The sequence below is a fragment of the Endozoicomonas sp. 8E genome (genome assembly GCF_032883915.1).
Classification (GTDB): Bacteria; Pseudomonadota; Gammaproteobacteria; order Pseudomonadales; family Endozoicomonadaceae; genus Endozoicomonas_A.
In genome coordinates, this window is record NZ_CP120717.1 from 6,700,911 (window position 1) to 7,162,283 (window position 461,373).

Annotated in this window: 367 protein-coding genes, 4 tRNA genes, 5 pseudogenes and 1 riboswitch (1 of these 377 cut by a window edge); of the genes and pseudogenes, 191 read left to right on the plus strand and 185 right to left on the minus strand. The window is 48.3% G+C overall.

Annotation, left to right across the window (positions count from 1 at the left end; all coding sequences use genetic code 11):
* Together P6910_RS23835 and P6910_RS23840 are read left to right on the plus strand one after the other, a co-directional pair.
* Nucleotides 1–585, plus strand: partial view of an IS607 family transposase gene (locus P6910_RS23835; RefSeq protein WP_317143726.1) — the 3' portion only. The gene continues 30 nt to the left of window position 1, outside the view; 585 of the gene's 615 nt are visible here — the last part of the coding sequence; its start codon lies off the left edge, out of view; the stop codon is at nucleotides 583–585.
* Nucleotides 563–1,726, plus strand: coding sequence for an RNA-guided endonuclease TnpB family protein (locus P6910_RS23840; protein WP_317143727.1), 1,164 nt, complete (start codon nucleotides 563–565; stop codon nucleotides 1,724–1,726). Before P6910_RS23835 ends, P6910_RS23840 begins: the two co-directional genes overlap by 23 nt.
* 139 nt (nucleotides 1,727–1,865) lie before the next feature.
* Here P6910_RS23840 and P6910_RS23845 read toward each other — a convergent pair whose 3' ends face one another.
* The 3 genes from P6910_RS23845 to P6910_RS23855 all read right to left on the minus strand — a co-directional run bounded on the left by P6910_RS23845 (nucleotide 1,866) and on the right by P6910_RS23855 (nucleotide 3,373).
* Complete coding sequence (locus P6910_RS23845) at nucleotides 1,866–2,429, minus strand: hypothetical protein (RefSeq protein WP_317143728.1); 564 nt, start codon at nucleotides 2,427–2,429, stop codon at nucleotides 1,866–1,868.
* Between the two features lie 127 nt (nucleotides 2,430–2,556).
* Nucleotides 2,557–3,000: a YbaN family protein gene (locus P6910_RS23850; RefSeq protein WP_317143729.1), complete on the minus strand. Its 444-nt coding sequence runs from the start codon at nucleotides 2,998–3,000 to the stop codon at nucleotides 2,557–2,559.
* On the minus strand, nucleotides 2,993–3,373 hold the full coding sequence (locus P6910_RS23855; RefSeq protein WP_317143730.1) for a hypothetical protein: 381 nt from the start codon (nucleotides 3,371–3,373) through the stop codon (nucleotides 2,993–2,995). The genes P6910_RS23850 and P6910_RS23855 overlap by 8 nt, the downstream gene beginning before the upstream one ends.
* Nucleotides 3,374–3,545: 172 nt before the next feature.
* On the opposite strand from P6910_RS23855, the gene P6910_RS23860 reads away from it, so the two are divergent.
* The gene (locus P6910_RS23860) at nucleotides 3,546–5,204 is read left to right on the plus strand and encodes a hypothetical protein (RefSeq protein WP_317143731.1); all 1,659 of its coding nucleotides are present in this window, start codon (nucleotides 3,546–3,548) and stop codon (nucleotides 5,202–5,204) included.
* A 58-nt stretch (nucleotides 5,205–5,262) separates the two neighbouring features.
* Nucleotides 5,263–6,795 (plus strand): PhoPQ-activated pathogenicity-related family protein, encoded by a 1,533-nt coding sequence (locus tag P6910_RS23865; RefSeq protein WP_317143732.1) that lies wholly within the window; start codon nucleotides 5,263–5,265, stop codon nucleotides 6,793–6,795.
* Here P6910_RS23865 and P6910_RS23870 read toward each other — a convergent pair.
* The 5 genes from P6910_RS23870 to P6910_RS23885 form a co-directional block, all read right to left on the minus strand.
* Nucleotides 6,780–7,364: a disulfide bond formation protein B gene (locus P6910_RS23870; protein ID WP_317143733.1), complete on the minus strand. Its 585-nt coding sequence runs from the start codon at nucleotides 7,362–7,364 to the stop codon at nucleotides 6,780–6,782. The two genes, P6910_RS23865 and P6910_RS23870, sit on opposite strands and share 16 nt — an antisense overlap.
* Before the next feature lie 20 nt (nucleotides 7,365–7,384).
* On the minus strand, nucleotides 7,385–7,543 hold the full coding sequence (locus P6910_RS26985; protein WP_410493853.1) for a DUF5993 family protein: 159 nt from the start codon (nucleotides 7,541–7,543) through the stop codon (nucleotides 7,385–7,387).
* A gap of 452 nt (nucleotides 7,544–7,995) precedes the next feature.
* The gene (locus P6910_RS23875) at nucleotides 7,996–9,006 is read right to left on the minus strand and encodes a tryptophan--tRNA ligase (protein WP_317143734.1); all 1,011 of its coding nucleotides are present in this window, start codon (nucleotides 9,004–9,006) and stop codon (nucleotides 7,996–7,998) included.
* A gap of 181 nt (nucleotides 9,007–9,187) precedes the next feature.
* Nucleotides 9,188–10,129, minus strand: a complete 942-nt coding sequence (locus P6910_RS23880) for a hypothetical protein (RefSeq protein WP_317143735.1) — start codon at nucleotides 10,127–10,129, stop codon at nucleotides 9,188–9,190.
* 424 nt (nucleotides 10,130–10,553) lie between these two features.
* Nucleotides 10,554–11,951 carry an MATE family efflux transporter gene (locus P6910_RS23885; protein WP_317143736.1) on the minus strand — a complete coding sequence of 466 codons (1,398 nt, stop codon included), beginning with the start codon at nucleotides 11,949–11,951 and terminating at the stop codon, nucleotides 10,554–10,556.
* Nucleotides 11,952–12,139: 188 nt separating this feature from the next.
* Here P6910_RS23885 and mutM point away from each other — a divergent pair, with 188 nt between their 5' ends.
* The 5 genes from mutM to P6910_RS23910 all read left to right on the plus strand — a co-directional run bounded on the left by mutM (nucleotide 12,140) and on the right by P6910_RS23910 (nucleotide 16,542).
* Nucleotides 12,140–12,955, plus strand: a complete 816-nt coding sequence (mutM, locus tag P6910_RS23890; protein WP_317143737.1) for a bifunctional DNA-formamidopyrimidine glycosylase/DNA-(apurinic or apyrimidinic site) lyase — start codon at nucleotides 12,140–12,142, stop codon at nucleotides 12,953–12,955.
* 64 nt (nucleotides 12,956–13,019) lie between these two features.
* A riboswitch (TPP riboswitch) is annotated at nucleotides 13,020–13,122 on the plus strand.
* Complete coding sequence (thiD, locus tag P6910_RS23895; RefSeq protein ID WP_317143738.1) at nucleotides 13,114–14,019, plus strand: bifunctional hydroxymethylpyrimidine kinase/phosphomethylpyrimidine kinase; 906 nt, start codon at nucleotides 13,114–13,116, stop codon at nucleotides 14,017–14,019. (Overlaps the previous riboswitch by 9 nt.)
* 10 nt (nucleotides 14,020–14,029) lie before the next feature.
* Nucleotides 14,030–14,815 (plus strand): ABC transporter ATP-binding protein, encoded by a 786-nt coding sequence (locus tag P6910_RS23900; RefSeq protein WP_317143739.1) that lies wholly within the window; start codon nucleotides 14,030–14,032, stop codon nucleotides 14,813–14,815.
* Nucleotides 14,812–15,564: an ABC transporter permease gene (locus P6910_RS23905; protein ID WP_317143740.1), complete on the plus strand. Its 753-nt coding sequence runs from the start codon at nucleotides 14,812–14,814 to the stop codon at nucleotides 15,562–15,564. Before P6910_RS23900 ends, P6910_RS23905 begins: the two co-directional genes overlap by 4 nt.
* A 21-nt stretch (nucleotides 15,565–15,585) precedes the next feature.
* Nucleotides 15,586–16,542 (plus strand): ABC transporter substrate-binding protein, encoded by a 957-nt coding sequence (locus P6910_RS23910; protein WP_317143741.1) that lies wholly within the window; start codon nucleotides 15,586–15,588, stop codon nucleotides 16,540–16,542.
* Between the two features lie 62 nt (nucleotides 16,543–16,604).
* Here the strand turns inward: P6910_RS23910 and P6910_RS23915 are convergent, their stop codons facing one another.
* The 5 genes from P6910_RS23915 to xerC form a co-directional block, all read right to left on the minus strand.
* Nucleotides 16,605–17,288 carry a hypothetical protein gene (locus P6910_RS23915; protein WP_317143742.1) on the minus strand — a complete coding sequence of 228 codons (684 nt, stop codon included), beginning with the start codon at nucleotides 17,286–17,288 and terminating at the stop codon, nucleotides 16,605–16,607.
* Nucleotides 17,289–17,489: 201 nt separating this feature from the next.
* Nucleotides 17,490–18,125, minus strand: a complete 636-nt coding sequence (locus P6910_RS23920) for a hypothetical protein (RefSeq protein ID WP_317143743.1) — start codon at nucleotides 18,123–18,125, stop codon at nucleotides 17,490–17,492.
* Between the two features lie 335 nt (nucleotides 18,126–18,460).
* Nucleotides 18,461–19,078: a hypothetical protein gene (locus P6910_RS23925; protein ID WP_317143744.1), complete on the minus strand. Its 618-nt coding sequence runs from the start codon at nucleotides 19,076–19,078 to the stop codon at nucleotides 18,461–18,463.
* A gap of 171 nt (nucleotides 19,079–19,249) precedes the next feature.
* Nucleotides 19,250–19,957, minus strand: coding sequence for an HAD-IA family hydrolase (locus P6910_RS23930; RefSeq protein ID WP_317143745.1), 708 nt, complete (start codon nucleotides 19,955–19,957; stop codon nucleotides 19,250–19,252).
* Entirely contained in the window at nucleotides 19,957–20,970 is a 1,014-nt protein-coding gene (gene xerC / locus P6910_RS23935; RefSeq protein ID WP_317143746.1) for a tyrosine recombinase XerC, read from the minus strand. The genes P6910_RS23930 and xerC overlap by 1 nt, the downstream gene beginning before the upstream one ends.
* Before the next feature lie 159 nt (nucleotides 20,971–21,129).
* On the opposite strand from xerC, the gene P6910_RS23940 reads away from it, so the two are divergent.
* The 17 genes and pseudogenes from P6910_RS23940 (at nucleotide 21,130) to P6910_RS24015 (ending at nucleotide 64,436) form a co-directional block, all read left to right on the plus strand.
* Complete coding sequence (locus P6910_RS23940) at nucleotides 21,130–21,699, plus strand: RING finger domain-containing protein (RefSeq protein ID WP_317143747.1); 570 nt, start codon at nucleotides 21,130–21,132, stop codon at nucleotides 21,697–21,699.
* 298 nt (nucleotides 21,700–21,997) lie between these two features.
* The gene (locus tag P6910_RS23945) at nucleotides 21,998–24,415 is read left to right on the plus strand and encodes an RING finger and CHY zinc finger domain-containing protein (protein WP_317143748.1); all 2,418 of its coding nucleotides are present in this window, start codon (nucleotides 21,998–22,000) and stop codon (nucleotides 24,413–24,415) included.
* Nucleotides 24,399–24,596, plus strand: coding sequence for a hypothetical protein (locus P6910_RS23950; RefSeq protein WP_317143749.1), 198 nt, complete (start codon nucleotides 24,399–24,401; stop codon nucleotides 24,594–24,596). The genes P6910_RS23945 and P6910_RS23950 overlap by 17 nt, the downstream gene beginning before the upstream one ends.
* A 396-nt stretch (nucleotides 24,597–24,992) precedes the next feature.
* Nucleotides 24,993–27,827, plus strand: coding sequence for a CHY zinc finger protein (locus tag P6910_RS23955; RefSeq protein ID WP_317143750.1), 2,835 nt, complete (start codon nucleotides 24,993–24,995; stop codon nucleotides 27,825–27,827).
* 433 nt (nucleotides 27,828–28,260) lie between these two features.
* A complete protein-coding gene (locus P6910_RS23960; protein ID WP_317143751.1) occupies nucleotides 28,261–29,403 on the plus strand; it encodes an RNA-guided endonuclease TnpB family protein in 1,143 nt (380 codons plus the stop codon).
* Between the two features lie 385 nt (nucleotides 29,404–29,788).
* Nucleotides 29,789–32,593 carry an RING finger and CHY zinc finger domain-containing protein gene (locus tag P6910_RS23965; RefSeq protein ID WP_317143752.1) on the plus strand — a complete coding sequence of 935 codons (2,805 nt, stop codon included), beginning with the start codon at nucleotides 29,789–29,791 and terminating at the stop codon, nucleotides 32,591–32,593.
* A gap of 167 nt (nucleotides 32,594–32,760) precedes the next feature.
* Nucleotides 32,761–35,652, plus strand: a complete 2,892-nt coding sequence (locus P6910_RS23970; protein ID WP_317143753.1) for a CHY zinc finger protein — start codon at nucleotides 32,761–32,763, stop codon at nucleotides 35,650–35,652.
* Between the two features lie 309 nt (nucleotides 35,653–35,961).
* Nucleotides 35,962–38,991, plus strand: a complete 3,030-nt coding sequence (locus tag P6910_RS23975) for an RING finger domain-containing protein (RefSeq protein ID WP_317143754.1) — start codon at nucleotides 35,962–35,964, stop codon at nucleotides 38,989–38,991.
* A 279-nt stretch (nucleotides 38,992–39,270) separates the two neighbouring features.
* Nucleotides 39,271–42,162, plus strand: a complete 2,892-nt coding sequence (locus tag P6910_RS23980; protein WP_317143755.1) for a CHY zinc finger protein — start codon at nucleotides 39,271–39,273, stop codon at nucleotides 42,160–42,162.
* Between the two features lie 399 nt (nucleotides 42,163–42,561).
* A complete protein-coding gene (locus tag P6910_RS23985) occupies nucleotides 42,562–45,318 on the plus strand; it encodes a CHY zinc finger protein (protein ID WP_317143756.1) in 2,757 nt (918 codons plus the stop codon).
* Between the two features lie 514 nt (nucleotides 45,319–45,832).
* Nucleotides 45,833–48,823 (plus strand): RING finger and CHY zinc finger domain-containing protein, encoded by a 2,991-nt coding sequence (locus P6910_RS23990; protein ID WP_317143757.1) that lies wholly within the window; start codon nucleotides 45,833–45,835, stop codon nucleotides 48,821–48,823.
* 263 nt (nucleotides 48,824–49,086) lie between these two features.
* Entirely contained in the window at nucleotides 49,087–52,827 is a 3,741-nt protein-coding gene (locus tag P6910_RS23995; RefSeq protein ID WP_317143758.1) for an RING finger domain-containing protein, read from the plus strand.
* A 187-nt stretch (nucleotides 52,828–53,014) separates the two neighbouring features.
* On the plus strand, nucleotides 53,015–56,308 hold the full coding sequence (locus P6910_RS24000; RefSeq protein WP_317143759.1) for an RING finger domain-containing protein: 3,294 nt from the start codon (nucleotides 53,015–53,017) through the stop codon (nucleotides 56,306–56,308).
* Between the two features lie 233 nt (nucleotides 56,309–56,541).
* Complete coding sequence (locus P6910_RS24005; RefSeq protein WP_317143760.1) at nucleotides 56,542–58,914, plus strand: hypothetical protein; 2,373 nt, start codon at nucleotides 56,542–56,544, stop codon at nucleotides 58,912–58,914.
* A gap of 478 nt (nucleotides 58,915–59,392) precedes the next feature.
* Nucleotides 59,393–59,599, plus strand: a pseudogene (locus tag P6910_RS26990) (CHY zinc finger protein); the annotation flags it as partial.
* Complete coding sequence (locus tag P6910_RS26995; protein WP_410493949.1) at nucleotides 59,600–59,950, plus strand: RING finger domain-containing protein; 351 nt, start codon at nucleotides 59,600–59,602, stop codon at nucleotides 59,948–59,950. It abuts the pseudogene before it with no gap.
* A 313-nt stretch (nucleotides 59,951–60,263) separates the two neighbouring features.
* Complete coding sequence (locus P6910_RS24015) at nucleotides 60,264–64,436, plus strand: CHY zinc finger protein (RefSeq protein ID WP_317143761.1); 4,173 nt, start codon at nucleotides 60,264–60,266, stop codon at nucleotides 64,434–64,436.
* Nucleotides 64,437–64,478: 42 nt separating this feature from the next.
* Here P6910_RS24015 and P6910_RS24020 read toward each other — a convergent pair whose 3' ends face one another.
* The 4 genes from P6910_RS24020 to lptM all read right to left on the minus strand — a co-directional run bounded on the left by P6910_RS24020 (nucleotide 64,479) and on the right by lptM (nucleotide 67,574).
* Nucleotides 64,479–65,222 (minus strand): DUF484 family protein, encoded by a 744-nt coding sequence (locus P6910_RS24020; RefSeq protein ID WP_317143762.1) that lies wholly within the window; start codon nucleotides 65,220–65,222, stop codon nucleotides 64,479–64,481.
* The gene (dapF, locus tag P6910_RS24025; protein ID WP_317143763.1) at nucleotides 65,219–66,049 is read right to left on the minus strand and encodes a diaminopimelate epimerase; all 831 of its coding nucleotides are present in this window, start codon (nucleotides 66,047–66,049) and stop codon (nucleotides 65,219–65,221) included. Before dapF ends, P6910_RS24020 begins: the two co-directional genes overlap by 4 nt.
* A gap of 10 nt (nucleotides 66,050–66,059) precedes the next feature.
* Complete coding sequence (lysA, locus tag P6910_RS24030) at nucleotides 66,060–67,328, minus strand: diaminopimelate decarboxylase (RefSeq protein ID WP_317143764.1); 1,269 nt, start codon at nucleotides 67,326–67,328, stop codon at nucleotides 66,060–66,062.
* A gap of 123 nt (nucleotides 67,329–67,451) precedes the next feature.
* Nucleotides 67,452–67,574 (minus strand): LPS translocon maturation chaperone LptM, encoded by a 123-nt coding sequence (gene lptM, locus P6910_RS27000; RefSeq protein ID WP_306670875.1) that lies wholly within the window; start codon nucleotides 67,572–67,574, stop codon nucleotides 67,452–67,454.
* A 168-nt stretch (nucleotides 67,575–67,742) separates the two neighbouring features.
* On the opposite strand from lptM, the gene cyaY reads away from it, so the two are divergent.
* Nucleotides 67,743–68,066: an iron donor protein CyaY gene (cyaY, locus tag P6910_RS24035; protein ID WP_317143765.1), complete on the plus strand. Its 324-nt coding sequence runs from the start codon at nucleotides 67,743–67,745 to the stop codon at nucleotides 68,064–68,066.
* Nucleotides 68,067–68,218: 152 nt separating this feature from the next.
* Here the strand turns inward: cyaY and P6910_RS24040 are convergent, their stop codons facing one another.
* On the minus strand, nucleotides 68,219–69,337 hold the full coding sequence (locus tag P6910_RS24040; RefSeq protein WP_317143766.1) for a porin: 1,119 nt from the start codon (nucleotides 69,335–69,337) through the stop codon (nucleotides 68,219–68,221).
* Between the two features lie 614 nt (nucleotides 69,338–69,951).
* Nucleotides 69,952–70,638, minus strand: coding sequence for a thiaminase II (tenA, locus tag P6910_RS24045; protein WP_317143767.1), 687 nt, complete (start codon nucleotides 70,636–70,638; stop codon nucleotides 69,952–69,954).
* Nucleotides 70,639–70,744: 106 nt separating this feature from the next.
* Here tenA and ftnA point away from each other — a divergent pair, with 106 nt between their 5' ends.
* Nucleotides 70,745–71,260 (plus strand): non-heme ferritin, encoded by a 516-nt coding sequence (ftnA, locus tag P6910_RS24050; protein ID WP_317143768.1) that lies wholly within the window; start codon nucleotides 70,745–70,747, stop codon nucleotides 71,258–71,260.
* Between the two features lie 36 nt (nucleotides 71,261–71,296).
* Here the strand turns inward: ftnA and P6910_RS24055 are convergent, their stop codons facing one another.
* Together P6910_RS24055 and elbB are read right to left on the minus strand one after the other, a co-directional pair.
* Nucleotides 71,297–71,896: a hypothetical protein gene (locus P6910_RS24055; protein ID WP_317143769.1), complete on the minus strand. Its 600-nt coding sequence runs from the start codon at nucleotides 71,894–71,896 to the stop codon at nucleotides 71,297–71,299.
* Between the two features lie 188 nt (nucleotides 71,897–72,084).
* Nucleotides 72,085–72,738 (minus strand): isoprenoid biosynthesis glyoxalase ElbB, encoded by a 654-nt coding sequence (elbB, locus tag P6910_RS24060; RefSeq protein WP_317143770.1) that lies wholly within the window; start codon nucleotides 72,736–72,738, stop codon nucleotides 72,085–72,087.
* A 221-nt stretch (nucleotides 72,739–72,959) separates the two neighbouring features.
* Between elbB and P6910_RS24065 the strand changes: the two genes are divergently transcribed.
* The 21 genes from P6910_RS24065 (at nucleotide 72,960) to P6910_RS24165 (ending at nucleotide 83,930) form a co-directional block, all read left to right on the plus strand.
* Complete coding sequence (locus tag P6910_RS24065; protein ID WP_317143771.1) at nucleotides 72,960–74,141, plus strand: retropepsin-like aspartic protease; 1,182 nt, start codon at nucleotides 72,960–72,962, stop codon at nucleotides 74,139–74,141.
* A 545-nt stretch (nucleotides 74,142–74,686) separates the two neighbouring features.
* A complete protein-coding gene (gene pcnB, locus P6910_RS24070) occupies nucleotides 74,687–76,168 on the plus strand; it encodes a polynucleotide adenylyltransferase PcnB (RefSeq protein ID WP_317143772.1) in 1,482 nt (493 codons plus the stop codon).
* A gap of 20 nt (nucleotides 76,169–76,188) precedes the next feature.
* Nucleotides 76,189–76,686, plus strand: a complete 498-nt coding sequence (folK, locus tag P6910_RS24075; RefSeq protein ID WP_317143773.1) for a 2-amino-4-hydroxy-6-hydroxymethyldihydropteridine diphosphokinase — start codon at nucleotides 76,189–76,191, stop codon at nucleotides 76,684–76,686.
* Nucleotides 76,687–76,776: 90 nt separating this feature from the next.
* Complete coding sequence (gene panB, locus P6910_RS24080) at nucleotides 76,777–77,571, plus strand: 3-methyl-2-oxobutanoate hydroxymethyltransferase (protein ID WP_317143774.1); 795 nt, start codon at nucleotides 76,777–76,779, stop codon at nucleotides 77,569–77,571.
* Nucleotides 77,572–77,693: 122 nt separating this feature from the next.
* Nucleotides 77,694–78,554 (plus strand): pantoate--beta-alanine ligase, encoded by an 861-nt coding sequence (gene panC, locus P6910_RS24085; protein ID WP_317143775.1) that lies wholly within the window; start codon nucleotides 77,694–77,696, stop codon nucleotides 78,552–78,554.
* A 78-nt stretch (nucleotides 78,555–78,632) separates the two neighbouring features.
* Nucleotides 78,633–79,160: a hypothetical protein gene (locus P6910_RS24090; protein WP_317143776.1), complete on the plus strand. Its 528-nt coding sequence runs from the start codon at nucleotides 78,633–78,635 to the stop codon at nucleotides 79,158–79,160.
* Nucleotides 79,161–79,227: 67 nt separating this feature from the next.
* Entirely contained in the window at nucleotides 79,228–80,871 is a 1,644-nt protein-coding gene (gene pgi / locus P6910_RS24095; protein WP_317143777.1) for a glucose-6-phosphate isomerase, read from the plus strand.
* Between the two features lie 70 nt (nucleotides 80,872–80,941).
* Entirely contained in the window at nucleotides 80,942–81,493 is a 552-nt protein-coding gene (locus P6910_RS24100) for a hypothetical protein (RefSeq protein ID WP_317143778.1), read from the plus strand.
* On the plus strand, nucleotides 81,432–81,680 hold the full coding sequence (locus P6910_RS24105) for a hypothetical protein (RefSeq protein WP_317143779.1): 249 nt from the start codon (nucleotides 81,432–81,434) through the stop codon (nucleotides 81,678–81,680). Before P6910_RS24100 ends, P6910_RS24105 begins: the two co-directional genes overlap by 62 nt.
* Nucleotides 81,592–81,867 (plus strand): hypothetical protein, encoded by a 276-nt coding sequence (locus tag P6910_RS24110; RefSeq protein WP_317143780.1) that lies wholly within the window; start codon nucleotides 81,592–81,594, stop codon nucleotides 81,865–81,867. Before P6910_RS24105 ends, P6910_RS24110 begins: the two co-directional genes overlap by 89 nt.
* Complete coding sequence (locus tag P6910_RS24115; RefSeq protein ID WP_317143781.1) at nucleotides 81,806–82,054, plus strand: hypothetical protein; 249 nt, start codon at nucleotides 81,806–81,808, stop codon at nucleotides 82,052–82,054. Before P6910_RS24110 ends, P6910_RS24115 begins: the two co-directional genes overlap by 62 nt.
* Complete coding sequence (locus P6910_RS24120) at nucleotides 81,966–82,241, plus strand: hypothetical protein (RefSeq protein WP_317143782.1); 276 nt, start codon at nucleotides 81,966–81,968, stop codon at nucleotides 82,239–82,241. Before P6910_RS24115 ends, P6910_RS24120 begins: the two co-directional genes overlap by 89 nt.
* Nucleotides 82,180–82,428 carry a hypothetical protein gene (locus tag P6910_RS24125; protein ID WP_317143783.1) on the plus strand — a complete coding sequence of 83 codons (249 nt, stop codon included), beginning with the start codon at nucleotides 82,180–82,182 and terminating at the stop codon, nucleotides 82,426–82,428. The genes P6910_RS24120 and P6910_RS24125 overlap by 62 nt, the downstream gene beginning before the upstream one ends.
* Nucleotides 82,340–82,615, plus strand: a complete 276-nt coding sequence (locus P6910_RS24130) for a hypothetical protein (protein ID WP_317143784.1) — start codon at nucleotides 82,340–82,342, stop codon at nucleotides 82,613–82,615. Before P6910_RS24125 ends, P6910_RS24130 begins: the two co-directional genes overlap by 89 nt.
* On the plus strand, nucleotides 82,554–82,802 hold the full coding sequence (locus tag P6910_RS24135; protein WP_317143785.1) for a hypothetical protein: 249 nt from the start codon (nucleotides 82,554–82,556) through the stop codon (nucleotides 82,800–82,802). The genes P6910_RS24130 and P6910_RS24135 overlap by 62 nt, the downstream gene beginning before the upstream one ends.
* On the plus strand, nucleotides 82,714–82,989 hold the full coding sequence (locus P6910_RS24140; protein WP_317143782.1) for a hypothetical protein: 276 nt from the start codon (nucleotides 82,714–82,716) through the stop codon (nucleotides 82,987–82,989). Before P6910_RS24135 ends, P6910_RS24140 begins: the two co-directional genes overlap by 89 nt.
* Nucleotides 82,928–83,176, plus strand: coding sequence for a hypothetical protein (locus P6910_RS24145; protein ID WP_317143786.1), 249 nt, complete (start codon nucleotides 82,928–82,930; stop codon nucleotides 83,174–83,176). The genes P6910_RS24140 and P6910_RS24145 overlap by 62 nt, the downstream gene beginning before the upstream one ends.
* Nucleotides 83,088–83,363, plus strand: coding sequence for a hypothetical protein (locus tag P6910_RS24150; protein WP_317143780.1), 276 nt, complete (start codon nucleotides 83,088–83,090; stop codon nucleotides 83,361–83,363). Before P6910_RS24145 ends, P6910_RS24150 begins: the two co-directional genes overlap by 89 nt.
* Entirely contained in the window at nucleotides 83,302–83,550 is a 249-nt protein-coding gene (locus tag P6910_RS24155) for a hypothetical protein (protein ID WP_317143785.1), read from the plus strand. The genes P6910_RS24150 and P6910_RS24155 overlap by 62 nt, the downstream gene beginning before the upstream one ends.
* Nucleotides 83,462–83,737 carry a hypothetical protein gene (locus P6910_RS24160; RefSeq protein ID WP_317143780.1) on the plus strand — a complete coding sequence of 92 codons (276 nt, stop codon included), beginning with the start codon at nucleotides 83,462–83,464 and terminating at the stop codon, nucleotides 83,735–83,737. Before P6910_RS24155 ends, P6910_RS24160 begins: the two co-directional genes overlap by 89 nt.
* Nucleotides 83,649–83,930, plus strand: coding sequence for a hypothetical protein (locus tag P6910_RS24165; RefSeq protein WP_317143787.1), 282 nt, complete (start codon nucleotides 83,649–83,651; stop codon nucleotides 83,928–83,930). The genes P6910_RS24160 and P6910_RS24165 overlap by 89 nt, the downstream gene beginning before the upstream one ends.
* 32 nt (nucleotides 83,931–83,962) lie before the next feature.
* On the opposite strand, the gene P6910_RS24170 is transcribed toward P6910_RS24165, so the two are convergent.
* On the minus strand, nucleotides 83,963–85,642 hold the full coding sequence (locus P6910_RS24170) for a serpin family protein (RefSeq protein WP_317143788.1): 1,680 nt from the start codon (nucleotides 85,640–85,642) through the stop codon (nucleotides 83,963–83,965).
* A gap of 295 nt (nucleotides 85,643–85,937) precedes the next feature.
* Between P6910_RS24170 and P6910_RS24175 the strand changes: the two genes are divergently transcribed.
* Nucleotides 85,938–87,749 carry an F-box/WD40 repeat-containing protein gene (locus P6910_RS24175; protein WP_317143789.1) on the plus strand — a complete coding sequence of 604 codons (1,812 nt, stop codon included), beginning with the start codon at nucleotides 85,938–85,940 and terminating at the stop codon, nucleotides 87,747–87,749.
* A gap of 176 nt (nucleotides 87,750–87,925) precedes the next feature.
* Here the strand turns inward: P6910_RS24175 and P6910_RS24180 are convergent, their stop codons facing one another.
* The 6 genes from P6910_RS24180 to P6910_RS24205 form a co-directional block, all read right to left on the minus strand.
* The gene (locus tag P6910_RS24180; RefSeq protein ID WP_317143790.1) at nucleotides 87,926–88,789 is read right to left on the minus strand and encodes a hypothetical protein; all 864 of its coding nucleotides are present in this window, start codon (nucleotides 88,787–88,789) and stop codon (nucleotides 87,926–87,928) included.
* A 178-nt stretch (nucleotides 88,790–88,967) separates the two neighbouring features.
* Nucleotides 88,968–89,309, minus strand: a complete 342-nt coding sequence (locus tag P6910_RS24185; protein ID WP_317142049.1) for a group II intron maturase-specific domain-containing protein — start codon at nucleotides 89,307–89,309, stop codon at nucleotides 88,968–88,970.
* Between the two features lie 11 nt (nucleotides 89,310–89,320).
* Nucleotides 89,321–90,274, minus strand: coding sequence for a reverse transcriptase domain-containing protein (locus P6910_RS24190; protein WP_317142050.1), 954 nt, complete (start codon nucleotides 90,272–90,274; stop codon nucleotides 89,321–89,323).
* A 578-nt stretch (nucleotides 90,275–90,852) separates the two neighbouring features.
* The gene (gene ltrA / locus P6910_RS24195; RefSeq protein WP_317143791.1) at nucleotides 90,853–92,178 is read right to left on the minus strand and encodes a group II intron reverse transcriptase/maturase; all 1,326 of its coding nucleotides are present in this window, start codon (nucleotides 92,176–92,178) and stop codon (nucleotides 90,853–90,855) included.
* A gap of 487 nt (nucleotides 92,179–92,665) precedes the next feature.
* On the minus strand, nucleotides 92,666–92,815 hold the full coding sequence (locus tag P6910_RS24200) for a hypothetical protein (protein WP_317143792.1): 150 nt from the start codon (nucleotides 92,813–92,815) through the stop codon (nucleotides 92,666–92,668).
* Between the two features lie 25 nt (nucleotides 92,816–92,840).
* Nucleotides 92,841–93,089: a hypothetical protein gene (locus tag P6910_RS24205; protein ID WP_317143793.1), complete on the minus strand. Its 249-nt coding sequence runs from the start codon at nucleotides 93,087–93,089 to the stop codon at nucleotides 92,841–92,843.
* A gap of 137 nt (nucleotides 93,090–93,226) precedes the next feature.
* On the opposite strand from P6910_RS24205, the gene P6910_RS24210 reads away from it, so the two are divergent.
* The 4 genes from P6910_RS24210 to P6910_RS24225 all read left to right on the plus strand — a co-directional run bounded on the left by P6910_RS24210 (nucleotide 93,227) and on the right by P6910_RS24225 (nucleotide 96,876).
* On the plus strand, nucleotides 93,227–94,075 hold the full coding sequence (locus tag P6910_RS24210) for a hypothetical protein (RefSeq protein WP_317143794.1): 849 nt from the start codon (nucleotides 93,227–93,229) through the stop codon (nucleotides 94,073–94,075).
* On the plus strand, nucleotides 94,062–95,126 hold the full coding sequence (locus P6910_RS24215) for a hypothetical protein (RefSeq protein ID WP_317143795.1): 1,065 nt from the start codon (nucleotides 94,062–94,064) through the stop codon (nucleotides 95,124–95,126). The genes P6910_RS24210 and P6910_RS24215 overlap by 14 nt, the downstream gene beginning before the upstream one ends.
* Nucleotides 95,127–95,229: 103 nt before the next feature.
* The gene (locus P6910_RS24220) at nucleotides 95,230–96,231 is read left to right on the plus strand and encodes a 5'/3'-nucleotidase SurE (RefSeq protein WP_317143796.1); all 1,002 of its coding nucleotides are present in this window, start codon (nucleotides 95,230–95,232) and stop codon (nucleotides 96,229–96,231) included.
* Nucleotides 96,232–96,318: 87 nt separating this feature from the next.
* A complete protein-coding gene (locus P6910_RS24225) occupies nucleotides 96,319–96,876 on the plus strand; it encodes a hypothetical protein (RefSeq protein WP_317143797.1) in 558 nt (185 codons plus the stop codon).
* A 98-nt stretch (nucleotides 96,877–96,974) separates the two neighbouring features.
* Here the strand turns inward: P6910_RS24225 and P6910_RS24230 are convergent, their stop codons facing one another.
* The 9 genes from P6910_RS24230 to P6910_RS24270 are packed head-to-tail and all read right to left on the minus strand — an operon-like array spanning nucleotide 96,975 to nucleotide 111,228.
* On the minus strand, nucleotides 96,975–100,595 hold the full coding sequence (locus P6910_RS24230) for a hypothetical protein (RefSeq protein ID WP_317143798.1): 3,621 nt from the start codon (nucleotides 100,593–100,595) through the stop codon (nucleotides 96,975–96,977).
* Nucleotides 100,596–100,627: 32 nt separating this feature from the next.
* Nucleotides 100,628–102,406, minus strand: a complete 1,779-nt coding sequence (locus tag P6910_RS24235; RefSeq protein WP_317143799.1) for a hypothetical protein — start codon at nucleotides 102,404–102,406, stop codon at nucleotides 100,628–100,630.
* A gap of 48 nt (nucleotides 102,407–102,454) precedes the next feature.
* Nucleotides 102,455–103,681: a hypothetical protein gene (locus P6910_RS24240; RefSeq protein ID WP_317143800.1), complete on the minus strand. Its 1,227-nt coding sequence runs from the start codon at nucleotides 103,679–103,681 to the stop codon at nucleotides 102,455–102,457.
* Nucleotides 103,682–103,729: 48 nt separating this feature from the next.
* Nucleotides 103,730–105,007, minus strand: a complete 1,278-nt coding sequence (locus P6910_RS24245; protein ID WP_317143801.1) for a hypothetical protein — start codon at nucleotides 105,005–105,007, stop codon at nucleotides 103,730–103,732.
* A gap of 41 nt (nucleotides 105,008–105,048) precedes the next feature.
* Nucleotides 105,049–106,626, minus strand: a complete 1,578-nt coding sequence (locus tag P6910_RS24250; protein ID WP_317143802.1) for a hypothetical protein — start codon at nucleotides 106,624–106,626, stop codon at nucleotides 105,049–105,051.
* Between the two features lie 48 nt (nucleotides 106,627–106,674).
* A complete protein-coding gene (locus P6910_RS24255) occupies nucleotides 106,675–108,069 on the minus strand; it encodes a hypothetical protein (protein ID WP_317143803.1) in 1,395 nt (464 codons plus the stop codon).
* A gap of 48 nt (nucleotides 108,070–108,117) precedes the next feature.
* A complete protein-coding gene (locus tag P6910_RS24260) occupies nucleotides 108,118–108,981 on the minus strand; it encodes a hypothetical protein (RefSeq protein ID WP_317143804.1) in 864 nt (287 codons plus the stop codon).
* A 47-nt stretch (nucleotides 108,982–109,028) separates the two neighbouring features.
* Nucleotides 109,029–110,087 carry a hypothetical protein gene (locus tag P6910_RS24265; RefSeq protein WP_317143805.1) on the minus strand — a complete coding sequence of 353 codons (1,059 nt, stop codon included), beginning with the start codon at nucleotides 110,085–110,087 and terminating at the stop codon, nucleotides 109,029–109,031.
* A gap of 46 nt (nucleotides 110,088–110,133) precedes the next feature.
* Nucleotides 110,134–111,228, minus strand: coding sequence for a hypothetical protein (locus P6910_RS24270; protein ID WP_317143806.1), 1,095 nt, complete (start codon nucleotides 111,226–111,228; stop codon nucleotides 110,134–110,136).
* A 264-nt stretch (nucleotides 111,229–111,492) separates the two neighbouring features.
* On the opposite strand from P6910_RS24270, the gene add reads away from it, so the two are divergent.
* Together add and P6910_RS24280 are read left to right on the plus strand one after the other, a co-directional pair.
* Complete coding sequence (gene add, locus P6910_RS24275) at nucleotides 111,493–112,488, plus strand: adenosine deaminase (RefSeq protein WP_317143807.1); 996 nt, start codon at nucleotides 111,493–111,495, stop codon at nucleotides 112,486–112,488.
* A gap of 6 nt (nucleotides 112,489–112,494) precedes the next feature.
* Nucleotides 112,495–112,749 carry a hypothetical protein gene (locus P6910_RS24280; RefSeq protein WP_317143808.1) on the plus strand — a complete coding sequence of 85 codons (255 nt, stop codon included), beginning with the start codon at nucleotides 112,495–112,497 and terminating at the stop codon, nucleotides 112,747–112,749.
* Nucleotides 112,750–112,814: 65 nt separating this feature from the next.
* On the opposite strand, the gene P6910_RS24285 is transcribed toward P6910_RS24280, so the two are convergent.
* A complete protein-coding gene (locus P6910_RS24285; protein WP_317143809.1) occupies nucleotides 112,815–113,825 on the minus strand; it encodes a 2-hydroxyacid dehydrogenase in 1,011 nt (336 codons plus the stop codon).
* 326 nt (nucleotides 113,826–114,151) lie between these two features.
* Between P6910_RS24285 and P6910_RS24290 the strand changes: the two genes are divergently transcribed.
* The gene (locus tag P6910_RS24290) at nucleotides 114,152–114,838 is read left to right on the plus strand and encodes a hypothetical protein (protein WP_317143810.1); all 687 of its coding nucleotides are present in this window, start codon (nucleotides 114,152–114,154) and stop codon (nucleotides 114,836–114,838) included.
* A 138-nt stretch (nucleotides 114,839–114,976) separates the two neighbouring features.
* Here P6910_RS24290 and P6910_RS27005 read toward each other — a convergent pair whose 3' ends face one another.
* The 4 genes from P6910_RS27005 to P6910_RS24300 form a co-directional block, all read right to left on the minus strand.
* Complete coding sequence (locus tag P6910_RS27005) at nucleotides 114,977–115,219, minus strand: hypothetical protein (protein ID WP_410493855.1); 243 nt, start codon at nucleotides 115,217–115,219, stop codon at nucleotides 114,977–114,979.
* A 54-nt stretch (nucleotides 115,220–115,273) separates the two neighbouring features.
* Complete coding sequence (locus tag P6910_RS27010; protein WP_410493856.1) at nucleotides 115,274–115,402, minus strand: hypothetical protein; 129 nt, start codon at nucleotides 115,400–115,402, stop codon at nucleotides 115,274–115,276.
* Between the two features lie 87 nt (nucleotides 115,403–115,489).
* On the minus strand, nucleotides 115,490–115,765 hold the full coding sequence (locus P6910_RS27015; protein WP_410493857.1) for a hypothetical protein: 276 nt from the start codon (nucleotides 115,763–115,765) through the stop codon (nucleotides 115,490–115,492).
* A complete protein-coding gene (locus tag P6910_RS24300) occupies nucleotides 115,762–115,959 on the minus strand; it encodes a hypothetical protein (protein ID WP_317143812.1) in 198 nt (65 codons plus the stop codon). The genes P6910_RS27015 and P6910_RS24300 overlap by 4 nt, the downstream gene beginning before the upstream one ends.
* 189 nt (nucleotides 115,960–116,148) lie before the next feature.
* On the opposite strand from P6910_RS24300, the gene P6910_RS24305 reads away from it, so the two are divergent.
* Both P6910_RS24305 and P6910_RS24310 read left to right on the plus strand, forming a co-directional pair.
* Nucleotides 116,149–116,526, plus strand: a complete 378-nt coding sequence (locus P6910_RS24305) for a CidA/LrgA family protein (protein ID WP_317143813.1) — start codon at nucleotides 116,149–116,151, stop codon at nucleotides 116,524–116,526.
* Nucleotides 116,502–117,245, plus strand: coding sequence for an LrgB family protein (locus tag P6910_RS24310; RefSeq protein WP_317143814.1), 744 nt, complete (start codon nucleotides 116,502–116,504; stop codon nucleotides 117,243–117,245). The genes P6910_RS24305 and P6910_RS24310 overlap by 25 nt, the downstream gene beginning before the upstream one ends.
* 36 nt (nucleotides 117,246–117,281) lie before the next feature.
* Here P6910_RS24310 and P6910_RS24315 read toward each other — a convergent pair whose 3' ends face one another.
* The 6 genes from P6910_RS24315 to P6910_RS24340 form a co-directional block, all read right to left on the minus strand.
* On the minus strand, nucleotides 117,282–119,510 hold the full coding sequence (locus P6910_RS24315) for a TonB-dependent receptor (protein WP_317143815.1): 2,229 nt from the start codon (nucleotides 119,508–119,510) through the stop codon (nucleotides 117,282–117,284).
* Nucleotides 119,511–119,609: 99 nt separating this feature from the next.
* Nucleotides 119,610–121,616 carry an iron ABC transporter permease gene (locus P6910_RS24320; protein WP_317143816.1) on the minus strand — a complete coding sequence of 669 codons (2,007 nt, stop codon included), beginning with the start codon at nucleotides 121,614–121,616 and terminating at the stop codon, nucleotides 119,610–119,612.
* Nucleotides 121,616–122,518, minus strand: a complete 903-nt coding sequence (locus P6910_RS24325) for an iron-siderophore ABC transporter substrate-binding protein (RefSeq protein ID WP_317143817.1) — start codon at nucleotides 122,516–122,518, stop codon at nucleotides 121,616–121,618. Before P6910_RS24325 ends, P6910_RS24320 begins: the two co-directional genes overlap by 1 nt.
* The gene (locus P6910_RS24330; protein WP_317143818.1) at nucleotides 122,518–123,348 is read right to left on the minus strand and encodes an ABC transporter ATP-binding protein; all 831 of its coding nucleotides are present in this window, start codon (nucleotides 123,346–123,348) and stop codon (nucleotides 122,518–122,520) included. The genes P6910_RS24325 and P6910_RS24330 overlap by 1 nt, the downstream gene beginning before the upstream one ends.
* Nucleotides 123,349–123,577: 229 nt before the next feature.
* A complete protein-coding gene (locus P6910_RS24335; RefSeq protein WP_317143819.1) occupies nucleotides 123,578–123,964 on the minus strand; it encodes a hypothetical protein in 387 nt (128 codons plus the stop codon).
* Between the two features lie 6 nt (nucleotides 123,965–123,970).
* Nucleotides 123,971–125,218 carry an MFS transporter gene (locus P6910_RS24340; protein WP_317143820.1) on the minus strand — a complete coding sequence of 416 codons (1,248 nt, stop codon included), beginning with the start codon at nucleotides 125,216–125,218 and terminating at the stop codon, nucleotides 123,971–123,973.
* Between the two features lie 238 nt (nucleotides 125,219–125,456).
* Between P6910_RS24340 and katG the strand changes: the two genes are divergently transcribed.
* The 5 genes from katG (at nucleotide 125,457) to P6910_RS24365 (ending at nucleotide 130,742) form a co-directional block, all read left to right on the plus strand.
* Nucleotides 125,457–127,622, plus strand: a complete 2,166-nt coding sequence (katG, locus tag P6910_RS24345) for a catalase/peroxidase HPI (RefSeq protein ID WP_317143821.1) — start codon at nucleotides 125,457–125,459, stop codon at nucleotides 127,620–127,622.
* Between the two features lie 264 nt (nucleotides 127,623–127,886).
* On the plus strand, nucleotides 127,887–128,150 hold the full coding sequence (locus tag P6910_RS24350; protein ID WP_317143822.1) for a hypothetical protein: 264 nt from the start codon (nucleotides 127,887–127,889) through the stop codon (nucleotides 128,148–128,150).
* Between the two features lie 909 nt (nucleotides 128,151–129,059).
* The gene (locus tag P6910_RS24355; RefSeq protein WP_317143823.1) at nucleotides 129,060–129,371 is read left to right on the plus strand and encodes a type II toxin-antitoxin system RelE/ParE family toxin; all 312 of its coding nucleotides are present in this window, start codon (nucleotides 129,060–129,062) and stop codon (nucleotides 129,369–129,371) included.
* The gene (locus P6910_RS24360) at nucleotides 129,364–129,651 is read left to right on the plus strand and encodes a helix-turn-helix domain-containing protein (protein WP_317143824.1); all 288 of its coding nucleotides are present in this window, start codon (nucleotides 129,364–129,366) and stop codon (nucleotides 129,649–129,651) included. The genes P6910_RS24355 and P6910_RS24360 overlap by 8 nt, the downstream gene beginning before the upstream one ends.
* Nucleotides 129,652–129,779: 128 nt before the next feature.
* Nucleotides 129,780–130,742: a hypothetical protein gene (locus tag P6910_RS24365; protein WP_317143825.1), complete on the plus strand. Its 963-nt coding sequence runs from the start codon at nucleotides 129,780–129,782 to the stop codon at nucleotides 130,740–130,742.
* A gap of 255 nt (nucleotides 130,743–130,997) precedes the next feature.
* On the opposite strand, the gene P6910_RS27020 is transcribed toward P6910_RS24365, so the two are convergent.
* On the minus strand, nucleotides 130,998–131,291 hold the full coding sequence (locus tag P6910_RS27020) for a transposase (RefSeq protein WP_410493950.1): 294 nt from the start codon (nucleotides 131,289–131,291) through the stop codon (nucleotides 130,998–131,000).
* 233 nt (nucleotides 131,292–131,524) lie between these two features.
* Here P6910_RS27020 and P6910_RS24370 point away from each other — a divergent pair, with 233 nt between their 5' ends.
* From P6910_RS24370 to P6910_RS24390, 5 genes and pseudogenes are all read left to right on the plus strand, one after another.
* Nucleotides 131,525–133,438: an IucA/IucC family protein gene (locus P6910_RS24370; protein WP_317143826.1), complete on the plus strand. Its 1,914-nt coding sequence runs from the start codon at nucleotides 131,525–131,527 to the stop codon at nucleotides 133,436–133,438.
* Nucleotides 133,439–133,555: 117 nt separating this feature from the next.
* On the plus strand, nucleotides 133,556–134,575 hold the full coding sequence (locus P6910_RS24375) for a GNAT family N-acetyltransferase (protein ID WP_317143827.1): 1,020 nt from the start codon (nucleotides 133,556–133,558) through the stop codon (nucleotides 134,573–134,575).
* Nucleotides 134,572–136,380 (plus strand): IucA/IucC family siderophore biosynthesis protein, encoded by a 1,809-nt coding sequence (locus tag P6910_RS24380; protein ID WP_317143828.1) that lies wholly within the window; start codon nucleotides 134,572–134,574, stop codon nucleotides 136,378–136,380. The genes P6910_RS24375 and P6910_RS24380 overlap by 4 nt, the downstream gene beginning before the upstream one ends.
* Nucleotides 136,377–137,669 carry a lysine N(6)-hydroxylase/L-ornithine N(5)-oxygenase family protein gene (locus P6910_RS24385; protein WP_317143829.1) on the plus strand — a complete coding sequence of 431 codons (1,293 nt, stop codon included), beginning with the start codon at nucleotides 136,377–136,379 and terminating at the stop codon, nucleotides 137,667–137,669. Before P6910_RS24380 ends, P6910_RS24385 begins: the two co-directional genes overlap by 4 nt.
* Nucleotides 137,670–137,691: 22 nt before the next feature.
* Nucleotides 137,692–137,856 (plus strand): annotated as a pseudogene (locus P6910_RS24390) (transposase); the annotation flags it as partial.
* A gap of 82 nt (nucleotides 137,857–137,938) precedes the next feature.
* Here P6910_RS24390 and P6910_RS24395 read toward each other — a convergent pair.
* From P6910_RS24395 to P6910_RS24405, 3 genes are all read right to left on the minus strand, one after another.
* Entirely contained in the window at nucleotides 137,939–138,817 is an 879-nt protein-coding gene (locus tag P6910_RS24395) for a hypothetical protein (RefSeq protein WP_317143830.1), read from the minus strand.
* Between the two features lie 310 nt (nucleotides 138,818–139,127).
* Entirely contained in the window at nucleotides 139,128–140,492 is a 1,365-nt protein-coding gene (locus P6910_RS24400; protein WP_317143831.1) for an aspartate/glutamate racemase family protein, read from the minus strand.
* Between the two features lie 510 nt (nucleotides 140,493–141,002).
* A complete protein-coding gene (locus P6910_RS24405; RefSeq protein WP_317143832.1) occupies nucleotides 141,003–142,154 on the minus strand; it encodes a hypothetical protein in 1,152 nt (383 codons plus the stop codon).
* A 542-nt stretch (nucleotides 142,155–142,696) separates the two neighbouring features.
* Here P6910_RS24405 and acs point away from each other — a divergent pair.
* Nucleotides 142,697–144,622 carry an acetate--CoA ligase gene (gene acs / locus P6910_RS24410; RefSeq protein ID WP_317143833.1) on the plus strand — a complete coding sequence of 642 codons (1,926 nt, stop codon included), beginning with the start codon at nucleotides 142,697–142,699 and terminating at the stop codon, nucleotides 144,620–144,622.
* 150 nt (nucleotides 144,623–144,772) lie between these two features.
* Here the strand turns inward: acs and P6910_RS24415 are convergent, their stop codons facing one another.
* On the minus strand, nucleotides 144,773–146,029 hold the full coding sequence (locus tag P6910_RS24415; protein ID WP_317143234.1) for a transposase: 1,257 nt from the start codon (nucleotides 146,027–146,029) through the stop codon (nucleotides 144,773–144,775).
* A 63-nt stretch (nucleotides 146,030–146,092) separates the two neighbouring features.
* Here P6910_RS24415 and tnpA point away from each other — a divergent pair, with 63 nt between their 5' ends.
* Entirely contained in the window at nucleotides 146,093–146,503 is a 411-nt protein-coding gene (gene tnpA, locus P6910_RS24420) for an IS200/IS605 family transposase (RefSeq protein WP_317146576.1), read from the plus strand.
* 205 nt (nucleotides 146,504–146,708) lie between these two features.
* On the opposite strand, the gene P6910_RS24425 is transcribed toward tnpA, so the two are convergent.
* From P6910_RS24425 to P6910_RS24450, 6 genes are all read right to left on the minus strand, one after another.
* On the minus strand, nucleotides 146,709–147,158 hold the full coding sequence (locus P6910_RS24425; protein ID WP_317143834.1) for a YaiI/YqxD family protein: 450 nt from the start codon (nucleotides 147,156–147,158) through the stop codon (nucleotides 146,709–146,711).
* Nucleotides 147,159–147,235: 77 nt separating this feature from the next.
* Nucleotides 147,236–148,612, minus strand: coding sequence for a sodium-dependent transporter (locus P6910_RS24430; protein ID WP_317143835.1), 1,377 nt, complete (start codon nucleotides 148,610–148,612; stop codon nucleotides 147,236–147,238).
* A 315-nt stretch (nucleotides 148,613–148,927) separates the two neighbouring features.
* The gene (gene yciH, locus P6910_RS24435) at nucleotides 148,928–149,242 is read right to left on the minus strand and encodes a stress response translation initiation inhibitor YciH (RefSeq protein ID WP_317143836.1); all 315 of its coding nucleotides are present in this window, start codon (nucleotides 149,240–149,242) and stop codon (nucleotides 148,928–148,930) included.
* A 299-nt stretch (nucleotides 149,243–149,541) separates the two neighbouring features.
* Nucleotides 149,542–149,745: a hypothetical protein gene (locus P6910_RS24440; protein ID WP_317143837.1), complete on the minus strand. Its 204-nt coding sequence runs from the start codon at nucleotides 149,743–149,745 to the stop codon at nucleotides 149,542–149,544.
* A gap of 36 nt (nucleotides 149,746–149,781) precedes the next feature.
* A complete protein-coding gene (locus P6910_RS24445; RefSeq protein ID WP_317143838.1) occupies nucleotides 149,782–149,967 on the minus strand; it encodes a hypothetical protein in 186 nt (61 codons plus the stop codon).
* A 55-nt stretch (nucleotides 149,968–150,022) separates the two neighbouring features.
* Nucleotides 150,023–151,075, minus strand: coding sequence for a DUF2333 family protein (locus P6910_RS24450; RefSeq protein ID WP_317143839.1), 1,053 nt, complete (start codon nucleotides 151,073–151,075; stop codon nucleotides 150,023–150,025).
* Nucleotides 151,076–151,747: 672 nt separating this feature from the next.
* On the opposite strand from P6910_RS24450, the gene P6910_RS24455 reads away from it, so the two are divergent.
* Both P6910_RS24455 and P6910_RS24460 read left to right on the plus strand, forming a co-directional pair.
* Nucleotides 151,748–151,824: transfer RNA gene (locus tag P6910_RS24455), tRNA-Ile, on the plus strand.
* Nucleotides 151,825–152,096: 272 nt separating this feature from the next.
* Entirely contained in the window at nucleotides 152,097–152,525 is a 429-nt protein-coding gene (locus P6910_RS24460; RefSeq protein ID WP_317143840.1) for a hypothetical protein, read from the plus strand.
* 52 nt (nucleotides 152,526–152,577) lie between these two features.
* Here the strand turns inward: P6910_RS24460 and P6910_RS24465 are convergent, their stop codons facing one another.
* Complete coding sequence (locus P6910_RS24465) at nucleotides 152,578–152,841, minus strand: hypothetical protein (RefSeq protein ID WP_317143841.1); 264 nt, start codon at nucleotides 152,839–152,841, stop codon at nucleotides 152,578–152,580.
* A gap of 190 nt (nucleotides 152,842–153,031) precedes the next feature.
* On the opposite strand from P6910_RS24465, the gene P6910_RS24470 reads away from it, so the two are divergent.
* Both P6910_RS24470 and P6910_RS24475 read left to right on the plus strand, forming a co-directional pair.
* Entirely contained in the window at nucleotides 153,032–153,286 is a 255-nt protein-coding gene (locus tag P6910_RS24470; RefSeq protein WP_317143842.1) for an antitoxin, read from the plus strand.
* A complete protein-coding gene (locus P6910_RS24475) occupies nucleotides 153,276–153,560 on the plus strand; it encodes a type II toxin-antitoxin system RelE/ParE family toxin (protein WP_317143843.1) in 285 nt (94 codons plus the stop codon). The genes P6910_RS24470 and P6910_RS24475 overlap by 11 nt, the downstream gene beginning before the upstream one ends.
* Nucleotides 153,561–153,597: 37 nt before the next feature.
* Here P6910_RS24475 and P6910_RS24480 read toward each other — a convergent pair whose 3' ends face one another.
* Nucleotides 153,598–153,792, minus strand: coding sequence for a hypothetical protein (locus P6910_RS24480; RefSeq protein ID WP_317143844.1), 195 nt, complete (start codon nucleotides 153,790–153,792; stop codon nucleotides 153,598–153,600).
* Between the two features lie 326 nt (nucleotides 153,793–154,118).
* Between P6910_RS24480 and P6910_RS24485 the strand changes: the two genes are divergently transcribed.
* Nucleotides 154,119–156,602, plus strand: a complete 2,484-nt coding sequence (locus tag P6910_RS24485; RefSeq protein ID WP_317143845.1) for a hypothetical protein — start codon at nucleotides 154,119–154,121, stop codon at nucleotides 156,600–156,602.
* A gap of 17 nt (nucleotides 156,603–156,619) precedes the next feature.
* Here the strand turns inward: P6910_RS24485 and P6910_RS24490 are convergent, their stop codons facing one another.
* On the minus strand, nucleotides 156,620–157,000 hold the full coding sequence (locus P6910_RS24490) for a helix-turn-helix domain-containing protein (RefSeq protein ID WP_317143846.1): 381 nt from the start codon (nucleotides 156,998–157,000) through the stop codon (nucleotides 156,620–156,622).
* Between the two features lie 53 nt (nucleotides 157,001–157,053).
* On the opposite strand from P6910_RS24490, the gene P6910_RS24495 reads away from it, so the two are divergent.
* Complete coding sequence (locus tag P6910_RS24495) at nucleotides 157,054–157,194, plus strand: hypothetical protein (protein WP_317143847.1); 141 nt, start codon at nucleotides 157,054–157,056, stop codon at nucleotides 157,192–157,194.
* A gap of 89 nt (nucleotides 157,195–157,283) precedes the next feature.
* Here P6910_RS24495 and P6910_RS24500 read toward each other — a convergent pair whose 3' ends face one another.
* From P6910_RS24500 to P6910_RS24510, 3 genes are all read right to left on the minus strand, one after another.
* On the minus strand, nucleotides 157,284–159,563 hold the full coding sequence (locus tag P6910_RS24500) for a TonB-dependent hemoglobin/transferrin/lactoferrin family receptor (RefSeq protein ID WP_317143848.1): 2,280 nt from the start codon (nucleotides 159,561–159,563) through the stop codon (nucleotides 157,284–157,286).
* Between the two features lie 124 nt (nucleotides 159,564–159,687).
* Nucleotides 159,688–160,731, minus strand: a complete 1,044-nt coding sequence (locus P6910_RS24505) for an endonuclease/exonuclease/phosphatase family protein (protein ID WP_317143849.1) — start codon at nucleotides 160,729–160,731, stop codon at nucleotides 159,688–159,690.
* 98 nt (nucleotides 160,732–160,829) lie between these two features.
* On the minus strand, nucleotides 160,830–162,389 hold the full coding sequence (locus P6910_RS24510) for an amidohydrolase family protein (protein WP_317143850.1): 1,560 nt from the start codon (nucleotides 162,387–162,389) through the stop codon (nucleotides 160,830–160,832).
* Between the two features lie 36 nt (nucleotides 162,390–162,425).
* Between P6910_RS24510 and P6910_RS24515 the strand changes: the two genes are divergently transcribed.
* On the plus strand, nucleotides 162,426–163,511 hold the full coding sequence (locus P6910_RS24515) for an OmpA family protein (protein WP_317143851.1): 1,086 nt from the start codon (nucleotides 162,426–162,428) through the stop codon (nucleotides 163,509–163,511).
* A 48-nt stretch (nucleotides 163,512–163,559) separates the two neighbouring features.
* Here the strand turns inward: P6910_RS24515 and P6910_RS24520 are convergent, their stop codons facing one another.
* Complete coding sequence (locus P6910_RS24520; protein WP_317143852.1) at nucleotides 163,560–164,069, minus strand: copper resistance protein NlpE; 510 nt, start codon at nucleotides 164,067–164,069, stop codon at nucleotides 163,560–163,562.
* A 173-nt stretch (nucleotides 164,070–164,242) separates the two neighbouring features.
* On the opposite strand from P6910_RS24520, the gene P6910_RS24525 reads away from it, so the two are divergent.
* The 11 genes from P6910_RS24525 (at nucleotide 164,243) to P6910_RS24575 (ending at nucleotide 172,679) form a co-directional block, all read left to right on the plus strand.
* Nucleotides 164,243–164,467, plus strand: a complete 225-nt coding sequence (locus P6910_RS24525) for a hypothetical protein (RefSeq protein ID WP_317143853.1) — start codon at nucleotides 164,243–164,245, stop codon at nucleotides 164,465–164,467.
* Between the two features lie 476 nt (nucleotides 164,468–164,943).
* On the plus strand, nucleotides 164,944–165,129 hold the full coding sequence (locus P6910_RS24530) for a hypothetical protein (RefSeq protein ID WP_317143854.1): 186 nt from the start codon (nucleotides 164,944–164,946) through the stop codon (nucleotides 165,127–165,129).
* Between the two features lie 278 nt (nucleotides 165,130–165,407).
* Complete coding sequence (locus tag P6910_RS24535; RefSeq protein WP_317143855.1) at nucleotides 165,408–167,459, plus strand: TonB-dependent hemoglobin/transferrin/lactoferrin family receptor; 2,052 nt, start codon at nucleotides 165,408–165,410, stop codon at nucleotides 167,457–167,459.
* Nucleotides 167,460–167,467: 8 nt separating this feature from the next.
* Nucleotides 167,468–167,620, plus strand: coding sequence for a hypothetical protein (locus P6910_RS24540; protein WP_317143856.1), 153 nt, complete (start codon nucleotides 167,468–167,470; stop codon nucleotides 167,618–167,620).
* A gap of 25 nt (nucleotides 167,621–167,645) precedes the next feature.
* Complete coding sequence (locus P6910_RS24545) at nucleotides 167,646–167,885, plus strand: hypothetical protein (RefSeq protein ID WP_317143857.1); 240 nt, start codon at nucleotides 167,646–167,648, stop codon at nucleotides 167,883–167,885.
* 180 nt (nucleotides 167,886–168,065) lie between these two features.
* Nucleotides 168,066–168,788, plus strand: coding sequence for an energy transducer TonB (locus P6910_RS24550; protein ID WP_317143858.1), 723 nt, complete (start codon nucleotides 168,066–168,068; stop codon nucleotides 168,786–168,788).
* Between the two features lie 57 nt (nucleotides 168,789–168,845).
* Nucleotides 168,846–169,532, plus strand: a complete 687-nt coding sequence (locus P6910_RS24555) for a MotA/TolQ/ExbB proton channel family protein (protein WP_317143859.1) — start codon at nucleotides 168,846–168,848, stop codon at nucleotides 169,530–169,532.
* Nucleotides 169,529–169,957 (plus strand): biopolymer transporter ExbD, encoded by a 429-nt coding sequence (locus P6910_RS24560; RefSeq protein ID WP_317143860.1) that lies wholly within the window; start codon nucleotides 169,529–169,531, stop codon nucleotides 169,955–169,957. Before P6910_RS24555 ends, P6910_RS24560 begins: the two co-directional genes overlap by 4 nt.
* Nucleotides 169,954–170,835, plus strand: coding sequence for a hemin ABC transporter substrate-binding protein (locus P6910_RS24565; protein ID WP_317143861.1), 882 nt, complete (start codon nucleotides 169,954–169,956; stop codon nucleotides 170,833–170,835). Before P6910_RS24560 ends, P6910_RS24565 begins: the two co-directional genes overlap by 4 nt.
* A 21-nt stretch (nucleotides 170,836–170,856) precedes the next feature.
* A complete protein-coding gene (locus P6910_RS24570) occupies nucleotides 170,857–171,906 on the plus strand; it encodes a FecCD family ABC transporter permease (protein WP_317143862.1) in 1,050 nt (349 codons plus the stop codon).
* Entirely contained in the window at nucleotides 171,906–172,679 is a 774-nt protein-coding gene (locus tag P6910_RS24575; RefSeq protein ID WP_317143863.1) for a heme ABC transporter ATP-binding protein, read from the plus strand. Before P6910_RS24570 ends, P6910_RS24575 begins: the two co-directional genes overlap by 1 nt.
* 203 nt (nucleotides 172,680–172,882) lie before the next feature.
* On the opposite strand, the gene P6910_RS24580 is transcribed toward P6910_RS24575, so the two are convergent.
* From P6910_RS24580 to P6910_RS24640, 13 genes are all read right to left on the minus strand, one after another.
* The gene (locus tag P6910_RS24580) at nucleotides 172,883–177,784 is read right to left on the minus strand and encodes a hypothetical protein (RefSeq protein ID WP_317143864.1); all 4,902 of its coding nucleotides are present in this window, start codon (nucleotides 177,782–177,784) and stop codon (nucleotides 172,883–172,885) included.
* A gap of 351 nt (nucleotides 177,785–178,135) precedes the next feature.
* Nucleotides 178,136–183,055, minus strand: a complete 4,920-nt coding sequence (locus P6910_RS24585) for a hypothetical protein (protein WP_317143865.1) — start codon at nucleotides 183,053–183,055, stop codon at nucleotides 178,136–178,138.
* Nucleotides 183,056–183,228: 173 nt separating this feature from the next.
* The gene (locus tag P6910_RS24590) at nucleotides 183,229–188,133 is read right to left on the minus strand and encodes a hypothetical protein (RefSeq protein ID WP_317143866.1); all 4,905 of its coding nucleotides are present in this window, start codon (nucleotides 188,131–188,133) and stop codon (nucleotides 183,229–183,231) included.
* A gap of 207 nt (nucleotides 188,134–188,340) precedes the next feature.
* Entirely contained in the window at nucleotides 188,341–193,242 is a 4,902-nt protein-coding gene (locus P6910_RS24595) for a hypothetical protein (protein ID WP_317143867.1), read from the minus strand.
* Nucleotides 193,243–193,452: 210 nt separating this feature from the next.
* The gene (locus P6910_RS24600; protein ID WP_317143868.1) at nucleotides 193,453–198,372 is read right to left on the minus strand and encodes an HD domain-containing protein; all 4,920 of its coding nucleotides are present in this window, start codon (nucleotides 198,370–198,372) and stop codon (nucleotides 193,453–193,455) included.
* A gap of 169 nt (nucleotides 198,373–198,541) precedes the next feature.
* On the minus strand, nucleotides 198,542–202,915 hold the full coding sequence (locus P6910_RS24605; RefSeq protein ID WP_317143869.1) for a hypothetical protein: 4,374 nt from the start codon (nucleotides 202,913–202,915) through the stop codon (nucleotides 198,542–198,544).
* 21 nt (nucleotides 202,916–202,936) lie between these two features.
* Nucleotides 202,937–204,571 carry an IS1634 family transposase gene (locus P6910_RS24610; protein WP_317143870.1) on the minus strand — a complete coding sequence of 545 codons (1,635 nt, stop codon included), beginning with the start codon at nucleotides 204,569–204,571 and terminating at the stop codon, nucleotides 202,937–202,939.
* Between the two features lie 43 nt (nucleotides 204,572–204,614).
* Nucleotides 204,615–205,184: a hypothetical protein gene (locus P6910_RS24615; RefSeq protein WP_317143871.1), complete on the minus strand. Its 570-nt coding sequence runs from the start codon at nucleotides 205,182–205,184 to the stop codon at nucleotides 204,615–204,617.
* Nucleotides 205,185–205,368: 184 nt separating this feature from the next.
* Complete coding sequence (locus tag P6910_RS24620) at nucleotides 205,369–210,285, minus strand: HD domain-containing protein (RefSeq protein WP_317143872.1); 4,917 nt, start codon at nucleotides 210,283–210,285, stop codon at nucleotides 205,369–205,371.
* Between the two features lie 210 nt (nucleotides 210,286–210,495).
* On the minus strand, nucleotides 210,496–215,409 hold the full coding sequence (locus P6910_RS24625) for an HD domain-containing protein (protein WP_317143873.1): 4,914 nt from the start codon (nucleotides 215,407–215,409) through the stop codon (nucleotides 210,496–210,498).
* A gap of 84 nt (nucleotides 215,410–215,493) precedes the next feature.
* Nucleotides 215,494–220,395, minus strand: a complete 4,902-nt coding sequence (locus tag P6910_RS24630) for a hypothetical protein (protein ID WP_317143874.1) — start codon at nucleotides 220,393–220,395, stop codon at nucleotides 215,494–215,496.
* Between the two features lie 211 nt (nucleotides 220,396–220,606).
* On the minus strand, nucleotides 220,607–220,984 hold the full coding sequence (locus P6910_RS24635; protein ID WP_317143875.1) for a hypothetical protein: 378 nt from the start codon (nucleotides 220,982–220,984) through the stop codon (nucleotides 220,607–220,609).
* Nucleotides 220,929–221,693: a hypothetical protein gene (locus P6910_RS24640; protein ID WP_317143876.1), complete on the minus strand. Its 765-nt coding sequence runs from the start codon at nucleotides 221,691–221,693 to the stop codon at nucleotides 220,929–220,931. Before P6910_RS24640 ends, P6910_RS24635 begins: the two co-directional genes overlap by 56 nt.
* On the opposite strand from P6910_RS24640, the gene P6910_RS24645 reads away from it, so the two are divergent.
* Nucleotides 221,680–221,919, plus strand: coding sequence for a hypothetical protein (locus P6910_RS24645; RefSeq protein ID WP_317143877.1), 240 nt, complete (start codon nucleotides 221,680–221,682; stop codon nucleotides 221,917–221,919). The two genes, P6910_RS24640 and P6910_RS24645, sit on opposite strands and share 14 nt — an antisense overlap.
* A 45-nt stretch (nucleotides 221,920–221,964) precedes the next feature.
* Nucleotides 221,965–222,627: a hypothetical protein gene (locus tag P6910_RS24650; protein ID WP_317143878.1), complete on the plus strand. Its 663-nt coding sequence runs from the start codon at nucleotides 221,965–221,967 to the stop codon at nucleotides 222,625–222,627.
* A gap of 42 nt (nucleotides 222,628–222,669) precedes the next feature.
* On the opposite strand, the gene P6910_RS24655 is transcribed toward P6910_RS24650, so the two are convergent.
* From P6910_RS24655 to P6910_RS24665, 3 genes are all read right to left on the minus strand, one after another.
* Entirely contained in the window at nucleotides 222,670–225,234 is a 2,565-nt protein-coding gene (locus P6910_RS24655) for a hypothetical protein (protein WP_317143879.1), read from the minus strand.
* Nucleotides 225,235–225,280: 46 nt separating this feature from the next.
* Nucleotides 225,281–227,848, minus strand: coding sequence for a hypothetical protein (locus P6910_RS24660; protein ID WP_317143880.1), 2,568 nt, complete (start codon nucleotides 227,846–227,848; stop codon nucleotides 225,281–225,283).
* A gap of 228 nt (nucleotides 227,849–228,076) precedes the next feature.
* A complete protein-coding gene (locus tag P6910_RS24665) occupies nucleotides 228,077–228,385 on the minus strand; it encodes a hypothetical protein (protein ID WP_317143881.1) in 309 nt (102 codons plus the stop codon).
* A 177-nt stretch (nucleotides 228,386–228,562) separates the two neighbouring features.
* Here P6910_RS24665 and P6910_RS24670 point away from each other — a divergent pair, with 177 nt between their 5' ends.
* Nucleotides 228,563–230,143 carry an ankyrin repeat domain-containing protein gene (locus tag P6910_RS24670; RefSeq protein ID WP_317143882.1) on the plus strand — a complete coding sequence of 527 codons (1,581 nt, stop codon included), beginning with the start codon at nucleotides 228,563–228,565 and terminating at the stop codon, nucleotides 230,141–230,143.
* A gap of 62 nt (nucleotides 230,144–230,205) precedes the next feature.
* Here the strand turns inward: P6910_RS24670 and P6910_RS24675 are convergent, their stop codons facing one another.
* The 4 genes from P6910_RS24675 to P6910_RS24690 all read right to left on the minus strand — a co-directional run bounded on the left by P6910_RS24675 (nucleotide 230,206) and on the right by P6910_RS24690 (nucleotide 237,006).
* A complete protein-coding gene (locus tag P6910_RS24675; protein WP_317143883.1) occupies nucleotides 230,206–232,884 on the minus strand; it encodes a hypothetical protein in 2,679 nt (892 codons plus the stop codon).
* A 227-nt stretch (nucleotides 232,885–233,111) separates the two neighbouring features.
* Entirely contained in the window at nucleotides 233,112–235,796 is a 2,685-nt protein-coding gene (locus P6910_RS24680; RefSeq protein WP_317143884.1) for a hypothetical protein, read from the minus strand.
* Between the two features lie 215 nt (nucleotides 235,797–236,011).
* Nucleotides 236,012–236,413 carry a hypothetical protein gene (locus P6910_RS24685; RefSeq protein WP_317143885.1) on the minus strand — a complete coding sequence of 134 codons (402 nt, stop codon included), beginning with the start codon at nucleotides 236,411–236,413 and terminating at the stop codon, nucleotides 236,012–236,014.
* Between the two features lie 296 nt (nucleotides 236,414–236,709).
* Entirely contained in the window at nucleotides 236,710–237,006 is a 297-nt protein-coding gene (locus P6910_RS24690; RefSeq protein ID WP_317143886.1) for a hypothetical protein, read from the minus strand.
* Between the two features lie 424 nt (nucleotides 237,007–237,430).
* On the opposite strand from P6910_RS24690, the gene P6910_RS24695 reads away from it, so the two are divergent.
* Nucleotides 237,431–237,697, plus strand: coding sequence for a hypothetical protein (locus P6910_RS24695; protein WP_317143887.1), 267 nt, complete (start codon nucleotides 237,431–237,433; stop codon nucleotides 237,695–237,697).
* The gene (locus P6910_RS24700; protein WP_317143888.1) at nucleotides 237,684–238,058 is read left to right on the plus strand and encodes a type II toxin-antitoxin system VapC family toxin; all 375 of its coding nucleotides are present in this window, start codon (nucleotides 237,684–237,686) and stop codon (nucleotides 238,056–238,058) included. Before P6910_RS24695 ends, P6910_RS24700 begins: the two co-directional genes overlap by 14 nt.
* A gap of 86 nt (nucleotides 238,059–238,144) precedes the next feature.
* Here the strand turns inward: P6910_RS24700 and P6910_RS24705 are convergent, their stop codons facing one another.
* The 3 genes from P6910_RS24705 to P6910_RS24710 form a co-directional block, all read right to left on the minus strand.
* The gene (locus P6910_RS24705; RefSeq protein WP_317143889.1) at nucleotides 238,145–240,106 is read right to left on the minus strand and encodes a choline BCCT transporter BetT; all 1,962 of its coding nucleotides are present in this window, start codon (nucleotides 240,104–240,106) and stop codon (nucleotides 238,145–238,147) included.
* A gap of 412 nt (nucleotides 240,107–240,518) precedes the next feature.
* Nucleotides 240,519–240,953 (minus strand): RING-H2 finger protein, encoded by a 435-nt coding sequence (locus tag P6910_RS27025; RefSeq protein ID WP_410493858.1) that lies wholly within the window; start codon nucleotides 240,951–240,953, stop codon nucleotides 240,519–240,521.
* Nucleotides 240,954–241,086: 133 nt separating this feature from the next.
* Nucleotides 241,087–241,269, minus strand: coding sequence for a hypothetical protein (locus P6910_RS24710; protein ID WP_317143890.1), 183 nt, complete (start codon nucleotides 241,267–241,269; stop codon nucleotides 241,087–241,089).
* An 80-nt stretch (nucleotides 241,270–241,349) separates the two neighbouring features.
* Here P6910_RS24710 and P6910_RS24715 point away from each other — a divergent pair, with 80 nt between their 5' ends.
* From P6910_RS24715 to P6910_RS24735, 6 genes and pseudogenes are all read left to right on the plus strand, one after another.
* Nucleotides 241,350–241,856 carry a DUF29 domain-containing protein gene (locus tag P6910_RS24715; RefSeq protein ID WP_317143891.1) on the plus strand — a complete coding sequence of 169 codons (507 nt, stop codon included), beginning with the start codon at nucleotides 241,350–241,352 and terminating at the stop codon, nucleotides 241,854–241,856.
* A 52-nt stretch (nucleotides 241,857–241,908) separates the two neighbouring features.
* Nucleotides 241,909–242,070: pseudogene (locus P6910_RS27030) on the plus strand (type II toxin-antitoxin system RelE/ParE family toxin); the annotation flags it as partial.
* A gap of 197 nt (nucleotides 242,071–242,267) precedes the next feature.
* A complete protein-coding gene (locus P6910_RS24720) occupies nucleotides 242,268–242,747 on the plus strand; it encodes a MarR family winged helix-turn-helix transcriptional regulator (RefSeq protein WP_317143892.1) in 480 nt (159 codons plus the stop codon).
* A 113-nt stretch (nucleotides 242,748–242,860) separates the two neighbouring features.
* Nucleotides 242,861–243,868: an ABC transporter substrate-binding protein gene (locus P6910_RS24725; RefSeq protein WP_317143893.1), complete on the plus strand. Its 1,008-nt coding sequence runs from the start codon at nucleotides 242,861–242,863 to the stop codon at nucleotides 243,866–243,868.
* 11 nt (nucleotides 243,869–243,879) lie between these two features.
* Entirely contained in the window at nucleotides 243,880–244,776 is an 897-nt protein-coding gene (locus tag P6910_RS24730) for a proline/glycine betaine ABC transporter permease (RefSeq protein ID WP_317143894.1), read from the plus strand.
* Nucleotides 244,769–245,962, plus strand: coding sequence for a glycine betaine/L-proline ABC transporter ATP-binding protein (locus P6910_RS24735; protein WP_317143895.1), 1,194 nt, complete (start codon nucleotides 244,769–244,771; stop codon nucleotides 245,960–245,962). Before P6910_RS24730 ends, P6910_RS24735 begins: the two co-directional genes overlap by 8 nt.
* Nucleotides 245,963–246,232: 270 nt before the next feature.
* Here the strand turns inward: P6910_RS24735 and P6910_RS24740 are convergent, their stop codons facing one another.
* Together P6910_RS24740 and P6910_RS24745 are read right to left on the minus strand one after the other, a co-directional pair.
* Nucleotides 246,233–246,571, minus strand: coding sequence for a hypothetical protein (locus tag P6910_RS24740; RefSeq protein ID WP_317143896.1), 339 nt, complete (start codon nucleotides 246,569–246,571; stop codon nucleotides 246,233–246,235).
* Nucleotides 246,572–246,958: 387 nt separating this feature from the next.
* A complete protein-coding gene (locus tag P6910_RS24745) occupies nucleotides 246,959–247,510 on the minus strand; it encodes a hypothetical protein (protein ID WP_317143897.1) in 552 nt (183 codons plus the stop codon).
* A 361-nt stretch (nucleotides 247,511–247,871) separates the two neighbouring features.
* Here P6910_RS24745 and P6910_RS24750 point away from each other — a divergent pair, with 361 nt between their 5' ends.
* Both P6910_RS24750 and P6910_RS24755 read left to right on the plus strand, forming a co-directional pair.
* Nucleotides 247,872–248,498: a hypothetical protein gene (locus P6910_RS24750; RefSeq protein ID WP_317143898.1), complete on the plus strand. Its 627-nt coding sequence runs from the start codon at nucleotides 247,872–247,874 to the stop codon at nucleotides 248,496–248,498.
* Nucleotides 248,499–248,682: 184 nt separating this feature from the next.
* A complete protein-coding gene (locus tag P6910_RS24755; protein WP_317143899.1) occupies nucleotides 248,683–250,080 on the plus strand; it encodes a protein-tyrosine phosphatase family protein in 1,398 nt (465 codons plus the stop codon).
* 46 nt (nucleotides 250,081–250,126) lie between these two features.
* Here P6910_RS24755 and P6910_RS24760 read toward each other — a convergent pair whose 3' ends face one another.
* The 4 genes from P6910_RS24760 to sfsA form a co-directional block, all read right to left on the minus strand.
* Nucleotides 250,127–251,314, minus strand: coding sequence for an FAD-dependent oxidoreductase (locus tag P6910_RS24760; RefSeq protein WP_317143900.1), 1,188 nt, complete (start codon nucleotides 251,312–251,314; stop codon nucleotides 250,127–250,129).
* A gap of 26 nt (nucleotides 251,315–251,340) precedes the next feature.
* Nucleotides 251,341–252,486, minus strand: a complete 1,146-nt coding sequence (locus P6910_RS24765; RefSeq protein WP_317143901.1) for a DegT/DnrJ/EryC1/StrS family aminotransferase — start codon at nucleotides 252,484–252,486, stop codon at nucleotides 251,341–251,343.
* Nucleotides 252,483–253,421 (minus strand): Gfo/Idh/MocA family oxidoreductase, encoded by a 939-nt coding sequence (locus P6910_RS24770; protein ID WP_317143902.1) that lies wholly within the window; start codon nucleotides 253,419–253,421, stop codon nucleotides 252,483–252,485. The genes P6910_RS24765 and P6910_RS24770 overlap by 4 nt, the downstream gene beginning before the upstream one ends.
* A 154-nt stretch (nucleotides 253,422–253,575) precedes the next feature.
* On the minus strand, nucleotides 253,576–254,310 hold the full coding sequence (gene sfsA, locus P6910_RS24775) for a DNA/RNA nuclease SfsA (protein ID WP_317143903.1): 735 nt from the start codon (nucleotides 254,308–254,310) through the stop codon (nucleotides 253,576–253,578).
* 346 nt (nucleotides 254,311–254,656) lie between these two features.
* Here sfsA and dksA point away from each other — a divergent pair, with 346 nt between their 5' ends.
* The 3 genes from dksA to P6910_RS24790 all read left to right on the plus strand — a co-directional run bounded on the left by dksA (nucleotide 254,657) and on the right by P6910_RS24790 (nucleotide 256,989).
* Nucleotides 254,657–255,100 carry an RNA polymerase-binding protein DksA gene (gene dksA, locus P6910_RS24780; RefSeq protein ID WP_317143904.1) on the plus strand — a complete coding sequence of 148 codons (444 nt, stop codon included), beginning with the start codon at nucleotides 254,657–254,659 and terminating at the stop codon, nucleotides 255,098–255,100.
* A gap of 134 nt (nucleotides 255,101–255,234) precedes the next feature.
* Nucleotides 255,235–256,152 (plus strand): tRNA glutamyl-Q(34) synthetase GluQRS, encoded by a 918-nt coding sequence (gene gluQRS, locus P6910_RS24785; RefSeq protein ID WP_317143905.1) that lies wholly within the window; start codon nucleotides 255,235–255,237, stop codon nucleotides 256,150–256,152.
* Nucleotides 256,153–256,215: 63 nt separating this feature from the next.
* Nucleotides 256,216–256,989 carry a hypothetical protein gene (locus P6910_RS24790; protein ID WP_317143906.1) on the plus strand — a complete coding sequence of 258 codons (774 nt, stop codon included), beginning with the start codon at nucleotides 256,216–256,218 and terminating at the stop codon, nucleotides 256,987–256,989.
* 10 nt (nucleotides 256,990–256,999) lie between these two features.
* Here the strand turns inward: P6910_RS24790 and P6910_RS24795 are convergent, their stop codons facing one another.
* The 3 genes from P6910_RS24795 to P6910_RS24805 form a co-directional block, all read right to left on the minus strand.
* Entirely contained in the window at nucleotides 257,000–257,242 is a 243-nt protein-coding gene (locus P6910_RS24795) for a type II toxin-antitoxin system ParD family antitoxin (protein ID WP_317143907.1), read from the minus strand.
* Nucleotides 257,243–257,410: 168 nt separating this feature from the next.
* Entirely contained in the window at nucleotides 257,411–257,623 is a 213-nt protein-coding gene (locus P6910_RS24800; RefSeq protein ID WP_317143908.1) for a hypothetical protein, read from the minus strand.
* Nucleotides 257,610–257,870 (minus strand): hypothetical protein, encoded by a 261-nt coding sequence (locus P6910_RS24805; RefSeq protein ID WP_317143909.1) that lies wholly within the window; start codon nucleotides 257,868–257,870, stop codon nucleotides 257,610–257,612. The genes P6910_RS24800 and P6910_RS24805 overlap by 14 nt, the downstream gene beginning before the upstream one ends.
* A 92-nt stretch (nucleotides 257,871–257,962) precedes the next feature.
* On the opposite strand from P6910_RS24805, the gene P6910_RS24810 reads away from it, so the two are divergent.
* The 4 genes from P6910_RS24810 (at nucleotide 257,963) to P6910_RS24825 (ending at nucleotide 263,360) form a co-directional block, all read left to right on the plus strand.
* Nucleotides 257,963–258,139 (plus strand): hypothetical protein, encoded by a 177-nt coding sequence (locus P6910_RS24810; RefSeq protein WP_317143910.1) that lies wholly within the window; start codon nucleotides 257,963–257,965, stop codon nucleotides 258,137–258,139.
* Nucleotides 258,129–261,140, plus strand: a complete 3,012-nt coding sequence (locus P6910_RS24815) for an ATP-binding protein (protein ID WP_317143911.1) — start codon at nucleotides 258,129–258,131, stop codon at nucleotides 261,138–261,140. Before P6910_RS24810 ends, P6910_RS24815 begins: the two co-directional genes overlap by 11 nt.
* The gene (locus P6910_RS24820) at nucleotides 261,137–262,519 is read left to right on the plus strand and encodes a sigma-54 dependent transcriptional regulator (RefSeq protein ID WP_317143912.1); all 1,383 of its coding nucleotides are present in this window, start codon (nucleotides 261,137–261,139) and stop codon (nucleotides 262,517–262,519) included. Before P6910_RS24815 ends, P6910_RS24820 begins: the two co-directional genes overlap by 4 nt.
* A gap of 256 nt (nucleotides 262,520–262,775) precedes the next feature.
* Nucleotides 262,776–263,360: a hypothetical protein gene (locus P6910_RS24825; protein ID WP_317143913.1), complete on the plus strand. Its 585-nt coding sequence runs from the start codon at nucleotides 262,776–262,778 to the stop codon at nucleotides 263,358–263,360.
* 8 nt (nucleotides 263,361–263,368) lie between these two features.
* On the opposite strand, the gene P6910_RS24830 is transcribed toward P6910_RS24825, so the two are convergent.
* The 4 genes from P6910_RS24830 to P6910_RS24845 form a co-directional block, all read right to left on the minus strand.
* On the minus strand, nucleotides 263,369–263,719 hold the full coding sequence (locus P6910_RS24830) for a hypothetical protein (RefSeq protein ID WP_317143914.1): 351 nt from the start codon (nucleotides 263,717–263,719) through the stop codon (nucleotides 263,369–263,371).
* A gap of 8 nt (nucleotides 263,720–263,727) precedes the next feature.
* Nucleotides 263,728–265,326, minus strand: coding sequence for a hypothetical protein (locus P6910_RS24835; RefSeq protein ID WP_317143915.1), 1,599 nt, complete (start codon nucleotides 265,324–265,326; stop codon nucleotides 263,728–263,730).
* Between the two features lie 75 nt (nucleotides 265,327–265,401).
* A complete protein-coding gene (locus P6910_RS24840; RefSeq protein ID WP_317143916.1) occupies nucleotides 265,402–266,880 on the minus strand; it encodes a mercuric reductase in 1,479 nt (492 codons plus the stop codon).
* 2 nt (nucleotides 266,881–266,882) lie between these two features.
* The gene (locus P6910_RS24845) at nucleotides 266,883–267,569 is read right to left on the minus strand and encodes a TVP38/TMEM64 family protein (protein ID WP_317143917.1); all 687 of its coding nucleotides are present in this window, start codon (nucleotides 267,567–267,569) and stop codon (nucleotides 266,883–266,885) included.
* Nucleotides 267,570–267,776: 207 nt separating this feature from the next.
* Between P6910_RS24845 and hemB the strand changes: the two genes are divergently transcribed.
* Nucleotides 267,777–268,775, plus strand: coding sequence for a porphobilinogen synthase (hemB, locus tag P6910_RS24850; protein WP_317143918.1), 999 nt, complete (start codon nucleotides 267,777–267,779; stop codon nucleotides 268,773–268,775).
* Between the two features lie 121 nt (nucleotides 268,776–268,896).
* Entirely contained in the window at nucleotides 268,897–271,071 is a 2,175-nt protein-coding gene (gene ppk1 / locus P6910_RS24855) for a polyphosphate kinase 1 (protein ID WP_317143919.1), read from the plus strand.
* A gap of 76 nt (nucleotides 271,072–271,147) precedes the next feature.
* On the opposite strand, the gene P6910_RS24860 is transcribed toward ppk1, so the two are convergent.
* Entirely contained in the window at nucleotides 271,148–271,948 is an 801-nt protein-coding gene (locus P6910_RS24860) for a carbon-nitrogen hydrolase family protein (RefSeq protein ID WP_317143920.1), read from the minus strand.
* A gap of 195 nt (nucleotides 271,949–272,143) precedes the next feature.
* On the opposite strand from P6910_RS24860, the gene P6910_RS27035 reads away from it, so the two are divergent.
* From P6910_RS27035 to P6910_RS24875, 3 genes are all read left to right on the plus strand, one after another.
* Entirely contained in the window at nucleotides 272,144–272,251 is a 108-nt protein-coding gene (locus P6910_RS27035) for a toxin-antitoxin system HicB family antitoxin (RefSeq protein WP_410493859.1), read from the plus strand.
* A gap of 338 nt (nucleotides 272,252–272,589) precedes the next feature.
* Entirely contained in the window at nucleotides 272,590–273,420 is an 831-nt protein-coding gene (locus tag P6910_RS24870) for an NRDE family protein (protein ID WP_317143922.1), read from the plus strand.
* Nucleotides 273,421–273,539: 119 nt separating this feature from the next.
* On the plus strand, nucleotides 273,540–273,971 hold the full coding sequence (locus tag P6910_RS24875; protein ID WP_317143923.1) for a hypothetical protein: 432 nt from the start codon (nucleotides 273,540–273,542) through the stop codon (nucleotides 273,969–273,971).
* Nucleotides 273,972–274,066: 95 nt separating this feature from the next.
* Here P6910_RS24875 and ptsP read toward each other — a convergent pair whose 3' ends face one another.
* Nucleotides 274,067–276,340: a phosphoenolpyruvate--protein phosphotransferase gene (ptsP, locus tag P6910_RS24880; RefSeq protein WP_317143924.1), complete on the minus strand. Its 2,274-nt coding sequence runs from the start codon at nucleotides 276,338–276,340 to the stop codon at nucleotides 274,067–274,069.
* A gap of 234 nt (nucleotides 276,341–276,574) precedes the next feature.
* A complete protein-coding gene (locus P6910_RS24885; protein WP_317143925.1) occupies nucleotides 276,575–277,066 on the minus strand; it encodes an RNA pyrophosphohydrolase in 492 nt (163 codons plus the stop codon).
* Nucleotides 277,067–277,338: 272 nt separating this feature from the next.
* Between P6910_RS24885 and P6910_RS24890 the strand changes: the two genes are divergently transcribed.
* The 3 genes from P6910_RS24890 (at nucleotide 277,339) to P6910_RS24900 (ending at nucleotide 280,015) form a co-directional block, all read left to right on the plus strand.
* Nucleotides 277,339–277,995, plus strand: coding sequence for an HAD family hydrolase (locus P6910_RS24890; RefSeq protein ID WP_317143926.1), 657 nt, complete (start codon nucleotides 277,339–277,341; stop codon nucleotides 277,993–277,995).
* Between the two features lie 144 nt (nucleotides 277,996–278,139).
* Nucleotides 278,140–278,898: a tryptophan 2,3-dioxygenase family protein gene (locus P6910_RS24895; RefSeq protein WP_317143927.1), complete on the plus strand. Its 759-nt coding sequence runs from the start codon at nucleotides 278,140–278,142 to the stop codon at nucleotides 278,896–278,898.
* Nucleotides 278,888–280,015: an aminotransferase class V-fold PLP-dependent enzyme gene (locus P6910_RS24900; protein ID WP_317143928.1), complete on the plus strand. Its 1,128-nt coding sequence runs from the start codon at nucleotides 278,888–278,890 to the stop codon at nucleotides 280,013–280,015. Before P6910_RS24895 ends, P6910_RS24900 begins: the two co-directional genes overlap by 11 nt.
* Here P6910_RS24900 and P6910_RS24905 read toward each other — a convergent pair.
* Nucleotides 280,016–281,213: pseudogene (locus P6910_RS24905) on the minus strand (class I SAM-dependent rRNA methyltransferase).
* A gap of 336 nt (nucleotides 281,214–281,549) precedes the next feature.
* Here P6910_RS24905 and P6910_RS24910 point away from each other — a divergent pair.
* The 8 genes from P6910_RS24910 (at nucleotide 281,550) to P6910_RS24945 (ending at nucleotide 287,533) form a co-directional block, all read left to right on the plus strand.
* Nucleotides 281,550–281,870: a hypothetical protein gene (locus tag P6910_RS24910; RefSeq protein ID WP_317143929.1), complete on the plus strand. Its 321-nt coding sequence runs from the start codon at nucleotides 281,550–281,552 to the stop codon at nucleotides 281,868–281,870.
* A 182-nt stretch (nucleotides 281,871–282,052) separates the two neighbouring features.
* The gene (locus tag P6910_RS24915; RefSeq protein WP_317143930.1) at nucleotides 282,053–282,865 is read left to right on the plus strand and encodes a phytanoyl-CoA dioxygenase family protein; all 813 of its coding nucleotides are present in this window, start codon (nucleotides 282,053–282,055) and stop codon (nucleotides 282,863–282,865) included.
* Between the two features lie 314 nt (nucleotides 282,866–283,179).
* A complete protein-coding gene (locus P6910_RS24920; protein WP_317143931.1) occupies nucleotides 283,180–284,742 on the plus strand; it encodes a hypothetical protein in 1,563 nt (520 codons plus the stop codon).
* Between the two features lie 228 nt (nucleotides 284,743–284,970).
* Nucleotides 284,971–285,528, plus strand: a complete 558-nt coding sequence (locus P6910_RS24925; protein ID WP_317146589.1) for a HipA family kinase — start codon at nucleotides 284,971–284,973, stop codon at nucleotides 285,526–285,528.
* Between the two features lie 101 nt (nucleotides 285,529–285,629).
* Nucleotides 285,630–286,430 (plus strand): DUF3037 domain-containing protein, encoded by an 801-nt coding sequence (locus P6910_RS24930; RefSeq protein WP_317143932.1) that lies wholly within the window; start codon nucleotides 285,630–285,632, stop codon nucleotides 286,428–286,430.
* A gap of 27 nt (nucleotides 286,431–286,457) precedes the next feature.
* A complete protein-coding gene (locus tag P6910_RS24935; RefSeq protein ID WP_317143933.1) occupies nucleotides 286,458–286,625 on the plus strand; it encodes a hypothetical protein in 168 nt (55 codons plus the stop codon).
* A gap of 264 nt (nucleotides 286,626–286,889) precedes the next feature.
* Nucleotides 286,890–287,129, plus strand: coding sequence for a DUF6364 family protein (locus P6910_RS24940; RefSeq protein WP_317143934.1), 240 nt, complete (start codon nucleotides 286,890–286,892; stop codon nucleotides 287,127–287,129).
* Nucleotides 287,126–287,533: a PIN domain-containing protein gene (locus P6910_RS24945; RefSeq protein ID WP_317143935.1), complete on the plus strand. Its 408-nt coding sequence runs from the start codon at nucleotides 287,126–287,128 to the stop codon at nucleotides 287,531–287,533. The genes P6910_RS24940 and P6910_RS24945 overlap by 4 nt, the downstream gene beginning before the upstream one ends.
* Here P6910_RS24945 and P6910_RS24950 read toward each other — a convergent pair.
* Both P6910_RS24950 and P6910_RS24955 read right to left on the minus strand, forming a co-directional pair.
* Entirely contained in the window at nucleotides 287,519–288,196 is a 678-nt protein-coding gene (locus tag P6910_RS24950; RefSeq protein WP_317143936.1) for an N-acetylmuramoyl-L-alanine amidase, read from the minus strand. The genes P6910_RS24945 and P6910_RS24950 overlap by 15 nt on opposite strands.
* A 138-nt stretch (nucleotides 288,197–288,334) precedes the next feature.
* Nucleotides 288,335–288,646, minus strand: coding sequence for a hypothetical protein (locus P6910_RS24955; RefSeq protein ID WP_317143937.1), 312 nt, complete (start codon nucleotides 288,644–288,646; stop codon nucleotides 288,335–288,337).
* Between the two features lie 175 nt (nucleotides 288,647–288,821).
* On the opposite strand from P6910_RS24955, the gene P6910_RS24960 reads away from it, so the two are divergent.
* Complete coding sequence (locus tag P6910_RS24960) at nucleotides 288,822–288,983, plus strand: hypothetical protein (RefSeq protein WP_317143938.1); 162 nt, start codon at nucleotides 288,822–288,824, stop codon at nucleotides 288,981–288,983.
* A complete protein-coding gene (gene fliO / locus P6910_RS24965) occupies nucleotides 288,980–289,459 on the plus strand; it encodes a flagellar biosynthetic protein FliO (protein ID WP_317143939.1) in 480 nt (159 codons plus the stop codon). The genes P6910_RS24960 and fliO overlap by 4 nt, the downstream gene beginning before the upstream one ends.
* Nucleotides 289,460–289,483: 24 nt before the next feature.
* Here the strand turns inward: fliO and P6910_RS24970 are convergent, their stop codons facing one another.
* From P6910_RS24970 to P6910_RS24990, 5 genes are all read right to left on the minus strand, one after another.
* The gene (locus tag P6910_RS24970) at nucleotides 289,484–291,577 is read right to left on the minus strand and encodes a neutral/alkaline non-lysosomal ceramidase N-terminal domain-containing protein (protein ID WP_317146590.1); all 2,094 of its coding nucleotides are present in this window, start codon (nucleotides 291,575–291,577) and stop codon (nucleotides 289,484–289,486) included.
* A 325-nt stretch (nucleotides 291,578–291,902) separates the two neighbouring features.
* A complete protein-coding gene (locus P6910_RS24975; protein WP_317143940.1) occupies nucleotides 291,903–292,247 on the minus strand; it encodes a hypothetical protein in 345 nt (114 codons plus the stop codon).
* Between the two features lie 388 nt (nucleotides 292,248–292,635).
* Complete coding sequence (locus tag P6910_RS24980; protein WP_317143941.1) at nucleotides 292,636–292,971, minus strand: hypothetical protein; 336 nt, start codon at nucleotides 292,969–292,971, stop codon at nucleotides 292,636–292,638.
* A gap of 107 nt (nucleotides 292,972–293,078) precedes the next feature.
* On the minus strand, nucleotides 293,079–295,565 hold the full coding sequence (locus P6910_RS24985; protein ID WP_317143942.1) for an ABC transporter permease: 2,487 nt from the start codon (nucleotides 295,563–295,565) through the stop codon (nucleotides 293,079–293,081).
* Complete coding sequence (locus P6910_RS24990) at nucleotides 295,562–296,305, minus strand: ABC transporter ATP-binding protein (protein ID WP_317143943.1); 744 nt, start codon at nucleotides 296,303–296,305, stop codon at nucleotides 295,562–295,564. Before P6910_RS24990 ends, P6910_RS24985 begins: the two co-directional genes overlap by 4 nt.
* A gap of 139 nt (nucleotides 296,306–296,444) precedes the next feature.
* Between P6910_RS24990 and P6910_RS24995 the strand changes: the two genes are divergently transcribed.
* The 11 genes from P6910_RS24995 to P6910_RS25045 all read left to right on the plus strand — a co-directional run bounded on the left by P6910_RS24995 (nucleotide 296,445) and on the right by P6910_RS25045 (nucleotide 311,488).
* Nucleotides 296,445–297,044: an arylesterase gene (locus P6910_RS24995; RefSeq protein ID WP_317143944.1), complete on the plus strand. Its 600-nt coding sequence runs from the start codon at nucleotides 296,445–296,447 to the stop codon at nucleotides 297,042–297,044.
* A 665-nt stretch (nucleotides 297,045–297,709) separates the two neighbouring features.
* Nucleotides 297,710–298,597, plus strand: a complete 888-nt coding sequence (locus P6910_RS25000) for a hypothetical protein (protein WP_317143945.1) — start codon at nucleotides 297,710–297,712, stop codon at nucleotides 298,595–298,597.
* A gap of 506 nt (nucleotides 298,598–299,103) precedes the next feature.
* The gene (locus P6910_RS25005; RefSeq protein WP_317143946.1) at nucleotides 299,104–300,144 is read left to right on the plus strand and encodes a hypothetical protein; all 1,041 of its coding nucleotides are present in this window, start codon (nucleotides 299,104–299,106) and stop codon (nucleotides 300,142–300,144) included.
* 118 nt (nucleotides 300,145–300,262) lie between these two features.
* Nucleotides 300,263–301,666 carry a hypothetical protein gene (locus tag P6910_RS25010; RefSeq protein WP_317143947.1) on the plus strand — a complete coding sequence of 468 codons (1,404 nt, stop codon included), beginning with the start codon at nucleotides 300,263–300,265 and terminating at the stop codon, nucleotides 301,664–301,666.
* Between the two features lie 214 nt (nucleotides 301,667–301,880).
* The gene (locus tag P6910_RS25015; RefSeq protein WP_317143948.1) at nucleotides 301,881–303,215 is read left to right on the plus strand and encodes a hypothetical protein; all 1,335 of its coding nucleotides are present in this window, start codon (nucleotides 301,881–301,883) and stop codon (nucleotides 303,213–303,215) included.
* A gap of 398 nt (nucleotides 303,216–303,613) precedes the next feature.
* On the plus strand, nucleotides 303,614–304,777 hold the full coding sequence (locus P6910_RS25020) for a hypothetical protein (protein WP_317143949.1): 1,164 nt from the start codon (nucleotides 303,614–303,616) through the stop codon (nucleotides 304,775–304,777).
* Nucleotides 304,778–305,194: 417 nt separating this feature from the next.
* Entirely contained in the window at nucleotides 305,195–305,959 is a 765-nt protein-coding gene (locus P6910_RS25025; protein ID WP_317143950.1) for a hypothetical protein, read from the plus strand.
* A 226-nt stretch (nucleotides 305,960–306,185) separates the two neighbouring features.
* Nucleotides 306,186–307,253: a hypothetical protein gene (locus P6910_RS25030; RefSeq protein ID WP_317143951.1), complete on the plus strand. Its 1,068-nt coding sequence runs from the start codon at nucleotides 306,186–306,188 to the stop codon at nucleotides 307,251–307,253.
* 29 nt (nucleotides 307,254–307,282) lie between these two features.
* A complete protein-coding gene (locus P6910_RS25035) occupies nucleotides 307,283–308,650 on the plus strand; it encodes a hypothetical protein (RefSeq protein WP_317143952.1) in 1,368 nt (455 codons plus the stop codon).
* 409 nt (nucleotides 308,651–309,059) lie between these two features.
* Complete coding sequence (locus P6910_RS25040; protein WP_317143953.1) at nucleotides 309,060–310,064, plus strand: hypothetical protein; 1,005 nt, start codon at nucleotides 309,060–309,062, stop codon at nucleotides 310,062–310,064.
* A 221-nt stretch (nucleotides 310,065–310,285) separates the two neighbouring features.
* On the plus strand, nucleotides 310,286–311,488 hold the full coding sequence (locus tag P6910_RS25045) for a hypothetical protein (RefSeq protein WP_317143954.1): 1,203 nt from the start codon (nucleotides 310,286–310,288) through the stop codon (nucleotides 311,486–311,488).
* Nucleotides 311,489–311,682: 194 nt separating this feature from the next.
* Here P6910_RS25045 and P6910_RS25050 read toward each other — a convergent pair whose 3' ends face one another.
* From P6910_RS25050 to P6910_RS25070, 5 genes are all read right to left on the minus strand, one after another.
* On the minus strand, nucleotides 311,683–312,744 hold the full coding sequence (locus P6910_RS25050; protein WP_317143955.1) for a patatin-like phospholipase family protein: 1,062 nt from the start codon (nucleotides 312,742–312,744) through the stop codon (nucleotides 311,683–311,685).
* The gene (locus P6910_RS25055; RefSeq protein WP_317143956.1) at nucleotides 312,744–313,133 is read right to left on the minus strand and encodes a thioesterase family protein; all 390 of its coding nucleotides are present in this window, start codon (nucleotides 313,131–313,133) and stop codon (nucleotides 312,744–312,746) included. The genes P6910_RS25050 and P6910_RS25055 overlap by 1 nt, the downstream gene beginning before the upstream one ends.
* A gap of 132 nt (nucleotides 313,134–313,265) precedes the next feature.
* Entirely contained in the window at nucleotides 313,266–315,569 is a 2,304-nt protein-coding gene (locus P6910_RS25060; RefSeq protein ID WP_317143957.1) for a PqiB family protein, read from the minus strand.
* Entirely contained in the window at nucleotides 315,566–316,219 is a 654-nt protein-coding gene (locus P6910_RS25065; RefSeq protein WP_317143958.1) for a paraquat-inducible protein A, read from the minus strand. The genes P6910_RS25060 and P6910_RS25065 overlap by 4 nt, the downstream gene beginning before the upstream one ends.
* Nucleotides 316,216–316,854 carry a paraquat-inducible protein A gene (locus tag P6910_RS25070; protein WP_317143959.1) on the minus strand — a complete coding sequence of 213 codons (639 nt, stop codon included), beginning with the start codon at nucleotides 316,852–316,854 and terminating at the stop codon, nucleotides 316,216–316,218. The genes P6910_RS25065 and P6910_RS25070 overlap by 4 nt, the downstream gene beginning before the upstream one ends.
* A gap of 170 nt (nucleotides 316,855–317,024) precedes the next feature.
* Between P6910_RS25070 and P6910_RS25075 the strand changes: the two genes are divergently transcribed.
* On the plus strand, nucleotides 317,025–317,783 hold the full coding sequence (locus P6910_RS25075) for a DeoR/GlpR family DNA-binding transcription regulator (protein ID WP_317143960.1): 759 nt from the start codon (nucleotides 317,025–317,027) through the stop codon (nucleotides 317,781–317,783).
* Between the two features lie 121 nt (nucleotides 317,784–317,904).
* A complete protein-coding gene (gene pdxA, locus P6910_RS25080; RefSeq protein ID WP_317143961.1) occupies nucleotides 317,905–318,927 on the plus strand; it encodes a 4-hydroxythreonine-4-phosphate dehydrogenase PdxA in 1,023 nt (340 codons plus the stop codon).
* 250 nt (nucleotides 318,928–319,177) lie between these two features.
* Here pdxA and P6910_RS25085 read toward each other — a convergent pair whose 3' ends face one another.
* From P6910_RS25085 to P6910_RS25095, 3 genes are read right to left on the minus strand one after another with little or no spacing between them, the layout of a single operon-like run.
* Nucleotides 319,178–320,341 (minus strand): RNA-guided endonuclease TnpB family protein, encoded by a 1,164-nt coding sequence (locus P6910_RS25085; protein ID WP_317143962.1) that lies wholly within the window; start codon nucleotides 320,339–320,341, stop codon nucleotides 319,178–319,180.
* Nucleotides 320,342–320,352: 11 nt separating this feature from the next.
* Nucleotides 320,353–320,637 carry a recombinase family protein gene (locus tag P6910_RS25090; RefSeq protein WP_317143963.1) on the minus strand — a complete coding sequence of 95 codons (285 nt, stop codon included), beginning with the start codon at nucleotides 320,635–320,637 and terminating at the stop codon, nucleotides 320,353–320,355.
* A 43-nt stretch (nucleotides 320,638–320,680) separates the two neighbouring features.
* Nucleotides 320,681–322,897, minus strand: coding sequence for an autotransporter outer membrane beta-barrel domain-containing protein (locus P6910_RS25095; protein WP_317143964.1), 2,217 nt, complete (start codon nucleotides 322,895–322,897; stop codon nucleotides 320,681–320,683).
* Between the two features lie 182 nt (nucleotides 322,898–323,079).
* Between P6910_RS25095 and P6910_RS25100 the strand changes: the two genes are divergently transcribed.
* Entirely contained in the window at nucleotides 323,080–325,434 is a 2,355-nt protein-coding gene (locus P6910_RS25100) for an autotransporter domain-containing protein (protein WP_317143965.1), read from the plus strand.
* A gap of 196 nt (nucleotides 325,435–325,630) precedes the next feature.
* Nucleotides 325,631–326,170 (plus strand): YSC84-related protein, encoded by a 540-nt coding sequence (locus tag P6910_RS25105; RefSeq protein WP_317143966.1) that lies wholly within the window; start codon nucleotides 325,631–325,633, stop codon nucleotides 326,168–326,170.
* Here the strand turns inward: P6910_RS25105 and P6910_RS25110 are convergent.
* Nucleotides 326,160–327,029: an SMP-30/gluconolactonase/LRE family protein gene (locus P6910_RS25110; protein WP_317143967.1), complete on the minus strand. Its 870-nt coding sequence runs from the start codon at nucleotides 327,027–327,029 to the stop codon at nucleotides 326,160–326,162. The two genes, P6910_RS25105 and P6910_RS25110, sit on opposite strands and share 11 nt — an antisense overlap.
* Nucleotides 327,030–327,381: 352 nt before the next feature.
* Here P6910_RS25110 and alr point away from each other — a divergent pair, with 352 nt between their 5' ends.
* Together alr and P6910_RS25120 are read left to right on the plus strand one after the other, a co-directional pair.
* Complete coding sequence (alr, locus tag P6910_RS25115) at nucleotides 327,382–328,479, plus strand: alanine racemase (RefSeq protein ID WP_317143968.1); 1,098 nt, start codon at nucleotides 327,382–327,384, stop codon at nucleotides 328,477–328,479.
* A 418-nt stretch (nucleotides 328,480–328,897) separates the two neighbouring features.
* Entirely contained in the window at nucleotides 328,898–329,386 is a 489-nt protein-coding gene (locus tag P6910_RS25120) for a winged helix-turn-helix transcriptional regulator (protein WP_317143969.1), read from the plus strand.
* Here the strand turns inward: P6910_RS25120 and P6910_RS25125 are convergent, their stop codons facing one another.
* Nucleotides 329,387–329,743: a PilZ domain-containing protein gene (locus P6910_RS25125; protein ID WP_257280341.1), complete on the minus strand. Its 357-nt coding sequence runs from the start codon at nucleotides 329,741–329,743 to the stop codon at nucleotides 329,387–329,389. It lies immediately after the preceding gene.
* Between the two features lie 340 nt (nucleotides 329,744–330,083).
* Here P6910_RS25125 and P6910_RS25130 point away from each other — a divergent pair, with 340 nt between their 5' ends.
* The 8 genes from P6910_RS25130 to P6910_RS25165 all read left to right on the plus strand — a co-directional run bounded on the left by P6910_RS25130 (nucleotide 330,084) and on the right by P6910_RS25165 (nucleotide 337,127).
* Entirely contained in the window at nucleotides 330,084–330,428 is a 345-nt protein-coding gene (locus P6910_RS25130) for a DMT family transporter (protein ID WP_317143970.1), read from the plus strand.
* Nucleotides 330,429–330,501: 73 nt separating this feature from the next.
* Nucleotides 330,502–331,386: a LysR substrate-binding domain-containing protein gene (locus tag P6910_RS25135; protein WP_317143971.1), complete on the plus strand. Its 885-nt coding sequence runs from the start codon at nucleotides 330,502–330,504 to the stop codon at nucleotides 331,384–331,386.
* Between the two features lie 106 nt (nucleotides 331,387–331,492).
* Entirely contained in the window at nucleotides 331,493–332,377 is an 885-nt protein-coding gene (locus tag P6910_RS25140; protein ID WP_317143972.1) for a sugar ABC transporter permease, read from the plus strand.
* Between the two features lie 10 nt (nucleotides 332,378–332,387).
* Complete coding sequence (locus tag P6910_RS25145) at nucleotides 332,388–333,308, plus strand: carbohydrate ABC transporter permease (protein WP_317143973.1); 921 nt, start codon at nucleotides 332,388–332,390, stop codon at nucleotides 333,306–333,308.
* Between the two features lie 6 nt (nucleotides 333,309–333,314).
* Nucleotides 333,315–334,595: an extracellular solute-binding protein gene (locus tag P6910_RS25150; RefSeq protein ID WP_317143974.1), complete on the plus strand. Its 1,281-nt coding sequence runs from the start codon at nucleotides 333,315–333,317 to the stop codon at nucleotides 334,593–334,595.
* Between the two features lie 190 nt (nucleotides 334,596–334,785).
* Nucleotides 334,786–335,520, plus strand: a complete 735-nt coding sequence (locus P6910_RS25155; protein WP_317143975.1) for an HAD family hydrolase — start codon at nucleotides 334,786–334,788, stop codon at nucleotides 335,518–335,520.
* A 9-nt stretch (nucleotides 335,521–335,529) separates the two neighbouring features.
* Entirely contained in the window at nucleotides 335,530–336,657 is a 1,128-nt protein-coding gene (locus tag P6910_RS25160) for a sn-glycerol-3-phosphate ABC transporter ATP-binding protein UgpC (protein ID WP_317143976.1), read from the plus strand.
* Between the two features lie 170 nt (nucleotides 336,658–336,827).
* Nucleotides 336,828–337,127, plus strand: a complete 300-nt coding sequence (locus tag P6910_RS25165) for a transposase (protein ID WP_317143977.1) — start codon at nucleotides 336,828–336,830, stop codon at nucleotides 337,125–337,127.
* Nucleotides 337,128–337,178: 51 nt separating this feature from the next.
* Here the strand turns inward: P6910_RS25165 and P6910_RS25170 are convergent.
* A pseudogene (locus P6910_RS25170) lies at nucleotides 337,179–337,346 on the minus strand (Gp49 family protein); the annotation flags it as partial.
* A gap of 212 nt (nucleotides 337,347–337,558) precedes the next feature.
* Between P6910_RS25170 and P6910_RS25175 the strand changes: the two are divergent.
* Nucleotides 337,559–337,840, plus strand: coding sequence for a hypothetical protein (locus tag P6910_RS25175; protein WP_317143978.1), 282 nt, complete (start codon nucleotides 337,559–337,561; stop codon nucleotides 337,838–337,840).
* Complete coding sequence (locus P6910_RS25180) at nucleotides 337,821–342,392, plus strand: DEAD/DEAH box helicase (RefSeq protein WP_317143979.1); 4,572 nt, start codon at nucleotides 337,821–337,823, stop codon at nucleotides 342,390–342,392. The genes P6910_RS25175 and P6910_RS25180 overlap by 20 nt, the downstream gene beginning before the upstream one ends.
* A gap of 2 nt (nucleotides 342,393–342,394) precedes the next feature.
* Here P6910_RS25180 and P6910_RS25185 read toward each other — a convergent pair whose 3' ends face one another.
* Nucleotides 342,395–342,637 carry a hypothetical protein gene (locus P6910_RS25185; RefSeq protein WP_317143980.1) on the minus strand — a complete coding sequence of 81 codons (243 nt, stop codon included), beginning with the start codon at nucleotides 342,635–342,637 and terminating at the stop codon, nucleotides 342,395–342,397.
* Between the two features lie 207 nt (nucleotides 342,638–342,844).
* Between P6910_RS25185 and P6910_RS25190 the strand changes: the two genes are divergently transcribed.
* Nucleotides 342,845–343,138: a type II toxin-antitoxin system RelE/ParE family toxin gene (locus P6910_RS25190; RefSeq protein WP_317143981.1), complete on the plus strand. Its 294-nt coding sequence runs from the start codon at nucleotides 342,845–342,847 to the stop codon at nucleotides 343,136–343,138.
* Nucleotides 343,139–343,147: 9 nt separating this feature from the next.
* Nucleotides 343,148–343,459, plus strand: coding sequence for a HigA family addiction module antitoxin (locus P6910_RS25195; protein WP_257288751.1), 312 nt, complete (start codon nucleotides 343,148–343,150; stop codon nucleotides 343,457–343,459).
* Nucleotides 343,460–343,554: 95 nt separating this feature from the next.
* Here P6910_RS25195 and P6910_RS25200 read toward each other — a convergent pair whose 3' ends face one another.
* Nucleotides 343,555–344,028: a hypothetical protein gene (locus tag P6910_RS25200; RefSeq protein WP_317143982.1), complete on the minus strand. Its 474-nt coding sequence runs from the start codon at nucleotides 344,026–344,028 to the stop codon at nucleotides 343,555–343,557.
* 75 nt (nucleotides 344,029–344,103) lie between these two features.
* Entirely contained in the window at nucleotides 344,104–344,286 is a 183-nt protein-coding gene (locus P6910_RS25205) for a hypothetical protein (protein ID WP_317143983.1), read from the minus strand.
* 701 nt (nucleotides 344,287–344,987) lie between these two features.
* Here P6910_RS25205 and P6910_RS25210 point away from each other — a divergent pair.
* The 4 genes from P6910_RS25210 to P6910_RS25225 all read left to right on the plus strand — a co-directional run bounded on the left by P6910_RS25210 (nucleotide 344,988) and on the right by P6910_RS25225 (nucleotide 349,376).
* A complete protein-coding gene (locus P6910_RS25210) occupies nucleotides 344,988–346,013 on the plus strand; it encodes a Leu/Phe/Val dehydrogenase (protein ID WP_317143984.1) in 1,026 nt (341 codons plus the stop codon).
* A 126-nt stretch (nucleotides 346,014–346,139) separates the two neighbouring features.
* A complete protein-coding gene (pdhA, locus tag P6910_RS25215) occupies nucleotides 346,140–347,219 on the plus strand; it encodes a pyruvate dehydrogenase (acetyl-transferring) E1 component subunit alpha (protein WP_317143985.1) in 1,080 nt (359 codons plus the stop codon).
* Entirely contained in the window at nucleotides 347,219–348,250 is a 1,032-nt protein-coding gene (locus tag P6910_RS25220; protein ID WP_317143986.1) for an alpha-ketoacid dehydrogenase subunit beta, read from the plus strand. The genes pdhA and P6910_RS25220 overlap by 1 nt, the downstream gene beginning before the upstream one ends.
* Before the next feature lie 49 nt (nucleotides 348,251–348,299).
* Nucleotides 348,300–349,376 (plus strand): dihydrolipoamide acetyltransferase family protein, encoded by a 1,077-nt coding sequence (locus tag P6910_RS25225; RefSeq protein WP_317143987.1) that lies wholly within the window; start codon nucleotides 348,300–348,302, stop codon nucleotides 349,374–349,376.
* A 263-nt stretch (nucleotides 349,377–349,639) separates the two neighbouring features.
* Here P6910_RS25225 and P6910_RS25230 read toward each other — a convergent pair whose 3' ends face one another.
* From P6910_RS25230 to P6910_RS25270, 9 genes are all read right to left on the minus strand, one after another.
* The gene (locus tag P6910_RS25230; RefSeq protein ID WP_317143988.1) at nucleotides 349,640–350,923 is read right to left on the minus strand and encodes a hypothetical protein; all 1,284 of its coding nucleotides are present in this window, start codon (nucleotides 350,921–350,923) and stop codon (nucleotides 349,640–349,642) included.
* A gap of 192 nt (nucleotides 350,924–351,115) precedes the next feature.
* Complete coding sequence (locus P6910_RS25235; RefSeq protein WP_317143989.1) at nucleotides 351,116–352,369, minus strand: hypothetical protein; 1,254 nt, start codon at nucleotides 352,367–352,369, stop codon at nucleotides 351,116–351,118.
* A 109-nt stretch (nucleotides 352,370–352,478) separates the two neighbouring features.
* Nucleotides 352,479–353,702: a hypothetical protein gene (locus P6910_RS25240; protein WP_317143990.1), complete on the minus strand. Its 1,224-nt coding sequence runs from the start codon at nucleotides 353,700–353,702 to the stop codon at nucleotides 352,479–352,481.
* Between the two features lie 201 nt (nucleotides 353,703–353,903).
* Complete coding sequence (locus P6910_RS25245) at nucleotides 353,904–355,166, minus strand: hypothetical protein (RefSeq protein WP_317143991.1); 1,263 nt, start codon at nucleotides 355,164–355,166, stop codon at nucleotides 353,904–353,906.
* 197 nt (nucleotides 355,167–355,363) lie between these two features.
* Nucleotides 355,364–356,611, minus strand: a complete 1,248-nt coding sequence (locus tag P6910_RS25250; RefSeq protein ID WP_317143992.1) for a hypothetical protein — start codon at nucleotides 356,609–356,611, stop codon at nucleotides 355,364–355,366.
* A gap of 202 nt (nucleotides 356,612–356,813) precedes the next feature.
* On the minus strand, nucleotides 356,814–358,061 hold the full coding sequence (locus P6910_RS25255) for a hypothetical protein (protein WP_317143993.1): 1,248 nt from the start codon (nucleotides 358,059–358,061) through the stop codon (nucleotides 356,814–356,816).
* A 197-nt stretch (nucleotides 358,062–358,258) separates the two neighbouring features.
* Entirely contained in the window at nucleotides 358,259–359,524 is a 1,266-nt protein-coding gene (locus tag P6910_RS25260) for a hypothetical protein (protein WP_317143994.1), read from the minus strand.
* A gap of 202 nt (nucleotides 359,525–359,726) precedes the next feature.
* Nucleotides 359,727–361,154 carry a hypothetical protein gene (locus P6910_RS25265; protein ID WP_317143995.1) on the minus strand — a complete coding sequence of 476 codons (1,428 nt, stop codon included), beginning with the start codon at nucleotides 361,152–361,154 and terminating at the stop codon, nucleotides 359,727–359,729.
* Between the two features lie 201 nt (nucleotides 361,155–361,355).
* Entirely contained in the window at nucleotides 361,356–362,783 is a 1,428-nt protein-coding gene (locus P6910_RS25270) for a hypothetical protein (protein WP_317143996.1), read from the minus strand.
* A gap of 588 nt (nucleotides 362,784–363,371) precedes the next feature.
* On the opposite strand from P6910_RS25270, the gene P6910_RS25275 reads away from it, so the two are divergent.
* From P6910_RS25275 to P6910_RS25290, 4 genes are all read left to right on the plus strand, one after another.
* Nucleotides 363,372–365,294: a PrkA family serine protein kinase gene (locus P6910_RS25275; protein ID WP_317143997.1), complete on the plus strand. Its 1,923-nt coding sequence runs from the start codon at nucleotides 363,372–363,374 to the stop codon at nucleotides 365,292–365,294.
* 359 nt (nucleotides 365,295–365,653) lie between these two features.
* Complete coding sequence (locus P6910_RS25280; protein WP_317143998.1) at nucleotides 365,654–366,931, plus strand: YeaH/YhbH family protein; 1,278 nt, start codon at nucleotides 365,654–365,656, stop codon at nucleotides 366,929–366,931.
* 14 nt (nucleotides 366,932–366,945) lie between these two features.
* The gene (locus P6910_RS25285; protein WP_317143999.1) at nucleotides 366,946–368,481 is read left to right on the plus strand and encodes a SpoVR family protein; all 1,536 of its coding nucleotides are present in this window, start codon (nucleotides 366,946–366,948) and stop codon (nucleotides 368,479–368,481) included.
* Nucleotides 368,482–368,940: 459 nt separating this feature from the next.
* The gene (locus P6910_RS25290) at nucleotides 368,941–369,363 is read left to right on the plus strand and encodes an H-NS family nucleoid-associated regulatory protein (RefSeq protein ID WP_317144000.1); all 423 of its coding nucleotides are present in this window, start codon (nucleotides 368,941–368,943) and stop codon (nucleotides 369,361–369,363) included.
* 438 nt (nucleotides 369,364–369,801) lie between these two features.
* On the opposite strand, the gene phoR is transcribed toward P6910_RS25290, so the two are convergent.
* The 5 genes from phoR to P6910_RS25315 form a co-directional block, all read right to left on the minus strand.
* Entirely contained in the window at nucleotides 369,802–371,121 is a 1,320-nt protein-coding gene (phoR, locus tag P6910_RS25295) for a phosphate regulon sensor histidine kinase PhoR (RefSeq protein ID WP_317144001.1), read from the minus strand.
* A 44-nt stretch (nucleotides 371,122–371,165) separates the two neighbouring features.
* Nucleotides 371,166–371,855, minus strand: a complete 690-nt coding sequence (gene phoB / locus P6910_RS25300) for a phosphate regulon transcriptional regulator PhoB (protein ID WP_317144002.1) — start codon at nucleotides 371,853–371,855, stop codon at nucleotides 371,166–371,168.
* Nucleotides 371,856–372,195: 340 nt separating this feature from the next.
* Nucleotides 372,196–373,083: a 4-hydroxybenzoate octaprenyltransferase gene (ubiA, locus tag P6910_RS25305; RefSeq protein WP_410493952.1), complete on the minus strand. Its 888-nt coding sequence runs from the start codon at nucleotides 373,081–373,083 to the stop codon at nucleotides 372,196–372,198.
* Nucleotides 373,084–373,623: 540 nt separating this feature from the next.
* Nucleotides 373,624–374,241: a chorismate--pyruvate lyase family protein gene (locus P6910_RS25310; RefSeq protein ID WP_317144003.1), complete on the minus strand. Its 618-nt coding sequence runs from the start codon at nucleotides 374,239–374,241 to the stop codon at nucleotides 373,624–373,626.
* Nucleotides 374,242–374,691: 450 nt separating this feature from the next.
* Nucleotides 374,692–374,970, minus strand: coding sequence for a hypothetical protein (locus P6910_RS25315; protein ID WP_317144004.1), 279 nt, complete (start codon nucleotides 374,968–374,970; stop codon nucleotides 374,692–374,694).
* A gap of 181 nt (nucleotides 374,971–375,151) precedes the next feature.
* Here P6910_RS25315 and P6910_RS25320 point away from each other — a divergent pair, with 181 nt between their 5' ends.
* Both P6910_RS25320 and P6910_RS25325 read left to right on the plus strand, forming a co-directional pair.
* The gene (locus P6910_RS25320; protein ID WP_317144005.1) at nucleotides 375,152–375,790 is read left to right on the plus strand and encodes a TetR/AcrR family transcriptional regulator; all 639 of its coding nucleotides are present in this window, start codon (nucleotides 375,152–375,154) and stop codon (nucleotides 375,788–375,790) included.
* A 152-nt stretch (nucleotides 375,791–375,942) separates the two neighbouring features.
* Entirely contained in the window at nucleotides 375,943–377,292 is a 1,350-nt protein-coding gene (locus P6910_RS25325; RefSeq protein ID WP_317144006.1) for an 8-oxoguanine deaminase, read from the plus strand.
* 78 nt (nucleotides 377,293–377,370) lie between these two features.
* Here P6910_RS25325 and P6910_RS25330 read toward each other — a convergent pair whose 3' ends face one another.
* The 20 genes from P6910_RS25330 to P6910_RS25420 form a co-directional block, all read right to left on the minus strand.
* On the minus strand, nucleotides 377,371–378,789 hold the full coding sequence (locus P6910_RS25330) for a nucleobase:cation symporter-2 family protein (protein WP_317144007.1): 1,419 nt from the start codon (nucleotides 378,787–378,789) through the stop codon (nucleotides 377,371–377,373).
* 199 nt (nucleotides 378,790–378,988) lie between these two features.
* Nucleotides 378,989–380,464: a C2H2-type zinc finger protein gene (locus P6910_RS25335; RefSeq protein ID WP_317144008.1), complete on the minus strand. Its 1,476-nt coding sequence runs from the start codon at nucleotides 380,462–380,464 to the stop codon at nucleotides 378,989–378,991.
* Between the two features lie 626 nt (nucleotides 380,465–381,090).
* Nucleotides 381,091–383,133: a C2H2-type zinc finger protein gene (locus tag P6910_RS25340; protein WP_317144009.1), complete on the minus strand. Its 2,043-nt coding sequence runs from the start codon at nucleotides 383,131–383,133 to the stop codon at nucleotides 381,091–381,093.
* Nucleotides 383,134–383,762: 629 nt separating this feature from the next.
* Nucleotides 383,763–386,129 (minus strand): C2H2-type zinc finger protein, encoded by a 2,367-nt coding sequence (locus P6910_RS25345; protein ID WP_317144010.1) that lies wholly within the window; start codon nucleotides 386,127–386,129, stop codon nucleotides 383,763–383,765.
* A 635-nt stretch (nucleotides 386,130–386,764) separates the two neighbouring features.
* Nucleotides 386,765–388,801: a C2H2-type zinc finger protein gene (locus P6910_RS25350; RefSeq protein WP_317144011.1), complete on the minus strand. Its 2,037-nt coding sequence runs from the start codon at nucleotides 388,799–388,801 to the stop codon at nucleotides 386,765–386,767.
* 288 nt (nucleotides 388,802–389,089) lie between these two features.
* Nucleotides 389,090–390,322 (minus strand): C2H2-type zinc finger protein, encoded by a 1,233-nt coding sequence (locus P6910_RS25355; RefSeq protein WP_317144012.1) that lies wholly within the window; start codon nucleotides 390,320–390,322, stop codon nucleotides 389,090–389,092.
* A 334-nt stretch (nucleotides 390,323–390,656) separates the two neighbouring features.
* Entirely contained in the window at nucleotides 390,657–390,842 is a 186-nt protein-coding gene (locus P6910_RS25360; protein WP_317144013.1) for a hypothetical protein, read from the minus strand.
* A gap of 106 nt (nucleotides 390,843–390,948) precedes the next feature.
* Complete coding sequence (locus P6910_RS25365) at nucleotides 390,949–392,748, minus strand: C2H2-type zinc finger protein (protein WP_317144014.1); 1,800 nt, start codon at nucleotides 392,746–392,748, stop codon at nucleotides 390,949–390,951.
* A gap of 288 nt (nucleotides 392,749–393,036) precedes the next feature.
* Nucleotides 393,037–395,154, minus strand: a complete 2,118-nt coding sequence (locus tag P6910_RS25370) for a C2H2-type zinc finger protein (protein WP_317144015.1) — start codon at nucleotides 395,152–395,154, stop codon at nucleotides 393,037–393,039.
* Between the two features lie 288 nt (nucleotides 395,155–395,442).
* The gene (locus P6910_RS25375) at nucleotides 395,443–395,784 is read right to left on the minus strand and encodes a C2H2-type zinc finger protein (RefSeq protein WP_317144016.1); all 342 of its coding nucleotides are present in this window, start codon (nucleotides 395,782–395,784) and stop codon (nucleotides 395,443–395,445) included.
* A gap of 132 nt (nucleotides 395,785–395,916) precedes the next feature.
* Nucleotides 395,917–396,189 (minus strand): hypothetical protein, encoded by a 273-nt coding sequence (locus tag P6910_RS25380; protein ID WP_317144017.1) that lies wholly within the window; start codon nucleotides 396,187–396,189, stop codon nucleotides 395,917–395,919.
* Nucleotides 396,190–396,477: 288 nt separating this feature from the next.
* Nucleotides 396,478–398,358, minus strand: coding sequence for a C2H2-type zinc finger protein (locus tag P6910_RS25385; protein ID WP_317144018.1), 1,881 nt, complete (start codon nucleotides 398,356–398,358; stop codon nucleotides 396,478–396,480).
* 394 nt (nucleotides 398,359–398,752) lie between these two features.
* On the minus strand, nucleotides 398,753–398,962 hold the full coding sequence (locus tag P6910_RS27040; protein ID WP_410493861.1) for a transposase: 210 nt from the start codon (nucleotides 398,960–398,962) through the stop codon (nucleotides 398,753–398,755).
* Nucleotides 398,955–402,131: a C2H2-type zinc finger protein gene (locus P6910_RS25390; RefSeq protein ID WP_317144019.1), complete on the minus strand. Its 3,177-nt coding sequence runs from the start codon at nucleotides 402,129–402,131 to the stop codon at nucleotides 398,955–398,957. Before P6910_RS25390 ends, P6910_RS27040 begins: the two co-directional genes overlap by 8 nt.
* 285 nt (nucleotides 402,132–402,416) lie before the next feature.
* Nucleotides 402,417–403,889: a C2H2-type zinc finger protein gene (locus P6910_RS25395; protein ID WP_317144020.1), complete on the minus strand. Its 1,473-nt coding sequence runs from the start codon at nucleotides 403,887–403,889 to the stop codon at nucleotides 402,417–402,419.
* Nucleotides 403,890–404,175: 286 nt separating this feature from the next.
* Nucleotides 404,176–406,056, minus strand: a complete 1,881-nt coding sequence (locus P6910_RS25400) for a C2H2-type zinc finger protein (RefSeq protein WP_317144021.1) — start codon at nucleotides 406,054–406,056, stop codon at nucleotides 404,176–404,178.
* A 631-nt stretch (nucleotides 406,057–406,687) separates the two neighbouring features.
* Nucleotides 406,688–408,487, minus strand: a complete 1,800-nt coding sequence (locus tag P6910_RS25405) for a C2H2-type zinc finger protein (protein ID WP_317144022.1) — start codon at nucleotides 408,485–408,487, stop codon at nucleotides 406,688–406,690.
* 288 nt (nucleotides 408,488–408,775) lie between these two features.
* Nucleotides 408,776–410,575, minus strand: a complete 1,800-nt coding sequence (locus tag P6910_RS25410) for a C2H2-type zinc finger protein (RefSeq protein WP_317144023.1) — start codon at nucleotides 410,573–410,575, stop codon at nucleotides 408,776–408,778.
* Nucleotides 410,576–411,028: 453 nt separating this feature from the next.
* Complete coding sequence (locus tag P6910_RS25415) at nucleotides 411,029–412,003, minus strand: C2H2-type zinc finger protein (RefSeq protein ID WP_317144024.1); 975 nt, start codon at nucleotides 412,001–412,003, stop codon at nucleotides 411,029–411,031.
* A 526-nt stretch (nucleotides 412,004–412,529) separates the two neighbouring features.
* On the minus strand, nucleotides 412,530–413,876 hold the full coding sequence (locus P6910_RS25420) for an NCS2 family permease (RefSeq protein WP_317144025.1): 1,347 nt from the start codon (nucleotides 413,874–413,876) through the stop codon (nucleotides 412,530–412,532).
* 355 nt (nucleotides 413,877–414,231) lie between these two features.
* Between P6910_RS25420 and xdhA the strand changes: the two genes are divergently transcribed.
* The 3 genes from xdhA to xdhC are packed head-to-tail and all read left to right on the plus strand — an operon-like array spanning nucleotide 414,232 to nucleotide 418,844.
* Nucleotides 414,232–415,662, plus strand: a complete 1,431-nt coding sequence (gene xdhA, locus P6910_RS25425; protein WP_317144026.1) for a xanthine dehydrogenase small subunit — start codon at nucleotides 414,232–414,234, stop codon at nucleotides 415,660–415,662.
* The gene (gene xdhB / locus P6910_RS25430; RefSeq protein ID WP_317144027.1) at nucleotides 415,655–418,015 is read left to right on the plus strand and encodes a xanthine dehydrogenase molybdopterin binding subunit; all 2,361 of its coding nucleotides are present in this window, start codon (nucleotides 415,655–415,657) and stop codon (nucleotides 418,013–418,015) included. Before xdhA ends, xdhB begins: the two co-directional genes overlap by 8 nt.
* Nucleotides 418,002–418,844: a xanthine dehydrogenase accessory protein XdhC gene (xdhC, locus tag P6910_RS25435; protein WP_317144028.1), complete on the plus strand. Its 843-nt coding sequence runs from the start codon at nucleotides 418,002–418,004 to the stop codon at nucleotides 418,842–418,844. Before xdhB ends, xdhC begins: the two co-directional genes overlap by 14 nt.
* A gap of 16 nt (nucleotides 418,845–418,860) precedes the next feature.
* On the opposite strand, the gene P6910_RS25440 is transcribed toward xdhC, so the two are convergent.
* Entirely contained in the window at nucleotides 418,861–420,045 is a 1,185-nt protein-coding gene (locus P6910_RS25440; protein ID WP_317144029.1) for a hypothetical protein, read from the minus strand.
* A gap of 348 nt (nucleotides 420,046–420,393) precedes the next feature.
* Here P6910_RS25440 and P6910_RS25445 point away from each other — a divergent pair, with 348 nt between their 5' ends.
* The 3 genes from P6910_RS25445 to P6910_RS25455 all read left to right on the plus strand — a co-directional run bounded on the left by P6910_RS25445 (nucleotide 420,394) and on the right by P6910_RS25455 (nucleotide 422,706).
* Nucleotides 420,394–421,161, plus strand: coding sequence for a TlyA family RNA methyltransferase (locus P6910_RS25445; RefSeq protein WP_317144030.1), 768 nt, complete (start codon nucleotides 420,394–420,396; stop codon nucleotides 421,159–421,161).
* A 394-nt stretch (nucleotides 421,162–421,555) separates the two neighbouring features.
* On the plus strand, nucleotides 421,556–422,407 hold the full coding sequence (locus P6910_RS25450) for a hypothetical protein (protein WP_317144031.1): 852 nt from the start codon (nucleotides 421,556–421,558) through the stop codon (nucleotides 422,405–422,407).
* 128 nt (nucleotides 422,408–422,535) lie between these two features.
* Nucleotides 422,536–422,706, plus strand: a complete 171-nt coding sequence (locus tag P6910_RS25455) for a hypothetical protein (RefSeq protein ID WP_317144032.1) — start codon at nucleotides 422,536–422,538, stop codon at nucleotides 422,704–422,706.
* 214 nt (nucleotides 422,707–422,920) lie between these two features.
* Here P6910_RS25455 and P6910_RS25460 read toward each other — a convergent pair whose 3' ends face one another.
* Both P6910_RS25460 and P6910_RS25465 read right to left on the minus strand, forming a co-directional pair.
* A complete protein-coding gene (locus tag P6910_RS25460; RefSeq protein ID WP_317144033.1) occupies nucleotides 422,921–423,571 on the minus strand; it encodes an O-methyltransferase in 651 nt (216 codons plus the stop codon).
* A 253-nt stretch (nucleotides 423,572–423,824) separates the two neighbouring features.
* A complete protein-coding gene (locus tag P6910_RS25465; RefSeq protein WP_317144034.1) occupies nucleotides 423,825–424,661 on the minus strand; it encodes a hypothetical protein in 837 nt (278 codons plus the stop codon).
* A gap of 133 nt (nucleotides 424,662–424,794) precedes the next feature.
* Between P6910_RS25465 and P6910_RS25470 the strand changes: the two genes are divergently transcribed.
* Nucleotides 424,795–426,429 (plus strand): IS1182 family transposase, encoded by a 1,635-nt coding sequence (locus P6910_RS25470; protein ID WP_317144035.1) that lies wholly within the window; start codon nucleotides 424,795–424,797, stop codon nucleotides 426,427–426,429.
* Here P6910_RS25470 and P6910_RS25475 read toward each other — a convergent pair.
* Nucleotides 426,403–426,786, minus strand: a complete 384-nt coding sequence (locus P6910_RS25475) for a hypothetical protein (RefSeq protein ID WP_317144036.1) — start codon at nucleotides 426,784–426,786, stop codon at nucleotides 426,403–426,405. The genes P6910_RS25470 and P6910_RS25475 overlap by 27 nt on opposite strands.
* Nucleotides 426,787–427,026: 240 nt before the next feature.
* Entirely contained in the window at nucleotides 427,027–427,863 is an 837-nt protein-coding gene (locus tag P6910_RS25480; RefSeq protein ID WP_317144037.1) for a hypothetical protein, read from the minus strand.
* A 147-nt stretch (nucleotides 427,864–428,010) separates the two neighbouring features.
* On the opposite strand from P6910_RS25480, the gene P6910_RS25485 reads away from it, so the two are divergent.
* On the plus strand, nucleotides 428,011–428,157 hold the full coding sequence (locus P6910_RS25485) for a hypothetical protein (RefSeq protein ID WP_317144038.1): 147 nt from the start codon (nucleotides 428,011–428,013) through the stop codon (nucleotides 428,155–428,157).
* Between the two features lie 141 nt (nucleotides 428,158–428,298).
* The gene (locus tag P6910_RS25490) at nucleotides 428,299–428,841 is read left to right on the plus strand and encodes a DNA-binding protein (protein WP_317144039.1); all 543 of its coding nucleotides are present in this window, start codon (nucleotides 428,299–428,301) and stop codon (nucleotides 428,839–428,841) included.
* A 116-nt stretch (nucleotides 428,842–428,957) separates the two neighbouring features.
* On the opposite strand, the gene puuE is transcribed toward P6910_RS25490, so the two are convergent.
* Nucleotides 428,958–429,890, minus strand: coding sequence for an allantoinase PuuE (puuE, locus tag P6910_RS25495; RefSeq protein WP_317144040.1), 933 nt, complete (start codon nucleotides 429,888–429,890; stop codon nucleotides 428,958–428,960).
* Nucleotides 429,891–430,094: 204 nt separating this feature from the next.
* Here puuE and alc point away from each other — a divergent pair, with 204 nt between their 5' ends.
* The 8 genes from alc to P6910_RS25535 all read left to right on the plus strand — a co-directional run bounded on the left by alc (nucleotide 430,095) and on the right by P6910_RS25535 (nucleotide 435,872).
* Nucleotides 430,095–431,123, plus strand: a complete 1,029-nt coding sequence (gene alc, locus P6910_RS25500) for an allantoicase (protein ID WP_317144041.1) — start codon at nucleotides 430,095–430,097, stop codon at nucleotides 431,121–431,123.
* Nucleotides 431,120–431,656, plus strand: a complete 537-nt coding sequence (gene uraD / locus P6910_RS25505; RefSeq protein WP_317144042.1) for a 2-oxo-4-hydroxy-4-carboxy-5-ureidoimidazoline decarboxylase — start codon at nucleotides 431,120–431,122, stop codon at nucleotides 431,654–431,656. The genes alc and uraD overlap by 4 nt, the downstream gene beginning before the upstream one ends.
* A complete protein-coding gene (gene uraH, locus P6910_RS25510) occupies nucleotides 431,653–431,991 on the plus strand; it encodes a hydroxyisourate hydrolase (RefSeq protein ID WP_317144043.1) in 339 nt (112 codons plus the stop codon). The genes uraD and uraH overlap by 4 nt, the downstream gene beginning before the upstream one ends.
* Before the next feature lie 105 nt (nucleotides 431,992–432,096).
* On the plus strand, nucleotides 432,097–432,615 hold the full coding sequence (locus P6910_RS25515) for an ureidoglycolate lyase (RefSeq protein ID WP_317144044.1): 519 nt from the start codon (nucleotides 432,097–432,099) through the stop codon (nucleotides 432,613–432,615).
* Nucleotides 432,612–433,922, plus strand: a complete 1,311-nt coding sequence (gene guaD / locus P6910_RS25520; protein WP_317144045.1) for a guanine deaminase — start codon at nucleotides 432,612–432,614, stop codon at nucleotides 433,920–433,922. The genes P6910_RS25515 and guaD overlap by 4 nt, the downstream gene beginning before the upstream one ends.
* A gap of 2 nt (nucleotides 433,923–433,924) precedes the next feature.
* Complete coding sequence (locus P6910_RS25525; protein ID WP_317144046.1) at nucleotides 433,925–435,121, plus strand: urate hydroxylase PuuD; 1,197 nt, start codon at nucleotides 433,925–433,927, stop codon at nucleotides 435,119–435,121.
* Nucleotides 435,122–435,298: 177 nt separating this feature from the next.
* A complete protein-coding gene (locus P6910_RS25530) occupies nucleotides 435,299–435,466 on the plus strand; it encodes a rubredoxin (RefSeq protein ID WP_317144047.1) in 168 nt (55 codons plus the stop codon).
* A 130-nt stretch (nucleotides 435,467–435,596) separates the two neighbouring features.
* A complete protein-coding gene (locus P6910_RS25535; RefSeq protein ID WP_317144048.1) occupies nucleotides 435,597–435,872 on the plus strand; it encodes an HU family DNA-binding protein in 276 nt (91 codons plus the stop codon).
* A gap of 37 nt (nucleotides 435,873–435,909) precedes the next feature.
* On the opposite strand, the gene P6910_RS25540 is transcribed toward P6910_RS25535, so the two are convergent.
* A complete protein-coding gene (locus P6910_RS25540) occupies nucleotides 435,910–436,971 on the minus strand; it encodes a hypothetical protein (RefSeq protein ID WP_317144049.1) in 1,062 nt (353 codons plus the stop codon).
* Nucleotides 436,972–437,200: 229 nt separating this feature from the next.
* Here P6910_RS25540 and P6910_RS25545 point away from each other — a divergent pair.
* Together P6910_RS25545 and P6910_RS25550 are read left to right on the plus strand one after the other, a co-directional pair.
* Nucleotides 437,201–437,287: transfer RNA gene (locus tag P6910_RS25545), tRNA-Leu, on the plus strand.
* Between the two features lie 52 nt (nucleotides 437,288–437,339).
* A tRNA-Leu gene (locus P6910_RS25550) sits at nucleotides 437,340–437,426 on the plus strand.
* A 300-nt stretch (nucleotides 437,427–437,726) separates the two neighbouring features.
* Here P6910_RS25550 and P6910_RS25555 read toward each other — a convergent pair.
* Nucleotides 437,727–438,188, minus strand: a complete 462-nt coding sequence (locus P6910_RS25555; protein ID WP_317144050.1) for a hypothetical protein — start codon at nucleotides 438,186–438,188, stop codon at nucleotides 437,727–437,729.
* A gap of 457 nt (nucleotides 438,189–438,645) precedes the next feature.
* On the opposite strand from P6910_RS25555, the gene P6910_RS25560 reads away from it, so the two are divergent.
* Nucleotides 438,646–439,269: a class I SAM-dependent methyltransferase gene (locus tag P6910_RS25560; protein WP_317144051.1), complete on the plus strand. Its 624-nt coding sequence runs from the start codon at nucleotides 438,646–438,648 to the stop codon at nucleotides 439,267–439,269.
* On the opposite strand, the gene P6910_RS25565 is transcribed toward P6910_RS25560, so the two are convergent.
* Both P6910_RS25565 and P6910_RS25570 read right to left on the minus strand, forming a co-directional pair.
* On the minus strand, nucleotides 439,266–440,327 hold the full coding sequence (locus P6910_RS25565; protein ID WP_317144052.1) for an HNH endonuclease domain-containing protein: 1,062 nt from the start codon (nucleotides 440,325–440,327) through the stop codon (nucleotides 439,266–439,268). The two genes, P6910_RS25560 and P6910_RS25565, sit on opposite strands and share 4 nt — an antisense overlap.
* A gap of 524 nt (nucleotides 440,328–440,851) precedes the next feature.
* Nucleotides 440,852–441,112: a type II toxin-antitoxin system Phd/YefM family antitoxin gene (locus P6910_RS25570; protein ID WP_317144053.1), complete on the minus strand. Its 261-nt coding sequence runs from the start codon at nucleotides 441,110–441,112 to the stop codon at nucleotides 440,852–440,854.
* A gap of 152 nt (nucleotides 441,113–441,264) precedes the next feature.
* Here P6910_RS25570 and rhtB point away from each other — a divergent pair, with 152 nt between their 5' ends.
* The 5 genes from rhtB (at nucleotide 441,265) to P6910_RS25590 (ending at nucleotide 444,732) form a co-directional block, all read left to right on the plus strand.
* On the plus strand, nucleotides 441,265–441,876 hold the full coding sequence (gene rhtB, locus P6910_RS25575; RefSeq protein ID WP_317144054.1) for a homoserine/homoserine lactone efflux protein: 612 nt from the start codon (nucleotides 441,265–441,267) through the stop codon (nucleotides 441,874–441,876).
* A gap of 415 nt (nucleotides 441,877–442,291) precedes the next feature.
* A tRNA-Thr gene (locus P6910_RS25580) sits at nucleotides 442,292–442,367 on the plus strand.
* A 236-nt stretch (nucleotides 442,368–442,603) separates the two neighbouring features.
* Nucleotides 442,604–443,404, plus strand: a complete 801-nt coding sequence (locus P6910_RS25585; RefSeq protein WP_317144055.1) for a hypothetical protein — start codon at nucleotides 442,604–442,606, stop codon at nucleotides 443,402–443,404.
* 76 nt (nucleotides 443,405–443,480) lie between these two features.
* Nucleotides 443,481–443,657: a helix-turn-helix transcriptional regulator gene (locus P6910_RS27045; protein ID WP_410493862.1), complete on the plus strand. Its 177-nt coding sequence runs from the start codon at nucleotides 443,481–443,483 to the stop codon at nucleotides 443,655–443,657.
* 67 nt (nucleotides 443,658–443,724) lie between these two features.
* On the plus strand, nucleotides 443,725–444,732 hold the full coding sequence (locus tag P6910_RS25590; protein ID WP_317144056.1) for a hypothetical protein: 1,008 nt from the start codon (nucleotides 443,725–443,727) through the stop codon (nucleotides 444,730–444,732).
* A gap of 413 nt (nucleotides 444,733–445,145) precedes the next feature.
* Here the strand turns inward: P6910_RS25590 and P6910_RS27050 are convergent, their stop codons facing one another.
* The 14 genes from P6910_RS27050 to P6910_RS25655 form a co-directional block, all read right to left on the minus strand.
* Nucleotides 445,146–445,370: a hypothetical protein gene (locus P6910_RS27050; RefSeq protein WP_410493863.1), complete on the minus strand. Its 225-nt coding sequence runs from the start codon at nucleotides 445,368–445,370 to the stop codon at nucleotides 445,146–445,148.
* A gap of 73 nt (nucleotides 445,371–445,443) precedes the next feature.
* On the minus strand, nucleotides 445,444–445,584 hold the full coding sequence (locus P6910_RS25595) for a hypothetical protein (RefSeq protein ID WP_317144057.1): 141 nt from the start codon (nucleotides 445,582–445,584) through the stop codon (nucleotides 445,444–445,446).
* A 78-nt stretch (nucleotides 445,585–445,662) separates the two neighbouring features.
* A complete protein-coding gene (locus tag P6910_RS25600) occupies nucleotides 445,663–445,857 on the minus strand; it encodes a hypothetical protein (protein WP_317144058.1) in 195 nt (64 codons plus the stop codon).
* Nucleotides 445,858–445,872: 15 nt separating this feature from the next.
* Nucleotides 445,873–446,001: a hypothetical protein gene (locus P6910_RS25605; RefSeq protein WP_317144059.1), complete on the minus strand. Its 129-nt coding sequence runs from the start codon at nucleotides 445,999–446,001 to the stop codon at nucleotides 445,873–445,875.
* A gap of 31 nt (nucleotides 446,002–446,032) precedes the next feature.
* Nucleotides 446,033–446,734, minus strand: a complete 702-nt coding sequence (locus P6910_RS25610; RefSeq protein WP_317144060.1) for a SprT family zinc-dependent metalloprotease — start codon at nucleotides 446,732–446,734, stop codon at nucleotides 446,033–446,035.
* A 14-nt stretch (nucleotides 446,735–446,748) separates the two neighbouring features.
* Nucleotides 446,749–450,105 (minus strand): type I restriction endonuclease subunit R, encoded by a 3,357-nt coding sequence (locus tag P6910_RS25615; RefSeq protein ID WP_317144061.1) that lies wholly within the window; start codon nucleotides 450,103–450,105, stop codon nucleotides 446,749–446,751.
* Nucleotides 450,106–450,516: 411 nt separating this feature from the next.
* The gene (locus P6910_RS25620; protein ID WP_317144062.1) at nucleotides 450,517–451,980 is read right to left on the minus strand and encodes an ATP-binding protein; all 1,464 of its coding nucleotides are present in this window, start codon (nucleotides 451,978–451,980) and stop codon (nucleotides 450,517–450,519) included.
* 52 nt (nucleotides 451,981–452,032) lie between these two features.
* A complete protein-coding gene (locus P6910_RS25625) occupies nucleotides 452,033–453,343 on the minus strand; it encodes a restriction endonuclease subunit S (protein WP_317146592.1) in 1,311 nt (436 codons plus the stop codon).
* Nucleotides 453,343–454,992 (minus strand): class I SAM-dependent DNA methyltransferase, encoded by a 1,650-nt coding sequence (locus P6910_RS25630; protein WP_317144063.1) that lies wholly within the window; start codon nucleotides 454,990–454,992, stop codon nucleotides 453,343–453,345. The genes P6910_RS25625 and P6910_RS25630 overlap by 1 nt, the downstream gene beginning before the upstream one ends.
* Before the next feature lie 145 nt (nucleotides 454,993–455,137).
* Complete coding sequence (locus P6910_RS25635) at nucleotides 455,138–456,544, minus strand: integrase family protein (RefSeq protein ID WP_317144064.1); 1,407 nt, start codon at nucleotides 456,542–456,544, stop codon at nucleotides 455,138–455,140.
* 869 nt (nucleotides 456,545–457,413) lie between these two features.
* Nucleotides 457,414–457,755 (minus strand): group II intron maturase-specific domain-containing protein, encoded by a 342-nt coding sequence (locus tag P6910_RS25640; protein ID WP_317142049.1) that lies wholly within the window; start codon nucleotides 457,753–457,755, stop codon nucleotides 457,414–457,416.
* Nucleotides 457,756–457,766: 11 nt separating this feature from the next.
* Nucleotides 457,767–458,720: a reverse transcriptase domain-containing protein gene (locus tag P6910_RS25645; protein WP_317142050.1), complete on the minus strand. Its 954-nt coding sequence runs from the start codon at nucleotides 458,718–458,720 to the stop codon at nucleotides 457,767–457,769.
* Nucleotides 458,721–459,298: 578 nt separating this feature from the next.
* The gene (ltrA, locus tag P6910_RS25650) at nucleotides 459,299–460,381 is read right to left on the minus strand and encodes a group II intron reverse transcriptase/maturase (protein WP_317144065.1); all 1,083 of its coding nucleotides are present in this window, start codon (nucleotides 460,379–460,381) and stop codon (nucleotides 459,299–459,301) included.
* Nucleotides 460,345–460,623 (minus strand): hypothetical protein, encoded by a 279-nt coding sequence (locus tag P6910_RS25655; protein ID WP_317142052.1) that lies wholly within the window; start codon nucleotides 460,621–460,623, stop codon nucleotides 460,345–460,347. Before P6910_RS25655 ends, ltrA (P6910_RS25650) begins: the two co-directional genes overlap by 37 nt.
* Nucleotides 460,624–461,373: the final 750 nt, after the last annotated feature.

Genomic DNA, 461,373 nt, shown 5'->3' on the forward strand with positions numbered 1-461,373 from the left:
GCAGCTCGTTTACTTGGTACAGACCCAGTAACACTACGTAAATGGGAAAGTACAGGTGAGCTGCTTCCTGCCAGAAAGACCAAAGGCGGAACTCGTTACTACGACGTGTCTGAATTGATGGGCTTAAGTAACGAAGCTGCGCCTACGCTTTGCTATTGCAGAGTCTCCAGTCACGACCAAAAGCCAGACTTAGACAGGCAGCAAGAGTTACTGGAAGCCTACTGTTCTGCAAAAGGTTGGCGAACTCAGGTTATACGTGATCTTGGCTCTGGCATGAACTACCGGAAAAAAGGACTCAATCAGCTGCTTGAGTTGATAATGAAACGCCAGATTAAACGACTGGTGATTTCACATAAAGACAGGCTGCTAAGGTTCGGTTCTGAATTGGTTTTCTCCCTATGTGAATTGCAGGGAATAGAAATAGTCATTGTACATAAAGGCGATCAGCCTTCGTTTGAGGAAGAGCTAGCCAACGATGTATTGGAAATAATCACTGTATTCAACGCAAGACTGTACGGCAGCCGAAGCAGGAAACATAAAAAGATGCTTGAGACTTTGCAAGATGTTGTTAGCTCACAAGATTGAACTCAGACCGACAAAACAACAAGCCGATTATCTTGATAGGGCTTGTGGTTCTCGTCGTCATGCGTTCAATCAACTGTTAGCCCATTTCAATCAAGAAGGCGTTAAATGGTCAAAGAAGGCTGCCAATGAAAAATACCAAGAACTCAGGCTTGAGTTTCCCTGGTATGCCGAAGTCAGCCAACGTGTCACCAGGAACACAATCGACGATCTTCATGACGCCTTTACTCACTTCTTTCGTCGGGTGAAGAAAGGAGAAAAAGCAGGTTATCCAAGATTCAAGAAGCGAGGACTACACGACAGTTTTTCTCTCAGAGAAAAACCCAAGTTCGATGTTGATGACAGAACACTTCGCATTGAGAAACTGAAAACCCGCATCAAGATGCGCCAAGAGCTGAGGTTCACAGGAACACCCTGTCAGGTGACGATCAGTAAGCGAGCCGGAAAGTATTTCGCTTCTATTTTGGTAGACACTCAGGATTACGACCCAAAAGCACAAAGCAATGAGTCTGTAGGCGTTGATTTTGGCATCAAAGATTTAGCTATTTGCTCGAATGGCAAAACCTTTGCTGCTAATCAGAAACTGAAAGGCTCTCTGAAACGACTTAACAGGAAACAGAGGGCGTTAAGCCGCAAAACAAAGGGAAGCAACCGCTATGTGAAAGCCAAGCGAGCGGTTGCCAAACTACATTACCGGACAAGTAACCAGCGATCAGCCGTACTACATGAGGTAAGTGATTATCTGACGTCAAGATTCAAAATAATCACCCTCGAAAATCTGAATGTCAAAGGCATGGTAAAAAACCGCAAACTGGCAAGAGCAATCAGTGACGCAGGTTTCGGTAAGCTGAGAGAACTGGTTGAATACAAGGCAGAGCTGAGAGGATGCCAGGTTGTGATTGCAGATCGATTCTTTCCCAGCTCGAAGAAGTGTGCGGTTCATACTTGCGACTACGTAAATGACAATCTTACTTTGTCTGATCGTGAGTGGCGGTGTCCAAAATGTAAAACTCTGCATGATAGGGATTACAGTGCGAGTTTTAACCTTGATAATTATGGTCGAGACACGTTACAGCTCGACACTAAACCCTACGCAAGAGTGGAGTTAGACACGATTCGTCGTGCATCCATGTGGACGGCGTAGATAAGTCTACATAATTACAGATTATGTCAGATTTTTAGTAGCGGAACATACCTAAGCAACCTTTTTGCTAAATTGAGCACACTAAATCAGAAATAGTGAATCCCGCCTCAGGAGCTTGCAGGTCAATTTACAGGAAACTTCATGGATTCCGTGAGGTGTTCTGATGCATCATCTGGTTAACCCTGAGTTCCTGCAGCAACAGCTCAATTTGAAACTGCTCCGCTTCAATCAGAGTTTTATAACGGGCTACCACCGCATTCATCTGATCAGGCAAGGTTCCTTTAGTGTCCAGCTCAACATTGTCTGCAATAGACTTCAATTGCGCATTGATCTCTTTTTCCTGAATACTGTTTCGGGACTGGCTTTTGTTCCGTTGGGTCTTTTTATTGATTTTGGCCTGAAGCTGTTTCAGCTCGCTCTGCATGCGATTACGGTAGGTCCGAATGCGCTTTTGTCTCAAAGCAATACGATCTTCGATCATCCGGGCGCGGACCTTTTCGTCCATTCCCCGCAGCTTATCCATATCAAATGGCTCAAGCGGTGCTGCCAACCCCTTAAGCTCAACGGGTTTGGCATTACTGTCACATTTTTCTTCTGTAAAAACCACAGCGCCATTTACCTGACATTTGTAAATTGGCTTCGCGTACCCTGTAACCGGAATCAATAAAATGCCGACGCCCAGTAAAAGTTTTCTCAAATCCATGATGATGCCCTGACTTAATACCTTTTCTTTACTATAGTCAGAGCCCGGATCGGAAAATGAATATCAAGACGACCTGTTCCCTTCTTCTTACCCGTGGAATGATTACAAAGATCAGTGTGACGCTGACTCACTGTTTTTGATATCTGCGCATCAGTACCCACAGATAACTGCTCACCGCCAGTGCAATCACTCCAAGCAATATTTTCAGAACAACCTGGGAAACCAGCCAGACTGAAGCCCCTATGCCCAGCCATAATAATGCCAGAGCCCGATACCCTATTTTGGGTGAGAGTGCCCTGTCATGCAGGTACTCTTTCAGGACCGGACCGAACCTGGGATGCCCTAACAGCCACTGATTCAATTTTGGTGAAGAGCGAACGCTGAGCCACAACGCCATCAACAGAAACACCGTCGTTGGCATCAGAGGCAACAGAGCACCTATAACGCCCAGAACAATGCAAAGTACTGCCAACCCCTGATACAAGAGTCGCAACAATGGATTTCTGACCAGAAGATTGCCTTTTTCTTTTGTTACCTGATCAGTCAAACGGGGCTCTTTACACTTACTCAAATGTCGCTTCCTGAATACGCTTTACATACTCCAGCTCTGTGAGTTTTCTCAGAACTTCATAGTAATCCTGCTGATGGGTGTCACCGACGGCCAGATACTCTCCTGAGCGACACTGTATTTTTCCTGGCGAAACCCGATAAACAACCAGCGTTGGATCAATCGCCATAACCTGATCAACATACTCGATATCGTCCGGAATACAGAATTCGTAGGACACCGCTGTCAAACTGTCCTCTGTACCACGCAGGCCCTCCTTGTTCAGCTCATTGAGATCAAACTGGATCTTGGCCATATCCCCCACTTTCCAGCCCAGCGTAGAGCAACCACTCACTAACAGAGCCAGCAGGAGTAGAGCAGGAGCTTTCGATGACATAAGCAAAGCCTTTAAAGATTAACTGCGTGACTATAGTAACTCTTTTCTCTGCTTCATGGTGGTTAATCACGAAAAGGATGCACATACGACTAAAAGCAGAAATAACCCAGATTAGAATGATCACCCAAAATATATCTATACTGATATCCTCTGCACTCAATATCGATCAATTATGCATTCCCAAGTTATTGTTCGAGTCGCTCTGGTGATGCTGATCCTAACTGCCAACAGCAGTTTTTCAGCCTTTGAGCATGAGATTTCCGAGTTAACCAGGGGGCATCAGCGGACCAGTGACTATCTGGACAGTATTCGTAACAATCGTCCACTACTCCAGACGTTTATGAATCAACTGCCAAAAGGCGGTAATCTCCGCCATCACCTTATGGGGGCCATCGAACCCAAGGAAATCATTGATATTGCGATAGAACGTGGGTTCTGCATATACAACAACCAGCACATGGCCCCGTGTGACTGCTGCGCCCAGTCCGTGAAGGAGTTCGTCGATAATGGAGAAAACCATGCAGCTCTGATCAGGCAGCTATCGCTTCCTGACAGTCACGATCCTGTCGAAGTACGTAGCAAGCTTGCCTTCAGCTACCTTCCCACCGTTAAGGCCCTGTTCGATGGGATAGATGCCCACTTCATTTCATATTTACGTAAAAGGGCCCTTGTTGATGGGCTTTCCTACATTGAATCAACTATTTACTGGGATGAAGCAAACGGGCCTGATAAGTTATTTTCCCTTATCACCGATCTTCCCAAACCGAACCCTGACAGCACCCAAAGTCTGGAAGACTTTCGTGCCAGGCTGAGTTCCCAATCAGATTTTCAAACCCAGTTAAAGACCGCTGCCAGAACGGTGGCTGACGCCTTGAAAGCTTCTGACGACCATTTGAAGTGCTCTCTCAGTCCCTATCACCCTGCCTGCTCTGTTACCGTCCGGTTTCTGCAGGAAGTTCACCGGACCGATCCCCTGCCCCGGGTTTACGCCCAGATGATCTTTGCCTTTGAACTGGCTCAATTGAGTCTCTCCGGCAATGATCCTCAAGTGCTGGGCATTAACATAGGCGGATCTGAAAATAATAATACGGCGCTGAATGATTACCTCAGTCATATGAAAATGCTGAGTTTTCTGAAAAACCACAAACAATACCCTCTGGTGAAAGAGCATATCAGCCTTAATGCAGGAGAACTGGCCGAAGCCACGGTTGAGGATTTTTACTATCGAACCACCATGGCGGATGCTATTCAGATCGTTCAGCCCAAACGTGTAGGCCACGGAATAAGCCTCATGGCACAGAACTGTCTGAAGCAGTCTGGCTCCGGCAACGAAGAATACGCCAACTGCAGTGCCCAACTGCTCAAAACCATGCTGGATAATGAAATTGCTGTTGAAATTCCACTCACCAGTAACCAGCGATTGAGCGGTAAAGGGCCCAACAGCGGTCACCCCTTTCCTGTTTATGTAAATAGTAATATTGTAGTGACGCTGGCTACTGACTATCCGGGTATTCTGAAAGTCGATTTGACCAGTCAGTTTGTAGAGGCCGTCTACAGCTTCAGCCCTGATCAAACCGGCAACAGTATTCTCCTGCCCTTTGACCAGATTGTTGAGTTTGCACGCAACAGCCTGGAGTACAGTTTTCTGCCCGGTCAGAGCCTTTGGTTGAAGGCTGAAGACCACGCCAGATATCAAAAAAGGGTTCCGGCCTGCCTGGATCTTGAATCAGAAGCCTGCAAGAAATTTGTTAGCGGTAATACCAAGGCGAGGCTCCAGAGAGATCATGAATCAAGGCTGAAAGACTTCATGTTAACAGCACCTTTAGAGTAGAAAGCCATGACTCCCCCCTTACGGACTACCACGTAACTTGCAAAACAAGAGTAACAAAATGGCAAAAGAATTCGTCTCCAGATCTCAGATTGGCTTTCTGATATTTCTCTGCTTCTGTCTCCTGATTCTGAAGCATCAGGCTCATGCCAGGGATCACCTGAAAGTCTCTCCCGGAAACTGTACACCCTCATACTTGGGTAAGCACTTTCATGACGTGCTGCCCTGCTACCTGAAGCAGAAAGATAAGAATTATCAATGGAGTGTTTCGGCCGCCACCGAAGAGAGCGTGGAGCTGGATGGAAAAGTGCTGAAGGTCAAAGTGTACCCTGTCAGTATGAAGTCTCTGCGCTGGACTGTTGGCGAGCAGGAGAAAGTCTCTGACCCGGTCTGGGAGCACCGAGTCACGGTTTATGTGCCGGAAAAAGTCAGCGCCGACACAGCGCTGCTCAATATCAATGGCGGCATCATCCACTGGCCTGAAGATCAGCCCGATAATAACAAGAGGTTCACCGATGCCCTGCATTTTTCCCATATAGCCGCCAAAACCCGGTCAGTCGTCGTTGACCTGAAAGATATTCCAAACCAGTTCCTGCAATTTGGAGACAAAAAACCACTCAAGGAGGATGCTCTGATTGCCTATACCTGGCAAAAATTCCTCGATAACCCGGAGAAAAACTATAACTGGCCACTCCGACTGCCTATGGTCAAGGCTTCCGTTAGAGCCATGGATACGGTTCAGGCACTGTTGAAAGAGAAGCATATAAAAATTGACCGTTTTGTATTAGCCGGGGGATCAAAACGAGGCTGGACGGTCTGGCTGACTGCAGCAATGGACAACAGGGTCTCTGCCATTATACCCATGGTCATTGATGTGCTTAACCTGCAAGACAGTATGCGTCACCATTTCAATAGCTACCAGGGCTGGGCTCCGGCTATCAAAGATTATCATTCCCTGATGCACACACTCGGTACCCAACCTCTGACTCAGTTAATGGAAGTGATCGACCCCTATTCCTATCTCTCTCAGCTGGCCATGCCAAAATACATCATCAATGCCACGGGCGATGATTTTTTCTTACCCGATTCCAGCCGCTATTACTTTAATGACCTGAAAGGCGAAAAATGGTTGAGATTTCTTCCTGACCTGAGGCATTACATTCTCAGAATGGATCAAACACTGGTCAGTGAAACCATCGAATCCTTTTACGGAGCCACCATTGAAGATCGTCCCATGCCCAGGATCAACTGGGATGTCTCTGGGCAAAACCTGAAAGTGGAAGCCTCAATGCCCCCCAAGGCCATGAAACTCTGGACTGCAGAAAATCCTGAAGCCAGAGATTTCCGAACCAGCCCTGACAACCCCAAGGTCAACCGTTTTAAATCCGAAGCACTCAAATTCCATTGCCATAAGAGCTGTCGGGCCGATGTTGCATTGAAAGCTCCCGAAAAAGGTTGGAAAGCCAGCTTTGTAGAACTGATCTATCCCAACCCACCTTATCGTGACTTGTCATTTACTACCTGGGTGTTTGTCACTCCGGATGTTTATCCTGAGCACAGCAGCAAGACGGCCCACGGTCAGAGCCATCCATAAACCATATAACGCATTGGATTGTCCGGGCACTGCTCAAGCCCACACTCAAAGAAGACTGAAACGATATTGGCAACAATCAGAAACACCAGAAATGCAAAGGCCAAATGGGAAAACCCTCGAATTCTTGGGTCTCTCGCTTCTGAAACCTCGTCCTTGTATGCATGCAATTCAAATTGTCTGGAATAGCCTACGACCAGTGCGATGTACACGATTAAAGCAGAGCACAGAATATACAACCAGGTATACATATGCAGCCCCAGAAAAGCTGAGCCATATCCTTGAGGTGTTGTCACATGCAGTGCAATTTGCCTAAGAGAAATAAAGCTCGTCAAGACAGCTGCCAGCAGCGACAGACTGTAATGGCCAGGTCGAATATGATACCTCATATTGAGCAGGAACCCCGAGGCAATGATTAGTATTCCCTGCCGCTGCAATATACAGAGAGGGCAGGGTAACTCCCCCATCACAAATTGAAACCAGAAAGCGACAACCAGAAGAAGACAGATGGCTGTCAATTCAAAAACACTGGCAAATTTTACAAGATCATTGATCTCACTGCGAGAGTTCATAATCGATCTCCGACAGGTCTCTATAGATAAATTTCCAGGTGCTCAGAAATATGATGCATAAAAATCAATGCAATCAGAACGAGAGAAATGCTGAAACAGACAATTCCCCATTTTCGATTGAACCAGGCGACAATCATCGCAAATAATATGAAGATAAAAGACAGCAAAGCGAAAGGCATTACCTATACTCCCCGGCCCGACGAGACTGTTCCAGCAATGCCGCGCTGCACTGATAAGGCGTTAAAAAGTGACTTCGGGCACCAATCTCGGGCAGGCTCCTGAACATGAAAGTTTCATAAGAGCATAGCTCTGTCATTTTTTATTGTCAGATAAGAAGCGTCTGTTGAAAGGACGCTTTTAAGAAAGCAGATGTCTGGCTAGGAGGCTGACTGAGAATAGCGCCCGTAGCGAGGACGGCAGAAAATTGAGGATGAAAATTCGGTTTTGTGAGGAGAATAGCGAGCTATTTGACGAACAAAAGCGGATTTTCAGACCTATTTGCTGCCGCCGCACGACTGCATGGATGCAGGAGCTAGAGCAACGCAGGAGCAGTTGCCGCGTAGGGCAGACTATTCTCGGTCAGCCTCCTAGGGAAGCAGCCAGCCCATTGGCTGGCTGTATACCCGAAAAATCAGGCGAAAGGACGGATACCCACTTTATTGCGAATATCCTGCAGAAACGGCACGGCTTCAGCACGGGCTTTTTCCGCACCTTTTTTCAGCTCAGCTTCAATAAATGCCGGGTCAGCCATCAACGCGTTATAGCGCTCACGAGGCTCCCTGAGTACATTGTTGATGTATTCAAAGAGTTCATTTTTCAAGTCACCCCAGCCAGCACCGGCTTCGTACTGCTGTCGTTTTTCAGCCACCTCCTGTTCCGTCGCAAAGGCTGAAAAGATCTGAAACAGAGTACAGGTTTCCGGGTCTTTAGGTTCACCAGGCTCCAGAGAGTTGGTTTTGATCTTGCGGATCAGCTTGAGCAGCTTTTTCTCTGGCACAAACAACGGGATGGTGTTGTCGTAGCTCTTGCTCATCTTGCGACCGTCAAGACCATTGAGAACCGCTGTGTTTTCACCCACCACGGCTTCAGGCAGCACAAACCTGGTTTTGTAGTGGTGGTTCATTCGACCGGCAATATCCCTGGCCATTTCCAGATGCTGAACCTGATCACGACCCACTGGAACACGGTTGGCATTGAACATCAGGATATCCGCCGCCATCAGGATCGGGTAATTGAACAACCCCATCAGCACGCCCTTGTCCGGGTCAGACTCGCCCGCTTCCTGATTGCTCTGGGTAGCTGCTTTATAGGCATGCGCACGATTCATCAGACCTTTGGCGGTCATGCAACCAACAATCCAGTTCAGTTCCATAATTTCCGGAATATCAGACTGACGATAAAAAGTGACACGATCGGTATCCAGACCCAAAGCCAGCCATGTCGCGGCAATTTCCAGCCCGGACTGATGAATACGCTTGGGATCTCGCCCCTTGATCAGGGCATGGTAGTCCGCCAGAAACAGGTAGGACTGAATGTTTTCGTCACGGCTTTCTTCAATCGCAGGACGGATAGCACCCACATAATTGCCCAGATGCGGCGTGCCTGTGGTGGTAATACCGGTTAATACTTTGGTCTTTGTCATGGGGTCACTCATAGGCCTCACGAAGTGGCAATGGGCACTTTACTGGAAACGGGAAGGCAGCATTATAGAAGAGGCAAGGCAGGCAGCTCAACCGCAGGGGGCACTGCTGTCCGGTTAAACACACTCAAGCCCCATAGTCAGGGACGTCTGAAGCTTGAATATTTTTAACCGGACAAGAAGACTATTCTGGTTTCTTGTGACAGCGTTTCCTACTACAAACAGGTTTGCTTGGGCAGCTCAAACCGTAGCAGACGATATTTTCATAGAAGGTGGAACCTGGAGGGCAAGAATCCCAGGTTGTAAAAATAGAGCAACGAAAAGGATTGCAGCCATCACCATTACATAAATGGCAAGCAGGAGAAAACTGTTCAACAGTGCATGTACATCTGGAGCAGTCACCATGGAACGATGGGCTCTCGCATTTGGAGCAAAAATCGTCTTCATTGCCAGCTGCATAGCTAACTTTATTGCTACCCTCATTGCTACCTTTATCACTCTCGCTCTGGTCGTTCAAAGCTGGGCGGAAGAAGGGTGAGAAATACAAGGCGCCAACAAATAACCCACATGACTTCTCACCATTATCCGATACCGTTTCATATCCAAATTCAAATCCTTTGCCGACGGTAGACTGGACGCAGATGTCCAGGTGACCTGCGTTCTGATTTCTGTTTTTGAATACGTAATAGCTTCTGGATACGTATTGATAGCCATTGTCGTTTTTTTCAATATGAGCAAAGGAAGTGAGCCAGGTGGCTAGCTGCTCATACGTTGCGTCAAGCCAATCAAAGTTGGCGGTGTGCTGTGTGTCCTGGACGACAACACCAAGTAGTCGCGGGTATGCACAGACAAACGAATCAGGTGCAGTTCCGGGGATGACCTTACCAATCAGATTGCCAGCATCTGTTCCAGTGTCGGAAGGCATGCACATCAGGACATCGGGATGAGCAGCCTCAAAGATATCTGTCGTTAATTCGCCAGCATCTTTCATCATGCCAGAGCTGGAACCAGCTTGCATGTTCCCGGGACAGGTATCGGCACGAACATTGAGGGTAATTGTGGACAATAAAACCAGCGCGAAAAAAAGCCTATGTATGAGGGGTTTCATAAATAACTCTTTTTTCATTGTTCAGTAAAACGGATGTAGGAAAAGAGTAAAAAACGCCAAGCGACTTTTTATAGAATCAAAGTACAAATGAACGACAAAAGTCACCTTAATCATGCACTAAAAGTCTGGGGAGTAGGAGCCTTGCTCGCGTGTTTTCGATTGGATCAGAATTCATCAGCCTGATTCTGAGCAGCCAAGACTACACATGCACCGACTGATAATAGCAAACCCCTGATAAGTCTGCCCGAATAGAGACATTCTCATGATGTGTCGTACTTATTCTTATTGGTTTTATCTCATCCGACATCACACTGCCGACCCTGAAAGAACAGGTGTGCACTGATTTGTAAAATTGAGACATTATCCAGATAGCTCTTAAGGCACCGGATACTGACAAGAGCCGACATTCGTCGGCTCTTTCTGACACTCACACTTCAGATCTTCAAACAATTTTCAAGGAAACCGATGCTGTCTCAACGGCTCTCTTACTGAGCGATCTGAAGCGTAGCAGCAAGAATACAGCAGAAAGCGTCAGTGCCAGCACTAAGCCAATCCAGAGACCATGAGGACCCATAGGTTCATCGGCAATAAAATCCGTCAATCCCAAGGTATAGCCCAGTGGCAGGGCTATACCCCAACAGGCAATCAGAATAATGATCATGGGTACCCGGGTGTCTTTGTAACCCCTTAACGCACCATTGGAAGCGACCTGAATACCATCGGCATACTGGAACAGTGCAGCAAAGATCAACAGCTGGGCAGCCAGCGCTTTAACCGCAGTATCCTGGGTATAAAGCGATGTCAGAGCGTCGGCAAACGCCCAGATAACAGCAGCCATCAGGGTGGCGGTCAGCAGGGTCGCTACGATACCCGAATACCCCGAGAATCTTGCAGCCTGAGGATCACCGGCCCCCAGAGCCTGGCCTACCCGGATGGTTATTCCCATGGATAGACTCAACGGCACCATAAAGGCCATGCTGGCAAGATTCAATGCAATCTGGTGACCTGCAACGGTCACGGCGCCCAGTTTACCGATAACCAGAGCGACCGCCGAAAATATACTGGCTTCAAAAAAGATGGCCAGACCGATGGGGACACCCAGTTTCAGGTGCGCAGCAATGCGACCTATTTCAGGCCATTCAAAGCGTTCAAACAGATTCACTTCTTTATGCTTTTGATCGAACCGGGTGTAGCAGAACATCAACAGGCACATCACCCAGAAACAGATGGCCGTCGCATAGCCACAACCTACGCTACCCATCTCCGGAAAGCCGAACTTGCCATAAATCAGTACATAATTAATCGGAATATTGATCAGCAAACCGACAAAGCTGATGAGCATAGCCGGTTTGGTAATGGAGCGTCCTTCGCAATAACTGGCCATGGTTTGATATAAACAGATTCCGGGCACACCCCAGGCCAATGCCTCAAGGTAAGCATCGGTTTTGGCAGCCATTTCGGCATCGACTTCCAGCACATTGAGCAGTGGCATGGCGTTCATCATCAACACCATGCCGACCACACTTAACACCAGAGACAGCCACATGGCCTGACGAACCGGTGAAGCAATCCAGTCTATTTTTCCGGCACCAAAAAGGTGGGCGACCGTGGGTGTTGTCGCCATCAGGATACCCCTGATTAACAAATAAATCGGGACCCAGATACTGGAGCCAATGGCCACCGCTGCCAGATCTTCCGCAGAGTATTGACCTGCCATACTGGTATCCACAAAGCCCATACCGGTAGTCGCCAGCTGCGCACCCAGAATCGGGGCAGATAGATAAATAAGTTCTTTAAGTTCCTTAGAATATCGTTGGTATAGCGTTGGGCTGGCTGTCATTTTTCCTCACTGCTCTGATGGGCTTTTACCAATACTGAATCGGGGTGAAAGTTGAACCATCTTACCAGTCACATAACAACATTTGATATGGCTATTTTGCCGTGACTTTTTGAGGCCTTGCGCGGGATTTTTACCTATTTCCTTTTGCCGGTTTCGCCTTTTGACGACATATTTGCTACTGTCGGTGGATGCCTGAATTACCTGAAGTTGAAACGACCCGAAGAGGTATTGCACCACATATTATTGGTCAGACCGTATCGGATGTTATTGTTCGCAATCCACAACTGCGCTGGCCGGTTCCGGAACATTTGCAACAGCATTTATCCGGGCAGATTATCCGTGCAGTCACCCGACGGGCGAAGTATCTCCTGATCAAAACCGACGCTGGAACCTTATTGGTTCACCTGGGGATGTCCGGAAGCCTGCGCATACTGAAAGAACCGCAGGAAGCCCGAAAGCATGATCATGTCGATCTGGTTTTCAGTCATGGGATAAGACTGAGATACACCGACCCAAGAAGGTTCGGAGCGGTTCTGTGGATCGACGACGATGTGATGAAACATGACTTGTTAGGCAAACTCGGCCCGGAGCCTCTCAGTGATGAATTCACAGCCCAGAGACTTTATCTCAAATCCCGGGGGAAAAAACAGCCGGTAAAAACGTTCATCATGGACAGCCATGTTGTCGTTGGGGTCGGGAATATTTACGCCAATGAAGCCCTGTTCAAAGCAGGCATCCGGCCTGACAGGCCCTGCGGAAAAATTTCCAAAGCCCGTTACGAGCGACTGACCGAAAGCATCAAAGAGACTCTGGCAAAAGCCGTTAAACAGGGTGGCACAACACTGAGGGATTTTGTCGGAGGCGATGGCAAGCCAGGTTACTTCAAGCAGGAACTGGCCGTCTATGGACGCAAGGGAGAAGCCTGCGTGCATTGTTCAACACCGATAGTAGAGATCCGGCTGAGTAATCGCAGTACCTGTTACTGTAAAAAATGCCAGCGTTAGTCTGAACCGGTATTTAACGGACCTTTTGAGGATTAGACATAGTTACAGAAACAAAATAGACTCGCACCGTTGGTTGGGGTGTCCGGAATGAATGTTTTCCGGACTGAGAGAGACCCATTGAACCTGAACCGGATCATACTGGCGTAGGAAACCGACGATTGAACGGGCACTCTATCCCCGGGAGGATTTCCCGGCACCGTTCTTCAGACACCTTTCTACGTCAGTTCGAAGAAGTAAACCGAACGATGACTAATGAGACGCCAATTGCCCTTACCATTGCCGGATCGGACAGTGGTGGTGGCGCCGGTATACAGGCAGACCTGAAAGCCTTTTCAGCATTGGGTGCCTACGGCTGCAGTGTTATTACCGCTCTGACCGCCCAGAATACTCAGGGCGTGCAGGGTATTTTTGACGTTGAGCCTGCCTTTATCCGTCAACAACTGGATTCAGTCTTTTCCGACCTTGCCATCAAGGCCGTAAAAGTGGGCATGTTGAGCCAGCCAGACGTCATCACAACGGTAGCGGATGCTCTGGCTCACTACCGCCCGGCCTATCTTGTGGTTGACCCTGTGATGGTGGCTACCAGTGGTGACGTTCTGCTGCACCAGAACGCTATTGAGACTCTCAGGCAATCACTGATTCCCAAAGCCAGTCTGATCACCCCCAATCTGCATGAAGCTGCGGTACTGCTTGACCGCCCGGTGCCCAAAAATCCGGATCAGATGATCGATATGATTGGACCTTTGCTGGCGCTTGGCTCGCGGGCGATTCTTCTTAAAGGTGGTCACCTGAGTGCTGGCAATAGTGATGATAAGGCCACTGATTTTTATCACGACGGGAGTTCTTTGCACCGACTGGAATCCAACTGGATAAAAACCGTTAACACCCACGGCACAGGCTGCACACTCTCCTCAGCGATCACCGCATTGCTGGCTCGTGGCTACTCCATGAGTGAAGCCATTCCAGAGGCCAAAAAGTACATTGCCCAAGCCATTGCCCATGCCGATCAGCTGAGCATCGGTGAGGGTAGCGGACCTGTACACCACTTTTACAACATCTGGTGATCCGGTCTGAATGTTTGATGTTTTAGTAAAAAATGCTGCTCTGGCTTATGGTGAGAAGGTTATTTTTAGTGGTCTTGACCTGACTCTCGCAGGAGGCGAGTGGACCTGTCTGCTCGGTGGCAGCGGGGTTGGCAAAACCAGCCTGTTGCGTTTGATTGCCGGTTTATCCACAGGCCAGCCTTCTATTCCCCAAAAAAATGTCTTAACCACGGCCGGCACCGTGCTCTGTCAGGATGGCTTTTCCCTTGCAGGTCGCATTGCCTGGATGGCCCAGCAGGACCTGCTGCTGCCCTGGTTCTCTGTCATTGACAATATTACGCTGGGTGAACGGCTCAGAAGCTCTCTCTTTAGACGAAAAAAAGTCCCTGCCGAAGAAATGGCAAGAGCCAGACATATTCTTGAGCAGGTTGGCCTTGTGGATAAGTCTGACGAACTACCCCAGAACCTTTCCGGTGGACAACGACAGCGCGTCGCCCTGGCCAGGACCCTGATGGAAAATCGCCCCCTGGTGTTGATGGACGAACCCTTTGGCGCCCTGGACGCCATCACCCGACTGAATCTTCAGGACCTTGCCTGTGAGTTACTGGCTCATCGGACGGTGCTGTTGATCACCCATGACCCTCTGGAAGCCCTGAGGCTGGGCCATCGTATTTATCACCTTCAGGGTCATCCCGCAACATTAACCGAAGCCATTATCCCGCCCGGTACGCCACCCAGATCGTTGGAAAACAGGACCTTGCTGAGCCTGCAGGGTGAACTGCTGGAACGACTGAGACATGAGGAAGAGCGTAAATGAAATTCTGGATGCCGCTGCTCAAGCCTTTTCTGGTAGTTCTCGGCCTGTTAGTCCTTTGGGAATCCATTGTCGTACTGTTTTCTATGCCTGACTATATATTGCCGGGACCACGGGCAGTGTTGAACAGTATGTACGACAATGCTTCTTTGCTGTGGGAACACACGCTCGTCACCCTGACAGAGATGCTGCTGGGTCTGGTTCTGGGGGTTCTGTCGGGCATCCTGCTGGCTATGATTCTGGTCTATTTCGTAACGCTTCGACCATGGCTTCTACCACTGCTGCTCATTACCCAGGCGGTCCCGGTCTTTGCATTGGCTCCCATACTGATGCTCTGGTTTGGCTATGGTCTGGCTTCCAAAGTGGTCATGACCATTCTGGTGATTTTCTTTCCGGTTGCCACCTGCTGCTATGACGGCCTGCGCCACACTCACCAGGGCTGGCTGGACATGGCAAAGACCATGGGCGGAAACCGTTTTTCCGTACTGCGACATATCCGCTGGCCGGCAGCCCTTCCTGCCCTGGCCTCCGGCCTGAGGGTTGCGGTTGTTGTGGCTCCCATAGGTGCTGTTGTTGGTGAATGGGTAGGCTCCAGCGCCGGGTTGGGCTACCTCATGTTGCAAGCCAATGCGCGCCTGTGGGTAGACCAGATGTTCGCAGCGCTGACAGTACTGGCTTTCTGCTCTGTCGGTCTCTACTTCATGACCGATCTGGCTCTGAAAAAACTTATCCCCTGGCAACCTGCCACCTGACTCTGCTGAGGACTCATCATTTTGCTCGTACAAAAACTATTCAGAAAAGTGTCGGTTCTGCTGTCGCTTCTGTTGGCCACCTCACTTTCATTCGCCCAGCCTGATAAAGAGCTGAACCTGATGCTGGAGTGGTTCGTCAATCCGGATCATGGGCCTATCGTGATTGCCCAACAAAACGGCTACTTCAGGGATCAGGGGTTGAAAGTAAACATACAGGAGCCTGCTGATCCTAACCTGCCTCCCAAGCTGGTTGCCGCCGGTGATGTTGACCTCGCCGTCTATTATCAACCCAGCTTGACCCGAGGCGTCGCCAATGGCCTGCCTCTGGCCTGGGCGGGTACCCTGGTTGCGACACCTCTGGACGGACTGATTGTCCTGGAAGATGGGCCGATCAAATCCCTGAAAGACATGAAAGGGAAAACCATTGGCCTGAATATTGGCGGCAATGAGAACGCTTTTCTGGATACGCTGTTCAAACCTTACGGTTTTTCTTCGAAAGATATCAAGATGGTGAATGTCGGCTGGAACCTGTCTTCTTCCCTGATGTCAGGCCGTGTTGATGCAATTATGGGTGCCTACCGGAACTTTGAACTGAACCAGCTGGCCATCGAAGGTCGACAAGGCAAAATGTTCTATTACGAAGAAAATGGTATCCCTCCCTACGACGAACTGATTTTTATTGCCAACAGCAAGAAGCATGACAAGCAGGTGATCAGGAAATTCCTGCGAGCCATCGAACTGGGCACCCAGTTTATTGTCAACAATCCGCAAGTCTCCTGGGAGATTTTCAGAGATTACAGCCCCAAAAAGCTGAATAACGAGCTTAACCGACGGGCATGGATTGATACGCTGTCACGCTTTGCTCTCAGGCCCTCTGCCAGAGACACAGGGCGCTATGATCGTTTTGCCCGATTTCTCGAAGACCATGGCGATCTGAAAAACATTCCACAAGCCAAAGACTACATGCTGAATCTCTGACGAGCAGAGGGCAAAGCAGCTTCAGGTCAGCTGCCTTGCCTGACAGGCATCCAATAAATCAATCAAAATTCATCGTAATACCGTAGTTTCCTTATCTGTTCCAGTGACTGCACTGGAACTTTAACGGCGCTGTAGCTGTCAAATGCCTTATTTTCTGGATTGAATGCTTCATAGACAAATTCGTTACCATCAACTTTAATGACTTTGGTAATACCCAAACCACCAATCGGGTTTAAAATATTGGCTGACGATTTAAAGTCATTTAAATCAACATCTTTATATTTAAGATCGAAGAGCAGTCTATCCACCGTGTCTTTGGGGGAAACAAATCTAAGATCGAAGATCAATCTTTCCCCGGTGTCTTTGGGGGAAAACCATACACCAGAATAAGCTATTAATTTAAGATTCTGTCCCGGGATTTCTATGACCGTATCATATCTACCGTACAATATGTCCTCACTGTGGTATTCACCATATCCTGTAATAATAAACTTTACCGGATATTTATAACGATGAGGTGGGTGGTAAGTAATATATTCGTTAAAAGGTAAATCACCTTTAATAAGCCAGGTGCCTATTATCCCGTTTTCCACTTCATCGCACTGAGGTGGGTGGTGATTAATATATTCATTCAAAGGTAAATCATATTTAATAAGCCAAGCACCTGTCTCTTTTTCCACTTCTTCAGCGTGTAAATAAGTAAAAGACAGAAATATCATTATGTAAGCTGCACATTTAATTTTCATTATCAGGTTTCTCCTATCCAAAAAACGTCAGACCAATGGAATATGGATTAAGTTCCAGAGATGCCTGAAAAAAAAATCCCTATCCCATGGCGATCTGAATAACGTTTCAGAAGCCAAAGCCTGGATGCTGAATCTCGGATGAGCAGAAAGCAAAGCAGCTTCAGGTCAGCTGCCTTGCCTGACAGGCATCAAAAAAGTCAATCAGAGTTCATCGTAATACCGTAGTTTCTTTATCTGTTCCAGTGACTGCGTTGGAACTCTAACAGCGCTGTATCTGTCAAATACCTTATTTTCCGGCTTGTACTCTTCGTAGATAAATTCATTACCATCAACCTTTAGAACTCTGGTAATAGCTAAACCACCAATAGGGTTTACAATATTGACTGGCAATTTAAAATTGTATATATCAACGTCTTTTTGTTTAAAATCGAAAATCAATTTTTCCTCCATATCTTTGGGGCAAAACCATACACCAGAAACCGCTATTACTTTAAGATTCCGTTCCGGTACTTCTACAACCGAATCATATCTACCGTACAATATATCCTCACTGTAGTATTCACCATATCCTGTAATAATGAACGTTACCGGATCTTTATAGCGATAAGGTGGGTGGTAAGTAATATATTGATTAAAAGGTGAATCATCTTTAATAAGCCAGGTGCCTATTATCCCATTTTCCACTTCATCGCAATGATGTGTGTGGTGATTAATATATTCATTCAAAGGTAAACCATATTCAACAAGCCCAGTACCTGTCTCTTTTCCCACTTCTTCAGCGTGTAAATTAGTAAAAGACAGAAATATCATTGTGCAAGCTGCATATTTAATGTTCATTATCAGGTTTCTCCTATCCAAAAAACATATAAGTACTCAACCATACGAAATCATATTTTCTGACTCATTGTTCAGGCACTCGCGGCAACTGCTCCTGCGTTGCAACTCTGGTCGCATAGCTTGCTATGTTCCCGTCGTTGCGCCTTGCAGAGCACCTGCCCAATAAGCCAGAAATATTCGATTCCGTATGGCTGAGTACTTATAGACCGATGGAATATAAATTAAGTTCCAGAGTTGCCTGACAAAAAACCTGGGGGAATAGAACTGTCGTGCGTAGTTTTATTCCACCTTAGCGATCTGAAAAACATTCCACCCACCAGAAACTGCATGCTGAATCACCGATGGGCAGAGGACGAACCGGCCTCAGACAAGTTGCTCTGCCCGTCAGGCCTCAAAAAAATCAGTCGGATATCATCAAGATGCGGTAGTTGCTTTATCTGTTCCAGTGACTGATCCGGAACTTTAACAGCTTTGTATCTGTCAAGTTCCTTGCTATCTGGATTGCATTCTTCGTAGATAAATTCGTTAGCATCAACTTGTACAACTCTGGTAAGACATAAACCACCAGCTGGGTTTAAGATTTCTTTTCCGACTCTAAGACGATCTAAATCAACGTCTTTACTCTTAACATCAAGAATCATTTTTTCCTGTGAGTCTCTGGGAAAGAACCATACACCACTGCCAGCTATTGCTTTACCACTGAGTATTGGCATTTCTACAACCAGATCATATCTGCCGTATAATACATCCTCGCTAAAGCATTCACCACATCCTCTAATATTGAACAATGCCGGTTCTCCAAGCTGACAAGGTGGATGGTAAGTTATATATCTATTAAAGGGTAAATTATCTCTGATAAGCCAAGTGCCTATTATCTGCTTTTCCACTTCATCGGCGTGTAAATAAGTAAAAGACAGAAGTAGTATTATGTAAACTGCATATTTAGGTTTCATTTTCAGGTTCCTGGCATCAAAAACAACACATAGCTCAGTGAAATATATATTAAGTATCCAGAGATACCTGACAAAAAATTACGAAGGACAGCACTGTCGTGCTGCCCATCAATTGGGTGATAGATGGAATTAAGTACCGGGTCAGTCAGGCGAAACCAAGGGGTCAGGTACTTAATATTCTGGCTGAAGATCCTTGTCCAAAACCCTGAGCAGACCGGTTAGCGATCGTATCTCGTAATCAGGTCTGCGATCGCCATTGAACGCCTTGTCAGCAGGATTAAACCAGACGGTTCCAATTCCCAGTGCTCCGGCACCAGCGACATCGGCTTTCAGGCAATCCCCCACATGAAGGGTCTCATCGGGAGTCACACCGGCACGTTCCATGGCTTTCAGGAACAGAGTCGGCTCTGGTTTCAGACTGTTGTAATCCTCTGCCTTGAGAGCAAAATCGAAAAACTCACTGACCGATAATTTCTCAACATCGACATTGCCATTAGTAACCGCAGCCAGTGTATAGTCTGCTGACAGATGAGAGAGGACCGGCTGAACTTCGGGAAAACACTTCACATCATGACGCCACTCCATAAACTCCCGCATCAAGTCACCGGCAATTTCTTCCGCTCTTGATTCCGGGCAATCGCAGTCTTGCAGAATCTTCTGCAGAGAAAACCGGCGCAGTTCCGTAATCTGATATTTGAGCTGCGGATGATCCTCCAGGAGTTTGACCCGATACTCAAACACTTGTTTGGGGTTCATTCTTTCGTGGGTTTCTGGCCAGTATTCACAGAGTTTTTTCCAGGCTTTCTGTTCTGCCCGAATCAGCACCGGCATATTTTCCCAGAGTGTGTCATCCAGATCGAAAGTGATCAGCTTTATCATTATTTTTTCCTTTTGGGTTCTTTTATTGCTGAAGGCTCCTGATCTTCGGTAACTCTCTCTTCCCTATCAGACGGTTCATTAACAGAGGACGCCTTACTGATTCTCTGTGCTCTCGGATGAGCCTTATCATATACGTCGGCCAGATGTTGAAAATCAAGATGGGTATATATCTGGGTAGTAGCGATATCACTGTGCCCCAACAGCTCCTGAACCGCCCTGAGATCGCCACTGGACTCCAGCAGATGACTGGCAAAAGAGTGTCTCAGCAAGTGAGGATGCATACGCCCAGAGAGCCCCCTGTCTCTGGAAAGCTGACTCACACGGTTTTGCACCTGACGGGCACTGATACGATTACCCCGCTTTGAGAGAAACAGAGCCTGTACATTTTTTTCCGGAAAAATAACTCTGACGGACAACCATTTTTTTATAGCTTCACGCGCCTTTCGACCCACCGGCAGCCAGCGTTCTTTTTTGCCCTTGCCCAGCACGATCACCTGCCTGTAATCGTCCCGGAAACTATTGAGATTCAACCCAACCAGTTCCGAGAGGCGCAGCCCCGAAGAATAGAACAGTTCGAGGATAGCCAGATCCCTGATCACTAGTGGGTCATCATCCTCCTGATCAAGCAGCCTGGAGAGTTGATCGGCATCCATGGTGACAGGTAACTTTCTGCCCACCTTGGGTGCAGTGACTCTCTGGGCAGGGTTATCTGCAACCTTTCCCTGCCGGTTAAGGTAACGATAAAAACTGCGAACGGATGAAAGCAGGCGATGCAGACTCTTCTGCCCAAGGCCCTGGCCATGCAACTCTGCCAGCCATGTCCGGAGCTGACGTTCTTCAAGCTTTTGCCACTGAGTGATTCCAAGCACTTCGGCCTGTTTCAGTAATTTACCCAGATCGCTCTGATACGCCGAGCAGGTATGAACAGAGCTATTTTTTTCAAACTTCAGATAATCGAGAAAAGCATCAATATCCTGTTGCAGGAAACCCATGACAGACCCTTTGGTAAGCACATCTGTTCATCATTCACCAAGGCCTCTATCCATGCAATATCGATAACGATGGTTCTTTTGCATTTTTGCGGGAAATATAGCTCGCGACCAGCCTCCTGTTACCCGCAGGGAACCAAAACCAGATACAAGTGTCAAATGTAAAAAAAGTGAGGTTTTCATATGAATGCTACCGAAGGTGTTAGATGTGCAATATGCCACGATTCAGTAGAATGCAGTCCCTTCAAACTAACATGCGGACATGCTTTTGGTAAATCGTGCATGCGGGTATGGATGGAAAATTCTGGCCAAAAGAACTGCGCGATGTGTAGAAAAGAATTAACTCATGACGAAATAACACAGATAAACGATCTCCCGTTATATGATCGAACTGTAAATATTTTGAAAAAAGCTACCCCAATCTTTACCAAAACTGCTTCGTTTTATCTCAGGCTTTGCAGCATTTACGTTGTTGTTTCCGCAATTAAGTTAAAGTCTTTGGAAGCTTTCTCAGTTTCATATATTACCAGTATTGTGAATCCTGCCGTGTCTATTCCAACAGGTGTTATCGGGGCTCTCGGGGCTGCTGCTGGTGTCCCCAGAATTTATTCAACTGCTGCTGGGGCTGCATTCGGGGCTAGTGTCATGGCTGTGTCTAATAATCCTTTCTTAAAAACTTTCTCTTATCGGGTTGCAGTGGGGGTCATTTCGGGAGCTTCATTAGCTTATACATCATATAGCAGTAGGAGGTGAGTTTCACTTTCATCCGCTTCGACCTTGCAGTGACTCGTGATTAAGGCAATGAACCGTACAATTATCCTGATTCGAGCGAGTGAGTGCGTTTAAGGCTCTGCAACTCACGGAAAGTACCCCATCTGGCAATTCTGAAGTTCTTGTCTATTCTCTGTCTGTTCTATCAATATCAAGACCAGTCAAAAGTGTTCCTTTGTTTTTCCAGAGCAGAAAGTCGGCACAGATTTTTCCGGCGTTTTCCATCAGACAAGCAGGGCTGGGTTGGTATTATTAACACCCGTTGTTTAGAAAGATTTGAATGCATTTTTACCGTTTCTTCCTGGCATTTGTTCTTTTACTACTGGCTCTGGCGGTCTTGCCGTTATGTTATTCCTCAACCATTATTGACCGAAATAATCACGATGGACACAGGGTTCGGATTGAAATCAATGATGGTACAGATCCGCAGCAGGCGAGTCAGTGGCAAGTCAGTTTGCTGCTTCCGGAAGGCTTCAATAACCGTAAAAGCAGCCTTTGTTTTAAGGCGCCTGTGGTGTCAGCAGATTCGAACAGTATCGTACTGTTGACCATGAACACCCCGGGTAACTATTGCTACCAGCTGGTAATAGTGACAGAGATGCAAAAAACCGTCTTTCAGGATGTCTCCAAACGTGCCTCTGAAAGCGGCACACTGGTTCGTTTAAAATCCACGACGGCAGACAGACCAGAGATTATCTCTGTAAACAGTGATCAACCGCTGAACGTCAAACCCCAGGATACCCCACTGACCTTTCTGGTCTATTCCGACAACATGACTGACAGCGGGCTGGAAGCCGGTCAAAACCGAAATAGCACACTGGCAATGACAGGAGAATGGCTCGCTGGCAACGCAGATTTTTCCGGTGGCGGTAATGGAGGCTTCTTCTACTCACCTCCTCCACCATGGGGAGGAGGTGGGAGAGCATCGGGATTATTCGAAATGGACCTGATTATCCTGAGACCCGTCATCAACTGGCTGATGTCTATGGGCAAGGATTCCAGCTCACCTGAGGAACAGCCATCCCCGACGCGTCTGAAAATAACACGCGTCAATGGCGATGGCTCCTCCAGTGAAGCCGTTATACCCCTTGGCTGGCTTGACTTCCTGAGCACTGATCAACTGACCGATGTTAATTTCTGGAACACTCTCTTCCAACGTGCCGCCATTTCTTGCCCGGCGAGCGAGAGTCTTCACTGGCAGCTTAGCTGTTTGAAGCGATTTTTTGAGCACACTGCCTTGAAGACAGATCATGCTGGTGGCTTAAAGGCAGGTAACCAAGGTGGAGAACCCTCGGGTAAGTTACCAGATGAAGCATCAAAGGAAGAAAGTAACGACCACCAAAAAGAAAAAAAAGGTGAGCCTGAAGATCAGGGCAGCGGTCCACCGGGAGAAGGCAATTCTGATAATGGCGATGGTAATAACAGAAAAGACGACAATGGAAAAGAAAGTGAAAAAAACACCAAGACTCAAGACCTTCAGGTCATTGCCAACCAACTTGTAGCCCTCATTGAAAGCGACAATCCCGATGCCGTTTTTATGCTGAGACAAATACTGGATGAGCTGGACATGCCTCAGCGTTTGCAGGTTCTGGAAACAAAAGGCACAAACACCCAAGGCAATACTGTCACGCCTCTTGAGGCGATATTGAAACTACAGCGTTCTTTCTATGAGAACTCAACGCGCAACCGGTTTATTGAGCAGCTGATAGAAGCTACGAGCGACCAATCAAGGACCCTGGATAATCTTAACATTCCGTCTGAACGCCAACCAATGATTCCACCGGACCGGTCAATGCCCGAAGCTGGCGACAATAACCTGATGATTTTGTATAAGATTGTTCAGGACATCATCAACAGGTTCAATCAATCTGACCCGCAGCCATCAATAGGACACTTTGAAAAATCTTGCTTTACTGAGTACCTCGTTCAATTACTCCTGCTCTATTCAAACCCACTCGAATCCATTCGTGAGCTGTTAGGGAAAATATCAGATTCAGTCATCAGACATGATATTATGATTTCTGCACAATCATTGACATTCTCCACTCCTTTTCGCGCTATCCTTATACAACTTGATCAGCACCCATCGTTCCATGAATTAGAACGCCTCTCAAATGAACTGATAAAAACCCGAAAGCGATTGTGCGAACATTACTACAGGCTCTGCCATGTGAATTTTAAGTGCTGTGGATTGTATTTCCCCTGCCACAGATGTCATAACGAGAGCGATAAATGCAAAGTGACAGATTGCAGAGCTGTTGATGCATCATGGCTTCTATGTTCTATCTGTGGATATGAAGGGACGGTTACGGAGAATTCCCAGACATGTCCAAAATGTAACGAGCAAATGTCGCAATATTTCTGTGCAATATGCAAACACTTCACCGATACGGAAAAAAAACCGTACCACTGCGATAAATGCGGCCTTTGCCGAGTAGAAAAGGATACAACCTATCACTGTGATGTTTGCAATACCTGTCTGGATATAAGGTTACAAGACGTTCACAAATGCCGCGAAAACGCAGGCCACGACGACTGCGGCATCTGCATGGAAGGTGTCTTCCCCGGTGGCAGAGTACTCCCCTGCTTCCACATAGTTCACCATGAGTGCGCCATTGCAATGATTCAAAACGGGATAAGAACCTGCCCTGTTTGCAGATACCCTCTATACAGTCCGTTGGATGAAAACAATAATTAACCGTCTGACCGGATTTAATAATCACCGTCGTGATCGCTCCATGTTGATAAGTACTCAGCCATACGGAATCGAATATTTCTGGCTTATTGGGCAGGTGCTCTGCAAGGCGCAACGACGGGAACATAGCAAGCTATGTGACCAGAGTTGCAACGCAGCACGACTGCATGGATGCAGGAGCTAGAGCAACGCAGGAGCAGTTGCCGCGAGTGCCTGAACAATAAGTCAGAAAATATGATTTCGTATGGTTGAGTACTTAGTACAGGAAGAGGGGCGATGGTGCAGTTTTTAGCGCTGAAGAGGTTGCTGCTGCCAAAGGTCTTGTGGCACATGGCAAGTAACCCATTTAGCAATTCAGAAATTCTTGTCTATTCTCTGTTTGTTCTGCGGATAATAAGACCGGTCAATAATGTTCCTTTATTTTCCCAGTGCAGAAAGTCAGCACAGATTGTCCTGACTTTTTCTATCAGACCAGGAGGGTTGGCGTTGGTGTTGTTAACAAAAGTTATTTAGAAAGACTTGAATGCTTTTTTACCGTTTTTTCATAGCATTTGCACTTTTCCAAATGGTTATGATGACTGTGCAGTTGTGTCATTCCGCAACCATCATTGAACGACACTATCCCGATGGGCGCAGGGCTCGGATTGAAATCAATCATGGCACAGATCCCCAGGGTGTGAGTCAGTGGCAAATGAGTTTGCTGCTTCCGGAAGATTTCGATGACCAAAACAGCACCCTCTGCTTTAAGGCGCCTGTAGTGTCAGCAGATAGGAACAGTATCGCACTATTGGTCAAAAACGACTTGGGTAACTATTGCTATCAGCTGGTAATAGTCGCAAAGGAGCAAACATACGTCTCCCTGGATGTCTCAAAAAGTGCCTCAAAAAGTGCCTCTGAAAACAGCACACTTGTGCGCTTAAAATCCACGACGGCAGACAAACCGGAGTTGGCTTCTGTCACCACCAATAATCTCCTTAACGGCAAATCCCATGCTACCCCACTGACCTTTCTGGTCTATTCCGACAACATGACTGACAGCGGGCTGGAAGCCGGTCAAAACCGAAATAGCACACTGGCAATGACAGGAGAAAGGCTCGCTGGCAACGCAGATTTTTCCGGTGGCGGTAATGGAGGCTTCTTCTACTCACCACCTCCACCATGGGGAGGAGGTGGGAGAGCATCGGGATTATTCGAAATAGATCTGATTATCCTGAGACCCGTCATCAACTGGCTGATGTCTATGGGCAAGGATTCCAGCTCACCTGAGGAACAGCCATCCCCGACGCGTCTGAAAATAACACGCGTCAATGGCGATGGCTCCTCCAGTGAAGCCGTTATACCCCTTGGCTGGCTTGACTTCCTGAGCACTGATCAACTGACCGATGTTAATTTCTGGAACACTCTCTTCCAACGTGCCGCCATTTCTTGCCCGGCGAGCGAGAGTCTTCACTGGCAGCTTGGCTGTTTGAAGCGATTTTTTGAGCACACTGCCTTGAAGACAGATCATGCTGGTGGCTTAAAGGCGGTTAATGAAGGTGGAGAACCCTCGGGTAAGTTACCAGATGAAGCATCAAAGGAAGAAAGTAACGACCACCAAAAAGAAAAAAAAGGTGAGCCTGAAGATCAGGGCAGCGGTCCACCGGGAGAAGGCAATTCTGATAATGGCGATGGTAATAACAGAAAAGACGACAATGGAAAAGAAAGTGAAAAAAACACCAAGACTCAAGACCTTCAGGTCATTGCCAACCAACTTGTAGCCCTCATTGAAAGCGACAATCCCGATGCCGTTTTTATGCTGAGACAAATACTGGATGGGCTGGACATGCCTCAGCGTTTGCAGGTGCTGGAAACAAAAGGCACAAACACCCAAGGCAATACTGTCACGCCTCTTGAGGCGATATTGAAACTACAGCGTTCTTTCTATGAGAACTCAACGCGCAACCGGTTTATTGAGCAGCTGATAGAAGCTACGAGCGACCAATCAAGGACCCTGGATAATCTTAACTTTCCGTCTGAACGCCAACCAATGATTCCACCGGACCGGTCAATGCCCCAAGCTGGCGACAATAACCTGATGATTTTGTATAAGATTGTTCAGGACATCATCAACAGGTTCAATCAATCTGACCCGCAGCCATCAATAGGACACTTTGAAAAATCTTGCTTTACTGAGTACCTCGTTCAATTACTCCTGCTCTATTCAAACCCACTCGAATCCATTCGTGAGCTGTTAGGGAAAATATCAGATTCAGTCATCAGACATGATATTATGATTTCTACACAATCATTGACATTCTCCACTCCTTTTCGCGCTATCCTTATACAACTTGATCAGCACCCATCGTTCCATGAATTAGAACGCCTCTCAAATGAACTGATAAGACAGGCGCTTACTTCCCTCTTACTGCAAGAGCCCTCAGTACTGGTGCCTTTAACAGAACCTGTAATCAGCAACAGTGATAATACCTCCAGCGATACAACTACCAGCAATGCCAATAGATTCACGGATTCCATCCAGCAAGTTGATAACTACCAAAATGCCTCTGGCTCTACCGGCAGTTTCTCTAATCCACCCACCGAAAGATACTTAACGCAGGAAGCAAGGCCAAAGCAGCCTGCCCTTGCCGGCCAGCTAAATGACGCTTCCGGTATTGCCCGGATGACGGATAGACACGGACTAACTTTAGCTCCCTCAGCGGTGACTCCGGGAAATGCATCTAATGCAGGCGGCAGCCCGGCGATGCAAACTAATGGCACAAAGTGTTCTGCTTATTACCAGCTATGCAGCTCCCATAATCAGGAGGCAACCCCGTCGGGTACAGAATTAACGACAGCGGTTCAAAAAAACCGAAAGCGATTGTGCGAACATTACAACAGGCTCTGCCATGTAAATTTTAAGTGCTGTGGATTGTATTTCCCCTGCCACAAATGTCATAACGAGAGCGATAAATGCAAAGTGACAGATTGCAAAGCTGTTGATGCAACACGGCTTCAATGTTCTATGTGTGGCTATGAAGGGACGGTTACGGAGAATTCCCAGACATGTCCAAAATGTAACGAGCAAATGTCGCAATATTTCTGTGCAATATGCAAACACTTCACCGATACGGAAAAAAAACCGCACCACTGCGATAAATGCGGCCTTTGCCGAGTAGAAAAGGATGGAAGCTATCACTGTGATGTTTGCAATACCTGTCTGAATATAAGGTTACAAGACGTTCACAAATGCCGGGAAAACGCAGGCCACGATGACTGCGGCATCTGCCTGGAAGATGTCTTCCGCGGTGGCAGAGTACTCCCCTGCTCCCACATAGTTCATCGTGAGTGCGCCATTGCAATAATTCAAAACGAGATAAGAACCTGCCCTGTTTGCAGATACCCTATATACACTCAGTTGTATGAAAACAATAATTAACCGTCTGACCGGATTTAATAATCACCGTCTTGATCGCTTCATGTTTACAGTACAGGAAAAGGGGTTAAAAACAGTTCGCAACAATCTATTATAATCTAAAACTATCTTATAAAATCTCATGCATAGATAAGAGATTAGTAAAGATAGGTGAGGCAGCTCGTCTACTTGGTACAGACCCAGTAACACTACGAAAATCGGAAAGCACAGGTGAGCTGCTTCCTGCCAGAAAGACCAAAGTTGGAACTTGTTACTACGACGTGTCTGAATTCATAGGCTACAGTAACGAAGCTGCGCCTACGCTTTGCTATTGCAGAGTATCCGGTCACGACCAAAAGCCAGACTTAGACAGGCAGCAAGAGTTACTGGAAGCCTGCTGTTCTGCAAAAGGTTGGCGAACTCAGGTTATACGAAAAAATGCTTGAGACTTTGCGAGATGTTGTTAGCTCACAAGATTGAACTCAGACCGACAAAACAACAAGCCGATTATCTTGATAGGGCTTGTGGTTCTCGTCGTCATGCGTTCAATCAACTGTTAGCCCATTTCAATCAAGAAGGCGTTAAATGGTCAAAGAAGGCTGCGAATGAAAAATACCAAGAACTCAGGCTTGAGTTTCCCTGGTATGCCGAAGTCAGCCAACGTGTCACCAGGAACACAATCGACGATCTTCATGACGCCTTTACTCACTTCTTTCGTCGGGTGAAGAAAGGAGAAAAAGCAGGTTATCCAAGATTCAAGAAGCGAGGACTACACGACAGTTTTTCTCTCAGAGAAAAACCCAAGTTCGATGTTGATGACAGAACACTTCGCATTGAGAAACTGAAAACCCGCATCAAGATGCGCCAAGAGCTGAGATTCACAGGAACACCCTGTCAGGTGACAATCAGTAAGCGCGCCGGAAAGTATTTCGCTTCTATTTTGGTAGACACTCAGGATTACGACCCAAAAGCACAAAGCAATGAGTCTGTAGGCGTTGATTTTGGCATCAAGGATTTAGCTATTTGTTCGAATGGCAAAACCTTTGCTGCTAATCAGAAACTGAAAGGCTCTCTGAAACGCCTTAACAGGAAACAGAGGGCGTTAAGCCGCAAAACAAAGGGAAGCAACCGCTATGTGAAAGCCAAGCGAGCGGTTGCCAAACTACATTACCGGATAAGTAACCAGCGATCAGCCGTACTACATGAGGTAAGTGATTATCTGACGTCAAGATTCAAAATAATCACCCTCGAAAATCTGAATGTCAAAGGCATGGTAAAAAACCGCAAACTGGCAAGAGCAATCAGTGGCGCAGGTTTCGGTAAGCTGAGAGAACTTGTTGAATACAAGGCAGAGCTGAGAGGATGCCAGGTTGTGATTGCAGATCGGTTCTTTCCCAGCTCGAAGAAGTGTGCGGTTCATACTTGCGACTACGTAAATGACAATCTTACTCTGTCTGATCGTGAGTGGCGGTGTCCAAAATGTAAAACTCTGCATGATAGGGATTACAGTGCGAGTTTTAACCTTGATAATTATGGTCGAGACACGTTACAGCTCGACGGGGTCGCCCAGACCCTAAACCCTACGCAAGAGTGGAGTTAGACACGATTCGTCGTGCATCCATGCCGACGGCGTAGACAAGTCTACATAATTACAGATTATGTTAGATTTTTAGTAGCGGCTATGTTGCGGTTTTTAGCGCTGAAAAGGTTGCTGCTGCCAAAGGTTTTGTGGCACATGGCAAGTAACCCATTTAGCAATTCAGAAATTCTTGTCTATTCTCTGTTTGTTCTGCGAATAATAAGACCGGTCAATAATGTTCCTTTATTTTCCCAGTGCAGAAAGTCAGCACAGATTGTCCTGACTTTTTCTATCAGACCAGGAGGGTTGGCGTTGGTGTTGTTAACAAAAGTTATTTAGAAAGATTTGAATGCTTTTTTACCGTTTTTTCATAGCATTTGCACTTTTCCAAATGGTTATGATGACTGTGCAGTTGTGTCATTCCGCAACCATCATTGAACGACACTATCCCGATGGGCGCAGGGCTCGGATTGAAATCAATCATGGCACAGATCCTCAGGGTGTGAGTCAGTGGCAAATAAGTTTGCTGCTTCCGGAAGGTTTCGATGACCAAAACAGCACCCTTTGCTTTAAGGCGCCTGTGGTGTCAGCAGATTGGAACAGTATCGCACTATTGGTCAAAAACGACTTGGGTAATTATTGCTATCAGCTGGTAATAGTCGCAAAGGAGCAAACATACGTCTTCCAGGATGTCTCAAAAAGTGCCTCTGAAAACAGCACACTTGTGCGCTTAAAATCCACGACGGCAGACAAACCGGAGTTGGCTTCTGTCACCACCAATAAACTCCTTAACGGCAAATCCCATGCTACCCCACTGACCTTTCTGGTCCATTCCGACAACATGACTAACAGCGGGCTGGAGGCCGGTCAAAACCGAAATAGCACACTGGCAATGACAGGAGAAAGGCTCGCTGGCAACGCAGATTTTTCCGGTGGCGGTAATGGAGGCTTCTTCTACTCACCTCCTCCACCATGGGGAGGAGGTGGAAGAGCATCGGGATTATTCGAAATAGACCTGATTATCCTGAGACCCGTCATCAACTGGCTGATGTCAATGGGCAAGGATTCCAGCTCACCTGAGGAACAGCCATCCCCGACGCGTCTGAAAATAACACGCGTCAATGGCGATGGCTCCTCCAGTGAAGCCGTTATACCCCTTGGCTGGCTTGACTTCCTGAGCACTGATCAACTGACCGATGTTAATTTCTGGAACACTCTCTTCCAACGTGCCGCCATTTCTTGCCCGGCGAGCGAGAGTCTTCACTGGCAGCTTGGCTGTTTGAAGCAATTTTTTGAGCACACTGTCTTGAAGACAGATCATGCTGGTGCCTTAAAGGCGGGTAATGAAGGTGGAGAACCCTCGGGTAAGTTACCAGATGAAGCATCAAAGGAAGAAAGTAACGACCACCAAAAAGAAAAAAAAGGTGAGCCTGAAGATCAGGGCAGCGGTTCACCGGGAGAAGGCAATTATGGCAATGGCGATGGTAATAACAGAAAAGACGACAATGGAAAAGAAAGTGAAAAAAACACCAGGACTCAAGACCTTCAGGTACTTGCCAAGCAACTCGTAGCCCTCATTGAAAGCGACGATCCCGATGCCGTTTTTAAGCTGAGGCAAATATTGGATGAGCTGGACATGCCTCAGCGTTTGCAGGTGCTGGAAACAAAAGGCACAAACACCGAAGGCAACACTGCCACGCCTCTTGAGGCGATATTGCAACTGCAGCGTTCTTTCTATGAGAACTCAATGCGTAACCGCTTTCTCGAACAGCTGGTAGAAGCTACGAGCGATCAAACAAAGACTTTGGATGATTTTAACATTCCGTCTGAACTCCAGCCGATCATTCCACCTCACCGGACATTGCCCGAAGCGGGCAACAATAACCTGGTGATTTTGTATAAGATTGTTCTGGATATCATCCACAGGGTCAATCAATCTGAACAGCAGCCGCCCTTAAGACAATTTGAAAAATGTTGCTTTGCTGAGTACCTGGTTCAATTGTTACTGCTCTATTCAAACCCAATTGAATCTATTCGTGACCTGTTAGAGAAAATACCAGATTCAATACTAATCTGTGACATTATGTTTTTTGCAAAATCATTGACATTCTCTATCTCTTTTCGCAACGCTTTTTTACGACTTAAACAACACCCATCGCGCGATGAATTAGAACGCCTTTCAAATGGGCTGATGTGGCGGGCGCTTACTCACTCACAACGAGTGCTTTCTATAAAGCCTGTAATCAATCACAGTGCTAATGGCTACTTAAAGCAGGGAGCCAGGCCAAAACCTCCCGCCCTTGCTGATCAGCAAAACCCCTCTTCCCAAAAGCGATTACAGACAAGACGTGCACATGATAATCATCAGACCAATGAGGCACACGAACGATCCGATTTGCAAGTGTCGAGGAGAAATCAAAACGTCTTAACTCCATATCCGATCACTGATTCCCTTCTCGTCGAGCTGAAAAGAGACGCTGAGGAAAAAAGAGAGAAAAAAAGACAACGAATAAGACAGATAGAAAGACAACGGAAGGCAGGAGCCAGCCCGGCGATGCAGAGCAATGGCAAAGAGTGTTCTGCTTCTTACCAGCAGTCGAGCAACCATAATGAGGAGACAAACCCACCGGACGGGCAGCTAAAGACATCTGTGCAAGAAAACCGAAAGCCTTTATGCGGTCATTACCATAGGTTATGCCGTGTAAACTTTGGTTGCTGTGCCGGGTATTTCCCCTGCCAAAGCTGCCATAACATGAGTGACGATTGCGAGGTTAAAGATCGTCGGGCTGATAAAGCAATAAAGCTAAAGTGTTCTATCTGTAACTATGAGGGGGACATTACGGAAGACTCCCAGACCTGCCCGGGATGCAACCAGCTGATGTCGGACTATTTCTGTGCACAATGCAAACACTTCACCAATTTAGAAAAAAAACCGTTCCACTGTGATAAATGCGGCATTTGCCGAAAATACAAGGATAAGTGCTTTCACTGTGATGTTTGTAATGTCTGCCTGGATATAAGGTATCAAGACAATCACAAATGCCGGAAAAACTCAGGCCACGATGAGTGCTGTATCTGCCTGGAAGATGCCTTCTCCGGCTGCGTGATACTGAGTTGCTCCCACAAAGTACATCGTGAGTGCGGCACTGCAATGATTAAAAGTGGGATAACAACCTGCCCTGTTTGCAGACGCTCTCTGTACAACCCGTAATATAGCAATTCAGACACACTTGACTATTCTCTATTTCTACTACAAATAACAGGACTGACCAATGATGTTCCTTTATTTTTCAAAGCAGAACTGTTTTTGCGCATTCTGTCTATCAGATAAAGAGAACAGGTTGCAATTATTGACACAAGTTATGTAGTGCGATTTGAATGCATTTTTACCGCCTGTTCACAGCATTTGTTCTTTCACTACTGGCTATGGCGGTTGTGCCTTTATGCTATTCCTTAACCATCATTGACCGACATAATCCCAACGACAGGGTTCGGATTGAAATCAATGATGGTACAGATCCTCAGGGGGTGAGTCAGTGGCAATTGAGTTTGCTGCTTCCACCTCCTCCACCATGGGGAGGAGGTGGAAGGCCATCGGGACTATTCGAAATAGATCTGGTTATCCTGAAACCCGTCATCAACTGGCTGATCTACATTGGCAAGGATTCTATCTCCTTTGAGGAACAGCCATCCCCGGCGCATTTGAAAGTGTCACGCGTTAACGCAGATGGCTCTCCCACTGAAGCCGCTATAAACGTGGGTTGGCTTGACTTCCTGAATATAGAACAACTGACCGATGTTAATTTCTGGAACAACCTCTTCCAGCGTGCCGCCACTTCTTGCCCGGCGGGCGACAGTCATCAATGGCAGCTTGGCTGTTTGAAACTGTTTTTTGAACGCACTGCCCTGAAGACAAATCATTCAGGTGGCTTAAAGGCAGTTAATGGGGGTGGAGAACCATCGGGCAAGGTGCCCGATAAAGCACCAGAGGACGAAAATAACGCCCATCAAAAAGAGAAAAAAGATCAACCTGAAGATCAGCAGAACCATTCATCGGGAGAAAACAATTACGGCAGGGAAGAGGGTGATAACAGAAAAGACGACAATGGAAAAGAAAGTAAAAAAAACACCAGAACTCAGGACCTTCAGGTCATTGCGAACCAACTCGTAGCCCTCATTGAAAGCGACGATCCCGATGCCGTTTTTAAGCTCAGGCAAATACTGGAAGAGCTGGACATGCCTCAGCGCTTGCAGGTTCTGGAAATAAAAAGCACAAACACCGGGAAAAATGCTTTTACTCCTCTTGAGGCGATATTGGAGCTGCAGCGTTCTTTCTATGAAAACTCAACGCGCAACCGGTTTATCGAGCAGCTGATAGAAGCTACGAGCGATCAAACAAGGACCCTGGATAATCTTAACATTCCGTCTGAACGCCAACCAATGATTCCACCGGACCGGTCAATACCCGAAGCTGGCGACAATAACCTGATGATTTTGTTTAAGATTGTTCAGGACATCATCAACAGGTTCAATCAATCTGACCTGCAACCATCAATAGGACACTTTGAAAAATCTTGCTTTACTGAGTACTTCGTTCAATTACTCCTGCTCTACTCAAACCCACTTGAATCCATTCGTGAGCTGTTAGGGAAAATATCAGATTCAGTCATCAAACATGATATTATGATTTCTGCACAATCATTGACATTCTCCACTCCTTTTCGCGCTATCCTTATACAACTTGATCAGCACCCATCGTTCCATGAATTAGAACGCCTCTCAAATGAATTGATAAGGCAGGTGCTTACTTCCCAGTTACTGCAAGAGCCCTCAGTACTGCTGCCTTTAACAGAGCCTGTAGCCAGTAACTGTGATAATACCTCCAATAGTTCAAGCACAAACAACTCAAATAGATTCACACATTACACCCGGCAAGTTAACCGCTACCGAAGTGACTCCGGGTCTAGTGTCAGTTCCCCTGTCTTGCCAGCCGATAGATACTTACAGCAAGGGGCCAGGCCAAAGCTGCCTGACCCTGCTGATCGGCAAAATCCCTCTTCCCAAAAGCGATTTCAGACAGGACGTTCCTATGGTAATCATCACACCAACGGTGCGCACAACCGATCCGATTTGGAGGCGTCTGGCATAAATCAAAACTTCTCAACTCAACATTCGACCGATGACTCCCTTCTCGTAGAGCTGAAAGGTCGCGCTCAGGAAAAAAAAGAGAAAAAAAGACAACAGACTAAAGAGTTAACTGAAGAGGCTCAAAAATTACGAATAGAGAAGCAGTCTTTAACTGCAGAGGTTCAAGCGTTAAGAACAGTGATTCAGGAGCTAACTGAGGAGATTCAAGGATTAAGACTAGAGAATCAGGAGTTAGTTGCGACGAATAAAAACCTGGTTACAAAAGATCAGGAGCTTTATAAGTGTATGGTCAAAGCAAACACTGAAGCGCTACATTTGAAGGAACAAATCAAAAAGTTGCACGTTGATCTCAGAAGACAACAAGAATTAGTAGACCATTTGATCCATCGAGCAGATAATCAGACGGCATCGGCCAATCTGCTCCATCAGATGTTTCAGGCTAATAGTCTGGCGGTACGTAGCAATGGCACAGCGTTTTTTGTTCCTTTCCATCCGAACAACAATGAGAAGGCAAACCCGCCGAAAGAGCAGTTAAAGACATCTGCACAAGAAAAACGAAAGCCATTGTGCAGAGATTACCGCAGGCTCTGCTATGTAAAATTTGAGTGCTGTCAATGGTACTTCCCTTGCCATAGGTGTCATAACGAAAGTGATCGATGCGAAGTTACCTCTCGAATAGCTCTTCACGCAACGCGGCTTTTATGCTCTGTGTGTGGATTCAATGGGGAGATTACGGAAAATTCTCAGACATGCCCTAACTGCAATGAGCAAATGTCGCAATATTTCTGTGCAAAGTGCAAACACTTCACCGATATGGAAAAAAAACCCTACCACTGCGATAAATGCGGCATATGCCGAGTTGAAGAGGATAAAAACTTTCACTGTGATACTTGCAATGTCTGTCTGGATACAGGGTTACAAAATAATCACAAATGCCAGGAAAACTTAGGGCAAAATCTTTGCTGCATCTGCCTGGAAGATACTTTCACCAGCTCCATCAGGCTGAACTGCTCTCACATAATTCATTACGAGTGCGGCATTGCGATGATTCATAACGGGATTCGCACCTGCCCTGTTTGCAGACATTCTCTATACGATCCGCCGGTTGAAAACAATCATTAACCATCTCACCGGATTTAATAGTCGCCGCCATTAAATAGCAGCACCGAACTGCTACCACAGCCCGGTATCAGGCCCTGCAAGGCTCTTTCAGGTTGATACTGACGAAGGCTCTGTTGCACAAAAAAGTAACACAAATAGCAATTCAGAAATTCTTGTCTACTCTCTGTTTGTCTTACGGATAATAAAACCGGTCAATAATGTTCCCTTATTTTGCCAGAGCAGAAAGTCAGCACAGATTGTCCTGGCGTTTTCTGTCAGACAGTGAGGGCGGGTTGGTATTAATAACACACGTTGTGCAGAAAGATTTGAATGCATTCTTACCGTTCATTCATAACATTTGTTCTTTTCCTGATGACTATGTGGGTTGTGACCTTATGCTATTCCTCAACCATCATTGACCGACATAACCCCGGTGGGCAAAAGGTTCGGATTGAAATAAACGACGCTACAGACCCTCAGGCTGTCAGTCAGTGGCAGGTGAGTTTGCTGCTTCCGGACAGTTTCAACAATCAAAACAGCACCCTTTGCTTTAAGGCACCCGTGGTGTCAGCAGATTCCAACAGTATTGCGATATTGATGACGAACGACCAGAGCAACTATTGCTACCAACTGTTGATACTGACAAAAAAACAAATACCCGACTTCCAACACCTCTCTCAACAGGCCTCTAAAAATGGCACACTTATTCGCTTGAAATCCGCGACGGCAGACAAACCAGAATTAACTTCTGTAACCACCGATCAACTCCTTAACGGCAAACCTCATACTACCCCATTAACCCTTTTGGTCTATTCCGACAACACGACCGGCGGTGAACTGGAAACCGGCCAAACCTGGAATAACACAGTGACATTAACAGGCGGCAAGCTCGCTGGCATCGCTGATTTTCCCGGTGGCGGCAACGGTGGCTTCTTCTATTCACGCCCACCCTGGGGAGGTGGCGGGGGGAGACCATCGGGATTATTTGAAATAGATCTGGTTATCCTGAAACCCGTCATCAACTGGCTGATGTCCATTGGCAAGGATTCTATTTCGTTTGAGGAGCAACCCTCCCCGGCGCGTCTGAAAATGACACGGGTTAATGCCGATGGCTCTTCCAGCGAGGCTGCTATACCTGTTGGCTGGCTTGACTTCCTCAATATTGAACAACTGAACGATGTTGATTTCTGGAATACCCTCCTCCAACACGCCGCCACTTCCTGCCCCGCCAGCGAAAGCCTCCAATGGCAGCTTGCCTGTTTCAAACGATTTCTTGAGCGTAGTGCCTTGAAGACAAATCATGGCGGTGGCCTGATGGCAGCTAATGAGGAGGGACAACCCTCTGGTAGCGCACCCGATTCGGGGCCAAAGGGCAAAAGTAACGGTCACCAAAAAGAGAAAAAAGAAGAACCTGAAAATCAGGAGAACCAGTCACCGGAAGAAGGCCATGATGGCAGCGGGAATGGCAATAACAGAAAAGACGACGATGGCGAAGAGAGTGAAAAAAAAGCTACCACTGAAGACCTTCAGGTACTTGCGAACCAGCTTGTAGCCATCATTGAAAGTCAAGATCCTGGAGCAGTTTTTAAGCTCAGGCAAATACTCAATGAACTGGACATGCCAAAGCGTTTGCGGGTTCTGGAAACAAAAAGCACCAACACTGCGGATACTGTCACTCCTCTTGAAGCGATACTGAAACTGCAGCGTTCTTTCAACGAGCATTCATCGCGCAACCTGTTTATCGAACAGCTGATAAAGGCCACATGCAATACAAAAAAGAATTTGAGTAAATTTGACATTCTATCTTCACTCCGACCAGCCATTCCACCTGATCAGGCAGTGCCCGAAGCGGGCGACAACAACCTGTTGATTTTGAACAAGATTGTTCTGGACATAATCCACAAGGCCAATCAATCTGACCATCAGCCACCTGTGGGACAATTTGAAAAATGTTGCTTTGCTGAGTTTTTCGCTCAATTGTTCCTGATTTATTCAAACCCGGTTGAACTGATTCGTAATCTGTTGGGGAAAATATCAGATTTAGCCTTAAGGTATGATGTTATGATTAATCCACAATCATTGACATTTCCCGCCTGTTTTTTATATAACTTCACACAATTTCACCAACACCCATCCTTTCCTGAATTAAAACGCCTCTTAAATGAGCTGATGAGGCAGGCACAAAACTCCCACTTACAACAAGTGCCTTCTATAGGGCCTTTTATCAGTAATAGCGATACTATCGCTAACGAAACAATTGCCAGCAGTGGAGATACAAGTACCATCCAGCGAGCTGGCTGCAACCAGAGAGCCTCTGGCTTTAGCGGCAGCTCCTCTTGCTTACTGGCTGGTAGAAACCCACAGCTGGAAGCAAGTCCAAATCAGCCTGCCCTCGCACATCAGCAAAATGACGCTTCCCAAGAGCGATTACAGGCAGGACCTTCATCTGCTGACCATCAAGCCACTGGGACACAGGACCGGTCCGATTTGGCAGTGTTGAGGACAAATCAAAACTACTTAACTAGCCCCCTGATCGATGGATCCATTCTCGACGAGCTGGCAAGACACGCACTGAAAAAACGAGAGAGAAAAAGACGACAGTTAAAACAGCTAGAAAGACAAATGAAAGCAAGGCGACAGATGGTGGCGACCAAGGCGATGCAAAGCAATGGCGCAGAGCGTTCTGCTTCTTTCCAGCAGTCGAGCACCCATCACGAGGAGGCAAACCCGTCGAACAAGCAGTTAAGGACACCTGTGCAAAAAAAACACATGCAACTGTGCATTCATAACTTTAGGTTATGTCGTGTAAACTTTGGGTGCTGTGAAGGGTATTTCCCCTGCCATAGATGTCACAACGACAGTAATAAATGCGACCTTACAGATCGTAAGGCTATTGATGCAAAAAGGCTTCAATGTTCTCTATGTAACTATGAGGGGGATATTACGGAAGACTCCCAGACATGCCCGGGATGCAACGAACTAATGTCGGAGTATTTCTGTGCACAATGCAAAAACTTCACCTGTGCGGAAAAAAAACCATTCCACTGCGATAAATGCGGAATTTGCCGAACAAACAAGGATGAAGCCTTTCACTGTGATGTTTGCAATTTCTGCATGAATAAAAGTTCAAAAGATACTCACCCATGTCGGCCAGATTCAGGCCACGATGAGTGCTGCATCTGCCTGGAAGATGTCTTCTCCGTTGGTTTCATATTATTGCCCTGCACCCACAAGGTTCATATGGATTGCGCCAAGGCGATGATTATGAACAAGGTAAGAACCTGCCCTGTTTGCAGATACGCTCTAAGCGCTCAGTTAATTGAAAGGATTCTGACCAGGATTAATCGTTGCCGCCAGTAGCCTGACCGAGAATAGCGCCCGTCCAGGCGACCCCGTATCAAGCACTGCAGGATACTTTCAGGTTGATGCTGCCGAAAGCTTTGTGGCACAAAGCAATTAACCCACATAGCAATTCAGAAATTCTTGGCTATTCTCTCTTTCTACTTCGGATAATAAGAATGACCAATGGTGTTCCTTATTTTTCCATGGCGGAAAGTCAGCACAGACTGTTCTGACGCGTTCTATCAGGCAAAGAGGGCAGATTGGAATTGTTGACAACAATTGTATATCGAGATTTGAATGCTTTTTTTCCGCTTATTCATACCATTTGTTCTTTCTCTACAGGCCATGGCGGTGGTGCCTTTATGCTATTCCTCAAACATCATTGATCGACATAATCAGGGTGGGCACAGAGTTCGGATTGAGATCGGTGATGTTAAAGACCCCCAGGCTTTGAGTCAGTGGCAAGTGAGCTTGCTGCTTCCGGACAGCTTCAGCGATCGAAACAGCACCTTTTGCTTTAAGGCACCTGTGTTGTCAGCAGATTCGAACAGTATTGCGATATTGGTGACGAACGACCCGGGCAACTATTGCTATCAACTGATCATACTGGCAAAAGAACAAACACCCGACTTCCAATATCTCTCTCAACATGCGTCTAAAAATGGCACACTTGTTCGCTTGAAATCCATGACCGCAGACAGACCAGAATTAACTTCTGTCACCACCGGTCAACTCCTTAACGACAAACCCCATACTACCCCATTAACCCTTTTGGTCTATTCCGATAACATGACCGGCAGTGCTTCGGAAACCAGCCAAACCCGCAATAACACAGTGACATTGACAGGAGGCAAGCTCGCTGGCATCGGCGACCTTCCAGGTGGCGGGAGCGGTGGCTTCTTCTATTTGTCGCCACCCCCACCCTGGGGAGGTGGTGGGGGGAGACCATCGGGATTATTTGAAATAGATCTGGTTATCCTGAAACCCGTCATCAACTGGCTGATGTCCATTGGCAAGGATTCTATTTCGTTTGAGGAGCAACCCTCCCCGGCGCGTCTGAAAATGACACGGGTTAATGCCGATGGCTCTTCCAGCGAAGCCGCTGTACCTGTTGGCTGGCTTGACTTCCTCAATATTGAACAACTGAACGATGTTGATTTCTGGAGCACCCTCCTCCAGCAGGCCGCCACTTCCTGCCCCGCCAGCGAAAGCCTCCAATGGCAGCTTGCCTGTTTCAAACGATTTCTTGAGCGAAGTGCCTTGAAGACAAATCATCGCAGTGGCCTGATGGCAGCTAATGGGGAGGGACAGCCCTCTGGTAGCGCACCCAATTCGGGGCCAAAGGGCGAAAATAACGATCACCAAAAACAGAAAAAAGAAGAACCTGAAGATCAGGAGAACCAGTCACCGGGAGAAGGCCATGATAGCAGCGGAAATGGCAACAACAGAAAAGACGACGATGGCGAAGAGAGTGAAAAAAAAGCTACCACTGAAGACCTCCAGGTACTTGCGAACCAGCTTGTAGAAATCATTGAAAGTCAAGATCCCGGAGCAGTTTTTAAGTTCAGGCAAATGCTCAATGAACTGGACATGCCACAGCGTTTGCGAGTTCTGGAAACAAAAAGCACCAACACCGCGGATACTGTCACTCCTCTTGAAGCGATACTGAAACTGCAGCGTTCTTTCAACGAGAACTCATTGCGCAACCTGTTTATCGAGCAGCTGATAAAGGCCACAAGTAATACAAGACTGAATTTGAATAACCTTCACGCTCTGTCTCTGCTCCAACCAATCATTCCACCTGACCGGGCAATGCCCGAAAAGGGCGGTAACAACCTGTTGATTTTGTATAAGATTGTTCTGAACATAATCCACAAGGTCAATCAATCTGACGTAGAGCCGCCTATGAGCCAGTTTGAAAGATGTTGCTTTACTGAGTACTTCGCTCAATTGTTCCTGATCTATTCAAACCCGGTTGAACTGATTCGTAATCTGTTGGGGAAAATATCAGATTTGTCCTTAAGGCATGTTGTTCTGATTAATCCTCAATCATTGACATTTCCCAACTGCTTTTTAAATACTTTTATACAATTTCAACACCCATCGATTCCTGAATTAGAACGCCTCTCAGATGAGCTGATGGGTTATGCACAAAATTCTCACTTACAACAGGTGCCTTCTATAGAGCCTGTCATCGCTAACAGCGATACTATCTCTCACGAAACAACTGTCAGCAGTAAAGATACAAGTACGATCCACCAGCAAGCTGATAGTAACAAAAGAGCCTCTGGCTCTTCCGGCAGTTCCCCTAGCATACTGAATGATAGATACTCACAGCTGGAGGCAGAGCCAAGTCAGCCTGCCCTTGCCTATCAGCAAAATGACGCTTCCCAAGAGCAATTACAGGCAGGACCTTCATCGGGTGATCATCAAGCCACAAGACCAAGGAGAGAAAAACGACAGATGGTAGCGGCCAGCCCGGCGATGCAAAGTAATGACGCAGAGCGTTCTGCTTCTGACCAGCAGTCGAGTGCCCACAATGAGGAGGCAAACCCGTCGAACGAGCAGTTAAAGACACCTGCGCGAAAAGAACGAATGCCATTGTGCGATCATTACCATAGGTATTGCCGTGTAAACTTTGAGTGCTGTGAAGAGTATTTCCCCTGCCATAGATGTCATAACAATAGTAAGAAATGCAACCTTACAGATCGTAAGGCTTTTCATGCAAAAAGGCTTCAATGTTCTCTATGTAACCATGAGGGGGATATTACGGAAGACTCCCAGACATGCCCGGGATGCAACGAACTAATGTCGGAGTATTTCTGTGCACAGTGTAAACACTTCACCGATTTAGAGAAAAAACCATTCCACTGCGACAAATGCGGCATTTGCCGAACAATTAAGGATAAGGCCTTTCACTGTGATGTTTGTAATGTCTGCATGGGTACAAGGTTTCAAGACAATCACAAATGCCGGGAAAATTCAGGCCACGATGCGTGCTGCATCTGCCTGGAAGATACCTTCTCCGACTGCAATATAATGCCTTGCTCCCACAAAGTACATTATAAGTGCGGCAATGCAATGTTTAAAAGCGGGATAAGAACCTGCCCTATTTGCAGACACCCTTTAGTCGCCTGGTTTGTTGAAGCAATCATTAACCGTCTGATTGATTTAATAGTCGCCCAGTGACCGCTTCTGACTTGCATAGGGAGTTAGAACGTTCGATTGGTATAAGATGAGTTTTTTAAAATAGCAGCACCGTACTGCTACCACAGCCCGGTATCAAGCCCTGCAAGACACTTTCAGGTTGATACTGACGAAGGTTCTGTTGCACAAAACAAGTAACACAAATAGCAATTCGGAAATTCTTGTCTACTCTCTGTTTGTCCTACGGATAATAAAACCGGTCAATAATATTCCTTTATTTTTCCAAAGCAGAAAGTCGGCACAGATTGTCCTGGCGTTTTCTGTCAGTCAGGAAGGGCGGGTTGGTATCAATAACACACTTAGTGCAGAAAGATTTGAATGCATTCTTACCGTTTATTCATAACATTTATTCTTTTCCTGATGACTATGCTGGTTGTAAGCTTGAGCTATTCCTCAACCATCATTGACCGACATCATCCCGGTGGGCAAAAGGTTCGGATTGAAATCAATGATGGAATAGACCCTCAGGCTGTCAGTCAGTGGCAAGTGAATTTGCTGCTTCCGGACAGTTTCAACAATCGAAACAGCACCTTTTGCTTTAAGACACCTGTGGTGTCAGCAGATTCGAACAGTATTGCGATATTGGTGACGAATGACCAGAGCAACTATTGCTATCAACTGTTAATACTGACAAAAGAACAAACACCCGACTACCAGCATCTCTCTCAACAGGCCTCTAAAAATGGCACACTTATTCGCTTGAAATCCACGACGGCAGACAGACCAGAATTAACTTCTGTCACCACCGATCAACTCCTTAACGGCAAACCCCATACGACCCCATTAACCCTTTTGGTCTATTCCGACGACAGGACCGGCGGAGGACTGAAAACCGGCCAAACCCGGAATAACACAGTGACATTGACAGGCGGCAAGCTTGCTGGCTTCGACGATTTTCCCGGTAGCGGGAGTGGTGGCTTCTTCTATTCACCCCCACCCTGGGGAGGTGGTGGGGGGAGACCATCGGGATTATTTGAAATAGATCTGGTTATCCTGAAACCCGTCATCAACTGGCTGATGTCCATTGGCAAGGATTCTATTTCGTTTGCGGAGCAACCCTCCCCGGCGCGTCTGAAAATGACACGGGTTAATGCCGATGGCTCTTCCAGCGAAGCCGCTGTACCTGTTGGCTGGCTTGACTTCCTCAATATTGCACAACTGAACGATGTTGATTTCTGGAGCACCCTCCTCCAGCAGGCCGCCACTTCCTGCCCCGCCAGCGAAAGCCTCCAATGGCAGCTTGCCTGTTTCAAACGATTTCTTGAGCGAAGTGCCTTGAAGACAAATCATCGCAGTGGCCTGATGGCAGCTAATGGGGAGGGACAGCCCTCTGGTAGCGCACCCAATTCGGGGCCAAAGGGCGAAAATGACGATCACCAAAAAGAGAAAAAAGAAGAACCTGAAAATCAGGAGAACCAGTCACCGGAAGAAGGCCATGATGGCAGCGGGAATGGCAATAACAGAAAAGACGACGATGGCGAAGAGAGTGAAAAAAAAGCTACCACTGAAGACCTCCAGGCACTTGCGAACCAGCTTGTAGAAATCATTGAAAGTCAAGGTCCCGGAGCAGTTTTTAAGTTCAGGCAAATACTCAATGAACTGAACATGCCACAGCGTTTGCGGGTTCTGGAAACAAAAAGCACCAACACCGCCGATACTGTCACTCCTCTTGAAGCGATACTGAAACTGCAGCGTTCTTTCAAGGAGAATTCACTGCGCAACCTTTTTATCGAGCAGCTGATAAAGGCCACAAGCAATACCAAACAGAATTTGAATAACCTTCACGCTCTGTCTCTACTCCAACCAATCATTCCACCTGATCGGGCAATGCCCGAAGCGGGCGACAACAACCTGTTGATTTTGTATAAGATTGTTCTGGACATAATCCACAAGGTCAATCAATCTGACATAGAGCCGCCTATGAGAGAGTTTGAAAGATGTTGCTTTACTGAGTACTTCGCTCAATTGTTCCTGATCTATTCAAACCCGGTTGAACTGATTCGTGACCTGTTGGGAAAAATATCAGATTTGGCCTTAAGGCGTGTTGTTATGATTAATCCACAATCATTGACATTTCCCACCCGCTTTTTAAATACCTTTATACAATTTCACCAACACCCATCGATTCCTGAATTAGAGCGCCTCTCAGATGAGCTGACGGGGGATGCACAAAATTACTACTTACAACAAGTGCCTTCTATAGAGCCTGTCATCAGTAACAGCGATACTCTCTCTGACGAAACAATTGTCAGCAGTAAAGATACAAGTACCATCTATCAAGCTGATAACAACCAAAGAGCCTCTGGCTCTTCCGGAAGTTCCCCTTGCATACTGACTGATAGAAACTCACAGCTGGAGGCAGAGCCAAATCAGCCTGCCCTTGCCTATCAGCAAAATAACGCTTCCCAAGAGCGATTACACGCAGGACCTTCATCGGATGATCATCACGCCACAAGACCAAGAAGAGAAAAACGACAGATGCTAGCGGCCAGCCCGGCCATGCAAAGTAATGCCGCAGAGCGTTCTGCTTCTGACCAGCAGTCGGGCGCCCATAATGAGGAGGCAACCCCGTCGAATGAGCAGTTAAAGACATCTGTGCAAAAAAAACGAATGCCATTGTGCAACCATTACCATAGGTTTTGTCGTGTAAAATTTGGGTGCTGTGAAGAGTATTTCCCCTGCTACAGATGTCATAACAATAGTAAGAAATGCGACCTTACAGATCGTAAGGCTTTTCATGCAAAAAGGCTTCAATGTTCTCTATGTAACTATGAGGGGGATATTACGGAAGACTCCCAGACGTGCCCGGGATGCAACGAACGAATGTCGGAGTATTTCTGTGCACAATGCAAACACTTCACCAATATGGAACTAAAACCATTCCACTGCGATAAATGCGGAATTTGCCGAATAAACAAGGATGAGTCCTTTCACTGTGATGCTTGTAATGTCTGCCTGGATATAAGGTATCAAAACAATCACAAATGCCGGGAAAACTCAGGCCACGATAAGTGCTGCATCTGCCTGAAAGATGCCTTCAGCGGCTGCATGATAATGCCTTGCTCTCACAAAGTACATTATGGGTGCGACGCTGCAATGCTCCGAAACGGGATAAAAACCTGCCCTGTTTGCAGATAATCTCCATACGATCCGCCGGTTGAAAAAAATAATTAACCATCGGACCGGATTTAATGTTCGCCGCCAGTGACTACTTCAGTTTTGCAACACGGAAAGAGGACAAGGCTCTGTGGCACAAAGCAATTAATCCATTTAGCAATTTTGACATTCTTGTCTATTATCTGCTTTTTCTACGTATAATAAGTACCTGACCAGTTGGTTTCGCATATTCTGGCGAGTGGATTTTTTCATCCTTCAAGGCGCAACGACGGGCGCGTAGCCATAGCTACGCAACCAGAGTTGGAACGCAGAAGGATGGAAAAAGCCGCCGTCCAGAATATGCGAAACCAACTGGTTAGGTACTTAAGACCTTCAAGTAATGTTTCTTCATTTTTCAGGGCAGAAAGCCAGTACAGACTTTTCTGATTGTGCTCTATCAGGCAAACAGGACAGGTTGGAGTTGTTATCATAAGTTAGCGAGATTTGAATGAACTTTTGCCACTTATTCATAGCATTTGTTCTTTTCCTGGTGGCTATGGCAGTTTGGCCTTTATGCTATTCCTCAACCATCATTGATCGACATAATTCGGGTGGGCACAAAGTTCGGATTGAGATCAATGATGGCAAAGATCCTCAGTTTGTGAGTCAGTGGCAAGTGAACTTGCTGCTACCGGAGGGTTTCGATAACCAAAACGCTATCCTTTGCTTTAAGGCGCCTGTGGTGTCAGCAGATTCCAACAGTATTGCGATATTGGTGACGAACGACCAGAGCAACTATTGTCATCAACTGATGATACTGACAAAAGAACAAACACCCGACCTTCAACATCTCTCTCAACATACGTCTAAAAATGGCGCACTTGTTCGCTTAAGATCCACGACGGCAGACAGACCAGAATTAACTTCTGTCACCACCGATCAACATCACAACGATAAGCCCCATACTGCCCCATTAACCCTTCTGACCTATTCCGACAACATGACCAACAGTGGGCTGAAAACCGGCCAACCCGGGAATAAAACACTGACATTAACGGGCGGTAAGCCCGCTGGCATCGCCGATTTTCCCGGTGGCGGCAACGGTGGCATCTTCTATTTGCCGCCCCTCCCACCCCGGGGAGGTGGCGGGGGGAGACCATCGGGATTATTTGAAATAGATCTGGTTATCCTGAAACCCGTCATCAACTGGCTGATGTCCATTGGCAAGGATTCTATTTCGTTTGAGGAGCAACCCTCACCGACGCGTCTGAAAATGACACAGGTTAATGCCGATGGCTCTTCCAGCGAAGCTGCTATACCTGTTGGCTGGCTTGACTTCCTGACTGTTGAACAACTGACCGATGTTGATTTCTGGAGCACCCTCCTCCAACATGCCGCCACTTCCTGCCCCGCCAGAGAAAGCCTCCAATGGCAGCTTGGCTGTTTCAAACGATTTCTTGAGCGTAGTGCCTTGAAGACAAGTCATGGCGGTGGCCTGATGGCAGCTAATGGGGAAGGACAACCCTCTGGTAGCAGACCCAATCCGGGGCCAAAGGACGAAAATAACGATCACCAAAGGGAGAAAAAAAAAGAACCTGAAAATCAGGAGAACCAGTCACCGGGAAAAGGCCATGATGGCAGCGGGAATGGCAATAACAGGAAAGACGACGATGGAGAAGAGAGTAGAAAAAGTGCTACGACTGAAGACCTTCAGGTACTTGCGAACCAGCTTTTAGCCATCATTAAAAGCAAAGATCCCGGAGCAGTTGTTAAGCTGAGGCAAATACTGGATGAGCTGGACATGCCTCAGCGTTTGCGGGTTCTGCAAACAAAAAGCACAAACACCGGGGGAAACGCTTTTACTCCTCTTGAGGCGATACTGAAACTGCAGCGTTCTTTCAAGGAGAATTCATCGCGCAACCTGTTTATCGAGCAGCTGATAAAGGCCACAAGCAATACAAAACAGAATTTGAGTAACCTTGACATTCTGTCTGCACTCCAACCAATCATTCCACTTGGCCGGGCAGTGCCCGAAGCGGGCGACAACAACCTGTTGATTTTGTATAAGATTGTTCTGGACATAATCCACAAGGTCAATCAATCTGACCAACAGCCTCCTATAAGACAATTTGAAAAATGTTGCTTTACTGAGTACTTCACCCAATTGTTCCTGATCTATTCAAACCCGATTGAACTGATTCGTAATCTGTTGGGAAAAATATCAGATTTAGCCTTAAGGCGTGATGTTATGATTAATGCACAATCATTAACATTTCCCATCTGCTTTTTAAATACCTTTATGCAATTTCACCAACACCCATCGCTACGTGAATTAGAACACCTCTCAAATGAGCTGATGGAGCATGCACAAAATTCTAACTTACGACAAGTGGCTTCTATAAAGCCTACGATCAGTAACAGTGATAATATCTCTGACGAAACAATTGCCAGCAATAGAGATACAGGTACCATCCAGCAAGCTGATAGCAACCAGAGAGTCCCTGGCTTTACCGGCAGTTCCCCTTGCTTACTGACTGATAGATACTCACAGCTGGAAGCAGGGCCAAATCAGACGGCCCTTGCATATCAACAAAATGACGCTTCCCAAGAGCGATTACAGACAGTACCTTCATATGGTGATCATCAGGCCACTGGGTCACAAAACCGATCCGATTTGGAAGTGTCGAGGTTAAATCAAAACTTCTTAACTAACCTTCGGATCGGTGGTCGCCTTCTTGACGGGCTGGAAAGACAGGCTCATAAAAGACGAGAGAAAAAAAGACAACAGATAAAACAGCTAGAAAGACAAATGAGAGGAAGGGGACAGATGGTAGCGGCCAGCCCGCCGATGAAAACCAGTGGCGCAGAGCGTTCTGCTTCTTACCGGCAGTCGAGCCCCCATAATAAAGAAGCAAACCCGTCGAGTCGGCAGTCAAGGATACCTGTGCAAAAAAAACGAATGCCATTGTGCAACCATTACCATAGGTTTTGTCGTTTAAACTTTGGCTGCTGTGAAGGTTATTTCCCCTGCCATAGATGTCATAATGATAGTGAGAAATGCGACCTCAAAGATCGTAAGGCTATTCATGCAATAAGGCTTCAATGTTCTCTATGTGACTATGAGGGGGGTATTACGGAAGACTCACAGACGTGCCCGGGATGCAACAAGCTAATGTCCGACTATTTCTGTGCACAATGCAAACACTTTACCAGTGAGGAAAAAAAACCATACCACTGCGATAAATGCGGAACTTGCCGAACAGAAAAGGAGAAGTCCTTTCACTGTGATGTATGCAATTTCTGTATGGATAAAAGTGCACAAGACAATCACCCATGTCGGCCAGATTCAGCCCATGATGAGTGCTGCATCTGCCTGGAAGATGTTTTCGCCGGCGGTTTCCTGATATTGCCCTGCACCCACAAAGTGCACGGAGATTGCGCCACGGTGATGTTTATAAACAAGATAAGAGCCTGCCCTGTTTGCAGATACCCTCTACCCGCTCAGTTAGTGGAAAGGATGCTGACCCTAATCAATAGTCGACGCTAGGAGCCCGCTACCACAAACCGGTATCAAGCTCTGCAGGAAACTTTCAGGTTGATGCTGCCGAAGGCTTTGTGACACAGAGCAATTAACCCATTTAGCAATTTAGAAATTCTTGGCTATTCTTTGTTTCTACTTCGGATAACAAGAATGACAAATGGTGTTCCTTATTTTTCCATGGCGGAAAGTTAACACAGACTCTTCTGACGCGCTCTATCAGGCAAGAGGGCAGATTGGAATTGTTGGACCAGTTGTATAAGGAGATTTGAGTGCTTTTTTTCCGCTTTTTCATAGCATTTGTTTTTCCTCTAATGGCTATGGTGGCGCCTTTATGCTATTCCTCAACCATCATTGATCGATATAATCCGGGTGGGCACAAGGTTCGGATTGAGATCAATGATGGCAAAGATCCTCAGTTTATGAGTCAGTGGCAAGCGAACTTGCTGCTACCGGAGGGTTTCGATGAGCAAAACGGTATCCTTTGCTTTAAGGCGCCTGTGGTGTCAGCAGATTCGAACAGTATTGCGATATTGGTGACGAACGACCAGAGCAACTACTGTTATCAACTGATGATACTGACGACAAAAGAACAAACACCCGACTTCCGACATCTCTCTCAACATGCGTCTAAAAATGGCACACTCGTTCGCTTGAAATCCACGACGGCAGGCAGACCAGAGCTTATTTCTGTCACCACCGATCAACTTCAAAACGATAAGCCCCGTAATGCCCCATTAACTCTTCTGACCTATTCCGACAACATGACCGGCAGTGGGCTGGAAACCGGCCAACTCCGGAATAGCACACTGACATTAAAGGCTGGAAAGCTCGCTGGCATCGCCGATTTTCCCGGTGGCGGCAACGGTGGCTTCTTCTATTTGCCACCACGTCCACCCTGGGGAGGTGGCGGGGGGAGACCATCGGGATTATTTGAAATAGATCTGGTTATCCTGAAACCCGTCATCAACTGGCTGATGTCCATTGGTAAAGATTCTGTTTCGTTTGAGGAGCAACCCTCACCGGCGCGTCTGAAAATGATACGGGTTAATGCCGATGGCTCTTCCAGCGAAGCTGCTATGCCTGTTAGCTGGCTTGACTTCCTCACTGTTGAACAACTGACCGATGTTGATTTCTGGAACACCCTCCTCCAACACGCCGCCACTTCCTGCCCCGCCAGCGAAAGTCTTATGAGGCAGCTTGGCTGTTTCAAACTATTGCTTGAGCGAACGGCCTTGAAGACACATCATGGCGCTGGCCTGAAGGCAGCTAATGGAGGTGGACAACCCTCTGGTAGCGCACCAAATTCAGGATCAGAGGACGAAAGTAACAGCCATCAAAAGGACAAAACAGAAGCACCTGAAGATCAGGAGAACAACTCACCGGGAGAAGGCAATGATGGCAGCGGGGATGGCAATAACAGAAAAAACGACAATGGAGAGGAGAGTGAAAAAAATGCTGCGACTCAAAACCTTCAGGTACTTGCCAACCAGCTTGTAGCCATCATTAAAAGTGACGATCCCGATGCTGTTTTTAAGCTGAGGCAAATACTAAATAAGCTCAACATGCCACAGCGTTTCCAGGTTTTGGAAACAAGAAGCACAAACACCAGTGGTAATGCTGTCAGTCCTCTTCAGGCGATACTGGAACTGCAGCGTTCTTTCTATGAGAATTCATCGCGCAACCGCTTTATCGAGCAGCTGATAGAAACCACGAGCGATGAAACACGGACTTTGAATGACCCTGACATTCTGGCTTCACTGCAACCGATGGCCCGGCCACTGCCCGAAGCTGGCAACAACAACCTGATGATTTTGTACAAGATTGTTCTGGACATAATCCATAGAGTCAATCAATCTGACCAGCAGCCACCTATAGGGCAATTTGAAAAGCATTGTTTTATGGAGTACTTCGTTCAATTGTTCCTGTTCTATTCAAACCCACTTGAACTTATTGGTAATCTGTTAGGGCAAATATCAGATTTAGCGGTAACGCATGAGATTATAGTTGCTGCACAATCATTGACATCTACCAGTTCACTTTTAAATACCTTTATACAATTTCACCAACACCCATCGTTTCATGAATTACAACATTTCTTAAATGAACGGTTAAGATACTCACAGCAGGGAGCAAGGCCAAAACGGCCCGCCCTTGCTCATCAGTCAAATACGCTGCGCCAAAAACGATTAAAGACTGAACGATCTTATGGGGATGATGACATGACTATCATTGCTTTTTGCGATGATGCATTAAAAGTGGATAAGGTGGAACCTACACAAATTACCCATAATAAGTGCTCAGTATGTTGTGAGCGCTTTTTACGCACAGCAGGATTAGTGAAAACACCCTGTAATCACATTTTTCACGTATTGTGCTTAAATCCGTGGCTCCAAAAAAGGCTACCTGATCTTGCAATTAAAACTTGTCCTGTATGCCGATCAGAATTAAAAAACTTAAAAGAAAAACTTAACGGCCTTAACAGGCTATTGAATAAATACGGCAATTGTCATTCGTTAGACAGTGCAGATAGAGCCGTTAAGGAATGGAATACAACAAAAACAAGTCATGAAGCCTTATACCATTTTGTTCAACTATGCAGGCTCAACAGTCAGGCCATAGATGACCCACGGTATGTCAATATCTTGAGTAAAATAATCTATCCCGTTATAGAAGCCAAGATTCCCCATGACTCTGAGATCAACTCAGCCAGCTTCAGCCCTGATAGTCGCCGGGTGGTGACCGCCGGTGACGATTGTACTGCGAAAATCTATGGCCATAAGGCCGATGGATCGTGGGAAGAAGAGGCCATTATTCGCCACAATGGTCCGGTCAAATCAGCCAGCTTCAGCCACGATAGCTGTCGTGTAGTTACTGCCAGTGAGGATCACAGGGCGAAAATCTTAGGCCAAAAGGACGATGGATCATGGACAGAAGAGCTCACCGTTCAACACATTGGTAAGGTCAACTCAGCCAGCTTCAGCACTGATAGCCACCATATGGTGACTGCCAGTGAAGATGGTACGGCAATAATCTTTGGCCAAAAGGACGACAGGCCATGGGAAACAGAAGTCACCATTAGCCACAATGGTCCGATCCAATCAGCCAACTTCAGCCCCGATGGTAGCCATGTGGTGACTTTCGGTAAAGATAACCTGGTAAAAATCATTGGCAGGTCGGCCAATGGAGCATGGCAAGAAAAAGCCATCATTGCCCATGACTACACGGTCAACTCAGCTACCTTCAGCACCGACAGCCGCCGTATGGTGACCGCCAGTGGCGATGGTACGGCAATAATCTGTGGCCAACAGGACGATGGATCATGGGAAAGAGAATTGACCATTAGCCATATCGACAGCGATGGTCCGATCCAATCAGCCGAGTTCAGCCCCGATGGCCGCCACGTGATGACTGTTGGCAGGGATGGCCTGGTTAAAATCTATGGCAGGCAGGACAATGGATTATGGCTAAAGAAAGCCATCATTGCCCATAAATATCGTATCAACTCAGCCACCTTCAGCGCCGATGGATGCCATTTGGTGACCGCCAGTTCCGATAATACGGCAAAAATCTATGGCGAAAAGACCGATGCAGCATGGGAAGAAGAAATAACTATCTGCCACAACCATTCAGTCTTATCAGCCACTTTCAGCCCCGATAGCCGACATGTGGTGACTGCCAGCAGAGGCGGGACGGCAAAAATTCATAGCCACAATAATAATGGATCATGGGAAGAAAAGACCACCATCCTTCATGAAGGCTGGGTTCGTTCAGCCACCTTCAGCGCCAATAACCGCTTTGCGGTGACCGCGAGTATCGATAGGAAGGCGAAAATCTATAGCCTGAAAGACGATGCATCATGGCAAAAAGAAATCACTATCTGCAACCATGGTGCGGTATTCTTGGCCAACTTCAGTGCCGATAGCCGCTTTCTGGTGACCACCAGTTGTATTTCAGATATTGGTCGTTATCGGGAGACTGCGGTAATCACTGAACTCTGGAAGGACGAATGAAAGCAAACCGCCCTATAGCGATTCAGAAATTTTTGGCTATCCTCTGTTTGTACTGCAAATGAAGAGATTGGCCAATGCCGTTCCTTTATTTTTCCAGAGCAAAAAGTCAGCACTGATTGTCTTGGCGTTTTCTATCAGACAAAGAGGGCGGATTGGATATTATCGACCAGGATACAGAGAGACTTCAGTGCAGTTTTACCGCACATTTATAGCTTTCATGGCGTTTGTCCTCTCATTACCAGCTATTGTGGTTGTGCCACCGGGCTACTCCTATACCCTCATTGACCGGCATAATCCCGATGGGCACGAGGTTCGGATTCTGACCCTTCTGGCCTATTCCGACAACCTGACTGACAGTGGACTGGAAACCAGCCAAACCCGCAATAGCACACAGACATTGGCAGGAGGCAAGCTCGCTGGCATCGACGATTTTCCCGGTAGCGGGAGTGGCGGCTTCTCCTGCCCCGCCAGCGAAAGCTTCCAATGGCAGCTTGGTTGTTTCAAACCATGGCTTGAGCGAACGGTCTTGAAGACAAATCATAACGGTGGCCTGAAGGCAAGTAACGGTGATGGGCAGCCTTCTGGCAGCGCACCCGATCCAGAGCCAAAGGACGAAAATAACCAGCATCAAAAGGAAGCAAGAGAAGAACCTCAAGATCACGAAAACCAATCACCGGGTGAAGGCCATGATGGCAATGGGAACGGCAAAAACAGAAAAAACGACGATGGAGAGGTGACTAAAAGTAATGCTTCGACTCAAGACCTTCAGGCACTTGCAAACCAGCTTATAGCCATCATTGAAAGCGGCGACCCCAGTGCCATTTTCAAGCTAAGGAAAATACTGGATGAGCTGGACATGCCTCAGCGTTTGCAGGTTCTGGAAACAAAGAGCACTAACAGCAGGGGTGCTAGTGTCACTCCTCTTGAGACGGTACTGGAACTGCAGCGTTCTCTCGAACAGAATTCATTGCGCAATCCATTTATCGAACAGCTGATAGAAGCCACAAGCGATAAAAAACAGACTTTGAATGACCTTGACACTCTGCCTGCACTCCAAACAATAATTCCACCGGACCCGGCAATACCCGAAGCGGGTGACAATAACCTGATGATTTTGTATAAGATTGTTCAGGACATAATCCACAGGGTTAATCAACCTGGCCAAGAGCCACCTCCAGGACACTTTGAAAAACGTTGCTTTACTGAATACTTCGTCCAATTATTAATGACCTATTCCAACCCACTTAAACTTATTCGCTATCTGTCAGAACAAATATCAGATTTAGCCATAAGGATTGACATTATAACCGTTGCACAATCATTTACATTTCCTGCCTCTTTTGCAGATACCCTTGCACATTTTCATCAACACCCGGCATTTCATGAATTACAGCATTTCGTAAATGAACACTTAATTCAGCTGCGTACAGCCCCTTCACCCCGTGAGCCAGTAATGAGTTCCACCCCACAAGTTAATAGCTGCCAAAGTACCTCTGGTACTGGATACTCACAGCAGGGAGCAAGGCCAAAGCAACCCGCCCTTACTCATCAGGCAAATGTGCCGCGCCAAAAACGATTAAAGAAAAGACGATCACACGGTGATCATTCAACTCGTCTGGCAAGTACATCATCTTTTGTCGGTGCGGATAGAGCCATGGCTGTGCCTGGTAAGAAAACAATGGATGATTATATGAATATCAATGCCTTTCGCGATAATGCATTTAAAGTGGAGAAGGTGAAACATGCACAAATTACTGATAATAAGTGCCCAATATGTTGTAAGCGCTTTTCACGCACAGCAAGATTAGTGAAAACGCCATGTCATCACATTTTTCATGTGCATTGTTTAAATCTGTGGCTGCAAAAAGGGCTACCTGATCTTTCAGTTAAAACTTGTCCTGTATGTCGATCAGAATTAAATGACTTAAGAGAAAAACTTAACGACTTTATCAGTCTATTGAAAAAATACGGCAATTGTCATTCGTTAGACAGTGCAAATAGAGCCGTTAAGGAATGGAATGTAACAGAAACATGCTATGAAGCCTTATACCATTTTGTGCAACTTTGCAGGCACAACAGTCAGGGTCCAGATGACTCACAGTTCGTCAATATTTTGAGAAAAATAATTCATCCCGTTACAAAAGCCAACATTCCCCATGACCTTGAGATCAACTCAGCCTCCTTCAGCCCTGATAGCTGCCGGGTGATGACCGCCAGTGACGATTGTACCGCGAAAATCTACGGCTATAAGGCCGATGGATCATGGGAAGAAGAGACCACTATCCGCCACAATGGCCCGGTCAAATCAGCCAGCTTCAGCAACGACAACTGTCGCGTAATAACTGCCAGCACAGATCACAAGACGAAAATCTTTGGCCAGAAGGACGATGGATCATGGGAAGAAGAACGCAGCGTTCAACATACTGGTAAGATCAACTCAGCCACCTTCAGCGCTGATAGCCACCATGTAGTGACTGCCAGTGAAGATGGTACGGCAATAATCTTTGGCCAAAAAAACAGCAGACAATGGGAACTGGAAGTCACCATTAGACACAATGGTCCGATCCAATCAGCCACCTTCAGCCCCGATAGTGGCCATATGGTGACTGTCGGTAAAGATAACGTGGTAAAAATCACTGGCAGGTTGGCCAATGGATTATGGAAAATAAAAACCATCATTACCCATGATGACGCTGTCAACTCAGCTACCTTCAGCGCTGATAGCCACCATATAGTCACTGCCAGTGACGATGCTACGGCAATAATCTATGGCCAACAGGACGATGGCTCATGGGAAAAAGAATTGACCATTAGCCATATCGACAGCGATGGTCCGATCCAATCAGCCGGGTTTAGCCCCGATAGCCGCCATGTGATGACTGTTGGCAGGGATAACCTGGTTAAAATCTATGGCAGGCAGGACAATGGACCATGGGTAAAAAAGGTCATTATTGCCCATGAAGATCGGATCAACTCAGCTACCTTCAGCGCCGATGGATGCCATTTGGTGACGGCCAGTGACGATAGTACTGCGAAAATCTATGGCGAAAAGACCGATGCATCATGGGCAGAAGAAATGACTATCTGCCACTACCATAAGATCCTCTCAGCCATCTTCACCCCCAATAGCAGACGTGTGGTAACCACCAGTATCGACAGGGCGACAAAAGAGCATAGCCTGGATGACAATGGATCATGGAAAGAAGAAAACACTACCCTTTATAAAGATTGGGTCTGTTGCCCTTCAGCCACCTTAAGCACCGATAGCCGCTTTGCGGCGACCTTCACTATCGACAGGAAGACGAAAATCCATACCCTGGAGGGCGATGCATCATCGAAAAAAGAAATCTCTACCCGTCACAGTGGTACGATACTCTCAGCCAACTTCAGCGCCAATAGCCGTTTTCTGGTGACCACCCATTACATATCATATGGTCGCCACCACACTGCAAAAATCACTGAACTGTGGAAGGAAGAATGATAGACAAGTATTTTGCCGGTTAAGAGATTGATGCTGCCGAAGGCTCTATCGCACAAGACAAGCAACCCATGTAGCAATTTAGAAATACTTGGCTATTCTCTGTTTCTACAACAAATAAAAGGATTGGCCAAAGATGTCCCTTTATTTTTTCAAGGTGGAACTGTTCTGACGAATTCTATCAGGCAAACAGGACGGGTTGGGATTGTCGACACAAGTTGTGTAGCGAGATTTGAATGCACTTTTACCGCTTATTCATAGCATTTGTACTTTTCCTACTGGCTGTGGCGGTTGTGCCGTTATGCTATTGCTCAACCATCATTGACCGACATCATCCCGATGGGCGCGGGGTTCGGATTGAAATCGATGATTTCACAGATCCGCAGGGTGCGACTCAGTGGCAAGTGGTTTTGCTCCTTCCGGAAGGCTTCAATGACCGAAACAGCATCCTTTGCTTTAAGGCACCTGTGGCGCCAGCAGATTCGGACAGTATCGTGATATGGGTCAGGAGCGACTTGAGTGACTATTGCTATCAGCCAGTAATAGTAAGGGAAGAGCAGATACCCTTCTTCCAGGATGTCTCAGAACGCGCCTCTGAAAATGGCACACTGATTCGCTTAAAATCCACGACGGCAGACAGACCAGAGCTTATTTCTGTAACCACAGATCAACCGCCGAACGTCAAACCTCAGGCTATCCCTCTGACCCTTCTGGTTTACCCCGGCGAGATGACGAACAGTGGGCTGGAAACCGGAAAAACCCGAAATAACACACTGTCATCAACAGCAGACAAGCTCGCTGGCAAAGCCAGTTTTCCCAGTGGTGGCAACGGGGGCTTCTTCCAATTGCCACCCCATCCACCCGGGGGAGGGGGACGACCATCGGGATTATTCGAAATAGATCTTGTTATCCTGAAACCCGTCATCAACTGGCTGATGTCTATCGGCAAGGATTCTATCTCAATTGAGGAACAGCCATCCCGGGCGCGTTTGAAAATGACCCGCGTTAACGCAGATGGTTCTTCCAGTGAGGCCGTTATACCCGTCGGTTGGCTTGACTTCCTGAATATTGAACAACTGACCGATGTTTATTTCTGGAACACCCTTTTACAACGTGCCGCCACTGCTTGCCCAGCCAGCGAAGGCCTTCAGTGGCAACTTGGCTGTTTGAAACTGTTTCTTGAGCGCACTGCCCTGAAGACAGATCGTGTCGGCGGCTTAAAGACAGCTGATGGGGATGGAGAACCATCGGGTAAGTCACCAGATAAAGCACCAAAGGACGAAAATAACGACCACCAAAAAGAGAAAAAAGGTGAACCTGAAGATCAAGAGAACAATTCACCGGGAGAAGGCAGTAAGAGCAGTGGAGATGGTGACAAAAGAAAAGACAACAATGGCAAAAAAAGTGAAAAAAGCACCAGTACTCAAAACCTTCAGGAACTTGCCAACCAACTTTTAGCCATTATTGAGAGCGACGATCCCGATGCCGTTTTCAAGCTGAGGCAAATACTGGATGAGCTGGACCTGCCCCAGCGTTTGCAGGTTCTGGAGACAAAGGGCACAAATACCCTGGGCATTACTGTCACGCCTCTTGAGGCGATATTGCAACTGCAGCGTTCTTTCGATGAAAACTCAACGCGCAACCAGTTTATCAAGCAGCTGATAGAAGCTACGAGTGATCAAACAAGGACCCTGGATGATTTTAACATTCCCTCTGAACTCCAACCGATCACCCCACCTGACCGGGCATTGCCCGAAGTTGCCGACAATAACCTGATGATTTTGTATAAGATTGTTCTGAATATAATCCACAGGGTCAATCAATCTGACCAACAGCCACCGATAGGTCACTTTGAACAATGTTGCTTTACCGAATACTTCGTTAAATTGTTCCTGCTCTATTCAAACCCACTTGAATCTATTCGTGAACTGTTAGGGAAAATATCAGATCCAGGCATAAGCCGTGATATTATGATTTCTGCACAATCATTTACATTCTCCATCTCTTTTCGCGATACCTTTATACAACTTAATGAACACCCATCGCGCCGTGAATTAGTGCGCCTCTCGAATGAGTTGATTAAGCAGGCGCATACTTTCGACTCACTGCAAGTGCCTTCATTACAAGCCCATTCACTACAAGCCTATTCACTACAAGCCCATTCACTACAAGCCCATTCACTACAAGCCCATTCACTACAAGCCCCTTTCGTAGAGCCTGTAAGCAGTCACAGTGATATTACCTTTAACACTACCACTGCAAACAATGGCAATACGCTCACCAATTCCAGCCAGCCAGTTAATAGCTACCACAGTGCCTCTGGCTCTAACGACAGCCTCCCGGGCTTAGCAGCTGACAGGTACTTACAGCAGGGAGCCAGGCCAAAGCTGCCTAGCCTTGCAGGTCCGCAAAATGCCTCCTTCCAAAAGAGATCTCAGACAAGACGTTCACATGGTTATCATCAATCCAGCAGGGCAGACGACCGATCCGATCTGGAAGAGTTGGGGATAGATCCAAACTTCTTAAGTAAACATTCGACCGATGGCTCTATTCTCGTTGAGCTGAAAAGACGCGCTCAGGAAAAAAGAAAAAAAAAGACAACGGATTGAAGAGTTAACTTTAGAGGTTCAAGGATTAAGAAGAGCGAATCAGGCGTTAACTTCAGAAGCTCAAGGACTAAGAAGAGAAAACCAGAAGTTAACTTCAGAGTCTCAATGGTTAAGAAGAGGGCATCAGGAATTAACTGAAGAGGTTCAAGGGTTAAGAAGAGAGAATCTGGAGTTAGCTACAAAGAAGCAAAATCTAATTGCAGAAAGACGGAGGCATTTGGATTCGGAGGCCCGTTTGGAAACTACAGTCCAATACCTCGAGGAACAAATCAGAAACGTTCACGATGACATCAGAACACAACAAGAGTCAGTAGACTATCTGATCCAACAAGCACAACATCAGACGGCAGCGGCAAGCCCGGGCCCAATAAACGACGCAGGGTCTCACGCTTCTTACCAGCAATCAAGCACCCAAAATGAAGAGGAAAACCCATCGAACGCGCAGTTAAATACATCTGAGCAACCAGGCCGAAACTCATTGTGTGGTCATTACAAGAGGTTATGCTTTGTGAACTTTGGATGCTGTATCGGATTTTTCCCCTGCCAAAAATGTCACAACGATAGTCATGACTGCGACGTTGAAGATCGCATGGCTGTTGATGCAATAAGGCTTCGGTGCTCTCTGTGTCACTATGAGGGGGACATTACAGAAGACTCACAGACGTGTCCGGGATGCAATCAGCTCATGTCGGAATATTTCTGTGCAAAATGCAAACACTTCACCGGTATGAATAAAACACCGTTCCACTGCGATAAATGCGGCATTTGCCGAACACACAAGGAAGAGAGCTTTCACTGCGATGTTTGCAATGTCTGTCTGGATACAGGGTTACTAGGCAATCACAAATGCCGGGAAAACTCAGGCCACGATGAGTGCTGCATTTGCCTGGAAGATGCCTTCAGCGGCTGCCAGATACTGCCCTGCTCCCATAAAATTCATAAGGAATGCGCCATTGAGTTGGTTAAAAATGGGATAAGAACCTGCCCTGTTTGCAGAACCCCTCTATTCACTCAGTTAGTTGAAAATAACCATTGACCTTATGGCCGGATTAAATAATCACCGCCGGTAATCACTTGGTATTTATAGTGCAGGAAGGTGGGGCGATGGTGCAGTTTTTAGCGATGCAGGGCTTGCTGCGTCCTAAGGCTTTCCGATAAAAGGCAAGCAACCCACATAGCAATTCAGAAATTCTTGTCTATTATCTGTTTGTTCTAAGAATAATAAGACCGATCAATAATGCTCTTTTATTTTTCCAGAACAGAAAGTCACCACAGATTTTCCGGACGATTTATATCAGACAAGGAGAGTGGGGTTGGTATTATTAACATAATTATTTAGAAAGATTTGAATGCATTTTTACCGTTTATTCATAGCGTTTGTTCTTTTCCCGCTTGCTATGGTGGTTGTACCCTTGTGCTATTCCTCAACCATCATTGACCGACATTATTCCGACGGGAGCAGGGTTCAGATTGAAATCAATGATGCTGCAGATCCGCAGGGTGTGAATCAGTGGCAAGTAGGTTTACTGCTTCCGAAAGGCTTTGATGACCGAAAAAGCATTCTCTGCTTTAATGCGCCTGTGGCGCCAGCAGATTCGAACAGTATCGCAATATCGGTCACGAACGACTTGAGTGACTATTGCTATCAGCTAGTGATAATGGAGGAAGAGCAAACACCCATCTTCCAACATGTATCACAAGGCAGCTCTGAAAATGGCACACTTGTTCGCTTAAAATCCACGACGACAGACAGACCAGCGTTGACTTCTGTAACCACCGATCAATCGCTGAAGGACGAGCCCCATCCTGCTCCACTGACCCTTCTGGTCTATTCCGACAACATGACGGACAGTGGGCCGGAAACCGGCCAAACCCGAAATAACACACTGTCATCCACAGGAGGCAAGTTCACTGGCACGGCCAATTTTCCCAGTGGTGGCAATGGGGGCTTCTTCTACTTGCCTCCCCCTCCACCCTGGGGAGGTGGAGGGGGAAGACCATCAGGATTATTCGAGATAGACCTGGTTATCCTGAACCCCGTCATCAATTGGCTGATGTCTATTGGTAAGGATTCTATCTCGTTTCAGGAACAGCCGTCCCCGGCCCGTCTGAAAATGACACGCGTTAACGCAGATGGTACTTCCAGTGAGGCCGTTATACCCGTTGGTTGGCTTGATTTCCTGGATATAAATCAACTGACCGATGTTAATTTCTGGAACACTCTCTTAAAGCGTGCTGACAATTCTTGCCCGGCCAGCGAGAGCCTTCAGTGGCAGCTTGGCTGTTTGAAACTATTTCTTGAGTGTAATGCCCTGAAGACAAATCATGCAGGTGGCTTCAAAGCTGGTAATGGAGATGGAGAACCCACTGGCAGTCCACCAGACAAAGAATCAAAGGACGAAAATAACTATCTTCAAAAACAACAAAGAGATGAACCTGAAGGTCAGGAGAGCAGATCACCGGGAGAAGGTGATGACGGCAGTGAAGATAGAGATAACAGAAAAGACGACAATGAAGATGAAGGTGAGGGTAAAGATAACACCGGGACTCAGGATCTTCAGGTACTTGCGAACCAACTTGTCGCCATCATTGAAAGCAATGATCCCAACGCCGTTTACAAGCTAAGGCAAATACTGGATGAACTGGACATGCCTGAGCGTTTGCAGGTTCTGGAAACCAAAAGCACAAACACCAAAGGTAATACTGTCACCCCTCTTGAGGCAGTACTGAAACTGCGGCGTACTTACCGTAAGAACTCAGTGCGCAACCGGTTTATCGAGCAGTTGATAGAAGCCACGAGCAATGAAACACAGGCGTTGAATGACCTTGGCCCCCTGTCTACAAGTGAACCGATTATTCCACCTGAGCAGGCACCGCCGGAAGCTGCCGATAACAATCTGATGATTTTGTATAAGATTGTTCAGGACATAATCGACAGGGTCAACCAATCTGACCAACAGCCACCAATAGGACAATTTGAACAATCTTGCTTTACTGAATACTTTGTTCAATTGTTCCTGCTCTATGAAAAACCACTTGGGCCTATTCGTGAACTGTTAGGAAAAATATCAGATGTAACCATAAGAAGTAATATTATGTTCCATGCAAGGCCATTTACATTTCCCAACCCTTTTATAGATATTTCGCAATTTGATCAGCACCCGTCGTTTCATGAATTATTAAGCTTTTCAGATAAACTCTTGAGGCAGGTGCAATCTTACTCTTCATCACAAGCACCTTCGCCAAAAGAGTCCTCACTACAAGAGCCTTTAATCCGTAACAGAGATTATATCTCCGACGAAACAACCGACAGTGCCTGCCCCGAACCTGATGAACATCAATCCGAGTGTAACGGCAATAATACCTCCAACGAAATGATTGTCAGCAATGCAAGCGCATTCAGCGATTCAATGCAGCCTGTTAATAACTTGCAGGCAAGCTCATTCACCGATGCAGTCCAGCCTGCTGATAGCTCCCAGGCAAGTTCATTCACCGATTCAGTCCGCCCTGCTGATAGCTTCCAAGCTAGTTCATTCACCGATTCAATCCGGCCTCCTGATAGCTCCCAGGCAAGTTCATTCACCGATTCAGTCCGCCCTGCTGATAGCTTCCAAGCCAGTTCATTCACCGATTCAGTCCGGCCTGCTGATAGCTTCCAAGCCACTTCATTCACTGATTCAGTCCGGCCTGCTGATAGCTTCCAGGCAAGTGCATTCACCAATTTAATCTGGCCTTTTAATAGCTTCCAGGCAAGTGCATTCACCAATTCAATCCGACCTGTTGATAGCTTTCAGGCAAGTGCATTCAGCCATTCAATCCGACCTGTTGATAGCTTCCAAAGTGACTCTGGCTCTAATGGCAGCACCCCTAAAGTATCCACAGACAGATATTTACAGCAGGGAGCAAGGCCAAAGCAGCCTGCCCTTGCTCATCAGCAAATCGGCCCTTTCGAAAGGCGATTACAGGCAGGACGTTCATACGGTGCTTATCAAATCAGTAGGGCACGTGACCGATCCGATATGGAAGTGTCAGGGATAAATCAAAACTTCTTAAGTAAACATTCGATCGATGTTTCTCTTCTCGTCGCCCAAACTTATCCACAACCTTCTTTGCCTGCACAAATGTGGGATACCAACGGACTGCCTTCAAATCCTTCACCGATTTCTCCGGCAAATGCATTTAATGCAGTCGAAAACCCTGCCCCTTATGAACTTGAAAGCTTGAATAGTAGTTTAAAAAAGTTAGAACATGCTACAAATGAATACCACAGGCTTGCAGAAATAATTGAGCTGAACAGAAGAGATCAGGAGAAAGATAAAGAAAAGATTAAAAAGTTAACTGGTCAAAACGAACAGTTAAGAGAATTGAACCAAATGTTAAGAACAGAGAACCAAAGATTAAGAATTGAAAATGAACATTCAGATACACAGAAGCGAATGTTAAATACACAGAATCAAAACTTAAATGTAGAAAATCATGAATTAACGCTAAAGAATCAAGAATTAAATGCTGATAGTGAGGGATTACGGGGCTGCGTAGCTTATTTTGAAGATCAAAACAGAAGCTTGACTAACCAATATTCAATATTGATGCGTGAGCTCAATCAGCTGCGATCAGAAAACCATAGGAATCATCAAACAGATCAACCTCTGGCAGATGATGTCAGGTACGCGATGCGAAGCATTGACGCAGTGTCTTTTGCCCCTCACCATCACTCAATGACTCTCAATGAGCTGCCAAACTCGTACGATGACTATCCAGGGCCACCATCAGTAGACGATATGCCCCATGAAGAAAATCAACAGATGGCCGCAGCCTGCCTTTGGCATAGCAATGACACATATTCTGCCCCTTGCCAGCAGCCGTGCCCCCAAAATGGGCATGCAAACCCGCCCGATGAGCAGGCAGGCTGGTTAAACATAGAGTCAGGACGGCTACCACTGCAAGAGTCGTTAGGAGCATTGTGCGAGCATTACCGAAGGTTCTGCTTTGTGGGCTTTGCTTGCTGTCCGGGGTATTTCCCCTGCCATAGATGTCATAACGACAACAAGGATCCTTCATGTACAGCTACAAATAAGGCTCTCCATGCACTACGGCTTAAGTGTTCTCTGTGTGGATATGAGGGAGAAATTAATGAAGACTCCCAGACATGCCCGGGATGTGGAGAGCAAATGTCGGAATATTACTGCGCAATATGTAAACACTTTACCTCTACCTATAATAATCCGCACCACTGCGATAAATGCGGTATTTGCCGAATACACTCAGATAGATCCTATCACTGTGATGTTTGCGGTGTCTGCCTGGATAAAAGGCTATTGGGCAATCACAAATGTCGGGAAAACTCAGGCCACGATGAGTGCTGCATCTGTCTGGAAGATGCCTTTGGCGGCTGCCAGATATTACCCTGCTCCCACAAAGTCCATAAAGAATGCGCCATAGCAATGATTAATAACGGGGTAAGAAGCTGCCCTGTTTGTAGACACCCCCTATTTAGTCAGGAACATGCACACAATGATTAACCGTCTGAGCGGATTTAATAGTCGTCGCTGGCTTACTCTCCTTCAGATAAGACGACTCAAGACGCGGCTGGTCACATCGCTGAGATAACCAATGAACAGACTGCCCATAGAGGCCCGAAAATGATTTTCATCCCGGCTACCCAGTGCAAGAACACCCACTTTATCCGGGAAGTTCAATGGCGCCAGTGCCACTGAACCGATTTCCTCATGGTTGTCCGGAAACAGGAATTCCAGTTCGCGGGACTTCATTCGGCCACAGATGACTTTTTGACCGGAAGATTGTTTATCCCTGAAGCCTGAAAGCAGATCACCCAGAATTTCATCCGCTGTATCAGGATCTTCTTCCCGGATGGTCAGATTGGCTGGTTGCCGGGTAAACAGAATCAGGGAATGAAAATCGATTTCAAAATCCTGCTCCAGGCCATCCTTGAGGGTTTCCGTCGCCTGCTCAAGATCCTGACTTTCCAGCAGACCGAGCACCAGTTTGCGAGTCTGTTCGAAGAGGCGGTCGTTATCCCGGGCAACGTCCACCAGTTTGCCAAGCCTGCGCCGCAACTCAAGATTGTGTTTCCTGAGCAGTTGCAACTGACGTTCAACCAGTGAAATAGCTTCCCCTCTTTCATGGGGAATCTTGAGATCCAACAGCAGTTCATCCTGATTCAAAAAAAAGTCAGGATGGTTCTTCAGATACTGAATCACCTGATCTGCCGTCATAGCAGTGATCTGGTTTTCTCTGCCAGCGTTCTTCTTGTTTGAGGCTTTATCACTGGTGGCCGAGTCTGTCATATCCTTGTTTGTCCTTCGAATACCCGGGTGGCACTCCCTGTCATCATAACCGGGTGACCTTCTCCCGGCCAACGAATCAGAAGACTGCCACCGGTAAGATTAACCCGAACCTCTTCATCCAGTAGTCCTTGCAAACGACCTGCAACAACCGCCGCACAGGCACCGGAACCACAAGCCAGGGTTTCACCCACGCCTCGCTCATAAACCCGGAGGTTGATCTCTGCGGCATCCAGTACCTGCATAAAACCGGCATTACAGCGTTTGGGAAAACGACTATGGCCTTCCAGTTTGGGACCCATTGATTCAACCGGCGCCCGGTTAATATCGTCCACTTGCCACACGATGTGAGGATTGCCCATGGAAACCGCCCCCACTGTCAGACGCTCTCCGTCTACATCAAGGTCATAGGTCGTTTGCATGGATGGTGCGTTGAATGGAATCTGTTGAGGCTCGAGCACCGGAATACCCATGTCCACCGTAACATCGCCATTGTCTTCAATGGTGAGTTCCATATTGCCACCGGACGTCTGAACACGAATGGTGTCACATCCAATGAGTTTCTTGTCCCTGACAAAACGGGCAAAACAACGGGCACCATTGCCACACTGCTCCACTTCACTGCCGTCGGCATTGAAGATCCGATAACGGAAATCCATATCGGGATCGGTGGGCGGCTCAACCATCAGCAACTGATCAAAACCAATTCCAAAATTCCGATCGGACAGGCTGCGGATTTTTTCCGGGGTAATGCGTATGGACTGGGTGACTCTGTCAACAACCATAAAGTCATTGCCCAGGCCGTGCATTTTTGTGAAGTGCAACAACATAGCGCAATAATTATCCTTCTGGTAGCAGTATTTCGTCGGCCCACTGGTCAGCCAGTTTTTCCCGGCGACGAACCAGATGTGCCTGATCGCCATCGACCATAATTTCAGCAGGGCGACAGCGGGAATTATAATTGGAGCTCATTCCAAAGCCATAAGCACCGGCAGAGCGGACCGCCAGCAAATCACCTTCAGCCACTTTCAGCTTTCTGTCTTTCCCCAGAAAGTCTCCGGTCTCACAAATGGGCCCGACCACATCGCACAATAGTTCCTCTCTCTCGTCGTTGCGCACCACTGGCTCAATACCATGCCAGGCGCTGTAGATTGAAGGACGCAACAGATCATTCATGGCCGCATCAACCACGGTGAAAGCCTTATGGTCAGACTGTTTGATCAGCTCCACTTCAGTGACCAGCATTCCGGCCTGTGCGGCAATAGATCGCCCTGGCTCAACCACAATTTTCAGGTGCTTGTGGTGCTCGTTGGCGGCCAGGTGCTCTCTCACCTGACCCAGGTATTCAGAGGGTGTCGGTGGCTGTTCGTGTTTTTCGTAGGAAATACCCAAGCCGCCACCAATATCCAGATGCTTCAGGATAATACCCATTTCACGAAGCTGATCAACCAGCAGCAATAGACGATCGAGAGCATCAATAAAGGGTTCTTTGGTCGTGAGCTGAGAGCCGATATGACAATCCACACCCACCACTTCGATATTCGCTAGCTCAGCTGCCCGCCGGTAAACGGCAGGCGCAGCCTTGATATCAATACCGAACTTGTTGTCTTTCAGACCCGTAGAAATATAAGGGTGGGTCCGGGCATCGACATCCGGATTCACCCGGACAGAAACAGCGGCCACTTTGCCCATGATTTCTGCTTCTTGCTGGATTCTTTCCAGCTCTGTTTCTGACTCGATATTGAAGCAGTGAATCCCCAGTTCCAGGGCTCTTCTTATTTCATGACGCTGTTTGCCGACACCGGAGAAAACCACTTTAGAGGCTTCACCACCGGCAGCAATAACTCGCTCCAGTTCACCTACAGAAACGATGTCAAAACCCGCTCCCAGTTTTGCCAGAACATTCAGAACCGCCAGATTGCTGTTAGCTTTGACGGCGTAACAAATCAGGTGAGGCCACCCTTCCAGCGCCTGTTTGTAAGCTTTAAAACCTTCTTCAAACCCTTTGCGGGAATAAATGTAGGCGGGGGTACCAAACTGTTCGGCAATTTCAGTAACGGGAACCTGTTCAGCATAAAGCTCACCGTCACGGCTGGGAAACCAATCCATCAGACTGTCTTACTCTCTATCATGAAATTTCTGGGGAGCATTATTCTACTTTTCCGGGCTTAAGGCATCCATGCACTTGGGGCATCTATGCGCTTCAGTCGTCTGTCTCTCCCCGGAGACTGATTACTCTGACCCGCTATGAGTCAACTGCTGGGTGTCACCATCCTTTGGAAGATACAAATCCCCCTTCTGACCGCACCCGGCAAGCAGAAGAGTGGTGAACATGAGGGCAATAAGGGCTCTCATGAAAGGCTCCTTGTACTTTTTACCATGAGCTGAATGCGCTCAGGGCTCTGTGGATAGTCATTCACCACCAGAACACCCCTTCTTTGAAAAGGCTGTTTCAGCAATGATCAACCGCTGAGTATAATCTGCATCAAACAGCGGCGATAGCCCTAACTGACGGATACACTAATGAACGAAAGCGAATACCATGACCTCCTGGATGACCTGATGGTCGCTATTGAAGACGCCATAGAAGAGGCAGAGCTGGATATTGATTATGAAAGCGCTGCGGGCATTCTCACTCTGACCTGTGAAGACAACTCCAAGATCATTCTGAGCCGGCAGACACCCGTGCTGCAATTATGGCTGGCCGCCAAAGGTGGCGGCTTTCACTTCGATTACGATAAAAGCAAAGAACAGTGGCTTGCTGACAGCAACGGTGAAGCGTTTATGCAGGTATTGAATCGCTGCTTGAGTGAGCAGTATGGGGAGGCAGTAGAACTTACCGTTTAAGTGCTGGTGAAGCTTTAGCTTCCCTGGTTCAGGTTTCCTAAAAAACAAAAAGGCGAAACCCGGATAGAGCTTCGCCTTTTTTGACAGAGTCTGGGGAAGCAGATTGCGCCTCCTCAGATACTGCTTACTGTCAGGCTGACTGCTTCTGATGATTAGAAGTAGTAAAGAGCCTGCACAGCGTAGGTGTCGTCAAAATCTTTATTGCCAGCAGCAGCGACTTTCTCACCACGGGTGTATTCGAAAGCGAACTGCATTGGGCCAGTTTCATAGATGGCACCCACCATGTAGTCGGTGAACTGAGCGTCAGTCTTGTCACCAGTGTAGGTGTCGTCAGCAGTCAGCTGGTTGAAACCAGACTGCAGGTAGAAACCATCAACAACCTGAGGCAGGGCCAACTTACCGTACAGTTCAATACCGGTAGATTCTTTGTCCAGAGTGCCTTTGACTACAGCAGTCTTGTTTTCAAACTGACCGTAGGTAGCTGCCAGGTAAAGAGCTTCGTTTTCGAACTTGGCGCCAACGGTAGCAGAGGTAGACTTGTCAGAACCGTTGTAACGTGGCAGAACGCCCAGTTCTTCAACGTACTTAGCCTCATTGTATGTAGCACCCAGAGACAGACCCATTGGCAGGTCATAGCTCAGTACAACACCGTAACTGGAGTCACGAGTACCGTCTACAGTCTCACCATCCTCATCAGTAGTCTTACCACCGGTGCCTTTCAGCTGGTACTGGATACCAACATTCAGACCGCCAAAGCTGTTGCGATACTGGATTACGTCGTCAGCACGTGCAGTACCATCAGTGTCACCATTGTCGTGTGCAGCATCAGCATCACTTACCAGACCTGTACGGCCACTGTAGACACCCATAGCAGCACCACCACCGATGGCGAACTGGTCAGTCCAGCCAGATACGTCAGAGGTTACAGACCATGCTTTACCTGCAGTGAAGGCACCGTAGGTATCGTGGCTCAGGCCAACATTACCCAGACGGTTGAAGAACTGATCGTCCTGGTCGCCGTCAACAGCGTAGAAGCCCCACTCAGCAACAGCAGAACCGGTCCAGCCGCTGGAAAACTTGTGAGCGTATTTGAAGTTGATGCGTGGGCTGGCATCTTTCATCTCAGCGTCAGAACCATTGCTCTTAACGGTCTTAGCTCCGATCTTACCGCCAATTGACAGGCTGTTAACGTCATCGTTATAAACTTCCAGGGCCATTGCCTGACCGGCAACGAGGGAAGCTACTAAAGTGGCAAGCAGTTTCTTCTGCATGATCACTGGACTCCTAACTCAAGTGTTGTGTTGTGTGGATCTTTTCTGCTTTTTATATGTGATCACGAACTATTAGAAATCATTCTATGACCGAGCAGTTATATGCGGATTCTTATAAGTTCTTGGACGTTCATCACATCACTAAAACTCATACACTTATTCAATTTTTGGCATTGCTCAGCATTTACACTTATACGACTAAGGTTTTACACAATCACAACCAGCAGTAGAATAGACACACCTACCTATTGATCTCCCGAGCCTGTCTTTTTACCGTCATTATTTAGCGCAGCCGATTAAGTAATTTTTTTAAAAACCGAGTAAAAGTTGATTAAAGAAACGCACTCTTTTTCGCTAAAAAGAGACTTTACGGCTCACAAGCAAACGACAAAGATTAATTTATTAATAAAACAGAACATTACTACCTGTGTCAGGTATTGGATTTCAGAGAGACTTAAGCAGATCGGCATTCAAACTATGCAGTGCCATATAGCGGGATCAGTGAATAAGTCATCACTTGCTTAAATAGGAGATCAATAGTAAGAAGCCTTTAGAAAGAGAAGGTTTATTTTAATCAAAGTGAACTGTTTCCAGCCCACCTTGAATAATGTTCCTTAGAAAGTCCGATTCAGCCCCATATCCCAGAAGCCAACTTCCAAGCGGGTAGCCTCTCTGAAAGTACGACAGAGAGAGTCCATTCGGCCTTCAGAGAAACGACTGGCAGCCAGTGTTTCAATCGCTTCAACCTGCCTGACAGCCCCCTGCACAAACTCCTCTCCACCATAGGTTTGGATCCATTTCCAATAGGGGTTACCTTCTCTTTTAGTCGCAGGATCATTAATCAGTCTCAAACCAATCTCTGCGTAGCCCACTGCACAAGGGGAGAGGGCCGTCTGGAGATCCAGAATATCGCCTGCCATTCCTCGCTCCAGTACATAACGGGTATAGGCCATATTTGCCCGGGCTTCTGGTTGACTGACCACATCCTGCTCAGACATTCCCCACTCGGCACAGTACTCCAGATGAAGATTCATCTCTGAGAGAATCCCCGCCACAGAGCCGGAAGCTGCCCTCATATCCTCAAGATTGTCGGCCTTGTAGACCGCCAGCGCATAAGCTCTGGCGAAGTGAATCAAAAACAGATAGTCCTGCTGCAAATAATGCTTGAAGCTTTCCAGAGGCAGGGTGCCGTCCGCAATACCCTGAACAAACTCGTGGTGACAATAGCGGTGCCAGTCCTCCGCACAGGCTGTTTTTATTTTGCAGTAAAGCGTATCGGGATGATCAAATGGAGAAGTCATGACTCAGTCCACAAAGAGTGTGAAAAAAGGCGAAATCATACCCTGAATGTTTAACTGGAGCATCAAGCCGTTATACTTCAGCTTTTGACACGAACAGGTTAAACCCATGCTGACTCAAACCATGATCGACAAGCTCAACGATCAAATCAATCTTGAGTTTTACTCCTCCAACCTTTACCTGCAAATGGCTTCCTGGTGCGAAGCCCAGGGGCTTGATGGCTGCAACGAGTTTCTGCGCCGCCATGCACGGGAAGAAATGGAGCATATGCAAAAGCTCTTTGACTATGTTAATGAGACCGGAGCTATGGCTATCATTGGTGCAATCAATGCACCTCCCCACCAGTATGAATCGGTAAGAGATATCTTCCAGCGAACCTACGAGCACGAGTGCGAAGTGACCCGTTGTATCAACGAGCTGGCACACACTGCATTTACTGAAAAGGACTATAGTACCTTCCACTTTTTGCAATGGTATGTAGCCGAGCAGCACGAGGAAGAGAAGCTGTTTAAAGGCATTCTGGATAAAATCGATATGATTGGCTTTGAGGGCAAGGGTCTCTACTACATCGACAATGAAGTATTGAAACTGGTAGCTTCCATGCCTCCTGTAACGGCTGCCTGACAGTCTACTCCCCCCAGGTCAGGGAAGGCGGGGTTACTAATGGCATAAAGAGCACAAAGTTGATTGTTTCGCCCATTCAGTAATGCATGCCTCGCAAAACCAATGTTTTGCACAGGCTGCAACTGCAGGGTCTTTCATGGGCCCTAAACAAATAAGACATAATCCTGGAAAGAGCTGCCTTGTCAGGCAGTGGAAAACCTCTAAAAATAATTTGTGCTCTGCTCTTTTCGCAATGAATCTGGAAATGGCTAATAATGAGCTTTCATCGCTCTTAAGATATACGCTTATATCACAAGCAGTATTATATAAAAAACTTGATATCACGCCCATTGAAAGAATAGTAATACATTTAGAATTATGAGCATTACCGGTTTTAGATATATAAAAATTTACTAAAGCAACAGCTGCCATTTCAGATACTCGCAATCGCAGCCTGAATTCATCGTAATATAACGACAGATAGGTTAATAAATCCAACAGGCCAGTGTAAAAAACCTGTCCATAATCTTCATATGAAGCAGTATGGTTGGAACATATATACTCATCATGGGTATTAACTTGAGATCCGTAAGAAGCAGCACAAAATATTAGTAAGATAACTATCACTAATTTTCGTAGATGAGGCATATTCATCATTCATATCACAAAAACACCAGCACGCTGCATCTGCGAGCACTCTCTGAATGATCAATCCTTCAGACTGATCCCTTCTATCAATGCCTGCACAGCATGAACCGACCGGATCAGGCTTTACGGGAAATTAAAATGCCTCCTGCCACAGCAGCCTTGCCATGCCAGACAAGGGAGGGCAAGGCTTCGAGAAATCAGACCATAGACAGAACACGATCAACCAGCTTGTCGATCCCCTCAGCGGCTTCACTGATGCTCCTGGCAATCATATAGGCTGGAGTAGTCACCAGTTTGTGACGGTCATCTACCACAATATCATCCACAGCACACTCTACATGCTTAACGCCAGTTTGCTCTAAAGCTGCAGCGGTTTCAGCGTCGTTGCCGATGGTGGCCAGAACACCTTCACCAAATATGCGGCCGGCGATAGCAGGTGCAATACACATCAATCCGACAGGTTTTTCGGCTTCTGAGAAAGACTTGACCGCAAAGCTGACGCCACTCTGAACCTTGAGCTCGCTGCCACTGAAGGCAAAATCCGATAAATTTTTTGCTGCTCCGAAACCACCGGGCAGAATCAGGGCGTCAAACTTTTCCGCCTTCAGCTCTCCAAGCGGCCTGATCTCACCCCGGGCAATCCTGGCCGCTTCTACCAATACGCTTCGGCCTTCATCCATTTCTTCGCCCGTCACATGATTAATAACGTGATGTTGAGGTATATCGGGGGCAAAGCACTGGTAACTGGCTCCAAGCCGATCAAGACTGAGCAGGGTCAAAACGGCCTCATGGATCTCGCTGCCGTCAAAAACACCCGACCCGGAAAGAATAACAGCTACTTTTTTACTCATGGATAGTCTCCATTTCATACCATCACGAAAGAGCGGCAGACCACAGATTCTGAAAATCATCAGCCACGGGCGAAAAAATCACTTCAATACTATAGTGGGACGACAAAGAAGGATGAAATAATTTTCACAATTAACACATAGACCCCTATGGATTACGTCGACGATTCCGTCGTAGTCGAGCTAGACTGAAACAAAAATACTCGAATGGAGTCCCCGCCCCTTTGAAAAATCTTCTGGCTCTTAGACTGCTGACATTATCCATTATGATGTTTGCCACTGGCCTGATTACCGGTTGGTGGTTGCATGAAGTGTTGGCTGTCAAGGGAAAAAAGACTTACTTCGAAAATCAGGACTACCGGAACTGGCTGCCTCTTGGAGATTTCACTAACACGCTGGAATGGCCTGACATACCTCAGGAAATAATTGATTTTGAACGGGCACTGGAAGAACACAGGTACGATGATGCCCTGATCATTTTTCAACGGCAGGAGCGACAGAATTCGGAACTTAGTCAACGACTGGAAACAGTCCTGCTGCAAAAAATAGATGAATGGTATGAACACAGGGAGTACAGTATTGCTGCACTGGAACGTTTTACCCAACATTATTATCAAAACCCGGTTTTTCTGAAAAAGCTGGCCCAGCTCTACACTGAGCAGCAGGAGCTGGAGAAAGCCATTGAAGTGCTGATCAGCGCCCGCTCATTCATCAGCCAGCCTGATCAGCTGGAAAATACAGCCGACAGTATTCATAAGCTCAGCCGCCTTATATATGAGAACAGGCAGAAAAACCAACAACTCCAGGAAACCCTGCCCCTCTTCCAGAAACTGGCGACGCTGGAACCCGAGCGTGCCTTTTACCGGTTTGCAATGGCTCAGGGTTACCTGTCTGCCGAGGACTCCAACAATGCCATTCGCGAACTGGAGTTATTGCAGACCGATGAAGAGTTTGGTCGAATGGCTTCCAAACAACTGTCTGACCTGTTACCCCCTGTTCGGGAAGAACCCGAGGAGATGCCAGCCTCAGCCATTCCTCTTCTTGCTGAAGGCAATCACTACATCGTAGCAGCGTTAACTCAGGATAAAAGCCAGCCAAGACTGCTGATTGACACTGGAGCCAGTCTGACAACTTTACCCAATGCTTTATTGAAAGAGCTTAAACGCAAGAAAATGGCCCATCGGGTAAATCATACCGAGTTGAAAACAGCCAGTGGGATTGTCTTTGCTCCTATTTATCGGGTGAAGGAGCTACACCTCGGTCAATACATTGTCAAAGACCTGGAAGTAGCCGGATTAGAGCTGGACTACGCCTTTGCAGAAGGATTGCTGGGCATGAATGTACTGGGCCAGTTCCACTTTCAGATCGACCAGGACCGCAACTACCTGATTCTGTCACCCCGTTAACACCGAAGTGTTACCTCTGCCTGTTACGCATTAATACCTATCATCTGTAAGAGTAACAACATCTCGTAACCTTTTCTTCATCAGCCCCCATCGGAGAATTTAATTATCATTAAAAATCAACAAGTTAAAAAAACTGGCACAACCTATGCGTTAGACTGACAAAACAATAACAATAAAAACAAATAATAAAAATAATAACCGTGGCCCGAATAACAATAATAAGGGCAAACGTAAGTTGATTATTTTGCAGTATGCCCTCTGGGTTTACCATGGAGAAGGTAGCCAGCAAAATCATCCGTTTACAGTCTCTGGCGATACAATAAAAATAATAATTATTCGCCAGCTAAGGGGGAGGTTTGACTTCCCCCTTTTTTCTTTTCCATCTAACACCTGTCCGGTGTGTTGATATGAACTCCTAAAGACTATAAACCTGTGTCAACATCCCCCATTGGAATGCTATGATGTACGCCAGACTGGAGCAGTACATCTGATCCACCGCGACGATATTACTGACTAACCAACAAAGATTTCATGCAAAACTCATCATGACAGGCATCATTATTACAGTATTAGTGGTGCTGGGCATATCGCTTGCTGCTTACTTCTGGCTTAAGCCATCCACAGATAAAGACTCTGCACCCTCTGAATCGCAGCCTCCTGAACCCGACTCTGTTTGGGAACCTGGCGAATTCCAGTCTGAAGACCAGACTCGCATTACTCAAGAAAATCACCCTATTTCACGGCGGGAAATCAGTGAAAATGCCCTGAAAGTACTCCACCGACTGAACAGTAATGGCTACGAAGCTTACCTGGTAGGGGGCTGCATCCGGGACCTTTACCTGGACCTTCACCCTAAGGATTTTGACGTTGCCACCAATGCAACGCCTGAACAGGTCCGCAGACTGTTTCGTAACTCACGGATCATTGGTCGAAGATTCAAACTGGTTCATATCCTGTTTGGTCGCGAAATGATTGAGGTCGCCACCTTCAGGGCTGGTCATGATGATGCCCGCAGTGATAGCCACAGCAAGGACAAGTCCGATCACTCCGATTCCGGACGGATTCTCAGAGACAACGTTTATGGCTCAATGAAAGACGACGCTATTCGTCGAGACTTTACCGTCAATGCACTCTATTACGACGTCCGTGATTACTCTGTCATAGATTACTGCGGTGGTGTACGAGATCTTGAAAATCAGACTTTGAAGTTGATTGGTGATCCGGTTAAACGATATCACGAAGATCCGGTCCGAATGATACGGGCCCTTCGCTTTGTAGCCAAGCTGGATTTCGATATGGACCCTGCAACAGCGGACCCCATCTATGATCTGGGTTATTTGTTGAGTGACATACCATCGGCCAGACTGTTTGATGAGGTGCTGAAACTACTGCAATCAGGCAAAGGGGTAAAAACTTTCCACCTTCTGCGTGAATACAGTCTGCTTCAATACCTTTTCCCGGCAACACATCACAGCCTTGAAGCTCAGGATGAATTTGCTGAAGCACTGATTATCAGGGCGCTGGAAAGTACCGATTCACGCATTGCTCGTGGCAAACCCGTCACGCCTGCTTTTTTATTTGCTGCCTTCCTCTGGGCACCGCTGCAAAGACTGGCGGGGGATCTCCGTGAGCAGGGCGTTCCTCCCACACCCGCTCTGCAACAGGCAGCCATGGTCGTGCTGGACAATCAGTGTGCTCACACTGCGGTTCCAAAACGTTTCACCATGGTAGTGCGGGATATCTGGGAAATGCAGTATCGACTGGAACGCCGTCAGCCCAAAACCATTGAGTCCTTAATGGAGCACCCTAAATTCAGGGCCTCCTATGATTTTCTGGTACTCAGGGAAGCCACCGGTGAAGCACTGGACGGAGCGGGGGGGTGGTGGACCGACATCCAGGACTCTGCTGACCAGGACAGAAATAGCATGATTCGCGACCTTCATTCCCGCCCCGGCGGTAAGGGAGGCCAGAAACGAAGAAGACGCCGCCCGCGCAAGCGTCCTCCCGTAATGAACAAACCGCAATAAATCAGTGAAGCTGAAGAATTATGACCACCGTCTATATAGCCCTGGGCAGCAACCTGGAAAATCCCGGTCTGCAATTGCAAAGAGCCGTGGACGACATCGACTCCCTGCCCGAAGTTGAATTATCAGGCTGTTCAAAGCTCTATATCAGTGAGCCGGTGGGTCCTGAAGGGCAGCCCGACTATTGCAATGCCGCCGTTCGGATTGAAACCACACTGGAGCCACTGGCATTACTGGACGCTATGCAGGCCATTGAAAATGACCATGGCAGAGTCAGAACTGTGCACTGGGGGCCCAGAACACTTGATCTCGATATTATCCTGTACGGTGATGACATCATTGAATCCAAGCGTCTGACGGTGCCCCACTATCAAATGCATGTGAGAAACTTTGTGCTCTGTCCACTGCTCGATATCGCCCCTGACCTGACCCTGCCCGATGGCCGCAAGGCAGCCGCGCTTTTGGCAGAAGTCGGAACCGCAGGGATTGAAGTCGTGGCAACAAAGTATCCCTGGCTATAAACCTCCGTGTCATGCCGGAGGCACTGACACATCTGGTTGCTTTGCGTATAATCCGCTGCTAATAACGTTAAAGGCTCAAGGTCCTGATAGATGGCAAAAGTAACCCTGAAAACCCTGGCCGACATGAAACAATCCGGCGAGAAATTTACCAGCCTGACTGCCTATGACGCGACGCTCGCCCATCTGCTCAGCACTCAGGGGGTTGAAGTCATTCTGGTAGGAGACTCCCTTGGCAATGTCATACAGGGCAATAGCAGTACCGTTCCCGTCACCGTCGATGACATGTGCTACCACACCCGCTGTGTAGCCCGGGCAGCCCATGATTCCATGGTCATGGCAGACCTTCCTTTTGCTTCCTACGCCACCGAAGAACAGGCAGTGATCAATGCCGCCAGAATCATGCAGGCCGGTGCCGAAGTGGTGAAACTGGAAGGTGAAGGCTGGTTGCCTCCTATCGTGACCTGCCTCAGGCAGCAGGGCATTCCTGTCTGTGTCCATATGGGACTCACGCCACAATTTGTCAATGTCTTTGGCGGCTACAAGGTTCAGGGTCGGGAAGAGGAAAGAGCCAACAGCATGATCCAGGCAGCCATTGATCTGCAAGCTGCCGGTGCGGCCATGCTGCTTCTGGAATGTGTGCCCAACGACCTGGCTCGGGAAATCACTAAAGCCGTTGACATCCCGGTTATCGGCATTGGTGCCGGAGACGCAACCGATGGCCAGATTCTGGTCCTCCATGACATGCTCCACCTGACAGCGGGCCGCAAGCCCAAGTTTGTCAAAAACTACATGCAAGACAGTGCCTCCCCACAGGAAGCTGTGGCCCAGTATGTTGCAGAAGTTAAAGACGGCACTTTCCCGGGTCCGGAACACAGCTTCAATTGAGTCTCTCCATTCAGTCAGGTCTCTGAATGATCTGCCTGAATGGTATAAACAGAATGTCTTACAGCCGCCAAAAGCCAAAAGTACTGGCTTTTTTAAAGTCACTGATCGTCTAGTTATTCGCTATGAAAACACTTCATACCATCGCTGAAATCCAGACTGGAGTAGCAGCTTGCAGAGCAGAAGGCAAAACCGTAGCTTTCGTGCCGACTATGGGTAATCTGCACGGCGGTCACCTGACTCTGGTCGAAAAAGCTCAAGAGCTCTGCGATGTGGTCGTTGTCAGCATTTATGTCAACCCACTGCAGTTTGGCCCGAATGAAGACTACGACTCTTACCCTCGCACCATGGAGCAGGACCAGCAGCTCCTGATCGAGCAGGGAGTGGACCTGCTCTACACTGCCCAGACGGCAGAAATTTATCCCGAAGGCAGCGAACATCACACCCACGTCAGTGTCGAAGAGCTTGATGGCATGCACTGTGGCAAAAGCCGTCCGGGCTTTTTCACAGGTATAGCCACAGTGGTCAGCAAACTGTTTAATATTGTTCGTCCCGACGTGGCTGTATTCGGAGAAAAAGACTTCCAGCAGCTGGCCATCATTCGCAAAATGGCCAAAGACATGTGCATACCTGTTGAGATTGTCGGTGCACCTATCGCCCGCGAAGATACCGGACTGGCCATGAGTTCCCGTAATGGTTATCTGACACCGGAAGAACGTGAAGAAATAGCCCCCACGCTTTATCGCTGTCTGCAGGCCGCACGTAAAGCTATCCTGGCGGGCGAGTGTGATTATGACCTGCTGCGCCGTGACGCTTTTGCAAAAATGGCACAGGCTGGATTCAAGCCGGACTATTTCAATATCAGCAGTACTACCACGCTTCTGCCAGCGGGTCCCGATGACCAGAACCTGGTGATTCTGGCAGCCGCCTACCTTGGCAAGGCCCGATTGATTGACAACATCACGATAACACGTCAGAAAGATTAGCAATGGTTGAATTAACCGGGAGCTAAACAGGGAAAGAGTGTCTTATACTGAACCAGGCTCAATACGAAGGTAAACCCTATGGGAGACAGGACTCGACAGGTTTCACACTGGTTTAGCCGGTGCAGGAGTGTTTTAAGTATAGGGTTACTGACACTGATCAGTTACAGCCCTCTGGCTTTGACTGCCCAGGAAGCCCCCTATGGCATGTGGTTGTTACTAAACCCTGAAGTGCTGGGAAAGAAAGTGACAGCGGGTGCATTGATAATATGCTCGGGAAATGCTTCCAGCGATTCTGATTGTGGAGAAAAAAATCATTTCACTCTGGTTTTTCTTGAAGATAACGGAACCTATGGCTGTACAGACTTCGTGTCTAAAGGATCGGCCAAAAAAGAAGCAGAGAAGCCCTGGCAACTGTTTGCCAGGGATGACGACGATGAAGAGAAGGAAACTTTGTTGGCTAACATTGAGCGGTCCGGTGAGCATTTGATATTGACTGATCAAGAGCAGCGCCACTCATTGAAATTTAAAAAAGATACCTACAAAAATATAGAAAAAATAATTGATGATATATGCAGTCAAAAATATAAGGAGCAGAAACCTCATTAAATCAACAAAGCATTCGTACCATTCATAAATTCTACTTTCTATCACAACACTCCGAGGCTGTACTCACATGAGTCCTATTCAACACTTGCCTGAATTCTCATCACTGGAAACCCTGCAACAAAAGATGGCAGGCACGCACCTGCGAGAACTGTTTGCAGCTGACAAGGACCGGTTCGAACGCTACAGCCTGGAAGCGGCTGGCCTGTTTCTGGATTACTCCAAAAACCTGATAAACGACGATGTAATGTCTTCCCTGATGACGATGGCTGAACAAGCCAGACTGCCAGAGGCCATTCAGGCCATGTTCCGGGGTGACAAAATCAATTACACCGAGAAGCGTGCCGTTCTGCACACAGCCCTGCGTAACTTTGGCACAGACCCGGTCATGGTCGACGGTGAAGATGTCATGCCCAAAATTCGTGATACCCACAAGCGCATGAAAGGCATTACCGACTCAGTGCATTCCGGCGAGTGGCAAGGCTTCACTGGCAAAGCCATCAAACACATTGTCAATATTGGTATTGGCGGCTCCTATCTGGGTCTGAAGACAGTCATCAATGCCCTGACGCCTTATCATGTTGAAGGGCTCGAACATCACTATGTAGCCAATATTGATCCGAACGAAATTTCTGAAGTTTTCCGCAGGATTGATCCGGAAACCACCCTGTTTATCGTGGCTTCCAAGTCCTTTGGCACATTGGAAACCTTGCAAAATGCTCAGGCTGCCCGTGCCTGGATGCTGGAAAAAGGTTGTGCCGAATCCGACATTCGCAAACACTTCGTGGCTATTTCCACCAATCTGAAAGCCATTGATGAGTTTGGTATCGCCCAGGAAAACACCTTGCCACTCTGGGACTGGGTCGGTGGCCGTTACTCTCTTTGGTCCACCATTGGATTGATGATCAGTCTGGTTGTGGGCTTTGAGAACTTCCAGAAACTGCTGAAAGGTGCCTGGGAGATGGACAAACACTTCGCCCAGGCGCCTCTGGAAAAGAACATGCCGGTTATCCTGGGTATGCTGGGCGTCTGGTACCAGAACTACTTTGGCTCAGAGTCCCACGCCGTTATTTCCTACGATTACTTCCTACGTGACTTCCCGGGCCATTTACAACAGATGGATATGGAAAGTAACGGCAAGCAGACCCGCAGAGATGGCAGCACCGTTAATTACCAGACAGGTGCCGTTATCTGGGGTGGCACAGGCACTAATGACCAGCACGCCTATCACCAGTTGCTGCATCAGGGTACACGACTGATTCCTGTGGACTTCATTGCTCCGGCCACCAGCCATAATCCACTGGGCGAACAGCATCCATGGCTATTTGCCAACGCTCTGGCCCAGAGTCAGGCCATGATGCAGGGTAAGAATCTGGATGAGGTTCGTGAAGAGTTAACAAAGGCGGGCATAAGCAGTGCCGATGTTGAGGCTCTGGCGCCTCACAAGGTGATTCCCGGCAACCGTCCCAACAATATGATTGTGCCTGAGAAAATCACTCCGGAGGTGGTGGGTGCTCTGGTCGCACTCTATGAACAGAAAGTCTTTGTGCAGGGAGCCCTCTGGCAGATCAACTCTTTTGACCAATGGGGCGTAGAACTGGGCAAGGTTCTGGGCAACCGGGTTTATGACCGCCTGAAAGAGTCCGGTACGACTTCCGATCAGGACAGTTCCACTAATGGACTGGCTAATCGTTTCAAGCGTTTTAATGCCTGATTGAGGATGAATAGCGACAGCCTCGAAGGCGGGAATCCACACTGACTCACCACCAGAACCCTACTGCTCGATGACCCCTTGGCCTTGTCATCCCCGAGAAGGCAGAGATCCACCGTTGGCGCTGGATTCCCGCTTTCGCGGGAATGACGACCTCAGAGCATGGGAACGAGTTGACTCCCGTCATACCCGACTTCATTCTCGTCATTCCCGGCTCTCGTCATTCCCGCGAAGGCGGGAATCCACACTGACTCACCACCAGAACCCTACTGCCCGGTGCCCCCCTGGCCTTGTCATCCCCGAGAAGGCAGAGATCCACCGTTGGCGCTGGATTCCCGCCTTCGCGGGAACGACGACCTCAGAGCATGGGAACGAGTTGACTCCCGTCATACCCGACTTCATTCTCGTCATTCCCGCGAAGGCGGGAATCCACACTGACTCACCACCAGAACCCTACTGCCCGGTGCCCCCCTGGCCTTGTCATCCCCGAGAAGGCAGAGATCAACCGTTGGCGCTGGATTCCCGCCTTCGCGGGAATGACGACCTCAGAGCATGGGAACGAGTTGACTCCCGTCATACCCGACTTCATTCTCGTCATTCCCGCGAAGGCGGGAATCCACACTGACTCACCACCAGAACCCTACTGCTCGGTGACCCCCTGGCCTCGTCATCCCCGAGAAGGCAGAGATCCACCGTTGGCGCTGGATTCCCGCCTTCGCGGGAATGACGACCTCAGAGCATGGGAACGAGTTGACTCCCGTCATACCCGACTTCATTCTCGTCATTCCTGCGAAGGCGGGAATCCACACTGACTCACCACCAGAACCCTACTGCCCGGTGCCCCCCTGGCCTTGTCATCCCCGAGAAGGCAGAGATCCACCGTTGGCGCTGGATTCCCGCCTTCGCGGGAATGACGACTTCAGAGCATGGGAACGAGTTGACTCCCGTCATACCCGACTTCATTCTCGTCATTCCCGCGAAGGCGGGAATCCACACTGACTCACCACCAGAACCCTACTGCCCGGTGCCCCCCTGGCCTTGTCATCCCCGAGAAGGCAGAGATCCACCGTTGGCGCTGGATTCCCGCCTTCGCGGGAATGACGACTTCAGAGCATGGGAACGAGTTGACTCCCGTCATACCCGACTTCATTCTCGTCATTCCCGCGAAGGCGGGAATCCACACTGACTCACCACCAGAATCATACTGCCCGGTGTCCCCCTGGCCTTGTCATCCCCGAGAAGGCAGAGATCCACCGTTGGCGCTGGATTCCCGCCTTCGCGGGAATGACGACTTCAGAGCATGGGAACGAGTTGACTCCCGTCATACCCGACTTCATTCTCGTCATTCCCGCGAAGGCGGGAATCCACACTGACTCACCACCAGAACCCTACTGCCCGGTGCCCCCCTGGCCTTGTCATCCCCGAGAAGGCAGAGATCAACCGTTGGCGCTGGATTCCCGCCTTCGCGGGAATGACGACCTCAGAGCATGGGAACGAGTTGACTCCCGTCATACCCGACTTCATTCTCGTCATTCCCGCGAAGGCGGGAATCCACACTGACTCACCACCAGAACCCTACTGCTCGGTGACCCCCTGGCCTCGTCATCCCCGAGAAGGCAGAGATCCACCGTTGGCGCTGGATTCCCGCCTTCGCGGGATTGACGACCTCAGAGCATGGGAACGAGTTGACTCCCGTCATACCCGACTTCATTCTCGTCATTCCCGCGAAGGCGGGAATCCACACTGACTCACCACCAGAACCCTACTGCTCGGTGCCCCCCTGGCCTTGTCATCCCCGAGAAGGCAGAGATCCACCGTTGGCGCTGGATTCCCGCCTTCGCGGGAATGACGACTTCAGAGCATGGGAACGAGTTGACTCCCGTCATACCCGACTTCATTCTCGTCATTCCCGCGAAGGCGGGAATCCACACTGACTCACCACCAGAATCATACTGCCCGGTGTCCCCCTGGCCTTGTCATCCCCGAGAAGGCAGAGATCCACCGTTGGCGCTGGATTCCCGCCTTCGCGGGAATGACGACTTCAGAGCATGGGAACGAGTTGACTCCCGTCATACCCGACTTCATTCTCGTCATTCCCGCGAAGGCGGGAATCCACACTGACTCACCACCAGAACCCTACTGCCCGGTGCCCCCCTGGCCTTGTCATCCCCGAGAAGGCAGAGATCAACCGTTGGCGCTGGATTCCCGCCTTCGCGGGAATGACGACTTCAGAGCATGGGAACGAGTTGACTCCCGTCATACCCGACTTCATTCTCGTCATTCCCGCGAAGGCGGGAATCCACACTGACTCACCACCAGAACCCTACTGCCCGGTGCCCCCCTGGCCTTGTCATCCCCGAGAAGGCAGAGATCCACCGTTGGCGCTGGATTCCCGCCTTCGCGGGAATGACGACTTCAGAGCATGGGAACGAGTTGACTCCCGTCATACCCGACTTCATTCTCGTCATTCCCGCGAAGGCGGGAATCCACACTGACTCACCACCAGAACCCTACTGCTCGGTGCCCCCCTGGCCTTGTCATCCCCGAGAAGGCAGAGATCCACCGTTGGCGCTGGATTCCCGCCTTCGCGGGAATGACGACTTCAGAGCATGGGAACGAGTTGACTCCCGTCATACCCGACTTCATTCTCGTCATTCCCGCGAAGGCGGGAATCCACACTGACTCACCACCAGAACCCTACTGCCCGGTGCCCCCCTGGCCTTGTCATCCCCGAGAAGGCAGAGATCCACCGTTGGCGCTGGATTCCCGCCTTCGCGGGAATGACGACTTCAGAGCATGGGAACGAGTTGACTCCCGTCATACCCGACTTCATTCTCGTCATTCCCGCGAAGGCGGGAATCCACACTGACTCACCACCAGAACCCTACTGCCCGGTGCCCCCCTGGCCTTGTCATCCCCGAGAAGGCAGAGATCAACCGTTGGCGCTGGATTCCCGCCTTCGCGGGATTGACGACTTCAGAGCATGGGAACGAGCTGTTGGAGTTTTGCGACACCCGCCGAGTCAGGCGGAAGGTGAATTTCGTCAGCCCGATCAGGGCTGATAATCAGCGGTTACAAAATTCTGTCGTGTGAATCAATAATTTATTTTATCGATGATTGCATACCAGGCACCAAGCGCAACATCCAAATCAACAGAAAATAAACCCTTGGAAACCCTAAATGAATTTATATAGTCTTCCCCAATTGATTCTAATATGCTTTCTTGAAGCTTTTTAGCACTATCCAAAGAAGAAAGCTTGACTTTTAATTTCCTATTATCTGCCTCAGCGCTTGTAATATCCAAATGCCCATTTGGATTATAGATTTTATTTATATAAGTACTCACATCAGCAGTTTCAAAACGTCTAAAAGATAGACCTCTTATTTGAGATAAGTCTTTTTGTAATAGCTCTTTTTTATATGCGGGTTCCACATAATCATCATCGAAATCAGAATCATGACCTTCGTCATCAGACATATCATCTTCGCTTTCAGACATATCAAAAAAGTTGCAACTTGCCACCTTATCAGAGCTCGGTTTTTCAACGGTGGTGATTACAGGATCACCAACAAACTCCAAAAAGCTGCCATCCTTAACGACCAGCTCAATCAACCGTTTACCCTCTTTGTTTACAATGGCCATGTAGCCAGGGCAGTCAAAACTGAAACTGGAAAATCCGAATCCTACGCTCCTTGTAGAAACTGCTGCAACAGTCGCCATCTTACCGCTGGCGCCTTCTTCATCAACAGATAATACGATCTTCTGGAGCACGTCCAGATCAAGATCTGCCGGTAGGCCTAGTCTTGTCAGATCTCCTGCTACTATTTCGGTTCCTAATGCCTCACAAATTTTCTCGAGTAACTTGGTATCACAACTGTCTACTACTTTTATTTTGGGTAGCGTTAGCCGATATCTCGCTTCTTTATAATTTAATTGTTCAGTCAGCTCATTAATCGTATCTGAATCAAGTTCATCAATCGCTGTGGCACTTTGCTGACGCGGTTTTATTGCGACCAATTTAAGATCTTCTCCATTAAAAGATTGGAATTCCTTGGCGATGGCAGTAAATTTTCTGTTAGAAGCGCATTGAACCGTTTCAATTTTGGACATCATCTCGACATTATCAATACGAGTTCCATCTGCGCATAGAAAGCTTCCAGCAGCCGTAGCCTCTGGAGAAAAACTATCCTCCCAGACACCCCGGAATTCCATTACATTACCTAATGCTGCTTTAACTTCTCTCGACCCATCAAACAACTTGTCGATTTTTCCTTTGGTTTTATCCTTAACATAAGCTTCTGCGACTTCAGCTACATCCCAAAAATTACTTTCCAGCTTTTGGGTTTGATAACATTCAGAGAGTATTTTTTCTAACTGCTCATGACTGAGGCGATAGGCTGAAGCAATGAAGTTAGCGCAGGAGATCAACTGATCAGGATGGCTTCCGTAAGGGTTGTCTTTGCTGAACTTACCGAGTTCCTTATGGATTTCAGTTTCCAGCTCTTCAGTTAAGGTTCCTTTGGGGATCCCCAAAATTGATTCCTTTTTGGCATTATCATCTATACACGCCAGAAGCATACCCAAAACCGGAGTCAGGCTGGTAGGAGACACTATCGTGCTTTTTTTGCCCCCACTACTCAGTATCCCTAAGGTTACTTTATCAATTAGTTTTTTAGCAATATCAGAAGGCTGTAAACTGACCCCGGAGTGTGTGTCATTCAGATTTAATGGCTGCGAAGGCATTGATTTTATTGTGTGTCCAATAGGTATCATAGCGGTTACTCCTTTAGCTGATGATAATTCATTAGAGAGAATAAACTCACTGCTTCCGAAAAGAGCATGTTTTGCAGATTGCCGTAAATTATCGGTTGCCTGATTACTATTAGTTAAGAATTTTCCCTCAATAAAATCACTAACCGGTTAGTTAGTTACAGCAACAACTTGCAGACAAAAGTTTTGTTAGTTGCACTCAAAAAATTTTTATGAACTTTTATTCCAAAACCCAATCTAACTACTTTTAAATGTCGTTACTGATCGAAAGGAAATCCTGACTTAAGTAAAAACCACTATGAACTCTATAAATAATAAGCTCGAAATTACAGATTCACCCTCACCACCACCCGAGCAAGCTCAATCGGCAACAACCACTGTTATCCATGCCGGCAGGTGCGTCACTGTACCTGACAGGCAGATAGATTCTTTGCTGCATTTATTATCCACAACATCATATTCTCTCATCTTCAGATATTTGTCGCTCCGGGATATTCACCGCTTAAAACAGGTATGCACCCACTTTCGCGATGCTATTAAAAGCGATAACGCCCTGGCAAAAGCATGGTTTCGTCGGTTTCCTTTATCACACCAGTATCAACTGAGAAAAACCATCACTACAAAAAGTAATCAACAAGTCCATGATTGGCTTGGGTCGTTTACCAACGATAAGGCCTTATTGACGTCACTTACCCATCTCCAAAAGACGGGTGCTTCTGTACCTGCTCTGCTATTTTTCACCAAGACTGTACTTATGTCTCAGTACAAAACATTTAAGTTGGATACAAAAACCATCATTGAAAGAAATTACCAAGCCCGTTCAGCCACCTTGAGTGATGATGGCCGTCATCTGATGGTGTTCAATTCTCATAGCACGGTGAAAATCTTCGGTCATCAGGATGATGGATCATGGCCAGAAAAAAAACTCATCACTCATGATAGTTCTATCAGTTCAGCCATCTTCAGCCCCGATAGTCAGCATCTAGTGACTGCCAGTCAGGACGACATGGCAACCATTTTTGGCCTGGGGAGCGATGGATCATGGGAGCTAAAAGCCACCATTAAACATCGACGTAATCTGATGTCGCCCACCTTCAGTCCCGATGGTCGCCACTTGGTGACCAACAGTAACGACAGGACGGCGCAGGTCCATAGCCGGAATGACAGCGGATCATGGGAACAAAAAGTCATCATTCGCCATCACGATATCGTCACATCAGCCACATTCAGCTTCGATGGCCGCCATTTGGCGACCATCAGTGACGATAAGACGGCGCACATCCATAGTCTGAGTAACACTGGATCATGGGAACAAAAAGCCATCATTTGCCATCACGATGCAGTCACATCAGCCACCTTCAGCCCCGACGGCCGCCATTTGGTGACCGCCAGTGATGACCACAAGATAAAATTCCATAGCCTGAAAGACGATGAATCATGGGAAGAAACAGGTTCCAGTCACCATAGATGTCCTCTATTGAAAGCCAGCTTCAGCACTGATAGCCGCCATCTGGTAATAACCACTTATGACAAGCCAAAAATCTATGGCAAGGCAGCTGATGGATCATGGGTACAGATTTCCCACAGGGCTGATGTCGAATCAGCCACCGTCTCCTTTAGCCCCGATGGCCGCCATTGGGTTACCGTCAATCGTTATGGAGAGTCACAAATCTATAGCGAGAATGCCGATGAATCATGGAGGCAACAAATCATCTTTCGCAATATTAGCCGCGTCGTCTCTGTCAGCTTCAGCCCGGATGGCCGCTATGTAGTGGGCGCCGGAAGTACCTCGTTTAACTCAATCTTTGGTACGGTATGCATTTATGGTCGGGAAGCCAATGGATTTTGGATTCGTAAAGCCATAATTTCTCATAAACAGGAGGTCTTTTTGGCCAGTTTCAGCCCTGATGGCCGCCACGTGCTAACTACCAGCAAGGACAAAACCACTAAAATCATTGGTCAGCAGACCCGTGGGACATGGGTCGAAAAAGCTATCATTTCCCATGATAGTCCTCTCCTTACAGCCACCTTCAGCCGCGATGGCAGCCATGTGTTCACTGTCACTGAAGAGGGTACGGTGAAAATAACCGAACTACGGAAGAAAGATTGATTGTTTGCTGTCACCGTTTTCATGACGGCGCTGAGGGACTCAAGCTGGTAACCAATCGAGCCTTTTAACTACGCCATTGCGTCGGCAATCCGGGTAGTTAGAAAGTTCGATTGGTATTAGAGCTGAAAAAAACGACATCTGTTCAATAGATGCCGTTTAACCTCAAAAGCAGTATTTTACTGCTGTGGCAGCAGCAGTGACTGTACCTTCAAAAGCCTGTCTTCAAGTTGTTGCTGATCCGCTTCCGACAGCTTCTCTCTGAATAAACCAACCACATCAAGAAGTGCCGTCCTGAAGGCTTCATTTTGCTGCGTCAGATTCTCATTTTCCTGCATAACAGGAGGCATTTCTTTTTCCAGACGGTATTCCAGATCCTCCAACCGGGTTCTCAGGTACCTCGTCTCTGTCTCCAGTTCAGCATTTCGAAGCCCGGTTTTGTCAGCAAATTCATTGGCTTCATCCACCTCGACCTGTTTCTCAAGCTCAATCTGCGCCTTAGCTCTGGTCAGTTTACCGACCTCTTCACGCCATTTTTTCTCTTCTTCTGCCCGATCGCTGGCAATGTGCGCAAATTGCTCACTTTCTGCCTTAACCTCTGTCAGCTGTTTTTTGATATCTGCCACTTCACGGGCGGCCTCACTGACTCGTTTTTTATGCTCTCGCTTTTGATCCTGAGCCATTTTGAGTTCCTCCTTGAGGTCTGACATCTGCTGCTCCAACTCATTCTTCTTCCTCATAAGATCCTGATACTCAAAGCGAGAGACACTTCGAGGACCCTGAGCCTGAAAATCGGTCAACCTGGTTTCACCGTCCATAGAAAGAGGTTGAAGTAAAGAATTGGGTTGATGTGTGGCGGTACTGAGACTGACATAGGCTCCCTGATCGTCAAACTCGACGCCGGACTCCCGGAAATCAAAACCAGGGTCAGCCCCTGGCGCCTGCCCACTGTTTTCCGACAAAACTTTCAACCTGTCAATTTCAGCCATGGCCTCGGCGTGCTTTTGCTGCAACTGCTGCAACTGGCTTACTCTGGTTCCCATGCTCCAGCATGGGAACCCATACCTGTCTCACGCTTGAGAGTCCGCTTTTCAGGGGAGATCGGGATAGGGCGTAGCCTCACAGCTACGCTCACCGGGTAGAAGGAGCTACCAATTGTAGCTCCAACCCCCTCAGATCCCGGCGTGCGGATTTCCCGCACCGGGCTCTTCGATATTTGACTCACAGCACAGCCATGGATTTCATTGCCATAAAAGGCAGCATCATCCTCGGTTTCTGTAACGGCAGAAGCTGCTTGAGATTATGGTACTTTTCCCATGGAATCTTGCCTTTCCGGCATCGGCTACACAGCATCTTGTACCAGTAGCGGTCAACAAACCGGTAAAGCTTCTCCATACTTCGGAAGTTTCCTCCCAGACCGTAATACGCATAATGCCCTCTCAACCGTCGATTGATCGCTGTCACTTGTTCGTGCAGCGGATCATGGCGTATTCGTCTCAGCAGTTCCTTCAGTTTGGCTATGCTGCGTCTTAGGCGGGATTTTTCCGTTCTCCTTCCCACCATGAAGTTTCCTTTCAGATTCCTTGTGCAGTAGTGCGTAAAGCCAAGGAAGTAAACCGTCTCCGATCGTCTTCCCCACGACTGGCAAAACGTCCGAACCTGACTAACCGGGTTTTATCCGGCTCCAGTTTCAACGCAAATTTCTCCAGTCGCTGTGGCAGCACATTCATGAACCGCTCCGCATCACTGCGATACTGAAAACACACCACAAAGTCATCAATGTACCTGATCAGCCATGCCTCGCCTTTTAGCCGGGGCTTGACCTTGCACTCGAACCAGAGGTCAAGCACATAATGCAGGTACAGGTTGCTCAGAACTACGCTGATCGGCCCACCCTGAGGCGTACCTTCTTCACACTCTTGCAACTCCCCGGCCTCCATCACCCCGGCTTTCAACCAGCGCCGTATAAGGTTCAGAATTCTGGGATCACCGACCCGGTGTTCCACAAAACGAAGCAGCCATCCATGGTCAAGACTCCCAAAGAAATTCTTCAAGTCCGCTTCCAGCACCCAGCTGACCTTTCGGCCTGAAACCACCTCGTTAAAAGTGGACAGGGCATGGTGCGCTCCCAGTCGTGGCCTGCCACCCATGGAACAGGGCAAAAAGTCCTGCTCATAAATAGCATTCAGCACATCAGCAACACTTCGCTGCAAAGCCCGGTCATTGATGCAGGGAACACCCAGAGGGCGCTTTTCCTTTTTCCCCGGCTTGGGTATCCATGCCCTTTTGACCGGCGGTGCCTTGTAGCCTTGCCGATGGATAGACGTCAGTGTCTGTTGCAACCACCGCTTAAAGTCTTTCTTTGTCTCTTCGACAGTCAGCCCATCGACTCCGGGCGATGTGTTGTGTGGAATCTTGTTCAGATTCATACACAGGCTCGCCGGGGTAATATGATGTGCCAGACTTGTGAAGCGAAGTTTCGGATAACTCCGGGCTTTCGCTGCTACCCTCTCCAGTCCCGTTGCCATGGCTGGTTTACCTTCTCACTGCGTAAAAGACCGTAACTCCCTCAGATGTGGAGCCCATGTTTCCCTGGAAAGGCTCAAATACCGCCAGCCGCTTCCCCATGTGACGGGCTCTCCCCGCCTCGGAGTACTATCAGCTGGTCTGACTTCCTGAACGTCATCAAGTCGTTCTTGCTTTACAGGCTCGTCGGACCCTACAGGCTCCGCCTGAACGTTCAGGATCTCCCTTGTTCACGTAAAATCATTCGATAACATGCCGTGGGTACGAACCCCGGAAGCAGTCGGGATGCCTTGTCATTAGCGGAGCTCCCGACTTCCGCTTTCCCCATTGAGAGAGAAGGTCAGCCACTTCAACCACGTTCAATTTCGGGGCTAATTATCCCTTAGCAGACGTTACGGCCTGTTATCACCCTGTCTACGCTTCGCAGTAGTCGTTACCTTCTACCACGCAAGACTCGGTACACGGCTGCCGACCACAGCTTTACCGCGATGACCATTTCAGGTCACAAGATTTTACGCGCTTGCAAGGCGCAACTCCCACAACACCCAGCATACGGGTCCGTACTGGGCGTTTCGGTCAGTTAAGCAGCCAATAATCTAATCAAACCTAATTCATCGAACCAACTATTCGGCAATGCTAAGTGCAGCGCAGGACTCCGGCTTATCCGCCAGTACCCTTTGCTCGACCCTACTGTCTGCCTCGTCAGCTCATCACTGACTCCTCGCCTTCTTAGCTCCGCATATCGCTTCGGGCTTTTCTTCCATTGATACCAGAGCAAACTTCTCAATCGTCGCCTGATCCAGCAGTCAAAGTTTTCAAACTCCGAACGGGTTTCAACTTCTCGAAAGTAGTTCTTCCAGCCCCGTAAGTAGCGATTCAGACACTCCAATCTCTGCTCCAGTGACCGCCCGCCTTTGCGGGTTAGTTGTTTGACCTTGTCCCTGAACCGCTTGCAGGTTTTATCTGCCAGCTTCTTCCTGCCATCTCTGGTAAAGCTGTATCCCAGGAACGCCCGCCTCCATGCCTTGTCAACTGCACTTTTCGCAACGTTGACTTTTAGCTTCAGCTTACTTTCGATGTAACCAGTCAAACTTGCCATCACTCTCTCGCCTGCTTTCTGGCTTCGCACAAACACCCGACAGTCGTCAGCGTAACGTACAAACCGTAAATCACGCTTTTCTAACTCTTTATCGAGTTCATCCAGTACGATGTTAGACAACACAGGTGAGAGCGGCCCTCCCTGAGGCACTCCTTCGGTCTGCGGTTTTACCAGCCCGTTCTCCATCACTCCGGACTGTAGGAATCGTCGAATTAAACGTAATACATCCTTGTCATCTGTGTGAACTGCCAGCTTTGCCATCAGTCGATCATGGTTAACCCGATCGAAGAATTTCGACAGGTCAATGTCCACAACCCAGTTATATCCTTCTCGGATATACGACTGAGCCTGATTAATCGCCTGATGAGCTGACCGGTTCGGCCTGAACCCGTAACTGAAAGCTGAAAACCTTAGTTCCCACTCGGCCTGCAATACTTGCTGTATCGCTTGCTGCACCATTCGGTCTAAGGCGATTGGTATACCCAACTGCCTTTCTCCTCCGTCCGGTTTGGGAATCAGTACTCGCCTTACGGGAGCAGGACGCCATTCTCCCTGCAAAAGACATTGCCGCAGTTCATGACCATGTTCTTGTAGATGGGTGTACAACCCTTCCACTGTCATACGGTCGATGCCTGCTGCGCCTTTATTGCGTTTAACTCGCTGAAAGGCTCTTGTTAAATTATTGGGGTTGGCGATACGTTCCATCAGGCTCGTACCACCCGCCGGGCTTTCGTAATCCTGTGATACCGACACGACCTCAGCTCTCATAGCCTTGCAGCCTCCGGTTCCGCCGTGACCACTTGGCATGAGTTCCAGTGTTTTCTGGATTTGTCTGCGTCCAGTGTATCGAATAACAGAAACTACTCACCACTCTGTACCGTTCAAGCCTTCACTGACATACGCCAGCTACTATGCCATCTGCTGACTTCTGTGTGGCGGTCAAGTCACCTTACGATGGCCTCAGTCCGAAATATCAGACACCACACAGACCTCCCGAGGTAAGTCACACCGCCTTCGCCGCACAACCGCCAGATCTACTGCCTGAATGTCCGGATGAGTATGGACTTCGTCATCATACGCTGACTCGTCCTCACGCAAACAGCCTCATATCTGATTTCTGTTCGTCGGCTCGCGGTTTTGCTCCACACTGCCTTCAGCCTGCACCTCACGATACAAACCTTGTGCTTCACTAGTCCTTCGCCCTCATCTGGCTGGACAGGGGACTTTCACCCCCAAGCTGTGTGACATGCTCGGCACACGTAGGCATTCCCGCGCAGAGCGTGGGAACGAGTTGTTAGAGTTTTGCGACAGCCTCCTTCGCGGGAATGACGACCTCCTGCTTAGCGACCATCATGATGTTGATTTTGAACTGGCCAAAGTCCCAGTTGGTGCGATCCAGACAGACAACCCAGCTCCCTTCGGGCACCATCCAGTCAACGATCATGCAATATCGTCAAGCTCCATGCCATTCAAGCGAAGAAGCGCTTGAGACGCTTACGCCTGGAGTCGATCTCGGTAGCGTGCCCCATAGTTCGGGCAATACGGGACAGGTTGACTGAACCCATCTGGATGAGGCCAAAAATAACCAGCGCAATAAGGTCAATACGGGATTGATGCCAGCCAAGAGAGGTTTTAAGATGCTTTGCAAGTGAATGGGTGTGTTGCACGAAAGGTGACTGTTGAGGTAATGGGCTTGCAGAATGCCTGCTATCGGCCACCTATTCACCCTTTCATATCAAGCTTTGTCTCGATATTATCCCCCACAAAGGACCGCGCGTTAGGTCTGGCGCTTGGTTCTTAGTCACTCAGATGTAACATTTGTCGTCTACTCTTCCCTGACACTCAAGGGAGAACTATGCACAGGAATACCTTTTTTCGTTCGGCCCAATGGGGCTCCTTCGTTGTCTCATTGTTCTTGGGCACATTGCTTGTGCTACCGCTTTCTATTTTGCAGACAGGCCCTATCAATCTCAACCAGCTGAGTTGCCAGGTAGATGCATCTGAGGGTGACAAGACATTTCGTATTTATACCCCTTCAGATTGGCAAGCGGAAGCTATGGCGGCTTTTTTCTGTGAATCAGTGTTATCGGGAAGCGACTTCGCTCGGGTTGAATTATCTTGGAAGCCGAGAGAGCACTTTACGTCTGATGATCTAATATCCCAACGTTTTGATCTCCTATTCAGCCGGCCTCGAGTGCTCAATGGCCTTGCCCCCGATACGCAATCTCTCTATGAAGAAGCCTTAGTGCTGCCAGCCTATACCATCTATCTATACGGCCACATACCCATTTATCAACTATCTTCCTCGACACTATACAAACGCAGTATTGGATTGCTGGATGATAAACGCAGTCAGTCTGGTTTTCTCGTACCTGAAATCGAGCTCAAAAAACGCGGCGTTGCCCTTAATAACAGTGAAACAAAGTTGTTCAACCATCGTGCTGACCTGGTTGAAGCATTTGTCGAAAACCAAGTCGATTTTATTCCCGCTATCGGCATTGAGCCTGAACTCACCGACTGGCCAACTGAACAGCGTTTTGAACTGAAAACCATCCCTTCTGCGGGAAGCTGGTACCTCTCCAAAGCATTGAATCAAACTCTTAGATGTGAAGCCAGTCAATCTTTACTCAAGAGACACCAAGAGTCTCCTGTCATGGGTAATCTGCTAAACAAAACTACTATGGCAACAGATGCCTGCTCATAGCGGCACATTATTTACGACTATGAATACCTATCTCGCCATCTCAAATCAATACCGCTCAGTTGCACTGTCACTGGTCATCACCTGTCTGATATTCGCATTGCTATGCCATGCTAACCAGCTAGCACTTAATTATGTGGTTGAGTCTGCTCTTGAACAGTATTTGTCGGACGCACTCAACGCAGCCCTGATAAATAGTTACAATAAGGAGGAACTTTTAAAACGCAGTGCGATGATATTGAAAACATGGATAGAGAACGCGAATATAGTGTCGCTGGCGAATATCTCGATGTTCAGTGATATTGAGGTTTTAGAGATATCTCTAACTCCAAAACCCTCCCCGGAAGACTCAGATTTATCATTCTATTTAAATAAGCAGGCTTTTGGTCTGAATTGGCAAATTGCTGTCGTTCACTCTCGGGTAGCTCTGACAATAATGGCAACGCTTAGTGCTTTTGCAGGGCTCTTTTTCTATCTCCAATTGCATCGGACAGGCAAACCGGCCCGAATTAAATCAATATCCAATACAGTACCAGAGGATAAGCCTATTAGCCGGGAGCAGGAAATAACAACAGATAGCAGTGAGACGGCTGGCCCACTCACGAAAAACACTGAGCCAGCACTGCCTCATGTTTCTTCTGATACCGAAGCCACGCTCGACCTTACCAGACACACTGTCACTATCGGTAACGATACCCTTGAAATGTCTAAAACCCCGTTTTTCTACTACTACTGGTATGCCAGGCGCAGTTTGGATGGACTGCCTGCTTATATCAACCCGTGCGGTAGCAAGCCCGATACATATAAAGGACGCGAATTAGCACAGATCATGCGTTGCTATGGTGGACATGCGCGAGCAATCAATGAGCTGGAGCAACACGGTCTGAAAGCCAGGACGCTTGACCAAAACCGGAACAAGATTAAAGACGAAATGAAGGCACACTTTGGTGATTTGGCTCAGGCCTACTTGTTCGTAAAAAGCAGAGACCCAAAAACCGGTCGCTATCAACAAACGCTGATTAATAATAAGTTTTCAATAAAAACAATCGATTAATTTTATAGATATCACTAAAAGTATAGAAACCTTGTTTTAACATAACCGTCATCTATCCCTTTTAGCTTGGTTGTCGACTTTCAAGCACACAAAGGGAAATACGATGAAAACTAAATTTGCTGCGTTGACATTGGCAATCGGTTTAGGGGTCAGTGCTCAGGCAAACGCACTGAATATTGTTTTAAGCAACGATGACAGCTGGTCCACAACCAATATTCAGACGCTTCATACCGCACTCAAAGCGGCAGGCCATGACGTTATTATGTCGGCACCGTGCACGGGGCAAAGTGGTAAAGGTGGTGCCATCCACTTTTTGAAGTCTGTCTCGGTAGATCGTACGCAAATCGATAATGATCAGGTTTGTGTCGGTGACACAGACACAAGCGTTGCATTTGAAGAATATGTCGAGGGCACACCGGCTATGGCTGCGCTGTACGGCATTGATGTGTTCGCTAACGAGCGCTGGGGTAAACAGCCTGACCTGGTTATTTCCGGTCCCAATGAGGGTAACAATGTTGGCTTTTCGACCAACATGTCCGGCACGCTGGGTGCAACAAATGCAGCTATCGCACGTGGTATTCCTGCCATCGCCGTCAGCGCTTATGACGGTGAGGCAGAGAAAGCGCTTCATGTTGCTAACGTTGTTATAGAACTGCTTGATAAGCTGGTTAGCCAAACAAAAGATGGGGCACCTATACTCCCAAAATTCACGGGCCTGAATGTTAACATTCCTGAAGATCCTGCCAATCATCGCGGATTCAAACACACACAAGTAGGCTGGAATGCAGGCCACGATAACATGATCGTCAAGTTCACTGACGACTTGTCATCAAGTGACATGCTCATGGGTTATGTGGCTATGGAATTGATGGAAAATGATCCAAGCCTGACCCTGGGAGAAGCCATGTCCATCGCCAAAGAAATGTATAAGGACAAAGCAGGTATCAGCATGGACTCTGACGCTGACTACGCCGATCAGTCTGAAAACAGTGAGGGCATTGCTGTCGGTCAGGGTTATGTCACCATCAGCGCGATTCAAGCCAATGTTCAAGGCTCTGTTGCCAAGTCTGAGTGGGTTCGATACATACTAAACGAACTGTTTTAAGGAGACAGCATGAAAAAGCTTATACTGCTGAGTGCTGCCACTTCAGTCCTGGCGGGCTGTAACGATGGCACGGACGGGACCTCGACTATGAGTCAAAGCGACTTTGTGTCCGAATATCAGGGTCAATATGTGGGCAGCCAGCTAGTCGATCAGGAACCCGTGCATCTCGGGCTCACTGTAAACGAAGGCGCGTTCTATCTCACTGTAACTGAAGCTGATGAGTCGTCTACAGTTTACACAGGTGACTATGACGAACAAACGACTAGTCTGAGCTTCAATCAAGGCAATATTCAGTGTCAGCTCGGTGATGTATACCGTTGCGAGTCAAATGAAGACTCGTTTGAACTCAGAATGCACAGTCCCAGTGACTGGATCGCAATTGAAAATGTTAGCGGCACATACAGTAATTCCGCTGGTGGTACCTTGACCATTGTTCAATCTGGAGAGCAGGTCTATTTTGAGCTGCCAGACTGCATGCAGTCAGGACAAAAAATGGGACCCAATGAAATCAAATTCGACGCTGGCTTCTGCTTTAATCAAGACGAAATGGCGATGATAGAACCAGAAACTCTTGAGGCGAATGGAGACACACTCAAGGTGACATCAGCTAACCCCTTGCTTGCAGGTTACTGGTTTCAAGGCTAGTCGACATTTGCGCGTCTGCCGCTTCGAAAAAGCCGCCCATACAGCCCTGTATGGGCGGCTTTGGTTTTCGATGGCTTTTTGACCTCAAAGGCAGCATTTTACTGCTGTGGCAGCAGCAGTGACTGTACCTTCAAAAGCCTGTCTTCAAGTTGTTGCTGATCCGCTTCCGACAGCTTCTCTCTGAATAAACCAACCACATCAAGAAGTGCCGTCCTGAAGGCTTCATTTTGCTGCGTCAGATTCTCATTTTCCTGCATAACAGGAGGCATTTCTTTTTCCAGACGGTATTCCAGATCCTCCAACCGGGTTCTCAGGTACCTCGTCTCTGTCTCCAGTTCAGCATTTCGAAGCCCGGTTTTGTCAGCAAATTCATTGGCTTCATCCACCTCGACCTGTTTCTCAAGCTCAATCTGCGCCTTAGCTCTGGTCAGTTTACCGACCTCTTCACGCCATTTTTTCTCTTCTTCTGCCCGATCGCTGGCAATGTGCGCAAATTGCTCACTTTCTGCCTTAACCTCTGTCAGCTGTTTTTTGATATCTGCCACTTCACGGGTGGCCTCACTGACTCGTTTTTTATGCTCTCGCTTTTGATCCTGAGCCATTTTGAGTTCCTCCTTGAGGTCTGACATCTGCTGCTCCAACTCATTCTTCTTCCTCATAAGATCCTGATACTCAAAGCGAGAGACACTTCGAGGACCCTGAGCCTGAAAATCGGTCAACCTGGTTTCACCGTCCATAGAAAGAGGTTGAAGTAAAGAATTGGGTTGATGTGTGGCGGTACTGAGACTGACATAGGCTCCCTGATCGTCAAACTCGACGCCGGACTCCCGGAAATCAAAACCAGGGTCAGCCCCTGGCGCCTGCCCACTGTTTTCCGACAAAACTTTCAACCTGTCAATTTCAGCCATGGCCTCGGCGTGCTTTTGCTGCAACTGCTGCAACTGGCTTTTGGCAGAATTGTAATCCAGCTGAAAGCTTAATTTAGCCGCCTCTTCTTCATGAAGCTTTTGCCTGGACTCGTCCAAATCCTGCCTGAGCCGCTCAAGCTGAGCCTTGCGTGCGCTTTCTGCCGCGGAAAGCTGAGCTTTTTGATCGGAAAACGCCTTTTGCTTTAGCTGCAGCTCCTGCTCAATAATATCCGCTTTTGAAGCTTTCTCCCTTAGCGTTGCTACTTCACTTCTCAACTCAAGCCGTTCTTTCCCGAGTTCCATTTTGGCCCTCTTCTGCTCATCCCTGAGTCGATAGACCTCTCTGGTGAGCGTGTCTACCTGTTGTTCAAGACGAACGGCATCACTCCTGAACTTTTTGCAGTCTGACTTGGCCTGAGCTGCTTCACTGATCGCTCTCTGTTCCGCTTCGGACACATTGATCAGTTCAGCTTTCACGGCAATGAGCTGTTGTTTCAATTCACTCACACTTCGCTCAGACTGGCTATAGTCCTCCTTGAACCGGGCCTCGGTTGTCAGCAATTCATCTTCAGCTTTCTCTTTGAGACGCCTTAGTTCAGAGACCTGAACGGTCAGAGATTCAATATGCTGGGTTTGCGAGCTCCGGGCCGACTGAGCCTCTCTGGAAGCCAGTTTCAGCTTTGTTTCTGATGCCAGCAGCGACTTTGCCAGATCCTCAACGCTCCTGGCCTGCTGGGCGAATTCCACTTCCGCTCTACGCTGCTCTTGTAAGATTGTTTGCAATCCGGCTTTCAGGGTAGCTACCTCTCCTTCCAGAGTTGCCCTGGCGGTATTCCACTCCCTGGATTGAGCGATCCAGGTTCTTACTTCATGCTCTTTCTTTTGCAGTGTTTCCTTTGCACTTGTCTCTGCCGTAGAAGCCTTTTGTAATTGAGACCGGGTCTGTCGCAGGTCAGCCTGAACCAGGGCGAGCATCTCTTTGTTGGCTTTCAGTTCAACTCCCTTGGCTCTGAGTTGCTCCAGTTCCGTGTTTTGCTGACCCAGCTGAACTTCCAGCGCTGAAATGCGACCGTTAGAGCCTTTTAGCTGAATTTGGGTATCCTTTAACTGTTTTTTCAGCTGCGTTTTTTGAGATTCAAGCTCGGTTAACCGCTCTTTACCCAGTCTGAATTCCTGTTCCAGCCTTTGACTTTTTTCAAAATACCCGGACGCTTTTTCACTCTCCTTTTTCATGGCACCGTTCAGGGACTCAAGCTGAGTCGACAGCTCAAGGTAATAAGCTCTTTCTTTCTCAAACTCTCCCTTCTTCTCTTTCAACTCCTTTTGAAGCTGGATATTGGCTTGGCTGGCCTTGATTCGTGCACCAGAGACCTCACTGGCGAAACGTGCTCTGAGCTGACGCACCTCAGTGTCAGAAGACAGCTTGTCGGCCTGCAATTTGTCATTGCGCTCTCGTGCTTCGCCGAGCTGGGCTTGCAGCCGTTGAATCTGAGATTGCAGGTAGTGCAAGCCTTTTTCGGTTTTCTTCGTCTCATCCATGACTTGCTTCATTTCTACGTGGTGGCTTTTCAACTGTTCTTCAATAGCCACAACTCTTGAATGGGCCTGATCTCGCTCAACCCTGATTCTCTTCAAATCTTGCGTCTGATTTTTTGTCAGCGTCTCTAACTGTTCACTTCTGAGTTGCAAGGCTGCAACCTTCTCTAAAGGTTCTGATACTGACTTAAGGCTGGCTTGTGCATTATGCAACTGTCTCTTCAAGCGAATGTTTTCAAGTTCTGTTTCAGACTGTTGCCCTTCCTTCCTGGTCTTGTCTCGTAACTGGGCGGTAAGCTGATTGAGCTGGAAATTCAGTTCGTCAGCCCGTGTGGATTGTGCAGTTTTTTCTTTATGGAGTTTACTAATAGCATCCTGGAAAATCTTTAAACGACGACGAGCCTCATGCAAATTCGTCTCCAGTGTGCCAGCTACCTCATTAACACGCCCCATTCTGTCTTGCTCGGTCAGCGCCTGAATCATTTGTTTTTCACTAAACTCAGCCTGTCGTGTAAGCTCCTGATTTTTTCTATCCAGGTCATGAGCTTCCTCATCTTTAGTTGCCAGCAACAAGGTCTTCTGACGCAGCTCATCTTTAAGTGAGCGAACGTGGGTAATCAATGCCTGTGCGAAGTTAGCTCTTGAAGGATCTTGATCATAAGCTTGCAAATGCCTCTGATCTCTCTGCTGGATATCAGCAAGGAAGCTTTCTTTTAATGTATCGAACTCATCCAGAAGTTCATTGGTCATTAGCTGTAACGCTTGCTGATCCTTGCGCTGACTTTCTAACACGGTTTCATAGAAGGGAATATCGTTACCTAATGCATCTTCAGTCTGTTGCGCAGCTTTCAAAACTTCACAGTAGTCACTATGGAGCTGACAGATAAGCTGGTAATACTCATGGATGCGCGCGTCCATTTTCTTCAGCTCAGCCTGAGTTTCAGCATCGCTGGCCTGGGCTGGCTGAAGCGAATAGGTTGGCAAAAAACTACCGAACCAGGATGAAGATGGCTCCACCCCTACCGTCCGGTCCCCCAGAGATTTACCGCCATTCACAAAACGACTATGCTCGGGTCGGGCAGGCAAGGTTGATAAAGTCTTTCCTGCCAGCACCATGCTTAAGTTGCCTTTAGAGGCACGACAGCGTCTCCATGCGTACTCCACAGCATGACCCGGATCCTTGCCGGGTTTCTCTCGTGTTATCTGTCCCCCTTCTCTCACCAAAAGTTCAGATTGAATCAATGCTGTTGCTGGGTTATGTATTGGACTGGTCATAGTAATACTCCTTTTACTTCATTAAAAAATTCTTAAACCGTTTGACTATCACTCCGCCTGATCAGGGGGCTTTCATCTCCGCTTGTCGGGTTGTCCTGTATAAACCTGCCTGGCAGGGCTCTGAGGGTTTCAATCTCCCTTTCCAAAGCTGCCCTGTCGGTCTCCCACTGTCGGGATCGGTTGACCCAGGCAGTGACTTCATCCTCTTTTTGTTGCAAAAGAGATTGAGTCCGTTGCAGGTTATTCTGAAGCTCAGTCAGTGTATTTTTGGGCACCACATCAATACCCTTGGCGGTGAGCTTTTTATGCATATTTTTCAACTTCTTCAGCATACGAGCTTTTTGACTTTCAACTTCAGACAGTTGCTCTTGTGTGGCTTTAAGCATGGTGGCCTTCTGGCGTAAGTCATTCTCAAGTTGCTCAGTCGGCCTCGATTGTTCCAATCGTTCTAAACGGGCTCTGATATCGTCATCCTGATGAGAACCTGCAGTATGCTGAGCTTTTGATATACGCCAATTTAGATGGTCAGCCTGTTCCTGGTTTACTTTTATGGTCTCTTGATAGGCACGATTAAGTACGTCTTTTTCTGCCTGGATTATTCTTATGGTTTCTTGATAGCCACGATTAAGAACAGCATTTTCTTCCCGGATTGTTCTTATGGATTCCTGATAGTTACGGTTAGCTTCTGCTAAATCCTTTTCCAGCTTCTCAGCCCGTTTGGTTAGCGCACCTTTGTCTTCATGGATTTTTCTTTCGGAGCCAGTATTAGCTTTGGCCAATTGACTCTTCAGTTGCTCATTCTGACTGGATAGATCAGCATTTTTTGCCCTGATTCTTAGTACGTAAGATTCAGAGTCTTCTAAGCGCCTTCGAACTTCTCGCAAATCCCTGCTCTGATTGTTATTCAATTCTTCTAGCTGAACTATTCTTTCACTTTGATCTCGAGAAGACTTTACGATGCGATTAGCCGATTCTAAGTCCTGCAACAGCTTTAGAATCTGTTGAGGATCCGAAAATTTTTTCAGCCCGATTTTGGAAAAGGCATGAGCCAACTGCTTTTTTTCTTCCCGGACGGTTTTAAGTTCTTTCTGAATCGATGTTGAATTACTATTAGCATTTCTTATGTCATTCTCTAATTGTCTGACTCTTTCATCAGCAATCGCCTTAATTGATTGCTGGTCACGAGCTCGGTTCAAATGCTCTTTGCTAATCTTAGCCTGTTCTTTAAGAAAGCTGATGTCTGCACACAGTTCACGGACTTCACGATCTTTGGCCTCAAGCATTTTGGTTTGTTTCTGCAATTTATCAGCCATTAACTGTAATTCTTGCTGCTCCTTATGCTGGCTTTTAAACGCTTCTTCATAGAAGGGAATATCGTTGCTCAATGCCGTTTCTGTCTGCAAAGCAATTTCCAGCGTTTTAGTGAGCTGGCTATGGAGCTGGCAGATGCGCTGATAATACTTCTGAAGACGCTCATCCATTTTATCCAGCTCGGCCAGGATTTCAGTCTTACTGGCCTGGACAGGCTTTCCTGAATCGGTTGACGAACGTTGCCAGAATGAAGAAACTGCCGCTGTCCGCGACTTCAGACTTTTAAAACGGCCAGGCACAGGAGCTTCAGGCAAGGCGTCCACGATCGTAGCTTCGCGCATCTTGCTTAATATCTCTGTAAGAGCTTTGCATTGATGCAATGAATAGATCGCAGTATGGCCCGAATGCTTGCTGGGCAACTCAGATGCCACCTCAACATCTTGATTAAGCAAAATGCCAGATTCCAGTGGACGGTTTGCTGTGCCTGCTGGTGTTGCCATTGTATTACTCCCTTTACACTATGCAAAAATTCATAAGCCGTTTGACTGTTAACGAGCCTGATCCGGAGAGGCTTCCATTTCTACTGTATCCTCCCGGCGTAACTCATCCTCAGGTTGCTCAATCCGTCTGGGTTGATCTTTTAGTTCTACCCCGGCGTTGATAAGCTCTTTCCGATAATAACCAGCTTCATTCTGAGCAAGCGATAAGCGCTTCTCCAGATCGTCAAGCTGTCTGGATAGACTGTATTTTTCTGCACGCGCCTTTATTGCTGCGCTTTCATGAGCCATGGCGTTATGATTAGCTCTTTCCAGACTCTTCTCCAGTGCCTGAATCTGTTTGTCTCGTGCATGTATTTCATTCCGTGTATCGACCACGTAATTTTCAGCAAATTTCAAGCGTTGCCTGGTGACTTCTAAAGATCTCTCCAGATTTTCAATCGATTTGGATAGTGCAGTTTTTTCTTTAAGGATTGTGCTTAAGGTATCCTTATCAACATTTGGATCAGGTTGAACTTTTTCAGCTTTTTCTTGCCGGAGTGTATTTAGCTCTTCCTGCATCGATGTTGAACGACGATTAGCTTCTCTTAAACTGTTCTCTAATCGTCTGACTAATACATCTGTATGGATGTTTATGTTTTGCTCACTCTGTAAATTGAACGCCTGATTCTCGCTGTCTTGAAGCTTTCTTGCAAGATCCTTATTTTTTCTCACCAGTTCATCTACTTCCTGATCTTTGGCTTCAAGCATTTTGCTTTGTTGCTGCAACTTATCAGACATTAACTGCAATTTTTGCTGATCCTTATGCTGGCTTTGATATGTTCTGTGGTGGTAGGTATAAAGGCTATCCAATGCAGTTTTACTCTGTAGAGCAACATCCAGAGCTTTACAGTACTGACTATGGAGCTGGCATAAGCGCTGGTAATCTTCCTGAATACGTTGATCCATTTCATCCAGCTCAGCCAGGATTTCAGTCTCACTGTCTTCAAGCTTTCCCGAATCGGTTAACGAGCCCTGCCGGAATGAAGAAGCTACCACTGTCCGGAACTCGAGACTTTTAACACGGGAAGGCCCGGGGGCAGGAGGCAACTGGTACTGGTTCATGCCTTCGCGCAACCTGCTGAATGTTTCCAAAACTTCAGTGCATTTACGCAATGAATCCATCACAGAAAGGCCCTGATGGTTGCTGGAAACTTCAGGTGACATCGCAACATTTTCATTGACCCCTGGGTCAGATACAAATGAAGGTCCTGCTGGTGATTTAATTGGGTAGGTCATAGTAATACTCCTTTTACACTATTAAAAAATTCATAACCCGTTTGACTGTTAACGTGCCTGATCCGGGGAGGCTTCTGTCTCTTCTATGCCCTTCTGGCGTAACTCATTCTCAAGTTGCTCAATCCGTCTGGATTGCTCTATTAATTTTATCTGGGCATCGATAGCCTTTTTCTGATAATAACCTGTTGCATGCTGAGCAATGGATAAATGCTTCTCCAGATCGTTAAGCTGTCCGGATAGCCTGTGTTTTTCTGCACGCTCCTTTTTTACTGCGCTTGCATGCTCACTTGCGTTACGATCAGCACTTTTCAGACTCTTCTCCAGTTTCAGAAGCTGTTTGGCTTGTGCATACATTTCATTATTCATATCGTTCACGAGATGTTGAGCAGCTTTCGAGCGATCCCTGGCGTCTTCTAAAAGTCTCTCCAGATCTTCAATCCGTTCGGATAGTGCAGTTTTTTCTTTAAGGATTGTGCTTAAGGTATCCTTATCAACATTTGGATCAGGTTGAACTTTTGCTAAATCCTTATCCTGCTTGTCAGCAGGTTGCGATTTTTCAGTTTTTTCTTGCCGGAGTGTATTAAGCTCTCCCTGCATCGATGTTAAACGACGATTAGCTTCTCTTAAACTGTTCTCTAACAGTCTGACTGTTGCATCATTACGAGTGATTATGTCTTCCGCATTCTGCAACTTGAACAATTTATTTCTGCTGCTTTCAAGCTCTCGTGTAAGATCCTGATTTTTTCTAACCAGTTCACCTACTTCCTCATCTTTGGTGTCAAGGATTTTGTATTGTTCTTGCAACTCACCAAACAGTGACCCTATTTCTTGCTGATCATGACTCTGCCTTTCCATCGCACCGTTGTAGAAGGGAAAAATGATCTTCAATTCCTTTTCAGTCTTTAGAGCAACATCCATAGCCTCAGAGTGCTGACTATGGAGCCTGGAGAGCTGCTGATAATCCTCCTGAGTTCGTCTATCCATTCTCCCCAGCTCAGCCAGAATTTCAGCCTCTCTGTCTTCAAGCTTTCCTGAATCGGTTGACGAGTCACACCGCAGTGAAGAAGCGACCACTTTCCGTGACATCAGACTTTTATCACCGTAAAGAAGCTGGCAATGCTCAGGACGGTCAGGCAACTTTTCCACGGTCATGCCTTTGCGCAACAGGCTTAATGTATCCATAACAGCAGAGAATCGATGCAATGAATCCGTTGCAGAACTGTCCGCACATTTGCAAGGCGCTTCTGGTGGCATCTCAACATTTTCATTGACCTTGGGGTCAGATACAAATGAAGGTCCTGCTGCTGATTTAATTGGGTAAGTCATAGTAATACTCCTTTTACACTATTAAAAAATTTATAAACCGTTTAACTATTATCCTGGGAAACTTCCATCTCCTCTGACTGGTTGTTCTGTAATAGCATGCTCAGTTTATCCATCAGATTTTGAATCTCTTTTTCCATAGCCGCCCTGGCGGTGTTCCACTGTCTCGATTGATTGATCCAGGCGATCACCTCATCTTCTTTCTGTTGCAAAAGAGACCGGGTCTGTTGCAGGTCATTCTCAAGCTGAGAGCGCTTTTCTTTTTCAGCGTTGAGACTTTCTCGTGAATAGGCCAACTGTCTCAGCAAAACATTGTTTTCAAGTTCCAGTTCAGACAGTTGCTCCTGATTGTAGTCACGCGCTGTGGTTTTTGGATCTGACTCATTCTCACGTTGGCTCGCCCCCCTGGATTGTTGAGCTTTTTCTTCCTGCATTTTGTTTAAGAGAGCCAGATGAGCATCTGAACAACGACGGGCTTCTGCTAACTCCCCCTCCAGCCTTTCAGCCCGTCTGGACAACACATCGTTATTTTCTTGCATTGCTTTTTGCATTTTTTCTGATTCAACTTGCTGACTATTTGAGAACCTTTCAGTTTCTAATAACTTCTGCTTCACTCTGAAAAGCTCTTCGTATTGTTTACCTTTTTCTTCCTTCAGCATTTTAACCTCTCTGAATAGTTCATTTTTATGTTCCCTTGTTATTTGTAAGGAATGCTGATCGCGACGAGCTTGTGCTAACTCCTGATTCAACTTCTGAAAACCTTGTGTCCTCAGACGTTCATGAATATTGCGAAGGGCAACTTCAGCGCTGTTTTTTTCTATTCGAACTTCGTCAAGCTCTTTCTGCATGAGCGTTACACGTTCATGAGATTCTCTCAGCTCGTTCTCTAATTGTGTGACTAATTCAATAGTTTGAATGGTTCTGACTTGCTCGCCCGCTGCCTCAAACGCTTTATTTTTGCTATGTACAGCCTGCTGCGTAAGCTTCTGGATTTTTTTATCCATTTCATGAAATTGCCGATCTTGGGCTTCAAGCATTGTCGTCTTCTGATGTAGTGCACTCTCAAGAGAATCCAAGTGTGCAGTCAAAGCCTGAGAGAATTTACTGCCCATTACCGGTAATGCTTCCTGATCCTTATGCTGACCTTGTAACACTCCGATATAAAAGGAAATATCGTTTTCTAATGAATTTTCAACCTGTCGAGCGACATTCAGAGATTCACAGAGCTGACTGCGAAGCTGGCAGAGGCGATGGTAGTACGCCCTTCTTTCTTGATCCATATTTGCCAGTTCAGCCCAGACTCCATAGCCATTGGCTGCGTTAATCTTGCTTAAAACGCCTGGCCTGTTCTCAGTACTATCCTTGAGGAATGGATGCGCTGACACCGTCCGACGATCCAGACATTTAAATTCACTCAAAAGACGGCACGGCAAAGGGTGTTCAGGTAACTCTTCCACAGTGATCCCTTTACGCATCTTGCTTAATGGATCTGAAAGAGCACTGCATCGATATAATGAATATTCCGCAACGCTGTCGGGATGGTCGCCAGACATCATATCTTTGATCTGAACACCCGGGTCAGTTATGTGCGCAGAGGTTGCTGCACCTGGTGGATTTGCCATTGTAATACTCCTTTTACAACGTTAAAAAATTCACAACTATTTTGACTGTTAACGAGCCTCATCCAATGCAGCTTCAGTATCTGTCGTCTGGTTGTCAATTGAGAGTGCTCTCAGTTTAGCCCTCAGGGTTTTCATCTTTTTTTTCATCACTGCCCTGTCAATATCCCACTGTATGGATTCAGTGTCCCATGAGCTCAGTTCAGCCTTTTTCTCTTCCAGTTCACTCTGAAGCTGAGAGAGCATCTTTTTGCTCTTTATCAATTCAGGCTCTCTGATCCTGTGAAAGTTAGATGAATGATTCAGAAGTTTCATAAAATGAGCATTTTGACTTACTGTATTGGAGAGTTGCTTTTGTTTGCCTTCAAGCAGTGCGGTTTGATGATGTAACTCATTCGTTAGTTCCTCAACCCGTCTGGATAGCGCATCTTTTTCATCACTGAGTTTTTTTTTGATAGCCTTATCAGTCTCGAAGCGAAATTTATTTTGTACTGCAAGCTTCCTCAGTCTTTTAACCTTATTGGATTGTGTCTGATAGTCACTTTTATATCTTGCTACACATTTCCTCAGGTTTTTAATCCGTTTGGATTGTTTCTCAGTTTGTTCTTCAAGTTCTCTAACGATCTGGTTTTCTCTATCCGAACGTCGTGCATATTCTTTTTTCAATAACGCCAGATAATAATCATTATCTTTTGATATTTTATTTTTTTCTTTCTCGGTTTCGCTAAGGATGCTAGACATCCTCGATATACGACTACGGTATTCACTCACATGCTTCTCTAAATTTTTAATTTTTTCATCAACAAGCGCCTTTGCTTCTTGCTCGTCATGCAGTCGCTTCATTGGCTTTTTGATCTCTTCAAGCGGTAGTGTAAGCTTCTGGAATTTTCTAGCCGGTTCAGAAACCTCCTGATCTATGGCCTCAAACATTTTGGTTTTCTGATGCAGCTCATTAGTCGTTACCTCTAATGCTTGCTGATCCTTAGGCAGACTTAAAAACGCTTTCGTATAGAAGAGAATATCTTCTTTCAATATAGTTTCAGTCTGCCTGGCAAATTGTATAAATTCCATTAACTGCGAGCGGTACTCACAAAGGCGCTTGTAATCATTCTGAATACGTTCATTCATTTTCTCCAGTTCAGCCTCGATTTCAGCCTCACTGGCCTCGCTAACTTTTCGCAGAATAGTTGTCGGGCCCTGACAAGATGAAGAGACTTCCACCTCTCGGGTCTCCAGACCTTTACGACAAAAAAGGCTATTTTCCGGAGGGGCAGAAAAACCCGACATGATCGAGTCTTCTTTCGGTAATTTCTCTAATACATCTCTACAAACATAGCAACGACGCAATGCATATCTCACAACGCCGTCTGAATGGCCCCATGGCGTCTCAGATCTGATCGGGTTATGTCCGAGTGGACTCATTGTTAAGCCGAGTGAGTTGGCCATTGTAATACTCCTTTTACAACATTCAAAAATTCATAACCCGTTTGCCTGTTAACGAGCCTCGTCCGGTCCAGGTTCCATTCCTGCTGTCTGGTTGTCAGTTGAGAGTGCTCTCGGGGCTGCGTTTGCAACCCGGGCACTCACTTTATCCTCTCTCTCTTGCAAAAGAGCCTGGGTCTCTCGCAGATCATTCTGTAGCTGAGACAGCGCCTCTTTGGGTACCACATCAGCGCCCTTGGACGTTAGCCTTTGATGCATAGCTCTTAGCCTTCTAAGCAATTGAACGTTTGTGGTTTGCATGTCAGACAGTTGTTTTTCTTTGGCATCAAGCACTGTGTTCTGCTGATGTAACTCCTTCTCTAACTGTTCATTCCGTCTGGATAGCACAGCTTTTTCATGCTGAAGTCTGTAAAACTCATTCTCCCTGTCATCCTCACTGTGACTGAGTAACACTCGCTCATAATAGAAATCAAAGTCTTTAATCAATGCCGATTCAGTATCCTCAACAAGGTCCATAACTTCAGTGAACTTTTTATGGAGCTTGCAGAAGCGCTGATAATCTCCCTGAATACGTTCATGCATTCTTTTCAGCTCAGCCCGGGTTATCTCCAGCTCAGCCCGGGGTCCAGCCTCACTGTCTTCGGTAAGCTTTCGTGATGCAGTCGACTCCTGCAGGGATGAAGAAACATCCACCGTCCGTTTTTGTAGACGTTTACCACCCTCCAGAAGCGTGCAATGTTCAGGTGGGGGAGGTAAAGTCAGGCAGGTCATGTTCAGACAAATATTGCGTAATGCTCTTTGATGATCACCGCATCGACGCAATGCAAACATCGCAGTGCCTCTGTGCGTCTCAGGTAACTCCTGAGCGAGGTCGGTTTTTGCTGAAGAATTTCCTGCGTCAAATGGACTTATCATGTAATACTCCTTTTACAACATTAAAAAATTCACAACTATTTTGACTATCAATGAGCCTCATCCTGTGCAGCTTCTATCCCTGTCGTCTGATTGTCAGTTGAGAGTGCTCCCGGGGTAGCGTTTGCAACCGGGGAACTCACTTTATCCTCTCTCTCTTGCGAGAGAGACCGAGTCTCTCGCAGATCATTCTGTAGCTGAGATAGCGGCTCTTTGGGTGCCACATCAGCGCCCTCGGACTTTGCCCTTTGATGCATATCAGTTAACCTTCTGATCAAATCAACGTTTAGAGCTTCCGCTTTAGACAGTTGCTCCTGTTTGGCTTCAAGCATTGTGTTCTTTTCATGTAACTCATTCTCTAATTGTGCATTCCGTCTGGACAGCTCAGTTGTTTCTTGCGGATCTTCAATAAAGGCATGATCAGGATGAGCTACTTGTTGTCGAGCTTCTAATAAATCTCTCTGAAGCGAGTCAGCCCGAACGGATAGCGCAACGTTTGCAAACCGGAGTCTGTGAAGCGCTGCCTCCGTGCTATTCTTAGGCTCCATTGGAAACGCTTCCCGATAATAAAACTCGAAATCTTTATCCAATTCCAATTCAGCCTGGGCAACATGTGACATAGCTTCGTAGTACTTTTTATAGAGTTCGCAGTAGCGCTGATGACCCTCCTGAACACGTTCATCCATTCTTTTCAGTTCACGCTGGGTTGCTCCCAGTTCAACCCGGGTTGTTTCCAGTACAGCCCGGGTTGTTTGCAGCTGATCCCACATAGTGTGCAGTTTATGCTGGATTTTTGGGTATTTATCCCGGATATCAAACTTATAGTATTTGAAACAGTTATCTGAATCGGTTGACTCCTGCCGGGATGACGAAGCTTCCACCTTCCGCTTTTCCAGACGTTTACCACCCTCCAGAAGAGGGCAATGCTCAGGGGGGGTAGGTGAACGCGGGCGAGGCGAGTCCAGCCAAATCTTGCGTAATGCCCGTTTATGATCCCCGCATCGATTCAATGCATACAACACAGGTTCTTCTTTGGGCGTCCCGGTTGACGTTTGAGCATTCAGTTGGGTACTTGTTGAAGGACTACCTGTGCCAAATCGATTTATCATTTACTACTCCTTTTACAACATTAAAAATTCATAACTGGTTTGACGATTAACGAGCATCCGTGGAGGCTTTCGTCTTTGCCGTCGGGTTGTTAACCGAGAGTGCTCTCAGGTTAGTTCTCAGGATTTCAATCTCTCTTTTCATTGCAGCCCTGTCGATATCCCATTGTCTGGATTGGGCATATTTTTCTTTCCTGATTTCGAAAATGGTATTATTACATTCATCTATTTGTAGATAAGCTGCTGATAAATCTTTCTGCAGTTTGTCAGCCCGTCTGGATTGTTTCTCTTTTTCAATCCGGGTTTCTTCTTTGATATCATGATCAGCTTCAACGCGACGGATGTATGCTTCTATAGAATCTTCCCTCCGCTTAATAAGCTTGGATAATGTATCTTTTTCTTTCTGCATTTTGCCAAGTTCGTACTGCATATCTTTTATACGACTGTCAGCTAATTTCAGACGTTTCTCTAAATTCATGACTTTTTCATCAACGGGCGACTTTATTTCTTGCTCGCCCTGTGGTCGATTCATTGGCTTATTGCTATCTACAGGTTGTTGCATAAGGTTCAGGATTTTCATCTCCAGTTCAAGAGCCTGCATATCTTCGGCCTCAAACATTTTGGGTTTCCCATTCAGCGCAACAGCCTTTGATTGTAATTCTTGCTGATCCATATGCGGACCTGCTAAAGCATTCTTATAGAAGGAAATATCTTCACCCAATGCCATTTCAATCTCTAAAGCAACAGCCAAAATTTTGCTTAACCGCCGACTATGCTCACAGAGGCGCAAGTAATTCTCCGGCGTACATTCAACCATTTCCTTTCGCTCAGCCTGAATTCCAGTTTCAGTGGTCTCGCTAATCTTTTGTGGATTGGTTAACGAGCTCTGACTGGATGAAACAGCCTCTATCGACCGGGCTTCCAGATGTTTTTCAACCTTCGCAGAAGAGTGTCTAAGAGGCGATGGAGCAATTGGCAACCCGAAATCTGTCGTAAACTTTCTTAATTTGTCTATATATGCACTGCATCGATGCAATGAATACATCGCAGTAGTACCTCGGTGCTTCACGGGCATTTCAGGTGTCGTCTGAACATTCAGGCCAGCCAATGATGAGGGGCCCACTGCACCTAATGGATCTGCCATAGTAATACTCCTCTGACAACAATTAATTTAATAAGTCATGTATCTTTTGACTCTGGCCAGCACGGCTTGTTCCCCTGCTAGATCCTGAATAACTTTGTTGTTAGCCATTCTGACAAAATTTCCCCGGCCAATAGGGAAATCCGCTACTCTCGACTTAGACTTATGACTGATTCCCTGTAATATTCATTCCCTCCGACACCGCATTATGTAATGGTCCCGGGCTTAAGCGACGCGGACCCTGAAATTGATGAGAGCAGCATTAACATGATTGACAAGTCCATCCCCCTCACCGACATCCATCGTCATCTGGACGGTAATATTCGCCCCCGGACCATTCTGGAGCTGGGCCAGCAGCACAATCTGGAATTACCCGCCAATAATCTGGAAGATCTGATTCCCCATGTTCGGGTTATGAGCAATGAGCCTGACCTGGTGAGTTTTCTGACCAAGCTGGACTGGGGTGTAAAGGTTCTGGCAGATTACGACGCTTGTCGTCGAGTCGCCTATGAGAATGTTGAAGACGCCCTGAATGCCCAAATTGATTATACTGAGCTGCGCTTCAGCCCTTACTACATGGCCATGACTCACAACCTTGATCCTCAGGGTGTGGTCGAAGCGGTCGTGGACGGTGTTCAGGCCGGTAGCCGTGATTTTGGGGTCAAAACCAACCTCATCGGTATCATGAGCCGTACTTTTGGCCAGGAAGCCTGCCAGCAGGAACTGGATGCCTGTCTGGCCTTCAAAGACAGACTGGTTGCGATTGATCTGGCCGGCGACGAGTTCGGCAAGCCGGGTGAGCTGTTTGTCGAGCATTTCAAACAGGTTCGTGATGCTGGCCTGAATGTCACGGTTCATGCGGGCGAAGCAGTGGGCGCCGAAAGCGTATGGCAGGCTATTCGTGATCTGGGTGCCACCCGAATTGGCCATGGTGTCAGAGCCATTGAGGACCCGGCGCTGATGGATTACCTGGCCGAGCACCGAATTGGTATCGAGTCCTGCCTGACTTCAAATATCCAGACCAGCACTTTCCCAAGCATTGAAAAGCACCCGCTCAGGAAATTCCTGGCACACGGCGTGCTGGCCACCATCAATACCGATGATCCGGCGGTGGAAGGCATTGAGCTGCCTTATGAGTATGAAGTCGCGGCGCCTGCCGCTGGTCTCTTGCCTGAGCAGATCCGCCAGGCCCAGGAAAATGGTTTGGCCATCTCTTTTTTGAGTGACGCTGAGAAAGAAGCGCTCAAAGCCGCCAAACACTAAGTGAGGGTGTCGCAAAACTCTCTCCAGCGTGGGAACGAGTTGACTCCCGTCATTCACGGCTTTATTCCCGTCATTCCCGGCTTCATTCTCGTCATTCCCGGCTTCATTCTCGTCATTCCCGCGAAGGCGGGAATCCACACTGACTCACCACCAGAACCATACTGCCCGGTGCCCCCCTGGCCTTGTCATCCCCGAGAAGGCAGAGACCCACTGTTGGCGCTGGATTCCCGCCTTCGCGGGAATGACGACTTCAGAGCGTGAGAACGAGCTGTTGAAGTTTTGCGACACCCTTTAAGTGTGTGGGTCGGGTCACACTGATCCGACCTTCAATGCTGATCTGGCACTTCTCTGACTATTTCGTTGCCAGAGGCTTTTCCCTCGAAAAAAGCTCTGGCATTGCTCAGTGTGGTTTTGGCAATGGCCATCAGCGCCTCTTCGGTAAGGAATGCCTGGTGGCCGGTAAAGATAACGTTGTGACAGGCTGAAAGGCGTCTGAAAACATCGTCCTGAATCACCTCATCGGACAGGTCTTCAAAAAACAGATCCTGCTCGTTTTCGTAAACATCCAGCGCCAGTCCACCCAGAATCCCTTTTTTCAGAGCGTCCATTGCTGCCACTGAATTCAGCAGTTTACCCCTGCTGGTATTGACCAGTAACACTCCGGGTTGCATCTGGTTAAATGCGTCCTCATTGATCATGTACTCGTTGTCTTTCGTTAAAGGGCAGTGCAGGGTGATCAGCTTGCTTTGTTGCAACAGCTGATTCAGGGAAACATAATCTCCGCCCAGATCTTCAAAAGCCGGGTTCGGATAAGGATCGTACCCCAGCAGTTTGCAACCAAAGCCTTTCAGAATACGGGCAGCAGCCAGACCGATTTTGCCCGTGCCAATGACCCCTGCTACACGACCATGGAGGTTAAACCCTGTCAGCCCTTCCAGTGAGAAATTGGCATCCCGGGTTCTCTGGTACGCTTTATGGGTTTTGCGATTCAAGGTCATGATCAGGGCAATGGCGTGCTCAGCCGTGGCCTCGGGAGAATAAGCCGGAACTCTTGCTACGATGATACCCAGCTCTTTTGCCGCATCCAGGTCAACATTGTTAAACCCGGCACAGCGCATAAGCAGAAGTCTGATGTTGTACTCCGCCATGACACTCAGAACCGGCCGACTTAGATCGTCATTAACAAAAGCGCAGACGGCATCACCTGCCCTGGCCAGGTGAGCGGTTTTTTCATCCAGTCGCATATCAAAGTATTCCAGCTCAAAGCCGAAGTCGGCATTGTACAGGTCAAAGGATTCACGATCGTATTTTTTGGCATTAAAGATACAGATTTTCATGATCGGTTGGTTCCTCTTTTCACTGGCATGAGCAGTTAACAGCCATGAGCTCTGGGCTGCTGATAAGGATCATAGCGGAGTTTTTTTAGTGAAAATAGCCTTTCTATGCCAACGTATGGCAGCTCTTCCGCGCTGTGGTCTGATTTGAATCTCCCGGGTTAGCCGGGCGGGTCGGGTATCGCTGATCCGGCCTTAAACGCCAGGAATTTTGCGACACTGATCAGCAAGCAAAACATAATGTTGCGAACTGTTCTGATGTGAACGTTTGAAATTTGAATCTTTTCTACTACCTTTTCCAGAGGATTTTATTAAATGATAGGGATTTTATGAAAACTATATTTTTTGGGGCGATGCTGATTATCGCCGTGACGGGCTTCTGTTCAGAAGAAAATGAATCTATTTGTGTTGATAACCGATTTTTTTTCCAAATCAATAACCCCGATGACTATGAAGTGAATATCAAATTTTTGGACGAAAGTTCAAATCTGCTTTATGAGCATGACTTATTCAATGGATTACATCCTGGTGCTATAACGAAAAAAGTATTGATTGATTTTTCTTCTCGGGTAATAACGGTGAAATCAATTTTGTTAAATGGCAATTCCAAGGTTATAGCCAAAGAAAAGGAAAGTGATAAAGATGATAAAATTGAAGAAATTTTACCATCGAACTATCTAATTACCATGACTCGCACCAGCGATCATGATACTGAATTGATCTCCAATCAGTGTTATTCATCTAATGATCAGGAAAAGGTTGAGATACTACAAGCCTCTACAAATACTTTTCTAAATCAATTAAACATTTTTGAATTGAATATGAGACTTTTTGGAGCCACTGAGATAGATGAAAGTAAAAAGGAACAGTTGTTTAACGAGAAAATTCATTCTCTTGGCTATAAAAAAGATGCCTGTGGCAGATATGTTCATATTAACAGTTCATCATCAAATTTAGACGACTGCGTCAGTATTGCTATCCCAGTCCTGCCAGAGCCCGGGTTGCCGTTAAGATAAGGTGCTCTGTAGGGGACAATTCTCTAATGAATCTTGATATAAAAGGGAGAGTGGGTACTCGCCAGCAGGTTTAAGCGCAAGCTTATTAAATCAAGCTGAATGGTTTCTGCCTTTGCGAGAATGACTATCGAAGGAGTATCAATGCTTTATGGGTTTATTGCCGGTTTCATTCCCGGCTTCACTCCCGTCATTCGCGGTTTCACTCCCGTCATTCCCGGTTTCACTCTCGTCATTCCCGGTTTCACTCCCGTCATTCCCAGTTTCACTCCCGTCATTCCCGGTTTCACTCCCGTCATTCCCGGTTTCACTCCCGTCATTCCCGGTTTCACTCCCGTCATTCCCGGTTTCACTCCCGTCATTCCCGCGAAGGCGGGAATCCACACTGACTCACCATCAGAACCATACTTGCCCGCCCCCCCTTGGCCTTGTCATTCCCTAGAAGGCGGAGACCCACTGTTGGCGCTGGATTCCCGCCTTCGCGGGAATGACGATTTCCTTCGCGGGAATGACGATTTCCTTCGCGGGAATGACGTTTTCCTTCGCGGGAATGACGTTTTCCTTCACGGGAATGACGACCTCCTACTTAGTTTGATGAACACGACAAGCGGTTTAACAAAATCGAGGATACCCTTCCATCGTCGTAGATCACCTTCAGAAATAACCACGCCACCTGAATACCCACTCTCTTGCCATATCCAGATCAGCATTGTTAAATCCGGCACAGCGCACGGACAGAAGTCTGATATCATATTCCACCATTGCACTCAGAACCGGCCAACTGATATCGTCATTAACAAAAGCACAAACTGCATCACCCGTCCTGACCCGGTGTGTGTTTTTTCTCACCCAGATGAATAGCAAAGTATTCCCGTTCAAGAGGCTGTCGCAAAACTCCAACAGCTCGTTCCCATGCTCTGAGGTCGTCATTCCCGCGAAGGCGGGAATCTAGCGCCAACGGTGGATCTCTGCCTTCTCGGGGATAACAAGGCCGGTGGGGGCACCGGGCAGTATGGTTCTGGTGGTGAGTCAGTGTGGATTCCCGCCTTCGCGGGAATGACGAGAATGAAGCCGGGAATGACGGGAGTCAACTCGTTCCCACGTTGGAGAGAGTTTTGCGACACTCTCACAGAGCGTGGGAACGAGTTGTTAGAGTTTTGCGACACGCTCTCAAAGCTTTAGTCGGCATTGTACTGGTCAAAAAATTCACGATTGTATTTTTTGGCACTATAGATACAGATTTTCATGATCGTTCAGGTACCTTTATTTACTGGTATGGGCAGTCTGGTTAAGCATCATAGCGGAGTTTTTTAGTGAAAATAGCCTTTCTATGCCAACGTATGGCAGCCTGGCTAAGCAGTGTCATTATTCTGATGGCCTGTCTGTGGACAGGCGACCTGTTCAGCGTCTGGATCAATCATGCCCTTCCGGGCAGTATTATCGGCATGCTGCTTCTGGCAGCCCTGCTGGGCAGCGGCCTGATTCGACTGTCCTGGGTTGAGGCCGGTGCCGGCTTTCTGGTTCGCTGGATGTCCCTGTTGTTTGTTCCCATTGGAGTCGGTGTTATCAACCAGCTGGAGCTGCTGGCCAACAGTCTTGGTGCTCTGCTGCTGACCAGTATTTTTGGGACCCTGGTTATTATGGCCATTGCCGGCTGGTTGTTTCAATGGCTGGAGCGTACACGACAATGACGTTGTTCCTGATGTTTTCGAGCACTCCGATGAAGAGTCTGCTCTACTGTTCTCTGACAGTGGCAGTCTACCTGATCGCCTGGAAGCTTCAGAATCGTTTTAAGTATTCACTGCTTAATCCGTTACTGATCAGCATTCTGGTACTTGTGGGTATTCTTCTTGTCGGCAACATTCCTTACTCCGACTACCAACAGGGAGGTGACTGGCTAAGCAACCTGCTGGGCATCGCGGTTGTCGCTCTGGGCGTGCCTCTTTATCAACAGATGAGGGATATTCATCGGGAGCTGCCCGGTGTAATTCTGGTGGTTTTTATTTCCAGCCTGTTTGCCCTTGTCAGCACGGTTATACTCGCAGTTCTGGCTGGTGCCGATGGTCAGGTCGCTATTTCCCTGGCACCCAAATCGGTCACAACACCCATTGCTGTTATGATTGTGGATAACCTGAATGGCGTCCCCTCTCTTACAGCTATTGCCGTCATCCTGACGGGTTTGATGGGTGCTATTTTTGGCTTGCCATTACTGTCGCTACTGAAGATCACTGATCCCAAAGCCAGAGGTATCGCTATGGGCACGGCCTGCCATGCATTGGGCACTGCCAGAATGGCTCAAAGTTCATTGAAGGAAGGCGCTTACAGTGCGCTGGCGTTAGTACTTTCTGCCAGTATCAGCGCCCTGCTGGCTCCCTGGGTGGTACCCCGGGTTCTTGGCTGGTTGCCCTAAATTAGCGGCCAGGTTTTGCCCGGCCGCTTTTCCTGCTTAATACTCTACGCGGTAACTCAGAGTGTAAGCACGACCTTCTGCATTATGAGCACTGATGCCATTGTAGGTGTCACCAGCCCACTGGCTGTAGACCGTTTCGTAGTCTTCATTCAACAGGTTGGTAATACCTGCTTTCAGTGTGCCCACCGGCATAGCGAAGGAAGCCAGCAGATCAACGGTGGTGTAACCGTCAACCTCATAACTCACGACATTACCACCGGACACCTTCTTGCCTTTGTCGTAATCGGCAAAGGTTGTAGACTGCAGACGTATACTCATATCTTCCTGATCGTAGGTGACATAGGCCACATATTTTTCAGGAGAGACATCGGCTGCCTGCAGGTCGAGCCATTTGCCCACCTCTTCGTAGTAGCTGCGTCCTTCTGTGAAGGCATAACTACCACCGACACTCCAGTAATCATTGACGAAGTATTCCAGGGAGCCTTCAAAGCCATACACTTTTTTCTGCTGATCCAGCAGGTCCACATTGTAATCTTCATTAAAGTCTATGGTTTTATCAGACTCGTTATAAAAGACAGAGGCATTAGCCAGCAGATCGTCAAAACGCCCACGCCAGCCCAGCTCATAGCTGTCAGTCTTGATGGCATCCAGATTAGCTTGTGAGATATCGGTAGGATTCAGCGGCAGTGGCAAAATGGCCAGAGCGCTGTCTGGTGAAATAACATCCCTTAGAACCCTTGAAGCATCAGGGACTTCAAAGCCCTGAGAATAGTTAGCAAACACTTCATTGCTGTCATTGAGTCGATAAACCAGACCAACGTTAAATAGAGTATCGTCATACTTTCTGACATCACCCTCTAATACGGTTACATCTGCCCAGGGAGCCAAAACAGGCAAAAACCAGGTTTCTGCCAACGGGGTGTAGTCAGCGATATCCAGCTCAGCGCGCTCATGACGCACACCTGCGTTCATTGTCAGCTGTTCGGTAATGTCCCAGGCGCTCTGCAGGTATAACCCGAGGGTCGTAGCATCAACATCCGGACCGTATTCATAAGAAGATCCTGTGGGTTCAATCACTGTGCCGCCACTGTCAATGTACTTTTGCAAATCGTGCAATTGTCCTCTCTGTTCGCCTTTATCAACATCGTAATCAAGGCCGTAGGAGATTCTGAACGTATCGGTCAGCTCCCTGTCCAGAAGCAGCTTCACGCCATAGACTTCTGAGGTAGACGTCGACTGATTAACAAAAGTAGTGCCGGGAGATATCGTGGAGCCTAACATATTCGGATACGGGAAGAACCTCGCATCACGCTCACGATAGTAGGTTTGCAACTGGAAATTATTGCCAAAAAAATCAGCATCACTGTAGACCAGATCAATGGAATTTCTCTTGCTGTAAGGCTGATCTTCCAGCTGCAACCCCTTAACAGGAGGCGGGGCGTCAGCAACATCTCCGCTGATCAGAGAAGAAATGTCTGGCGCATACTCAGAATCCATCTGATCATCAAAATATTGCAGTGTCGCTTCCAGACGCTGCTCCGCATTGAAGTCATAACCCAGTTTCACCAGAACATCTTTGGTATCGGTATCGCTTCGGCTGACCTGAGAGGGGTCCGGGTTAACCCGGTCACCATCGGCATCAAAAATGCCGTCACGGCTCTCGTAAGTACCGCTGAACAGGTAATCAAAATTACCCTCACTGCCACTGATACTCTGATTCAGGGTATAGCTGCTCAGCTCATCACCAGACACCTTAATGCCTGCTTCAGAAGCAAACTGGATATCACCTTCGGCTGGCTTACGGGTGATCACGTTGATAACACCGCCGGTCGCACCACCACCATAAATAGCGCTGGCACCGGAAATCACTTCAATACGTTCAATGTTTTCAGGACGAATCATGCTGAGCTGCCGGCTGATCTGACGGTTCTCGGTCTGAGCGATGCCATCAATCAAAACCAGAGCCTTACGACCACGGACGCTTTGCGTTCTGTCGGTCACCGTCTGGGTGCTGGGACCAAAGCCAGGGACCAGCTGTTCGAGAATATCAGCCAGTTTCTGACCGGATACACTCTGCTGGGCCACTGCTTCACCACTGATGACCTGAACGGTCCCGGAGACATCAGAAATACTGGCTTCGGAGCGGGAAGCGGTAACGACAACTTCTTCCAGCTGGGTCACGGAATCATTGCTTTCTGCAAAAGCACTCTGACTTCCCAAGGCCATGGTTATAGCGATGGCAAGGGGCGTTTTATTAGTTTTCATAGGTTAGCTTCTCCCTGTGTTTGATTATCATTCTCATTTGATCCCTGTTTTTATTTCGAGTCCGCTTCCCGCAGGTTATTGATTTTTTAAAAAGGTTATTTAACGGCTTTGGACGTATTTACCACTGAGCAGTAGAAGGATGAAATAAACACCACCGGCTCCTGAAACCAGAAGACCCGAAGGAATTTCAAAAGGAGCCATCAGCGATCGTGATAGCCAGTCACTGAGTACCAGCAGCAAGGCACCCGTCATGGCGGTAGCCGGAATCAGATGTCTGTGGCTTGACATACCGCTGACGCGGCAAATATGGGGCGCCATCAATCCGATAAAAGAAATACCACCCACTGTCGCAACACTGGTTGCACTCAAAAGGGCAACCAGCAGCATCAGCAAATAGACTGAAGCCTTTACTTTAATGCCCAGCAGGGAAGGCCAGAAGGCGCCCAACTGAAGAATGTCCAGCTTTCGCCACATCAGCATAAACATGGGTATCAGGATTAATACACCAAAAGACAGCAGATAAACCAACTCTCTGCTGGCTGCGTAGGTACTGCCTGAAAGCCATACAAGCACCTCGCTGGACTGATTACTGCCCAGTACCATAACTACGCTGATCAGTGTTGCCGAAACCGCTGAAAGACAGAGGCCAGCAAGAGCAAAAAGCTGGGGATTAAACCCGGTCATCCGACTGAGAGCCATCAAAACAAGCAAGGCAAAACCACTACCAAGCATCGACAGCATGAGCAAATCCAGACGCTCAAGACCAGGCATCATGACAGAGCCCAGAACCACAAACAAAACGCCCGTGGTCGTCAGGCCAGAAACATCGGGACTGGCCAGAGGGTTTCTCATGAGGGTCTGAAGAACCAGACCGGAGACAGCCAGCGCAGCTCCGGCAAAAGCTGCCGTTAAAACTCTGGGCCAACGCAGGTCGATCCAGGATTGGTCAAGGCCGCTGAACAGACTGAAGTAAAAAGCGACCAGCATTAAGGACAGCAGAACCCAGAGGACTTTTGCCGGAGACACTTGAAACAGAGCACGTATTCCTGTCTCACCAGGTGCTCTGGCCAAATTGCTGATCCTTTTACGCTGGCTCAACAGGAAAATCATGAAAGGTGCACCGACAACCGTTGTCATGGCTCCGGCCGGGATACTGTAATGCGCTTCTGACATCAGGAAAGGAATCGTTCTGGCCAGCACATCTGCACCCAGTAGCAGCAATGCACCTGTGAGGCTGGCTGCCAGCAGACGTTTCCATGCTGAGCGATAACCAAGACCACGGGCAATGTGCGGGGCAATCAGGCCAATAAAACTGATCATTCCCACCTGACTGACGACAGTGGCAGACAAAAGCAGAGCAATCACCAGCGACAGGCCAACGGTTCGTCTTACATTTACTCCCAGACTCTCGGCCTGCTCTCTGCCCAACTCAATCAGGTCCAGACGTCGGGCCAGCAATGTGGCAAAGAGAATCATCAGGGTAAAGATCGGCCAACTGCTGTTGATGGCCTGATAGTTAAACTGGGCAAGATTCCCTGCACCCCAGGTGTACAGACCCTCCAGACGATTCTCGAAAAACATCAGAATACCGGCACTGAGAGCACCCAGTGACAGGGTAATTGCCATGCCAATCAGAACAAGGTTAACCGGCGAATCACTGATAGCAGTGGCCAGCCTGAACACCAGTAAAGTGGTAAGCGCAGCACCCGCAAAGGCGACTACGACTGGATACTGGTCGGTCAATTCAGGCAACAGAACAGTTCCCAGCACTACGGCGAGCATGGCCCCGGAGTTCACACCCAGTGTTGCCGGACTGGCAAAGGGATTTCTTGTCGCTCCCTGAATCAGCACACCCGCAGCCCCCAGTGCAGCACCGCATAACAATGCCATCAATGTTCTTGGCAGAAGGAGCCAGGTCACTATTTCAGAGGCCATAGCATGATCGACGGGTTGCTGCAGGAACGGCAATCCATTCAATAAATTCAGATCAATGCCAGCAGGCCCCACTGTCAGGGATACAGTGACCAGCAGGATGAGCAGAAACAATACTAATGCCGTCTTTTTAACGCCTTCATAAAAACTGTTTACAGACTCCAGAATAAACATCACACCTCCGGAGCCAGATGACGGGCAAAAGCGTTGGCCATTCGAGCAGCCGACTCAGGACCACCATATGACCAGAGTGCAGGCAGATAATAGACCCGACCTTCTTTAACAGCCGGAAGGGCATTCCAAACCGGTGATTGCGCCATCGTTGGCAGATTTTCGGGCTGACTGCCAATAATGATCAGACTGGCATCGCCAATAGTGGTCAGTTTGAGGAGATCAACATGGGTAAAATCCCGTCCGGGTAATGAAGAGTGCCAGCTATTTTCCAGACCCATCCTGTTAACAATGGCACCCGCCAGAGACAAATCGCCGTAGACTCGAAGTCCCAGCCCCATACCGACAAACTTACCCACAACGACTTTCTGGCCAGAGAGTCCCGCTGCTTTGATAATATTGCGAGCCTGTTCCAGCTCAGACTCCATTTCCTTCAGTCTCTTTTCTGCCAGAGCTTCGCGCCCCAGAATATGTGCCACTGAACGAAAAATACCCTGCATTCTGACAAAATAATCCGCAGGATCTTCCTGGCTCGGGTACTGAGAATAAAGAACGGTTGGAGCAATACTCTTAAGCTCTGAAACTATACGACTATGACGCCATTTATAGCCAAGAATAAGATCCGGTTTGAGAGCCGCCACGGCTTCCAGACTCGGCTCAGCTCTTTGCCCGAGTTCGGTAACACTTTTCGGCATAACCGGGTCATCGGACTGCCACTCCCGATAGCCCTTTATTGAAGTCACCCCTGCAGGTACGACACCGAGGGTGAGCAGCATTTCAGCTTGGGTCCAGTTCAGTGCTGCAATCTTTTCCGGGGTATCCAGATCGGGTTCAGTGATTGAAGCCATCGCTGTTACCGATGTGAACAGCAGGAAACAACAGGTTTTTTTCAGGACTGCAAACATCAGGCGACTTCCCTGCTCGAAACACCATGGATCACGGGCTTCGCCTTACGCTCACCCAACGGTAAAAAAAGCGACTCTTTTTTGCCTTCCAATTGCACTTCCCGGGTCTCTACCCCAAATACATCCGAGATAATGCGCTTATCCAGTACCTTTGTAGCTGCACCTGTTCTAATCACCTGCCCCTGATTCATCAGCACTATTTCGTCGCTGTACTGAAGGGCCTGATTCAGGTCGTGAAGTACCCAGATAATGGTGGTCTGCTTTTCATCATTCAGCTGTCTGACAATATTCAGCAGGCGCAATTGATGAGCGATATCCAGCCATGAGGTCGGCTCGTCCAATAATAAAATGCCGGTTTCCTGGGCCAGCACCATGGCCAGCCAGACTCTCTGCATTTCACCACCGGAGAGATGATCAACCAGTTCACTGGCATAATGATCCATACCGACTCTGGAGAGTGCCGAACTGACGGCCCTGTGATCCTCTTTTTTCAATCGCCCGAATGGGCCTGCATGGGGGTATCGGCCACAGGCCACCAGATCCTTTGCGGACATACCAAGTGGAACCGGTGAGTGCTGTGGCAACAAGGCCAGACTTTTAGCCAGTTCTTTGCGGTGGAGTGACTTTAGCAACTGCCCTCCCAAAAGCACCTGCCCTTCACTGGGCTCAATCAAACCGGAGAGCAATTTCAGCAGGGTGCTTTTACCCGAGCCGTTGGGTCCGAGAATAGCGGTAATTTTTCCTGGCGTGATATCAAGATGGGTTGGTTGCAGGATGGTTTTTGTTCCCACCCGCAAACATGCCTGGTCAAGCGTTAGAGTCTGCTCCATGGCCTCAGTTTCTTTTTGATCTGTGGAAGTGTCACCGCTTAACTGTCAGACAACCGAAGCAAGCTCCCGAAATCTCTGTTGAGCCGGACTGACAATTCACTCAATAATTATTTTTCAATTCCTGACTGCCTGATATTGTACCGAGACAGTCGTACAATGCTGATAGCCATGGCTCAACCGATGGACAACGACTGCGAATAATAATAGTTATTATTTACATTATCAATTCTTAAGCGATCGTTTGATGGCATCGCTCAATCGCCCAGTCACGAGCCTGATCAAAATCGAGACAGGACACCATGGGAAAAGGCATAGCCTTTTTCATGTTGTCACTGACCACCCTGTCACCCTCCTCTTCGGAAAGCACAACCCGGGCAATACCTCGGCAAAAGGCTCCCAGTGTTATCCTGTTCTCTTTAAACCAGAGACCCAGTTCTCTTCTGGCTTCCGGTGAAAACTCACTGTTGGGCTTTGCCTGAATGATAAGACTGAATGGCTGCTCTCTTGCCAGCAGCCCAGAAAGATCCACCAGCCATTGGCGAGCATCGTCGTCGCTGGCCGGGCGATTAAAGCTGACTGTTACAACAGGCCAGCCCACCATTTGAATTGAGTTCATGTAAACCTAACAACTCCGTCTCTTTGGAGACTCAACTAATAAAAAGGAAATCATCAGAAGCAGAACAGCCAGAAAAATGCAGAAAACTTCTGCCATCTGGATGCCCAGTGATCCTCCCAGTCCGGCCAGGACGGCTCCCAGGGTATATCCGAGGGTATGAATCATAGCAAGGGTTCCTGTCAGAACGCCCTGCTGACCTACCTGTTCTGAAGCCAGTGTCGTGTAAGCAGGCGTCAGTAATGCAATCGAAGCGGCACTGATGACCAGCCCGAATATCAGACATATCAGGTGAGTGGCGGTGATCAGGAGGAAACTACCGAACAGTAATAAGACACTGCCGACTTTTAATGACAGAATCAGCCTGCCCTGAGCAAAACGAGATACCAGCAAATGTGCAACCACCGTCGAAAAAGCGGCCACCATCATAAGTATCGAAAGTACTCTTGATGCTGATACTCCGTCGTAAGAAAAACGCGCCTGCAAAATAGGACCTATAAGGTACTGCAACAGACCAAAGAGCGTTGTTACAGAGCAGGCCACCAGCAAAACAGGCCAGAGTGATTTCAGCATTTGCCTGAACTGATTCTTTTCTTGGCTACCCTTTTCCTGTCTGACTTCTGAAGCCTTGTCATTGAGTAATATCGAGACCTGTATCAGCAAGGGGATGGCAAGAACTACCATTGCTAAAACAGGGAAAAGGCTGCCCTGGGAAATCAGCACTGCCGGGATCACAGGACCTATGAGACGCCCGGCATTAATACTGACTGTAATCCGGCTTAGACCAGACAGTCTGTTAGAATGATTACTGTCGTCTATAACCCAAGCCTGAACCGCTGGATACAAACCCGATACCAATAGACCATAAAGAGTCCTGGCCAAAAACATCAAACCCATGGCCAACTCTCTGCTCAGCAGGCCGGAGCCCAGACCATGAAGCGCGAATGCCAGCAGTAAAAAGCTGGCCGCAAAACCAAAGAGCCCGGACTGAACCACTCTCTTGCGTCCAAAACGGTCACTTATTCTTCCCCATAAGGGCGAAGTGAAAATAAACAGACAGGTTCCCAGTGCCACCATGAGCGTCAGCAGGCCATAACCTAACCCGGTTTCTTCGGCTATGGCTGGCAGACAGATCAATAATGTCGTCTGGCCGGCACCGAGTATAAATACCGACCCAAACCGACTGAATTCTTTGATGGAGTCTCCGGATTCATAGACCGGTTGTGCTATGACAGGGCCAAGCTCATTTTGTTGCATGGTTCATGTGTGTTGTTGAGATCTGCATCAGATGATAACAATTCTCATTTGCAATTCAAGTCCAATTGACCCTGACCTCAAAATAAATACTTTGGTGCAATGGGAATGGGGTCTTAAAGCAATCTAAAAACCTCGTAACATACTGATAAACAATGAATAAATATTGATTCAGATCAAAATCAATGCAATCAGGGAACTGATGATTTAGATAACTTAATCAACAAGGAAGAGATGGCAAATGAATAACCCCCACTCTGGAAAATGCCCTGTTATGCACGGTGCGGTGACAGAAAGCGGCACGTCGAATGTTGACTGGTGGCCAAAAACTCTGAACCTCGACATTCTGCATCAGCACGATCAAAAAACCGACCCGATGGCTCCTGAGTTCAACTATCGGGAAGCGGTAAACACCCTTGACTTTACCAGCCTGAAACAAGACCTCAAAGATCTGATGACCAGCTCCCGGGAGTGGTGGCCTGCCGACTGGGGACACTTCGGTGGCCTGATGGTGCGTATGTCCTGGCATGCTGCCGGTACTTACCGTATTGCCGATGGCCGTGGCGGTGCCGGTACCGGCAACCTGCACTTTGCGCCATTGAATTCCTGGCCCGATAACGCCAATCTGGACAAGGCCCGTCGTCTATTATGGCCGATCAAGAAAAAGTACGGTAACAAGCTGAGCTGGGCTGACCTGCTGGCTTATGCAGGCACTGTCGCTTATGAATCCATGGGGCTGAAAACCTTTGGCTTCGCATTCGGCCGGGAAGACATCTGGCATCCTGAAAGAGATACCTATTGGGGATCTGAAAAAGAGTGGCTGCAGCCAAGCACTGAAGAAGGTGGACGCTACTCCGGTAACCGCGATCTGGAAAACCCGTTAGCAGCGGTTATGATGGGTCTGATTTACGTTAACCCGGAAGGTGTGGATGGTCATCCTGATCCGCTGAAAACCGCCCAGGACATGCGCGTCACCTTTGAGCGTATGGCCATGAATGACGAAGAAACCGTAGCCCTGGCAGCCGGTGGCCATACCATAGGTAAGTGTCACGGTAACGGCAAGGCGGAATTACTGGGTGAAGCCCCAGAGGGTGCTGAACTGGAAGATCAGGGTCTTGGCTGGCTGAACAAAACCAGCCGGGGTATTGGCCGCAATACCGTGACTTCCGGCATTGAAGGTGCCTGGACCACCAACCCGACCCAGTGGGATAACGGCTACTTCCACCTGTTGTTCAAATACGACTGGAAACTCAAGAAGAGCCCGGCCGATGCCTGGCAATATGAGCCGGTTAACAGTGCCGAAGAAGACAAGCCTGTGGATGTGGAAGACTCATCCATTCGCCACAACCCCATCATGACCGATGCAGATATGGCTCTGAAGGTGGACCCGGAATATCGCAAGATTTCCGAACGTTTCCGTGACGACCATGCCTACTTCTCCGACGTGTTTGCCCGTGCCTGGTTCAAGCTGACCCATCGGGATATGGGACCAAAATCCCGCTACATTGGCCTGGATGCACCACAGGAATCACTGATCTGGCAAGACCCGGTACCTGCTGGCAAGACAGATTACGATGTGGGTGTGGTTAAGGCCAGAATTGCCGCCAGCGGTCTGAGCAACAGCGACATGATCGCTACAGCCTGGGACAGCGCCCGTACTTTCCGTGGCTCCGATAAGCGTGGTGGTGCCAACGGTGCCCGTATCCGTCTGGATTTCCAGAGGAATTGGGAAGGCAACGAACCCGGGCGCCTGGAAAAAGTACTCGCAGCACTGGAGCCCATTGCTGCCGAGACCGGTGCCAGCGTCGCAGACGTGATTGTTCTGGCCGGTAACCTTGGTCTGGAAGCCTCTATCAAGGCGGCTGGCTTTGACGTTAAAGTGCCTTTTGCCGCAGGTCGGGGCGATGCGACGCTGGAGCAGACGGATGTTAAGTCCTTTGAAGTGCTCGAGCCTCTGCACGATGGCTTCCGCAACTGGCTGAAGAAGGATTACGCCGTGGCTGCGGAAGAGATGCTGCTGGACCGTGCCCAATTAATGGGACTCACCGCCCACGAAATGACAGCACTGATTGGCGGTATGCGGGTTCTGGGCACCAACCATGGTGGCACCAGACACGGTGTCTTTACCGATCGCGAAGGTCAGTTAAGCAACGACTTCTTCGTGAACCTGGTGGACATGAACTACTCATGGCGACCCGCCGCCGACGGTCTCTATGAGATCCGGGACCGCAAGACCGGTACCGTGAAGTGGACTGCTACCCGTGTTGACCTGGTATTGGGTTCCAACTCAATACTGCGAGCCTACGCAGAAGTGTACGCCCAGGACGATAATCAGGAAAAATTCGTCCGTGACTTTGTCGCGGCCTGGACCAAAGTGATGAATGCTGATCGCTTTGACCTGGCTTAATCCTGGCCAAAAACCAATAACACGCTGCATTGATTGCGGCGTGTTTGTTTATCATGGATAACCTGCCCCTTTCGATCATCATATGCCTCTTTGAATCGAGAATTATGGCGACAGTCTCAGGTCTGGTAAAAAACTGAGATCCAGTGCATTACGGTTATTGTCATAAAATGAGGTTGGTCTGGCTCCGTAAATTTGTATTGACTTCTACCCATGTTTAATTCCGAGTGAACTGTCAGTCTGATATGCATTTCCACGCTGGAGAGGGTGTCGCAAAACTCTCTCCAGCGTGTGAAGGAGTTGACTCCCGTCATTCCCGGCTTCATTCTCGTCATTCCCGCGAAGGCGGGAATCCACACTGACTCTCCGCCAAAACCATACTGCCCGGTGCACCCCTGGCCTTGTCATCCCCGAGAAGGCAGAGACCAACTGTTGGCCCTGGATTCCCGCCTTCGCGGGAATGACGACCTCAGAGCATGGGAACGAGCTGTTGGAGTTTTGCGACACCCTCAGAGCGTGGGAACGAGTTGAAATGCAGGAGCAGTTTTCGGTCTTCTGTTCAATCACCACACTGGATTACTCCTTTGGGCGTTATTGTTTGTCATCGGGCTTGCTCGAACCGGGTGATGAATCTTGCCCGCCGAGCCTGTTCTAGGCAGTGGCTGAGAAATGGGAATAACCAATCGCATGTTGAACAGACCTCCCCACTCTTTTAAACAAGAGGGAACATGAACTGTCAGCGTACAAAGCTTCTGCGTCCTGCTCACGCTCCTCAACTGCATCCATGCAGGCGACTGCCGCATTTACGGTGTCTCTCAAACCAGAGGGCTTTGTAATCCTTGACTCACTCGCCCACGAGAGTTGGCCTTGTATGCGATTTCTGGGGGACGCCCAGTCTCCGTCGGCTCGCACCTTTGCAGTCAGACTGCCTCCGCACAATCCCTCGCTGGATTGCACTTACCTTAAGCTAGCAGCCTGTCGGACTTAAGTCTGCCCTACGCGGCAACTGCTCCTGCGTTGCTCTAGCTCCTGCATCCGTGCAGTCGTGCGGTTGCGATAAATTGGTCTAAAAATTCCTGCCTCTTCGTCAAATAGCCCCGCTATTCTCCTCAGAAGCAGAAATTTTTATCCTCAATTTCTCGCAATCCTCGCTACGGGCGCTTAAGTCCGACAGGCTGCTAGTGGTTATCATCGGTGGACTTACATAAGGGGATTCCATACGAAATTTCCTTACTCCGCACCAGATCTGATGCTGGTTTACCTACAGGGGACTTTCACCCCATAAGTTCATGCCCATGCCGGGTGTACCAACATGCTCGGCAGGGTCAGTGCTGGCGCACTGCCCGTCAGCTTCGCGGTTACGCCTCAGAACAAAACATCAACATTTTCAATAAGATATATGGGCTTGACAGAATACGGCAACGCCGTATAATTAAGTTTATGATTTTTATTGAAACTAGCAAATTTACCAAGCTACTTTCTGACTATCTGACCGATGATGAATACAGGATGTTGCAGTGGCATTTACAGGAAAAGCCAGATTCAGGAGATATTGTCCGTGGTAGTGGTGGCGTGCGAAAAGTTCGTTGGGCTCCTGAAGGTAAAGGTAAAAGCGGTGGAGTTCGAGTAATTTATTACTGGAAAAAAAGTGACTATGAAATATGGATGCTCACAATTTATAGTAAATCTGAACAAGCAACCATCCCTAGTCATATTCTAAAGAAAATTGCGGAGGCTATCGAGAATGAGTAAAAGAGATATCGGCCAAGAAATCCTTGATGGCATAGAAGAAATTAAAGCTTTTAAGTCTGGTGAGGGCAATCTTGAAACAACGGTTCTTTCAGACCCATCACCAGCCAAAGAAATCAGAAAAAAGCTAAAGCTTTCTCAATCTGCTTTTGCTGGTTTTATGGGTGTCAGCATAAGAACCATACAAGATTGGGAGCAAGGGCGTCGAAACCCTCAAGGTCCCGCAAAAGCTCTGCTAAGAATTGCTGAGCAATGCCCTCAGGTGTTTCAAGAACTGAGATAATCCGAACAAAGGCATAACAAATGCGTGGAATTCTTTCCGCCCTGGAGGGCTCCACCCGACGCGCATTCGGCGCGCAGTTAACGCAGGCGTTAGGCGCAAATACAACATCTCAAACTTAAAAGGAAAATATGGAATTAGCAAGAAAACTGGAACTTCATTATTATTTCAATGATGAATCGCATTCAATGGATGCTTTTGTTCGTAATAAATGCGAGACAGAGATTCTTGCGGTAATAAAAGAGGTCGCTGAAACACTTGAAATAAAAATAAGAGTTGAATCAGAAGCTCATAAAGAAGGAGGTCTTCGGGACATATGGAAGTTTACGGGAGATAATAACGCTCAAATTGCATTGGTTGTTTCTGTTGTGGCTTTGATTTTGTCACAGGTTCCAAAAACCGATTCTGAAACAGAAAAACTACAAAAAGAACTTTTACAGCTTTCAATTCAAGAGAAAAAACTACAAATTGAGAAGCTAAAGAAAGAAATAAAAGAGAATGAATTATCTGATAATGCAGTTGAAGCAGCAAAAAAAATTACAAATAAAAGCTATAAAGTAATTGCCAGAAAATCAAACTTCTATAAAAAATTATCACATTATGATAAGGTTTCGAATCTTGGCGTTAGTTCCCTCGATCATGATGGTTTGAACGTAGGCTGTCAGGAAATAATACCAAAAAGTAAGTTCAAGAGATTCATTCTAGCAAGTAATAATTTGCCAACACATACTGATGAAAATGCATCGGTTGAAATTATTGCTCCAGTCCTGAAAGAAAGTAACGCTCATTGGAAAGGGCTTTACAAAGATGAGCCTATTAGCTTTTCCATGCAGGATAAAGAGTTTAAAGAGGCTGTACTCAACAAATCTGTTAGCTTTCAGCATGGCTCCACCATAGTTTGTGTTCTTAAAATAAGAAGAAAGCTTGATGAAGCTGGTGAAATAACAGTCACAGGTCATGCTGTAGATACAGTTTTAGAAAAGATTGAAAAAGGTGTTAGCAAAGAAACGACCCAAGGCAGGCAGTACAGATACGCAAGAAAAATGCAAGATAGTCAGCATGAGCTAAGTCTTGAACCCGAAGAAAGCACCTAACGAATAAGGATAGATTGCGCGCAACCGCAATCTTATCCGGTTGTTGAACAAGCCTGAACTTGACAGCCACTCAGTATGGTTTATAAGAAATAGCCTATGCTCTGGCAGCCTTTATAGCTAATGCGGGTTGGTTTTGACTTTTGTTAAGCTGAGCGTGCCCCTGCCCCAGCTATTAATTGCACATTGTCGTAAAATTATGCATTCAGATTGTGCTGGCTCTCCTCTGTTGAGTGAATTTAAGCCCTTTTTTATCGGTCAGGTGAAACCTGTGAACCGGAATGCTAAGGCTTTCATATCGCAGCCACAGGTTCTACGAGCGTGTTTTGGTCGGATAACGGGTTCCAGAGGTTTCAGCATGACTTGCGAGATCAGCTGAATCAGGTTAAGTCTGCCTTTAGCCCGACAGTTCAGGAATCCGTAGTCATGGACTCGTCTCAACCCTTTGGGCAGAACATGCTGTAAAACCAGCCAGAGAAAGTCTTCTCCTTTTATGGTTCGCTGCTCCTTTGCAGCGGTTTTACTGTTCCGTAGATGAAAGTCACTTGTCAGTCATCATGACCTGTAATGGCTTGTCATTGGTCACTATTGAGACCTCTGTGACGTGGGCATCATTTTGTTAAATGTTTCATGGATGCTGTTGAGAACAGTTGCAAATGATAACAATTCTCATTTACAATTCAAGCCTAGTTGACCCAGACCTTAAATTAAACCTTTGGTGTAACAGGAATAAGGTCTTCAAAGTTATGAGCTGAATAATAAAATCATTCTGGAGAATGAAATCAGTGACCACACTGCTTCTGGAAACCACGACCATCAAAGCCGAATACGACTCATCCTTTAACAGGTTCGGACATGAACGTAAATACGACTCCAATAGTCATGAGCAGGCTGAAAGTCTCAGTGCAGGCTGCTTTTTTAATGCCTTGCTCAGGGAATGGAAAGACTGGTCATTAGAGTCTGTTGATAGCCACAAGAAGTGGCTGAGCGGTCAATCAATAAGTTCAGACTGGCAACCGCCTGTTGACGCTGAAGCCACTGCTTCAATCCCCTTGCACAAAAGCAACTATCGGCTTTTGATTTACATTAAATATTTATCCATCAGCGGCAGACATCAGTTCTGCAAACCCATCGCCCTGGTTAACCAAAAAGACAACACCATCACTGATTTATCCTTCATTGAAAGTGTTCAGTTAATCGTTAAAGACAATGCTTTATGGAACAGTGACGCCGAGCAAAGACAACTGTTTTTTTATCGTGTTAAAAGAAGCGTTGAGAATATGGAGTCTGTTCTTGAATTAAGAAAAAACGAACTTGATCAACTATTTTCCGGCTGCACAGATTTTCAATCTTCAGAGCAGGCCCTGCTGGCAGGTCACTCCGTTCACCCCACCCCCAAAAGTCGGGATCAATTTACCTCAGAAGACTCGCAGCGCTATATTCCTGAATACGGAAACAGCTTCCAGCTGCACTGGTTTTCTATTGATGCCAGCCTGCTGGAAGCAGACAGTGTTCATGAATACTCATTCCATGAACTGACTCGCCAACTGGCTTCTGAAGATCCGGAGTTCTCCGGTCGTTTTCCTGGTGACATTCCCGAACATCACACCCTGTTACCCGCTCACCCCTGGCAGGCTAAACAGTGGTTAAAGAATGCTTATATCCGCCGGTTGCTCAGAGAAGGACAACTCATTAACTATGGTCTGCATGGCAGCCAATGGCGCGCCACTTCTTCAGTACGCGCGATCCATGGAATCCATGCCTCCTTTAAGTTGAAGTATTCACTCAGCGTCAAACTGACCAATTCAATCCGTCACCTGCTCCCCAAGGAAGTGCTTCGGGGCAAAGAAATCCACCAGGTGAAATACCATACTCCTTTGGGTAATGACTTGAAAAGCCTATATCCGGATTTCGAAATCATTACCGAACCGGCTCATGCCGCCATCAAGGGAGAAAACGGTCAGGTGCTGCCTGAAACCATGATGGTGCTTCGGGAAAACCCTTTCAACCGGGAAACCGTCAACCAGTGTACTGAGTTACTGGCCAGCCTCACCCAGGACAACCCGGCAGGTGAACCCAGACTGATTAATCTGATCCGGGAGTTAGCCGTAAAGGAAAGGGCCAGGGCAGAAGCTGTCGCACAAAAGTGGTTTGGAAAATACCTTTCCAAAGTTATAGAGCCCCTGATCATTGCTCAATCAGACTTTGGCCTGCTGTTGGGCGCACATCAACAGAACCTGTTGCTCAGAATGCCAGAGGGCTACCCGGAGACCGTCTATTTCCGCGACTGTCAGGGCACGGGGTACAGCCATCTGGCCAGAGAGCTCTTGCAAGCACACCTGCCTCTGGCCGATAAAGAAAAAGAGCACCACGTCAGTGAACAGCTTGGCAACCGGCTATTCACTTACTATCTGCTGATTAATTCCACCTTTGGTGTCATCAGCGTGTTGGGAGCCAGCAATATTCTTCCGGAGAAACAGCTTCTGTCCTCCCTCTACCGCTTTCTGGACAAACTGCGCAAGCAGGGCCGTCGGGACACCAGCTGCCTCGATTACATGCTCGACAGCAGAGAACTCTGGTCAAAAGGTAACTTTTACTGCACCTACTGCAACATTAACGAGAACACATTAAAGAATCCGATGGATGTCTATCACTCCATGAGAAATCCCTTGCAGGCATTCAGTGAGGTTGCCCGGTAATACACCCCATTGATTTTACCGTGAAAAACATTTTGCGATGCCATTTTCATATTTGAGCATGACGTACCCTGTTTTTCTTCCCACAAGGCTACTCAGACTCACTCTTACGGAAGAGCAATGACTAAAATAACAACGATTACCCTGCCAGGGACATCAGACTGCGAGATTTCTTTGCAATTACTGTCATCCAATAGCTTGGCGGTGCATGACAACAATCAATCTCTGCTGTTGAAAATCTCAGAACAGGATAGCGCCTTAATAACTGCAGCTAACGAATCCGACCTCCCTGAGAATGTACCCAATCATCTGATTGCAGCCAGTCTGGACTACCTTTTTTCCCGTAATCCGGATCTCTCCCGGATTTACGTTGCACCCTCGCTGGCTGAAAGGCTTCAGGATAATCAGTTGATACACAGCTGTAAGGAAAGCTCACTGGAAGGTATCTGTTATCGCTCAGGCCTGTATCAGGACCGAACCCTCTGGCACTGCCAGAGAGATAACCAGACGATGCCTGAAATCTGGACTGAAAACGAAAAAGCTGTCACGCATCCACTGCGTCAGGAACAGACTAATGGTGTCGTTTATAAGCGTTATGACTATCAAAATGACCTCACTATCTCCTTCAGAACCCTTGATCCGGAACAGGACCTTGACCTCTTCCATGAATGGATGAATCAGCCTCGTATCGCAGAGTTCTGGGAGATGGCCCAGAGCCGGGAAGAGCTGACAGCCTATCTTCAGTCAGTATTGAAAGACCGGAGAACCTGGCCAATGATCGGGTGCATCAACGGTGAGCCTTTCGGCTATTTCGAACTGTACTGGGCTCTGGAAGACCGCATTGCCCCTTACTACGATTGCCAGCCCTGGGATCGTGGCTTTCACCTTCTGGTAGGGAATCTGGAATTTCTGGGCCAGAGATATTCCAACAGCTGGACAAAGTGCATCACTCACTTCCTGTACCTGGACGACCCCAGAACTACGCGCCTGGTGGGAGAGCCCAGAGCTGACAATAAGAGATTGCTGAAGCTGTTGAGTCCCGCTGGCTGGTCATTCGTCAAAGAGTTTGACTTCCCTCACAAACGTGCGGCACTGGTCAACTGTTACCGGGAGATTTTCTTCCAGGAGATCCGGTTATGAATCAGGCTGTTACGGCTTTACCTGTCAATCAGCGCTTTGACTTCTGGCAGAAGGCTAATCGTCGGTTGTTAGCAAAAACACTGAGTGAGCTGAGCTGGGAAGAAGCCATCATCCCCAAAGCAATTGCTCCTGAAGAAGAGAGTGGCGGACGGTTTATCCTTGAACTGAAAAGTGGCGTGAACTATCGCTTTTATGCTTGGAGAACCATCTGGGATCAGTTAATAGTGGACACTGAGTCCATTTCCCGAAGCTATCTAAACAGTCGCAGCGACTCAGCACTGGAAGTCAGTCAGTTTTTTATAGACGCAAGGGAAGAGCTGGGACTGGACTCTGCAACACTGGCAAACTTTCTTGAAGAACTGGCCAATACACTGATGGCCGAGGTACAGGTTCAGAAAAACTATCACCAGAAAAGTGCAGCCGAACTGATTGAGCTGGAGGATGGCGAACTGCAATGTTATCTGGATGGTCATCCCAAAGTCACTGTCAGCAAAGGACGTCTTGGCTGGGGACAGGAGGATTATCAAGGTTACGCCACTGAGTTTCTGCCTGAAATTCAACTTGAGTGGGTCGCATTAAGTCGTGAAAACTGTAGGCTCTCTCTGGCCGTCGACCTTCAGGAAAATGATCTGATCAGCGCTGTTCTTAACAGCAGGGAGCAGGCAAAACTGAACGATCGTTGTCGTCAACTAAATATTGATGCAAGCAACTTTTTCCTTATGCCGGTGCACCCCTGGCAATGGAGCAACCGTCTGGTCAACCTGTTCGCTTCTGAAATTGCTGCAGGTCACATCGTTCATCTGGGAAACTATGGAGACCCCATGCTTCCGCAACAGTCTCTTAGAACTCTGTCCAATAAGAAGCGACCAGAGCAACTGAACATCAAACTGCCTCTCTCCATTTTAAATACCTCCTGCTACCGGGGTATTCCCGGTCGGTACATTCAGGCAGGCCCTATGGTTTCAAGCTGGCTCTCTGAGATAGCTGCATCTGATCCAATCCTGTCCAATCGCAGAACCATTATTCTGGAAGAGCCTGCCGGGGCTTTTTATCCAAACCCTCAGTTCAAACAGATAACGGATGCTCCCTACCGTTATCACGAAATGCTTGGCTGTATCTGGCGGCAGAGTGTTCATGCTAAAACCACAGACTCGGAACGGGCTATCCTGATCTCTACCCTATTCCAGAAAGACGGCTATGGCTATCCATTGATTTGCGAGTACATCCATCGTTCCGGATTGACGACAAAACAATGGTTATCAAAGCTTTTTGATGTGGTGGTGGTTCCTCTTTATCACCTGCTGTGTCAATACGGCGTTGGTCTGGTGGCTCATGGCCAGAATATTACTCTGGTTCTGGATAATCATCTGCCAGTCAGAGTAGCACTGAAGGATTTTCAGGGTGACCTGAGACTGATCGATCAGGACTTCCCTGAACTTGACACTCTCAGTGATTATGCCCGCTCAGTCACTACTCGTCTGCCTGCTGCTCACCTTATTCACGACTTGCAGACCGGCCACTTTGTGACCGTTCTCCGCTTTATCTCTGCCTGTCTGGCCGAAAAAGGCTTTTCCGAGTCCCGTTTCTACCAGTTACTGGGTGAACAACTTAAGTCGTATATGAAGGCACACCCCGAACTGGAAGATCGCTTCAAACTGTTTGATCTGTTCACACCGGAAATGGCCCGGGTTTGTCTGAACCGGGTTCGTTTCAAACTCGGCTATGGCGACACCAGCGAACGCCCTCTGCCAGAACTGGGAACCCCTCTCAAGAACCCTCTGGCAATAACACTCAGGGAAGAATGATGAACTTTACACACTATCAAGATGAAAACGCCCACCTGGATCTGGCCGGACTGGGATCTGGTCCGTTCAACCTGAGTCTTGCAGCACTGCTGGACAGTCTTCCCGAGCTAAAGATTCGTTTCTTTGACAAAAAACCCGCCTTTGGTTGGCACCCGGGGCTTATGCTGCCTGGTGCTCATATGCAGACCTCCTGCCTGAAAGATCTGGTAACTGCCGTACAACCCACCAGTCGCTGGTCTTTCTTGTCATTCCTGGTGGAAAAGGGACGGTTTTATTCTTTTTTAGCCACAGAAAAGATGGTGATCAGCCGCAGCGAATTTGTCGAATACATGAGCTGGGTCGCAGAAAACCTGGAGTCTTTGCAGTTTGACTCGGAGATCAGAGAAGTCAGCTTTGAAGAGGGTAGCTTCGTGCTGCGCTCGGACAAGGAGAAGGTTAAAGCACATAATCTATGTCTGGGAACAGGCAAAGTACCCTACATTCCTGACTGTGCCCGGGCTCTGGTAGGCCAGCAATGCTTCCATGCCAGTGAACTGATGTCCCGCCAGCCTGATCTGCGCAACAGAAAGGTTGCCATTATTGGTGGGGGCCAGACGGGTGCAGAAGTCTTCCTCAACTGTCTGCGTGAACAATGGGGTAAGGCTGATCAGATTCAGTGGATTTCCCGCCGGGCCAGCTTTGAGCCTCTGGATGAAAGTCCATTTACCAATGAATATTTTACGCCCGACTATGTCAGCCGCTTTTTATCCCTGCCTGAGGAGAAAAAAGACACCATTGTCGAATATCAAAAGCTGGCCAGCGATGGCATTACGCCTGCTTATCTGCTGGAAATCTACCGTGAACTTTATGACCGCACCTACTTGTCCCGGAGTCAGGTAAACTGGAAACTGCTGCCTGACCGAACCCTCACGGCCATGTCTGAATCTTCGGGTGGCTTTTACGATCTCAAGCTGACCCATGCGCTGTCTTCAGAGGATGAAGTGCTCTCTGCTGATATCGTCATTCTTTGTACAGGTTTTCAGAATATCCTGCCCCACTATCTGGAGCCAATTCAGTCCAGATTGAACCTTGACGAACACCGTCGTTTCAAACTTTCTTCCTGCTTTGCCGTTGATTGGGATGGTCCGGACAACAGACGCATTTACGCCGTCAACGCAGGTCTGCACAGTCATGGTATTGCAGAGCCACAACTGAGTCTGACCGCCTGGCGATCAGCAAGCATCATTAATGATCTGACAAGGCGGGAAATCTTCTCAATCCGTCAGCCAGGCAGTTTGATTGGGTGGTAAGGTAGTCTTCAACGAGCCCACTCTGAAAGCCACCTCATCCAGACGACTCAGAATCCTTAATACCCATCTGACAACCCAGAGTAAATCGGGTCGATTGTGGTCAAGGTCTTACTTTGCCTGTAGTGCCGGAGGTGCAACTATAGAGACTTTGAAGGAATACGTTAACAGCCAGAGCACACCCGATTGACTGCGTACCAGCTTGCAGGCGAAAGCATGGGAACCAGAGTTTTGCGACACCCTCGATTGGGCGAGGGTTTACGACGATTTTGCTAACGACCAGATGAACGATCCTGGCATTTCAGCCAATGATCATGAAGTTTGCATGCGGAGGCCCGTTTTGGCATATATTTGCTTACCAGTATTTGCGAGTTTTCAAAGTGAGCAGAGGAGTCCCAGCCCCAAGCTTTCCAAGTAACCTGGAAACTCACCGGTACTCCGCTGTATTTTGAGTCAGGGAGTACATAGTAGAAATCCTGGAAATGGCCTCCATAGAAGGGTCCGTCACCGTGTTTGGTGTGTTGGCCGTCAATATAAAGGTCAACGTCGGTTACGCGCACCTCCTGACCACGATCATTATTCCAGAAGATGTGCACTACCTGGTTGGTACAGAATTCCCCTGCCGTTTCACGATGGCATTTTGGTATCGACGGAAGCCCTATGATTTGAGGCTCGCCTGGGTATATAGGCCCATCCTCGCCGTATCCGCCCGGATTGTGGGAATCATCTCTGGATTTAAAATATAAATCCCGGGTGACGCGTACCAAGTGACCACTCGATTCTCTATAGAAGAAGTAAGCCTTGAAGTAATAAGTCTTACCGGGTTTTACCCGGTAGTACAAACCATTTAAAAACGTTCCGATGCTAGCCACCAGGGTGTAACCTTTTGACAGGTCATATGCGTTATTCGCGACATAAACCATAGTCCGAATCATGGTAATATCCCTATACGCACTGAAATCAGCCATGCCAATCTGCACGATATCGCCAGTGCATATCTGGTTGTAGGGGCAGTTAGCACTATATACAGACAAGGGGACGCCGTCGTGTTCGTTAGCGTGACTGTTAAGCTCCGCATTAGCCACTTGCATCCCTGCGAAACACGACAGCACGAGCAATAAAAGGCTTTTAAAAAATTTTGCGTGATTCATGAGCTTGAACTCCTTAAACCATAGGAGAGTTAAGCGTGTTAAGGATAGCTTCGTTTTCACCCCCTCACATGAAAAAAACATTCGGGCAAATTTCAACATTGCAGAGCTATCATCTGACTTTGAAACTCTGCTACTACGCGAAACCATCCATCAAAGCGGCCTCATTGACCGGATGACTCATGCCATTAACACACATGTCATTAAGGAACCATCAATCAACTAGCCTGTTGTGACCTTCAGGAGCGTTTGCAAAACTTAAATTACAGTCTTCTGTGCTTCTGTCTCAATTCACATAATGCACATACTCTATTTATGCCTCAGTTAACTTATCGGCGAATATTTCAGCAAATATGGCCTCAGTATTCACAAGATTGACCTGTAACTCTGCTTCGAGTTCTGCCATTTTTTCTTTACCCAAAGCCATTGGCAGCTCTGTGCAACCTAACAGCACGTGCCCCACTTCCCTGCCCGCCTTTCTCTCACTGTTGACGTATTGACGGATCATCGAAGACAGTTCCTCCTGCTTATCGCTCCCCCCCGTTCTCTTTGTATAATCTATCAGCTGTTGCAAATCTTTCTGGTCAGTTTGTGAGAGGTTGATCGAATTTACTCCTTGATGCTTGAGAGCCAGAGGATAAAGTTTGTTTTTATACGCTTGTGTCGTTTCCAGAACCAATGTCGTTGTGTTTTTAGAGGGCACCTGATCTTTTGCAATACTACTCGCTATCTGATCCACCAGATGCAAAAGTGGTTTTATGCCCAGTTTGTTCAATGTGGAGCATTTGGAATGTGCGGCATTACTCGCTATTGCATAGCTTCGGTGTCGGCGGGCTGCAAATGTTCGAATGTTCTCTATGAAGCTGGAACCACTGGCGATCACTTCCCATAGGGTCCGGGGTGGTGGGCAGGAAAACAGGTTCATTACCAGATGATCTTTATCTCCTCCTTTAGTGACAAAATCATCCAAAGCTCTGGACACTATTTTGGCATCTGACAGCGGCCCCATACCGCCAAGAACCCCCAGCTGGGAACGTTGGCAATTGTTTTTTCTAGCGGATTTACCAACGATATGAAGATCGATGGTTGGCCTTTGGCTTTCCCTGGGGATGAGCTTTGCGATGGTTTGCTGCAAATCGTTGTAATAGCTTATCTGGTCAGGCTCTATTTCAAGACTGATCCGCCGTTGACAATAATTTTTTCTTGGCTGAATACTGTGTTCGGCAATCACTCGCCGGGTCCAGTCATGCTCAGTTTCACTCTTTTGCGGCTTAGTGGACAACAGTTGCTGATCAACCTCTTGCAGAATTGCCGCCAGTTTCTCTCCTCGCTCTTTACTGCTTTGAAAAGCCAGCAACTGTGCCTTCTGGTCAACGCTAATGTATCCTTCTCTGGCCAGTTGGTTGATGCCAATGGATTGTTTGAGTTTGGTGCCATCAGGTTGAACGATCGTAATATTTCGATCTTTTATTAATCCAAAGGAAAATACCGTTCTCAATGCCAGAACGATATTTGAAGATTTTGCTTTTTCACCAAGGGATAAATATGGCGGTTTTACCAGAGCGATTGTTGTGACGCGGCGTCCTTTGGAGTGGCCTCTGCTTGCCTTTGCTGAAGACTTTCTACTGACCTTTTCGACTGGGTTCGAAGGCATGCTTTTTTGAGAACCAATTTTCATGCTGCCTCATGTCCCGGCTTATTTTCTCCTGTAATTTTCTCGGCTTGCAGGGAATTATCTTTATCAGAAACGATGAGGTACTCAACAAGACTTGGTCATTCCCGCTGAGGTCATGCAGCAATGATAAAATTGCCACCAAGTCCGTGGCATAGGTTAAATACTTTCATGCACTTCATTGGCCATGGTTATTCCTTGAGGTTTGTTTATTGGTTTATCCAATGCTGTATTGTAATTTAAAAAAACCACACTCAGATTCAGGTGGCACACACTCATGAGAATAACCATGGTAGCTTTGGCCCTTACCTGCAATTTCTGCGCTTGCATCTGAACAGGGTTTCTATATACCGGTCATTAACAATACTGCCGTTTCAGGAGATCCCGGATGATCTTCAGATGGAAATCATCGTAACGTTGGGGTGAGACAAATCCTGTATTGCAGGGTAAGTTTGCACTCTTCATTTTTTGGCCAAACGGGCTTTCACCATCGGCGCTGCAGTTGACCGGCATATCCTACGGCTGGCTTGGCTGGGCCGACTCAGGGATAGTGAGATCTGCAGATATCAGGATATGGTCAGAGGGGTAGTTCTCAATGCCTCCATCCTTCTGATCCTTGAAGCCGTTATAGTTATTTTCAAGCTTACACTTTATCTTTTTGTCACTAAGCAAGGTTAAGAAATCTATCTGGGTCTGCTTACCGGGTTCTGAAATCAGTTTGCAGGGTTCCTGATCCTCAGGGTTCTGTGGTGGCAAGAACCCGTAGTCAGAAGATATTTTTAAACGATAAAGATCATCTGGAACCTGACCACTGGTCTCACAGGTTCGACTGGCAAAGCGGTCATCTTCATTGAAATCCCCACCGGAAACCATGGCAACGACCTTGATGCGGTGTGCAGCTTCAACCTTCTGGAAAAATGTCAGCTGATTTTGCAAATGGATCTCATGCTGTATTGCGCCGGGTAGCCTGGAAGCATCCATTTCAGGGCCCTTTGGTGCATCTCGATCAAAACCTACCAAGTGCTCGGAGCCAGCAGAAAAGGCAAGATGGGTGCCTCTGAGTTTGAATACACAGGTGGCTACCTTTCTGCCGTTAATCTTTTTGACAATTCTGTTATTAGCTTCTGCGTGCGTTGACAGGCGGGAATTTTTTTGTAAATCCTGTTCGCTCACGGGTAATGAATCTTTGGCGATCACCTCAAGGACGTTTTTGGGATCGCGCAGGAATATGGCAGTGCCGTGAAGCAGATCATGGTGCCGTTTTTTTCGTGACTCACTCTGGTGAGGCGCAAACTGGATCAGGCTGTATTGGTATTCTCTGAGTGCTTTTTCCATGGGTTCACAGTCATGGCCGGTCAACTCCTGGACCAGCAGCACATGAGGCTCTTGCAATGAAGATTCAGTCACCCGGCGGCCAGTGACGGTTCGGCCGATACGCTCAGCCATTGGCGGGACATTATCGACAAGCAGATTAAAACATTCCTGGTTGTCCATTTCGTCTGCGAATTGTTTATCAATCTCCTGCCTGGTTTTTCCTTCCTGTCGCAAGCTGTTAATAAGTTCTTTTCCTTTAGTACTGAGAAGTTTCTCTTTAGCCGACTCCTGGCAGCCATGTTTGAAATCCAGTGGAATAGACAATCTGTTGATGCTATGAAAATGTACCTTCATTGGTTTAAACCTCCTTGGAATGTTGAGCAGCGATACAAATTGAAATTAAGCAAACTGTAAGATCAGACAGTTACCGGATCGAAAGGTTCCATAACTTTATGAGTTGACCCTTTGTCCGGGCACTGGCCGGATACATCCAGACTGTTTAACGACTTACATATTGCGTGTGGAGAACTAATGTGCACAGGATGCCTGAAACTGCCTTCAACGAAGATGCCTGCCACACTCAAGATGAAAACCCGGCAGAACATTATTGGTGGTAAAGCTGGGTATGAATCAGTCAGCAGTAAGATGGAGCACGGATCACTGAAGATTGATTCTTTTGGTAATCAGGGGAGTATCTATGATGCTTTTGTCGGTTACAATTTCTGAATAAACAAACAACCGAATCACTACTTTTGCGACACCCTATTCAGGTTGGGGAGGATGTCAGTCGCTTGCCCCTGTCAAGGAGATGGTCAAAAAAGCCCGGATATAATGCCTGCAAACGCACTCACTTCTATACTGGGTTAACTTTATAAAAATGAGGCAGGTGAGAGGCCATGACCCAGGCAACAATCTATCCGGTTTCCGAGGCTTTTCAAAACTCATGGATGAGCGAAGACAAATATCAGGCGCTGTATCACTATTCTCTGGAGAATCCGGAAGCGTTCTGGGGTAAAAAGGCTGAACGCTATCTCGACTGGTACCGCCCCTGGGATTCCATTTATGAAGGCGACTTCAACAGCTGTGAAGTGAGCTGGTTTAAAGGTGGACAGCTGAATGCCAGCGTCAACTGCATAGACAGACACCTGGAAAATCGCGCCGACCGGGTGGCCATTATCTGGGAAGGTGACACGCCCGACCTGCAGCGTAAAATTACCTATCAGGAGATTCATGATGAGGTCTGTAAGCTGGCCAATGGCTTGAAGGAGCGGGGGGTCAACCGGGGTGACAGGGTTTGTATCTACATGCCCATGGTACCTGAGGCCGTCTATGCCATGCTTGCCTGTGCACGCATTGGCGCGGTTCACTCCGTAGTCTTTGGCGGCTTCTCCCCAAACTCCCTTCGTGACCGTATTCTCGACTGTGGCTGCCGGGCAGTGATCACTGCTGATGAAGGCGTTCGGGGAGGGAAACATATCCCTCTCAAAAACAATACCGATGAAGCTCTGAAAGAGTGTCCCGATGTCAGTACTGTAGTGGTTTATGAGAGAACCGGAGCAAGGATTGAATGGCAGGAAGGACGCGACATTTCTTACCAGGAGCTGACAGCAGGCCAGCCCGTCACCTGTGAACCTGAGGTCATGGAATCTGAAGACCCTCTCTTTATTCTTTATACTTCCGGCTCCACTGGAAAGCCTAAAGGTGTTCTCCACAGCACAGCGGGTTATCTGCTTCATACTACGGTCACATTTCACTACGTTTTTGATTACCACGAAGGTGACATTTTCTGGTGTGGTGCTGATGTTGGCTGGGTTACCGGTCACTCCTATATCGCCTATGGTCCCTTATCCAACGGTGCCACTATGGTCATGTATGAGGGTGTCCCCTTTTGGCCCGATGCTGCAAGAATCTGGGAAATTGTGGATCGCCACCGGGTGAATACACTCTACATAGCACCCACGGCAATCCGGGCTCTGATGGCCAAGGGGGATGAATACGTTAAACGAACTTCACGAGCCAGTCTGAAAATCCTGGGAACCGTGGGCGAACCCATTAATCCGGAAGCCTGGCATTGGTACTACCAGATCGTGGGGGAAGAACGCTGCCCCATTATCGATTCCTGGTGGCAAACAGAAACGGGTGGCATGATGATTACGCCTTTGCCGGGAGCCACCGCGTTAAAACCCGGGTATGCAACACGGCCTTTCCTGGGCATCCGTGCTGCCATTCTCGATAATGAGGGTAATGAGGTTGTCGGACCCGGTCAGGGGAGTCTGGTGATCACCGGTTCCTGGCCGGGCCAGATCAGAACCGTGTATGGCAATCACCAGCGAGCGATTGATACTTACTTCAGCCAGTATCCGGGTTATTACTTCACGGGAGACGGAGCCCGCAGGGATGAAAATGGCTATTACCAGATCACAGGCAGAATGGATGATGTAATTAATGTCGCGGGTCATCGTCTGGGCACGGCAGAAGTAGAAAGCGCCCTGGTATTGCATGAGGCCATTGCAGAAGCAGCCGTAGTGGGGGTGCCTCACCCGGTTAAAGGCGAAACTGTTTATGCCTTCATGACACCCATGGACGGTATTGAGATCACCGATGACCTGATGGAGGAACTTTCAAATCTGGTGGCCAGTGAAATCGGCTCATTCGCCCGCCCGGAGATACTTCACCCATGCCCGGCTCTACCCAAAACCCGCTCTGGTAAAATCATGCGACGCATCCTGCGTAAACTGGCTCAGGGCGAGAAAGATAATCTGGGCGACTTGAGTACACTGGCTGATCCTGCGGTGATCAAGCAGCTGTTGGGTTCCACTTAAAAGCCCTGTTTCAATGCTCCCTTTTGATCGAATTAGTTTGTTTCTGAAGGGAGGCTTGAATTAGACATAGTTTTAATTTCATAGAACTATATCTGTATTCCTATTCATTTGACATCCTCCTCCAGCCAGGTCGCTGGAGGGTTCCTGTTGCTAGACAGCTACTTTCTCACGATTTCGCTGAAGTTCCTGCTTCTTCAAAGGCTCTAACGAACCCTCTCCACAGGCTAAAACGCTGTGCCCCAACGCTAGTATATTTTTTGCAGCCTGAATATCTGCATTCTCAGAATGACCGCAAGCCACACACTCGAATTTTGCCTGAGTATTTCTGTTTGCCTTCTCAGTGTGACCGCAAGAGCTACATGCTTGGCTGGTATATGCCGGATTAACTGCAACCACTTCACCACCTAACCAGCCCTGCTTATACTCAAGCTGCCGTCTGAACTCATACCATCCCTGATCGAGAATGGATTTGTTAAGTCCAGACTTGGCCCTCACATTTTTACCGTGTTTCTCTGCAGTGCCCTTTGCAGACTTGGACATATTCGATACCTTCAGATTCTCAACCACTATCATTGCGTGATTTTTGCTAATTTCGGTTGAGGTTTTGTGAAGGTAATCAGCCCGACAACTGGCTATTTTACTGTGAATGCGGCTAATACGCTGATTTTGCTTTTTCCAGTTTTCGGAGAACTTCACTTTGCGGGAGAGCTTTCTTTGTTCTCTGGCAAGCTGTCTCTCGTGTTTCCTGAAAGCATTAATCGGTTTGTACTGCTTACCGCTGGACAGCGTGACAAACTTGGCAATGCCCATATCCAGACCAACCGCTTTTTCAGAAGGGTGAACTGGAGTTGTTAATTCTTGCTCGGTTTGAAAACTAATAAACCAATGGCCTGATTTACGGGTAATGGTGCAATTCTTTATCTCACCTTCTATGTTGCGAGACTTGCGGAATTTTACCCAACCCAATTTACTTGGCAGTTTTACTCTGCGATTTTCAACCTTGCAGTACTTGGAGAACTGCATGATACGAATTGAGTTATGGTGATCTTGATTTCGCTTCTTGAAGCATGGCTTTTCAAACTGGACTTCCTTGATTTTCCCGGCTTTGAGTTTTGCCAGATCGTCAAAGTGACGTTTCCATGCCGCACCAAGATCATTCAGTTTTTGCTGCAAGGCAACGGCATTTCCCTGAGTAAGAAAGCTCGTTTCTTCGTCTTTTTTCCATACTGGAAGCCACTTGTGCATGGTATAAGATGATGGAATTTTTTCGCCAGACTCCCACTTTTCATTGCAGATGCTCAATGCTTTATTCCAGACAAAGCGAGCTGTGCCACAAAGCTGCATGAGTCTTACATGCTGCTCTGGTGTTGCCTTCAGTCTGAATTTATATGCCTTGAGAATCTTCATTGATGCAATCAGTGTGTTAATCTTTAATGCTTAAATTACATAGCATAAAATGGAATATTAAGCATTAGTATACAAGAAATAAAGAAAGGCCGACACAGTGCTTATACTTTGCACTGCCACATTGTTTTTGTGACAAAGTACAGAAAGAAGGTGCTTGGCGAGTTGCATCTAGCCAGACTCAGAGAAATATTTTCTGAGATATGCGGAAACTTTGAGGCAGAGCTAACAGACTGCAATGGAGAGGCAGACCACGTTCACCTGTTGGTTGAGTATTCACCCAACACGCCAGCCATTGCGAAACGAGTAAACAGTCTGAAAGCTGTTTCATCCAGACGATTAAGGCAGGAGTTTTGTGATATTGCAGGTGCGTACCGAAAGCCGGTTTTGTGGTCAAGATCGTACTTTGCTGGGAGCTGCGGCGGAGCCCCTCTGGAGGTAATTAAACAATACATAGAGAACCAGAATCAGCCCTAAGGGGCTGAATGAAATTCACCTCCCGCCTAGCTCGGCGGGAGCACTCTTTCAAGCGCAGGTAGAATTCCAAAAAAATGTCTCACTACAGTTAGAGTTCATAGACTATGGTCCAAAAATATCCCACCGCATATGGATATTGATAAAAATCAATCTCCCAGCTTCCAGAATTTTGTCAAATGCCTTCGAGCAAATTTATGGTGAACGCTCAGCGCTGAACCCTTGCCAGCCACTTATCCAGCTGGTTGGCAAACTGCTGGCGATCACTCTGGCTCAGTGCAGGAGGCCCACCGGATTCAATACCACTGGCGCGAAGTGTATCCATGAAGTCACGCATGTTCAGCCTTGCCCGAATATTATCTTCAGTAAACAATTCACCACGGGGACTCAATGCGCCAGCGCCTTTCTCAATGACTTCGGCGGCCAGAGGAATATCGCTGGTAATGACCAGGTCTCCCGACTCGGCTCTTTTGACAATCTCATTGTCTGCCACGTCAAAGCCGGAGGCGACCTGCAGGGATTTTATAAAGCGTGACCCCGGTACCCTGAGTGGCTGGTTGGCCACCAGAGTCAATGGGGTTTCGGTTCGGTCGGCAGCTCTGAACAGTATGTCCTTGATCACCACCGGGCAGGCATCGGCATCAACCCAAATTTTCATTCTGTGAGAAAGCTCTTAACCCGGAAATCAGGAACCTGTTTGACTTAATACCATTTCGGCCTGAATTCCAGGAATCATCAAAAAGTGAAAAAGATCAGGACCATCACCATGAACGGACAGAAAAACCGGATGTACCAGGGCCAGATCTTCCAGAAGAGACTGTGCTCAATATCCGGATATCCTTTCTGCAGTTCTTTCAGTTTTTGATCTCTGGACCATATCCAGGCCGCATAGATACAGACGACCAGACTCAACAGAGGCATAGCATAGCGGGTTGTCAGGTTGACCACAAAGTCAAAGAGCACATCAAACCAGATCATCACGCAGACACTGACCCCGAATGTAATCACCGAGATCAGCCAGGAGCTGTTAGCCCTGCGGGCACGAAGTCGTTTCTGGAAAACCGCTACCGGTACTTCCAGAATGGAAACCGCTGAGGTCAAAGCCGTAATGGTTAACAAAAGAAAGAAGGCCAGGGAGAGCAGAATACCCGGTGAACCAAACTGAAGAAAGAGCTGTGGCAAAACATCAAACACCAGCTTGTCGGCACTTTTCAGGGTACCCTCTGCGGTGTAGATATCAATTCCGTGATTCAGTGCAACAAACATACCCGGAATAATCAACAAACCGGCCATCACGGCCACCAGCGTATCAGTGACGGCAACACTGGCAGCCATCACTGGAATATTAGAGTCCCGGGTCAGGTAGGCACCATAAACCACCATGATGCCTACCCCCAGAGACATGGAGAAAAATGACTGACCCAGCGCACTGATCAGCAGGTCTTTATTCAGCAATTTGGAAAAATCAGGTAGCACAAAATACTGAAGACCTTTCAGGGCTCCTTCCTGCGTCATGGTGAAACCAATCAGCAACAGAATCAGCAGCACCAGCATTGGCATGAGACGGCTACACCATTTCTCAATGCCATCCGCAACACCGCCGGCAACAATAGCTGCTACCATGGCCATGAATGCACCGGCCGCTACCATAGTAGGCAAAGGATTAAATGAAGTCAGCGAGGTGGCCAGATTGTCCAGCCCCAGGGCCACCGCCATGGGAGCCAGACCAAAACAGATGATCCAGCCGGAAATGATGGCATAAAAGGTATAAATCAGCAGAACTGTGACTGTTGAAACCCAGCCAGTCACCTTACCCAGTAGCTTGAAAAAAGATCTGTTGCTGACGCTTTCGAGCGTAGTAGCCGGGTCTGAGCGACCATAACGGCCAATGACCAGCTCAGCCACCAGCATCGGCCAGGCAAGAAGAAAAGAGAAACAAAGGTAGATAAGAACAAAGGCAGCACCACCATTGTCGGCAGTCTGGGCAGGGAATCCCCAAATATTGCCTATACCTACAGCAGAGCCCACAGCCGCAAGATAGAAACCCAGCCTGGAAGTAAACTGTGGAGGATTCTCCGGGGTCTGTTCATACACGGTGTTTTCGTGGTCCATTCAAATGTACCTTTTTATGCCATGAAAAATAATTTCCTTCTCTCATGGCTATTTGTACCGAGAAAATTTCATCCATCCGGGATGAAAAATTTCCTTACAAAAACTTCCTTATTCGTCACATCTCCCCGGAGCACTGCATGAACTTAGTACACATGTACAACAAAAAGCCTGAAGACTGAGTCTATATCTCAAAGAAAACATCTACCCAGTGTATACAAAATAAACAGATTGAGAGGATTAATTTTTAATTCTCCAAAAAAAAAAGCGCTTTCAAAAAAAAAAAGAGCGTTTTTTCCCGTGAAGTTTTTGTTGAAGTTAACCGCCGGATCGCTTGGCATCGTAGCCAGCTTTCTTGAGCACATCGACCATGACATCCACATGATCTCCCTGTAGCTCGATATTGCCGTCTTTTACAGAACCACCACCGCCGCAGCGCTTTTTCAATGTTTTGGCATAAGCCTTGAGGTCATTACCCGCAAGAGGCAAGCCACTGATCACTGTGACCACTTTACCACCACGACCTTTCTTTTCAGGGCGGACACGGACGTTGCCGTCACCCGCCTCTTCCTTAACAACCTTTTCTTCCCTGATGCGACCCATATCAGTCGAATAAACCAGTTTGCTGCTCATTCTTCACCTCAATTTCCTGTCAACCAGCCTTTGTCCGCGGCTTGATCAATTTCACGCACAGCATATAGTCCCGAAGTCAGGGTACAAGCCCTTTCAGATATTCATTCCGCTTGATGAGCTGTGAGTTAGGCACACCTCGTTCACCCCAGATAATGCATTCATTCCGGCAATTCTGCAGCAATGGCAGCAAACGATCCATGGTCCTAAACGATGGATAGTGGTATCAACGATACTATTTAGCTCACCGTTTTCAGTTAAACTGTTGAGCTAGTGATATACAACAGAAGGCAACCCGCCACTCATGCCTTGCCTGACATCCTGTTGTAAATCTTGTTTATTTTTTGCATCACCTCATCATAATCAATTGTTTTGTCATTAGTATTTTTATCTGGATGAAAAATCGCCTGATATTCTTTCTTCCACTCTTTTGCTGCAACAGCATCTATATAATGCTTCTTCTTTATTCCTAACTCTTCATCAAAAATTCCTTTTTGATTATTCAATATCAAAAAAGCCTGTCTATGTTTGCTTGATCTGAATTAAGCATCATTTTCTTGATGAAGTGATATTTTTTGAAGAAGCTTGATGACTCTCAACAGGTCACTTTTTGATCTGATCGATAACAAATCCTGAAGACCAGTTGAAACAACTACTTCGTTTTTTAAAGTATTATATTCTTTATCTATCTCACTTTCTGAGAGAGAAAGCCATGAATGTTCCCTCATACACAGCCTCCAAATAATAAAGGGTTAAATATAGCACCCTAACTATTTACTGCATCTACCCCTGCTCAAGCAGTCGGCGCAGATCGATAATGCCGGCATTGGCGCGAGAGATATAATTGGCCATGACCAGTGAGTGGTTGGCCAGAATGCCAAATCCGCTGCCATTGAGAATGAATGGACTCCAGACTGTTTCCTGAGTGGCTTCCAGTTCCCGAATAATTTGCTTCAGGCTGATCGTAGCGTTCTTTTTTTCCAGTACATCAGCAAAGTCGACCTCTATCGCCTTCATCAGATGAATCAGCGCCCAGGAAGAACCACGGGCTTCGTAGAAAACATCATCGATTTTGGTCCAGGGTGTTTTCACTTCCACCAGCGTCTCTGCCTCTGTGGACTGGGAAGCTTCCGCATCCCCTGCCAGGTCAGTATTAATACGCGGTTTGCCGACACTGGCGCTTAGCCTTTGAGAGAGGCTGCCCAGACGGGTTTCAACATCGGTCAGCCAGCGGGTCAGGTTATCGGCACGGGCATAGAACTGGGCGGGATCCTGCTTATCGGGCAGTCGACGCATATAATTGCCCAGTTTATCGATACCACGCTGGTATTCTTTTTCACTGGAAGGAAGAATCCAACTCCTGGAATCAAAGTTAAACTGAGGCTCTGCAATGGCCAGATCGCGATCTTCCTGAGACTGGGACTGGGAACGACTCATATCTTTACGAAGAGAACGCGCCATATCACGCACCTGAACCAACACACCCAGCTCCCAACTTGGCATATTGTCCATAAACACACCGGGAGGACCGATATCATTTCGAATATAACCACCGGATTTGCTCAGCAGCGTGTCAGCAATACGATAAAGCGTAGCCGTGGTCGTGTAACCCACCACAACTTCCTGGCCGTTGGCCTGTGCCATCTGCTCGGTATTGGCTTTTACTGAAAAACGATCCGGCTCAATACTCCAGTAAATACCCAGAGAAGTCAGGCCAACTATCAGGACACCAACAGCAACGGCAATCGTTTTGGCTCCAGGTATACCATCACTGAGGGTGCCAGTGAGGCCCTCAGTTACTGAAGACACACGCTCTTTTATCTTTTCCAGAGCCATAGATTCCTCATTGCTCCAATCTGAATCCTGTTCATTATCCTCTATTCAGGGCGGGTATTAAAGACGCAGTCATCGCGCTAAGTACTCAGCCATACGGAATCGAATATTTCTGGCTTATTGGGCAGGTGCTCTGCAAGGCGCAACGACGGGAACATAGCAAGCTGTGTGACCAGAGTTGCAACGCAGCGCGACTGCATGGATGCAGGAGCTAGAGCAACGCAGGAGCAGTTGCCGCGAGTGCCTGAACAATGAGTCAGAAAATATGATTTCGTATGGTTGAGTACTTATGTGAATGACCGCTTGGCAAAACGCCAGAAACCCTCACCCAATACGCGGCTATCGCAAAATTGCTGCACTTCGCTGATACGGCGGGCAAATGCCCCTGCCACAATCCAGCATGACCTGCCGGACTTCCATCCAACAGAGGCATGGCTTTATATTTCGACAAGACACAGCAGGCGCTGACAAAAAAGCAGGCACCAACGATGCTTCTCATACACTTCAAGACCTGTTAAAGAACCTTTTTTGATTACTAAAAGCTTTATTAAAATCAGAGGGTTGGCGAGAGCGCCCTGATATGCTTATAATTCACCTCCACTAAGAACCACGCCCTGAAGTCCTGTGCGTTATGCGCTATCAACAGGAAAGATTACGGGGTTGGTGTCAAAAATGGGGCCTTTAGCTCAGTTGGTTAGAGCATCCGACTCATAATCGGCAGGTCCTGGGTTCGAGTCCCGGAAGGCCCACCATATACAAAAAAGCCCGTAGCGCTAGTAAGCACTACGGGCTTTTTTGTGTCTTGTATATTGCGCCTACTAATGCGCCTACTTTGTGTCGGACTGTAACGGTATTAAATGGTGAGGAGGCAGGTAAATCTATAGAGCCCTTAAAAGCAGTGACCGTCGCCCCAGTTGACATCCTCCCCGCCGAAAAGAGGGCATCGCAAAAGCACACTAAAGGCTCTGCACAACCAAGCATTGCGGGGACATGTGAACTATAGAAAATGAGAGGGAAGAAGAAAATGAAAAAGCTATTTTTTTCTACATCAGTCTTACTGGCTCTAATGCTGTCTGGCTGTGATCGTGATGCCCAACTCGCATCCAGGAATCTATCGAAAGCAGCGGATCAATTTGAAATTGATCGTAGAGTTGTTTTTTACAATGGCATTACAGGCGACTATATGCTGTCGCTTGAGGGCAAGTGTGCAATCAAAGACAGCAACAGGCAGCTGGAGGTCACCTGTAAGACGGGTCCCAATGAATTTAAAAAGCACTTCTTAGGTTTGTCCGATAATGTCACATACTTTGCTGAACAGATGGACGGTGTTGGTGTGAGTGTTTATCACAACCGAATTATCTGGAAGCCACAAAGTATCATGCCGAATGTTGATATTAACGGTTCTACTGATGATCTGGTGGAGAGTATGACTAAGTATACGTATAACCCGTAGTGCTGACGGGTAGCGTAGCTGTGCCGTCAAGTGAGTTCGTTAGGTGGCGTGGTTATTTCTGAAAGTGGTTTACAATCATGCCGAGAGTTTCTTCTATATTGTCAAAACGTTCGCGGTTCTCAGACTGGTAAGCCTCGATCTTGTGGTCTTGCTGATCAAAACGTTTTTCTACCTGAGCGAACATGAGCCGGTTCTCTCGCTGGTTTTCCAGCACAATCTTCTGTGTTTCCCCGGTAATCTGGACGAAGCGGGGTACAGCCTTATCCAGCGATTCAAAATGGGATTCAAGTCTCTCTACACGATGTTCCAGTGACATACTGCGTACCGTTATCATTTGTCGTAGGAGTAGTCAGAATAGCAGGCATTGAGAGGGGGCCGCCAAGGTATTGCACAGTGAAAAGTATGAACTGGTTTATCAATCTCTGGATGTCCTTTTCATATGATGCGTTTTTTCTTCTAAATGGTCTATTATTAGCTCTGTTAAAAGAGTTCTATAGAGGTTTAATATGCCCAACGTCCATCCCGTACTGGCCGATATGGCGACCAGTATCAGCGAATTCAAAAAAAACCCCATGGCCGTCATTCATAAGGGAGGGGGGCAGCCGGTGGCCGTTCTTAACCGCAATGAACCCGCCTTTTACTGCGTGCCCTCTGTCATCTGGGAAGCGGTACTGGACCAGCTGGAAGACATCGAACTGGCCAGACTGGTTGAGGAGCGAAAAAACCAGAAAGAAATCCCGGTAGACCTTGATGACTTATAAGCTGATCTTCAAGGAAGAAGCTCTGAAGGAGTGGCACCAACTTGATCAGAGCCTTCGGGATCAGTTCAGGAAAAAACTTGATGAACGGCGACGATCACCTAAAGTGCAATCGGCCCGACTCAGAGACATGAAGAACTGTTACAAGATAAAATTGCGTTCTTCCGGCTTCCGGCTGGTTTATGAAGTAAGGGACAAAGAGATTGTGATTGTTGTCATTGCCGTGGGCAAACGTGATCGCCAGAAAGTTTACCGGGCCGCGCAGAGGCGTCTTTAACCCACCTTCCCCAACAACGCCTCCCGCTCTTCCCGACTCATAGCTTGCCGTCTGCCTTCAGTGACTTGATAAGCTCATCATGGGATACGGTTTCCTCGCCCCGACGCTCTGCCACTGTCGCAAGATCTTCAAGGTCTTCTAAAAGCTCCTGATACTGATCCACAGGCAAAACGACTGATACCCGGTTTCCCTCGTCATCGGTTATGTATTTCGTCTTTTGTTGTGCTGGCATGATTTTATCTCCGCGACTCCATACCTGTTCACCAAGCCGTTATTTGATGCTCTTCAATTGAATTGGGGTTAGTTTTGCCATTAGAACCACCTTTGGATGTTGCGCTCTCTTTGCGCCTTCTATTGCACCCCATTTCTGTCGGACTTAGGCGGAAAAGGATAGTACAGCCTGGAATCTTACGGAGCGGGAAGGTCTGCGCAAGCGCCCAGCCTTTTCACGTGGAAGACGCAAAAGCACACTTATTATCTTGATCTATCCTTCCTTTTTGTAAACCAGAAGGCAGGGATAGAATTATTAAACACTCACTCTTTGCAGCACTGTTCTTGATGTCATTGTCAGTCATCAGCCAATCTAAACCGTTGACAAGGCATTTTGTTGTCGAGCTCGAGCAGAATGCAGATTTTCCAAACAGGGACTTTTCTATAAAGCTTGGCCGACATGAATTGTCGGGCAATCCGTCAGACCATATCGACTCAGAGGGCTATGCAGAACCCGACTCATCACCTGATGACAAACGACACAAACCTGACAGCTACAGGGTGAAAACGATCCTCATTGAGTCGATTTCGTGGCAGTGGCTTTATACTACGAATCTGCTGGTTGCTTGTGAGCTACTTCTGACCATCAACCCTCCCCCTCTGGGTTCACTCCCTTGTTCATGGCCACCCCTGGAAACAGTTATCGCTGTCGGTTGGCTTTTAAAAAGCTATTTCAACCCCGACTCACCACTGTTTAATCCGATTGAACAACAAGAAGCGTGTCAAAATCACCCGTTTGCAATCACCACTATGATGCCTGGCTCTGGACATGCCCCACAACAAGGCCAGCCATCAAAATCATCCAGCCAGCAAATTCCAAAGGCTACCACTTATATTACAGGCTATTTCACCAGACTCCTGCATTCTGACTCTGGCAGTAGTGACGAAGATCCTGAACAAGACCTGCATACTTTGGGTTTAAATTGTTATCTCTATCCCTGTAATGGTGTTTGTCGATTCCGACAATCTTCCGATACGTCCAGAAGCGGAGCGTTGGTTTGTGAAGAAAGTTCAACAAACAACACAGAAGAAACACCCGAACAAATTTCATACCCCCATTTGGCCAATACACAGTTTTACAGTTGCAACTCTTCCGACGGTGCCGCCCCGGACTCAATAGTTTCAGGGGTAGCAGATACAACCTGCCCTGTCAGACAAATAACTTGCAACGTGATAGTGTTCGGGGAGGATGGCCATCTTCGTCAATGCGGATCAGTCCATAAAAATGCCAGAGGCCTGTCGTCTCACAAAAGTAAATACCATACTGGAGAAAAAAGCTGCGACTTATTAATAGTCGGTGAGGATGGGCAGCAACGGACATGCGGATTGCTCTGTCAGAATTCCAGAGCCCTATACAATCACAGAAGCAATGTCCACTCCGGGCAAAAAATATGTGGTGCAACCGTGGTCGGGGAGGATGGCCAGCAGCGCCCATGCGGGATGACCTTGAGGAATGCTTCATCTCTGCGAGTTCATAAAAGCAGCATCCACACCGCGCAACAAACCTGTAACTTGAACGTGCGCGGGAAAGATGGTCAGCTGAGACCATGTAGGAAGTCTTTCAAGAGTGCACTATTACTGTCGTCTCACAAAAGCAGCATCCACACTGAACAAAGAACCTGCAAAGTTACTGTGATCGGTAAGGATAACCAACCACGGCCATGCGGGAGCGTCTGCAGGAATGCTAAAGCCCTGACGACTCACAAACACTATTACCACACCGGGCAAAAAATTTGTCGGGTAACCATGGTCGGAAAAGATGGCCAACCGCGGCCGTGCGGGAAGATCCTCAAAAGTGCTCAATCTCTGGCGGTTCATAAAAGCAACGTCCACACCGGGCAACAAACCTGTAACTTGGACGTGCGCGGGAAGGATGGTCAGCTGAGACCATGTAGAAAGTCTTTCAAGAGTGCACGATCACTGTCGTCTCACAAAAGCGGCATCCACACTGAACAAAAAACCTGCGAAGTTACTGTGATCGGTAAGGATAACCAACCACGGCCATGCGGCAGAGTCTGCAGGAATGCTAAAGCCCTGACGACTCACAAAAACCATTACCACACCGGACAAAAAATTTGTCGGATAACCATGGTTGGAAAAGATGGCCAACCGCGGCCGTGCGGGAAGATCCTCAGAAGTGCTCAATCTCTGGCGGTTCATAAAAGCAGCGTCCACAGCGGGCAAAAAACCTGTCAGTTAACCATGCCCGGGGAGGATGGCCAGCCGCGCCCATGCGGGAAGATCTTTAAGAATGCTCAGACCCTGTCGGATCACAAAAGAAAGGCTCACACTGGAAAAAAAACATGTAACTTTACCGTGCTCGGGGACGATGACCAGCTGCGGCCATGCGGAAAGCTTTTCAAGAATGAACGATTAATGTCGTCTCATAAAAGCAGCGTCCACACCGGGCAAAGAACCTGTATCTTGACCGAGCCAGGGGAGGATGGGCAGCTGCGGCCATGCGGGAAGGCCTTTAAGAACTCTCAAGCCCTGTCGGATCACAAAAGAAGAGTTCACTCCGTGCAACAAACCTGTAACTTGACCGTGCTCGGGAAGGATGGCCAACTGCAACCATGCAGGAAAGTCCTTAACGATATGAGATCCCTGCAGGATCACAAAAGCAAAATCCACAGCGGGCAAAAAGCCTGTGACGTGGTCGTGGTTGGAAAGGATGGGCAGCAGCGACCGTGTGGGAAGGTCTGCAAAAATGCCCAAGACCTGTCGAATCACAAAAGAATACATCGAAAACGCAAGCCTGTTGATGTGAATTAGGATGACGACCTCAATCTTCAGCATTTTTCATCGTAAGCCTCTCTGACCTGCTTAATATCATCATGATGTTTGCTAGCCCAGGCGACCAACTGGTACAAAGGTTTAACGATATCGCGCCCCATTTCTGTTAACTCGTATTCCACCCGTGCCGGGACTTCCGGATAGACAGTTCTCAGCACATATCCTTCTCGCTCCAGATCTCTCAGGGTTTGTGTCAGCATGCGCTGGGAAATACCTACAATACGCGACTTCAGAGAATTAAAGCGATCGGGGCCATCCACCAGGGCAAACAGAATCAGCAACGACCACTTATCCCCGATCTGGGCGATGACCTTTCGGATCGGACAGTCCTCGCTATTATGGAACATCCGCCTTTCAGTTTGAGCTGGCTTAGCCATATCCCACCCACGCCACATTGCATAAAGATGATCGTGGTAACGATGAAAAGGGTATGAATATTATTGATACCTGGCGTTTGGAGAATGGTCCTATTGTTGAACACTGGGACTCCATTCAAGCCTTAGACGATTTTATGCGCTTTTATTCACTGATCAGTGGCGGCAACATTCGCAATGATAATGGTGTGTTTTAAGGAAGTTTTCTGGTTGAGGCAAGGAATGGGTTCCCAAGGAGACCAACAGGGTCTGAAAGCGTGGGAAGCAGAGTTTTGCGACAGCCCGGTCATATCTCCCACTTCACACTGACAGAAAAGTTCCTTCCGGGCTGGGTATAACGGTTAAGGCCCTTATAGGTGTCGGAAAGACCCCGTACATCATCCCACTTCCAGTATTTCTTGTCAGTAATATTGAAAATACCGGCAGTGAGGATCACGTCTTCAATAGGCCTGAAGTAAGCGGTCATATCAACAAGCCCATAGCCGGGTGTTGCGAACTGTTCGCCCCCTGCTTCACTCTCGTCTGAAGCAATATCGCTATTAGAGATATCGTCTTTATCTTTAGCGGCGACCAGAGTCCACATCACCTCCCCGCCCCAGTTGTCATCGGGTGAATCATAGGCCAGTCCAATAACAGCGGTGAGCGGAGCAATACTGTTTAAAGGATCGTCTTTAAATAATTCTCCCTTATCATTGGAGAAAGTACCCTGACCTTTACTCCAGGCGACCGCTGCCTTAAAACTTGTTCCAATGGGCGCCCCTATGGCCTCATCCAGCCAGAGCTGGCCCTTGAACTCAAGACCCTTGATGGTTGTGTCATCCAGATTCTGATATTGGTACTGAACATCTCTCCCAACTGTTCCAAGGGGAACCATTTCAATAAAGTCGTCATACCGATTGTAAAATGCAGTGATTTCTGCACTTCCAAGTCGCCCGTTCGCTCTCAATCCTACTTCAATAGAGTCACTTTTCTCGGGCTCCAGATCGGGATTAGGCATAACATGAATGTTCATTGGGCCGACAGGTACGATCTCTTCAAAATACATCGCAAATAAATCAGGTGTGCCAAAGCCCTGGCTGTATTGTACAAACCCGGAAAATACGTCTGTGAACTTATAAACAGCGCCCAGTTTTCCAGACCAACTGTCGTATGATTTGTCTTTATACGCTTTCTTGTAATATTGATCCGTTTCAGTTTCGGGTGAAAAGCTGTCATAACGAATGCCCGGTGTCACGATCAGACGATCGTCCAGCAGGGTTATTTCATCCTGAAGATAGATACCCAAAGAATCAACGGTCGCCAGTGGCGCATAACGACTAATGTCATTCTCTTCGCCAGCCGGATTCTTGACGTATGTGGTCTTGTTCAGGTTATTCTGCTCTTTTCTTTCCAACTCCAGTCCATAGCTGATAAGGTGATCGGACGATTTGAAGTCGAGCCACCTGGTCATCTTCAGATCCAGCTGCCAGCTGGTTTCCTTGTAGATGTAATCCTTGTTTCTTCCCTGGGTTTCCCATTTCGAAGGGGCCCCGGCCTCTACCTGCATTTCATCATAGGTAATCTGATTGGTCTCGGTTTCCTGCCAGTTCAGAGACCAATTAAGCGTATCAAAAACCGGTATGAAAGCTTCCCATTCATGGAACACGCCAAGGCGTTGGCGTTTTGTTAAGTCCTCTGCATCAAATTTGCTGTAAGGTGAAGAGTTTCCAGTGGGTTGTGCACCGACCATTGACAATAAATCGGTATCCGAGTGTAACTCCCGCCACTCGGCTGTCAGCCCCATACGATGATCGTCGTTCAATTGATACTGTAACTTGCCCAGTACGTTATTGATCCCGATATCCTTGGGGTCGGCTTCTCCCCTGGTCTCACCCTTCACATCGGCACCACCATGAGTCCGGGTTTCTTTGGCATCGCGACGGGTATAAATCAGCAGGCTTTCCAGATCATCAGTGCGATTGGCAAACGTTGCCGTTTCAGTAAAGGCACTGTCAGCAGAAGAGTATCCCCCCTTCAGTGATGCGTAGGCGTCATCATCTTCGGGATTAAGAAAGTCTGCCGGGTCTTTGGTGACAAAAGCAACAACACCGCCGATAGCATCGCTACCATGGACGGTCGATGCCGGACCTTTTAAGACCTCAACGGCCTTGATGGTTTCGAGGTCAATAAAATTTCGCTGGGAACGCAGAAACATTTTGGTGGAATCAAAGGCTTTGGCCTGATCCACTCCGTCTACGGTAATCTTGACCCGGTTGGCATCCATCCCACGAATATTGAAGCTGCCCGCACCGGTTCTGCCATCATTTGTGACGGTAACTCCCGGCTCGTAACGAACCAGGTCATCAATGTCATTGACCATTTTCTTTTCAATGTCATCCGCCGTGGTGACATCTACGCTGCTGGCCACTGAATCGAGATTCTGTTCAGTCAGGGTCGCAGACACAGTCACCTGGTCCAGCAGAGTGGGTTGTATGGACGGCAAAGCTTCTTCAGCCCTGACTGAGGCAATTGCTAATGCCAAACCGGCCAGGGCCAGATGTGTTTTTTGAATCGCGGGTAGGCTCATTGTTTAACGGCAATTCCTGAGGCTCGGGCTTCATGCTATTGATGTTGCGTTTTTCGAGTCAATGACTAACCATGACGAAAGGGACTGATGATTCAGGGTCAGTCCGGTTCATCCTGAAAATAGATCAGTTCTTTCGCAATCTGAACTCTGCCACCAAAGGCAGGTGATCCGAGAGCAATTCAGCTTTTTGGACCACTCTGGCTTTCACCAGATCCAGCTTTGTTGAATAGAACAGATAATCCAACGTCCGATCCAGACCCAACTCCTGACGGCTTCGATTAGTGAACCACTGTTGCCTTGCCTCTCCAGAAGCCTGTTGAGGTGTTGGAACAACCGGATACCTGTCGGTAAGTACGGATAACTCGGAATCTTTCTGATACCAGAACTGCTCGGAGTCATGAAGGTGCTCATACTGTCCCTGCGGAATCAAATTGAAATCCCCTCCGGTAATCCACAGGGAGCTGGCCTCCAGCTGGTCCAGCCGCTCAGCCAATTGCTTTACCTGCCTTTGCATAATATCCAGCCCTTGGGCAAAAGCATCCAGATGCGTATTAATCACCGTCAGTGACTCGGCCCCCAGATTGATTTCGGTCTCCAGCAGGGCCCGTTGGGTGGTCGCAGGATAAAGAGACTGATCAGGTAAGGCAGGAAGGTCATGCCTGACGACACTTTCTATAGCAAACCGTGAAAAAGTCAGCAGATTCACTCCACCCGGCTCTTTCCGGACATTCGGTGAGGCCCGTTCGTTCAAAAAACTATAGGCAGTGAATGTGCTGCAATAAAACCTTGCAGGCAGGGCGTCTTTGAACCACTGGATCTGGTTCATCCTGACTCTGGGGTCTACGTCAACTTCCTGAAGCAGAAGGATATCAGGGTTCTCTTCTTCAATCAGGTCTGCAACCTGTTGAAAAACAGATAATTGCTTGTCAAGAGCCAGAGCTTCGCGTTGCTGCGGGGGCTTCCATAGTTCATAAATACCTCCGGCCAGAAACTGAACATTCCAGGTCATCACCTTGATGGATTGACCGGCTTCAAGCTTTTCTGGTGTTCCAGTGCATTGAACAGAAGGTTTTGCAAAAACAGAACCGGCTCCCAGACCCAGCTTGAGTAACACAGCGATCCAAAGTAACCACGAGTGAAGCGAAGGGGTTTTCGAATCTGAAGGCATAGTTCCGCCCTGAATGGATAAACATCAGGTCGGCCTGAGTCTGCTCTCGATCAGTCTCTTATCGCCGACCCCGGATACCCAGTATAGACCGCAGTTTTCTATTGCTCTTGCAGTTTCTGTTTGACTATCGCGTTAATCCCAAACTTCAGTGCAGGCTGAACAACCTGCTTTTGGATAAAAGCATCATAGCTCTTCTGATACTTATCCATTTGCTCATCCAGCATTGCGCGGGTGTAGAGTCGTCCATTCACCACAACGGCTTCGATGGTATTGAGGGCAGCAAGGTTTGCCCCGGGATTCTCTCGATAAATGACAAAGCTGGCCTTTGCACCGGGTTTAAAGCTGACGGGTTGCCCCAGAAACTTTGCCGGGACCGTTGTCGCTGCTGCCAGAGCCTGCTCAGGACCCAAACCTGAATCGGAAAGTAACTCGATCTCCCTGATTAACGATGCCCCGGGAACGACGCCCGGTGCCATAGTATCGGTCCCGGCATGAACAGGCACACCGGCTTCATAAAGCGCTTTTACGGTAGCCTGCATTTCTTTCAATACGTTCTCAAAGGCCATAATCCGCGCTTCATTCATAAATCGGGCAGCTGTTATTCCCTCTTCTGAATCCCAGAGAGTATCCCGATAGTAATGAGGCAGAAGTTCGTTCGCTCTGTCCGCCAACATGGTTTCACGATGTTTGCTGACTATCACTCGCTCGATAGTCACCAGAGTTGGCGTAACAGCGCCTCCCTGCTCGACCAGCGCTTTAACAAATGCATTTCTGCGCTTTTCGTCCATATTCAACCATTGCATCCGACCTTCAATGTAGTTGTCCGGATTCTCTGCCGCAGGAGGAAAACCCCTCAAATGCTGTGCATCGTCCAATCTGGCTTCTGCGGCATTCATACCGTGAGGCACATGCCCAACTAGCCGCATACCGTATTTATGAGCCGCGACACGCAGTGCTTCCAGCACATCAGGCTTCACATGGTCGTATACTTTGATACAGCTGTTTCCTCGCCCGGACAGTGTTTTAACGATCCATTCGGCTTCTTCGGGCTTTTCCAGAACCAGTGCAGAATCCCAGACCGGATCAAGGCCATCAATCATACGACCGCAACTTACTATATCCGGACCGGCCAGTTCTCCTCTCGATATCAGGGTTCGAAGCTCTGAAGATTGCCCCGGCTTCATATCTCCCATGGTTCGAATCGTGGTCACACCATGATAAAGATGCAAAAAAGCAAACAGTTCATTTTGATCGGGCAGCGGCAAATGATTCCAGTGGGCATGCATATCGATCAGCCCGGGCATCACAAACAGGCCGGCGTACGGATCATTTTTATCGACTTCAGCCTTTCTGACACTGGTAATGGTCTGACCCTTAACCTCCAGACTGACCGGAGTTGTTCGCGGCTCACCCGGAATCACCAGTTCAACCTTGCTGAGTTTTAACCCCGGCTCGGGAGAAGACAAAGCAGCGGGTAACTGAATCTGTAGGGCTACAACAGCAGCCAGTGCAAGCAATAACACCATAATGAAGGACAATATTTTTTTCGTAATGCTGAATACCTTCAGAATAATTCCAAGTCTCTGTCGTTGAATATGGGTAGAAATCTCACTTGACGTTATAAAGACATTTAACAGATGCACATTAAATAGGTACACTTCGCCTACATCCCAACGACACCAAGGAATGTAGCCGTGTATAAAAAACGACAGTTACTGGCTTTAGTAATTTCCACCGGATTGACCGCTTCGGTTTATGCTGATGAAGGACGCTGGTATATCAACCCTGCGATTGGTCTTCAGAATTTTGATTCTGATCGCAATCTGGACGATGCCACCACACTGACTCTTGGGGGTGAATATCGCTTTAACGATCACTGGGCCACAGAACTGAGATTTCTCGACAGCAATGCTGACAGCAGAATTGGAGACACTGACGTCAACCAATATTACCTGGATGCTCTCTACTACTTCAAACCCATGACAGCCAAGTGGCAACCTTTTGCCATTCTGGGTGTGGGCCACGGGGAATTTGAAGGCAAGCTCAGTGACTCTAAGGAAACACAGGCCAACGCCGGCGTTGGTGTCCGCTATGCCATTAACGAGGACTGGTCACTGCGCGGGGATGTTCGAGGCATCCACGGAACCGACGACAGCACCTGGGACAGTCTGGTCAATATCGGAATCAGTTACGCCTTCGGTGGAAGTTCAGCACCTGCCCCAGCACCTGTTGAAGCCGATACCGATCAGGACGGTGTACCTGACAGTCGTGACAACTGCCCAAATACTCCAGCCGGTGCACCGGTTGATGCCAATGGCTGTGCACTGGACACCGATAAAGACGGTGTTCCGGATTATATGGATCAGTGCCCGAACACACCCGAAGGTCGCAAAGTCGACGACAACGGCTGCAAAATCGCACTGATAAAAGACATCAGCATGAAGCTCAGCGTCAATTTTGCCACCAACTCTACCGACGTAAACGGCGAGATTGATAACGTCGCCGAAGTGGTTCAGTTCCTGAAAGCCTATCCTGAAGTACCTGTAGAGATTGGAGGTTACACCGACAATAGAGGTGCTGAGGAATACAACAGAAACTTGTCACAGCGTCGTGCAGACGCAGTTCGCAACATTCTCATCAATGATTATGGTATTGCAGGCGACAGTATCACAGCCGTTGGTTACGGCGAAGATCAGCCTGTTGCCAGCAATGAAACAGCTGAAGGACGTGCCGCCAACCGCCGGGTTGAAGCCACCCTGAAGCATAAGATCGAGCAGTAGCTCTGGCGAGGAGAGTTCATTCGAACTCTCCTCTTCCAAGTGTCACCATCATGGCATCTTTTTCAGATTGTAGCGTGAAGCTAAATCACCCGTTGCCTTCTCGCCGTTCATATCCAGTTTCATTAGTATGTTTTCACCTACGAAGTATTGGTTTGGACCTGACTCGTCAACCAAGGTGACGACATTGCCCGATTTGTTCCAGGTGAATTTACCTCCAGATTTGATTGGGTCGCCTGCTTTGCCTTCATACAACTCAACCAGCGAGTAGGTGCCGTCTTCATTAAGTGTCAGTGTTGTATCGATGCCTGCACAATCTGCACAAGGAAGTTTACCCTCGTAAACGCCACTCCAATTCAGAGCATTTTGCGCGTTTTGACCAGAATCGACAAAAGTATCGGTGTTGGTCACCTGCTCTTCTTTAATTGGAGCTACATCAATTGCGTTTTCCAGATCTGTTGCTTGAGGAACGTCAACCGCAGTTGTATCCGCCGGTTTCTCGTCCTGACAGCCCGCCATGATGATCAACACACCAGTTAGCGCCAGTAGTGTCTTTTTCATTTAATTCCCCTCTAAATGAACGAGTTGACATACCAAAATGATCTCATTGCAAGTACGCCAAGGTCAGCTGTATACCTTGCTAATAGTAGACCTGTTTCCTACAACTGCGTCAGAACAAAGCAAATCATTTAAGAGTCTTCATGGCATAACTTTTTACCGGCAAGAAGGAAGTGTTGGATCAGTCCTGCCGGCAGCAGGCCAGTGAGCTGATTGAACTGAAAACCAGTGTTGCAGGACTGGAGGCCAGTACAGATAACCGGAACAATAAGGTCGGCCAACTTAAAACTGAACTGGCAAAGCTGAAGCGGGAGAATAAGACCCTGACCAGGGAGATCGGTAGTTTGCTGGCGCAGGTTAAGCAGCTGTCAGAGCAGTTGAAGAATAAGCCACAAAGGTAATGCAATATGTAATACGAGAAGTTTAGTTGAGCCTACTCGCCAGATGAAAATCATTTTGGAGTAGGCCTCGTTGAACTTTAGAACCCATGAGAAAAGGACGCTAGTGGAATAATATTCACCAGCCAGTCCAGTAGTACCTGCTCACGGAAGAAATATGAATCAAACCCCCAGAAGACATCACCCGTGCTCGTTGAAAATCTAATCCCGTGAATAAAAATTCCAGAGGACCGATCCAGCCAATCAAACCTGTTACAAAAACTTATTTGCTGCTGACCATGTATTGGATAATTACCCCAGACCAGATAGGAAGGACGGAAATATGTTGCTCGTACAACAACACCAAACACTGGCGGAATGAGTGTTACAAACATATCGAGACCTTTGCGAGATTTGCACAGTTTGACATCCTCCCCGCCGTGAAGAGGCTGTCGCAAAACTCTTCATTCTCGTCATTCCCGCGAAGGCGGGAATCCACAGTGACTCACCACCAGAACCATACTGCCCGGTGCCCCCCCTGGCCTTGTCATCCCCGAGAAGGCAGAGACCCACCGTTGGCGCTAGATTCCCGCCTTCGCGGGAATGACGACCTCAGAGCATGGGAACGAGCTGTTGGAGTTTTGCAACACCCTCTAGAAGTACGGGGTTTTACGCTCATTCGATAAATTACCACTTATATGCAAGACAGAATAAGCCAATCGAAAACTAGCAGGGAGCAAGGCAGAATGGAAACTACAACTCTATAAAAAACCTTCAGAGCAACCAGAAATATCACAATTGCGAAGACTAAATTTATATACAAATGATAATGATTTGCATTTAGTTTGTTTTTTGCCTATCATCCGACGCCATCATCACGAGCGCTTCGGGGTATTCACAGTACAGCGCTTGTGTGACTCATCCCTATAAAGAATCATCCAATAGCAGTACGCATAGGCCAACAATGACGTTTACCAAAAGTAGTCTGGCAATTGCTGTAATGGCAGTGTCTTCCGGTTTTGTATATGCAGAGAGTGCACCTCAGACTGATGCAACCCTGCTCAATCAGGTAACAGTCACCGCCACCCGATCTGAAAAAGACATCAACGATATCGCCCAGACGATTGAAATCGTAGACCAGTATCAGATCCAGCAGGAACAACCTGAGTCTGTGGCTCAAGCCGTCAAGTCTCTGCCAAACGTATCCGTCAGTGGTGGCCCGCGCGCTAATTCCCAGAGCATCAATATTCGTGGTCTGGAAGGCACTCGTGTTCTTCAGATCACCGATGGTGCCCGCCAAAACTTCTCCAACGGCCACCGTGGTACTTATTTCACAGACCCGGAACTGATGAAATCTATTGAGGTGGTTAAGGGCCCATCCAGTAACCTGTGGGGTTCAGGTGCTATTGGCGGTGTGGTTGTGCAAAACACCAAAACCGCAGAAGAAATGCTGGAACCCGGTGAAACTTTGGGTGGCTATCTATCCCAGGGCTTCCACAGCAACAATAATGAATCCCGCACCAGTGGCTCGCTTTACGGTGTGAACGACAACTTCGACTGGTTGCTCAATGGCTACTACAACGATGGTGGTAACTATGAAACAGGGACCAGCGGCGATGGGAATGGCGACGACGTAGAAAACTCCGGCTCCCGCGAACAGGGTGGTATGGCCAAACTGGGCTGGCAGCTGAATGACGACAGTCGTCTTGAGTTTAAGGCTCAGCAGGCTCAAACCAATGCCAAAGTTCCCAGCAATCCGACAACGGCTGTGGATACGGACTCCCCATTGATTATTCAGGAGTCCACCAACACCAACCTGTCTGTTGCTTATCTTTTTAATCCTGACAGTGCTCTGATCGACAGCAAGTTCCAGCTGTTTTACACCGATACTGAATTTGATGAGTATCGTATTGAAGACGAGCAGACTGATAATACCCGATACAAGACATTGGGTGCAGCGTTTACCAACGTATCAAAGCTGACTCATTTAGATTTAACCTATGGTCTTGATGCCTACAAAAACACCATTGAAACAGTTCGTGATGACTTCGGAAATGAAGGTAATCGCCCGGAAAATCTCGATGGCGAGTCCACCACTGCAGGTGCTTTTGTTCAGGCAGATGTTCCTTTGGCAGAGGCATGGACTTTGCAAACCGGGGTTCGATATGACCGCTTTGAGGCCAAGGACAACCGTTCTGACTCCGACATTGAAGAGAAGAAACAGTCTGACAACGCAGTCTCCCCTTCTGTTGCCCTGATCTGGGACACCACTGATTGGCTGACTCTGACTGCCAGTTACAATGAAGCCTTCCGCGCACCGAATATGGAAGAAATGTTCTCTACAGGAACTCACTTTGCAACGCCAGTTGGCACCAACAGGTTCGTACCCAACCCGAACCTCAAACCTGAAGAAGCGAAGAATAAGGAAATTTCAGCCCGGATGAATTTTGCTGGCCTTCTGAGTGATGATGAACTGACCATTACAGCCAACGTCTTCCAGAACGATGTAGATAACTTCATTACCCAGTTCGTTTATGATCCAAACATCTTTGGTGTTCCAACCAAAACAACCTGGAAGAATGTTGATGAAGCTCAATTGAAGGGCTTTGAGTTGGCCGGCCAGTATCGTTACCAGGATATCCAGCTCGGCCTGTCCTACGGCCAGACCCGTGGCGAAGATAAAAAGACGGGTGAATATCTGGATAACATACCGGCCGACAAAGTGGTTGCAGATGCTGCCTACCTGATGCTGCAGGGTGACCTGAAAATTGGTTCACGGTACACCTATGTCAGTGCTCAGGAAGATATTCGTTCCGATTACGATGGCCAATCCTCCTACGGCAGCTATGACCTGGTCGACCTCTACGCAAGCTATGAGCCAACTACCGGCGCTCTGAAAGGCATCAAGACCGATCTGACCGTCAACAACCTGACGAACGAGTACTACATTTCTGCCTGGGAAACACTCTACGAGCCGGGCCGTAACATCAAACTGAACGTGCGCTACATGTTCTAACCTCCCCTATGCCGGGCATCTGCCCGGCATTTCTCCCCCCTCAGATAGAGGGTGTCGCAAAGCCACTCCAGCGAGGGAACGAGTTGACTCCCGTCATACCCGACTTCATTCTCGTCATTCCCGGCTCTCGTCATTCCCGCGAAGGCGGGAATCCACACTGACTCACCACCAGAACCATACTACCCGGTGTCCCCCTGGCCTTGTCATCCCCGAGAAGGCAGAGATCCACCGTTGGCGCTGGATTCCCGCCTTCGCGGGAATGACGACCTCAGAGCATGGGAACGAGTTGTTGGAGTTTTGCGACAACCTCAGATACCAGTGAAAACACCGGACTATCTGGACAAATATCACAGCTCCAACCAGAGAAAACCTACCCGTCTATTTGAATGCTTCGGCTTTTGTCTACGCAAGGGGATGATGTCCTGATACCCCAGCCATTAACAAGTGATAAATAATAGCCCTGCAAAACGGGTAAGCGCTTTGACTTTGAATCCTTTAGCGTTTATTAGAGCGCACTAAATAAATGCGAATTATTATCATTTGATTTATTGAATACGTCTTAAAGTTGCAGTAATCTTCACTCGCCAATGCACAAGTAAACTGATTATGTCTCGAACGCTGCTACTCACATTGATCATTTCCATTTTCGTTCATATTGCAGCGGCTATCTACCATGGTCAGCAGGAAGTTGAGCAGACTAAAGTGGCTCAGGGCAGCATCAGGGCCCCCATCAGCATGACCTTTTCATCTGTGCAGCAGGCTGCTCACCAGCCCGAGCCGGAGCCTTTCAGGGATACCCCCAAACCTGTCGAGAAAAAACCAAAGCCCATCAAGAAGCCAGAGCCGAAGAAAAACGTCGTCAAGATAGCGGAACCAGAGCCGCAACCTGAAAAACCCGAAGTTAAAAAAGAACCTGAGCCAGAAAAGGTGGTCGAGAAAAAACCCGAACCGCCCAAAAAAGAAGTAGAGCCTCAGGAAGAACCTCCCGCAGAGACTCAGGTGGTCAAAACCGCCACAGAAAAGACTGAAGTAGAAGGCCTCAGCAATGCGCCTGTTTTCGTCTCCAGACCCGCTATTCGCAAGTCTGTCCCCCCCAAATACCCGCGCATTGCGCAACGAAGAAACCAGCAGGGCGTCGTAATGCTGGAGGTCGTGGTAGATATCGAAGGCCATGCAATGAACATAAAAGTGCTGGAGTCATCCGGTTTCAAGCTACTCGACCAGTCAGCCATTGCAGCCGTTGAAGACTGGGAGTTCGAACCCCAGAAGCGTAACAACCGACTGGTGGCTTCCCGGGTCCATATTCCCGTGGCCTTCCAACTGAATTAACAGCCTCTGGCTCACCCAAAATAAAAGATTTTGAAGATAAAAAACAGGTATTAATTGATGTTACTGGAACAGATCTCTTCCCTGGGACTCATGGGCTGGCCTCTGGTCATTATCTCCTGCATCAGTCTGGCTCTTATTCTGGAAAGGCTGATTACTTTTATTCTGCTGCCCAGCCTCAATAAAAAAAGCATGAAGACCCTGCTCAATGAAGTTCGCGGCTGCTCCCACTGCAATAACAGCCAGAACAAACTCTGCAAAAACCTTGTTGCCGGAAAAGGCGTTCGCAAGGGTATCGCTATTCTGTTGAGCCACAATGACTGCGAAAAAGAGATGCGTGAAGAAGTAGCAGGCCTCTGGCTCCTGAAACAAAAAAACACCCTTCATGCCTGGCTGAAACCACTGATGCTGATTGGTATTCTGGCCCCTATGCTGGGGCTGCTGGGCACCGTTCTTGGCCTTATTGGTATGTTCCAGGGAATTTCTGAAGTACAGGGTCCGGTAACACCTGATGTGCTGGCTGGCGGCCTCTGGGAAGCGATGTTCACCACCGCCTTTGGTCTGATGGTGGCCATTCCATCACTGGCAGCCGCCCATGGTTTTGGCATCTGGGCCAATCACTATGTGTCCAAACTGGAGTTTGCCCTGAATCATGCCAACCTGCTGCTGGAAGGCCTGAAAATGAACGACGACGGCATTGCTCTGAATCAGGAAACCGGCTCTTGTCCTGAGGCCGTTCCAGCATGATTCGTATTTCCGATAGCGACGAAACAAACGCCTCTTTTTCCGCAGCAGATCTGACACCGTTGCTGGATGTTGTTTTTATTGTCATGGTTTTCCTCCTGTTCACAGCCAACGTGCAAACCCTGAGTCTGCCCGTAAATCTGCCTGAAGCCAGCCGTGAAGAAGCCGCTCTGACTGAAGAGCCAGAAACACTGACCGTAAGTATTCTGGCAAAAGGTCAGCCTTGGGCACTGGAAGAGAATAAATACGACAATTTTGAAGTATTGAGTCAGAACCTTCTGGCCCGCATCAAGGAAGCGCCCGATACGACGGTTCTTGTTGCAGGTGATCAGGAAGCACCTCTGGGCAATCTGGTTGAGTTGATGACGTTTTTAAGTGAGCACGAGATCACTGCTGCACAAGTCCTTATGGAGGAGAAAAACCCATGAAGAAACTTCTGGCAACCCTGGCGGTGGCAGCCCTGCTGCCGCTCTCTTACTCCGCAATTGCAACAGTGACCGATGCTTCACATAAAGTCCCTGCAGCTGATGAAAAACGTATTGTTTCTGCCGGTAATGGCATCACTGAAATTATTTATGCCCTGGGTGCTGGAGACCAGTTGGTTGCTGTAGATCTGACCAGTAACTACCCACCGCAGGTTAACAAGCTGCCCAAGCTCGGCTACCACAAGCAGCTCTCGGCGGAGGGCATTCTGGCTCTGAAGCCTGACATGCTCATAGGCACAGACGACATGGGACCAGAAACCACCATCACTCAACTAGAAATGGCGGGTCTGGAAGTGGAATCCTATGCCATCAAAAATTCGGCTAAAAACATTCATGAGCGAATCCATTCACTGGCCAAACTGTTGGACAAAGAGAAAGAAGGTGAAGTCCTCTGGAAGTCTATTGACAGCGATCTGAAAGCTGCTAAAGAAATGGCTGACGGCAATGACAAGCCGAGAGTCCTCTTCCTGCTGGCCATGGAAGGCAGAAACCCTTCCGTTTCCGGTGCCGGTACCGAAGCCAATGCCCTGATCAAGCTGGCCGGTGGTTTTAATCCTGCAGAGGCTCAGTTCAACAGCTATAAACCTCTATCCAATGAATCGCTGTTGATCCTCGCTCCTGATGTGATTATCTATTCGGATCGCGGTCGTGGCCTCACCATGGAACAGTTGCTGGAGAGCCAGCCTGTTTTGAAACAGACGCCTGCGGGGAAAAATGCCCGTGTTATTCCCTTAGACGGTCGATTACTGCTGGGAGGTCTGGGCCCCAGAACCGGAGAAACAGCACTGAGTCTGGCCAAAGCCTTTTATCCGGAATCCTGATCACCGCCACTGAGAACAACAATGAACCCTAGTCGTAAATCGGCATTGTTGCTGATAATACTGGCAGTGGCCCTGCCAGCTATCATTGTGCTGTCTGTGGGGACCGGTCCGGTGGCCATTGCTCCTCTGGATATTATCTACATTTTTCTGGATCGACTGGGCATCACTGACAGTCAGGTATCTGACCAGACCCGTCTGATCGTAGAATCCATCCGCATGCCAAGAACACTGATGGGTATCATGATTGGTGGCTCTCTGGCCATTGCCGGTGCCGCCATGCAGGGCTTGTTCAGAAACCCGCTGGCTGATCCCAGTATCATCGGTGTATCCAGCGGCGCAGCCCTTGGAGCGGGTATCGGTATTGTTCTGGGGTCGGCGCTTTTCGCAGGATTCTCCAACCCACTGCTTATGGATTACAGCGTTTCACTGCTGGCTTTTGGCGGCGGTGTTCTTACGACCTGGATCGTTTATAAGATGGGTACCACCAACAATGGCACCTCTGTCGCTACCATGCTGCTGGCCGGTGTCGCCATCTCTGCACTGGCAGGCGCAGGTATGGGAATCCTGAATTACATTGCTGATGATGCCACCCTCAGAAGCCTGACCTTCTGGCAAATGGGCAGCATAGGTGGCGCCAACTGGAACTCGGTCCTGCTCTGTTTCACCCTTTTAGGTCCAGTTATTTTCTTGCTGTGTCGTTACGGACAGGTTCTCAATGCCATGTTGCTGGGCGAATCCGAAGCCCGACATCTGGGCATTGATGTTCAGAAAACCAAGCTGAAATTGATTCTTGTGACTGCCATGGCCGTCGGTGTCTCTGTATCGGTAGCCGGTATCATTGGCTTTGTCGGACTGGTCGTCCCCCATCTGATTCGTTTGATGGCAGGGCCTGATCACAGAACACTGTTACCTGCCTCAGCCATGCTGGGGGGTATCCTGTTGCTGGCAGCCGATATGATCGCCAGAACCGCTGTCGCTCCCGCTGAACTGCCCATTGGTATTGTCACCGCCCTGATGGGTGCTCCGTTCTTCATGTCCCTGCTATGGCAGCAACGCAAAAGGATCGCCTGATGAGTTGTCTCAAGGTTGAAAATGCCACAGTGCAGATCGGCGACAAAATACTGCTTGATAATGTCAGTCTTTCAGTCGCTCCCGGTGAAATAGTCACAATTCTGGGCCCTAACGGGGCTGGTAAAAGCACTCTGATGAAAGTCACCAGTGGAGAGCAAAAGCCTTCTTCGGGAAAGGTACTGTTAAATGGCAGAAGTGATTGGGGACTGCAACAACAAGCTCTTATGCTGGGCGTGTTACCCCAATCTTCCTCCCTGAGCTTTCCTTTCACGGTTGAAGAAGTGGTTATTCTGGGACGCATTCCCTGTGCTACAGACCGGACAGAAAATCTGGCCATCGTTGAGGCGGCACTGACAGAAGTCGATGGTCTGCACCTGCGAGATCGTCGCTACACCACCCTTTCCGGTGGTGAACGACAGAGGGTTCATATGGCCAGAGTGTTGGCCCAGATCTGGAACGAGCCGGATTTTGGCAAACGCTACCTGTTGCTGGACGAACCCACTTCAGCACTGGACCCGGCTCATCAGCAACTGACTCTGAAAATGGCTCTCAGGCAGGCTGACAAAGGTGTAGGTGTAATGGTTATTCTGCACGATCTTAACCTGGCAGCCCGTTTTTCAGACCGTCTGGTGGTTCTAAAAGAAGGGGCTATAGCAGCCCAGGGAACACCCCATGAAGTGTTAACCGCCGAAACGTTACAGGCTGTGTTTGATGTGGATGTTACGATTTCGGAGCATCCAGCTCATGGCTGCCCTTTGGTTATCAACAATTAATTTCTTTTGAGATCATTTCACAATTTCTCATCCCTCTCGAACGCCAGGATGAGAAATTGGTTTCTTTAATTTTATAAGTACCTGACTAGGTACTTAACTACGCAATTAAAAATAAGCGCACACATTCAAAAAACAGGCGCACCATAACAGCCAATACGAACTCAATAATATCTGTTGTCTCCACCCCAATTTCTAAAATATTCCTATAGCAAGCGGTCCCACTCATCCTGATTTTTTGTATGTTTACTCATGTTAGCGCGTTTGATTTTCAGCCAGTATTGCTCGTCATGGCCTTCAGGCAACGAATTTAAAAATTCAATGGTTGTTAAGGGACTAACGGCAATATTTTGATGAAGCAAACAGTGTTTGGCTATTCTTATTTGACTCTTTTCTGTGCATTCTTTCCAAAATTGATGAAAATATTCCCGATACTCTTCGAGGTAATACTTACAAAGATCAGCTTTGTAAGCTTGCATTTTAGCCAGAGGCAGGTCATCTGTTTGCAGGGATGAGATTGAGTTGTTTTGTGTACTTTCGCTGCTGACCTCAGGAATGACCTTCAAGCAATCATCATGCTCATCCGTGCTGTTGGCATTGACGCCAAAGTCTATGTATTTGTCATTGGATTCAGGGAACAGAACAAGGTTCATAACATTTAACATCAACGCCAAAACTGCTTCCCGGGTAAAATCATTTTCTTTGAGGCGATAGAGGGGACATAAGTTTTCAAATGGATGTCCTATCGACCAATTATAATCTCCTTCTTTCAGGAAGGTGGTTCTGAACTCAAAATACACATCTTTGAGATCTTTGATTTGGCTATGATAGAACTCCGGATTATTCCGGATAAAATTTATTGCATTGGCAGTACTTTTAAATTCAATGAAGAAAAGTCCATAAATGATTTTATGAAGTTGCTGTGGATAAGTTCTGATAATTTCATCAATATGTTGGGACAGAATATCCCGGCTTAAATCATCCAGCGGTGTTGAGAAATAGCATAAATAATCACTCTCACCCATCACCTCCAGCCATTTTTTCAGATTGAACTCATTGTTCTCATTAACACAGGACTGATACAGGATTTGGGAAATCTGGCGTGTACTTTCAAGTACCTCGCCATCCTTACCACCTGGAGTGTGAAACCGAACATTGTCTAATACCGATGATGAAAACCGCTCACCTTCAAAAGAACATTGTGAGAAAAAGCAACTGTCAACAATGGCACTGTTTAACCGCTCTGTATTGAATTTACATTGCTGAAATGTAATGGATGGCAGTATTGTACCCTTCATTGAACAGCCGCTGAAATCAATGCTTTCTATAGTACTCAAACTCTTCAGCTCAAAACCATCCAGGGAATCCAGCTTGCCCTCCAACAGTTGTGGGTTTTGCTCAAACAGCAACTGTATGCGCTCTTCGCCACAAGAGCTGACGATACCTTTGAGGCCTGGGTGATGCTTACTGCCTTGAGAGGTTAACTCACGGTAGAGGACTGACCAGGATTCCCGAAAAAGCTGTTCCAGCGGACGCCCGTCGGGCCAGTGGCTGAAGCGTTTTTTTAGTGTATCCAACAATTGCCGCTGTCCTTCGAGAGAACTCATCTCAAGTTTGCTCCACTCGTCAAGCAAAGACACAGGCTTGGAAAAACAGGTCTCTTGTGCCAGAGTGTGCTTAATCACACTCTGGTAGTCATGGGTTGACCGCGTAATGATTTTCTCATTACGGGCGAGGGCCTCCAGACCAGGGAATCCCCCTGAATATTGGATGGGTTCTTTATAAATTTTTGCATCCATACGGCCGAGTGTTTCAGAAGTCAGGCGCAAAGACATGGCCCCACCAGGTCTGTACCTGGAATTATCCGCCAGCTGCTCCATGACTCGGGTAAATGTGTATTCGGTGTTGCTTTTGATCCTGCGAGCTATATTCCCCGCATTGAAATCATGCGGTTTCATCCCGATCTGATGACGTCGTTCAAAGGAGCTCAGGACAGCTTCATTTTCCAGACTGATCAAAACCTGGCCATTGTTCCGTTCCCCATGCGAACAAAAGCCTAACGTGTGCCCGAGGCAGAACTGTCTGGCGGGGTCTGCCGAAATGCCATGGGGCAGACCCGGGCGGTAATGCACCAGACGTCCTGCGCGAATACGACAATGGATTTCCCAATTGAGCAATTCTTCGTCACTGAAGTTCAGCAATTCTTTAAGAAAGGCTTTTTTGTCGGTGTTTACCGGAGTATTGATATCCGCTGCCACAGCAAGGTTCATATCACCGAGGCAGCCGTGATAGTCGGCCAGGGCGTCCAGCCATTGCTCTTCCAGGTCGTTGATATCTGGCCGCTCCCCACCAATACCCAGCTCTGCCAGTTCCCTGAACAATGCTTCAACCACCGCTTTACTGTGTCCGGGAAAGGTGAGGGTGAGTTGATTTTCAAAGCTCAGGGCTTCAGGCAGGCTCGGGGGAGAAAACAGAATACTGCCACCTTCACAGACGGTCGATTCGAGTTCAACGGCTCGTACTGGTGAGGCGCTGAGGCGGGCAGCATCCAGTTGTTCCGTACTCAAATAACCGACGCTCTGGCCTGTCAGTTTGGCAAAACCGTGGCTGAATTCAGCCAGTTGTATTTTTACCTCAACCTCTTCGCCAGTTCTTGAACTGACTCGTGCAGGTAAAGCCGGGGCAGGCAGGGGCGTTTTGATGGCTGGCAGTTTTGCAATAAACGGCAAGTCGTTGGTTAACGATGCCCGACATTTGTTAGCAATGTCCTGCAGAACCATCACGGTCTGATCAATGGTATTGTGATTCTTTGCGTGCCATCGTGATTTATCTTTGGCTAATTGTCCGGCCATGCTCTCGCAATTGTTGGCCAAGCTGATCAGGTCACTGCGCCAGTCGCGGTAATGGTCGTTCGGGGCGTGCTTAGGATTATTCAGGGCAAAGTTGGTATATTTAACCCGGCAGGCCAGACGATGCAATCCCCGATCCAGGGCCAGGTTATCAGCCAGTTTATTGCCCGCTTCCCGCGACAACTTGAGGGTCATCCGGGTGATGGGTTGGCCATTGGCATCCAGTAACTGGCTGATACCGATTTGCCCGCCCCGGACATCGCGGCCTTTGACCGGCAGCCAACCGCCTCGGATACCCGCCGCCTCTATCGCCTTGTATTCCGCCATGGAAACCCTCTCACCTGCCTCCAGACTGTTGGGAAAGCGAGTGGTCAGCCAGGCAATGCGATCATGAATAGTCTGCCGTAACCAGCTGCGGTCACCGGGTAGAAAACCACTGTGTTCGATCAGTTGGTTCAGACCCTGCCAGTCAACCTGACGTAAGATATCTTTCAGGGTATGGCCCAGTAAGTCATCCTCTAATTGCGCGAGAATATCGACGCAGGGGTTGTCGATCGGCAACGAATTCATGGGCGGAGCCTGAGGGTTCCGCAGTTTATTCAGCAGCAAGGGCATGGAGGAAAAGTCATCCGTTTTCGAGGCGGGCTCTGGTTTTTCAGGACATGGATAGCGAGTCGCCATCCCGGCATAATCCCAGTGGAACATGACCGGCTCCCCTTCCGGGGTCAGTTCAATGCCCTCCCAGGCACTGTTCACCATGTTTTCGTTACCAACAATTACATTAATCAGCAATAATCTGGCCCACTGCTCTGGAGACAGAGAGCACAGCGTCGCCTCGCCGCCTTTGAGCTTGCCCTGCCATTGTTCGGGAACGGGACTGACCACATAAAAATGCCCCTGCTCCTCATGGACAAAGCTTTGAGGAACTGTGATGCCCAGCAGCCCGGCAAGGTTAGCCATTAGCAGCTGGTTGCGGGCGCTTAGCTCACAGCTCGCCGGTTTGACGGAATAAACCTGTTGGCTAACGGGGTCGTTGTAAAGCCCCGCTGGCCACCTGCTCTGGCATTCTTCCATGGCAGCAGCTTGCGGGGTCAGTTTTGCCAGAGAGAAGGACGATTCCTGTGGTTCTTTCAGCTCTCCGGTATAGGGCGTAATCAACTCCCGGACAACAGCGGACTGTTCACCTATGCTAAACAGCTGATAACTAAATGGCGAAGGATGATGCTCCCACTGCTTCTTGGTGTTTTCACAGCGGGTGGCGGCACCGATGCTGAAGAAATGTTTGCAGTTTGCCTCACTGTCCTGCAACTTGATCGGGCACCAGAGGTCACCCTGCCTGGCAATCACCTGACAGACCTCTTCGGCCAACAGGCGCCATTCTTGCTTCTGGAGATCATCCTGACAGGCAGCAAAACACTCCAGCCGATCCATGTAAAAGCGTCCTCTGACCCGCATAACATCCAGCGTATCGGCGTCATGGAGCAGACTGCGCAGGGTCTGTATCACCTCTGGCAGTTGTTCGCAGCCCTTCGGGTTATCCTTGTGGCAAATGGCTTCACCACACTGCCAGGCCAGGGACTGATCCACGCCGAAGTTACGCAAGTGTTCCCTCAGGTTGTCAGCACTGGCCCGCTCCCACTCGGGCGTATCGTTCCCATCGCCTTCACGGCCAGTGTCGTGAAACAGGCAGGTTTTGATCAGTAAGGGTATCATTTGGTCGGGAAATGCCCGCGCCAGAGGATCGCCGTGCTGTTTACGCAGTTCCAACAGGGCTACTGCCCAGATCGCCGTCCGGCAACTGTGCTGGACACCATGAACCTCGCGGGCAATGGTCTGGGCAGAAGGTGAGATGTGTGATGGGTGATAAGGCTGAAGCAAGGCTGTTTTTGCTACCTGAGTGGATTCGATCAACGATGGATCAATGACCGGCCAATGGGCTGGCTCAGTTTCGGTTTTGCCTATTTTCGGACACTTTTCTACCGGTTCACTGGTCAGCGCTGCCAGCGATGTGCCACTGATTTTCGAGGTAATATCAGCAACGGTTACATTACGTTTATGCCCGGCCTGACAATCAATTTTGATTGCCTGATCCCACTTTTCAGAAGCAGCACCGGGGAGCATGACCTCATCACGTCCACTCACTTTCCTTGTGGCAAAAGCGACGCCTGTGTTACCACTATTGTCAGATGAAGGGATAGAACCGGCAAAAGATAGCTGTTCTGTTGTTCCACCTACTGTTTTACTGGGGAGCGAATCCATTTTTTTTAGCCCTCACTTCTGTCCTTGTGATACTGACTTTTTTGAGTCATACCGAATCCATTACAGTTTGGACAGTTTATCCAATAATTAGTTTCATCCATTCTGTGAAGACTGGGAAAAACTATAAGTACTCAGCCATACGGAATCGAATATTTCTGGCTTATTGGGCAGGTGCTCTGCAAGGCGCAACGACGGGAACATAGCAAGCTATGTGACCAGAGTTGCAACGCAGCACGACTGCATGGATGCAGGAGCTAGAGCAACGCAGGAGCAGTTGCCGCGAGTGCCTGAGCAATGAGTCAGAAAATATGATTTCGTATGGTTGAGTACTTATGTAAAGGCTGGGCAAAACTATAAGATTGGCTTCACACTCGTCGAATGGCAGGAGGTGTTCAGGTGTGACTCGAACAAGAGTTCCCACTCTTTCTGATTTTTTTTATGCTTTTCAATGTTAGCGGTATAGATTTCCTGCCAGTTTTCCTCGCCGTCTTCTTTAGACAACAAATTTAAAAATTCTCCGGTTGTTGAGGGGCTAACGGCAACATTTTGATGACGCAAACAGTGTTTGGCTATTATTAATTGACTCTTTTCTGAGCACTCTTTCCAGAATCGATGAATATAGTCTCGGTAATCTTTAAGGCAGAATCTACAGAGAAGAGCTTTATAACGTTGCATTTCAACCAGAGACAGGTCATTTGTTTCCGAACCTGAGATTGAATTATTTTGTGTAATTTCGCTACTTACCTCAGGAATGGCCTTCCAGCAATTGTCATGCTCATCCGTGCTGTTGGCATTGACGCTAAAGTCTATGTATTTATCATTGAATTCCGGGAATAGAACAAGGTTAATAACATTTAGCATCAACGCCAAAACGGCTTCCCGGGAAAAATCATTATTGCCTTCGACGCAATCGAGCTCAAATAATACTACAAATGGATCACCCATCATTTTCTTATAATTCCCTTCATTCAGGAAGATGGTTCTAAAATCAAAATACAAATCTTTAAGATCTTTAATTTTTCGATCATAGAATTCCGGATTATTACTGACAAAATTTATTGCATTGGCAGTATTTTCAAATCCTATGGAAAAAAGCCCATAAATAACAGGACAAAGTTGCTGTGGATACGTTCCGGTAATTTTATCAACATTTTGGGACAGAATATCCCGACTCAAATCATCCAGCGGTGCTGAGTACCCGCGTAGACAGTAACTTTTGCCCATCACCTCCAACCATTGTTTCAGATTGAACTCATTGTGTTCATTAACACACGACTGATACAGGATTCGGGACAGCTGACGTGTACTTTCACATACCAGGCCATTCTCATCATTTTCAGCAATAAATCGGACATTATCTAATATCGATGATGAAAACCGCTTACCTTCAAAAGAACATTTGCTGAAAAAGCCCTTTTCAATAATGGCACTGTTTAACAGCTCTGTATTGAATTTGCAGTTCTGAAATGCAACGGAACGAAATACTGTACCCTTCATTGAACAGCCGCTGAAATCAATCCCTTTTATACAATACATAATTCTATTGAGATGAAAGCCGTCCAGGGAATCCAGCTTTCCCTCCAACAACTGTGGGTTTTGCTCAAACAACAACTCTATGCGCTCTTCACCACAACCCCTGACGAGACTTTTGATGCCTTCGTCAAACTGGCTGCCTTTGCAGATTATCTCATGGTAAAAGACTGACCAGGATTGCGGAAAAAGCGTTTCCAGCGGCCGCCCGTCGGGCCAATGGCTAAAGCGTTGCTTCAGAGTGCGCAACAATTGCCCCTGACTTTTGGGAGAACTCATCTCAAGTATGTACAACTCGTCAAGCAAGGACACAGGATTGGAAAAACGGGTCTCCTGTGGCTGATTGCACTGAGTAACACTCTGGTAGTCATTGGTTGACTGCGTAATGATTTTCTCATTGCGGGCAAAGGCCTCGACACCAAAGAATGGCCCCCTGATCTGGCTGTGATTTCTATAAATTTGTGCATCCATACGGCCCAGTGTTTCAGAAGTCAGGCGCAAAGACATGACCCCACTGGGTCTGAACCTGGATTTATCCGCCAGCTCCTTCTCCATGACACGGGAAAATGTATATTCGGTGTCGCATTTCACCCTGCGTACCGAAATATGCCTGGGTGGTTCCACCCCGATCTGAGCACGTCGTTCAAAGGAGCTCAGGGTAGCTTCATTTTCCAGGCTATCGCTCAAAAACTGTCCATTGCTCCCTTTTCGCTCTGGGCGAAAGTTTATATCGTGCCCGAGGCAGAACTTCCTCGCGGGGTTTGCCTCAATACCATGGGGCAACCCTGGGCGGTAGTGCACCAGACGTCCTGCACGAATACGACAATGGATTTCCCAATCGTCGTCAATGAAGTGCAGCACCTGTTTAAGAAAGGCTTTTTTGCGGGTGTTTACCGGGGTATTGATATCCGCTGCCACAGCAAGGTTCATATCACCAAGGCAGCCGTGGTAATCGGCCAGAGTGTCCAGCCATTGCTCTTCCAGGTCGTTGGTATCCGGTCGCCCCCCATCAATACCCAGCTCTGCCAATTCCCTGAACAAGGCTTCAACCACCGCTTTACTGTGTCCCCTAAAGGTGAGGGTCAGTTGATTTTCAAAGCTCAGGGCTTCAGGCAGGTTCGGAGGAGAAAACAGAACACTGCCGCCTTCACAGACAACCGATTCGAGTGCAACGGCTCGTACCGGTGAGGCGGTCATGGGGGTGGCCTTCAGTTGTTGCGGAATCAAATAGCTGACGCTCTGGCCTGTCAGTTTGGCAAAACCGTGACTGAATTCAGCCAGTTCTACTTTCGCTTCAACGTCTTTGCCCATTCTTGAACTGACTCGTGCTGGTAAGGCCGGGAAAGGCAGAGGCGTTTCGATGGTTGGCAGTTTTGCAATGGACGGCCAGTCGGCGGCTAACGACGCCCGGCACTTGTTAGCAATGTCCTGCAGAATCATCACGTTATTCTCAATGATATTGTGATCCTTTGCGTGCCACCGTTGTTTATCTTTGGCTAACTGCCCGGCCATGCCCTCACAATCATTGGCCAGGCTGGTCAAGTCACTGCGCCAGTCTCGGTAACATCTGTTCAGGGCATAGTTGGTATATTCAACCCGGCTGGCCAGGCGGTGTAATCCCCGTTCCAGAGCCAGGTTACCAGCCAGTTTATTGCCCGCTTCCCGGGACAACTTGAGGGTCATCCGGGTGATGGGTTGGCCATTGGCATCCAGTAACTGGCTGATACCGATCTGCCCGCCGCGGATATCCCGGCCTTTGACCGGCAGCCACCCGCCACGGATACCCGCCGCCTCGATTGCCTTGTATTCCGCCATGGATACCCTCTCGCCCGCACCCAGGCTGTTGGGAAAGCGGGTGGTCAGCCAGGCAATGCGATCATGAATAGTCTGCCGTAACCAGCTGCGATCACCGGGCAGAAAACCGCTGTGTTCGATGAGCCGGTCCAGGGCCTGCCAGTCAACCTGCCGCAAGATATCTTTCAGGGTATGGCCCAGCATGTCATCTTCTAATTGCGCGAGGATATCGACGCAGGGGTTATAAATCGGCAACGAGTTCATGGGGGGCGCCTGAGGGTTCCTGAGTTTATTCAGCAGCACGGGCATGGAGGAAAAATCATCCGGTTTGGGGGCGGGCTCTGGTTTTTCAGGACATGGGTAGCGAGTCGCCATCCCGGCATAATCCCAGTGAAACATAACCGGCTCCCCTTCCGGGGTCAGTTCAATGCCCTCCCAGGCACTGTTCACCATACTTTCGTTACCGACAATCACATTAATCAGCAATAATCTGGCCCACTGCTCTTGAGACAGAGAGCGCAGCGTTGCCTCACCACCTTTGAGCTTACCCTGCCATTGTTTGGGGACAGGACTGACCACATAAAAGTGATCCTGCTCCTCATGAACAAAACTCTGAGGTACTGTGATGCCCAGCAGCCCGGCAAGGTTGGCCATCAGTAGCTGGTTGCGGGCACTTAGCTCACAGCTCGCCGGTTTGATGGAATAAACCTGTTGGCTGACGGGGTCGGTGTAAAGCCCCGCTGGCCAAGCGCTCTGGCATTCTTCCATGGCAGCACTTTTCATGGCAGCACTGTGCGAGGTCAGTTTTGTCAGGGAGAAAGATGATTCCTGAGGTTCTGCCAGCTGTCCGGTATAGGGCGTAATCAACTCCCGGACAACACCGGACTGCTCACCTATGCTAAACAGCTGATAACTGAAGGGCGAAGGGTGGTGCTCCCAATGCTTTTTAGTGGTTTCACACCGGCTGGCGTCACCGATGCTGAAGAAATGTTCGCGGTTTGCGTCACTGTCCTGCAACTTGATCGGATACCAGAGGTCGCCCTGCCTGGCAATCACCCGGCAAACCTCTTCGGCCAGCAGGCGCCAGTCTTGCCTCTGCTGATCATCCTGACAGGCCGCAAAACACTCCAGCCGGTCCATGTAAAAGCATCCTCTGACCCGCATAACATCCAGCGTATCGGCGTCATGGAGCAGACTGCGCAGGGTCTGTATTGTCTCTGGCAGATGCTCACAGCCCTGCGGATTATCCTTGTGGCAAATGGCCTCACCGCACTGCCAGGCCAGAGACTGATACACGCCGCAGTTACGCAGGTGTTCCCTCAGGTTGTCAGCACTGGCCCGCTCCCACTCCTCCGTATCGTCCCCATCGCCTTCACGACCAGTGTCGTGAAACAGGCAGGTTTTAATCAGCAGCGGCACCATCTGGTCGGGAAATGCCCGCGCCAGGGGATTGCCGTGCCGTTTACGCAGTTCCAACAGGGCTAGTGCCCAGATTGCCGCCCGACAACTGTGCTGGAGACCATGAACCTCACGGGCAATGGTCCCGGCAGGCGGTGAGATGTGTGAAGGGCGATAAGGCTGAAGCAAGGCTGTTTTAGCTACCTGAGTGGATTCAATCAACGATGGATCAATGACCGACCAATGGGCTGTTTCGGTTGCAGCTATTTTTGGACGCTTTTTTACCGGTTCAATGGGCAGCGTTTCCAGCCCTGTCTCAATTATTTTCGAGGGAATATCAGTGGCGGCTACTTTCTGCCCGACATTTCGCATGCAATGAATATTGGCTGCCTCATCCCGCTTTGCAGAAGCAACATCCGTGGGCATTAACTCTCCACTTAGAGTCACTTTTCTGGCAAAAGCGGTGCCTGTCTTATCAATATTTTCAGATAAACTTGAGCCGACAAAAGGCGCCTGTACTTTTCCTGCATTAATAGGGCGCGAATCCATTTTTTTAGCCCTCACTCATACTGACCTTTTTGAGTCATACCGAATCCATTAATGATTGGACAGTTTATCCAACAATTAGTTTCATCCATTCTGTTAAGATTGAGCAAAACTATAAGATTGGCTCCATACCTGTCGAATAGCAGAAGGTGATGAGAAGGGCTGGTAATTCAAACTCAAAAAAATCTGTTGGTTTTGCTCCATTCCCCAAATTCTTCCTCTAGCAACGCAGTCAACTCACTCTGAATTTTTATATGTTTTCCGAAGTTAGTGATATGCATGTCGCGCCAATTTTCCTCGCCGTATTCTTTAGACAACAAATCAAAAAATGCCCTGGTTGTTGCGGGGCTAACGACAACATTTTGATGACGCAAACAGTGTTTGGCTATTGTTAATTGACTCTTTTCTGAGCATTCTTCCCAGAATTGATGAATATAGTCCCGGTACTCTTTAAGGCGAAACATACAAAGACGAGCTTTGTAACCTTGCATTTCAACCAGAGGCAGGTCACCTGTGTTGCTTTGCGTGCTTGCGCTACTTACCTCAGGAATGGCCTTCAGGCATTGGTCGTGGTCATCCGAGTTATTGGGATTGACACCAAAGTCTATGTATTGATCATTGGATTCAGGAAACAGAACAAGATTAATAACATTTAACATCAACGCCAAAACCGCTTCCCGGGAAAAATCACTGCGTTTGACGGGATAGAGGATAAATAATCTATCAAATGGAGCCCCTATTGACTCACCCAGATATTTTCCTTCCTTCAGGAAGTGGGTTCTGAACTGAAAATACAAGTCTTTGAGATCTTTGATTTTGAGATCATAGAATTCCGGGTTATTTTCGACAAAATTTATTGCATTGGCAGTACTTTTAAAGTTAATGGATAAAAGTCCATCAACAGTTTTACAAAGTTGCTGTGGGTAAGTTCTTTTAATTTCATCAATATGCTGGGACAGAATATCCCTGCTTAGATCATCCAGCGGTGTTGAGTCGAAGCGCAGATAATGACTTTCCCCCATCACCTCCAGCCATTGTTTCAGATTGAACTCATTGTGCTCACTAACACACGACTGATACAGGATTCGGGAAAGATGACGTCTACTTTCATATGCCGGGCTATCCATACCATTTTCACAGTAAAAACGGACATTGTCTAATAACGATGATGAAAACCGCTTACCTTCAAAAGAACATCCGCTGAAAAAGGCATCTTTAACAATGGCACTGTTCAACAACTCTATATTGAATTTACAATTATGAAGTAAAACGGATTGCAACACTGTGTCGTTCATTGAACAGCCTCTGAAATCAATCCCGGTTAAACCATACTGTCTCCCTTCCAGCTTAAAACCATCCAGGGAATCCACCTTTCCCTCCAACAGTTGTGGGTTTTGCTCAAACAACAACTGTATGCCCTCTTCACCACAAAGCTTGACGAGATTTTTGATGCCTTTGTCAAACTGGCTGCCTTTACAGGTTATCTCATGGTAAAGGACTGACCAGGATTGCCTAAAAAGCTGTTCCAGCGGGCGCCCGTCGGGCCAGTGGCTAAAGCGTTTCTTTAGAATATAAAATAATTGACGTGTATCTTCGTGAGAACTGATCTCAAGTACGTTCAACTCGTCAAGTAAGGACAGAGGATTGGAAAAACGAGTCTCCTGTTCTTTATTAAAACGAATCAGATTGCGGTAGTCACAGGTTGACTGCGTAATAATTTTCTCATTACGGGCGAAGGCGTCCAAATCAGGGAACTTCCCGCCGACGCTGTAATTTTCACAAATTCTTGCATCGAGTCGGCCGAGTGTTGCAGAAGTCAGGATCATAGACATCATCCCTCCTTCATAATCCCGCCTGGAATTATCCGCCTGCTTCTTCTCCATGACTCGGGTACATACTTTGTCGGTATCGCATTTCATCCTGAGGTCCATACTCCACATATTCCCAAACGGTTCCATTCCGATCTCAGTGCGTCGCTCAAAGGAACTCAGGGTGGCTTCATTTGCCAGGCTATTGAGCATAACCTTTTTACTGACCCGTTCCCGGTCTGAAAGAAAGTCTACATTATGCCCGAGACAGAACTCCCGGGCGGGGTCTGCTCCTATGCCGTGGGGCAACCCCAGTCGGTAAAGCACCAGACGTCCAGCGCGAATACGACAATGGATTTCCCAATCAAGCAGAGCTTCGTCACTGAGGTTCAGAAACTGTTTTAGAAACGCTTTTTTAAGGGTATTTACCGGGGTATTGATATCCGCTGCCAGGGCACGGTTCATATCACCCAGACAACCGTGATAGTCGGCCAGGGCGTTCAGCCATTGCTCTTCCAGATCCAGGGTATCTGGTCGCTCAGCATCAATGCCCAGTTCTGCCAGTTCCCTGAACAATGCTTCAACCACCGCTTTACTGTGTCCCCCAAAGGTGAGGGTCAGATGATTTTCAAAGCTAAGGGCTTCAGGCAGGTTTGGAGGAGAAAAGAGAATACTGCCACCCTCGCAGACGGCTGCTTCAAGTTTAACGGCTCGTACCGGTGAGGCACTCAGGTAGGTAAAATGCAGTTGTTCCTCATCCAAATAACTGACGCTCTGGCCTGTCAGTTTGGCAAAACCGTGGCTGAATTCCGCCAGTTGTATTTTTGCTTCAACCTCTTCAGTGGCTCTTGAGCTGACTCGTGCAGGTAAGGCCGGGTCAGGCAGGGGCGTTTCGATTTCTGGCAGTTCTGCAATATACGGTTCGTCGGCGATTAACGATGCCCGACACTTGTTAGCAATGTCCTGCAGAACCATTAGGGTCTGATCAATGGTACCGTGATCCTTTGCGTGCCAACGTGATTTATCTTTGGCTAACTGCCCGGCCATACCCTCACAATCATTGGCCAGACTCGCCAGGTCACTGCGCCAGTCTCGGTAACGTCTGTTCAGGGCAGAGTTGGTATATTTAACCCGGCTGGCCAGACGGTGCAATCCCCGTTCCAGGGCCAGGTTATCAGCCAGCTTATTGCCCGCCTCCCGGGACAACTTGAGGGTCATCCGGGTGATGGGTTGGCCATTGGCATCCAGTAACTGGCTGATACCGATCTGCCCGCCCCGGATATCGCGGCCTTTGACCGGCAGCCAACCACCACGAATACCCGCCGCCTCGATTGCTTTGTATTCCGCCATGGATATTCTCTCACCTGCTTCCAGGCTGTTGGGAAAGCGGGTGGTCAGCCAGGCAATGCGATCATGAATAGTCTGCCGTAACCAGCTGCGGTCACCGGGCAGAAAGCCGCTGTGTTCGATCAGCCGGTCCAGGGCCTGCCAGTCAACCTGCCGCAGGATATCTTTCAGGTTATGGCCCAGTAAGTCATCCTCTAATTGTGCAAGAATATCGACGCAGGGGTTGTCGATCGGCAAGGAGTTCATGGAGGGCGCCTGAGGGTTCCTCAGTTTTTGTAGCAGCAGGGGCATGGAGGAAAAGTCATCCGTTTTCGAGGCGGGCTCTGGTTTTTCAGGACATGGGTAGCGAGTTGCCATCCCGGCATAATCCCAGTGGAACATGACCGGCTCGCCTTCCGGGGTCAGTTCAATGCCCTCCCAGGCACTGTTAACCATACTTTCGTTACCGACAATCACATTAATCAGCAATAATCTGGCCCACTGCTCTGAAGACAAGGAGCGCAACCTTGCCTCCCCGCCTTTGAGCTTGCCCTGCCATTCCCCGGGGACAGAACTAACCACATAAAAATGACCCTCTTCCTCATGAACAAAGCTCTGAGGTACTGTGATGCCCAGCAGCTCAGCAAGATTGGCCATCAGTAACTGGTTGCGGGCACTTAGCTCACAGCTCGCCGGTTTGATGGAATAAACCTGTTGGCTGACGGGGTCGGTGTAAAGCCCCGCTGACAAGGTGCTGCTTTGGCATTCTTCCATGGCAGCAGCTTGCGGGGTCAGTTTTGCCAGGGAGAAAGACGATACCGGCGGTTCTGTCAGCTGTCCGGTATAGGGCGTAATCAACTCCCGGACAACACCGGACTGTTCACCAACGCTAAACAGCTGATAACTGAAGGGCGAAGGATGGTGCTCCCACTGCTTTTTAGTGTTTTCACACAGGCTGGCGTCACCGATGCTGAAGAAATGTTCGTGGCTGGCATTGCTGTCCTGCAACTTGATCGGGTACCAGAGGTCACCCTGCCTGGCAATCACCCGGCAGACCTCTTCGGCCAGCAGGCGCCATTCTTGCCTCTGCTGCTCATCCTGACAGGCAGCAAAACACTCCAGCCGGTCCATGTAAAAGCATCCTCTGACTCGCATGACATCCAGCGTATCCGCGTCATGGAGCAGACTGCGCAGGGTCTGTATCACCTCTGGCAGATGCTCGCAGCCCTTCGGGTTATCCTTGTGGCAAATGGCTTCACCACACTGCCAGGCCAGGGACTGATCCACGCCGAAGTTGCGCAGGTGTTCCCTCAGATTGTCAGCACTGGCCCGCTCCCACTCCACCGTATCGGCCTCATCGCCTTCACGGCCGGTATCGTGAAACAAGCAGGTTTTGATCAGCAGGGGTACCATGTGGTCGGGAAATGCCCGCGCCAGGGGTTCGCCGTGCTGTTTACGCAGTTCCAACAGGGCTACAGCCCAGATTGCTGCCCGACAACTGTGCTGGAGACCATGAACCTCACGGGCAATGGTCCCGGCAGGCGGTGAGATGTGTGATGGGCGATAAGGCTGAAGCAAGGCTGTTTTCGCTACCTGGGTGGATTCAATCAACGATGGATCAATGACCGGCCAATGGGCTGCTTCGGTTGCAGCTATTTTCAGACGTTTTTTTACCGGTTCAATGGTCAGCGTTTCCAGCCCTGTCTCAATTATTTTCAGGGGAATATCAGTAGCGGTTAATTTATGCGCGGCATTGTGCCTGTCATGAATATTGTTCGCCTCAACCCACTTTGCAGAAGCAACTTCCGTGGGCATTAACTCTTCACTTATACTCACTTTTCTGGCAAAAGCATTGCCTGTCTTATCAATATTTTCAGATAACCTTGAGTCGTCAAAAGGCACCTGTTCTCTTGTTCCACCTATTGTGTTACCGGGAAGCAAATCCATTTTTTAGTCCTCACTACTGTCCTTGTAATACTGACCTTCTTGAGTCAAACCGAAGCTATTAAAGCTTGGACAGTTTATCCAGTCAGTTAGTTCCATCTATTCTGTGAAGACTGGGCAAAACTATAAGGGAGCCTGTTGTCTATTGGCAAAAGTGCAACATTGGAGAAGGCAGGCAGTTCAAACTCAATAATAACGGTTGCCTTTGCCCTACCTGCCAAAATGTTTCTTAAACAAGAGGTCCCACTCTTTCTGATTTTTTTTATGTTTTCTCATGTTAGCGGTATAGATTTCCTGCCACTTTTCCTCGCCGTCTTCTTTAGATAACAAATTTAAAAATTCTCTGGTTGTTGAGGGGCTAACGGCGACATCTTGATGGCGCAAACAGTGTCTGGCTATTGTTAATTGACTCTTCTTTGAGCATTGTTCCCAGAATTTATGAATATGGTCCCGGTAGTCTCTAAGGTGATATTTACAAAGCCAAGCTTTGTAAGCTTGTATTCCAGCCAGAGGCAGGGCATCTGTTTTCAGGGATGAGATTGAGTTGCTTTGTGTACTTTCGTTATTTACCTCAGGAACGGCCTTCAGGCAATGGTCATGCTCATCCACACTATTGGCATTGACGCCAAAGTCTATGTATTGATCCTTGGATTCAGGGAATAGCACAAGGTTAATAACATTTAACATCAACGCCAAAACCGCTTCCCGGGTAAAATCATTATGTTCGAGGCGATCGAGGGTACATAATTTTTCAAATAGATCACCTCGTATCGCCTTATAATTTCCTTTTTTAAGGAAGATGGTCCTGAATTCAAAATACAAATCTTTGAGATCTTTGATTGGACGATGATAGAATTCCGGATTATTCGAGAAAAAATTTATTGCATTGGCAGTACTTTTAAATTTAATGGAGAAAAGTCCATAAATAATATTACAAAGTTGCTGTGGATTAGTACTTTTAATTTCTTCAATATGTTGGGACAGAATATCCCGGCTTAAATCATCCAGCGGTGTTGAGCGGAAGCGTAGAAAATCACTTTTTCCCATCACCTCTAGCCATTGTTTCAGATTGAACTCATTGTTCTGATTAACACACGACTCATACAGGATTCGGGAAAGCCGCCGTGTACTTTCATACACCAGGCCTTTTATTTTACATTCAGGAAAAAAACGGACATTGTCCAATAGCGAGGATGAAATCCGCTTGCCTTCAAAAGAACATCCGCTGAAAAAGGCCTTTTCAATAATGGCATCGTTTAACAGATCTGTATTGAATTTACATCTCTGAAATACAGCGGATTGCAGAACTGTACCCTTCATTGAACAGCCACTGAAATCAATCTCTTTTAAACTATGCTTCAAGCCGTTCAGCTTAAGACCATCCAGGGAATCCAGCTTGCCCTCCAACAACTGTGGGTTTTTCTCAAACAGCCACTGTCTGCGCTCTTCACCACAACACTTGACGAGACCTTCGATCTCTCTGGCAACCATGCTCTTTTTGCGGGTTGACTTATGGGAACAGGACTGCTGAAAAAGCTGTTCCAGCGGGCGCCCGTCGGGCCAGTGGCTGAAGCGTTGCTTTAGTGTACCGAACAGTTGCCGCTGTTTTTCGGGAGAACTGATCTCAATTCTGTTCAACTCGTCAAGCAAAGATAAAGGGTTGGAAAAACGGGTTTCCTGCGACTTCTCGTGCTGAATCACACTTCTGTAGTCATCAGTTGACTGCGCAATGATTTTCTCATTACGGGCGAAGGACTCCAAACCAAAGAAATCCCCAAAAAATTGGCTGTGATCTCTATAAATTTGTGCATCCATACGGCCCAGTGTTGCAGAAGTGAAACGCATGTGCATGACCCTGTCATTTAAATATTCGGGATTATCCACCCGCGCCTCCATGATTCGGGAAAATGTATATTCGGTGTCGCAGTTCATCCTGCGCACCGAACCCATGTCAGCGATATGCCAAAGCGGTTTTATCCCGATCTGAGTTCGTCGTTCAAAGGAGTTCAGAGCCGCTTCATTTTTCAGGCTGATCACAATCTGTTCACTTTCCTGTTGCCGCTCTGCGCAAAAGTTTAACTCGTGCCCGGGGCAGAACTGCCTGACGGGGTTGACCTCAATGCCATGGGGCAGCCCCGGGCGGTAATACACCAGACGTCCTGCGCGAATAAGACAATGGATTTCCCAATCGAGCAATTCTTCGTCACTGAAGTTCAGCCATTCTTTAAGAAAGGCTTTTTTGCCGGTGTTTACCGGAGTATTGATATCCGCTGCCACGACACGGTTCATATCACCAAGACAGCCATGGTAGTCGGCCAGGGTGTCCAGCCATTGCTCCTCCAGGTCAAGGATATCTGGTCGCTCCCCACCAATACCCAGCTCTGCCAGCTCCCTGAACAATGCTTCAACCACCGTTTTACTGTGGCCTGGAAAGGTGAGGGTCAGTTGATTTTCAAAGCTCAGAGCTTGAGGCAGGCTGGGCGGAGAAAACAGAATACTGCCGCCTTCACAGACCGCCGATTCGAGTTCTACTGCCCAAACCGGTGGGGCGCTGAGGCGGACAGCATCCAGTTGTTTCGGACTCAAATAACTGACGCTCCGGCCTGTCAATTTGGCAAAACCGTGGCTGAATTCAGCCAGTTGCACTTTCGCTTCAACGTCTTTACCGGTTCTTGAACTGACTCTTGCAGGCAAGACCGGGACAGGCAGAGGCGTTTTGATGGCTGGCAGTTCTGCAATAATCGGCACATCGGCAGCTAACGATGCCCGGCACTTGCTAACAATGTCCCGCAGAATCATCACAGTCTTATTAATGGTCTTGCGATCTTTTCTGTGCCATCGTGTTTTATCTCTGGTTAACTGCTCCGCCATGCTGTCACAGTCATTGGCCAGGCTGGTCAGGTCACTGCGCCAGTCGCGGTAACGCTCTTTCAGGGCATGTTTGGGATCATTCAGGGTAAAGTTGGTATATTCAACCCGTCTCGCCAGACGGTGCAATCCTCGATCCAGGGCCAGGTTATCAGCCAGTTTATTGCCCGCTTCCCGGGACAATTTGAGGGTCATCCGGGTGATGGGTTGGTTATTGGCATCCAGTAACTGGCTGATACCGATCTGTCCGCCCCGGATATCCCGGCCTTTGACCGGCAGCCAACCGCCTCGGATACCCGCCGCCTCGATCGCCTTGTATTCTGCCATGGATACTCTCTCACCTGCCTCCAGGCTGTTGGGAAAGCGGGTGGTCAGCCAGGCAATGCGATCATGGATAGTCTGTCGTAACCAGCTGCGGTCACCGGGCAGAAAGCCGCTGTGTTCGATCAGCCGGTCCAGACTCTGCCAGTCAAGCTGCCGCAAGATATCTTTCAGGGTGTGGCCCAGTAAGTCATCCCCTAATTGTGCAAGAATATCGACGCAGGGGTTGTCGATTGGTAAGGAGTTCATGGGGGGTGCCTGAGGGTTCCGCAGTTTTTGCAGCAGCAAGGGCATGGAGGAAAAATCATCCGGTTTGGGGGCGGGCTCTGGTTTTTCAGGACACGGGTAGCGAGTCGCCATCCCGGCATAATCCCAGTGGAACATGACCGGTTCCCCTTCCGGGGTCAGTTCAATGCCCTCCCAGGCACCGTTCACCATATTTTCGTTACCGACAATCACATTAATCAGCAATAATCTGGCCCAGTGTTCTGAAGACAGAGAGCGCAGCGTCGCCTCGCCACCTTTGAGCATACCCTGCCATTGTTCGGGGACAGAACTGACTACATAAAAATGACCCTGCTCTTCATGGACAAAACTCTGAGGAACTTTGATGCCGAGCAGCCCGGCGAGGTTGGCCATCAGTATCTGGTTGCGGGCACTTAGCTCACAGCTCGCCGGTTTGATGGAATAAAACTGTTGGTTAACGGGGTCGTTATAAAGCCCCGCTGGCCAGCTGTTCTGGCATTCCACATAGGTAGCAGGCAGGTTCAGTTTTGCCAGGGAGAAGGATGATTTCGATGGTTCTGCCAGCTGTCCGGTATAGGGCGCAATCAACCCCCGGACAACAGCGGACTGTTCACCTGCGCTAAAGAGCTGATAACTGAAGGGCGAAGGGTGATGCTCCCACCGCTTTTTAGTGTTTTCGCACCGGCTGGCGTCACTGATACTGAAGAAATGCTCGCGGTCTGTGGGACTGACCTGCAATTTAATCGGATAATAGAGGTCACCCTGCCTGGCAATCACCTGACAGACCTCTTCGGCCAGCTGGCGCCAGTCTTGCCTCTGATAGTCATCCTGAGAGGCAGCGAAACATTCCAGTCGGTCCATGTAAAAGTATTCTCTGACCCGCATAACATCCAGCGTATCCGCGTCATGGAGCAGACTGCGCAAAGTCTGTATCGCTTCTGGCAAATGCTTGCAGCCCTGCGGATTATCCTTGTGGCAAATGGCTTCACCGCACTGCCAGGCCAGGGACTGATCCATGCCGCAGTTGCGCAGGTGTTCCCTCAGGTTGTCAGCACTGGCCCGCTCCCACTCCAGCGTATCGTCCCCATCGCCTTCACGGCCAGTGTCGTGAAACAGGCAGGTTTTGATCAGCAGGGGGATCATGTGGTCGGGAAATGCCCGCGCCAGGAGATCGCCGTGCAATTTACGCTGTTGCAGCAGGGCTACTGCCCAGATCGCCGTCCGGCAACTGTGCTGGAGACCGTGAACCTGCCGGGCAATAGCCTGTGCATGAGGCGCGATGCTGTCAGGTGAATAAGGCTGAAGCAAGGCTGTTTTCGCTACCTGAGTGGATTCGATCAACGATGGATCAATGATCGGCAATTTGGTTGTTTCGGTTTCAGCTATTTTCGGACGCTTTTTTACCGGTTCAATGGTCAGCGTTTCCTGTCCTGTCTCAATGATTTTCGGGGGAATATCAGTAGCGGTTAATTTATGCCCGGCATTGTGCCTGTCATGAATATTGTTCGCGTCAACCCACTTTGCAGAAGCAACATCCGTGGGCATTAACTCTTCACTTATACTCACTTTTCTGGCAAAAGCATTGCCTGTCTTATCAATATTTTCAGATAACCTTGAGTCGTCAAAAGGTGCCTGTTCTCTTGTTCCACCTAATGTGTTACTGGGGAGCAAATCCATTTTTTTAGCCCTCACTACTGTCCTTGTAATACTGACCTTCTTGAGTCATACAGAAGCCATTAAAGATTAGACAGTTTATCCAGTCAGTTAGTTCCATCTATTCTGTGAAGACCGGGCAAAACTATGAGATTGGCTCCACACCGGCCGAATGGCAACATCACCTTGGATATTGTTAAAAATGCCACATTGAGGAGGGCAGGCAATTCAAACTCAATAAAACCTGTTGTTTTTGTCCCACTCTCGAAAATGTCCCGAAAGCAAGCGATTCCACTCATCCTCATTTTTTTTATGTTTACCCATGTTAGCGAGATAGATTTCCAGCCAATATTGCTTGTCGTGGTCTTGAGACAACAAATCTGCAAATTGCTTAGTTGTTCTGGGGCTAACGGCAACATTTTGATGACGCAAACAGTGTTTGGCTATTGTTAATTGACTCTTTTCTGAGCATTCTTTCCAGAACCGATGAATACGGTTCCGGTATTCTTTAAGGTGAGATTCACAAAGAAAAGCTTTATAACGTTGCATTTCAACCATAGGCAGGCCATCTGTATTGCTTTGTGTACTTTCGCTACCTGACTCAGTAATGGCCTTCAAGCAACCGTCATGCTCATCCGCACTGTTGGCATTGACGTCAAAGTCTATGTATTGATCATTGGATTCAGGAAACAGAACAAGGTTAATAACATTTAACATAAGCGCCAAAAGTGCTTCCCGGGAAAAATCTTTGCCTGGCCCATAATCGGACCTGAAAAATTCATCAAATGGATGACCTAATTTCCCTACACCAGAATATCCTACTTTCAGGAAGACGGTTCTGAAATCAAAATAAAAATCTTTGAGATCTTTTATTTTGTGATCATAGAATCCAGGATTATTCCTGACAAAATTTATCGCATTGGCAGCATTTTGAAAATCAATGAAAAAAAGTCCAGAAATGATTTTACAAAGTTGCTCTGGATACGTTCTGGAAATTTCATCCATATGTTGAGACAGAATATCCCGGGTTAAATCATCCAGCGGTGCAGAACCCCATTGTAGACAACTACTTTTAAGCATCACCTTCAGCCATTGCTCCAGATTAAACGCATTGTGCTGATTAACACACGACTGATATAAGATCCGGGAAAGCTGGTTTGTTCTTTCAGACACCTGGCCATCTGTCCCACTTTCAGGGTTAAAACGGACATTGTCTAATATCGATGATGAAAACCGCTTACCCTCAAAAGAACATTTGGTGAAAAAGCAACCTTCAACAATGGCTCTGTTTAACAGCTCTGTATTGAATTTACATTTTCGAAATAGAAAGGATTGCAACACTGTGTCATTCATTGAACAGCCGCTGCAATCAATCCCTTCGAGAACATTCAACCTCCCATCCAGATTAAAGCCATCCAGGGAATCCAGCTTGCCCTTCAACAGTTGTGGGTTTTGCTCAAACAACAACTGTATGCGCTCTTCGCCGCAAGCCTTGACGAGACTTTTGATGCTTTCGTCAAACTGACTGCCTTTACGGGTTATCTCATGATAAAAGACTGACCAGGATTGCCGAAAAAGCTTTTCCAGCGGGCGCCCGTCGGGCCAGTGGCTGAAGCGTTTCTTTAGAATATAAATTAATTGACGTGTATCTTCGGGAGAACTGATGTCAAGCAGGTTCAACTCGTCAAACAGGGACAGAGGGTTGGAAAAACGAGTCTCCTGTGGATTAGCTGGATTATTGTGCTGAACCAAACTCTGGTAGTCAGAGGTTGACTGCTTAATGATTTTCTCATTACGAGCAAAGGCGTCCAAACCGAGGGCCCCATTAAACTGACATTGATCATCATAAATTTCTGCATCCATACGGCCGAGTGTTTCAGAAGTCAATTTCATACACACGACCCCAGCTTCATAAATCCGCTCTGAATAATCCGCCAGCTCGTCGTCCTCGATGATTCGGGTAAATGCATAACCGGTGTCGCATTTCATCCTGCGCAATGAAGCGACGGGATGGATATGCCAAGTGGGTTCCATCCCGATCTGAGTACGTCGTTCAAAGGAACTCAGGGTAGCGTCATTTTTCAGGCTATTGATCACAAATTGTTCTTCATTTCCTTGTCGATCTGCACAAAATTTTATATCGTGCGCGGGGCAGAACTTTCTGGCTGGGGTTGCCGAAATGCCTTGGGGCGACCCCGGACGTAATTGCACCCAACGTCCTGCGCGAGTACGAGAATGGATTTCCCAGGTCAGTTGTTCGTCACTGAAGTTCAGCAATTCTCTAAGAAACGCTTTTTTGCCGATGTTTACCGGCGTATATAGATCCGCTGCCACGGCAAGATTCATATCACCAAGGCAGCCATGGCAGTCAGCCAGGGCGTCCAGCCACTGCTCCTCCAGGTCGCTGGTATCCGGCCGCTCTCCGTCAATGCCCAGCCCTGCCAGCTCCCTGAACAATGCTTCAACCACTGTTTTACTGTGTCCCTCAAAGGTGAGGGTCAGTTGATTTTCAAAGCTCAGGGCTTCAGGCAGGTTCGGAGGAGAAAACACAATACTGCCGCCTTCACAGACCACCGATTCGAGTTCAACGGCTCGTACCGGTGAGGCACTCAGGTGGGTAAACTTCAGCTGTTCCGGACTCAAATAACTGACCTTCTGGCCTGTCAATTTGGCAAAACCGTGGCTGAATTCAGCCAGTTCTACTTTCGCTTCAACCTCTTCGCCAATTCTTGAACTGACTCGTGCAGGAAAGACAGGGGCGGGCAGTGGCGTTTTAATGGCTGGCAGTTTTGCAATGGACGGCCGGTCGGCGGCTAACGACGCCCGGCAATTGTTAGCAATGTCCTGCAGAATCGTCACGGTGTTATCAATAGTATGCTGGTTCTTTGCGTGCCATCGTGTTTTATCTCCGGTTAACTGCTCTGCCAGACCGTCACAGTCTTTGGCCAGGCTGGTCAGGTCACTGCGCCAGTCGCGGTAATCGTCATTCAGGCGACAGTGGATATATTTAACCCGGCTGGCCAGACGGTGCAATCCCCGCTCCAGGGCGAGGTTATCAGCCAGTTTATTGCCCGCCTCCCGGGACAACTTGAGGGTCATCCGGGTGATGGGTTGGCCATTGGCATCCAGTAACTGACTGATACCGATCTGCCCGCCCCGGATATCCCGGCCTTTGACCGGCAACCAACCGCCGCGGATACCCGCCGCCTCTATCGCCTTGTATTCCGCCATGGATACTCTCTCACCTGCCTCCAGGCTGTTGGGAAAGCGGGTGGTCAGCCAGGCAATACGATCGTGAAGGGTCTGTCGTAACCAGCTGCGGTCACCGGGCAGAAAACCACTGTGTTCGATCTGCCGGTCCAGGGCCTGCCAGTCAACCTGACGCAAGATATCTTTCAGGGTGTGGCCCAGTAAGTCATCCTCTAATTGTGCAAGAATATCGATGCAGGGGTTATAGATCGGGAACGAGTTCATGGAGGGCGCCTGAGGGTTCCTCAGTTTTTGCAGCAGCAGGGGCATGGAGGAAAAATCATCCGGTTTCGAGGCGGGCTCTGGTTTTTCAGGAGACGGATAGCGGGTCGCCATCCCGGCATAATCCCAGTGGAATATGACCGGCTCCCCTTCCGGGGTCAGTTCAATGCCCTCCCAGGCACTGTTCACCATACTTTCGTTACCGACAATCACATTAATCAGCAATAATCTGGCCCAATGTTCTGGAGACAGAGAGCGCAGCGTCGCCTCGCCGCCTTTGAGCTTACCCTGCCATTGTTTGGGAACAGAACTGACTACATAAAAATGGCCCTGCTCTTCATGGACAAAACTCTGAGGTACTTTGATGCCCAGTAGCCCGGCGAGGTTGGCCATCAGTAGCTGGTTGCGGGCACTTAGCTCACAGCTCGCCGGTTTGATGGAATAAACCTGTTGGCTGACGGGGTCGGTGTAAAAACCCGCTGACAAGGTGCTGCCTTGGCATTCTTCCATGGCAGCAACTTGCGGGGTCAGTTTTGCCAGGGAGAAAGACGATACCGGTGGTTCTGTCAGCTGTCCGGTATAGGGCGTAATCAACTCCCGGACAACACCGGACTGTTCACCAACACTAAACAGCTGATAACTGAAGGGCGAAGGATGGTGCTCCCACTGCTTTTTAGTGTTTTCACACAGGCTGGCGTCACCGATGCTGAAGAAATGTTCGCAGTTTGCATCACTGTCCTGCAACTTGATCGGATACCAGAGGTCACCCTGCCTGGCAATCACCCGGCAGACCTCTTCGGCCAGCAGGCGCCATTCTAGCCTCAGGTAATCATCCTGACAGGCAGCAAAACACTCCAGCCGATCCATGTAAAAGCATCCTCTGACCCGCATGACATCGAGCGTATCGGCGTCATGGAGCAGGCTGCGCAGGGTCTGTATCACCTCCGGCAGATGTTCGCAGCCCTTCGGGTTATCCTTGTGGCAAATGGCTTCACCACACTGCCAGGCCAGGGACTGATCCACGCCGAAGTTGCGCAGGTGTTCCCTCAGGTTGTCAGCACTGGCCTGCTCCCACTCGGGCGTATCGTTCCCATCGCCTTCACGACCAGTGTCGTGAAACAGGCAGGTTTTAATCAGCAGGGGTACCATATGGTCGGGAAATGCCCGCGCCTGTGGGTCGCCGTGCTGTTTACGCAGTTCCAACAGGGCTACAGCCCAGATTGCTGCCCGACAACTGTGCTGGACACCGTGAACCTCACGGGCAATGGTCCCGGCAGGCGGTGAGATGTGTGATGGGCGATAAGGCTGAAGCAAGGCTGTTTTCGCTACCTGGGTGGATTCAATCAACGATGAATCAATGACCGGCCAATGGGCTGCTTCGGTTGCAGCTATTTTCAGACGTTTTTTTGCCGGTTCAATGGTCAGCGTTTCCAGCCCTGTCTCAATGATTTTCGGGGGAATATCAGTAGCGGCCAGTTTGTGCCCCGCCTTGTGCCAGAAATCGTTATTGTCCGCGTCAACCCACTTTGCAGAAGCAACTTCCGTGGGCATTAACTCTCCACTTATACTCACTTTTCTGGCAAAAGCGGTGCCTGTCTTATCAATACTTTCAGATAACCTTGAGTCGTCAAAAGGCACCTGTTCTCTTGTTCCACCTATTGTGTTACCGGGGAGCAAATCCATTTTTTTAGCCCTCACTACTGTCCTTGTAATACTGACCTTTTTGAGTCAAACCGAATCCATTAAAGCTTGGACAGTTTATCCAGTCAGTTAGTTCCATCCATTCTGTGAAGATTGGGAAAAACTATAAAAATACCTGTCGAATGGCAGGAGGAGGGCAGCCAATTTGAACTCAATAAAGTTTCTTGTCTTTGCTCCATTCCCCAATTTCTTCCACAAGCATCGGACGCCACTCTTCCTCAATTTTTATATGTTTTTCCATGTTAACAAGATAGATTTTCAGCCAATTTTTCCCGTCGTGTTCTTTAGACACCACATTTAAAAACTCCCTGGTTGTTAAAGGACTCACGATAACATTTTGATGAAGCAAACAGTGTTTGGCTATTGTTAATTGGCTCTTTTCTGAGCATTCTTCCCAGAATTGATGAATATACTCCCGGTACTCTTTAAGGCGAAACATACAAAGACGAGCTTTGTAATTTTGCATTTTAACAAGAGCCAGGTCATCCGTGTTGTTTTGTGCACTTTCACTATTTACCTCAGGAATGGCCTTCAGGCAATCGTCATCCGCGCTATTGGTATTGACGCCAAAGTCTATGTATTGATCATTGGATTCAGGAAACAGAAGAAGGTTAATAATATTTAACATCAACGCCAAAACCGCTTCCCGGGAAAAATCATTGCGCTCGACACTATGGAGAGGAAATAGTCTTGCAAATGGATCATCTGCACACACATAATAAGGTCCTTCTTTCAGGAAGTTGGTTCTGAACTCAAAATACACATATTTGAAATCTTTGATTTTACGAATATAGAATTCCGGGTTATTTTCAACAAAACTTATTGCATTGGCAATATTTTTAAAATCAATGGATAAAACTCCATAAATAATATCAGAAAGTTGCTGTGGATAACTTCTTTTAATTTCTTCAATATTTTGGGATAGAATATCCCGGCTCAAATCATCCAGTGGCGTTGAGTCGAAGCGCAGACAATGACTTTTCCCCATCACCTTCAGCCATTGTTTCAGATTGAACTCATTGTGCTGATTAACACACGATTGATACAGGATTCGGGAAAGTCGGCGTGTACTTTCATATACCCGGCCATACCTATCACTTTCAACGTGAAAATAGGCATTGTCTAATATCGATGATGAAAACCGTTGACCATTAAAAGAACATTTGAAGAAACTGCACTTTTCAATAATGGCACTGTTTAACAGCTCTGTATTGAATTTACACTTCTCAAATGTAACGGATTGCAACACTGTGCCGTTCATTGAACAGCCTCTGAAATCAATCCTTTCTATCCAAGCACTGCCCTTCAGCTTAAGACCATCCAGGGAATCCAACTTTCCCTCCAACAGTTTTGGGTTTTGCTCAATCAGCGACTGAATGCCCTTTTCACCACAAACCTTGACGAGACTTTTGATGCCTTTGTCAAACTCGCTGCCTTTACAGGTTATCTCATGGTAAAGGACTGACCAGGATTGCCGAAAAAGCTGTTCCAGCGGGCGCCCGTCGGGCCAGTGGCTGAAGCGTTTCTTTAGAATATAAAATAATTGCCGTGTATCTTCGGGAGAACTGATATCAAGCAGGTTCAACTCGTCAAACAGGGACAGAGGGTTGGAAAAACGAGTCTCCTGTGGATTAGCCGGATTATTGTGCTGAATCAAACTCTGGTAGTCAGAGGTTGACTGCTTAATGATTTTCTCATTACGAGCAAAGGCGTCCAAACCGAGGGCCTCATTAAACTGACATTGATTATCATAAACTTCTGCATCCATACGGCCGAGTGTTTCAGAAGTCAATTTCATACACACGACCCCAGCTTCATAAATCCGCTCTGAATAATCCGCCAGCTCGTCGTCCTCGATGATTCGGGTAAATGCATAACCGGTGTCGCATTTCATCCTGCGCAATGAAGCGATGGGATGGATATGCCAAGTGGGTTCCATCCCGATCTGAGTACGTCGTTCAAAGGAGCTCAGGGTAGCGTCATTTTTCAGGCTATTGATCACAAATTGTTTTTCGTTTCCTTGTCGATCTGCACAAAATTTTATATCGTGCGCGGGGCAGAACTTTCTGGCTGGGGTTGCCGAAATGCCTTGGGGCGACCCCGGACGTAATTGCACCCAACGTCCTGCGCGAATACGAGAATGGATTTCCCAGGTCAGTTGTTCGTCACTGAAGTTCAGCAATTCTCTAAGAAACGCTTTTTTGCCGATGTTTACCGGCGTATTGAGATCCGCTGCCACGGCAAGGTTCATATCACCAAGGCAGCCATGGCAGTCAGCCAGGGCGTCCAGCCATTGCTCCTCCAGGTCGGTGGTATCCGGCCGCTCTCCGTCAATGCCCAGCCCTGCCAGCTCCCTGAACAATGCCTCAACCACTGTTTTACTGTGTCCCCCAAAGGTGAGGGTCAGTTGATTTTCAAAGCTCAGGGCTTCAGGCTGGTTCGGAGGAGAAAACACAATACTGCCGCCTTCACAGACGACCGATTCAAGTTCAACGGCTCGTACCGGTGAGGCACTCAGGTGGGTAACCTCCAGTTGTTCCGGACTCAAATAACTGACCTTCTGGCCTGTCAATTTGGCAAAACCGTGGCTGAATTCAGCCAGTTCTACTTTCGCTTCAACCTCTTCGCCAATTCTTGAACTGACTCGTGCAGGAAAGACAGGGGCGGGCAGTGGCGTTTTAATGGCTGGCAGTTTTGCAATGGACGGCCGGTCGGCGGCTAACGACGCCCGGCACTTGTTAGCAATGTCCTGCAGAATCGTCACGGTGTTATCAATAGTATGCTGGTTCTTTGCGTGCCATCGTGTTTTATCTCCGGTTAACTGCTCCGCCAGACCGTCACAGTCCTTGGCCAGGCTGGTCAGGTCACTGCGCCAGTCGCGGTAATCGTCATTCAGGCGACAGTGGGTATATTTAACCCGGCTGGCCAGACGGTGCAATCCCCGCTCCAGGGCCAGGTTATCAGCCAGTTTATTGCCCGCTTCCCGGGACAACTTCAGGGTCATCCGGGTAATGGGTTGGTCATTGGCATCCAGTAACTGGCTGATACCGATCTGCCCGCCCCGGATATCCCGGCCTTTGACCGGCAGCCAACCACCACGGATACCCGCCGCCTCTATCGCCTTGTATTCCGCCATGGATACCCTCTCGCCTGCCTCCAGGCTGTTGGGAAAGCGAGTGGTCAGCCAGGCAATGCGATCATGAATAGTCTGCCGTAACCAGCTGCGGTCACCGGGCAGAAAACCGCTGTGTTCGATCAGCCGGTCCAGGGCCTGCCAGTCAACCTGCCGCAAGATATCTTTCAGGGTGTGGCCCAGTAAGTCATCCTCTAATTGCGCAAGGATATCGACGCAGGGGTTGTCGATTGGCAACGAGTTCATGGGGGGTGCCTGAGGGTTCCGCAGCTTTTGCAGCAGCACGGGCATGGAGGAAAAATCATCCGGCTTGGGGTCAGGCTCTGGTTTCTCCGGGCACGGGTAGCGAGTTGCCATCCCGGCATAATCCCAGTGGAACATGACCGGCTCCCCTTCCGGGGTCAGTTCAATGCCCTCCCAGGCACTGTTCACCATATTTTCGTTACCGACCATCACATTGATCAGCATTAATCTGGCCCACTGTTCTGGAGACAGAGAGCGCAGCGTCGCCTCCCCGCCTTTGAGCTTATCCTGCCATTGTTTGGGGACAGGGCTGACCACATAAAAATGACCCTCTTCCTGATGGACAAAGCTCTCAGGTACTCTGATGCCCAGCAGCCCGGCGAGGTTGGCCATCAGTAGCTGGTTGCGGGCACTTAGTTCACAGCTCGCCGGTTTGATGGAATAAACCTGTTGGCTGACGAGGTCGGTGTAAAGGCCCGCTGACAAGGTGCTGCTTTGGCATTCTTCCATGGCAGCAGCTTGCGGGGTCAGTTTTGCCAGGGAGAAAGACGATACCAGTGGTTCTGCCAGCTGCCCGGTATAAGGCGTAATCAACTCCCGGACAACACCGGACTGTTCACCTATGCTAAACAGCTGATAACTGAAGGGCGAAGGGTGGTGCTCCCACTGCTTTTTAGTGTTTTCACACAGGCTGGCGTCACCGATGCTGAAGAAATGTTCGTGGCTGGCATTGCTGTCCTGCAACTTGATCGGGTACCAGAGGTCACCCTGTCTGGCAATCACCTGGCAGACCTCTTCGGCCAGCAGGCGCCAGTCTTGCCTCTGCTGATCATCCTGACAGGCCGCAAAACACTCCAGCCGATCCATATAAAAGCATCCTCTGACCCGCATAACATCCAGCGTATCCGCGTCATGGAGCAGACTGCGCAGGGTCTGTATCGTCTCTGGCAGATGTTCGCAGCCCTCCGGGTTATCCTTGTGGCAAATGGCTTCACCACACTGCCAGGCCAGGGACTGATCCACGCCGAAGTTGCGCAGGTGTTCCCTCAGGTTGTCAGCACTGGCCCGCTCCCACTCGGGCGTATCGTTCCCATCGCCTTCACGACCAGTGTCGTGAAACAGGCAGGTTTTAATCAGCAGGGGTACCATATCCGCCTTTCACCACCCCTATCAGGAATACATGGACTCGTAAAAAATGCCCAAAATTTGAATGATCGTCCACTGCCTTTCCTTCAAGCCAATCACATGCTCCTCCTGATTATTGACCGTTAATACACTAAGCCCCTGGAAACAGAAAAATACCCATCTTGCTGTTGGGTTCTGGCAGGGCTTTTTTTTCTGGTCTGGAAATACACGACTTTGCTTTTTCAGTTCCTGCCTGATTCTGTGCTGGATAGCAGCATAGACCATCAGGCATAGAGTCATCACCATTAACAGGGCTTCAATACGTTCCGCTTTCTTCAGATAGAGCGAAGATACCAGAAAGTCCGGGCTCTTCAGGAACCGAAAGCCGCCTTCAACTTTTTGTTGCGACTTATAAGTAGACAGCAGCTCAGAGGCATTCAAACTATTTTTATCCAGTTCATTGGTGCTTAGGATAAAACAACCCAGTGAGGCTTCTGCATGCTCCCTTTTCTCGCAGGAAACAAAGCATTCAGCCTGCACAAAGTACTCGAAGTGATCAGGCTTGCTATCCGGCGATGGTCTTCCTTTGCCCGAATAGCAGGGTTTACGGATAACCTCTGGCTCTGTTTCGCTTTGGCAAAGTTTCGATTGTTTCTGCCACAAGGCAAAAGCCTTCAATGCATCGTCCCGGCACAAAAAGGCCTTTTTGCTCAGCTTCTCCAGATCACGGGCCTCTTTCAGTGACTGCTTTTGCATCTTTCGGGTCAATGTTTTCCGTTCACTAAGCCCGCGCTTTTTGTTGAGAAACAGGAACCATCGTTGCTGAACCCCTCCGTAGCAGGAAGGCACTTCAGCTGAGTAGTAATCTTCATAGCCTTCAACAGGCACCAGCGACATGGTTGGCGCTTTGCAGACCAGCTCCTTTGCCTCCTTGATGTTCAGGGGCACCCGGGAGATAAACAGCGGCTTTTGCTCATCAAGCAACTGAAGGGTTTCTGCAACATACATGGCAGCATCAGCAACCAGATAGCGGCTATTCAAAGCGGCCTTAAAACATGACAGATGATTTTTGATAATTTCCTGAAAACAGGTTTTGTCGTTTACATTACCGCTGGCAGGGGCCATAAACACAGGGATGCCCGCCTGATTTTCAGTCATTAACTGCAAGACTACCTGATTCAGGTCAGGCCGGTGGTCACGGCTGTAACCTTGGCAGATATGAATACAATTTAAGTCGTCTGGATTGTCATGACTGTTATAGACTCCATCCACATGAAAGCTGGTGCCATCCAGATTTAATGCCTTGCAAGGAAGTTTCAGATGATTGACGACCTTGACGGCCAGATTGAGATACAAGTCGCTAACACCAGCGTCGTACAAACTGTCGAGAGCCCGACCAAGTACCTTGTCGTTCAAGTGTTCAGCCTGTATACCTTCCCCGATAAGGCGGTCAATCGGCTTATCCTCAAAAAACTCAGGGAGCATGTACAGAGTTTGCCCCGTAAAGCCCAAGCCATTGATGATCATTGCAACTACAGCTTGTCCAATAGTGACATTACGAACATCGGAGTCATTTGTGATACGGGCATCAATGTATTCGGCTATCTTTAACTCCCGACACATAGCGGCAACCAAGCCAAGGTGGTTGAGGTTCTTAGACTGGTATTGAGCTTGAGGCATGTTGGTGTACCTGAATGTCTGTTTATTTCTTTGACAACAGATTTTAGGCAAATATCAATCGGTGTGGTGAAAGGCAGATATGGTCGGGAAATGCCCGCGCCTGTGGGTCGCCGTGCTGTTTACGCAGTTCCAACAGGGCTACAGCCCAGATTGCTGCCCGACAACTGTGCTGGAGACCGTGAACCTCACGGGCAATGGTCCCGGCAGGCGGTGAGATGTGTGATGGGCGATAAGGCTGAAGCAAGGCTGTTTTCGCTACCTGAGTGGACTCAATCAACGATGGATCAATGACCGGCCAATGGGCTGTTTCGGTTGCAGCTATTTTCGGACGTTTTCTTACCGGTTCAATGGTCAGCGTTTCCAGCCCTGTCTCAATGATTTTCGGGGCAATATCAGTGGCGGCTACTTGATGCCCTGCCATGTGCCTGTAATGAATATTGGTTGCCTCATCCCCCTTTGCAGAAGCAACATCGGGGAGCATTACTTTTTTACTTTTACTCACTTTTCTGGCAGAAGCGATGCCTGTCTTATCATTTTCAGACAAACTAACGGGGCCGACAAAAGCTCCCTGTTCACTTATTTCACCTACTGTTTTAATGCGGAGCGAATCCATTTTTTTAGCCCTCACTACAGTCCTTGTAATACTGATCTTTTTGAGTCAGACCGAATCGATTACAGTTTGGACAGTTTATCCAATAATTAGTTCCATCCATTCTGTGAAGACTGGGCAAAACTATGAGATTGGCTCCTAAACTGCCGAATGGCAGGAGGTGTTGAGGAGGGCAGGCAATTCGAACTCAATAAAATCTGGGGGGTTTGGCCCATTCCCCAAATTCGTCCACAAGCAACGAAGCCCACTCTTTATGAATTTTTATATGTTTTTCCATGTTAGCGCTATAGAGCTCCAGCCAATTTTCCACATCCTGACCTTTACACAACAATGCTATAAATTCCCTGGTTGTTGAGGGGCTAACGACAACATTTTGATGAAGCAAACAGTGTTTGGCTATTGTTAATTGACTCTTTTCTGAGCATTCTTCCCAGAATTGATGAATACAGTCCCGGTATTTTTCAAGGTAACTCTTACAAAGCAAAGCCTTGTAAACTCGCATTTCAACCAGAGGCAGGTCATCCGTATTGCTTTGTGTACTTCCTCTGCTTACCTCAGGAATGGCCTTCAAGCAATGGTCATGCTCATCCGCGCTCTTGGCACTGACGCCAAAGTCTATATATTGATCATTAGATTCCGGGAATAGAACGAGGTTAATAACATTTAACATCAACGCCAAAACCGCTTCCTGGGAAAAGTCACTGTGTTTGACGAGATAGAGTTTAAATAATTTTTCAAATGGATCATCTCGCACCCCCTTATAATTTCCTTTTTTCAGGAATACGGTTCTGAACTCAAAATACAAATCTTTGAGATCTTTTATTTTGCGATCATAGAATTCCCGATTACTCCTGATAAAATTTATTGCATTGTCAGTATTTTTAAAGTCAATGGAAAAAAGCCCATAAATAATATGACAAAGTTGCTGTGGATACGTTGTGATAATTTCTTCAATATGTTGGGAGAGAATATCCCGGCTTAAATCATCCAGCGGTGCTGAGCCGAGGCATAGACAATAACTTTTGCCCATCGCTTCCAGCCATTGTTTCAGATTGAACTCATTGTGCTCATTAACACACGACTGATACAGGATTCGGGAAAGCTGGTGTGTGCTTTCATATACCGAGCCATCCTGATCATTTTCAACGTGAAAACAGGCATTGTCTAATATCGATGATGAAAACCGCTTACCTTCAAAAAAACATTTGACGAAAAAGCCATCTTTAACATTGGCACTGTTTAACAGCTCTGTATTGAATTTACACTTCTCAAATGAAACAGATTGCAACACTGTGCCGTTCATTGAACAGCCTCTGAAATCAATCCTTTTTATTCTAGGCCAACCATTCAGCTTAAGGCCATCCAGGGAATCCAGCCTGCCCTTCAACAGTTGTGGGTTTTGCTCAAACAACAACTGTAAGCGCTCTTCACCACAAACCCTGACGAGACTTTTAATGCTTTCGTCAAACTGGCTGCCTTTACAGGTTATCTCATGGTAAAGGGCTGACCAGGACTGCCGAAAAAGCTGCTCCAGCGGGCGCCCGTCGGGCCAGTGGCTGAAGCGCTTCTTCAAAGTAGACAACAACTGGCGTTTTTTTTCGGGAGAACTGATCTCAAGTAGTTTCAACTCATCAAACAAGGACAGAGGATTGGAAAAACGAGTCTCCTGTGATTGACTTGGATCATTGCCCTCAATCAGACTGCGGTAGTCGTGTGTTGACTGTGCAATGATTTTCTCATTACGGGCGAAGGCGTCCAAACCAATGGCCCCTGTAAACTGGCATTGAGTGGCATAAATTTCTGCATCCATCCGGCCGAGTGTTTCAGAAGTCAATTCCATACAGATGACCCCTTCTTCATAAAGCCGCCTGGAATAATCTGCCAATTCCCTGTTCTCCATGACTCGGGTGAATGCATATTCAGTGTCGCATTTCATCCTGCTTACCGAAGCTTTGGCAAGGATATGCCAGGCAGGTTTCATCCCGATCTGAGTACGCCGTTCATAGGAGCTCAGGGTAGCTTCATTTTCCAGGCTTTTGATCACAAATTGATCATCGTTTTCTTCCTGCTCAGCACAAAAGTTTATATCGTGCCCGGAGCAGAACTTTCCGGCGGGGTTTGCCGAAATGCCATGGGGCAACCCCGGGCGGTATTTCACCCAACGTCCTGCGCGAATACGAGAATGGATTTCCCAATCAAGCCATTTTTCGTCACTGAAGTTCAGCAATTCTTTAAGAAATGCTTTTTTGCCGATGTTTACCGGAGTATTGATATCCGCTGCCACGGCAAGGTTCATATCGCCAAGACAGCCATGGTAGTGGGAGAGAGCGTCCAGCCACTGCTCTTCCAGGTCAAGGGTATCTGGTCGCTCAGCACCAATACCCAGCTCTGCCAGTTCCCTGAACAATGCTTCAACCACCGTTTTGCTGTGTCCCCCAAAGGTGAGGGTCAGTTGATTTTCAAAGCTGAGGGCTTCAGGCAGCTTCGGAGGAGAAAACAGAATACTGCCCCCTTCACAGACCGCCGATTCGAGTACAACTGCCCGAACCGGTTGGGCGGTCAGGCGGGCAGCCTTCAGTTGTTTCGGACTCAGGTAACTGACGCTCTGGCCTGTCAGTTTGGCAAAACCATGGCTGAATTCAGCCAGTTCTACTTTCGCTTCAACTTCTTTGCTGGTTCTTGAACTGACACGTGCTGGTAAGGCCGGGAAAGGCAGAGGCGTTTCGATGGCTGGCAGTTTTGCAATGGCCGGCCGGTCGGCGGCTAACGACGCCCGGCACTTGTTAGCAATGTCCCGCAGAATCATCACGGTGTTATCAATGGTATCGTGATCCCTTTCGTGCCATCGTGTTTTATCTCTGGTTAACTGGTCCGCCACGCCGTTGGAGTCTTTGGCCAGGCTAATCAGGTCGCTGCGCCAGTCGCGGTAACGGTCATTCAGGCGATGGTGGGTATATTTAACTCTGCTGGCCAGACGGTGCAATTTCCGTTCCAGGGCCAGGTTATCCGCCAGTTTGTTGCTGGCTTCCCGGGACAACTTGAGGGTCATCCGGGTGATAGGCTGGCCATTGGCATCCAGTAACTGGCTGATACCGATCTGCCCGCCGCGAACATCCCGGCCTTTGACCGGCAGCCAACCGCCACGAATACCCGCCGCCTCTATCGCCTTGTATTCCGCCATGGATACCCTCTCACCTGCCTCCAGGCTGTTGGGAAAGCGAGTGGTCAGCCAGGCAATACGATCGTGAAGGGTCTGTCGTAACCAGCTGCGGTCACCGGGCAGAAAACCGCTTTGTTCGATCAGCCGGTCCAGCGCCTGCCAGTCAACCTGCCGCAAGATATCTTTCAGGGTATGGCCCAGTAAGTCATCCTCTAAGTGTGCAAGAATATCGACGCAGGGGTTGTCGATCGGCAACGAGTTCATCGGGGGTGCCTGAGGGTTCCGCAGTTTTTGCAGCAGCACGGGCATGGAGGAAAAATCATCCGGCTTGGGGTCAGGCTCTGCTTTTTCAGGACACGGGTAGCGAGTTGCCATCCCGGCATAATCCCAGTGGAATATGACCGGCTCCCCTTCCGGGGTCAGTTCAATGCCCTCCCAGGCACTGTTCACCATATTTTCGTTACCGACAATCACATTGATCAGCAATAATCTGGCCCACTGTTCTGGAGACAGAGAGCGCAGCGTCGCCTCGCCGCCTTTGAGCTTACCCTGCCATTGTTTGGGGACAGGGCTGACCACATAAAAATGACCCTCTTCCTGATGGACAAAACTCTCAGGTACTCTGATGCCCAGCAGCCCGGCGAGGTTGGCCATCAGTAGCTGGTTGCGGGCACTTAGTTCACAGCTCGCCGGTTTGATGGAATAAACCTGTTGGCTGACGGGGTCGGTGTAAAGCCCCGCTGACAAGGTGCTGCTTTGGCATTCTTCCATGGCAGCAGCTTGCGGGGTCAGTTTTGCCAGGGAGAAAGACGATACCGGTGGTTCTGTCAGCTGTCCGGTATAGGGCGTAATCAACTCCCGGACAACACCGGACTGTTCACCAACGCTAAACAGCTGATAACTGAAGGGCGAAGGATGGTGCTCCCACTGCTTTTTAGTGTTTTCACACAGGCTGGCGTCACCGATGCTGAAGAAATGTTCGTGGCTGGCATTGCTGTCCTGCAACTTGATCGGGTACCAGAGGTCACCCTGCCTGGCAATCACCCGGCAGACCTCTTCGGCCAGCAGGCGCCAGTCTTGCCTCTGCTGATCATCCTGACAGGCCGCAAAACACTCCAGCCGATCCATATAAAAGCATCCTCTGACCCGCATAACATCCAGCGTATCCGCGTCATGGAGCAGACTGCGCAGGGTCTGTATCGTCTCTGGCAGATGTTCGCAGCCCTCCGGGTTATCCTTGTGGCAAATGGCTTCACCACACTGCCAGGCCAGGGACTGATCCACGCCGAAGTTGCGCAGGTGTTCCCTCAGGTTGTCAGCACTGGCCCGCTCCCACTCCAGCGTATCGTCTCCATCGCCTTCACGACCAGTGTCGTGAAACAGGCAGGTTTTAATCAGCAGGGGTATCATGTCGTCGGGAAATGCCCGCGCCAGGCGATCGCCGTGCAGTTTACGCAGTTCCAACAGGGCTACAGCCCAGATTGCTGCCCGACAACTGTGCTGGAGACCATGAACCTCACGGGCAATGGTCCCGGCAGGCGGTGAGATGTGTGATGGGCGATAAGGCTGAAGCAAGGCTGTTTTCGCTACCTGAGTGGACTCAATCAACGATGGATCAATGACCGGCCAATGGGCTGTTTCGGTTGCAGCTATTTTCGGACGTTTTTTTACCGGTTCAATGGTCAGCGTTTCCAGCCCTGTCTCAATTATTTTTGGGGGAATATCAGTGGCGGCTACTTCCTGCCCGACATTTCGCATGCAATGAATATTGGCTGCCTCATCCCGCTTTGCAGAAGCAACATCCGTGGACATTAACTCTCTACTTATACTCACTTTTCTGGCAAAAGCGGTGCCTGTCTTATCAATATTTTCAGATAAACTTGAGCCGGCAAAAGGCCCCTCTTCTCTTGTTCCACCTACTGTTTTACTGAGGAGCGAATCCATTTTTTTAGCCCTCACTACTGTCCTTGTAATATTGACCTTCTTGAGTCAAACCGAATCCATTGAAACTTAGACAGTTTATCCAGTCAGTTAGTTCCATCCATTCTGTGAAGACTGGGCAAAACTGTGAGATTGGCTCCATACCTGCCGAATCACAACATCACCTTGTCTATTGTTAAAAGTGCCTCACTGAGGAGGGCAGGCAACTCGAACTTAATAAAATTTGGTGGATCTGGCCCATTCGCCAAATTCTTCAACAAGCAACGGAATCAACTCACTCTGAATTTCTACATGTTTTCCGATGTTAGCGAAATGGATGTTGCGCCAATTTTCCTCGCCGTGTTCTTTAGATAACAAATTAAAAAATGCCTCGGTTGTTTTGGGGCTAACGGCAACATTTTGATGACGCAAACAGTGTTTGGCTATTGTTATTTGACTCTCCTCTGAGCATTCTTCCCAGAATTGATGAATATAGTTCCGGTACTCTTGAAGGCGAAACCTGCAAAGACGAACTTTGTAACGTTCCATTTCAACCAGAGGCAGGTCATCTGTGTTACTTTGTGTACTTGTGCTACTTACCTCTGGAATGGCCTTCAGGCAATAGTCATGTACATCCGCGCTATTGGTATTGACGCCAAAGTCTATGTACTGATCATTGGATTCAGGAAACAGAACAAGATTAATAACATTTAACATCAACGCCAAAACCGCTTCACGGGAATAATCACTGCGTTTGACGCAATAGAGTTTAAATAATTTATCAAATGGAGTCCCTGATTCATGCAGATATTTTCCTTCTTTCAGGAAGTTGGTTCTGAACTCAAAATACAAGTCTTTGAGATCTTTGATTTTGAGATCATAGAATTTCGGATTATTACTGGCAAAATTTATTGCATTGGCAGTACTTTTAAATTCAATGGAAAAAAGTCCATTAATAATTTTACAAAGTTGCTTTGGATAAGTGTTTTTAATTTCTTCAATGTGTTGGGACAGAATATCCCGGCTTAGATCATCCAGCGGTGTTGAGCCGAAGCGTAGAAAATCACTTTTTCCCATCACCTCCAGCCATTGTTCCAGATTAAACTCATTGTTCTCATTAATGCACGACTGATACAGGATTTGGGAAAGATGACGTGTACTTTCATAGATCACGCCATCCTCATAACCTTCAGAGTGAAAATGGGCATTGTCTAATAGCGATGATGTAAACCGCTGACCTTCAAAAAAACATCCGCTGAAAAAACCTTTTTCAACAATAGCACTGCTTAACAACTCTATATTGAACTTGCACTCCTCAAATGAAACAGATTGCAACACTGTGCCGTTCATTGAACAGCCCCTGAAATCAATCCTTTTTATACGAGCCCTATCATTCAGCTCAAGACCATCCAGGGAATCCAGCTTGCCCTCCAACAATTGTGGGTTTTGCTCAAACAGCAACTGTATGCCCTCTTCACCACAAACCTTGACGAGACTTTTGATGCCTTTGTCAAACTGGCTGCCTTTACAGGTTATCTCAAGGTAAAGGATTGACCAGGATTGCGGAAAAAGCTGTTCCAGTGGGCGCCCGTCGGGCCAGTGGCTAAAGCGTTTCTTTAGCCTGCGCAACAATGCCTGACCTTCGGGAGAACCCATCTCAAGCAGTTTCAACTCGTCAGACAAGGACACAGGATTGGAAAAACGGGTCTCTTGTAAATCACTGTGCTTAATCACACTTTGGTAGTCACCTGCTGACTGCGTAATGATTTTATCATTACGGGCGAAGGCGTCCGAACCAAAGAATCCCAACGCAATTTGGCTTTGGTTGTTATAAATTTGTGCATCCAGACGGCCGAATGTTGCAGAATCCAGGCGCATACACATGACCCCACCTCTACTTTTACTTTGCCTGGAATTAGTCGCCAGCTCCTCCTCCATGACTCGGGAAAATGCATATTCGGCATCGCATTTCATCCTGAGTGCCGAAACATTCCCGGTTGGATCTATCCCGATCTGGGTACGTCGTTCAAAGGAACTCAGGGTCGCTTCATTTTCCAGACTCTCGACCACAAACTTTCCACTGCTGCTTTGCTGCAATGCAGAATAGTTTAGATCGTGCGCGGGGCAGAACTTCCTGGCGGGGTTTGCCTCGATACCATGGGGCAACCCCGGGCGATAATGCACCAGACGTCCTGCGCGAATACGACAATGGATTTCCCAAACCAGTTCTTCGTCACTGAGGTTCAGAAGCTCTTTAAGAAATTTCTTTTTGCGGGTGTTTACCGGAGTATTGATCTTCGCTGCCACGTCAAGGTTCATATCACCAAGGCAGCCGTGGTAGTCGGCCAGGGCGTCCAGCCATTGCTCTTCCAGGTCAGGGATATCTGGTCGCTCCCCACCAATGCCCAGCTCTGCCAGTTCCCTGAACAATGCTTCAACCACCGCTTTAGTGTGTCCCGGAAAAGTGAGGATCAATTGATTTTCAAAGCTCAGGGCTTCAGGCAGGTTCGGAGGAGAAAACAGAATACTGCCGCCTTCACAGACGGCCGATTCGAGTTCAACTGACCGAACCGGTGGGGCGATCAGGTTGGCATGATCCATTTGTTCCTGACTCAAATAACTGACGCTCTGGCCTGTCAGTTTGGCAAAACCGCGGCTGAATTCAGCCAGCTGTACTTTCGCTACATCGTTTTTGCCGGTTCTTGAACTGATTCGTGCAGGCAAGGACGTGAAAGGCAGTGGAGTGTCGATGGTTGGCAGTTTTGCAATGGAGGGCACGTCGGCAGCTAACGATGACCGGCACTTTTTAACAATGTCCCGCAAAATCATCACGGTATTATCAATGGCATAGTGATCCTTTTCGTACCATCGTGTTTTATCTTTGGTTAACTGCTCGGCCATTCCCTCACAGTCGTTGGCCAGGCTGGCCAGGTCACTGCGCCAGTCACGGTAATCGTGGTTCGGGAGGTTTTTGGAATTATTCAAGGCAAAGTTGGCATATTGAACCCGGATGGCCAGACGGTGCAATCCCCTTTCCAGAGCCAGGTTATCTGCCAGTTTATTGCCCGCTTCCCGGGACAACTTGAGGAACATCCGGGTGATGGGTTGGTCATTGGCATCCAGTAACTGGCTAATACCGATCTGCCCGCCCCGGACATCACGGCCTTTAACCGGCAGCCAACCGCCACGGATACCCGCTGCCTCTATCGCCTTGTATTCCGCCATGGATACCCGCTCACCCGCCTCAAGGCTGTTGGGAAAGCGAGTGGTCAGCCAGGCAATACGATCATGAATAGTCTGTCGTAACCAGCTGCGGTCACCGGGCAGAAAACCGCTGTGTTCGATCAGCCGGTCCAGGGCCTGCCAGTCAACCTGCCGCAAGATATCTTTCAGGGTATGGCCCAGCAAGTCATCATCCAATTGCGCGAGAATATCGACGCAGGGGTTGTGGATCGGGAACGAGTTCATGGGGGGAGCCTTGGGGTCCCGCAGTTTATTCAGCAGCACCGGCATGGAGGAAAAGTCATCCGTTTTGGAGGCAGGTTCTGGCTTCTCGGGACAGGGGTAGCGAGTCGCGAGCCCGGCAAAGTCCCAGTGGAACATCACCGGCTCCCCTTCCGGGGTCAGTTCAATGCCCTCCCAGGCACTGTTAACCATATTTTCATTACCAACAATCACATTAATCAGCAATAATCTGGCCCACTGCTCTGGAGACAAAGAGCGCAGGGTCTCCTCCCCACCTTTGAGCTTACCCTGCCATTCCCCGGGGACAGGACTGACCACATAAAAATGACCCTCTTCCTGATGGACAAAGCTCTGAGGTACTGTGATGCCCAGCAGTCCTGCGAGGTTGGCCATCAGTAACTGGTTGTGGGCACTTAGCTCACAGCTCGTCGGTTTGATGGAATAAACCTGTTGGTTAATGGGATCCTTGTACAGCCCCGTTGGCCAGCTGCCCGAGCAGTCTTTCATGGCAGTAGTTTGGGGGTTCAGTTGTGCCAGTGAGAAAGACGATGGCGATGGTTCTGCCAGCTGTCCGGTATAAGGCGTAATCAGCCCCCGGACAACATTGGACTGCTTAGCTATGCTAAAGAGCTGATAACTGAAGGGCGAAGGATGGTGCTCCCACTGCTTTTTGGTGCTCTCGCACTGGCTGTCGGCACCGATGAAGAAGAAATGTTCGCGGTTTGCAGGACTGTCATGCAAGGTTATCGGATAAAAGAGGTCACCCTGCCCGGCAATCACCTTACAGACCTCTTTGGCCAGCGAGCGCCACTCTTCCCTCTGATGATCATCCTGACAGGCAGCAAAACACTCCAGCCGGTCCATGTAAAAGCATCCTCTGACCCGCATAACATCCAGCGTATCCGCATCATGGAGCAGGCTGCGCAGGGTCTGTATTGCTTCTGGCAGATGTTTGCAGCCCTTCGGGTTATCCTTGTGGCAAATCGCTTCACCACATTGCCAGGCCAGGGACTGATCCACGCCGAAGTTGCGCAGGTGTTCCCTCAGGTTGTCAGCACTGGCCCGCTCCCACTCGGGCGTATCGTTCCCATCGCCTTCACGGCCAGTGTCGTGAAACAGGCAGGTTTTAATCAGCAGGGGTACCATATGGTCGGGAAATGCCCGCGCCTGTGGGTCGCCGTGCTGTTTACGCAGTTCCAACAGGGCTACAGCCCAGATTGCTGCCCGACAACTGTGCTGGACACCGTGAACCTCACGGGCAATGGTCCCGGCAGGCGGTGAGATGTGTGATGGGCGATAAGGCTGAAGCAAGGCTGTTTTCGCTACCTGAGTGGACTCAATCAACGATGGATCAATGACCGGCCAATGGGCTGTTTCGGTTGCAGCTATTTTTGGACACTTTTTTACCGGTTCAATGGGCAGCGTTTCCAGCCCTGTATTAGTGATTCTCGGGGCAATATCAGTGACGGCTACTTTCTGCCCGGTATTTCGCATGTAATGGCAATTGGTTGCCTCATCCCGCTTTGCAGAAGCAACATCCGGGCGCATTGCCTCTTTACTTATACTTACTTTTTTGGCGAAAGCGATGCCTGCCTTATCAATTTCTTTAGATAAACTACCGGAACCGGCCAAAGGCGCCTGTTCTCTTGTTCCACCTACTGTGTTACCGGGGAGCGAATCCATTTTTTAGCCCTCACTACTTCCTTGTAATACTGACCTTTTCGAGTCATACCGACTCCATTAGTAATTGGACAGTTTATCCAACAATTAGTTTCGTCCAGTGCCAAAATATTTCTCATACAAGAGGCTCCACTCTTTCCCATTTTTTATATGTTTTTCCATGTTTGCGCTATAGAGTTCCAGCCAATTTTTCTCATCGTGTTCTTTAGACAACAAATTTAAAAATTCACTGGTTGTTGAGGGGCTAACGGCAACATTTTGATGACGCAAACAGTGTCTGGCTATTGTTAATTGACTCTTTTCTGAGCACTCTTTCCAGAATCGATGAATAGAGTCCCGGTAACCTTTAAGGCAGTATCTACAAAGAAGGGCTTTATAACGTTGCATACCAACCAGAGCCAGGTCATCTGTTTCGGGACATGAGATTGAATCATTTTCTGTACTTTCGCTACTTACCTCAGGAATATCCTTCAGGTAATGGTCATGGCCATCGGTGCTATTGGCATTGCCGCCAAAATCTATGTATTTATCACTGGATTCCGGGAATAGAACAAGGTTAATAACATTTAACATCAACGCCAAAACCGCTTCCCGGGAAAAACCATTGTGTTTGAGGCTATTGAGTGGACATAATTCCAGAAATGGATCGCCTGACAAACGCTTATAAAATCCTTCTTTCAGGAAGATGGTTCTGAACTCAAAATACAAATCTTTGAGATCTTTGATTTTACGATCGTAGAATTCCAAATTACTCCTGACAAAATTTATTGCACTGGCAGTATTTTCAAAGTCAATGGAGAGCAGTTCACGAATAATAACACAAAGTTGCTGTGGATAATTTGCTCTGATTTCATCAATATGTTGGGACAGAATATCCCTGCTTAAATCATCCAAAGGTGTTGAGCCAAAGCGTAGAAAACTACTTTTCCCCATCACATCCAGCCATTGTTTCAGATTGAACTCATTGCGCTCATTAACACACGACTGATACAGGATTTGGGAAAGCTGGCGTGTACTTTCACATACCTGGCCATCCTTATCATTTTCAGCGTTAAATCGGACATTATCTAATATCGATGATGAAAACCGCCTACCTTCAAAAGAGCATCTGCTGAAAAAAGCATTTTCAACAGTGACACTGCTTAACAGCTCTGCATTGAATTTACACTTCTGAAATGTTACGGATTGCAACACTGTACCCGTCATTGAACAGCCTCTGAAATCAATCCCTTTTAAACAATGCCTAATCCCATTCAGCTCAAGGCCATCCAGGGAATCCAGCTTTCCCTCCAATAGTTGCGGGTTTTGCTCAAACAGCCGCTGCATGCCCTCTTCACCACAAACCTTGACGAGATTTTTGATGCCTTTGGCAAACTTGCTGTGTTCAGAGATTAACTCATGGTAAAGGACTGACCAGGATTGCGGAAAAAGCGCTTCCAACGGGCGCCCGTCGGGCCAATGGCTAAAGCGTTGCTTGAGAGTACGCAACAATTGCCCCTGACTTTTGGGAGAACTCATCTCAAGTATGTACAACTCGTCAAGCAAGGACACAGGATTGCAAAAACGGGTCTCCTGGCGTTCATTGCTCTTAGTCACACTCCGAAAGTCATCGGTTGACTGCGTAATGATTTTCTCATTACGGGCAAAGGCCTCCAAACCAAGGAATCTAAGGGCTAATTGACTTTGATTTCTATAAATCTGTGCATCCATGCGTCCAAGTGTTGCAGAAGTCATGCGCATAGACATGACCCCGTTATATTTGTCCCTGGAATGAGCCGCAAACTTCTTCTCCATGACACGGAAAAATGTGTATTCGGTGTCGCCTTTCAGCCTGCGTACCGAAATACATCTGGACGGTTCCATCCCGATCTGAGCACGTCGTTCATAGGAGCTCAGGGTAGCTTCATTTTCCAGGCTATCGCTCACAAACCGTTCACTGTTTCCTTTTCGCTCCGGACCATAGCTTATATCGTGCCCGAGGCAGAACTTGATCGCAGGATTGGCCTCGATACCATGGGGCAACCCCGGGCGGTAATGCACCAGACGTCCTGCACGAATACGACAATGGTTTTCCCAATCGTCGTCAATGAAGTGCAGCACCTGTTTAAGAAAGGCTTTTTTGCGGGTGTTTACCGGGGTATTGATATCCGCTGCCACGGCACGGTTCATATCACCAAGGCAGCCGTGGTAGTCGGCGAGGGCGTCCAGCCATTGCTCCTCCAGGTCGTTGGCATCCGGTCGCCCACCAATGCCCAGCTCTGCCAGTTCCCTGAACAATGCTTCAACCACCGCTTTGCTGTGTCCCTCAAAGGTGAGGGTCAGTTGATTTTCAAAGCTCAGGGCTTCAGCCAGGCTCGGAGGAGAAAACAGAATACTGCCGCCTTCACAGACGACCGATTCGAGTTCAACGGCTCGTACCGGTGAGGCGGTCAGGTGAGTGTCCTTGAGCTGTTGTGGAATCAAATAACTGGAACTCTGGCCTGTCAGTTTGGCAAAACCGTGGCTGAATTCAGCCAATTCTACTTTCGCTTCAACGTCTTTGCCGATTCTTGAACTGACTCTTGCCGGTAAGGCCGGGTCAGGCAGGGGAGTATTGATGGCTGGCAGTTTTGTAATGTACGGCCGGTCGGCGGCTAACGACACCCGGCACTTGTTAGCAATGTCCTGCAGAATCATCACGGTATCAGCAATGGTATCCTGATCCTTTTCGTGCCATCGTGTTTTATCTCTGGTTAGCTGCTCCGCCATGCCGTCACAGTCTTTGGCCAGGCTGGTCAGGTCGCTGCGCCAGTCGCGGTAATCGTCATTCAGGGCAAAGTTGGTATACTGAACCCGGCTGGCCAGACGGTGCAATCCCCGCTCCAGGGCGAGATTATCAGCCAGCTTATTGCCTGCTTCCCGGGACAACTTGAGAGACATCCGGGTAATGGGTTGGCCATTGGCATCCAGTAACTGGCTGATACCGATCTGCCCGCCGCGGACATCCCGGCCTTTGACCGGCAGCCAACCGCCACGAATACCCGCCGCCTCTATCGCCTTGTATTCCGCCATGGATACCCTCTCACCTGCCTCCAGGCTGTTGGGAAAGCGAGTGGTCAGCCAGGCAATACGATCGTGGATAGTCTGCCGTAACCAGCTGCGGTCACCGGGCAGAAAGCCGCTGTGTTCGATCAGCCGGTCCAGCGCCTGCCAGTCAACCTGCCGCAAGATATCTTTCAGGGTATGGCCCAGTAAGTCATCCTCTAATTTTGCAAGAATATCGACGCAGGGGTTATAGATCGGCAACGAGTTCATGGGGGGCGCCTGAGGGTTCCGCAGTTTATTCAGCAGCAAAGGCATGGAGGAAAAGTCATCCGGTTTGGGGGCGGGCTCTGGTTTTTCAGGACATGGATAGCGGGTTGCCATCCCGGCATAATCCCAGTGGAACATGACCGGCTCCCCTTCCGGGGTCAGTTCAATGCCCTCCCAGTCACTGTTAACCATACTTTCGTTACCGACCATCACATTAATCAGCATTAATCTGGCCCACTGCTCTGGAGACAGAGAGCACAGCGCCGCCTCCCCAGCTTTGAGCTTGCCCACCCATTCCCCGGGAACAGGGCTGACCACATAAAAATGTCCCTCTTCCTCATGGACAAAGCTTTCAGGAACTGTAATGCCCAGCAGCCCGGCAAGGTTAGCCATTAGCAGCTGGTTGCGGGCGCTTAGCTCACAGCTCGCCGGTTTGATGGCATAAACCTGTTGGCTAACGGGGTCGCTGTAAAGCCCCGCTGGCCAAGTGCTCTGGCATTCTTCCATGGCTGCACTTTTCATGGCAGCACTGTGCGGGGTCAGTTTTGCCAGAGAGAAGGACGATGCCGTTGGTTCTGCCAACTGTCCGGTATAAGGCGTAATCAACCCCCGGACAACACCGGACTGCTCACCTATGCTAAACAACTGATAACTGAAGGGCGAAGGGTGATGCTCCCACTGCTTTTTAGTGTTTTCACACCGGCTGGCGGCATCGATACTGAAGAAATGCTTGCGGTCTGTGGGACTATCCTGCAACTTGATCGGGTGCCAGAGGTCACCCTGTCTGGCAATCACCTGGCAGACCTCTTCGGCCAGCAGGCGCCAGCCTTGCTTCTTGAGATCATCCTGACAGGCAGCAAAACACTCCAGCCGATCCATGTAAAAGCATCCTCTGACCCGCATAACATCCAGCGTATCCGCATCATGGAGCAGGCTGCGCAGGGTCTGTATCGTCAAGGGCAGATGCTCGCAGCCCTTCGGATTATCCTTGTGGCAAATGGCCTCACCACACTGCCAGGCCAGGGACTGATCCACGCCGAAATTACGCAAGTGTTCCCTCAGATTGTCAGCACTGGCCCGCTCCCACTCCTCTGTGTCGACCCCATCGCCTTCACGACCAGTGTCGTGAAACAGGCAGGCCTTAATCAGCAGGGGTACCATCTGATCGGGAAATGCCCGCGCCAGGGGATCGCCGTGCAATTTACGCTGTTGCAACAGGGCTACTGCCCAGATCGCCGTCCGGCAACTGTGCTGGAGACCATGAATAGGGCGGGCAATAGCCTGTGCCTGAGGCGCGACGCTGTTAGGACAATAATGCTGAAGCAAGGCCGTTTTCGCTACCTGAGTCGATTCGATCAACGATGGATCAATGACCGGCCAATGGGCTGTTTCGGTTTCAGCTATTTTCGGACGCTTTTTTACCAGTCCAATGGGCAGCGTTTCCAGCCATGTCTTAGTGATTTTCGGGGCAATATCAGTAACGGCCACTTTCTGCCCGGCCTTGTGCCAAAAATCATTATTGTCCGCGTCAACCCACTTTTCAGAAGCAACATTCGTGGGCATTAACTCTTCACTTATACTGACTTTTCTGGCAAAAGCGCTGCCTGTCTTATCAAGATTTTCAGATAAACTGGCGAGGTCGGCAAAAGCCCCCTGTTGTATTATTTCACCTACTGTTTTAATGCGGAGCGGATCCATTTTTTTAGCCCTCACTACCGTCCTTGTAATACTGACCTTTTGGAGTCAAACCGAACCCATTATTGATTTAGACAGTTTATCCAATAATTAGTTTCATCCATTTATCAGGGCTAATTTACTGACTTTTTGTATCCTCGGGCTCAATAAAGCCCAGATGGAGATTCAAGAATTTTTTCCAAAATTTATCGAACTTTGCGTAAAACCCCTCGCTTTAGAGGGTGTCGCAAAACTCCAATAGCTCGTTCCCATGCTCTGAGGTCGTCATTCCCGCGAAGGCGGGAATCCAGCACCAACGGTGGATCTCTGCCTTCTCGGGGATGACAAGGCCAGGGGGGCAGCGGGCAGTAGGGTTCTGGTGGTGAGTCAGTGTGGATTCCCGCCTTCGAGGATGTCGCAAAACTCCAACAACTCGTTCCCATGCTCTGAGGTCGTCATTCCCGCGAAGGCGGGAATCCAGCGCCAACGGTGGATCTCTGCCTTCTCGGGGATGACAAGGCCAGGGGGGCACCGGGCAGTAGGGTTCTGGTGGTGAGTCAGTGTGGATTCCCGCCTTCAAGGATGTCGCAAAACTCCAACAACTCGTTCCCATGCTCTGAGGTCGTCATTCCCGCGAAGGCGGGAATCCAGCGCCAACGGTGGATCTCTGCCTTCTCGGGGATAACAAGGCCAGGAGGAGAATGGGCAGTAGGGTTCTGGTGGTGAGTCAGTGTGGATTCCCGCCTTCGAGGATGTCGCAAAACTCCAACAACTCGTTCCCATGCTCTGAGGTCGTCATTCCCGCGAAGGCGGGAATCCAGCGCCAACGGTGGATCTCTGCCTTCTCGGGGATGACAAGGCCAGGGGGAGAATGGGCAGTAGGGTTCTGGTGGTGAGTCAAGTATGGATTCCCGCCTTCGAGGATGTCGCAAAACTCCAACAACTCGTTCCCATGCTCTGAGGTCGTCATTCCCGCGAAGGCGGGAATCCAGCGCCAACGCTGGATCTCTGCCTTCTCGGGGATGACAAGGCCAGGGGGAGAATGGGCAGTAGGGTTCTGGTGGTGAGTCAAGTATGGATTCCCGCCTTCGAGGATGTCGCAAAACTCCAACAACTCGTTCCCATGCTCTGAGGTCGTCATTCCCGCGAAGGCGGGAATCCAGCGCCAACGGTGGATCTCTGCCTTCTCGGGGATGACAAGGCCAGGGGGGCACCGGGCAGTAGGGTTCTGGTGGTGAGTCAGTGTGGATTCCCGCCTTCGCGGGAATGACGAGAATGAAGCCGGGAATGACGAGAATGAAGTCGGGAATGACGAGAGTCAACTCGTTCGCACGTTGGAGAGAGTTTTACGACACCCTCTTTAGCGGGGGGATGCAAACAACGAATACCGGTGTTGCAGATTTGCATGACACATCTCATTATTTGAAAATTGTTAACATTACATTTACGAAAAAAAATGTATCAATAGTGCTGCCTGACAGAAAATTTTCAAGAAACTTCGCCTGCGGTGCAGATCCTGAATTTGGCCTTGGGTTGAAAACTGGCTAATCATGCATATTCTTAAAAGCAATCAAATTTAAGGAGTATACAGAAATGTTAAAAACACTGACTCAAATGTTATGTGCATGGATCATATTATCGTGCAATGCTTTATATGCTAATGAGGAACTGAATCAATTATATTACAAATTTTCAACTCAAAAAATGCCCAAATTGTTTGACTCTATCCAAAGTGCATTGAATGAGTTACCCGAAATCTCTCAAAGAGCAAAAGTTAAAGACTTGGCGCTGGTTACCAAAAAAGCTTATAAAACCTGGTATAAAAGTCTGGAAACACTTAGTCAGGTTGAAGCAGGGACTGCAGCAAATCTAATAAGGAATAATTTATCAACAGTATACTTTGAGCAAAAAGTTGATGAATTTCTATCCGCTAAAAGCCATATGATTAGTTGGGAAATCCCTGTTTATCATCAGATAATTAACATAATGATCGGCGTATGGGGCGGAGTGTTTTTCGAAAATGAGAACCTGGCCAAAATAAGAAAAGAATTTTATCATTTATTCACTTGTGATGATCATGATTGCTCTGAAATTGCTGAAAAATTTTCTTCCCAATATGATGAAGATGTAACTCTTGCAATACAAAGGTACTTTGAGTGCAAAAAAACAAAAGGTACAGCTTATGGTCCCCATCTGGCTGAATTATGCGAATTGATTAATAACGATAACTTTGATAAATCGACATACTTTGCATAATACCACTGTAAGCAGCCATTTTTGGACAGGCATCCGTTATGGCTACCTTACATCAAATTGTACATTGGTAATCGTAACTTCCTGTCTCTCCTTTGTTACCATGAATGCGTCAAAATAATCAAAAGGTGCCCTTCCTTCCAGAAGTTTCACTTCTTTACCTGTTTCACCTTTTTTAGGATCCGCACGGTGATAAAGAGGTAGCTCCATCTCGTCAGCAATGTCCCGTGCAGCATCGATGAATAATAAATCACTCTTATCGGGGTAGGCCTTCTCAAGAAATAACGCAGGGTGGTCATCCCGATCAAACACCATGCGAATAACGCTTCTGCTGAGGATATCTCCTTTGGTGCTCTTTCTGACAATCATGGCATTACGGCCATCCATCACGTAGCTCATTAGTCCTCTGCTGTAATCCTGAGCGCCGTCCGGTGTCAGACAAGTGCGAACTTCAAGCCCACTGATAAAAAGATCCCAGGGGTCTTCCGTCAGCTTCAGAGTTTCTCCCGGGGACAACAGCTTGTTTCGGGTTCCCTCGCTGAAGTCACTGAAGTTCGCCCCCCAACCTGCTTTAAACTGGGGATATTTCCGGTAAACGGCCTGCAAGTGTGGATTGTTCAGCGGTGACTGCCTGCTCTCGATAAAAGTATTACTGGCACTGGCCTCTATAAAATGATGTATAAGGTCTGTAACTTCTGTATTTCCGTATTCTTCCATTGATGCCATGTAAAAAGGCAGGAGATGGTAATATCGTTGTTTCCATAGCCATTGTGAGACCTGCTTACTTTTTCCCACTAAAGCGTCAGCGCCTTTTTCGGCGATCAACAATGGCAATCCTTCTTTCTGACAGCTTAAGCCCATACTGCCCAGAAACTGATTAAACCTGTCTCCCATGTTGAATATCATGAAGAGCAAACCCAGTTTTTCATACGTCAGGCTTTGGGTGAGCTTTTTCAGGGTCTGCATTACCATTGCCTTATTCATATCATTGCTGGCCAATACCTGCTCAAGAGTCACCAGCCACTGATGGAACACCTTGCCATCTTTCATCTGTCGCCTGCTCCTGCTGGCGCTGGGAGCTTGCAAAGATTCACAGAGTTTCTCAATGTCATCTTCTGAGAGGATATCGGGTACAAATGTCAGCCACTGCAGCGGGGCCATACGCAAATGATCGCCGCCTCTGATGCCGAGCTCACCCAGAATTTGCTGTATTTTCGGAGTACTCTGAACCAGGCGGGCCAGTCCAGCGATGAGATAGGGAATATTTTTTTTATTTCCATGTTTCATGATGGCCCTGACAAAGTGAGCCAATGCTGAAGCATCCATTATTTCTTTGGATGATTTGCAGGCGGCAATGATCATCAAAAGTCGATGCACTTTCGCTTTGATATCGAGCTTGCCTTCAGGGAGTGATAAAGCAGCCAATTTGCTCTCCAGATCGTCAACTGCAGTCCGCAATACCTGTGAATACTCCGGGGTCATTTTATCAATGTTTGCTCTGAGGACGGTTAGATACTTAGCCAGCGGTTTACTTTCAAGTAAAACAAATCCATTGATATCACTGAGTTGTTTGAGTTCTTCAAACTTTGAGACAACAGGTGCAGGTGTTTTCAAACTATTTGCCGCGGCACCAAGATAACGACAATAATCAATTGAGCCCGGTTGTTTCGACAAATAGGCCAGCTCTTTTGCAATATGCCAGATGCTATCTGAATCGGCGGTATACAGAACCCTTCTAATGTACGACGTTAACTCAGTAATATCAGCCTCCTTTGAAAAACCGGAGCAGGCTGCATACAGATACAACAGTCTTCTTGTATAGAACTTGAAATCATCATCAACAAAAATGTTTGGTAAATAGCCATCCGCATCAACTCTTGGAAGGAATTCTTTTTCAATATTGTCAACTTCACTCAGCAACTGCCTGGAAAGTTCGTTATTTTCCGATTCAAGGATTTGCCTGATCTGCAGAAGTCCGTCCTTGACCAGTTTATCATCCTCTACAGGGTTTAATGCTGTCAGCTTTTCATTGATTTCATTGTCCTCCTCTGCCAGAGAAGGCGTATCAGGAAGACGTTGAAACAGATTCTTTGCCTCTTCTAATCGGATGGACAAAGGAATCCTCTCAAGGTAACGGGCGACCATTTCCGCTGGTAATTCAAACTTTTCTTCAGCAGCCAACATAATCCGGAGTTTTTCAGCCGCACTTAAAAAATTTTTTCCGAATAACTTTTTTACCGTCTTCGAGGCATCAGATCTCATGCACTCATTAATAACAGCCCATTGCACCTCTTTGGTTGGAGACTTTTCTATTGCCCCATCATGACATTTTTCCACCAGATGGCTGGCAGCTCTTTTTATAGCTTCTGCTTTTGAACCGGGTAATTGTTTGACAAGATCAGGGTGAAGATTAACCAGCCGTTCAAAGAGCTGTTTACTGCCATCGGTATTGAGGGTTTGTTCTGACAGTAAGGTAATGCCATCATGCAGCTGCACCTGCCAGCCAAGATACTGAACTGAGTCACCTTCTGCTGAAAAGCCAATGGATGACTCCATGATTAATGCGTGCAGCTGCTGAAGTGTCAGCCCATTTAAATGATAAAAATTCATTTTACCTCACCGGTACGGTAGGCATATTCACTGGACAAGCATCTGGCTACCTTACATCACGTCGTACATTGCTAAACGTCACTGCCTGTCTCACCTTTACCTCATTGATGGAGTCAAAATAATCGTAAGGAGCCCTTCCTTCCAAAAGTTTCACTGCTTCACCTGCTTCAGCTTTTTCACCTCTTTTAGCGTCCACGCAGTGGTAAAGAGGTAGCTCCATCTCGTCAGCAATGTCCCGTGCGGCATCAATGAACCATAAATTATTCTTTTCGGGGTAGCCCTTCTCAAGAAATAATGCAGGGCGATCATCCTGATCCAACACCATGCGAATAATACTTCTGCCAAGGATATTTCCTTTGCTGCTCTTTCTAATAATCATGGCATTACGTCCATCCATCAAATAGCTCATCAGCGCACAGCTATATTCCTGAACGCCATCCGGTGATAGACAGGTGTGAACTTCAAGTCCACTGATAAAAAGATCCCAGGGGTCTTCTGAGAGCTTCAGGGTTTCTTTCGGGGACAACAGCTTGTTTCGGGTTTCCTCGCTGAAGTCACTGAAGTTCGCCCCCCAACCTGTCTGGAATTGGGGGTATTCCTTGTAAACAGCCTGCAAATGTGGATTGTTCAGCGGTGACTGCCTGTTCTCAATAAAAGTATTGTTAACACTGGTCTCTATAAACTTATGGATAAGGTCTGTAATTTCTGTAAACCCGTACTCTATCATTGACACCATGTAAAAAGGCAGGAGATGATAATGTCGTTGTTTCATCAGCCATTGTGAGAGTTCCTTATTTTCTCCCTCTAAAACACTCCCCCCTTTTTCGGCGATCAACAATGGTAGTCCTTCCTTCTGACAGCTGAAGCCCATGCTGTGCAAAAATTGATTAAACCTGTCTCCCATCTTGAATATCATATAAAGCCAACACAATTTTTCGTAAGTCACACTTTGGGTGAGCTTTTTCAGGACCGGCATTAACATTGCCTTATTCATAGCCTTGCTGGTCAATGCCTGCTCAAGGGTAGCCAGCCACTGATGGAAAACCTTGCCATCTTTCATCTGTCGTCTGCTCTTGCTGACGCTGGGAGCTTGCAAAGATTGACAGAGTTCCTCGATGTCATCTTCCGAGAGTCTATCGGGCACAAATGCCAGCCATTGCAGCGGCGCCATTCGCAAATGCGGTCCACCATTGATTCCGGGCTTGCCCAGTATTTGCTGTATTTTCGGGGTACTCTGAACCAGGCGGGCCAGCCCACTGATCAGATAGGGAATATTTTTTGTGTTGCCATGTTCTATGATGGCCCCGACAAAGTGTTCCAATACTGAAGTATCCATTATTTCTTTGGATGATTTGCAAGCGGCAATGATCACCAAAAGTCGATGCACTTTCACTTTGATATCTTGCCTGTCTTCAAGTGGTGATCTGGCAGTCAAATTGCTTTCCAGATCGTCAACTGCAGTCCGCAATACCTGTGAATACTCCGGGGTCATTTTATCAATGTTTGCTCTGAGTACGTCTAGGTAGTTGTCCAGAGGTTTGCTTTCAAGTAAAACAAACCCATTGATATCACTGAGTTGTTGGAGCTCTTCAAACTTTGAGACAACCGGTGCAGGTGTTTTCAAACTATTTGCCACGGCACCAATATAACGACAATAATCGATTGAGCCCGGTTGTTTCGACAAATAGGCCAGCTCTTTAGCAATATGCCAGATGCCACCTGAATAAGTGGTATACAGGACAGATCTAATGTAAGACGTTAATTCAGCAATATCAGCCTTCTGTGAAAAACCGGAACAGGCTGCATACAGGTACAGGAATCTTGTTGTACAGAGCTTGAAATCTCTATCATCACGATCGACTGATAAATGTCCATTCTCTCCAACTCTCGGCATAAATTCTTTTTCAATATTGTCAACTTCACTCAACAGCTGTCTGGAAAGTTCGTTGTTTTCCAATTTAAGGATTTGCCTGATTTCAAGAAGCCTGTCCTTGACCATTTTATCAGGATCTAATGCTGTCAATTGTATATTAATTACATTGTCTTCCTTTGACAGAGAAGGCGTATCAGGAAGACTTTGAAACAGGTTCTTTGCCTTCTCTAATCCAATGGACACAGGAATCCGAGCACGTTCCCAATAGACGCCTGGAAGGGCACATTTGGCCTCTTGTTCAGCAGCCAACATAATCCGTAGTCTGTCTGCCCCACTTAAAGAATGTGTTTTGGATAACTTTTTTAACGTCTCCACAACACTAAGTTTCAGGCACTCAAGAAAAACGGCACATTGCACCTCAGTGGTGGGTGACTTTTCTATTGCCTCATATTGAAATTTATCCACCAGATCCCTGGCGGCCATCCTTACAGCTTCAGCTTTTGAATCAGAGCGCTGTTTCTCAGGATCAGGTTGAAGATTAACCTGCCGTTCAGATAGCTGTTTAGTCCCGGCAGAATTGACGATTTCCTCTGACAGTACGTTGACGCCATCTTGCAACCTTACCCGCTTGTAAGGGTTCTGAATGGAGTCATCTTCTGCTTCTGCCGAAAAGCCAATGGGTGACTCCATGTTCGATTCATGCAGCCGTTGAGTTAAACCATTTAACGGGTAAAAATCCATTTTACCGACCTCCTGTGTGGGCATGCGCGCAAAAAATTACCTAACTCGTCGTAAAGCATCGCCCAATCGAGCCGGGCAGGCGGAGATATAAGACGATTGAGTTGAAACTCATAACAATTTAGACATTTTTGCTAATAACTAGTTCCATCCATTGTCGGGCTGTGTTCAGGTTAAGCGTTGGCGCAACCCCCGAAGCTATACCCGAAGCCATACCCGAAGCTATAAAAGTCAGGAGATTACCGAAATCTTTGCTTTTCCCACCAGAGGCTCTGTGGAAAAGCACCCGCACTTATGAGGGTGTCGCAAAACTCCAATAGCTCGTTCCCATGCTCTGAGGTCGTCATTCCCGCGAAGGCGGGAATCCAGCGCCAACGGTGGATCTCTGCCTTCTCGGGGATGACAAGGCCAGGGGGGCACCGGGCAGTAGGGTTCTGGTGGTGAGTCAGTGTGGATTCCCGCCTTCGCGGGAATGACGAGAATGAAGTCGGGAATGACGAGAGTCAACTCGTTCGCACGTTGGAGAGAGTTTTGCGACACCCTCTTATCTGGAAGGACCTGAATCTCTGCACAATGAAAATACCGCGCGGTTAACAGCAGAACCTTTTGTCCTCAATTTAAATCGAACTGAATCAGGGAACTTCTTGATGCATTTTCGAGTCAAAATCTGATGATCAATAAAATTAATGCAATTAATAAGGAAGGGAGAAACGAATAATGCGACCAGCCAAAAACTCAGAACTCGATAGTTTGTTTAGCCCAGTCTCCGGTGCAATCAGTGAATGTAATCAACCGGGTAATTTTAAGGGTCGTGCCAGCACCTGCGTCGACGCTGGCAGCTTTGGCAACTCACCGACAGTCGTTGGAGGGCATCCTTCTTACCATCAGGATTATTCGGCAGCAGTTACACTTGCTGATCGAATGGCCACTGAACGCAGGAATATGCCCTCCCGGTTCGCAAATGCAATGGAATACACCAGCTGTGCAACAGCTAACAGAGACAAAGCTGAACCCGTCAATGGTTCACCATTCCATTCAGAGTCTGACAGTAGATTGCGCGAACAGCTCGAAGAATTATCATTATCGGACCCCTCAGTTTTGCATGGCGATAGATTACAGCAGACCGGAGAACGAAAAGGATCTCACAGTTATAAAGCTAAAGCACTGCTGGAAACGATACTGCTTCAAAAAGCTCTCTGCCCGGAAATTAAGCCCGATGGTCGTTCTGGCAAAAGTCCTGGTTTTTTCCAGAAGCGCAAGCTGAATGGATTGATAACAAAAGCAGTTGATAATTTCTTCAAAAACTCAACCCATCATTTTTCGCCTGCGAGTTCGGTGAGCGGTCAAGCGCAACGAGTTGAACAGCTGCTTCACTGTTTTGCCCGGACGGAATCCGGTCAAAGGCTCTACAGAAAAGCCGTTGCCAATAATCTGGTAGCCCTTGAAAGTCTGTTACGAAAGGCCGGTGTTGATATCAACCATCAAAGCCCTAAAAGTGGCAACACGCCAATAATTGCAGCCGCCAAGGCGAATCATTGGTCAATGGTTAGTTTACTGCTTGAGGAAAAAGCCACTGTGCATCAACAAAACAAATCTGACTATCATTTGTTGGAGCTGATTTTTAGCGCCTGGGGGAATTACAAGATTACCGATGAGCAACAGAGGGAACTTACTTTAAAAGCCCTCGAAAATCAGCCTGAAGCTCAGATTAACATGGCAGACGGTCAGGCAAAGTTACTTGCCGTTTATGCCTTTCAACATGCAGTGTTGAGAAATTGTTGGTCATTTTGCAATCAGTTGTTGGAAAAAATTCCTCATCTGGTCAGCGCATTAAAACAAGAACAGATAGGTTCCAAGCTGATGATAGATGTAGTGATGAACTATCGTGACCAGGACACAGCGACGAAGTATCTGGTGAATTTGAAAGATTCTGCCGGGCGGCGACTTTTTAATCTTAACTGTAAGACACAGGCAGGTAAAACGCTCCTGATGCTGGCAGCAAAAAACGGTAACACCCGTACCATGACAACCCTTCTTAACACCCCGGATGCTGTAGAAAATATTAATGCTTTCACCACCACCTCCCTACCGGGCCCCCCCTCTCGGTGGACGGCATACACTTATGCTCACTACTACAGTGAAGTCCGTCAAAACCGCTATATCCTCGAAGAGCTCGTGAGACGTGGTGCCAGGCGGGTGCCTGCATACAAGGTGAAAGAAAAGGAACCAGATAGTAGCTCTGGTCATTCCTACCATTTCGGTAGCTATGGCGGCGATGACGGTCCAGATGGTGAGTGATACGGGCAGTGGTTGTGGGAATAGCGGTTGACACCTGAGGAGCCTGCAAGCATCCGTTATGATTACCTTACATCACGTTGTACGTCGGTAATCGTCAGTTTCTGTCTCTCCATTAAAAAAGGGAACTCGTCAAAATAATCAAAAGGAGCTCTCCCTTCCAGAAGTTTTATTGTATCTTTTTCACCTGTTTCAACATCCACGCAGTGGTAAAGAGGCAGGTCCATTTCCTCAGCAATGTCCCGTGCGGCATCGATGAACAATAAATTACTCTCATCGGGATAGCCTTTTTCAAGCAATAACGCAGGGCGATCATCCTGATCCAGCACCATGCGAATTACACTTCTGCTGAGGATATTTCCTTTTTGGTTCTTTATGACAATCATGGCATTGCGTCCATCCATCACATAGCTCATGAGCCCACTCCTAAAATCCTCCGAGCCGTCGGGTGATAAACAGCTTTTGACTTCAAGCCCACTGATAAAAAGATCCCAGGGGTCTTCTGTCAGCATCAGGGTTTCTCCGGGGGACAAGAGTTTTTTTCGGGTTTCCTCGCTGAAGCCACTGAAGTTCGCTCCCCAACCTGCTTCGAATCGGGGGTATTTCTTGTAAACGGCCTGCAGGTGTTTATTGTTCAGCGGTGACAGTCGGCCCTGAATAAACGTATTGTTAACACTGGTCTCTATAAACTGATGGGTAAGGTCTATAACTTCTGCATTCCCCTGTTCTATCATTGATGCCATGTAAAAAGGCAGGAGATGGTGATGTCGTTGTTTCATCAGCCATTGTGGGACCTCCTCATTAACTCCCACAAAAGCGTCAGCCCCTTTTTCTGCGATCAGCAATGGTAATCTTACCTTCTGACAGCTCAAGCCCATGCTGTCCAGAAATGCAGTAAAGCTGTCTCCTATCTTGAATGCCATGTAAAGCCAGCCCAGTTTTTCATAAGTCAGACTTTGGGTAAGCTTTTTCAGGATCGGCATTACCATGGCCTTATTCATAACCTCGCTGGCCAACATCTGCTCAAGGGTAGACAGCCACTGGTGGAAAATCTTGCCATCTTTCATCCGACGCCTGCTCTTGCTGGCGCTGGGAGCTTGCAAAGATTGACAGAGTTCCTCGATGTCATCTTCTGAGAGTCTATCGGGTACAAATGCCAGCCATTGCAGCGGTGCCAGTCGCAAATGCGCTCCGCCAATGATTCCGGGCTTACCGAGTATTTTCTGTATTTTCGGGGTACTCTGAACCAGACGGGCCAGCCCAGCGATCAGATAAGGAATATTTTTTTTATTGCCATGTTCCATGATGGCCCTGACAAAATGAACCAATACTGAAGTAGCCATTATTTCTTTGGATGATTTGCAGGCGGCAATGATCATTAAAAGTCGATGCACTTTCGCTTTGATATCGGGCTTGCCTTCAGGTAGTGATATACCAGCACATTCTTTTTCCAGGTCGTCAACTGCATCAAGCAATACCTGCGAATATTCCGGGGCCATTTTATCAATGTTTGCTCTGAGTACAGTTAGATACCTGTCCAGCGGTTTACTTTCAAGTAAAACAAACCCATTGATATCACTGAGTTGTTCGAGCTTTTTAAACTGCAAGGCAACAGGTGCCGGTGCTTTCAAACTATTGGCCAGGGCACCAATATAGCGGCAATAATCGATAGAGCCGGGTTGTTTTGACAAATAGGCCAGCTCTTTAGCAATATGCCAGATGTTAGTTTGACGGTTGATATTTGGCTCGGTGGTATAGAGAACAGTTCTAATGTACGACATTAACTCAACAATATCAGCCTGCTGTGAAAAACCGGAACAGGCTGCATAGAGATACAGCCATCTTCTTGTATAGATTTTGAAAGCGAAATAACCATCAGAGTCTGATAAATTGCCATTGCATCCAACTCTTGGGATATATTTTTTTTCAATATTGTCAACTTCACTCAATAATTCTCTGGAAAGCTCGTTGTTTTCGGATGTCAGGATTTGCCTGATCTCCAGAAGTCTGTCCCTGACCTTTATTTTAGGGTCTAATGCTGTCAACTGTTCATTAATTACATTGTCCTCCTCTGACAGAGAAGGCGAATCAGGAAGACATTGAAACAAATTCTTTGCCTTCTCAAATCCGATGGATAAAGGAATTCTCAGCAATGTCCAATAAACCTCATCAAGTTGTCCTTTATGCTCTTCTTCAGCAGCCAACATAATCCGGAGTTTTTCAGCCCCGTTTAAAGTTTTTGTTTTATTCAGCTTTAATACCGTTTTCCTGACATCAAGTTTCAGGCACTCAAGAAAAACGGCACATTGCACTTCATTGGTCGGTGACTTTTCTATTGCTTCCCATTGAAACTGAGCCACCAGATTCCTGGCGGCCATCTGTATAGCTTCAGCTTTTGAATCAAAGGTTTGTATCTCAAGATTAACCTGCCGTTCAGATAGCCGTTTACTTCTGGCAGTCTTGAAGATTTCCTCTGACAGTAACGGCTCATTTTTGACGGGTTGAACTTCATTTTCTGGTATTTTTTTAAGGATTTTACTGGGCAGTAAAGGGTCGTCTGTTGCATTTGCCGGTCTTTTTTGAGCAGTTTTCTCTGACCGTTCGGTGGTGCCATCCTGTCGCTTTACCTGCCTGCCCAGGTACTGAACAGAGTCATCTACTGCTTCTTCTGAGAAGCCAACAGGTGGCTGCGTGTTCAAATCACGCAGCTGTTGACCCAAATCATTTGACCGATAAGAATCCAATTTGCCTACCTCCATTGTGAGCTGCTCTTATGGTACCGGTCTGATTGGATCAAACCGAATAATACTCTATTTGACGGTTAATCCAGTCATTAGTTCCATCCATTGCCAGGGTGAAGTTCAGATTCTTTATTGGCACATTACCCGGATAGTGGCCTAAATGTGTGGATAGAACAGAGATCTATTTACTTCCGTGGCACAGTGGACTTATGCTGTGGCATCCGTTATGACTACCTTACATCACGTTGTACGTCGGTAATCGTAAGTTTCTGTCTCTCCTTTAATAAAGGAAAAGCGTCAAAATAATCGAAAGGCGCTCTCCCTTCCAGAAGTTTTATCATACCTTTTTTACCTGTTTTAGCATCCACGTAGTGGTAAAGGGGCAGGCCCATCTCGCCAGCAATGTCCCTTGCGGCATCAATGAACAATAAATTACTCTGATCGGGATAGCCCTTCTCAAGCAATAACGCAGGGCGATCTTCCTGATCCAGCACCATGCGAATCACACTTCTGCTGAGAATATTTCCTTTTTGGTTCTTTATGACAATCATGGCATTGCGTCCATCCATCACATAGCTCATCAGTCCACTTCTATGACACTGCATGCCGTCGGGTGATAGACAGCTTTTAACTTCAAGCCCACTGATAAAAAGATCCCAGGGGTTTTCTGTCAGCCTCAGGGTTTCTCCCGAGGACAAGAGTTTGTTTCGGGTTTCCTCGCTGAAGCCACTGAAGTTCGCTCCCCAACCTGCTTCGAATCGAGGGTATTTCTCGTAAATGGCCTGCAGGTGTGGATTGTGCAACGGTGACTGCCTGCTCTGAATAAAGGTATTGTTAACGCTGGTCTCTATAAACTGATGGGTCAGGTTTATAACTGCTGCATTCCCCTCTTCTATCATTGATGCCATGTAAAAAGGCAGGAGATGGTGATGTCGTTGTTTCATCAGCCATTGTGAGAACCCTTTATTGACGCCCACCAAAGCGTCAGCCCCCTTTTCTGCGATCAACAATGGTAATCCTTCCTTCTGACAGCTGAAGCCCATGATGTCCAGAAATTGATTAAACCTGTCTCCCATGCTGAAAACCATATAAAGCCAGCCCAGTTTTTCATAAGTCAGACTTTGGGTAAGCTTTTTCAGAACCAGCATTACCATGGACTTATTCATAACCTCGCTGGCCAATACCTGCTCCAGGGTAGACAGCCACTGATGGAAAACCTTGCCATCTTTCATCTTTCGCCTGCTGCCGCTGGAGGCTTGCAAAGATTTACAGAGTTCCTCAATGTCATCTTCTGAGAGTACATCGGGTACAAATGCCAGCCATTGCAGCGGCACCATTCGCAAATGCTCTCCGCCCTTGATTCCGGGCTCACCCAGTATTTTCTGTATTTTCGGGGTGCTCTGAACCAGACGGGCCAGCCCGGCAATCAGATAGGGAATATTTTTTTTATTGCCATGTTCCATGATGGCCCTGACAAAGTGTTCCAATACTGAAGTAGCCATTATTTCTTTGGATGATTTGCAGGCAGCAATGATCATTAAGAGTCGATGCACTTTCGCTTTGATATCGGGCTTGCCTTCAGGTAGTGATATACCAGCACATTCTTTTTCCAGATCGTCAACTGCATCGAGTAATACCCGCGAATATTCCGGGGCTATCTTATCAATGTTTGCTCTCAGTACGGTTAGATACTGGTCCAGCGGTTTGCTTTCAAGTAAAGCGAACCCTCTGATATCACTGAGCTGTTTGAGCTCTTTAAACTGTAAGGCGACAGGTGCCGGTGTTTTCAAACAATGGGCCAGGGTACTAATATAGTGGCAATAATCGATGGAGCCGGGTTGTTTCGACAAATAGGCCAGCTCTTTAGCTATATGCCAGATGCTATCTGGAACTTCGTTATTTGGCTCTATGATATAAAGAACAGATCTAATGTACGACATTAACTCAGCAATATCAGCCTGCTGTGAAAAGCCGGAACAGGCTGCATAGAGATACAATAATCTTCTTGCATAGATTTGAGAATCGATATAATCATCAGCGTCTGATAAACGACCGTTCCATCCAACTCTTGAGATAAATTTTTTCTCAATATTTTCAACTTCACCCAACAGCTGTCTGGAAAGTTCGTTGTTTTCCGATTTAAGGGTTTGTCTGACCTCCAAAAGTCTGTCCCTGAACATTTTATCAGGGCTTAATGCTGTCAACTGCTCATTAATGACATTGTCCACCTCTGGCAGAGAAGGCATATCAGGTAGACGCTGAAACAGGTTCTTTGCTTTCTCAAATCCGATGGATAACGGAATCCTCGCAAGTATCCAGTAGCACTCAAGAAGTGGACGTTTATTCTGTTGTTTCTTCTCTTCTTCAGCTGCCAACATAACCAGGAGCTTTTGAGCCCCATTTAAAGATGTTGTTTTGTTTAGCCTTATCAGCGTCTTCTCAACATCAAGTTTCAGGCACTCAAGGAAAACGGCACATTGCACTTCAGTGGTTGGTGACTTTTCTATTGCCTCAAATTGAAATTGACTCACCAGATTCCTGGCGGCCATCTGTATAGCTTCAGCTCTTGAATCAAAGGGTTGTGTCTCAAGATTAACCTGCCGTTCAGACGGCGGTCTACTCCCGGTAGCAATGAAGAATCCCTCTGACATTAACTGCTCATTTTTGATAGGTAAAACTTCAGTTTCTGGCATTATTTTACGAAGTTTACCGGGCAGTAAAGGGTCGTCTGTTGTATTTGTCGGTCTTTTTCGAGCAGTTTTCTCTGACTGTGCGGTGGTGCCATCCTGTCGCTTTACCTGTCTGCCGAGGTATTGGATGGAGCCATCTTCTGCTTCTGTTGAAAAGCCATTGGGTTGCACCATCTTCAATTCATGCAGCTGTTGAGTCAAACCTTTTAACTGATAAAAATCCATTTTGCCTACCTCCATTGTGGGCGTATGTTGGAACAATTACAGGACAGCCAGATACCATAAGTTCTGGAAAATCAGCGTTCAGATCTTTAATACAAAGAAAAACCCTGAAGCTGATTTCCTCATTCCTGTCCTTGCAGTACCGATCTGACTGAATAAAGACGAATCTCATTAACATTTGACTGTTAATTCAATAATTAGTTCCATCCATTGCCCTGTTAATTGTTGTCCATGATGTTTCTTACGCAGTCGAGTATTAGTTCCAGTTTTACGTCGTGGTCCTCCAGCTTGGTTACTATTTTTTTATGATCACTGACGAGTATTTCCTGACTGCGTTCCAGTTTGTCCATTCTGGAGTCCAGTTTTTTCTGCCCGTCTTCCAGCCTGTCTACTTTGGTTTCCAGCTTGTCTACTTTGGTTTCCAGCTTGTCCATTCTGGAGTTCAGTTTTTTCTGCCCGTCTTTCAGTGCGGCAGTGTCGCTGCCGACGATTGACAGATTTTTTTCTATTCTGTCCAGTCGGCTCTCTGTAATGAGCCAGTCCATTTGCGCCCCTGCTTTTGCTTTTTCATCGGACACACCGGCTTCCAGCAAAGCGGCATACAAAGGTTTGTGAAGCATTGTTTTTACCGTAGGTTATTGTTTGGGTGGACAGAGTATAGTCGGGTTTGACTATTGCGGCGGTACGATAGAAGGTAAAACAATAATAACCAGCACAACAATCAAGAAGGGATGCAAAAGGTTAAGTGCTAGAAAAACAACTCTGATTGACTTCAGGTATTGTGCATAGCGAATCCTTGCGGATTCGTTACTTGCATCCCCCCGCTAAAGAGGCTGTCGCAAAAGTCCAGCAACTCGTTCCCTCACTCTGAGGGTGTCGCAAAACTCCAACAGCTCGTTCCCATGCTCTGAGGTCGTCATTCCCGAGAAGGCGGGAATTCAGCGCTAACGGTGGATCTCTGCCTTCTCGGGGATGACAGGGGGGGCACCGGGCAGTATGGTTCTGGTGGAGAGTCAGTGTGGATTCCCGCCTTCGCGGGAATGACGAGAGTGAAGCCGAGAATGACGAGAGTGAAGCCGAGAATGACGAGAGTGAAGCCGGGAATGACGAGAGTGAAGCCGGGAATGACGAGAGTGAAGTCGGGAATGACGAGAGTGAAGTCGGGAATGAAGGGAGTCAACGCGTTCGCACGCTGGAGAGAGTTTTGCGACACCCTGACTCTGCGTGGGAATGCATACCTCCCCTGAAAAGCGGACTCTGCAGCTCGAGATAAGTATGGGTTCCCACGCCGCGACCCACAGGGCCTAAAAGCAAACAATTACAGGACAGCCAAATACCATAAGCTCTGGAAAATCAGCGTTCAAATCTTTAATACAAAGAAAAACCCTGAACCTGATTTCCTCATTCCTGTCCATGCAGTACTGACCTGACTGAATAAAGACGAATCTCATTAACTTTTGGTTGTTAATCCAATAATTAGCTCCATCCATTGACCTATTGAGTGTTGGAAGACTATCCGGGATGAGAAATGGCTTCCTCCAAACGCCTGTCAATAAGCTATCAATAAATGAAGCATTTACTTTTATGCGTACGCAACTAAAATAAAGCGTACATATTCAAAAAAAAGCAGGCACAGCATGGCAAATCAGCAAAATAGACAAGAGCCCATTAACCTGACCAATCTCAGGAAAAACATCTACGCCATCTTTGATGAGATCATCAGAACAGGACAACCCGTGGCCGTTGATCGTGGTGGTGTCAGCTTGACGATCAGCCTTTCGAATAAAGGCTCTAAGCTTGACAGGCTGGAAAGTATGGGCGAGCAATCCATAATCATTGGCAATGAGGTCGGGCTGGAGAGTGAATCAGTGTTTAACTGGGAGCCCGAGAATGGTTTTAATTGATACTCATATAGCCGTCTTTTTACATTCCAGGCAAGTCCGAAAACTCTCTCCCAAAGTCAAAGTCATGCTGGACAATAATGATATCGTGCTACCGGAAATGGCAAGGTTTGAGCTTCAATACCTGAATGAAATCGGCCGAATTGCCGAGACGCCAGCTAATATCATCCAATTTCTTTATACCGAAATTGGTCTGACTCTGTCGAAAACTCCCATGTCGAGGCTTGTGGACGAGGGCACTCTGCTGTCCTGGACAAGGGATCCTTTTGATCGTCTCATTTGCGCTGATGCACAGGCACAGAACATTCCACTGATCACTCATGATCAGAAAATTCTGAAAAATCTACCTCAGGCTTGCCGCTGAAATGGTCAAGCGAATAGCTACTGCAGGAAAATACGCCCTGATGGAAAGCCTGCCAAACGACAACTTTCCATCAGGGCGCCGTTGAATCAGCGAACCATATGCAGGAAGTGCATATGTTTCTCGTACTGATCAATAATATCGCCAATGACCTGTTCCCGGGTCCAGCCCATAATGTCGTAATCCTGACCACCTTCCCTCAGGAAGACTTCTGCCCGGTAATACTTGCTCTCTTCCTCGTCATCAATGACAAAGCTGGGTTGAACATAGGAACGAGGGCTGACCTTGTAGAGAAAGTCCTGTTCCTCACCATGAAAAACATTGAGAGAGACAATGCTTTTGTTGCGATCAAAATCTATTCCGGTTTCCACTCCCTGCTCTTCCAACTCTCTGGACAGGGACTTCATTGCTGGCAGCACCACACTTCTCATGAAGACCCTGACACTTTTGCGCTCCGGGAAGTGGGTAATATTCTGCAATCGAGTCTGCCATGGAATAGAAACATTGGCATGGCTCGGTGCCAGGGTGGTTTGGGTCAGACTTTCTTTCTTGGCGGCATCCAGCGCCAGCGCTTTTAACAATCCATAACCGGAAACCAACAATACCACCGAGAATGGCAAAGCCGTGGCAATAGTGGCTGTCTGGAGCGCCTTGAGCCCTCCGGCAAGCATCAGCACCAGTGCAACAAGACCAATCAGGGTAGACCAGAATACTCGCTGCCAGACCGGTGTTTTCCCTTCACCCGAGGAAGCCAGCATATCAATCACCATCGCACTGGAATCGGAAGAGGTTACAAAGAATACCACCACCATGATAATGGCGATTCCTGACAGAAATTCAGTGGCCGGGAAGTACTCCAGAAACTTGAAGAGCGCCAGAGAAACATCGACCTGAACAATGTCAGCCAGATCTGTCGCACCGTGATTCATGATCAGATCAATGGAAGTGTTTCCGAATACGGTCATCCAGATAAAGGTCAGACAGGCAGGGACAAACAGTACACCACAGATAAACTCGCGAATGGTTCTGCCTCTGGAGATACGGGCAATGAACATGCCGACAAAAGGCGACCAGGACAACCACCATGCCCAGTAAAACAGAGTCCAGCCACCCATCCAGTCGGTCGGTTCATAGGCATAGAGATTAAATGTTTTGTCGACGATATCGGACAGATAACTACCGATGTTCTGCACCAGTATCTGCAACAGCAGGATAGTAGGCCCGAGAATGATGACCATGGCCATCAGCAGCAGTGCCAACAGCAGATTGATCTCGGATAGGCGACGAATCCCTTTGTCAAGCCCTGAAGCAACAGAGAGCGTTGCCAGAGCGGTAATCACTACGATCAAAACCACCTGAACATGGGTGCTTACATCAATATCAAACAGGTAATTCAGGCCCGAGTTGACCTGAAGCACACCATAACCCAGGGCTGTAGCCACACCAAAGGTGGTACCCAGAATGGCAAAGATATCAATAATATGGCCAATAACACCGTGAATACGATCACCCACAATCGGGTAAAGCGCTGAACGCAGAGTTAACGGCAAGTTATGACGATAGCCAAAGAACGCCAGAATCAGAGCAACAATGGCGTAGATGGCCCAAGCATGAAACCCCCAGTGAAAAAAGGTAATTCTCATGGATTCCCGGGCGGACTCAATGGACGCAGGATCGCCCACAGGGGGTGTGAGAAAGTGCATGACGGGTTCCGCCACGCCAAAGAACATCAGGCCAATCCCCATACCGGCTGAAAACAACATGGCAAACCAGGAGCTGAAGCTGAAGTCCGGCTCGGAGTGGTCAGGGCCTAACTTAATGTCGCCGTAGCGGGAGAGGCCGACAATAGCAACACCAATAAGGATAATGGCGACTGCCGTCACATAAAACCAGCTGGCGTTGGTCATTATGCCGGTTTGGAGGAGGGTGGAATAAAGCTCGGCCTGCTTCGGAAACAGAGCCGTAGAAAGCACTATCAAAAGAATGATACTGGCTGCACCGATAAAGACGGGCAAGTTGAGACTGTGACGTGATTCTGAAAGGTCAGACATAAAGACGAGTGGCTCCCAAAGTCAGGTTGATTGACTGAAGCTGTTCAGGTGAAGTTGTTTAAGTGAAGGCGTTGAGAATACCTCAACATTAAACAATTTCAGGCGAGAGGGGCGGAAATACTACAGGTCTGATATTCAGTGGTCAAATCATGTTTGTTTTTCTGACCTATTTATGGAAACCGGTCGAAGCAAACATCTGAACAGACCAAGAGATCACTGAGCCTTAATCCTGTTATTGGGACGATATTCTTGTTTTTTTTGCGAAAAATCATCCGAGCACAGACGTGCATTCTAATGGGAATCCCTCGCTGATTTCTTTTAATCAGCTGTGATGGAACTGACCGACTCTCCGGGCAGAACGCTTGCTCTGGCAGCAGGTAATGATGTTAAAGTCCCTGCAAAGGCAACGGAATCAGAGCATTAGATTACTTAAAGCTGAAATCGCTGACTCCTGCCTGTCTGTCTCACCCCGCATAGCCATATAGCTCGATGCTATGGCTCTAGCCTGCCGGTCCAATCTCTGCCTGTCTGTAGAGGAGTTTCCATTCTCACGGGTCGAAGCAGAAGGTCTCGATAAAAAGGCCAAGGCTTGGGCATGATATCCGGCCCCCATGCCTTGCCATAGTTCTAAGTCCCTGGTCACTAGAAAGGTTCTGCAAGACGGGCAGGTTGAATTTTTCGATAGCCAGGGCTCCAGGCAGTCTTTGTGAAACATATGTTTGCATTGTTTGAGAACCATGACTTTCTTTCCGGCAAAAGTTTCGAGACAGACAGGGCAATTGTCGGTCGGCTTTTGATAAAGTGCTGACTGGCTATCTGGGCTGCTGGGCGGTTTGATTCCGTTCATATCTCTTACTCTTCTCTCTGTTTTTCAAATAACTTACGTTATTGGATCAATGTCTATCCATTAAGTTCCCTGTGCTTATTTTTTGGTGCGCGTGGCATGGGCATGAACTTATGGGGTGACCCCCTGAGGAAGGTCAATGACAGGACAGCCAAAGAATCATGCCCTCTTTCCGAATCCTGCGATCATGCAAATCTTTCTGCATCCCCATCATTTGTTTGCGATACTGACGGTTCTCTTTGGCATCAATGGCCGAATTGACCAGCCCAAAACCACGGGCAAAGCCCTCGGCAAAGGCATCTGTGCTTTGGTAATTCATTTTGATTCCCTTTTGTTATTTGCCTACAGCGGTAGGGCAACGGAGGTATTTTTTTAAAGGTATCCAGTTAAGGTAAAAAGATGAATAGCTTATATCACACTGATTATCATCAATGGCTGACTCAGCAAGTCACTCTGCTGAGAAATCATAACTTTGAACAATTAGACCTTGAGAATCTGTTGGAGGATTTGGAGTTGGGTATTAAGCAAGATGTTCGACAGTTGGAGAACTATCTGATTAATCTCATACTTCATTTACTTAAAATGGATTATCAAACATCCGTTCTGAGGGATTCGGTAGCCTCTGAAAGAGTCATTAAAGGTTGGATGGATGCTATCGATAACGCCAAGGATGCGATTAGTCGATTAATCATAAAAAATCATAGCCTGAAACAACGGGTGGAAGATGTTTTAAGTGAGTCGTATCCTGCTGGGAAAAAAGGAGCCATTCGGGAAATGAATCGTCACATGCCGCCAAAATACCCAAAACTGGATAACAGCAGCTTTCCCGACACCTGCCCTTGGTCTTTTGACCAAATGATGTCTGAAGACTGGTATCCAGTGAACGGAGTAAGCCTTTATGAGTAATTTATACAACCAGAGGTTTTGAGACACCCTCAGAGCGTGGGAACGAGTTGAGAGCCTTAAAGACAACCCTCTCAAGGGTAAAATCGGCAAAGTACACGGCACAAGAGAACTGGTTATCCCAGACAACCCTTTAAAGATCATCTATACCGTCGAAGCAGAACTGATTACCGTATTGTTTGTCCCACATCAGAGGCAACAATGGCCTCGTAACTGACATTGGTGCTTCCTATGCCATTGATTGACTGAAGTCGTTTAAGTGAGGTCTTTGAGACTACATCAATATTTAACAATTCCAGGCGAGGGGCCGAAAATATTATACGTCTAATATTTAGTGATCAAATTATATTTGTTTTTCTGATCCATTTGTGGAACATAGTTGGGTCAAACATCTGAACAGACCAAGAGATCACTATGTCAGAATCCTGCTATTGGAACGATGTTCTTGTTGCTTTGCGACAAATCATCCGGGCCACAGACCTGCATTCGAAGCGAATGATCAAAGTATGCGGGTTGACCATCCCTCAGGTGATGGTGCTCAGAGCAATAGAAACCCTGGGTGATGTAACAGTCAAAAGAATCTCCCAGGATGTATCACTGAGCCAGGCCACGGTTACGACTATCCTCAACCGCCTGGAAGATCGCCAATATGTCGAAAGAGTCAGAAGCACTAAAGACAAACGCATTGTTAATGCCCGGCTGACCACCGAAGGACGAGGCGTTCTCAAGACCACCCCGCCATTGCTCCATGAAAAATTCATTGAGCGCTTTGAGTCTCTGGAAGACTGGGAAAAAACCCAGCTTCTCTCTGCTCTGCAACGGGTAGCCATTATGATGGATGCAGAAAGTATTGATGCCGCCCCGGTTCTGGATGTTGGCATACTGACTTCCTGAAGGCCATTTAGTTTGAACTCTTATTATTAGAGGTGTAACCTGTACGCCTGAAATTCATCGTCAAAATCCCGGTTACTAAAGCAGCCAACAATAACAATGACAGGTGCAACTGAATGCAAAAAACCGTCAAAACCCTGAGTGCTGCGGCACTCCTTTCGTTATCCAGCACAGCAGTTTCTGCCTCTTCCTGTGGAAAAGTTTCCATCGCCGACATGAACTGGAACTCAGCCTCCCTGATGGCTCACGTCGACCAGTTCATTCTCACCCACGGCTTTGGCTGCGATGCCGAACTGGTGCCCGGCGATACAATGCCTACCAGCACCTCCATGGTTGAAAAAGGTGAACCGGACATTGCTCCCGAACTTTGGAGTAACGGTGTTAAAGAAGTTCTGGACAAAGGGGTATCAGAAAAGCGTTTGCGCTTCGCTGGTGTCTCACTGTCTGATGGTGGCGAAGAAGGCTTCTGGGTTCCCAAATACCTGGTGGATAAAGACCCATCCCTGGCCACTATTGATGGCATCATGAAGCAGGCTTCATTGTTCGAGCACCCGGAGGACTCCGAGCTGAGTGCTTTCTATGGTTGTCCAGCTGGCTGGAACTGCCAGATTTCCGCCAGCAACCTGTTTCGTGCGATGAATCTGGAAGACAAAGGTTTTGAACTGATCGATCCCGGCTCTGGGGCAGGTCTGTCCGGTTCACTGGCAAAAGCCTATGAGCGCAATGAAGCCTGGTTTGGTTACTACTGGGCACCCACAGCCATTCTTGGCAAATATGAAATGGTCAAGGTTGATTTCGGCAGTGGTGTTGATAAAAAAGAATTCATGACGTGTACCAGCAATCAGGACTGCGAATCTCCAAAGGTGACTATGTACCCACCTTCAGCCGTTCACTCAGTGACCACGGAGTCTTTCGCCAGCCAGTCTCCTGAAGCTTTCCAGTACATTGGCAAACGCGCCTTCACCAATGCCGACATGAACAGGCTACTGGCCTGGATGGAGGACAATCAGGCTGACGGTGAAATAGCCATGGAGCATTTCCTGAAAAATTACCCGCAAATCTGGCAGTCCTGGGTTTCCAACCCCGTGGCCCAAAAAGTGAAGAAAGCTCTGTCCAGCCTCTAAGGGAAACCACTATGTCTGAAAAATCCTGGCTGACTGAGTTTCCGGAAATGGATCGCAGCGACCTTATTTCGATCAGAAAAACGCTGGACGGTGCCTACCGGGAATTTTCACGCACTTATGGCGACTCAATAGAGGCTTTCTTTGATCCTCTGTTGAGTTTCCTGTCCGGATTTGAGCAGTTACTGCTGAATTCGCCCTGGTGGCTGGTCCTGGCTGTTATTACCGGCCTCTCCTATGCCGCCAGTCGCTCCTGGAAACTGTCCGGAATCATAGCCGTTTCACTGCTGGCCATCGGTTATTTTGGCATGTGGGAAGACACCATGCGGACCCTCAGTATGATTACCGTCTGCACGGTGCTTGCCATCCTGCTGGGCATACCCATCGGCATACTGATGGCTCGCTCTGATCGGATTCAGAACACTATCACGCCCATACTGGATGTTATGCAGACCATGCCTGCCTTTGTCTATCTCATTCCTGTGGTGATGCTGCTGGGCATTGGCAAAATTCCGGGTCTGATCGCCGTCATTATTTATGCCATTCCGCCGGTGATTCGCCTGACTAATCTGGGTATACGTCTGGTGGATAGAGAAGCTCTGGAAGCGGCCGCTGCTTTTGGTGCCAGCCCCTTACAACGTCTGACAGGTGTTCAGCTACCACTGGCCATGCCCAATATAATGGCGGGCATCAACCAGACCATCATGATGGCTCTGGCGATGGTTGTTATCGCATCCATGATCGGCGTAAAAGGACTGGGACAGCCCGTTCTCAAATCCATTACCAACCAGTATTTTACCCTGGGACTCTTGAATGGTCTGGCCATTGTTGCCCTCGCCATTATGTTTGACCGGGTATCCCAGGCCTGGGCAAAACGAAGCCAACAATACCGTGAGGGCTCCCATGTCTGAGCTGATCTGCGTACGCAATCTTTACAAGATTTTCGGTAAGACGCCTGAGCGAGCTTTGACACAGGTCAAGTCAGGTCTGGGCAAGAGCGAGTTACTGGAACAGACCCAACATGGTCTGGGTCTCAAAGCTATCAACCTGAGCATCAAGCGGGAAGAGATCTTCGTCATCATGGGCTTGTCCGGTTCTGGCAAATCCACCCTGATTCGGCACTTCAATCGACTGATCGAACCCACCGAGGGAGACATTATTGTCGATGGTATCAATGTCATGAAACTGGGAAAAAGAGAGCTGGAACAGTTCAGGCGACAGAAAATGTCTATGGTCTTCCAGCGCTTTGGCCTTTTGCCCCATCGCTCAGTCATCGATAACGTCAGTTATGGCCTGAAAGTACAGGGTCTCAGCAAGGCCGAGCGCCTGAAAAAAGCGCAACAGTGGCTGGAAACAGTAGGCCTGAAAGGCTACGAAGACCAGTTCCCTGCCCAGCTTTCCGGGGGTCAGCAACAGCGGGTTGGACTGGCCAGAGCGCTCTGCACCGATGCTGAAATTCTCCTGATGGACGAAGCGTTTTCTGCCCTTGATCCACTGATTCGCAGTGAAATGCAGGATCAGCTGATCGAACTCCAGGAAAAGCTAAAGAAAACCATCCTGTTCATCACCCACGATCTCGATGAAGCCCTCCGTCTGGGCGATCGTATCGCCATACTCAAAGACGGTGAACTGGTACAAATGGGTAAGCCGGAAGACATTTTGCTCAATCCGGCCACTGATTACGTTGAAGCGTTCGTTAAAGACGTTAACCGTGCCAGAGCCCTGACGGTTGAAACGGTGATGCAGCCACCGGTTAACCGCATCACCGCCAACACCATTGGCGAAGCCTTGGAACAGATGAAAAAGCTTCCTAAAAGGTACGGCTACTACTTCAATGAACAGGGCTATCAGGGCATCGTCTTACAGGACACCCTCGAACAAGCGGCCCAGACCCATGCCGGTGATACCCTTGGAGAAGAGATGGTGGAAGAACTGGAGGCTGTCTCTCCGGACGCCATTCTCGAAACTGTCATCCCGGATACTCTGGAAACAGACTATCCACTGCCCGTTGTCGATGAAACCGGAGAATTCCAGGGCGAGCTGTCAAGAACCAATCTTATAGAAGTGTTAGGCGAAACCTCTAGCCAGGCTGCCTGATAAGAGCCTATAGCAGTTTGCTGCCGTGTGAATATCATTAGCTGAATCAATCCGGGTTTGGCTCTGTCAGTCTCGAATATGGCCTCCTTAAAGAACTTGTGGTTCATGGGAGGCCATTTTTTACCCTGCACGATGGTTTCGCCAGAGTTCTTTCGAGTCGCACCGCCAGAGGCGGGTTTACCAGGGTTTGGTTCTTTGAGTAGCCTTAGTAGCGAGCCCAACCATTCTTACTAAGCTCCTTGTCTATGTCTGCCTGTTGGTAAACTTGGGCTACAGCCCGATCGGCCTATTGCTTTGCGTAGAGCGCGAATGAGCTTTAGTCGCGACATCATTTTCCACATGACTTGGATCAATAAGACTTTGCACCAGAGTTGCATCATCCTGACTGACTTCCATTGTTAAGCATATCTCCTGCAGCATAGTGTCAGCCTCGAAGAGAGATGCTGCCCGGTCTGCTTTGAGGCTTTTGCCCGTTTCCGAATGATCTGCACGTGGTATAGACGTTACAACAGTAACCGTTTTGGTCTTGGACTCTGATGCGCTATTCTGCGACGGTTGAAATACCGTACTAGCTGCAGGACTGGTTGTTGTGGTTACTCCGTAAGTCATAATGAATCCTCCATGAATAGTTAAGAATGGGCAATGGACATTAAAATTCTTGTCCACCTAAATACTTAGACAGGCAAAGGGGTATAAAAGTTCATATTTCACGTTGTCGATGAGACCGGGGAATTTCGGTGCGAGTTTTTTAAGAACCAATCTTAAAGCAGTGTCAGGCGAAACCAGGAGGCAGGTTGCCCGGTGAGAGCGCAGGTGAGTGCATTGAGATGTCAGTCAGAATATTACTCGCTGAATCAATCCGGATTTGCTTTGCCAGTCTCGATAACGGCCTCCTTAAAGAACTTGTGGTCCAGAGGAGGCCATATTTGCACCCTGTACGATGGTTTCGTCAGAGTTCTTTTGAGTCGCACCGTCAGAGACGGTGGATTAGGTGGCTTACGCTAGAGAAGATCTATAATGGTTTTCCAGAGCCTCAGCCAATTGATCAGCCCCTCTTCGATACTGCATCTTTGCCTCTACGAGACCTTTCGCAAGAGCCCACTCTGAGTCAGTGACTTCGGAATCACTGACACTATCGGCTTTTGTTTTATTGCTATGCAGATAATGGTTTTCCAGAGCCTTAGCCAATTGATCAGCCTCTCTTCGATACTGCATCTTTGCCTCTACGAGACCTTTCGCAAGAGCCCAATCTGCGTCAGTGATTTCGGAATCACTGACACTATCGGCTTTTGTTTTATTGCTATGCAGAGCCAGCAAAAGATTTTCTGCCTTCCGGTCTGACAGGCTTGTGACTGTTTTCGAATGTTCTGCACGTGGAATAAACGGTACAGTGTCAACATCATGCACGAATCCAGCATTGCTAAAGACTGCATGAGGAACAGACTGTACAGTGCCCGTTTTGGCCTTGGACTCTGGCGCGCTATTCTGCGACGGTTGAAATACAGCACTAGTTGCAGGGCTGGTTGTTGTGGTTACTCCGTAAGTCATAATATTTCCTCCATGGGAATTAAAAGTTAAGAAAAGGCAACGGACATTAAAGTTCACATTAACCTTGATCCTTGGACAGGCAACGGACATTAAAGTTCACGTTTGTCCTTTAAGACCTCGAAGTTTTTCCAGCGCAGCCAATTCATTACTTCGCCATTAGTGGGCTTAACCCTTCTTGCGAAGGCTTCTTAGTAACATCCCTGTTAGCCCTTACAAGAGCCTCTAGCCTGAATTGTGGCAATTCTGGAGGAACTTTTGCAGCATGATTCAGTCTCAGAATTAATCCACCGGGTACAGCCAGCATTAATGCAATGGAAAATCCTGGGGTGTAAATAACTTATTTTCTGAGGAGAAAAGAAATATGAATGGAGCAAATCCTGGGTTCCCACCGGTGACAAGACAGCCACAACTGACGGCTGACAGAGCATCGGATTCTACTTTTAAGTGTCCGGATGGCGTTGTTTCAAAATGGGTTTTACCGGTTGGCGGCGCTACCGTGTTGAGTGGTGGTGCCTCAGCTCTGTGTTGTTATTGTGTAGCCGGTTTCAAGCCCGTTGGTGCCTACCTCGGCGGTCCTGTTGGCGCTATTATTGGCGCTGGTATTAGCTGCCTTTATGCTGCTGGCAATGACTTCAAGGGCACTGATATTCGGGAGCGAGAGGTCGCCAACTATATCAGGATGGACACCTTTTCCGGTGAGCTGCAACCGTCTCAGGGGCGACTATTGACAGTGTCTTCATCAGACACAGGCAATAGTTATGGCTCTTGCAATCCTGTTCAGTCTCAGCCGGGGAGGGCCGCTGTTCAGTCCGATTCTGATGATAGTTCTTCGTCCGGTTCATCAGGCGATGACGTGTTTGACAGCGCCATGCCTTCTGTTTTCAGAGCTAGCAGAGCTACGAATGGGGCCGGCGTTGCCTCCGGATTACTCACAAATATGGCGCTCGATGCCGTCAGGCTGGCTGCTGTGCGTTCATCTTTCCGGTAATTGTTCAGGTGACGAAGTTGAAAGTTGGGTTTACCGTTTGGAGGTATTTGCGGGCTTGGTGCGGTTGCCGATTCTTTGGCTGGTTTAGCTTTAGCAAACGGCATCCTCATAGTTGGTCGTTATGCCTCTTTGGCGCTGTTGCTTTTTTGGCTTCGGAAGTACCTGACTTTCATGGATCAATAGCATGATACCAACAACCGCGACAACTGCAGCAACAACCGGTGTTTATCGCCATAACCCAGTTGCCCAGCCCGATAATAGCAACGGAATAATTGCCAGGGTGCCCTGGCGTAAAATCCGAACCTGTACAGTCGTGCTGGTCGGCACGGGTTTGACCCTTGCAGGGATGGCGACCGGTGCTGTCGCACCCGCCACGGTTTTTGCCGCTGGTGGGCTTCTTTGCCTGACAACTGCACTTTACCGAAACTTCAACCCCTTGCGATTAACTCAGCGTAATATTACGCCGCTTCGGCAAACAGCAGACTCACCGGGCCGGATTGCATCACTTCTGCCTGGTTCACAGCGCCTGTCAGCCAGTGATGCCCGTCAATCCGTCACAACACAGCCCATCCAGACAGCCATCACCGGGAACAGCGCTGAACTGCCTGCCATTGCCGAAGCTCTGCAAGGCATTCTGAAGGCCCTTGGACCGGATACGCATTTATTTACCGATGCCTCCCGGTCCCGTTCTGCAGAGGTCTCCAAACGTTTCCGGGATCTGAGCAAAAGATCCAGAGATGTTCCCTTTGAACAAAATCTCAATGGTGGGGCCTGTGCCAGGACCAGTGCCACGAACTTCCGGGATTATGCCGTCCCCAAATCCAGCAATATAGGCTGTCACCAGGCCTTCTGCGCGATACCTGGTCAGGCATACCACGCCAATTACATCGAAATGCACCACGGTAATTTCATTGCTGCACAGGGAGCAGTCAACAGAACCCATGACCGTTTCCTGCAGCTGCTGGCAGTAAACGATACGGCCGTATCCGTTGCCCTGGTCACAGAGAGCGAACTCAACAGGCCTGATAACATCCGTATTGGACCTGCCGACATTAATCAGTCAAGAACCGTTTCTGCTCTGCAAATCAACACGACAACAGGCATGGAGACATTGCCTTCCGTATCAGTAGGCCTGGTCGGTTCAATTGATGTGCCAGACATGAAGCTGAGGATCGACCAGCTGGTAATTAATGGCAAACCGCACTTTCGCATCAATGAGATGGGCTGGATTGACGGAACAGCCAACCATCCGGTAAGGCTGGCAGCCATCACGATTATGGCCGAAATGTTGAGAAAACACCCGGCAGTGCTGGAGCGGGCGGATAATCCGATGGTGGTCAATTGTAACGCCGGGGTAGGCCGGACCGGTACTTTCATTGTCGCCAGCGATATCATCCGTCATCATGGCCAAAATCCACAAGGGGCGGCGCTGGATATTGACAGTAAGATTCTTGCCGCCAGGCGGCGCAGATCATTGAAGTTTGTGCAAAACTCCGACCAGTACCAAAATCTGGTCACATTGCAAGAGAACCGAGACAACATAATACAGGCTCTTTTTGATGCGGTGGGAGCAAATCGCTGACTACGGCTGGGTTCATCTGTACATTCTTTGATACCCGTTCAGCGTCTCAATGAGGGTTAATTGGATAACCAAAAAACTGCCTGTTTTCCCTCAGTATTCTTGTAAATAATGCTTCATTAAGAGCCGTATCCGAGCCATCATTGTGATCGATAAAAGTGGCACCCAGTAACCCTCCCCCTCTGGGCATAAAATAGATATCCGCTTTATCCACAGGACTGGACCGTTTCGGTGCTCCCGGCGGCTGGTAGCGAGTGTAAATAATGTAGTCGAGCTTGTTCAGGGGTTGATGAGCCAGATCCAGCAACAACCCCATGTTTGGGTAGACCCTGTCATCGTGATTCAGTTTGCCGGCCCCGAGCCCGGAACAGTTAAAAACGACATTGGTTTTAATATCATCCAGACTGTCCACTGTCTTATGGATCACGGGGATATTTCTGGTTCTGAGTTCACGATCAAAGGCTGCCATAATGACTGCAGTATCCATAAAATAAGTCCGGAATTTTTGCATCGGGTAACTCACACCGGTCGAAAACTCAACCACGCCTTTCTCAGGTTTGGGTAACAATCCGGCCTCGGCAAAGGGCTCAATACCGGTATAAGTTTCCAGAGGACCTTCCTCTCCTTCTTTGCCCAGACCACTGTACACATCAATAAGATGAACCCCTTCATTGATGATGGGATGGGTTCCGCTGTCTACCCTTTGGTAGCCCTTGAGTGTTTCAATGGCCAGCTGTTCAGCCTCTTTTTTCTCTGTTTCATTTTCTGTTGCCAGAGACACCATGGCCAGGTAGCCGGTTGAGTTCAGAGAAGCAATACGGCTGTCTTGCTCGGCAATAATACGAATGCTCCGGTAGCCTGCATGATAGAGCGATAAAGCCACGGCTTTTCCCATACAGCCCGCGCCAATGACCGTAATGGGGACCTGGTCGTTGAATTCATGCTCTCTGGCCTTCTCCTCAAACAGGGTCACAGCCTTGTCGACACTCCCCCAGAGCAGCGTCCAGCCACTGCCTCCATGACCGTATAAATGGACTCTTACCTGTTCACCCAGACTCTCGGCACTGATTTCTGGCAACCCTTTTCGCATGGGACGAAGACAGACCACTTTGCGATCAATATCGCCGACCGCCTCCACTCGCCCCATGGCATCAAAGTGGGCATCATCCAGCTGAACCGCCTCAAGCTGATCATAAAATGGGGCTGAATGGACCACTTGAGAAGAGAAAAGGGCCATTAGCAATACCATACAGTGCCAGATATTCAGGGTGCGACTCCCGCGAACCAGTAGGCAAATTCTGCACTGTCTTCCAAGAAGAAACGGGAAACCGACTCAGTTACCCGGTGCACCTGTGTCTCCGTCATACCCGGAAAAACAGGCAGAGAAAGACAGCGCCGGGACACCTGCTCGGCAACAAAAAGATCCTGTTTCATTGGCAAACCCTCAAACACCGGCTGCTGATGCAGTGGCGTCGGATAATACAGGGCTGACGCAACGCCCTGACTGGCCAGATGCTCCTTCAGTTGATCTCGCTGATCGGTCAATACCGTAAACTGGTGGTAAACGTGCTCCTGTCCTGTCGGCAACAGGACATCCATCCCCTGCAAACAGGATCGGTAATCTTCTGCTATTTTTTTTCGCTCTTCGTTATAACGTGCAATATGCTTTAGCTTGACCCTGAGCAGCGCCGCCTGCATTTCATCCAATCGACTGTTGAAACCCATGCATTCATGTCGGTATTGGGCGCTGCTGCCGTGGTTTCTTAATATTTTTAGCTGCTCTGCCATGGGCTCCGTCTTTGCGGTGATTAAACCGCCATCACCAAAGCCACCGAGATTCTTGCTGGGGAAAAAACTGAAACAACCAAGGTCACCCCAGGTTCCCATCATTCTGCCGTTGACTGAAGCACCAAAAGACTGGGCACAATCCTCAATCAGCATCAGAGATCGCTCCTCACAGAGCCGCTGAATTTCCTGAATACGGGCAGGCAAACCGAACAGATGAACCACCAGCACTGCACGAGTGTGTTCAGTAATCGCTTCCTGAACCTGAAGTGGATCAATATTAAACGTCTCTGGTTCTATATCCGCAAACACAGGCGTTGCTCCCACCCGAACGATGGCCCCGGCCGTGGAAAAAAAAGTAAAAGGCGTCGTGATAACTTCGTCACCGGGCCCAAGACCCGCTGCTGAGAGTGCAAGGAACAGGGCATCAGTGCCACTGGCACAACTGACTGTATGATTAGCCTGGAGAAAGGCTCCGATTTCCTGCTCAAAAGCCACCACCTCCTCTCCCATCAGAAAACGACCTGAGTCCAGCACCCGCGTGGCCGCCGACCTGAGTTCCTGCTGAACAGGCTTGTGCCAGGCGAGTGTATCCACCATCGGGATCAATGGTTCAGTACTCATTGAATATCTCCTTCAATGATGTCGGAAATCCGGGTGGCTAACTCCAGGGCACGCTGGCCATCTTCACCGCTGACCCGGGGTGTTTTTGAATGACGAACACAGTTGAGGAAGTCTTCTATTTCCCTGCGCAGGGAGTCGCTGTCTTTATAATTCAATGCATCACAGTCAATATTGGGAATGCCGGGAAACATCTCACCTTTGCCTTTGTAAAAGTGCGACAGATTCAGAGACTGAAAGTCGATACAAATACAGGAATTCTCCTGAAAGATGTGCATTTTTCGCTTGGCTTTCTGACTGATCCGGCTTGCGGTCACATTGGCTACGCAGCCGCCGCTGAATGTCAGCCGGGCCTGGGCGATATCCACCGAGTCAGACAGAACAGCGGCACCATTGGCAGCGACATCCACCAGTGGTTGGTTGACCATGCTGAGAATAATATCCAGATCATGGATCATAAGATCCATAACCACATTGATATCCATGGAACGCGGCTTGAATCCGGCCAGCCGGTGGGATTCAATAAAGCGGGGCCTGTTCAATAGCGGACCTACGCCGGTAAGTGCTTCGTTAAAACGCTCCAGGCAACCTACCTGCAGAACCAGTTGCTGGTTCCTGGCTATCTGAACCAGCTCATGGGCCTCATTCAGACTGGAGGTTATGGGCTTTTCTACCAGTACATGCACACCAGCCTGAAGAAAATCCCTGGAAATCTTATGATGTAGCAACGTAGGCACAGCAACACTGACAGCATCTACCTTATCTAACAGCTGTTGGTAATCACCAAAGAACTCTGTAGCGCACTCTCTGGCAACAACACGACCACTGTCTTCATCAATGTCTGCCACCCCGACCAGCTGACACCCCGGTAACATGGCGTACTTATGGGCGTGAAACTTTCCCAGATATCCCGTCCCGACTACTGCGGTTCTGAGCATTAATAAGGTTCCATAACGTGTTGATGTCTCGCCCTTAAAAATAGACGTAATTTCGCACGCTATACGAACCATCATACAAAAAGAGGAATGAAATAAAGCCGTTGGATCTGGAAATCAGGGTAGGCAACTTATCAACGGCTGCTGAATCAGTCGATTATTCAATATCAAAAACGGGCAACGTCCGGGTCAGGGTAATTTCCTGCGTCGATATATCAGCGCCCAGAGCCATAATTTCAACCCCTGCCGCTGCAGCTTCTTTAATGACCTGACCGTATTCCGGATCAATCTCATGAGCCGGAGCGACACGTTCAATTCCCGTGTGTTGAACACAAAACAACAGCACCGCCCTGTGGCCTGACTCAACCACGGCCATCAACTCCCTGAGATGCTTTGTCCCTCGTGTGGTGACAGCATCAGGAAACAAGCCCAGACCATCGCCCACTGCCAGAGTGACACTTTTCACTTCAACATAACAATCTGGCAAACCTTCCTGCTGTAGCAAAAAGTCGATACGGCTTTTTTCTTCACCGTAAGGTACCTCTCTGCGAACCTTATCGTATTCTGCCAGCCCGGAAATCTGTTTCAGGTTCAGCGCTTCTTCCACCAGTTTGTTGGCTCTGCCAGTATTCAATCCGGCCAGGGTGCTTTTCTCCTCTGACCCGAACATAACGGGGATCTCGGCCAACTCCCAGGTGCAGGGATACTTTCGTTTGGGATTGCCGGAATCGAGATACCAGATCTGTTTACCTGGATAAAGACAATTTTTCATGGAACCGGTATTCGGACAGTGAAGCGTAATGCTACTGCCATCCTCCAGCTCGACATCCGCCATGAACCGTTTGTAGCGTCGAATCAGGCGGGCTGACTGAAGATTTTTTTCAAATTTCATATAAATATTTTATTAAATCAGACGTTAATATTCTCAATCTGAGTTCTATGGTAACCAGTTGATGGTTTCCTCCGACAGTATTTTGTGATTACTATGTAATATGTGGATGATCACTTGTCGACAGCGGCAGAAGCATTTTTTTATGGCGCATTGCCATAGGTTTTGGTAGTTTCATCGCTTCTGTGAGGAAGGCAAGAGGCATAGGGGCCAGATTTAGCAGCTGATTCTGGCAACCCGTAGTGTTGACCTCAGCTTTCAAGGAAGCCGGTGTTATCCGGCGTTCGGATGGAAAGCTTGGCAAGAAGTATGTCGAGCTACTTAATGAGAAGGTGATGAGGCTGTAATCATGTCAGCACAGAAAAAAGCCGATCAAGGTAATTTGCTTCGCTCTTTCACTCCGTATGTGGAGAAAGAAGGCGAAGAATACATGAATGAAAGTCAGGTCGAACATTTCACCAACATCCTCAAGCAATGGAAGCAGGAGTTGATGGAAGAAGTGGATCGCACCGTAAACCATATGCAGGATGAAGCAGCAAACTTCCCTGACCCTGCTGACCGTGCCAGTCAGGAAGAGGAGTTCAGCCTGGAGCTGCGCACACGGGATCGCGAGCGCAAACTGATCAGAAAAATCGATAAAACTCTGACTCGTATTGAGGAAGAAGATTACGGTTTCTGCGACTCTTGCGGTGTCGAGATTGGCGTCCGCCGTCTGGAAGCTCGACCCACAGCCACTCTTTGCATCGACTGCAAAACCCTGGCTGAAATCAAGGAGAAGCAGCTGGGTCAATAATACCCGGTCATTGCTGACTTCACACAAAGCCGCGAATCACATCGCGGCTTTGCTGTTTTTGCGTTTATGAAACCGTATTGCCGAAGCATCGAAAATACTCCCTTTCATCTGCTTATGGTCTGATGAGCCTGAACATGCCCACAGCAAACAAAACTGCTCTCAGTCAAGAAAAGTCAAACTACATTGGCCGCTTCGCGCCTTCTCCTTCCGGTCCATTGCACTTTGGCTCACTGGTCGCCGCTCTGGCCAGTTTTCTTGATGCCCGCTCGCAAAACGGAATCTGGCGGGTCCGCATGGAAGATATTGATCCTCCCAGAGAACAACCTGGCGCAGCCCATCAGATTCTGAAGTCGATGGAAACCTATGGTTTGCTCTGGGATGGCCAGGTGCTCTACCAGAGCGAGCGTTACGAGGTGTACCGAGACATCATCAGTGATCTGAGGGCCAGAGGTTTCGTATACCCCTGCACCTGTACCCGCAAAGATCTTCATGGAACAGGAGGCGTCTATCCAGGTATCTGTCGAGACAAGACGGACAACACAAAATCCCCACACTCCCTGAGGGTCAGATGCCCTGACACAATCATTGCGTTTCAGGATCTGATCCAGGGATCAATCGAATATGCCCTGCCAGATCTGGGTGACTTTATCATTCAACGCAAGGATGGTCTCTTTGCCTACCAGCTGGCCGTCTGTGCAGACGACGCTTACCAGGGAATTACACATATCGTCAGGGGTCATGACCTTCTGAATGCGACGCCCTGGCAGATCCATCTGTTGTCTCTGCTCAATACTGCTGCTCCTGTTTATGCTCATGTACCTGTTATCACCCTTGCAAACGGCGGCAAGCTCAGCAAGCAGAACCATGCTCCCGGGATTCCCCTTGATCGACCTGAACAACAGTTAATTAAAGCTCTGAGGGCATTGGGACAGAATCCGGACGCCGAACTGGATGGCAGCAGTGTTTCCGAGATTCTGCAATGGGGTATCAAGCACTGGCAGATCGACAATGTCGCAAAACAGCCAATTGTGCCACTGGCGACTTTATCCTGAAGATCGGGAGTGGTATACATAGACTATTAACATTGTCGAGAAAGATGTGTCTAAGGAGTGGATATGTCCGATATCAACACCGTTATTAGAAAAATTGTACGCCATTGGCTGCCTGCTGCCACATTGCTTTTTATCCCCCATTCTCTGGCGTTTACCCCTCAGGAAATCACGTCCGTCCCGGGAGCTGCATTCGATGTTACCGACTCTGAATTCTGTCAAAAAGCCCGTTTTGAACGCGAAAAGGCTGTTGGCAGAGAGCCGGATCTTTCGAAAATTGAGGTGGTTACCGCACAGGACGCTGCACTCTGCTTTACCCCGGATGAAAACCTGTTTTTCGTTGCCAACCAAGAGGCACAGAACATCCTTGGTCCTCACGCGCCCTGGTATTTGCAGATCAGCCGTGAGTTTCGTGAACGGGTGAAAGAAGCCTGCAAGATTATGGGCTACCAGAACGACGATGTCAGCCGGGCTTACGATCACTGCCTGGAAGACCGCTATGAAGAGCTGATGGGCCCTTACGAAGATAAGTATCGCAGGGAGGCAGGAAACTACCTCAGCAAAAGAAGACAGGTGGCAGAGAGCTTGGTGGTTCGTTGCGATGCCGCGTTAAGTATCAAACGCTCTCGCCTGCCAAGAGACCTCAAATTCCCTCTGGCTTATTACGATAAGCACATCAACGCCCTGCCCAGCTGGTTTCTGGAAGAAAAACTGGACGACACTGACTGGATCAGGAAGATGGCTGACCTGAAAGCCAACGAACTCATGAGCGAGGTACTGGGCGACGACTGCCCGGGCAATATGGTTTACTGGGTGACCTACGATCCACCGGGTGTTTGATGTTTACGACTCACCTATGTTTCCCGTGCAGTTCAGCCAATAAACCATCCGTGCTGAAGTCTTCTGCAACCTGGCTATTTTCTCCCTCTTCTAACTCTTTTCTGAGAGCTTCGGGTTTTACTTCATCATCTTCTAACTTCCGCAATCCTGCCCTGACCACTTCACTGACGGATTGATAACGGCCTTCCTTGATTTTTGTAGCCACAAACTGCTCAAAGTGATGCCCAAGTGTCACCGATGTATTTCTGCCCATTAACAAGCTTCTGTACTATTTTGTTACTACATATTAATGCAAACTTCAGCCCCTCTCGTGATAAATAAACCCTTTTTTGAGGCTGTCGCAGAACTCCAACAACTCGTTCCCACGCTGGATCGAGGGTGTCGCAAAACTCCAACAGCTCGTTCCCATGCTCTGAGGTCGTCATTCCCGCGAAGGCGGGAATCCAGCGCCAAGGTGGATCTCTGCCTTCGCGGGGATGACAAGGCCAGGGGGGAACCGGGCAGTATGGTTCTGGTGGTGAGTCAGTGTGGATTCCCGCCTTCGAGACTGTCGCAAAACTCTAACAACTCGTTCCCACGCTCTGAGGGTGTCGCAAAACTCCAACAGCTTGTTCCCATGCTCAGAGGTCGTCATTCCCGCGAAGGCGGGAATCCAGCGCCAACGGTGGATCTCTGCCTTCTCGGGGATGACAAGGCCAAGGGGGCATCGGGCAGTACGGTTCTGGTGGTGAGTCTGTGTGGATTCCCGCCTTCGCGGGAATGACGAGAATGAAGTCGGGAATGACGAGAATGAAGTCGGGAATGACGGGAATAAAGCCGGGAATGACTGGAGTCAACCCATTCCCACGCTGGGGAGAGTTTTGCGACAGCCTCTGGATCATGGGAACCAGAGGTTTTGCGACACCCTTTTTTGCGGTTTATCCCAACACTGGTTAACATGGACAGTCCGATTTAAAGCACGTACTGAAGTTTCATGTACATCTATCGTCTGGTTCTGCTTCTGGTTATCAGTATCTACCTTTTCTCTCCCGCCATCATGGGATGGTGGATTACGACTGGCGATAGCTGGTACCAACCCTGGATTCTCTGGTTTTTCGTGATTCTGGCAGGCTTCCTGCTCCAGCCGAGAGGGAAGTCGGATGAGTTTTGAGCTCGAAGAACTCCTGCTGGTCAGTGTCGCCTATTTGCTGGCCTTATTCTTTTGTGCCTGGGCGACAGAGAAAGGTTTGATTCCCAGGAAAATCACCCGCCACCCTGCTGTCTATGTTCTGTCTCTGGGTGTCTACGCCTCCAGCTGGGCCTACTTCGGCAGTCTGGGTTTCGCGAATGAACACGGTTATGTTTTTCTTGCTTTCTATCTGGGTGTGAGTGGTGCTTTCCTGCTGTCTCCGGTTTTGCTCCATCCGATTCTTAAGATTACCCGAACCTACCAGCTCAGCTCACTGGCAGACCTTTTTGCGTTCCGGTTCCGAAGCCCTGTCGCCGGAACCCTGGCCACTGTCTTGATGCTGACCGCTACCATGCCTCTGCTATCACTGCAAATTCAGGCAGTATCCGACAGTATTCACCTGATCAGCAAGGAGTACTCTCCGGAACGACTGGCCATCGTTTTCTGTGTCATGGTAGCCCTGTTTGCAGCTCTGTTCGGGACTCGTAACCCCTCAACCCGTGACAGACACCGGGGTCTGGTCATGGCAATAGCGGTTGAGTCAGTGGTCAAACTGGTGGTTATGGCAACCCTGGGTCTGGTTATTTTGTTTGAAGTTTTTCATGGTCTTGATGGCGTCGAAGCCTGGCTTGCTGTCCATCAGGATTCACTGATAGAAACGCAAACGCCGCTTGAGGACGGTCCCTGGCGCAGCATGCTGCTGATGTTTTTTGCTTCAGCGATTGTCATGCCACACATGTTCCATATGACTTTTGCCGAGAATCGTAGCCAGCGTTCTCTTCACATTGCCAGTTGGGCACTACCCCTGTTTCTGCTGATACTGAGTCTACCCACACTGCTGATTCTCTGGGCGGGTATCAAGCTCGACAGCCCGGTAGCGGCTGACTACTTCCCGCTGTTCATTGGTCAGGCTCTGGGTATGCCCTGGCTAACCATTGTCGCCTACATAGGAGGACTGGCGGCTGCCAGTGGCTTGACGATTGTCACAATACTGGCCCTGTCCTCAATGATCATGAACCACATAGTGTTACCCTATAACCCGCCTCACCTTCAGATTGAGGTGAATATCTATCGCTGGCTGATCTGGTTCAAGCGATGCATTATTGTGGCACTGATTGTCAGTTCCTACGGCTTCTATCGTATGCTCGAAGCCGAGCGTGCACTCTATAATCTGGGGGTTATTGCCTACGTAGGCGCCCTGCAACTCCTGCCGGGGGCGCTCTGTGTACTCTATTGGCCCAAAGCCAATCATAAAGGGTTTATTGTCGGCCTGATCGGCGGCACCACCTTCTGGTTCTTCACCATGATGTTGCCCCAGATGGTCGATTTCAGCCTCTTCAGTTCGACCATGAATGAAGTTTCGACCTATCTTTACCAACAGTGGCATCTGCTGGGTATGACTGCCTTGTCGGTCAATGCAGTGCTTATCTATCTGGTCTCGAAGTTTACCCGCATGTCCCCCGAAGAACGTTCGGCCGCCAGTGCCTGTCAGGTGGAAAGCAATAGCCGCAACGAGCAGAAAGTACCTGAAGCCAAGTCCGCCCATGATTTCTATGAAATGCTGAGCAAACCTCTTGGGGGACTGGTAGCCCACAAGGAAGTGTCCAGGGCGCTCAGCGATCTCGACATGAGCGAAGACGAAAACCGCCCCCACGCGCTTCGTCGGCTAAGGGAGCGGATCGAGAAAAACCTTTCGGGCCTGATGGGACCGACTGTAGCCCACGATATCGTTGACACTTTCTTGCCCTGGGATGAAAACAAGGGCTACGTTACCCGGGATATTCATTTCATGGAATCCCGACTGGAGGCCTATCACAGCCAATTGAGCGGACTGGCCGGAGAGCTTGACGATCTGAGGCGGTATCATCGGGATACCCTGAATAATCTTCCCATGGCTCTGTGTTCAGTGGATGCGACGGGAGAAATTATGCTCTGGAACCAGGCTATGAGTCGTATGACCGATATTCCCGCCTCAGATGTCCTGGGCAGCCCCCTGAAGCGGATTCCAGAGCCCTGGAATAAGATTCTCAGCAACTTTGCCCGGATAGACAGTCACCACCTGCCTAAACATGGTGTAGAAATTAATGGGCAGTTGCGTTATTTCAATCTTCATAAGGCTAACCTTGAAGCACCTTTATCCGGTGTCAGTGGCAACAAAGTGATGCTGCTGGAAGATCATACTGAAAACCAGATGCTGGAAGATCAGCTGTTTCATAGCGAACGCTTGGCTTCCATAGGACAGCTGGCGGCCGGTGTCGCCCACGAGATTGGCAACCCGGTCACGGCTATTGATTGCCTGGCCCAGGAGCTGAAAGCCCTTTCAGAAGAAGACGATGCCCGGGAAGTGGCGGATCAGGTACTGGAACAAACCAAAAGAGTTTCCAGAATTCTTCAAATGCTCATGAGCTACTCCCATAACGGCAAGAATCGATCAGAAACGAGCACTCATGAACCCGTAGATCTTTTTGCCTGCATTCAGGAGTCTATCAGCCTGTTGCAACTTGGACGAAAGAGCAGCAATATCAGCTTTCTTAACTTATCTGATCCAGATCACAGGGTGACGGGTGACCCACAGAAACTGCAACAGGTTTTCATCAACCTGCTGAATAATGCTGTGGATGCTTCCGATGAGAAAAGCACAATCACTATACGAACATCGGCCTCTGTCCACACCATCAAAGTCGAAGTCGAAGACCAGGGTCATGGCATTCCTGCCAGCATTCAGGAGCGTCTGTTTGAACCCTTCTTCACCACCAAAGAGACCGGTAAAGGTACCGGCCTCGGTCTGGCACTGACCTGGAATATCATTGAAGAGCACTTTGGTACCATCAGGGTCATCAGCCCAACCGATAAAAATCTGGATAAAGGTACACGTTTTGAAATTTCCCTGCCGCGTCATGAGCCGCAGAGCATCAGGCAGCAGCAAGGTTATATGACTTATCGGCCCCATGATTCATGGGAGCAGGAGGGGGAAACCGCATGAACCCGGGTAATATTCTCATTGTTGAGGACGAAGAGATTATTCGTGCCTCCCTGAGAAGACTGTTGGAAAGAAACAACTATAGCGTCAGCGAAGCAGGTTCTGTCCACGAAGCTGAGTTGTCCTATACATTAAAAGACTTTGACCTGATCATCAGTGATTTGCGCCTGCCTGACTCACCCGGTACCGAGATGATCAACCTTGCTGAGGGCGTACCGGTCCTGATTATGACCAGTTATGCCAGCCTGAACTCAGCCGTGAGCACCATGAAAATGGGCGCTGTTGACTATATTGCCAAACCCTTCGATCACTCTGAAATGCTGGAACGTGTTGCTGCTATTATGGCAAGCAAACCGGCTGTACCTGACAGGTCGACTGAAGACGTGCTTAGTGAAACACATACAGGGTACAGCGGTATTCTGGGGCGTTGTGACGCCATGAAGCTGCTCTTCAAACGCATCCGGAAAGTTGCCCCGACCGATGCCACTGTTCTGATTCAGGGTGAGTCAGGTACAGGTAAAGAACTGGTTGCCAGAGCCCTCCATGAGAATAGCCGCCGTGCCAATGGCCCAATGATCTCGGTTAATTGTGCTGCCATTCCGGAGACCCTCATTGAATCTGAACTTTTTGGTCACGAGAAGGGTTCCTTTACCGGCGCCACTGCCGCCCGGACGGGCCTGATTGAAGCGGCCAATACCGGCACTCTGTTCCTTGATGAAATCGGTGAACTTCCCCTGGAGGCCCAGGCTCGATTGCTTCGGGTTCTGCAGGAAGGAGAAATCAGAAGAGTGGGCTCCGTGCAATCCCAGAAAGTCGATGTACGACTGATTGCCGCTACCCACAGAAATCTGCGCCAGCTGTCTGCAAGTGGTGACTTCCGTGAAGATCTCTATTATCGATTGAAAGTGGTGGAACTGAGAATTCCGGCTCTGCGTGAGCGAGGCAACGATGTCCTGATGCTTGCGGAGAAACTGCTGGAAAAAGTCTGTAGCAAGATGGAGCTGGAAGTGTATTCCTACTCTCCTGAAGCCATGGCAGCTATCTGTCAACATCAGTGGCCGGGGAATGTGCGAGAGTTGGAACATGCCATCGAGCGGGCTGTCATTCTCTGTGACGATGACATCATTACGCCTGAAACTCTGGATCTGGATGTTCACGTCAAATCGACTTTCTTCAGGACTGACGCTGGCAATGCTGGCAGTAACAATGTAGTTGAGACTCAAGATGGTTTGTCGTTGGAAGATTACTTCCAGCGCTTCGTGCTTGAACACCAAAATCAAATGACCGAAACCGAACTGGCTCAGAAACTCGGCATTAGTCGTAAAACACTTTGGGAGAGACGACAACGACTGGGTATTCCCAGGAAAAAAGCATCAGCCTGAAACTGTCTGAAGATTAATGAATCTGATCAGGTCATCTTTCTCATTGCTCATCAAGACCCCCATTTCGATGGGGGTGTCTTAAGCAAATAAAGGATAAATTATTTTTATAACTAAATAACGGCTCTTTCATAATGGATCGAGCTATCAAATCAATGGGAAGATAACTGAACACTGCCTATAATTTTCCTGTTGCTTTCGCAACACTTCAGCATCTCTATTTTCATTTTCATTTTCATTTTCATTGAGAATATCTATTATGAATCTGCTACAACCAGACGGCTTATGTCGCAGGGCTTCCCTTGTTGCTTTGTCAGGCCTGTTTATCGGCTTCACTCCTCTCAGCCATGGGGATTTTGCAGACGGTGCAACGAAACAGGTAGAAGCTATCTTTAATGAGGGCATTGGCTTGAATGGAAACGTTGATCTCGGCAAATGTGTAATGCGAGTTGATCCCAACAGTCAGGCAGAAATCAAAAATCCAGCACAAAGCATTTTTAATCATCCGGGTAGTATCAAGGATGTGGGTATCAGCCTCAATAACTCTCACCTTGTGAGAGTGACCTTTGATGACATGCCAAATCCTACCTACCTGGTCCGCTCTGAAGACCTCATCATCTCGTCGGACACCGGCGACAAACCGGGTTGGGTAATCAGGGAATTCAGGTTTACCCAGGGAGCAGCTATGGAAGCAAAAGTGCAACTCAGTGGTAGCATGGCATGGACCTGGGACTGCAATGACGCCGCTGTTAACATAACTAATATACTGTTTCAGGGCGACCTTCAACCTGCTCAACCTGCTCAACCCGATCAAACTGACAAAAAGCCACCTGCAGAGTTGTAATGGTATCTTCAGGAGCCGGACTTGAGCTGGGCTATTTTCAGCTCATTTCTGGCCACCTTGAGATGGCTGATGGCATCCAGCCCCATTTTCTTTAATCTTGACTCCTGGGCAGTCTGTTCACGATAGGCTGCCTCGGCGTCATCCCGCTCGGATTTAAGCACATCCATTTTCTTCGCCAGCTCTTCATCGGCTTCATGACTGGCCTCCAGCAATGCCATCTGGCCATTGATACGGGTCAGTTTTTCCGAGCACTCTCCAACCCGGTGCCGGGTTTCTTCAAGATTTCTCAAAATAGAGGTTTCAAAGGCTTCTGCGTCACTTACCCGCTGCTGGAGCTGCTGAAGATGTTCAGATTCCATGAATGCTGTTATTTCCTCGCTGCTTCTTTATCAATTCTTTCCAGATCTTTTTTCACTGACAGAGGATATTGCTGCTGGATCTCATCCATACTATCGCCAAACATAATATGTTCAATAAAGCCCCTATTGAAGTGTTTAAATTTTTCGGGATCTCTCATGGCTCCCAACAGGCAAGCACTGAGATTGGACCTGAGCCTGAGTTGTTTCTCAACATCCAGACCTGAAACCATAATATCGGCCAACACCTGTCGATAATCACCGGGATTGCGCAGGTTTTCCATGGCCTTCTCCAGTGCCTGGACACTCATTGCTTTATGAGGTGTTATACCTTTGAGAAAAGCTCTCATCTGGGTTCCGGCAGGCTTCAAAGGAGTTAGTTCTGACGCTCTGAAGCCGGTCTTGTTGGACAGTGTGGTAACTGCTTGCTTCTGCTCTTCAATTATTGGCTCTGCAACTTTTGATGCTTCATCTTTCTTTAGTTGCTCTTCTCGTAGTTGCTCTTCTCGATTTTGCGTTTTCTCAGGCGGTCCGGTTTGCTTCAGGGAAGCCTGTTTTTCTGCTTTCTTCTGTTGCCTGATACTTCTATCGATTTTTCTTTGCTCTTTCTTGTTTGCTTTTTCGGATTTTCGCGCTGACTTCACTTTTTCTTTTAGCGAGACCACTTCGAGCTGCAACTGTTTTGCTTTGGCCCTGGCGTCCGAAATGTGTTGCTTGATCAAGGTTTTTACGGGCGCTGTATCAATGCCATGCCTGACCTGCTTCTCATCGGCTTTGGCCAGTAACTTCTCACCATGAACCGCCAGAGCGTTCGCTTTCTTCTGAGCCCTTTGCAAAGACTTGAGCTCTTCTCCCAATCTTTTGCTGGACTCATCTTTGGCTGCTACCACCTTACTGCGAATTTTGGGTACCGACTTACCCAGGGACAATGACTCTTTTTGCAATCTTTCAAGTGCCTGATGGGCTTTCTTACCAGCCTTTGCAGCCTTCTTTTGCTCTGCTTTCAGATCCTTCTGTGCCCGCTCCAGATCCTTCACTTCCTGCTTTCGCGAACTCACCAGCTGGTCAGAGTCCTGGGCTGCGTAAAATGCCTCACTTTCAGCCCCGGTCATTCTCTTACCACCCAGCCCCAATTCCAGCAAGTTCTCCTCCAGTACTCCCTGTTTGGCCAGACTGTGAGCCTCGGACTGAAGTTTCCTGGCTGCTTTCAATGAGGCATTGGCCTCTTTCAGAGCCGCTGTCAGGGCATCTTTGCTGCTTCTGTCGACTTTGGGTCTTGCTTTCGAGCTTTCCCGAGAAATACTTTCTCGAACATTACGGGCTTTGGATAAAAGTTGCCCTTCGCGGGAAGATCCTGATGGCAATTTCTTCTTCACATCATCGGGCGAAGCCGCCTGAATATCGAATTCTGACAGGCTTCTGCCAGAGAGTCCGGAAGGCTCAAGGCTGTCATTATTGAGACTGACGCTCAGATCAACCCTGATGATAGAGTCGCGATTGAGACGAGCAGGATTTTCAGCTTCTTGCCGGATGAGAAGCGCAGCATCTGTTCCTGAGGTTTTGGGGAGGGTTGGGGATATCCCTGCCTGTGAAATGCTGGATTGAGACATCGGGTTCCTGACCGTTCTGTAAACAGGCCTCAGAGAAGAGACCCTTTATTTTTAATCTAGCAGCCAGGATCTCAGTCAGCGCCTCATCCAGTCATGATACTTCTTGACCCACTTCAACAAACCATCCGGTGCATGGGCCCGTTTCCACTCACCTGCGGCAAATTTGTTGGATTCACTAAGCGTAGGGTAGATGTGAATAGTGCCAAGAATCTTGTTCATTCCCAGACCGTGTTTCATGGCAGTGATGTATTCGGTGATCAGTTCACCGGCATGGTAACCCACGATAGTGCACCCCAGAATCTTGTCACTGCCTGGTCTGGTCAGAACCTTGATAAAACCTCTGGCTTCCTCATCGGCAATAGCCCTGTCCAGATCATCAATACCGTAGCGGGTGATTTCGTAGGGAACTCCCTGTTCTTTGGCTTGGGTTTCATTAAGGCCCACTCTGGCCACTTCCGGATCGGTAAAGGTACACCAGGGCATGACCGAGTAATCCACTTTGAACTTCTTGAAGCGACCGAAGAGTGCGTTCACAGAGGCATACCAGGCCTGGTGCGCTGCTGCATGTGTGAATTGATAAGGTCCCGCCACATCACCGCAGGCGTAGATATTCGGGAATCGTGTCTGCAAATATTCGTTCACAGCAATGGTTCCACGCTCCGTGGTTTCTATCCCGAGCGTTTCCAGCCCCAGACTGCCGGTGTTGGCTTTGCGGCCTGTGGCAAACAGGACTGCATCGAAATCGATGTCAACAGTTTGACCTTCAGACTCAGCCACCAGCCATTGTCTTTCCCCTTCTTTATGAAAGGATCGGGTTTCGTGCTTCAGCTTCAGATCAACCCCGTCTTTGCGAAACTGGGACATCACCTCCAAAGAAACATCCGGATCTTCCCGGTGCAGCAGGCGGGGACCATGATCCAGCAGAGTCACATTGACACCCAGTCGGGTGAAAGCCTGAGTCAATTCACAACCGATCGGTCCGCCACCGATGACCAGCAGCTTTTGTGGTTTTTCTCGAATATCCCAGAGGGTATCTGATGTGTAATGGGTAATCTGATCAACACCGGGCAAAGGCGGCACAAAAGGTCTGCCGCCACTGGCGATAATAATATTTCGGCTGGAAATCCGCTGGCCGCCCACCTCGATTTCCCAGGGGCTGACCAGTCTGGCTTCACCCGTAACGCAGTTTACGCCCAGACCGGTATAACGTTCGACCGAATCATGAGGCTCAACCTGCTTAATGACCGATTGCACTCGTTCCATTACGGCAGTGAAATTGACATCAGCCTGCACATTCTCCAGACCAAATTCATCAGCACGTTTCATGTAATGAGCCATTTTGGCAGATCGAATCAAAGCCTTGCTGGGAACGCAACCGGTATTAAGACAATCGCCACCCATTCTATGCTTTTCAATCAAAGTGACTCTGGCTTTCACGGCTGCTGCAATGTAGCTGCTTACCAGTCCGGCAGAACCCGCTCCTATCACAGTCAGGTTATTATCGAACCTGCGGGGTTTTCTGAAGCCCTTGTAAACACCAGAATGACTCAACATGCTTACTCCTCCTTATTTTTTTCACTGGTTGAAGGCTTTTTGATCAGGCTGATAGCTTTACGTGCCAGCCATGGGAAAATCCCCAATAATACAAAGGAACCAATAAGCCCCGGTGTTAAAATGCCACTGACAGATAATTCCTGAACCTGTCCCAAATGAGCACCGGCATTCACATAAACAGCAGTTCCCGGCAGCATGCCAAGCTGACTGACCCAGTAAAACGTTCGGGTTTTCATGGGCGTCAGCCCCATAACCAGGTTAATCACAAAGAAAGGAACTGCCGGAATCAATCTCAAGGTCAGAAGATAAAACAGACCGTCTTTCTCAATACCCTTGTTGATGGTTGCCAGATATTCGCCAAACTTACTCTGGACCCATGCCCGCAAGAGCGTTCTGGAAATGAGGAAAGCCACGGTGGCCCCTATCGTGCTGGCAAAAGAGATCACTATCAGGCCCGTCGTAAATCCGAAAATAGCACCACCAACCAGAGTAAGAATAACAGCGCCCGGAAGAGAAAGCGCCGTTACAGCCACATAAATGGCAAAGAATAAGGCAATGGTCAGTGCAGGATTATCGCTGTAAAGCGACTGAAAATAATCACGAGTCAGATATTGTTGTGCATCCAGTGCAAAAAATGCGGTAATGGCTGCGATAACAGCCATCAGTAGAATGATTTTACTTTTATTCATACAAGGAATCTTCCTGCGGAACGGTTGCAACATCCTGTCGGGAAAGCGCATAACGCATCTTTTTCGTATAATGCCTGTCAGACTATACGTTAGCCAAACCCACAAGGATTCACACGTCATGAACCGGACATTCCGCTCTGTCCTTCATAACGATCAGGGTTGACGAACGAAAGAAATACTTTTAACCACCCTCTTCAGAGTGTAAATATGATCCAGCGACCCTTCCCGGCAAGCCGTCCCAGACGTATGCGTTTTGACGATTTTTCCCGCCGTCTGATGAGAGAAAACCACCTCACCCCGGATGATCTGATCTACCCCGTATTCATTCTCGAAGGCTCTCATCACCGGGAAGCTATTCCTTCAATGCCGGGCATAGAACGAATGACGGTCGATGAGCTGATTCGTGAAGGTGAAGCGCTTCTGGAGCTGGGTATTCCGGCCATTGCCCTGTTTCCGGTCACACCGGCTGAGAAAAAGTCTGATGATGCTGCCGAAGCCTGGAATCCGGAAGGTCTGGTTCAGCGGGCCGTTCGTGAGTTAAAACAAAAACTGCCTGAGCTGGGTATTATTACTGATGTAGCCCTGGACCCGTTCACCAGTCATGGACTGGACGGTCTGATTGATGAATCAGGTTATGTCGTAAACGACCCAACCGTTGATGTCCTGGTTAAACAAGCACTGTCTCATGCCGAAGCGGGAGCTGATATTGTTGCTCCCTCCGACATGATGGATGGCCGAATTTCTGCCATTCGCACCCGACTCGAAGAGACCGGTCACCTGAACACCCGGATCCTCGCTTACTCTGCCAAATACGCGTCCAGCTACTACGGCCCATTTCGCGATGCTGTGGGCTCTGCGGGCAACCTGGGCAAAAGCAACAAGCATAACTTCCAGATGGATGTAGCCAATATTGATGAAGCTCTGCATGAGATTGCAGCTGATCTCAATGAAGGAGCCGACATGATTATGGTTAAACCCGGTATGCCTTATTTAGATGTTGTCAGAAGAGCCAAGGATGAGTTCAAGGCACCCACCTTTGTCTACCAGGTCAGTGGCGAGTACGCCATGCATCAAGCGGCCATTGCCAACGGCTGGCTGGACCGAAATGCCATCATGATGGAGTCTCTGCTCTGTTTCAAACGAGCCGGAGCCGATGCCATTCTGACCTACTATGCCAAGGAAGCAGCTCGCCTGATCAGGCAATAATGCCTTAGCACTCAACTCAGTCATCAAAACGTCGTACAATTACGTTATAACAAGAGCCCATTGTCAGTCCGGCTTGTACATGAATTCGTATACTGCCACTACCGATGCTGTAAGAGGTCCCATGGATAATTCAAAAGACCGGGAACTCCCTGAACCCGGAGTCAGCACAAAAGAGAGCCCGGAGTCTGTTGCTCCAACGCCTCGTATTACAGACCTTAGCAACCCGGACTATTACATCAACAGGGAGCTGAGCCATTTACAGTTCAACCGCCGTGTGCTTGAGCAGGCGTTGAACGACGACCACCCCCTGATTGAACGTCTGCGGTTCCTGTTGATTTATAGCTCTAACATGGATGAGTTTTTTGAAATCCGTGTTGCCGGCCTGATGCAGCAGGTAGAGTTTGCCCGCGAACAAGTGGGTCTGGATGGTCTGGGTCCTCAGGCGGTGCTGAAAGAGATCAGCCACCAGGCCAAGCAAAATGTTCAGCTTCAATATGAAATCCTGAACGACAAACTGCTGCCTCGTCTGACCAGGCAGGGCATTCGATTTATTCGGCGTCATCAACTGAGCGACAAACAGAAAGCCTGGATCAAGCGTTTTTTCTACAACGAAGTCATGCCCATCATCAGCCCTATTGGACTGGACCCGGCTCACCCCTTCCCGAGACTGGCCAACAAACTGCTTTGTTTTATTGTGGCAATGGAAGGCAAAGACGCTTTTGGCCGTGAAACAGGTATGGCTGTTATTCCTGCGCCAAGATCCTTACCCCGGGTCGTTGAACTGCCCGATGACGTCTGTGACAGGGGCGGTAGAAATTATGTCTTTTTGTCATCTATCATCCACTTGCATATGCAGGACCTGTTCCCGGGTATGACCATCAAAGGGTGTTACCAGTTCCGACTGACCCGAAACAGTGATCTGGACCTTGAAGATGAAGTAGAAGATCTGGCCAAGGCCCTGCAGGGTGAGCTGCTCTCCCGCCGCTACGGAGAAGCAGTCCGCCTTGAAGTGGTAGATAACTGCCCACAGCCACTGGTTGACTTCCTGCTGAAAGAATTTGGCCTGACGGAGGATGAGCTCTACCGGGTCAATGGTCCGGTGAACCTGATCCGAATGATGTCGGTATGCAACGAGGCATCACCCGAGTTTGAGCACCTGACCTTCCCGAGCTTTACACCCAGTTACCCCAAGGCACTGCAAGCCCGAAGCTCACGGACTGTTAATATGCTGGATGCCATTCACAAGTCCGATATTCTGCTGCATCATCCCTTCGAGTCCTTTACCCCGGTTGTGGATATGCTGCGTCAGGCGGCTACTGATCCTAATGTTCTGGCAATACGTCAGACGTTGTATCGTACCGGAGCTCGCTCCGAGATGGTTGATGCTCTTGTAGAAGCGGCCAGGAAAGGTAAAGAAGTCACGGTTATCGTGGAAATCCGAGCCCGTTTTGACGAAGAAGAAAACCTGGCACTGGCAAGAAGACTTCAGGAAGCCGGAGCGGTTGTCGTGTATGGAGTGGTTGCCTACAAAACCCACGCCAAACTGATTCTGATTGTTCGTCGGGAAGGCAAAAAGATTCAGCGTTACGCACACCTGGGTACCGGTAACTATCATGCGGGTAACGCACGACTCTATACCGACTATAGCTTGCTGACCTGCGATAAGGATATCACTAACGATGTGCGCAAGATCTTTCAGCAGCTCACCGGAATGGGTAAGGCGGTGCGCGTGCGTAAGCTTTTTCATGCGCCCTTCACACTCAAGAAAAGCCTGATCGAACTGATCAATCAGGAAGCCGTTAATGCCAGAGAAGGCAAAACGGCTCGTGTGATCATCAAGGTAAACTCACTGACCGAAAGCCAGTTGATCAAGGCTCTCTACCGGGCTTCACAGGCCGGTGTCGAGATTCATCTGATCATTCGGGGTATTTGCTGCCTGAGGCCCGGTATTGCCGGACTCTCTGAAAATATTCAGGTACGCTCTATTGTCGGCCGTTTTCTTGAGCATACCCGAGTTTTCTACTTTGAGAACGATGGAAAATTCAGAGTCTACTGCTCCAGTGCTGACGGAATGGTTCGTAATCTGGACATGCGTGTTGAGACCTGCTTCCCTATTGAAGAGCCGAAGCTGGCTGCACGAGTGAAGAAAGAGCTGGAGCTGTATCTGTCAGATAATACCCGTAGCTGGCAACTACAAAGTGATGGCCATTATCTTCAGAACAAGCCATCACGGGGTCATCGTCGAAGGAATGCCCAGAGAAGGTTGCTGGAAACACTGGCAAACTACACTCACTGATTTGCAGAAAGGGATTCAGGACAAAGTTAATTTTTTGCCTGAATCCATCGACCGCACGATTGCAGGAACAGCTCTTTCACAGCACGCGATGTTCAAAACAAGGCATTTGCTTTCTGATCTCCTGCAGTGCTTTTATGTTCAGTTCAGTGGTCAGTACACAGGGAGTGCTATCGGCTTCTGCAAGAACTTCACCCCAGGGTGAGACTATCATGCTGTGTCCCCAGGTTTCTCTTTTGTTGGGATGGGTCCCACCCTGGTTAGCCGCCAGAACATAGCAATGGTTCTCGATAGCGCGCGCTCTTAATAACGGCTCCCAGTGGGCCTGACCAGTCACCCTGGTAAATGCGGAAGGTACGGTAATGATTTCTGACTCCCTGACTCTCAGTTCTCGATAGAGCTCTGGAAAACGAACGTCATAGCAGATGGTCAGGCCCGTTCTGGCAAATTCCATATCCACTACATTCAGATCATTCCCCGGCGAATAGTCATCGGATTCCCTGTAACGGCGAGTGCCGTCCGATATATCGGCATTAAAGAGATGAATCTTGTCGTAGCGGGTGACTTCATTACCCTCGGGGTCATAAACAAAGCAGGACGCCCTGCTGTTCTCTCCCTCATTGACGACACAGGGTATAGAACCTCCTACCAGCCAGGCCCCGAATTGTCGGGCAATACGGGACATCCAGTTTCTGACCACACTGGTATTGTTGCCCAGAGCAGGAATATCCCCACCCAATTGGGCAAAACATTCAGGCAGGACAATGATGTCAGCTGAAGACTCCATGTCTGAAAAAAGATCTTCTGCCTGCTTGAGATTGGCTTGAACATCAGGTCCGGAACACATTTGGACCACAGCAGCGGTTACTGCTTTACTCATAGGCTTTCCCCTCTGCCATAGGTTAACCTCTCCAGTTTAATAGATGTGATAACCTCTGAGTGAACTACTTTATTTTCTGCTTTTCTGAAACGACTTAAGTTCTCACGCCAGTATAAAAAGGTATAGCGCCATGAACAAAATGAAATACTGTGGCTAACCGGCAGGCCTGCCCAAAGACCCTGTTCCGGTAGACTGATGCCGCGAGTTCCGCCCAAAGTCCACGCTGCCTTGATTACAGCCGCCAAGGTCAGCGGCAAAAGCATTAACCATTGCGCAGCAGAAGTGCTGGGCAAGGCCACATAGTCCATCCACTGATGGCAGAATCAGCTTTTGCTGATCTATTGGGCGGGCTACAAACCGGAAACCTCGAAGCATTTTTGAACCTGTCTCGCCAAATGGCATTATGCTATTTTAGTCGCAATGAGCAAGGTTGACGTTCTGAACTGGTCAGACCCGCCTCTCAAGAAGCGGATTGACTCCAGCACTCAGATCAAATTGATCAGAGTGGGCGGAATTGACTTAAGGAAATGTGTAAGTTGCTAACCGAGTGTCGCTTATTGTTATCGCCAGACGACATCCCGGCTCACTGCTGTTTGTCCAATCCCGGCGATGTTGATAAAAACAAGAGATGATCTCAATCTATGTGTCTGATTACCCTGTCCTGGCAACCGGACGCTCAGTACCCGCTGATTCTGGTCGCCAACCGCGATGAGTTTTATAAACGACCAGCAAAAACTGTTCACTTCTGGGAAGACAATCCGGAGATTTTCGGTGGCCGGGATTTAGAAGCCGGAGGCGGCTGGCTGGCTCTGAGTCGCAGAGGCAGAATAGCCGCCGTCACCAACTATCGGGAATCGCCCCTTAAGCCGGGAACCTTGTCCCGTGGTCATCTGGTGAGTGATTTTTTAAACAGTGATCTATCACCCCAAGAGTACCTGAACCGGATTCATCAGAAAGCGGATCATTACTCCGGCTTCAACCTGCTGGTCGGTGATTCCAGCGGTCTGTTCTACTACTCCAATCGTATGGGCCATATTGTTTCGCTACAGTCCGGCTTTCACGCCCTGAGCAACCACCTCTTGAACAGCCCCTGGCCCAAGCTGGAGAAAGTCAAGCAGGGACTGGCCCAGCACATCGAGCATCACCAGAAACCTGAGCCTGAAGGCCTGATTTCTATGATGCACGATAGTTCAAAAGCACCCGACGACCAGCTTCCCGACACCGGTGTGAGCCCGGAGCAGGAAAAGTTTTTATCCAGCTGCTTTATAGCCAGTGAAGATTACGGTACCCGCAACACCAGTGTCCTGATTCTCGACAGACAGGGTTCTCTTAGCTGGACTGAACAAATCTATCTACCTTACGGAGAAACCGGAAAAAAACGCCGGTTCTCGATGTCATTTCCGGTGTCATGGCAGCCAACCAACAGATCGGCCAACCTAAAAAATGATCACAAAGCAGTCAAAAACAGCTAACTTTCATAACACGTGGTTTGTCTCTATTCCTTTCAGAAGATCTGAAACATTGCTTTCAGCACCTTCCGTGAAGTGCATGTTTTCGCAGTCAATACGTAATGAGAAGCAAGGAGTATAAGATGAGATTACAAGCCCCAATCCGACTTTACCGGTTCCTGCTGGCCGCACTTTTGCTGTTGTTCTCCATGATCCTGCAAGCCGATGGAGGGTGGCAGCAAATAGGCGAAAAACACATTACCCCTTCTCAGGACACGGCAACCATCAAAATTTCTTCTGAAGGCGGGGACACTCCCTACAAAACTGTGAAATTTCATATCACTCAGGGTAGTTTGAAGATCCGTTCTGCCAAGGTGCACATGAGTGACGGACAAGTAGTTGACCTGAGTATCCAGAAGTTAATGCTGCCAGGACTGGAAACCCGGGGATTCCCAATTCCTGACCACGGCCGCTCTATTAAAAAAATTGTACTTTATATTGAGGCTCCCCTCGATCACTCATCCAATGTGGTGGTCTATGGAGTCAAAGCTGACACTTCCGAGAAAAAATCCTAGCTGTGAACTATCCCTGATACACGTTTTCTGTCGTATTACCCTTTCAAAGCTCAGGATCTTCTGTCAACGACTCAGACCATGGAGGGTCTGTGCCCCTAGCTGGAGAAGCGCTTACTCTTGATGCCCATGACTTTACCAAGCCCCTCGCGACAAAGAGCCAGCTCCAGTGAACTCCTGATCAAATGAGAATTGTCCAGCATCATCACGTCATCAAGAATCTCCCTGGCTCTTTCCAGAGTGATTTTCCTGAGCGCCCACTTCACCTTGAGCAAGTTGGTAGCACTCATGGAAAGCATGTCAAACCCCATGGCCATAAGTAGAACAGAAGCCACTGGATCACCCGCCATTTCACCACAAATACCGACGGTTCGACCCTCTTTATGACAATCTTCGACCACTTTTCGAAGCGCCTGCAAAACTGCCGGATGGAAAGAGTGATATAAGTCAGCCACCCTGGGATTATTTCGATCCACTGCCAGAAGATATTGCGTGAGATCATTGGAACCGATCGACATGAAGTCTACACTCTGTGCCAGTTCACGAACCTGATAGACCGCAGCAGGAACCTCAATCATGACTCCGACGGGAGGCATCACAACCGATAAGCCTTCAGCTGACACTTCGCCATGCGCCCTGTGGATAAGATGCAGTGCATCTTCTACTTCATAAACACTGGTCACCATTGGCAACATGATTCGAAGATTATCCAGTCCAACACTGGCTTTGAGCATCGCCCGGATTTGAACCAGAAATATTTCCGGATGATCCAGGGTTACCCGGATACCACGCCACCCCAGGAAAGGGTTGTCTTCCTGGATGGGAAAGTAGGACAACGCCTTGTCCCCGCCCACATCCAGAGTACGCATGGTGACTGGTCTGGGAGCAAAGGCTTCAAGCTGCTGACGATAAATTTTTTCCTGTTCTGCTTCACTGGGGAATCGTTCCTTAAGCATAAAAGGAACTTCGGTACGATAAAGACCGACACCTTCCGCTCCACGATCCAGTGAACGAACCGTGTCAGTCATAAGACCGGTATTGACCCACAGTGGTAACCGGTGGTTGTCCGGGGTGACACAGGGCAGGTCACTGATCGCTTCAAGCCCTTCGCTGAACTCTTTTTCTTCTTCGACAACGGCCTGATAGTGTTCCAGCAGTTCTCTGGAAGGTGAAGCATAAACCAACCCAAGGTTGCCATCGACAATCAGCTGCTTGCTGGACATCTTGTGATAGGGCAGATCGACTGCCCCCATTACGGTAGGAATGCCCAGAGCCCTGGCCAGAATGGCCGCGTGGGAATTACTCGAGCCCTGAATAGAGACAAGGCCCGCCAGCTTCTCCTGGGGAACATCTGCCAGCATACTGGCCGTCAGTTCTTCACTAATCAGAATGGTTTGATCGGGGTAGGTTATGCATTCATGATCGTGTTGCTGGATACTGGCAAGAACCCGACGACCCAAGTCTTTTACATCTACCGCACGCTCACGCATGTATGGATCGTCCATCATTTCAAAAGTACGTACGTGCTCGTTTATTACCTGCCTGAGTGCACCCGGTGCCCAGTTACCCTGTTTCACCCGGTTCCTGATTTCCAAACCCAGGGCATTGTCGTCCAGCATCCGAAGATAGACATCAAATAATGCTTGCTCTTCTGCCGGCAGATGGCCAGAAAGTTTTTCGGCCGTGGCCTTCATTTCCGAACGAACCGACTCCAGAGCCAGGTCCAGAGAGTCCAGCTCTTTCTTGATGTCGTGACAGGTGCGATCAGGAACGGCCCCCAAATCCGCCACCGGAGAAACGACAACGGCTTCACCAATGGAAACACCGCTTGCGCCGGGCGACCCCTGAAAGCGGGCCGTTTTCTGGGTATTGACTGTAACATGCAGGGAACCTGTGGCCTCGGCATGGGCAATGACACCTGCAAGCTGGGCAGACATGGTGACCAGGAAAGCCTCTTCATGTTCGTCAAACCGGCGTTGTTCTTTTTGTTGAACCACCAGTACACCCAGAATCATCCGATGATGAATGATGGGAACCCCAAGAAAAGCATGAAACTTTTCTTCACCGGTTTCCTTAATGTAACGGTATTTAGGATGGGAGGAGGCTGCTTCCAGGTTAATGGGCTCTTCTCTGAGACCGACCTGACCGATAAGACCTTCAGACTGGAATAAACGAGCGACACCGACAGCTTTTTTATTGAGGCCCTCTGTCGCCATAAGGGTATAGGTAGCCTGTTCAGCATCGTAGAGATAGACGGAGCAGACTTCAGTATTCATCGCACCCCGAACCCGCTGCACGATAATATCTAGCGCAGCCTGCAAATCCGAGGCGGCACTGACTTCCTGTACAATCGTACGCAGGGTGTTCAGCATGGTGACTTAGCCCAGTCTACTTATCTGTCTCCTGTGTCTGCTATCTAAAGATATAAAGATAACAGACGCCCGTCTCTGTTGTTTACCATGAAATGGTTTCTATGTGATGACTGTCAGAAACAGGCTTTCATCACGCAAGTGCAAGGATAGCACTTGCGTGAATATTATCTGAGCCTTTCAGGCTGATGTCAGCATTGAAAACTGTCTCAATGTCACAAGTCATGACACTTCACATTACACTTTATTAGCTTGCAGACGGCCTATTCGGGGAACCAGCTCGCGCAAAGCACGACGATAGACCTCCCTTTTGAATGAGACGACCTGCCCTAACGGATACCAGTAGCTGACCCATCGCCAGCCATCGAACTCCGGTGACCCTGTATGATCCACACTAACCCGGTCATCACTGCTCAGCAGCTCCAGCAAAAACCATTTCTGTTTCTGCCCAATGCAAAGCGGATGCTGATCTCTTCGAACCAGTCTTCTGGGCAGGCGATAACGCAGCCAGCCACGAGTGCAAGCCAGAACGTTTACGTCTTCCGGCTGAAGCCCAATTTCTTCATACAGCTCGCGATACATGGCATCTTCGGGGGTTTCATCATCGTTTATACCCCCTTGGGGAAACTGCCATGCTTCCTGCCTGATTCGCCTGGCCCACAGGACCTGTCCGTGATGATTAGCGAGGATTATGCCCACATTGGGCCTGAATCCATCTGTGTCAATCACGTAAGCGACTACCTTAAACTATCTATTACTTTGCATTGTTTCATAAACCGCTGCACAACGGCAATCAAGATCTTTGCAATCAGGATGCCACTTTTGGTAATTAATCAACTCTTTCACCTTATTTACTCTTCAAAACCGTGACAAGAGTATTAAAATGAGAAAGAATTTCTCGCCGTTTTTGCTTTCCTGAAGAAATCATGAACAGCCTCTAAGAAGATTTTCATAGTACAATCAGTCAACATTTATGGCAGTGCAGTCTGGCAGGAGGATTTGTGGCTCTGGCAATCTTTGATCTTGATAACACCCTGATAGCCGGTGACAGTGACTATCTCTGGGGACAGTTCATGACCCATAAGGGCATGGTGGATGCAGCCAGCTTTCAGGATGGCAATGAATATTTCTATCGTCAGTATGAGGCGGGTTCGTTGGTCCTTGGCGAATACCTCGACTTCTGTCTCAAGCCACTGACCCGGTACACTCTGGACGAACTCAAAGTCTGGCATGACCAGTTCATGGAGCAGATCATTCGCCCCATCATGCTGGAGAAAGCTGCGAACCTCCTGGAAAAACACCGGGAACAGGGTGATCACCTGATGATCATAACCGCCACCAGCCGATTTGTTACCGAGCCTATTGCCAAAGCCTTTGATGTCGACACCTTACTGGCCATTGAGCTGGAGATTGAAGATAATCGCTATACAGGCAAAGTGGTCGGCACACCGACTTTTCAGGAAGGAAAGGTGATCCGCCTTAAGCAATGGTTGCAGGAAAACCCTGAATATTCTCTGGAAGGCAGTTACTTCTACAGTGATTCAAAAAATGACCTGCCCTTGCTGAGTCAGGTAGATCACCCTTTCGCTGTTGATTCTGACCCTGAATTGACCGCAGTCGCTCATGAGAAAGGATGGCCCGTCATCAGCCTCAGATAAATCTATTTTATTCTTTAAGAACCGTCCGTTTCTGTGCTTTATTTATGAGGTACCAGCGAATTCTCCATTCATTGCTGGTGCCTCCATAGCAGCAGATTTACCTTATCCGGAACTCTGCTCACAATCTAAAAAAGCGGAGAAACAATGGATAGATCCCACTTCTACGCATTAATGGAAGGTGACGGTAAGCTGGACTACGAAGTTTATCTCAATACCTCACAAATTCTGAAAGCCCAGAAGCCCATGACTGATCTTTGTAATAAAGATGAACTGATGTTTCAGATCGTTCACCAGATAGAAGAACTCTGGATGAAACTGATCGGTTACACACTTCTGGACATTGATGATTACATTCAGGAGACCAATACTCACCGAGTCATCAGTCTGTTCCAGAGAGTACACCAGACACTTACCCTGATGACCAGCCAACTGCGTCTGCTGGAAAGCATGTCGCCAAAAGAATATCAGGAAATCCGTTTGCAACTGGGTAATGGCAGCGGGCAGGAATCCCCCGGATTCAGAACCTTGCTGAAAATGCCCCCCTTCCTCTGGGAGAGTTATCAAAAACATTACCTCGACCAGAAAGGGCTAACGGTAGAAAAGATCTATAACTCACAATACAGTCACTGCGAAGCCTATGTTGTGGCAGAAGCCCTCACCGAATTTGATGAACAGTTTCAGGCTTTCCGTATTCATCATCTTAAGCTGATCTACAGAACCATTGGCATAGGTGCGAAATCTTTAAAAGGCCGCTCTGTTGAACTTCTGCAAAAAGGCATTCAACAGCGTTTTTTCCCCGAACTCTGGGATATCCGTGGCGCAATGACCGATGCCTGGGGCGGAGAATACGGCGTAAAAAGAGACGCCCTGGGCAACAAGAACAATGCCGCTCATGACAACTGATATTCAGGCGCTTTTCCATCGGCCCGAACAAGGTGTCTATCTTCTGAATCACTCGGTTGGCTGTCTGCCCGGTTCCGCCAGCGATGCCTTTCAGAGTCATTTTCTGGAACCCTGGAAGCAACAGGGCAGCCACGCCTGGGGACAATGGCTCGAAAACCTGACCCGGTTCAATGCTGCTCTGGCCAGTCTGCTGAACGGCAAGAGCCAACAGTTTTGCCCGCAGACCAACCTGTCCAGTGCACTGACCAAAATAGTGGGTTCGCTGCCACCGGCTTCTGCTGGCCAGCATATTCTGATCTCAGAACGAGACTTTCCTTCCATGGGGTTTGTGATCCAGACCCTGTGTAAACGTTTTGGACTGAAGCCCCGTTTCATACCTCATGGAGCTGACCTTACAGACCTGAACCGCTGGGATGACATGCTGTCCGACGATGTCTGGCTGGCTTTTATCACTCATGTTCAGTCCAATGACAGTCTGCGCTTGCCCGTAGCTGACATCACAGGACTGACCAAAAAGAAGTCGATTATTTCTGTTGTGGATATCGCCCAGTCAGCCGGAGTTGTTCCCATTGACCTTGATGCCTGGCAAGCCGATTTCATCATCGGTTCCAGTGTCAAATGGTTGTGTGGCGGTCCTGGCAGCGGCTATCTCTGGGCCAGTGATGAGATCATCGCAGAGTGTGAGCCCATGGATGTCGGCTGGTTTTCTCATCAGAACCCCATGGCGTTTGATATTCATCACTTTGACTATGCGGTCGACGCAGGACGTTTTATGGGAGGAACCCCTTCCATTATGCCTTTTACGGTTTCTGCAGAGAGCATCCGGACTCTGGATCGTATCGGTACGGAAACTATTTTTCAGCATAACCAGAAGCTGATTAATCATATTATCGCTCAAATTAATCAGGGAGAGATTCGTTCTCCAATGCAGGAAAACCGTCGAGGAGGCACTCTGGCCATCTCATTCAAGGATAACCAGAAAGCGATGCAAGCCATGAATCATGCGGGCATATTCTGCGATCAAAGATCCGAAGGTCTGCGTTTTTCACCTCATATCTACAACACGGAGGAAGACGCAGACCAATTGGTTGAGGTGATTAACCGGCTGAAAATATGATCAGGCCCGGGTCACTCGGGCAATGATCGCCTTGATGTATTCTGTCTCCGGTATGGCAGGCAGAACGGGGTGATCGGGGCCCTGATGACCCTGCTCAATAATTTGCAGATTACGATCAATATGGCGGCTGCCCGCTCTCAGGGCATCGAACAGTGAATCTTTCTGAAGATGCATGGAGCAGGAACAGGACACCAGAATGCCATCCTTTTCCAGCAACCTCATGGCCAACTCATTAATCCGGCGATAGGCCTGTTCGCCTGCTTTGGTGTCCTTGCGTTTCTTGATAAAGGCCGGTGGATCAACAATCACGACATCGAACTTTTCACCTTCATCCCTGAGAGCTTTCAGGGCTGTGAAAGCATCCCCCTGGATAGACTCAACACGATCGGCAAGGCCGTTAAGCCCGGCATTTTCATGGACCAGGTCTACCGCCTGTTCAGAAGCATCAACACAGGTTACCTGACTCGCACCAAAGGCCGCACATTGAACACCCCAGCCACCGACATAACTGAAAACATCCAGTACTTTCTTTCCGCTGACGTAGTGACGCAGACGCTCGCGATTCAGCCGATGGTCGTAGAACCAGCCCGTTTTCTGGCCTTTCATGACCGGCGCCCTGAAGGTTACACCATTCTCTTCCAGCTCCACTTTTTCCGGCACTTCGCCATAAGCCAGCCACTTCTACATACTCAGGCAGCTTTTCCAGCTGGCGGCCAGACCCGTCATTTTTCAGAAGAATACCTGAGGGCTTGAGCACTTTGACCAGCGCATCAACAATCTCGTCCTTGACCGCTTCCATACCGGCAGTGGACATCTGGGCAACAACAATATCGCCAAAACGATCAACCACCAGTCCCGGCAAACCATCGCTGTCGCCAAAGACCAGACGGTAGAATGGTTTGTCGAATATTCTCTCTCTCAGACTCAACGCTACCTGAATACGATGCACCAGCAGTGAACGATCCAGGACATATTTGCTGTCTCGACTGACCAGCCGGGCACAGATCAGACTATTCGGGTTGATATAACCTGTCCCCAGAGGTTTACCTTCAGCACTTTCGATATTGATCAATTCCCCTGTTTCGAAATTGCTCAGGGGAGAAGTCCGGGTATCGACTTCATTGCTGTAGATCCAGAGGTGGCCAGCTTTCAATCGACGATCAGCCCGATTCTTCAGGCGGAGAGTTTTTAACGTCATGGATTTACTACCAGAGCGGCAAGGAGAAAACAGGAAAGGAACCATTATAAGGGTTCAGAGCGCTTCGGTCATGCCGGGATGTTTATCATTCTGTGCTGATCCTTGTCAGTGATTGACCTACCACTGCTTTTCGACGCCTGAAGAAAAGAGGCTCTCGCTAAGTGTTTTTCCCTGCAAAAGCACTAAGAAGCGAACAAACATTCTGGTAAGTCGCAAAAAATCGATAGACATACGAATTGGTTACAAGATAATCCGTCTTTACTCTGCAAGTCATTAACTGGTTGCCTGGAGCCTGACGGGTCACAGGTCCGGCGGAATCCTGTAGGAGTAATGACTATGAGAGCGCGTCTTCAAGAGAGTCTGGCCGAAATGCTTCTGGGGTTTAATGACCTGGAAGATCTTGAGCAGATTATGTCTCTGGTAGAATCGGCTAATAAAGGGTCAGCCTCTGGTGCCAATCACTTTGTCGAGAATGCCGGCCAGGCTATTCAGCCACACGACCTGAAAAACTTCCTTCGCGTCTATCCGATGGCACAGGCCATGGTCGCCATGGTTCGCCATTATGAACTCAACAAAGAAACCGATACCCTCAAGATCGTTCTCGAATCCCTGCTGGAAGGTTTGGAAGAAAGAGAAGCTGACGAAACAATCCACTGAAAAGAGTTTCAAAGGCTGTTTATTCCGCTCAGGGCTCTTTATTCAGCTCAGGGCTGTTTATTCCGCTCAGGGCTCTTTATTCAGCTCAGGGCTGTTTATTCCGCTCAGGGCTATTTATTCAGTTCAGGACTGTTTATTCTGGAAGGATAAGAATACCTGAACTGAATCAGTGAGGCATAAGCATGTTGACTCTGTCAAAGGAAAACAGGCGCCAACTCAACGAGAACGGCTATACAGTTATTCCTGATGCCGTCCCCCTGTCTCTGTGTGATGACGCAATTGATTTGATCACACAATTTCTTGATATTGACCTCGGCGAACCGGAAAGCTGGTACAAAAAAGACTTGGGTTACAACGGACTTGTTCCCGTGCATCAGCACCAGAGCCTTTGGAATATAAGACAACATCCCAATATTCACACACTGTTCTCTCAGTTCCTCGGCACTGAAAAGCTCTGGGTTCGAATGGATAGACTGTCTTTCAAGCCCCCCTCTCTTGACCCCGAAGCAGACCAGCAAAAAAGTCATATCCATCTCGACTTTCCGGCTGAAAAACTGACGTCGTTGCGCTTGCAAGGCATTCTCTATCTGACCGACACCAAAAAAGACCAGGGGGCATTCTGCTGTGTGCCCAGCCTTTTCAAAAAAGATGAGGTTCTTAAACACCGTGAAAGCCTCTGGTTCTCTGAAGAGGAACTGAGTCAATATCCGATAGAACCTATAGAAGGCGCGGCCGGTTCACTGATTATCTGGGACTCAGGACTCCCCCATTCTGGCATGCTGAATGTTTCGGACAGACCCAGACTGGCCGTCTACATCTCTATGTTTCCGGCAGGCGTGGAAGAAACAGCTGAAGAACGCATAGGACTCTGGCAGGAAAAAAGAGCACCAGAAAAGTGGCGGGGCTTACGCTATCAACAAGATCCGGAACCGGGAGAACCCGCCCGACTCACTGAACTGGGCAAAAAACTGTTGGGGCTGGAGGAATATACCTGACAGTCCCCGCCCTGCCGAGAGTGTCTTAAAAGCTAGAAATCCAGTAAGGCACTCTCCTTCGCAAAGTATGATAATTTACCGGGTGTTCTTTCTGACCCATTTTCTATCAAGTGTTCAAAAAGCCAATAGAGACGACTATTTAGCTACAAAATAGCGCAAGCAATGGCTTTTTCAGGCCTGCTTAGGTTACAACATACGCAGCCGGTTCAACCACCCTTTGTCTTTGACACCCTCTGAACGACCAGGATTCCTGTTGGCAAAGCATAAATGCAGCATCTAGGCTTTCAAATCCACTTTTTTATGGAATCCTGAACATGATTAGCCTGCAGTTTTATCTGGCCCTTTTAGTTGCCCCGCTATTTTTATTGCATGCTCTGAGCTTACAAGCTCAGTCGGCGAGTCCACTTGCCCATCGGATAGAACCGTGCAATTCTCTCAAAGAAAAAACGCCGGGGGTTGAGCGACGGCTAAACCAATATAGAGAGCTTGTTCGCGGACGAAAGTGTCTTGTTCTCAGTGCCAACCGGAAAGAAAATTTAGATAAATTGATCCGTCAGGCTCCTGAAAATACGGTGGTACTGCTCACTTCCAACTCTGAACCTGTGAGAGGTAGAAACCCGGTTGAGTACTTTATCTATAATCAAATAGTTTTAAAGGATGGCCAGAGCATTATAGGAGCCGCTGACGACGGTTTTGAAATCATCATCATGTTCAGAGGTTACGGAAACCACCATATGGTCAAGGTAGGAACCACTAAAAATTTCCGGTTTGGAGAAAAAAGAGACAACCATATCAGACACCTTACTTTCCGGCCAATTGGATACACTGCTGGCGGGCCAGACGCTTCCCACCCCATGCCTAACTCTATTATTTTCGCAGAATGTTACAACCGGACATTGTTTGTAGAAGACAACATATTCCATCTTCCCAAGTGGTCCGCAATTAATCTTGATTGCAAAGAACCACTGGATGCAACGGCCGATCTCAATCGTCCTGGCCCGGGCCTGCAGTTTGCCAATAACACGGTCAGAGGTTACCTCATCAAGACTGCGTACCTGAACTACATGCCTGAAGATGGGGTATTTGTAAATCTTCCTGCTATCAGGAACCAGTCACAGAGAATCACTGTTACTGATAATACATTCCTGGGCAGAATGGCAGAGGCGGGTGAATTTACTCTTGGGTCCGGAACCCATCTGGATATCTTCAGAAATACCGTAGACATTACCAATGACGGCCTTACTAACACACTTCGCGACGCTCGTGCCCAACGACCGCCCCGGGTGGGAGGCTTTACTCTTATAGGTCATACCGATGCCAATGCAGAGCCTCCTCTCTTTAACCTGGCAGGCAATCGCATCCGGGTAACTGCGCCCGCTATAAACGTCAGCCCCCCTCTTAAGCTTGCCCTGGCCTGTAACCACCTGCAAGCCACCAGTCCATGGCAACAACTGCAACAAGACTTCAGCCTGCAAGCTGCTGATCCATTACCGCTGGGAGGTGAGTGCGAAAAACCGACAACTCCATCCATTAACATGCCAACACCAAATTCAACGGTTGCCATGCCTTTGGCAAGCTCAACCGTTTTCGTGCCAACACCCGTTTCCTATTCCATCAGTCAGATTCTAAATACCTGGACGGCCATTAACTCCTCTGCCACGGCCTGTGATGGACTGACCAACTTCGAAGGTCGTTTCTTCTTTGAATCAGGAGTCTGCCCGACAGTCGCTAGGTCCTCCGCTTTTACTACCGATACGGCTTTTAGAAGCAACACGATGTCTGATAAAGGCCTGACCTCCACTTCATCAACGGATTCAAACAGAATGACTTCGGGTTTAGGTGTTATAACCATTCTGGCCATATTGCTGGCTCTATAGCAGGGTGCAGCCAGGCTCTGAGTCTCTGAATTCCGATCGTCCTGAGCCCGTCGATAAACACTGAAACCACCAGAAATGGTTGGCAAATATGCTTAATACATTAAAATTGAGCAGTTAATCAGAATACAATTGATATGGCAAAGGAGCCGCGAGTTTGACGCGGCGTGTCCAGATCGAGGAAATAGTAGGTGAGTCGATCCAGGGTCACAGTGGTGGGGTATTCGCTGCCTGGGTGATGATGGACAAAGTTATTTCCTGAAGGGCCTTGGAGTTGGCAGACCTGATCTGGCAAAAGAGTGGATTTGTGCCAACCTGGCCAAGGCGTTTGGCTTACCTGTTGCTGACTTTGCTCTGGCAGATGTCTGTATTCCTCTTTATGAAGCGTTTCCCCATGATTGGCAACGGCTAATTGGCCATGGCACCTGCTTTGCCTCCCGGGAAGTCAAACAGACCCAGTGGTTTGAACCCGCCACCATGACAGCATTAGTGCCTGAACAGTTACAAAATGATGTACTGGTATTTGACCGCTGGATAAGGAACGAAGACCGAACCCGGGGGAACACGAACCTGCTTTGGGCTCCCCGTGAGGATCGCCTGGTGATTATTGACCACAATCTTGCATTTGACCCTGACTTCACCGGGGAATCTTTTTTCAAATATCATGTCTTTAATTCAGCACAGGGCCGAATTTTCGGTGATCTGGCAACCATCGCTGAGTATAAAGAAAGGATGGAGGTCACATTAACTGACTTTCATAAATGGTCTGAAACGGCTCAAAATGAGTGACCTTGGCGGGATCTTGAGGAAAGCATGGTGTTTGAGCTAGACTCCAAAGCCCTGTTTGCCATACTGGACGAATATACCACCGGACAATTCTGGAGCATGACATGACCAAATACACTTGCCGTTATGCCATTGTTCAGTTCATGCCTTACCCTGAGACCGGCGAGTTTGCCAATGTCGGGGTGGTCGCGGTAGTGCCAGGTCAAAATCACTTTGCATTCCAGTTGGAGCTGACCAGGTACGCCCGGCTGACCCAATTTTTCAAACACCTTGACCCCAGGGTTTTTACTCACTCAGTCAAGCACTTGCATGAAGAGTTGCAGTACCTCGAAGAATCAGTCAGCAATGGTCAGATGACGGCAGTGCAGGCCTTTGAACTTTTTGTTCGTCCTCTTGAAGCTATTCTCAGGTTCAATAAAGAGCGGGTCAAAATGACTCAAAAGCCTCTGGCGATTGCCAATGAGTTGTTTGATCGTTTTGTGCTTCATGATTTTGCCCAGAAGAACAATTATGAGCACGAATTGCAAACCAGGGTGGGACACTTTGTCCGCAGCTTAAATCTGCGTCATCAATTCAAGAAGGAAAAAATCGGTACTCTGTACCCTGTTACTATGCCGTTAGTGCAGATTACGGAAGAGAATCGGTTAAGAGCAATTCAGCCTCTGCATTTTGACCGTACTGAGCCGGAAAAAATTATTGAGCACGGAAACCTCTGGATTGGCAAACTGAGCACTTTACAAGAGCTCAATGAACTGCCGGAAGACATTCTGATTCCAGCAGAAAAGCCCGTGCATAAGGGCGATGTTCAAAAAGCTTGGACCATGATACAAAAAAGATTAAAAGATTTCGGTGATATTGCTGATGCCAGCAATGAGACAGCAATAGAAAAATTTGCCAAAGGGTAGTTTTGATCGGCGATCTCACCCGTTTTCATGCCAACACCCGCCCCCTACACCATCAATCAGACTCTAGACACCCGGACGGCTATTAACTCCTCTGCCACGGCCTGTAGTGGACTGGCCAACTTCGAAGGTCGTTTCTTCTTTGAATCAGGAACCTGCCCGAGAGTCGCTACGTCCTCTGCTTTGTATTACCGATAGGGCTTTCAGAAGCAACACGATATCTAATAACAGCTTGGCCTCAACTTCATCAGCGGATTCAAACAGAATGACTTGGGGTTTAAACCATTCTGGCCATATTGCTGGCTCAATAAAACACACTTGGCTCGTCCAAGGCTTGTTGAAGAAGGGTTATAGCGCACTTCAAAAAAACTGCGTGCGTAAAGCATGGAGTATTTTGATAGAATTTGTCAGCCTCTCAAAATGACGTATACTTTTTTTGAAACAGTACGTCAAACGATCATTATGCATAAACTTACCTTACGAATGGAAGCCGAGCTTGTTGAGCAGGCTAAAGAATATGCTGCCAGGCACGACAAATCTTTGTCTCAACTGGTAGCTGATTATTTTAATGCGCTACTCGCAGAATCTGATGCCGCCAAAAAACTTCCCCCCCTCACACAAAGCCTCAGGGGTGTCATGGCGGATTCTGAAGTATCGAACGAGGAGGATTACAAAAAATACCTTGAGGATAAGTACCTGTGATCATTCTTGTCGACACCAATGTTATCCTTGACGTACTTCTTGAACGCTCTCCTTTTGTAGCCAGCTCTTCAGAAATTATGGGCAGGGTGGAAAGCGGGACCGTCAGCGGTTTGCTGTGTGCAACAACTGTTACGACTATTCATTACCTGGCCTGCAAGTCGATCGGCAAAAAACGGGGCCACGAAGCTATCAACAAATTATTGCAGATATACCAGATCGCTCCCGTCAATCAAAAGATACTTATGTTTGCTTTAGCCAGCTCTTTCAGCGATTACGAAGACAGCGTGCTTCATGCTTCTGCGATTCAGGCTGGCGCAGAAGCTATTATCACTCGTAATGCCAAAGACTTTAGTCATTCTGATATACCCGTATTCACTCCCGATGAGCTTCTATTGCGATTGTGAACGAGACCCGGCCTCCTTCTGAATCAGTCTGACCGACGTTTCTGTTAACTCGTTAATACTTTGCCAGAAGAGTACTCGCTGATCTCTATCTTCGGGCTCCAGTGGCTGAAGCTTTTTAAGCGAAGCCTGAAGCTCCTTCGGGCAAACCGATTCGCGAACGGGTCGGGGTTGGTCAGGATAGCTATCGCTAAAAAAACGATCCCAATCGAAATGACAACCCGGATCAGCCTTTCCCCTGAAACCGGCTATCTGTTCATGGCCAAGAATCCGTTGTGGATCATTCAAACTCGGGTAGTGCTTCTGCAAGTGTTGAATCACATCTTTCAGAGCAGAATACTGTGCATCGGTGAAAGGGAAAACATTCCCATTGTAGTTAACCAACTCTATTCCAATGGCAAAATCGTTGAATGTTTCTTTTTCCTGCCAACGGCTAACGCCTGCATGCCAGGCTCTGTGAGCCGTACCATTCAGGCAACTGACCAGCTCGTAGACGGTTCCGTCCAGATCTATTACCAGGTGAGCTGAAACCTCACACCTCTTACTCGAGACGATGTCCAGCGTACCCTGGAGATCCACAGCCGTATAATGCAAGACTAGAAACTCTACTGGAATTTCCCGGTCATCAAAGTTAGGGCTGGGATGTGAAATGAAACTTAGAACCATTAATTTGCCTGTAAAAAATCTGGAGTCCGTTGAATTTATAGACTAACCAGCCCACTAGTCTGAGATCAAGGGCGCATTTTAATTGAGCCATGGCCAGTTTTTCAAATGAATGTTTGAAGGATTCAGAACCGATCAACTTCATCTCTTGTTACTTTTCTGATAGCCCTCAATGGCTTCCTGACGACGTTTGCTGACCGCCAGCTGTTCCTGCACACGATCTCGCTCCAGCTGGCAGGCCGATATCATTTCCCGGTAGAGCGTTTGCAGCTCTTCGAGCAGCGCCTTCCCCTCTTCGGAGGGAGCTGAGCCACTTTCCAGAGTTTCTTCAATTGCCTGACGGGCTTCAGTATCCAGAGCTTCCAGCGTTGTCCAGTCCCTGTTACGGATAGCCTCCCCGAGATTAAAAATGGACTCCCGGAGTTTCTCTTTGGTAATGTCAGGTTTTTTCATCGGTAACCTCTTTACCATCAGCGATGCCAGCCTGAGCCTGAGTGTAGACAGTCATGCTAACGCCATCTGTCATGTGTATTATCCAGATTGATGATCACTCTCATTTATATCGCTGAATTATTGCTATTGTTTATGCTCGACAGATTATTGGTCAGCAAGACTTAATACAGTAGACATGACAGTACTGCCCTTCAATGATGTGCCTGAACACAAAGCTATATTGCTTTGGATTAAGCAGGCTCTCATCTGGAATTTTCTCTTCATGCTTTATCGTGAATATGATAAGAATGGAATGAAGGTGTGTGGATCATTCAAGCGCGAGCAGGAGGCTGCGTGAAAAACCTGTTTATTTATCTGAAAAGTCTTTCTTTGCTCTCAGGATTTAAAAAATATCCTTATGGACTCAATCTGCTTTTACTGTCCGGTTTTTCAGCGATTGCTTTTGCCGGGATTGCTTTTGCAGAAGTAACAACAGACAAGCCAGCCGACCTGAGTCTCACTCAGGTTATTGCGCCTCTGTTTTTTGTCATTTTGCTGATATTTGCCCTAGCCTGGATTGTAAAGAAATTGAACGTAGGCACACCCGCCGTTGGCCAGGGAATAAAAGTGGTCTCCAGCGTTCCGGTTTCCAGTCAAGCCAGGGTCTGTCTGATTCGTATAGGCGAAAAAGATATCTTGCTGGGGGTCACCAACCAGCAAGTCAATTTGATTCACAGGTTCGATGAATCTCCCCTGCCCCCTGATAACAGGCAAAACCAGCAGGATTTTGCCGTTCAGTTCAAAAACCTGCTAAAAGGTGGAAACTCAAAGTAAGCCGCTACCTTTTTCCTGCTCATTTCATCTTTCACAGGAACGGCCTCTTTCCAATCCTGAAAAAGTATTGAGTGAAGATATGGAGTGGACGTCAGGATTATGAGCAGAATAATAGAATTCCCCTGATATCGACTCATAGTGTTTTTTCAGTAAACGCCCTCTGGGAATGAACGTGTAATATTCACCACGAATGACAATGCGATATAAGCCTTCTTTGTCGTACATATCGGGTGTCCATTCGACGGTAGCCACTCCCGCCTGCCATTTGAACCGGGTAGTCCAGTCATCATCTGTGGCAACCGTATCCCATGATCCTGTGCAGTCATTCTTCCTCTGCACATAAAAAAAACTATCGAGATCCATACCTGATCTTGGGTGTGATGCAATATATTGAAGCTTCACTGACTGGCCTGAGTGAATATTACCCTGACTGTCAGTCATTATACTTCCATATTGGATATCTTCTTTTTCCAGGATGTCATCCATATGAACATCGTCGTACAGATAACTCAAATCCAACGGCATTGCCTCATCCGCGGGAGGCTGCTCCTTTTTACTCAACTGCATGGAAAGACTTGAAAAAGCCTGCATCATGGCACTAAGCTCCCAAGGGCCGTATAAGGTGGATGCTCCCTCATAGTGCTGTTTGTCGAACTCCTCTGCGGTGGTCAGATAACTGGCATAATCGTTGGAATACCCGGCGATCACAATATGCCTGGAAGGAATACCTGAGAGTTTTGACAACCTTTTTCGAAGCCGTCTTCCAGCCATAACTGTCGGCTCAACAGGTAGGGCAGCAATCTGAAAATTGCCCAGCCGGGCGAGCATCAAGGGCAGGACTTCGGGGACCCAGGGCTGGTTAATGACTTCCCGGTGCATATTGCCTGAGGGAAACACATCATTGAAATAGTGAAAGTTTTTCCGACTTCCCAATGACAGCATGACCGGCTTGGGCTTCTGACATATCAGTTCTTGTTCGGACGGCGAGGTCAGAAAATCGGTCACCATTCTGATCCACCATTGCTCATTATTTCGGCCTTCATAGGCCCCAAGTAACAACCTCACCAGATAGGGCGGCCGACCATCTTCCGTACCTGCGGCAAAACTGTAACCCATGGCTGGATTGCAGGTTTTTACTGGCTTCTGCTGCCCTGAATATTCTTGCCGGACTTCATAGTTGGAAAAGTCCACCCAGTTATGCACCGAATCAATGGGTCCATAAACTCTGTTGCCTCTGGAATTAAAAAGTTCCAAGGCTTTTTTAAACTGTCTTTGACCGATCTCCCTGACATTTTCTTCTGGAGTTTTACCGGGCCCGGTGCCATCAAGATTCAGGTTAGGTGTCATGTCCCCGGCATTGGTTTGTGGAAAGGCTGCAACGAAAGAAGGCACTCCCCAGTTGTACTTTGCGTAGCGTTCAAAAGCCCAGCTGGCATAACCTTTGTTATCACTGCTCAACAGGAGGTTACTGCGGGGATAGGAGACTGCATGGGTTGCAAACCAGGTGATAGCGCCTAATGGTCTGCCGCCCCGGGCAAACCTGAGTTGCTGAACAAACCGGTCGATAGAGCCTCGTCGGCTGGCATCTACATTGTTTTCATAAGCAGACAGTGACCGATTGCGGCTGGCATTGTCCAACAACCCCATTTTCATCCGGACCTCAGAAGGAGCAAGGTCTTTATGGGCCATTCTGATGGCCTGGATAATGCCCGACACCATCTTTTCAAAAGCCCGGTCATCGAATACGCCATAGGGCATATTGTATAGAAAGTGGTGAGACTGACCGGCTGCGGCACTGTGGGTATGAGTCGCTGACAGGATGACGTTGTGGCGGTTATAAAGAGAACCAAACTGTTGTTCCAAGCGAGATAGAACCGCCTGATAAACACTGGCAAAAACCGCTCCGGCATCAATGATCACAATAGCAAGACGATGACTTTCTCTTCCCTGACTCACTATAAAGGCTCTGGCCCACTGCCGATCATTGATTCCGGCACTTATCTGGCTGCCGTCGGCATATCCCATCATGCCACTGCCTACTGCCGGGCCGGTGATGTCCGCTTTACTGACCCCGACCCAATAGGAAGCATTGACCCAGGATGCCAAAAAGAGAAACATCAAAAAAAGGCTGCCGGAAGAAAAAGTAAGCCGGTTCATAAAATACCCTATCCATTCAGAAGAGCGGAGTATAGCTAGCTCTCAGATCAGACAAAGCCCATGGAACAGTCAATTGGGGAAAACTACCATAAAAAACCACAACAAAGACACAGTTATCCAACAAGTTATCCACAGGCTGCAGGTAAAACTCTGGTTCCCATACGCTATCTCAAACTGTAGATACTGGCTTTTGGTGGGGATGCGTTCCCACGCTTGGCGGGAACGCGTTGCAGGAGCTTTGCGAAACGCTCTTTAAGGTGGCAAGGATACCAATTCTACTGGATCGTTACTGCTTCATCATCATACCGACCAGTTGCAGCATCTGCATTTCTGTCTGGCAAATTTTCTGAAGATCTTCCTGGGTCTCCCGGCTCATATCACCCAATCGATCATTCATTTCATCCTGTCCATGCCATTTTTCAGCGGCCATATCTTCCGGGTAAGCCGCTACCAGTCTGTTATGGAGTCCCTGCTGCTTTTCCCAGAGAACACTCAACATAATGATAAGAATGGGAGGAGCTTGCCCCGTCAGAGAACGAAGCTTGATATAGGTCCAGTACAACTGAGCAATCCGAAAAGTGCTGTTGCGCAGACACAAAAGGGATAGATAAGCTTCTTCCTGATCAGTCATGGAGTGTCTCCTCAGTCCATATAGAACACCCGGAACTCGTTATCAGAAGACTTACGGCTGTCTTCAGGCTTGAGCAACACTGCGGATGAAGATCACTTCGACAGCGTTCAGAAAGTGATCCATAAAATCACTGTAACATGGTCATCATAAATGCCCATAGAGAAAATCGACCCGTTTTCCAGCATCTAAACAGAAGGCACCGATGACCGGAAAAACCACTGCTTCAAAAAAGTTATCCACTTTTCCACAAAAACCCTGATCAAACCCCTGAATGAACTGTGGATAAGTGAGAAACTGCCTCTGAATCTGGCTTCTTTGAAGCACTGATCAAAAAACAATCAGCTCATCGATGAATCACTCCCTGCCAACCAGTGGGCGTTGCAAAACTCTAACATCGCAAAACTCTAACAGCTCGCTCCCACGCTCTGAGGTCGTCATTCCCGCGAAGGCGGGAATCCAGCGCCAACGGTGGATCTCTGCCTTCTCGGGGATGACAAGGCCAGGGGGGCACCGGGCAGTAGGGTTCTGGTGGTGAGTCAGTGTGGATTCCCGCCTTCGCGGGAATGACGAGAATGAAGCCGGGAATGACGAGAATGAAGCCGGGAATGACGAGAATGAAGCCGGGAGTGACGAGAATGAAGCCGGGAATGACGAGAATGAAGCCGGGAGTGACGAGAATGAAGCCGGGAGTGACGAGAATAAAGCCGGGAATGACGGGCGTCAATTCGTTCCCACGCTGGAGAGAGTTTCACGACACCCTCAGGAGCGTGGGAACGAGCTGTTGAAGTTTTGCGACAGCCTCAGCATTTAACATCTTGAGACTATTTAAAACTACTTGAGAACAACGCCAGGCGACTGCCTTATCACGCGTCTGATGCCAAGCCAGCCTGACAGCCCAATCAGCAGGGCACTGACAATGGGAAGCGTAAACCAGAGCCAGATCGCTGGCTGCCAGGAAAGCTCGAAGACCTGAACATTCAACCACCCGCTACAGATTTCTGTGCCCACCACAGCCATCACGCCGGAGAATGCCCCCAGAATGAAAAACTCACCTGCCTGCATGATCACAAGTTGCTTTCTGCTCCCACCCAGAGATCGAATCAGAGCTCCCTCACGCAGTCGGGTATCCAGGCTGGCCTCTATGGCCGATGCCAGAACCAGTAAACCCGCCAGTAACAGCGCCAGAAGCATGGCCTCCACCGCAAGAATGGATTGCTCAAGCATCACCTGGACCTGACGGATAACAGCATCCATATCCAGCAGACTGATGGTTGGAAACTGTCGAACCAGTTCATTCAACACCAGCCGATCCTGCTGTGGCAGATAAAAACTGTTCAGCCAGGTCGCTGGCAAACCTTTCAGTGAAGCTTCTGGCAGAATCATGTAAAAGTTGGGTTGGAACGACTCCCACTGAACTTCCCTGATACTGGTGACTTCGGCAGTCACTTTGGTACCTGCAATCGTAAACGTTAGTTCATCACCCAAATCGACCCCCAGATGCTCAACAATAGACCTCTCAATGGAAATCTCACCGGTATCACCCGGTTGCCACCACTCCCCTGCCACTATCTTGACTTCAGACCTGGGCCGGTCTGACCAGGTCATGTTCAGCTCACGATGCAGGGAGTTATGATTCCTCTGCTCTTCTGTAACAGCCTCTTTGGCCGGCAGCCCATTGATTTCAATCAGTCGACCCCGAACCATAGGATAGAGAGTGGTTCCGTTTATATCATTGCTCTGCAAGAAGTTCTGAAAGGATTTCACTTCTGCTGGCTGAATATTGATGGCAAAGTAGTTGGGGGTTTTCTCAGGTAATTGTTGTTGCCAGCGTTCCAGCAAATCCGTTCTTACCAACAACACCAGTGCCATAGCCATGAACGTCAGGGTGAAAGCTGTTAACTGGGCAGACGTTTGTCCCTGTTCTTGCAACAGACGTTTCAGGCCAAGCCGCCAGGGCATGGGTACGGGCTGCCCGGACAAACGACGCTGAACGCTTGCCAGTCCAGCTTTGATAGTCAGCGTGATCAGTAATATGACGGCGCTGACTCCAAGAATCATTCCCACTGTCATCAACAACTGGCCTGTGTGGTACCAGAGCAGCACCAGCATGGCAATCAGAGACAGCCCATATACCGACCAGACGCCTGCGGCGGCTGGTGTCAGCTCACGCCTGAGTACCCTCAGTGGCGTAACGTCCTTCAGCCTCAGTAAAGGAGCCAGCCCAAATCCGACCAGTGTAATAATGCCGGTCAAACCACCCACTATCATGGGTAGAGGACCGGCCTCAGGGAGCCATGGGGGCAAAACATTCGCCAACAGTTTGACCACTCCCACCTGTAAGAGCCAGCCAATGATGACACCGGGTATTGAAACCAGAACAGCCATCCAGAGCAGTTCTCCGACAAAAATCTGCATGAGCTGATTCTGCTGTGCGCCCATGCACCGCATCACTGCGATACCATCAAAGCGTCGTTCAGCAAAACGACGACTGGACATAGCAACCGCGATACCGGCCAGAAGCATGGCCGCAATACTGCCCAGACCCAGAAACTGCTTTAACAGTACGACAGAACCGCGCAGGTCTTCACGGTCGTCTTCTGCCAGATTCAGCTTTTCGCTGTCGGATAAAAGGGGCTCAACCTTACTTTTGAATGTGGCCAGCTGTTCTGCTTCACCTGCAATCAATGTTCTCCAGTGAACCCGACTACCCGGCTGGATAATTCCAGTCGCACCCAGATCGCTGATGTTAAACATCAGACGGGGTGACAGACTGTAAAAGCCACTGCCGCGATCGGTTTCCAGAGTGATGGCTCGAGCGACTTTGAACTCTGCTTCCCCTAGCAACAGAGTGTCGCCCACTTCCACTTCCAATAGTGGAAACAGTCTGGGTTCGAGCCAGACTTCTCCTTCTGCAGGTGTATCCTCAGTCACTTCATCCGCTACAAAAGGCTGATCAGCCGTTCGCATGTGTCCACGCAGAGGATAATTAAGGGTGACTGCTTTTGCTGAAACCAGCTGCATTTGGTCTCCAGCCATAACCACCGACGGAAACTCCAGAACAGTGGCCTGTTCAACGGGTTGGTCCTCTATGGCCTGACTGACCTCTTCAGACAGCTTTTTGGAACTGCTGATGACCAGATCCGCACCCATCACCTCGGCCACCTGTCGACCCAATGAAAGCTGAAGCCTGTCACTGAAAATCGCAATAGAGGTGCTGACGCTCACGGCCATCAGAAGGGATAGCATCAGCAGCCAGAGTTCACCGGATCGCCAGTCCCTCAGCAGAAAACGCCACGAAAGCAAAAGACTTCGACTCATTTCAGTGCTCCGGGATGTTCAACTTTCTTTTCTTCAGCCTTCTCTTTGGATATCTCTTCTTCCAGGTGCCCCCGGGTCAACTTTAAAACTCGCTGACAGCGGTGGGCCAACTGCAAATCGTGAGTCACCAGAACCAGTGTCGTTTTGTTCTCACGGTTCACTTCGAAGAGCAAGTCAATAATACTTTCCCCGGTTTTCTCATCCAGGTTGCCCGTCGGTTCGTCAGCAAACAATATTTCCGGCTGCCCGGCAAAAGCCCTGGCAATGGCCACCCGCTGTTGCTCCCCGCCGGATAGCTGTTTCGGGTAGTGAGTCAGCCTTTCAGATAAACCCACCCTGTCGAGTAACGTTCTGGCATCTGCCTCTGCGTTCTCTTTTCCTGCCAGTTCGAGGGGTAACATGACGTTTTCCAGAGCGGTCAGATTAGGCAGAAGATGGAAAGACTGAAAAACAAAACCGGTATGATCGGCCCTGACCCGGGCTCTGGCGTCTTCATCAAGATGATCAATCCGGTTACCAGCGAGAGCCACCTCGCCTTCAGTAGGCTGATCAAGACCGGCAAGAACGCCCAAGAGAGTGGATTTTCCGGACCCTGAAGTCCCGATGATGGCGACAGACTCCCCGGACTTGATCTTGAGATCGAGTCCGGACAAGATGGTGAGCGAACCACTCTGGGCTGTCACTGTTTTACTCAGGGATTGCGCCGAAACGGCAATGGAGGATTCTGTGCTAATGGTCATACGCAGTTGTTTGCCGATGTTTAAATTAATTGTTATTGGGCGGTTGTGTTCCGTGAAAAATAGTTTTCGTTGCCCGCGTTCATATTCGAAGATGACACAAAATAGTTTTCTTCGCTTATGCTTTTTAATACGTTCATGGTTGCTTATCGGATGTTTCGCACTAGGCTGCAGTACAGCAGCCATTGCTGCTGAGAAAACCCTGCTGGTTTTCGGCGACAGTCTCAGTGCGGCTTACGGTATTGAAATTAATCAGGGCTGGGTTTATTTATTACAGCAAAAAATGCAACAAACCAACCCCGACTGGAAAGTAGTCAATGTCAGTATCAGTGGTGAGACAACAGCAGGAGGCTTGAGTCGGCTAAAAACGACACTGGATAAATATAAGCCTGACCTCATGCTATTGGAATTAGGTGCAAACGACGGGCTGCGGGGTACTTCTCTAAAGAGCACGAAACAGAATCTTGAAAAAATGATTGAAATGGCTCAGGCCAACAAAGTCAGAACCGTCCTGTTTGAGATGCAGATCCCTCCCAATTATGGTCCGCTCTATACCCGTAAATTTACAAATATTTTTCAGGAACTGGGCAAAACCTATAACCTGACTGTTGTGCCTTTCTTTCTGTCAGGAGTAGCGGGTAACAGTGACTTGAATCAGCCCGATGGCATCCACCCAATCGCCGGAGCACAACCAAAACTGCTTGAAAATGTCTGGACCAGTCTCCAGCCACTCCTGGAGTAGCATTAAATCGCCCAAGTGTCTGCCAGCAAGCCTGCGAAAAGACTGACGTCGGCAGACTCCGATCCTGGACGAACTCTTCATATCATCGGTTTGGGCGGGACTTATACCAATCGAACTTTCTAACTCACTATTTTGCTGAAGATTTGAGCTTTAATCCTGCGTTGGCGATCGTCGCCATAGCTGAGGCTATGACTCCTCGCGCCGCCTTGTCTTAAGGCTTAAATCTCCATGCTCATCATGGGAGTTAGAAAGCAGGATTGGTATTACCTTTATTTCAAGAAATATTTGGACTGGCAGTTCAAAATTTTAGTCTATGCTCACATTCGTTTTTTTATGAAGGACGGATTTAGATGTGAGTCATTATTTTATTCATCAATTGAGATGGCTTCTTTTCTTTGTTTTGTTATTTAGCCTGCAAGTGCAGGCTATATTGCGGCAAAGAGAGTGAGCCCGGTAAGAAAGCGCAAATGTTGTGCCAAACCTGTGATTCCGGGAAACTTACTGCTCCACCTGGCGGTCCGTCATCCCCTACTCATGAAGGTTTGAAAAGTTTCGCAGCTGGAAAAAACGCCACCAGGGCAACAAACGATGAGATACCTGCTCCCCCATGGTTAGACTCGTCACCTTTGGGATCTTGTTAGCGAAAGGTGAAAATGAATATATTGGTGGCTCGAGTTCAAGTCAGTGATAAGACTATGGATGCTTTTGAGCGGGAAGATGGCAAAGCATATGCTAAGGCAGTTGCTAAGTTACTTTCCAGGAATATGGACAAGATTGCCGGAAACATGAAGGTGGATCAACTGGACATGTGTTTCGAGGAGGAGCATCACGATCATAAGAAAAGGGAGAGGCAGGATCATCAACACCGGCATAAGTCCCTGGCATATTTTGTGTATCACTTTGAAAAGCAAATGAAGTGGCAATGTCGGGAAGAGCAAATGGGGATGATGCAAAAGCTGCATCAGGCAGCGCTTGGTGCAGGAGCTTTAGAAACAGAAAACTCGCCAATCCATGAAAAGGCAAGAACTTTGACTCGTGAGAGAGTCACGAAAATAGAGCCACTTCAATGGCCGAACCTGTCAGGTATCGGAATGACTCTCCTGCTCAGTACTGAGTTTCAGAACGACCAACTGACGATGGATCTTACTTCTGTTTATCAGGCTATTCAGGAAGGAAGTATGATACAGCTGATTATTACTCAAACGGTGGCAGCAAATGAGGGTAATCAGGCTGCCGCTGGCATACCTTTGTGGTTGATGCTTGGCGCTATTATTCCAGACCCTGCCATGAACGGTGATAAAGAGTCTACGGATATGCAGCTGTTAATCGGAACCCAGAAGCCACTGCAGGTTAATCAGCAAAACTTAATGAACGTACTCATAGCCACAATGGAGATAGCGGGTCAAAACGAGCACAATGCTGATTTATCTTTACACTTTTTTCTCAGCCCTCAAATCAACATTCAGGATAACGAAGATCCTCTACCACCAATCCCCAATATCGAAAATTCGATTAATCCTAATCTTCCCGTTAGCGGATTTGCCACTAAGTAAAGCCTTTTAACGTCGAAATAAGACAATAACTGCAATCAGTACGCACTTAGAAGTCAGAAGACGTTTGTTCTGCTGGTTCCAATGTATGACGACAGGATTAGACCGCCTGACCATCTGCCAGCCTGATGCGCAACCTCTGTTCAGTCACGGAGTTTTCAAAGCAATTTTTTCCGCCGTTCGCCGGTAATGGTTTCTAAGTACTCAGCCATACGGAATCTATGATTTCGTATGGCTGAGTACTTACGGGAATTTCCTGCTTTTCAGATTGGAAACTGGGCTCACCTTCAGGCTCATTTCATATTGGAAAAGACTTTTTGGCTGGCAGTGCAAAATTTTAGTCTAAGCTCATGTTCATTTCTTAATTAATAGCGAATTGAGATATGCATTATTATTTTATTTATCAATCGAAATGGCTTTCTTTATTAGTTTTTTTATCTAGCGTGCAAGTGCTGGCTACACCCTGTAAAAATTGCGGCAAAGAGACTGAGCACGGGAAGGATGGGCAAATGTTCTGCCAAGCCTGTGATTCCGGCAAGTCTGCTTCTCCACCTCCTGATTCGTCATCCTCCGCTGATGAAAGTTTGAAAAGCTCTGCAGCTAAAAACGCCACCGGAGCAACGAACTCTGAGAATCTTTTTCCCAAGTTTTATGTGTTACCTTACAGTATCTTGTCGTTTGACGCGGATGAAAATGATGATGTGCTTGTCGCTCAGGCTCGATTGAGTGGCTTGGCTATCGATGCTTTTGAGCGTGGAAATGGCGATGCATTGGCTGAGTATATTGCTCAAAATCTGATAGATCTTGCTGGTCTTATGAAGGTGAATCATCTGAAAATCAATTTTGTGGAGGGGGGTCGACTGCAACGGCTATCGGCGATGGTGGAGCAAAAGCAAAAGCAAAAGCAGTTGGAGAAAAAGCAAAAACAGTTGGAGTTTTTGCAAAAAATGCACCAGGCAGTGCTCAGTGCAGGAGCTGCTGAAGGAACAAAAATAGTAAAGATGCCAATCCATGAAAGGGTAGAAGATCTGACTCATGAAAGAGCCAGGAAAATAGACCCATCTCAATGGCCGGACCTGTCAGATATGGGAATGGTTCACCTGCTCACTGCTGAGTTTCAGAATTCCCCACTGATGATGGATCTTACTTCTGTTTTTCAAGCTATTCAGGAAGGAAATATGATACAGCTGATCATTACTCGAATGGCGGAAGCAGATGAGGGCAATAAGACTGCCGAAGGCACAGTTACGCCTCTGATATTCGCAGCTATTATTCCAAACCCTCTTATGGAAGGTCAAACAGAGTCTGCGGATATGCACCTGTTATTGGGAAGCCCGCCACTGCATGTTAATAAAGATAATTTAATGAGCGCACTCACAGCCGTTATGAATGTAGTCAGTGAATACGAGCACAATGCTGATTTATCTTTACACTTTTTTCTGAGCCCTCCAATCAATATTCAGGATAACGAAGATCCTCTGGCATCAATCCCCAATATCGAGAATTCGATTAATCCTAATCTTCCCGTTAGCGGATTTGCCACTAAGTAAGGCCTTTCGACCTCGGAATAAGACAATAACTGCCAGCATGATGCGCAACCTCTGTTCAGTCACGGAGTCTTCAAAGCGATTTTTTTCCGCCGTTCGAAGGTAATGGTTTCTGCGGGAGTTGACTGCTTTTCAAATTGGAAACTGGGCTCAGCTTCAGGATCATTTCATATTGGTAGAGACTTTCTGGTCGGCAGTACAAAATTTTAGTCTATGCTCATATTCGTTTTTTTTATTAAGGACTGATTGGGATATGCATCCTTATTTTATTCATAAATCGAGATGGCTTTCTTTATTTGTTTTGCTATCTAGCGTGCAAGTGCTGGCTGACCCCTGTAGCAATTGCGGTAGACAGAGTGAGCCCGGTAAGGATGGGCAAATGTTCTGCCGAACCTGTGATTCCGGGAAGTCTGCTTCTCCACCAACTGATCTGTCATCCTCCACTGATGATGGTTTGAAAAGCTCTGCAGCTCAAAACGCCACCGGAGCAACGAACTCTGAGATACCTGCTCCCGAGTTATATCCGATACTCTATAATTTCTTGTCGTTAGTGAACGATGACAATGATGAGTCAATTGCTCGTGTTCAAGTCGGTAGCATGCGTATTTATGCTGTTGAACGGGAAGATGGCGATGTCATTGCCTCATTGGCTGAGCTAATTACTCTGAATCTCATAAATCTTTACGATCTCATTGAGTTGGATGCTCTGAAAGTTGAGCCGGAGGAGGACTCCCTGAGGCTATTGGGTAAGTGGGAGGTGGGGGTCCGCCTGCAAAACCTATTGGAGATAGTGGAGCAAAGACCAAAGCTATTAAAGATAGCGATGCAAGAGCAAGAGCTATTTGAGACAGCGGAGCAGGGGCAAAAGCTATTGGGGATGTTTCAGCTGAGGCAAACGCAGTTGAAGTTCTTGTTAAAACTGCATCAGGCGTTGCTTAGTGAAGATACTGTTTCAGTGAGACTAATAAAGACGCCAATGCATGAAAAAGCAGAAGCTCTGGGTCGTAAAATAGCTGCGGCAACAGACCCATCTCAATGGCCGGACTTGTCCGATATGGGAATGGTTCACCTGCTTACTGCTGAGTTTCAGAATTCACCACTGACGATGGATCTTACTTTTGTTTTTAACGCTATTCAGCAAGGAAATATGGTACAGCTGATCATTACTCAAGCGACGGTAGCAGATGAAGGCAATCAGGCTGTCGCAGGCACAGTGAGGCCTGTGATGCACGGAGCTATTATTCCAAACCCTATTATGAACGCTCAAACAGTGCCCATGAATATGCATCTGTTATTGGGAACCCTGCCACTGCATGTTAATCAAGATAATTTAATGAACACGCTCACAGCCATTATGGGGACGCTCGCTGAAAACGAGCACAATGCTCATTTATCCTTACACTTTTTTCTGCCTCCTCAAGCGTATATTCAGGATAACGAAGATCCTCTATTATCAATCCCCGATATCGAACATTCGATTAATCGTAATCTTCCCGATAGCGCATTGTCACAGAAGCTGCAATAAGACTATCAGTGCAATCATCACGGACTCAGAAGTCAGAAGACGTTTGTTCTGATGGCGCGAATTGACCACATCCTGAATTGGCCTCCGATCCTGGAAGAGCCCCACATATCATCGGGTTGGGCGGGACTAGCCTTTCTTTAAGAAATTTTCTGACTGGAAAAGCAAAATTTTAGTCTATGCTCACATTCGTTTTTTTATTAAGGGCGGATGGGATATGCATCCTTATTTTATTCATCAATCGAGATGGCTCTTTTTATCTGTTTTATTATTTAGCCTGCAAGTGCTGGCTACCCCCTGCAAGAATTGCGGCAAAGAGAATGAGCCCGGTAAGATTAGGCAAATGTTCTGCCGAACCTGTGATTCCGGGAAGTCTGCTTTTCCACCACCTGATCCGTCATCCTCCGCTGATGAAGGTCTGAAAAGCTCTGCAGCTCAAAATGTCAGCGGAGCAACGAACTCTGAGATACCTGCTCCCGAGTTATATCCGAAAAACTATAATTTCCTGTTCTTGGAGAAGGACGACAATGATGAGTTAATTGCTCGAGTTCAAATCGGTAGCATGCTTATTTCTGCTGTTGAGCGCAAAGGCAGCGATTTGTATGCCACATTAGCTGAGCTAATTGCTCTGGATCTCATAAATCTTTACGATCTCATTAAGTTGGATATTCTGAAATTTGAGCGGGAAGAGGGCGATGTGTATGCCACACTGGCTGAGCTAACTGCTTTGAATCTCATAGATCTTTACGATCTCATTAAGTTGGATGTTCTGAAAGTTGAGCGGGAGGAGGGGGACTCCCCAAAGCCATTGGATAAGCGGGAGGAGAGGGACCGTCTGCAAAACCTGTTGGAGATAGTGGAGCAAGTACAAAAGCTATTGGAGGTAGCGGGGCAAGGGCAATTGGGGAGGTTGAAGCTGAGGCAAACGCAGTTGAAGTTCTTGTTAAAACTGCATCAGGCGTTGCTTAGTGAAGATACTGTTTTAGTGAGACTAATAAAGACGCCAGCCCATGAAAAGGCAGAATCTCTGAGTCGTAAAATAGCTGAGGAAATAGACCCATCTCAATGGCCGGACTTGTCAGATATGGGAATGATTCACCTGCTTACTGCTGAGTTTCAGAATTCACCACTGACGATGGATCTTACTTCTGTTTTTCACACTATTCAGCAAGGAAATATGGTACAGCTGATCATTACTCAAATGGCGGTAGCAGATGAAGGCAATCAGGCTGTCGCAGGCACAGTGAGGCCTTTGATACATGGCGCTATTATTCCAAACCCTATTATGAACACTCAAACAGTGCCTATGAATATGCATCTGTTATTGGGAACCCTGCCACTGCATGTTAATCAAGATAATTTAATGAACACACTTACAGCCATTATGGGGATGCTCGCTGAAAACGAGCACAATGCTCATTTATCCTTACACTTTTTTCTGCCCCCTCAAGCGTATATTCAGGATAACGAAGATCCTCTATTATCAATCCCCGATATCGAACATTCGATTAATCGTAATCTTCCCGATAGCGAATTGTCACCGAAGCTGTAATAAGACTATCAGTGCAATCATCACAGACTCAGTAGTCAGAAGACGTTTGTTCTGATGACTCTGTTCCATGCTGACGGGATTAAACCGTCTGCCAGGCTGCTGATTCTGGTGGCGCGATTTGACCACATCCTGAATTGGCCTCCGAACCGGGAACAGCCCCACATATCATCGGGTTGGGCGGGACTAGCCTTTCTTTAAGAAATTTTCTGGCTGGAAAAGCAAAATTTTAGTCTATGCTCACATTCATTTTTTTTATTAAGGGCGGATGGGATATGCATCCTTATTTTATTCATCAATCGAGATGGCTCTTTTTATCTGTTTTATTATTTAGCCTGCAAGTCTTGGCTACCCCCTGCAGGAATTGCGGCAAAGAGAGTGAGCCCGGTAAGGATGGGCAAATGTTCTGCCGAACCTGTGATTACGGGAAACTTACTTCTCCCCCCCCCAGTCCGTCATCCACTATTAATAAAGACTTGAAAAGATCCGCAGCCAGAATGAACGCCACTGAGGCGACGGACGATGAGTTACCTGCTCACTCAGAGTCAGATTCGTCACCCTTCAGGATCTGGGTAGTAAGTGATGAAAATGAAGATCTGTTGAATGTTCAAGTTGAAGTCAGTGACGGGACTGTGGATGCTTTTGAGCGAAAAGATGGAAATGCATATGCCAAGTCACTTGCTAAAGTACTCGCCCAGAATATGGCAAAGATTGCCAGAAACCTGAAGGTGAATCGACTGGACATTAGTTTCAAGGAGGAGCATCACTGTCATAAGAAAAAGGAGAGGCGGGATCATCAACATCTGCATGAATCCCTGGCATTTTTTATACATCACTTTCAAAAGCAGTTAGAGATGCAGGATCATCAAGAACTGCATAAATCTCTGACATTTTTTATAAGCCACTTCAAGCAGATGGAGGTGCGGGATCAGCTGCAAGAACAGCAGCAGGAGATGATGCAAAAACTGCATCAGGCAGCGCTTTATTCAGGAGCTTTAGAGAAAGAAAAGATGCCAATCCATGAAAAGGCAATAGCTATGACTCGTGAGAGAGCCACGAAAATAGACCCATCTCAATGGCCGAACCTGTCAGGTGTGGGAATGACTCTTCTGCTCAGTATTGATTATCAGAATGACCTGCTGATGATGGATCTTACTTCTGTTTTTCAGGCTATTCAGGAAGGAAATATGGTACAGCTTCTCGTTACTCAAACGGTGTCAGCAGATGAGGGCAATCAGGCTGCCGCAGGCACAACCAAGCTGTACATGCTTGGCGCAATTATTCCAGCCCCTGATATAAACAGTGATACAGTGTCTACGGATATGCACTTGTTAATCGGAACCCAGCAGCCACTGCATGTTAATCAACAAAATTTAACGAACATACTTATAGCCGCTAAGGAGGTGGCTGGTGAATACGAGCACGGTGCTGATTTATCTTTGTACTTTTTTCTGAGCTCTCAAATCAATATTCAGGATAACGAAGATCCTCTATCATCGATTCCCAATATCGAACATTCGATTAATCGTAATCTTCCCGGTAGCGCATTGTCACCGAAGCTGTAATAAGACAATAAGTGCAATCATCACAGACTCAGGAGTCAGAAGACGTTTGTTCTGATGGCGCGATTTGACCACATCATGATTTGACCTCCAATCTTGGAGGAGCCCTCATATCATCGGGTTGGGCAGGACTAGTCTTTCTTTAAGAAACTTTCTGACTGGAAAGGAAAAATTTTAGTCTATGCTCAGATTCGTTTTTTATTAAAGGCGGATTGAGGTATGCATCATGATTTTACTCATCAATCGCGATGGCTCTTTATATCTGTTTTGTTATTTAGCCTGCAAGTGTCGGCTACCCCCTGTAAGCATTGCGGCAAAGAGAGCGAGCCCGATAAAAATGGGCAAATGTTCTGCCAAACCTGTGATTCCGGAAAGTCTGCTTCTCCATCCCATGATCCGTCATCCTCCTCTGATGAAGGTTTGAAAAGCTCTGCAACCGAAAAGAAGGTCGCCGAAGCAACAAACGATGAGATACATGCTCTGGACAAGACGATGATTACCAAGTTCAGGGAGCTGTGGAAACAGGTGATGGACTCGTGGGGTCCGCTGCAAGCACAGCCGGAGATGATGCAAAGGCTGCATCAGGCAGAACTTAGTGCAGGAGCTACAGAGACAGAAAGGATGCCAATCCATGAAAAGGTAAGAGCTTTGATCCGTAAGAGATACCCGAAAGAAAACCGATTTAAATCGTCGAACATTTCATATATGAAAAAGGTTTATCTGCTCAGTGTCGGGTTTAAGAATTCCCAACTGGCGATGGATCCTGCTTCTATTTTTAAGGTTATTCAGAAAGGGGATATGATACAACTGAGCATTACTGCTCACATGGTGGCAGCAGATGCGGGCAATCAGGCTGCCGCAGCCACAACCAGGCTGCTGGAGATTCATGGAGCTATTATTCCAGACCCTGCTACGGAGGGTCATGCAGAGTCTACGGATATGCACCTGTTCATCGGAACTCAGCAGCCACTGCGTGTAAATCAACAAAATCTAATGAGCGTACTCACAGCCACTATGGAGGTAGTTGCTGAAAACGCGCACGATAATGATGCATCTCTACACTTTCATTTGATCCCACAAACGTCTATTCCGCCTGACGAAGATCCTCTACTGCCATCCTCTAATATCGAAAATTGGATTAATCGTAATCTTCCCGGTAGCGGATCTGCCGCTGATAAGTTGTGACGCTGGAATAAGACAATAACTGCAACCATCGCAGACTTAGAAGTCAGAAGACGTTTGTTATGATGGCGCGATTTGACCACATCATGAATTGACCTCCGATCCCGGAAGAGCCCCTCATATCATCGGGCCGGGCGAGACTGGCCTTTCTTTAAGAAATTTTCTGCCTGGAAAAGCAAGATTTTAGTCTATGCTCACATTCGTCTTTTTATTAAGGGCGGATTGGAGTATGCATCCTTATTTTATTCATCAATCAAGATGGCTCTTTTTATCTTTTTTGTTATTTAGCCTGCAAGTGTCGGCTACCCCCTGTAAGAATTGCGGCAAAGAGCGAACTCCCGGTAAGGATGGGCAAATGTTCTGCCAAACCTGTGATTCCGGAAAGTCTGCTTCTCCACCTGATGGTCCGTCATCCGGGAAGGCCGCCGGAGCAACCAACGATGAGACAGCCGCTACCCCCGAGCTTGATCCGACGACCTATTCTCTCTTTTTTGTAAAAGATGAAGATGCGTTGATGACTCAAGTTCTGATTAGCGAGGCGTCTTTAGCTGCTGCTGAGGAAGAAGGTGGTGATGCATTTGTCAAGGCCTTTGCCAAGAGAGTTGTCAGGAATCTGGTAGACACTGCCCGAAACATGAATGTAAGTCACATGGTAGTTCGGACGGACAAGTGGGATAAACAAATAAAGCAGGTGGAGATGATGCAAAAAGTGCGCCAGGCACAGCTTAGTGCAGGCGCTGAAAAGACAAATAAGGTGCCAATCCATGAAAAGGCAAAAGCCTTGACTATTGAGCGAGGCATGAAAATGGACCCATCTCAGTGGCCGGATCTGTCAGATCTGGGGATGACTCACCTGCTCAGTGTTGAGTTTCAGAATTCCCCACCTGTCATAGATCTTACTTCTGTTTTTCAGGCTATTCAGGAAGGAAATATGATACAGCTGTTCATCACCAAAACGTTGGCAGCAGATGAGGGCAATCAGGCTGCCGCCAGAACAGTTACTACGATGCTGGGTGGATCTATTATTCCGGACCCTGCTATGGACGGTAATGCAGAGTCCACGGCTATGCACCTGTTAACGGGGCTCGTGCCACTGCGTGTTAATCAACAAAATTTAATGAACGTGCTCATGGCCACTATGGAGATAATTGCTGAAAACGCGCACAACGCTGATTTATCATTACACTTTTTTCTGAGCCCTCCAATCAATATTCAGGATAACGAAGACCCTCTATTATTAACCCCTGATATCGACTACATGAAACTCCTGACCGAAGCCGTACCGCATTCAGTGTAAGGCTATGTGACCCTGAAACAGGGCAATAGGTGCTGTCATCACAGACTCAGGAGTCAGAAGACGTTTGTTCTGCTGATTCTGATGCTGCAGTTTGGCCGCATTATGAACTGACCGCTAATCCTGGGCGAGCACATGAATTCTTCTGGCTTGCAGTGCAAAATTTTAGCCTATGCTCATATTCGTTTTTTTTATTAAGGACGAATTGGGATATGCATCATTCTTTTATTCATCAATCGAGATGGCTTTCTTTATTTGTTTTGTTACTTAGCGCGCAAGTGCTGGCTGCACCGTTTACCTGTAAGAGGTGCGGCAAAGAGCTGTTCTGCCGAACCTGTGATTCCGGGAACTCTACTTCTTCACCTTCTGGTCCGTCATCCTGTGCTGATGAAGATATAAAAAGCTCTGCAGCTAAAAGCACCACCGATGCAACGATCTCTGAGATACCTGAACCCGAGGCGTTTCATCCGATACCCTACAGATTCTCGTCGGTAGAGAGGGGTGAAAATGGTGATTCGTTGATGGTTGAAGTTAAAGTCCGAGGCAGGGTTATTGATGCTGTCCAGCGGGCAGAAGAAGATGGCGATGCATCTACCATCGGATTGGCTGAGCTAATTGCTTCTAATCTTGTAGATATGGGCAATCTCAGGGGGATAGATCATGTGAATTTTAAGTTGGATGAAGGGGATCAGGAACGTCTGCCAAAGCTATTTGAGATGGTGGAGCAAAAGCAAAAGCAGATCGAGTTTTTGAAAAAAATGTATCTGGCAGCGTGTGGTTCAGAAGTCGAACGGACAATAATGCTAAGGAGAACAATCCATGAAAGAGTAGAGGCTCTGACTCGTGAAAGAGCCGCGAATATAGACCTGTCTAAATGGCCGGATCTGTCGTATATGGGAATGACTCACCTGCTCACTGCTGAGTTTCAGAACGCCTCACTGATGTTCGATCTTACTGCTGTTTTTCAAGCTATTCAGGAAGGAAATATGATACAGCTGATCATTACTCAAACGCTTGCAGCAGATGAGGGCAATCACGCTGCCGCTGGCACAGTCACGCCGGTGATGCTTGCAGCTCTTATTCCAGAAGCCCTCTTTCGGCGCAGCGATCAAACAGAGTCTCCGAATATTCATCTGGTATGGGGAACCCCGCCAATGATTTATAATGATCAGAACCTGCCCCCGCCACTGCGTTTTAATCAACATGATTTAATGAATGCACTCACAGCCATTATGAATGTGGTCAGTGAAAACGAGCAAAATGCTGATTTATCTTTACACTTTTTTACGACGCCTCAAACGTATATTCAGGATAACGAAGATCTTCTATTATTAATCCCCGATATCGAACATTCGATTAATCGTAATCTTCCCGATAGCGCATTTTCATCGAAGATGTAATAGGACTATAAGTGCTATGATCACAGACTCAGGAGTCAGGAGACGTTTGTTCTGCTGATTCTGACAGCGCGGTTTGACCGCATCATAAACTGACCTCTGATCCTGGACGAGCTGTTATATTATCGGTTTGGGCTGAGCTTGCCTTTCTTTAAGAAATTCCCTGGCTTGCAGTGCAAAGTTTTAGTCTATGCTCATATTCGTTTTTTTATTAAGGGCGAATTGAGATATGCATCATTCTTTTATTCATCAATCGAGATGGCTTTCTTTATTTGTTTTGTTACTTAGCGCGCAAGTGCTGGCTGCACCCGGTACCTGTAAGAGGTGCGGCAAAGAGGTGTTCTGCCGAACCTGTGATTCCGGGAACTCTACTTCTCCACCTTCTGGTCCGTCATCCTGTGCTGATGAGGACATGAAAAGCTCTGCAGCTAAAACCACCGGAGCAACGAACTCTGAGACACCTAATTCCGTGGAGTTATATCTGAAACCCTATAGATTCTTGTCGGTAAAGAGGGAAAATGATGACACGTTGATAGTTCAATTTAAAATCAGAGACTGGGCTATTGATGATATCGAAAGGGCGAAAACAGAAGAAGATGGCGATGCATGTGCCATGGCATTTGCTGAGCAAATGGCTTCTAATCTTGTAGATATGCGCAATATCATCAAAGGGATAAATCATGTCAATTTTGAGTTGGAGGAGGGGGATCAGGAGCGTCTGCCAAAGCTATTTAAGATGGTGGAGCAAAAGCAAAAGCAGATCGAGTTCTTGCAAAAAATGTATCTGGCAGCGGGTGGTGCAGAAATCGAACGGACAATAACAAGGGGTACAATCCATGAAAGAGTAGAGGCTCTGACTCATGAAAGAGCCGCGAATATAGACCCATCTCAATGGCCGAACCTGTCATATATGGGAATGACTCACCTGCTCACTGCTGAGTTTCAGAACGCCTCACTGATGTTCGATCTTACTGCTGTTTTCCAGGCTATTCAGGAAGGAAATATGATACAGCTGATCATTACTCAAACGCTTGCAGCAGATGAGGGTAATCAGGCTGCCGCTGGCAAAGTCACGCCGGTGATGCTTGCAGCTCTTATTCCAGAAGTCCTCTTTCGGCGCAGCGATCAAACAGAGTCTCCGAATGTTCATCTGGTATGGGGAACCCCACCAATGGTTTATAACGATATGAACCTGCCCCCGCCACTGCGTTTTAATCAAAATGATTTAATGGATGCACTCACAGCCATTATGAATGTGGTCAGTGAATACGAGCAAAATGCTGATTTATCTTTACACTTTTTTGTGGCTCCTCAAACGTATATTCAGAATAACGAAGATCCTCTATCATCAATCCCCAATATCGAACATTCGCTTAATCGTAATCTTCCCGATAGCGCATTTTCACCGAAGATGTAATAAGACTATGAATGCAATCATCAGAGACTCAGGAGTCAGGAGACGTTTGTTCTGCTGATTCTGACAGTGCGGTTTGACCGCATACTGACCTCTGATCCTGGGCGAGCTGTCATATTATCGGTTTGGGCTGAGCTTGCCTTTCTCAATGAATTTTTCTGGCTTGCAGTGCAAAATTTTAGTCTACGCTCATATTCGTTTTTTTATTAAGGATGAATTGAGATATGCATCATTATTTTATTCATCAATCGCGGTGGCTTTCTTTATTTGTTTTGTTACTTAGCGCGCAAGTGCTGGCCTCCCCCTTTACCTGTAAGCGTTGCGGCAAAGAGGTGTTCTGCCGAACCTGTGATTGCGGGAACTCTACTTCTCCACCTTCTGGTCCTTCATCCTCCGCTGATGAAGATATGAAAAGCTCTGCAGCTAAAAATGCCACCGGAGCAACGAACTTTGAGATACCTGATCCCGGGGCGTTTGATCCGATACCCTATAAATTCTTGTCGGTAAAGAAGGGTGAAAATGATGATACGTTGATTGTTCAGGTTAAAGTCAAAGACTGGGCTTTTGATGCTATCGCGCGGGCAGAAGCAGAAGAAGATGGCGATGCATATGCCAAGGCATTGGCTGAGCGAATTGCTTATAGTCTTGTAGATATGGGTCATCTCAGCGGGATAGATCATGTAAATTTTAAGTTGGAGGAGGGGGATCAGGAACGTCTGCCAAAGCTATTTGAGATGGTGGAGCAAAAGCAAAAGCAGATGGAGTTCCTGGAAAAAATGTCTCTGGCAGCGCGTAGTGCAGGAGCCGGACAGACAGTACTGTTAACGTTGCCAATCCATGCCAGGGTAGAGGCTCTGTCTCGTGAAAGAGCGGCGAAAATAGACCCATCTCAATGGCCGGACCTGTCATATATGGGAATGACTCATCTGCTCACTGCTGAGTTTCAGAACGCCTCACTGATGATCGATCTTACTTCTGTTTTTCAAACTATTCAGGAAGGAAATATGATACAGCTGATCGTTACTCGAATGACGGTGGCCGATGCGGGTAATCAGGCTGCCGCTGGCACAGTCACACCGGTGATGCTTGCAGCTATTATTCCAGAAGCCTTCAATCCATGCAGCAGCTGTTCAGAGTCTACGAATATGCATCTGGTATGGGGAACCCCAGCAATGCTTTTTAATGATATGCATCTGCCTCTGCCACTGCATTTTAATAATCAACATAGTAATTTAATGAATGCACTCACAGCCATTATGAATGTAGTCAGTGAAAACGAGCACAATGCAGATTTATCTTTACACTTTTTTATGAGCCCTCAGACGTATATTCAGAATGAAGGAGATCGTCCTGTATTGTGTGAAATCTATCACAACCCTTCGCTTTATCTTGGTCTTCCCGTCAGTGGAAACGTATATTCGGAATGACGGAGATCGTGCAGTGTATAGAATCCATGACAACCCTCCGCTTTATCGTGGTCTTCCCGTCAGTGAAGTTGCCATTGATAGTGGAATAAGACAATAAGCTCAATCATCACAGGTTCGGAAGCCAGAAGACGTTTGTTCTGCTGATTCCTTTGAATGGTAAACTATGACTTTTGGTGCCATTCTGACCTCTCTTCTTAAAGAGGTTTTACTTTCTGTCGGATCTTTCCTGTTTCGATAGCTTCCAGAAAAGCTTCTCCCAATCTTTCACTCTCTTTAATGACTTTTTTCCAGTATTTAACCCTTTCATCAAAAGAAAAGGTTTTGAAGTCGGATCTGTCCGGAATTTTGCCATAGGGCAGTTTGCTGACTAAGGATTCAGAAGGGTACACCAGAACCAGCTGTTCACAGTGTTCAATGGCCGGCTTTCGCCACTTCAGGCTTTTATCAAACCAGCCAGGTACGATTCGTTGATGGAAGTGAGGGTAAAGAATCAGACCCTCTCCCTTCGGAAATGCCATGTCAAAATGGTAGTCTGTGATGCCGCCATCCCGATACACACCTTTCGGGGCACCGGCAATATTCCGCACCCCTTCCATCGCCAGAGGAATTGATCCGGAAGCCATAATGGCATCCAGCATATTCTCTTCGGATAAAGAAACCCTTTCTGTTGGCAGGTTGTCCATCTTGTAAAACGGAGCATTGGCATCAGGATGATGGAAGAGCGTTCTGGTAAAAAAAGCCCCCAGTGTTTTGCGGCTGAATGTATTGCCGATTGCTGCAAGGCTCAGTCCCGAGAGCTGTCTCAGGTTGACATCGCTTTTAATAAGCCCCCGGCTCTTGGCTGCAATCAGGTTAAATCTCATGATCCCATTGGCAAGAATCTCGTTTGCTCCATTCTCACCCAACATGTCCCGAGCCAGAACCCGGCACTTTCGGCTGACCTCCTCGGCATCCGGCTTCCATGAATACTCTGTTAGCAAATAACCCTGTTCAAGCCGGTGGTGAGCTTCGAGGGCATTTTCCTGAGCATAACAACTGAGGCGCCATGCTCCCGCAGACGTGCCCAGAAGGTTCAGGGGCTGCTGCCTGTCTTTGAAGTATTCACCGATCAGACACTTGTCCATACCTGTTAACACGAACCATTTGGGGCCGCCTGAAGCCCCCAGCATGACATCAATACCGGACTGGGGAAGACCTTCATCTCGTATTTTTTCCAGAGCCGTGGAGCCGGCCCTGATTTCAAGGACATCAGTCATTACTGAACGTGCTCTAACAATGCTTGCCGGATATCTTCAGGAATGGAAGTCGCTTTTCCGGCTGCAAAATCATAATGAATCAGCACCGCCTTGCCACGTGCCGCCAGAACGTTGTTCTGCCAGGCTTCGTGATGGATATGCATGGATGAATTACCCAACTTTTCAAGAGAGGTTCTGATCTCAACGTCAGTCCCGTACTTTAGCTCTGCAGTATATTCCACTTCAATTCTGGCAATAATCAGTCGCCAGTTTTCTGTATCGAGACCGGGTGTAAACAGACGGCAAATCGGCTCTCTGGCCTGTTCAAACCAGACGGGCAGAACCGTGTTATTGATATGCCCGAGGGCGTCTGTCTCACAAAAGCGGGGAGAAAGGGTATGCAGGTACATCAGTGTTCTTCTTTATACTTGGAAACCTGTCTATGAATAGACTGCAATGGCTTCCTGCTGTCAGTATTATTGTTTAAACAGTTTCTAATGATGCCTGCATGAGAAAAAGATGCAAATAGTCGTTTAGCATCTCTATTCAGGGTACACGATGGCAGGAGCCCATTTCAGCCATTCAGCTTGCGGTTGCTCAGCCAGCTCGAACGAAGTTTCAGGAGCAACCCTGTGTCCCTGCTCCGGCGTCGCAAAGGCAACGCCACCCGCCAGAACCGCTTCGAGGGATTCCGTTCGAAGCCTGGCACCGCTGAACAAACCAAAATGGAAATCCACACCACTGGCATTCCAGAATCGGCTTTTATGGGTTACCAGCGGCGCGTAGCGGTCCTCGATGTTGAGAAAAATAATGACTTTATTGGCAGGGTTACCCAACTTGAATCCGGTAACCACGCCTACCGGAATCTCCCGGTAATAAACAGGATTACCCGGTTTAATGGAACCCAGTTGAGCACTGACCAATCGAATACGCAGGCCACCAGAACGAGGCTGATCATCGGGCGCTCTTGGATCTGCAATAAAAACATCACGCCTGGCAGCAGCTTGGGAGCGTGCTGGCGACACGCTAATATAAAGACCCGTCAACAAGGTTTCCAGGTGAGCCGTGTTGGTGAGACCCAGTTTGGGTTTGACCAGCCAGAACCTGGAACCTTTGCGAGCCAGCCAGTCAGCGCCTTCATTGAGTAAGACGCTGGCTTTTATGGCTTTTTTGGCATCATCCAGATCAAGTTCTGTCACCTTTCCCATCTCCAGACCTTTGTACTTCAGTCGTGTACCCACCTGAAGGCCATCTGCAGATTCAAATTGAATATGTATGACCTTGCCAGTTTCACTTGCCCGGGTCATATCGTCATACAAAACAAACCGGGTTTTATTGGGAACTTTGGCTGCATCAGGGTCTGGGGTTTTAAATGCAATGCCTCCTGAAATCATAGAGTTGAGTGTTCCTGCCCTGACTTTGAACCCCTGCAACCCACCTTCCAGAGTTACACCGCTGATATTCCAGAAAAGCGTACTTTTATTCACGAGATGTTGATATTTGGGCTTGATCAATATTTTGATCACCACTCCCTGTTTTCCCAGCGTGTAGGACTCCACTTCACCGACAGGCATTTTTCTATAGAGGACAGGGCTGCCCTGACTCAGGCCTTCAAGCGAATCAGCCCTGAGCTCAAGGTGCAAGCCCGGAGAAGAGGGTGAAGCCGGCGGCTTGCTGGCCAGACCCATAAAATCTTTTTCCGGTTCCGCTATTTTCATATCAACCTGACTGACATCCATAGCGATATAGCGGCCAGCCAATAAGGTTTCCAGACCGGTGATGCCTTTGAGGTTTATTTGTGGTGCCACCATCCAGAAACGGGCACCTTTTACCAGAATGTTTCTGGCTTCAGGACGAATAACGGCCTCGGCAATAATGGCTGAGTAATCCTCATTAAACGACGTATTTTTGATAATGCCCACTTCCATACCATGAAACAGTATTTTTGATTTTTCCTGGCCAAGAGCGACATCCAGAGGGAATTTAATAGTAATACGAATACCCGCTTCCGCTGCGTCATAATCGTTGTAGAGAGGGAAGCGGGTGCCATCGGATGCTTTCGGTTCTTTTTCCTCCCATTGCGGAGTGTAAAGAGCGACCCCGCCCTGGATAATGGAAATTAACGACTGGGTTCTGACCTTCAGGTGGGTCAGACCTCCGGAAATATCCACTCCTCCCGCATTCCAGAAACGGGTATTTTTTCTTACCAGATGAGTGAACATCGGTTTGATGTAAACATGGACATCGACTCTTTCGTTATCCGACGAGAGAGCGTAACGAGTCACTTCGCCAATCTTCAGACGGCGATAATAGACCGGACTTCCCTCCTGCACAGAGGACAACTCGTCAGCCTGAAGTACCAGGCTCAGCCCACCTTCTTCTATGCCCGGCGCGGGTGGCGACTTCAGCGCCGAAAAGGACAGCTGTCTTTCCCCCTTCTCAGAGGGCTTAAAAGCGATGTAGTTGCCAGAGACCAGAGTATCCAGACCGGACACGCCTGCTACAGAAAGCTGGGGCTGAACCAGCCAGAACTGACTGTTATCTCTGAGATATTTCTGCATCTGCCGATCCATTTCCAGCTCGACATCCACACCGTCAAGGTCTTTCGTCATGGTCATTCGAGCAACTTTACCTACCGCCAAACCGTTGTACCTGACTTCTGTTTTGCCTACTTGCATACCTTTGGCACTGTCAAAATTAACGTGAACTTCCAGACCGTGTTGATACAGTGTTCTCCAGATCAGAAAGGCAACAATCATCAGAGCAATCAGGGGCAGCAGCCAGATAGCCGGAACACGACGACGTTCTTTCAGATCAGCCTTAACAGCGATCTTTTCATCGCTCATTGTTGATCTCCTCTCAGACTGAACGGCCTTGACCGGTCCCAAAGTAATCTGGGGTCAAAACTCATTGCCGCCCACATGGTCAATACCACCACTGCAGCAAAAGCAAGAACCGCGGGACCCGCTGTGACAGTGCCCAGATGCCCGAACTGCACCAGTGCGACGAGAAGGGAAATAATAAAAATATCCAGCATGGACCAGCGGCCAATCCAGACAATCAATCGATACAAGGCAGTCTGACGACCCGGGTTGATCCTTCTTGTATGCACACAAACCAGCAGCCATACCATGCCCAAAAGTTTCATCAAAGGGACCAGGATACTCGCTGTAAAAACCAGCAGCGCAATGGGTGCCATACCATGATGTATCAGCTCCAAAACCCCCGACATGATGGTATCCGGCGTGCTGCGCCCAAAACGACCTACAATCATTATCGGCAGCATGTTGGCAGGTATATAGAACAGCGCGGCGGTGAGGGTCAGAGCCCAACAACGGGACAGGCTGTCTTTTTTTCTGGATCGCACTTTACTGCCACAACGGGGACACCGGACATCTTCTGCCTGACAAACCCTGTGGCAATCCAGACACAGTTTTATCCCACAATCAGCACCGCTGGAAATCAGGCCGGGTTGCTCGGGGTCCGATGCAGTCATTCATCCTCTCCCAGCATTGCCCAGATCTCATGCTCGTTCAGGTTCAGGGCGATAATCAGTTCGCAGAGCATCAGTCCGGCAAAGCAATATAACCCTGTACCTATCTGCACGGTGGCCATATCTGCCAGCTTGATGACCGCGACCAGAGCACCCAGAAAATAGATTTCCGTCATGCCCCACTCTTGCAGGCGGGTATAAAGTCTCAGCAAACTTCTGGATACCCTGCGCCCCCGGCTAGTGATGGCAGACAAAATGATTTTAAGCAGAATCAAAAAGCGTAACAGAGGGATCAGTATGGCAGACAGGAGCACCAGCAAAGCTATAGCACCATAATCCCCCTGATAGAGAGCAACAACACCTCCGGAAATCGTGCTTTGCTGCTCGTTTCCCAGGATATTCATGGACAGAACAGGGTAATAATTGGCCGGTATAAACAGGATTAAACCGGTCACAACCAGAGCCAGACAACTCTGGATACCTGCAGGGCGGTGAGACTCCAGCATACAGCCACATCGGGGACATGCAGCCTGCTGCCGATAGGCCGGGTCATGATTAAAGACCGGGGTATTTATCATCAGGTCACAGTCAGGACAAAGCCTGATGCCTGAATCAGGTCTCGCCTCTTTTTTAGCCATATAGGTATATCTGGGGGAGAAACTGAACAAATTCTGCCATATAATCTGCCAGTGAATTTTAGCTGCTCTGATTGCCTTGTCTCTATATCGGCAGCACGAACCATTACTACGCCCCAGAGCTCCCTGTGAGGCGTTAATAACAGATATGCAATGATTCAAGAGGTCCAGGTATGCTTCCCGTTGAGCGTCGAGAGCACATTTTGTCTTACGTTGAAGAAAAAGGCTGTGCCAACATCGAAGAAATGGCGGAGAAATTCGATGTTTCCCAGATGACTATTCGTCGCGACATACGAACCCTGGAGCAGGAAGACAAATTGCGCGTCACCTATGGCGGTGCGGTATCTAAAAGCTTCCTGATGGAAGATATTCCTTACGAAAAGAAGAACGCCGTCAACATTGAAGAGAAAAAGTCCATTGCTCACGAGGCCCTCAATCTGGTTAAGGAAGGACAGATCATCCTGCTGGATGCTGGCACAAGTACCATGGCCCTGGCCAAGCTGTTGATGCGCATGAAGGTCACCATTATTACTCCCGACCTGAAAATCGCTCTGCAACTGTCAGACTCTTCAACCGCCAAGGTGTATACGACGGGGGGACTGGTCAGTGCCATTACCAAGGCTCACTGTGACACAACGGCCCTGTCTTTCCTGGACAGCATTAATGCTGACGTTGCCTTTCTGGCAACCAACAGCTGGAGTCTGCAACACGGTATGACCACAGCGTCTACCGACCATTACTTTATTCGTCGCAAGATGCTGGAACGTGCAGCCCGCAGTGTACTGCTGGCAGACTCCAGCAAGTTTGGCGCTTCCAGCATGAAAACCATCTGTCAGCTGAATGAGCTGGATACCATTATCACAGACAGCCGTTTCGATGATGAGAGTCTGTCAGCCATCAGAGAAGCAGGTGGTAATATCATCCGCTCCTGACTGAACGACGTTGCCATTATATCGTGGGTATGATGGCATTTAAGAGCAATGGTTTACGGCGATTTACGCTAAACTCACAGCTATCAATCAGACTGAGTCCAGCCAGATGTTGCTGTGAGTAATGAAACCCCTTATCTGTATTCCCATGGGTGACCCGGCCGGAATTGGCCCGGAAATCCTGATAAAAGCACTTTTAACCAATGACTTCTCCAATACCTGTCGATTGCTGGTTGTCGGCTATGTGGAGATTCTTCAACAAGCCATTTCGATCAGCGCTTCGCCTCTTACTATCAAGCCTGTTAAGGCCTGTTCGGATATTGATCCAAGGACAGGTATTCTCAATGTCCTTGAGCCACCTGACCCTCCTCAAAGTGTCGAGCCGGGCAGGGTTTCCCCGGCCGCAGGAAAGATGGCCTACGACTGTATTCAACTGGCAACACAACTGGCTCTGGATAGACAGGCCCATGCTCTGGTAACGCCTCCTGTTAATAAGATGTCCCTGGACGCTGCCAATATCAGGCAGGCAGGACACACCGAGATTCTTGCAGATCTGACAAACTGCAAGAACCCACTCACTTTGTTTGAGGTTGCAGGCTTGAAAGTCTTTTTTCTTTCACGACACCTGTCACTCAGACTGGCCTGTGACTACGTCACCCAAGACCATCTGATTCAATGTGCTCAAAAAGCAGTGGATGCCCTGAAAACACTCGGTATTGAGAACCCCCATCTGGCTATAGCCGGGTTAAATCCTCATTGCGGAGATAACGGACTGTTTGGACATGAAGAGCAGGAAGAGATCATGCCTGCTGTTCTTGAACTACAGCAGCTTGGGTTGAACGTGTCCGGCCCCCTGCCTGCTGACTCGGTGTTTTATCAGGCCCTGAATGGAAAGTTTGATGCGGTCATCTCGCTCTATCATGATCAGGGACACATCGCGACCAAAATGGTGGACTTCCATAAAACCATTTCAATCACCTGTGGCTTACCCTTTCTGAGAACTTCAGTAGATCATGGCACTGCCTACGACATTGCCGGGAAAGGCGTTGCTTCTGCCATCAGTATGACCGAAGCCATCACAGTGGCAATCCGTTATATGACAAAGATGGGAACACGGGTGAATGAGCCTGCCGGACACTTCAGTTAAAAGTCATACTTCATTTTTAAATAGTAGTGATCACTATAATAGTCAGACTTCTGAACACGGTTGTAACCAAGGGACATTGTTAAAGTGTCGCTCCTTCGATAGTCAAGGTTCAAAGTCGCTTCCAGACTGTTTCGTTCAGGATCGGCACCCAGAATTGTGAATGATTGGGAGCCAATGAGATATCTGGACGTGGTTTCGAGCTTTTGCCGCTACTAAAAATCTAACATAATCTGTAATTATGTAGACTTATCTACGCCGTCGACATGGATGCACGACGAATCGTGTCTGACTCCACTCTTGCGTAGGGTTTAGGGTCGAGCTGTAACGTGTCTCGACCATAATTATCAAGGTTAAAACTCGCACTGTAATCCCTATCATGCAGAGTTTTACATTTTGGACACCGCCACTCACGATCAGACAGAGTAAGATTGTCATTTACGTAGTCGCAAGTATGAACCGCACACTTCTTCGAGCTGGGAAAGAACCGATCTGCAATCACAACCTGGCATCCTCTCAGCTCTGCCTTGTATTCAACAAGTTCTCTCAGCTTACCGAAACCTGCGTCACTGATTGCTCTTGCCAGTTTGCGGTTTTTTACCATGCCTTTGACATTCAGATTTTCGAGGGTGATTATTTTGAATCTTGAAGTCAGATAATCACTTACCTCATGTATTGCGGCTGATCGCTGGTTACTTATCCGGTAATGCAGTTTGGCAACCGCTCGCTTGGCTTTCGCGTAGCGGTTGCTTCCCTTTGTTTTGCGGCTTAACGCTCTCTGTTTACTGTTAAGGCGTTTCAGAGAGCCCTTCAGTTTCTGATTAGCAGCAAAGGTTTTGCCATTCGAACAAATAGCTAAATCTTTGACGCCAAAATCAACGCCTACAGACTCATTGCTTTGTGCTTTTGGTTCGTAATCCTCAGTGTCTACCAAAATAGAAGCGAAATACTTTCCGGCTCGCTTACTGATCGTCACCTGACAGGGTGTTCCTGTAAATCTCAGCTCCTGGCGCATCTTGATGCGGGTTTTCAGTTTCTCAATGCGAAGTGTTCTGCCATCAACATCGAACTTGGTTTTTTCTCTGAGAGAAAAACTGTCGTGCAGTCCTCGCTTCTTGAATCTTGGATAACCTGCTTTTTCTCCTTTCTTCACCCGACGAAAGAAGTGAGTAAAGGCGTCATGAAGATCGTCGATTGTGTTCCTGGTCACACGTTGGCTGACTTCGGCATACCAGGGAAACTCAAGCCTGAGTTCTTGGTATTTTTCATTCGCAGCCTTCTTTGACCATTTAACGCCTTCTTGATTGAAATGGGCTAACAGTTGATTGAACGCATGACGACGGGAACCACAAGCCCTATCAAGATAATCGGCTTGTTGTTTTGTCGGTCTGAGTTCAATCTTGTGAGCTAACAACATCTCGCAAAGTCTCAAGCATTTTTTCGTATAACCTGAGTTCGCCAACCTTCTATAGAACAGTAGGCTTCCAGTAACTCTTGCTGCCTGTCTAAGTCTGGCTTTTGGTCGTGACTGGATACTCTGCAATAGCAAAGCGTAGGCGCAGCTTCGTTACTGTAGCCCATCAATTCAGACACGTCGTAGTAACAAGTTCCAACTTTGGTCTTTCTGGCAGGAAGCAGCTCACCTGTACTCTCCGATTTTCGTAGTGTTACTGGGTCTGTACCATGCAAACGAGCTGCCTCACCTATCTTCACTAATCACTTATCCATGCTTGAGATTTTATAAGATAGTTTTAGATTATAATAGATTTCTGCGAACTGTTTTTAACCCTTTAAGATCGTGCCAGAACATTAACTGTAAACCGGGCTCCAGTCCGGCAGATCGGAATATCCAGTTTCTCTTGACTAACAGGCCTGCTCCCAACTCAATTTTCTGTAGGCTGTTGCTTGCAACAGCCTGAGCCAGACCGGTCCGTCCAGTATCTTCTTCTTTGTAACTGTCAGAATGAAGGTAGGTATAATTAATGCCCACCATAGGCTCCAGAGTGTAATCTTGCCATTGCAGGCTTTTGCCTGTCATTATCTGGAAGCCAGCGACCTGACTGTCATAAGAAGCCTTTACAGGCGTATCAAAAAAGCCCTCTATGTATCGAGTGCGGTCATGGTTGGAAACGCTGATGTTGGCAACACCATCAACAAACCAGTCTTTATATTGCCAGGAACCATAAAGGCTGAATTGATAATTGTTAGACTCAGAAAAGTCAGTCGAATCCTGTTTTCGGGTATCTGCAGTCGCCAGGGTGATGGCACCCCCGTAGATCCATGCATCTCTCTCTTTTTCAAGACCCAGAGTGATACCACTGACGTCCAGCTCGTAGCCAAAAATCCGGTCATTGTTACTGTTTCTGGAATTCTTTTTATAGGCATCGGATTTCAACAGTTGCAACCAGAATCCCCGGCTTTCAATACTGTCACCGTAGCTGAGTGATCTCAGTCTGTGAGTAATCTGCAGCATCGCTTTTCTTCGGGCGACATCATCCACTTCCAGAGCCATACCGCCATTGATTCTGCTTTCTCTGGCCAGCTTCACCAGTGTCACGGCTTCTTCTCTGGGAATACTGGCAATCAGGTTATAGAGGGGCTCTGCTTCATCGATCAGAGCCTGATCCGATGAACCCAGCATTTCCACAACCCGATCCAGAAGTGTCGAGATCGCTGCCCCGGAACTTTCTCCGCCACCAGCCTGCTCAATCGTTTTCTCGAGCACTTCTGAGGGACTGGCAGTGACCTTAACTTCCAGAACATCATCACTGCCGGGGCTGACGATCTCTTCCAGAGTAATCAGAGGGCTGGTGTAGATCTCTATGTTTTGCTCTGTCCCGGAGGTCAGTCCCCCCTTAATCTCAATCACTTTATAAGTGGCTGGAGATTCCCCATTCAACAGGTCAGTGTACGTTTCACCAGTGGGAACAACCTGAATGGCGGGCGAAGTACCAAAATCGACCTGTCCGGTGACCACAACAGAGGCCCTTGTCTCGGCATTTTCAGGTAAAGAAATAATCAAACGTCCATTGCCTGATTGCTGAATATCCACCTCCAGTGTCTGTGCAGTGGTGGAATCATTACCCGTCTTCAGCGGCCCTTCCAGGAACAAATCAGGACGCTCGATGCTGGAGCCTTGCAGGATATTGCCTTTAAGAACAGGAGCATCATTCACGTTCTTGCCATCATCATAAACAATGATCTGCTCTACTCCCGAGATATCGCCGACTGCCCCCCCTCTCAGTCCAATAATGTCAACGACATTGGCCGTACTTGTCCCGACAATGCCACCTTCTATACGCCCATCATAAACCTGAAGCAGAAGCCGGTTATTGGCATCACTAAAGTCAATAGCTATACCGCTGTATCCGGTCACTTCCCCGGAAATGCTGAACCAGGAAAAGTCACTCAACCCACCATTGCCCTCGGCAACAATGGCGACACTGCCCGACAGCCTGGCATTAGCCCCCACCTCAATAACACCCGTTACCGGCTCTTTGATCCGAATGGCTGCGCCCCTGGCAGAGTGAACCTCTCCCTCCAGACGCAGGATGCCAAAGTTAACCGCCTGAGGATTTTCGGAGTCAGGTTCCTGACCCGCGTCAATCAAAATGCCGTCCGCCTGTCCTTCCCCTCTTATCTCACCTTTTGGACCCAGCCAGAGCAGAAAACCGGAACTCGGGCCAATGTATCGAACGGCAGACTGTGCATTGCCATCGGTATCCGGATTCAAAACCACTCCCTCGATCAGAAGCACGCTTTTGCCAGAAGGATTGTGAATTTCAATGGCGGTTTCATCTTCAGGCAAGGCCTGAATGATCTGGTTAAGCTCAATGGTTTCGCTGCTGGTCACAATCTGTCTGGAATAGGCTATCTGACAGGTCAGAGCCATCACAGCCGATACAGCCGCTGCCAGGCCTTTTTTGCAGGCACTTAGCCCAGAAAATACCCCAGCCTTCCTGTCTTGATTCATCGGGTCTGATTCCATTCATGGGTGACGGACCAGAGAAATATCGACCTCCTGACCTGTCAATTGACCAAAGTCCAGTTTTTTTTCTCTTCAGCTCTGAAGTATTCCCAGCCGTTTGCCGATAGTGGATTCAGCCGGATTTCAAATTTGAAAAAATTGCAGTCCTCTATTGCAAGGAAGAAAGAATGAACAAGAGCCTGTTCAGGAAGAAGAGCCTCGTTGCAGTCATTGCTGCGACAGTTCCATTTGCTGCCACCCAGTCCAGCGCTGTAACAGAAGTCACCAGTGATGGAGATAGTTATGCCGCCAGCGGGCTACTCGGCGCAGTAACCCGCAATGTTAATGCTGATGCAACCGACGACTATGCATTCATTCTGGATGCTGACACGGGTACTTTCTATGTTCAGGGCTCGGCACTTCAGCCAGTCAATATCAATCTCGATAACCCGGATGGCAAAGCCGTTCTGCTCTATCGCCAGGCCAATAGCAGCTATGCCATAAGTTTGCCCAGTTTTGGTGGCCTGTATGGTAAAGGTACAGCCCACGGTATCCTGTTGAGTAACGGCGAAGCCAGCGTCGTTCAAATCAATGTTGGAGACACCAATCTGGGCGGCACTATTCAGGTAGAAGACGGAGATGCTTTCAGAATTGAAGAAGAGCTGTCAGGCATCGTCACCATAACCGGGACACTGCAAGGTAACACAGCCATCACAGCAGCCGAAGGTGGGAAGCTCGGAACAAATGCTTCGATCTTGGTTAACGGCGGTGTGCTGAAAACAAACGGAGATACTTCTATTGACTTCAGCGGTGCCGGTGGAGCCCTTGTCATAGGAGTCGTTGACGGTACGGTAGAGGGCAAAGTGCTAGGTTATACCGGACCCGGTGATATTCTGACGATAGGTGGTAACTCGACATTTGGTGGCGATATTGAGGATGTTGAAAGCATCACAGTCGTAAGGTCAGATTCATACGTCACCAGTTTCCGAGGTGATATCAAGAAGAATTCCGGTGCAACACACGTCAAAATCTATGGTATTGCCAGCTTTGACAAACCCGGAGCACAGACCATTGACGGTGATCTGACTGTTTATTCAACAGGGGTCATTACAACAGAGATGGATACCGACACCACCACCAATGCAGCTCTGATTGTCACCGGTACTGCCAATATTGAATCAGGCTCAACGCTGAAAATTGTTCCTACCCTGGAAGTCGTAGAATCTGGCAACACCATAGAAGATGCAAAAATTATTGAAGCCAACACTAACCTGAATGCTTCCGATCTGACGATTGAGCACTCTGTGTTGATTGATACTCCCGAGGTCACACAGAACGGCAATGCTCTGACCACAGATCTGACACCAAGAACCCTCGAAGCACTTAAGAATCTGATTGCACAGGAAGGTGCCGGGGCCACCACTGAAGAAGCTCTGGCGGCTACGATGACAGTGATTACCCGGGACCCCACCAACTCCACGAGTTTCAATAACTTTTACAAGACTGTTTCCAATATTACTGATGTAAAGAAACTGGCTGAGTTCGCCAGGGAGAGTAAATTCAACAACTCTGACGCCGTCCAGATGACCAACGTAACGGCAGAAACCAAGGTTAAGACCAACGTTCTGGCCCACGTCAGGGCGGTTCAGGAAGATGACCTGTCTGACACTGGACTGTCATACGGTGGCAGTTACACCAATCAGGGTTTCTGGTTGCAGGTTCTTGGCTCGGACGTCACTCAGGATGATCGCAGAAACGATGGTGGAGACAAACTTTTCGGTTTCGATGCTGATTTGAGTGGTCTGACACTGGGCGCCGAGACCACCATCAACGACGACTACCTGGTAGGAGCTGCATTCACTTTAGCCAATGCCGAAATAAACAAACACGACTCTAATGACAACTCTACTATCAAGAACTACCAGGTCAGCCTTTACGGCTCCTGGGAGCAGGATAACTGGTTCCTGGATGGTGTGATTAACATTGGTCGCAGTAACAACGAACGCAGCCGTTATATCGATGGCTTTGTCGATGCGCCAATCACTTCGGACTATATCAGTCATCAATACGGCCTGACCACCATGCTGGGGATGAACCAGAGCTTTGGTGAGATGAAGATAGTGCCAATGGTCGGTTTCAACTACACCATGGTCAAAAGTAAAGCCTTTAAGGAAGATGACAAGTATGCGACCGGTTTTGCCCTGGATGTGGACAGCCAGAAGTATCAGAAGGTTGAGCTGGGTGCTGGCGTTGAAATCAGTCAGGCTTTCAGAGTCGACCAGGGCGAACTGGAACCTTCTCTGAAACTGATGGCCTGGCATGACTTCAAGGGTGATGTCGTAGAAACCACCACGCGTTACGTGCTGGGTGGACCCGAGTTCACCTCAAAAGGGGCCGACGCTGTCAAGAACAGCTATCAGGCTTCAGCCAGTGTGACCTACCGTCGCAACGATAACATGAGCTTCGTTGTGGGTTATGAACTGAACCAGAGTTCAGACTACAAAGCCCAGAACTACTACCTGAGAATGAAGTACGATTTCTAAGCTTTGACGCTTTTCGAGAGGACTCTGTTTCAGGGTGTTGTACTCTCGTTTTCCCTCTCCCCCTTCCTCCCGATATTAAAGCCTTTAACCCACTCATTTATCTGATACTATTCGCCCGGAAAAACAGGCACTCTTGTTTTACACAACCTGCAAGATCCTATGATTGACCAACAGTATTTACCGGAATCGCACCTATATGGCTTCTCTCAGACATCTCCTCGCAACAGCTTTTATCGTCTTCTTTTCATTTTCTGCCCATGCCGCTTCCAGCACTGAACTCAATGCTACCGTCCATGAAGCGTTGAAAAATCTTTATGCACAGAGCAGTGCGGCAAAATCTCTGGGCAGCAGAGCGAAAGGAATCCTGGTCTTTCCCAAGGTTCTGAAAGGCGGACTGGTGGTGGGTGGCGAATACGGTGAAGGCGCACTTTTAAAGAATGGAGCCATACAAGACTATTACAATACCGTATCGGCCTCTATCGGTTTCCAGCTGGGCGCACAGGCTCGCTCCCAGATTGTCATGTTCATGACCAGCGAGGCCCTGAACGACTTCGTGAACAGCGAAGGTTGGGAAGCGGGGGTCGATGGCAGTATTGCTATTGCTGAGTTTGGTGCCGGAGAAGCTATAGACACCAAAACTGCTAAAGCTCCCATCATTGGCTTTATCAGCAATAACAAGGGATTGATGTATAACCTGACTCTGGAAGGTTCCAAAATCACAAAAATTAAAAAGTAAAACCCTCATCAGGTGCTTCGGTGATTTCAACTCTACCCCGCTGATATTCGGTGATATAAAGTCTTTTGCTGCCTTTGCCACCGAAAACAACATCAGTGGGGCATGAGCCTCTGGTCACAATGGTTCGATGAATCTCGCCATTGGGAGTGACAGTAGCCACATGCCCCTGACCAAACATGGCCACATAAAGGTTACCCTCTTTGTCAAAAGAGATTCCATCGGGCCCCACAACCCGGCATGGGCCAGCAGTATCGGTGACCGATACAAACAGTTCCCGGCTGCTAACCTCCAGTCTGTCCGTAAACGGATAACGATAGATATTCCCTGTTGCCGACTCACTGAGATAGAGCCTTCCATCAGGTGCAAAAGCAATACCATTGGCAAAACGAAACCCGCCATCAAGGCAATCCACTTGTTTACTGACGGGATCAACGCGAAACAACTTTCCCTGCATCGGCCCCTCCCAGACTTCCGGATCAGGCCCTCCCTGAGTGATCAGGTCAGTGACACGGATGCCAGAGTCTGTCAGATAAATGGCCCCATCTGGCCCCAGAGTCATATCATTGGGCCAAAGAAAGGGGTTCTCACTGTCCCCGGAAAGTCTCTGTGCCAGCGAGCCATCGGGGTTGAGCCTGAGCAGTGATGGCTCTCGGGTTTCGGCAACCCAGATACTGCCATCATGGTTGTCCTGTAAAATACCATTGGGCCTGTCGACCTGCGCAAAAACATGGCGGTGTTTTCCTGAGGCTGAAACCCGGGTCAGACGACCTTTCTCCTGGCCGACTTCTGAAACAACCAAACTTCCGTCGTTTAATACCAAAGCGGACACTGGATACTCCAGCCCATCAACAAAAATCATACTGCCCCTCTTTAATGTGACCGAAAAAAGCACTACCTCTGACGGTGTACTGAAAAAATAGCTTCCGTCGCGAATGACTGTTCATGTGGAGAGACAGTTTAGATACAGATGACGACCAACTGTTTAGAACAATAAGAAACAAAATATAGGGAGATTTAGCTATAAAGGGTATTATTTAGTCGCTAATAGAATTAATAAAAACACTTAAAGAACAATAATTTATTAAATGATAGTATCCAGACAACTTTGAAAATGCAGCGCTATCAGACTCTGCTGCCATTTTCAGACTTCAGCGTGAGCTGCATTTTCGGCTCATGGCTGTTTGATTTGACTCGGGGGAAATGCGACAACTATGAGTCGTCCGGCCAGGGCTGTCATTCATCTTGACGCTCTAAAGCATAACTATCGATTGGCTAAATCACTGGCAGGCGGGGGCAATGTTCTGGCCGTTGTAAAAGCCGACGCTTATGGCCACGGTGCCATCAGATGTGCCCAATCCCTGTCAGAGCAAGCCGACGGGTTTGCAGTGGCCTGTATTGAAGAAGCCCTTGAGCTCAGGGCAGCCGGCATCAGAAACCGTCTGCTTATTCTCGAAGGATTCTTTGAACACTCAGAACTCACCGATATTGCCTCAGAAAACCTTGATATTGTCGTACAAAGTCTGGAACAGATAAAACAGCTTGAACAAACCCCACTGGAGAAGCCTGTCAGGGTCTGGCTGAAAATGGACTCCGGCATGCACAGAGTGGGTATTCTTCCCGGCCAGTATCGCGATGCCTGGGCAAGGCTTGAGCAACTGCCCTGGATCGACGAGATTTTAATGATGACTCACCTTGCCTGTGCCGACGAAACTGACAATGGCTTCACCCTGCAGCAGCTTGAAGTCTTTGAGCAGCACACCCTTGGATTACCAGGTAAAAGAAGCATTGCCAATTCGGCCGGCCTCATTCATTGTGCCGGTGCCAGGGCAGACTGGAGCCGTCCCGGTCTTATGCTTTACGGAGCCTCTCCTTTTGATCATGCTCATAACATTGAATCCAGGCTCAAGCCTGTCATGGAACTCCATTCAGCCATCATCAATATCAAGGAAGTCCCTGCTGGCAGCCCGGTAGGTTATTCCGGTACTGCGGTGACCAACAAGACGACGCGTTTAGGCGTCATAGCCATGGGTTATGCCGATGGCTATCCCCTGGCTCCGAATGGTACGCCGGTACTCGTCAATGGTCAGCCAGTGCCACTGACAGGTCGGGTCTCCATGGATATGTTAACAGTTGATCTGTCAGAAATAGCGGATGTGAACGTGGGAGATCCTGCTTTACTCTGGGGTAAAGACCTGCCGGTGACTGAAGTGGCAAGGCATGCGGGTACAATCCCCTATCAACTGTTGTGTAATATAAACCGGTTTCCCATTTCGTACTCCCAGCAAGTTACCTGCAAAGAGAGGGTGTGAATCCAGCTGAAAAATTGTCCGATTACCGGGAATCGCTTTGATAACCAGAGCACCTGTCAAATCCTTTACATTGCAGAACCGCTTCAGCACTTGTATATTCTCTGCACGTGCCATACTCTTCTCGGACCGTGACTGAAGCCTTCTTATGACGGTCTAGCAGCCTGTCGGACTTAAGACTGTCCTACTGCGGTTGCAATAAATTGGTCTAAAAATCCCTGTTTCTTCGTCAAATAGCTCGCTATTCTCCTCAGAAACAGAGATTTTTATCCTCAATTTCTTGCAATCCTCGCTACGGACGCTTAAGTCCGACAGGCTGCTAGAGCCACGGGGAAAAGGGCGTCCCGGTGTTCATCGACATTGGGAACAATACGGCAATTTACACCATGCCCAAAACTACCTGAATCAGACGATTGCTGAAATGAGAAGTCGAAAAGAAGTCGTCCGGCAACTGGACAGGATTGATCGTAATATTCTTCGCACACTCCAGGAAAACGGTCGAATTTCCTATGTGGACCTGGCAGATCGGGTGGGCTTGAGTACAACACCCTGCATGGAAAGGGTCAAACGTCTTGAGCGGGAAGGCATCATTCAGGGCTATTGTGCCCGATTAAACCCCCAGTACCTTCAAGCGGGTTTGCTGGTGTATGTTGAAATCAGCCTCTATACCAAATCGGCTGATATCTTCGACGAGTTTCGACGGGCGGTTGTCGCTCTTCCAAACGTGCTGGAATGCCACCTGGTTTCCGGTAACTTTGACTACCTGATCAAGGCTCGTATCTCAGAAATGGCCTCCTACCGAGAGTTGCTGGGCGACATATTGCTGAAGCTTCCGGGAGTGAGGGAATCCAAAAGCTACATTGTCATGGAAGAACTGAAAGAAACACTGAATCTCCCAATTCCTGATTAATCAATAATCCCTGATGAAATAATTCAGGGCGACTGCATCCTGCTCTTCAATATCATGAAGCTGGAATCCTGCGGCAAAGTCCCTGGTGTGATCGCCCTGCTTATTACCAGACTGACACCAGACGCATTTGGCCACCAGCGTTACGTGATGCGCTGTGTCATTGAGACCAGGCAGTACCATAGTAATATTCCTGACGTCTTCCAACCGAATGGGTTGATCCGTAGTAATACTGAATCCTCCTCTGGATACATCTTCGAGAACCCCCAGTAGCTGACCACTGTCATTGTCCACGACCTGGGCAGGCTCAGCCAGAACCTTGCGTGGATAGCGCCGCTTCTCAAGTACAGTATCTGTCATGACATCTCCTCTCTTTCATAGAGCGATATTCCAAGATACCGACTTTTCAGCAAGATGACAAAATTCTGCTGCATGTGGCAACCCAATTCTGTTATAAATTACCCTATATCTATCTGCCGGGACGCTCTGATCAGACCGACTCAGATGGACCAGTAGAGTCAATCTATCAATTTTAATAAGCTCCGGATGGGGAATATCGCTGACGTCTTATTACCCTGAGAGCCTTATATGGTCGGCCTCGTTTTGCAAGAGCCTGTTTCGTTAATTTGCAAACAAAGATAACTGCAATCATACAAGGCTCCCAGAATCCGGGAATTTAAAAGTTTAAATACGGCTTGATATGTTGCTATCCAATACGCCTGCCCTGACTTTGACCTTAGCGATTTTGTTAGAGGTCTTTGCAACGTCCTGGTTGCCCAGAACCCATCAATTTACCGCACCCATACCGACAACAGCGGTATTAATTGCCTATGGTCTGGCTTTTTATCTGTTGTCGATTACAGTTCAAACTATGTCACTGGGAGTGGTTTATGCGATCTGGTGTGGTGCAGGTATTGTTTTGGTCGCAGCTTTGTCATGGCTGATATATGGGCAAAAGCTGGATATCTATGCATTGGTTGGCATCAGCTTTATTCTAACCGGGACCCTGATCATTAATCTCTTCTCATCTTCTTTGAGTCATTAATCTGTCATCTGATCGTCGAAATTTTGTAACCTGCCTGAAGTAGCCTGCACACTTATTTCAGTCAGGTGAATTCATGCTACCTCCACTAAGAGCTCTGGTGGCTTTTGAAGCAGTGGCAAGGCTTGGCTCTATTGGTGCCGCAGCGCGAGAATTGTGTGTGACACAAGCTGCGGTGAGCCAACAGCTCAAAAGTCTGGAGGCATTTCTTGATACCACATTGTTTGAACGGACTAAGAGAGGCGTCAAGCTCACTTCTTCGGCGCTGCATTATCAACCTATAGTCTCTGGTTCTCTGGCTCATTTAAAGTTGCAGACCCAGCTTCTTTTTGGTGAGCCAGAAGCGGATGTGTTGAAGCTGAGAGTCAATCAAACATTTTGTCACAACTGGTTAATCCCCCGGTTAAACAGTTTTTACCAGAAATACCCTTTCATTCGCCTCGATATCCAGCTCGTGGACTGGCCTTCTACAACCCCTTGTCAAAATGTTGATATAGAGCTTACGAACGGCAAAGTAGACAGTGAAGAAACGCATGCAGAAAAACTGTTTCAAGAACACTGGCAGTTGGTATGCAGTCCGCAATTCAAGCGAGATTATCAACAATCATTAAAAGATGAAGACTTCTCTCAATTACCTGCGGTACAGGTCAAAGGCTATCAGGAGAACTGGCTGCAGTGGCTGAGCCACAATCAAATTGAGACCACCTTACCCAGAGTGCAACTGGAAATCAGCAACTCACTCCATGCTCTGGAAGCAGTAAAGCATGGCGTTGGTGTTATGTTAGTACGCTCATTGGCAGCATCCGAGTTACTAAACAAAAACGAAATTGTGCTGGCTCATCAAGCGTCAATGCCTGCAGAGTCAGGCCACTATTTGATTACTAACCATAATCGCAATGCAAAGGTGAATTTCTTCTGTGACTGGCTGCACCATCAGATTGAAAGGGATGGCCTTGTTTAAAGATTTTCTTATGAGCACCCATAAAAAAAATGAGGTGCTTTTCAACAGAACTGTCACATATCCCGTTTAAATTATCGACATATCTTCAAAGTGCCAGGGTTAAGCCATGCGTACCTTCTCTCAACATTTTTCGAACCGGTTAAAGGTGCTGTTTTTTACTGCACCTTTACTGATACCGCTCGTGACGTTCTGGTTGGTGCCATTTGGTTACTCCGTCTATATCAGCTTCACCGACTGGGACTACATTTCGCCGGAATACAATTTCGTTGGTCTGGAGAATTACCAGTATATGGTAGAGGACTTTGAGTTCACTCAAGCCTTACTCAACACCTTTTGGTTCTCACTCGGAGTGGTCATTCCTACCGTTGTGCTTGGTCTTATGTTTGCTTTGCTTTTGCATCGCAATTTTGCTGGCAGTCAGCTTTATCGAGCGGTGATCTTTTCTCCGTGGATTACCCCAACGGTTGCTGTCTCTATCGTCTGGTCCTGGGTCTTCGAGTCTAAGGCAGGCCTTGCGAATCAACTGTTGATGTCTATGGGCTTTGACAAAATCCCGTGGCTGGAACAAGGGGATACCGCTATGGTGGCCGTGGTCATCGTGACCATCTGGCAAGCTATTGGCTGGACAATGCTCTTTTACATCAGCGCCTTAAATAAGATTCCCGTCTCTTTGTATGAAGCCTCTTTAATTGACGGATGCAGTCGTCTGACCCGCTTCCTGAAGATAACACTGCCACTGGTTTCACCGACCACATTTTTCCTGGTGGTGGTCAATACCATCACGGCTGTGCAGGCATTTGATCAGTTTCAGATTCTGACTCAGGGTGGCCCCGGCGGAGAAACACGAACCTTGTTGTATCTCTTCTATCAACAGGCATTTGAGCGGTATGAAATGGGCCCGGCAGCAGCGACCTCTCTGGTTATTTTAGCGATCACAGGTTTGCTTGCCCTGATCAATACCTGCATCGGTAAGCGCTGGGTTTACTACTAAGGAGGGGATTATGACGACACAGGCTATTGATAGTTCACCCACGTTAGGTCAGATGAAAGCCGTTAACCATAAGCAAAATACCGTTAAAGAACGTTTAGTGACAAGAGAAGCCTTTCTTGCGCTGGCGAAGCATATTTTTCTGATGGTCTGCGGAACCATGATGGTGTTTCCATTCTTATGGATGATATCGGGCTCTTTGAAATCGAATGATGAAATTTTTTCCAACCCACTTAATTTAATCCCGGAGACATTCCGTTGGGAGACATTTGTTGAAACATTTCACAGTGCACCATTTGGTTTGTACATCTTTAACAGTTTCAGTGTGGCGTTATTAACAACTCTGCTGGTGATCATCAACTCAGCCATGTTTGCCTATGCACTGACTCAGCTGAGATTCCGCTCCAAAACTGTGCTCTACTTCGTTGTCATGGGGTGCTACATGCTACCCGGTGCGGTGACCTATATTCCATCCTACATCACGCTGGCCGGGCTGGGTTTGCTCGACTCTCACACTGGACTGGTTATCTCAAATGCCGCCTCAGTTTTTGGTGTTTTCTACCTTCGTCAGGTGTTTATCAAAATACACCCTTCATTGATCGAAGCGGCACGCATTGACGGCGCTGGAGAGTTCAGGATTTTGTGGGCCATTATGCTTCCCCAGTGCCGGGCTGCGGTTGCCACATTGTTCCTTATTACCTTCATCACCAACTACAACAGTTACATGTGGCCAAGCCTGGTGATTACTTCGCAAGAGTTGAACCTGATCGCAACGGGTATTCGCCAATATTTCATCGCTGAAGGTAACTACGGCTTGAATTGGTCGCAGATTATGGCTGCGAGCACAATTGCTGTGTTGCCTTTATTGATTCTATTCGTCGTGTGTCAAAAGACGATTCTTTCAGGCATCGCCGATAACGGCGTAAAAGAGTAAACGGACATGAAACTAAACAGTCTCGCACTTATGTTTACCGGCGCAGTGAGTGCGTCTTTATTCTCGGGCAACGTACTGGCAAAAACCGAAGTGGACTTCTGGTATTCGGGCGGTACAAAGCCTCAGAAAATGATGACTGAACTTATTGAAGAGTTCAACGCGAGTCAGGACGAATATGTGATTAAGCCTGCTCTGCAGGGGAATTACACCGAGACTTACCAGAAACTTCAGGCTGGTTTAGCGTCAAAAACTGCACCTGAGTTAGTACTTCTGGACCCGGTTTACGCTGATGCCATGCGTCAGCGTGGTTTAAGCCGTGACCTGAATAATTACATGGATGCACAATTCAACTTTGATGACTTTGTCGCTGCCTTTAAAGACCAGGTAACGGCGGAAGATGGGCAAGTGTTTGGCTTACCCGCTTATGGCACCACACAGGTTTTCTATTACAACAAGCAAGTGTTGGCAGAGAACGGCTTTACAGAAGAGGATTTAAACACCTGGCAAAGTGTTGCAAAAGTTGCAGAGAAAGTGACTAAGCGTGATGAGAAAGGCAACACAGTGTTTTACGGTTGGGAACCGATGTGGGGCGCTGATAATTTGATCGATGCCGCTTTTTCTAACGGTGCCCGGGTAATCAGTAATGATGGTAAGAAAGTGCTGATCGATTCACAGGAGTGGGTTGAGGTTTGGGATAGTTTCCGCAAGTGGATTCATGACGATGAAATCATGCGTATTCACTATGGTGGTCAGGGCTGGGAATACTGGTATAAGACAATCGACGACGTAATGAAAGACCATGCGCTGGGCTATACCGGCTCTTCAGGTGACCAGGGTGATCTGGATTTCACCAAATTGGCAGCGACCACCCAGCCTGGTTGGGGCTCGCATCCTTCGGCGCCTCAGGCAGGAGCACTTATTTACGTGATGCCTGAAGGTACCGATGAAAAAGCGGCTCAGGGAGCGTTTGAGTTTATGGAGTTTTACACCAGCGCAGAAAAAACCGCAGCCTGGTCAATGTTCACCGGTTACATTCCGGTACGTATGAGTGCTGCGGATGTCTCTGAATACAAGTCGTTCACAGATAAGAACCCACAAGCTCTGATTCCGCTGAAGCAAGCCAGCTCAGCAAGCCCTGATTTCCTGGACCCAACCAATGGCAAGATTATGGATGCACTGAAAGTGGCCGCTGACCAAATTCAAATCCAAAACGTTCCTGCTGAAAAAGCGCTGAAACAGGCAGCAAAAAAAGCGCAGCGGGCGCTAGATAGGGTAAACCGCTCTTAAGGCCTTTCGAGCCCGTTTCAAACGGGCTCTCATTTCTGAAGTAACGGATTAGTCAACGGACGCCATGACTGAATTTCAGGAGACCCATGAATTCGAAGACTGTATCAACGCCGTTTATAACGGTACCTAACCTGTTTTTAAACCCCGAAAGTGTCTGGTTGGGGAGAACTGACAGAGCGATTAAATAGTGATGAAGTTTAAAGCACTACTGTTTGATAAAGACGGCACACTCCTTGAATTCCATAATATGTGGTTAAAGGTTTCACGCAGTGCCTGCCATCGAGTAAAAAACTACAGCGATGAGAGACAAGGTCATCAACATGTCACCGAGGCACAGCTACTGCTGGCGATTGGCGTTGAGGGAGACAGAGTGGACAATCATGGTCTGCTCGCTTCCAACCCTGTTGAGGACACCGCTGCCAAATGGTTTGAAATGCTCAACCCACAGGTATCACTGACAGAATTCGCAAGAGTGACCAAAAACGCTTTTAACCAGCAGGTTGCAGAAAATCCTCAATGGATTGAAGTGTTACCCGGAGTGGCAGACACGCTCACTTCTCTTAAGCAAAAAGGGATGATTTTAGGTATTGCAACGGCTGACACCAAAGATTCGACGCTTTATACGCTGGAACAATCAGGCCTGAAGATGTTGTTTGATTATGTTGGCTACAGTGACGGGGATATAGAACCCAAACCAGCTCCCGCGCTTCTGAGTGCGTTTTGTCAGCAATGTGGAATTGAACCCCACGAGGTCATCATGTTCGGTGATACGGTGTCAGATATGGAATTCGCTACCAATGCCGGCGCAAAGAAAATTGGTGTACTGACAGGGACTGCTTCAGCGAGCGAGTTGGAACCTGTGGCAGATCTTGTTATCCCATCGGTGGCTCAGTTTGACCCATACGCATTTAATGAATTGATTTGAGGATGAGAAATGGCTGAAGTCACACTGAAAGGGGTAGAAAAAACCTACCCGAATGGTTTTAAAGCGGTACATGGTGTCGACCTGAACATTCGTGAAGGTGAGTTCATGGTGTTTGTGGGCCCCTCTGGCTGCGCAAAATCAACGACGCTGAGAATGATTGCGGGCCTGGAAGATATCTCTATGGGCGATGTGTACATTGGTGATAGGCGAGTGAATGATTTGCCTCCAAAAAATCGCGGTATCTCGATGGTTTTCCAAAACTACGCTCTTTATCCTCACATGTCCGTGTATGAAAATATGGCCTTTGGGTTGAAGCAGCAAAAGCTGGCAAAAGCCGAAATAGAACAGCGTATTGCAGAAGCGGCAAAGACACTCGAAATTGAGCATCTACTGAAAAATAAACCCGGTGAAATGTCAGGAGGACAGAGACAGCGCGTTGCTCTGGGTCGTGCCATGGTCCGCAAGCCGGATGTTTTTCTCTTCGATGAACCGCTTTCAAATCTGGATGCCAAACTCAGAGTCTCAACCCGGGTCAGTATTGCTCAGCTGCATAATAATCTTAAAGCGGAAGGGCAAAACGCAACCATGATTTATGTCACTCATGATCAAGTGGAAGCCATGACGCTGGGTGACAGAATCTGTGTACTTAACCAGGGCCAAATCATGCAGGTCGATACGCCGATGAACCTCTATCAATACCCTGCTAATAAGTTTGTTGCTGGCTTTATTGGTTCTCCGGCAATGAATATCATCAAGGTGCTTATTGAGGAAGTCGATGACATGATGACTGTGGTTACAGAGAGTGGACATCGCTGGAAGTTGCCGCAACATAAGCAGAACCTGGTCAGACAGAGAGCGGGTGAGTGGGTCTGGTTTGGTATTCGCCCTGAACATATTCAGTTAGCCAACGATGATACAAACACCTCAGGCATCAACACCCAACGCCACAAAATTGATGTGGTGGAGTCCATGGGCAATGAGCTTTATCTCTATTTTCAGTTGGGAGGTGACAAGATGATATCAAGGATACCCTTCGACGCAGACAAGGTGTTAGCCAGTGGCGACTCTGCGTTGTTGAAATTCACAGTCTCTCAATGCCACTTGTTCGATTTGGATACTGAAGAAGCTTTAGGCTAGTTCATGAATAAGAGCAGGTTCCGCCCAGTCACCTGAAATGATTGGGTCGACCAAAAATAAGCTTCGGAAGAAGCAAACCGGAACCTGCCATGGCGAAACATACACAAAAAACTCTTCGTTTTCACTCTGTTAATGGTAAAACTGTCAGAGCTGACTTTAATTGAGGGGAGTTGTCCTCTGATTTTGGCGCACCGCTGTTTCGTGAAATGGCCATCCGCAGTGAGCTAATCCCCAGGCTCGACAGGGCAATCCAGGACAAACGACATCAATCCTATATTGACCACTCCATACAAGATCTTCTGACGCAAAGAGTGCTGCAAATGGCCTGCGGTTATCAGGATGCCAACGACAACAACCATTTGCATAAAGACTCCATGTTCAAGCTGGCCTTCGGTCGTAGCCCTCTGAATACCGCGACCGAGCCCCTCATTTATCGCCGCATAACCCCCTGCATGAGCAGGCATCCATAACTTATTTCTGACGTTATCCCTTGCGATCTTTTGTCCAATCTCTGCATCGAAATTTGCAGGGCTGGCGCAAACACTCTCACCAGCAACCGTGAAACCATTTTTCAACGTCATACAGCAAACTGTCAGACACGAACCCTCAAAAACATGGAACTGCGTTTTTGCGATAGCGGAGTCAATCAGTTCAGGAGTCAGGCGAGGTCCATTTCGGGTCTTAATCAAGAACTCTCATGCATGCCGTGATAAAGGCTCGCTTTATAAACACTACTCGATGCTTATGTACGACGTTACTCTAATAATAATCAGTATGATCACCTATCCAAGAGGTCTACAGCGTTTGATATCCGCACGATTGCTCGTATTGACACACAGCCTGTTTCTGTAGCATATAAACGACGATTGCAACCATTTTACAATTAAATAAGGGAATGCAAGTGAACACTCTACAGGCCCTGCTAGACGAATTTACCGAAGCAACCCGCAACAACCGCGATAAGGGCACGCAGTTTGAAAAGCTGATTGCCAACTATCTGATGACTGACCCGCAATACGCTGACCGGCTTTCGGATGTCTGGTTATGGGGAGAGTGGCCGCATCGCTGGGGAAGTGATGACGGTATTGATCTGGTCGCCCGTGAGCGTAGTACCGGGGAATACTGGGCGATTCAGTGCAAATTCTTCGATCCGGCAAACCTGCTTGGACAAGGGCGGCATTGACTCATTCCTGGCCGCATCAGGAAAGCAATTCAGCACCACGGATGGCGCATTCAGTTTTACAACACGACTGATCGTATCCACCACCGAGAAGTGGTCATCCAAGGCAAATAAAACCCTCGAGGCACAAACCGTTCCTGTAAGCCGCCTGTTCTTCAAAGACCTGGCCGACAGCCCGATCGACTGGAGTCAGTTCAGCCTCAGCAATATCAAGGACATCAAGCTCAAGAAAAAGCACGAACCCCGTGAGCACCAGCGTGAAGCCATCGACGCAGTAAAGAAAGGCTTTGAACAGCACAGCCGGGGTAAAATGATCATGGCGTGCGGTACGGGTAAAACCTTCACCGCCCTGCGCCTGATGGAAGAAGTTACGCCAGAGACAGGCCGTATACTCTTTCTGGCTCCGTCCATCTCGCTGGTAGCGCAGTCATTGCGGGAATGGACCGCCCAGGGTGTCAGCCCGATCAATGCCTTCGTCGTCTGTTCTGACTCAAAGGTGGGTAAAGATGAAGAAGACATCAGCCTGCATGACCTGGCCTACCCCGCCACCACCGATGCAAAGAAACTGGCCGCCGCAGCAAAAGTGGTCAGTAAAGACCGGCGCACCATTGTTTTCTCCACCTATCAGTCTATTCAGGTGGTCAGCGACGCCCAAAAACAGGGTCTTGGCGACTTTGACCTGATTATCTGCGATGAGGCGCATCGTACCACCGGCCTTACCCTGAAAGGTCAAGACTACTCCGAGTTCGTCAAAGTTCACCAGAATCATATCGTCAAGGCGGACAAGCGGGTTTACATGACCGCTACGCCTCGAATATACGCCGGCAAATCGAAAAGCAAGGCCAACGAAGCGGATGCCGTGCTGTTCTCAATGGACGATGCAGACCTCTACGGCCCGGAACTTTATCGCCTCGGGTTCGGCAAAGCCGTTGAGAAAGACCTGCTGACCGAATACAAGGTGCTGATCGTCGCCGTTGAAGAAGAGAAGATGGCGAATCTGGTCAACAACTACAACGCCTTCAAAGTCGCCGACGACAAAGCCATTGATATGAAGTTGGCCACCAAAATCATCGGCAGCTGGAAAGGTCTCTCGAAGCAGGGGCTGGTGATGGTCGACGAAGCAGGCGAGCAGGAAGACCTGACGGAAGACACTGCTCCCATGCGTCGGGCAGTGGCGTTCTCCCGCTCGATCAAAGATTCGAAGCAAACCACCGACATATTCGCAAAGCTGGTCGAGACTTACCAGAACTCCTACCGCAACGTCGACAACTCAATGGTCAATTGCGAACTCGACCATGTGGATGGCAGTATGAACGCCCATGTGCGGCAGGAAAAGCTCGGCTGGCTGAAAGATGACATATCAGAAGGTGACTGCCGTATTCTTTCCAACGCTCGATGCCTGTCAGAAGGTATTGATGTACCTTCGCTCGACTCAGTTATCTTTTTCGATACCCGTGAATCCATCGTCGATATTGTGCAATCCGTTGGTCGAGTCATGCGGAAAGACCCTGCTGGCAAAAAGAAGTATGGCTATATCATTCTGCCGGTCTGTATGCCGTCTGAGCGGGTCAAGGATTACAACAGCTTTATCGACAGCGACCCGCAGTTCAAGGGCATCTGGAAGGTTATCAAGGCACTGCGTGCCCATGATGAATCGCTGGTGGACGAAGCTGAGTTTCGTAAGAAAATACAGGTCGTTACTGGTGAGACCGGCGGTGGTGATGGAGAAGGAGGTGATGGTGGTGGCACCCTCGACCTGCCGCTGGACATCCCGAACCTGCCCTTCGACGAAGTCAACGAAGCCGTTTATGCCGCCATTCCGAAAAAGCTGGGCGACCGGGAATACTGGAGCGAGTGGGCGAAAGACATCGGCAAAACCGCTGAGAAGCTGATTGCCCGTATTAAGGCGCTGATCAAAACCGACAAGTCACTGGCAAGTGAGTTCGACACCTTCCTGCAAGGTTTGAAAGACACCCTGAACCCTGCCGTTACCGCTGATGAAGCCATTGAGATGCTGGCGCAGCACGTTCTGACGTTGCCAGTCTTCCAGGCACTGTTTACGGATAACGAATTCCCCGAACAGAACGTGGTCGCCCATGCATTACAAAAAGTGGTCGATCGACTTGACGAATCTGCCGTTGCCAGCGAAACCGAAGATCTGAAAAAGTTCTACGACAATGTTCGTGAGCGGATCAGCCTGGCCAAGAGTGACAAGTCCAAGCAGGATATTATTCGCAACCTGTACGACACCTTCTTCCATAATGCGTTTCCGCGGATGGCGGAGCGGCTCGGGATTGTTTACACGCCCATTGAGGTAGTGGACTTTATTCTGAACAGCGTGCAGGCAGCGCTGGGCAAGCATTTCGGCAGCAAACTGGGCGATAAGGGTATTCATATCCTCGACCCGTTCAGTGGCACCGGTACCTTTATTGTGCGGCTGATTCAGTCCGGGCTGATCAGTAACGATGATCTGCCTCACAAGTTCAGTAGGGAGCTGCACGCTAACGAAATAGTTCTGTTGGCTTACTACATTGCCACGGTGAATATTGAAACTGCTTTCCACGGGCAGACCGGGAGCTACCTGCCGTTTAATGGCATGGTGCTGACCGACACTTTCCAGATGACGGAAGACGATGACTTAGTGGATCAGATAGTGTTGCCTGAAAATAATGCACGGGCCACGAATCAGTTGGCACATCCGATTCGGGTGATTGTGGGGAATCCACCGTATTCGGCAGGTCAGAACAGCGCAAATGACAATAACCAGAACCTCAAGTACCCATCTTTGGATGCAAAGATTCGCATCACCTATGCGGAAAGGTCTACAGCGACCAACAAGAACAGCCTTTATGACTCATACATCCGGGCGATTCGATGGGCAACCGATCGACTGGGTGACAATGGCATTATTGCATTTGTGACGAACGGTTCATTTATCGACGGTAACGCCGCTGACGGTATTCGTAAGTGCCTGACGGACGAATTCAGTCATCTTTATATTTTCAACCTACGTGGTAATCAGCGTACGTCTGGTGAAGAAGCCCGCCGAGAAGGTGGCAAAATTTTTGGTTCTGGGTCACGCACGCCTGTAACCATCTCAATTATGGTGAAAGACCCAAGGCTTACTGGTGCCTGCGAACTCAATTATCACGATATTGGTGACTACCTGAGCCGTGAAGAAAAGCTCGCTGTGATTGAACAATTTGCCAGCATCAAAAATATGGAATGGCAGAGCATCAAGCCAAATGATGCTGGTGACTGGATTAATCAGCGTGATGAAGCCTTTGACAACTTTACTGTAATTGGCGACAAATCTAGCGATGGTGAACAAGGCATTTTTGACACATATTCAAGAGGCGTAGCAACTGCTCGAGATTCATGGGCCTACAACATGAGCCGCGATTCCCTCGTGTCAAATATGCGTCGAATGATTGATGTTTTTAATGAGGATAGTGCTGGCTACGCAGAACTTTGCAAGGGAGCGTCGAAACAAGAAATTCCTGATATTGATAAATTTATTGATCTTGATCCGAAGAATATCAGCTGGAACCGTTCATTAAAAAATGATGCAAAAAAAGGTAAGCAATACCAATTCAATCCCATGTCCGTGACTCAGGGAATGTATCGCCCATTTGAAAAGCAGTGGCTATATTTTAATCGCAACTTCAATGACATGGTTTACCTGCAACCTAAGCTATTTCCAACGAAGGACCACAAAAACAAAGCCTTTTCCGTGACAGGAATAGGTGCGAGCAAGTCGTTTTCCACATTGGTTACTGACGCTGTCGCTAATCTGCACATGCACGACACTGGTCAATGCTTCCCCCTTTACTGGTACGAAAAAGCTGATCAAGGTAAAGAAATCGAACCACAAAGCGACATGCTCGCAGGTACCCAAGCCGCCGAAGTCGACGAACACGGCTTCATCCGCCACGATGCCATCAGTGACTGGGCGCTCGACAGCTTCCGTGACCACTACAGTGATGACACCATCACCAAAGAAGATATCTTCTGGTACGTCTACGGCATCCTGCACTCTACCGAGTACAAGCAGCGTTTCGCCGCCGACCTGAAAAAAAAGCTGCCACGTATACCGTTTGCAGCAGATTTTTGGGCATTCAGCAATGCAGGACGCAAGCTGGGCGAATGGCATCTTAACTACGAAACAGTGGAGCCGTTTCCACTGGATGAACATGGCGGCAAAGCCCAAAACCTGCTGATGGAAGACGACGATTACCGGGTATCAAAAATGGTGTTCGGGAAAAAGGGCAAAGAGAAAGACAGGTCCGTCATCGTCTATAACGCCAACATCATTCTCGAAGGCATACCACTGGAAGCCTACGAATACGTGGTCAACGGTAAACCGGCGATTGAATGGGTAATGGAGCGGTACCGGGTTACCGTCGATAAGAACAGCCATATCCAGAATGACCCGAACCAGTGGTCTGAAGACCCTCGCTACATCGTCGATCTGGTAAAACGGATTGTTCGTGTCAGCGTCGAGACCGTGAGAATCGTCAAGGCCCTGCCACCACTGAACGAGACCACGGCATAGCCTCAATCGTTTTCGTCATGCACTCTCAGGTCGGTATAGCCGATCTGATGGGTCAACTCATTGAGCAGATGCTGGTACTCCTCCACGGTTGCCGGTGTCAGCTCATCCATCAATGCCGGGCTGGCTGCACCATGCTGCCCCTGCTGCTGATAACTGGAGATATGCCCGCGGTTATCGGCCACGTCATCGGGAAACAGGGCAATCACATCACCCTCCGGGAATTTTCTGAATACTACTTTAGTCATGATTTGAACCGACATTGTTAATGATCAGGAAGCCTGACAAAACAATGTAGACCAGTTTCAGCCATTGGGGGTGGGGGCGTTGCCATGCAGTTTTAGAGGCCACCCACAATGTGGATGGTGCATCCTGCGAGTCAAGAGTGTGCCACTACACACTCAACCCAATAACATCGAACACTTTGGCATGGTATCCGTGCTACCATGTAATCCATGATCGCTTCTTTCAAAGACAAGGCTACAGCAGATATTTTTAACGGTAAGGCTTCCCGCCAGGCTCGCAAAGTCTGTCCCCAGTCGCTTTGGCGAATCGCCGCAAGAAAGCTGGATCAGCTGGATTCTGTGCTAATCCTGGATGAACTGAAGGTTCCACCGGGTAACTGTCTTGAAGCCTTGACCCGAGACCGGAAAGGGCAACACAGTATCAGGATTAATGACCAGTATCGAATCTGCTTCCGGTGGGGCAACAAGGGACCGGAAAATGTTGAAATCACCGATTACCACTAGGAGCAACGCATGACCAGAGTGCCTGAAAACCGACCACCTACCCATCCCGGTGAAATGTTGCTGGAAGAGTTCCTGATGCCTATGAATATTTCACAAAGGGAGTTAGCGGACGCCATTCACGTGCCTTATCAGCGAGTGAATGAATTGGTCAATAAAAAGCGTGGGATCACACCCAGTACAGCGTTGAGGCTAGCCCGTTTTTTCGGAATGTCACCAGACTTCTGGTTGAGTCTGCAGGTTCGCTGGGATTTATATAACGTTCAAACTGCAGAAAAAAGCGACCTTGAAAAAATACAGGTATTCCAGCAGAAAACAGCCTGACTCGCTTTTCTTGACTCGTTCCCACGGTCCACCTCTCCTGCAAGTGGCAGTGAAACGTCAAAAAAGAAAAGAACGACATCTACTTTGTTAGGTGTTTAGTGTTGGAAGCTCGCTCCTTTAGGGGCAAGTAGTTCACTTTTAGGCAGTTCCATTCGACTGCAGGTGCTGGTCAGATACTCCTGCCAGTATGGCCATACGTTGAACATGACATTTCTTAAAGCGAATTCTTTAATGGCCTCTTCGCTCAACTCAACATCAGCGACTTTATACTCGGCGACAAACGTTGCCTCAATGAGCGCCTTTTGTTCAAGTTCACCAGAAGATGGCAACATCATCCGAGTACCAAATTCAGCGTGAAAACGGATGACCTTGACCGTCCGGCCCTCATCATCCTCAAAGTCGATCTGTTCAGTCCGGGAAATTAAATGCTTTGACTGAATCTGTATGTTTTCTGCTAACGGGTCATAGGCTGGAAAAAACTGGTCAGCTATCGAACACTGGGTGGCGAATAAAGAAACGCTATTGATTTGCAGAGCGTTAATTGCCTGTTCCAGTGCTTCGTCATTCATCTCAGTGCCAGGATGCCCTTTTGAGTTGCGCTAATCGGATTTGACTGGCTACGGACGAGCTTCATGCTTGCACCGCTACTCTTTTTCGGCAAAGATCTCTGCGGTAATTTCTATAGTGTCAATCGCCAGGGCGTAGGCCTCTTCGGCAGTATCAGCGTACTCAGCAACATCTGGCAGCTCTTTGACCCGAGCTTCGAAAAATACCTCACCATCGAAATTAGCCCGACGGACGGTAATGTTATAGCTGTGGGGATTCATATCCTGTCTCCGTTAAAGCTAGAGGTAGATAGGATTTTACTCCAGCAGGAAAAACTGTGGATAAGTAGCTAAATCACTTGGTAATCAAGACAATTGATGTATGTGACACTCCCCGCCTTGTCAGGCGAGGCTTCTGACTTCACGGGCTACAGCCAGCCTAGAGCGACTGGACTTACACAGAAGCCTTCATCAGCAGTAACCGGGTGCCCCTCGGTTATTTGTTGGTCTTTTGTTTGATTTGTTGGGTATCTATACGGTTCCAGTCGATGCGTTGCAATAACGACTTTCGAAAGTCTTCTAGCCCAACAGGCAGTTAGCTCTGCTATGGATTTTTTTTAACAGTGCTTGGTTTTCGTCACCGTGAGTCCCTGCATAGGGACAGACCGATAGAGAATATAACCAGCTACGTACAAACACGCAAGCGGAACGCTCTGCGTTCCCGTCTTATGTCCCCGCCCGATTGGGCGAGGGTTTACGACGATTTTGCTAAAGATGGCACTTATTTTGCAGCCATGCGGGCAAAGGAACAACCTGTATCGCAATTCTCCAGTTGACAATACACCTGCCGAAGTATTGTAATCTTTGAAGGGCTAAAAGCCTCTATTATCGCTGTTTTGGGCTATCACCCTAACCTTTGGCGACTATAAAAATAAAGCAAAACAGAGCCTTATCAGCTCTGACACATGCGGAGAGATCCCGTTATGTTCAGACAGATAGAAGAGGCCCGGCTTAGTGACGTCCATCTGAAATACGATGAAGCCTCAGGCCTCAAAGCAGTCATTGCAATCCATAGCACCCGAAGAGGACCAGCCCTCGGCGGTTGTCGTATAATCCCTTACTCCTCCACTGAAGATGCGGTTACTGATGCTATCCGTCTTGCCGAGAGTATGAGCTACAAAGCAGCTCTTGCCGGTCTGGATCTTGGCGGCGGCAAATCAGTCATCATGGAGCCGGAAGGCCCCTACGACCGGGAAGAGCTGTTCAGGGCTTTTGGTCAATTCATAGAGGAACTGGGAGGCCGCTACATTACTGCCATGGACAGCGGCTCAAAAGTATCCGATATGGATATCATCGCCTCTCAAACTCAGCACGTTTCCTGCACTTCTTCCAGCGGCAACCCTGCACCTTCAACCGCTCTGGGTGTTTACAAGGGCATTCAGGCTGTCCTGAAAGCCGAACCGGCATTTGACTCCTCACTGAAAGATATGAGAGTGGCTGTTCAAGGACTCGGTAATGTGGGCTATGCCCTGTGCCAGTTATTGCATCAGGACGGCGCCCGACTGATTGTCACGGATATCGATGAAGAGAAAGTTCAACAGTGCGTCGAGGAGTTGGGTGCCACCGCTGTCAGTGCTGAGGAAATCTACTCAGTCCCCTGTGACATTTTCAGTCCCTGTGGTCTGGGAGGAATTCTCAATGAAGACACCATTGATGAGTTGCAATGCAATGCTGTAGCAGGCTCTGCAAATAATCAACTGCTGACTCCCCATTGTGGACATTTGCTTTATGAGAAAGGCATTCTCTATGCACCGGACTACCTTATCAACGCCGGTGGACTCATCTTTGTTGCGATGACGCATCAGGGTAAATCACAAAACGAAATAAATCACCGCATCAATGCCATTGAAGAGACTCTGTTGAAGGTGTTTCGCCATGAGCTGCTGCATCGAACTCCCAGTAGTCTGGTTGCCGATCATATGGCAGAAACTCAGTTGTATGGAGAGTAATTCGGACAACTAAGTGCCTGACTGACTGCTTACAACTTTTTACTTATCGAAACCATGGGTATGCGCATTTCTTTTTACCCCGTTGGTGAAAAGAGCCCCATAGTGAAAAACACAGGAGCGCACCTTATGAAAACCAATGATGCCTGTCAGATTCCGTTTTATCAGTACCTCAGTGAGGAGGGAGAAGTCCTCCAACCTTTGCCAGAATGGACTGAAGATAAAGACACCCTGATTCAATATTACCGCACCATGGTCATAGCCAGAGCAGGTGATGCCAAAGCCGTTGCCCTGCAGAGAACCGGTCAGATGGGGACCTACCCATCCTGTCTCGGACAGGAGGCTATCAGCACTGTTTTTGGTTCACTGATGGAGAAAAAAGACGTACTGATTCCTTACTATCGAGACCTTCCCGGATTGATGTTACGAGGGGTTCCCCTCTCCGATATCATGCTCTATTGGGGTGGAGATGAGCGAGGCAGTTCCGGTCTGGCCTGGGGTCATGACTTTCCGAACTGTGTACCTATTGCTACCCAGGCAGATCACGCTGCCGGGGTGGCCACCGCGATCAAAATTCGACACGAACCTCAGGTGGCGGTGGTGTCTCTGGGCGATGGCGCCACTTCCAAAGGTGACTTTACTGAAGCCCTGAACCTTGCCGGCGTCTGGCAGCTGCCTCTGGTATTTATCATCAATAACAACCAGTGGGCTATTTCTGTTCCTCGCAACATTCAGTCCGGAGCCCCGACACTGGCTCAAAAAGGCATTGCTGCCGGGCTGCCTTGCGCACAAGTGGATGGTAACGATGTTGTGGCACTGCACGAAGTCATCAATGAAGCCATGATGCGCGCCAGAGGCGGCAAAGGCGCTACAGTGATTGAAGCCATCAGCTATCGCTTGAGCGATCACACTACGGCAGACGACGCCAGTCGCTATCGTAACAGTGGAGAGCTGCAGGACGCCTGGAACAAAGAGCCGGTAAAACGACTCAGAAACTTCCTGCATCACCGTGGCCTGTGGAATGAGCAGAAAGAGCAGGCGCTGAAACAGGAAGCTGCCGCCCTGGTTGAGAAAGAAGTCAAAACCTATCTGGAAACGCCGCTTCCTTCTATCAGCGACCTCTTCGATCACACCTACGCCAATATGCCCCCGCAACTGAAGCAGCAAAAACAGGTCGCTATGTTTAAAGCCGACGGAGAAACTCATTGATGAATAGTTCAGTATCTGAAAACCTGATCCGATCGACTGTGGACAGCAGTGCAAATAAAATCACCATGGTGGAAGCCGTCAATCTGGCTTTGGACCATGCCATGAAACAAGACCCTGAGGTGGTATTGCTGGGTGAAGACATCGGTATTAATGGCGGTGTTTTCCGGGCGACTCAGGGTCTGAGAGAAAAGTATGGCCTGAAAAGGGTCATGGATACGCCTCTGGCTGAAGCCCTGATCGCCGGTATCAGTGTCGGTATGGCCACTCAGGGTCTGAAGCCTGTTGCAGAAATCCAGTTCATGGGGTTCATCTTCCCGGCCATGGAACAGTTGGTATGTCATGCTGCCCGAATGCGAAACCGAACCCGTGGACGCCTCAGCTGCCCAATGGTTGTCAGAGCGCCTTTCGGGGGCGGTATCCGCGCTCCCGAGCATCATTCTGAAAGTACAGAAGCCCTGTTTGCCCACATCCCCGGCATTAGAGTGGTTATTCCGTCATCACCGGTCAGAGCCTACGGACTGCTGCGCTCTGCGATTAATGATCCTGATCCGGTTCTGTTTCTGGAGCCCAAACGCATCTATCGCGCGGTCAAGCAGGACGTTTCTGAAGAGACTCCGCTGCTGCCACTCGACAAGTGCTTTACTCTCAAGCAAGGCTCCGACCTGACTTTGATCAGTTGGGGAGCTTCCGTCAGTGAAACCCTTCAGGCCTCCAAAACTTTGGAACAACACGGCGTTTCCGTGGAAGTGATTGATGTCGCCACGATTAAGCCCCTTGATATGGAGACGATCCTGACTTCGGTTCGCAAAACAGGTCGTTGTGTGATTGTTCATGAAGCCTGCCGAAGCTTTGGCGTAGGTGCTGAAATAGCTGCCGAGCTGGCCTCGGAGGCGCTCATGGATCTGAAAGCACCGATCGAACGGGTGACAGGATATGACACGACCATGCCCTATTATCGGATGGAAAGTCATTACCTTCCCCAACCTGATGACATCATTAAGGCATCCCTGAAAACACTGGCGTATCAATGATATCAGCAGAGCCTTCAGCAAAAGGGCTTTCAGTAAAAAGGACAAGAATATGAAATTTTTCAACCTGCCCGATCTGGGTGAAGGCATTCCCGAAGCCGATATTATTGAATGGCATATCAAGGAAGGCGACTCCGTTACAGAAGACCAGATCATTGTCTCAGTCGAAACCGCCAAGGCTATTGTCGACGTTCCTTCACCCATCAGCGGTGTTGTGGCAAAACTCTATGGCAAACCCGGCGACACCATTATGACCGGAGCGCCTCTGCTGGAGTTTGTCAGTGATCAGGAAGATGCCGGCACAGTGGTCGGCGAGTTGGCGACAGCCTCTCATGATGACAGCGCCGATGAACATTTTTTTATTGGTACACCACCTGACTCCGGAAAAGCCCCTGCTGCTGAAAGCGGAGGTGACGTCACTGCACTGGCCGCCAAAATGGGTGTATCTATCGATCCGAAAAGTGTTGGCAAAAACTCTATTCGTCACAGCTATCCCCTGGCAAACCCCGAGCCTCTCAAAGGCGTCAGAAAACACATGGCTCGTACCATGGCGCATTCTCATGCCGAAGTGGTACCTGTCACTCTGTTTGATGATGTGGATATCGAACACTGGCCGAAAGGAACAGACATTACCGTTCGGCTGATTCAGGCCATTACCGCAGCCTGCAAGGAAGAACCGGCACTTAATACCTGGTTTGATGAAACGCTGATGAGTCGTGAAGTCTTTACTTCTGTTCACCTGGGACTGGCTGTTGACAGTGAAGAAGGTCTGTTTGTGCCTGTTATCAGAGACGCAGAAAAACAGGATGCCACTTCTTTGAGAGACCGCATTAACCATTTTAGAAAAGCCGTTGAGGAACGTAGCCTTCCACCGTCAGAAATGCAGGGTGCCACCATTACTCTTAGCAACTTTGGTGTCTTTGCGGGTCAGTTCGCTACCCCCGTTGTTGTGCCGCCCATGGTTTGTATCATTGGTATTGGCCGTCTGAGAGCCCGGGTGGTGAGCGAGGACGGCCAGATTCAGAATCACCGGATTCTTCCTATCTCTCTGACCTTTGATCATCGCGCAGTTACTGGTGGAGAAGCCACTCGTTTCTTGCATTGCATGCTTCAGAAGTTGTCCGAATAATTTTATATCGGCTTTTGCCAATGGGTAAGTACTCAGCCATACGGAATCGAATATTTCTGGCTTATTGGGCAGGTGCTCTGCAAGGCGCAACGACGGAAACATAGCAAGCTATGTGACCAGAGTTGCAACGCAGCACGACTGCATGGATGCAGGAGCTAGAGCAACGCAGGAGCAGTTGCCGCGAGTGCCTGAACAATGAGTCAGAAAATATGATTTCGTATGGTTGAGTACTTAGAAGCCGATTATCATGAAAGTTGGATCTGTCAGTTAAACAGAGTCGAGAGATAATCCAGAGGCGCATAGAACTTTTTCCACAGAATCCAGTCGGTCTCTGAAAGGCCTTGTTCCAGTGGATAACCATAAACAGCGTAGTTTGCAAGACTGTTGATAACAGCGAAAGTCAACGCAGGCACCAGAGTGACACCGGCTTTTATAAACGGGTTGTTTGAGGTTATCTTCGAACTGCCGAACATAAGCAAGGTTCCGACTCCGCTCAGAGCTGCAGCTCCGACTAAGGCCCCGACTCCGGCTCCAGCTCCGACTCCGGCTACGGCTCCAACCAGAGCTCCTGCCAGGGTTCCGGATAAAGCTCCGGTTGCAACTCCTACAACTAAGGGTTCAGCTACGGCGAGGACTCCGAGTTCGGCTACGGCTATGACTCCGAGTACGGCTAAGGCTGGGGATCTGGCTTCGGCTGCAACTCTTTTTTCGGCTTCGGCTCTGGTTTCGGCTTCGGCTCTGGTTTCGGCTTCGGCTCTGGTTTCGGCTTCGGCTCTGGTTTCTTTTTCGGCTGCGGCCTTTGTCAGTCCGTCCACATTCATTACAAACTCTGAAATAATTACAATCCCTATGCTGAACAGAGAAGCAACTAGCGCTGCTTTTGGACTGAAGCCTTTATGAATCATGTCTACACAAACGGCATACCCTGCCATAACCCCATTAATCAGAGACAATACTGCGTATTCCCCAGCCACATACCGTTCAGCTGTAATATTCCTTACGCTCATTTTTCTTAGAATGAACACCGACACAGCGCTGGCTCCGGTTCTTGATGCCGCTTCTGATGCAAGGTAGGTCAAGACTGCGAAAGGTACGAGTTCCCTCGCTTTCGTCATAGAGGCACAAGCTGTCACTCCTGCACCGGCAAAATACTGGAGTTTCCACCAGCGCTGCTCCAGCGGCCAGGGAGACACATGCCCGGCCAGCGCCACTTCGGCGGTCGTTATCACGGGTGCCAGTTGCAAGCAAAAATCCGTTTTCAACTTCTCCAGCTCCTTTGTATCCAATGCAGCCAGATCATATTTGCCTGAAGGCCCGGAAACTATTTGCGCTGTTTTACAGACACCCCACCATATACCCAGGTTGAGCAGGGTAGACAGAGAGAGTCCGGTAATGCTTTGCTTTAACTCGAGCCCGTTTTCAACCAGTGCGGTGCCATTAAAATGCTTAAGAAAATCAAAATCATTTTTTGCGGGGAGGCTGGCGGCCTTTGCCATCGAATAAAGCAAACACAAAAGTAACGGAAACAGGTTGAATGACTTTTTCATGATAATTTCCGGATACAGTGACTGAACTGGAAATATAGATTCTAAACGGAGCTATGAATGACAATATCCTCAACTACAAGGGGGCAAATAAAGCAGCTATCAAATGCTTCCAATAAGCTGCGCCTTCGGCACAGCCACTGAAACCTGGCTGCCAGAGTTCACCGCTGATTCAGTGGCTGACAGTTGGGTCTGTCATTTAAACAGAGTCGAGAGATAATCCAGGGGCGCATAGAACTTTTTCCACTGAGTCCAACCGGTCTCTGAAAAGCCCTGTTCCAATGGGTGGCCATAAACAGCGTAGTTTGAAAGACTATTAACAACAGCGAAAGTCAACGCAGGCACCAGTGTGACACCGGCTTTGATAAACAGGTTGTTTGGGGTTATCTTCGAACTACCCAACATAAGCAAGGCTCCAACTCCGCCCAGAGCTGCGGCTCCAGCCATGGCTCCGGCTTCGGCTCCGATGCTGGCTCCGACTCCGATGTTGGTTCCGACTCCGGCTCCGGCTCCGGCTATGGCTCCGGCTATGGCTCCGACACCGGCTCCGGCGTTTCCGACTAAGGCCCCGGCTCCGGCTTCCGCTCCGACTGGGGCTAAGGCTAAGGCTAAGACTGCGGCTCCGGCTCCGACTCCGGCTCCGGCTCCGGCTCCGGCTCCGGCTCCGGCTCCGGCTCCGATTCCAGCCTCTGTCTGTTCACCCAAATCAATTGTTAGCACTGAAATAATTCCCGAAAGAGTACCCGTAATCGCTGCGCTGACAACAGAAACAAGAGTCGCTTTTGCTGGACTGAAACCTTTAAGAATCATGGATTCGTAGACGACAGCCCCTGCCATAATCCCGTTAATCACAGACAATATCGCGTATTCCCCAGCCGCATACCATTCAGGTGCAATATCCCTTGCGCTCATTTTTCTTAGAATGAACACCCAAATAGCACTGGCTCCAGTTCTTGATACCGCTTCGGACGCAAGGTAGGTCAAGACTGCGACAGGTATGAGCTCCCTCGTTTTCGTACTGGCGACATAAGCTGTCATTCCTGCACCGGCAAAATACAGGGGTTTCCACCAGCGCTGTTCCAGGGGCCAGGGAGACACATGCCCGGCCAGCGCCACTTCGGCGGTAGTCATCACGGGCGCCAGTTGCAAACAGAAATCCGTTTTCAACTTCTCCTGCTCCTTTGTATCCGATGCAGCCAGATCATATGTGTTTGAAAGCTCGGAGACTATTCCCGCTGTTTTGCATACACCCCACCATATACCGAGGTTGAGCAGGGTAGACAGGGAGACTCCAGCAATGCTTTGCGTTAACTCGAGCCCGTTTTCAACCAGTGCGGTGTTATTAAAAGGCTTAAGAAAATCAAAATCATTTTTTGAGTGGGGGCTGGCCTTTGCCATCGAATAAAGCAAACACAAAAGTAACGGAAACAGGTTGAATGACTTTTTCACGACAATTCCCCAGAAATGCTTCCAATAGGCTGTGCCCTCGGCACAGCGACTGAAACAGCCGTTAGCTGCCAGAGTTCACCGCTGATTCAGTGGCTGACAGTTAGGTCTGTCAGTTGAACAGAGTCGAGAGATAATCCAGAGGCGCATAGAACTTTTTCCGCTGAGTCAAGCCAGTCTCTGAAAAGCCTTGTTCCAGTGGATAGCCATAAATAGCGTAGTTTGAAAAACCGTTGATAACAGCGAAAGCCAACGAATGCACCAGGGTGGCAACGGCTATGATAACCGGGTTGTTTGAGGTTATCTTCGTACTGTCCGATATAAGCAAGTATCCGATTACGCCCATGGCTGAGGCTTGAACTGCGGCCATTGCTGCGACTGCGGCTCCGATTCCAGCTCCGATTCCGGCTCCGGCTCCGGCTCCGACTAAGGCTCCGGCTATGACTCCGACTACGGATACGGCAAAAATTCTATCTGCGCCGTTTACGACTAAGGCTGCGGCTCCGGCTTTCCCTCCGACTGAGGCTAAGCCTGAGGCTACGGCTCCGGCTACGATTCCGATTCCGATTCCAGTCTGTGTCTGCCCGCCCAAATCAATTGTTTGCACTGAAATAAATCCCGAGAGGGTACCCGCAATTGCTGCGCTGAGAACAGAAGCAAGAGTGGCTTTTGCTGGACTCAAGCCCTTATGAATCATGAATTCATAGACGACAGCTCCCGTCATAATCCCGTTAATCACAGACAGTACTGCGTATTGCCCCGCCGCATACCATTCAGTATCAATATCCTTTACGCCCATTTCTCTAAGAAATAAAGCCGAAATAACACTGGCTCCAGTTCTTGATACCGCTTCAGACGCAAGGTAGGTCAAGACTGCGACAGGTATGAGCTCCCTCGTTTTCGTACTGGCGACATAAGCTGTCATTCCTGCACCGGCAAAATACAGGGGTTTCCACCAGCACTGTTCCAGGGGCCAGTAAGACACATGCCCGGCCAGCGCCACTTCGGCGGTAGTCAACACCGGCGCCAGTTGTAAACAGAAATCTGTTTTCAACTTCTCCAGCTCATTTGTATCCGCTTCAGCCAGATCATGTATGCCAGAAAGCCCGGAGACTTTTCCCGCTGTTTTACAGACACCCCACCATATACCCAGGTTGAGCAGGGTAGACCGAGAGAGTTCATCAATGCTTTCCGCTAACTCACGCCCGTTTGCCACCAGTGCGGTGTTATTAAAAGGCTCAAGAAAATCAAAATCATTTTTTGAGGAGGGGCTGGCCTGTGTCGTCGAATAAAACAAACACAAAAGTAACGGAAAAAGGTTGAATGACTTTTTCACAATAATTTCCAGATACAGTAACTGAACTGGAAATATAGATTCTAAACGGAGCTATGAATGAAAAAATCCTTAACTACAAGGTGCGGTGCAAATCAGGTTGCTATCAAATGCTTCCAATAGACTGCGCCTTCGGCACAGCCACTGAAGCAGGCATTAGCTGCCAGAGTTCACCGCTGATTCAGTGGCTGACAGTTGGGTCTGTCATTTAAACAGAGTCGAGAGATAATCCAGGGGCGCATAGAACTTTTTCCACTGAGTCCAGGCGGTCTCTGAAAAGCCCTGTTCCATTGGATAGCCATAAACAGCGTAGTTCGAAAGACTATTGATAACAGCGAAAGTCAACGCAGGCACCAGAGTGACACCGGCTTTGATAAACGGGTTGTTTGAGGTTATCTTCGAACTGCCCGCCGTGAGCAAGGCTCCCGCTCCGCCCAGGGCTGTAGCTCCAGCTATGACTCCGGTTGCGACTCCGACTCCCACGTCGATTCCGGCTCGGGCTCCAACTCCGGCTCCGGCTCCAACTAAGGCTCCGGACATGAGTCCGACACTGGCTCCGGCGTTTCCGACTAAGGCTCCGGCGTTTCTGACTAAGGCTCCGGCTCCGGCTTTTGCTGCGACTGAGGCTACGACTCCGACTGCGACTCCGGCTCCGGCTCCGGCTGCGACTCCGAGTACGACTCCGAGTACAACTCCGACTCCGGCCTGTGTCTGTCCACCCAAATCAATTGTTAGCACTGAAATAATTCCCGAGAGGGTACCCGCAGTCGCTGCGCTGACAACAGAAGCAAAAGTCGCTTTTGCTGGACTCAAGCCCCTATGAATCATGGCTTCATAGACGACAGCCCCTGCCATAATTCCGTTAATCATGGACAATATTGCGTATTCCCCAGTCGCATACCATTCGGTTGCAATATCCCTTACGCTTATTTTTCTTAGAATTAACGCCGAAATAGCACTGGCTCCAGTTCTTGATAGCGCTTCGGACGCAAGGTAGGTCAAGACTGCGACAGGTATGAGCTCCCTCGATTTCGCATTGGCGACATAAGCCGCCATTCCTGCACCGGCAAAATACAGGGGTTTCCACCAGCGCTGCTCCAGTGGCCAGGAAGACACATGTCCGGCCAGCGCCACTTCGGCGGTTGTCATCACGGGCGCCAGTTGCAAACAGAAATCCGTTTGCAACTTCTCCAGCTCCTTTGTATCCGATGCAGGCAGATCATGTGTATTTGAAAGCCCGGAGACTATTCCCGCTGTTTTACAGACACCCCACCATATACCCAGGTTGAGCAGGGTAGACAAAGAGAGTCCAGCAATGCTTTCTCTTAACTCAAGCTCATCTGCCACCAGTGTGGTGCCATTAAAAGGTTCAAGAAAATCAAAATCATTTTTTGAGGGGAGGCTGGCCTTTGCCATCGAATAAAGCAAACACAAAACTAACGGAAACAGGTTGAATGAATTTTTCACAATAATTTTCCAGATACAGTGACTGAACTGGAAATATAGATTCTAAACGGAGCTATGAATGACAATTTCCCTAACTACAATGTGCGGTGCAAATCAGGTTGCTATCAAATGCTTCCAATAGACTGCGCCTTCGGCACAACCACTGAAGCAGCCATTAGCTGCCAGAGTTCACCGCTGATTCAGTTGAGTTGGGTCTGTCATTTAAACAGAGTCGAGAAATAATCCAGGGGCGCATAGAACTTTTTCCACTGAGTCCAGCCGGTCTCTGAAAAACCATGCTCCAGTGGATAGCCATAAACCGCGCAGTTTGAAAGACTATTGAAAACAGCGAAAATCAACGCAGGCACCAAAGTAACGCCGGCTTTGATAAACGGGTTGTTTGAGGTTATCTTCGAACTGCCCAACACAAGCAAGGCTCCGGCTCCACCCAAGACTAAGGCTTCAGCTATGGCTGCGGCCCCAACTCCGATTCCAGCTCCGATTCCAGCCGCGGCCCCGGTCCCGGCTCCGGCTCCGACTAAGGTTCCGGCTATGACTCCGACTCCGCCTCCGGCTATGACTCCGTCTCCGGTGGTTCCGACTAAGGCTGCGGCTCCGGCTTCCCCTTCAACTGAGACTAAGCTTAAGGCCACGGCTCCGGATAAGATTCCGATTCCGATTCCGGCTCCGATTGTGCCTCCAGTCTCTGCCTGTCCACCCAAATCAATGGTTAGTGCTGAAATAATTCCCGAGAGGGTACCTGCAATCGCTGCGCTGACAACAGAAGCAAGAGTCGCTTTTGCTGGACTTGAGCCCTTATGAATCATCGATTCATAGACGACAGCCCCTGCCAGAATCCCGTTAATCATAGACAATGTTGCGTATTCCCCTGTCGCATACCATTCAGTTGCAATCTCCCTTATGCTCATTTTTCTTAGAATTAACGCCGAAATAGCACTGGCTCCGGTTCTTGATACCGCTTCGGACGCAAGGTAGGTCAAGACTGCGACAGGTATGAGTTTCCTCGTTTTCGTATTGGCGACATAAGCTGCCATCCCTGCACCGGCAAAATACAGGGGTTTCCACCAGCGCTGTTCCAGGGGCCAGGGAGATACACGCCCGGCCAGTGCCACTTCGGCAGTAGTCATCATGGGCGCCAGTTGCAAACAAAAATCTGTTTTCAACTTCTCCAGCTCCTTTGTATCCAATGCAGCCAGTTCATATTCGCCTAAAGACCCGGAAAATATTTCCGCTGTTTTACAGACACCCCACCATATACCCAGGTTGAGCAGGGTAGACAATGAGAGCCCGGCAATACTTTCTGTTAACTCAAGCCCGTTTGCCACCAGTGCGGTGTCATTAAAAGGCTCAAGAAAATCAAAGTCATTTTGTGAGGGCGGGCTGGCCTTTGCCATCGAATAAAGCAAACACAAAACTAACGGAAACAGGTTGAATGAATTTTTCACAATAATTTCCCAGATACAGTGACTGAACTGGAAATATAGATTCTAAACGGAGCTATGAATGACAATTTCCCTAACTACAAGGTGCGGTGCAAATCAGGTTGCTATCAAATGCTTCCAATAGACTGCGCCTTCGGCACAGGCACTGAAGCAGCCATTAGCTGCCAGAGTTCCCCGCTGATTCAGTGGCTGACAGTTGGGTCTGTCATTTAAACAGAGTCGAGAGATAATCCAGGGGCGCATAGAACTTTTTCCACTGAGTCCTGCGGGTCTCTGAAAAGCCTTGTTCCAGTGGATAGCCATAAACAGCGTAATTTGAAAGACTATTGATAATAGCGAAAGCCAACGCAGGCACCAAAGTGACACCGGCTTTGATAAACGGGTTGTTTGAGGTTATCTTCGAACTGCCCGACGTGAGCAAGGCTCCCGCTCCGCCCAGGGCTGTGGCTCCAGCTATGGCTCCGGCTGCGACTCCGACTCCCACTTCGATTCTGGCTCCGGCTCCGGCTCCGGCTCCAATTAAGGCTCCGGCTATGACTCCGACACTGGCTCCGCCTGTGGCCCCGGCTCCGGCTCCAGCGTTTCCGACTAAGACTCCGGCTCCGGCTTCCGCTGCGGCTGAGGCTAAGCCTGAGGCTGCGACTCCCGCTCCGGCTCCGGCTGCGACTCCGAGTACGACTCCGGCTCCAGCCTGTGTCTGTCCACCCAAATCAATTGTTAGCACTGAAATAATTCCCGAGAGGGTACCCGCAGTCGCTGCGCTGACAACAGAAGCAAAAGTCATTTTTGCTGGACTCAAGCCCTTATGAATCAGGACTTCATAGACGACAGCCCCTGCCATAATTCCGTTAATCGTGGACAATATTGCGTATTCCCCAGTCGCATACCATTCAGTTGCAATATCCCTTACGCTCATTTTTCTTAGAATTAACGCCGAAATAGCACTGGCTCCAGTTCTTGATAGCGCTTCGGACGCAAGGTAGGTCAAGACTGCGACAGGTATGAGCTCCCTCGATTTCGCATTGGCGACATAAGCCGCCATTCCTGCACCGGCAAAATACAGGGGTTTCCACCAGCGCTGCTCCAGTGGCCAGGAAGACACATGCCCGGCCAGCGCCACTTCGGCGGTTGTCATCACGGGCGCCAGTTGCAAACAGAAATCCGTTTGCAACTTCTCCAGCTCCTTTGTATCCGATGCATGCAGATCATGGGTGTTTGAAAGCCCGGAGACTATTCCCGCTGTTTTACAGACACCCCACCATATACCCAGGTTGAGCAGTGTAGACAAAGAGAGTCCAGCAATGCTTTCTCTTAACTCAAGCTCGTTTGCCACCAGTGTGGTGCCATTAAAAGGCTCAAGAAAATCAAAATCATTTTTTGAGAAGGGGCTGGCCTTTGCCATCGAATAAAGCAAACACAAAACTAACGGAAACAGGTTGAATGAATTTTTCACAATAATTTTCCAGATACAGTGACTGAACTGGAAATATAGATTCTAAACGGAGCTATGAATGACAATTTCCTTAACGACAAGGTGCGGTGCAAATCAGGTTGCTATCAAATGCTTCCAATAGACTGCGCCTTCGGCACAGCCACTGAAACAGCCGTTAGCTGCCAGAGTTCACCGCTGATTCAGTTGAGTTGGGTCTGTCATTTAAACAGAGTCGAGAGATAATCCAGGGGCGCATAGAACTTTTTCCACTGAGTCCTGCGGGTCTCTGAAAAGCCCTGTTCCAGTGGATAGCCATAAACAGCGTAGTTTGAAAGACTGTTGATAACAGCGAAAGCCAACGCAGGCACCAAAGTAACACCAGCTGTGATAAACGGGTTGTTTGAGGTTATCTTCGAACTGCCCGACGTGAGCAAGGCTCCCGCTCCGCCCAGGGCTGTGGCTCCAGCTATGGCTCCGGCTGCGACTCCGACTCCCACTTCGATTCTGGCTCCGGCTCCGGCTCCGGCTCCGGCTCCAATTAAGGCTCCGGCTATGACTCCGACACTGGCTCCGCCTTTGGCCCCGGCTCTGGCTCCGGCGTTTCCGACTAAGGCTCCGGCTTCCGCTGCGACTGAGGCTAAGCCTGAGGCTACGAATCCGGCTCCGGCTCCGGCTGTGACTCCGAGTACGACTCCGACTCCGAGTACGACTCCAGCTACAGCCTGTGTCTGTACACCCCAATCAATTGTTAGCACTGAAATAATTCCCGATAGGGTACCCGCAATCGCTGCGCTGACAACAGAAGCAAAAGTCACTTTTGCTGGACTCAAGCCCTTATGAATCAGGGCTTCATAGACGACAGCCCCTGCCATAATTCCGTTAACCATAGACAATATTGTGTATTCCCCAGCCGCATACCATTCAGTTGTAATATCCCTTTCGCTCATTTTTCTTAGAATTAATGCCGAAATAGCACTGGCTCCAGTTCTTGATAACGCTTCGGACGCAAAGTAGGTCAGGACTGAGACAGGTATGAGCTCCCTCGATTTCGCATTGGCGACATAAGCCGCCATTCCTGCACCGGCAAAATACAGGGGTTTCCACCAGCGCTGCTCCAGTGGCCAGGGAGACACATGCCCGGCCAGCGCCACTTCGGCGGTAGTTATCACGGGCGCCAGTTGCAGACAGAAATCCGTTTGCAAGTTCTCCAGCTCCTTTGTATCCGTTTCAGCCAGATTATGTGTGCTTGAAAGCCCGGAGACTGTTCTCACTGTTTTACAGACACCCCACCATATACCCAGGTTGAGCAGGGTAGACAAAGAGAGTCCGGCAATGCTTTCTCTTAACTCAAACCCGTTTGCCACCAGTGCGGTGTCATTAAAAGGCTCAAGAAAATCAAAATCATTTTTTGAGGGGGGGCTGGCTTTTGCCATCGAACAAAACAAACACAAAAGTAACGGAAACAGGTTGAATGACTTTTTCATGATGATTTCCAGATACAGTGACTGAACTGGAAATATAGATTCTAAACGAGGCTATGAATGACACTATCCTTAACGACAGGGTGCAGTGCAAATAAGGCAGCTATCAAATGCTTCCAACAGGCTGCGCTTTCGGCACAGCGACTGAAACAGCCGATAGCTGCCAGAGTTCACCGCTGATTCAGTGGTTGACAGTTCAGGTCTGTCATTTAAACAGAATCGAGAGATAATCCAGGGGCGCATTGAACTTTTTCCACTGAGTCCAGACGGTCTCTGAAAGGCTTTGTTCCAGTGGATAGCCATAAACAGCGTAGTTTGAAAGACTATTGATAACAGCGAAAGTCAACGCAGGTACCAAAGTGACACCGGCTTTGATACACGGGTCGTCTGAGGTTGCCTTTGAACTGGCCACCGACATAAGCAAGATTCCGACTCCGACCAGGGTTATGGCTGTGAATCCGAATCCCACTGTGATTCCGATATCATCTCCGACTCCGTCTCCGAGTCGGGCTCCGATTCCGACTCCAGCTCCGGCCAAGGCTCCGGATAGGATTCCGAACAAAGACCCTAATGCTGCTCCGAATCCTGCTCCTGATCCGACTCCTGATCCGACTCCTGATCCGATTTCTGCTCCGACCAGGGCTCCGGTTACGCCTCCAAGTCCGACTCCGACTGCGGCTACGACTCCTGCTCCAACTACGGATCCGGATGCAACTCCGGCTAAGATTCCAGCCAGAGTTCCGGCTCCGCATCCGGCTCCGATTCCAGCTCCGATTCCAGCTCCAGATACAAATCCGGCTGCGGCTCCAGTCAGCGCTCCAGCCAGGGCTCCGGCGCCGGCTCCGATTCCGACTCCGAATCCGACTCCAGCCTTTGTCTGTTCGTCCACATCCGCTATTAACTCTGAACCAATTCCCGAGAGGGCTCCCACAATTGCTGCGCTGACAACAGCAGCAAGACTCGCTCTTTCTGGCCTGAAGCCTTTATGGATTAAGGCTTCATAAGTGACAGCACCCGCCATAACCCCATTAATCACAGACAATAATGCGTATTCCCCAGCCACATACCTTTTAGTTGTAACTCTTACGAGCCTCGTGTTTCTCAGCATTGACACCGAAGTAGCGCTGGCTCCGGTTCTTAATAGCGCTTCTGAAGCAAGGTAAGTCAAGACTCCGACAGGTATGTGCTTCCTCGTTTCCGTCATAGAGGTATAAATGTCCATTCCTGCACCGGCAAAATAAAGGAGTTTCCACCAGTGCTGTTCCAGGGGCCAGGAAGACACATGCCCGGCCAGCGCCACTTCGGCGGTCGTTATCACGGGAGCCAGTTGCAAACAAAAATCCGTTTTCAACTCTTCCAGCTCCTTTGTATCCGATGCAGCCAGATCATAGGTGTCTGAAAGCCCGGTGACTATTCCCGCTGTTTTACAGACACCCCACCATATACCCAGGTTGAGCAGGGTAGACAAAGAGAGCCCGGCAATGCTTCCCGCTAACTCAAGCCCGTTTGCCACCAGTGTGGTGTCATTAAAAGGCTTAATAAAATCAAAATCCTTTTGTGAAGGGGGGCTGGCCTCTGTCGTCGAATAAAACAAACACAAAAGTAACGGAAACAGGTTAAATGTTTTTTTCATGGTGATTTCCCAGATACAGTGACCGAATGGGAAATATAGACCCTGAACGGAGCTATGGATGACAATTCCTTAACGACAAGGTGCGGTACAAATAAGGCAGCTATTAAATGCTTCCAATAGGCTGCGTTTTGGGCACAGCCACTGAAACAGCCGATAGCTGCCAGAGTTCACAGCTGATTCAGTGGTTGACAGTTGGGTCTGTCATTTAAACAAAGTCGAGAGATAATCCAGGGGCGCATTGAACTTTTTCCACTGAGTCCAGATGGTCTCTGAAAGGCTTTGTTCCAGTGGATAGCCATAAACAGCGTAGTTTGAAAGACTATTGATAACAGCGAAAGTCAACGCAGGTGCCAAAGTGATACCGGTAATGGTACACACGTTGTCTGAGGTTGTCTTCGAACTGGCCAACATAAGCAAGGTTCCGACTCCGAACAGGGCTGCGGCTGTGGATCCTACTCCCAATGTGATTCCGAATCCGTCTACGATTCCGTTTCCGATTCCGTTTCCGATTCCGACTCCAGCTCCGGCTAATGCTCCGGACAGGGCTACGACAAAAGCTCCCAATCCTGCTCCAAATCCTGCTTCTGATCCGACTCCTGATCCGACTCTTGGTCCGATTTCTGCTACGGTCAGGGCTCCGGTTACGCCTCCAAGCCCGACTCCGACTGCGGCTACAACTCCGGCTCCAACGACGGATCCGGATACAACTCCGGCTAAGATTCCAGACAGAATTCCGGGTCCGGCTCCGGCTCCGATTCCGGTTCCGAATCCGGCTCCAGATACAGATCCGGCTGTGGCTCCTGCCAGGATTCCAGCCAGGGCTCCGGCTCCGACCCCGATTCCAACTCCAGCTCCGACTCCGGCCTTTGTCTGTTCTTCCACATCCGCTATTAACTCTGAACCAATTCCCGAGAGGACTCCCACAATCGCTGCGCTGACAACAGCAGCAAGACTTGCTCTTGCTGGCCTGAAGCCTTTATGGATCAAGGCTTCGTAAGTGACAGCACCAACCATAACCCCATTAATCGAAGACAATATCGCGTATTCCCCAGCCACATACCTTTTAGTTGTAATATCTCTTACGAACCTCATGTGTCTTAGAATTTGCACCGAAATAGCGCTGACTACGGTTCTTAATAGCGCTTCTGAAGCAAGGTAAGTCAAGACTCCGACAGGTATGTGCCGCCTCGTTTTCGTCATAGAGGCATAAATATCCATTCCTGCACCGGCAAAATAAAGGAGTTTCCACCAGTGCTGTTCCAGGGGCCAGGAAGACACATGCCCGGCCAGCGCCACTTCGGCGGTAGTTATCACGGGAGCCAGTTGCAAACAGAAATCCGTTTTCAACTCTTCCAGCTCCTTTGTATCCGATGCAGCCAGATCATAGGTGTTTGAAAGCCCGGAGACTATTCCCGCTGTTTCACAGACACCCCACCATATACCCAGGTTGAGCAGGGTAGACAAAGAGAGTCCGGCAACGCTTCCCGCTAACTCAAGCCCGTTTGCCACCAGTGTGGTGTCATTTAAAGGCTCAAGAAAATCAAAATCATTTTTTGAGGGGGGACTGGCCTCTGTCGTCGAATAAAACAAACACAAAAGTAACGGAAACAGGTTGAATGACTTTTTCATGATGATTTCCCGGAAACATTGACTAAACAGGAAATATAGCCACTCGGCGAAGCTATAAATGAAAATTTCCCTGACTACATTTCCCTAACTACAAAGTGCGGTGCAAATAAGGCAGCTATCAGCCCCTGATTCGGAAGTATTTGGCTGCCAATCTTTTACATAAACTTAGTCGTATAATTTTAATTTATGCAAAGATGGCAAACCTGTCACAAACGCCAAAAGCTCAGTGCATTTTTTTGAGTGCAGAAAAAAAATCGCTATTTTCTGCACTAAACCCGACGACAGCTATTGCAGATTGATTAAAAACTCCACATTATAAAATCTAATGGGTTGGACTTTTCCTGCCATTGTGTTTGAGTCAACGAACAGGAGACTGACCGGGAATAAAAAATTCTTGATCAGACTTCCAGGTTTCAGTTGAGCTTTCCATGATGTCAGCCAATGGACGGCTGCCAGCCCGGGCCACTTTCTATACTGACTCTCTTCAATCATAAGAGTGGCCAATGTACTGATCTTGAGACAGTCGAAAGAAGGGGCGCCTCCCGATACGACTGTCGAATCCGAACATCAGACAGGGCAGGGCACAATATGGATATATTTAACCACTACCAGGAGCGATTCCAATCCACGCAGCAGGAAGAGCTCACCATTCAGGAATATCTCGACCTCTGTAAAGATGACCCCGGGGCCTATGCCAATGCAGCAGAAAGAATGCTGATGGCCATTGGCGAACCGGAGATGACAGACACCTCCCGGGATTCTCGCCTGAGTCGTATTTTTTCCAACAAACTGATCAAACGTTACCCCGCCTTTGAAGAGTTCTATGGCATGGAAGAAGCCATTGAACAGATTGTTTCCTACTTCAAGCACGCCGCCCAGGGACTGGAAGAAAAGAAACAGATTCTTTATTTGCTGGGTCCGGTGGGTGGCGGTAAATCTTCTCTGGCGGAAAAACTGAAAGCCCTGATGCAAAAGCAACCTTTCTACGCCATTAAGGGGTCGCCGGTTTTTGAATCACCACTGAACCTGTTCAATGCCGATGAGGATGGAGACATTCTGACTCAGGAATACGGCATTCCCAGACGTTATCTGGGCGGCATCATGTCGCCCTGGGCAGTGAAGCGTCTTAACGAGTTTGGTGGTGACATCACCAAGTTCAAGATTGTAAAACTCTGCCCCAGCATTCTTAACCAGGTAGCCATCGCCAAGACCGAACCCGGTGATGAAAACAACCAGGACATTTCCAGTCTGGTGGGTAAAGTGGATATCCGTCAGCTGGAAGAATACTCTCAGGATGATCCGGATGCTTACAGCTTCTCCGGAGCACTCTGCCGCGCCAACCAGGGTCTGATGGAATTTGTGGAGATGTTCAAGGCTCCTATCAAAGTTCTCCACCCATTGTTGACTGCCACTCAAGAGGGCAATTACAACAGCACTGAAGGGATGGGGGCGATTCCTTTCAACGGTGTGATCCTGGCTCACTCCAACGAATCAGAATGGCAAACCTTCAAGAACAATAAAACCAACGAAGCCTTTATTGACCGGGTTAACATTGTCAAAGTGCCCTATTGCACAAGAGTGAAAGAAGAGATTCTGATTTATGAGAAACTGCTTTCCAGCAGCTCTCTGAGAGAAGCGCCCTGCGCACCCGATACCCTGAAGATGCTGGCCCAGTTCTCGGTTCTGTCTCGAGTCAAGGAACCTGAAAACTCCAACGTTTACTCGAAGATGCGGGTCTACGACGGTGAAAGCCTGAAGGACACTGACCCTAATGCCAAGCCGCTTCAGGAATACAAAGATGCAGCAGGGGTGGATGAAGGTATGGAAGGGCTTTCAACCCGTTTTGCTTTCAAGATTCTCTCCAAGGTCTTCAACTTTGATCCCACCGAAGTGGCGGCAAACCCGGTTCATATGCTGTACGTATTGGAGCAGCAAATAGAACAGCAGCAATTCCCGAAAGAAATCCATGAACGCTACCTGCGTTATGTGAAGGAATTTCTGGCGCCTAAGTACATTGAGTTTCTGGGCAAGGAAATTCAAACTGCTTACCTCGAATCATACTCTGAGTACGGACAGAATATCTTCGACCGCTACATCACCTACGCTGACTTCTGGATTCAGGATCAGGAATACCGAGATCCGGAAACCGGAGACATACTCGACCGGGCTTCAATCAACGAAGAGCTGGAGAAGATTGAGAAGGCCGCCAGTATCGCCAATCCGAAAGACTTCCGTAATGAAGTGGTGAACTTTGTACTCAGAGCCCGGGCCAACAATCAGGGTAAAAACCCAAGCTGGTCCAGCTACGAGAAAATGCGCACCGTGATTGAAAAGAAAATGTTCTCCAATACTGAAGACCTTCTGCCAGTCATTTCATTCAATGCCAAAAGCAGTAATGAAGACCAGCGCAAACACAACGAGTTTGTGAAGCGTATGGTTGAGAGAGGCTATACCGAGAAACAGGTGAGACTGCTGGCAGAATGGTACATCAGGGTCAGAAAGTCGCAGTGAGAGCTGAGGCCTGCGACGCTGTCGCAGGCCCTGTTAAATGGAATTATTCTTTGATCATTTACAGGTCCGACTAACGACCATGGGCAGGTGAAAAAAGTGATCAAAAAATAATTTCGAGACCGCTTCGAAAGTGACTGATGAACGTCAGAAAATAGCTTTCGGAGCCAAAATACACAAAAACGGTGGAAAGATGTCACCCTATTCCGATAACTACTAAAACCATGATCGAAAAAAAGCCGTAAGCGAAAAAAATCATGGCAAGCAGGTGTTGGAATAACAAGGTTTTGAACAGGCAGTTCAAAACTGGCGACATGGAAATCATGAAATGTTCTGTGTCATAACAGACAGGGAGCGTGCTGATGAGCATTATTATTGATCGACGTCTGAACGGGAAAAACAAGAGTACTGTCAATCGGCAGCGTTTTCTGGACAGATACCGAAAGCACATTAAAAAAGCGGTTTCTGAAGCGGTTAACAAACGCTCCATTACGGATGTGGAATCTGGCAGTCAGGTTACCATTCCCACCAAAGATCTCTCTGAACCCCGTTTTCAGCATGGTCAGGGTGGCCGCTACAAACAGGTTCATCCCGGTAATAAAGAGTTTGTTTCCGGCGACAGAATCAAGCGACCTTCCGGTGGTTCCGGCCAGGGTTCAGGACGGGGTAAAGCCGGTAACTCCGGCGAAGGCATGGACGAGTTCAGCTTCCAGATCAACCATGAAGAATTTCTGAATCATATGTTCGATGACCTTGAGCTGCCAAACCTGGTTCGCAAGCAGCTTCAGGATGCCACTGAATTCAAAATGAAGCACGCCGGTTACACCAGCGAAGGCTCTCCTGATCGATTAAACATTGTTCGCTCCCTGAGATCAGCCCACGCTCGAAGAATTGCCCTCGGTGGCGGTGCCCGAAAGGAAGTAAGAGCATTAAGACGGCAGCTTCGTGAGCTGGAAGTCAGCCCGGAGGAAACCGATTCTCAACTCGTCGAAGAACTTCGCGAGAAGATCAAAGAGCTCAATGGCAAGTTGAAAAAGCTGCCCTTTATTGATGACTTTGATCTCAAGTACAACAACCTGATCAAAGTTCCCAGCCCCAGTAACAAGGCCGTAATGTTTTGTGTCATGGATGTCTCCGGTTCCATGACACAGGAAATCAAAGACATGGCCAAGCGCTTTTTCATCCTGCTTTATTTGTTCCTGCAACGTAATTACAAACAGATCGAAGTAGTCTTTATCCGGCACCATACTGCTGCGAAAGAAGTCGATGAGGATGATTTCTTTTATTCCAGAGAAACCGGCGGAACCATTGTCTCCAGTGCTCTGGAGATGACCAGCGACATCATCAATAAACGTTACAACCCGGTGGACTGGAACATTTACGTCGCCCAGGCTTCCGATGGCGATAACTGGGAAGGGGATTCCAGCGTCTGTTCAAAAATTCTGACCGAGCAGATCATGTCGAAGGTTCAATACTTTTCCTACGTCGAAATCACCGACCGGGCTCACCAGAACCTGTGGCGTGAATACGAAAGCATAGCTGAACAGTTCGCCGACCAGTTTGCCATGCAACAGATCAAAACGCCGAATGACATTTATCCTGTGTTCCGTCGTCTGTTTGAGAAAAAAGAAACCGTATAAGCGAGGCACCAACCATGAGTGAGGTTACAGATATTAAAGAGAGAGAACCCATCTCCACGGGTTCAGAATGGACCTTTGATCTCATTCAGGAATACGACCGTGAGCTGGCACGTCTGGCTGACAAGTTCCGACTGGAGACTTACCCGAACCAGATTGAGGTCATCAGTGCCGAACAGATGATGGATGCCTACTCTTCCACGGGTATGCCATTAATGTACAGCCACTGGAGCTTTGGTAAACAATTTCTCCATACCCAGCAGAACTATCAGCGTGGCCGCATGGGGCTGGCTTATGAAATTGTGATCAACTCCAACCCCTGTATCGCTTATCTCATGGAAGAAAACACCATGACCATGCAGGCCCTGGTACTGGCCCATGCCAGTTATGGTCATAACTCATTCTTCAAAGGTAACTATCTGTTCCAGACCTGGACCGATGCCGAATCCATTATTGACTACCTGATGTTTGCCAAGCGTTATGTTGCTGAGTGTGAAGAAAAATATGGCGTCGAAGCGGTTGAAGATGTTCTGGATGCTGCTCATGCCCTGATGAATCAGGGTGTTAATCGCTACAAACGTCCGAGGCCACTTTCAGCAGATCAGGAAAAAGAGCGCCAGCAGGAAAGAGCAGAGTACATTCAGAGAACCCTGAACGACATCTGGAGTACCATTCCAAAGACGGAAGATAAAGAAGAGAAAAAAGTTGAACGCTTTCCCAAAGACCCGGAAGAGAATATTCTCTACTTTCTGGAAAAGAATGCGCCACTGCTGGAAACCTGGCAGCGTGAACTGCTGCGAATAGTCAGGAAAGTATCCCAATACTATTACCCTCAACGTCAAACCCAGGTGATGAACGAAGGCTGGGCCTGCTTCTGGCACTACCATCTTCTCCATGAGCTTTATGATGAAGGAAAAGTCACCGAGGGCTTTATGCTGGAATTTCTGCACTCTCACTCAAGTGTCGTATACCAGCCTCCTTTTGACAGCCCGCACTACAGCGGCATCAACCCCTATACACTGGGCTTCAGTATGTTTCAGGATATTCGCAGAATCTGTGAAAATCCTACCGATGAAGACAGGCACTGGTTCCCGGACATTGCCGACAGTGACTGGCTGGAAACCGTGCACTTTGCAATGAAAAACTTCAAGGATGAAAGCTTTATTTTGCAATTCCTGTCTCCCAAAGTGATGAGAGACCTCAGACTCTTCTCGATTCTGGATGACGAAAGCAAATCCTACCTGGAAGTTGATGCGATTCATAACAGCACCGGATATAAAGAAGTCAGGGAGTCACTGGCTGCCCAGTATAACCTTGGGAACCGAGAACCCAATATCCAGGTCTTTGATGTGGACGTGCGAGGCGATCGAACCCTGACTCTCAGACATTACCAGCACCAGGGACGCCCACTGGATAAAAGTACTGAGGAATTACTCAAGCACGTCCATCGGCTCTGGCAATTTGATGTCAAACTGGAGTCGGTGACCATTGATAACAAGGTAAGCAAAAGCTATCAGTGCCCGGATAAAAAAGATTCCGGAAAGCCTCACTAAAAAGATATGATTGAAAGATTAAGGTCTTTTTATATTTAAAACTAATAAGAATTAATCAGCCATCCTGTCCACTTAAAACCGATGCCCCGCTGCCATGGCAGTGGGAGCTGGCCCTTCCGTTCAATGCAAAAAATACTGAATACGCTGAAAACCAGAGCCTTGATATCTGTAACGACATTTTCAAAGAGCCAGATACAAGGCTGAATGTTTGTTATTTTAAAAACAAGCAATACAACTATAAGCAATTAAATTCATTTGCGTGTCTTAAATGACTCACAACTGTTTATGTATTGTACAATTATTCGTATCCTCTCATAAAACGTTATTAAATCTATTTAAATAGTCCATAAAAGCACATTAAATGCTTCCATCAATTTAAAGCTTCCTGTATAAATAGTTACCTTCGTCATTGAAAATCATTAATACCCCGTCGAATTGGTCTGAATTGGGAGTTCCTGAATGAACGTTTTTGAAGAAATTCATCACCGCCTGAGCAGTAAAACTCGTATCCGCTCTTTGTTTAAAGATGTTCATGTCGAAGATCTTGAGCGTATCATCTCCAGAATGCAGGATGTACTGCAGGAGAAAGTTGAAGCCCGCAATAAAATTGATGAAGAGCGTCAAGCCAAACTGGAAAATATTGAAGCCGTTAAGCAAATCATGGCTGAACGCGGCATTTCAATGGAAGACCTGGACCACTTGGAAGTAGCATCTACAAAACGTCGTCGTAATGTCCAGAGGTTTACTTTTGAGTACCAGACAGAAGCCGGCAACACCGTCCAATGGGACGGCTCTACCACAGGCCGTCTGCCGCGTGACTTCCAGAGCTACCTGGACCGCACCGGCAAAAAACGCCTGGACTGCGTTGTTGGCGAAGAGTAAGTCTACATTTGCCAGAATTTCGGGTTCATGCCCAGCCCGCAGCTTCTTGAGTACAAACACCAATGGATCAAAGTACAATTCTTTGAAAACCTCCCCCACTGACTCGAAGTAACCAGCTGGGGATTCCATTACAGGGTGCTCAGGGCGAGACCACCCTGTTGAACGCTTGGTAGTGTACCCCGCGACAGGTGCTCAAGAGACAGATATAAACTAGTAAAGAAAATACAAATACGCAAACCCGGTGTTCGCAGGATGATTGAAATACACCACCCTGCCAACTGCCGGAAATCAGCGTTTCAGAGTAAAGATAGTCAGGATCAGGCTGTAAAACAGACTATTCGAAGATGAGACCATGAAAAGATTATTCATTTTTTGATGCCAGGCCAAAAAGCAGAAAAGGTGCCACCGGTCCTGTTCTGCTTTTTTCATGAGTGTTTTTCATGAATGTTCCAACTCGAGGCATTTTTCCGGAAAGTGGCAAACAAAGCGGCTGCCTTTTCCCGGGTGACTGCTGATCGTGAGTTTGCCTCCATGTCTCAGCATGACGTGCTTGACGATGGCCAAACCAAGCCCCGTTCCCCCGGTATTCTGGCTACGACTTTTATCAATCCGGTAAAAGCGCTCAGTCAACCTCGGAATATGCATTGGATCAATACCGACACCATTGTCTTCCACCATCATATGTCCGCCTTCCTTGTCCTGCCACCAACGAACATGTATTTTTCCACCCCGGGGTGTATAGCGCACGGCATTAAAGACCAGATTCGAGAAGGCACTGCGCAACTCACTACTGCTGCCTGCCAAAAAGACATCTTCAGGACAATCCAGAGAAATCTGATGCTGGTTTTCACCACTGAGTGCACATCCGTCTTCAACAATGCTGCTGAGCATGGTTTTAACATGAACCCCGTTTTCGTCTGCCTGAGCTTCAGCCGACTCCAGCTTGGACAGCAACAACAGATCTGCCACCAGATTCTGCATTCTCAGTGACTGCTCCTGCATCCTGTTCAGTGCTTTTTCCCAAACAGGAGGCAAACCCGAATCCGGGCCCAGACTGTCCAGCATGGTTTCGAGGTATCCAGACACAACCGTCAGTGGTGTTCTCAGTTCATGAGATACATTGGCAACAAAATCTTTTCTCATGACTTCCAGCTGATTCAAACGCGTGACATCTCTGACGGTCATGAGACGATTGCCTTTGCCATAAACCGTTACATTAAATTGCAGTTGATGGTCCGGGTTGATTGGAGAGGGGATCTCAAGGGCTTTTTGATAACCACCCTGCTCAAAGTAGTCAGCAAACCTTGGATCACGTAGCAGGTTGGTAATCAACTGCCCCTGATCGTCAGGCGTCTTAAACCCCATCAACATTCCAGCGGCAGGATTCCACCATTCCAGGTTGCTCTGATTATCTATCATCACAACACCGTCGTTCAGCGCAGCGGTTGATTCCTGAACGCGTTCAATCACTCCGGCCAGCTTTTGCCGGGAACGACTGTGTTGTTTCTGCAATCGATAGATGCCATCAAAAATTTCACCCCAGAACCCTTTGCTCTCCGGGGGCTCTTTGCTTCTGGCCCTGGGGTCATTCAGCCAGTCCAGCAGCTTGAAGAGTTGACGGAAGCTCCAGACAAAATAACCTCCCATAACCACACAGAGCCCTAAAAAAGGCTCTCCAAACAACCAGCCCAGGGAAAACCCGACAATCAGGTAAGCGATCAGGCGGCTCAGCAAATGAGTTTTTGAAATTGTTGTCATATTACTCCCGGCCAGATGACTGCTGAGCGCTGAGCATAAAAGTTTTACACCCTCGTTGAGAAACGATATCCAGTACCACGAACCGTTTGCACAAAGGCTTCATAGTTATCACCTAAGGCTTTACGCAAGCGTCGAATGTGTACATCAACGGTTCGCTCTTCCACATAAACGTTGCCACCCCAGACCTGATCCAGCAACTGCCCACGGGTATAGGCGCGCTCCTGGTGCGTCAGGAAAAACTGCAGCAAACGGTACTCGGTAGGTCCTATTTCAGCAGGTGAGCCATCGATGGAGACTCTGTGACTGACAGGGTCCAGTTCCAACCCGTTGATGACAATGGGCGACTGGTTATCAAAGCCACCTGTACGACGAAGAACCGCTTTTAAACGGGCAGCCAGCTCACGGGGAGAAAAAGGCTTGGTGATATAGTCATCGGCACCGGTTTCAAGCCCCTGGATTTTGTGGTCTTCTTCACCTTTGGCCGTCAACATAACGATGGGTATTTCAGACGTCAGCTCACTGCGCTTCAGACGGCGGGCCAGCTCAATTCCGGAGACATCTGGTAACATCCAGTCCAGCAAGATCAGATCGGGTTTGTTATCCACAATCAGAGAGTGCGCTTCCTTGGCATCTGCTGCCTCAAGACAGTCATAACCTGCCATTTCCAGAGCAACGGTCACCATTTCGCGAATCGGTGCTTCGTCATCTACGATCAGAATGGTCTTTCCTGGCATTAATCTCTACCTGTTATCTTATCTGTCGATTCGATTTCGGCGGTGACGTTCTGGCGTCTATCAGCTACAGCTCATTGGGGCTTACCGGGAGGGTAATATTTCGGGCAACACCCTTCCGATCGCTCAGGGCTGTTTCTCACTACTTTGATCAACCGCACTATACACCGGACATTACACCTTTGAAATGTTACAGGCAGATGACACACTCCAGGCTGATATCACGGCTTAAAAATAAAAAGATCCCTCAGGGTCTGCAGGATAAGGCTTTTCGCCATTTGTCCCGGCAGCCGCCATAAGTAGCAATACTTACCAAACTTCAAGCCAGATTGAAGTTTGAAGATCAAAGATAACTCAACACGAGACCCGCAAATACAATGGCTCCGACCCAGTGGTTATTAAGAAATGCCCTGAAGCAGGCGTCACGCTCACGACGATGGGTTAACCATTGCTGATAAACGAAAAGGGCTGCAACAGCCAACAGTGAAAGATAATAGAGAGCACCTGACTCCAGTTGATGGCCTACCATGGCCAGTGTCATCAGGGTAAGTACCTGCAGGCAACCTACGATCAGGTTATCCATCTCCCCAAATAGAATGGCTGTGGACTTGATCCCCACTTTCAGATCATCGTCACGGTCCACCATGGCGTATTGAGTATCGTAAGCCACCGTCCAGAAGAGATTGGCCAGAAACATCAGCCAGGCGATGTTTCCCAAGGCGCCACTCTGAGCCGCAAAAGCCATGGGGATCGACCAGCCAAAAGCAGCCCCCAAAACCACCTGGGGCAGATGAGTGTGTCTTTTTGCAAAAGGGTAAGCCAAGGCCAGCAAAAATCCGGCAAAAGAGAGCTGGACGGTAAGGGTATTGGTAAAGAGTACGAGAATGAAAGACAAAAGCACCATGCCGGAGAAATAAATCAGCGCTTCTTTTTCCTGAATTTTACCCGTTACCAGCGGTCGATGCTGTGTTCGCTTAACATGGCCGTCCACTTTCCTGTCTGCAAAGTCATTAATAACGCAGCCTGCACTGCGCATCAAAACCACGCCGACCGAAAAAATCACCAGATTCTTCAGACTCGGCACACCTTCTGCCGCCACCCAGAGTGCCCACATAGTAGGCCAGAACAACAGATAAATACCAATAGGCCGGTCCAGCCGGGCCAGCCGTAAAAAATCTTTTAAACGGGGAAATCGTTGCAGAACGACTTCAGTGACTGCTGATACCGCCATTGGTTTTCTGAATTGCATCATAATATTTAGCATTTTCGCCGTAAGCCTCCCTACTTTTAGAGGGGTGATATAAGGACTCCGTTTGAGTTTTTGACAGAACTATTTTTCAGTTCTATTTTTACTTCGGCTTTTACTGACAGCTATCGAAAACCAACTGGTTATCAGTAACTTAAAGCCCAGAATTTAAAGTCTAAACCGGAAGGGCTGTCCGGTTCTGCCTGTGGAGGCTTCTGTGTAAGTCTGGTTGTTATGAACCAGCAGCAGCCTATGAAGCAGGAAGCTCCTACGTCCTACGTAGGAGAGCAGTCACCTGCTTATCTGCATCTTTCTTATCATCGCTGAGATTCTTATTGCTCATCGCCCTGAATCATGACCGGTATCGCCAGTTTATCAGGTCAGGGCCGGTTCTCAATCAGGCGATGACCAGACTGACTGCGGAAATCGCTACATTTCCGGAGGTGAGTGCTTCAGCAAACAAACAATCATCCTTGTTGAGAATATCGGTGAGCTTTAAGGTTCAGGATGCTTCGACATGACTCTTCAGAACTTTTCTGTCTGTCCAGACAGGTCCGGCAAAAAGATTTCACAAACAGATATAGACTTTTCGTGCAAATAAAATAACGACCGCCTTCCCCAGGCTGTTTCATCCGAGTATTTTTCCACCAGATGAGGATTAAACTGACGAGCCGGCAGTTCCGCTACCTCAAATGGCCCCCGACGCATACCGGGATGATTAAATAAAAACTCCCCCAGAGGTTTACTGCCCAGTTGCAGCAGCTCCCTGTTCGTACCAATAAGGCTGCTGTGAGGCAATACACTTCGTGCAAACACCCTGGGTCGGCCACCACAGATCAGCAGAACCTCCCTGATAGAAGCCATTTTGCTGCAATGTCTGCTTCTGAATGATCCTGCCAACTCAGCAGATGTGGACGTAGCCTTTGACTGTTCATAGTTATTGAGAAACTTCAGCTCCGAATAGGTTGGCATAAAGGTCCCATGACGAATAACCTGAACCCTGAAGTCGCCGTCAAACTCATGTTTCAAACGCTGAGTCAGGGAACCACTGTCCAGCAGCCAGTCTCTCCAGGGCTCTGGAATCTGCTGTTTCAAATAATGTCTCGGCTTCCAGGGCAAGCCTGAAAAATCAATAAAAGGCACCCTCACTCCTGCTGCACGAATCCAATTCCCCAGAACTGCCCCGGGAGAAAACAAGGCAGCTCACCGTGACACTCCCCGCCTTGTCAGGCGAGGCTTCTGACTTCACAGGCTGCAACCAGCCTATAACGACCGGACTTACGCAGAAGCCTCCATCAGCAGTAACCGGGTGCCCCTCGGTTATTTATTGGTCTTTTGTTTGATTTGCCGCTGCCTTAACGGGTCACTCAGGTATGAGTTCATCTGGTTCTTCAGTGGCGGTTGGGCAGTTGGCTCTGCCTTAATTTTTTGTTAACAGTGCTTGGTTTTCGTCACCGTGAGTCTCTATTGAGACAGACCGACGGTGAATGTAGCCAACTATGTACAAACACGCAAGCGGGAGGCTCTGCGCCTGCGCGCCACGATCTACGCGGCCCGACCTTCACGCCTTATACCCCCGCCCGATTGAGGGTGTCACAAAACTCCAACAGCTCGTTCCCATGCTCTGAGGTCGTCATTCCCGCGAAGGCGGGAATCCAGCGCCAACGGTGGATCTCTGCCTTCTCGGGGATGACAAGGCCAGGGGGGCACCGGGCAGTAGGGTTCTGGTGGTGAGTCAGTGAGGATTCCCGCCTTCGCGGGAATGACGAGAATGAAGTCGGGAATGACGAGAATGAAGTCGGGAATGACGAGAATGAAGCCGGGAATGACGGGAGTCAATTCGTTCGCACGTTGGAGAGAGTTTTGCGACACCCTCTGGAGCATGGGAGCCAGAGTTTTGCGACACCCTCGACAGGGCGGGGAGCAGTCACGGTTTCCTCAATTTCTTTCTGCCTGACGTTAATGGACACAACCGGATTCTTTTCTATGCTTCCTGCCAATGGTATAAATCATCCCCAAGGGATGATCGAAAACTATAAATCAGGATCCGCGCATGGCTGTCGTAAAACGTATGCCCCAAAAGACCGGTCGTATCAGAACCGAGAGGGTTCGGCTGATTTTGAAAGCTGCCGAACAGGAATTTGCCCGGCATGGATTCGGGGGAGCCACAATCCAGCGTATAGCTGACCTGGCCGATTTGCCAAAACCGACTGTCTTGTATTACTTCAGTAACAAGCAGGAAATTTATGACGAAGTTCTTACCAACATTTTGAATCTCTGGAATGACAAACTGAACAACTTTCACCCAAAAGATGACCCTGCAGAGTCACTTGAGCGGTATATCCGTTCAAAGATAGAAGTCTCCAGAAAATATCCCACGGCCAGCCGAATTTTTGCCAGTGAAATCATTCATGGCTGCCAGCAGCTGTCTCCGTCCATGAAGGACTCTACCCAGCAGTGGTTTAAAAACAAAACAGAGATTTTTCAGCATTGGATGGATGAGGGCAAAATGGCCCGGGTAGAGCCCATGCACCTGATTTTTATGATTTGGGGATCGACTCAGCATTACGCTGACTATGAAAAGCAGATCTGCCTTATCATGAACAAAAAGAAACTGCCTGCCTCAACCTACGATAAAGCCGCTGACACTATCTGCGACATTGTCCTTCGTGGCTGCGGTCTGAAAGTTTGAGAAACGATAAAAATATTGTAGAGTCACAAGATAAAATGAAACGGGCAGATTAACACGCGAGTCACTGCCATAAACTGCTGTGTCGGCGGTCTATGGTAATTGGCAGCTTATTGCTCTATCCAGACCGTCCTGCTCATAACAAGAGGCAGATAATGAAAGTCTGGATAAAACACCCCCTGGCCACTTTCACCGCAAACAGTCAGGACGCCGGTAACGGCGTGGTGATTGATGAAAGCTCCGGCAAGATCACAGAACTGGTTCCTTCGGGACAGTCTCCGAAAGTCTCCTATGATCAAAGCTATGACGCTTCCGGACAGGTTCTCCTTCCCGGTTTGATCAATACTCACCACCATCTTTATCAGACCCTGACCCGCGCCTTCCCTCCAGCACTGAATAAAAAACTCTTTCCCTGGCTGCAAACGCTTTATCCTTTTTGGGCCAGACTGAAGCCAGAAATGCTGTTTAACGCCACTCAGCTGGGACTGACAGAACTGCAGCAGTCCGGTTGTACAACAGTGGCAGATCATCACTACCTTTTCCCGGAAGCACTCACAGAAGCCATTGATATTCAGGTGAAGGCCGCTGACAGTATTGGCAGCCGGGTCATGTTGACTCGGGGTTCCATGAGCCTTGGAGAGAAGGATGGCGGCCTTCCTCCCCAGACAACCGTGCAAACGGAAACAGAGATACTCGACGACTCCGAACGTCTGATTCATCGTTATCATGAGTCAGAAGAAGGGGCAAAGGTTCAAATTGCCCTGGCACCCTGCTCTCCTTTTTCAGTCAGCACAGAGTTGATGAAAGAGACCGCCAGACTGGCCCGTAAACACAATGTTCGATTGCATACTCACCTGGCTGAAACCCATGATGAAGACAACTTCTGCATCGAGCGGTTCGGTCTACGGCCACTGGATTACCTGGAATCTGTGGATTGGCTGGCTGACGATGTCTGGCTGGCCCACGGCATTCACTTCAATGACGATGAAATCAAAAGAATGGGACAGGCGGGCTTGGGCATCTGTCACTGCCCTACCTCGAATATGTTGCTGGCATCGGGCATCTGCCGTACTAAAGAACTGGCGTCTGCAGGCGCGCATGTCGGGCTGGGTGTGGATGGCTCTGCTTCAAACGACGGCTCCAATATGATGCAGGAAGTCCGTCAGGCTTTGCTGATCAATCGTCTGCGTTACGCCGCAGATGAAGTCACTCATCTCGATGCCTTGTACTGGGCAACAAAAGGTTCAGCCAGAGTGCTTGGCAGGAGCGATATTGGAGAACTGGCCGAAGGAAAGCAGGCCGACCTTGCTCTTTTCAGCCTGAATGAGTTGCGTTTCAGTGGCAGCCATGACCCACTGGCAGCACTGGTTCTTTGTGGAGGCCACAGAGCAGCTGCCGTTATGTGTGCAGGAAAGTGGCTGATTAAAGATGCAACACTGCTTCATCTTGATCAAGAGGCCATCATGGCTGCACACCAGCTTTCTGCCAGAAAGCTGGTGTCTTGAGAGGCTGTCGTAAATCTCTGGTTCCCATGCTCCAGAGATTTACGACGGGGAACGAGTTGTAGGGTATGACGGAAGTAATCAGGAAGTAGTTTCTTCTTGGATGGCTCCCGAAGACGCATTAATATTTTTCACCACTTTCCTCTGATCGCTGGAGTCAGGCCCGGAATCTTCAGGCAAAACCAGAGTCAGTAAAATAGCGGTCAGACCTCCGGTGGTAATTGCCGAGCTGAAAATGTTTTTGACCAATTCCGGCATCTGGCTCAGCACCCCGGGCACAATAGTGACGCCCAGCCCCATACCGATGGACACAGCAATGATCATTACCTGCCGACGATCAAGCGACCCTGAAGCCAGAATGCGAATACCTGAGGCAGCCACCGTGCCAAACATAACCAATGTAGCCCCACCCAGCACAGGCTTGGGAATCTGCATCAGGATGGCCCCGAGTATCGGGAAAAGTCCCATCACTAAAAACAATCCGGCAATGATATAGCCAACAAACCGACTGGCGACACCGGTCATTTGAATCACACCATTGTTCTGGCTAAATGTTGTCGTTGGAAAGCTGTTCAGGCAGGCTGCGGTCAGAGAGTTCACGCCATCAGCCAAAATTCCGCCACGAATTCGCTCAACGTATTCATCACCCTCAATTGGTTCACCCGAAAGTTTTGCTGTCGCAGTGAGGTCACCGGTAGATTCAATGGTCGTTATGACATAAATGAGAGCAATTGGAATGAATAGCTCCCAATCGAAAGTCATTCCGTATTTAAAAGGCACTGGAGGGGTAAATAATACCGAGTCCGATAATCCCTGCAGAGTCATTTTACCGGTATAAAGTGTTATCAGGCTGCCCACCAGCAAGCCAAGGAAGATCGCTGAGAGACGCACCATGGGACGAGAGCTGCGATTAAAAAAGATCACAGTCGCTAACACGGTGATGCTCACTGCAAGGTTGCTCAGTGCACCAAAATCAGGCGCATTGAAGCCACCGGCCATATCGGTCACAGCTACCTTGATCAGGCTGAGACCAATCAGTGAAATAACAATTCCGGTAATGGTTGGCGTAATGATCTTGCGCAGTTTATGGAAAAAGCGGCTCAGGACAATCTCGATAAATGCCCCGAAAAAACAAAGACCTGTCATCAGTGCAATAATCTCTTCACTGCTACCTCCCCGGCTTTTAACCACAAAACCGGCGGCAATCAGGGAACTCAAAAACGCAAAACTGGTTCCCTGAATACTCAACAGACCAGACCCCAGGGGACCAAACCGTCTGGCCTGGATAAAGGTACCTATCCCTGAGGCAATGAGCGCCATACTGATCAGGTAAGGAATATGCTCTCCCAAACCCAACACCCCACCGATGACCAGGGTCGGTGTCACAACCCCCATAAAGCTGGCTATCATATGTTGCAGGGCACTGAAAAAAGCCCGAGATAATGGCGGTTTGTCGTTTAATTGGTGGATGAGTTCGGGATTATGAGTCTGGCTATTCATGCATACTCCTGCCGTCTTTTTTTGTTATACAGAGGGAGTATTGCAATTCCTTGACCAATTGTTCAATTTTTTTGGGGTATTCAAAATAGTATGTGGATTGACTGGTTTTATGGGCCCATTGTTCAGGGGTGTACAAATACCAGCGCAACCAGCCTGCCAGGGGCGAGCCTTTCCCTCCTGAGCCTGTGACAAGCAGAAATCAATCACTTGAATTTACATCATCAAACTTTCGTTTCCGATGTTGCCTTCTGTGATTCGACAGGGCTTTCGCGTTTGGCAGGGTCTTCCGGCACTCTGGGCAAGTTTGCTCTCCGGTGTGATCTCTTCTTCTGTGATTCGACAGGGCTTGAGCGTGTGGCAGGGTCGTCTGGCACTCTGGGCAGGTTTGCTCTCCGGTGTGATATCGATTTTTGTGAACCGACAGGGCTTGAGCGTTTAGCAGGGGCTTCTGACACTGAGGGCAGATTTGCTCTCCGGTGTGATCTTTTCTTTTGTGATCCGTCAGGGCTTGAGCGCTTGCCAGGGTCTTCCGGCACTCAGGGCAAGTTCGCCCTCCGGTGTGATATTGATTTTTGTGAGCCGACAGGGCTTTCGCGTTTGGCAGGAGCTTCTGGCAATCGGGGCAGGTTTGTTCTCCGGTGTGATATTGACTTTTGTGAACCGACAGGGCTTGAGCGTTTGGCAGGGTCTTCTGGCACTCAGGGCAGGTTTGCTTTCCGGTGTGATCTTTTCTTTTGTGAATCGCCAGGTCTTGAGCGTTTGGCAGGGGCTTCTGGCACTCAGGACAGATTTGCTCTCCGGTGTGTTCTTTTCTTTTGTGAACTGCCAGGGCTTGAGCGTTTGGCAGAAGCTTATGGCACTCAGGGCAGGTTTGCTTTCCGGTGTGATTTTTTCTTTTGTGATCCCAAAGGGCTTTAGCGTTAGGTAAGGGCTTCTGGCACTCAGGGCAGGTTTGCTCTTCGGCGTGATCTTTTCTTTTGTGAAGCGTCAGGGCATGAGCGTTTGGCAAGGGCTTCTGGCAATCAGGACAGGTTCGTTCTCCGGTGTGACATTGACTTTTGTGAGTGTTCAATGAGGTTCGAGAGCTAAGTAATTTTTCACAGCCATGGTGATGACATCGGTATTTTTCGGAGCCTGCCTCCTTTTGTTTTTTCACAGAAGTTGGATTTAGTTTTAATGATGGACCGGTTGTGCTGTCAGCTCCTGAGACAACTGTCGGTGCTTCAGCAGGATGGCTTGCCGGGCCAGATTCCTGATCGCTTTTTTGCAAATAGACATCTGTTGTGCTAGCGAAAGAGTCGTCTGAGGTTGAACGACACCGGGTACTTTTGGAAGGAGCAAAGATACAGAGTCCTTTTTGATTACAACAGGGCTGTTCGTGGCAATTTTTGTCAAGGCTATGTCGGGAGTCGGTGGGCCGGCCCGAATTTTCATCATTATGGTCGTTGTCGTATAAATAATGTGATTTTTCTGAATGACTATTGAATGACTGACCGTGATCCTCTGGCCCCGTCGTCCGGGAATAGTTACCGCCACCCGTTCCATACATCAAAGTGATGATCTGAAGTTTGTTTCGCCGACAGGGTTTGTCATCGGGTAGCACGCCTGACCCTGAATATCCGTTTGTGCTGGTCATGTGTGATGATTCGTTTTGCATCAGCCTCCAGTCGGTCATTGGCATTGCAGTTAATATGCCCGGCTCAGTTTTTATAGAAAAACTCTGGCTTGTCGAAGCCCCATTCTGATAAACCTCAACGATAAAACCATAAGTCTGCGGCTCAACCGGGCAGACGAAAGGCAAAAAGGCCAATACGTACGAGAGTAGACTTTTAATACTTCTATCCTTTTTTTTCCAGGGATAGGAGCAGTGAGGATAGACGATAGGAAGTTTGGGAGTTTTTCAATGTTGGCAAACTCTATAGGAATTACAAAGCGCATATAGATAACCTACTGACGTATAATACCAATCGTGCTTTCTAACTGCCGTAATGAGCATGGAGATTTGAGTCTTGAGACAAGGCGGCGTGAGGAGTCATAGCCTTAGCTATGGCGAAGATCGCCAACGCAGGATTAGGGCTCAAATCTTCAGCGCAACGGGGAGTTAGAAAGTTCGACTGGTATAAATACGAATATTTTTTCCAATAGGGTTTAAGGGCTGCTTGCTGAAGAAGATTGCCTTCCATGTCTTTTGTCATCGGTTAACCCCATCAGGTGATAGACAGATGGACGTGAGCATTGCACTTCAGATCATGCCCAAAAGTGTGCAGTGCCTTTTCCTCCTGAGCCTGTTGCAAGCAGAAATCAATCACTTAACTTTGCATCATCAAGCTTTCGTTTTCTGTGTAGCCTTCTGTGATCCGACAGGGCTCTCACGTTTGACAGGGTCTTCTGGCACTCCGGGCAAGTTTGCTCTCCCGTGTGATATCGACTTTTGTGAGCCGACAGGGCTTGAGCATTTGGCAGGGTCGTCTGGCACTCAGGGCAGGTTTGCTCTCCGGTGTGTTCTTTTCTTTTGTGAGCCGACAGGGCTTCAGTGTTCGGCAGGGTCTTCTGGCACTCAGGGCAGGTTTGCTCTCCCGTGTGATATTTTCTTTTATGATACGACAGGGCTTTCGCGTTTCGCAGGATCTTCTGGCACTCAGGGCAGGTTTGCTCTCCGGTGTGATATCGACTTTTGTGAGCCGACAGGGCTTGAGCATTTGGCAGGGTCTTCTGGCACTCCGGGCAAGTTTGCTCTCCGGTGTGATATTTTCTTTTATGATCCGACAGGGCCTGAGCGTTTGGCAGGGTCTTCTGGCACTCAGGGCAGGTCTGTTCTCCGGTGTGATCTTTTCTTTTGTGATCCCACAGGGCTTGAGCGCTTGGCAGGGTCTTCTGGCACTCAGGGCAGGTTTGTTCTCCGCTGTGATATTTTCTTTTGTGATTCGACAGGGCTTGAGCGTTTGACAGGATCTTCTGGCACTCAGGGCAGGTTTGCTCTCCGGTGTGTTCTTTTCTTCTATGATTCGACAGGGCTTGAGCGCTTGCCAGGGTCTTCTGGCACTCAGGGCAGGTTTGCTCTCCGCTGTGTTTTTTTCTTTTGTGATTCGACAAGGCTAGAGAGTTTGGCAGGGTCTTCTGGCACTCAGGGCAGGTTTGCTCTCCGGTGTGATCTTTTCTTCTATGATTCGACAGGGCTTGAGCGCTTGCCAGGGTCTTCTGGCACTCAGGGCAGGTTTGCCCTCCGCTGTGATATTGGCTTTTGTGATTCGACAGGGCCTGACTGTTTGCCAAGGCCTTCTGGCACTCAGGGCAGATTTTCTCTCCGGTGTGTTCTTTTCTCTTGTGAATCGACAGGGCTTTCGCGTTTGGCAGGGTCTTATGGCACTCAGGGCAAGTTTGCTCTCCGGTGTGTTCTTTTCTTCTGTGAGTCAACAGGGCTTGAGCGTTTGGCAGTGTCTTCTGGCACTCAGGGCAGGTTTGCTCTCCGGTGTGTTCTTTTCTTTTGTGATCGCACAGGGCTTGAGCGTTTGGCAGGGTCTTCTGGCATTCTGGGCAGGTTTGCTCTCCGGTGTGATATTGACTTTTGTGAGCCGACAGGGCCTGACTGTTTGCCAAGGTCTTCTGGCACTCAGGGCAGGTTTGCTCTCCGGTGTGATCTTTTCTTTTGTGAACCGCCAGGGCTTGAGCGTTTGGCAGGGGCTTATGGCAATCAGGGCAGATTTGCAATCCGCTGTGATATTGACTTTTGTGAGTTTTCAATGAGCCTTGAGAGCTAAATGATTTTTCACAGTCGGGGTGATTACATGCGTATTTTTTGGGGCCTGCTTTCCTTTGTTTCTTCGCAGGAGGTGGATTTAATTTTAACGATGAACCGGTTGTGCTGTCAGCTACTGAGGCAACTGTCAGACCTTCAGCAGTATGGCTTACCGGGCCAGATTCCTGACCGCCTGTCTGCAAATAGACATCTGTTCTGCAAGCGTAAGAGTCATCTGAGGTTGAACGACACCGGGTGCTTGTGGAAGGAGCGAATATACAGACTCTCTGTTGATTACAACAGGGCTGTTCGTGGCAATTTTTGTCAAGGCTATGTCGGGAGTCGGTGGGCCGTCCCGAATGTTCATCATTATTGTCATTGTCGTATAAATAATGCGATTTTTCTGAATGTCTGTTGAATGACTGACCATGATCCTCTGACTCCGTTGTCCGGGAATAATTACCGCCGCCCGTTCCGTACATCAAAGTGATGATCTGAGGCTTGTTTCGCCTGGAGGGTTTGTCATCTGGTGGCGTGCCTGACCCCGAATATCCGTTTGTGCTGACCATTTGTGATGGTTCGTTTTGCATCAGCCTCCAGTCGGTCATTGGCATTGCAGTTAATATGCCCGGTTCAGTTTTTACAGAAAAACTCTGGCTTGTCAAAGCCCCATTCTGATCAACCTCTACGAGAAAATGGTAAGTCTGCGGCTCAACCGGGAAGACGAAAGGCAAAAAGACCCATACGTGCGAGAGTAGACTTTTAATGGTTATATCCTTTGTTTTCCAAGGATAGGAGCAGTGAGGATAGACGATAGGAAGTTTGGAAGCTTTTCAATGTTGGCAAGCGCTATAGGAATTAGAAAGCGCAAATAGATAAACTACTGACGTATAACACCAATCGTGCTTTCTAACTCCCGTGATGAGTATGGAGATTTGAGCCTTAAGACAAGGCGGCGCGAGGAGTCATAGCCTTAGCTATGGCGACGATCGCCAACACAGGATTAAGGCTCAAATCTTCAGCGCAATAGGGAGTTAGAAAGTTCGATCGGTATACATACGAATATTTTTTCCAATAGGATTTAAGAGCTGCTTGCTGAAGAAGATTGCCTTCCATGTCTTTTTATCATCGGTTCACCCCCGTAGGTGATAGATAGACAGATGGACGTGAGCATTGCACTTCAGATCATCCAAACGTATGCAGTGCCTTTCCCTCCTGGGCCTGTGACAAGCAGAAATCAATCACTTGACTTTGCATCATCAGGCTTTCGTTTTCGGTGTAGCCTTTTGTGATCCGACAGGGCTTGAGCGTTTGGCAGGAACTTCTGGCACTCAGGGCAAGTTTGCTCTCCGGTGTGATTTTTTCTTTTGTGAGCAGACAGGGCTTTTGCGTTTGGCAGGATCTTCTGGCAATCAGGGCAGGTTTGCTCTCCGCTGTGATATTGACTTTTGTGAGCCGACAGGGCTTTCGCGTTTGGCAGGGTCTTCTGGCACTCAGGGCAGACTTGCTCTCCCGTGTGAACTTTTCTTTTATGATCCGACAGGGCCTGAGCGTTTGACAGGGTCTTCTGGCACTCAGGGCAAGTTTGCTCTCCGCTGTGATATTGGCTTTTGTGATTCGACAGGGCTAGTGTGTTTGCCAGGGTCTTCTGGCACTCAGGGCAGGTTTGCTTTCCGCTGTGTTCTTTTCTTTTGTGATTCGACAGGGCTAGAGCGTTTGGCAGGGTCTTCTGGCACTCAGGACAAGTTTGCTCTCCGCTGTGATATTGGCTTTTGTGATTCGACAGGGCTTTCGCGTTTGGCAGGGCCTTCTGGCACTCAGGGCAGGTTTGCTCTCCGCTGTGATCTTTTCTTTTGTGATTCGACAGGGCTTGAGTGTTTGGCAGGCTCTTCTGGCACTCAGGGCAGCTTTGCTCTCCGCTGTGATATTGGCTTTTGTGATTCGACAGGGCTTGAGCGTTTGCCAGGGTCTTCTGGCACTCAGGGCAAGTTTGCTCTCCGCTGTGATCTTTTCTTCTGTGAGACAACAGGGCTTGAGCACTTGGCAGGGTCTTCTGGCATTCAGGGCAGGTTTGCTCTCCGGTGTGATCTTTTCTTTTGTGAACCGACATGGCTTGAGCGTTTGGCAGGGTCTTCTGACACTCAGGGCAGGCTTGCTCTCCGCTGTGTTCTTTTCTTTTGTGATTCGACAGGGCTTGAGCGCTTGCCAGGGTCTTCTGGCACTGAGGGCAGGTTTGCTCTCCGGTGTGTTCTTTTCTTCTGTGAGTCAACAGGGCTTGAGCGTTTGGCAGGGCCTTCTGGCATTCAGGGCAGGTTTGCTCTCCGCTGTGATATTGACTTTTGTGCGCCGACAGGGCCTGACTGTTTGCCAAGGCCTTCTGGCACTCAGGGCAGATTTTCTCTCCGGTGTGTTCTTTTCTCTTGTGAATCGACAGGGCTTTCGCGTTTGGCAGGGTCTTATGGCACTCAGGGCAGGTTTGCTCTCCGGTGTGATATTGACTTTTGTGAGCCGACAGGGCCTGACTGTTTGCCAGGGTCTTCTGGCACTCAGGGCAGGTTTGCTCTCCGCTGTGATCTTTTCTTTTGTGATTCGACAGGGCCTGAGCGTTTGGCAGAGGCTTATGGCAATCAGGGCAGATTTGCACTCCGGTGTGTTCTTTTCTTTTGTGATTCGACAGGGCTAAAGTGTTTGGCAGGCTCTTCTGGCACTCAGGGCAAGTTTGCTCTCCGCTGTGATATTGGCTTTTGTGATTCGACAGATCTTGAGCGCTTGCCAGGGTCTTCTGGCACTCAGGGCAGGTTTGCTCTCCGCTGTGTTTTTTTCTTCTATGATCCGACAGGGCTTGAGCGCTTGGCAGGAGCTTTTGGCACTCAGGGCAAGTTTGCTCTCCGGTGTGTTCTTTTCTTCTGTGAGTCAACAGGGCTTGAGCGTTTGGCAGGGTCTTCTGGCACTCAAGACAGGTTCGTTCTCCGGTGTGATATTGACTTTTGTGATTGTACAATGAGGTTTGAGAGCCAAGTGATTTTTCACAGCCGGGGTGATCACATCGGTATTTTTTTGAGCCTGCCTTCTTTTGTTTTTTCGCAGGAGGCGGATTTAATTTTAATGATGAACCGGTTGTGCTGTCAGCTACTGAGGCAACTGTCAGACCTTCAGCAGTATGGCTTACCGGGCCAGATTCCTGACCGCCTGTCTGCAAATAGACATCTGTTCTGCAAGCGTAAGAGTCATCTGAGGTTGAACGACACCGGGTGCTTGTGGAAGGAGCGAATATACAGACTCTCTGTTGATTACAACAGGGCTGTTCGTGGCAATGTTTGTCAAGGCTATGTCGGGAGTCGGTGGGCCGTCCCGAATGTTCATCATTATGGTCGTTGTCGTATAAATAATGCGATTTTTCTGAATGTCTGTTGAATGACTGACCATGATCCTCTGACTCCGTTATCCGGGAATAATTACCGCCGCCCGTTCCGTACATCAAAGTGATGATCTGAGGTTTGTTTCGCCTGGAGGGTTTGTCATCGGGTGGCGTGCCTGACCCCGAATATCCGTTTGTGCTGACCATTTGTGATGATTCGTTTTGCATCAGCCTCCAGTCGGTCATTGGCATTGCAGTTAATATGCACGGTTCAGTTTTTACAGAAAAACTCTGGCTTGTCAAAGCCCCATTCTGATCAACCTCTACGAGAAAATGGTAAGTCTGCGGCTCAACCGGGAAGACGAAAGGCAAAAAGACCCATACGTGCGAGAGTAGACTTTTAATGGTTATATCCTTTGTTTTCCAAGGATAGGAGCAGTGAGGATAGACGATAGGAAGTTTGGAAGCTTTTCAATGTTGGCAAGCGCTATAGGAATTAGAAAGCGCAAATAGATAAACTACTGACGTATAATACCAATCGTGCTTTCTAACTCCCGTGATGAGTATGGAGATTTGAGCCTTAAGACAAGGCGGCGTGAGGAGTCATAGCCTCAGCTATGGCGACGATCGCCAGCCCAGGATTAAGGCTCAAATCTTCAGCGCAATAGGGAGTTAGAAAGTTCGATTGGTATACATACGAATATTTTTTCCAATAGGGTTTAAGAGCTGCTTGCTGGAGAAGATTGCCTTCCATGTCTTTTTATCATCGGTTCACCCCCGTAGGTGATAGATAGACAGATGGACGTGAGCATTGCACTTCAGATCATGCCCAAACGTATGCAGTGCCTTTCCCTCCTGGGCCTGTGACAAGCAGAAATCAATCACTTGTTTGCATCATCAAGCTTTCGTTTTCGGTGTCGCCTTTTGTGATTGGACAGGGCTTTTGCGTTTGGAATGATCTTCTGGCACTCAGGGCAGGTTTGCTCTCCGGTGTGTTCTTTTCTTTTGTGATTCGACAGGGCTAGAGTGTTTGGCTGGATCTTCTGGCACTCAGGGCAAATTTGCTCTCCAGTGTGATCTTTTCTTCTGTGAGTCAACAGGGCTTGAGCGTTTGGCTGGGTCTTCTGGCACTCAGGGCAGGTTTTCTCTCCAGTGTGATAACGACTTTTGTGAGCTGACAGGGCTTGAGCGTTTGCCAAAGTTCTCTGGCACTCAGGGCAGGTTTGCTTTCCGGTGTGAACTTTTCTTTTGTGAACCGACAGGGCTTGAGCGTTTGGCAGGGCCGTCCGGCACTCAGGGCAGGTTTGCTCTCCGCTGTGATATAAACTTTTGTGAACCGACTGGGCTTGAACGTTTGGCAGGGCCTTCTGGCACTCAGGGCAGGTTTGCTCTCCGCTGTGATCTTTTCTTTTGTGATCCGACAGGGCTTTCGCGTTTGGCAGGATCTTCTGGCACTCAGGGCAGGTTTGCTCTCCACTGTGATATTGACTTTTGTGAGCTGACAGGGCTCGAGCGTTTGCCAAGGTTCTCTGGCACTCAGGGCAGGTTTGCTCTCCACTGTGATCTTTTCTTTTGTGATCCGACAGGGCTTGAACGTTTGGCAGAGTCTTCTGGCATTCTGGGCAGGTTTGCTCTCCACTGTGATATTGACTTTTGTGAGCCGACAGGGCCTGACTGTTTGCCAAGGTCTTCTGGCACTCAGGGCAGGCTTTCTCTCCTGTGTGATCTTTTCTTTTGTGAACCGCCAGGGCATGAGCGCTTGGCAGGGGCTTCTGGCACTCAGGGCAGGTTTGCTCTCCGCTGTGATATTTTCTTTTGTGATCGCACAGGGCTTGAGCGTTTGGCAGGGTCTTCTGGCACTCAGGGCAAGTTTGCTCTCCGCTGTGATATTGACTTTTGTGAGCCGACAGGGCTTTCGCGTTTGGCAGGGTCTTCTGGCAATCAGGGCAGTTTTGCTCTCCGCTGTGATCTTTTCTTCTATGATCCGACAGGGCCTGCGCGTTTGCCAGGGTCTTCTGGCACTCAGGGCAGGTTTTCTCTCCGCTGTGATATTGGCTTTTGTGATTCGACAGGGCTCGAGCGCTTGCCAGGGTCTTCTGGCATTCAGGGCAGGTTTGCTCTCCGCTGTGTTCTTTTCTTTTGTGATTCGACAGGGCTTGAGCGCTTGCCAGGGTCTTCTGGCACTCAGAGCAGGTTTGCTCTCCGGTGTGATCTTTTCTTTTGTGAACCGTCAGGGCATGAGCGTTTGGCAGGGGCTTCTGGCACTCGAGACAGGTTCGTTCTCCGGTGTGATATTGACTTTTGTGATTGTACAATGAGTTTTGAGAGCTAAGTGATTTTTCACAGCCGGGGTGATGACATCGGTATTTTTTGGTGACTGCCTTTTTCTGTTTTTTCGCAGGAGGTGGATTTAATTTTAATGACGCACCTGTTGTGCTGTCAGCTTCTGAGACAACTATCGGTGCTTCAGCAGGATGGCTTACCGGGCCAGATTCCTGATCGCCTGTTTGCCAATAGAGATGTGTTCTGCAAGCGAAAGAGCCATCTGAGGTTGAATAACACCGGGTACTTGTGGAAGGAGCGAAGATGCAGACTCTCTGTTGATTACAACAGGGCTGTTCGTGGCAATTTTTGTCAAGGCTATGTCGGGAGTCGGTGGATCGGCCCGAATTTTCATCATTATGGTCGTTGTCGTATAAATAATGCGATTTTTCTGAATGTCTATTGAATGACTGATCATGATCCTCTGACTCCGTTGACCGGGAACAGTTACCGCCGCCCGTTCCGTACATCAAAGTGATGATCTGAAGTTTGTTTCGCCGACAGGGTTTGTCATCGGGCAGCATGCCTGACCCTGAATATCCGTTTGTGTTGGTCATGTGTGATGGTTCGTTTTGCATCAGTCTCCAATCGGTCATTGGCATTGCAGTTAATATGCCCGGCTCAGTTTTTATAGAAAAACTCTGGCTTGTCGAAGCCCCATTCTGATCAATCTCTACGATAAAACCATAAGTCTGCGGCTCAACCGGGCAGACGAAAGGCAAAGAGACCAATACGTACGAGAGTAGACTTTTAATGCTTCTATCCTTTGTTTTCCGGGGATAGGAGCAGTGAGGATAGACGATAGGAAGTTTGGGAGCTTTTCAATGTTGGCAAGCCCAAACGTGTGCAGTGCCTTTCCCTCCTGGGCCTGTGACAAGCAGAAATCAATCACTTGACTTTGCATCATCAAGCTTTCGTCTCCGGTGTTGCCTTTTGTGATTTGACAGGGCGCTGGGGTTTGGCAGGATCTTCTGGCACTCAGGGCAGGTTTGCTTTCCGGTGTGATATTTTCCTTTGTGATTTGCCAGAGCTTGAACGTTTGGCAGGGTCTTCTGGCACTCAGCGCAGGTTTGCTCTCCGGTGTGATCTTTTCTTTTGTGAACCGCCAGGGCTCGAGCGTTTCGCAGGGGCTTCTGGCACTCAAGACAGGTTCGTTCTCCGGTGTGATATTGACTTTTGTGAACCGCCAAGGCTTGAGCGTTTGGCAGAGGCTTCTGGCACTCAGGGCAGGTTTGCTTTCCGGTGTGATCTTTTCTTTTGTGAACCGCCAGGGCTCGAGCGTTTCGCAGGGGCTTCTGGCACTCAAGACAGGTTCGTTCTCCGGTGTGATATTGACTTTTGTGAACCGCCAAGGCTTGAGCGTTTGGCAGAGGCTTCTGGCACTCAGGGCAGGTTTGCTTTCCGGTGTGATCTTTTCTTTTGTGAACCGCCAGGGCTCGAGCGTTTCGCAGGGGCTTCTGGCACTCAAGACAGGTTCGTTCTCCGGTGTGATATTGACTTTTGTGATTGTGCAATGAGTTTTGAGAGCTAAGTGATTTTTCACAACCGGGGTGATGACATCGGTATTTTTTGGTGACTGCCTTTTTCTGTTTTTTCGCAGGAGGTGGATTTAATTTTAATGACGCACCTGTTGTGCTGTCAGCTTCTGAGACAACTATCGGTGCTTCAGCAGGATAGCTTACCGGGCCAGATTCCTGATCGCCTGTTTGCCAATAGAGATCTGTTCTGCAAGCGAAAGAGCCATCTGAGGTTGAACAACACCAGGTACTTGTGGAGGGAGCGAAGATGCAGACTCTCTGTTGATTACAACAGGGCTGTTCGTGGCAATTTTTGTCAAGGCTATGTCGGGAGTCGGTGGATCGGCCCGAATTTTCATCATTATGGTCGTTGTCGTATAAATAATGCGATTTTTCTGAATGTCTATTGAATGACTGACCATGATCCTCTGACTCCGTTGTCTGGGAATAGTTACCGCCGCCCGTTCCGTACATCAAAGTGATGATCTGAAGTTTGTTTCGCCGACAGGGTTTGTCATCGGGTAGCATGCCTGACCCTGAATATCCGTTTGTGTTGGTCATGTGTGATGGTTCGTTTTGCATCAGTCTCCAATCGGTCATTGGCCTTGCAGTTAATATGCCCGGCTCAGTTTTTATAGAAAAACTCTGGCTTGTCGAAGCCCCATTCTGATAAACCTCAAAGATAAAACCATAAGTCTGCGTCTCAACCGGGCAGACGAAAGGCAAAAAGACCAATACGTACGAAAGTAGACTTTTAATGCTTCTATCCTTTGTTTTCCAGGGATAGGAGCAGTGAGGATAGACGATAGGAAGTTTGGGAGTTTTTCAATTTTGGCAAGCCCTATAGGACTTAAAAAGCGCAGATATATAACCTACTGACGTATAATACCAATCGTGCTTTCTAACTGCCGTGATGAGCATGGAGATTTGAGTCTCAAGATAAGTCGGCGTGAGGAGTCATAGCCTTAGCTATGGCGATGATCGCCAATACAGGATTAAGGCTCAAATCTTCAGCGCAATAGGGAGTTAGAAAGTTCGACTGGTATAAATACGAATATTTTTTCCAATAGGGTTTAAGAGCTGCCTGCTGAAGAAGATTGCCTTCCATGTCTTTTGTCATCGGTTAACCCCCGCAGGTGATGGACAGATGGACGTGAGCATTGCACTTCAGATCATGCCCAAACGTGTGCAGTGCCTTTTCCTCCTGAGCCTGTTGCAAGCAGAAATCAATCACTTGACTTTGTATCATTAAGCTTTCGTTTTCGGTGTCGCCTTTTGTGATTCGACAGGGCTTGAGCGCTTGCCAGGATCTTCTGGCACTCAGGGCAGGTTTGCTCTCCGCTGTGATCTTTTCTTTTGTGAGCAGACAGGGCTTGAGCGCTTGCCAGGGTCTTCTGGCACTCTGGGCAAGTTTGCTCTCCGCTGTGATATTGGCTTTTGTGATTCGAGAGGGCTTGGGCGCTTGCCAGGATCTTCTGGCACTCAGGGCAGGTTTGCTCTCCGCTGTGATCTCTTCTTTTGTGAGCAGACAGGGCTTTTGCGTTTGGCAGGATCTTCTGGCAATCAGGGCAGTTTTGCTCTCCGGTGTGATATTTTCTTCTATGATCCGACAGGGCTTGAGCGTTTGGCAGGAGCTTCTGGCACTCAGGGCAGGTTTGTTCTCCGGTGTGATATTTTCTTTTGTGAACCGACAGGGCTTGAGCGTTTGGCAGGGTCGTCCGGCACCTAGGACAGGTTTGCTTTCCGCTGTGATATAAACTTTTGTGAATCGACAGGACTTGAGCGTTTAGCATGAGCTTCTGGCACTCAGGGCAGGTTTGCTCTCCAGTGTGATCTTTTCTTTTGTGAGCAGACAGGGCTTTTGCGTTTGGCAGGATCTTCTGGCAATCAGGGCAGGTTTGCTCTCCGGTGTGGTGTTTTCTTCTATGATCCGACAGGGCTTGAGCGTTTGGCAGAGGCTTATGGCAATGAGGACAGATTTGCACTCCGGTGTGTTCTTTTCTTTTGTGATTCGACAGGGCTTTCGCGTTTGCCAGGGTCTTCTGGCACTCAGGGCAAGTTTGCACTCCGGTGTGATCTTTTCTTCTGTGAGTCAACAGGGCTTGAGTGTTCGCCAGTGTCTTCTGACACTCAGGGCAGGTTTTCTCTCCGGTGTGATATTGGCTTTTGTGATTCGACAGGGCTTGAGCGCTTGCCAGGGTCTTCTGGCACTCGGGGCAGGTTTGCTCTCCGCTGTGTTCTTTTCTTTTGTGATTCGACAGGGCTTGAGCGCTTGCCAGGGTCTTCTGGCACTCAGAGCAGGTTTGCTCTCCGGTGTGATCTTTTCTTTTGTGAACCGTCAGGGCATGAGCGTTTGGCAGGGGCTTCTGGCACTCAAGACAGGTTCGTTCTCCGGTGTGATATTGACTTTTGTGATTGTGCAATGAGTTTTGAGAGCTAAGTGATTTTTCACAGCCGGGGTTATGGCATCGGTATTTTTTGGTGACTGCCTTTTTCTGTTTTTTCGCAGGAGGTGGATTTAATTTTAATGACGCACCTGTTGTGCTGTCAGCTTCTGAGACAACTATCGGTGCTTCAGCAGGATGGCTTACCGGGCCAGATTCCTGATCGCCTGTTTGCCAATAGAGATCTGTTCTGCAAGCGAAAGAGCCATCTGAGGTTGAACAACACCAGGTACTTGTGGAGGGAGCGAAGATGCAGACTCTCTGTTGATTACAACAGGGCTGTTCGTGGCAATTTTTGTCAAGGCTATGTCGGGAGTCGGTGGATCGGCCCGAATTTTCATCATTATGGTCGTTGTCGTATAAATAATGTGATTTTTCTGAATGTCTATTGAATGACTGACCATGATCCTCTGACTCCGTTGTCTGGGAATAGTTACCGCCGCCCGTTCCGTACATCAAAGTGATGATCTGAAGTTTGTTTCGCCGACAGGGTTTGTCATCGGGTAGCATGCCTGACACTGAATATCCGTTTGTGTTGGTCATGTGTGATGGTTCGTTTTGCATCAGTCTCCAATCGGTCATTGGCCTTGCAGTTAATATGCCCGGCTCAGTTTTTATAGAAAAACTCTGGCTTGTCGAAGCCCCATTCTGATCAATCTCTACGATAAAACCATAAGTCTGCGGCTCAACCGGGCAGACGAAAGGCAAAGAGACCAATACGTACGAGAGTAGACTTTTAATGCTTCTATCCTTTGTTTTCCAGGGATAGGAGCAGTGAGGATAGACGATAGGAAGTTTGGGAGCTTTTCAATGTTGGCAAGCCCAAACGTGTGCAGTGCCTTTCCCTCATGAGCCGGTGACAAGCAGAAATCAATCACTTGAATTTGCATCATCAAGCTTTCGTTTTCGGTGTTGCCTTTTGTGATTCGACAGGGCTTGAGCGCTTGCCAGGGTCTTCTGGCACTCAGGGCAGGTTTGCTCTCCGGTATGTTCTTTTCTTTTGTGATTTGACAGGGCTTGGGCGTTTGCCAGGGTCTTCTGACACTCAGGGCAGGCTTGCTCTCCTGTGTGACATTTTCTTTTGTGATCTGACAGGGCTTGAACGTTTGGCAGGGTCTTCTGGCATTCAGGGCAGGTTTGCTCTCCGGTGTGATATTGACTTTTGTGAGCCGACAAGGCTTTCGCGTTTGGCAGGGTCTTCTGGCACTCAGGGCAGGTTTGTTCTCTGGTATGTTCTTTTCTTTTGTGATTTGACAGGGCTTGAGCGTTTGGCACGGTCTTCTGGCATTCAGGGCAGGTTTGCTCTCCGGTGTGATATTGCCTTTTGTGAACCGACAGGGCTTGAGCGTTTGCCAGGGTCTTCTGGCACTCAGGGCAGGTTTGCTTTCCGCTGTGATCTTTTCTTTTGTGAACCGACAGGGCTTGAGCGTTTGGCAGGGTCTTCTGGCAATCAGGGCAGTTTTGCTCTCTGGTGTGATATTTTCTTCTATGTTCCGACAAGGCTTGTGCGTTTGGCAAGGGCTTATTGCAATCAGGGCAGATTTGCACTCCGGTGTGATCTTTTCTTTTGTGAACCGACAGGGCTTGAGCGTTTGGCAGGAGCTTCTGGCAATCAGGGCAGGTTTGCTCTCTGGTGTGATCTTTTCTTCTGTGAATCGACAGGGCTTGAGCGTTCGTCAGGGTCTTCTGGCACTTAGGGCAGGCTTGCTCTCCCGTGTGATATTTTCTTTTGTGATCCGACAGGGCTTGAGCGTTTGGCAGAGTCTTCTGGCACTTAAGGCAAGTTCGCTCTCCGGTGTGATATTGACTTTTGTGAGCCGACAGGGCTTTCGCGTTTGGCAGGAGCTTCTGGCACTCAGGGCAGGTTTGTTCTCCGGTGTGATATTTTCTTTTGTGAACCGACAGGGCTTGAGCGTTTGGCAGGGTCGTCCGGCACCTAGGACAGGTTTGCTTTCCGCTGTGATATAAACTTTTGTGAATCGACAGGACTTGAGCGTTTAGCATGAGCTTCTGGCACTCAGGGCAGGTTTGCTCTCCAGTGTGATCTTTTCTTTTGTGAGCAGACAGGGCTTTTGCGTTTGGCAGGATCTTCTGGCAATCAGGACAGATTTGCACTCCAGTGTGATGTTTTCTTCTATGATCCGACAGGGCTTGAGCGTTTGGCAGGGGCTTATGGCAATCAGGACAGATTTGCACTCCGGTGTGTTCTTTTCTTTTGTGATTCGACAGGGCTAAAGTGTTTGGCAGGCTCTTCTGGCACTCAGGGCAAGTTTGCACTTCGGTGTGATCTTTTCTTCTGTGAGTCAACAGGGCTTGAGTGTTCGCCAGGGTCTTCCGGCACTCAGGGCAGGTTTGTTCTCCGCTGTGATATCGTCTTTTGTGATTGTTCAATGAGCCTTGAGAGCTAAATGATTTTTTACAGCCGGGGTGAACACATCGGTATTTTTTGGAGCCTGCCTTCCTTTGTTTTTTCGCAGGTGGTGGATTTAATGCTGAACCGGTTGTGCTGTCAGCACCTGAGACAACTGTCAGACCTTCAACAGGATGGCTTACCGGGCCAGATTCCTGATCGCCTGTTTGCAAATAGACATCTGTTCTGCGAGCGAAAGAGTTATCTGAGGTTGAACGACACCAGGTACTTGTGGAAGGAGCGAAGATACAGAGTCCTTGTTGATTACAACAGGGCTGTTCGTGGCAATTTTTGTCAAGGCTATGTCGGGAGTCGGTGGGTCGGCCCGAATTTTCATCATTATTGTCGTTGTCGTATAAATAATGGGATTTTTCTGAATGTCTATTGAATGACTGATCATGATCCTCTGACTCCGTTGTCTGGGAATAGTTACCGCCGCCCGTTCCGTACATCAAAGTGATGATCTGAAGTTTGTTTCGCCGACGGGGTTTGTCATCGGGTAGCATGCCTGACCCTGAATATCCGTTTGTGTTGGTCATGTGTGATGGTTCGTTTTGCATCAGTCTCCAATCGGTCATTGGCCTTGCAGTTAATATGCCCGGCTCAGTTTTTATAGAAAAACTCTGGCTTGTCGAAGCCCCATTCTGATCAATCTCTACGATAAACCCATAAGTCTGCGGCTCAACCGGACAGACGAAAGGCAAAGAGACCAATACGTACGAGAGTAGACTTTTAATGCTTCTATCCTTTGTTTTCCAGGGATAGGAGCAGTGAGGATAGACGATAGGAAGTTTGGGGGTTTTTCAATGTTGGCAAGCCCAAACGTGTGCAGTGCCTTTCCCTCATGAGCCGGTGACAAGCAGAAATCAATCACTTGAATTTGCATCATCAAGCTTTCGTTTTCGGTGTTGCCTTTTGTGATCCGACAGGGCTTGAGCGCTTGGCAGGGGCTTCTGGCACTCAAGGCAGGTTCGTTCTCCGGTGTGATATTGACTTTTGTGATTGTTCAATGAGGCTTGAGAGCTAAATGATTTTTCACAGTCGGGGTGATCACATCGGTATTTTTTGGAGCCTGTTTTCCTTTGTTTTTTCGCAGGAGGTGGATTTAATTTTAATGATGAACCGATTGTGCTGTCAGCTTCTAAGCCAACTGTCGGACCTTCAGCAGGATGGCTTACCGAGCCAGATTCCTGATCGCCTGTTTGCAAATAGACATCTGTTCTGCAAGCGAAAGAGTCATTTGAGATTGAACGACACCAGGTACTTGTGGAAGGAGCGAAGATACAGAGTCTTTGTTGATTACAACAGGGCTGTTCAAGGCAACTTTTGTCAAGGCTATGTCATGAGTCGGTTGGCTTGCCCGAATTTTCATCATTATGGTCGTTGTCGTATAAATAATGCGATTTTTCTGAATGTCTATTGAATGACTGACCATGATCCTCTGACTCCGTTGACCGGGAACAGTTACCGCCGCCCGTTCCGTACATCAAAGTGATGATCTGAAGTTTGTTTCGTCTGGAGGGTTTGTCATCTGATGGCGTGCCTGACCCTGAATATCCGTTTGTGCTGACCATGTGCGATGGTTCGTTTTGCATCAGCCTCCAATCGGTCATTGGCATTGCAGTTAATATGCCCGGCTCAGTTTTTATAGGAAAACTCTGGCTTGTCGAAGCCCCGTTCGGATCAACGTCTAGGAGAAAATGGTAAGTCTGCGGCTCAACCGGACAGACGAAAGGCAAAAAGACCCATACGTGCGAGAGTAGACTTTTAATGGTTCTGTCCTTTGTTTTCCGGGGATAGGAGCAGTGAGGATAGACGATAGGAAGTTTGGGAGCCTTTCAATGTTAGCAAGCCCAAACGTGTGCAGTGCCTTTTCCTCCTGAGCCTGTTGCAAGCAGAAATCAATCACTTGACTTTGCATCATCAAGCTTTCGTTTTCGGTGTAGCCTTTTGTGATCCGACAGGGCTTTCGCGTTTGACAGGATCTTCAGGCACTCAGGGCAGGTTTGCTCTCCGCTGTGTTCTTTTCTTTTGTGATTCGACAGGGCTAGAGCGCTTGCCAGGGTCTTTTGGCACTCAGGGCAGGTTTGCTCTCCTGTGTGATCTTTTCTTTTGTGATCCCACAGGGCTTGAGCGCTTGGCAGGGTCTTCTGGCACTCAGGGCAGGTTTGCTCTCCGCTGTGTTCTTTTCTTTTGTGAGTCGACAGGGCTAGAGTGTTTGCCAGGGTCTTCTGGCACTCAGGGCAGGTTTGCTCTCCGCCATGATATTGGCTTTTGTGATTCGACAGGGCTTGAGTGCTTGCCAGGGTCTTCTGGCACTCAGGGCAGGTTTGCTCTCCGCTGTGTTCTTTTCTTTTGTGAGTCAACAGGGCTTGAGCGTTTGGCAGGGTCTTCTGGCACTTAGGGCAGGTTTGTTCTCCGGTGTGATATTTCCTTTTGTGATCCCACAGGGCCTGAGCGTTTGGCAGGGTCTTCTGGCATTCAGGGCAGGTTTGCTCTCCGGTGTGATATTGACTTTTGTGAGCCGACAGGGCCTGACTGTTTGCCAAGGTCTTCCGGCAGTCAGGGCAGGTTTGCTCTCCGCTGTGTTCTTTTCTCTTGTGAGTCGACAGGGCTTGAGCGTTTGGCAAGCTCTTCTGGCACTCAGGGCAGGTTTGCTCTCCGGTGTGTTCTTTTCTTTTATGAGTCAACAGGGCTTGAGCGTTTGGCAGGGGCTTATGGCAATCAGGACAGATTTGCACTCCGGTGTGATATTTCCTTTTGTGATCCCACAGGGCCTGAGCGTTTGGCAGGGTCTTCTGGCATTCAGGGCAGGTTTGCTCTCCGGTGTGATATTGACTTTTATGAGCCGACAGGGCCTGACTGTTTGCCAAGGTCTTCTGGCACTCAGGGCAGGTTTGCTCTCCGGTGTGATCTTTTCTTTTGTGATTCCACAGGGCTTGAGCGTTTGCCAGGGTCTTCTGGCACTCAGGGCAGGTTTGCTCTCTGGTGTGATTTTTTCTTTTGTGAGCAGACAGGGCATGAGCGTTTGGCAGGCTCTTCTGGCACTCAGGGCAGGTTTGCTCTCCGCTGTGTTCTTTTCTTTTGTGATTCCACAGAGCTTGAGCGTGTGGCAGGGTCGCCTGGCACTCAGGGCAGCTTTGTGCTCCGGTGTGATATCGACTTTTGTGAGTTCTCAATGAGCCTTGAGAGCTAAATGATTTTTCACAGTCGGCGTGATCACATTGGTATTTTTTGGAGCCTGTTTTCCTTTGTTTTTTCGCAGGAGGTGGATTTAATTTTAATGATGAACCGATTGTGCTGTCAGCTTCTAAGCCAACTGTCGGACCTTCAGCAGGATGGCTTACCGAGCCAGATTCCTGATCGCCTGTTTGCAAATAGACATCTGTTCTGCAAGCGAAAGAGTCATTTGAGATTGAACGACACCAGGTACTTGTGGAAGGAGCGAAGATACAGACTCTTTGTTGATTACAACAGGGCTGTTCAAGGCAACTTTTGTCAAGGCTATGTCGTGAGTCGGTTGGCTTGCCCGAATTTTCATCATTATGGTCGTTGTCGTATAAATAATGCGATTTTTCTGAATGTCTGTTGAATGACTGACCATGATCCTCTGACTCCGTCGACCGGGAACAGTTACCGCCGCCCGTTCCGTACATCAAAGTGATGATCTGAAGTTTGTTTCGTCTGGAGGGTTTGTCATCTGATGGCGTGCCTGACTCTGAATATCCGTTTGTGTTAGTCATCTGTGATGGTTCGTTTTGCATCAGCCTCCAGTCGGTCATTGGCATTGCAGTTAATATGCCCGGCTCAGTTTTTATAGAAAAACTCTGGCTTGTCGAAGCCCCATTCCGATCAACCTCCACGAGAAAATGGTAAGTCTGCGGCTCAACCGGGCAGACGAAAGGCAAAAGAACCCATACGTGCGAGAGTAGACTTTTAATGGTTATATCCTTCGTTTTCCAAGGATAGGAGCAGTGATGATAGACGATAGGAAGTTTGGGAGCTTTCAATGTTGGCAAGCGCTATAGGAATTAGAAAGCGCAAATAGATAACCTACCGGCGTATAACACCAATCGTGCTTTCTAACTCCCGTGATGAGCATCGAGATTTGAGCCTCAGCTATGGCGACGATCGCCAACGCAGGATTAAGGCTCAAGCCTTCAGCGCAATAGGGAGTTAGAAAGTTCGATTGGTATACATACGAATATTTTTTCCAATAGGGTTTAAGAGCTGCCTGCTGAAGAAGATTGCCTTCCATGTCTTTTTGTCATCGGTTAACCCCCTACAGGTGATAGACAGATGGACGTGAGCATTGCACTTCAGATCATGCCCAAACGTGTGCAGTGCCTCTCCCTCCTGGGCCTGTGACAAGCAGAAATCAATCACTTGAATTTACATCATCAAACTTACGTTTCCGATGTTGCCTTCTGTGATTCGACAGGGCTTGACTGTTTGGCAGTGACGCCTGACACTCAGGGCAGATTTGCTCTCCGGTGTGATCTCTTCTTCTGTGATTCGACAGGGCTTGAGCGTGTGGCAGGGTCGTCTGGCACTGAGGGCAGGTTTGCTCTCCGCTGTGATATCGATTTTTGTGAACCGACAGGGCTTGAGCGTTTAGCAGGGGCTTCTGGCACTCAGGACAAGTTCGCTCTCCGCTGTGATATTGGCTTTTGTGATTCGACAGGGCTTTCGCGTTTGCCAGGGTCTTCTGGCACACAGGGCAAGTTCGCCCTCCGGTGTGATATTGATTTTTGTGAGCCGACAGGGCTTGAGCGTTTGGCAGGGCCTTTTGGCACTCAAGGCAGGTTTGCTTTCCGCTGTGATCTTTTCTTTTGTGAACCGACAGGGCTAGAGTGTTTGGCAGGCTCTTCTGGCACTCAGGGCAGGTTTGCTCTGCGGTGTGATCTTTTCTTCTATGATCCGACAGGGCTTGTGCGTTTGGCAAGGGCTTATGGCACTCAGGGCAGATTTGCACTCCGGTGTGATCTTTTCTTTTGTGATTCGACAGGGCTAGAGCGCTTGGCAGGCTCTTCTGGCACTCAGGGCAGGTCTGCTCTCCGCTGTGATATTGGCTTTTGTGACTCGACAGGGCTTTCGCGTTTGGCAGGGTCTTCTGGCACTCAGGGCAGGTTTGTTCTCCTGTGTGATATTTTCTTTTGTGATCCCAAAGGGCTAGAGCGCTTGGCAGGGTCTTCTGGCACTCAGGGCAGGTTTGCTCTCCGCTGTGTTCTTTTCTTTTGTGGTTCGACAGGGCTAGAGCGCTTGCCAGGGTCTTCTGGCACTCAGGGCAGGTTTGCTCTCCGCTGTGTTCTTTTCTTTTGTGGTTCGACAGGGCTAGAGCGCTTGCCAGGGTCTTCTGGCACTCAGGGCAGGTTTGCTCTCCGCTGTGTTCTTTTCTTTTGTGGTTCGACAGGGCTAGAGCGCTTGCCAGGGTCTTCTGGCACTCAGGGCAGGTTTGCTCTCCGCTGTGTTCTTTCCTTTTGTGATTCGACAGAGCTAGAGCGCTTGCCAGGGTCTTCTGGCACTCAGGGCAGGTTTGTTCTCCTGTGTGATATTTGCTTTTGTGATTCGACAGGGCTTGAGTGCTTGCCAGGGTCTTCTGGCACTCAGGGCAGGTTTGCTCTCCGGTGTGTTCTTTTCTTTTGTGATTCGACAGGGCTAGATTGTTTGGCAGGCTTTTCTGGCACTCAGGGCAAGTTTGCTCTCCGCTGTGATATTGGCTTTTGTGAGTCGACAGGGCTTGTGCGTTTGCCACGGCCTTCTGGCACTCAGGGCAGGTTTGTTCTCCGCTGTGTTCTTTTCTTTTGTGAGCAGACAGGGCTAGAGTGTTTGGCAGGCTCTTCTGGCACTCAGGGCAGGTTTGCTCTGCGGTGTGATTTTTTCTTCTATGCTCCAACAGGGCTTGTGCGTTTGGCAAGGGCTTATGGCACTCAGGGCAGATTTGCACTCCGGTGTGATCTTTTCTTTTGTGATTCGACAGGGCTAAAGCGCTTGGCAGGCTCTTCTGGCACTCAGGGCAGGTCTGCTCTCCGCTGTGATATTGGCTTTTGTGAGTCGACAGGGCTTTCGCGTTTGGCAGGGGCCTCTGGCACTCAGGGCAGGTTTGTTCTCCTGTGTGATATTTTCTTTTGTGATCCCACAGGGCTTGAGCGCTTGCCAGGGTCTTCTGGCACTCAGGGCACGTTTGCTCTCCGCTGTGTTCTTTTCTTTTGTGGTTCGACAGGGCTGGAGCGCTTGCCAGGGTCTTCTGGCACTCAGGGCAGGTTTGCTCTCCGCTGTGTTCTTTTCTTTTGTGATCCCACAGGGCTTGAGCGCTTGCCAGGGTCTTCTGGCACTCAGGGCAGGTTTGTTCTCCTGTGTGATATTTTCTTTTGTGATTCCACAGGGCTTGGGCGTTTGGCAGGGTCTTCTGGCATTCAGGGCAGGTTTGCTCTCCGGTGTGATATTGACTTTTGTGAACCGACAGGGCTTGAGCGTTTGACAGGGTCTTTTGGCACTCAGGGCAGGCTTGCTCTCCCGTGTGATATTTTCTTTTATGATCCGACAGGGCCTGAGCGTTTGGCAGGGTCTTCTGGCACTCAAGGCAGGTTTGCTCTCCGCTGTGATATTGGCTTTTGTGATTCGACAGGGCTTGAGCGCTTGCCAGGGTCTTCTGGCACTTAGGGCAGGTTCGCTTTCCGGTGTGTTCTTTTCTTTTGTGATTCGACAGGGCCAGAGTGTTTGGCAGGCTCTTCTGGCACTCAGGGCAAGTTTGCTCTCCGCTGTGATATTGGCTTTTGTGAGTCGACAGGGCTTGAGCGCTTGCCAGGGCCTTCTGGCACTCAGGGCAGGTTTGCTCTCCGCTGTGTTCTTTTCTTTTGTGAGCAGACAGGGCTTTTGCGTTTGGCAGGGGCTTATGGCAACCAGGGCAGATTTGCACTCCGGTGTGATACCGACTTTTGTGATTCTTCAATGAGCCTTGAGAGCTAAATGATTTTTCACAGTCGGGGTGATTACATCGGTATTTTTTGGCGCCTGCTTTCCTTTGTTTCTTCGCAGGAGGTGGATTTAATTTTAACGATGAACCGGTTGTGCTGTCACCTCGTGAGACAACTGTCAGACCTTCTGCAGGATGGCTTACGGGGCCAGATTCCTGATCACCTGTTTGTAAATAGGCATCTGTTCTGCAAGCGAAAGAGTCATCTGAGGCTGGATGACACCGGGTACTTGTGGAAGGAGCGAATATACAGACTCTCTGTTGATTACAACAGGGCTGTTCATGACAATTTTTGTCAAGGCTATGTCGGGAGTCTGTGGGCCGTCCCGAATTTTCATCATTATTGTCGTTGTCGTATAAATAATGCGATTTTTCTGAATGTCTATTGAATGACTGACCATGATCCTCTGACACCGTTGTCCGGGAATAATTACCACCGCCCATTCCGTACATCGAAGTGATGATCTGAAGTTTGTTTCGCCTGGAGGGTTTGACATCTGATGGCGTGCCTGACCCTGAATATCCGTTTGTGCTGTTCATGTGTGATGGTTCGTTTTGCATCAGCCTCCAGTCGGTCATTGGCATTGCAGTTAATATGACCGGCTCAGTCTTTATAGAAAAACTCTGGCTTTTCAAGGCCCCATTCTGATCAAGCTCAACGATAAAATGATAAGTCTGCGGCTCAACCGGGCAGACGAAAGGCAAAAAAACCAATACGTGCGAAAGTAGACTTTTAATGGCTCTATCCTTTTTCCAGGGATAGGAGCAGTGAGGATAGACGATAGGAAGTTTGGGAGCTTTTCAATGTTGGCAAGCCCAAACGTGTGCAGTGCCTTGTCCTCCTGAGCCTGTTGCAAGCAGAAATCAATCACTTGACTTTGCATCATCAAGCTTTCGTTTTCGGTGTAGCCTTTTGTGATTCGACAGGGCTAGAGTGTTTGCCAGGGTCTTCTGGCACTCAGGGCAGGTTTGCTCTCCTGTGTGATCTTTTCTTTTGTGATCCCACAGGGCTTGAGCGCTTGCCAGGGTCTTCTGGCACACAGGGCAGGTTTGCTCTCCGCTGTGTTCTTTTCTTTTGTGAGTCGACAGGGCTTTCGCGTTTGGCAGGGTCTTCTGGCACTCAGGGCAGGCTTGCTCTCCGCTGTGATATGTTCTTTTATGATCCGACATGGTCTGAGCGTTTGACAGGGTCTTCTGGCACTCAGGGCAGGTTCGCTCTCTGTGATATTGGCTTTTGTGATTCGACAGGGCTTGAGCGTGTGGCAGGGTCTTCTGGCACTCAGGGCAGGTTTGCTCTCCGCTGTGTTCTTTTCTTTTGTGATTCGACAGGGCTACAGCGTGTGGCAGGGTCTTCTGGCACTCAGGGCAAGTTCGCTCTCCGCTGTGATATTGACTTTTGTGATTCGACAGGGCTACAGCGTGTGGCAGGGTCTTCTGGCACTCAGGGCAGGTTTGCTCTCCGCTGTGTGCTTTTCTTTTGTGATTCGACAGGGACAGAATGTTTGGCAGGGTCTTCTGGCACTGAGGGCAGGTTTTCTCTCCGCTGTGATATTGGCTTGTGTGAGCCGACATGGCCTGACTGTTTGCCAGGGTCTTCTGGCACTTAGGGCAGGTTTGCTCTCCGGTGTGATATTTTCTTTTGTGAACCGCCAGGGCATGGAGGTTTGGCAGGGGCTTCTGGCACTCAAGACAAGTTCGTTCTCCGGTGTGATATTGACTTTTGTGATTGTACAATGAGGCTTGAGATCTAAGTGATGTTTCACAGCCGGGGTGAGCGCATCGGTATCTTTTGGTGCCTGTCTTCTTTTGTTTTTTCGCAGGTGGTGGATTTAATTTTAATGATGAACCGATTGTGCTGTCAGCTTCTAAGCCAACTGTCGGACCTTCAGCAGTATGGCTTACCGGGCCAGATTCCTGATCGCCTGTTTGCAAATAGACATCTGTTCTGCAAGCGAAAGTGTCATCTGAGATTGAACGACACCAGGTACTTGTGGAAGGAGAGAAGATACAGACTCTTTGTTGATTACAACAGGGCTGTTGATGGCAATTTTTGTCAAGGCTATGTCGGGAATCGGTGGGTCGGCCCGAATTTTCATCATTATGGTCGTTGTCGTATAAATAATGCGATTTTTCTGAATGTCTATTGAACGACTGACCATGATCCTCTGACCCCGTTGTCCGGGAACAGTTACCGCCGCCCGTTCCGTACATCAAAGTGATGATCTGAAGTTTTTTTCGCCTGGAGGGTTTGCGATCGGGTAGCATGCCTGACCCTGAATATCCGTTTGAGCTGGTCATGTTGGATGGTTCGTTTTGCATCAGCCTCCAGTCGGTCATTGGCATTGCAGTTAGTCTGCCCGGCTCAGTTTTTATAGAAAAAATCTGGCTTTTCGAGGCCCCATTCTGATCAACCTCAACGATAAAGCTATAAGTCTGCGGCTCAACCGGGCAGACGAAAGGCAAAAAGACCAATACGTGCGAAAGTAGACTTTTAATGGCTCTATCCTTTTTTCCTGGGATAGGAGCAGTGAGGATAGACGATAGGAGGTTTGGGAGCTTTTCAATGTTGGCAAGCCCAAACGTGTGCAGTGCCTTTTCCTCCTTAGCCTGTTGCAAGCAGAAATCAATCACTTGACTTTGCATCATCAAGCTTTCGTTTTCGGTGTAGCCTTTTGTGATCCGACAGGGCTTTCGCGTTTGACAGGGTCTTCTGGCACTCAGGGCAGGTTTGCTCTCCGCTGTGTTCTTTTCTTTTGTGATTCGACAGGGCTAGAGCGCTTGCCAGGGTCTTCTGGCACTCAGGGCAGGTTTGCTCTCCGCTGTGTTCTTTTCTTTTGTGATTCGACAGGGCTAGAGCGCTTGCCAGGGTCTTTTGGCACTCAGGGCAGGTTTGCTCTCCTGTGTGATCTTTTCTTTTGTGATCCCACAGGGCTTGAGCGCTTGGCAGGGTCTTCTGGCACTTAGGGCAGGTTTGCTCTCCGCTGTGTTCTTTTCTTTTGTGATTCGACAGGGCTAGAGTGTTTGGCAGGGTCTTTTGGCACTCAGGGCAGGCTTGCTCTCGCGTGTGATATTTTCTTTTATGATCCGACAGGGCTTGAGCGTTTGACAGGGTCTTCTGGCACTCAGGGCAGGTTTGCTCTCCGCTGTGATATTGGCTTTTGTGATTCGACAGGGCTTGAGCGTTTGACAGGGTCTTCTGGCACTTAGGGCAGGTTTGCTCTCCGCTGTGTTCTTTTCTTTTGTGATTCGACAGGGCTAGAGCGCTTGCCAGGGTCTTCTGGCACTCAGGGCAAGTTTGCTCTCGGCTGTGATATTGGATTTTATGATTCGACAGGGCTTGAGCACTTGCCAGGGTCTTCTGGCACTCAGGACAGGTTTGCTCTCCGCTGTGTTCTTTTCTTTTGTGAGCAGACAGGGCTTTTGCGTTTGGCAGGGGCTTATGGCAACCAGGGCAGGTTTGCTCTCCGCTGTGATATTGGCTTTTGTGATTCGACAGGGCTAGAGCGCTTACCAGGGTCTTCTGGCACTCAGGGCAGGTTTGCTCTCCGCTGTGTTCTTTTCTTTTGTGATTCGACAGGGCTAGATTGTTTGGCAGGCTCTTCTGGCACTCAGGGCAATTTTGCTCTCCGCTGTGATATTGGCTTTTGTGATTCGACAGGGCTTTCGCGTTTGGCAGGCTCTTCTGGCACTCAGGGCAGGTTTGCCCTCCGGTGTGATCTTTTCTTCTATGATCCGACAAGGCTTGTGCGTTTGACAAGGGCTTATGGCACTCAGGGCAGATTTGCACTCCGGTGTGATCTTTTCTTCTATGATCCGACAGGGCTTGTGCGTTTGGCAGGGGCTTATGGCAATCAGGGCAGATTTGCACTCCGGTGTGATACCGACTTTTGTGATTCTTCAATGAGCCTTGAGAGCTAAATGATTTTTCACAGTCGGGGTGATTACATGCGTATTTTTTGGGGCCTGCTTTCCTTTGTTTCTTCGCAGGAGGTGGATTTAATTTTAACGATGAACCGGTTGTGCTGTCAGCTACTGAGGCAACTGTCAGACCTTCAGCAGGATGGCTTACGGGGCCAGATTCCTGATCGCCTGTTTGTAAATAGACATCTGTTCTGCAAGCGTAAGAGTCATCTGAGGTTGAACGACACCGGGTGCTTGTGGAAGGAGCGAATATACAGACTCTCTGTTGATTACAACAGGGCTGTTCGTGGCAATTTTTGTCAAGGCTATGTCGGGAGTCGGTGGGCCGTCCCGAATGTTCATCATTATTGTCATTGTCGTATAAATAATGCGATTTTTCTGAATGTCTGTTGAATGACTGACCATGATCCTCTGACTCCGTTGTCCGGGAATAATTACCGCCGCCCGTTCCGTACATCAAAGTGATGATCTGAGGTTTGTTTCGCCTGGAGGGTTTGTCATCTGGTAGCGTGCCTGACCCCGAATATCCGTTTGTGCTGACCATTTGTGATGGTTCGTTTTGCATCAGCCTCCAGTCGGTCATTGGCATTGCAGTTAATATGCCCGGTTCAGTTTTTACAGAAAAACTCTGGCTTGTCGCAGCCCCATTCTGATCAACCTCTACGAGAAAATGGTAAGTCTGCGGCTCAACCGGGAAGACGAAAGGCAAAAAGACCCATACGTGCGAGAGTAGACTTTTAATGGTTATATCCTTTGTTTTCCAAGGATAGGAGCAGTGAGGATAGACGATAGGAAGTTTGGGAGCTTTTCAATGTTGGCAAGCGCTATAGGAATTAGAAAGCGCAAATAGATAAACCACTGACGTATAATACCAATCGTGCTTTCTAACTCCCGTGATGAGTATGGAGATTTGAGCCTTAAGACAAGGCGGCGTGAGGAGTCATAGCCTTAGCTATGGCGACGATCGCCAACACAGGATTAAGGCTCAAATCTTCAGCGCAATAGGGAGTTAGAAAGTTCGATTGGTATACATACGAATATTTTTTCCAATAGGGTTTAAGAGCTGCTTGCTGGAGAAGATTGCCTTCCATGTCTTTTTATCATCGGTTCACCCCCGTAGGTGATAGATAGACAGATGGACGTGAGCATTGCACTTCAGATCATGCCCAAACCTGTGCAATACCTTTCCCTCCTGAGCCAGTGACAAGCAAAAATCAATCACTTGACTTTGCATCATCAAGCTTTCGTTTACGGTGTTGCCTTTTGTGATTCGACAGGGCTTGAGCGCTTGGCAGGGTCTTCTGGCATTCAGGGCAGGTTTTCTCTCCTGTGTGATATTGACTTTTGTGAGCCGACAGGGCATGACTGTTTGCGAATGTCTTCTGGCACTCAGGGCAGGTTTTCTCTCCGCTGTGATCTTTTCTTTTGTGAACCGCCAGGGCATGAGCGCTTGGCAGGGGCTTCTGGCACTCAAGGCAAGTTTGCTCTCCGCTGTGATCTTTTCTTCTGTGAGTCAACAGGGCTTGAGCGTGTGGCAGAGTCGTCTGGCACTCAGGGCAGGTTTGCTCTCCGCTGTGATATTGGCTTTTGTGAACCGACAGCGCTAGAGTGTTTGCCAGGGTCTTCTCGCACTCAGGACAGGTTTGCTTTCCGCTGTGGTCTTTTCTTTTGTGAACCGACAGGGCTTTTGCGTTTGGTAGGGTCGTCCGGCACTTAGGACAAGTTTGCTTGCCGCTGTGATATAAACTTCTGTGAATCGAAAGGTCTTGAGCGTTTAGCGTGAGCTTCTGGCACTCAGGGCAGCTTTGCTCTCCGGTGTGATCCTTTCTTTTGTGAGCAGACAGGGCTTTTGCGTTTGGCAGGATCTTCTGGCAATCAGGGCAGCTTTGCTCTCCGGTGTGATGTTTTCTTCTATGATCCAACAGGGCTTGAGCTTTTGGCAGGGGCTTATGGCAATCAGGACAGATTTGCACTCCGGTGTGATCTTTTCTTCTATGATTCGACAGGGCTTGAGCGTTTGGCAGGGGCTTATGACAATCAGGACAGATTTGCACTCCGGTGTGATCTTTTCTTCTATGATTCGACAGGGCTTGAGCGCTTGCCAGAGTCTTCTGGCACTCAGGGCAGGTTCGCTCTCCGGTGTGTTCTTTTCTTTTGTGATCGCACAGGGCTTGAGCGTTTGGCAGGGTCTTCTGGCATTCAGGGCAGGTTTTCTCTCCTGTGTGATATTGACTTTTGTGAGCCGACAGGGCCTGACTGTTTGCCAAGGTCTTCTGGCACTCAGGGCAGGTTTTCTCTCCGCTGTGTTCTTTTCTTTTGTGAACCGCCAGGGCATGAGCGCTTGGCAGGGGCTTCTGGCACTCAAGGCAGGTTCGTTCTCCGGTGTGATATTGACTTTTGTGAGAGTTCAATGAGCCTTGAGAGCTAAATGATTTTTCACAGTCGGGGTGATCACATCGGCATTTTTTGGAGCCTGCTTTCCTTTGTTTTTTCGCAGGAGGTGGATTTAATTTTAACGATGAACCGGTTGTGCTGTCAGCTCCTGAGACAACTGTCAGACCTTCAGCAGGATGGCTTACGGGGCCGGATTCCTGATCGCTTGTTTGCAAATAGACATCTGTTCTGCAAGCGAAAGAGTCATCTGAGGTTGAACGACACCGGATACTTGTGGAAGGAGCGAAGATACAGACTCTTTGTTGATTACAACAGGGCTGTTCAAGGCAACTTTTATCAAGGCTATGTCGTGAGTCGGTTGGCCTGCCCGAACTTTCATCATTATGGTCATTGTCGCATAAATAATGCGATTTTTCTGAATGTCTATTGAATGACTGACCATGATCCTCTGGCTCCGTTTTTAGTGAATAGTTACCGCCGCCCGTTCCGTACATCAAAGTGATGATCTGAAGTTTGTTTCGCCTGGAGGGTTTGTCATCGGGTGGCGTGCCTGACCCTGAATATCCGTTTGTGTTGGTCATGTGTGATGGTTCGTTTTGCATCAGCCTCCAGTCGATCATTGGCATTGCAGTTAATATGCCCGGCTCAGCTTTTATAGAAAAACTCTGGCTTGTCGTAGCCCCATTCTGATCAACCTCTACGAGAAAATGGTAAGTCTGCGGCTCAACCGGGAAGACGAAAGGCAAAAAGACCCATACGTGCGAGAGTAGACTTTTAATGGTGATATCCTTCGTTTTCCAAGGATAGGAGCAGTGAGGATAGACGATAGGAAGTTTGGAAGCTTTTCAATGTTGGCAAGCCCAAACGTGTGCAGTGCCTTTCCCTCCTGAGCCTGTGACAAGCAGAAATCAATCACTTGACTTTGCATCATCAAGCTTTCGTTTACGGTGTTGCCTTTTGTGATTCGACAGGGCTGGAGCGTTTGGCAGGGTCTTCTGGCACTCAGGGCAAGTTTGCTCTCTGCTGTGATCTTTTCTTCTGTGAGTCAACAGGGCTTGAGCGTGTGGCAGGGTTGTCTGGCACTCAGGGCAGGTTTGCTCTCCGCTATGATATTGGCTTTTGTGATTCGACAGGGCTGGAGCGTTTGGCAGGGTCTTCTGGCACTCAGGGCAGGTTTGCTCTCTGCTGTGATCTTTTCTTCTGTGAGTCAACAGGGCTTGAGCGTGTGGCAGGGTTGTCTGGCACTCAGGGCAGGTTTGCTCTCCGCTATGATATTGGCTTTTGTGATTCGACAGGGCTGGAGCGTTTGGCAGGGTCTTCTGGCACTCAGGGCAGGTTTGCTTTCCGCTGTGATCTTTTCTTTTGTGATTCGACAAGGCTAGAGTGTTTGGCAGGGTCTTCTGGCACTCAGGACAGATTTGCTCTCCGGTGTGTTCTTTTCTTTTGTGATTCGACAGGGCTTTAGTGTTTGGCAGGGTCTTCTGACACTCAGGGCAGGTTTGTTCTCCGGTGTGATATTTTCTTTTGTGATCCCACAGGGCTGGAGCGCTTGCCAGGGTCTTCTGGCACTCAGGACAGATTTGCTCTCCGGTGTGTTTTTTTCTTTTGTGATTCGACAGGGCTTTCGCGTTTGGCAGGGTCTTTTGGCACTCAGGGCAAGTTTGCTCTCCGGTGTGATCTTTTCTTCTGTGAGTCAACAGGGCTTGAGCGTTTACCAGGGTCTTATGGCACTCGGGGCAGGTTTTCTCTCCGGTGTGATATTGGCTTTTGTGATTCGACAGGGCTTGAGCGTTTGGCAGGGTCTTCTGGCATTCAGGGCAGGTTTGCTCTCCGGTGTGTTCTTTTCTTTTGTGATTCAACAGGGCTAGAGCGCTTGCCAGGGTCTTTTGGCACTCAGGGCAGGTTTGCTCTACGGTGTGTTCTTTTCTTTTGTGATCCGACAGGGCTTGAGCATTCGGCAGGGTCTTCTTGCACTCAGGGCAGGTTTGCTCTCCGCTGTGTTCTTTTCTTTTGTGTTTCCACAGGGCTAGACTGTTTCGCAGGGTCTTCTGGCACTCAAGGCAAGTTTGCTCTCCGCTGTGATATTGGCTTTTGTGAGTGTTCAATGAGCTTTGAGAGCTAAGTGATTTTTCACAGCCGGGGTGATTGCATCGGTATTTTTTTGAGCCTGCCTTCTTTTGTTTTTTCGCAGGAGGCGGATTTAATTTTAATGATGAACCGTTTGTGTTGTCAGCTTCCAAGCCAACTGTCGGACCTTCAGCAGGATGGCTTACCGAGTCAGATTCCTGATCGCCTGTTTGCAAATAGACATCTGTTCTGTAAGCGAAAGAGTCATTTGAGATTGAACGACACCAGGTACTTGTGGAAGGAGCGAAGATACAGACCCTCTGTTGAGTACAACAGGGCTGTTCGTGGCAATTTTTGTCCAGGCTATGTCGGGAGTCGGTGGGTCGGCCCGAATTTTCATCATTATGGTCGTTGTCGTATAAATAATGCGATTTTTCTGAATGTCTATTGAAGGACTGACCATGATCCTCTGACTCCGTTGTCCGGGAACAGTTACCGCCGCTCGTTCCGTACATCAAAGTGATGATCTGAAGTTTGTTTCGCCTGGAGGGTTTGTCATCGGGTGGCGTGCCTGACCCTGAATATCCGTTTGTATTGGTCATGTGTGATGGTTCGTTTTGCATCAGCCTCCAGTCGGTCATTGGCATTGCAGTTAATATGCCCGGCTCAGTTTTTATAGAAAAACTCTGGCTTGTCGAAGCCCCATTCTGGTCAACCTCTACGATAAAACCATATGTTTGCGGCTCAACCGGGCAGACGAAGGGCAAAAAGACCCATACGTGCGAGAGTAGACTTTTAATGGTTATATCCTTCGTTTTCCATGGATAGGAGCAGTGAGGATAGACGATAGGAAGTTTGGGAGCTTTTCAATGTTGGCACGCTCTATAGGAATTACAAAGCGCAGATAGATAATCTACTGACGTATAAATTCCAATAGAGTTTAAGAGCTGCTTGCTGAAGAAGATTGCCTTACATGTCTTTATGTCATCGGTTAACACCCGCAGGTGATAGACAGGTGAACGTGAGCATTGCACTTCAGATCATGCCCAAACGTGTGCAGTGCCTTTCCCTCCTGAGCCTGTGACAAGCAGAAATCAATCACTTGACTTTGCATCATCAAGCTTTCGTTTTCGGTGTTGCCTTTTATGATTTGACAGGGCGCAGGCGTTTGGCAAGATCTTTTGGCACTCAGAGCAGCTTCGCTCTCCTCTGTGATATTGACTTTTGTGAGCCGACAGGGCTTGAACGTTTGCCAGGGTCTTCCGGCACTCAGGGCAGGTTTGCTTTCCGGTGTGATCTTTTCTTTTGTGAACCGACAGGGCTTGAGTATTTGGCAGGGTCTTCTGGCACTCAGGGCAAATTCGCTCTCCGCTGTGATATTGACTTTTGTGAACCGAGAAGGCTTTCGCGTTTGGCAGGGTCGTCTTGCACTCAGAGCAGATTTGCTCTCCGGTGTGATCTTTTCTTTTGTGAACCGTCAGGGCTTGAGCGTTTGGCAGGTGCTTCTGGCACTCAAGACAGGTTCGTTCTCCGGTGTGATATTGACTTTTGTGATTGTACAATGAGGATTGAGAGCCAAGTGATTTTTCACAGCCGGGATGATCACATCGGTATTTTTTGGAGCCTGCCTTCCTTTGTTTTTGCGCAGGTGGTGGATTTAGTTTTAATGATGAACCGCTTGTGCTATCAGCTCCTGAGACAACTGTCGGACCTTCAGCAGGACGGCTTACCGGGTCAGATTTCTGATCGCCTGTTTGCAAAGAGTCATCTGAGGTTGAACGACACTGAGCACTTGTGGAAGGAGCGAAGATACAGACTCTTTGTTGATTACAACAGGGCTGCTCATGGCAATTTTCGTCAAAGCTATGTCGAGAGTCGGTGGGCCGACCCGGATTTTCATCATTATGGTCGTTTTCATATAGATAATGCGATTTTTCTGGATGTCTATTGAATGACTGACCATGATCCTCTGGCCCGGTTGTCCGGGAAGAGTTACCGCCGCCCGTTCCGTACATCAAAGTGATAATCATGTGTGATAGTTCGTTTTGCCTCGGCCTCCAATCGGCCATTGGCATTGCAGATAATCCGCCCGGCTCAGTTTTTATAGAAAAGCTCTGGCTTGTCGAAGCCCCATTCTGGTTAACCTCAACGATAAAACGGTAAGTCTGCGGCTCAAACGGGCAAACGATAGGCAAAAAAACCAATACGTGGGAGAGTAGACTTTTAATGTTTCTATCCTTTGTTTTCTATAGATAGGAGCAGTGAGGATAGACGAGAAGATGATGGGCACGAAACTAATACATAGTGGTTCATGGATTCTCCATACATGGCGGACGTTCTGGAATTTTACTGAAACACCGATGTTTTATACCTGATGACTGTCGTAAAAATCGGTTTGAGAAAAGCGATGAACTCAGCGACGATCACAGAGCTGGAGCCATAATCCACACACATTGAAATTTGACTAGTGGGGATGTTTTTAGACCTTCATCCACAGAGTTTTTCTACTGCCTTTTTTTGTAAACGTTGATTGAGAATTTTTGCCTGAAGGGAGTAAACAGGCTTGCTCACCTGAAATGAGCAAGCCAGAGGGGCTTAGACGCCAAAGAACACAAACTTGAGAGCAAAGAGCACCGCCAATACCCAGACACTGATACTGACATCGCTGGAACGTCCAGCCAGAACTTTAATCACCGGATAAGCGATGAATCCCAGAGCGATACCATTAGCAATAGAAAAGCTCAGTGGCATCATGATAGCGGTCATCATAACCGGTCCGGCTTCTGTCAGATCGTTCCAGTCAATATTAGCAAGGCTGCCCACCATCAGAACAGCAACATAAATCAGGGCTCCCGCAGTTGCATAAGCAGGTACCATCCCGGCCAGGGGAGAGAAGAAAGCACAAAGCAAAAACAGCAAACCAATGGTGACCGCTGTCAGACCGGTGCGACCTCCTGCGGCCACACCTGAAGCACTTTCAACATAGGAAGTTACCGTCGGTGTACCCACCAGTGCACCCGCCCATGAAGCTGTACCGTCAGTGATCATGGCTCTGTTCATGTTGTGCATTTTGCCGTCTTTGTCGGCCAGACCCGCCTTGTCGCCCACGGCAATCAGGGTACCTGTCGTATCAAACAGATTGACGAACATGAAAGCAATAATGACACCCAGCATTTCAGGGTTGAGAGCACCCATAATGTCCAGTCCACCGACGATAGGCATCATGCTGGGTGGCGCTGAAGCCACGCCACTAAAAGCAACATCACCGGTCAACAAGGCAATAGAGGTGACAACGGCAATAGCGATCAGCACAGCGGCTTTGAGGCCACGGAATGCCAGACCCAGAATAAGAAACAGACTGAGACAGGCCATCATTGGGCCAAACTGAGTGATGTCCCCCAAAGTCACTATGGTGCCCGGGCTGGCCACCACAATGCCGGCATTTTTAAGACCAATCAGTGCCAGGAAGAGGCCAATACCGCTGGTGATTCCGACTCTGAGACCCACAGGAATGCTGTCTACAATCCATGCCCTGACTTTGAACAGGCTCAACAACATGAAGCCTATGCCGCCCCAAAACACAGCACCCATGGCTTCTTGCCAGGTGTAGCCCATCCCCAGCACCACCGCGTAGGCAAAGAAAGCGTTCAAACCCATACCCGGAGCCAGTCCCACAGGCCAATTAGCGAAAAGACCGATGGCGATGGTACTCAGGCCCGCGACCAGACAGGTGGCAGTGAACAGGGCTCCCTTGTCCATCCCGGCATCACCGAGCATTCCCGGTATGACAAATACCACATAACACATGGTAATGAAGGTCGTCAGACCTGCCATCACTTCAGTTTTTACTGTCGTGTTTTTGGCACTGAGTTTGAAGAGACGATCGAGCAGTGATGCACTCTTATACCCACCCACAGCGGGCGACATGTCAGCGTTATCCATTCCAGACTCCATATAATTGTTGTTCTTATCGATGCAATGATCTAACCAACTGATCAAAACTGATAATACTGAATTTACCCAGGGTCCATAAAAAATGATCCAAAGGTGTACGAGGCTTTTTTGATAGCATTATTTGTTCCAGGACAGCTGAGTCTGCTGCCTATCTTTTTAACACCAGCCTGTCTTTTTAATACCAGCATTTTGCTGATTTCGCTTGCTATTTTCCCGACCAAATAGTCAAATTACAAGTCGCAGATATGAGCGAAGAAAAATATTCTACGTAAATCAAAAACAAAAAAACGACCATGCAGAATATTTTTCCCTATAGAGAATTAGAATAAAGGAGTCAGTCGTCGTGATTCGATTTCTGCTCAACGAGACTCTGGTTGAACTTAGAGACACTCCCTCCGATACCACTGTACTGGACTACCTCAGGGGTAATCACAGCCATAATCCGGATAGAAAAACCGGCACCAAGGAGGGCTGCTGTTCAGGCGACTGCGGTGCCTGCACTGTGGTGGTTGCGGAGCCGGAGAACGAGCGTCTGAACTATCAGACCATCAACGCCTGTATTGCTTTGCTACCGGCACTTAACGGCAAGCAACTGATCACCGTTGAAGATCTTGCTGAAGGGGAAAAACTGCACCCTGTTCAGCAGGCCATGGTGGATCATCATGGCTCCCAATGCGGTTTCTGCACGCCCGGCATTATCATGTCCCTGTTTGCCTTCCATCATGAAACCCCCACAAACAGACCTGACATTTCTGAAGCTCTGGGTGGCAACCTTTGCCGTTGCACCGGCTACCGGTCTATCGTTGATGCTGCTGATGAAATCGCCAGCCTGACACCTTCTGACCGCTTCAAGCATCAGGAACAAGAGACAGTTCAGAAACTCAACGCATTGAAAGCCCGGATCGATGACACCGCCAAGGGTGTCTTTATGCCGAACTCCGAGCAGGCGCTGGCTGATTATCTGCTGAAACATCCACAAGCCAGAATACTCGCCGGTGGCACAGACCTTGGGCTGGAAGTGACTCAACAGATGAAGGATTTACCGTCGCTGGTCACTCTGGCCTCAGTCAACGAGTTAAAAGAGATCACCTGTACCGACCGGGAAATGATCATTGGCTCAGCGGCCAGCTTCCGTCAGCTGGAACCTCTGCTGGCCAGACACTTTCCCGAGTTTGCCGAAATGCTTTCGCGTCTGGGCTCACAACAGATTCGAAATGTGGGCACTCTGGGCGGCAATATCGGTAATGCCTCGCCCATAGGCGACACGCCTCCTGTGTTACTGGCACTGGATGCACAGGTTGAACTGCGTAAAGGAAACACCATCAGATCCCTGCCTCTGGAAGATTTTTTCCTGGGCTACAAAAAGACCCAGCTCGAAGAAAGTGAATTTATTGCCCGTATTCGTATTCCGCTCAAACCTCACAAACTGAGGGTTTACAAGCTGAGCAAACGTTATGGTGATGATATATCCGCCGTTCTGGCCGCCATCGATCTGGAATTGAACGACAACGGAATCATTACCCGGGCCAGAGTCGCATTTGGAGGTATGGCAGCTATACCCAAACGGGCTTTGGCCTGCGAAACAGCCCTGACAGGAAAAGAGGCCAGCGCCACCACTCTGCAAGAGGCCCAGAAAGCCATTCATTCAGAATTCACACCGCTGTCTGATGTCAGGGGCAGCAGCGATTATCGATTACAGGCAGCCTGCAACCTGCTGGAAAGATACTTTCTGGAAATGTCCGGACAAACTGCAAGGATCATTGCTCATGCGTAAGTTACCGGATATCAGCAAAACCGGGGCTTCCCCGACGACAGCCAAACACGACAGTGCCCACCTGCATGTCAGCGGCAGAGCCACCTATATCGATGATCGACCCGAAATGGCAGGTCAGCTTCATGCCGGTTTCGGCCTGTCTACCCAGGCTCATGCTGAAATCATCAGCATGGATCTTGAGGCAGTCAAAAACAGTCCCGGCGTGGTCATGGTCGTCACCGCTGACGACATTCCCGGACACAAGGATATTGGCCCGGTTTACCCTGGCGATATGTTGCTGGCTGACGGCAAGGTCGACTATGTTGGTCAGCCGGTCTTTGCGGTAGCGGCCAGGTCTCATCTGGCTGCCAAAAAAGCGGCCAGAAAAGCAATCATCAAATACAAGGCGTTAGAGCCTGTGCTGGGCATTGATCAGGCCATGCAGGAAGAATCCTTTCTCAGACCTGAGCATGTGATGCATAAAGGCGACGCCCATCGTGCCATTGCCGAAGCACCCAGACGACTCGAAGGTGCCATGAGCAACGGTGCCCAGGAACACTTTTATCTGGAAGGACAGATTGCCAGCGTCGTCCCTCTGGAAGACAACCAATACCATATTTACACCTCCAGCCAGCACCCTTCTGAAGTGCAGAAACTGGTAGCAGAAGTTCTGGGTATTCCTTTGCACAAAGTCGTGGCGGATGTTCGGCGCATGGGAGGAGGCTTTGGTGGTAAAGAGACTCAGGCTGCTGGTCCGGCCTGTATTGCAGCACTTCTGGCCAGTAAAACCGGACAACCCGTAAAATTCCGGGTCGACCGCTCACAGGACATGATGTCCACCGGCAAGCGCCACCCTTTCAGACACCGTTATCGGGCAGGCTTTGACAGTAGAGGAGTTATCAAGGGGATAGATATAGAGGTCGCAGGTGATGGCGGTTATTCCCCTGACCTTACAGACGCTATTGTCGACAGGGCCATGTTTCATTCCGACAATGCTTACTATCTTGATAATGCCATAGTCACTGGTCACCGTTGCAAAACCAACATTGCTTCCAACACCGCATTCAGAGGTTTTGGCGGGCCTCAGGGCATGTTGGTAATAGAGCGGGCAATGGACGACATTGCTCGCGCTACCGGTCTGGACCCACTGGATGTTCGCCTGAATAACCTGTACGGCATTGGCGAACGAAATGTCACTCATTACCACCAGACCTTTGAACACAATGTTCTACCGGAGCTGATGGCAAAACTGGAAGAGAGCTCTGAATACCGAAAGCGCAGGCGCGAGATTACAGCGTTCAACCGGAACAGCCCGGTACTAAAGAAAGGCTTGTCCATGACCCCGCTGAAGTTTGGTATCTCTTTTACGGCCAAACATCTCAACCAGGCTGGCGCTCTGGTCCATGTTTACACCGACGGCAGTATTCAGGTAAATCACGGCGGTACCGAGATGGGACAGGGGCTTTACGTTAAAGTGGCCCAGGTAGTTGCCCATGAATTTGGTGTTGGTCTGGATCAGGTGCAGGTGACCTCTACCCGAACCGACAAGGTGCCCAATACCTCTCCAACGGCGGCTTCCAGCGGCAGTGACCTGAATGGCAAGGCCGCACAGGATGCCTGTCAAAAAATTCGTGACCGACTGATAACATTCGCTGCCGAACATTATCAGGAACAACCTGAGGATATTCAGTTTGCTGATGGTCATGTTCACATGAAAGAGCGGACCATTCCTTTTGTTGAACTGATTCAGGCCGCTTACTTCAATCGGGTTTCACTCTCCAGCTCAGGCTTTTACAGCACCCCCGAGATTCACTATGACCGGGAAACAGCCAGGGGCCGCCCCTTTTATTATTTCGCCTGCGGTGCTTCGGTATCCGAGGTGGTAGTGGATACCCTGACCGGTGAATACCGGGTGCAGCGGGTTGATATATTGCACGACGTTGGCAGATCACTGAACCCCGCCATTGACCGTGGCCAAATTGAAGGCGGGTTTATCCAGGGTATGGGCTGGATGACCACTGAAGAAGTGGTCTGGGATGAGCAGGGAAGATTGCTCAGTAACAACCCGGCGACTTACAAGATTCCTACGATTGAAGATCTACCGGCTATCTTTAATGTTGAGTTGTTCGAGCAGGATAACCCGGAGCATACGATTTATCATTCCAAGGCCACCGGCGAACCTCCCCTGATGCTCAGCTTCTCGGTGTGGTCGGCAATACGTGATGCTGTTTCGAGCCTTTCAGACTACACCGTCAGCCCGGACATTGATGTTCCCGCGACTCCGGAAAGAGTGCTGAAAGCCATCTCGGAAATAAAAGAGCGGCCCCAGACAAAACCTCTGAAAAAAGAGGAGGCCGCCTATGGAGTGGATTGACGCACTGTCAGAGCTCAAGCGTTCTGGTCAGCCTGGCGTTCTGGTGACCATCCTGGGATCAGCCGGTTCTGCGCCCAGGAAATCAGGCAGTAAAATGCTGGTCACAGAAGAAAAAAGCTTTGACACTGTGGGTGGCGGGCATCTTGAGTTTCTCCTGATTGAGAGAGCCAGGGAGCTGATGGCTTCAGATCAGCAAGAGCCTGTTATGGAGCACTTCCCACTGGGCCCCCGGTTAGGTCAGTGCTGCGGTGGCAGTGTCAGCGTGATGCTGGAGCCCATTGCAGGCTGTCACTTCCATATTGCTCTTTTTGGGGCCGGGCATATTGGCAAAGCACTTATTCATGTTCTTACGCCTCTGAATTGCCGCATCACCTGGATCGATAATCGGGCAGAGCTTTTCCCCCAGACTACCCCTGAAAATGTCACCTGTATCCTCAGTGAACAGCCCGATGAAGAGGTGGCAGATCTACCCGAAAACGCCTTTATTCTGGTCGTCACCCACAATCACCAGCTGGATTATGGGATTGCTGAACAGGCATTAAAACGATCAGACACTGGCTGGTTGGGTGTCATAGGCTCCGAAACTAAAGCCAGCAGATTCCGTAAGCGTCTTGAGCATAAGGGCTTCAACCCGAAGCGGATTGAGCAGATGAGATGTCCGGTCGGACTCAATGAGGTGGGAGGCAGAGAGCCCGCAGAGATCGCCATTGCCATTGCCGCAGAGATACTGGCTGTCAGAAATGGCTCTCGTGACAGCCTTGTCCGAAAAAGGGAGGGTATTCCCTGGCAGACACTCAAGACATTAATAAACGACCACCACCAAGCCTGAAGGCTTGGAAGTGGGTTTATACCGGGCTTGAACCAGCCGCCCCAGAGGTCTGAGATTGGCTATCTGCACTTGCGGAAACACCTGCACGAGATGCCTCTCTATCTTCCTTTTTGGTCGTCATGCCCTCGCCCCGAGCCATAAAAACCCGTTGCTTGTTGACAAGAGCTTTAATAAATTCCAACTGTTTTTCTATAAAGTCATGCTGCAATTTACTGAAATTACTATCAGCTTCGAGATATTGTTTACGCGCTTCAAATGTCTCCTGAAGCATGGAATTCTCAGACAAACTATGCTCTAACTCATCCAACTGCCTGGCATGCCCAGCTAAATCGTGAACTACCGGGTTGGCCTTTGCACTGTCCAGTAATCCCTGTACGCGAACGAACGCCTCCTCTTCGGCGTCCAGATCAATAGCTGTTCGCAGCAATTTCAGCTGAACATCCTGACCTTCGGTCCTTTTCTCATCTAAACGATGAAACTTTACTCTAAGACCCTGAATGTCTGAGGCCTGTTTTTGCAGTACCTTCTCATAAAACTGGATATCTGTCGGCATCGTCAGTTCGACACATCTATTCAATGTAAGTTCGAAAAAATTACGCACACTTGCATCATTTATAAAAATCTTCAAAGGTGCCAGTCGACGACAATTATTCAACGCCTTCAACCGCTTAAGCCGTGCTTCCAGCATTTGCTCCTTTAACTCGGAACACTCCTTCTCGAGGCGTGTTATTGTTTCTGTCAGATTATCTTCAGGTGTCTTCTGGTAGATTTCAGAAGCAGCCTTAAGCCTGCCGTAAAAGCCTCCGGCTGCGCCAATAGCAATATAGAGTGCCAAGGTTTTTTTCAGGCCCAGGTATTTGAAAGAAAGCAAAGGAAGAACAGGAAGACGCCGTGAGGTAAAGGGTATTGGGTTCAAAATCGCCTTACTCAGAGCGGATACACAACCATCCATGGTGCCAACAATAGAGGCCAGAGGGTGATGCATTGCATCTGCGGCGGTCACGCTGTAATCCTCCAGCGCTTTTTTAAGCTGACTCAGGTTACCTTCTGTTAAAGGAATCTGCTTGAGAGCATCAGGTTCAGGGAGAGTTGCAATCTGTTCAGACAGATCATCCTGCTTTTGAGCAGGATCAATCGCTGAAGCCTCAATGCCAGCAAAATCAGAGAAACTCGGCGGTGAAGGGGGGGGCTTTATATTCATAAGAAACTCCTGTTCATTGATTGACTGACTTCCATTGTCAGAGGGTTACCTTCTCTTAATTTGGACATTCAACTTAGGGAATGGTTCCCCTGCCCCTTTAAAAGGTCAGCACAGAATGAGTAAGAAAATATGATTTTGTACGAACAGGTACTTATACTTTATACCAACCTTGCTTTCTAACTCCCGTGATGGAGCGTGTCGCAAAACCTTGGTTCCCACGCTTTCAGGCCCTCTGGGTCCCAGCGTGGGAACGAGTTGTTAGAGTTTTGTGACACCCTCAAATCTTCAGCGCAATAGGGAGTTAGAAAGTTCGATTGGTATTACCTGTTTCCCAATGCGGTTATCAGAATGGAAAGAGTGGATCGTCTGCTGGTAGACAACGGCCTTGCTGCCTCCCGCACCCAGGCACAGAAGTTTATTGCTGAAGGAAAGGTGCAAGTGTTGCATTCCTGCAACTGGCAGACTGTAAAAAAACCCAGCGAGAAATTGACCGGAGACGCAGAGCTGAAAGTCACTCTGGATGAGTCGGACCGATTTGTTTCCCGTGGCGGACTCAAGCTGGCGAGCGCTCTGGAGAAAGCCAGTCTGGATATTACGGGAATGACCGTGATAGATGTAGGTCAGTCAACGGGCGGTTTTACTGACTGTGCCCTGCAGTCAGGCGCGGCGAAAGTCGTCGGTATTGAAGTAGGGCATGAGCAACTGGTGGAGAAACTGCGGCAAGATCAGCGGGTAGTCTGTCTGGAAGGTATTAATGCCCGTGAGCTTGGCCCGGAGCTGTTAGAGCACACTGAAAACGAAGCCGGATTTGATCTGGCAGTGATGGATGTTTCTTTTATTTCCCAGACCAAAATTATACCTTCGCTGGCACCGCTGATTAAAAAGGGAGGTTTTCTGATCAGCCTGGTCAAACCGCAATTTGAAGTGGGAAAAGCAGGTCTGGGCAAAGGAGGCATTGTTCGGGATGACCGTCTCTACCCTGAAGTAGAATCATCCATTCGAAGCTGTCTCGAAGAGCAGGGTCTGAAAACCACCGATTATTTTGACAGTCCGATCAAAGGGGGTGATGGAAACCGGGAGTTTCTTGTTATTGCCAGAAAGGCGTCATCATCCTGAGGATTTACCACCGAGCCATCCCGGAGACTTCAGACCTGACAGGGACCTGCCAAGGTTAGTATTCCTGACCGAAACGTCAGTGTTTCTGCCTGTCATGTTTACAAAAAATACCCTACGATTTTTCATGTTCAGACTTTACAGGATACCAACACTGAGTCAGCTTCCAACAAAGTAAAGGGCAGGTATCGGCGAAAAAGCAAACTTCTGAGGGATTACCCGGTGATCTCTTGTGAGTAAGGCAAACATCTCGTGTTTCATCATCGGGGATGATTGAAATTACCAGTTTATACGCTTTTTGCTGAGCTATTCTGCTTTGGGCACTCCAAAATCAAAATCGTTAAATGATATTTGGGTAGTCCAGTAATTGAATAATTAATAGATCAAAGGAGTGATAATGATGTTGTCTAATAATATTTCTTCCCGCCCAACGACGCAGGTTTTTTCAGATGCCGCCTCGGCATCTTTTGTTGAAACGCAGACCAAAGGCATAAAATTTGGCGATACATTCAGAACCGTCTCCTCAGTGTTTTCTGAAAGTGTTTTAAATGAGGCCAATCGGGTAATAGATGACGACAAAAGTTATTTCAACTCGGCTTTTGTCAATCGTATGCTGAAAAAAAGAACGATAAGTAAAGTTATAGAATCAAGCACAATATTTGACGATTTGAAATTTTGGTTAAATTGTGGAAATCCCGTTTTCTCTGCCGAATTATGCTATAACGAGCGAATTCAGTTTGATGAAAATGGTCATTTGATTAAAGGGTGTTTCCGAAAGGACTGCTTGGCTACTTCATCGGATGAAATCTGGGCTCTATGCTCAGAGGCATTGGAAAAAATGGCCGATGAATTTCAATGGCGGGATCGTTCGGTAGAAGTTTCTGGTATTGCCCTGATTCGTTACCCATTAATTCCCTCAAGGGGAATTAAAAATATGGTCTGGCATAAGGATCCCGGCAAAAAGAGCATGGTCGTCCAATTGAATGACAATACCAACGCAACTGGAACGGGTGTAAAGTATTCAGGAGGCGGGCTTGATATTGGCAAAATGTCATCGAGTTCTAATCCAATGGAAACATTGCTTGATGAAGGCACTGAGGAGTCATTTTCATATGATGGCCGAAATAACGGGCTTAGATTTTCCAATGAACATTCCCTGATTCATCGGGCTGGGGATATCGTATACCTCAGCGAAAATGCTGATGATCTGGAAGAAAAACGCATCATAGTGGTAGTAGTTGATGATTAATACCCATCGTGTTTTCTAACTCCCGTGATGAGCATACAGAATGGAAAGTGCGGATCGTCTGCTGGTAGACAACGTCCTTGCTGCCTCACGCACCCAGGCACAGAAGTATTGCTAAAGGAAAGGTGCAAGTGTTGCATGCCGACAACTGGCAGACTGTCTATCCTGAAGTAGTATCATCCATTCGAAGCTGTCTCGAAGAGCAGGGTCTGAAAACCACCGATTATTTTGACAGTCCGATCAAAGGGGGTGATGGAAACCGGGAGTTTCTCATTATTGCCAGAAAGGCGTCATCACCCTGAACGGCTAGCAGCCTGTCGGACTTGAGCGTCCGTAGCGAGGATTGCGAGAAATTGAGGATAAAAATTTCTGATTCCGAGGAGAATAGCGAGCTATTTGACGAGGGAGCAGGAATTTTTAGACCAATTTATCGCAACCGCACGACTGCATGGATGCAGGAGCTAGAGCAACGCAGGAGCAGCTGCCGTGTAGGACAGTCTTAAGTCCGACAGGCTGCTAGCGCTTGCGAGCGATCATCAATCCGTCGCTGACCGGCAGTAACACCATATCGACCCTGTCATCCTGTTGAATAAAGCGATTGCATTCGTCAATGGCCCTGGTTTCTGCATCCTGAGGATTCACCACCGAGCCACCCCAGAGACTGTTGTCCACTAGCACCAGTCCGCCAGACTTCAGTAGCTCAACACCGCGCCGGTAGTAATTCAGATAATTCTCTTTATCGGCATCGATGAACACCCAGTCGAACAAACCCTCCTGACCTTGCATTTGAGCCAGGCTGTCCAGAGCAGGCTGAATTTTCAGGGTTATTTTCTCCGACACACCCGCTTTCTGCCAATGCTCTCTGGCAATGTTCGTCCATTCCTCTGAAACATCCAGACAAGTCAGGTGCCCATCGTCTGGCATGGCTAATACGGTTGCCAGAGCACTGTAGCCAGTGAATGTGCCGATCTCTATTCCCTTTCTTGCACCACTCATCTTCACCAGCATTTGCATGAAAGCCCCCTGCTCCGCTGAAACCTGCATGTGTCCTTCGGAAAAATCTGCCATCCGTGCCCGCAGCTCACTCAATACAGGATGATCACGCATGCCTGCATGAGTCAGATAAGCGGCGATTACAGGTGTTATGGTCAGAGTTGTTCTGGACATGACATTGCTCTTCTATTCAATCAGTTAGTAAGGTATGGAACGGGCTCGCCTGTAATCATGGATGAAGAATGCAAATATTTAAATGATAGAAATGAATTTCACCCACTATAAATGATCATAAATCAACCAAAAAGTAACAGCCACAAATGCGTGGGCTGAATTTTAATCAAAAAATTTTGGCTGTTGCCTGCTGAACCGGATTATTTATGGGTTTTCGGGCAGGCACTATCCATAGGCACTATCTACCATACGGCTACTGTAAAGTTTTTATATTTGCAATCGCTAAACTCAAAGGGGTTTCATAATACTCCTGATAATAACTTAATATATCTTCAACAGTATGAAAATAAATACTACTACCTCCTATTTTACCTACACAAACATTATCTCCAATATGAATAAATGTATGAACAAGTTTGTTATTGTTTAAAATTGCAAGAGTAATGAAATGATCCTCTATGTCTGAGTTTTCTAAAGCTGTAAGTTGAAGGCTAAGTTCGTCATGGTATGATTGTGAATTAACCTCCATTAAGTTGACAAACTGAAAGCAGGTTGTTGGCGTTTTTTCACCTTTATAAAAATCGCTAAAAGTTTTATTTCCTGGTAAACGATTTCCAAACTCTGGGGGGAAATCATCAAAAATATTTTGTAAGCCTTGATTTATACATTTTATGAATCGTTCCTGCCATGAGTTTGAAGGTTTGTAGTTGCGATTGCCATCATCTGTTTGAATGTTAAAAGATATAACCTTTCCCGGCGTATTGTCACCAATTTTCTGTGCTAAATCATTATCCCTTTCATTCCCATTGATGCAGTTAAAAAATTCATATTCTATTTCAAATGGAAGGTACTTTAATACCGTTCTCTTCTCCGAACCATCCTGAAGTAAACCGGTAAAAGTCTTGTCTCTTTTTTTAGATCTATCAATTTTTATACATACTAATGCCTCTTCAGTTTCCAGAGACATGTGATGACACCCTGCCTCAGCTTTTTGTAATGCTGGAGCGTTTTGTTCAAGACTGCCACCAGGTTGAGCAAAAATTTTAGAGGTAACTGCCAGAAGTAACAGAGCTGCAAGTTTAGTAATCATTTCAATATTCAGTTTTAAATGCTATGTGGTGGATCGATAGTATAGGCATGACATCCTCCCCGCCCTAAAGAGGGTGTCGCAAAACCCCGCAAAAGCCGGTAATCTTAGATAAAGCAGTTTTACCGGCTACCTCATGACAACAAGACGGCAAATTAAGATTAATAACGACCCTCAGCTGGATATTTTCTCAACAGCAACTCGCAACTCTGATCAAAGCTCTTTCAAGGAGTCTGGCAACTCGGATGACCAAGCTCAAACAAGACGTTTTGTTGCTCCAGACGCAAATTCCATTACCCTTGGCAATACAAGCTTAAAAGAGCATCTTGAGTTAACCGACCAGAAAGCACCATTCATTGTCGCTAGCCTTCTTGATGAACGGGATTGGTCTGAATTTGAGACAAGATACGCTCCACAGGGACGTCCTCCTTATGCACCACGTAACATGATGGGGTTGATCCTTTACGGAATCATGCAAGGTGTAACTTCACTGAGAACTTTGGAACGACTGGCTCGTGTTGACCTTGGTTGCATGTGGGTCTCTGGCGGTATTTTCCCAGATCATGGCATCATTGGGCGTTTTATCAATATGCACAGTGAGTCTATGACTGGAGCATTTTTTGAAAGCCTGACACGTGCGGTACTAAAAAAAACGGATTCCGGCGGAAACTGCCTGGCTGGCGATGGCACGGTAATAGAGGCGGCTTGCTCAAGTTATAACATGATCAAGCAGGAAGCAGCGCAGCAAGCTCTTGAAGCGGCCAGGGAAAAGGCTGACAGCCAACCTGATTGCACCAAGAGCCAGAAAGATCTGGAGAAGGCGACCAGTGTTCATGAGGCTGTCATCGAGCGCAACAAAAAGAAGAAGAAAAATGGCAGGTCCGGTGAAGCTGTCGTCAGCCCGACAGAGCCAGAAGCGACTGTTCAAAAAATGAAACGGGGGCGAGGCTATGCAGCTAGCTATAAGCCGTCGGTACTCGCTAATAGTAAACGGGTCGTTCTGGGCCAGACGGTTGATCCTACCAGTGAAACCTCGGCAGTAAAACCAATGCTGGATCAGGCAGAGCAAATAACAGAGAGTCCTGTTGACGAAATGCTGCTGGATGCCGGCTACTTTAGCGATGACATCATCGCAACCAGTTTGGAAAGAGACATCAGCCTGCTTTGTCCAGAGGGTAAAGAGCCAGGAAAACCCAAGGCATCGGCCAAGTTCCAGAAGGGGCATTTTTACTATGATAAAGCCCGTGATGTTTATTGGTGCCCGGCAGGGAAAGAGCTTGTCCTGATTGGTCAAATCAAGGGAAGCACTCGAACAAAGGAGCAAAAACACTACGGCAACGGACCTTGCGAAGGCTGTGCTCTCAAAGGTCAGTGTACGACTAATAAAAAAGGGCGACGCATAAAGCGCTACGCAATGGACGACGCTAAGGATGTATTAAGGCAGGTAATGCAGCAGCCAAAGGCGAAGAAAGTCTTTAGCAAGAGAAAGGCAATGGTTGAGCCTGTTTTTGCCTACTTGCGGGATATACAGGGATTAAATCGCTTCCGTCGCAAGGGGCTTGAGAGCGTTAAATTGGAGTTTGGCTTGCATCTGCTGGCTTACAATCTGATCAGGGCTGTAAGAGCCATAATTTACGCTATTTTGTGGCTAAACAAGCTTCTCTGTTGGCTTTTTGAACAATACTGGTTACTTGATAGAAAATGGGTCAGTCGGGAAAGAAACCCAGTAAAGCATCATACTTTGCTAAGGGAAGGGCTTTACTGGATTTGAATTTTGGCTTTTACGACACCCTCTAAAGAGGGTGTCGCAAAACTCCAGCAGCTCGTTCCCACGTTCTGAGGTCGTCATTCCCGCGAAGGCGGGAATCCAGCGCCAACGGTGGATCTCTGCCTTCTCGGGGATGAAAAGGCCAGGGGGCACCGGGCAGTAGGGTTCTGGTGGTGAGTCAGTGTGGATTCCCGCCTTCGCGGGAATGACGAGAATGAAGTCGGGAATGACGAGAATGAAGTCGGGAATGACGAGAATGAAGTCGGGAATGACGAGAATGAAGTCGGGAATGACGAGAATGAAGTCGGGAATGACGAGAATGAAGCCGGGAATGACGAGAATGAAGCCGGGAATGGCCAAAGTGAGATTTTATACCAGACAGTTCGGCTTGCCTTTGAATAAATACTTTCAGGTTGTCAATTGATAACCTGAATGATCATCGCTAAGTTTTTGAATTTCACCCACTATAAATGATCAGAAATTAACCAAAAAGTAGCACCCACAAATGCGTGGGCTGAATTTTAATCAAAAAAATTTTGGCTGTTGCCTGCTGAACCGGATTATTTGTGGGCTTTCGGGCAGGGACTATTTACCATACGACTACTGTAAAGTTTTTATATTTGCAATCGCTAAACTCAAAGGAGCTTCATAAAACTCTTGGTAATGACTTAATATATCTTGAACAGTATGAAAATAAATACTCCTACCTCCTATTTTACCTATACAAACATTGTCTCCAATATGAATAAATGTATGAACAGGCTCATTATTGTTTAGAATTACAAGAGTAATGAATTGATCTTTTATGTCTGAGTTTTCCAGGGCTGTTAGTTGAATATCAAGTTTATCACGATATGAATTGGAATTAACCGCCATAAAAGTCACAAATTGAGCGCAGGTTGTTGGAGCTTTTACACCTTTATAAAGGTCGCTAAAAGTTTTATTTCCCGGTAAACGATCTTCTAGTTCTGATGGTAAATCATCAAAAATATTTTGTAATCCTTGATTTATACATTTTATGAATTGTTCCTGCCATGAATTTGAAGGTTTGTAGTTGCGATTGCCATCATCTGTTTTAATGTTAAAAGATATAAGCTTTCCCGGCGTATTGTCACCAATTTTCTGTGCTAAATCATTATCCCTTTCATTCCCATTGATGCAGTTAAAAAGTTCATATTCTATTTCAAATGGAAGGTACTTTAATACCGTTCTTTTCTCCGAACCATCCTGAAGTATACCAGTAAAAGTCTTGCCTCTTTTTTTAGATCTATCAATTTTTATACATACTAATGCCTCTTCAGTTTCCTCGGACATGTGATGACACCTTGCCTCAGCTTTTTGTAAATCCGAAGCGTTTTGTTCAAAACAGCCACCGGGTTGAGCAAAAATTTTAGAGGTAACTGCCAGAAGTAATAGAGCTGCAAGTTTAGTAATCATTTCAATATTCAGTTTTAAATACTATGTGCTGGATCGATAGTATAGGCATGACGAATGCCTTCTGTTCGTTCCATAGCTTCGGCCCCATCCGGAGTGTTTTCGACGCAGTGTTGAAGCAGGTGTACAACTCGTTCCCGCGCTCTGAGGGTGTCGCAAAACTCTCTCCAGCGTGGGAACGAGTTGACTCCCGTCATTCCCGGCTTCATTCTCGTCATTCCCGCGAAGGCGGGAATCCACACTGACTCACCACCAGAACCCTACTGCCCGGTGCCCCCCTGGCCTTGTCATCCCTGAGAAGGCAGAGATCCACCGTTAGCGCTGGATTCCCGCCTTCGCGGGAATGACGACCTCAGAGCATGGGAACGAGCTGTTGGAGTTTTGCGACACGCTCGAATGGCGAGAGTGAGATTTTATACCAGACTGTTTGGCATGCCTTTGAATAAAAACTTTCCCTACGAATTTACCCTTCTTTTCAGCATCAAAGAGTGCGCTCAGGACGTTGATGATATTATCGAAGCACTGGGCGAGGCGGGTTGCAATGACATGTTGATTGGTATTGGTCAGGTAGGGCGAATGGCCATGATGTTCGACCGGGATGGCACCAGTGCCGCTGATGCCGTTGGCAGCGCAATACGGGACGTGAAAGCAGTGATTCCTGATATCAGGCTTCTTGAAGCTTCACCGGACCTCGTTGGGCTCACGGACACAGCGGAGCTACTGGGTTTCTCAAGACAGAATATGCGAAAACTGATGACCAGTAATCCAGAAAGTTTTCCCGCCCCGGTTCACGAGGGCAAACAGGCACTCTGGCCTCTTGAAACCTTGCTGACCTGGCTGAGGGAGCATAAACAATACGAGATTGATGATTCGTTGCTGGAGTTGGCAAAGGCCAATCGGCATCTTAACCTGGCCTCAGCCACCAGAAGTTCAGACCCTGATCAGCTGAAAGCTTTTGGCCGCTTGCTGGCAGGTGATTGACGAGCTTCCCAAACGAGAGGCGCCGCCATAGATAGTTCAACGAATCTACGATTTCCTCAATGGCCATCACCTGCACTGACCATTAATTCCGTTCAAACGGGCTCAATGGTATTAATCTATCGGGCACCCGTCTCATTGCAGGGGTGATGCTCATGCCAGTGGCGGGCGATTTGCTCACGGGTGCATAGCCATACTTTTTCCTTCGACTGCACATAATCCAGGAAACGCATCAGCGCAGCCGCACGACCCGGCCTGCCTACCAGACGACAATGCAACCCTACCGACATCATCTTCGGCTGATCGGCACCCTCATCATAGAGCACATCAAACGCATCTTTCAGATAACTGAAGAACTGATCGCCAGAATTAAAACCCTGAGCGGTAGCAAAACGCATATCATTGCAGTCCAGTGTATAAGGCACGACTAACTGCGGCTGGTCAAATCGGGTATCCCAATAAGGCAGATCGTCTGCATAACTGTCTGCGTGGTAGAGAAAACTTCCCTCTTCTGCCACCAGCTGCTCTGTTTGGGGGCTGCAGCGACCTGTATACCAACCGGAAGGTTTCTGGCCGGTCATTTCTGTGTGAATTTTAATGGCCTTCTGCATGTGCTCACGTTCTTCATCAAGATCGTGAAACTGGTAATCAATCCAGCGATAGCCGTGACTGGCTATCTCCCAGTCAGCATTCAGCATGGCCTCAACCGCCTTAGGGTTACGTTGCATAGCCATGGCCACGGCATAAACCGTCACAGGAATGTTTCTCTGGGTGAAAATACGGTGCAACCGCCAGAAACCAGCCCTGGCCCCATAATCGTAGATAGATTCCATACTGATATGGCGCATCCCTTCATACGACTGGGCACCAATAATTTCGGAAAGGAAGGCTTCTGAACCTTTGTCACCATGAAGTACAGAATTCTCACCACCTTCCTCGTAATTTATGACAAACTGAACGGCAATCCGCGACTGCCCGGGCCATTGCGGATGAGGTGGGGTATTTCCATACCCTGTTAAGTCTCTGGGGTAGTGGTTATCACTTAGATTCATGACAAACTCCGACTTATTTTTTTTGTTTAAATCAATATATTGATTGATCTCTAATCTATGGCATAAACTCCCAAAGTCTGACCATTTGGTCAATATTTTGCTTATAATCTACAAGATCCATTTTGCCAGAACACAGAAAAAAATGCCCTTTTAGCCGGGTACAATAATACTCCAATAAAAAACCAACAAAAATCAGGATATGCGATGAATACAATGACTGATGGCACAACAACCGCTGACGGCGCTAACGAAGCCCTGCTATGGCGACAGACAAAAGTCGATCTGGCGGCCCGTGCTCTGGGTGGCGATGTTCTGTCTGCGAGCGATGACTTCTTTGCTGAAAAAGACAACCTTCTGCTGGACTCCGAGCCGGTTTTTCTCCCGGAAAAGTACACGGCTTACGGCAAATGGATGGACGGCTGGGAGTCGCGCCGACGCCGGAGCGGCGATAATGACTGGGTCATCGTCAGACTTGCGACCCTGGGAATGGTGGAAGGGGTAGAAGTCGATACCCGCCACTTCAAAGGCAATGCACCGGGTGCCGTTCAGCTGGAATACATTGCCAGCGAGTCAGACCCCGATGAGCAAAGCCAATGGCAGCCTATGACCACCAGAATGGCGGTTGATGCCGATCATCGCAATCTGATCCGTCTGGACCAACCTGTCGAAGCCACTCATATTCGTCTGACCATTTTCCCCGATGGCGGTGTTGCCCGCCTCAGAGTTTATGGAAAAATCCTCTTTAACACCCAATATCTTCTTCCCAACGAACCCGTTGATCTGTCCGCACTGATGAATGGTGCCCGCCCTGTCAGCTGTTCAGACGCCTTCTTCAGCCCGATGCAAAACCTGCTTCGTCCGGGTCGCGGCGCCGATATGCATGATGGCTGGGAAACCCGCAGAAGACGCAATGGCGGTCACGACTGGATGATCATCAGGCTGGCAACACCCGGTAAAATTGGCCGGGTTGAGATTGATACCCTGCACTTCAAAGGAAACTATCCCGACAGAGGGAGCCTTGAAGGCTGTTATTTTGAGGGAGAAGTGCCCGATGGCAAGGCACAGTGGCGCCCGTTACTGAGCGAACAAAAACTTCATGCCCACCGTAATCACTCTTTTGTAGAGAGTCTGGAAAATACTCAGGAAATATACACCCATGTTCGTCTGAATATTTTCCCCGATGGTGGCGTATCAAGATTGAGAGTGGTCGGTCAGCCGGAGCCAGCAAAATGACATTGAACGAACTGAATACGCTGAGCGAAGAGCAGGCATCAGAAACTTTTCGTCAGTGTTGTGCCAGCGGTCAGTGGGTTGAGTCCATGGTGGCGGCAAGACCGTTTGCCAATATCGAAAGCCTGCTGATTGCTGCTAATGCCGTATGGTCTCATTGCCAGAAGCCCGACTACCTGGAAGCGTTTGATGCCCACCCGAAAATTGGTGATATCAACAGTCTGAAAGAAAAATACAGCAACACTCAAACCATGGCAGGCCATGAGCAGTCCGGCGTCGATGAGGCCAGTGAACAAACCCTGCAGGCACTGGCTGAAGGCAACGAACAGTACGAACGACGGTTTGGCTATATCTTCATTGTCTGCGCTACTGGCAAAAGTGCCAGTGAGATGCTGACGCTGCTGGAGGAACGTTTGAGTAACGAGCCAGAGGATGAACTCTCAATTGCAGCGGCTGAACAGTATAAAATAACCAGTATCCGCCTGTGCAAAATGCTCAAGAACACCTCTTTGCCCAAAGAAGGAGTGATTTTATGACCGGGATCAGTACTCATATCCTCGACACAGCTCGTGGCCGCCCTGCCGACCAGGTTCCTGTCACTCTGTACAAACAGGTTGCAGGCAGCTGGATAGAGGTAGGGCAGGGCACAACAAACGCCGACGGAAGAGTAAACAGTCTGGCTACAGACGAAGTAAACCTTCCTGAAGGCATTTATAAGCTGGACTTTGCGATTCAGGATTACTTTAACCGGCTGGAGCAAAAATGCTTTTATCCGGAAGTCTCGGTCATTTTTGAAGTCAGTGATGATCGCCACCACCATGTGCCATTGCTGATATCTCCCTTTGGGTATTCGACTTACAGAGGGAGCTGATTTCCAATGCTTATAAAGCCTGTAAGTCAAACATAAAAAGCGTTGCAAAGCCCTTAGCCCAAAAAAGCCCTGAGCTACCAGAAAATAAATATAAAGAGGCATTCCATGCCAACCACGTTAACCACCCGGGCTCTCTCTGTAGAGCCCTTGTCTGCCGAAGCTTTCAAACCCTTCGGCGATGTGATCGAAGCCTGTGGTGACGCCATGATCATCAATCAGGGCCGCTGTCGTAAGTTTAACGATCTCACCCGGATTCAAACCGATGCCGTGGGTGAAGTGGCTGTTCATATTTACCACACGCAAGCCATCAAACAGCCCTACCGACTGGATCTGCTGGAACGCCACCCTCTGGGCAGCCAGACTTTTATGCCCCTGGAGCAACAGCCGTTTTTGATTGTTGTCGCTCCTGATAACTTCTCAGAGCCAGACTTTCATCACATTCGCTGTTTCATCACTGATGGTTCCCAGGGTATTAACTACCATCCGGGCACCTGGCATCATCCGCTACTCTCTGCCGGTAAGGGAGTCTCCTACCTGGTGATTGACCGGGCCGGCCCGGGGCACAACTGTGACGAAGTTTTAATCCCGGCCCACCTTTCCCTGACCGTGGGAGTACCCTTATGACGAGCCCTGCAACTACTCCTGTTTTCTGGCGTGCTTCTGTACTCCACTTTCTGGACGATCCCGATAAGGGAGAACAAAGCTGGGAATACTTTGACGACGGTGGACTATTGGTTGAGTCAGGTTTTATCAAAGCCTGCGGCCCTGCCAAAACCTTATTGCAAGAGCTGCCGGAAGACTGTGAAATCAGAGACCTGTCAGGCAGGCTGATCGTACCGGGATTTATCGATACTCATGTGCACTATCCCCAGCTGGAAGTCATGGCAGGTTGCGGAGTACAACTGCTGGACTGGCTGGAACAGTACACTTTTCCTGCTGAAGCCCGCTTTTCAGATCCTGAATATGCCCGGGACATTGCAGAGTTGTTTCTGGATCAGTGCCTGAACAGTGGAACGACTACCGCACTGGTTTTTGGCACAGTCTCTCCCCAATCGGTTGATGCTTTCTTTGAAGCTGCGCAAAAGCGCAAGATGCGTATGATTGCCGGCAAGGTCATGATGGATCGCAATGCGCCAGACTATCTGCTCGACACCCCGGAAAGCAGCTATGAAAAGTCAAAGCAACTGATTGATCGCTGGCACAACAAGGGTCGATTGTCTTATGCCGTCACTCCCCGCTTTGCTCCGACTTCTTCTTCCGAACAGCTGACACTGGCTGGAAAACTGCTCAAGGAATATGAAGACCTCTACCTGCATACCCACCTGTCTGAAAACACCAAAGAAATAGAGTGGGTTCAGGAACTGTTTCCTGACAGTAAAAATTATCTGGATGTTTATGACCAGCATGGTTTGCTGGGTCCCCGCTCGGTCTTTGCCCACTCCATTCATCTGTGCGAGGAGAGCTGGGAGCGAATGGCTGAAAGTGACTCGTCCATTGCCTGCTGTCCGGGTTCCAACCTGTTCCTGGGCAGCGGTTTATTCCGTTTTTCTAATGCTAAAAACAAAAATATTCGTGTCGGGCTGGGCACAGACGTGGGTGGTGGCACCAGTCTGTGTCTGCTGAACACGATGAAAGACGCTTATCAGGTATCTCAGTTGGGTGAGAATACGATATCTCCTCTTCAAGCTTTCTACCTGGCCACTCTGGGAGGCGCCAGAGCCCTGCATCTCGACGATCGCATTGGCAGTTTCCGGGTCGGCAACGAGGCAGACTTTCTGGTGCTTAATCCCGAAGCCACACCTTTGTTGAAATTCAGAACAGAAAAAACACAAACACTTGAAGAGTTGCTGGGTGTACTGATGGTAATGGGTGACGACCGGGTCATTGAAAAAGCCATTATCATGGGCCAGGAAACTCGAGGAAGAAGCTGAGTATGGAATCCTATATACAAGACTGGTTGAACCTGATTTTTCGATGGTTGCACGTCACAGCAGGTATTGCCTGGATCGGTGCCTCCTTTTACTTCAACTGGCTGGAAGGCCGGTTGGAAAAAGCGCCTCAGGCAAAACAGAAAAAAGGTATTAAAGGGGAATTGTGGGCTGTGCACGGTGGAGGCTTCTATGAAGTAAACAAATACCATCTGGCACCGGAGAAAATGCCGGAAACCCTGCACTGGTTCAAATGGGAAGCCTATGTTACCTGGCTCAGTGGCTTTGGCCTGCTGGCCATCATCTACTACTGGGGAGCGGAAAGTTATCTGCTCTCGTCAGACTCTTCACTGTCACCGGCTTCAGCCATTGGGGTCAGCCTATTCAGTTTGTTCGTAAGCTGGCTGGCTTATGACTTTCTCTGCCGTACTCCATTATTTAAAAATGAAAGACTGTTCAGCGCAGTACTCTTTGGGCTGATTGTTTTTGCAGCCTGGGGATATGCGCAACTGTTCAGCGACAGGGCAGCTTATATCCACGTAGGTGCCCTGATCGGAACCCTGATGGTGGGTAATGTCTTCCGGATTATCATCCCGTCCCAGAGGAAGCTGGTTGACGCAGCACAAAGAGGTGATACCAGCTTTGATCCGGCTATTGCCCAACATGCAATGCTTCGCTCCAGACACAACAACTACTTCACCCTGCCGCTGTTATTTATCATGATCAGCGGCCATTACCCAATGACTTATGGTCATGACTGGAACTGGGCAATTCTTGCTGCCCTGTCACTGGCTGCGATCCTGATCCGACACTTCTTTAACCGTCGTAACCAGGGTGCTGTATTAACCTGGCTCTGGCCTGCGGCTGCCATTGTCATGTTGAGTCTGGCGTTTGTTATACGACCACAAATGGCTCCAATATCCGAGGTTGCAGGAGCACCCGCTTTTGACAAACAGAAAATTGTCGAGATTGTCACCAGCCGCTGTTCTACCTGTCATGGGGCCAAGCCAACTGACCCTCTCTTCCAGACAGCGCCAGGTGGTTTGATCTTTGACGATTATGAATCCATCGCCAGCAAAGCAGACAAGATCTACAGTCAGTCCGTTCAGACACAGATCATGCCACTGGCAAATCGTACAGAGATGACGGAAGAAGAACGCCAGCTTCTGGGGCAGTGGTATCAGCAGCTGAAATCTGAATAGGAGAGCAGGGTCATAGTTTTCATCAACCCGGGCTCTGTCAGAAACAGAGCCCGGGATGTTATTGTTATTCCAACGCTTTGTTTCAGGCCCTTTTTTCACCCCTGGGCAGCTTTCATTGTATAAGATTGAGACTGTCGTCACTGACTTTTAAAAGGGTGTTAACCATTGGAGACAGACATGAACAAATGGCAGTGTGTTGTTTGCGGTTTTATCTATGACGAAGAAAAGGGCTGGCCTGATGAGGGGGTTGAGCCGGGTACTCGCTGGGAAGATGTTCCTGAAGACTGGCACTGTCCTGACTGTGGTGTCGGCAAAGAAGACTTTGAAATGGTCAAAATTGGCTAATTTGGTCGAAATAATCCGATTCCCGTGTTTTTCACGAGAAAGCCTATTGCTCTAACCTTTGCAGTGTTTTAGTCTGTTCATGACTGCTTATCCATCGGAAGAAAAAAAAAAAGAAGGAGTGCATGACATCATGCGTAAACCAGAACTCGTTAACGCCATTGCCGATCAGGCAGATTTGACAAAAGAACAAGCCAATCAGGCACTCAACGCCATGATTGAAGTCATAACCTCCGCTCTGAAACAAGAAGACACTGTCAGCCTTATAGGCTTTGGTACATTCCTGCAGCGCAGCAGAGCCGCACGCACAGGTAAAAACCCGCAAACAGGAGAGCCGATTCAGATTGCTGCCAGCAATACGGTCGCCTTCAAACCAGGTAAATCATTGAAAGACGCGGTTAACGGCTGATACCGGCTGAGCCCAATAATACCCGAGGTTGTTCTGCTTACAGAACAACCTCATTTACTGAAACCTTTCTTTTTCCAGACAGCCAGAGCCTCTCTGAGTATCTTCCCAGCAGCCAGAAACTGAGCGCCAGCAATGCAAAAAACAGTGCTGTATTGATCTCTTCCCAAGCGTACTCAAAGAACCGGGTATACAGATTCAGCAACAAAAAGGAGATTCCGCTGATTCTTAGAACAGAGTCATCTCTGCAAAAACCGATAAACATCGCCAAACCTGACGCTGCCGCCATGGCCAGTCGCCATAACCAAAGCTGCATTTCTGATGCCTCAAGGGCTTTAAGCCCGTAGTTGTAATTACTCGTCATGGACAAAATCCACAAGCACACGAAAAGCATCATTAAGGAAATAAACTGAGTCACACCAAAAAAGGCTCTGGTTCGTTTAAAAAAGGGCAGGCCATAGCCCAACAGAAGAACCACCAAACTGAAGAAAAGAAATCGCAAGGGATAGCTCATCCCGAAAAACGGCTGATAGTAACCACCAGCCCAGTAAGTCGTTTCAGCAAAAAACCAGAAAGCCAATGCTCCTAAACCCAAAACCCAGAGCAACAGCGATTCCAGCAGTATCGCCAGCACCAGATAGATCACGGCACCAAGAAGTAATAGCAGCGAATAGTGGCCACTTCCTGTATAAACGGCCCGACCCAGGTAGTAAATGGAAGCCGCTGTGGATGCAGCGCCCAGAAAAAAAACAAGCTCCTGACTAAAGACTCGGCCTGTCTGACGGGACTTGAACCAACCGCCAAACAGATAAAAACCAACTGACAACGCAGCAAAAAACAAACTTCGGGTGCCGTCCTGAAGAGTCAATAAACGCTCCAGCCATGCCATCAGAGCCTCATCCATAACCACTGCTAACAGGGATAGCACCATGGAAGACAATGCAGCCCAAAAAGCGTATTGAGCCAACATTCGCCACTGAAAGGAGTGCACGTCCAGAGAGTCCAGCAGGGCTTCCTTTTTAACTTCATCCAGAAGACCCTCCCTGGACCATTTCTCCAGTGTTGCTTGCAGAAAGCGGTGCTGTTTTTCGTTCACTTTCATGATGTCTCCCTCAGGTGTCTTCAGGAATCAGAGCCTGTCTTTTCATAGATCATAGTGAGAAGCCTCTATTAGTCCGGGTTTGCATGAAAGGCCCGCCAGATCTTCATCATTGTTCAAATGCTATAGCGTACATTCCGAACCCCTATTTTTCGACCGGGGGTGTTGACACTTTCGCCTTAAATCCCTAACATTCGCCGCACTTGTTGAGCAGCCTATTGCTGATCGCAGGGCCCAGGTGGCGGAATTGGTAGACGCGCTAGCTTCAGGTGCTAGTGTCCGAAAGGGCGTGGAAGTTCGAGTCTTCTCCTGGGCACCAATCATTAACAATGATTGGGCAGGACGCAAAGTTCATACAATTTAAGTGACAAGCCCAGGTGGCGGAATTGGTAGACGCGCTAGCTTCAGGTGCTAGTGTCCGAAAGGGCGTGGAAGTTCGAGTCTTCTCCTGGGCACCAATACTCAAGATCTTGTCGTGTGATTCACGGCAAGAAAACCGGTAAAATTCCCGACTCTCTCATCTCTCTTCCTTTTTATCCTCTCTCATCCCTTACTTGCTGGTTTTTGCGGATATGAGCCTTCTTCACTTCCAGTGTTTTGTGGCCGGATAGCAATCCTTCATGGTAAGACACGCATTTGGCTTTTAGATCGTGGAAGTACCATCTTTCTGTAAACAGTTCTGATATATACCTGCACTAACCCAGTCAACCAGAGGCTGTCGTAGACAAGCCGCTGGATTTTATTATTAGATGAAACGGTTATTTTTTGAGATGGTTCACGATGATGGCGAGTGTTTCTTCAATCTTGTCAAAGCGCTTATCGTGTGCGTCAAAGCGTTTATCAATCCTGTCAAAGCGCTTATCGTGTTCGTCGAGTCGTTTATCAATCCTGTCAAAGCGCTTATCGTGTTCGTCAAAGCGCTTATCGTGTTCGTCGAGTCGTTTATCAATCTTGTCAAAACGCCTATCGTGTTCTTCAAAACGTTCATCGACTCTCTTGAAACCTGCAAGTGTTGCTTGTGTCAATGCCGAAAGATCAGATTTAACCCTGATAACCTCAGATTTGACCCCTGCAATATCCAACTTTAAGTCTGCAATGTCATGCTGGTTAGTCATCGTAATGCTCTGTGTGTCTGCGCAAACCTTCACCAGACTGTGCATGTTAGCGTCCATCTGTCTGTGTTGCTCCTCAAGTCTTTCAACTCTTGCCTCAAGGCTCATACATTTACCTTTACAGTTTGTCGTGTGAGCGATGAGCTTAGTAGACAATCGAGAATGTCACAAAGGCAGTTGGTAAAATTATAGATCGCCTGTTCATAGGCATCGGCTGACGCTCACAGCAGGGTGGCATTTATTGCTGTTAAGAAATTAGACCCGCCCAATGTGACCTGCATTATTTTGACAACCTCCACGACTGATTCAAAGAAATCAGTCGTGGAGGTTGTCAAACACTAAAATGTCTGACTATGCAGACCAAGCTCCCTAACCCGCTTCCTTGGTGCAAGGCAGTATGTCATTGGCAGACAAAAAGTTGTCTCGCTGCTTTATAAAGCGAGTACGGATCAGTGCAGACCTGCTTAAGAAATGACATTATTTACAGGCAATCCCTAATGAAGAGCGGCAGACTTTTTATAAAATGCCATGTTATTCATTCCGAATCTCATTCGGTATTATCGACATGATAAATTTACTACAAAACACTACAAGCCAAGCCATGACCACCACCTCAGATTTTTACCAGAAAAATGCGCTGCAATTTTATAGTTCAACTGTTGGCGTTGATGCTCAGGAACTTTATAAGTTTTTCCTACCATTGATTCCCAATGGTGGGCATATCCTTGACGCTGGTTGTGGTTCAGGCCGGGATGCCAGAGTTTTTCTTAACTGGGGCTACAAAGTCACTGCATTTGATGCCAGCGCCAATCTTGCAGCAATGGCGTCTCAACTAACGGGTCTGGCAGTTCAGACTTGCCTGTTTGATGAATTTCAAACAAAACGACAGTTTGATGGAATCTGGGCTTGCGCCTCCCTGCTTCATGTTCCTTATTCAGATCTGGCTGCAACCATTAACCACCTGGCTGGTTTTTTGGTCCTGGGCGGCTATTTTTACTGTTCCTTTAAATACGGGCAGGGTGAGGCATTACGGGATGGACGTCATTTTACGTATATGGATGACGCTCTATTACAAGACACGCTGAGCTCAACTGAGTTACGGGTTCACAAAAGCTGGACTACCCATGACTTAAGGCCAGAAAGAGCCAATGAACAATGGCTAAATGTAATTTTAGGCCTGAAGGCCTAAAAGGTCATCGGTCCGCGAGGTTCGGGCTTTTCCCAAATGTGCAGAAGTTGAGGTCTTGCTTGATTGTAGTTGTCCTGAAGGAATCCTTTACGCAATGCTTCTGTTTTGCCTGTTTGTTGAATCAAAGTCTCTCTGATAGGCAGATGGCTGTTGATAAAATACTCATTTCTGGCATGAAGTCTGGCTAGATAGTCAATATGTGGCAGCAGAGCGGACTTGCCATTCGCCCCCCTGTTGCAGCTCTTGCAGGCCAGAACAAGGTTCCAGATACCATCAATATTGGGTACGTACTCTCTGATTGCCCGTGGAAAAAAATGGTCAACATCGGCAAGGTCAGACGCCCCTGATTGAATGGATATATGATCAAAACAGTAAAAACATCTTCCCTTCTGGTAGCCGTTCAGACTGTCTCTGGAGCTGGTAATGTTTACCCTGCGGTCATTCCGATGAGTGAACAGTTGTTTGCTATGGTGGTCATGCTCAACACGCAAGAGATTTCTTGCAAGGCCCAACTGCCATGCACTTTCTACCAATCGCCAACGAGCATTGGTTTCGGGTTTTATGCTGTTTATGGCTTCTGATGCCATAAGAGTGTAAAAATCTTCAGTAAGTCGGATGCCTTTGTTGCTCGTTTTCCGTTCATCTATAAAAAAGCGTTTGTCGACTTCACGACGATTAACATTATGAAAGGCGTCAATGACATTTTGAAAACCGAGTCTTACTGTTTGAGCGCAGAGATAATCCTGATCAACTCTACCAAGATTGAAATCTGAACATGCTGCCAGAAACTTACTGGATCTCGATGTCGTCTGTTTTGGTGCCTCTTTCAGATGCTCACAGATATGGCGAGAGAATGGGCCTGCCAGCTGTTCCAGAGAGATAAAATCATCGCTTGAGTTGGACAACTCATAAAGAGAACAGGCAAGGGCAAACTTGTAAGAAGCCACATTGTTGCCGAAAAGAATAATGCTGCGCCAGTAATTATCGAGCGAAGGTTCAACATCGTAAAATTGAGACACCGTACCCCCCAGATCGTCCATAAATGTGTGGAAAGGCATTATTTAATTCTTTTTGAAGTTATAATTTTATATGTAATTATATTTAATTATATAAGGATAATGCTACAAAAGTACCAAGTAGCCTTCGGATTGATTTTTTATAAAGAGGTAAAGGAAATCAGCAGTAGGAGGTGTTACTGATGAACTGAGCTCGATTTTGGCACTCTTGAAATTTTTGGTAGATTCCCGTTGGTGAGTTTTACAGAGTGCTTTCCTGAGTTTTATACAAAAGACAAATGTCGCTCATTATGATAGATACTGACTATGCTGCCCGGCCTTTTTCGTAGGTAAATGATCGCGGTTTATCCCAATACTTCAAAAAGAATGTTAATCATCATAGAAGCCTGAAACTGCCAATGACAGAGCTGCGCTACCGCTCTTCTTAAGTAGCTAACTGGCTTAAGCCTCCAATGAAGAGGCATTTGTAATGGTCGATCTGCTTTCAAAAGGGCCAATGTCGCAGGTTTTCAGGATGTCTGGCCGCTTTGTGTTCTATCAACAGTTTCATAGAGGGCTGAAAGGAGTCAGGGTAGATAACACGCACTATTCAGATACTTTGCCCTGATATTATTCAGCACCTGATCACCGGATAGTGTTTTGCCCTCTGACTCATCTTTAGCACCAAAAGACAATAGCTTCAGCAGTGCGATAGCTTCTTGCCTGCGCTGTCTATTCTCAGAGGATTCAATGACACAGACCTTGCCATTTGATGACACGACGATTCGCTCTTTCAAGTCCGGGTTAGCCGCATTCTTTTTTACGAAGCTGATCGGTTCAATTCTCATCACTTTGCCTCCTGTCTATGGCCTACTGGTCCATATAAGATCTTTTACTATCGGGATGTGACTATTTACTCTTGCACGGCTTTACGGTTTCATCAATTAAAAACCATCGGGCCTACACTAGAAAGACTCGGCTTTCTGACCTGGAATCTTCAATGGAACTTAATACCTGGCTGGCTTTTCTGGCCGCAACCATCATTATAAGCTTGACGCCGGGAGCCGGTGCGGTTAATACCATGGCCAACGCCATTCGCTCAGGGCTGATCCGGACCCTGCCATCCATCATGGGGCTCCAGGTCGCTCTGATTATATTTCTGGTTGTCGTCGCTGCAGGTCTTGGGGCCATCCTTGCAGCCTCAGAGACACTGTTTACCCTGATCAAGTGGACAGGGGCTCTTTACCTGATTTTCCTGGGCATCATGAAATGGCGTGAAGCACCCAATGGGTTTTCGGTCGAAAGCCAAACCCGTACCAACAAGAAAAAATCCTTTGCCAGTGCCATTCTGGTGAATCTGACTAACCCCAAGGCCATTGTTTTTCAAGCAGCTTTCCTGCCGCAGTTTATTGACCCTGCCCTGACAATCTGGCCCCAATACCTGGTTATGGGAATCACTATGGTCATGGTTGATAGCCTGGTTATGCTGGGTTACGCCAGCTTCGCCCTAAAGCTGATGCCATTTCTGAAAAAATACGGGAAGCTGCAAAACCGACTGTTTGGCTCAATGTTTATAACCTGCGGCGGGCTTCTGGCTGCCAGTCAGCGATAACCACGCCAACGCACTATGGTCAATGTCTCACAAAAGGAAGGGGAAACCTCCGATTTCGGAAAATACCTAGTCGTGAATAATAGGAATTGTCAGCTGGGGACAGGATGTTCGCAAAGTCAGGAAGACTTAAGCTGACAAGGATTATTACAGGCAGGATGCTTCGGGATAGTCAGGAAGACTTGAATACCGCAGGAAGCGGACAAAGCAGGAAGCTTTGAAGTCAGGAGACAGATGGAAAGTAAATTGAGGCAGGACGCCTGAAGTGGTCAGGAAAGACCAAAATAGCAGGATGCTCGTTTCAGGGCAGGAAAAGGTTTCACAAGGATCGTACAAAAAGCAGACCACAGGGTCTGTTTTTTGTACCCGGTGTTATTGACAAAGAACCCTCTCATACATATCATGCACCTCGTTCTTTGCCGGTATAGCTCAGTTGGTAGAGCAACTGACTTGTAATCAGTGGGTCCCGAGTTCGACTCTTGGTGCCGGCACCATACAAAAGCCCTGATAAATCAGGCACTTAAAAGCCTCAGCATAGTCTGGGGCTTTTTTATATCTACTCATTTTTTCAATTTTAGTCCCCACCCTAGTCCCCGTTTCTCCTTCGATAGCTTGTTCATTGGAGAAAAATCAACCTTCACACTCCGCTGTAATTTTCGATAGGATAATGGCAAGACTCCATGGGTAAATTCTCTAAAAATAAAAGAATAAAGATAAAAAAGGGACATTAATGACAAACTTTGACTACAAACAACTTGAGTTTTTCCATAGGGAAATCACCGATACAGAGTTAAACGAATTACAGTCAAAAGCAAATGACTTTTTCTCTATGAAAGGATTCACAGCTTGCGATCACCCTGCCAAAATAACTGAAGGCAAAAAGAAGAAAGGTAAGAAACTGCTATTTGATCGTTACTTTGCCTTAGCTAAACTACTTCGTATAGAGACCATTCGCAAAGCAGAGTCTGAAGCTGACACTGCTGAAAGCTATCTCGTACTGGAGCAGTCCCTCTTCACTTTGCTTGACGTCGTTTCGTTTATTGAATCAAACCCGGAAAAATTTCAGCAATATCTCGATGAAAGACATCAAGCACCCGATAGACCAGTAACTGCAGATACACAGCTCCTAGCACTCCTCTACCTAGGTCGATGCCTTGAAAAATTACTTCTCGGTGAGTCACCGAAAGAAGCCTTCAATATCCAGGGAAACAAGGGAAAACCTATACCTACTCCCAAAAACCTGAAAGAACAATGCTCTACTTTCAAATTCCGTTATGCTGTAGCACTGCTGGTACATACTGTTCGAAAAAACAACAGGCTCACAGCAGAGGAATCATTTCTTGAGGCAGCCGAACTTTTTAATATGGAAGGAAAGGAAAACACTATTAAGCACTGGTATAACAAGCACTTGACAGATAACAAGGTAATCATTAAGTCAACCCTCCACAAACTACAGAGCAAAAAATCACAGCGCCTTTTTGCCCAGGAAGCGTTAGCCAGTTACCATTCTGCCCAGACGAGTAAATCCTGATTTACTCACCTGTAATGTAATAAATATTCATTCATAGTATCCCTCGGTATAAAGAAAAACATTGAGGGATAACCTGATGACCAAGGAAACCTACCACCCACGCCAACATGTGCTGACCCGGTACAAAATCAGTAATACCACTCTTTACCGCTGGATCAAGTCAGGCCGCTTTCCTGCACCTGCCCGATTCAGCTCCAGGTGCATTCGATGGTCTGAGTCGTCGCTGCAAAAATGGGAGCAGTCCCTAGGCTAATCCTATTCGCCATGCAATAACCTGTATGCAACCCAATAACCGTGTAGTTTTCAACCAGACAAGCATTATGACAACAGAGAAAAAAAAGCACGTTATCATTCCCTACTACCCGGTACTTAGTGCCATCACTGGCTCCACCAATAGTGCATTACTACTGGCTCAAATAGACTATTGGTGGGAAAAACGCAGCGGCAGATTACTATATAAAACAGACCAGGAATTTTCTAATGAACTGAATATTGGTATCAAGGCTCTCAAAAACGCCAAAAGACTGCTCATAAAAAATGGACACGTCAAAGTCACCAGAAAAGGCATTCCCCAGAGAAGCCACTACGAACTGATTACCCCCATAAATATGCTACTGGATAAAACAGAAGCACTCCCTAAAGGATCAAACAATCATCCCAAAAGGGTTCTCAAGAGCACCCCAAAAGGACCAACTAATTCATGTATTACTCATGACAATACAGCAGAGATTACTTCAACAAGAGCAATTGGACTTTCGAGTGACAATTCACTCCCATTGAAACTAAAGCAGTTTCTCGCACGCTGGCAAGAAACCGTGAATAAAAATAGCTTCTGCATAGCTCTTGACTGGCATACACCATCAAAAAATCTGGATCAGAAAATCCTACACTTCATTGAAAGATATGGAGGAATCGACTCTCTGATTCATCACCTGGAAAGGGCTTGTGAGCAAATTGACAGGCTAACACCCTGGAGAGTAGACCAAGGTCAACTCGTAAACCTTCGGTTCCTTCTGGATAGCGACTATTTTTCAGAGACTCTCGATAATGAGTCGCTTCGCTCCAGGGTTAATCAGGGTAAGGCTTCGCCTTTGGTCGCTAACGCTCCGGTTAATCATGCTGCTTCGCAGCATCCTGAAAACACCACTGAATATCCTCCCCCTTCCTCATCAATAAACAGTTTGCCAGCTGTCCATAAACCAGCCCTGACGAGAGAGGGAGAGTTAGCGGCAAAAAAACTACTGATAAAACCTGAGACAATAACCATGAGTAAAGAGGAGATTGCTGAAATGGTAGAAAGAAAAAGAGCTGAAGTGGGTATTTCCTAGAAAGACCCGGCCATGATCAATAGCCAGCAGCTATGTACATATACATAAGTTTTGAGGACTTAGGTTAACCCTTTATTTGACTTCTATAGACGTGGGCTTACTGCCTATTTCATCAGCAACCTGAACTAAAAGTGCAGTCTATTGAAATGCTGAGTAGCCAAAAGAAGAGGAAGGGGGGGGACTCCCCCCATACTGGACATGGAGTCCCAGCGAGACTCTTACAACAAGAATAGGGGGTCATACAGAGAGAAGCAGATCCATAGCGTCCCCAATTTTTACTCGGCAGGCCAATAAATTCTCACCATTGGCAAGAAGGCACGACCTTCCGTATCGGACAGGTCATAATGAGTGACGATCAAATCAGCCAAGTCATCCATATCAATCAGGACACTGGAAAGACTGTGCGCTCAGCCTCATACCGAGCGTCTCTTGAAAGCTACCGGTACTGAAATACAAACCTTTATCACCCTCACGGAGTGCTCCCAGGAAGCTTCTGATTGCGTGTCCCCCATACTACCAGTACGATGTTCTACCTCGGCCTTGATTCTGGGTTGTGTTAAACCCAAGTCATCAGGAGGTGCCGTCACATCGACACCACGATCGGGGCCTTTTGAAGAGACTCTGGTTTTGTAGCCCATGGCTCGCAAAACAGCCGCCAAGAAATGCTACATTTCTTCCGGGTTCAGGGCATGAATCTTGTCTTTGATCAGTTCATGACACCCAAGAGATGGTGTCCTGCATCAACGCTTTCAGATCATCAATCACTTCTTCAGAATCTTCTATAACAGCTTTGGATCTGGCTTCCAGAACAGAGAGAAGCTCCTGGCACACATCATCGGACAGCGAGAACAAGGTTAATGTGAAACCCAGAGAATTACGTGTTGATTGTGACAGCTGATCTCTGGCTACCTTTTCAAAACATCTAACTTTTCAAGCATTGGCATAGTCATCGATTCGCTGATCATTATCCAGGCAAACGTACTCACCCAAGTCTTCACCAATTAGATACTCACGCCGCTCTGGGCTGTAACTGGTGATCAAGTCTACCTTTTTGATTTCATCACGAAACTTGCACAGTACATGAACAGCGCCAGAGGTTCGGCCTGGCTTGCTGTTGCCATACAAACGAATGTAAGTCTCTCACAAAGCAGAAAGCTCTTTGAGCTGGTTCAAATCACCAAGGTCATTCCAGCCAATAGCTAAATACCCTCGCTCAAAATCCTCAAAATATTGACCACCCATTCCCGCTCGGATCATCCATCCAGTCATGTTTTACTCCATTGTCTTTCATCCTGATTACTCAAACTTCAAGCCCGGAACGCTGAACTTCGATATGGCACCTCTCCCAGTCCGGATAATGTTGACTGACCAGCTTCCAGAATGCCCTGTCGTGCTGTTTCTCTACGGTATGACATAACTCATGGACAATCACGTAATCCAGAACCGAGGGGGAAAACTCCATGCAGCGAGGATGGAATTCCAGTACGTTATCTTCTGAACAACTAGCCCAGCGGCGTTGGAAATTGAACAGCCTTGTATCTTTTGCCTCCAGACCTGTTTGCCGCTGCCAGTATCGAACTCTTGGAAACAACTTTTCCCTGGCCTTGTCACGAAAAAAGCGCTCCTTGGCACTCTTCAGGGCATCTCTGGACAAACTGTGGCCTCCCGGTGACTGGATGAAGAACCGGCTGTGATTGAAACTGATCAATGCCTGAGGCAGCTCCAAAGCAGGCTCAACAACGCAGTACCATGTTTTCCCCCGATAGAGCAGACGACTGCCAGTGACAAACTCAACTTTCAGAGGCTGGTTAACCTCGGTCAGTTTCTGCTTGATCCATCTAGCCCGGTAACGAATCAGTTCCAACTGTTCGCTCTCTGACGCCCGGGGGCCTCGCAACAAAACCGGTTTGCCCCGCTCAACGGTGACATAGTGTCGCTTCAATTCAGGCTCTTCCTGGAAAACCCAGGTGATCGCTATGGTGCCATACTGGTAAACGGGCATCAGGCTGATTCGTCTCAGTTGTTCAAAATAATGTCAAATAGCGTAGACGCATGTTGCCGGGCCGTCCCCATATCCCATCCCGACAATGCCCTCAATTTTTTACGAATCTGCTTCTGGAGTTCTTTGTGAATTTCCTTTTTCTCTTTCCAGATAGGGCTGGCGAGCACAGCACCAATGCTGTCATCATCGAATAAAGCCTGAGTCCACTGTCTGGCAGACACACTGGCCTGACCATTGCCAAACTGCTCACTGAATTGGTGACTCAGGTAATCATACACAGCGATTTGCATTGGTGTCTTAAAACCAGCCTGCTGAGCCCCCGATGACTTCTCCCGAACCTGTTGACTGAAAAGCTCTAGCTGTTGAAGAAATTCGGCCTGCTCGATACGCTTCTCTTTCTCGTCTTCAATCAGCTTTTTCAAAGCTTCTTCAAGAGGGCCAAAAAAACCCGGGTTCTTCTGCTTACCGGTAGCAATGGTATGTTTAAGCTGGTTTTTCATGGTCAGGGCCTGACTGCCAAGACTCTTCAGTTTACGAAGCCGCTCCATATCTCTGGCATCCAAGATGGAGACCTCCTTACCCAGCAGACTTCGTACATCATCCGCCTCAATATGTTCATCAAGAAGTTGTTGCAGAAGCTCTGACTCAAGCTGGTTCAGAGGACCTTTATGAGCATCATCTGGCAACTTATTTCTCAATGCCAGCTTGATCTCACCCAGCACTTTGAAATAAGGCTTGTAGCGGGCTCCACGTTCATCAGGCAAAACTACGTCCAGACGGGCATTGAACTCCTTAAATGCAGCCAGAAACTCATCCACAATATCCAGCCGGACATCCGGGTCAAGATAAAGATCAGCATCCTCTTTATACAGCTCTGACTGTTTAAGCAGATCGTGCTTCCTGGGTAGCAGATTCAGCACTTTTTGCAGGGCTGCCTCAAGCTTGGGCAGTTCGCTGTTGATATCAGTCCAGATCTGCTCGGGCTTAACCTCGCCGCCATAAATCGACAAAGCCCGATCCAGACTTTCAACCACACCATAATAATCAACTATGTAACCGGCATTTTTGCCCTTGCGAGTCCGGTTTACACGGGCAATAGCCTGCAAGAGGGTATGCTCTTTCAGAGGTTTATCAAGATAGAGCGTGTTAACAATGGGGGCATCCCAGCCTGTCAGTAACATATCGGAGACAATCAATAGACCAATGTTGTTCACATTGACCGTATTTTCATCGTTCTGGCTTTCATCACCATACGGTTTTTTGAACAGGTTATTCACCAGATCAGGTATAGCATCTGTAGGCACAGCCACCGGCTCCTTACCCTCCTTTAACTCATCTCGTATTCGTTCCTCAATGGATTGCAGTTTGTGTTGTATACCATGCACTTCATAAGCAGCCTTTGCTTCACTAACACCGGTTTTGTTTTCAGTAATCCCACCCAGTGAGATCACGACCCGACTCTCAAATATTTCCTGCCCGGCTGTAGCCCTCTCAGTCATCATCGCATCGAGTGTATCTTTATAGCGCACCGCCATGTCCCGACCATCACAGACCAACAGCCCCTTGAAGCCTTTCGCCTTGACGCAGCCCAGGAAGTGTTCGATCAGGTACCGGGCATTTTCATCAATGCGGTCTTTTGCCGTGCGCCGTTTTTTCAATAAAGCCTGTTTCAGCTGCTTCTGTCGGGCCTCGTCATCTTGTCCAAACAGATCACCAAAAGCTTTATCAAGCTCCGGATCTACCGTCAGCTCAGTCATGCCCTCCTGATATTTGATCGGGAGTGTCGCGCCATCGGCCACTGCCTCATCCAGTCGGTAGGTATCAATATAATCTCCCGAACCACTCTCTCCCATGAAAGCATTCAGAGTGTTTTTGTCATCCTTGAACAGGGGTGTACCGGTAAAGGCAACAAACTTGGCATTGGGCAGACTGGCACGCATAAAGGCGGCAAGGAAACCGTATTGACTGCGATGAGCTTCATCCACCAGCACATAAAAATTAGGCTTGGTGGTCAGCACATGAAAATCCACCGCTTCCCGACTTTGTTCCACCCACTTATTAGGCTTGGCAGTGCCGTCAGCATTGAGCTGGCCGTAATGCATGTTTATATCTTCACAGATATAAAACGCCCCTTCCTCAAGAATCCGACGTACTCGGGTTTGTTGCTCTTCATTTTCCGCCTGAGGGTCTTTGGCAGCGGCTTTAATCGGCTTGCCATCCCGCTCCTGAAACTTTTGTACGGTACTGGTAAAAACACTGCCATAGTCGTTAGACAACATGCGTTCCAGTCCGGCTACCGAAGGCGCTTTCATTGGACTCATACCAATGTTGGCAAAGGTGTTGGATATTTGCCGGTCCAGGTCAGTACGGTCAGTCAGCACCAGTACGCTGGGATTGTTCAAGCCCAGACACTGAGCCCTCAGATATCGGGCAAGGTAAGCCATGGTCAGGGACTTGCCACTGCCCTGGGTATGCCAAACCACACCACCGGTGGGTTTATCGGAAGTCAGCCCGGCAATGGTTTTACGCACGGCCCGCCATTGCTGGTAACGGGGAAGTTTTTTAATGGTTCTGCCTTCATCCAGCTCAAACAGTACAAACTGGCAGACCAGCTCTACAAAACGGGAAGGTTCAAAGAGCGCCCAGAGCAGCTTGTCCTGCTCATTGGGTTCGGCTCCTTTTATTCGGGTCACCTGTGCCAGCTCACCGGCTTCCAGGCAGTAACGGAAATAGAAAGCTTCTGGTGTAAAAATAGCGCCGTACACAGCCTGATTACGATTGATGGCAGTACAGACCTGATTAAATACAAAATGTCGTGGATGACTGTTTTGATACGCCAACAGTTGGTTAATGCCCTTGCTGATTTTGATGTGACTGGCCTTGCACTCAATCATTGCCATGGGCAAACCATTAATAAACAACAGCAAGTCCGGACGGAATTCGTCACCCTCACTATTGGTGCCAACAAACTGATCTACTACGTGAAAAGCATTCTTTAATGGCTGAACCTGATCGAAAAAACAGACACTGCGGAGGCGGCCTTCGGCATCCTTGACCTGAATCGCGCTGCCATGAATGATGGACTCCCAGCACTTCTGATTGGCCTCCATCAGATTATCGTTCCAGAATTTGCGAAGTTCCCTTAAGACGGCCTCAACCCCACTCACTACATCTGCTAACCAGGAATTAAGCGCCAGCAACCGATCCGTCAGCACATCAGACAAAATTGGAGGCAGGTGGCGGTGCAATTGTTGCTCACCCACTGCTTTGCCAGACAGGTGGGTGTAGCCCAGTACTTGCAACCAGGCGATAGCGGGCTTTTCAACGCCTTCCAGCTCGGGGGAGGAAGAGGGTATGGCATCCCTGTTCATAGGGGGGGAGTCTCACAGGCAGCAGTCGTCGCATCTGACCCTACCACGGCCGTCCGTACCTCACCAGAGGTGTTTTCCTATTTCGTATTTTGGTGCCATGCACCCGCTTTTTTCGCTTAAGTGCCTTCCCGGTGGCTTTGCTATCAAATAACCATCAAATAAAGCATAAATAGAAAAACTATTTATATTCAAAAGGTTATATTTTTATAGACAGAAAAATGCCCCTATCCATCAAATAACCATCAAATAAAATGGAGCAACTCAGCCAACCGTGAAAAGTGGAGACTGCCCCCTCATGACGGGCACCTCTATCAAATAACCATCAAATAAATAAATCTCTTTACATTCAATAAGTTATAAAAAAACAAAGCAAGTACTGTGCTGTTTTTCAACTGGCCATCAAATAAACCTTCATGCCCAGGAAGGTACATATCTGGCATTCCTTCTGCCCTGGTTTTCATCAAAAGGACGAATCAATTGGGCTCCAAGCGCGTCTCGGATCACCCTGGAAACTATGGCGCTATTTTTCGGATCAATGCCAAAACGCTCCCTGAGTGAAGCATTGGTCATCTGACCCCGTTCGACCCATTTCAGGCAGGCATGCTGATAGCAAGCACGAATACGGTCACCTTGATCCATCTCGTTGAGATTTTTATGGGCAAATAAAACCACTTGCGTGAAGTCTTCTCCGGTCTCGAACAATGGGGCAGGCAACTGGAACAGTTCTGTCTGGGCCACCACCTTATCGATGCCACTGCCACGCTCTTCACAAATGCCCGCTCTTCTCAGCAAAGAAGCCATCCCTTCATTGCGGGAACGGGGAGGACTGTCCAGAAAGCGAGCTGTATCCACCAGAGGTTTTCCCGGGTTGGTAATCTCCATCCGATCTTCAAAGATCTCTACCATTGGGCTGGTACCCATGAAAAAAAGATCCTGATGGATCAGGGCATTGGCCACCAGCTCTCGAATGGCCAGTTCTGGATACATTGGGGTGTCTTTGCGAAGAGCCTGCCCTATCACCTCATTACGAGGCAGCTGTGTATTGATAAAACTAATCAAACCTTCAAAGCCACTGGCGTAGCCTTTGCTGCCTACTTGTTCGCGAAGGGTTTCCAGCTTGTTCTTGCCTCTATAGACAATGACACGGATGGCTTTACGTTTAAGTTTCTTGAATTGCCCCAGATCCTTGGCAAACAGCAAGGCTCCCAAGTGGGTAATATTCCAGGCTCCGGATTCGTTAGCCGTAATCAGCTCGTCCTGCTCTAACTTTTCCAGAATACCGGCCCTGTTGTCAGGCAAAGGCAGTTCGAGCAAATAAAAATAGGTGGGGTAATCCAGCAGCGCCAATACCTCCTGGTCATCCACCTGCTCAAGGGCCGGTAGTTCTTCGAACGGTGTCGCATCAAAGACCCGCCAAAGTTCCCGCTCCTTTTCCGGAAACGCCTTCAGCTTTTTCTTGTAGCTCCCTATCCGGATAAACTCGGTAGCGTCGAACTGAACCGGGGTATGGGCTGCTTTGGCAATCTCCAGAATGACAACCGGTTTGTCATCAACGGTAAGGCTATGAAATTCGAAGTGAATGCGAGGCGACAGCTTCTGCAACAGCCAGCTTTCCAGCTCCTGCTGCCCACGTCGGGCGGTTGCTGGCACAAAGTCCGTACCAATCACTTCATGGTCAGCATCGTTGATCCCCCAGACCAGATAGCCATTGGTCTTGCCCGCCAGGGCAGCGCCATTGCTCAGGGCGGATATATATTCCCCCAGATCATCGGCCTTGATCTGGTTATGCTTGAACTCAACCCACTCGGTTTCAGCCGGTAACGCCAGCAACTCCCGCAATAGTCCTTGCAAATACTGCTCCGGCGGTTCACTCATCCACGCTCCTCCTGATAGAACACTTCCAGTGTAATGCTATTCATGGTCAGTCTCATGCTACCTTTACCCGAATCTGCCCGGTCAGCAGTTTTTGCATCAAGCCCTTTTTTAGTTGTTGGGTTTGGGTTTTCTTGTCTGTTAGACAATCAAGCTTACGGTCAACAGTGGAAATGATTTTCGCCATTTCCACTTGTTCTTCAATAGCCGGTAGAACAACCGGAAACGCTTTCAACTGTGTAGAATTAATACTTGCTAAATTAGTAGTCTGCTTGGCGCATCCCATGAAATAGCGTTTCCCATAGGCGCTTCCGGCAAGACTCGTTAAGTATTTCGGCAGTAGTACATCTTGCTGACAACGTACGGCAAAAACATGGTTCTGGTGTAAGCAATGCTCTATCTGGCCGTTCCAGACATCACCACGACCCAATTTATCGACATCCCCGCCCTCAGTCATCAATACATCACCTGACTTCAGGGCATATCTATAGTACTGAGTCTTCTCTATTTGAATGGTTTTTATTTCATCCAAATCAAGGTAACCATCTTTTACATTCGCTACTCGAAGATAAGGTAAAATTATGGACTCTTTGAGCCCTTTTTTACCCTTCGCCACACCGGTTCGAACTTCAGCGACTTGCGATAGCGGCACTCGCTGCCACCTAACAGGAATCCGACCCAACTCTAAGTCCTTGAACTCAGTGTGAGGTTGCCAGTTCCCATCGGCATCCTGCGTACCCACACCCACGGAAAAGAGCTTTTGCATCAGCCCTTTTTTCAGGGTCTGGGTGGCGGCGATCTGCTGGTCGATCAGGGTCAGTTTGCTGTCCACTGTGGACAGAATTTGGGCTATTTTTTTTTGTTCGGGGAGGGGGGGAAGACCAAACTCCACAGCTCCAACAATTGCAGTATTGAGATTTCCCTGCGTACCAATTTGTTTATATGACTTAAATTCTTCAGTTTTTGAGCAGAGAAAGTAATACCAATGTTCACGGTCGATAGCACTTGATAGACCATCAAACCACACAAAGCCATCATGAATGCAAACATCGGTATCAACAATAATTGGAACTCCGATAGTTGCACATATTGTCAGGATCACCTCTCCAACATTAATCCGAACGCTCTTTTCTACGCCAGCATCTGATAAAAAGTCTACAGTTGTTTTCAAGTATTTATTGGCTTGCGTCACATCTGAAATACGAACCCAACCAACCTCTCCTCCAAACCATTTTGGATCACTAATTGGTCGTGGAGAAGCTCCGCGCTTAACGTTACAAAGCTTGCTTATAGTAGTGTATTCCCAATCAACGGGTAAAATTCCAACAGGGCTCTCTTTATACCCTTCAGGCTGCATAACTCCCATCACGCCACCTCCGTACCTGGATTCCCGCCTTCGCGGGAATGACGGGTGGAAGTTAAACCCAATTCCTCTAGGTACCCATCCAGCTCCGCATCCACTTCTGCCAACTGCCCACTGATCACTCCCAACTCTGTTAAAACAGATGGTATATCAACTGCAGGCTCCGGCTCCGAAGTATCAATATACCGGGCAATATTCAGGTTAAAATCGTTCTCTTCAATTTCGGCCAGCTCTACCACACGGCAGTATTTCTCTTCTTCGGCATTGTTGTGGAAGGCAGCACTGTGAGCATCATGGATATGTTCAATATCTTCCGGTCGCAGGCTGTTCTGGTTTTTACCTTCGGCAAACTCCCGGCTGGCGTCGATAAAGATCACTCGATTCTTCAGGTTCTCGGGCTTCTGCTTGTTAAGGATCAGTACACAGGCGGGAATGCCGGTATTGTAGAACAGGGCAGAAGGCAGGCCGATAATGGCTTCGATGCGGTCACCGGGAAGCTCTTTGGTGCCCTGGAGCAGGCCGGTGCGAATTTTCCCTTCTTCACCTCCACGAAACAGCACACCGTGGGGCAGCACTACGGCCATTCGCCCATTCTCTTTCAGACTGGCCAGCATATGCTGAACAAAGGCCAGGTCAGCGTAACCACGGGGTGGTATGCCGTAGCCCATTCGCCCGAACGGGTCTTTGACCTCTTTCTTGTAACTGGGCGGCACTTCCTTTTCCTTACCGTTTTTGTCGATTTTTTTTGGGCGGTTAACTTCAACAGGTGTCCACCAGCTTTTGGCAGAAAACGGCGGATTGGCAATCACCCGGTCAAAACATTTAATGCCATCTTGTTCACGATGCAGCGGTTTCACCAGGGTATCGCCCCGTTCCAGCTCAGCACGCATGTTGTGCAGAAAAAGGTTCAGTTTTCCGATGGCCCAGGTGCCCAGGTTCTTTTCCTGACCATAAAGCACTGCATTGGGTTGCCCAGCAATAATACCGCCTGGCTGTTGAGAAACATGATGGGCACTTTCCACCAGCATACCGCCACTGCCAAAGGTTGGGTCATAGACCGTATGTCCCGGCTGAGGGTCCAACAGATTTACCAGCAATTGTACAACGGGTTTTGGGGTATAGAACTCCCCACCTTTTTTACCGGCGTCGTCAGCGAACTGTTTGATCAGGTATTCGTAGGCATCGCCCAGCATATCTGCCTTGTACAGGCTGTTATTACCCAGATTGTACTGGTTAAAGTGGCGCAGCAGACGAGAGAGCAAGGTATCACCCAACTTGGCCTTGTCACCAAACTGAATGGCGGTCAGCACTCCTTCCAGGTAGCTGTTTTGGGCTTCAATATCGCCAAAGGCTTCATCAATGGCTTCACCAATGCTCTCCGTGCGACTGGTGATAAAACCCCAGCGGGCGTGCTCAGGTACAAAGTAATCGCCATCTTCCTGTTCTATTTCAATGGCTTCTTCACGGGAGCATTCTTCGTCGGCCATTATAGCGTCGACCTGCTCTTCAAAGACATCGTTAAACCGTTTCAGGAAAATCAGGCCGAAAATGTAGTTTTTGAAGTCAGAGCTGTCGATGGAACCGCGCATGATGTTGGCAGATTCCCAGAGCCAGGATTCAAGGGTTTCTAGGGTAAGCTTTTCCTGAGACATGTAGGGTAACCGGTTGGGTTGTTAGCCATTTGCTGGAGATGATGTGTTCAGCAGGGATACGGCCAATGACTGATTGATAATCGGGTTAGATTACAGGAAAGGTGACGCTTATAGAATGACTTCATTAGAGAAACTGGCCCAGCCATCAGGCCAGCTCCCGATAGTGTTGAATGTCCACCACTGTGCGATCTTCATCGCAGGTACTTGAGCCGTTGAGAATACTGCCCAGATAATCATCATAAATTTTGGCAACATCCCGCTTTTCTTCCAGCCGGTCATCATGGTCATAGTGCCTGGACTCTACGCTGCCATCTTCCCGGCTCTGTAAAAGGTAGCGATGCTCTTTCAATACCCTTCGGTCAGTAAAAAGCCGGGTGCAGGTTCTTCTCAAATCCTTGGCGGTGAAGCGCTCCGGAACCCACTGTCCTTCAGTGACAGTCCGATCCTGCAAGCTGTCGTTATACTCACTCACTAGTGATCCCAGATTAGATACATCGATGGGTGATTTCCCGGTAATCATAAAAGGTCCACTGAAATCACCTGCTATTTTACGAGCCTCTTCCAGTATTGAGAGTGCCCTGTCAGTCAGTGGAATCACTCGTTTCTTGGGTACTGCATTTTTTCCCTTGGTATCGATGAATCTCAGCACTCTCCTGTGCCAGTCAATATCTGTCCATTGAATATGGTTGAGCTGCTCCGGGCGATTGCCATAACAGGCCAGACAAAACTTCAACAAGAGGCCATAGAGCGGACTCCAAGTTTGTTTGAATTGCTCCAGGTCATGCCATAACCGACAAATCTCGGCATTAGATAAAGTACGATCCCTCACTCGCTCAAACTCTGCGTACTTGGGAATGGCTGTGACAGGATTGAACTGAATATGAAAGCGCTTACCACTTTCCAGTTGATGCCTGGGGTCATAATCAGACTTCATGCCAAAGTTAAAGGCCGCCATCAGAAAGCTTCTGAAGCGGTTGTACTTTGTAGTGACTTTACGCTCCAGCATACGGCGAAAGACCGGCATCAGGTCTTCGGTGGTAATGTCATTAGACTTGCGACTGCATAATTTTGGGAAAGGTGATAGTAAGTCAAAGGACAAGCAATTCTTGACATCCCTGGAGGAAGCTGCTGACCGACGCTCAAGACTGGCCACATAAGATTCACACAAGTCTTTCAAGCTGCCCAGTTTGGCTTCCATTTCCGCTTGCTTCTTTTGAGCTTCCTGCTGGCGAAGACGCTCAAGCTGATCCAGCTCCAGGTACTCTTTTAAATCGACAGGCGCAATCTCCTTTTTAAGTCTGGCCAGCTCTCTGGCCTTATCCCGGATTTCAGGCAGGGTCATGCCAACTTTTGCTGCCTGACCATAGCGCCCAATGGCAAGTGTCCTGTCCTTTCCTTGATGACGATAACGGTAATAAGCTTCAACCTCTTGCCCCTGTTGCTTAAAAATGAGAGTACCTTCCCCTCGACCTCCCAGTGGTTCACTGAGCTTGGCCTTCTTCTGGCCATTAACCATCATGTTTTCGATTTGCTTTGGTGAATATTGGGTCATTGGATAGTCCGAAGCTTTACTGCACTGATAAAAAAGTAGCAGAGATACGCCCGATTTAGTCCCCACTCTAGTCCCCACTTCTCTCGATATGGAGTGAGATTTTATGCTAGCGTATGAAACTGAAATTTTCTACAAACCCTATGAACAGAGGGCTTCAGAGAGACATTATGAGTTGAAATGATATATAACGAAAAATAATAACGACTGACTTGTAATCAGTGGGTCCCGAGTTCGACTCTTGGTGCCGGCACCATATACAGCAAAGCCCGTAGCGTTAGTGAACACTACGGGCTTTTTGCTTCTGGGATTTCCTATAAGTAACGCTACAGGTTATTTTCCAGATCGCCCAATATCGCAGCCTTTCAGCTTCTGTATTTACCTTCTTTTTAAGACTTGCCTCCCCGAAACCCTTCAGCATGAAAGAGTTTATCAACTTGTAGTGCTCCGGGCTTACCGCTTCAGTAGACCTATGACGGAATTCTGCATTTGAACCTCTTAAACGCAAAAAACCTGTAACCGTGGCCATTCGCTACGTATTAGAATGGGCACCGTTACAGGCCTGAAACTGACTATAGAAGAACTAAAGACAGTCACACAAATAAACGATGGCACTTATGCCATGAATAATTGCCACCTTTATTTTGGCCCTGATGCTTCTGTGAGACCTTATTCCTCAGTCTGGTTCCCATGTTCCAGTGTAGGAACCCCATAGGCTCTCTTCAGTTACTGTGCCTGACTTGTTTGGGAGATCGGGATAGGGCGTAGCCTCACAGCTACGCTCACCGGGTAGAAGGAGCTACCAATTGTAGCTCCAACCCCCTCAGATCCCGGCGTGCGGATTTCCCGCACCGGGCTCTTCGATATTTGACTCACAGCACAGCCATGGATTTCATTGCCATAAAAGGCAGCATCATCCTCGGTTTCTGTAACGGCAGAAGCTGCTTGAGATTATGGTACTTTTCCCATGGAATCTTGCCTTTCCGGCATCGGCTACACAGCATCTTGTACCAGTAGCGGTCAACAAACCGGTAAAGCTTCTCCATACTTCGGAAGTTTCCTCCCAGACCGTAATACGCATAATGCCCTCTCAACCGTCGATTGATCGCTGTCACTTGTTCGTGCAGCGGATCATGGCGTATTCGTCTCAGCAGTTCCTTCAGTTTGGCTATGCTGCGTCTTAGGCGGGATTTTTCCGTTCTCCTTCCCACCATGAAGTTTCCTTTCAGATTCCTTGTGCAGTAGTGCGTAAAGCCAAGGAAGTAAACCGTCTCCGATCGTCTTCCCCACGACTGGCAAAACGTCCGAACCTGACTAACCGGGTTTTATCCGGCTCCAGTTTCAACGCAAATTTCTCCAGTCGCTGTGGCAGCACATTCATGAACCGCTCCGCATCACTGCGATACTGAAAACACACCACAAAGTCATCAATGTACCTGATCAGCCATGCCTCGCCTTTTAGCCGGGGCTTGACCTTGCACTCGAACCAGAGGTCAAGCACATAATGCAGGTACAGGTTGCTCAGAACTACGCTGATCGGCCCACCCTGAGGCGTACCTTCTTCACACTCTTGCAACTCCCCGGCCTCCATCACCCCGGCTTTCAACCAGCGCCGTATAAGGTTCAGAATTCTGGGATCACCGACCCGGTGTTCCACAAAACGAAGCAGCCATCCATGGTCAAGACTCCCAAAGAAATTCTTCAAGTCCGCTTCCAGCACCCAGCTGACCTTTCGGCCTGAAACCACCTCGTTAAAAGTGGACAGGGCATGGTGCGCTCCCAGTCGTGGCCTGCCACCCATGGAACAGGGCAAAAAGTCCTGCTCATAAATAGCATTCAGCACATCAGCAACACTTCGCTGCAAAGCCCGGTCATTGATGCAGGGAACACCCAGAGGGCGCTTTTCCTTTTTCCCCGGCTTGGGTATCCATGCCCTTTTGACCGGCGGTGCCTTGTAGCCTTGCCGATGGATAGACGTCAGTGTCTGTTGCAACCACCGCTTAAAGTCTTTCTTTGTCTCTTCGACAGTCAGCCCATCGACTCCGGGCGATGTGTTGTGTGGAATCTTGTTCAGATTCATACACAGGCTCGCCGGGGTAATATGATGTGCCAGACTTGTGAAGCGAAGTTTCGGATAACTCCGGGCTTTCGCTGCTACCCTCTCCAGTCCCGTTGCCATGGCTGGTTTACCTTCTCACTGCGTAAAAGACCGTAACTCCCTCAGATGTGGAGCCCATGTTTCCCTGGAAAGGCTCAAATACCGCCAGCCGCTTCCCCATGTGACGGGCTCTCCCCGCCTCGGAGTACTATCAGCTGGTCTGACTTCCTGAACGTCATCAAGTCGTTCTTGCTTTACAGGCTCGTCGGACCCTACAGGCTCCGCCTGAACGTTCAGGATCTCCCTTGTTCACGTAAAATCATTCGATAACATGCCGTGGGTACGAACCCCGGAAGCAGTCGGGATGCCTTGTCATTAGCGGAGCTCCCGACTTCCGCTTTCCCCATTGAGAGAGAAGGTCAGCCACTTCAACCACGTTCAATTTCGGGGCTAATTATCCCTTAGCAGACGTTACGGCCTGTTATCACCCTGTCTACGCTTCGCAGTAGTCGTTACCTTCTACCACGCAAGACTCGGTACACGGCTGCCGACCACAGCTTTACCGCGATGACCATTTCAGGTCACAAGATTTTACGCGCTTGCAAGGCGCAACTCCCACAACACCCAGCATACGGGTCCGTACTGGGCGTTTCGGTCAGTTAAGCAGCCAATAATCTAATCAAACCTAATTCATCGAACCAACTATTCGGCAATGCTAAGTGCAGCGCAGGACTCCGGCTTATCCGCCAGTACCCTTTGCTCGACCCTACTGTCTGCCTCGTCAGCTCATCACTGACTCCTCGCCTTCTTAGCTCCGCATATCGCTTCGGGCTTTTCTTCCATTGATACCAGAGCAAACTTCTCAATCGTCGCCTGATCCAGCAGTCAAAGTTTTCAAACTCCGAACGGGTTTCAACTTCTCGAAAGTAGTTCTTCCAGCCCCGTAAGTAGCGATTCAGACACTCCAATCTCTGCTCCAGTGACCGCCCGCCTTTGCGGGTTAGTTGTTTGACCTTGTCCCTGAACCGCTTGCAGGTTTTATCTGCCAGCTTCTTCCTGCCATCTCTGGTAAAGCTGTATCCCAGGAACGCCCGCCTCCATGCCTTGTCAACTGCACTTTTCGCAACGTTGACTTTTAGCTTCAGCTTACTTTCGATGTAACCAGTCAAACTTGCCATCACTCTCTCGCCTGCTTTCTGGCTTCGCACAAACACCCGACAGTCGTCAGCGTAACGTACAAACCGTAAATCACGCTTTTCTAACTCTTTATCGAGTTCATCCAGTACGATGTTAGACAACACAGGTGAGAGCGGCCCTCCCTGAGGCACTCCTTCGGTCTGCGGTTTTACCAGCCCGTTCTCCATCACTCCGGACTGTAGGAATCGTCGAATTAAACGTAATACATCCTTGTCATCTGTGTGAACTGCCAGCTTTGCCATCAGTCGATCATGGTTAACCCGATCGAAGAATTTCGACAGGTCAATGTCCACAACCCAGTTATATCCTTCTCGGATATACGACTGAGCCTGATTAATCGCCTGATGAGCTGACCGGTTCGGCCTGAACCCGTAACTGAAAGCTGAAAACCTTAGTTCCCACTCGGCCTGCAATACTTGCTGTATCGCTTGCTGCACCATTCGGTCTAAGGCGATTGGTATACCCAACTGCCTTTCTCCTCCGTCCGGTTTGGGAATCAGTACTCGCCTTACGGGAGCAGGACGCCATTCTCCCTGCAAAGACATTGCCGCAGTTCATGACCATGTTCTTGTAGATGGGTGTACAACCCTTCCACTGTCATACGGTCGATGCCTGCTGCGCCTTTATTGCGTTTAACTCGCTGAAAGGCTCTTGTTAAATTATTGGGGTTGGCGATACGTTCCATCAGGCTCGTACCACCCGCCGGGCTTTCGTAATCCTGTGATACCGACACGACCTCAGCTCTCATAGCCTTGCAGCCTCCGGTTCCGCCGTGACCACTTGGCATGAGTTCCAGTGTTTTCTGGATTTGTCTGCGTCCAGTGTATCGAATAACAGAAACTACTCACCACTCTGTACCGTTCAAGCCTTCACTGACATACGCCAGCTACTATGCCATCTGCTGACTTCTGTGTGGCGGTCAAGTCACCTTACGATGGCCTCAGTCCGAAATATCAGACACCACACAGACCTCCCGAGGTAAGTCACACCGCCTTCGCCGCACAACCGCCAGATCTACTGCCTGAATGTCCGGATGAGTATGGACTTCGTCATCATACGCTGACTCGTCCTCACGCAAACAGCCTCATATCTGATTTCTGTTCGTCGGCTCGCGGTTTTGCTCCACACTGCCTTCAGCCTGCACCTCACGATACAAACCTTGTGCTTCACTAGTCCTTCGCCCTCATCTGGCTGGACAGGGGACTTTCACCCCCAAGCTGTGTGACATGCTCGGCACACGTATGCATTCCCACGGTGGACCGTGGGAACGAGTCATATATTCATAGGCATCAGGAACTCTTCCAGCAGCATTTTACCGGGATGGGTGGGTGGGCGGTTTTCAGGCACTCTGGTCATCCGTTGCTCCTAGTGGTAATCGGTGATTTCAACATTTTCTGGTCCCTTGTTGCCCGCCATGAAATGGCATGACCGACTTATACAGCAGTTGGTTGAATTCCCTGAAATCAAGTCCGACAGGAAGGTGTCAATAAACGATATCGGGCTGCAGGATGGGTGGAAAAGACTTATAGGAAGGTAA

Bases quoted from the DNA above. Each gene is read 5' to 3' on its own strand.
- P6910_RS25275 (WP_317143997.1), top strand. From the start codon at position 363,372: ATGGATATATTTAACCACTACCAGGAGCGATTCCAATCCACGCAGCAG.
- P6910_RS25540 (WP_317144049.1), bottom strand. From the start codon at position 436,971: ATGAAAGTGAACGAAAAACAGCACCGCTTTCTGCAAGCAACACTGGAG.
- P6910_RS24810 (WP_317143910.1), top strand. From the start codon at position 257,963: ATGTACATCTATCGTCTGGTTCTGCTTCTGGTTATCAGTATCTACCTT.
- add (WP_317143807.1), top strand. From the start codon at position 111,493: ATGATTGACAAGTCCATCCCCCTCACCGACATCCATCGTCATCTGGAC.
- P6910_RS25200 (WP_317143982.1), bottom strand. From the start codon at position 344,028: ATGAATGACGAAGCACTGGAACAGGCAATTAACGCTCTGCAAATCAAT.
- P6910_RS24310 (WP_317143814.1), top strand. From the start codon at position 116,502: ATGGCTGGAGCGTACACGACAATGACGTTGTTCCTGATGTTTTCGAGC.
- P6910_RS24015 (WP_317143761.1), top strand. From the start codon at position 60,264: ATGCATTTTTACCGTTTATTCATAGCGTTTGTTCTTTTCCCGCTTGCT.
- P6910_RS24565 (WP_317143861.1), top strand. From the start codon at position 169,954: ATGAAGAAACTTCTGGCAACCCTGGCGGTGGCAGCCCTGCTGCCGCTC.
- P6910_RS25340 (WP_317144009.1), bottom strand. From the start codon at position 383,133: ATGACCGACTGGAGGCTGATGCAAAACGAACCATCACAAATGGTCAGC.
- P6910_RS23960 (WP_317143751.1), top strand. From the start codon at position 28,261: ATGTTGTTAGCTCACAAGATTGAACTCAGACCGACAAAACAACAAGCC.
- P6910_RS24230 (WP_317143798.1), bottom strand. From the start codon at position 100,595: ATGACCAGTCCAATACATAACCCAGCAACAGCATTGATTCAATCTGAA.
- P6910_RS25645 (WP_317142050.1), bottom strand. From the start codon at position 458,720: ATGGCAACGGGACTGGAGAGGGTAGCAGCGAAAGCCCGGAGTTATCCG.
- P6910_RS26995 (WP_410493949.1), top strand. From the start codon at position 59,600: ATGTCGGAATATTTCTGTGCAAAATGCAAACACTTCACCGGTATGAAT.
- P6910_RS24165 (WP_317143787.1), top strand. From the start codon at position 83,649: ATGACGACTTCAGAGCATGGGAACGAGTTGACTCCCGTCATACCCGAC.
- P6910_RS24335 (WP_317143819.1), bottom strand. From the start codon at position 123,964: ATGAACTCAATTCAAATGGTGGGCTGGCCTGTTGTAACAGTCAGCTTT.
- P6910_RS25525 (WP_317144046.1), top strand. From the start codon at position 433,925: ATGGAATCCTATATACAAGACTGGTTGAACCTGATTTTTCGATGGTTG.
- P6910_RS24805 (WP_317143909.1), bottom strand. From the start codon at position 257,870: ATGATCCAGAGGCTGTCGCAAAACTCTCCCCAGCGTGGGAATGGGTTG.
- P6910_RS24120 (WP_317143782.1), top strand. From the start codon at position 81,966: ATGACGACTTCAGAGCATGGGAACGAGTTGACTCCCGTCATACCCGAC.
- P6910_RS24970 (WP_317146590.1), bottom strand. From the start codon at position 291,577: ATGTTTCTCTTTTTGGCATCCTGGGTCAATGCTTCCTATTGGGTCGGG.
- P6910_RS24405 (WP_317143832.1), bottom strand. From the start codon at position 142,154: ATGAAGGTACATTTTCATAGCATCAACAGATTGTCTATTCCACTGGAT.
- P6910_RS24460 (WP_317143840.1), top strand. From the start codon at position 152,097: ATGAAAAAGCTATTTTTTTCTACATCAGTCTTACTGGCTCTAATGCTG.
- P6910_RS24650 (WP_317143878.1), top strand. From the start codon at position 221,965: ATGTTAAAAACACTGACTCAAATGTTATGTGCATGGATCATATTATCG.
- P6910_RS24220 (WP_317143796.1), top strand. From the start codon at position 95,230: ATGAAAACTAAATTTGCTGCGTTGACATTGGCAATCGGTTTAGGGGTC.
- P6910_RS24175 (WP_317143789.1), top strand. From the start codon at position 85,938: ATGAACTCTATAAATAATAAGCTCGAAATTACAGATTCACCCTCACCA.
- P6910_RS25610 (WP_317144060.1), bottom strand. From the start codon at position 446,734: ATGCCCGTTTACCAGTATGGCACCATAGCGATCACCTGGGTTTTCCAG.
- P6910_RS25015 (WP_317143948.1), top strand. From the start codon at position 301,881: ATGCATCCTTATTTTATTCATCAATCGAGATGGCTCTTTTTATCTGTT.
- P6910_RS23980 (WP_317143755.1), top strand. From the start codon at position 39,271: ATGCTTTTTTTCCGCTTATTCATACCATTTGTTCTTTCTCTACAGGCC.
- P6910_RS24745 (WP_317143897.1), bottom strand. From the start codon at position 247,510: ATGACTTACGGAGTAACCACAACAACCAGCCCTGCAACTAGTGCTGTA.
- P6910_RS24760 (WP_317143900.1), bottom strand. From the start codon at position 251,314: ATGGCCCTTTTCTCTTCTCAAGTGGTCCATTCAGCCCCATTTTATGAT.
- pcnB (WP_317143772.1), top strand. From the start codon at position 74,687: ATGACAGGCATCATTATTACAGTATTAGTGGTGCTGGGCATATCGCTT.
- P6910_RS24475 (WP_317143843.1), top strand. From the start codon at position 153,276: ATGACTTATAAGCTGATCTTCAAGGAAGAAGCTCTGAAGGAGTGGCAC.
- P6910_RS23885 (WP_317143736.1), bottom strand. From the start codon at position 11,951: ATGACAGCCAGCCCAACGCTATACCAACGATATTCTAAGGAACTTAAA.
- acs (WP_317143833.1), top strand. From the start codon at position 142,697: ATGACCCAGGCAACAATCTATCCGGTTTCCGAGGCTTTTCAAAACTCA.
- P6910_RS24740 (WP_317143896.1), bottom strand. From the start codon at position 246,571: ATGACTTACGGAGTAACCACAACAACCAGTCCTGCAGCTAGTACGGTA.
- P6910_RS25290 (WP_317144000.1), top strand. From the start codon at position 368,941: ATGAACGTTTTTGAAGAAATTCATCACCGCCTGAGCAGTAAAACTCGT.
- P6910_RS25410 (WP_317144023.1), bottom strand. From the start codon at position 410,575: ATGACCGACTGGAGGCTGATGCAAAACGAACCATCACACATGACCAAT.
- P6910_RS25085 (WP_317143962.1), bottom strand. From the start codon at position 320,341: ATGTTGTTAGCTCACAAGATTGAACTCAGACCGACAAAACAACAAGCC.
- lptM (WP_306670875.1), bottom strand. From the start codon at position 67,574: ATGAGAGCCCTTATTGCCCTCATGTTCACCACTCTTCTGCTTGCCGGG.
- P6910_RS25320 (WP_317144005.1), top strand. From the start codon at position 375,152: ATGGCTGTCGTAAAACGTATGCCCCAAAAGACCGGTCGTATCAGAACC.
- P6910_RS25140 (WP_317143972.1), top strand. From the start codon at position 331,493: ATGCGTACCTTCTCTCAACATTTTTCGAACCGGTTAAAGGTGCTGTTT.
- P6910_RS24180 (WP_317143790.1), bottom strand. From the start codon at position 88,789: ATGGGAACCAGAGTAAGCCAGTTGCAGCAGTTGCAGCAAAAGCACGCC.
- P6910_RS24735 (WP_317143895.1), top strand. From the start codon at position 244,769: ATGTCTGAGCTGATCTGCGTACGCAATCTTTACAAGATTTTCGGTAAG.
- alc (WP_317144041.1), top strand. From the start codon at position 430,095: ATGAATACAATGACTGATGGCACAACAACCGCTGACGGCGCTAACGAA.
- P6910_RS24255 (WP_317143803.1), bottom strand. From the start codon at position 108,069: ATGGCCAACTCACTCGGCTTAACAATGAGTCCACTCGGACATAACCCG.
- P6910_RS25640 (WP_317142049.1), bottom strand. From the start codon at position 457,755: ATGGTGGGAAGGAGAACGGAAAAATCCCGCCTAAGACGCAGCATAGCC.
- P6910_RS24845 (WP_317143917.1), bottom strand. From the start codon at position 267,569: ATGAATAAAAGTAAAATCATTCTACTGATGGCTGTTATCGCAGCCATT.
- P6910_RS25630 (WP_317144063.1), bottom strand. From the start codon at position 454,992: ATGTCTCAGGAAAAGCTTACCCTAGAAACCCTTGAATCCTGGCTCTGG.
- P6910_RS24005 (WP_317143760.1), top strand. From the start codon at position 56,542: ATGCACTTTTACCGCTTATTCATAGCATTTGTACTTTTCCTACTGGCT.
- P6910_RS25385 (WP_317144018.1), bottom strand. From the start codon at position 398,358: ATGACCGACTGGAGGCTGATGCAAAACGAACCATCACAGATGACTAAC.
- P6910_RS24505 (WP_317143849.1), bottom strand. From the start codon at position 160,731: ATGCCTTCAGATTCGAAAACCCCTTCGCTTCACTCGTGGTTACTTTGG.
- P6910_RS24360 (WP_317143824.1), top strand. From the start codon at position 129,364: ATGAGTAAAAGAGATATCGGCCAAGAAATCCTTGATGGCATAGAAGAA.
- P6910_RS23925 (WP_317143744.1), bottom strand. From the start codon at position 19,078: ATGAAACCTAAATATGCAGTTTACATAATACTACTTCTGTCTTTTACT.
- P6910_RS24235 (WP_317143799.1), bottom strand. From the start codon at position 102,406: ATGGCAACACCAGCAGGCACAGCAAACCGTCCACTGGAATCTGGCATT.
- P6910_RS24685 (WP_317143885.1), bottom strand. From the start codon at position 236,413: ATGCTTCACAAACCTTTGTATGCCGCTTTGCTGGAAGCCGGTGTGTCC.
- P6910_RS25635 (WP_317144064.1), bottom strand. From the start codon at position 456,544: ATGACCCAATATTCACCAAAGCAAATCGAAAACATGATGGTTAATGGC.
- P6910_RS24290 (WP_317143810.1), top strand. From the start codon at position 114,152: ATGAAAACTATATTTTTTGGGGCGATGCTGATTATCGCCGTGACGGGC.
- P6910_RS24375 (WP_317143827.1), top strand. From the start codon at position 133,556: ATGACTAAAATAACAACGATTACCCTGCCAGGGACATCAGACTGCGAG.
- P6910_RS24960 (WP_317143938.1), top strand. From the start codon at position 288,822: ATGACAGTACTGCCCTTCAATGATGTGCCTGAACACAAAGCTATATTG.
- P6910_RS24920 (WP_317143931.1), top strand. From the start codon at position 283,180: ATGATTAGCCTGCAGTTTTATCTGGCCCTTTTAGTTGCCCCGCTATTT.
- P6910_RS23870 (WP_317143733.1), bottom strand. From the start codon at position 7,364: ATGAACTCTCGCAGTGAGATCAATGATCTTGTAAAATTTGCCAGTGTT.
- xdhB (WP_317144027.1), top strand. From the start codon at position 415,655: ATGCGTAAGTTACCGGATATCAGCAAAACCGGGGCTTCCCCGACGACA.
- P6910_RS25655 (WP_317142052.1), bottom strand. From the start codon at position 460,623: ATGCCAAGTGGTCACGGCGGAACCGGAGGCTGCAAGGCTATGAGAGCT.
- P6910_RS25155 (WP_317143975.1), top strand. From the start codon at position 334,786: ATGAAGTTTAAAGCACTACTGTTTGATAAAGACGGCACACTCCTTGAA.
- P6910_RS24365 (WP_317143825.1), top strand. From the start codon at position 129,780: ATGGAATTAGCAAGAAAACTGGAACTTCATTATTATTTCAATGATGAA.
- P6910_RS25570 (WP_317144053.1), bottom strand. From the start codon at position 441,112: ATGAGAATTGAACCGATCAGCTTCGTAAAAAAGAATGCGGCTAACCCG.
- katG (WP_317143821.1), top strand. From the start codon at position 125,457: ATGAATAACCCCCACTCTGGAAAATGCCCTGTTATGCACGGTGCGGTG.
- gluQRS (WP_317143905.1), top strand. From the start codon at position 255,235: ATGCCCACAGCAAACAAAACTGCTCTCAGTCAAGAAAAGTCAAACTAC.
- P6910_RS23865 (WP_317143732.1), top strand. From the start codon at position 5,263: ATGGCAAAAGAATTCGTCTCCAGATCTCAGATTGGCTTTCTGATATTT.
- P6910_RS24910 (WP_317143929.1), top strand. From the start codon at position 281,550: ATGAGAGCGCGTCTTCAAGAGAGTCTGGCCGAAATGCTTCTGGGGTTT.
- ppk1 (WP_317143919.1), top strand. From the start codon at position 268,897: ATGGATAATTCAAAAGACCGGGAACTCCCTGAACCCGGAGTCAGCACA.
- P6910_RS25195 (WP_257288751.1), top strand. From the start codon at position 343,148: ATGACCAGAGTGCCTGAAAACCGACCACCTACCCATCCCGGTGAAATG.
- lysA (WP_317143764.1), bottom strand. From the start codon at position 67,328: ATGGATTGGTTTCCCAGCCGTGACGGTGAGCTTTATGCTGAACAGGTT.
- P6910_RS25335 (WP_317144008.1), bottom strand. From the start codon at position 380,464: ATGACCGACTGGAGGCTGATGCAAAACGAATCATCACACATGACCAGC.
- P6910_RS24130 (WP_317143784.1), top strand. From the start codon at position 82,340: ATGACGACCTCAGAGCATGGGAACGAGTTGACTCCCGTCATACCCGAC.
- P6910_RS24355 (WP_317143823.1), top strand. From the start codon at position 129,060: ATGATTTTTATTGAAACTAGCAAATTTACCAAGCTACTTTCTGACTAT.
- P6910_RS24190 (WP_317142050.1), bottom strand. From the start codon at position 90,274: ATGGCAACGGGACTGGAGAGGGTAGCAGCGAAAGCCCGGAGTTATCCG.
- P6910_RS24830 (WP_317143914.1), bottom strand. From the start codon at position 263,719: ATGGAATCTGAACATCTTCAGCAGCTCCAGCAGCGGGTAAGTGACGCA.
- puuE (WP_317144040.1), bottom strand. From the start codon at position 429,890: ATGAATCTAAGTGATAACCACTACCCCAGAGACTTAACAGGGTATGGA.
- P6910_RS24090 (WP_317143776.1), top strand. From the start codon at position 78,633: ATGGGAGACAGGACTCGACAGGTTTCACACTGGTTTAGCCGGTGCAGG.
- P6910_RS25075 (WP_317143960.1), top strand. From the start codon at position 317,025: ATGCTTCCCGTTGAGCGTCGAGAGCACATTTTGTCTTACGTTGAAGAA.
- P6910_RS24150 (WP_317143780.1), top strand. From the start codon at position 83,088: ATGACGACTTCAGAGCATGGGAACGAGTTGACTCCCGTCATACCCGAC.
- P6910_RS24750 (WP_317143898.1), top strand. From the start codon at position 247,872: ATGAATGGAGCAAATCCTGGGTTCCCACCGGTGACAAGACAGCCACAA.
- elbB (WP_317143770.1), bottom strand. From the start codon at position 72,738: ATGAGTAAAAAAGTAGCTGTTATTCTTTCCGGGTCGGGTGTTTTTGAC.
- P6910_RS25415 (WP_317144024.1), bottom strand. From the start codon at position 412,003: ATGGCCGATTGGAGGCCGAGGCAAAACGAACTATCACACATGATTATC.
- P6910_RS25045 (WP_317143954.1), top strand. From the start codon at position 310,286: ATGCATCATTATTTTATTCATCAATCGCGGTGGCTTTCTTTATTTGTT.
- P6910_RS24705 (WP_317143889.1), bottom strand. From the start codon at position 240,106: ATGTCTGACCTTTCAGAATCACGTCACAGTCTCAACTTGCCCGTCTTT.
- P6910_RS25420 (WP_317144025.1), bottom strand. From the start codon at position 413,876: ATGGATAACGCTGACATGTCGCCCGCTGTGGGTGGGTATAAGAGTGCA.
- P6910_RS25205 (WP_317143983.1), bottom strand. From the start codon at position 344,286: ATGAATCCCCACAGCTATAACATTACCGTCCGTCGGGCTAATTTCGAT.
- yciH (WP_317143836.1), bottom strand. From the start codon at position 149,242: ATGAGCAGCAAACTGGTTTATTCGACTGATATGGGTCGCATCAGGGAA.
- sfsA (WP_317143903.1), bottom strand. From the start codon at position 254,310: ATGAAATTTGAAAAAAATCTTCAGTCAGCCCGCCTGATTCGACGCTAC.
- P6910_RS27025 (WP_410493858.1), bottom strand. From the start codon at position 240,953: ATGAACGGAATCAAACCGCCCAGCAGCCCAGATAGCCAGTCAGCACTT.
- P6910_RS24900 (WP_317143928.1), top strand. From the start codon at position 278,888: ATGACAACTGATATTCAGGCGCTTTTCCATCGGCCCGAACAAGGTGTC.
- P6910_RS24215 (WP_317143795.1), top strand. From the start codon at position 94,062: ATGCCTGCTCATAGCGGCACATTATTTACGACTATGAATACCTATCTC.
- P6910_RS24535 (WP_317143855.1), top strand. From the start codon at position 165,408: ATGACGTTTACCAAAAGTAGTCTGGCAATTGCTGTAATGGCAGTGTCT.
- P6910_RS25100 (WP_317143965.1), top strand. From the start codon at position 323,080: ATGAACAAGAGCCTGTTCAGGAAGAAGAGCCTCGTTGCAGTCATTGCT.
- P6910_RS24930 (WP_317143932.1), top strand. From the start codon at position 285,630: ATGACCAAATACACTTGCCGTTATGCCATTGTTCAGTTCATGCCTTAC.
- P6910_RS27035 (WP_410493859.1), top strand. From the start codon at position 272,144: ATGCCGCGAGTTCCGCCCAAAGTCCACGCTGCCTTGATTACAGCCGCC.
- P6910_RS24790 (WP_317143906.1), top strand. From the start codon at position 256,216: ATGTCCGATATCAACACCGTTATTAGAAAAATTGTACGCCATTGGCTG.
- P6910_RS27050 (WP_410493863.1), bottom strand. From the start codon at position 445,370: ATGGGCTACAAAACCAGAGTCTCTTCAAAAGGCCCCGATCGTGGTGTC.
- P6910_RS24630 (WP_317143874.1), bottom strand. From the start codon at position 220,395: ATGGATCCGCTCCGCATTAAAACAGTAGGTGAAATAATACAACAGGGG.
- P6910_RS26985 (WP_410493853.1), bottom strand. From the start codon at position 7,543: ATGCCTTTCGCTTTGCTGTCTTTTATCTTCATATTATTTGCGATGATT.
- panB (WP_317143774.1), top strand. From the start codon at position 76,777: ATGGCAAAAGTAACCCTGAAAACCCTGGCCGACATGAAACAATCCGGC.
- P6910_RS25470 (WP_317144035.1), top strand. From the start codon at position 424,795: ATGACAACAAGACGGCAAATTAAGATTAATAACGACCCTCAGCTGGAT.
- P6910_RS25260 (WP_317143994.1), bottom strand. From the start codon at position 359,524: ATGAAAAAGTCATTCAACCTGTTTCCGTTACTTTTGTGTTTGTTTTGT.
- P6910_RS24100 (WP_317143778.1), top strand. From the start codon at position 80,942: ATGACCCCTTGGCCTTGTCATCCCCGAGAAGGCAGAGATCCACCGTTG.
- P6910_RS24415 (WP_317143234.1), bottom strand. From the start codon at position 146,029: ATGAAGATTCTCAAGGCATATAAATTCAGACTGAAGGCAACACCAGAG.
- P6910_RS25185 (WP_317143980.1), bottom strand. From the start codon at position 342,637: ATGACTAAAGTAGTATTCAGAAAATTCCCGGAGGGTGATGTGATTGCC.
- P6910_RS25350 (WP_317144011.1), bottom strand. From the start codon at position 388,801: ATGACCGATTGGAGACTGATGCAAAACGAACCATCACACATGACCAAC.
- P6910_RS25220 (WP_317143986.1), top strand. From the start codon at position 347,219: ATGAATAGTTCAGTATCTGAAAACCTGATCCGATCGACTGTGGACAGC.
- P6910_RS25130 (WP_317143970.1), top strand. From the start codon at position 330,084: ATGTTGCTATCCAATACGCCTGCCCTGACTTTGACCTTAGCGATTTTG.
- P6910_RS25620 (WP_317144062.1), bottom strand. From the start codon at position 451,980: ATGAGTGAACCGCCGGAGCAGTATTTGCAAGGACTATTGCGGGAGTTG.
- P6910_RS24210 (WP_317143794.1), top strand. From the start codon at position 93,227: ATGCACAGGAATACCTTTTTTCGTTCGGCCCAATGGGGCTCCTTCGTT.
- P6910_RS25190 (WP_317143981.1), top strand. From the start codon at position 342,845: ATGATCGCTTCTTTCAAAGACAAGGCTACAGCAGATATTTTTAACGGT.
- P6910_RS25345 (WP_317144010.1), bottom strand. From the start codon at position 386,129: ATGACCGACTGGAGGCTGATGCAAAACGAATCATCACAAATGGTCAGC.
- phoB (WP_317144002.1), bottom strand. From the start codon at position 371,855: ATGCCAGGAAAGACCATTCTGATCGTAGATGACGAAGCACCGATTCGC.
- P6910_RS24765 (WP_317143901.1), bottom strand. From the start codon at position 252,486: ATGAGTACTGAACCATTGATCCCGATGGTGGATACACTCGCCTGGCAC.
- P6910_RS25480 (WP_317144037.1), bottom strand. From the start codon at position 427,863: ATGATTACTAAACTTGCAGCTCTATTACTTCTGGCAGTTACCTCTAAA.
- P6910_RS25160 (WP_317143976.1), top strand. From the start codon at position 335,530: ATGGCTGAAGTCACACTGAAAGGGGTAGAAAAAACCTACCCGAATGGT.
- ltrA (WP_317144065.1), bottom strand. From the start codon at position 460,381: ATGTCTTTGCAGGGAGAATGGCGTCCTGCTCCCGTAAGGCGAGTACTG.
- P6910_RS25125 (WP_257280341.1), bottom strand. From the start codon at position 329,743: ATGACAGATACTGTACTTGAGAAGCGGCGCTATCCACGCAAGGTTCTG.
- P6910_RS24185 (WP_317142049.1), bottom strand. From the start codon at position 89,309: ATGGTGGGAAGGAGAACGGAAAAATCCCGCCTAAGACGCAGCATAGCC.
- P6910_RS24575 (WP_317143863.1), top strand. From the start codon at position 171,906: ATGAGTTGTCTCAAGGTTGAAAATGCCACAGTGCAGATCGGCGACAAA.
- P6910_RS24140 (WP_317143782.1), top strand. From the start codon at position 82,714: ATGACGACTTCAGAGCATGGGAACGAGTTGACTCCCGTCATACCCGAC.
- P6910_RS25400 (WP_317144021.1), bottom strand. From the start codon at position 406,056: ATGACCGACTGGAGGCTGATGCAAAACGAACCATCACAAATGGTCAGC.
- P6910_RS24700 (WP_317143888.1), top strand. From the start codon at position 237,684: ATGGTTTTAATTGATACTCATATAGCCGTCTTTTTACATTCCAGGCAA.
- P6910_RS24645 (WP_317143877.1), top strand. From the start codon at position 221,680: ATGACGAGAGTCAACTCGTTCGCACGTTGGAGAGAGTTTTACGACACC.
- P6910_RS24110 (WP_317143780.1), top strand. From the start codon at position 81,592: ATGACGACCTCAGAGCATGGGAACGAGTTGACTCCCGTCATACCCGAC.
- P6910_RS24840 (WP_317143916.1), bottom strand. From the start codon at position 266,880: ATGTTGAGTCATTCTGGTGTTTACAAGGGCTTCAGAAAACCCCGCAGG.
- P6910_RS23940 (WP_317143747.1), top strand. From the start codon at position 21,130: ATGAATGCTACCGAAGGTGTTAGATGTGCAATATGCCACGATTCAGTA.
- P6910_RS24400 (WP_317143831.1), bottom strand. From the start codon at position 140,492: ATGAAAATTGGTTCTCAAAAAAGCATGCCTTCGAACCCAGTCGAAAAG.
- P6910_RS25390 (WP_317144019.1), bottom strand. From the start codon at position 402,131: ATGACCGACTGGAGGCTGATGCAAAACGAACCATCACACATGAACAGC.
- P6910_RS25555 (WP_317144050.1), bottom strand. From the start codon at position 438,188: ATGAGCCTTGAGGCAAGAGTTGAAAGACTTGAGGAGCAACACAGACAG.
- P6910_RS24770 (WP_317143902.1), bottom strand. From the start codon at position 253,421: ATGCTCAGAACCGCAGTAGTCGGGACGGGATATCTGGGAAAGTTTCAC.
- P6910_RS24600 (WP_317143868.1), bottom strand. From the start codon at position 198,372: ATGGATTTGCTCCCCGGTAACACAATAGGTGGAACAAGAGAACAGGTG.
- P6910_RS23840 (WP_317143727.1), top strand. From the start codon at position 563: ATGTTGTTAGCTCACAAGATTGAACTCAGACCGACAAAACAACAAGCC.
- P6910_RS25065 (WP_317143958.1), bottom strand. From the start codon at position 316,219: ATGACTGCATCGGACCCCGAGCAACCCGGCCTGATTTCCAGCGGTGCT.
- P6910_RS24580 (WP_317143864.1), bottom strand. From the start codon at position 177,784: ATGGATTCGCTCCCCAGTAAAACAGTAGGTGGAACAACAGAACAGCTA.
- P6910_RS24395 (WP_317143830.1), bottom strand. From the start codon at position 138,817: ATGAATCACGCAAAATTTTTTAAAAGCCTTTTATTGCTCGTGCTGTCG.
- P6910_RS24635 (WP_317143875.1), bottom strand. From the start codon at position 220,984: ATGGGAACGAGTTGTTGGAGTTTTGCGACATCCTTGAAGGCGGGAATC.
- P6910_RS24670 (WP_317143882.1), top strand. From the start codon at position 228,563: ATGCGACCAGCCAAAAACTCAGAACTCGATAGTTTGTTTAGCCCAGTC.
- dapF (WP_317143763.1), bottom strand. From the start codon at position 66,049: ATGTTGTTGCACTTCACAAAAATGCACGGCCTGGGCAATGACTTTATG.
- P6910_RS24990 (WP_317143943.1), bottom strand. From the start codon at position 296,305: ATGACCATTAGCACAGAATCCTCCATTGCCGTTTCGGCGCAATCCCTG.
- P6910_RS25135 (WP_317143971.1), top strand. From the start codon at position 330,502: ATGCTACCTCCACTAAGAGCTCTGGTGGCTTTTGAAGCAGTGGCAAGG.
- P6910_RS23855 (WP_317143730.1), bottom strand. From the start codon at position 3,373: ATGTCATCGAAAGCTCCTGCTCTACTCCTGCTGGCTCTGTTAGTGAGT.
- P6910_RS25280 (WP_317143998.1), top strand. From the start codon at position 365,654: ATGAGCATTATTATTGATCGACGTCTGAACGGGAAAAACAAGAGTACT.
- uraH (WP_317144043.1), top strand. From the start codon at position 431,653: ATGACCGGGATCAGTACTCATATCCTCGACACAGCTCGTGGCCGCCCT.
- xdhC (WP_317144028.1), top strand. From the start codon at position 418,002: ATGGAGTGGATTGACGCACTGTCAGAGCTCAAGCGTTCTGGTCAGCCT.
- P6910_RS24270 (WP_317143806.1), bottom strand. From the start codon at position 111,228: ATGGCAGATCCATTAGGTGCAGTGGGCCCCTCATCATTGGCTGGCCTG.
- folK (WP_317143773.1), top strand. From the start codon at position 76,189: ATGACCACCGTCTATATAGCCCTGGGCAGCAACCTGGAAAATCCCGGT.
- P6910_RS24835 (WP_317143915.1), bottom strand. From the start codon at position 265,326: ATGTCTCAATCCAGCATTTCACAGGCAGGGATATCCCCAACCCTCCCC.
- P6910_RS24430 (WP_317143835.1), bottom strand. From the start codon at position 148,612: ATGGACCACGAAAACACCGTGTATGAACAGACCCCGGAGAATCCTCCA.
- P6910_RS25270 (WP_317143996.1), bottom strand. From the start codon at position 362,783: ATGAAAAAGTCATTCAACCTGTTTCCGTTACTTTTGTGTTTGTTTTAT.
- P6910_RS23945 (WP_317143748.1), top strand. From the start codon at position 21,998: ATGCATTTTTACCGTTTCTTCCTGGCATTTGTTCTTTTACTACTGGCT.
- P6910_RS24380 (WP_317143828.1), top strand. From the start codon at position 134,572: ATGAATCAGGCTGTTACGGCTTTACCTGTCAATCAGCGCTTTGACTTC.
- P6910_RS24265 (WP_317143805.1), bottom strand. From the start codon at position 110,087: ATGATAAATCGATTTGGCACAGGTAGTCCTTCAACAAGTACCCAACTG.
- P6910_RS24550 (WP_317143858.1), top strand. From the start codon at position 168,066: ATGTCTCGAACGCTGCTACTCACATTGATCATTTCCATTTTCGTTCAT.
- P6910_RS25285 (WP_317143999.1), top strand. From the start codon at position 366,946: ATGAGTGAGGTTACAGATATTAAAGAGAGAGAACCCATCTCCACGGGT.
- P6910_RS24040 (WP_317143766.1), bottom strand. From the start codon at position 69,337: ATGCAGAAGAAACTGCTTGCCACTTTAGTAGCTTCCCTCGTTGCCGGT.
- P6910_RS24695 (WP_317143887.1), top strand. From the start codon at position 237,431: ATGGCAAATCAGCAAAATAGACAAGAGCCCATTAACCTGACCAATCTC.
- P6910_RS27045 (WP_410493862.1), top strand. From the start codon at position 443,481: ATGACCAAGGAAACCTACCACCCACGCCAACATGTGCTGACCCGGTAC.
- P6910_RS25535 (WP_317144048.1), top strand. From the start codon at position 435,597: ATGCGTAAACCAGAACTCGTTAACGCCATTGCCGATCAGGCAGATTTG.
- P6910_RS23975 (WP_317143754.1), top strand. From the start codon at position 35,962: ATGCATTCTTACCGTTCATTCATAACATTTGTTCTTTTCCTGATGACT.
- P6910_RS24710 (WP_317143890.1), bottom strand. From the start codon at position 241,269: ATGAATTACCAAAGCACAGATGCCTTTGCCGAGGGCTTTGCCCGTGGT.
- tenA (WP_317143767.1), bottom strand. From the start codon at position 70,638: ATGACTTCTCCATTTGATCATCCCGATACGCTTTACTGCAAAATAAAA.
- P6910_RS24315 (WP_317143815.1), bottom strand. From the start codon at position 119,510: ATGAAAACTAATAAAACGCCCCTTGCCATCGCTATAACCATGGCCTTG.
- P6910_RS24020 (WP_317143762.1), bottom strand. From the start codon at position 65,222: ATGACAGACTCGGCCACCAGTGATAAAGCCTCAAACAAGAAGAACGCT.
- P6910_RS25405 (WP_317144022.1), bottom strand. From the start codon at position 408,487: ATGATCGACTGGAGGCTGATGCAAAACGAACCATCACACATGACCAAC.
- P6910_RS23915 (WP_317143742.1), bottom strand. From the start codon at position 17,288: ATGAAAATTAAATGTGCAGCTTACATAATGATATTTCTGTCTTTTACT.
- P6910_RS24450 (WP_317143839.1), bottom strand. From the start codon at position 151,075: ATGGCTCTGGAAAAGATAAAAGAGCGTGTGTCTTCAGTAACTGAGGGC.
- P6910_RS24425 (WP_317143834.1), bottom strand. From the start codon at position 147,158: ATGAAAATTTGGGTTGATGCCGATGCCTGCCCGGTGGTGATCAAGGAC.
- P6910_RS23920 (WP_317143743.1), bottom strand. From the start codon at position 18,125: ATGAACATTAAATATGCAGCTTGCACAATGATATTTCTGTCTTTTACT.
- P6910_RS23880 (WP_317143735.1), bottom strand. From the start codon at position 10,129: ATGAAAAAAGAGTTATTTATGAAACCCCTCATACATAGGCTTTTTTTC.
- hemB (WP_317143918.1), top strand. From the start codon at position 267,777: ATGATCCAGCGACCCTTCCCGGCAAGCCGTCCCAGACGTATGCGTTTT.
- ftnA (WP_317143768.1), top strand. From the start codon at position 70,745: ATGCTGACTCAAACCATGATCGACAAGCTCAACGATCAAATCAATCTT.
- P6910_RS25360 (WP_317144013.1), bottom strand. From the start codon at position 390,842: ATGACAAAAGACATGGAAGGCAATCTTCTTCAGCAGGCAGCTCTTAAA.
- P6910_RS24285 (WP_317143809.1), bottom strand. From the start codon at position 113,825: ATGAAAATCTGTATCTTTAATGCCAAAAAATACGATCGTGAATCCTTT.
- P6910_RS23860 (WP_317143731.1), top strand. From the start codon at position 3,546: ATGCATTCCCAAGTTATTGTTCGAGTCGCTCTGGTGATGCTGATCCTA.
- P6910_RS23900 (WP_317143739.1), top strand. From the start codon at position 14,030: ATGTTTGATGTTTTAGTAAAAAATGCTGCTCTGGCTTATGGTGAGAAG.
- P6910_RS23990 (WP_317143757.1), top strand. From the start codon at position 45,833: ATGGCAGTTTGGCCTTTATGCTATTCCTCAACCATCATTGATCGACAT.
- P6910_RS24170 (WP_317143788.1), bottom strand. From the start codon at position 85,642: ATGATACCTATTGGACACACAATAAAATCAATGCCTTCGCAGCCATTA.
- P6910_RS24570 (WP_317143862.1), top strand. From the start codon at position 170,857: ATGAACCCTAGTCGTAAATCGGCATTGTTGCTGATAATACTGGCAGTG.
- uraD (WP_317144042.1), top strand. From the start codon at position 431,120: ATGACATTGAACGAACTGAATACGCTGAGCGAAGAGCAGGCATCAGAA.
- P6910_RS24870 (WP_317143922.1), top strand. From the start codon at position 272,590: ATGTGTCTGATTACCCTGTCCTGGCAACCGGACGCTCAGTACCCGCTG.
- P6910_RS24590 (WP_317143866.1), bottom strand. From the start codon at position 188,133: ATGGATTTGCTTCCCGGTAACACAATAGGTGGAACAAGAGAACAGGTG.
- P6910_RS25460 (WP_317144033.1), bottom strand. From the start codon at position 423,571: ATGTCCAGAACAACTCTGACCATAACACCTGTAATCGCCGCTTATCTG.
- cyaY (WP_317143765.1), top strand. From the start codon at position 67,743: ATGAACGAAAGCGAATACCATGACCTCCTGGATGACCTGATGGTCGCT.
- P6910_RS25070 (WP_317143959.1), bottom strand. From the start codon at position 316,854: ATGGCTAAAAAAGAGGCGAGACCTGATTCAGGCATCAGGCTTTGTCCT.
- P6910_RS25450 (WP_317144031.1), top strand. From the start codon at position 421,556: ATGATGTTGTCTAATAATATTTCTTCCCGCCCAACGACGCAGGTTTTT.
- P6910_RS24915 (WP_317143930.1), top strand. From the start codon at position 282,053: ATGTTGACTCTGTCAAAGGAAAACAGGCGCCAACTCAACGAGAACGGC.
- P6910_RS24935 (WP_317143933.1), top strand. From the start codon at position 286,458: ATGCCAACACCCGCCCCCTACACCATCAATCAGACTCTAGACACCCGG.
- P6910_RS25605 (WP_317144059.1), bottom strand. From the start codon at position 446,001: ATGACTGGATGGATGATCCGAGCGGGAATGGGTGGTCAATATTTTGAG.
- P6910_RS24240 (WP_317143800.1), bottom strand. From the start codon at position 103,681: ATGACCTACCCAATTAAATCACCAGCAGGACCTTCATTTGTATCTGAC.
- P6910_RS24485 (WP_317143845.1), top strand. From the start codon at position 154,119: ATGTCATTGTCAGTCATCAGCCAATCTAAACCGTTGACAAGGCATTTT.
- P6910_RS25225 (WP_317143987.1), top strand. From the start codon at position 348,300: ATGAAATTTTTCAACCTGCCCGATCTGGGTGAAGGCATTCCCGAAGCC.
- P6910_RS24860 (WP_317143920.1), bottom strand. From the start codon at position 271,948: ATGAGTAAAGCAGTAACCGCTGCTGTGGTCCAAATGTGTTCCGGACCT.
- P6910_RS24985 (WP_317143942.1), bottom strand. From the start codon at position 295,565: ATGAGTCGAAGTCTTTTGCTTTCGTGGCGTTTTCTGCTGAGGGACTGG.
- P6910_RS24660 (WP_317143880.1), bottom strand. From the start codon at position 227,848: ATGGATTTTTACCCGTTAAATGGTTTAACTCAACGGCTGCATGAATCG.
- P6910_RS24325 (WP_317143817.1), bottom strand. From the start codon at position 122,518: ATGTTTGCAGTCCTGAAAAAAACCTGTTGTTTCCTGCTGTTCACATCG.
- phoR (WP_317144001.1), bottom strand. From the start codon at position 371,121: ATGACAACAATTTCAAAAACTCATTTGCTGAGCCGCCTGATCGCTTAC.
- P6910_RS23970 (WP_317143753.1), top strand. From the start codon at position 32,761: ATGCATTTTTACCGCCTGTTCACAGCATTTGTTCTTTCACTACTGGCT.
- P6910_RS24520 (WP_317143852.1), bottom strand. From the start codon at position 164,069: ATGAAAAAGACACTACTGGCGCTAACTGGTGTGTTGATCATCATGGCG.
- ptsP (WP_317143924.1), bottom strand. From the start codon at position 276,340: ATGCTGAACACCCTGCGTACGATTGTACAGGAAGTCAGTGCCGCCTCG.
- P6910_RS25265 (WP_317143995.1), bottom strand. From the start codon at position 361,154: ATGAAAAAAACATTTAACCTGTTTCCGTTACTTTTGTGTTTGTTTTAT.
- P6910_RS24950 (WP_317143936.1), bottom strand. From the start codon at position 288,196: ATGGTTCTAAGTTTCATTTCACATCCCAGCCCTAACTTTGATGACCGG.
- P6910_RS25060 (WP_317143957.1), bottom strand. From the start codon at position 315,569: ATGAGCGATGAAAAGATCGCTGTTAAGGCTGATCTGAAAGAACGTCGT.
- P6910_RS25560 (WP_317144051.1), top strand. From the start codon at position 438,646: ATGATAAATTTACTACAAAACACTACAAGCCAAGCCATGACCACCACC.
- P6910_RS24720 (WP_317143892.1), top strand. From the start codon at position 242,268: ATGTCAGAATCCTGCTATTGGAACGATGTTCTTGTTGCTTTGCGACAA.
- P6910_RS24875 (WP_317143923.1), top strand. From the start codon at position 273,540: ATGAGATTACAAGCCCCAATCCGACTTTACCGGTTCCTGCTGGCCGCA.
- P6910_RS23950 (WP_317143749.1), top strand. From the start codon at position 24,399: ATGAAAACAATAATTAACCGTCTGACCGGATTTAATAATCACCGTCGT.
- P6910_RS24815 (WP_317143911.1), top strand. From the start codon at position 258,129: ATGAGTTTTGAGCTCGAAGAACTCCTGCTGGTCAGTGTCGCCTATTTG.
- P6910_RS24260 (WP_317143804.1), bottom strand. From the start codon at position 108,981: ATGATAAGTCCATTTGACGCAGGAAATTCTTCAGCAAAAACCGACCTC.
- P6910_RS25370 (WP_317144015.1), bottom strand. From the start codon at position 395,154: ATGACCGATTGGAGACTGATGCAAAACGAACCATCACACATGACCAAC.
- P6910_RS24825 (WP_317143913.1), top strand. From the start codon at position 262,776: ATGAATCTGCTACAACCAGACGGCTTATGTCGCAGGGCTTCCCTTGTT.
- P6910_RS25590 (WP_317144056.1), top strand. From the start codon at position 443,725: ATGACAACAGAGAAAAAAAAGCACGTTATCATTCCCTACTACCCGGTA.
- P6910_RS24445 (WP_317143838.1), bottom strand. From the start codon at position 149,967: ATGAGGGAACATTCATGGCTTTCTCTCTCAGAAAGTGAGATAGATAAA.
- P6910_RS24605 (WP_317143869.1), bottom strand. From the start codon at position 202,915: ATGGTACCCCTGCTGATTAAAACCTGCCTGTTTCACGACACTGGTCGT.
- P6910_RS25020 (WP_317143949.1), top strand. From the start codon at position 303,614: ATGTTCTGCCGAACCTGTGATTACGGGAAACTTACTTCTCCCCCCCCC.
- P6910_RS23930 (WP_317143745.1), bottom strand. From the start codon at position 19,957: ATGATAAAGCTGATCACTTTCGATCTGGATGACACACTCTGGGAAAAT.
- P6910_RS25095 (WP_317143964.1), bottom strand. From the start codon at position 322,897: ATGAATCAAGACAGGAAGGCTGGGGTATTTTCTGGGCTAAGTGCCTGC.
- P6910_RS25040 (WP_317143953.1), top strand. From the start codon at position 309,060: ATGAAAAGCTCTGCAGCTAAAACCACCGGAGCAACGAACTCTGAGACA.
- P6910_RS25330 (WP_317144007.1), bottom strand. From the start codon at position 378,789: ATGAATAGCCAGACTCATAATCCCGAACTCATCCACCAATTAAACGAC.
- P6910_RS24500 (WP_317143848.1), bottom strand. From the start codon at position 159,563: ATGAGCCTACCCGCGATTCAAAAAACACATCTGGCCCTGGCCGGTTTG.
- P6910_RS24160 (WP_317143780.1), top strand. From the start codon at position 83,462: ATGACGACTTCAGAGCATGGGAACGAGTTGACTCCCGTCATACCCGAC.
- P6910_RS25565 (WP_317144052.1), bottom strand. From the start codon at position 440,327: ATGCCTTTCCACACATTTATGGACGATCTGGGGGGTACGGTGTCTCAA.
- P6910_RS24595 (WP_317143867.1), bottom strand. From the start codon at position 193,242: ATGGATTTGCTCCCCAGTAACACATTAGGTGGAACAAGAGAACAGGCA.
- P6910_RS24585 (WP_317143865.1), bottom strand. From the start codon at position 183,055: ATGGATTCGCGCCCTATTAATGCAGGAAAAGTACAGGCGCCTTTTGTC.
- P6910_RS25120 (WP_317143969.1), top strand. From the start codon at position 328,898: ATGAGAAGTCGAAAAGAAGTCGTCCGGCAACTGGACAGGATTGATCGT.
- P6910_RS25055 (WP_317143956.1), bottom strand. From the start codon at position 313,133: ATGTACCTGCATACCCTTTCTCCCCGCTTTTGTGAGACAGACGCCCTC.
- P6910_RS24800 (WP_317143908.1), bottom strand. From the start codon at position 257,623: ATGACGACCTCTGAGCATGGGAACAAGCTGTTGGAGTTTTGCGACACC.
- P6910_RS24725 (WP_317143893.1), top strand. From the start codon at position 242,861: ATGCAAAAAACCGTCAAAACCCTGAGTGCTGCGGCACTCCTTTCGTTA.
- P6910_RS24755 (WP_317143899.1), top strand. From the start codon at position 248,683: ATGATACCAACAACCGCGACAACTGCAGCAACAACCGGTGTTTATCGC.
- P6910_RS25615 (WP_317144061.1), bottom strand. From the start codon at position 450,105: ATGAACAGGGATGCCATACCCTCTTCCTCCCCCGAGCTGGAAGGCGTT.
- P6910_RS24940 (WP_317143934.1), top strand. From the start codon at position 286,890: ATGCATAAACTTACCTTACGAATGGAAGCCGAGCTTGTTGAGCAGGCT.
- pdhA (WP_317143985.1), top strand. From the start codon at position 346,140: ATGAAAACCAATGATGCCTGTCAGATTCCGTTTTATCAGTACCTCAGT.
- P6910_RS24200 (WP_317143792.1), bottom strand. From the start codon at position 92,815: ATGATCGTTGACTGGATGGTGCCCGAAGGGAGCTGGGTTGTCTGTCTG.
- P6910_RS24245 (WP_317143801.1), bottom strand. From the start codon at position 105,007: ATGACTTACCCAATTAAATCAGCAGCAGGACCTTCATTTGTATCTGAC.
- mutM (WP_317143737.1), top strand. From the start codon at position 12,140: ATGCCTGAATTACCTGAAGTTGAAACGACCCGAAGAGGTATTGCACCA.
- P6910_RS24340 (WP_317143820.1), bottom strand. From the start codon at position 125,218: ATGCAACAAAATGAGCTTGGCCCTGTCATAGCACAACCGGTCTATGAA.
- P6910_RS25325 (WP_317144006.1), top strand. From the start codon at position 375,943: ATGAAAGTCTGGATAAAACACCCCCTGGCCACTTTCACCGCAAACAGT.
- pgi (WP_317143777.1), top strand. From the start codon at position 79,228: ATGAGTCCTATTCAACACTTGCCTGAATTCTCATCACTGGAAACCCTG.
- P6910_RS25005 (WP_317143946.1), top strand. From the start codon at position 299,104: ATGTTCTGCCAAGCCTGTGATTCCGGCAAGTCTGCTTCTCCACCTCCT.
- P6910_RS25210 (WP_317143984.1), top strand. From the start codon at position 344,988: ATGTTCAGACAGATAGAAGAGGCCCGGCTTAGTGACGTCCATCTGAAA.
- P6910_RS25355 (WP_317144012.1), bottom strand. From the start codon at position 390,322: ATGACCGATTGGAGACTGATGCAAAACGAACCATCACACATGACCAAC.
- P6910_RS24730 (WP_317143894.1), top strand. From the start codon at position 243,880: ATGTCTGAAAAATCCTGGCTGACTGAGTTTCCGGAAATGGATCGCAGC.
- P6910_RS24470 (WP_317143842.1), top strand. From the start codon at position 153,032: ATGCCCAACGTCCATCCCGTACTGGCCGATATGGCGACCAGTATCAGC.
- dksA (WP_317143904.1), top strand. From the start codon at position 254,657: ATGTCAGCACAGAAAAAAGCCGATCAAGGTAATTTGCTTCGCTCTTTC.
- P6910_RS25230 (WP_317143988.1), bottom strand. From the start codon at position 350,923: ATGAAAAAGTCATTCAACCTGTTTCCGTTACTTTTGTGTTTGCTTTAT.
- P6910_RS24975 (WP_317143940.1), bottom strand. From the start codon at position 292,247: ATGACTGATCAGGAAGAAGCTTATCTATCCCTTTTGTGTCTGCGCAAC.
- rhtB (WP_317144054.1), top strand. From the start codon at position 441,265: ATGGAACTTAATACCTGGCTGGCTTTTCTGGCCGCAACCATCATTATA.
- P6910_RS24225 (WP_317143797.1), top strand. From the start codon at position 96,319: ATGAGTCAAAGCGACTTTGTGTCCGAATATCAGGGTCAATATGTGGGC.
- ltrA (WP_317143791.1), bottom strand. From the start codon at position 92,178: ATGCCAAGTGGTCACGGCGGAACCGGAGGCTGCAAGGCTATGAGAGCT.
- P6910_RS25150 (WP_317143974.1), top strand. From the start codon at position 333,315: ATGAAACTAAACAGTCTCGCACTTATGTTTACCGGCGCAGTGAGTGCG.
- P6910_RS24495 (WP_317143847.1), top strand. From the start codon at position 157,054: ATGAATATTATTGATACCTGGCGTTTGGAGAATGGTCCTATTGTTGAA.
- P6910_RS24250 (WP_317143802.1), bottom strand. From the start codon at position 106,626: ATGGCAAATCCACCAGGTGCAGCAACCTCTGCGCACATAACTGACCCG.
- P6910_RS25515 (WP_317144044.1), top strand. From the start codon at position 432,097: ATGCCAACCACGTTAACCACCCGGGCTCTCTCTGTAGAGCCCTTGTCT.
- P6910_RS24490 (WP_317143846.1), bottom strand. From the start codon at position 157,000: ATGGCTAAGCCAGCTCAAACTGAAAGGCGGATGTTCCATAATAGCGAG.
- P6910_RS25050 (WP_317143955.1), bottom strand. From the start codon at position 312,744: ATGACTGATGTCCTTGAAATCAGGGCCGGCTCCACGGCTCTGGAAAAA.
- P6910_RS25110 (WP_317143967.1), bottom strand. From the start codon at position 327,029: ATGATTTTTGTTGATGGGCTGGAGTATCCAGTGTCCGCTTTGGTATTA.
- P6910_RS24540 (WP_317143856.1), top strand. From the start codon at position 167,468: ATGCCGGGCATCTGCCCGGCATTTCTCCCCCCTCAGATAGAGGGTGTC.
- P6910_RS24955 (WP_317143937.1), bottom strand. From the start codon at position 288,646: ATGAAAAAACCTGACATTACCAAAGAGAAACTCCGGGAGTCCATTTTT.
- guaD (WP_317144045.1), top strand. From the start codon at position 432,612: ATGACGAGCCCTGCAACTACTCCTGTTTTCTGGCGTGCTTCTGTACTC.
- P6910_RS25030 (WP_317143951.1), top strand. From the start codon at position 306,186: ATGCATCCTTATTTTATTCATCAATCAAGATGGCTCTTTTTATCTTTT.
- P6910_RS25465 (WP_317144034.1), bottom strand. From the start codon at position 424,661: ATGATTACTAAACTTGCAGCTCTGTTACTTCTGGCAGTTACCTCTAAA.
- P6910_RS23875 (WP_317143734.1), bottom strand. From the start codon at position 9,006: ATGACAAAGACCAAAGTATTAACCGGTATTACCACCACAGGCACGCCG.
- P6910_RS24715 (WP_317143891.1), top strand. From the start codon at position 241,350: ATGAATAGCTTATATCACACTGATTATCATCAATGGCTGACTCAGCAA.
- P6910_RS25585 (WP_317144055.1), top strand. From the start codon at position 442,604: ATGACAAACTTTGACTACAAACAACTTGAGTTTTTCCATAGGGAAATC.
- P6910_RS25530 (WP_317144047.1), top strand. From the start codon at position 435,299: ATGAACAAATGGCAGTGTGTTGTTTGCGGTTTTATCTATGACGAAGAA.
- P6910_RS24680 (WP_317143884.1), bottom strand. From the start codon at position 235,796: ATGGATTTTTATCAGTTAAAAGGTTTGACTCAACAGCTGCATGAATTG.
- P6910_RS24620 (WP_317143872.1), bottom strand. From the start codon at position 210,285: ATGGATTCGCTCCTCAGTAAAACAGTAGGTGGAACAAGAGAAGAGGGG.
- P6910_RS24820 (WP_317143912.1), top strand. From the start codon at position 261,137: ATGAACCCGGGTAATATTCTCATTGTTGAGGACGAAGAGATTATTCGT.
- P6910_RS25625 (WP_317146592.1), bottom strand. From the start codon at position 453,343: ATGGGAGTTATGCAGCCTGAAGGGTATAAAGAGAGCCCTGTTGGAATT.
- P6910_RS24615 (WP_317143871.1), bottom strand. From the start codon at position 205,184: ATGGATTCGCTCCGCATTAAAACAGTAGGTGAAATAAGTGAACAGGGA.
- P6910_RS25380 (WP_317144017.1), bottom strand. From the start codon at position 396,189: ATGACCGATTGGAGGCTGATGCAAAACGAACCATCGCACATGGTCAGC.
- P6910_RS25365 (WP_317144014.1), bottom strand. From the start codon at position 392,748: ATGACCGATTGGAGACTGATGCAAAACGAACCATCACACATGACCAAC.
- P6910_RS24895 (WP_317143927.1), top strand. From the start codon at position 278,140: ATGGATAGATCCCACTTCTACGCATTAATGGAAGGTGACGGTAAGCTG.
- P6910_RS24480 (WP_317143844.1), bottom strand. From the start codon at position 153,792: ATGCCAGCACAACAAAAGACGAAATACATAACCGATGACGAGGGAAAC.
- P6910_RS24560 (WP_317143860.1), top strand. From the start codon at position 169,529: ATGATTCGTATTTCCGATAGCGACGAAACAAACGCCTCTTTTTCCGCA.
- P6910_RS25395 (WP_317144020.1), bottom strand. From the start codon at position 403,889: ATGACCGACTGGAGGCTGATGCAAAACGAACCATCCAACATGACCAGC.
- P6910_RS23905 (WP_317143740.1), top strand. From the start codon at position 14,812: ATGAAATTCTGGATGCCGCTGCTCAAGCCTTTTCTGGTAGTTCTCGGC.
- pdxA (WP_317143961.1), top strand. From the start codon at position 317,905: ATGAAACCCCTTATCTGTATTCCCATGGGTGACCCGGCCGGAATTGGC.
- P6910_RS25145 (WP_317143973.1), top strand. From the start codon at position 332,388: ATGACGACACAGGCTATTGATAGTTCACCCACGTTAGGTCAGATGAAA.
- panC (WP_317143775.1), top strand. From the start codon at position 77,694: ATGAAAACACTTCATACCATCGCTGAAATCCAGACTGGAGTAGCAGCT.
- alr (WP_317143968.1), top strand. From the start codon at position 327,382: ATGAGTCGTCCGGCCAGGGCTGTCATTCATCTTGACGCTCTAAAGCAT.
- P6910_RS24610 (WP_317143870.1), bottom strand. From the start codon at position 204,571: ATGCCTCAAGCTCAATACCAGTCTAAGAACCTCAACCACCTTGGCTTG.
- P6910_RS24385 (WP_317143829.1), top strand. From the start codon at position 136,377: ATGATGAACTTTACACACTATCAAGATGAAAACGCCCACCTGGATCTG.
- ubiA (WP_410493952.1), bottom strand. From the start codon at position 373,083: ATGGCGGTATCAGCAGTCACTGAAGTCGTTCTGCAACGATTTCCCCGT.
- P6910_RS27015 (WP_410493857.1), bottom strand. From the start codon at position 115,765: ATGACGACCTCAGAGCATGGGAACGAGCTGTTGGAGTTTTGCGACAGC.
- P6910_RS24795 (WP_317143907.1), bottom strand. From the start codon at position 257,242: ATGGGCAGAAATACATCGGTGACACTTGGGCATCACTTTGAGCAGTTT.
- P6910_RS24465 (WP_317143841.1), bottom strand. From the start codon at position 152,841: ATGTCACTGGAACATCGTGTAGAGAGACTTGAATCCCATTTTGAATCG.
- P6910_RS24655 (WP_317143879.1), bottom strand. From the start codon at position 225,234: ATGAATTTTTATCATTTAAATGGGCTGACACTTCAGCAGCTGCACGCA.
- P6910_RS24320 (WP_317143816.1), bottom strand. From the start codon at position 121,616: ATGTTTATTCTGGAGTCTGTAAACAGTTTTTATGAAGGCGTTAAAAAG.
- P6910_RS25440 (WP_317144029.1), bottom strand. From the start codon at position 420,045: ATGAATATAAAGCCCCCCCCTTCACCGCCGAGTTTCTCTGATTTTGCT.
- P6910_RS25445 (WP_317144030.1), top strand. From the start codon at position 420,394: ATGGAAAGAGTGGATCGTCTGCTGGTAGACAACGGCCTTGCTGCCTCC.
- P6910_RS24055 (WP_317143769.1), bottom strand. From the start codon at position 71,896: ATGATGAATATGCCTCATCTACGAAAATTAGTGATAGTTATCTTACTA.
- P6910_RS24555 (WP_317143859.1), top strand. From the start codon at position 168,846: ATGTTACTGGAACAGATCTCTTCCCTGGGACTCATGGGCTGGCCTCTG.
- P6910_RS24625 (WP_317143873.1), bottom strand. From the start codon at position 215,409: ATGGATTCGCTCCCCGGTAACACAGTAGGTGGAACAAGAGAACAGGCG.
- P6910_RS23845 (WP_317143728.1), bottom strand. From the start codon at position 2,429: ATGGATTTGAGAAAACTTTTACTGGGCGTCGGCATTTTATTGATTCCG.
- P6910_RS24330 (WP_317143818.1), bottom strand. From the start codon at position 123,348: ATGGAGCAGACTCTAACGCTTGACCAGGCATGTTTGCGGGTGGGAACA.
- P6910_RS25105 (WP_317143966.1), top strand. From the start codon at position 325,631: ATGGCTTCTCTCAGACATCTCCTCGCAACAGCTTTTATCGTCTTCTTT.